Here is a 453,725-nt window from a genome sequence, read left to right as displayed (position 1 = left end):
CAAGGCCCGAATGGCCCGCTGGTACCGGAACTCAAGGAGATGTTCCCGGACGCGCCTTACATCGCTCGCCCTGGCCAGATCAACGCCTGGGATAACGAAGACTTCGTCAAAGCGATCAAGGCCACCGGCCGTAAGCAATTGATCATTGCCGGCGTGGTGACGGATGTCTGTGTAGCCTTCCCGACTTTGTCGGCGCTGGCTGAAGGCTTCGATGTGTTTGTGGTGACTGACTCGTCCGGCACCTTCAATACAGCTGTGCAGCAGGCCGCCTGGAACCGCATGACGCAAGCAGGCGCGCAGATGATGAACTGGTTCTCGGTGGCGTGTGAGTTGCAGCGCGACTGGCGCAACGATATCGAAGGCTTGGGCAATCTGCTGTCCCAGCGTATTCCGAACTACCGCAACCTGATGAACAGCTACGCAGCCTTGACTGCACGCTGACAGATCGTCGCAGGAGGGCATTTTGCCCTGCTGCATGCACCTCGATATCAAGCCAGACTAAAGCGATGCCACCGCGTGTTTAATGCGCCACGATCAGTCCAGCATTTCCTTCAGCCTGTCTACCTCGCCAATCTGATTCACCCTCTCCTCCCCATTCAGCATCCGCTCGCAATACTCACGACTCAGAAAAAGTATCACGTCATTCCCATCCGGCTCAGCGGCATATCCAGGATGAGCGGCTATCTCTGCAAGCAATGCTTTCGTTACTGGCACTACATGAAAATGCAAATTGAAGCCTGCCGAGAAACCCAGTTTGTAGACGATCACTTTCCAGGGTTCATACGCCCGCATCAGAAGCTGTTCGGTCCTGCGCAAAACACCTCCCAGCTCAGCCAGCGCCTCGTCGGCAACGTCTGTCAGGTCAGACGCCGACGCAACGGACGCAACCATCAGATAGCCGTTGTATCGCGCATCACGTCGATGGCTGACACGCCAGTGCCCTGTCTCAAAGATGTCCCACTCGGTCATATGTCCATCCTCTGGTTCTTCATCTGCACCTGACTCACAGCGGGAGAATATGACAGCGCACCTCAGGCGTGCGAGATTGCAGGCACTTTGTCATTCACCGCACCAGCAGGAACACTTTTCAATGGACCTAAAATTCAGCCACATCGACGTCCTCGTCACCGACCTCGAAGAAGCCTGCGCTTATTACGCGCGCGTCCTGCAAGCCAGAATCTCCAAAACCCTGATCTGGGAACGCGGCGGTCTGCATGTGCGTTATGCCATCGCGATGATCGGCACGGAGCGTTTCATGCTGGTCCAGCCGTTGGCGGGGAATCTGAAGGAGCTGCTGGATACGTCAGGCGAGGGCATGATTTATCGGCATTGTTATTCGACGCCAGATATCGAGAAGGTTTACGACGAACTGATCGCAGCCGGTGTGCAGCCGGAAGACGAGAACGGCAAGCCGCTGGCACGCTCGAACCTGCAAACGCCATCCGGGGGAAGAATCATCTGGCTGCCCAAGCGGTTCGGGCATTTCTCGATGGAGATTCTGGAGGAGAAGACGCTGGAGGCGTTTATCGAGGCGGCGTTTGCGGATTAGCATGTAACACACACATTGCCTGACTGTGAGCAAGCGTCAGGACCGCTCTGCCACTCTGCTAGGGTGCGAAAAATCTTGGAGACCCCCATGGAAACCGATCCGATTTGCCTTGTTTTCATACCTGCGTTGGTAGCCATTCTTACAGCCGTAGAAAACGAAAAAGGCTCGCCACTCACGGAGGAGGAAGTTATCGGCATCCGGGACAAGGCGACGTGCATGGCGGTTAGGTTCAGTGTCGCGCTCAGTATGGAACAGGAGCGGGGCTATCCGGATATCGTTGCGGAGAACTGCTGGGAGGAATGGCAGCGCCATCGCGAACAACGCGCCTGATTTTTTTACTGCGAGCGCGCGCTGTATCAAAGACATATAGGCGTCTTTTCTGCTCCACGCCGCTGCGTCGAGGAGGGCCTCCCACAACCCGACGTTAGCCGCGACGCTGTACAAAATCTCCCTCCCCTCGCAATTCTCAGAATCACAGCTAAACCTAATACTCAGGCACATCATGCACTTGGTCACCCAACTGTCATCAATCGGACGGGTGGCGTCTGTGCGCTCTAAAGTTGCCATGATCGAGGCAGATAACCCCTAAGTTGCTTCCATCCGCTGTAATGTTCAAGGATCGAACCCATGACGTCGAGTCAGTACGGTAGTACTCCAGGTCAAAGTCATCCCCGCTTCCTCTGGTTTCCGCTGGTCCCGGTCATTCCGGCCATTGCCTGGATTCTGACTCAGTCGGGCGCCTCCTCTGCCAATCTTGCTGCATGCGTCGTACTGGCCATTCTCGGCGTGGGTGCCGGGGTGTGGAGTGCGCGTTCGCAACGTGAACAGGCCGTGCGTCTGACGGCGGATACGCTCACACAGCATCAGGCCAATGACGCTGCAATCGGCGCGAAGGCTTCTCGGGCGCAGCTCAATGAAGTGTTGCTGGGTGCGATGCCGATCTGGGCCAAGCAGGTCGAAAGCTCGCGTCAGCAGACCGAGACCGCCATTGTTGAGCTGACCAGTCGGTTCACGGGCATTTCCGAGCGGCTGCAGGAGACCGTTCAGGCTTCGCAGCAGGCTGCGGGTGAGCTGGACGGGCAGAATGCGGACGGCGCGCTCAAGGTGCTGGCGCAGAGCGACAGCGAGCTGAGCCAGGTCATTGATTCCTTGAAAGCCACGCAGGCCAGCCGCGACGAGACGCTGACCCAGGTGCGCAGCCTCACGGCCTATACCGGTGAGCTGCGTACCATGGCGGCCGACGTTGCAGCCATCGCGGCGCAGACCAACCTGTTGGCCCTCAATGCGGCCATCGAAGCAGCGCGTGCCGGTGAAGCCGGGCGAGGCTTTGCGGTGGTGGCCGATGCGGTGCGCAGCCTGTCGAGCAAGTCCAGCGAGACCGGTCAGCAGATGTCGGCCAAGGTCGACATCATCAACAACGCCATTACCCAACTGGTTCAGGCTGCCTCCAGCGGCGCGGATCAGGACAGCCATTCGGTGGCCGAGTCCGAACAAAGCATCCAGCATGTGCTGCAGCGTTTCCAGAGCATTACCGGACGCCTGGCCGAATCCGCCGACCTGCTGAAACAGGAAAGCTACGGCATTCGCGACGAGATGACCGAGGTGCTGGTCAGCCTGCAGTTCCAGGACCGGGTCAGTCAGATCCTCACCCATGTGCGCGACAACATCGACTCGCTGCACACCCATTTGCAGCAGTCCAGCCAGTCTCCGGACGAGGCCGTCGCGATCAATGCCCGCGAGTGGCTGGCGCGCATGGAGTCCACTTACGCCACTGACGAACAGCGCCGCACGCACCGCGGCGAATCGGCAGCGCAACAGAATTCTCAGGAAATCACGTTCTTCTAGGAGCGAATCATGGCTAAGAGTGTATTGGTGGTCGACGACTCGAGCAGCGTTCGGCAGGTCGTCGGCATTGCGCTGAAAAGTGCTGGATACGATGTGATCGAGGCCTGCGACGGCAAGGATGCACTGGGCAAGCTCAGCGGGCAGAAGGTGCACCTGATCATCAGCGACGTGAACATGCCGAACATGGACGGCATCACCTTCGTCAAGGAAGTGAAGAAGCTGGCCAGTTACAAGTTCACGCCGATCATCATGCTGACCACCGAGTCGCAGGAATCCAAGAAGGCCGAAGGCCAGGCCGCTGGTGCCAAGGCCTGGGTGGTCAAGCCGTTCCAGCCTGCACAGATGCTGGCTGCGGTCTCCAAGCTCATTCTGCCCTGAGTGTCCGGGCCACGGAGGCCAGCATGTCGATGTTGAGCGAAGTCACTGCTGACACCCTGCGTGTCAGCATCGATGGCGAACTGACGATTTACACCGTGACCGAACTCGCTGCCGGACTACTGCCGCAGATGGGTAATGCGCCGCGCATGGAGATTGACCTGTCGCAGGTGACCGAAATGGACGGCGCAGGGTTTCAACTGCTGGCGGTCATCGAGCGCGAGGCTGGCAAAACCGGCACCGCACTCAGCCTGACCGGGCAGAGCAAGGCGGTCGTGGAAACATTCGAACTGTGTCATCCGGGCGCCTTCGCTTAGCGCCCGTTGCAGTGTGGTTCAGTGATCGAAAAGGAAGTTCACGTGAGCATTAATCTTGATCAGGCACAGCAGACGTTCATCGTCGAGGCGCGTGAGCTGTTGCTGGCCATGGAGGAATCCCTCCTGCAACTGGAAAGCGAGCCGGGCGATCAGGATGCCATCGGCGCGGTATTCCGTGCGGCCCACACCATCAAGGGCTCTGCCGGGTTGTTTGGCCTGACTCCGATTGTCAGCTTTACCCATATTGTCGAAGACGTGCTCGACCGGTTGCGTGAAGGCAGCGTGTCGGTGGATGCGGAGTTGATTGCATTGCTGCTCAAGTCCGGCGACCACATGCTTGAGCTGATCGACGTGGTGGCCAGCCGTGGCGAGCAGCTTCAGGCCGCGGCGCTGGAGCGTGAAGCGGCGCTGCGTCAGGCCTTGCAGGCGTATCAGGCACCTGCGCAAGCGGCTGCCCAGCCTGTGCAGTCGGAAACTGTCAGCGACATTCAGGCAGAAAGGCTGTGGCACATTTCCCTGCGTTTCGGCGTGGACGTGTTTCGCAACGGCATGGACCCGCTGTCGTTCCTGCGTTACCTCAATACGCTGGGCCAGATGGTCCAGGTCACCACCGTGACCGACAGCATTCCGACCGTCGAGGAATGGGACCCCGAATCCTGTCATTTGGGTTTCGAGATCGATTTCCGCTCGGCGGCCGGGCATGCAGCAATCAATGAAGTGTTCGATTTCGTGCGCGAAGACTGCGCCGTAGAGATCACTGCCCTGGATGAAACGGCGGAATCCACACGCACTGATCTGGTGTCGCAGGACGACACCAGCCCGGTCATCCACAGTGGTGAACTATTGGGCGATCAGCGCGCCGTGCCGCGAGGCCCCGCACAGGTTTCCACAGAACGCGCCTCGCCCGCGAACGAGCAAAAGAACAAGGATGGCCGCTATGTGCGGGTCAACGCCGACAAGCTCGATGAGCTGATCAATCTGGTCGGCGAACTGGTGATCGCCAGTGCCGGGGCGAGTCTGCTGGCCCGCTCCTGCAACAACGCGCCGCTTCAGGAAGCCAGCTCGACGGTATCGGGGCTGGTCGAAGAAATACTCGACGGCGCCCTGCACCTGCGCATGATCCCCATCGGCGATACCTTTAACCGCTTCCGTCGAGTGGTGCGCGATGTCAGCCAGGAACTGGGCAAAGACATCGATCTGATTATCAGTGGTGCAGAGACCGAGCTGGACAAGACCGTGGTCGAGAAAATCGGCGACCCGTTGATGCATCTGCTACGCAATTCCATGGACCACGGCATTGAAAGCGCTGAAGCGCGCCGTGCTTCAGGCAAGTCGGCGAAGGGTCATTTGAGCCTCAATGCCTACCACGACTCGGGCAGCATCGTGATCGAAATTGCCGATGACGGCGCAGGCCTGAACCGCGAGCGCATTCTGGAAAAGGCGCAGGAGCGCGGCCTGGTCGCGAGCGGCGCGGTGCTGACCGATCAGGAAATCTACAACCTGATTTTCGAGCCCGGTTTTTCCACGGCCGAGGCGGTCACCAATCTGTCGGGGCGCGGCGTCGGCATGGACGTGGTCAAGCGCAACATCACCCTGCTGCGCGGCACGGTGGACCTGGACAGCCAGCCCGGCGAGGGCACCATCGTGCGCATTCGTCTGCCGCTGACGCTGGCGATCATCAACGGCTTTCTGGTCGGCATCGATCAATCGACCTATGTCATTCCCCTGGACATGGTTCAGGAGTGCATCGAACTCGACGAACAGGACCGTCAGTCCAGCCGCGACAACGGCTATCTGGACCTGCGCGGCGAGGTGCTGCCGCTGGTGTACCTGCGTGATCACTTCAACCATGAAGGTCCGCCGGCGCGGCGCCAGAACGTGGTGGTGGTGCGTTACGCAGAGCACAAGGCCGGGCTGGTGGTGGACGACCTGCTCGGCGAGTTCCAGACCGTGATCAAGCCGCTCGGCAAACTGTTCGGCGGCCTGCGTGGCATCAGCGGCTCGACCATTCTGGGCAGCGGCGCGGTGGCACTGATTCTCGACATACCGGCGCTGCTCAACCAGATCGTCCAGCTGGAAGCCCGCTCGACCCAAACCCCTTATTCGCTGTCGGCTGCGGCCCGCTGACGCGCCTGCATTTCCATGGAGGTAACCCTGATGAAATGGTTTTACGATCTGAAGATATCCACCAAGTTGATCACCTCCTTCCTGGTCGTGCTGGCGCTGACGGCTGCCATGGGCGTGTTCGCCATCATTCAGCTCGGGCAGGTCAACCAGACCGCTCAAGACATGAAGGAAAACTGGATGCCGTCCATGCGTGCCGCCTCGGGCATGCGTTTTTTCGCGGCCAGCTACCGCCTGAAGGAGAACCGGCACATCGCTGCCGATACAGCGCAGGAAAAGACCCAGATGGAGCAGGAGGCGGTAGAAGCGCGCAAGCAATTCGAAACGCGCCTGGCCACCTATGAACAACTGTTGTCCAACGACACGGATCGCCAGTTGTTCAACAGCGTGACCACTGCATGGTCAGCGTATCTGGTGGTCAGCAAAGAGCTGTTCGACCTGTCACGCCAGGGTCTTGAGAACCAGGCTCGCACGTTGTTGAAGGGCGAATCCAAGCTGCACTTCGATGAAGCGACCAACCAGCTACAGAAAATGGTCGAGCTCAATGATGCAGGCGCAACCACGGCCAGCGAGAAAGGCGCGGCCCTGTATGAAAATGCGCGCATCTCGATCATTGCGGTGCTGGTCGCTGCGCTGTTGATCGGACTGGGTCTGGCGCTGTTCATCGCTCGGATCATTTCCCGCCCGCTCAAGGACGCTGCCATCGCCGCCGAGCAATTGGCTGAAGGCAACCTGAGCGCGCAGATAGCGGAAGGCTCGAAAGACGAAACCGGTATGGTACTCAACGCCATGCGCAACATGGTCGGCAAGCTGTCGCACATCATCGGTGAAGTGCGCAACGCGGCCGATAATCTGGCCAGCGCCTCTGAAGAGGTCAGCGCCACGGCTCAGTCCATGAGTCAGGCCACCAGCGAGCAGGCCGCCAGCGTTGAAGAGACCAGCGCGTCGGTTGAACAGATGAGCGCCAGCATCAACCAGAACACCGAGAACGCCAAGGTCACCGACGGCATGGCCAGCAAGGCCGCCAAGGAAGCCACAGAAGGTGGCGATTCGGTGCAGCAGACCGTGGTGGCGATGAAGAAAATTGCCCAACGCATCAGCATCATTGACGACATCGCCTACCAGACCAACCTGCTGGCTCTCAACGCCGCAATCGAAGCGGCCCGTGCGGGTGAGCACGGCAAGGGCTTCGCCGTGGTTGCCGCCGAAGTGCGCAAGCTGGCCGAGCGCAGCCAGGTGGCGGCTCAGGAAATCGGCGAGCTGTCTTCGAGCAGCGTGGACATGGCCGAGAAGGCCGGCAAGTTGCTGGACGAGATGGTGCCGTCGATCAACAAGACCTCGGACCTGGTGCAGGAGATCAGCGCAGCGTCCGAAGAGCAGGCCGCAGGCGTGGCGCAGATCAACACCGCCATGACTCAGCTCAATCAGGTAACGCAGCAGAACGCGTCGAGCAGCGAAGAGCTGGCGGCGACCGCTGAAGAGATGAGCAGCCAGGCAGAGCAGTTGCAGCAGGCCATGAGCTTCTTCGTCCTGAGTTCGGCATCCAGAACGGCCGTGAACGACTTGAGCGTTGACTCCTCCAGCAGCGCCCCGCCTCGCCAGCCGTCGCGACCGGTCAAGCCCGCCCCTAAAAAGGCGTTTGCCTACAACATGGCCAGCGCGCCGGATGAATCGGAATTCACCCGTTTCTGATCGCAGACCGGATACAGGTCACACAGGGAGAACGACATGGGCGCACTGGCCAAGACACACCAGACCGCAGCCGCAGTGGAAGAAGAGGCGCAGTACCTGACGTTCATGCTCGGTGGCGAGATGTTCGCCATCGGCATTCTGGGCATCAAGGAAATCATCGAGTACGGCAGTCTGACCGTGGTGCCGATGATGCCCTCGTTCGTGCGCGGCGTGATCAACCTGCGCGGTGCCGTCGTGCCGGTGGTCGATCTGTCGGCGCGGTTCGGCCGGCAAAACTCGCAGACCACGCGACGCAGCTGCGTGATCATCATTGAAGCCAGCACCGAAGACGGTCAGCCGCAGGACATCGGTCTGCTGGTCGATACGGTCTCGGCGGTGCTGGAAATTCCCGCCTCGCAGATCGAGCCGCCGCCGAATTTCGGCGCACGCATTCGCGCCGACTTCATCAGCGGCATGGCCAAGGTCGAGGGCAAGTTCGTCATCGTGCTGGAAGTCGAACGCGTGCTGTCCATCGACGAGATGTCGAGCCTGGCCGAAGCCGGTCAGACACCCGCTCTCGATTTCGACGCGCACTGAGATCCGCATATGCCAGACACAGCCGCACTCAACGACCGCGAATTCGGCCAGTTCCAATCCTGGCTGTATCGCGCAGCGGGTATCAATCTGTCGCCGGCCAAGAAGGCGCTGGTAGCCGGCCGCCTGTTCAAGCGCCTCAAGCACTATGAACTGAAAAGCTATGGCGACTACTTCAAGCTGATCATGACGGACCAGCGCCACGGTGAACTGCAGGTCGCGCTGGACCTGCTGACCACCAACGAGACGTACTTCTTCCGCGAGCCCAAGCACTTCGATTTTCTGCGCCAGCACGTGTTGCCCAAGGCAACGCCGGGTAAGACGTTCCGATTGTGGAGTGCTGCCAGTTCATCCGGAGAAGAGCCCTATAGCCTGGCGATGACCCTGGCCGAAGGTCTGGGGACTACGCCCTGGGAAGTGATCGGCTCGGACATCAGCACCCAGGTGCTGGCCAAGGCACGCACCGGCCATTACCCCATGGAACGCGCAGGCACCCTCCCGCAGCCGTTGCTGGTCAAGTATTGCCTGAAGGGCACTGGCCGTCAGGACGGCACCTTTCTGATCGAAAAGTCGCTGCGCAACCGGGTCAATTTCGTTCAGGTGAACCTCAATGAAACCTTGCCCGATCTAGGCGAATTCGACGTGATCTTCCTGCGCAACGTGATGATCTATTTCGATCAGGAAACCAAGAGCAAGGTGGTCGCACGCCTGCTGCCACGTCTCAAGCCGGGCGGTTTCTTCATCATCAGCCATTCGGAAAGCCTCAACGGTGTAAACGACACCCTGAAGCTGGTCGCCCCCTCGATTTACCGCAAACCATGAAAAAGCCTGTCGGCGCGGCCGAAGTGGTGCTGGCTCCCGGTGAAGTGAGCTTTGCGACCCGCCCTACCCGCCTTCGCACCCTGCTCGGGTCCTGCGTGGCCATTACCTTCTGGCATCCGTTACGGCATATCGGCGGCATGTGCCACTTCATGCTTCCGGGACGTATCCGCAGAGGCCAGCCACTGGACGGCAAGTACGCCGATGAAGCCCTTGAAATGCTCATCCGTCATGCGCGCATCAACGACACCCGGCCTGAGGACTATCAGGTCAAGCTGTTCGGCGGTGGAGAGATGTTTCCCTGTCACCGTCATGATCTGCATGCGCATGATGTCGCCAACCTCAACATCCGTGCCGCCCTGATGCTCGCCGAGCAGCACCATTTGCACCTGATGGCGCAGGACATGGGCAGCACCGGCTACCGTAATATCATCTTCGACCTTTGGAACGGCAACGTCTGGGTCCGGCACACACCAACAGGGACCATCGATAACGATGCCAACCAAAAAAATCAGCGTACTGCTGGTCGATGATTCGGCCGTGGTTCGTCAGGTACTGCTGGCGATCCTCAACGACACGCCCGACATGCATGTGATGGGCGCCGCTTCGGACCCGATTTTCGCAATGGACAAGCTTGCACGGGAATGGCCGGACGTTATCGTGCTGGACGTGGAGATGCCGCGCATGGACGGCATCACCTTTCTCAAGAAGATCATGAGCGAGCGCCCGACGCCGGTGGTGATCTGCTCGTCGCTGACGCAGAAAGGCGCAGAGACCTCGCTGCAGGCCTTGTCCGCCGGAGCCGTGGAAATCATCACCAAACCCACCACGGGCCTGAAGAACTTTCTCATCGAGTCGGCAGCAGAATTGGTGACAGCGATCCGTGCGGCAGCCAATTCCAATGTCAGGAATTTGGGAAAGCGCGCTGCGGTTCCGGTCCTGGCGCCCGCCAGCAAGCTCACTGCGGATGCCATTCTGCCCGCTGCCAACGGACACGCCATGGCCCAGACGACCGAACGGATTGTCGCCATCGGTACATCGACCGGGGGAACCCAGGCGCTGGAGGCTGTGCTGACGTCCTTGCCTCGGGTGTGTCCCGGCATGGTCATCGTGCAGCACATGCCGGAGAAATTCACCGCCTCGTTCGCAGCACGCCTCAACGACCTGTGCCAGATTGAAGTTCGCGAGGCAAAGAACAACGACCGTATTCTGCCCGGTCTCGCGCTGATCGCTCCCGGTGGCAAACACATGATGGTGACCCGCAGCGGCGCCTACTATCACGCTCAGGTGATCGACGGGCCGCTGGTCAACCGGCATCGGCCTTCGGTGGATGTGCTGTTTCGTTCAGTGGCCAAATTCGCGGGCAAGAACGCCACTGGAATCATCATGACCGGCATGGGCGACGACGGCGCACGCGGTCTCAAGGAGATGCTCGATGCTGGCAGCTCGACCGTCGCTCAGGACGAAGCGAGCTGCGTCGTGTTCGGCATGCCCAAGGAAGCCATCAAACTCAACGCCGCGCAACGCATCATGCCGTTGCAGGAAATCCATCAGGCCATACTGCATCGGTAGGGCCGGGCGTCAGAAAACCGAACCTGCTGAACGGCCCCGGCGTCTGTGGGAGGCGCCACCACGTCTTCGACATAGCGCTGTCGCGCGGCAAGCACCGGACCGTGGGAGGCGGTTTGCAGCAAGACACCATGCCGTCTCTGAAGATGACTTCAGAACACGAAGAACGCCCCGACCATCAATCGTAAAACGGTGCAACCAGCACCCGACTGCCCACGAAAAAGCTGTCCGCCACCAGCCGCAATGGCTGCAGGTCCAGGTCGCTCTTCCTGTCGCCAATCAACTGCTGAAAATGCCGGTACACCACGGTGTACTCACCCTCTTCCGCCACCGTCTGAGGCACGCCATCGATGCTCAACAGTGCGCCGCCATTGTCCAGCCGCAGGACGCCTTCGGTGCAGCGGATTTCGATGCTCCATAGTTCGTGCTGACCGTGGTCGAAGTCGAATTCGGCGCGAATGTCGAGGTGGCGGGCGTCGGACATTTTGATGTCAGCGGCGATGGGCGACTGGCAGTTGTCGGGGACGCGCAGTTCGGCGGATTCAACGAACAGTTGCAGTGGCAGCAGGTGGGTCACGATCGACAGGGCATTAATGCCCGGATCGAAGACGCCAAGACCACCGGGCTGCCAGATCCAGGTCTGGCCGGGGTGCCATTTGCGGACGTCTTCCTTCCACTCGATCTTCACGCTTTCCAGAGTGCGCGTCGCGAGCCAGTCGCGGGCGGCTTCGATGCCGGGTGCATAACGCGAATGCCAGGCGAACAGGCCGGTGACGCCCTGTTCGTGTACCTGATTCACCAGCTCCATCGCTTCACCCAGCGTGGCGCACGGCGGTTTTTCGACCAGCACGTGTTTGCCAGCGGCGATGGCTTGCTGCACCAAGGCGAATCGACCTTGAGGAGGTGTGCAGAACGCGATGGCATCGACCTGCGGCCCGTTTTCGAGCAGCTCGCTCAGGGACTTGAAGTTCTGCACGCCTGCACAAGGCTGACCCTGAGTGGCGACGGACACCAGCGTGAAAGCGGGATTGGCGAGAATCGCGGGAACATGCTGATCCTGGGCGATCTTGCCGTAGCCCACCAGACCGAGACGAATGGGTTGCATCGGTGACTCCTGATTCTTGTACTTATTAGAGGGTGCGATTAATAGTCATACTAAATAGGGAGCAAACTAGACGTAAATGGCGCGCCAGACAATGGGCAAGCGCGACATACGTGAGTTTTCCGCTCAGGCTGCGGTCACGACGTTGGCAATCCTGCCGAGAAACGGGTCGAGCCGCTCGCGTGGCGCGTCTTGCTCGACCACCAGCGCCGACACGTCTTCGCACTGGGCCACTTGGTAATGAGCGACGCTGGACAGCTTTTCGTTGGTCACGGCCACCACAATCTGGCCGCTCGCGGCGACGACGGCGCGCTTGAACTCGGCGTCTTCCAGCCCGAATGCCGTGACACCGTTGTCCGGATCCAGCGCGCAGGCGCCGAGAAAGCACAGGTCGAAGCTGAACTGGCGCAATTGCTGGACCGCCGTCAGACCGATCACACCTCCCGCCGTCGGGCTCAGACGGCCACCCAGCAGAATCACTTCGGCGTTGGGCAGTGTCATCAGCTGCACGGCAATCAACGGTGAGTTGGTGGTGAGCGTCAGGTGAAGCTGGGGGTCGATGGCGCTGGCGATGGCGAAGTTGGTGGAACCGGCGTCAATGAAGACGTGCTGTCCGTCGCTCAGCAGGGAAGCAGCGGCCTGCCCGAGGCTGTCCTTGCGTGTGGTGTCCTGCTGCACGCGCGCGGCCATGGGGCCTTCAGCGGTGCGCAACAGAATCGCGCCACCGTAGACGCGCTTGCATACACCCGAGGCAGCCAGCGCACTGAGGTCGCGGCGGATCGAGTGCTCAGAGACATTGAACTCGCTGGCCAGATCAGCCGCAATCACCCGGCCGTACCGGGCCAGGCGTTCACTGATCAACTGCTGGCGTTCGCCGGGGAAGGTTTCATGGGTAGGAGTCATGACAATCTGAACCTGCATAAACGAGCATTAACGATCACAAACGAGCGCTAATATGCCGGGCAGGGTATGAGGCGTCAATCAGTGCGTGGCGACCAAATGGGACGCGGAGCGATGGGCACGATCGGTGTCGAGTGATGATCGTTCCTACGCTCCGCGTGGGAATGCCGCTCAGGACGCTCTGCGTCCGCTCTCGAATGCGCTGCAGAGCGTCCTGTTCACGCCGGATCAGGCCTTCAGATCAAAGCTTCGGCAACTGCCCGATACGCCCCATCATTTCCGTCACGATCTGCAGGTCGAGCAAAAACTGCTCGGTGGTCTTGAACTCGCTGTCGGTGTGCCCGGTGTATTTGGCTTCGGGCATGGCCAAGCCGAACTGCACACCATTGGGCAAGTTATGGACCGAAGTAGCGCCCGCCGAAGTGCCGAACGTGTGAGGCATGCCCAGGTTTTCGGTAGAGACGGCCAGCAGTGCCTTGACCCATTCACCCTCAGGGTTGCGGTACATCGGCTCGGCGATGGAGTAATCGAACGCAGGCGCAATCTTGCTCTGCTTGCTCCATGCCGTCAGCTTTTCGGCGATCTCGGCCTTGAGCTTCTCGGGTGACTTGCCTTTCGGCACGCGCAGGTTCACCGCCAGTTTGAAGGTCTTCGCATCCATCCCCACGAAGGTCAGGGAAGCGGTCAGCGGGCCCATGAACTCGTCCGAGAAACCGACACCCAGTTTGCTGCCCAGATAATCCAGACCCCAGTTGTCAGCCGCGTATTGGGCCGCGTCGGTGATGTGGTTGTGCTTCAACTCAACCTTGCCGTCGAGGCTGTTGATGAAGTCGAGCATTCGGGCCACCGGGTTGACGCCCGACGCAGGATCGGACGAGTGGGCCGATACGCCGGTCACGGTCAGCTTCACGTCCTTGCCCTCGACCGCCGCGTCCACCTGGAAGTCGCCACCGTTGCGCTTCGCGTACTCGGCACCCGCCTTTTGCAGCTCAGCGGCCAGTTCTGCGGGTTTGTCCGTCACCAGCGTAGCGACCGATTTCGATGGAATCTGATTGGTCGCCGCGCCGCCGGTCAAGGAGGTGATCTCGGCACCCTTGCCCTCACCTTTACGCACGGGGAAGTTCGCCATCACCGTGCCGTAACCTTTCTCGGCGATCACCACCGGGTAGCCGCCGTCCAGCGCCAGGTTGTAGTTCGGCGTCGGGTTGCGCTCGAAGTAGTACGGAATCGCGTCACCGGAGGTCTCTTCGGTGGTGTCGATCAGCAGTTTGAAGTTTCGAGCCAGCGGCAGCTTTTCTTCCTTGATGACTTTCATGGCGTACATCGCGACCACGATGCCGTTCTTGTCATCCTCGGTGCCACGACCGTACATGCGGTCGCCAATCAACGTGACCTTGAACGGGTCGAGTTTGGTACCGTCCGGCAGCACCCAGTTCGCAGGCGTCACCGGCACCACGTCAGCGTGGGCATGAATACCGACGACTTCCTCGCTGGAGCCTTCGAGCGAGACTTCATAGACGCGGTTGTCGATGTTGCGGAATTTGAGATTGAACGACTCGGCGAGCGTCTTGAGCTTCTCGGCGATCTTGATGAACTCGGGGTTGTCGTGCTGGGCGACGCCTTCCACGGCGAAGGTCGGAATGGCGACCAGTTCACGCAGGGTTTCATTCGCAGCACTGCCGTACTTCACACGGGCGTAAATGCCCAGCAGCCGATGGATTTCGTTCTGCTGCTCGGCGGTCAGAGTCTTGTCGTCGAGAAAGGCACTGATCGCGGGTTCGAGATCGGCGGTTTTGGCCAGATCGCTCTTCGCGACACTCCCCAGAAACTGTCTGAAATCAGTCGCCGACTTTTCATTGAATGTTTTCAGAATGGCGGCGCTTTGTTGCGGCGTGATGTTCGCCAGAGCGGAGGGGGCGACGGCTGAAAGGCTGGCGAGCATCAGGGTAGTGGCGGCCAGATGCTTGAGTGAAAGGTTCATTGCTAAGGCATTCCTTTGCGAAAAGTGTGTGGGAAATAGCTGATCAGACGATCAGAAACATCCTCAAAATAACACCTCACAGGATGAATGCGGGAGCCTGCCAAACGCTTCCTGTCGCCTTGCCGGTCAAAAGCGACGCAGATATGCAAACCCGCTTGAGGGCACTTGAAGTGGTGCACAACAAAAAATACATGTCCTGAACAGACGCTTAAAACAAATCAGGTTTTAAACAACCTTCAAACTTCGAATGATCAAGCAGCCGTTCAGAAAACATACCCACACCTTCCCCAGCTTAAAATATTCCCAAGACAAATAAATGAATTCAAATGAATAATTCACCAACCCGTGAGAAAGCTGTCGCCTGACTTAACGGCGTCGAGTTTTCAGCACGGCGCCCGTCATTTGGATCAACAATGGTGCCCGACAAGGCCGGAGCATCCTCGACAACTGCTGCCCTGCCCCGCAAAACCGGCAGTCACATCGATGATGAAAGACGTTATGTCCAACACCGCCACGGGTTAAAAAACAGACGCTCCATTAACTTTTATTTATAAACCGATAACAGACGTTAATTACAACGCTTATTACATTCAACCCCGAGTCGCGCAGCGACTGCGGCGCAGTGCGAACGTAGCGAAGCACACACTTAACGTTATTGGCCCGCGTGGAAAACATAGTGATGAATCAGGCTTTTCTTCCTTTTTCACGTCCGTCTGTGGGCGACGAAGAGATTGCGGCAGTGACCCGCGTATTGAAGTCCGGCTGGATGACCACTGGGCCGGAATGCCAGAAGCTCGAAGAACAGTTCGCCGAGCGTGTCGGGGCGCAGCATGCGATTGCGCTGTCATCTGCCACGGGTGCCATGCATGTTTCGCTGCTAGCACTGGGCGTCGGTCCCGGCGACGAAGTGATCACGCCGTCCCAGACCTGGGTCTCTACCGCGAACATGATTTGCCTGCTGGGCGCGACGCCGGTTTTTATCGACGTGGATCGCCACACGCTGATGATCGATGCCGCACACGTCGAACAGGCAATCACGCCGCGGACCAAAGCCATCATTCCAGTGCATTACGCGGGCGCCGCACTTGATCTTGACCCCCTCCATGCGCTCGCCAACCGGTATGGCATCGCGCTCATCGAAGACGCTGCCCATGCGGCTGGCACTGAATACAAAGGGCGTCCGGTCGGCACACGCGGTACGGCCATCTTCTCTTTTCACGCGATCAAGAACATGACCTGTGCCGAGGGCGCGATGCTCGTCACCGATGACGACGCGCTGGCAACCCGGGTGCGTCAGCTGAAATTCCACGGACTGGGTGTCGATGCCTATGACCGCCTGACACTGGGGCGCAAGCCGCAGGCCGAAGTCATCGAGCCCGGTTTCAAATATAACCTGGCAGACCTCAACGCCAGTATTGCCCTGGTGCAGTTGCAGCGCCTGAATGCGATCAATGCCAAGCGCCAGATGCTCGCCAATCGCTACCTCGAAAGGCTGGCCAGCAGCGCCGTTTTGCCACTGGCGCAACCCGGCTACGCGCAGCGTCATGCCTGGCACCTGTTCATTCTGCGCATCGACGCCGAGCGCTGCGGCCTGGACCGCGATGCGTTCATGAAAGCGTTGCAGGCGCACAACATCGGCAGCGGCATTCACTTCATTGCCACTCACCTGCACCGCTATTACCGCCAGCGCTTCCCCGACGTTCATCTGCCGGACACCGAGTGGAATTCGTCGCGCCTCTGTTCTATCCCCCTGTTTCCCGACATGACCCTGGACGATGTCGAGCGGGTCGTGGACGCCATTGAATCAATCGTGGAAGCCCGCCCTTGAAACCCTACCCTGTCCACTGCGTGTCGATCGTCATCCCGGTCTACAACGAACAGCAAAGCCTGCCCGAATTGCTGCGACGTACCGAAGCAGCGTGCGCACGGCTGCGCCATGACTATGAAATCGTACTGGTCGACGATGGCAGTCGCGACCAGTCCGCCGAGATTCTGCAGCAGGCGGCCGAGCGTGACGGAAGCCGGGTGGTCGCGGTGATCCTGAACCGCAACTACGGCCAGCACGCGGCGATCATGGCCGGTTTCGAGCATTGCAAAGGCGACGTGATCGTCACCCTCGACGCCGACCTGCAGAACCCGCCGGAAGAGATACCGCGCCTCATCGCGCTGGCCGAACAGGGCTACGACGTGGTCGGCACCGTGCGCAACAACCGTCAGGACTCGGCCTGGCGACGCTGGCCGTCGAAACTCATCAACCTCGCCGTCCAGCGCTCGACCGGCGTCGCGATGAGCGACTATGGCTGCATGCTGCGCGCCTACCGACGCACCATCGTTGACGCGATGCTGGCCTGTCGCGAGCGCAGCACGTTCATTCCGATCCTCGCCAACAGCTTCGCCCGGCACACCACCGAAGTGCTGGTCGAGCACGCCGAACGCGAGCACGGCGATTCGAAATACAGCCCCATGCGGCTGATCAACCTGATGTTCGACCTGATCACCTGCATGACCACCACTCCCTTACGACTGCTCAGCATTGTCGGTTTCAGCATGGCGTTTCTGGGCCTTCTGTTCGCCGTGATGCTCATCGTGCTGCGGCTGATCTTCGGCGCGCCATGGGCCGAGAACGGCACCTTCGTGCTGTTCGCCGTGCTGTTCGTGTTCACCGGCGGACAGTTCATCGGCATGGGCCTGTTGGGTGAATACCTGGGCCGGATGTACAGCGATGTGCGGGCCCGGCCGCGCTTCTTCATTGAAAAGGTCGTGCGCAGCTCCACCGAGACGACGACCGACCGTGTGGATTCCTCCGCTTCTCCCTATCTGAACAAGGTTGCGCCATGAGCATTAAAGCTGTCGTTTTCGCTTACCACGATATTGGCTGTGTCGGGCTGCAGGCGCTGCTGGAGAGCGGCTATCAAATCGCTGCCGTGTTCACCCACGCCGATGACCCCGCTGAAAAAACCTTCTTCGGCTCGGTCGCTCAATTGTGCGCGCAGCATGACATCCCGGTGCACGCTCCCGAAGACCCGAACCATCCGCTGTGGATCGAGCGCGTCGGCAAGCTGGACCCGGACTTCATCTTTTCCTTCTACTACCGCCAATTGCTCAGCGAGCCTTTGCTGGCCTGCGCCAGGAAAGGTGCCTTCAACCTGCACGGGTCGCTGCTGCCGCGCTATCGTGGTCGGGCACCGGCCAACTGGGTGCTGGTCAACGGCGAACGCGAAACCGGCGTGACCCTGCACCAGATGGTCAAACGTGCGGACGCTGGCCCCATCATGGCGCAGCAACGCGTGCCTATCAGCGCACTTGACACGGCGCTGACCTTGCACGGAAAACTGCGTAAGGCCGCCGCCAATCTGCTCTCCGACGCGCTGCCGCTACTGGCGCGGGGCAGATTGCCCGGAACGCCACAGGACGAATCCCAGGCGACCTGCTTCGGCCGTCGCACGCCGGCCGACGGGCTGATCGACTGGGCACGCCCCGCTGCGCAACTGAACAACCTGATCCGCGCCGTGACCCAGCCCTACCCCGGCGCTTTCTGCCCGGTGGGCGAGCACAAACTGATCGTCTGGAGCGCACGCGTGGAAGAGGCCGACCATGGACTGGCACCCGGCACGGTGATCGACTGCGACCCGCTGCGCATTGCCTGTGGCGAGGGCGCGCTGGTGATCGGTGCAGGCCAGCGCGGCGCTGACGGCCTCTACCTGAGTGGCGTGCAACTGGCCCGCGAGTTCGGACTGGTCCAGGGCTCACGTCTGCAGGGCCAGAACCAGAGCCGTCCGACGCGCCGCACCCGTGTGCTGATTCTGGGCGTCAACGGCTTTATCGGTAATCACCTGTCAGAGCGCTTGCTGCAGGATGACCGCTACGAGATCTATGGCATGGACATCGGCTCGGACGCCATCGAACGTCTGCGCACCAAGCCCAACTTTCACTTCATCGAAGGCGACATCAGCATCCACACCGAGTGGATCGAGTACCACATCAAGAAGTGCGACGTGGTTCTGCCGCTGGTGGCGATTGCGACGCCCATCGAATACACGCGTAATCCGCTGCGGGTGTTCGAGCTTGATTTCGAAGAAAACCTGAAGATCGTTCGCTACTGCGTGAAGTACAACAAGCGAGTGATTTTCCCGTCCACCTCCGAGGTGTACGGCATGTGCCAAGACGCCAGCTTCAGCGAGGACACGTCGAATCTGGTGGTCGGCCCGATCAACAAGCAGCGCTGGATCTATTCGGTGTCCAAGCAGTTGCTGGACCGGGTGATCTGGGCCTACGGCCAGAAAGGTCTGCAGTTCACGCTGTTCCGCCCGTTCAACTGGATGGGCCCGCGTCTGGACCGCCTGGACTCGGCGCGCATCGGCAGTTCGCGCGCCATCACTCAGTTGATCCTGCATCTGGTGGAAGGCACACCGATCCGGCTGGTGGACGGCGGTGCACAGAAACGCTGCTTTACGGACGTGGTCGATGGCATCGAAGCCCTGGCGCGCATCATCGAAAACCGTGGCGAGCGTTGCAACGGGCAAATCATCAACATCGGCAACCCGGACAACGAAGCCAGCATCCGGCAATTGGGCGAAGAGCTGCTGCGCCAGTTCGAAGCGCACCCGTTGCGCTCCAACTTCCCGCCGTTCGCGGGGTTTCGTGAAGTGGAAAGCCAATCCTTCTATGGCAAGGGCTATCAGGACGTCAGCCACCGCAAGCCCTGCGTGGATAACGCCAAACGGCTGCTGGACTGGACGCCCACCATCGAGCTGAGCGAAACCATCGGCAAGACGCTGGATTTCTTTCTGCGCGAAGCCATGGCTGAAAAAGCGGATCAGCGCTGATGCAGGCAGGCCTGAGAATCGACGTCGACACCTACCGTGGCACCCGTGAAGGCGTGCCGCGTTTGCTGGACATGCTGGAAGAAGCGCAGGTCAAGGCGACGTTCTTTTTCAGCGTCGGCCCGGACAATATGGGCCGCCATGTGTGGCGGCTGATCCGGCCGCAATTCTTGTGGAAAATGCTTCGCTCCAGAGCCGCCAGTCTTTATGGCTGGGACATCCTGCTGGCGGGCACCGCCTGGCCGGGCAAACCCATCGGTCGAGACCTCGGCCCGTTGATGCGCCGCGCTCTGGACGCAGGCCATGAAGTCGGCCTGCACGCCTGGGACCATCATGGCTGGCAAGCCAATGCCGGGCACTGGAACCCGGCGCGGCTGCACGCGCAGATGCGCCGCGGTGTCGATTGCCTGAGCGACATTCTGGGCGAGCCGGTAACCTGTTCGGCAGCGGCTGGCTGGCGTGCCGATGAACGTGTGGTGCAGGCCAAGCAATCGTTCGGGTTTCGCTACAACAGTGATTGCCGGGGGCACTCGATATTTCGTCCGACCCTGGCTGATGGCACGCCAGGCGCCCCACAGATTCCGGTGGACATGCCGACCTTTGACGAGGTCGTAGGCCCTCAGCTTGATGCCCACGCCTTCAATCGTTTCATCCTCGGACGTTTCGCGGCAGATCGGTTGAACGTCTATACGCTGCACGCCGAAGTCGAAGGCATCGTCATGGCGGACGACTTCAGGCAATTGCTGGCACTGGCAAATGCTCAGGGCATCCGCTTCCAGCCACTGGGCAACCTGTTGCCGGACGACCTTGAGCACCTGCCAGCAGGTCAAGTGGTGCGCGGCACGCTTGCGGGACGCGAAGGCTGGCTCGGGGTGCAGCAATGACGGCAAGCCGCACTCGCGACATTGCACTGCTGTTGCTGGCGTTCGTGGTCGCCTATCTGCTGCCGCTCGGCTCACACGGGCTGTGGATTCCGGACGAGACGCGCTACGCGCAGATCAGTCAGGAAATGCTCCACAGCGGGCAATGGACCGCGCCGTATTTCATGGGTGTGCGGTACTTCGAAAAGCCTGCAGCCGGTTACTGGTTGATCGCCGCTGGCCAGGCGCTGTTCGGCGAGAATCTGTTTGGCGTGCGGATCGCCTCGGCGCTGAGCACCGGCCTGAGCGCCCTGCTGGCCTACCTGATCGCTACCCGGATATGGAACGAGCCGCGCAAAAGCTTTGCCAGCGCGTTGCTGTTCATGAGCTTCGGCTTCGTTGCAGGCCAGGCCGGCTACTGCAACCTCGATCCGCAATTCACCCTGTGGGTCAACCTGTCACTGGTCGCGTTCTGGTTCGCCGTCCATAGCAGCGGTCGTTCGCGGCTGGTCGCGTGGACGGTGCTGGGGCTCGCCTGCGGCATGGGCTTCATGACCAAGGGTTTTCTGGCCTGGGCGTTGCCAGTGCTGATCACTGTGCCCTACATGCTGTGGCAGAAGCGCTTGCCCGAGTTGATTCGTTACGGGTTGCTCGCGGTCATCGTCGCCGCCGGTGTGTGCCTGCCCTGGGTGCTGACGGTCCACGCACAGGAACCCGATTACTGGCGCTTTTTCTTCTGGCACGAGCATGTGCGCCGCTTCGCAGGTGAAGACGCGCAGCACGCCCAGCCCGTGTGGTTCTATCTGCCGACACTGATTGCCGCCAGCCTGCCGTGGGCGATGTTGTTGCCCATAACGTTCAAACAGGCGTGGCAGCAACGGCGCCAACCCGCTATCGGTTTCCTGCTGATGTGGACGCTGCTGCCGTTGGCGTTTCTGAGCCTGAGCCGGGGCAAGCTGCCGACCTACATTCTGCCCTGCCTGTTGCCACTGGCCTTGCTGATGGCAAGCGCGCTGGTCGAACGGCTCAATCACGGCCAGGTCACAGCGCTACGCCTCAATGGCGGGTTCAATGCCATCGTCGCGCTCGTCGGCCTTCTGGTGTTGTTGTACCTGCAGTGGAAGAACCCGGTCTACGACCACGAACCCATCCATCTGCTGCTGGCCATCGGTGTGCTGACGGTCTGGATGCTGACCAATGTGCTGCAAGCTCTGCGTCCTCTGTCGGCCTGGGCGATGCCAGCGGCAGGCAGTCTGCTGCTGGTGGCGCTGCTGCCCGCAGCGCTGCCGTACACCCTGGTCTATGACAAGACGCCTGACCAGTTCGTGGCCCGGCATTTCTCTGAGCTGGCGGCCAGCCGGTCGCTGTTGAGCAACGACCTGGGGGCGGCCTCAGCGCTGGCCTGGCGGTTGAAGCGCTCGGACATTGCCTTCTTCAACACCGTGGGCGAACTGAAATACGGCCTCGACTACCCGGATGTCCGTCAGCGCAAAGTCGGCCTGAAAGACATTGATGCCTGGATGACCGAAGCCCGACACAAGGGCCAGGTCGCGGTGATCATGCGCGGCGACGGCAAAGAGGAATTGCGTGAACTCGGCGCGCTGCCCAAAGGCGGCAAGCGTTACGAAGAAGGCGATCTGGTCATCGTGATCTACGGGCAGTCGGAATCATGACCTGGCTTTTGCTGCTCACCGCGTGTGTGCTGACCTGCCTGGGCCAGATCGCACAGAAGCTGGCCGTGGAGCGCTGGCGTGGTCATTTCCCGGGGCTGTTGGCCGCCGCGCGTTCGGCCTGGCTGTGGCTCGCGATGGCGTGTCTGGGCCTGGGGTTGCTGGTCTGGCTGATGGTGTTGCAGCGCCTGGACGTCGGCGTCGCATATCCCATGCTGGGCCTGAATTTCGTACTGATCACCCTGACCGGACGTTACCTGTTCAATGAGCCGGTCGACTGTCGGCACTGGCTGGGCGTGGCGCTGATTCTGGCGGGCGTCGTTCTGTTGGGACGTCAGGCATGAGCCGCCCCGGCGTGACGCTGGCGCTTGGCAGTGTGGCGCTGGTCAGCCTCGCGCAACTGGGCATGCGCTGGAGCATGAGCCGTCTGCCCTCGCCCACGCAGTTGCTCGAATACCCGGCTGTCGCCTCAATCGATTTCAAGGCCCTGGCCGTCATCGGCGTTGCAATCGGCGCCTACGCCCTGTCGATGCTGTTGTGGCTGCTGGCGCTGCGCAGCCTTTCCCTGAGCCGCGCCTACTCCTTGCTGAGCATCAGCTACGGGCTGGTGTACGTACTGGCCGCTGGCCTGCCGTTTTTCCACGAGACGTTCACAGTTTCGAAAACTGTGGGTGTCATCCTCATCGTGATGGGGGTTCTGAGCATCAACCTTCGGCGCGTCTCTCGCATCTCTCTTCAGGGTTCTTCCCATGAAAATCAGCGTTTTCGGTAGCGGATATGTAGGTCTGGTACAAGCAGCCGTGCTTGCCGAAGTCGGCCACGACGTCGTGTGCATGGACATCGATAAGGTCAAGGTCGAACAACTGAGCCAGGGACAGGTGCACATCTTCGAACCCGGCCTCGCCAATCTGGTACGGGAAAACCTGGACCATGACCGGCTGGTTTTCACCAGTGACGAGCAGATGGCCGTCGAACATGCCGAGGTGCTGTTCATCGCCGTCGGCACGCCGTCCTGCGAGGATGGGTCGGCGGACATGCGCAGCTTCTTCGCCGTGGGCGAGAGCATTGCCCGGCACCGCAGCAAGCCGCTGATCATCGTAGAAAAATCCACGGTGCCGGTGGGCAGTGGCGATGCGCTGCGAGCGCACATCGACAAGGCCTTGCGTCAGGCTGGACGCCTGCTGCAGTTCGATATCGTTTCCAACCCCGAATTTCTCAAGGAAGGATCTGCGGTGAAGGATTGCCGCCGTCCGGACCGTATCGTCATCGGCTGCGAAAGCGAAGCGGTCAGAAAAGTCATGCGCGAGCTGTATGCACCGTTCAACCGCAATCATGACCGCATCATGTTCATGGACCTGCGCAGCGCCGAACTCACCAAATACGCGGCCAACTGCATGCTGGCGACCAAAATCAGCTTCATCAACCAGATTGCCGAACTGGCCGAGCACCTGGGTGCGGACGTCGAAGCGGTCCGACTGGGCATCGGTGCCGACTCACGCATCGGTTACGACTTCATCTACCCCGGCTGTGGCTACGGCGGCTCATGCTTTGGCAAGGACATCCGCGCGCTGATCCACAGCGCCCGTGAGGCCCATTGCTCCAACGACCTGCTGTCGGTCGTCGAGGCCATCAACGAGCGGCAGAAGAACAAGCTGTTTGAGCGGGTCAACGCGTTCTACAAAGGTGATCTGCGCGGCAAGACCTTCGCCTTGTGGGGCCTGGCGTTCAAGCCCAATACCGACGACATGCGCGATGCGCCCAGCAGAGTGTTGATGGAAGCCTTGTGGGCAGCGGGGGCAACCGTGCGCGCGTTCGACCCCGAGGCCATGCAGGAAACCCAGCGGATCTACGGCTATCGCAAGGATCTGATGCTGATGGGTACGCCGGAATCCACGCTGGACGACGCCGACGCCCTGATCATCTGCACCGAGTGGCAGCAGTTCAAGGCACCGGATTTCGACCTGATCCAGCAACGGCTCGGCGCCCCGGTGATCTTCGACGGACGCAACCTGTACGACACCGAACGCCTGTCAAAAAGCGGCTTCCATTATTTCCCCATCGGCCGTGGCGAGTCGTGCGAGCTGCCGATTCCGCAGAAACAATGGACAGCGGTGCAACCGGTCGTCAATCGCCAGACAATCTGACCTCAGCTGCCAGGCGTGGAGCGGTCGTAGCTGACGAAATAGTAGCTGCGACTGCCGACCTTCACGTGCTGGATGGCCTTGAGCGGCGGCGCAGGTTCGCTCGTGCGCTCCATGATCGCCACGTTACGCGGATCGCTCATCAGGAAACGGTTGACGCTTGCGTCGCTGTCGTAGGCATCCAGCACAGTGTGCACGTAAAACGCGCTGGCGCCCGACAACCGCTCGCTGGGTTGAAACAGGGCCACTTGATGCCCCTGTGCCTGCAGTGCCTGAACGGTCGTGGCCAGCGGCACGAACGAGAAATGCCGGTCTTCCCGAGGCATCAGCCACACCGCTGCCCACAGGTAGGCCGCGACGGTCAGCGCGATGCCCGTGGTCATCAGCGCGCGTTGGTGGCGTACCGCAAACGCTGCAATCGCCGAGCTTCGGGAACGCGCCTTGAGCCGTTCGCCCAGCACCGCTGCGTACTCTGCTGCAATCACCGCAGCGGCAGGTGCTGACGACATCAGATAGACCATGCGTTTGCTGGACGCCAAGGTCAGCAGCACGAACTGCGCGACCAGCCAGAGGCTGAAGAACAGCAGATACCGGTTGGCGAGCAGTTGCCTGCGAAAGTGCCAAAGCCCCAGATACACCAGCAGGTTCCAGGGCATGAACGCTTCGGGCAGTTTGGCGATGTAGTAGTACAGCGGCTCGTAGTGCCCGGCCTCTTGGAACGAACCGTCGAAGCGACCGACGCTGTTGGTCCACAGCACATCCTTGAGCGACTGCACACCGCCCTGTCCGTACAGGAAATACAGCCAGACCATCAGCGGTATCAAGCCCAGCAGGGTAAACGCCGCCGGACGCAGCCAGTCCGCGATGACCAACCGTCGCTGCTGCACCATTTCGCAGAGCAGCCAGGCGAAAATCACCACGCCCGGCAGCGCCAACCCGAGCACACCCTTGCTCAGCGTCGAGATGGCGATACCCAGCGTGAACAACCACCAGGACCACGTTGTTCGAGGAGCCGACGGCGCTTGATTGACCGCATGGACATACATCAACAAGGCCAGGGTCACGCCCAGCGCCAGCAGCGCGTCTTCACCGACCTGACGCGAATTGCCCCAGAAGCTGGCCAGCGTTGCCAGCATGAACGCGGCCAGCCAGGCGACTGGCACCGGACGCCCCATGCGCTTGAGCATCGCGTACAGCAACAGCACGCTGAACAACCCGGCGAACGCCGAGGCCAGCCGCACCGCCCAGGGCGTGGCCCCGAACAGCCGTATCGCGCTGGCATCGAGCCAGACACTCAGCGGCGGCTTCTCCAGAAACGGCTGGCGGCTCAAGGTCGGCGTGACCCAGTTGTCTGTCAACTGCATCTCCATGGCGATGCCCGCCACGCGCGGCTCCGTCGAGCTCTGCAATTGATGATTACCCAGTGCAAAGAAGAACAGCAGGACGCTCAGCATCAACAACCACAGCGTGCGAGAAGCCAGCATTGCAGCGATCCGGTAAGCAAGGAGGGCTCGCAGTATAGGCACGCGGATATGCACGACTCATGAAACAAAGCGTCTTGTTCAGGAGTGTCGTAACCCCTTGGAACACACAGGAAAGCGGTCCGCCAAAAAGAAGCGCGATGAACAGGTAGATATGACGCTGAACTGGACGATGAGCCGAATAGCTCGCACAATCGGCTCACTTCATGAGCCGATTAGACGCTCTATTCGGCTCGGCTCAGAGCACACCTCTCATGTCTGAACATCTCTGGATCTGGCAACAGCCGCAATGGCCTGCATTCACCTGGAACGGTGACCGTCTTGCAGCCCTGCTGCGCGAATGCACCCAAGCGCAAGGCCGCTTGCTGGGCATGAGCCGTGTTGCCAACGACGATACGGCCCTTCAGGACACTCTGGACACGTTGCTGCAAAACATCATCACGTCCTCTGCGATTGAAGGTGAGCAGTTGAACGTCGGATCCGTCAGATCGTCACTGGCGCGTCGCCTGGGTCTGGACGATGATGGCAAGCGCAGTCCTCGCAGTGAAGGCCTGGCGGAACTGATGCTGGATGTCACGCAGGCCAACGCTCAGCCGCTCACGCTCCAACGTCTGTTTACATGGCATCGCTGGCTGTTTCCAACTCAGGAAACGCTTGCCTCTCATCAGGTTCAGGCAGGCCAACTGCGCGGTAATGAGCCCATGCAGGTCGTATCCGGTCGCCTTGATCGGCCCACTGTGCATTTCGAAGCCCCGCCACGTTCCCGGCTCGAACCGCAGCTAAATGACTTCCTGGACTGGTTTGCTGCCAGCCGGAACGATGCACGCCTTGACCCGCTGGTTCGGGCAGGCATCGCGCACTTCTGGTTTGTCACGCTGCATCCATTCGACGACGGCAACGGTCGTCTGACCCGTGCGCTCACGGACCTGGCTCTGGCTCAGGGCGAGCAGCAGACGGTGCGCCTGCACGCCATGTCAGCCAGCATTCTGGAAGACCGCTCGGGTTACTACCACATTCTGGAGCGCAGCCAGAAAAGCACGACCGACATCACCGACTGGCTGGAGTGGTTTTTGCGCACCTTTCTGCGAAGCGTTGAACATGCGCTGGCACGTATAGAGCGAGTCCTGGCAAAAACACGCTTCTGGCAACTGCATCAGGCTGATGCTTTATCCACTGAACAGGTGAAAGTACTCAATCGCCTGCTCGATGGCGGCGAGCGTGGTTTTGAACAGGGGATCAATGCAACGCAGTATCAAGCCGTAACCAAAGTCTCAAAAGCGACCGCCACTCGCCACCTTAGTGATTTACTGGCAAAGCACTGCATCGTCCGCCTGCCCGGCGGCGGTCGCAGTACGCGTTATCAAATCAACTGGCCTTGACGATCAAGAATTCCTGGATCCGTCCGAAAGCCTTTCAACTTCCCGCCTTGCCTCCCTGCCCATGGAAAGGATTCCAGATGAATTACACCGCCATATTCGGCCCAGCCTTGAACATGCTTATCTGGCTGGTTCCGGCCGTGCTGTTCGTCGCGTTCCTGAAGTCGCCCTGGGCGAAAGGGCAGATCGGTGAGTTCTGGATACGTCTGTTCACATACTGGAAGCTGGATAGAGCGGTCTATCGTCGTCTGCACAACGTCACGCTGGACACGGCCGATGGCACGACGCAGATCGACCATGTGTTCATCTCGCCTTTCGGCATTTTCGTGCTGGAAACCAAAAACATGAGCGGCTGGATCTTCGGCGGCGAGAAACAGCCGCAGTGGACGCAGAAAATCTATCGTCGTACTTATAAGTTCCAGAACCCGCTCAGGCAGAATTACAAACACCTGAAAGCGCTTGAGGCGACATTGGGCGTCAGCCTGGAGCACATTCACTCCGTGGTCAGCTTCGTCGGCGAAAGCACGTTCAAGACAGCGATGCCCGCCAACGTGACGCAAGGCATTGGCTACATTCCTTACATCCGCTCGTTTCAGCAGCCGGTATTCAGCGACGTGCAGGTCGACATCCTGATGCAGACCTTACTGAGAAGCAGGCGAGCGCCCACGCGAGCAACCCACCGTGAGCACGTGCAGAACCTCAAGCGCCGCCGATGATCGTTTCAGTGCCGTCAATCACCCACAAACCAGCCGCATGCATCATCAAATGTGGCTTACTGGCAGTCATCGCCATCCAATCAGGGATTTCTTCCCTACCCTCGCGGTCTTTTAACGCATGACGAATTCGCGCTCTGCTTACATACCTTCCTGGCTTCGCCCTGTTCTGCGTCCCTTGCTGGATCCGTATCGCCGTTATCGAAATGCGCGACTGATCCACGCGGCGCGGATTTCGGTGGGTTTGCTGGTGACCATTCTGCTGACCACCGGGCTCAATCTGCCCCATGGCGAGTGGGCGTCGGTAACGATGCTGATCGTGATTGGCGGTCTGCAGCACCACGGCAACATCGGCAAGAAATCGGTCGAGCGCGCCTACGGGACGCTGATCGGTGCGGGGCTGGGCCTGATGGTCGTGGTGCAGCAGGGCTATCTGGAGATACCGCTGCTGACCTACGCGATCATGTCGGTGCTGTGCGGTTTCTTTGCCTATCACGCCATCGGCAAGGGCGGTTATACCGCGCTGTTGTCGGCCATCACGCTGTTCATCGTCGCGGGTCATGGTTACAACCCGATCAGCGACGGGCTGTGGCGCACCGTGGATATCCTGATCGGTATTGCCCTGGCGCTGGCGTTCTCCTTTGCCCTGCCGCTGTACGCTGTGTTTTCGTGGCGCTACAACCTGGCCAGCGGACTGCGTGATTGCGCCAAGGTTTACGGACGGATCGTGCAGGGCCAGCCGGTGACAGCCGATGAGCATTTAAAGCTCACCGCCAAGCTCAATGGCACGATGCTGCAACTGCGCTCGCTGCTGCCGTCGGTGTCCAAGGAAGTGAAGATGTCCATGGTCGAGCTGGACGCCATTCAGGGACACTTCCGCATGTGCCTGAGCACCCTGGAAATCCTCGCCAACATTCGCCCGGCCAATCTGGACCAGATAGCGGGAGAATCGTTGAAGGCATCGCTGGATACCGAGTACAGGCAGGTCCGTCGTCAGTTGATCGGCATGGCCCGAGCGCTGCAGACCGGCGCGACCGACCGGCTGGCGCGCTCTTCCGAAACGAATCCTGCGAAGCCTGAAGTTCCCGCTGAGCTGGTGGGCTATCAACTGATGACTCAGCAACTGGCGCACAACCTTGACGGTCTGCAGGCGCGTCTGGCCAAAACAGCCAGACGTTGGAAGTTCTGATGCAGCGCTGACTCACTGCAAACTTACGGCTGTGGGAGGCCCCCCGCAAAAAGTGTTTCGTCAGTGACCTATGTTTTTGATGGAGATTCCCGTGTCCACTTCCCACCCGCCCGTGCTTGACGAAATCGACCGCAAGCTGATCGCCGCCTTGCAGATCAATGCCCGCGAAAGTGTCGCGACACTGGCCCGCCAGCTCGGCATTGCGCGGACCACGGTCACGTCGCGTCTGGCCCGGCTGGAGAGCACCAAAGTGATCACCGGCTACGGCGTGCGTCTCGGCCAGCGGGTGGTCGATGGCGGTTTGCAGGCGTATGTCGGCATCACCGTGCAACCGCGTTCGGGCAAGGAAGTGCTGCGTCGGCTGAGTGCGCTGGCGCAGGTGCAACAGCTGTGTGCGGTCAGTGGCGAGTTCGATTACGTGGCCTGGCTGCGCACCGACTCACCCGAGCAGCTGGACGAACTGCTGGACCTGATCGGCAGCGTGGACGGCGTGGAAAAGACCACCACGTCGATCATCCTCAGCAGCAAGATCGACCGGGGCCAACCGGTCTGATTCTGATCAAAATGACACAAGCCCACTCAAAATAACGTCTATATTCGTCACTTTGCACAAACAAACATCATATCGACGACACTTTGCGTCTTATTAACGTGCGCGCGCTTATCTAGACTGTTGTTTTTCGCCGTTGCCCACCAAGGTCAGTCATGAAAAACAACCGTCACCCCGCCAACGGCAAGAAGCCGATCACCATGTTTGGTCCCGATTTTCCGTTTGCTTTCGATGAGTGGATCGAGCATCCGAAAGGTCTGGGCAGCATCCCCAAGGAACAGCATGGCGCGGAAGTGGCGATCATCGGTGCCGGTATCGCCGGGCTGGTAGCGGCTTACGAACTGATGAAGATGGGCCTGAAGCCGGTGGTCTACGAAGCGTCCAAGATGGGCGGACGACTGCGCTCGCAGGAATTCGAAGGTGCCAAGGGCATCGTCGCCGAGCTGGGCGGCATGCGCTTTCCAGTGTCATCGACAGCCTTCTTTCATTACGTCGACAAACTGGGCCTTGAGTCCAGACCCTTCCCCAACCCGCTGACGGCGGCCTCGGGCAGTACGGTCATCGATCTGGAAGGCACCACCTATTACGCGCAGATGCTGTCGGACTTGCCCGCGCTGTTTCAGGAAGTCGCCGACGCTTGGGCCGACGCGCTGGAAAGCGGCTCTCAGTTTGCCGACATCCAGCAGGCGATTCGCGACCGCGATGTGCCGCGCCTCAAGGAGCTGTGGAACAAGCTCGTCCCGCTGTGGGACGACCGCACGTTCTATGACTTCGTCGCGACGTCCAAAGCATTCGCCAAACTCTCGTTCTACCACCGCGAAGTGTTCGGCCAGGTCGGTTTCGGCACCGGCGGCTGGGACTCGGACTTCCCCAACTCGATGCTGGAAATCTTTCGCGTGGTCATGACCAACTGCGATGAACACCAGCACCTGATTGTCGGCGGCGTGCAGCAGGTGCCGGTCGGACTGTGGAGTCACGTGCCCGACCACTGCGAGCACTGGCCCAAAGGCACCAGCCTGTCGTCCCTGCATCGCGGCGCACCCCGTCCCGGCGTGAAGCGCATCGCCCGTAGCGAAGACGGCAGCCTGACCGTCACCGACAACTGGGGCGATACCCGCCAGTACGCCGCCGTGCTGACCACCTGCCAGAGCTGGTTGCTGACCACCCAGATTGAATGCGAGGAAACGCTGTTCTCGCAAAAGATGTGGATGGCGTTGGACCGCACGCGCTACATGCAGTCGTCGAAAACTTTCGTGATGGTCGATCGCCCGTTCTGGAAAGACAAGGACCCGGAAACCGGCCGCGACCTGATGAGCATGACCCTCACCGATCGTCTGACCCGTGGCACCTACCTCTTCGACAACGGCGACGACAAGCCGGGGGTGATCTGCCTGTCGTATTCGTGGATGAGCGACGCGCTGAAAATGCTGCCGCAGCCCATCGACAAGCGCGTGAAGCTGGCACTGGACGCCCTGAAGAAGATCTACCCGAAGGTCGACATCGCGGCGCGCATCATTGGCGACCCGATCACCGTTTCCTGGGAAGCCGATCCGCACTTCCTCGGCGCTTTCAAGGGTGCGCTGCCCGGCCATTACCGCTATAACCAGCGCATGTACGCCCACTTCATGCAGCAGGACATGCCCGCCGAACAGCGCGGCATGTTCATCGCCGGTGACGATGTGTCCTGGACGCCTGCCTGGGTGGAAGGCGCGGTACAGACGTCGCTGAATGCGGTGTGGGGCATCATGAATCACTTTGGCGGCAAGACTCACGCCGAAAACCCCGGCCCCGGCGACGTGTTCAATGACATCGGCCCGATTGCGCTGGCCGACTGACAAAAGGAAATCCCCATGCGTGTCGCGTTGTATCAATGCGAGCCCTTGCCACGGGACGTCAGCGGCAACCTGATTCGGCTGGAACGTCAGGCGCAGGCCGCGGCCGCGCAAGGTGCGCAGGTGCTGGTCTGCCCGGAGATGTTTCTGACCGGCTACAACATCGGCGCCAAGGCCTGCGCCGAGCTGGCGCAAGCGCAGGACGGACCTGCTGCGACGCGCATCGCAGAGATTGCCCGGCAGTACGGGATTGCGATTCTGTACGGCTATCCGGAGCGTAGCGCCGAACTGCGGATCTACAACGCCGTGCAGTTGATCGACAGTCAGGGCGACCGGGTGGGCAACTACCGCAAGACGCACCTGTTCAGCGATCTCGACAAGTCGATGTTCAGCGCAGGAGCGGATCTTTGTCCGGTGATCGAGCTGAACGGCTGGCGACTGGGGATGTTGATCTGCTACGACGTGGAATTTCCCGAAAACACCCGTCGCCTGGCGCTCGCCGGTGCCGAGCTGATTCTGGTGCCGACCGCCAACATGGCCCCCTTCGATTTCGTCTGCGACGTGACTGTGCGGGCTCGCGCGTTCGAAAATCATTGCTATGTGGTGTACGCCAATTACTGCGGCAGCGAGGGCGAGATTCGCTACTGCGGCCTGAGCAGCGTCTGCGCACCGGACGGCAGCCGCCCTGCGTTGGCAGGGCAGGATGAGGCGTTGCTGATCGCCGAGCTGGACCGGGCGCAGTTAACGCAGGCCAGAGTGGTGAATGATTACTTCAAGGATCGCAGGCCGGATTTGTACTCACCCCGCTAAGGCCGCCTCGATCGTTCCTACGCTCTGCGTGGGAATGCCTGCCAGGACGCTCCGCGTCCGCTCTCGAATGTGTCGCAGAGCGTCACGGGATGCATGACCACGCGGAGCGATGGGCACGATCAGTGTCGAAGCAGACTTATGTATAACGATGAGCACGGAGCATGGAAACGATCAGGTTCGGATCTGTTAATCACACTCGGCACCTCGCGAAGCGGCCTGATTATCCGCTAGCATGACGCTCTGTTTCCCCAGCCCTTGCGACCCGCCATGCCCTCCCCGCACACGTCTGCCATCGAACGCTTCACCCTGGCCAACGGCCTGAGCGTGGTGCTGTGCCATGAGCTGCGGCTCAAGCGCTGCGCTGCTTCGTTGCGGGTCGCGGCGGGCAGTCATGATGTGCCGCAGGCATGGCCGGGGCTGGCGCATTTTCTGGAGCATCTGTTCTTTCTCGGCACCGAGCGTTTCGCCAAGGAGCAGAACCTGATGACCTTCGTGCAGCGCTACGGTGGTCAGATCAACGCCAGCACCCGCGAACGCACCACCGACTTCTTCTTCGAACTGCCGCCTGCTGTTTTTGCCGAGGGTGTGGAGCGTCTCTGCGACATGCTCGCTCATCCGCGCATGGCTGTTTCGGACCAATTGCGTGAACGCGAAGTACTGCACGCCGAGTTTATCGCCTGGCGAGGAGATGCCGAGTCCCGCCAGCAGAACCATCTGCTGGCGTCGGTAAATCCGCGGCATCCATTGCGCGGCTTTCATGCAGGCAATCGCTACAGCCTGTCGGTGCCCAATCCAGCGTTCCAGCAGGCGATGAAAGACTTCTACCAGCGCTTTTATCAGGCCGGGCAGATGACGCTGTGCCTGAGCGGGCCGCAGTCGCTGGCCGAACTCGAAAGGTTGGCAACGCGCTATGGAGCGTTGTTCGCCAGCGGCCAGCGCATTGAGCAGCACACTCCGCCGCCATTGGCTGAAAATGTTGCGCCCGTGTCGGACACCGATTTCCGACATCTGCACCTGTTATTCGCCTGCGAAGGTTTGCCGGAGAAGGCTGATGAGGCCGTTGCATTCCTGTGCCATTGGATGAACGCTGCGAAGCCGGGCGGACTGGTGGCGACGTTGATTGAGCGGGGCCTGATCGATTCGCTGAAAACCGCGCCGCTCTATCAGTTCGGTGGGCAGTTGCTGCTGGATGTGAAGTTTGAAAAAAGCGCCTCAAGCACGCTCGCGCCCTTGGACGCAGCGCGTCTTTTGCTCGATTGGCTTTCGTTTTTCCAGCAAAACTGGCCCTCGCTCACTGAAGAATACCGACGTGTTCAGCAACGTCAGTTGCAAGTCAGTGGCGCTTTGGCGCTGGCCCATCACTATTGCCGCGATCTTCCGGCAGAGCTGAGCGAACAAGGCGCCGAAGCGTTGCGCACATTACTGAACCAGCTCGGTCCCGACACGTTCATCAATCTTCCGGCTGTGGATAACTCGACGCCTGAACACATTGTCTGGCACCTGCCTGCACCCAATCCGTTTCTGCTGCCGGTTCCAGACGCCCAGCCTGTCGCCATCGAAGCGGCCGTGTACTTGCGCTGGACATTGCAGCACCCGCAGCCAGCGCTCTGGCAACTGCTAAATGACAGCCTGAAAGACCTGATTGAAGACGCCCGACAGGCCGGCGTGACCCTGACGTTCAGTGCTTACGGCACGTACTGGCAACTCGGACTGGTCGGACTCCCTGAGCCGTTTGCCGCCGTTATCGAACACTGTCTGCATCGGTTGGCGCATCCAGCCCCTGAAACGCTGGCCCGCTACGGACAAACGGCAAGTGAACCGACGCTGATCCCGATTCGCCAGTTGCTCAAAAAACTGCCTGATCACTTTTTACACACACCGGCAGGACCAGAGACCGGCGATCTGCAGTGTGTCTGGTCCGCGTCAAACTGGACGAGCCTTGCCATAAAGCTGCCGGGCAGCTGCAAAACTCGCGTGAATGCAGCGCTGGCCAGCGCGCCAGGCAGTCCGCAAGCACAGTTGCCAACGCCCAGGGCGAATCAGCCAGACAAGCGCTGGCAAACGCAAGCGTCGCCGTCTTCGGAAAGCGCAGTCGTGCTGTTCTGCCCGGCCCCCAGCGCATCGGCTGAGGATGAGGCTGCTTGGCGCATGCTCGCTCACCTGCTTCAAGCGCCCTTCTACCAACGGCTGCGGGTCGAGTTGCAACTGGGCTACGCGGTGTTCAGCGGCATCCGGCAGATCGACGGAACAACCGGACTGCTGTTCGGTGTCCAGTCACCGGTGTGCGATGTCGATCAGCTTGTCGCGCACATCGAGGGCTTTTTGAGTGCCCTGCCTAAACTGATAACCAACGCCGATCTGCCTGAACAGCGCCAGGCGTTGGGCGCGCAGCTGGACCCGTCGACGCTGCCCCACGAGCAGGCCGCCGAAGCGCGCTGGCAGGCACACCTCGCCGGGCATGCCGAAGGTCATACGGATTGCGTGCGTGTCGCTCTGTCAAATCTGGATACACACTCGTTAAACGCGGCCGCACGTCGGTTGTGCGACGCCAGCACAGGCTGGCTCATCCTCGCCAATCGCCCACCAGCCCCAGCCTGCAAGGATCGTTACCTGAACGGTAACGGTCTTTCGTAGAGATTTGGCCCCTCCGGGATTGTTAAATTGAGTAAGATAGCTCCCTAAGCATCTGAACGTATGGCGTTACCCGTGCACTAAGATGTAGTCACCAACCGCAGCATTATCTGAAGGAGCTTTCCCATGTCGTGGACTAAACCTGCTTACACTGATTTGCGCATCGGTTTCGAAGTCACCATGTACTTCGCAAGCCGCTGATTCCAGTGCGCTGTAAAGCCTCGGTTCGCCGGGGCTTTTTTTATTGTCGGGCTGCTTTTGTTTTTTGTTTCGGGTCATGTGGTAGGGAGCTGACATGTACATCCAGATTCTAGGTTCCGCTGCCGGTGGTGGTTTTCCCCAGTGGAATTGCAACTGCGTCAACTGCGCAGGCTTTCGCGACGGCAGCCTGCGGGCGCAGGCGCGTACTCAATCGTCCATCGCGCTATCCGACGATGGCGTGAACTGGGTGCTGTGCAACGCTTCGCCGGATATTCGCGCCCAATTGCAGGGCTTTGCACCGATGCAACCGGGCCGCGCGCTGCGTGACACCGGTATCAGCGCCATCGTGTTGATGGACAGCCAGATCGACCACACCACGGGCCTGTTGAGCCTGCGCGAAGGCTGCCCGCATCAGGTGTGGTGTACCGACATGGTTCACGAAGACCTCAGCACCGGCTTTCCACTGTTTGAAATGCTCAAGCACTGGAACGGTGGTTTGGAATGGAACCGCATCGAGCTACAGGGCAGTTTCGTGATTCCGGCCTGCCCGAACCTGCGCTTCACGCCGTTCCCGCTGCGCAGCGCCGCTCCGCCCTACTCGCCGCACCGTTTCGACCCGCACCCGGGCGACAACATCGGTTTGCTGGTGGAAGACACCCGCACCGGCGGCAAGCTGTTCTATGCACCGGGCCTGGGCAAGGTCGATGAAGCGCTGGCCGAGAAGATGCGCGACGCCGACTGCCTGCTGGTCGACGGCACGATGTGGAACGACGACGAGATGCAGCGCCGTGGCGTGGGCACTCGCACCGGTCGGGAAATGGGCCATCTGGCCCAGAACGGTCCCGGCGGCATGCTCGACGTGCTGGAAGGTTTCCCGACCCAGCGCAAGGTGCTTATCCACATCAACAACACCAACCCGATCCTCGACGAAGACTCTCCCGAGCGCGCCGAGCTGGTCCGCCGCAACGTCGAAGTCGCCTTCGATGGCATGAGTATCGAGCTTTAGGAGCCGACATGAGCGAAGCCACTGCGCTGCCCCCCGCCGAATTCGAGCAGGCCCTGCGGGCCAAGGGCGCGTACTACCACATCTACCATCCCTATCATGTGGCGATGTACGAAGGCCGCGCGACCCGCGAGCAGATTCAGGGCTGGGTCGCCAACCGTTTCTACTATCAGGTGAACATTCCGCTCAAGGACGCCGCGATTCTGGCCAACTGCCCGGACCGCGAGATTCGTCGCGAGTGGATTCAGCGCCTGCTCGATCATGATGGCGCCCCCGGTGAAGACGGCGGCATCGAAGCCTGGCTGCGACTCGGTCAGGCAGTGGGCCTGGACCCGGATCAGTTGCGCTCGCAAGAGCTGGTGCTGCCGGGCGTGCGTTTTGCCGTTGATGCCTACGTGAACTTCGCCCGCCGCGCCAACTGGCAGGAAGCAGCCAGCAGCTCGCTGACCGAGCTGTTCGCACCGCAGATTCACCAGTCGCGCCTGGACAGCTGGCCTCAGCATTACCCGTGGATCGATCCCGCCGGTTACGAGTATTTCCGCACCCGTCTGGGCCAGGCACGCCGCGATGTGGAACACGGTCTCGCAATCACGCTGCAGCACTACACTACGTATGAAGGCCAGCAGCGCATGCTGGAGATCCTGCAGTTCAAGCTCGATATTCTGTGGAGCATGCTTGATGCGATGTCCATGGCGTATGAATTGAACCGCCCGCCCTATCACAGCGTCACAGACCAGAGGGTCTGGCATAAGGGAATCGCGCTATGAACGTTCATACTCACAAAGACAATTCGAACCCGGAACGCCTGGCATTTCGCAACAAGGTCCCCAAATGGCGTCAAGGCTACCGCTTCCAGTTCGAGCCTGCCCAGAACGGCAATGTGCTGCTGTACCCCGAAGGCATGATCAAGCTCAATGACAGTGCCGGCTGGATTGGCGGGCTGATCGATGGGCAGCGAACGGTCGCTGCCATCATTCAAGAACTGGAACACAAATTCCCCAACGTTCCCGAGCTGGGCATGGACGTCGATGACTTCATGAAGGTCGCCCAGGAAAAACACTGGATCACTCTTGACTGACATGACACTCGCAACCTCCAGCCCACTGATACCGCCCAGGCCGGAAACCGGCCTGCCGCTGTGGTTGCTGGCCGAACTGACGTACCGCTGCCCGCTGCAATGCCCGTATTGCTCGAACCCGCTCGACTTCGCAAAACAGGGTCAGGAGCTGACCACCGAGCAGTGGTTCAAGGTGATGCAGGAAGCCCGGCAGATGGGTGCGGCACAAATCGGCTTTTCCGGCGGAGAACCGCTGGTGCGTCAGGACCTGGCCGAACTGATCGCCGAGGCGCGACGGCTGGGTTACTACACCAACCTGATCACCTCAGGGATTGGCCTGACCGAAGAGAAAATCATCGCGTTCAAGGAAGCCGGTCTGGACCATATCCAGATCAGCTTTCAGGCCAGCGACGAGCAGGTGAACAACATGCTCGCCGGCTCGAAGAAAGCCTTCGCGCAGAAGCTGGAAATGGCCCGCGCCGTGAAGAAGCATGGCTACCCGATGGTGCTGAACTTCGTGACCCATCGGCATAACATCGACAAAATCGACAAGATCATCGAACTCTGTCTGGCCCTAGAGGCGGATTTTGTCGAGCTGGCGACCTGTCAGTTCTACGGTTGGGCGCACCTGAACCGCATCGGCCTGCTGCCGACCAAGGATCAACTGGTGCGCGCCGAAGCTGTCACCAACCAGTACCGTGAACAGCTGGAAGCGGAAAATCATCCGTGCAAACTGATTTTCGTCACCCCCGATTACTACGAAGAACGCCCCAAGGCCTGCATGAACGGCTGGGGCAGCATCTTCCTGACCGTGACACCGGACGGCACCGCCCTGCCGTGCCACGGCGCGCGTCAGATGCCTATCCAGTTTCCCAACGTGCGCGAGCACAGCATGCAACACATCTGGTATGACTCGTTCGGCTTCAACCGCTTCCGCGGTTATGACTGGATGCCCGAGCCCTGCCGGTCCTGCGACGAAAAGGAAAAGGACTTCGGCGGCTGCCGCTGCCAGGCGTTCATGCTGACCGGCGACGCTGCCAATGCCGATCCGGTGTGCAGCAAGTCCCAGCACCACGGAATGATCACGCAGGCTCGCGACGAATCCGAGACTGCCACCCAAACCATTGAAGAGCTGGCCTTCCGCAATGAACGAAACTCACGACTCATCGCCAAATCGTCCTGAGCCGCTTTCCGCGGCACAAGCCGTCGCTGCAGGCGTGGACTTCGCCGAACTGGATGTCAGTTCGGCAGGCCTGTTCTGGAACGAATTTCGCCCTGAAGACGGCGCCTGCCGTATCTGGCAATGGTACGCGGGCGATAGCCGCTGCCTGACGCCCGATGGCTTCAGCGTGCGCAGCCGGGTATATGAGTACGGCGGAGGATCATTCTGCCTGGCCGATGACGCGGTGGTGTTCGTCAACGAGCGCGATCAGCAGCTGTATCGTCAGCCGCTGGACGGCAGTACGCCGGTGTCCTTGACCCAGGGCGATAAACGCTACGGCGGTGTATTCCATACCAATGGCCAGATCCTCGCCGTTGAAGAAGACCATAAAACCCACCGGCTGGTGAGCATCGATCTGGCTGACGGGCAACGTCGGCTGCTGGCGGAAGGCGCGGACTTCTACGCCTCGCCAGTCGTCAGCGCTGATGGCAGGCGGCTGGCCTGGGTCGAGTGGCAGCGCCCGCATCAGCCCTGGACGGTTACGCGACTGATGTGCGCAGCGAAGCAGGATGACGGCAGTTGGGGGCCGGCCCTGTGCATCGCGGGCGATGACGCAGAAGAATCCTTGCAGCAGCCACGCTTCGATGCGCAGGGCCGTTTGTACTGCCTGACTGACCGGGCCGGGTTCTGGCAGCCCTGGACTGAGTCCGCGTCTGGCTTCGTCCCCTTGAAAGCGGCGGCAGCGGACCATTCGCCAGCACCCTGGCAGTTGGGCGGGTGCACGTGGCTCCCGCTCAGCGATGGTTTTCTCGCCTGCTGGTCGCAGGACGGCTCGGGCATTCTTGGCTTGAGCGACACCGAGGGCTCGGTGACTGACTTCAGCGCCGGTTACAGCCGCTTTCGCAGTCTGGCGCTGGATGAGGAATACATCTATTGCATCGCCGCGTCGGCCATCAGCACGTCGGCGGTGCTCGCTATTTCTCGTGCTGACAAAAGCGTGCAGGTTGTGGCTGGAGGGACGTCGCCGCTGCCGCCCGAGCAGATCAGTCGTCCCGAGTCGTTGTGCTACCCGAGCGGTGATGCCGAGGCTTACGGATATTTCTATCCGGCCATGACCGGTGCAGAAAAGCCGCCGCTGGTGGTGTTCATTCACGGCGGCCCGACCTCGGCGTGCTATCCGGTGCTAGACCCACGTATTCAATACTGGACCCATCGCGGTTTCGCCGTCGCCGACCTCAACTACCGGGGCAGCTCGGGCTATGGCCGTGAGTATCGCCAGGCCCTGCACCTGACCTGGGGCGTGGCGGATGTCGAGGACGCCTGCGCAGTCGTTGCCCATCTGGCCGACAGAGGCTTGATCGACGCGAATCAGGCGTTCATCCGTGGCGGCAGCGCTGGTGGCTACACCACGCTGTGCGCACTGGCGTTTCATGATGTCTTTCGGGCGGGCGCGAGTCTGTATGGCGTCAGCGACCCGGTTGCACTGGCACGGGCGACTCACAAGTTCGAGGGTGATTACCTGGACTGGCTCATTGGCGACCCGGTTGAAGACATTGAGCGCTACGAGGCGAGAACACCACTGTTGCACGCTGACGGCATCAGCGTACCGGTGATCTTTTTTCAGGGCGAACTGGATGCCGTAGTGGTCCCGGCGCAGACCCGTGACATGCTCAAGGCCTTGCAGGACAAGGGCATCAAGGCCGAAGGACACTTTTACCCGGACGAATACCACGGCTTCCGCAAGGCGGCGAACCTGGCAGATGCGCTGGAAAAGGAATGGCGTTTTTACCGGGATGTTCTGGACGGCGCCGTATGATCGTTCCCGCGCCGGGAACGATCAACCGCAGCACCTTGAAGCGCTGACTGCTTACTTACGCGAAACGATGATGTAGATCGCGTGGATGATGCCCGGGATGTAACCGAACAGGGTCAGCAGGATATTCAGCCAGAAAGCGCCGCCCAGACCCACTTGCATGAACACGCCCACCGGGGGCAGCAGAATGGCGAAGATGATACGAATGATGTCCATGGAAAGCTCCTGAGTGATTGGCTCTGATTGGCCATACAGCTAATCGACCCTGGGCATCGATGAGGGTTCAACCCGCTCTGGCACGGCGCCAGTATTCTTGGCATCAATCGTTGGGTGAACGGCGAGAGAACCTGACGCCGATCGTGTCCATCGCTGCGCGCTCATCGTTATACACAAGTCCTCTTGGAGGAATACGATGATGATCGTTCCTACGCTCTGCGTGGGAATGCCTCTCAGGACGCTCCGCGTCCGCTCTCAATGTGGCGCAGATGTGTGCCCAAGCTACAGCGTTATCCACGTCATGCGCTCGGCTAACTGAATCCTCCGTCTGTGCCATTTGTGACGCGGAGCGTCACGGGATGCATGCCCACGCGGAGTGATGGGCACGATCAGTGTTGAGGCAGACTTTTGTGTAACGCCGAGCGCAGAGCGTGGTAACGATCAACCCTGGCACTGGGTGGGGGATATAAAACACGCGCACAAAGAAAACCCCGCCGAAGCGAGGTTTTCCAGACTGTTTCCCTGACATCCCTTTCGTCCCACCATCCTGGCAGGCTTCCCTACGTGTCCCTGTTATGTTTGATTGCGCATCCTGCGCTACGTCCATGGATTTAGAGTAACTTTGGATCCGAATTAAAGGAAGAGGCCAAATGGCAGCACGACGTGTAAGCAAATGCTTACACGCTGCTACTGTTTCAAAACTGTTCGGCGTCCAGCAGGAACAACGACTCGCTGCCAGCACGTACTGATGCGTTCAACGAATGAATACGCGGCAGCAGACGGGCGAAGTAGAAACGCGCCGTACCCAGCTTGCTGGCGTAGAAATCCTCCTGCGCTTCCTTGCCCACGGCGGCCTTGGCCATCATCGCCCACATGTAGGCATAAGCCGTGTAACCGAACAGATGCAGATATTCCACAGAAGCCGCACCGATCTCATTGGGGTTGCTGCGCGAACGGTCCAGCACCCAGTTGGTCAGCTCGTCCAGCATGTCCAGGGCTGATGCCAAAGGGCGTGTGAACTCGCCAAGCGAACTGTCCGAAGCGGCGATGAACTCACGCACCTCATCCGAAAACAACTGGTAGAACGCGCCACCGGAACCGACGATCTTGCGGCCGACCAGGTCCAGCGCCTGAATACCGTTGGTGCCTTCGTATATCTGGGTAATGCGTACGTCACGAACCAGTTGTTCCTGGCCCCACTCGCGAATGTAGCCGTGACCGCCGAATATCTGCTGGCCATGCACGGTGGTCTCTAGGCCGACATCGCTGAGAAATGCCTTGGCGACCGGGGTCAACAGGGCAACCAGATCATCGGCGCGTTTGCGATCCGTGTCGTCTTCGCTGAACTTGGCGATATCCAGTTGCAGGGCGACGTAGCTGGAAAACGCACGGCCGCCTTCGTTGAATGCCTTCATGGTCAGCAGCATGCGCCGCACGTCAGGATGGACGATGATCGGATCAGCGGCCTTTTCCTTGTTTTGCGCACCGGTCGGCGCGCGGCTTTGCAGGCGGTCGAGGGCGTATTCCACCGCGTTCTGGTACGAACGCACGCCCGACGCCAGCCCCTGAATGCCGACACCCAGACGTTCGTAGTTCATCATGGTGAACATCGCCGCCAGCCCCTTGTTGGGCTCGCCGATCAGGTAACCGATCGCATCATCGAAGTTCATCACGCACGTGGCCGAAGCCTGAATGCCCATCTTGTGCTCGATAGAGCCACAGCTCACGGTGTTGCGCGCGCCGACACTGCCGTCGTCGCCGACCATGAACTTGGGCACCAGAAACAGCGAAATGCCTTTCGGGCCTGCTGGTGCGTCCGGCAGCTTGGCGAGAACGAGATGAATGATGTTCTCGGTCAGGTCATGCTCACCGCCGGTGATGAAAATCTTGCTGCCGGTGATCTTGTAGGAACCGTCAGTCTGCGGCTCGGCCCTGGTACGGATGATGCCCAGGTCGGTACCGGCGTGGGCTTCGGTCAGGCACATCGAACCGCACCAGACGCCCGAATACATGTTCGGCAGGTACTTGGCTTTCAACTCTTCGGTGGCATGGGTGTTGATCGACACGCAGGCACCCGACGTCAGCATCGGATACAGACCGAATGCCAGACTGGCGGAGTTGAGCATCTCCTCGACCTGAGCCGAGACCACCTTGGGCATGCCCATGCCGCCGAAATCAGGATTGCCACCAACGCCGACCCAGCCGCCTTCGGCGTAGGTGCGATAAGCTTCAGGGAAACCCGCTGGCGTGGTCACGACGGTGTCCTTCCAGTGACAGCCTTCCTCGTCACCATTGCGGCTCAGTGGCGCGATGGTCTTGCTGGTGACCTTGCCTGCTTCTTCAAGAATGGCATCGACTGTCTCGGCATCGACCGTTTCAGCCAGCGCCGGCAATTGGGCCCAGAGTTTGGAAACCTCGAACACTTCATTGAGGACGAAGCGCATATCGCGCAGCGGCGCTTTGTAATCAGCCATGGCAAACCTCGTGAAAACGGAGCGAGAGACCTGTAAATGCTGATTCGTTCCGGTCGGAAACACGGATCAGCCGTCGATAGACACGAGTCTACCCGAACAACATTTCAGACACATAGGGTCGTGTCGTGACTATCTAGTCATAACAGGTCACTGGTCAGAAACGTTTTATCAGGTCGCCGCTTCGGTGGTTCGCACGGCTCCGCGCCGGCTCTGCTGCTGGTGGGAAATCACACAATTGCGCCCCGCGCCCTTCGCGGCGTAGAGCGCCTGGTCGGCAGCCTTGAGCACTTCTTCAGGCGTGCGATGTTCCGGCTGACGCTCGGCCACACCGATGCTGACAGTGACCGACACGGTGCCGGTGTGCGCGCCACCTCGGCGTTGACGACCTTGCTGGTCGTCCTGTGGCCGACTGTCCTTGTTGCGCAGCTGGATTTCGTAGCTGGCAATCGACTCGCGAATCGCCTCCAGATGCGGCAGGCATTCGTCGATGCTCTTGGCCGCGAACACGATGGCGAACTCTTCGCCCCCGTAGCGATACGCTTTGCCACCGCCGTTGGTGATTTTCGACAGTTTGCTGGCCACCAGGCGCAGCACCTGATCGCCCACGTCGTGGCCGTGGGTGTCGTTGAATTTCTTGAAGTGGTCGACATCGCTCATCGCCAGTACGTAATTGCGCCCCAGACGCTGCATGCGTTCGTTCAATGCGCGACGCCCAGGAAGGCCGGTCAGTTCGTCGCGGAAGGCCATCTGATAGGCCTCATGAGCAACGGCGGCGGCGATCATCAGCATCACCTGGCTGCACAGGATATTCAGCGTGAACGGCAGAATGAAGGTCTTGGGCAACGCCCAGAACAGACCCAGCAGACCGACGAGTTGCGCCGCGTGCAACGGCCTGGGTTTTTCCAGGTACTGCCAGAGCAATACGGCAAACGAGATCAGGAACATCGCATACGACAGCTGGATCAGGCTCATCCACGCGCCATGCAGTGCAGGCCAGCGAATGTCGGCAAGCCAGGTCTGCAACGCCATCGGGTAACTCTGCTCGAGCCCCAGCGCGACGCTGCCCACGGCCAGCAGCACCGCAAGCCGTGCGACCAGATCCTGAAACAGATGCGTGCGCTCTTCCCACGCGGCATAAAGCCCGTAAAGCACAGGCAGCAGCAGGCAGACCAGATGAAAGATCACCGCAGCGTCTTCGCGCACCTTGCCGAAGTCGCGGTAATAGTCGGTCTGGGTGTCCAGCAGGTAATAAGCGATGTACACCGTGATCATCAGAAACAGCTCGCGCTGACGCCGATAGACACCACAATAGGCACCGCCCAACAGCAGCACGAGAGTCGGCAGTACGTTGAAGAGCGAGGTGAAGAACACGTTCAGGTCTTTGACATACGCAGCCGCCAGCCCCGCCACCAACAATGCCAGTGACGGCAGAAAATGACTCAGTCGCGCAGCAGATGGACGTAACAAAAGAGGCTGTCTCCTCGCCTGAATCCGGGCAACACCCGAATCAGTAGCATTGTGCCTTCATCCTGAAAACAATGCATTCAGCAGGATTGAACAGTGACTGATTCTGTAACGGCAGGAGACGGAAAAGGTTTATCGATTGATAGTAAATAGCCATACATCGCCAAGTCATCGCAGACAGACGGCGTCTGATCGTTCCACGCTCAGCGTCCGGCGTACACACTGAAATCCCTGTGACCCGACCATTTGGGGCGCGGAGCGTCCCGGGCTGCATGCCCACGCGGAGCATGGGTATGATCGGTGTGCTTGAGACCCCTGATCGTTCCCACGCTCCAGCGTGGTAACGCCTCCCAGGACGCTCCGCGTCCGCTCTCGAATGTGGCGCAGAGCGTCAGGAGTGCAATCAAATCCGGGACCAAAAAAAGCCGCCTGATCAGTGATCAGGCGGCTTGGGTGACTCGGACCGGACTCAGTAAGCCAGGCCGAAATCTTCCTCTTTCATTTCCATCAGGTTGCCAGCACCGGACAGCATGGTGGCGACGTGAGTGCGGGTGCGCGGCAGGATGCGCTGGAAGTAGAACCGCGCGGTCTGGATCTTGGCGCGGTAGAACGCCTCGTCCGACGTACCGGCTGCCAGCTTCTCGGCCGCCAGACGCGCCATGTCTGCCCAGAAGTAGGCGAGGCAGGCGTAACCCGAGTACATCACGTAGTCGACCGAAGCAGCGCCGACTTCTTCACGGTCCTTCATGGCGGCCATGCCCACTTTCATGGTCAGTTCGCCCCACTCCTTGTTCAGCGCTGCCAGCGGAGCCACGAATTCCTGAACGGACTCGTTGCCTTCGTTAGCCTGGCAGAACTTGTGCACGATTTTGGTAAAGCCCTTGAGCGCTTCGCCCTGGGTCATCAGCACCTTGCGGCCCAGCAGGTCGAGTGCCTGGATGCCGGTGGTGCCTTCGTACAGCATCGAAATGCGGCTGTCGCGAACGTTCTGCTCCATGCCCCACTCGGCGATGAAGCCGTGGCCGCCGTAGATCTGCACGCCGTGGTTGGCGGCTTCGAAGCCCACTTCAGTCATGAACGCCTTGGCGATCGGGGTCATGAAGGCCAGCAGGGCATCGGCTGCTTTCTTCTGATCGGCATCTTCGCTGTACTTGACGATGTCGACCTGCTTGGCTGTGAAGTACACCATGGCGCGTGTGCCTTCGGCGAACGCCTTCATGGTCAGCAGCATGCGACGCACGTCAGGGTGAACGATGATCGGGTCAGCCGCCTTTTCAGGTGCCTTAGGGCCGGTCAACGAACGCATCTGCAGGCGCTCACGGGCGTATTTCAAGCCCCCCTGGAACGCCAGCTCAGCGTGAGCCAGACCCTGCAATGCAGTGCCCAGACGCGCCGTGTTCATGAAGGTGAACATGCAGTTCAGGCCTTTGTTCGCCGGGCCGATCAGGTAACCGGTAGCGCCGTCGAAGTTCATCACGCAGGTGGCGTTGCCGTGAATGCCCATCTTGTGTTCGATGGAACCGCAGTTCACTGCGTTGCGCTCACCGACGCCGCCATCGGCAGACGAGAGGAACTTGGGCACGATGAACAGCGAGATGCCTTTGGTGCCAGCCGGAGCATCCGGCAGGCGGGCCAGCACGATGTGGACGATGTTATCGGCCATGTCGTGTTCGCCAGCGGAAATGAAGATCTTGGTGCCGGAGACCTTGTAAGTGCCGTCAGCCTGAGGCTCGGCCTTGGTGCGCAGCATGCCAAGGTCGGTGCCGCAGTGAGGCTCGGTCAGGCACATGGTGCCGGTCCATTCGCCAGACACCAGTTTGGTCAGGTAGGCCTCTTGCTGCTCGGGCGTACCGTGTTCGGAAATGGTGTTCATCGCACCATGCGACAGGCCTGGGTACATGCCCCACGACCAGTTCGCTTCACCGACCATCTCGCTGACTGCCAGACCCAGCGATTCAGGGAGGCCCTGACCGCCGTGCTCGACGTCATGCGCCAGGCTCGGCCAGCCGCCTTCGACAAACTGTTTGTACGCTTCCTTGAAACCGGTCGGCGTCTTTACGCCGGTTTCGCTCCAGGTACAGCCTTCGATATCGCCTACCCGATTCAGCGGAGCCAGTACTTGCTCACAGAACTTGGCGCCCTCCTCGAGAATGGCGTCAACCATATCCGGGGTAGCGTCCTGGCAGGCTGGCAGACTCTGATAGTGCGCTTCGTAGCCGAGCAGTTCGTCACGAACGAAACGAATATCACGCAAGGGGGCCTTGTAATCAGGCATAGCGATTAACCTCTGCTGATGAATCCTGGAACGAATGACCGGGCGGTGACTGGAAGCATGCTTCCAGAACCAGACAATCTCGTATGCCTTACGGTCAAACAGGTGTTTGAAACATACGTTTACGCCTAAACCTTGTCAATAGCGGCGCACGCACCATTCGTCCACGATGCGCTGCAGACCACGCAGGCAAAGGGAAGCGGCGTTATGTAAACGATTGTGTGGAGTCTAGTTGAGCAGCAAGGGGTTGCAGCGGCGATACAGGATGGTGATACGGGGAGATTCAGCGCATGACGCCGTGCACGCACGGCACGGCGCGAAGGTTACAGACAGTGATCAGGCGTAGGTATCGATCAGCGTGCCCAAGGCTTCATTACTGGCTCTCTGCGCAGCAAGTCCAGCTTCGATCTGCGATTTGCCAGCCGCCAGTTCGACGATGTTGGCAGGCAGGTCGGAACGCTGGCTTCGATCGACCGAACGCAGGTTCTCGAGCTGGAAGTCCGAAGACTGGCTCCGACCCGACACTTCGATGTTGCTGCTGGCGATCTGCGTGGCTGCCTGATCGACACGGCTTTGCCCGACCTGCATGGCGCTCAGACCTGGGTAAAGGGTGTTGTTCATGGTGATTTGCATAAGCCGATCCTCGGTTCAAATAGCGAACAAAACCATTGAACCAGTAACGGCGGGTAAATGCTCGACAAATAGACTAATGGCACTAGGCCTGTTAATAGCCTGAGCCTTGAACAATCAAAACATTCAGGCGAGTCAATGAGATAGCTGCGCTATGCGTCGAGCAGCTCCAGATGCAGACATTGCGCCACATTTTCGGCGTCGGGATTCTTGAGCCGTGGCACACGCCCAAGGCACGGCGCCGGAAGACGCTCGGCCAGCGTGGCGAGGTTTTCTTCCAGCCGCGACGTCTTGCCATCAATGATGTTGGCGACCCAGCCTGCAAGGTGCAGCCCGTCTCTGGCAATCGCCTCGGCCGTCAGCAGCGCATGGTTGATGCAGCCGAGGCGCACGCCAACCACCAGAATCACCGGCAGCCCCAAGGCAATGGCGAGGTCAGACAGGTTGCTCTGATCGGCCAGCGGCACGCGCCAGCCTCCAGCACCTTCGATCAGGGTGAAGTCCGCCTGTTTGCTCAGGATGTGCTGCATCGGTTGCAGCAGGGAACGAACCGTCAATCCCACGCCCGCTTCACGCGCAGCCAGATGAGGGGCGATCGCGGGCTCGAAGGCCACCGGATTGACTTCGTCATAGCTCAACGTGATGGAGCACTCGGCCTGCAACGCCAGCGCGTCGGAGTTGCGCAGCCCCTGGGGCGTGACAACACAGCCTGATGCAACCGGCTTGCCCGCCGCCGTGCTCAGGCCGCTCAATCGTGCAGCATGCAACAGGCCGGCTGCGACCGTGGTCTTGCCGGCATCCGTGTCAGTTCCGGTGATGAAATACGCAACGCTCATCTTGGCGGTCTTCCCTTTATGAAGTGAACCCGGTCAGGGTTTTTCAAGTACCGCATAGACCACCTGATAGGTGGCGGGCAGCCCTGCGTTCTGGCGAAAGCGCTCGTACGCCCGCACCAAGCCCAGAATCCGTTCGCGCCCCGTCAAGCCGCTGGGCCGTCCGGGGTTGAGGTTGTGGGCGCCCAGCGCTTTCAGTTCATGGGTCAGGCTACGCACGTCCGGGTAATGCAGCACATGCGGACGCACTTCAAGGCTGCTGACGCTCAAACCGCTGGCTGCGCACAACTGACGATAGTCGTCCTCGCGCCGAAAGCGGTTCACATGCACCCGACCATCAACGGCCTGCCAGCTTTCGCGCAGCTCATACAATGTCCCTGTGCACAGGCTGGCGAAGGCAAACACCCCGCCCGGCTTCAGCACTCGAAACGCTTCACTCAGCACAGCCCTGAAGTCCGCGCACCACTGCACCGCCAGGCTGGAGAAAATCAGCTCGCAGGCTTCATCGGCCAATGGCATGCGTTCGGCATCGCCTGCCACGAAATGCCGGGCGCCGCCCAAAGGTTGAGCGTGACGCAGCATGCCTTCGGCGATGTCCAGCGCGACACCTTCGCTGGCGTCGAATCTCTGCGCCAGTACGCGGCTGAAATAGCCCGTTCCGCTGCCCACATCCAGCCAGCGTGAGGGAGCGCATTCGGTTGGCAAGCGGGACATCAGCTCATGCCCGACGGCGCGCTGCAATTCAGCGACGCTGTCGTAACTGCCCGCTGCGCGGGAAAATGAGGCCGCGACCTGACGCTTGTCAGGCAGACCTGCCGACAGCACGGCGTGTGAAAGGTCAGTCATGGTCCGACTCGTGTTCCGATTCATGTAGAAAAGCCTGGATCGCAGCGGCCACGCCATGGGGGTTTTCCAGAAGGAAGGCGTGGCTGGCCTGTTCGATCACGCCGACTTCAACGTCCGGCAAAAGATCCAGCAGATCGCCCGCAGCTTCGGCCGGTACGAACGCATCGAGCCCGGCAAAGAGATGTAACTGGGGTCCACGATAGGTCTGCAAGGCACTTCGCGTGTCGAGTTGCTGCAGGATCTTCAGCCCGTCAACCAGCGCAGTGGGCGAGGTATGCGGCGCGCCGGCCTTGAGCAGTCGGGCCAGACCGCGTGGGTCTTCCGCACCTTGGGTGCACAGCAGACTGAAGCGCTTGAGCGTTGCATCAGGATCGGCAGCGCAACCTGCCAGAAACGCTTCGAAGTCCTGCGCAGGCATCGCATGCGGCCAGGCACCCTGCGTGACGAAACAGGCATTGCTGGCCAGCGTGAACAGGCCGCAACAGCGTTCGCCGCGCCGGGCCGCCAACTCTCCCGCGAGCATGCCGCCCAATGACCAGCCGCCCAGCCAGGCGTCGTCGGGAAGGTTGGCGTCCAGCTCATCAAGCCAGTCGTTCAGCTCACAGCTGTCGATGTCCGGAAGCGGTTCGACCTCGACGCGCAAATGTTCGTCCAGCCCGCGCAACGCAGCCGCCAGCGGTTCAAGTGGCGAAACACCCAGGCCCCAGCCCGGCAGCAGGATCAGACGATCACGCATGATCGGGCTCCATGGATTCAACCGCGTCCAGCAGCGGGTAACACTGCTCCAGTGCACCTAACAATAGCTGCACTTGCGCCTCGGTGTGCGCCGCCGACAGTGTCACTCTCAGACGCGCGCTGCCGACCGGCACGGTGGGCGGGCGAATGGCAGTCACCATCACGCCACGCTCGCGCAGCAGTTGCGACAGGCGCAAGGCACGTCCGGCATCGCCGATCAGAATCGGCTGGATGGGTGTGAAGCTGTCCATCAGTTGCAGGCCCAATTGCTCTGCGCCGTGACGGAATTGGCGGATCAGGTTGGTCAGATGTTCGCGACGCCAATGCTCGGTGCGCAGCAGCTCCAGGCTTTTAAGCGTCGCGCAGGCCAGCGCAGGCGGCTGGCTGGTGGTGTAGATGTAGGGCCGGGCGAACTGGATGAGGGTTTCGATCAGCTCTTCACTGCCCGCCACGAAAGCCCCGGACGTGCCGAAAGATTTGCCGAGCGTACCAATCAGCACCGGCACATCCTCCATGCTCAGGCCGAAATGCTCGACAAGCCCGGCACCGTTGGCGCCCAGCGGACCGAAGCCATGCGCATCATCAACCATCAGCCACGCGCCTTTGGCCTTGGCGGCACGTGACAAAGCAGGCAGGTCGGCCACGTCGCCGTCCATGCTGAACACGCCGTCGGTCACCACCAGCGTATCGCCCACGGCGTTCTCCAGCCGGGAATCGAGGCTTGCCACGTCGTTGTGCAGATAACGGGAAAACCGCGCGCCACTGAGCAGACCGGCGTCCAGCAGCGAGGCGTGGTTCAGACGGTCTTCCAGCACGGTATCGCCCTGACCCACCAACGCTGTGACAGTGCCGAGATTGGCCATGTAGCCGTTGGAGAACAACAGGGCGCGCGGCCGACCGGTCAGTTCGGCCAAAGCTTCTTCCAACGCATGGTGCGGCGTGCTGTGGCCGATCACCAGATGCGAGGCTCCACCGCCGACACCCCAGCGCTCGGCCCCCGCCTGCCACGCGGCAATCACCTCGGGATGATTGGCCAGCCCCATGTAATCGTTGTTGCAGAAGGCCAGCAGCGGCTTGCCGTCGACCACCACCTGCGGCCCTTGCGGGGTCTCAAGCAGGGGTCGCTGGCGATAGAGATGTTCGTTGCGGCGCGCCTCGAGTCGGGTACGCAGATCGAAAGACATGCAGGCTCCGCTCCAGAGGGTCAGGCAGACGCTGCGTCGTAGAACAGCGCACTGCTTTGCTGCTCGACCAGTGCCTGCTCGATGGCGGCCTGATGCACTTCGTCAGGATGCTCTTCGCCCGCTTCCGGCTTGATGCCCAGACGGGAGAACAGCAGCATGTCCTTGTCGGCCTGCGGGTTGGCGGTGGTCAGCAGTTTGTCGCCGTAGAAAATCGAGTTGGCACCGGCAAGGAACGCCAGCGCCTGCATCTGCTCATTCATCGCCTCACGGCCAGCGGACAGGCGCACGTGGGATTTGGGCATCAGAATCCGCGCCACCGCCAGCATGCGGATGAAGTCGAACGGATCGACATCTTCGGCGTTTTCCAGCGGCGTACCGGCGACCTTCACCAGCATGTTGATCGGTACCGACTCGGGATGCTCCGGCAGATTGGCCAACTGAATCAGGAGACCGGCGCGGTCATCGAGCGACTCGCCCATGCCCAGAATGCCACCCGAGCAGATCTTCATTCCGGCATCGCGCACGTAAGCCAGGGTTTGCAGACGCTCGCCGTAGGTACGGGTGGTGATGATGCTGCCGTAGAACTCGGGCGAGGTGTCCAGGTTGTGGTTGTAGTAATCCAGGCCGGCGGACGCCAGCGCGGCAGTCTGGTCCTGATCCAGACGGCCGAGGGTCATGCAGGTTTCCAGGCCCATCGCCTTCACGCCTTTGACCATCTCCAGCACGTACGGCATGTCTTTGGCCGACGGATGCTTCCACGCCGCGCCCATGCAGAAACGGGTCGAGCCGATGGCCTTGGCGCGAGCGGCTTCTTCCAGCACTTTCTGGACTTCGAGCAGCTTTTCCTTTTCCAGGCCGGTGTTGTAGTGACCGGATTGCGGGCAGTACTTGCAGTCTTCGGGGCAGGCACCGGTCTTGATCGACAGCAGGGTCGAAACCTGAACGCGGTTGGCGTCGAAATGAGCGCGGTGCACGCTCTGCGCCTGAAACAGCAGGTCATTGAATGGCTGTACGAACAGCGCCTTGACCTCGGCTAAAGTCCAGTCGTGACGCAGAGTGGCGGTGATGCTGGCGCTCATCGGGCGGCTCCTTGGTGGTTCTGGGGGCTGAGCGCGGGGACGAAAAGACCACAAGCGCTACACGGATGTTCGGCATATTTAAGGAAGAGCGATGCGCTGTCAACCAAGCCACAAGCATGAGGCTTACATCTGGTTAAAAAACAAACAGAACTGTTTGTTATGCGATGAACGCAGCGATGTCCCGTTGCCCATCTGCATGCCGTGCGAAACCGAGCTGCCGTGGCTCGGCGACCAATGCGAGTGCTGCGCCCTGCCCTTGCCGATGTTCGGCATGAGCTGCGCGCAGTGCATCAGAAAGCCGCCCGCCTTTACCCACGTCATCGCGCCCTGGCTGTATGACTTCCCGGTCGACAGTCTGATCACTCGCTTCAAGCACAACGGCAAATGGCCCATGGGGCGGTTGATGGCTGAACTGCTTGGGCAGTTTCTGCAGCATCGCTTTGACGAAGGCCTGGCACGCCCTGATTATCTTGTCCCTGTACCGCTCGCCAGCAAACGCTTTCGCCAGCGAGGTTACAACCAGGCCGCCATGCTCGCCGCCTGGCTGAGTAAAGAGCTGCAATTGCCGATGGACGAACGCCATGTGCTGCGAATCCGTGACACGCCCAACCAGCAGGGTCTGGATGCCAAGGCACGCAAGCGCAACCTGCGCGGGGCGTTCACTCTGGTGGATGCCGAATGGCTGCGCGGCAAACATGTCGCGCTGGTGGACGACGTACTCACCACCGGCTCCACCGCCGACGTGATTGCCCGTTTATTAACCCGTGCAGGTGCCAGCCGGGTGGACGTCTACTGCCTGGCCAGAACGCCCAAGCCGGTGGAAGGGTCATAGGCCTTCAGCACACCGATCGTGCCCATGCTTCGCGTCACATGCAGCCGTGACGCTCTGCCTCACACCAACAGCGTCAACAGCGGACGCTGGAATGGGAACGATCAGCGTGAAGTTGACGAAACGAACGCAGGGCATGGGAACCATCAGATGTTTTACACTCGCGCCACCTGCCAGAGCGTTCAATCACCATGCCGTTACCACCCCTCCTCACCCAACACATGGCCCGCCGCCCGCAACGTATTGCGCTGTTGCAGCACATAGACGAGCAGGGTTCGATCACCCGTGCGGCCAAGAGCGCGGGGCTGAGTTACAAGGCGGCGTGGGACGCCATCGACGAGTTGAACAATCTGGCGCAGAAGCCGCTGGTCGAGCGCAGCGTTGGCGGACGCGGCGGCGGTGGTGCGAAGTTGTCGGCAGAGGGCGAGCGGGTGCTGCGGCTATATCAACGGGTTCAGGCACTTCAGGCGCAGGTGCTGGAAGCCGCCGAAGACAGCAGCGACCTCGACCTGCTCAATCGACTGACCCTGCGCACCAGCGCGCGCAACCAATTGCTGGGACGGATCGTGAGCATCACCCGGCAAGGCCATAACGACACGGTTCGCCTGCGCCTCGCGGACGAGGTGTTCATCGACGCGCAAATCACTCACGACAGCAGCCTGCGCATGGAGCTGACTGTCGGGACTGAAGTCGTCGCCCTGATCAAGGCCGGGTGGCTGGAATTGTTCGCAACCAGCCACTCTGAAACATCGGGAAACAATTGCCTTTTCGGACAGATCGAAGAAGTGATCGACGCCGAAGACGGTCCCAGCGAAGTGCGCATCTTCCTGCCCAGCGGCCATACGCTGTGCGCCCTGGCGAGCCGTGACGTGTTGCACACACAACAGCTGGAAACCGGCAATCCGGTGCAGGTCCGCTTCGCGCCTTCGCTGGTTCTGCTGGGCACGCCGCTCTAGCGATTCAGGGCCATTGTTACGACACAATTCCGTCATACACGCGCTTTAAGGTAGCCACCACATTTGTGGGAGCCGTGATGATGAAACTATTAGAAGAAAATCAGTCCACCGATCTGGAAAACATGGTCGGTCTCACCCGCCGGGGCTTCATCAGCGCGGGCGCCCTGTGCGGCGCTGCGATGTTTCTGGGCGGCAACCTGTTGACCCGTAGCGCACTGGCCGAAGGCGTCAGCTCGGCTTCCCGCAGACTGCTGGGTTTTGAAAGCATCCCCGCCGCCACCGCCGACAGCATCAGCCTGCCGACGGGCTACACCTCCTCCGTATTGATCAGCTGGGGCCAGCCGCTGGAGGCAGGCGGCCCGGCGTTCGATCCGAGCGGCAAGGGCTCCGCCCGAGCGCAGGAAGTGCAGTTCGGCGACAACAACGACGGCATGAGCCTGTTCCCGATGCGCGGCCGCAAGGATCGCGCGCTGATGGCGATCAACAACGAATACACCAACTATCGCTACCTCTTCGATCACGGCCAGACGCCGCAATCGGCCGAAGACGTACGAAAGGCCCTGGCCGCCGAAGGCGTTTCAGTGATCGAAGTCCTGCAGAAGAACGGCAAATGGCAGTTCGTGCAGGGCTCGCGCTACAACCGTCGCATTCACGGCAACACGCCGATCAAAGTGAGCGGCCCGGCCGCTGGCCATGAGTGGCTCAAGACCGAAGCCGACAGAACCGGCACCCGCGTGCTGGGCACCTTTCAGAACTGCGCCAACGGCAAGACGCCGTGGGGCACCTACCTGACGTGCGAAGAGAACTTCACCGACTGCTTCGGCAGCACCAATCCTGATCAGGTCTTCGATGCAGGCATGAAGCGCTATGGCGTGACAGTTGCCAGCAGGGACAACAACTGGCATCTGTACAACCCGCGCTTCGACGTCGCCAAGAACCCCAACGAGATCAACCGTCACGGCTGGGTGGTCGAGATCGATCCGTTCGAGCCCGACTCCATGCCGGTCAAACGCACCGCGCTGGGTCGCTTCAAGCACGAGAACGCCGCCTTCACCCTGACCAAGAGCGGTCGTGCCGTGGTGTACATGGGCGATGACGAACGTGGCGAGTTCATCTACAAGTTTGTCAGCCGCAACAGGATCGATCGCATCAATCCAAAGAACAACCGCAACATGCTGGACCACGGCACGCTGTACGTGGCGCAGTTCGATGGTGGCGACAACAACCCGGACCACCCGAAAGGCAAGGGTCAGTGGATCGAGCTGACCCATGGCAAGAACGGGCTCGACGCAACCAACGGTTTCAACAATCAGGCAGAAGTGCTGATCCACGCGCGTCTGGCCGCCAGCGTCGTGAAAGCCACGCGCATGGACCGCCCGGAGTGGATCGTGGTCAGCCCCAAGGATGGCCAGGTCTATTGCACCCTGACCAACAACGCCAAGCGCGGCGAGGATGGCCAGCCGGTCGGTGGTCCGAACCCGCGGGCCAAGAACCAGTACGGGCAGATCCTGCGCTGGCGTGAAACGAAAGATAACGCCTCGTCCCTGACGTTCGAGTGGGACCTGTTCGTGGTCGCGGGCAACCCGACCGTGCATCCGGGTACGCCGCAGGGTGGCTCCAGCAACATCACCCCGCAGAACATGTTCAACAGCCCGGACGGGCTGAGCTTCGACGCGGCCGGTCGCCTGTGGATCCAGACCGACGGCGACTCCAGCAACAAGGGCGACTTCGCAGGCATGGGCAACAACCAGATGCTCTGCGCCGACCCGGCCACCGGTGAAATCCGTCGTTTCCTGGTCGGACCGGTCGGCTGCGAAATCACCGGCATCAGCTTCGCGCCGGACTATCGCACGATGTTCATCGGCGTTCAGCACCCCGGCGAGAACGGCGGTTCGACCTTCCCCGAGCACCTGCCCAACGGCAAACCGCGCTCATCGGTAATGGTGATCACCCGACAGGACGGCGGCGTCATCGGCGCCTGACGCAGTCACTGATCGTTCCCACGCTCTGCGTGGGAATGCCTCCCAGGACGCTCCGCGTACGCTCTCGAATGTGGCGCAGATGTGTGCACAGGCTCCAGCGTTATCCACGTCATGCGCCCGGCTCACCGAATCCTCAGTCTGTGCCATTTGTGACGCGGAGCGTCACGGGAGGCATGCCAACGCGGAGCATTGGCACGATCAGTGGTGAGGCGGATTTGATGATCGTTCCCGCGCTCTGCGTGGGAATGCCTCCCAGGACGCTCCGCGTCCGCTCTCGAATGTGGCGCAGATGTATGCCCAGGCTCCAGCGTTATCCGCGTCATGCGCCCGGCTCACTGAATCCTCAGCCTGTGCCATTTGTGACGCGGAGCGTCACGGGATGCATGCCAACGCGGAGCATTGGCAGGATCAAGCCTGACCAACCTCAGTCAATCAATCCATTCGCATCGTAGAACGGATACGGCCCTTCATATTCCCCGAACACGGCGTTGTGGCTGACCAGCCCTTCCTGAGGATGCCAGCGGTGCAGTACGTAACCCGCAGGTTCCAGATTGAAATGCGCAGGCGCGGCTTCGTCCAGGTCGAGCACGATCTGGTGTGAAGTGCCGGGGCAGACGCAGGTCAGGCTGCCACCGAAACGACGCTGCATCGGCCGGTGCAAATGCCCGCACAACAGACGCTCCACCTGCGGGTGCCGGGCGATGACCCGCTCCAGCTCCATCGCGTGGCCGAACGGCTTGTGATCCATGTGACCAATGCCGGACATGAACGGCGGGTGATGAAGGATGATCACCGTCGGTACATCGGGGCGACGCGACAGTTGAGCGTTCAGCCAGTCAAGCTGGCAATAATCGAGTTGCCCGCCATGCTCGCCGGGGATGGTCGAATCCAGGCCGATCAGACGCACCGGATGCTGCTCGACCACCCAGTCCAGCGGACCGTCTGCGGACAGCGGCAGGTACACGTGATCGGCAAACGCAGCCAGCAAATGCTCGCGGTCGTCGTGATTGCCGGGTACCAGATAGAACGGCATCTGCAGACGCTCCAACTCCGGCCTGAGCACGGCGTATTCATCGGCCCTGCCGAAGTCCACCAGATCGCCGCTGATCACCACAATATCCGGGCGCTGCTTGCTGGCATTGATGTGTTCGACAGCGCGGCGCAACGCGCCCAGTGTGTCGACGACCCCGTAGGTCAGACGGCCATCGGCCTTGAGGTGCAGGTCACTGATCTGGGCAATAAGAAACGGACGATTCAAAATAATTTCTCGACAGAAAAACGGCTTACGAATGCAGGGTGAACAGCACTTGCGGATCGACATTCAAGCCAAGATGCGCGCCTGCTGCGTGGATCAGGTTGTCCGGGCTGTCGACCAGCAACGGCTGAGTGCCGCCGACGTCCACCAGCAGACGACTCTGCGCGCCCTGAAAGAACTGACCGACCAACCGGCCTTGCAACTGCCCGCCTACGGAAGTCAGGCGCAGGTGCTCGGGACGGCAATACACCGTGCCCGGCAAATCGACGCCCGACCATGGCAACTCACCACCCGTGACCTTCAGGCCTGACTCGGTACGCCCAAGCACGCTGAACGCATTGAGGTTGCCAACGAACCCGGCCACGAACGCGTTGGCGGGCTGCTGGTAGATTTCCCTCGGGGTCGCCAGTTGCGAAACACAGCCCTTGTCCATGACCAGAATCCGGTCACCCAAGGCCATCGCTTCGCCCTGATCGTGGGTCACGAATACCGAGGTAATGCCCAGCCCGCGCAACAGTTGATCCAGCTCGCTGCGCAGGCGCTCGCGCAATTGTGCGTCCAGCGCGGCCAGCGGTTCGTCGAGCAGCAACACCCGAGGACGCGGCGCCAGCGCACGTGCCAGCGCAACGCGCTGACGTTGACCGCCGGACAGTTCATGAATGCGGCGCTTGCCGTGATCGGTCAGGCCGACCAGTTCAAGCAACTCATCACAGCGCTTGTTGCGCTCGGCGTGGGACAGACCTCGAATCTTCAAGCCGTAGACGATATTGCCCGCCACATCGAGGTTAGGAAACAGCGCGTAGTTCTGAAACACCATGCCGACATCACGCCGTTCGATGGGCAGGCGCGTCATGTCCTGATCGTCGAACAGCACCTGTCCGACGTCGGGACGCTCAAGCCCGGCGATCAGGCGCAGCGTGGTGGTTTTACCGCAGCCGGACGGGCCGAGAATCGCCAGCGTCTCGCCGGGTTCAATGGTCAGGTGCAGGTCCTGTACAGCAACGGTGCCGTCGGCAAATGCCTTGCGGCAGCCCTTCAGGCGTATGGTCGTGCCGCTCATCGGCTGTCTCCTCGGGCAAGACGGGCGCTGATGGCCTGCAACGCAATCAGCAGCGGCACAATCAGCAACAGAAAAAGAAGGGTGTAGGCGCTGGCCACTTCCAGCCGCGCCGACGCGTAACTGTCGGCCAGACCGACCGGCAGGGTTTTGGTCATGGGGGTGTGCAGCATCCAGGTCAGGTTGAATTCGCCCAGCGACAACGTCACCACCATCAGCACGCCGGCCAGAATCCCGGCGCGGCAGTTGGGCACCACCACGCTGAAGAAGCGCTTGATCGGTCCGGCACCCAGGCTTGCCGCCGCCTCCTCAAGCACCGGCAGTTGCTGGCGCTGCATCACAGCCATTACCGGACGTACCAGAAACGGTAGGGTGAACAGCACATGGCCAACCAGAATGAACAGCCAACTGCCGCGAAAGCTGCCGAATTGCCCGTAGGTCAGCAGCAATGCCAGAGCACTGGCCAGACCCGGCATGGCGACGGGCAACACCATCAGCTCCTCGAAGGCGCGGCTGAAGCGGTTATTCATACGCACCAGCGCATATGCGGCGGGTACGCCGATCAGGCAGACGCACAGCGCACAGGCCACGGCCAGTTGCAGCGACAGCCAGACGGTCGGCGAATAGGCCTGCCAGACCTGCACCAGCCAGTCGAAGGTCAGTCCGCTGGACAGACCTTGAAAGTAATTGCGCGTCAGGCCCGCCAGCAGCGAAAGCACCACGGGCACCAGCATGAACGCGCAGACCAACAGGGTGAACAGCAACTGCGCAGCAAACAGAGGCGAACGTTTCACAGGGCAATCCCCGAGTTCTTGACCAGACGGCGCGCCAGCAACAGCACTGCCCAGGTCACCAGACCGAGGATCACCGACAACGCAGCGGCGACCGTGAAGTTGGCATAGTTGGTGAACACGTTATAGATCGCCACCGGCGTGACATTCAGGCGTGTGCCCAGCGTGAACGCCGTGCCGAATGCGCCCATCGACGTGGCAAAACAGATCGCGCCGCAGGACACCAGCGCAGGCATCAGGCCCGGCACAATCACGTCGCACACCACACGCCAGTGTCCTGCGCCCAGCGAATGCGCTGCTTCCTCAAGACTCCGGTCCAGACTTTCACAGGCCGCCATGACCGTGAGGATCACCCGAGGAATCGAGAAGTACAGGTAGCCGATGAACAGGCCGGTCAGCGAATAGGCGAAGATCCACCGCTCACCTGCCAGTTCCAGGCCGAGCGCGGCAAAGATGCCTTGCCGCCCCGCCAGCAGGATCACCAGAAACCCCACCACCACGCCAGGAAACGCCAGAGGAAAGGTCAGCAGCGCGACCAGCGCGGAGCGGCCGAAGAACTGATTGCGGGCAAGAAACACACCGCTGATTCCACCGACCAGCAAGGCGGCCAATGTCACCACGGCAGCCAGCACACAGGTCTGCGCAAGACTGCCCATGTATTGAGCGCTGCTCAGCACTTGCCAGTAACCGCTGCCATCCACTTCGTTGCCCTGCGCACCGAGCACAATCAGGTGCGTCAGCGGCAGCAGCCAGAACGCCACCAGCACTGCCATCGCCGGGGCAAGCGCCACGGCAGCGGTCGGGCGCAGGCGCAGCCTGGACAATCCGCTCGAACGCAAAACAATGGCGTCTCCCAGCGAGGCCGACATTACTTCACCTCACGCAAGTAACGGGCCGCGAAGGCTTCCTGCACCGCCGCCATGTGCTGGTAATCCACCACGCCTGCGCGGGCATAGTCGCTGTCCGGGAGGAACTGCGCGGCCACCTCGGCAGGCATGTTCGAGCGCACCGGACGCAGATAGGCCTTGGCCCACAGCGCCTGACCCTCGTCGGACAGTACGAAATCCAGCACCTTCTCGGCGTTGGCGCGATGCGGCGCCTTGGCCACCAGACTCATCACGTACGGCACACCGATGGTGCCTTCCTTGGGAATCACGAACGCAACGTTGGCCTTGTCCTTGTAGCGGGCGCGATACGCATTGAAGTCATAGTCGACCAGGATCGGCAACTCACCGGACAGCACGCGGGCATAGGCCGTTTGCTTGGGCACGATGGGCGAGTTTTTCGCCAGTTTCTGGAAGTAGTCGATGGCAGGCGCGAAATTATCCAGCGTGCCGCCCATCGCCTGGTTGATCGCCACAGCGGAGACATAACCCACGAATGCGCTGGACGGATCAAGGTAGCCGACCATGCCCTTGTACTCAGGCTTGAGCAGGTCTGCCCAGCTCTGCGGCACAGGCAGGCCGCCCAGTGCGTCGACGTTGACCATGATGCCCAACGTACCGGAGTGAATGGCGAACCAGTGTCCCGCCGGGTCTTTCAGGCCAGCCGGAATATCTTCCCAGTGCTTGGGCTTGTAGGTGTCGACCACCCCGGCCTTCTGCGCCTGCAGACCGAAGGTCACGCCGTAATACACCACGTCGGCAACTGGTGCAGCCTTTTCGGCAACGATCTGCGCCAGCGCCTGCCCGGAGTTCTTGTTGTCGAGCGGCACCTGCACGCCGGTGCTGTCGGCGATGGCCTTGAGCTGCGAGCCCCAGTCCGCCCACTCGGGCGGGCAGTTGTAGCAAATCGCGGTTTCGGCGGCCTGCGCGAGGCTGGCCGCGCCACACAACAACAGTGCCGCGAGGGTTTTACTGAAGCTGAGCATGAAGCGTCTCCTGATAGGACTGGGTACTTTCACCGGACCGGATATGGCACGGCAGGCAGTGGGAAACCGGCGCAGATCCAGCGATCTGCGCCAGCAATTGATCAATAAGGGTGTGCGCCAGCTCGGCAATGGGCTGAACGACGGTGCACAAGGTCGGGTGCATCTGGGTGCCCAGGGCAATGCCATCGAAGCCCATCACCGAAACGCGGCCGGGAACCTCCAGACCGTTGCGCCGCAGTTCGGCAATCAGGCTGATGGCCAGCAGGTCGTTGGAACAGACCAGCGCTGTCGGCGCGTCGGGACCGCGCAACAGAGGCTCGATTGCGGCGAAATCAGCCTGGGTGTGAGCCGGCATTTCAATGACCGGAAGTTGTTGAAGACCCTGCGCGAGCATCGCGTCGCCATAGCCCGCGTAACGCAGGCGCGCACGGTCGGACTGCATGGCCGGGCCCGCGACCATGGCGATGCGCGAGTGCCCGAGTTCGATCAAATAGCGTGTGGCCAGCGCCATGCCTGCCCGGTTATCCACCGACACCGCGCTGTAATCCGGGTTGCTGGTCTGGTGGTAGGCGAGTACGAAGGGCGTGTCTTCATTGATGAGGCTTTGCAGGACCTGGTTGTGCTCGGCGTCGGTCACCGTCAGCACCAGTCCGTCGACCCGCTGGCGCAACAGCTCTTCCACCACGTCGCTTTCACGCTCGCTGGCGTAATCGGTGGTGACAAGCAGCAGGTTGTACCCGCGACGACGGGCGGCGCTTTCCATTGCCTGAAACTGTTCGGCGAAGACCGGGTTATGAAGGTTGGGAACGACCACGCCGATCAGGTTGGTGGTCTGCAGGCGCAACTGACGGCCCAGCCGGTTCGGACGGAAGCCCAGCTCGCGTGCGGCGACGAATATTTTTTCACGCGTGTCGGAGCGCACCACATCGGGCGTCGCAAAGGCGCGGGCAGCCGTGGCCCGGGAAACCCCGGCCAATCGTGCAACCGCTTTCAGATCCGTCATTGCCGCCCCTTTTTGAGATCGATCTCATTGGCGGCGACTCTAGTGATCCCATATGGCTGAACAGAGAACGGACGATGAACGTTTGGTGACAATCGAATGCTTGCGCAGATAAACAGTCAGGGCTTTGGCGAACCGGGACCGGTCTGCGTTAACATCAGCGGTCCGACGCGGCAACCTGCTGCGCGCAGGAGTAGTCATGGCTCATCCGTTCGCAACACTTACTCCCGACCTCGTCCTCGATGCCGTCGAAAGCATCGGTTTTCTCAGTGATGCGCGCATCCTGGCGCTCAACAGTTATGAAAACCGGGTGTATCAGGTCGGTATCGAAGACGGCCAGCCGCTGATCGCCAAGTTCTACCGCCCGCAACGCTGGACCAATGAGGCGATTCTCGAAGAGCACAGCTTCACGCAGGAGCTGACCGCAGTCGAAGTACCCGTGGTCGCGCCCATGGTGCACAACGGTGAAACCCTGTTCGAACATGCGGGCTTTCGCTTCACCCTGTTCCCACGTCGTGGCGGGCGCGCGCCCGAGCCGGGGAATCTCGATCAGTTGTACCGCCTGGGCCAGTTGCTGGGCCGCATCCATGCCGTCGGTGCAACCAAGCCGTTCGCACATCGCGAAGCGCTGGGCGTGAAGAATTTCGGCAATGACTCGGTCAACTACCTGCTGGAAAACGACTGCATCCCGCGCAGCCTGTTGCCCGCCTACGAGTCCGTGGCGCGCGACCTGCTCAAGCGGGTCGAGGATGTCTACGCGGCAACTCCGCACACCAACATCCGCATGCACGGCGACTGCCACCCCGGCAACATGATGTGCCGCGACGAAGTGTTCCACATCGTCGACCTGGACGACTGTCGCATGGGGCCTGCGGTGCAGGACGTCTGGATGATGCTGGCCGGTGATCGCCAGGAACGTCTCGGACAACTGTCAGAGCTGATGGACGGCTACAACGAATTCCACGATTTCGACCCGCGCGAACTGGCTCTGATCGAGCCGCTACGCGCCCTGCGCCTGATGCACTACAGCGCCTGGCTGGCGCGCCGCTGGGATGACCCGGCCTTCCCGCACAGCTTCCCCTGGTTCGGCACCGAACGTTACTGGGGCGACCACATTCTGGCCCTGCGCGAACAGATGTCGGCGTTGAACGAGGAGCCACTGAAGCTGTTTTGAACACTCAATGATCGTTCTCACGCGCTCAGCGTTATACACAAATCCTCCTGGAGGAATACGATGATGATCGTTCCCACGCTCTGCGTGGGAATGCTTCCCAGGATGCTCCGCGTCCGCTCTCGAATGTGGCGCAGATACGCGCCCAGGCTCCAGCGTTATCTACGTCATGCGCTCGGCTCACTGGAGCCTCAGCCTGTGCCATTTGTGACGCGGAGCGTCACGGGAGGCATGCCCACGCGGAGCGATGGGCACGATCAGTGTCGAGGCGGACGTGTGTATAACCATGAGCACTGTGCGCGGGCACGATGAAACACTTATAAAAACCTGCTTTTAAGGGACGACCCATGCAAGCTGCCAATCCGCGTCGCGGATACATTCTCGGCCTGAGTGCTTACACCATCTGGGGCCTGTTCCCCATCTACTTCAAAGCCATCGCCGCCGTTCCGGCCATCGAGATCATCATTCACCGGGTGCTCTGGTCGGCGCTGTTCGGCTCGATCGTGCTGATGTTCTGGAAACACCCCGGCTGGTGGCGCGAACTGCGAGACAACCCGAAACGCCTCGCGGTGCTGGCACTCAGCGGTTCGTTAATCGCAGCCAACTGGATTGTGTACGTGTGGGCGGTGAACAACGGGCGCATGGTCGAAGCCAGTCTTGGGTATTACATCAATCCGCTGGTCAACGTGCTGCTCGGCATGGTGCTGCTGGGTGAACGGCTCAGGCGTCTGCAATGGCTGGCAGTGGGTTTTGCCGCAGCCGGGGTGGCGCAGCAGGTCTGGCAGGTCGGCAATCTGCCGTGGGTCTCGCTGGTGCTACCGCTGACATTCGGCTTCTACGGGCTGATCCGCAAGAAAGCCCCGGTCGCAGCCCTGCCCGGGCTGGTCGTGGAAACCTGGATGCTGGTGCCGCTGGCACTGATCTGGCTGGCGCTCAATCCTGGCGCGCTGAGTGCGCAGGCCGAGTTCTGGACCACCTCTCAGGCACTCTGGCTGGCAGCCGCAGGCCCGGTCACGCTGATCCCGCTGGTGTGCTTCAACGCTGCTGCCCGACATCTGCCTTACACCACGCTGGGCTTTCTCCAATATCTGGCACCGACACTGGTCCTGTTGCTGGCCGTGCTGCTTTACGACGAGCACATGAACGCCAGCACCATTGTCACCTTCGCCTGCATCTGGGCGGGTCTTGCGATTTACAGCATCGACGCCTGGCTGAGTCTGCGCCGCCGAAGCTGATCAAAAAACATACAGAACCTTGCAAGCCACGTTCTACGTGGCCTGCAAAGGGTTCTCCAACGGTTATCCACAGGCAGGCTCACGCTATTTGTGCACAAGCCGTTGAAACTGTTGAATTTTTGATCAGTTCTCGCAAAGCCGCGCTACACATGGCGTGCAACGCGATTCCCCCAGCTTATCCACAGGCAGGTGCAGGATAAGCGTGGATAAGCCTCAGCGTGGTTTGTCTTCTGAACGCAACACCAACTCCACCATCAGGTCATCCGCCAGTGTTTCCAACCGTGCCTGCAGGTCGTCCAGCGACAGGCTCAACGGCACGCCGAGCAACGCATCGGCATGAAACAGCAGTTCGCTGCTCATGGGCGCAGGCGATACATCGGTGATCAGCCGTTCGACGTTGACGCCCTGCTCCGCCAGCACACGGGTGATGTCACGCACGATACCCGCGCGGTCGTTGCCGACCAGTTCCATGCTGATCGGTCGGGTCTGGCCAGTGGTCTCGACCACGCTTTCGGCGAGCAGCATGCGGATGCCATGGGCCGAAAGCGCATTCAGCGCGGCGATCAGGTCATCGTACTTTTCAGGTTCCACGCCCACTTTCAGAATGCCCGCGAACTGCCCGGCCATGCGGGACATGCGGCTCTCCAGCCAGTTGCCACCCTGCTCGGCGATGCATTGGGCAATACGCTCGACCAGTCCGGGCTTGTCAGGTGCAACCAGCGTTACGACGAGATGATCCACGGTCAATTCCTCTTGTTGTTCACAATGCAAGGGTTGGATGAGTATAGGCACGGTTGCGCAGCGGACCGCGAATGGCAAATCGTGTACCGTTCAACACGACATGTGGAACAATCCAGACGGCTTTTGAGCACAGCACGAAGAAAGCGTGACCGGATAAGACAATCCAGTCGTTCTATCGACATATTCGCCAGCGTTTTCACAAGGCTGCCGCTCATGTAGTATTTCGCAGCGCGCACTACATAAAACCAAAACCAATAACAGAGCGCTCCTTGAGTGAGCTCGACCCTGCTGAGCAGAGTGAGGCAAGTGCAATGACTGAGTACGTTCAAGTCGGTGGCCTGCGGGTCGCCAAAGCCCTGTATGACTTCGTACAGAACGAAGCCATTCCCGGAACCGGCCTCAGTGTCGATGCGTTCTGGGCCGGTGCGGACCCACTGATCCACGACCTCGCTCCGAAAAACCGCGCTCTTCTCGAAAAACGTGACGACTTGCAGGCGAGAATCAATGCCTGGCATCAGTCCCATGCCGGACAGGCCCACGACGCCTCGTCTTACAAGGCATTCCTTCAGGAAATCGGTTATTTGCTGCCAGAAGCGGCGGACTTCCAGATCACGACGCAAAACGTCGATGAAGAAATCGCCACCATGGCTGGCCCGCAACTGGTCGTGCCGGTGATGAACGCACGCTTTGCGCTCAACGCATCCAACGCCCGTTGGGGCTCGCTGTACGACGCGCTCTATGGCACCGATGCCATCAGCGAAGCGGGTGGCGCCGAGAAGGGCAAAGGCTACAACAAGGTGCGTGGCGACAAGGTCATTGCCTTCGCCCGCGCCTTCCTTGATGACGCGGCACCGCTGTCAGCGGGCTCGCACGTTGAATCGACCGCCTACAGAATGATCGACGGCAAGCTGGTGGTCAGCCTCAAGGGCGGCAGCAACACCGGGCTCAGGAACGACTCACAACTGATCGGCTTCCAGGGCGATGCCTCGGCACCGATCGCCGTGCTGCTCGAACACAACGGCCTGCATTTCGAAATCCAGATCGACGCATCCAGCCCCGTCGGACAGACCGATCCTGCAGGCGTGAAAGACATCCTGATGGAAGCCGCGCTGACCACCATCATGGACTGCGAAGACTCCATCGCTGCGGTCGATGCCGACGACAAGGTCGTCGTGTATCGCAACTGGCTGGGCCTGATGAAAGGCGATCTGGCCGAGTCGGTGTCCAAGGGCGGCGAAACCTTCACCCGCACCATGAACCCGGACCGCGTCTACACCACGCCTGCTGGCGGCGAAGTGACGCTGCACGGACGCTCGCTGCTGTTCATCCGCAACGTCGGTCACCTGATGACCATTGATGCGATTCTGGACAAAAACGGTAACGAAGTGCCAGAAGGCATCCTCGACGGTCTGCTGACCAGCCTCGCGGCGATGCACAACCTCAACGGCAACACCACGCGCAGCAACAGCCGTCGCGGCTCGATGTACATCGTCAAACCGAAAATGCACGGCCCGGAAGAAGCCGCCTTTACCAACGAGTTGTTCGGCCGTGTCGAACAAGTACTGGGCCTGCCACGCAACACACTGAAAGTCGGGATCATGGACGAGGAACGCCGTACTACGGTGAACCTCAAGGCCTGCATCCAAGCTGCAAGCGAGCGCGTGGTGTTCATCAACACCGGTTTCCTGGACCGCACGGGCGATGAAATTCACACCTCGATGGAAGCAGGTCCCGTGGTGCGCAAGGCGCAGATGAAGGCTGAAAAATGGATTGCGGCCTACGAGAACTCCAACGTCGATATCGGCCTGAAATGCGGCCTGCAAGGCAAGGCGCAGATCGGCAAGGGCATGTGGGCGATGCCTGACCTGATGGCTGCAATGCTGGAGCAGAAAATCGCTCACCCGCTGGCCGGTGCCAACACCGCTTGGGTGCCTTCGCCGACGGCTGCTGCCTTGCATGCGCTGCACTATCACAAGGTCGATGTGTTCGCCCGTCAGGCCGAACTGGCTCAGCGCGAGCAGGCGTCTGTGGACGACATCCTGACCATCCCGCTCGCGCCTAATACCAACTGGACGCCTGAAGAAATCCAGAACGAACTGGACAACAACGCGCAGGGCATTCTGGGTTACGTGGTGCGCTGGATCGATCAGGGCGTAGGCTGCTCGAAGGTGCCGGATATCAACGACATCGGCCTGATGGAAGACCGCGCAACGCTGCGCATTTCCAGCCAGCACATGGCCAACTGGCTGCGCCATGGCGTGGTCACTGAAGCGCAGGTGCTGGAAAGCCTGAAACGCATGGCTCCGGTGGTGGATAGGCAGAACGCAGGCGATGCGCTGTATCGTCCACTGGCTCCGGACTTCGACAGCAACATTGCCTTCCAGGCAGCGGTTGAACTGGTGATCGAAGGCACTCGCCAGCCGAACGGCTACACCGAGCCGGTGCTGCATCGTCGTCGTCGCGAGTTCAAGGCTAAAAACGCTCAGTAACGCCGCAGGCAAAGCGCGCTCCAGGGCTCAGGCCCTGGCGGCGCACGCGCCAACCGTAATTTACTGAAATGTACGCACGTCTGTTTCTGCCCGAAGGGCGTAGGAGCTCTCGGAGGTTACGACGGCAGCGATGGGCTGCGCAGCGGCCCTAAGGTTGCATCTGACATACCGCGTGTGCAGGTTTTGCTGCCGGTTCCCGGCAGATCGCGGGCAAGCGCGCTCCTACGGTCGGTGTTTGCTGCGAGACAGCGCGGTATCAGAGCCATTGAGGCAGCCGTTACATCCCCAGTTCCCGCCTGATCAGCTTCACCAGTTGCTTGGTGTTGAGCGGCTTGAGCAGAAAATCAACGACGTTCAGGTGCATCGCATCGATGGCGTCGCGCACATTGGCGTCGCCTGAAACGATGATGATGGGCAATTCGGCGCGATCGGATTCTCGCACCTGACGTATCAGGTCCAGACCATCCGACGGCGCCATGCGCAGGTCAGTGATCAAGAGACCGATGGACTCACGCGTCCTGATCAGCTCAAGCGCCCCATCGACATCCGACGCTGTCATGCAGCTGATGTCGTTGAGGCTGAGAATTTCGGCCAGCAGCTCGCGCGCGTCGTTGTCGTCATCGACGATCAGCACGCGTTGTGGCGCATCGCGGTCAGGCTCCAGCATGACCTCAGTGAGGGCTCTGCGCTCTTCGTCGCTCAATATGTCGTGGTCAATCATCGCAATCTCATCATTCCCTGAACCTATCCGACAGCAGATAAAGTAGACCTGCACTGTATTTCGTCGGCTTCCCGGCCAATGATCGTTCGCGCTCCAGTGCGTTCGTTCACCACTCTCTGGCAACAGCGTGACCTATAACGTTCAGCAAAGGCGTAAGACTTACGTCCAATGGGCACTGTGCTGCAAGCGGCCGACCATGAGCGTCAATAACAAGAACGCGGAACAGCTCATGAGTAAAGCAGACGCTTTCACCCAGGCAGGCAAGACAGCGGTGCTGCAGAACATTCACGGCACCATGCAGTTCCTGCAACGATTCCCGCCTTTCAACCAGATGGAAAACGCCCATCTGGCCTACCTCGTAGAGCAATGTCAGCTCAGGTTTTACGCTGCCGATGAGAGCATCATCAAGCCTGGCGATGGGCCAGTAGAGCACTTTTATATCGTCAAACAGGGCCGAGTGGTAGGCGAACGTCCGCATTCTGCCAAAGGCGGTACTGAAACCACCTTTGAAATCACCACCGGCGAATGTTTTCCACTGGCGGCATTGCTGGGCGAACGGGCCACGCGCACCGAGCATCTGGCCGCCGAAGACACGTTTTGCCTGCAACTGAACAAGCAGGCGTTCATCAAGTTGTTCGCACTGTCCACGACCTTTCGCGACTTCGCCTTGCGCGGCGTCAGCAGTTTGCTGGATCAGGTCAATCAGCAGGTTCAGCAACGTGCCGCTGAAACCCTGGGGACGCAGTACTCCCTGAACACTCGCCTTGGCGAATTGGCCATGCGGCACCCGGTCATGTGTGGCCCCGACATGCCGATGCGTGAAGCCGTCAAGCTGATGCATGAACAGCAAGTAGGCAGCATCGTGATCGTCGATGAACGTCAGGCGCCGCTGGGCATTTTCACCCTGCGTGATCTGCGCGAAGCAGTCGCCGATGTCTCTACCGACTTCGGTGCAGAAATCCGCCACAGCATGAGCCAGTCACCCTTTCACCTGAGCCCCGACGCAAGTGCATTCGATGCAGCCATCGCGATGACCGGGCGGCACATTGCCCATGTGTGTCTGGTCAAGGATGGACGCCTGTGCGGCGTTGTTTCCGAGCGGGATCTGTTCTCCCTGCAACGGGTCGACCTGGTGCATCTGGCGCGCACCATTCGCAATGCGCCACGCATCGAAGCGCTGACCGGACTGCGCGGCGATATCGTTCAGCTGGTCGATCGCATGCTGGCCCACGGTGCTTCTTCGACTCAGATCACGCAGATCATCACACTGCTCAACGACCACACCGTCTGCCGGGTCATCGAACTGACGCTCGAAGAAAAGGGTGATCCCGGCGTGCCGTTCAGTTGGCTGTGCTTCGGCAGCGAAGGCCGACGCGAGCAGACGCTGCATACCGATCAGGACAACGGCATTCTGTTCGAGGCCGCCGACGCCGCAGAAGCTGCTCGCATTCGCGCCCTGCTGCTGCCGATTGCCGAGCGGATCAACCAGAGTCTGGCGCAGTGCGGCTTCACGCTGTGCAAAGGCAACATCATGGCCAGCAACCCTGAATTGTGTCTGTCGCGCGCCGAATGGGCCCGACGGTTCGCGTCGTTCATTCGGGAAGCCACACCCGAGAATCTGCTGGCCTCGAGCATCTACTTCGACCTGCGTGTGGTCTGGGGCGATGAAAGCGGCTGCGAGCAACTGCGTCGCGGCATTCTCGAGCAGGTCGCGGACAACAAACTGTTCCAGCGCATGATGGCTGAAAACGCACTGCGCCAACGTCCGCCCGTGGGCCGTTTCAAGGACTTCGTGCTGGCCCGCAAGGGCAGCGAAAAAGACACGCTGGACCTGAAAACCGAAGGCCTGACGCCGTTCGTGGATGGCGCGCGACTCTTGGCGCTGGCCAACGGCATCGGGGCCAACAATACCCTGGAGCGCCTGCGGCAACTGGTCGAGCGTGAGGCCATCGACCCGCTGGACGGTGCGGCCTATGAAGAGGCATATCACTTCATCCAGCAGACGCGCATGCAGCAGCACCAATTGCAGAGCCGCCAGAACCTGGCGTACTCCAACCGCATCGATCCGGACACCCTGAACCATCTGGACCGGCGCATCCTGCGTGAATCGTTTCGTCAGGCGCAGCGTCTGCAAACCAGCCTGACAATGCGCTATCAACTGTGAATATCGACGTCCTATGAATCTGTTCGACTGGCTGAAGCCTCGCCCCAGAACCGCACCGCTGGACAACCAACAGGTGCAGCGGCTCAACGCACTGCCAAGCTGCGCGAAGCTGAGCGACCAGCCATTGCGCCAGCAGCGCTGGGTGGTGCTGGATCTGGAAACCAGCGGCCTTAACATGAACCGCGACCAGGTGCTGTCCATCGGCGCGGTGGTGATCGAGGACGGCGCCATCGATCTGGGCCAACAATTCGAGCGCACGCTGTTGCGCATCGATCACAAAGTCAGCCCGGCGGTGTTGATTCACGGCCTGGCACCCAGTGCGATTGCAGCGGGCAGTGAGCCGGTCGAGGCGCTGCTGGATTTCATGGAGTTTCTGGGCGACAGCCCGGTGCTGGGGTTTCATGCGCCGTTCGACCAGCACATGCTGTCGCGTGCCTTGAAAGACAGCCTGAATTACCGCCTGCAGCATCCTTTTTTCGACGTCGCGGAAATCGCGCCGATGCTCTGCGAGCAGGCCAATCTGCGCCACGCCGGACTGGACGACTGGACCCGCTTCTTCGGCCTGCACGCCGAAGAGCGCCACAACGCCAGCGCCGATGCACTGGTCACCGCCGAGCTGGCCCTGATCCTCTTCAGCCACGCCCGCCGTCAACAGATCGACAGCCCGGTTCGTCTGGAGGAATGCCTGGGCCAGTGGCGCAGGCGCAAGCAGTCGCATTCGTTTTGATCATGTGGTCGGCACCATTGGGACGCAGAGCGTCCCGGGCTGCATTCCCAAGCAGAGCGTAGGAACGATCATCAGCGGATGCGGAACGTCCTGGACGGCGTTACCTGGCAGGAGCGTAGTAACGCTCAGGCAGCCGAATGTCTCTCCTCAGGCGACAGACGCCAATTGCCACTACCCACGCGCCCTGTCACAATCGCGAATGATTCTCTTTAGTTAGATTCTTCTCATCGAGGCCGTTCGTGTCGTCAGTCCCAAGCCCTCATAGCGAGATCGTTGGAGCGTTGTATCGCGATCACCGCAGCTGGCTGCTGGGTTGGCTTCGGCGCAACGTTGCCTGCCCGCAACGTGCGCAGGATCTGAGCCAGGACACCTTCGTACGCTTGCTGGGGCGTGATGAACTGGAGGCACCCAGAGAGCCGCGGGCGTTTCTGGCGACGGTTGCGAAAGGCCTGATGTTCGATCATTTCCGCCGTGCTGCGCTGGAACAGGCGTATCTCTGCGAACTGATGCAAGTCCCGGAAGCCGAACAACCCTCTCCCGAAGAGCAGTTGCTGATTCTGGAAGACCTGAAAACGATCGATCGCCTGCTGGCCACCTTGTCGAGCAAGGCGCGTGCGGCCTTTTTGTATAGCCGTCTGGATGGCATGAGTCATGGCGAAATTGCCGAAAGGCTGGGCGTCTCGGTGTCGCGGGTCAGGCAGTATCTGGCCCAGGCCATACGTCAGTGCTATGCAGCGCTGTATGGCACGCCGACATGAACGCCAGTCCGGTATCGGCGCGCGTGCTGGATGCAGCCATCGAGTGGCAACTGAATCTGGATTCGACCAGCGGCAACGATGCCGAGCGGGCCGAGTTCGCCCGCTGGCTGGCGGCCGATGAAGAACACGCCCGTGCCTGGAGCCAGTTGGGCATGCTCAACCAGCGTTTTTCCGTGCCGTCAGGTCCGGCGCGCAAGGCCTTGCAACAATCGCCCGGCACCCTGCGGCGCAGTCTGCGCAAGCTCGGTGGCGGTCTGGCCGGGGTGTTCCTGGCCTGCGGTCTGGCGCTGTTCACCGCTGACCGTTACCTCGCGCTGGACTACTGGCTCGCCGATCAGCGCACCGCGACCGGCGAACAGCGCGATGTGCGTCTGGCCGACAACACCGTCATTCGCCTCAACACCCACAGCGCAATCGATGTGCGCTTCGATGCGAATCAGCGTCGAGTGATCCTGCAGGACGGCGAGATACTGGTGCAGACCGGCGATCATGACGATCCCCGGCCCTTCATCGTGGAAACCCCGGACGGCAATATGCGGGCGCTCGGCACGCGTTTTCTGGTCAGGCGCGACGCCGACGGCACGCTGCTCAGCGTGCTGCAATCGGCGGTCGCCGCCAACGCGCGTGATCTTCCTCAGGAGCAGATCCTGCGTGAAGGCCAGCAGATCCGCTTGACCCGTGACGGCCTGGGTCCGCTGCTGGCCCTGCCAATGGGGGCGGACGCGTGGACCCGCGGCATGCTGGTGGTGGACAACGCTCGCCTGCAGGACATGCTGGCGGAGTTGGGTCGTTATCGAGCCGGGCATCTGGGCGTCGACCCGCAGGTGGCCGACCTGCGCATCACCGGAAGTTTTCCGCTGACCGATACCGACCTGGCGCTCAAGGCGTTGCTGCCTGCGTTGCCGGTTCGGATCGAAGAACATACGCCCTGGTGGGTCACGGTCCTGCCAAGGAATGACACCGCTGCGGCAAAACTCTGAAACACAGCGGCGGGCCTCGACCTTGCTCTGTGCTGACACTTTTCAGGTTTCATGCGGCTCAGCCTTAACGAGCCCTGCCCTTTCGCCTGTGGATACCCCATGAAAAGCCAAACCGTGCGTCGCTGGTCTGTCGTCCATACCTGGAGCAGCCTGATCTGCACACTGTTCCTGTTGATGCTGGCCATTACCGGTCTGCCGCTGATCTTTCACCACGAGATCGATCACTTGCTGGGCGATGCGCCGCAGTACAGGGAGATGCCTGCGGACACGCCTCACTTGAATCTGGAGCAGCTGGCGAAGGCTGCTGAAGCGCATCGTCCCGGTGAGGTGATGCAGTATTTCGGCTGGGATGACGAAGACCCCAATGGCGTGATGGCCATCACGGCGGCAACGGCCGGAACCGAGCCCAACTCGTCCCACACCTTCGCGCTGGATGCCCGTACTGGCGAAGCGCTGGAAATGCCGTCGGCCAACGGCGGCTTCATGATGGTCATGCTGCGCCTGCACGTGGACATGTACGCCGAACTGCCGGGCAAGCTGCTGCTGGCCTTCATGGGATTGCTGTTCGTGGTGGCGATTGTCTCCGGGACGGTGCTGTATTCACCGTTCATGCGCAAGCTGGAGTTCGGCACGGTCCGGGCGAGCAAGTCCACCCGGACCCGCTGGCTCGACCTGCATAACCTGATCGGCGTCGTGACCCTCACCTGGGCGCTGGTGGTGGGCGTCACGGGCGTGATCAGTGCCTGTGCCGACCTGTTGATTGCTTCGTGGCGCAATGACGCGCTGGCAACCATGATCGCGCCCTATCGCGACGCACCACCGCTGACGCAACGCGCCCCGGCCACACGCCTGCTGGAAATCGCCGAATCCGCCGCGCCCGGCATGCAGGCCGACTTCATCGCCTTCCCCGGCACGCGCTTCTCCAGCGAGCATCACTACGCGGTCTTTCTCAAGGGCAACACACACCTGACCGCGCACCTGGCGACGCCGGTATTGATCGATGCCCAGACCCTGCAAGTCACCGCCGTGGTCGAACGGCCGTGGTATATGGACGCACTGGGCATGTCGCAACCGCTGCACTTCGGTGACTACGGCGGCATGCCGATGAAGATTCTTTGGGCGGCACTGGATGTGCTGACCATCATTGTGCTCGGCAGCGGCGTTTACCTGTGGTGGGTCAGACGCCGCGCCGCCCGAACAGTGAGCGCGACCCAGGCGCAGGTGACGCAATGAGTGGCAAGCCGTCCCGGTTCTGGAAAACCTTCGCCAAACCCGCATGGATCGCAATGCTGACAGGCGCAGGTCTGTTTGCGGCGCTGCTGGGCGATGGCTGGTGGGACACGCTGGCGTGGGCAGGCATGGGGATAGCTGCGGGGTTGAGTATCCGAGGATTGCTGGTGCGACATTGAGAGAGCGGACGCGGACTTGAAATCGAGCTCGTTCAAAGCCAATCCACTCAACCCGATTGCAGTCCCACCACTCGCTGACTAGTCTATGGACCTGTCTCAGTCGAGGAACACCCATGTCTGCCCCCCAGATGACGTTGTATTTCAACGCGGCCTCTCCCTTCGCCCGCAAGGTGGTGGTGATGCTTCATGAAACCGGTCAGGTTGACCGCGTGCACTTGCATCCCACGGTGCTGACACCCGTCAATCCGTCTGACGAGCTCAACGGCGACAACCCGGCAGGCAAGCTTCCGGCGCTGCGCCTGGCCGATGGCAATGTGATCCACGACAGCCGGGTCATCCTCGATTATCTGGACCATCAACATGTCGGCAATCCGCTGATCCCGCGCGACGGCTCGGCACGCTGGAGACGACTGACCATCGCCTCGCTGGCCGATGCCATACTCGATGCCGCCGTCCTGATCCGCTATGAAACCGCCCTGCGCCCTGCCGAGAAGCACTGGGATCTGTGGCTGGAGAATCAGCAGGCAAAGATCGAACGCACGCTCACCTATCTTGAGCAGGACGCCATCACCGAACTCAGCCCGTCATTCGATGTGGCGTCCATCAGCGTCGCGGCCGCTCTGGGGTATCTGGACTTCCGCCAGCCTGACCTGCGCTGGCGCGGTGCCTATCCTCGTCTGGCCAACTGGTACCTGGAAGTCAGCCAGCGACCTTCGATGCTGGCGACTCAGCCACCGGTCTGAGGCTGCGTGATCGATTGCCGGGGCATGCACGGGATCGTGGCGGCTCCGGTAACTGACCGATGATCATGCAGATCAGACAACGCGCCCTGGCCTGATCCTCGCGCAAACCGAGCCACTTACTCATGACGGGCCTCCAGAGCCGCATCGAGCGGCTGGGTCGGACGACTGATCGCAATGCCGTACCAGTCCAGCTTGCGGGTCAGGACCATGAACACACTCAACAGGCCGAACAGCAGCAAGGCGCCCATCAGCAAGGCGTAATCTTCGGCGCTGAGCAGTCCGTACAGCAACCCGTACAACGCGCTCAGACCCGCCGCAAAACCCGCCCCGTGAAGCACGCTGCGCAGCACGTGACTGACATAGAAACCGATCAGACACACACAGGCGCTCGCCGACAGCACGTAGGCCATGGCAAAACCCAGATGCTCGGACAGCGACAGCAGCATCAGGTAGAACAACGCCAGCGCCGCGCCCACCAGTGCGTATTGAACCGGGTGCACGGCCATGCTTTTCAGCACTTCGAACAGAAAGAACCCGGCAAACGTCAGTGCGATGAACAACAGCGCGTATTTGATCGCCCGATCACTCTTGAGGTACTGATCCACCGGATCGACAAAGCTCACACCGAAACTTCGGCTCTTGAAGTCTTCGCAGGTCTGCGCTGTCAGGCAGCGGCTGAGTGCGTCTTCCAGATTGGTGGAAAAGAACGAGGCCTGCCATGCAGCACTGAAGCCCTTATCGGTGATCTCGCGCTGGGTCGGCAGGTAATTGCCGATGAAACTCGGATGCGGCCAGTCGGCACTCAACTGCACGCGACTGGACTTGCCCACTGGCGCTACCTCGAACTGACCGGTGCCCTGCAGGCGCAGATCGAATGCGAAATCCAGCGTGACCTGCTCGCGACCTTCCAGCATCGGCAGGTTGGCGCTCACCCCTTCGCCCAGCCACTCGACCCGCGATCCCGGCAGCAGGTCCAGCGTCTGTCCATTCATCTGCAGTTTCGGCGAGCTTTCGATACCGCGAATATCGCTGATGCCCAACGCCAGGTAAGGCTTCTCGAAGGTGTAGTCGGCAAATTCATCCGTCACACCCAACTGCTCGGGCAATACGAACTGGCCGCTGATGTGGTTATCGGCATGATAAAGACGCGCCTCGTAGATACCTCGCGAACGCAGTTCGGTCTGCACCTTGCCATCCAGCTCGAAACGCTCCGGCAGAAAGTACAGGTAGCCGCGCTGGGAAGCGGTTTCAAGGTAACGCTCTTCGGTTTGCGCGTTGGTCTTCCAGAGACGGATGTTCTTGCGATACGGCACGACCAGCAGCGGGCCGGTCAGGCGCTGACTGAAGCTTGAGCTGCGCGCGATATCGTCCAGCACCCCATCGCGCTGCAACTGCCGATCCGTGATCAGGCTGCCGATCATCAACAATGGAATCAGCAGCAGAATGATCAGAAACGCGATGGTGCCCAGTTTTACAGCCAGATTTCGGTTCATGGGGCTCTCCCTGTTTTTCGATGGAGAGAGTCTGGAATGGGCATGTGGAGGCAGGATGGGCGTTGTGTGGAGATTGTGTGGTGACGCTTCAACCTGTCTGAGCTGGTCTCGCAGCAAACACCGGACTGTGGGAGGCCCCACCACGTCTTCGACGTAGCGCTGTCGCGCAGCAAACTCAGTGGGAGCGGACTTGTCCGCGAAAAGGCCAGTACATCCGACGAATATTCATCGCCTGAAATACAGTATTCGCGGACAAGTCCGCTCCCACAAAATCGAGTTCCTTCAGTGGGTTACAGGTTGTTTGATAAGAGGCGGCTTGCCGGCGATCTGCCCGAAACCGGCAGCAGCACTGACACACGCGGTGTGTCAGATACAACCTGGGGCCGCTGCGCAGCCCATCGCTGCCGTCGTAACCTCCGAGAGCTCCCACGCCCTCCGGGCAGACTTACGTGCATTTCAATAAATTACAGAGTGTTTGATAAGAGGCGCAGGTTTATTAGTGGGTTTTACTAAATGCCACACGGCAGCAACAGCCTCACCTCGACCCCGCCCTCGACATTCCCGATGTGCATTTCCCCTGCATGCAACTGCACCACTTCTTCCACGAAATTCAGGCCGAGCCCGGTGCTTTTTCGGCCGCTGTCCGGGCGCGGCAGGGAGTAGAAGCGCTCACTCAGGCGTGGCAAGGCGTAGTCGGGAATCGGGGCGGCGTCGTTGTAGAGCGTGAAGCGGATCCGCTCACCCTCAGGCTTGGCCGTCAGACTCAGCCTGCCATCGACGGGAGTGAAGTCCAGTGCGTTATCGATCAGGTTCGCGAGCGCCTGACTCAGCAGAAATCGCTCGCCCAGCAGTTGCAGACCGGGATCAATATGGATGTCGATGCGTAATGCCTGCCGCTCGATGCGGGTACTTCTGGCGGCCAGCAGTTCATCGATCAGCTCCGCCAGCGCAACGGGAACCCGTTCTTCCAGGCCCTGGCGTTGCTCGACCATCGCCAGGTTAAGCAAACGCTCGATAAGCTGCTGCAATCGCGCACTTTCGCCTTCAATGTTGCTGACAAAACGTTGTCGCTGTTCGTGGGGCATCTCATCCTGCAACAGCTCGGCAGCGCCGCGAATCGCTGCCAGCGGGCTTTTCAGTTCGTGGGTCAGCGTATGCACGTAACGCTCAACGTAGGCTTTGCCTTCCAGTTGCGTGCGCATGTGCTCGACCGCCGCAGACAGTTGCTCAAGCTCGCCTCCACGGTAATGCGGAAGCTTGACGCGGCGTCCTTCGCTGACCGCCTGGGCGTAGCCGGTCAGACGTCGCAAGGCCGAACCCAGCCACCACGAGAACAACCCGCCCAGCAACAGGCCCAATACCATCAGGCCACCGCCATACCAGAGCAATCGGCGCTCGGCACGATCGACATAGGGTTGCAACGAGCTGTTGGGTTTGGCGACGGTGACCACGCCAATGATCCTGCCGTTGTCACGAATCGGCGCACCGACGTGCATGACCGACGAATTCGGATCGTCAGGGTCGCTGCGGGTCGAACGCGCGCCGTACTCGCCGCGCAGGGTCAGATAGACGTCGTTCCAGCGTGAATAGTCCTGACCCACCGCCTGCCCGCTGGAATCAAGCAGGACGATACCGTTGGCGTCGGTCACGTAGATGCGGTTGTTGACCTGATTCTTGGGCAAGCCCCAGATGGTCGCGCCGGGCTTTCGCAGACCGTATGCCTGTAGCGCGTCCGGCAGGCGGCTTTGATCAAGGGTGCCGTCCCTTACATCGTCATGGAGAATTTCGGCCAGCAGATTCGCCGTGTCGACCAGGGTTTCTTCGGTGGACTGACGCACGCCGGGGCGCACCTCCTTCATCACCGTGCTGAGCACGAAGTAACCCGTCAACGCGATGAACACCGCATAGACCAGAAAGATCCGGATGCTCAACGGCATCAGCTGTTGCCCGGGCTGAAACTGTAACCCAGTCCGCGATGGGTCTGGATAGGCTCGGCATCGGCCGCCACGACACGCAGCTTGGCACGCACGCTCTTGATGTGGCTGTCGATGCTGCGCTCATAACCGGCATCTGCCGCTACGCCCATCGCATCTAGCAATTGCTCGCGACTGAACACCCGCTCGGGCTGAGCCAGCAGGCATTGCAGCAGCCGGAATTCATGACGGGTCAGGCTCAAGGGTTGGGCACGGTAGCTGATCTGAAAACGCTCAAGATCGACCGTGAACGGCTGGTTTTCCGAGACAGGTACAGTACGCGGATGCATACGCTTGAGAATCGCCCGGACTCGCGCCGCCACTTCTCGCGGGCTGAACGGTTTGACGACGTAGTCATCAGCCCCGATTTCAAGCCCCACAACCCGGTCGATTTCGCCATCACGTGCACTCAGGAACATCACAGGCACTTCGCTGAAGCGCCGCAGTTGCTTGCACGTCTCGAAACCGGTGATGTCCGGCAAGCCGATGTCCAGAATGATCAGGTCGGCAGGCGATGCGCGCTGGTGGTTGACGGCATCCTGCCCCAGGCTGAGCCATGATGTAGTAAAGCCCTCGCTTTGCAGCGCATAGATCAGCGTATCGGCAATCGCGGCTTCGTCTTCGACAATCAGTATGTGAGGCATGGCATCCGAGCGCTGGGAGAGAGGGCGAAACGTTGCGCGATTTCAGCCCTCTGCGTCAATCAGCAATCGGGTTTGTCAGCGGTATAACGGCGTGCCGGATTGACGGCTGCGTCAAACTCGCGGAGTGCCTTGGCACCGATCAGCAGCGGATAGTTGAAGTGGCTGCGATCCACCAGATTGACCTCGACGGTACGCTTCTTGTTGCCCAGGCACAGTTCCATATCCACGACCGGACGCTTGGTCGGATCGATCACTTCATCGTCTTCGTCATCGCCTTCGGAGCGGCCCTTGATCTTGCTGATCCGCGAAACCTTGTGTTCGTAAACCTTGCTGTCGGCGTCCTTGGTGGCCAGACGGAAACGAACCCAGTCATCGCCATCGCGCTTGAACAGCTCAATGTCCCTGGCCGACAGCGAAGCGGTCAGCGCACCGGTGTCCATCTTGGCCTTGAAGGTCTGGCCGACATCCACCACCTTGATGTTCTCGTAACGACCATACAGCGTCGGTTCGGCTGCCATGACAGGCAGAGCGAGCAGGGACAACAGCGCCAGAATCGGTTTCACGTTCAGGATTCCTCTCAATGGACAACGCCTGATTGGCGCCCGGTTTTAGACAGCGAACCCGCCGTTGGTTCGGCAGTTCGGCGTTTGGTGAGCATAATCACTCGCACATGAAACATTTGTAAGTACCTGTGTAATTGGCGCGAAACGCGATGATCTTTATCATTGGCGCCCCAGAACGCTCAAGAGTCTCTTATGCGCCGTGTGCTTACCGGCTGTTCAGTCGCCACGCTCCTGCTGATCAATACGCTCGTCTTGATTGGCCCACTGTTGGTTTTTGCCCTGCTCAAACTACTGTTCAGAGGTCGAATGCGTGACCGCTGCTCCCATGCCGTGATGTGGATTGCCGAAACCTGGGCCGAGATCGACAAACTCATCTTCGCAGCATGCGTCCCGACACAGTGGGATATCCGTGGCGACGAAGGCCTGCGCGCTGACACTTCGTATCTGGTGATCAGCAACCATCAGTCCTGGGTCGATATCCCCGCGCTGATTCAGGCACTCAATAGACGTACGCCGTTCTTCAAGTTCTTCCTGAAAAAGGAACTGATCTGGGTGCCGTTGCTGGGTCTGGCCTGGTGGGGGCTGGATTACCCGTTCATGAAGCGCTACACCAAGGCGTTTCTGGCAAAGAACCCTGAACTCAAGGGCAAGGATCTGGAGATCACCAAGGCTGCCTGTGAACTGTTCAAGCGCCAGCCCGTGACCATCGTCAATTATCTGGAAGGCACACGTTTCACCCCTGCCAAGCATGCGGCACAGACCTCGCCCTACACCAGCCTGCTCAAGCCCAAGGCAGGCGGCGTTGCCTTCGTGCTCGCTGCGATGGGCGAACAGCTGGACGCGATTCTGGACGTGACGGTCGTGTATCCCGGCTACGGCATCCCAGGCTTCTGGGACATGCTTTGTGGGCGCGTGCCGAAAGTGATCGTCGATATCAGGACGCGCCCCATGGATCCGGCGTTATGGCAGGGCGACTATGAGAACGATCCTGTGTTTCGCGAGAAAATCCAGGGTTGGGTCAACCAATTGTGGATCGAGAAGGATGCACGGATTGCGGCGTTGAGGCTGGAGGCCGCACAGCACTGACTGGCAGTTTCGACAGGTAGACGGCTCGCCGCGGCTGAACGAAGCTGAGTCAACATGGAAAAAGGATTTTCTCATGCTGCCGACTCGCACCACGGCGTCAGGCCTTTACGCCTATGACGCAACGGATCGCCTTGCTGCTTGCATGCCCGTTGATCAGGAGAGCGTCAGGCAGTTTTATCAGGATGACGTTCTGGTCAGCGAGCTGAGGGGCCTGGTGGGACTTACCTTCCTTCGGTCCGAACATCGACTGCTGGCCGCGTCAGAGAAGGATATGCACGAGCATCGCGTTCATCTGCTGGGCACGGATCAGTCGAACTCGGTGCTTCACAGTGTCAGCCTTCGGCAGCGCGAGGCCTTCGCCTATTCTCCCTACGGAACCTCTACACCAAAGAACCCGCCTTACCTGCCGGGTTACACAGGCCAGGCACCCGACCCGATCACAGGTCATTATCAACTGGGTAATGGTGCACGTGCCTTCAATCCGATACTGATGCGCTTCAACAGCCCCGATACCCTAAGCCCTTTCGGTGATGGCGGTCTCAGCGCCTATGGTTACTGCTGGGGCGACCCCATCGGCCATACCGACCCTACAGGGCACTTTCCCATCGAGGGCGCATTGGGCATGCTCAGTGTGCGAGTGAAAAACCTCGGTCACGCAGTCACAACAACGGCCGGCATGACTTCCGAGGACGGCTTCATTCGGACCGTGAGCAAAGCCTTGCGCAGAAATACGATTGCACCCGAGCCCATGTCGCAAACCAGAAAATACATCGACGATGCTGTCCGAAACCTCGATGCGGAATCGCCCTTCATCAAGAAGCTCGCATCAGTCAACCTCAACCTTGCCAGTCACGGCGATACCAACCTGACGTTGAAACAGGCGTTCGACTACGTTGCATTGGCAAAAATGGTGGACACCGGGAAAAAGAGCAATGCAGGCGCACATCTCAGCGCAGCAGGCACGTGGGGGGAAAAGTTGCTCAAAGAGGGCTTTACGCCGACCTCGCTGGTGGGCGTGGCATTTAACCTGGCAGGGTCGCTGACGTCTGGCGTGACAGACCATGCCATGGTTAAAAAGGGAACAACCCTGCGCAGGGGATCATAGGGGCGAGAGACCCGGTCAGCTACCCGCACCCCACACGCTACTCAGACTTTGCAACGCGGAGCCGCCCGCACCTTGTTGACCCAGGTATTGCAGGATCACCGGGACAAACTGGCTGACCATGCTGCTGTCCATGCCCAGTGCCTTGAAGGCATTGTTCACGTCGCCCATGCTCTGCACGTTGCCCAAGGCACTGTTGAGCATCGAATTGTCGCCTGCCTTGCTTCCGCCCAGCAGCTTGCCAAGGCCGTTTGCGCCGCCCAGGCTGTCGAGCGCCGAAGTACCGGACAGTTGCTCCAGACCGGGAACCGATTTAGCCAGTTGCGAGTAATCATTGCCGGCCAGTTTGTTCTTGGCCAACCCCAGCAATGCACCTGTACCGCCAACCGCCTGTTCCGGGGTCACGTTGAGCTGAGAACCCAGCGCGTTGAGCAGACCAGCGGCTTCGGGCGCAGCGGTCGCTTTCTGATTACCGCCTGTTGCATTGGAAACCGCATTCGCTGCGTCATTCAGGTTGAAGGCAAACACCGGGCTTGCTGCCAGGCCCATCAACGTTGCCAGTGCCATCATGCGTGCAGTTTTCATTCGGTCAACCTCATCAAAAACCTGAACCGCCCGATAGTGGGCGGTAAAACAGACGATTTGACTGGAGGAGCGGTAGCTTGTTCCCGGTGGGGTGCAGAGGATAAGTGTTATTTCCTACCCTGACGTCGGAGCAGCAGAGGCGCCCGATGCTCCGCCTGGCAGTTCTGATAGCTAGGCAGCTCACTCAACCGGACACAGACTCAGCCATGAATGTCTGGCGTCGAGAAGGTGAATCCCATGACTCCCGTTGCGAGTGAGACACGCTGCCGTTATCACTACGACGCTCTTGATCGTCTGGCAGGCAGCGAAGTCGATAGCCAGGCCAGCGTACAGCGCTTCTATCAGAAAAATCGCCTTGCAACGCAGGTTCAGGCGCAGACCCGACACAGGCTGTTGCAAGCGGGTATGCATTGGTTGGCGTTTCAACGAAAGCATGAAGAAGGGTCAGAATTTGAGTTACTCGCGACGGACCAACAGGACTCGGTCATTGCAATACCGCAATCGGTCTTTTGCTATACGCCTTATGGTGGTCGTTACCCAAAGTGCAATCCCATGGACCTGCCAGGCTTCACGGGTCAACAGGCAGACCGGGTGACCGGACATTACCTGATGGGCAACGGGTACCGGGCATTCAATCCAGTGTTGATGAGATTCAACAGCCCGGACAGTTTGAGTCCGTTTGGTGAGGGTGGTCTGAATGCGTATGCATACTGCGTTGGAGATCCGATCAACCGGGTCGATCCCAGCGGCCATGGGTCCTTATTTTTTAGACTCCTGCGACGAATGGGGCTCAGATATAAACGTCCTCAGCTTCAGGAATTCCCATCAACAATGAAGGGTTTGAAACTGAGTAATCACGTCAATCTGGGAAAAAGCCTCAATGTCTACGATAACGTGACGAAAAAAGGACAGCGGGAACTGTTGGTTCACGCCCACGGCATTCCGCTGGAATCAGAAGGACATCCACAATTGAGCATGGGTAAAGGAAAAGTTTCCCCAGATCTTCTTAATCATAAAATCAAGGAAAACAAAAGAAGTCTGGATGGGTATGAGACCATTCACCTTGTCGTCTGTCACTCTGCCAACGGCGGTGCAAATTCATTTGCGGCACAACTATCCGAACTCACCAGACTGCCGGTGAAAGGCTACAAAGGGAAAGTCATCTACGACAGTGTCTATGATATTGACAACGCACTCTCTGACGGCAATACACTCAGAGACATCGTTAAAAGAAACACCTTCCGCCAAGGGAGTGGCCTTTATAGAGATTTCGCCTATGAACCCGTCTGGCATTCCTACCTGTAAGGAAACCTTCACAGCGCTGAATGGGCCATTATTACTGCGCAAGGAAAAGGTGTTGTCTATCCACAAGGCCTTGCCGATAGATTAGTAAAAAAGGCAAGACGTTGAGCAGCCCTGACAACATTCATCGGTTTTTTTGTTACATGGGCGCGTGCGCAAAACCCATACGCGATAACTCGAAGTGCACCCTCTGAGGTGGGCGGCATCAGCCGCCCACCCGTCACGATCACGCCGCACTGAACAACTTATGCGGATCGATCACAAACTTCTTCGGCACACCCGCATCGAACTCGCCATAGCCACGCGGCGCGTCATCGAGACTGATGACTTCGACGCCCACCACGTCAGCGATCTTGATGCGGTCCCACATGATGGCTTGCATGAGTTGACGGTTGTACTTCATGACAGGCGTCTGGCCCGTGTGGAAGCTGTGGGATTTGGCCCAGCCCAGGCCGAAGCGGATGCTCAGGCTGCCCATTTTCGCGGCCGCGTCCACGGCGCCTGGATCTTCTGTGACGTACAGACCTGGAATACCGATCTTGCCTGCAACGCGCACCACGCCCATCAGCGAGTTGAGCACGGTGGCCGGTGCTTCGGACTGCGCACCGGCATGGCCGTGGCCACGCGCTTCGAAGCCCACGGCATCGATGGCGCAATCCACTTCAGGCTCACCCAGCAGCGCGGCGATCTGTTCGTGCAGCGGCGTGTCCTGGGACAGGTCGGCGATTTCGAAGCCCTGAGCCTTGGCGTGAACCAGACGGGTCGGGTTGACGTCGCCGACGATCACCACCGCAGCGCCCAGCAGACGCGCTGAAGCAGCCGCTGCCAGACCGACCGGCCCGGCACCCGCTACGTACACAGTACTGCCGGGGCCGACGCCTGCAGTTACTGCGCCATGGTAGCCGGTGGGCAGAATGTCGGAGAGGCAAGTCAGGTCGCGGATCTTTTCCATCGCAGCATCGCGATCCGGCAGTTTGAGCAGGTTGAAGTCAGCGTAAGGCACCAGTACGTATTCCGCCTGACCGCCGACCCAGTCGCCCATGTCGACATAACCGTAGGCACCGCCAGCGCGGGCGGGGTTTACGGTCAGGCAGACACCTGTGTGCTGCTCCTTGCAGCTACGGCAGCGGCCGCACGCCACGTTGAACGGCACGGACACCAGATCGCCGACTTTCAGGTGTTCCACATCACGACCGGCTTCGAGCACTTCACCAGTGATTTCGTGACCGAGGACCAGCCCGGTCTGGGCAGTGGTACGGCCACGAACCATGTGTTGGTCCGAGCCGCAGATGTTGGTGGACACCACGCGCAGAATCACACCGTGTTCGATGCGCTTGCCGCGTGGGTCTTCCATTTTGGGGAAAGGAATGCTTTGCACTTCGACCTTGCCAGCGCCGAGATACACTACACCGCGATTACCAGACATGCTTTCACCTCGCTTTTATTGTGTTGTAGCGGAGAAATGCGCTGCTTTGATTGGGTGTTGCGGCAACGCACCGATTGCTCTGGGTTGCTTGTGTCGTACTGCCGAGAAACCATGAAGGTGATTGTGTTGTGAAGCCCTACAAAACCACCGTTCTGTTGGCGTTCAGAAACACTCGCCGTTCAATGTGATACCCCACCGCGCGAGCCAGTGTCAGCCCTTCGATGTCCCGGCCCTTGGCAATCAGGTCTTCGGGATAGTGACTGTGATCGACCACTTCCACTCCCTGCGCGATGATGGGGCCTTCGTCCAGGTCGTTGTTGATGTAATGCGCCGTTGCACCCACCAGTTTCACGCCCTTGTTGTAGGCCTGATGGTACGGCTTGGCGCCTTTGAAACCGGGCAGCAGCGAGTGGTGAATATTGATCGCCTTGCCATCGAGCTTGCGACACAGGTCCGGTGACAGCACTTGCATGTAGCGGGCAAGGATCACCAGTTCGGCACCGGACTCTTCAATGACCTTCCAGACCTTGGCCTCCTGTGCAGGCTTGTCGTTGGGGTCAAGGGGGAAATGGTAGTACGCAATGCCGTGCCATGCTGCCAATGGCTCGAGATCGGGGTGATTGGACACCACCGCGACCACGTCCATGGACAGCTGGTTGATGCGCTGGCGGTACAGCAGGTCATTCAGGCAATGGTCCGCCTTGGAGACCATGATCACGACCTTGGGCCGATAATTGGGCGCGGTCAGCTCGAAGATCATGCCGAACGCGCTGCCCCGCTCGGCCAGACCTGCACGGAAACCTTCTTCGTCGAAGCCATCGGGTTGACGGAATTCGACACGAATGAAAAAGCGTCCCGACAGGCGATCATCGAACGAATGGTGCTCGGTCACGTAGCAACCCTGCTCGAACAGAAAGCGGGTCACGGCATCGACCGTACCCAGGACGCTGGGGCAGTCGGCAGTCAAAATCCATGTATCGGGGGCACGACTCATTAAGCGAATACTCCTGAATCCTTATCGCCTGTCAGCTCTTCGCAAAGACGCTATCAGACACCACTCACGTCAAGCCTGAATACTCAAACCATACTCGGCTGACGCATCCTGCAACCACAGCCACCAGTAATCGGCAAAGCTGCGGCGGATCAGCAGCTCCCAGGTGTCTTCACCTGTACGACGGATCACCAGTTGCGACTTGGCAAACACCGTCCCGACGGCCTTGCCCACTGGAAAGTTGTCGGGGTGAACGTCGTAGCTGGTGGATTTCATCAGGACCTGAAGAACCTTGGGGCCGGTCAGTTCAAGAATCGACTGGCCGCCGCTGACGTTGACGATTGCGATGTGCAAGCCCGCCAATGCTTCGCGCAGTTGTTGCTCCGCAGCGAGTTCTTCGCCGCTCGGCACGATCAGCAGCCACTCGTCCGGGCCCATCCACTGCAACGAGCGTTCACCGCTGGTGACCAGCATCAGTGCGGCGGGCAATTCCATGCCGAGCGCCTTGTGTACGCCAGCGGCAAACGCTGGATCGTGGGCATCACCCCGCAGGGTCAGGTGGCCCAGCAGCTTCTTCTCGCGCAGGAACACGCCTGGACTGGCGCGGCCCTTGCCGACAAGTGTTTCCAGGCTGGCATGAAACAGCGGCGACTCGGCCTTCACGTCGGAGGTCGGGCGTTGTGGGTAAACATTGACTGTGGTCATGGATCACCTGCTCTGAATTCTGTTGTACCGAAACGCGGTTAGCTCACCGATCGTTCCCACGCTCGGCGTGGGAACGATCAGGTCACGCGTTTACTCCACGTTCTGCTGCTCGCCCTTCGGATCGAAGAACACCGACGAAACGATCTCGGCTTCGATCACGCTGCCGTCAGCCAACGGTGCGAACACCCGCTCGCCCATGCGGCTCAGGCCGCCCTTGACCACGCCCATCGCAAACGAATAGCCCAACGAGTTGTGCGCATAGCTGGAGGTCACGTGACCGACCATGCTCATCGGAATCGCCTGCTTTGTGTCGAACACCAGTTGCGCACCTTCCGGCAGCCATTGATTCGGGTCGACCGGCTTGAGGCCGACCAGTTGCTTGCGCTGCTCACGCACGCAATCTTCGCGGTTCATGCCGCGCCAGCCGATCCACGAAAACGGTTTGGTACGCCCGACACACCAGCCCATGTTCAGGTCATCCGGGGTCATCGAGCCGTCCGTGTCCTGACCGACAATGATGAAGCCCTTCTCGGCCCGCAGCACGTGCATGGTCTCGGTGCCGTAAGGCGTCAGGTTGTACTGCTTGCCCGCCTCGATGATCTTCTCCAGCACGCCCATCGCGTAGTCGGCCTGAACGTTGACCTCGTAGGACAGCTCGCCGGTGAAGGAAATACGGAACACCCGAGCCGGAACACCTGCGACCAGACCTTCTTTCCAGGTCATGAACGGGAAGGCTTCGCGGCCCAGATCGATGTCGGTGACTTCGCTGAGCAGCTTGCGGCTGTTGGGGCCGGACAGCGTCAGGGTCGCCCAGTGGTCGGTCACGGAGGTGAAGTACACCTTCAGGTCCGGCCATTCGGTCTGTTGATAGATTTCCAGCCATTGCAGAACGCGTGCAGCGCCGCCGGTGGTGGTGGTCATCAGGAAGTGGTTGTCGGCGATGCAGGCCGTTACGCCGTCATCGAAGACCATGCCGTCTTCCTTGCACATCAGGCCGTAGCGCGCCTTGCCCACGTCCAGCTTGGTCCAGGCATTGGTGTAGATGCGGTTCAGGAACTCACGGGCATCGGGCCCCTGAATGTCGATCTTGCCCAGTGTCGAGGCGTCCAGCAGACCCACGCTGGCGCGCACGGCCTTGCACTCGCGGGCGACCGCGGCGTGCATGTCTTCGCCGTTTTTCGGGAAGTACCACGGACGTTTCCACTGACCGACGTCTTCGAATTCGGCACCGTTTCGCACATGCCACGCATGCAACGCTGTGAAACGCACCGGCTCGAAAACGTGGCCGCAATGCCGACCGGCAATCGCGCCGAAGGTCACCGGCGTGTAGTTGGGGCGGAACATGGTGGTGCCCATTTCCGGGATCGATACGTTCAGCGAGCGCGCCGCAATGGCCAGACCGTTCACGTTGCCCAGTTTGCCCTGATCGGTGCCGAAGCCCAGTGCGGTGTAACGCTTGACGTGCTCGACCGACTCGAAGCCCTCACGGGTCGCCAGCTCGATGGCCGCAGCGGTGACGTCATTCTGCAGGTCGACGAATTGCTTCGGCGCACGGGCAGTGCCCTTTTCGTGTGGTACCTGAAACAGCGCCAGGGTCGGCTCTTCAGCACGGCTCAGGGCCTTGGGCATGACGCCTTCAACCAGTTTGAAACCCGCTTCGCTGGCAGCGCGTACGCCCCCTTCGAAACCATCGGCCAGGCTGTCCGCCAGACTGTAGACACCGTTTACGCCACCTACGCAGACGCGCTTCTGCGGTGCTTCGCCCGGCACGAAACCGAGAATGTCTTCGCGCCAGACCGGCTTGCCACCCAGATGCGAGGCCAAGTGGACAATCGGGCTGTAACCGCCGGAACTGGCCACCAGGTCGCACTCCAGCCATTCGCCGGGGCTGGTCACGCTGTGTGATTTGATGTCGATGGCGGCGACACGTGCAGCTGTCACGCGCTTGGTGCCACGGGCTTCGATCACGGCACTGCCGGTGAGGATGCGAATGCCTTTGGCACGCGCCTCTTCCACCAGCGGGCCGCGCGGGTTGTGGCGCGCATCGGCAATCGCCACAACTGGCAGGCTGGCGTCGAGCCAGTCCAGCGCAACGCGATAGGCATGATCGTTGTTGGTGGACAGTACGAGCTTCTTGCCCGGCGCCACGCCGTAACGGCGAACGTAGGTGGAAACGGCGCCGGCCAGCATGTTGCCAGGCACATCATTGTTGCCGTAGACCAATGGACGCTCGTGAGTACCGGTCGCCAGCACCACACGTTTGGCGCGCACACGGTGCATGCGCTGACGCACCATGCCGATGGGCGCACGGTCGCCGAGGTGATCGGTGAGGCGCTCATGAATCGTCAGGAAGTTGTGATCGTGATAGCCGTTGACCGTGGCACGAGGCAGCAGGGTCACGTTGCGCAGGCTTTTCAGCTCGGCAATGACAGTGGCCACCCATTCAATGGCCGGCTTGCCATCCAGGCTTTCGCGGCTGTCGAGCAGGCTGCCGCCAAACTCTTCCTGCTCATCGGCCAGAATCACGCGGGCACCGCTGCGCGCCGCTGCCAGTGCCGCCGCCAGACCTGCAGGGCCTGCGCCGACAATCAGCACGTCGCAGTGCTGGTTCATCGCATCGTAGCTGTCCGGATCGTTCTCGGTCGGCGAGCGCCCCAGACCTGCCGCCTTGCGGATGTACTTTTCGTACGTCATCCAGAAGGACTGCGGGTACATGAACGTCTTGTAATAGAAGCCCGGCGGCATCAGCTTGCCGCCGACCTTGCCGAGAATGCCCATCACATCGTTGTTCACGCTCGGCCAGCCGTTGGTGCTGGTCGCGACCAGGCCCGAATACAGGGCTTGCTGCGTAGCACGCACGTTGGGGATCTGCGTGGCTTCGGTCGCGCCGATCTGCAACACGGCGTTCGGTTCTTCGGAACCCGCTGCGAAGATGCCGCGTGGACGCGAATACTTGAAGCTTCGGCCGATGATATCAACGCCGTTTGCCAGCAGTGCCGACGCCAGGGAGTCGCCTTCAAAGCCTTGGTAGGTCTGACCGTTGAAGGTGAAATTCAGCACCTTGCTACGGTTGATACGGCCGCCGTTGGGCAGTCGATTGCTCTGGCTCATACCTTGTCTCCCTTGTCCGTGAACTGCGGCCTGGCGCCAATCGGATAGGTTTCGAGAATTTCGTAGGTCACGGTGTTGCGCGTGGCGTTGAAGTACTGGCGGCAACCGGCAGCGTGAATCCACAGCTCGTGGTGCAGGCCTCGCGGGTTATCGCGAAAGAACATGTAATCGCCCCACTGCTCGTCGGTGCAGGCGCCCGGATCGAGCGGACGCGGAATGTGCGCCTGGCCCGATGCGTGGAATTCCTCTTCGGAGCGCAGTTCGCCACAGTGAGGACAGAAGATATGCAGCATGAGTGTTTCTCCTGTTAGTGGGCGACCGCGGCTGCGCCGTGTTCGTCGATCAAGGCACCGTTATGGAACCGGTCGATGGAAAAAGGCTTGGCCAGCGGATGCATTTCGCCTTTGGCCAGGCTTGCGGCAAACACGTTGCCCGAGCCGGGCGTGGCCTTGAAGCCGCCCGTGCCCCAACCGCAGTTGAAGAACATGTTCGGGACCGGCGTCTTGGAGATGATCGGGCAGGCGTCCGGCGTGGTGTCGACGATGCCGCCCCACTGACGGTTCATGCGCACACGGGACAATACCGGGAACATCTCGACGATGGCCTGGATGGTGTGTTCGATCACCGGGTACGAGCCGCGCTGGCCGTAGCCGACCCAGCTGTCGATACCGGCACCGATCACCAGATCACCCTTGTCGGACTGGCTGATGTAGCCGTGCACGGCGTTGGACATGATCACGCTGTCGATGATGGGTTTGATCGGCTCGGACACCAGCGCTTGCAGCGGGTGGGATTCGATCGGCAGACGGAAGCCTGCCAGTTTGGCCATATGACCAGAGTTGCCTGCAGTCACGACGCCGACGCGCTTGGCACCGATGAAACCCTTGTTGGTTTCAACGCCGATGCACACACCGTTTTCCTTGCGGAAACCGATCACTTCGGTCTGCTGGATCAGGTCGACGCCCAACGCATCGGCTGCACGGGCAAAGCCCCAGGCCACGGCATCGTGACGGGCCACGCCACCCCGACGCTGAACGGTTGCGCCAATGATCGGATAGCGGGTGTTTTTCGAACAGTCCAGGTACGGGATTTCTTCGGCAACCTGTTTACCGTTGAGCAGTTCACCGTCCACGCCATTCAGACGGTTGGCGCTGACACGACGCTCGGAATCACGCATGTCCTGCAGGGTGTGGCACAGGTTATAGACGCCACGCTGGGAGAACATGACGTTGTAGTTCAGATCCTGCGACAGGCCTTCCCACAGTTTCATCGCGTGTTCATACAGGTGAGCCGATTCGTCCCACAGGTAGTTGGAGCGCACGATGGTGGTGTTGCGAGCCGTGTTACCACCGCCCAGCCAGCCCTTTTCGACCACGGCCACATTGGTGATGCCGTGCTCTTTGGCCAGATAGTAGGCCGTTGCCAGACCATGCCCGCCGCCACCGACGATGACCACGTCGTAGACTTTTTTAGGGGTTGGCGTGCGCCACATGCGCTGCCAGTTCTCGTGGTGGCTGAGGGAGTGCTTGAGAAGGCCGAAGCCTGAGTAATGCTGCATGTAGGGCTACTCCTGACTCAGCGATAAACCGGAAAATCGGCACACAGTGCGGCGACCTGACCTGCCACATTGGCCTCGACATCGGCATCGCCGAGATTGTCGAGGATGTCGCAGATCCAGCCTGCCAATTCGATGCACTGAGTGACCTTGAAACCGCGCGTGGTGACAGCCGGTGTGCCGATGCGCAGGCCAGACGTCACGAACGGCGACTGCGGATCGTTCGGTACCGAGTTCTTGTTGACGGTGATGTGCGCACGACCCAGCGCGGCGTCGGCGTCCTTACCGGTCAGGCCCTGACGGATCAGACTGACCAGAAACAGGTGGTTATCGGTGCCGCCGGAAACGACATCGAAGCCGCGATCGATGAACACCTGTGCCATGGCCTGGGCGTTGTCGATCACTTGCTGTTGATAGGCCTTGAAACCTGGCTCCATGGCTTCCTTGAAGCACACGGCCTTGGCGGCGATGACGTGCATCAGCGGGCCGCCCTGACCACCGGGGAACACGGCGGAGTTGAATTTCTTTTCCAGCTCTTCGTTGGCCCTGGCCAGAATCAGCCCGCCCCGCGGACCGCGCAGGGTCTTGTGGGTCGTGGTGGTGACCACGTCGGCGTACGGCAGCGGGTTCGGGTACAGACCTGCGGCGACCAGACCGGCAACGTGGGCCATGTCAACGAACAGGTAGGCACCGACCTTGTCGGCGATTTCACGGAAACGCGGGAAATCCAGCGTCTTGGAGTAGGCCGAGAAACCGGCAATGATCATCTTCGGTTTGCTTTCCAGCGCGATACGCTCGACTTCGTCGTAGTCGATCAGGCCGGTGTTGGTGTCGATGCCGTACTGCACGGCGTTGTACAGCTTGCCGGAAAAGCTGACTTTGGCACCGTGGGTCAGGTGACCGCCATGGGCCAGGCTCATGCCCAGCACAGTGTCGCCTGCCTGCAGCAATGCCAGATACACAGCGGCGTTGGCCTGACTGCCGGAGTGCGGCTGTACGTTGGCGTAACCGGCACCGAACAGCTGTTTGGCGCGCTCGATGGCCAGTTGCTCGACCTTGTCGACGTGCTCGCAACCGCCGTAGTAGCGCTTGCCGGGATAACCTTCAGCGTACTTGTTGGTCAGACCGCTGCCCTGGGCCTGCATCACGCGCTTGCTGGTGTAGTTCTCCGAGGCGATCAGCTCGATATGGTCTTCCTGACGCTGCTCCTCGGCATTCATCGCCGCCAACAGTGCGTCGTCATAACCCTGGATCTGGTCTTGCTTGCTGAACATCGCGGTTCTCCCAGCGGCGGCGCGGCGCCTGTCTTATCGGTCGGGCATGTGGATTGCCCCTTGCCAGCGATGGTATGGCCGACGCCAAGCGACCAGATGCCTACGGACGCCACACAAAGGTGCGTTTACGACATTACTCAAATAGGCTCCACCGGTCGTTCCTTATCCTCCACGTTCTGGAGCGAGCACAATTTCGGACTGCGGGCGCGATCAGGGTAGAGAACCTGCCAGTTCTGACAGTAGACGGGGTCAGACACAGGCACCTAATCTGGCCATGCAAAGAGGCCAATGGCACCGCAACAATGAGGCCTGTAACGACACGGCCAGATCACTTTCTATTTAATGGATGAAATATCAGCCACTCCAGGAAGGAGATAATCATGGGTACTACGGCGAGAACTTATCTCTTGACGCCCGCGCTGTGGAGGACTCTGACGGCACCTAAAATCAGTCAGGCGCCAAGCCCCGAGCCGCTGCTCTTTCTTTCCCAGGGCGTGCTTCATGATTCGCAACTGTTAGGCCAGGTCAAGCTGAGGACCATTCAGGAACTGCCCACTCTCGAAGCGCTGATAACGGTCTACATCGAGGGGATGGAGACAACGCTCACAACAACGGCGCCAATAATCGACGCCAGACTTTACGCAACCACGCAGGACATCATTCACCAGAACGATGCCTTCAACTCCGTCATCTTCAAAGTTGTTTCTTATTCAGAACAGGCGGTGACGTCCGATATCTATCTTTGGGAAATACCCTCCCCCATTGCACCGGACGCAATCGAATCGGACCTGCCTCTTTATCTTCCCAAAGGCTCGACTTTTCATGTGAGTCAGTCCGAACAGGACATCGTGATGGACAGGACCATCAGGATCTCAGAGGAACATCAGGCCTCGGTGAACATCCGTACCGTTGAAGGACGAAGCTACTCGACAACCATAACGGAGGCCCAAGCGGCTCGATGTGCAATACCGGGTGACTATTACGTGGAGAGCGGTTCTGGCCGTCTCGCCGTCGTATACGGCGTCACCACTGCGCCTGAACCTCCATTCACACCGATCATCAAGTACATCCCTTTGCCAGACGGACCGGCCCCCACTTAGACCCGTTCATACTGACATCACCCCGTCAATCGCCAAGGTGTCGTCACGACCCTGGCGACCATGACATCAGCTTTCAGCTTTTTGGCGCAACCAACGCATCCGCCCGGAACATGCCGCGAATACCCCGTACGGCCTGACGAATGCGGTCCTGGTTCTCGATCAGCGCGAAGCGCACATGATCGTCGCCGTACTCACCAAAACCGACGCCGGGCGAGACACACACCTTGGCCTCAAGCAGCAACTTCTTGGCGAATTCCAGCGAACCCAGGTGCGCGTAAGCTTCGGGAATCTTCGCCCACACGTACATCGATGCCTTGGGGTTCTCGACCATCCAGCCCAGTTCATGCAGGCCTTTGACTAGCACATTGCGACGCTGGCGATACTGCTCGGCGATGTCGAGCACGCATTGCTGATCGCCTTCCAGTGCCGCAATGGCTGCGACCTGCAGCGGCGTGAAGGTGCCGTAGTCGTGGTAGCTCTTGATCCGTGCCAGGGCGTTGACCAGTTCGGGATTGCCGACCATGAAACCGATCCGCCAGCCCGCCATGTTGTAGCTCTTGGACAGGGTGAAGAACTCCACCGCAATGTCCTTGGCACCGGGAACCTGCATGATCGAAGGCGCTTTCCAGCCGTCATAGACGATGTCGGCATAGGCCAGATCGTGAACCACCAGCACGTCATACTGCTTGGCCAGCGCAACCACGCGCTCGAAGAAGTCCAGTTCTACGCACTGCGCGGTAGGGTTGGACGGAAAACCCAGGATCATCATCTTCGGCTTGGGAATCGAGCCACGAATGGCCTTCTCAAGCTCGGCGAAGAAATCCACACCCGGCACGAGCGGTACCGAGCGCACCTGAGCGCCTGCAATCACCGCACCGTAGATGTGGATCGGATAACTGGGGTTGGGCACCAGCACGGTATCGCCCTGATCGAGGGTGGCGAGCATCAGGTGCGCCAGGCCCTCTTTGGAGCCGATGGTGACAATGGCTTCGCTCTCGGGATCGATGTCGACCTCGTAGCGCTTCTTGTACCAGTTGGAAATCGCCCGACGCAGACGCGGAATGCCACGCGAAGTCGAGTAGCCGTGAGTGTCTTCACGTTGGGCGACAGTGACCAGTTTTTCGACGATGTGCGGCGGCGTAGCCCCGTCGGGGTTGCCCATGCTCAGGTCGATAATGTCCTCACCACGACGACGGGCAGCCATCTTCAGCTCGGCAGTGATGTTGAACACGTAAGGGGGGAGTCGATCGATGCGCGCAAAGCGGCGCGGCGAACCTTGGTCAGCCATGAGAATCTCGCAGACGTAAGCGCCCGGAACCGTCCGAGCGACGTTGGCCACATGAGGCGGCCTGCTGCGGAAGATAAATGCAGTGCTGGCGTTTTGTCTATAGCGATGAGTGGGAACGATCATCGTCGTATTCCTGCACCCAGGTTCGGATCAGCATGCAGGCTCAGACCACCCGCAACACCTCACGCAACCCCAGCAACGCCAGAAAATGCAGCGGGTAGATCGCATACGCCCAGCGTCGCATCGGCATGACCCTGAATCGCGGCTTTGCCCTTAGCAAAGCCAGGCCCAGCACCGGGGCGAGCAGACAGGCAATCAGCGACCCGATGGAAATCGGATCACCCCATGCTGCACCGGCAAACATCTCCGGCCAGGCATTGCCCGCCACGCAGAACAGCGCCGGGAAAACCGCATAACCAAGCGATCTGTTCAGCACCAGAACAAACACCAACGGCAACAGCACGCCAGCCATTCCGAACATCAGGTATTTCTGAAACATCACCCCCAGCAACAATGCCACAAGCGCCATCACCCGCGTCACGGGTGTCTGCTGCTGCCAGCCCTGCGCAATCAGCAGACCGAGCAGCAGGGTCGGCATGACGTTAAGCACCGTGGCATCAGCCATGAACAGACGATAGGGAATCTCCGACAGCGCGGCGAAGGCCAGCAACCACATCAGATATCGCCATTGCACACGCGGCGCAATCACCGCTGCGCTGCGTCGTGAAAGATTGACGGCAATGGCCAGACAGAAAAACGGAAAGGCAAAACGCCCCGGCACGTACAGCTCGTTGATCGACCAGCCCACGTAGCGCAAATGGTCGAGCACCATGCTCAGCATCGCCAGCCACTTGAGCAGGTCCAGCGCCTTGTTGCGTCCCGGCAGAAAAGGCGGGTTGGAAAGATCCATATCACTCCTGACAGATAAAGAGTCGAGCAGGCAATGCATGACCGCGACACTGGTTTTTCGATACAGTGCGCAGGATAAGCCCATAAGGAATCGGCCATGACAGACCAAAGCCAACAGTTCGCCAGTGACAACTATTCCGGTATCTGCCCCGAAGCCTGGGCAGCGATGGAACAGGCGAACAAGGGTCATCAACGAGCCTACGGTGACGATCAATGGACTGCGCGGGCGTCGGATGATTTCCGCCGTCTGTTCGAAACCGACTGCGAAGTGTTTTTCGCGTTCAACGGAACAGCCGCCAACTCGCTGGCACTGTCATCGTTGTGCCAGAGTTACCACAGTGTCATCTGCTCGGAAACGGCTCACGTCGAAACCGATGAATGCGGCGCGCCGGAATTCTTCTCCAACGGCTCCAAGCTGCTGACCGCCCGTAGCGCTGGCGGCAAGCTGACCCCTGAATCGATCCGTGAAGTGGCGCTCAAGCGTCAGGACATTCACTACCCCAAACCTCGGGTGGTGACCCTCACTCAGGCCACTGAAGTGGGCGGCGTCTATCAACCCGAAGAACTCAAGGCCATCAGCGCGACCTGCAAGGAACTGGGTCTGCATTTGCATATGGACGGCGCGCGCTTCTCCAACGCCTGCGCCTTTCTGGACTGCTCGCCAGCTGAACTGACCTGGAAGTCGGGCGTTGACGTGCTGTGTTTCGGCGGCACCAAAAACGGCATGGCGGTGGGCGAGGCGATTCTGTTCTTCAACCATGACCTGGCCGAAGATTTCGATTACCGCTGCAAGCAGGCCGGGCAACTGGCGTCGAAGATGCGCTTTCTGTCAGCGCCGTGGGTCGGCTTGCTGGAAAACGACGCGTGGCTCAAACACGCCCGCCACGCCAACCGCTGCGCACAGCTGCTGGCGGATCTGGTCAAGGATATTCCCGGCGTGGAGCTGATGTTCCCGGTAGAGGCCAACGGCGTGTTCCTGCAACTGTCCGAAGCGGCCATCGCAGCACTGACGGCCAGAGGCTGGCGCTTCTACACCTTCATCGGCAACGGCGGCGCACGCTTCATGTGCTCGTGGGACACCGAGGAAGAGCGCGTCCGTGAACTGGCCGCCGACATCCGGCTGGTGATGCAGGGCTGACCTGCACACCCGCCGCAGACCTCAATACTCGATTTGCACGTCCCCTTTCGGCACGCTGCAGCAAGAGAGGATGTAGCCTTCTGCAACATCCTCGTCGGTGATGCCGCCGTTGTGCTCCATCTCCACTTCGCCGCTGATTTTCATCACCTTGCAGGTCCCGCAGATCCCCATGCCACAGGCTTTGGGAATCATCAGACCCAGCTTGGCGGCGGCGGCGTGGACGGTTTCACCCGGCCCCACCCGGATGCTCTTGCCAGTGTCGGTGAACTCGACCTGATGCAGATCGGCAATATCGACGTCCGGCGCATCAGCAGCGATCTCGGCCTGCTCGACCGCGTCGGCGCGGGCTTCTGGCGGCGTAGCACCAAAGGATTCCTCATGGTATTGCGCCATGTTGAAACCGTTTTCCTGCAACAGACGCTTGACCGCAGACATGTAGGGCGTAGGTCCGCAGCAGAACACCTCGCGATCCATGAAGTCCGGGGCCATCAGCTCGAGCATTTTCTGATTCAGGTAGCCGCGATAGCCGGCCCATGGTTCGCCGAGTCCGTGTTTTTCACAGACCAGGTGCAGGCTGAAGTTGTCGATCCGCGACGCCATGTGCTCCAGCTCGCGGTGATAGATGATGTCCTTGGGCGAACGGGCGCTGTGCACGAACACCATGTCGACATTGGCGTTGGTGTCGTAGAACCAGCGCGCCATGGACATCACCGGCGTGATGCCGACGCCGCCGCTGAGGTACAGAATCCTGGGGTTGGGAAAGTCGATGGCGTTGAACAGACCGACAGGCCCGTGCACGGCCAGCTCCTGGCCCTCGTGCAACGTGTCGTGCAGGTAGTTGGAAACCTTGCCGCCCGGCACGCGCTTGACGGTGATCGAGAAGCTGTAAGGCACCGATGGCGAGCTGGAGATGGTGTAGGAGCGCATGATCGGCATGCCGTCGATTTCCAGCTCCAGGGTCACGAACTGCCCGGGCTTGAAAAAGAACAGGATCGGCTGGTCAGCCATGAAGCAGAACGTACGTACATCCCAGGTTTCCTGGATGACTTTGACGACACGAACCAGGTGGCGCCCGTTGGCCCATGTCTGGGTCGTGACCGGGCTGAGGAAACTTTGGGACATACAGGATCTCCACGGCCGACTGTCGGCCTCTTATGGTGCGGATTCTGCTTAACAGAAGGCGCTGTCACTTATCCATCAACGACATTCACATACTTACGGCGACCAGCCCCCAAAGACAAGGTGTTTCGCGTCGGGAACGGATTCGGCCATGTCGCGCATGGATAAGGTTCGTCGAACGCCCGCCTCCACACTCGCCACCAAGGGCAATCAAGCAAGGACGACTGATCCGTCGCCCTGCGTGCAGCGCTACAACAACCGTATCAGCCACATTCGCAGGCCGCCTTCAGACGCGGTCATGAGGGATTTTAACGATGGACGTCACCGCAACCCTGAGCCTGGGCGACCTGCTGGAACCTGCACGCAAGGCCACTGCCGAGATGCTGCAGAATCGTGAACGCACGTATTCGTTGCCGCAGCCTTTCTACAGTGATGAACGGCTGTTTGAAATCGATATGCAGGAGATTTTCCAGAAGGAATGGCTGATTGCGGGAATGACCTGTGAAATCCCGGCCAAGGGCAACTACCTGACGCTGCAGATCGGCAAGAACCCTATTCTGGTCGTGCGCGGCCCGGATGGAGCGGTCAACGCGTTCCATAACGTTTGCCGTCACCGGGGCTCGCGTCTGTGCACCGCCGAGAAAGGCAAGGTGGCCAAGCTGGTCTGCCACTATCACCAGTGGACCTACGAACTGGATGGCCGCCTGTTGTATGCCGGCAGCGAGATGGGGGCCGACTTCGACATGTCTCAGTTCGGCCTCAAGCCGGTGAACGTGAAAACAGCGGGTGGTTACATTTTCATCAGCCTGGCGGAAAACCCGCCGGCCATCGACGAGTTCCTGTCGACCCTGCGTCACTACATGGAACCCTACGACATGGAGAACACCAAGGTGGCGGTGCAGACCACCTTGATGGAGAAGGCCAACTGGAAGCTGGTGCTCGAAAACAACCGCGAGTGCTACCACTGCAACGCCTCGCACCCGGAATTGCTCAAGACCCTGCTGGAATGGGACGACGTGACCGACCCGCGTGCCGACCAGGCCTTCAAGGACCATGTAGCTGCCTCCGCCGCTGCCTGGGATGCCGAAAAAATCCCTTACGCCCACGCCAGCTTCGGCTTGCGTAACCGCATCGTGCGTATGCCACTGCTCAAGGGCACCGTGTCGATGACCATGGACGGCAAGGTTGGCTGCAGGAAACTGATGGGCCGCATCCAGAACCCGGATCTGGGCTCGATGCGCATCCTGCATTTGCCGCACTCCTGGAACCACTGCATGGGCGATCACATCATCGTGTTCACCGTGTGGCCGATCAGCGCACAGGAAACCATGGTCACCACCAAGTGGATCGTCCACAAGGACGCTGTCGAAGGCGTGGATTACGACGTGGAACGCATGCGTCAGGTGTGGGACGCCACCAACGACCAGGACCGTCGTCTGGCCGAAGAAAACCAGCGCGGTATCAACTCGACGGCCTATCAGCCAGGTCCTTATTCGAAAACCTACGAGTTCGGCGTGGTCAACTTCGTCGACTGGTACAGCTCGCGCATGCTGGAGAATCTTGGCGCCGAGCCTGCGCCTTATTTGAAAGGCGTGGCGGTCAATCACGAATAAGCTCGGAAAGTTTATAGACACGAAGTTCAGATTCCTCTTGAACTTCGTGACGATTGCAACGATGAAACATTGACCACTGGTCTCGAATCGATCAAAAGCCCCTCTCTGTTTCATGACCCGCCGCTAAACAGCTTTTTCTCCGACTAAACTTGGTTGACGTTCCAACGGAATGGAAACGTACAGCGCACATCACGCGTACGTTATTTAGTGCACGGAGAAAAAATATGTTCACTCGCTACTTATTCAAAAAATACATAAAACGCTATCTCTCACGCTTTAAAAAACGCAGAGAAGATGCTGCCTCCATCATGCCGGATATTTCGAAAAAAAATATCCTCATGGGTTTCTGGCATAACTGGGGACCTGAACCGGGTCAGGGTTACCGGCAGGGCATGTTCAAGGAAATGTCGCTGAGCGAGATTCCAGAAGCCTACAACGTGGTGGCGGTGGCCTTCATGAAGGGCAACGGCATCCCGACCTTCAAGCCTTACAAAGGGACCGATGCAGCGTTTCGCGCCGAGGTCGCCACGCTGAATGCACAAGGCAGAGCGGTGCTGATCTCTCTGGGTGGCGCGGATGCCCACATTGAATTGCACGCAGGTCAGGAGGCAGCGCTGGCTGCTGAAATCTGCCGACTGGTCGAGGTCTATGGCTTTGACGGCCTGGACATCGATCTTGAACAGACCGCAATCACCTTTGCCGATAACGCCACTGTATTACCTGCCGCACTGAAACTGGTGCGCGAGCATTACAAAACCGAAGGCAAGCATTTCATTATCAGCATGGCGCCAGAGTTTCCTTACCTGAGGGATTCCGGGCCTTACCTTGCCTATATCTCAGCCCTTGAAGACTACTATGACTTCATTGCACCGCAATATTACAACCAGGGCGGTGATGGCATATGGGTCGACGAACTGAATGCGTGGATCACACAAAACAACGATGAACAGAAGCAGGAATTTCTTTATTACCTGACCGATAGCCTGATTAACGGTACACGGGGGTTTTCATCCATTCCTGCCGACCGTCTCGCCATTGGCTTGCCAAGCAATAATGACGGCGCAGCCACCGGCTACGTGATTGACCCTGAGGATGTAAAAGATGCACTGGCGGAACTGGAAAGCAACGGCAATCCGATTCGCGGCCTGATGACCTGGTCGATCAACTGGGATGCTGGCGTCGACAAAGACGGCAAGCCTTACGATTGGGAATTTCATGAGCGTTATAAATATCTGACTGAAGGTGAACAACCAGGACCGGACAAACCACCAGCACCCACCCATTTCAGGTCGACGGCACAAACCACCAGCTCCATCACGCTGAACTGGGATCTTGTGGTATGGAACAGGCCGGTCCTGCGATATGACGTTTATCGTGATGGTGTTCATCTGCCTGAAACGACACATCCTCCGTTCACAGACACAGGTCTTGAACCGGGCAAAGCCTACGATTACCAGATCACAGCGACTGACACGGACAATGTCACCTCGGATAAATCCGCCGTCATCAGTGTCAGTACCAAGGCAGAGGGTGGAGGCGAGCGGCCCACCGCTCCGACCGATCTGCACACCACAGAAATAACGTCGACCAGTATCTCGCTGATGTGGAACGCGTCGTCTCCCGGCTCGAGCCCTTTGATGGAATACGCACTGATTCGAGGTGACGAGCAGATTGCCTCGATCAAATCGCCCACCACCCGCTTCACTGATACCGGGCTGAAACCGGATACCCAATATCAATATGTCGTGTTTGCACGAGCGGTGGACAACCTGTTTTCCCAACCCAGCAACATGGTGAAGCCCAAAACCAGAGCCGACGATGGCGGTGATGAGATTGCTGAATGGGTGAAAGATCATTTCTACGACATAGAGGATAAGGTGACGTATAAGGAACTGAAGTACATCTGTATCCAGTCTCATGTTTCGATTGAAGATTGGAATCCGGGCCAAGCGCATACCTTGTGGTTGCCTTATGCGCTCAGGGCTTATCGTCGCAAGTCCAACTGACAGCAACCCTGAAAATCAGGCAGGCAACGGATTCTCAGGCACGCACTAAAAGAGAGACGACTTATCCACAGCGCTGTAGATGAAACATGGAGCAGGTCGTTTCTCGAAGGACAAACCTTTCCGAAAAAACGCAAGTTATGCATGACCGTCAGATTACCAAGCCACTGTATATTTTTTAACCACAACCCTTAAAGCCTTTAATTCATTGGGCCAGGACAGACCGCAAACACGTTATCCACAGAAAAGCCAACAGACTTTGGGTACAACTCGGTCTTTTATCGATGCGTGCTGTGGAAAACTGAAAAATGTGCGATGTCTGCGCTATGAAATGCAGTTTTGATACCTGCACAGACCGATTGGCTATTTTTTGAACGATAACGCGAAAGCCACGTAGAAAGGGGCTTACAGCGGATCACGAACAACTTGTCCACAGAGACGCCAACAGAGATTGTGGGCAATTATCGGATCAGGCGCGCAGCGTCGACTTATTTATCCACATGGAAAAGTCTTTAAAAACCGCGACTTAACCTGATCAATATTTGATCACCCCCATGTAAGCCACAGTCTACAAGGGGTTCAGCAAGGCGCGAACACGTTATCCACAGACGAACACACAGGGATTGTGTGTAAGTTGGCGTATTGCTCAGCGCACCACGCCTTCCTCAACCAACAGTTTAAGAATCGCGGCCGCACCTTCTTCAGCACTCAAGCCTTTCAACACCTGCCCACCGCCACCGCTGGCCTTGGCAGTTGCGGCCTTCATGCGATCAGCGCCGCTTTTGGCCTTGATAACTTTCAGGCGTTTGGGACGTGGTTTGGCGGGTTGCAGCGGCTGACCTATGAGTAACTCGTCGTTGACCACTTCGACGTCTTCCACACCGAGAACACCGCGTTGCGCAGGGCCGTAAGCGCTTTGACGCGGTTTTGGCGCGGCGTTATCCACAGTGGCGAGGAACGGGAGGCGCACCTTGAGACGACGACGCTGGCCACGCGGCAGCGCCTGCAGCACCAGCGCCATACCGTTATCCAGCGACTCGACCTCGGCAAGCCCGGTCACCAGCGGCCAGCCCAGTTTTTCAGCCAGCAGGAACGGCAACATGCCTGAGCCTTCGCCGGTTTCTGCCTGACTGCCGGTCAACACCAGCTGTGCGGAAGAGTCGCGGATATAGTCCGTCAGCACGCCAAGTGCATCGGCGCCTTGCGGCTGCTCCAGCACGTGCAGCTCGCTCAGCCCCATGCCCAGATAAGCACGCAAGGCGGGCTCCTGTGCATCGCCCGCGTGGAGAACGTGCAAGTTATCCCCAACCAGCTGCATCCCCAGTTCAACGGCTCGTGCGTCCTGCTCAGCGCGGCGCGCACGGCCTGAAGTCGGGTGAGCGCCGATGGACACCAGACTGATGATCTGCACGCCTGACTTATCCACTGCCACGTTGTTTTGATCAGGCCGCATCTCGTTTCTCCCCGTTGCGCCAGGCTTCGACTGCAGCGATCAGCGCGTCGAGAATGGCGGCGCTTTCGCCAATCACTGAAAGATCGGCCCGCTTGACCATGTCGCAGCCTGCATCAAGGTTGATGGCAACGACCTTGTCGCAAGCACCGATACCCTGCAAATGCTGGATGGCCCCCGAGATTCCCACTGCCACGTAGACACGCGCCGTGACCCAGGTGCCGCTGGCGCCGACCTGCCGCTCGCGGCCCATGAATCCATCGTCTACAGCCACACGTGAAGCACCTTCGGTAGCGCCCAGGGCCATCGCAGTGCGGTGGAACAAGGCCCAGTCTTTCACCCCATTACCGCCGGACAGAATGAATTCGGCCTCCGCCATGGGGATAACTGCAGGATCGACTGTCACCGCCCCCAAGTCCTCGATACGGGACAAGCTGCGGGCCACCGTTGTGGATAACTCTACGGGTGATGCCTCATGGCGCGTTTCGCTTACGGGTTCTGCACATTCGGCCGCCGCCAGAATCAGCCTTACGACAGGCCGAATCAGGTCTTCACGCCCGGCCCCGGCCCTGCCAATGCACAGCTCATCCTTGACCTGCCAGACACGAGTCGCCGGGCGCTCGCCAATACTGGCGGCAAACCGACGGCCGAGTTCGCCGCCACCGGTACGGCTGTCGGGCAGCAACCAGTGGCGAGGGTTGAACTGGTTATCCACAGCACGAAGACCCTGAACGCGCTGCTCAGGTGAATAACCGCTGAATTGTGTGCCATCCATAACCAGCAGGCGGTCCACGCCCGCTGCCTCGAATGAGGTTTCCTTGTGCTCGCCGAACACCACGGCCAGTACAGCACCGTCCGTGCCCGCCAACTGATGGGCCAGACCCAGCAGGTCGCGGTCATGGCTGCTCAGGCGGCCACCGACCATGTCGGGAACCACGCAAATGTAGAACGCCGGATCAACAACCTGATGCAACGGCAGCTGCACTTCAGTGGCGGCCGAGCGCTTGACTGCACCACCCTGCTGCGCACCGCTGCGGTCGATCCGCTTGATACCGTTTGGGCCGATGAAGCCCAGCCCATGCACAGTCTTGCGCATCAGGCCGTTGGGCCCCATCCAGCTGGTTTGTGCAGGTTGCATCGCCGCGTGCAGCGGATGCAGCCGGTTACGGGCGATCCACTCGGCGCGGGGGTCGCGGCGGATAATGTCGCTCATCAGTGCACCTCCGCAGGTTCACGTTTTGCCGGAACAGGCTTGCTGGGGATAACGTCGTCTTCCAGCAGCGCATCGGCCACCAGTTCGGCGATGTCCTTGATCAACGGTCGAGGCTCGACCACGCCTTCGAGCATCGCGGTACATTGTGGACAACCGACCGCCACCAGTTCGGCGCCTGTCTCCCGAATGTCGTCCATGCGCATATCCGGGATACGCTGCCTGCCAGGAATGTCGGTGATCGGCGCACCGCCACCGCCTCCGCAACAACGTGAGCGGAAGCCGGAACGCTGCATTTCCCTGATCTCGATACCCAGCGCACGCAGCACGTCGCGGGGCGCTTCGTATTCGCCGTTGTAGCGGCCCAGATAACAGGGATCGTGATACGTCACGCTGGTGCCTTTGTGCTGCCCCAGCCGCACGGATCCGTTTTGAATCAGCTCGGCCATATACGTGCTGTGATGCTGCACCTGATAGTCGCCGCCAAACGCGCCGTATTCGTTTTTGAGCACGTGAAAGCTGTGCGGGTCGCAGGTCACGATGCGCTTGAAGCTGTACCTGGCCAGCGTCTGAATGTTGCGTCGGGCCAGCATCTGGAAAGTCGCCTCATCACCCAGGCGACGTGCTACGTCGCCACTGTCGCGCTCTTCCAGCCCCAGCACGGCGAAGTCGACGCCGGCTGCTTTCAGGACTTTGACGAAGGCTCGCAAAGTACGCTGGTTGCGCATGTCGAACGCGCCATCGCCGACCCAGAACAGGACGTCCACGGTCTTCTTCTCGCTGAGCAGATTCAGGTTCAGATCCGCCGCCCAGTTCATGCGACCGCCCGGTGCGAAACCGCCCGGATTGTCGGTGGCGATCAGGTTCTCCAGCACTTCGGCGCCCTTGTTCGGCGTCGCGCCTTTTTCAAGGGTCAGGTGACGGCGCATGTCGACGATGGCATCGACGTGCTCGATCATCATCGGGCATTCCTCGACGCAGGCGCGGCAGGTGGTGCACGACCAGAGTGTCTCGGCATCCACCAGACCGTTGACGATCGGCTGATGCGGATGTCCGCCGTGCTCGCCAATCGGCCTGCCTTTACCATCGAGCGACGGATACGGACTGCCTGCAAAATGTGCATCGGTGCCGCCCGCCAGACCCACGACCATGTCTTGAATCAATTTCTTTGGGTTCAGCGGCTGGCCTGCGGCAAATGCCGGGCAAGCGGCTTCGCATTTGCCACACTGCACGCAGGCGTCGAAGCCCAGCAACTGGTTCCAGGTGAAATCCTCGGGTTTTTCCACACCGAGTGGCGCGGTCGGGTCATTCAGGTCCAGAGGTTTGAGCCCCGTGGAACGACCGCCGCCGAAGCGCTCGGCGCGGCGGTGCCAGGCCAGGTGCAGCGCACCGGCGAAAGCGTGTTTCATCGGGCCGCCCCAAGTCATGCCGAAGAACAGTTCGCTCACGCCCCACAGCACACCCAGTCCCAGAATCGCGACCAGCACCCAGCCGCCGAAATGCTCGGGAAGAATGCCGGCCACCGGCAGCGTGACGATGAAAAAGCTCGCGGCAAACGCCATGAGACTTTTTGGCAGACGCATCCACGGACCTTTGGACAGACGCGCGGGCGGATTCAGGCGTCGGCGGTAAACGAAGATGGCGCCGACAAACATCACGGCAGTCATCAGCAGTAACGCGTAGCCGAGCAGGCGGTTATGCAAGCCGAAACCGTGCACCAGAATCGCCAGGATAATCGACGCGACAGCACCGCCCGCCGTGGCGACGTGGGTATTGGCAATGTATTTGTCGCGGGCGACCACGTGGTGCAGATCGACCATGTAGCGCCTGGGCATGGCCAGCAGACCGCCCAGCCAGTCGACCTTCGCGGCCCGGCCGTTGCGCCACATTTTGACCCGCCGCAATGCACCGAGCGCCGCAAGGGCCAGCGCGGTGAACAGCAGGATGGGAAGAAGGGTGTTCAACATGTTGGCTCGGCTCCGGACCGTGTGGGCGGCAACACCACGTCTTCGACGTAGCGCTGTCGCGCGGCAAACTCAGTGGGAGCGGACCGGGCGGCGTTCCGTTTGTCCGCGAATGCAGTATTCCAGCCACTGCATATGCGTCGGATGTACCGGCCTTTTCGCGGACAAGTCCGCTCCCACAAAACCTCGTTTCTTCAGTGGTTTACAGGTTGTTTGATAAGAGCGGGCTTGTCCGCGAAGACGCCAGGGCAGACGATAAAGAGGCTACGTCTGAAACCGCATTTTCGCCGACACGCCCGCTCCCACTGGAAAGTGGTTTCTTAAAAATCCTTGCAAAGGCGCAAGCCGTCGTAGATCGCTGCGTGGGTATTGCGCTGTGCCACGCAGTCGCCGATCCGGAACAGCAGGTAACCGGCGCCCGGCTCACTCAGCGAAGGCTGCGGCTGAATGGCAAACAAGGCATCGATATCGATCTGGCCCTTGTTGCGCGACCCTTCCTTGAGCGCGTAGTAAATCGCCTCGTCCGGACGCACGCCGTTCTCCACCACCACCTGATCGACCACACGTTCTTCCTTGGCCCCGGTGTATTCGTTCTCCAACACAGCGACCAGCTTGTCGCCCTCGCGGTAGACCTTTTCCAGCATCATGTCGCCGGTCATGATCACTTCCTTGGGGTACATGCTGCGGTAGTAGGTCGGGAACGACGTACCGCCAATCGCTACGCCCGGTTTGATGTCGTCGGTGACGATCTCGACCTGACAGCCCTTGTCGGCCAGGAAGTCGGCCACGGACATGCCGGTGAATTCGCAAATGGTGTCGTAGACCAGCACGTTCTTGCCCGGCGCAACCTTGCCGTCGAGCACGTCCCAACTGCTGACCACCAGACCTTCGGCCGCGCCCCAGTGCTCGTTCTGCTCCAGAAACGGATGACCGCCCACCGCCAGCACCACGATGTCGGGGCGCAGGTCGAGGATGGTCGCCGCGTCGGCGGCCGTGCCCAGACGCAGATCGACTTTCAGGCGTGCCAGCTCCAGCTGGAACCAACGGGTGATACCGGCAATCTGGTCACGCTGCGGCGCTTTCGAAGCCGTGGTGATCTGTCCGCCAATGAAGTCCTTTTTCTCGAACAGCGTCACGTCGTGTCCACGTTCGGCAGATACCCGTGCTGCTTCCATTCCGGCAGGCCCGGCACCGACGATCACCACCTTGCGTTTCGGCCCGGTGGATTTTTCGATGATGTGCGGCACGCCCATGTATTCACGCGACGTGGCTGCGTTCTGGATACACAGCACATCCAGCCCCTGATACTGGCGGTCGATGCAGTAGTTGGCGCCAACGCACTGTTTGATCTGGTCGATCTGGCCCATCTTGATCTTGGCGATCAGGTGCGGATCGGCAATGTGCGCCCGGGTCATGCCGACCATGTCGACATAGCCGCCTTCCAGAATGCGCGTGGCCTGGTTCGGGTCCTTGATGTTCTGCGCATGCAGTACAGGCGCCTTGACCACTTCCTTGATACCGGCCGCCAGGTGCAGAAACGGCTCCGGTGGATAACTCATGTTGGGGATCACGTTGGCCAGGGTATTGTGGGTGTCACAACCCGAGCCCACCACACCGATGAAATCGATCATGCCGGTGTCGTCGTAGTACTTGGCGATCTGTTTCATGTCCTCATGGCTCAGGCCATCAGGGTGAAACTCGTCGCCGCAGATGCGCAGGCCCACGCAAAAATCTGGACCGACTTCCTTGCGCACCGCCTTGATCACTTCCAGACCGAAGCGCATGCGGTTTTCGAAGCAGCCGCCCCACTCATCTGTACGCTTGTTCACGCGCGGACTCCAGAACTGATCGATCATGTGCTGGTGCACAGCCGACAGCTCCACGCCGTCCAGCCCACCGGCCTTGGCACGGGCTGCGGCGCTGGCGTAGTTGCCGATCACGCGCCAGATTTCCTCGGGCTCGATGGTCTTGCAGGTGGCGCGGTGCACCGGCTCGCGGATGCCCGACGGCGAGAGCAGGGTCGGCCAGTGATCGCCATCCCAGCGAGAGCGGCGTCCCATGTGGGTAATCTGGATCATGATCTTGGCGCCGTGCTTGTGCATGGCGTCGGCCAGATTCTGGAAGTGTGGAATGATCCGGTCAGTGGCCAGGTTGACCGATTTCCACCAGCTCTGCGGGCTGTCGATCGCAACACTCGACGAACCGCCGCAGATGGCCAGACCGATACCGCCCTTGGCTTTCTCTTCGTAATACTTCACGTAACGGTCGGTGGTCATGCCGCCATCGGTGGCATAGACCTCGGCATGCGCCGTGCTGAGCACGCGGTTGCGGATGGTGAGCTTGCCGATCTGGATCGGCTGGAACATCGCTTCGAAAGCCATAACGCGATCCTCGATTTACAGCGGCTTGACGACAAAGAGTCCGTCGTCATGACCTTCTTCCGAACCACCGTAGACCTGCTCGGCCACCGTGCGGATCGAGCTGCCGCGGGCGGCCAGGATCTGATCCATGGCGCCTGCGAACCAGCCGGTGAACATGTAGTCGACCTTGCGGCCGACCTTGCCGTAGACGTACACGAAGCAGGAGTGCTCGAGTTTGACGCTGGCCGTGCCCTTTTCGAGGTCGATGTCCTGAATCTTGAACAGGCCCCAACCGCGCTGCGACAGGCGTTTCATGTAGTGCTCGAACACGGCGACGCCCTCGATGCCGTGGCATTCGGCTTCTTTCTCACACCAGTGCCAGGCGGATTTGTAGCCTGCCTTGTAGAGAATTTCGGCGTAGGCATCGGCGCCCAGCACTTCCTCGATGCCCATGTGGTTGTTGACGAAAAAGTGGCGAGGCACGTAGAGCATCGGCAGTGCATCGGAGGTCCAGACACCGGTTTCGCTGTCGACTTCGATAGGCAGTTGCGGGGCGATTTTGGCCATGGGGAACAAACTCCAGATGATTCGGGTTACACCCACCGCAACGAAGGCCGTGGGCGTGTATAGGTTCAGGTGTAACAGGCGGCTTACTCGCCCCAGACGTCGGCCAGAACGTTGACCCAGTTCTCGCCCATGATCTTGCGCACCACGCGCTCTGGATGGCCGCGCTTGAGCAGGGTTTCGGTCAGGTTGGGAAACTCGCCCACGGTACGGATGCCCAGCGGGTTGATGATCTTGCCGAAGTTGGTCAGGCGGCGGGCGTAGCCCTTGTCGTGGGTCAGGTACTCGAAGAAGTCCTGGCCGTGACCCTGGGTGAAATCGGTGCCGATGCCGATGGCGTCTTCGCCCACGATGTTCATCACGTACTCGATGGCTTCGGCATAGTCGTCGATGGTCGAGTCGATGCCCTTGGCCAGAAACGGCGCGAACATGGTCACACCCACGAAGCCGCCGTGGTCGGCAATGAACTTCAGTTCGGCGTCGGATTTGTTGCGCGGGTGTTCTTTGAGGCCGGACGGCAGACAGTGGGAGTAGCAGACCGGCTTTTTCGATTCGAGGATGACTTCTTCAGAGGTCTTGGAGCCCACGTGGGACAGGTCGCACATCACGCCGACGCGGTTCATCTCGGCGACGATCTCGCGGCCGAAGCCCGACAGGCCGCCATCACGCTCATAGCAGCCGGTACCGACCAGATTCTGGGTGTTGTAGCACATCTGCACGATGCCGACGCCGAGCTTCTTGAAGATCTCGACGTAGCCGATCCGGTCTTCATAGGCATGGGCGTTCTGGAAGCCGAAAAGGATGCCGGTCTTGCCCAGTTCCTTGGCCTTGCGGATGTCGGCAGTGGTGTGGACCGGCATCACCAGATCACTGTTTTCGCGCATCAGTTTCAGGCTGGTGCAGATGCTGTCGATGGTGGCCTGAAAACCTTCCCATACCGACACGGTGCAGTTGGCCATGGTCAGGCCGCCCTTGCGCATGTCTTCAAACAGTTCACGGTTCCACTTGGCGATGATCAGCCCGTCAATAACGATGCTGTCGGCGTGCAGTTCGGCTGGGCTCATCAGGCTGTCCCCATTCAGGTTCTTGCGCACCGAATCGGCTGTCGGCGCTAATGGGGTCAGCATATGCCGGAGGGTTGGCCGAGCCGGGTGCAAAAACGACAAGGGGCTTGCCGAAAGCGTCAAGAAACGACAAAGGGTGACAGCACTTCGTCACACCCTGTCGTAAACCTGTTCATTGTCACGCGGTTAGGACAGAATTCGTTACATCAATGGATCGGAGCGACTCAATGAGAACGATTTTCCTGACCCTGGCCTTGATGGCCACGGCCGTGACAGGCGCACACGCTGCTCAGAATCCGGACAGCACGCCGTGCGACGGCGTGGACAGCGATAATCAGACCCTGGAATGCTCGGCCTACAGCCGCCATACGGCTGAAGAGCTGCTCAAGGAAAACTTCCAGAACCTGCTCCAGCGGGTCCAATCGCAGTTCGTCGCCAACAAGACACAATTCAACGACTTCACCAGCAAGCTCAAGACGGCTCAGTCCGCCTGGGAAAAGCTGCGCGATGCCGATTGCGCTGTCGAAGTGTTCCCGTCTGCTGCAGGCAGCAAGGCTTTCACTATCAGTGAGAACGACTGCGTGGCTCGCATGAGTGACGAGCGGTCGGAGTATCTGGAGTCGATTGCACAGGAATAACGCCAGCGATGAGATAACCTGTTTCTTTTATGAATCACTTCATCAGGTTTTCTCATGATTATTTGCGGTGTAGAAATCAAAGGCAGTGAAGCCATCTTTGCTCTGGCCACGCGTCAGCAAGGCGGCATCGCACACCTGCCACTGGCGACCAAAAAGATTGCGCTGGAAGATGACGACGAGTCTGCCAACGTCAAAGCCTTCGCCACTCAGATCGCCAGCTTCGTGCGCGAGAATGGCATCAGCCATGTCGCGATCAAGAAGCGCAGCAAGAAAGGCGAATTCGCCGGCGGCCCGACCACCTTCAAGATCGAGACGGTATTCCAGTTGCTGGCCGACTGCGACGTAACGCTCGTTTCCCCGCAAACCATCAACGCCCAGAACAAGAAACACGCCTTCGCCCTGCCCGATACGCTGAACAAGTATCAGCACGAGGCTTACAAGACAGCGTGCGCGGGGCTGATGAAGTCGGCGTAGGTAACGCGTGGATCTCACGCACACTGATCGTGCCCATGCTCCCCGCTCAGCGTTATACACAAGTCTGGAAGACGCTCAAACGGGGCCAAAACAAAAGTGTCTGACTGAATACGTACCCGTGGTTGCAGCAAGACTTGGGTATAACACTGAGCGCAAGCATTGGCATGATCGGCGTGCTTGAGATCACGCTGATCGTTCCTACGCTTCGCGTGGGAATGCCTCCCAGGACGCTCCGCGTCCGCTCTCGAATGTGACGCAGATATGTGCCCAAGCTCCAGCGTTATCCACGTCATGCGCTCGGCTCACTGAATCCTCAGTCTGCGCCATTGTGACGCGGAGCGTCACGGGAGGCATACCCACGCGGAGCGATGGGCACGATCAGTGTCGAGGCGGACTTGTGTATAACGATGAGCGCTCTGCGTGGTAACGCCTCTCAGGACGCTCCGCGTCCAGCCGTGTGACGCAGCGCGGCAGATTTCGGACAGGCACAAAAAAACCCGCATCGCTGCGGGTTTTTTCAATGCTCAATCAACTCAGTTGATCTTGGCATCCAGTTCGCCACGGGCGTAGCGTTCGAACATGGCGTCCAGCGAGATCGGTTTGATCTTCGAGGCGTTGCCAGCGGTGCCGAAGGCTTCGTAGCGGGCGATGCAGACGTCACGCATGGCGACAACGGTCTTGGCCAGGTATTTGCGCGGGTCGAACTCGCTGCGGTTCTTGGCCATGAACTCGCGGATGGCACCGGTAGACGCCAGACGCAGGTCGGTGTCGATGTTGACCTTGCGCACGCCGTGCTTGATGCCTTCAACGATTTCTTCGACCGGCACACCGTACGTCTCTTTGATGTCGCCGCCGTATTCGTTGATGATCTTCAGCCATTCCTGAGGAACGGACGAAGAACCGTGCATCACCAGGTGAGTGTTCGGAATCCGCTTGTGGATTTCTTTGATGCGCTCGATCGCCAGGATGTCGCCGGTAGGCGGCTTGGTGAACTTGTAAGCGCCGTGGCTGGTGCCGATGGCGATGGCCAGGGCATCGACCTGAGTTTTCTTTACGAAGTCAGCAGCTTCTTCCGGGTCAGTCAGCATCTGACTGTGATCCAGAATACCTTCAGCGCCGACGCCGTCTTCTTCACCGGCCATACCGGTTTCCAGCGAGCCCAGAACGCCCAGCTCGCCTTCCACGGACACGCCACAGGCGTGAGCGAAGGCCACCACGCGACGGGTCACGTCAACGTTGTATTCGTAATCGGCTGGGGACTTGCCGTCTTCCTTCAGCGAGCCGTCCATCATCACCGAGCTGAAGCCCAGCTGGATCGAGCGCTGGCAGATGTCAGGGCTGGTGCCGTGGTCCTGGTGCATGACCACCGGGATGTGCGGGAACTCTTCGATTGCCGCGAGGATCAGGTGACGCAGGAACGGGGCACCGGCGTATTTGCGGGCACCGGCCGAAGCCTGAACGATCACCGGGGAGTCGGTCTTGTCGGCCGCTTCCATAATGGCGCGCATTTGTTCCAGGTTGTTTACGTTGAAAGCTGGAACGCCGTAGCCGAACTCGGCTGCGTGGTCCAACATCTGGCGCATGCTGATAAGTGCCATTGTCTGTGTCTCTCCCGGTAGGGTCGTTAATCGTGCAAGCCTGCCGTAGTGGCGGCTGCTATTCAAGTTATACGCACGGGCCGCAAGCCCTGCGAATGGTGCATCGGCTACGACTTATCTGGCTTTGCAGCCGCGACCGATCAAATCATTGGTGGCGTCCCAATACACAAGGCCTTCGCTGCCCTTGTTGTCGAACGCCAGCACATTATTACTGTAAAGCGTGCCACTGGAAGCACCGGGTTCAGCCTTTAGCCTGAAAACCTGATCGCTCTGATTCAGGCGCGCATCCACTTCTTTTTTTGCTGAATCGATATAGCGCCAATGAATCTCGGCACCGCTATCGCAGACCCAGTGATTCCACGGGTCATTCTGTTGGGGCTTGCTCATCATCGAGCAACCGCCCAGCACCGCCAATGTTCCGAGGGCAATCAAGCCTTTCATGACTTCTCCTGGCCTGCCCTGCGAAACCCGGCGTGTGCCTGCGGCTTCGTTGTATCAGGGGCAGTTCTGTTCCTGTTTACCGTCATCGGCCGGTTCACCCGTGGCGCGCGCCTCGACCCGCTGACTGTTCTCGGTTGTCGGCACATCCACCGAGGCCGGGCTGAATACTTTGCAGGCATGGGAGCCGGAACCGGCACAACCGGCCAGTACAACGCAACTCACAAGCGCCAGGGCAGCGATCTTCATGGCAAAACTCCTTCTTCATAAAAAGATGTCCACCCACTAATGACCGCTGAAGCTTGCCGTGGTTGCCGCAAAAGCCTCAACCCGGCTTACGGACAGCCTGGCAACCCTGTTGCCTTGGGCATGAATTCGTAACGATCCCATACCTCCTGGCCGCCGCGCTTGTAGATCACCGGTACTGTCTCGGCCTGCCAGCCCGCCTGATAACAACTCAAATGCAGCACATCGGTCCGGGAAGCGCTCTCGGCCTCTTCGGCTTCAGGCTTGCCTGCACAACCGCCCAGCAACCCTGCGATGAGGAACCACGGTAACGCCCTGACCATGTACGACTCCTTGTCCAAATGCCTGGATTCAGGCCTTGGCGCGTTGTTCAAGCACTTCAACCGCGGGCAGAACCTTGCCTTCCACGAACTCGAGGAACGCGCCGCCGCCTGTGGAAATATAGGAAATTTGTTCGGCTACACCGTACTTGTCGATGGCTGCCAATGTGTCGCCGCCGCCCGCGATGGAGAACGCAGAGCTTTCGGCAATCGCCTTGGCCAGCGTTTTGGTGCCCTCGCCGAACTGATCGAATTCAAACACACCGACCGGACCGTTCCACAGAATAGTCTTCGAAGATTTCAACAAGTCGGCGAAGTGCGCAGCAGTCTGCGGGCCGATGTCCAGAATCATGTCGTCATCGGCCACATCGGCAATCAGCTTGACGGTAGCGGTAGCGCTTTCGGCGAATTCCTTGGCGACCACAACGTCGGTCGGCAATGGAACGCTGACCTTGGCGGCGATTTCGCGTGCGGTGTCCAGCAGGTCCGGCTCGTAGAGGGACTTACCGACCTTGTGACCGGCTGCTGCCAGGAAGGTGTTGGCAATGCCGCCGCCGACGATCAGCTGGTTGCAGATAGCGCTCAGGCTGTTAAGCACGTCCAGCTTGCTGGAGACCTTGGAACCGGCGACAATGGCCGCCATCGGCTGGGCCGGAGCACCGAGCGCCTTGCCCAATGCATCCAGCTCGGCAGCCAGCAGCGGACCTGCCGCAGCGACCTTGGCGAATTTGGCCACGCCGTGGGTCGAGCCTTCAGCGCGGTGTGCGGTACCGAAGGCGTCCATCACGAACACGTCGCACAGCGCGGCGTACTTCTGCGCCAGCTCATCGGCGTTCTTCTTCTCGCCCTTGTTGAAGCGCACGTTCTCGAACAGCACGATGTCGCCTGGCTTGACGTCAACGCCGTCCAGATAATCGGCAACCAGCGGAACGTCACGACCCAGTGCCTTGCTCAGGTAGTCGGCAACCGGCTTGAGACTGTTCTCTGCAGAGAACTCGCCTTCTGTCGGACGGCCCAGGTGCGAGCAGACCATCACGGCCGCCCCCTTTTCCAGCGCCAGCTTGATGGTCGGCAGCGAAGCAAGGATACGTGCATCGCTGCTGACGACGCCGTCCTTCACAGGGACGTTGAGGTCTTCACGAATCAGTACACGTTTACCTTGCAGATCGAGGTCGGTCATCTTCAACACGGTCATGAGGCGTTCCTGTTTTTTACTGTTGTTGGTCAGCGACGCGCAGAAAGTGCTCTGCAACGTCGAGCATTCGATTGGCAAAGCCCCACTCGTTATCGAACCACGCCAGCAGATTCACCAGCCTGGGTCCGGAAACGCGGGTCTGACTCGCATCGACAATCGCCGAATGCGGGTCATGATTGAAATCGCAGCTGGCGTGCGGCAACTCAGTGTAGGCCAGCAAACCCTTCAACGGGCCGCGGGTAGCGGCCTCGCGCAGGATTCGGTTGATGTCCTGTGCGTCGGTGTCACGAGCCGTCTGCAACGTGATGTCCAGACAGGACACATTGACGGTCGGTACGCGAACAGCTTTGGCCTGAATTCGGCCGGCAAGTTCCGGAAGCAGCCTTTCGATTCCGCGGGCAAGGCCTGTGGAGACCGGGATGATCGACTGAAACGCCGAGCGCGTGCGGCGCAGATCTTCGTGGTGGTAGGCGTCGATCACCGGCTGGTCGTTCATGGCCGAGTGGATCGTGGTGATGGTGACGTACTCAAGCCCGACAGCCTGATCCAGCAGGCGAAGAAGAGGCACGCTGCAGTTGGTGGTGCAGGACGCCGCCGACACCAACAGTTCATGGCCGGTCAGCTTCTGCTGGTTGATGCCAAACACCACCGTGGCATCGACATCGGCCTCGCTGGCCATCGGTTGCGAGAACAGCACTCGCGGCGCGCCCGCATCCAGAAAACGCTGGCCGTCTTCACGGGTGTTGTAGATACCGGAGCATTCGAGCACCAGATCGACGTCCAGCGAAGCCCAGTCAATCTCTTCGGGCGTCGAGCTGCGCAGCACCTTGATCCTGTGATCGTTTATGTGCAGGTATTGCCCTTCGACCCGGACCTGACCGGGAAATCGGCCGTGGGTGGAATCGAAGCGCGTCAGGTATTCGAGACTGGCCATGTCGGCCAGATCGTTTATTGCAACCACTTCAAACCCCGCTTTCGTCCCTCGCTCACACAGCGCACGCACGACGCAACGACCAATGCGGCCGTAGCCGTTCAGAGCAACTTTATAAGGGCGGGGCTGGGGCATGGGGTTCTCATGGATTTAAGCTGAACCCGAAGGGGCGCGCTTGCTTATGGCCACGGCTGCCCGGACAGCAGGGAAGACTGTCCGGGCAATCCGTTTGCGGGCAAACGCGTCCCTGCGAGGGGACGCGTCGTGCTTAGCCTTCGAGCAGCTCTTCAGCAGTGCTCAGGACGTTTTCCAGCGTGAAGCCGAACTCTTCGAACAGCGCAGGCGCAGGCGCCGACTCACCGAAGGTGGTCATACCGATCACGCGGCCTTCCAGACCGACGTACTTGTACCAGTAGTCGGCATGCGCCGCTTCGATGGCGATGCGCGCGCTGACCTGCAGGGGCAGAACGTCCTGCTTGTACATCGCATCCTGAGCTTCGAACACGCTGGTGCATGGCATGGACACCACACGAACCTTGCGGCCCTGCTCGATCAGTTTGTCGTAAGCCTGAACGGCCAGACCGATTTCCGAGCCAGTGGCGATCAGGATCAGCTCAGGCTCGCCGACGCAGTCGCGCAGCACGTAGCCACCGCGAGCGATGTTAGCCAACTGGGCTTCGTCACGCGCCTGGTGAGGCAGGTTCTGACGCGAGAAGATCAACGCCGAAGGACCGTCGTTACGCTCGATGGCGTATTTCCAGGCCACGGCGGATTCCACCGCATCGGCTGGACGCCAGGTGTCCAGGTTCGGCGTGGTGCGCAGGCTGGTCAATTGTTCGATCGGCTGGTGAGTCGGGCCGTCTTCGCCCAGACCGATGGAGTCGTGGGTGAATACGTAGATCACGCGCTTCTTCATCAGCGAAGCCATGCGCACTGCGTTACGGGCGTATTCCATGAAGATCAGGAAGGTTGCGCCGTACGGCACGAAACCGCCGTGCAGCGCGATGCCGTTCATCATGGCGCCCATGCCGAACTCACGCACACCGTAGTGCAGGTAGTTGCCGTTGGGGTCTTCGCCGGTGATGCTCTTGCAGCCTTTCCAGATGGTCAGGTTGGAACCGGCCAGGTCAGCCGAACCGCCGAGGATCTCAGGCAGCAGCGGGCCCAGTGCGCTCAGGGCGTTCTGGCTGGCTTTACGGCTGGCGATGGTTTCGCCCTTGGCGTTGACTTCAGCCACGTAGGCTGCCGATTTCTCGGCGAAGTCGGCTGGCAGCTCGCCGCTCATGCGACGGATGAAATCGTTGGCCAGTTCAGGATGAGCAGCGGAGTAGGCCGCGAAACGCTGATCCCACTCGGCTTCGGCAGCCAGGCCTTTTTCTTTCGCGTTCCACTCGGCATAGATGTCAGCCGGGATGTCGAAAGGACCGTGGTTCCACTTCAGGGCAGCACGAGTCAGGGCGATTTCATCAGCGCCCAGCGGAGCACCGTGGGACTCTTCCTTGCCCTGCTTGTTCGGCGAACCGAAACCAATGGTGGTCTTGCAGCAGATCAGGGTCGGCTGATCGCTCTTGCGAGCGGTGTCGATGGCGGTCTTGATCTCGTCGGCGTCATGGCCGTCGACATTGCGGATGACCTGCCAGCCGTACGACTCGAAACGCTTCGGCGTGTCGTCGGTGAACCAGCCTTCGACTTCGCCGTCGATGGAGATACCGTTGTCGTCGTAGAACGCGATCAGTTTGCCCAGTTGCAGCGTGCCGGCCAGCGAGGCGACTTCGTGCGAGATGCCTTCCATCATGCAGCCGTCACCCATGAACACATAGGTGTGGTGATCGACGATGGAATGGCCCGGACGGTTGAACTGCGCAGCCAGCGTTTTCTCGGCAGCGGCGAAACCGACCGCGTTGGCAAAGCCCTGACCCAGCGGTCCGGTGGTGGTTTCAACGCCCGGCGTGTAACCGTACTCGGGGTGACCCGGCGTGCGGCTGTGCAACTGGCGGAAATTCTTCAGGTCGTCGATGGACAGGTCATAACCGGTCAGGTGCAGCAACGAATAGACCAGCATCGAGCCGTGACCGTTGGACATGATGAAACGGTCACGGTCAGCGAACGCAGGGTTGGCCGGGTTGTGCTTCAGATAATCGCGCCAAAGAACCTCGGCGATATCTGCCATGCCCATGGGGGCACCCGGATGGCCGCTGTTGGCTTTTTGCACGGCATCCATGCTGAGGGCACGAATAGCGTTGGCACGCTCACGACGGCTTGGCATCGCTGATCTCCTGACAGTAAAGGATTGGGATCTGAAAAAGGCGGCCATTTTCCCTCAGGGACCGGCCGGGGGCAATCACAGATAGTGGACCTTAGGCTTTTTTCCTGTGTTGTGGACATTAATTAGCCTGTTACTACTGGATAACGACAGCTTGCGACAAGTTCAGCAGGATCGACAGGCGCCACCCATCAAGCAATATCAAAACTTTTTGATATTGGCCTTGCGAGCTCATGAATCGATCACTAGACTGCGGACCCTATGAACCTGCGTGTGCCTGCAATCCGCCATGATGCATGCGACGACCTCTCTGCATTGTGCAAGGCCGGCGGCGATCCGTTGCGACTGAACGTTCTGCGTGCGCTGACCAACGACTCGTTTGGCGTGCTGGAACTGGCGCAGATTTTCGCTATAGGTCAGTCGGGCATGAGTCACCACTTGAAGGTGTTGGCGCAGGCTGACCTGGTGGCGACCCGGCGTGAGGGCAATGCGATTTTTTACCGTCGCGCCCTGCCCCACACCCACTTGCCCGGCGGCAGATTGCACGCCGCCCTGCTCGATGAAGTGGACACACTGGCATTGCCGGATGAGGTTCAAGGGCGTATTGGTCTGGTGCATCGGCAGCGGGCGCTCGCCAGTCAGGACTTCTTTGCCCGGACCGCGGAAAAGTTTCGCGCCCAGCAGGACCTGATAGCAGGCCTTGCCCAATACAGCGAAAGCCTGCTGACGCTGCTCGACAAACTCAGCTTCGGCAGCGAGGCAACGGCACTGGAAGTAGGCCCCGGCGACGGCGGCTTTCTCCCGGAGCTGGCAAGACGTTTCAGGCACGTGATCGCGATGGACAACAGCCCGGCAATGCTGGAACTGGCCCGCGACCTGTGTCAGCGCAAGGCGCTGTTTAATGTCGAGCTGAAGCTGGCCGATGCACTGACAGACAGTAAAGTACTCGCCGACTGCGTCGTACTGAATATGGTGCTCCATCATTTCGCCGCACCAGCCGAAGCGCTGGCGCAACTGGCCGAATGCGTACAACCCGGCGGTAGCTTGCTGGTAACAGAATTGTGTAGTCATGACCAGAGCTGGGCCAGGGAGGCCTGTGGCGATCTCTGGTTAGGTTTCGAGCAGGAAGACCTGGCCCGTTGGGCCATCGCTGCGGGGCTAGTTCCCGGGGAAAGCCTTTATGTAGGCTTACGTAATGGTTTCCAGATCCAGGTTCGCCATTTTCAGCGACCGGCTGGCGACACTCACCATCGGTAAAATGAAGGAAACCCGTAGAGATGAGCGAATACTCACTTTTCACCTCCGAGTCCGTGTCCGAAGGGCACCCGGACAAGATCGCCGACCAGATTTCCGACGCGGTTCTGGACGCCATCATCGCTGAAGACAAATACGCCCGTGTGGCTTGCGAAACGCTGGTCAAGACCGGTGTGGCGATCATCGCTGGCGAAGTGTCGACTTCGGCCTGGGTCGATCTGGAAGACATCGTGCGTAACGTCATCCTGGACATCGGCTACAATAGCTCCGACGTCGGCTTCGACGGCGCGACCTGCGGCGTGATGAACATCATCGGCAAGCAGTCGGTGGACATCGCCCAGGGCGTTGACCGCAGCAAGCCTGAAGATCAGGGCGCTGGCGACCAGGGCCTGATGTTCGGCTACGCCAGCAACGAAACCGACGTACTGATGCCTGCTCCGATCACCTTCTCGCACCAACTGGTCGAGCGTCAGGCTCAGGCCCGCAAGTCCGGCCTGCTGCCGTGGCTGCGCCCGGATGCGAAATCCCAAGTCACCTGCCGCTACGAAAACGGCAAGGTCGTGGGCGTCGACGCTATCGTTCTGTCGACCCAGCACAACCCGGACGTTTCCTACAAAGACCTGCGCGAAGGCGTGATGGAGCTGATCGTCAAGCACGTTATCCCTGCGCACCTGCTGCACAAGGACACTCAGTTCCACATCAACCCGACCGGCAATTTCATCATCGGTGGCCCGGTGGGCGACTGTGGCCTGACCGGCCGCAAGATCATCGTCGACACCTACGGCGGCATGGCCCGTCACGGCGGCGGCGCGTTCTCCGGCAAGGACCCATCGAAGGTTGACCGTTCGGCTGCCTACGCGGGCCGTTACGTGGCCAAGAACATCGTCGCTGCGGGCCTCGCCGAGCGTTGCGAGATTCAGGTGTCCTACGCTATCGGCGTTGCACAACCGACCTCGATCTCGCTGAACACCTTCGGCACCGGCAAGCTGTCCGACGACAAGATCATCAGCCTGGTTCGCGAGCACTTCGACCTGCGTCCGTACGCGATCACCACCATGCTGGATCTGCTGCACCCGATGTACAAGGCCACTGCGGCCTACGGCCACTTCGGTCGTACCCCGGTCGAAATGACCGTTGGCGATGACACCTTCACCGCCTTCACTTGGGAAAAAACCGACCGCGCCGACGCCCTGCGCGCTGCTGCCGGTCTGTAATTCTCCTGCGGTCATCAAAAGCCCCCGGCGACGTGAGTCTCCGGGGGCTTTTGTTTGGGACTCCCGCCCCACCCAAAGGAACAGCGAACCCCGAATAACGCGCAAAATCACCGCCCTGTATGATAGGCGCAACGATCGCAAGGCCGGTGACGTTATACGCTGCTGGTGTCAGCACCAACGCGGGACGAAAATCGCGCTGCTGTTCTCGGCCAGCGGTTGGATTGAGGCTGATGCGGACGATATCTGCGCGATTGAATCCGTGCTGCTTCACGCTTCACGCCCTATGGGTTGCATGGCGTTCCAACCAGCCAACTCCTCTGGCTCGGACGCATTCAAATCACATTGGGCCATAAGGTCGGCCAATTGGTAATGCAGTCTGGCCTTGGCAGGCTTGAGCGTCATCACTTCGCTGGAAACATCCAGCACCAGCACATCACCGATGACCAGGCTCATCTGCTTGAGCACATTGGCTGGCAATCTGATTGCTGCGCTATTGCCCCACTGCTGAATTTTGACTTCCATACAACACCCCGCCAAATAGTAGATACATTGCAGAAGCGTCACCCCCCTTACGCAAACAGTTATTTACACCAAACCCGCCGGTCATCATCGACGCTTTTGTAACAGCGAGCGAAGTTATCGGCTGGATACGAATGCCATCACCTTCAGTGCGCCAGGGTCGAAAAACCCGGTAACCATGCCGACAAGCCTCATATCCAGACGACAGCTAGCCTTCTCCAGCCAATCCCAAGCAAGGATGCTTCGATGCTGTCTGTTACCCGCCTGATGGGCTGCGCCCTTCTGATCGCCCTTTCCCCCTTCACGACTGCCAGCCAGTGTCCGAACTGGACTGCGCCCCAGGCACAAACCGAGATCCTCTCACTTCAACAACAGATCGCCGAATGGGACGACAGTTACCACCGTCTGGGCGTCTCGCGAATTCCCGACGAGCTTTACGATCAGTCGCGGCAGAAGCTGAAGACATGGCGTACGTGTTTTGCCGTTCCGGCGTCGGACGAAAATCCACTGAAGACCGCAGGCGGCTCGGTGGTGCATCCCATTGCACACACGGGCGTGAACAAGCTGGCCGACGACAAGGCGGTCAAGGCCTGGCTCAAGGGCCGGACCGGTCTGTGGATTCAACCCAAGGTCGATGGCGTGGCCGTTACGCTGATCTATTCCAGGGGCAGCCTGGCGAAGGCCATCAGTCGTGGCGACGGGGTCAATGGCCAGGATTGGACGGCTCAGGCGCAGTTGATCAAGGCCATTCCTCAGCAATTGCCGTGGCCGGATGACGTTGTGCTGCAAGGCGAGTTGTACAAGCGGCTGTCCGAACATGTGCAAGCGTCGGCAGGCAGCGTGAATGCACGCAGCAAGGTGGCCGGACTGCTGGCACGCAAAACGTTGAGCCTCGCGCAGGCAGAAACCATCGGGCTGTTCGTCTGGGACTGGCCTGATGGCCCGGCCACCATGAGCGAGCGTCTGGCAGGCTTGAACGCCATGGGTTTTGCCGACAGCACCCGCTACACGCTTGCGCTGGAGAGTTATGCGCAGGCCGCGCAGTGGCGCGAGCATTGGTATCGGACGCCGATGCCGTTCGCCACGGACGGCGTGATCATGCGTCAGGGCGAACGCCCTTCCTCCGAGCGCTGGCAAGCGAAAGCGCCTTACTGGATCGCCGCCTGGAAGCACCCTTATGCGCAAGCGCTGGCCGAGGTGCGCAAGGTCAGCTTCACGATTGGTCGCAGCGGCAGGATCACCCCGATCCTTGAGCTGACACCGATACGTCTGGACGACCGGACCGTCAGTCGAATCAGTACAGGCTCGCTGCAACGCTGGCAGACGCTGGATATCCGCCCCGGCGATCAGGTGGCGATCAGTCTGGCCGGGCTGACCATTCCACGGCTCGACGGTGTGATTACGCGCAGTGTCGAGCGGGCAGAGGTGAATGTTCCGCAGGCCAGTGACTTTCATGAACTCAGTTGCTGGCAACCGACGTCGGGCTGCGAAAGCCAGTTTCGGGCGCGGCTGACTTGGCTCAGCGGCAAGAAGGGGCTGGCCTTGAGTGGCGTGGGGCCGGGCACTTGGGACAGGCTCATCGAAAGCGGGAAAATCAATGGTCTGGTCGATTGGATGACCCTCGATCAGGCTGAGCTTGTTAACATTCCCGGTCTTGCCGAGCGCAGCAGCGCTAAACTGTTCGCCAGCCTGCAAACCGCCCGCCAAAAGCCTTTCCAGACATGGCTCAAGGCTATCGGCCTGCCGCCCGCAGGAAGCGCTCGACTGGATGCCGATTGGGATCAGCTGGCCTCACGCAGTATTGAACAATGGCAGGCAGAACCGGGCGTGGGTCCGGGACGGGCGGCAAAACTCGTTGCATTCTTCAATGATCCGCAAGTACAGGCATTGAGCCAGCAATTGCGTGTTTCAGGTATTTCAGGTTTCTAGAGTCCGGGTTTCACTTTTTATGCCCGGGCGTTGTTGCTTTCAAAAGGAGTTCATATGAAGTTTTTATCAACACTGGTTCTTTTCACCAGCTGCACGTTACTGGCTACACCTCTGTTCGCCGATGAACAGGCACCGCCATCCGAGTGCCTGCTCAAGAGTCAGGAAATCAGCAGCAAGATTCAGGAAGCCAAGAGCGAAGGCAACAAGGCTCAACAGGCAGGTCTGGAAACAGCACTTGCCGAGGTCAATGCAAACTGCACCGAGGCGTCGCAAGTCAAACAGCGCGAACAGAAGGTCCTGGACGCCAAACGTGAAGTCAGCCGTCGCCAGTCCGACCTGACCAAGGCGATGGAAAAGGGCGATCCGGAGAAGATCAACAAGCGCAAGGACAAACTCGCCGAGTCGCGCAAGGAATTGCAGGATGCGCAGGCAGAGCTTGAGAAAGTGCAGCCGGATGAGTGAGCAGCCATTGGCAACTGCTTACTCACGCGTAATCCACTGAGGCTTGCCGGCGATGAACGATGACGCGGTTTTCCTGGCAAACCGCGTCGACTGCATCGCCGGCAAGCCGCCTCTTATCAAACAACCTGCAACCCACTGAAGAAACCCGATTTTTTGTAGGAGCGCGCTTGGTCTGGGCGGCAATCCGACGATAGGATCTTACGGACAGAAACTCAGCGACTGAACTGACGCAATCGCGGGCAAGCGCGCTCCTACGGCCCGTGTTCGCTGCGCGACAGCGCTACGTCGAAAACGTGATGGCGCTTCCCACAGTTTTAAGCGACTGCCACAGCCAATCACGCCGCAGCAGGAAATGCCGACACGCCGAACAGGGCAACGATCAGGCCCATCCCGACCAGCCAGATGATGGAGCGCATCGCTGCCAGATCGGCCAGATAAAAGATGATGTAGAGCAGGCGGCTGGTGATGAACAGCACCGCAAGCACGTCGATGGTGACCAACTGCGCGTTGCCCGCGACATGCGCAATGATCACCGCCGCTGCGAACGCAGGGGTCACTTCATAGCTGTTCAGTTGCGCGGCATGTGCGCGCTTCGGAAATCCTTCCAGCTTGTCGAGAAAAGCGCGAGGGTCATGATTGTTGCCGGGCTTGAATTTGCCGCTGCCGACCTTGGCGATGCCTGCGCAGGCGATCGGCAAAAGGATCGCTACCAGCACACACCAGAAAGCTACTGTCATACATCCATCCTTATTATGTCGGCTTCATCTAGAAGCATGCCAGGCACGAACAGCCTTAAAGCTCAGAGCCGGACGCGGCCCAAAGGTTCTTCCGGCTTACACCAGTTTAGGAAAAATCAGGCTGAACGTGGTGAACCGCCCAGGCTCGCTCTCGGCTTTCACCTGGCCTTCATGCAGGCTCATGATCGACCGGACGATGGCCAGCCCCAGGCCTGTACCGCCCTGCTGTCGGGCGCGACTGACGTGAACCCGGTAAAACCGGTCGAACAGGCGTGGCAGGTGCTCGGCATCAATGCCTTCCCCGGCATTGCGCACCGCCAGCGTAATGTCTTCGACGTGTGTGACGATCCTTATCGTGATGGCGGTGCCACTCGCCCCATGACGAATCGCATTGGATAGCAGGTTGGAGATCGCCCGCTGAATCATCAGCCGGTCGCCCATGGCCTTACCGTTGCCTTCGATCTGCAAGGTGATGTCACGGTCTTCAGCCGATGCCGAAAACAGTTCGGCCACTTTTTCCGATTCCTCGCGCAGATCGATGGGCTCCAGCGCCAGCGGCGCCGAGGGCTGGCTGACGCTGGCGAGAAACAGCATCTGGGCGATCATGCGCGACATGCGCTCCAGCTCTTCGGTACAGGACTCGAGCGCCTGTCTGTACTCTTCCGGCGGACGGGGTCGCGACAACGTCACCTGCGCCTTGCCCATCAGGTTGTTCATGGGTGAACGCATCTCGTGCGCCAGATCGTCCGAGAACTGCGACAGCTGCTGAACGTCGCCGTCCAGCCGGTGCAGCATGAAGTTCACGGCGTGAGCCAGATCGCGCAGTTCGTCCGGCAAACCGGTCACTTTCATGCGGTGCGACAGGTCGCGGGCCGAAATCAGCGCGGTCACTTTCCGGAATGCTCCCAAAGGCCTGAGACCGCGGCGCACAACCCACCAGGCACCCAGCCCGACCAGTAACAGAATCACCGGCAGGATCATGAAGGTGGACATCATGTAGGCATGCAGCAGTGAGGTGTCGTTTTTGCGGTCCAGCGTCAGCATGACCAGAATGTTTTCATCCGTCTTGAGACGAATGTTCTTGTAGCCCACCAGCAGCTTGTGACCTTCGCTGGCCTCCAGCGCGTGAAAGCCCTGATCCTGCCCACCGGCTGCGGGCGGCGGCAAATTGCGGCCTTCTTCATTGCCGATATTCATCAGTGGCTGGCGCGGCATGCTCGAGTCGAAGATGCTCAGGGCAAAGCTGTCATGACCGACAATCTGATCGCGCAGCGTATGCGGATACTGGACGATGTCTCCAACCGACAGAAAGCCTTCGCTGAGCCCATGCTCGATCTGGGTGAATTTCTCCCTCAGGCTGTCTTCTGCACGCAGGTCGAGTTGATGGGAAATGGCCGCGTAGGCGAACAGCTCCATGATCACCACCAGAAACGCACTCAATGAGGTGACCGTCAGGCCCAACCGCGTTGAGAGGCGCGTGGGTTTCATTCGCGTACTTCCAGCACATAGCCCACACCACGCAAGGTGTGGATCAGCTTGGTTTCGAACGGGTCGTCGATCTTGGCTCGCAGGCGACGGATCGAAACCTCGACCACGTTGGTGTCGCAATCGAAGTTCATGTCCCAGACCAGCGAAATGATCTGGGTGCGCGACATGACCTCTCCGGTGTGGCGCATCAGCAGATGCAGCAAGGCGAATTCCTTGGTGGTCAGGTCGATACGCTGTTTGCCACGAAAGGCCCGGTGACGGCCCTGATCCAGCTCCAGATCTCCGACCTGCAGGACCTGCGGCGTACTGGGCTGTTCGCAGCGACGCATCAGGGTGCGGACTCTGGCCAGCAATTCGGGAAACTCGAACGGCTTGACCAGATAGTCGTCGGCGCCCATTTCGAGGCCCTTGACCTTTTCTTCCAGACGGCCCCGCGCAGTGACCATCATGATCCGGGTGTTGACGGTTTTCCTGAGCCGGGCCAGGACCTCCCAGCCATCCATTTCAGGCAGGTTTACATCCAGAATGACGATGTCATAAGCCTGATGCTGCGCGAGATAAAGCCCGTCGAGTCCGGTGGCGGCGATATCGACAACATAGCCACTTTCGGTCAGACCCTGATGCATGTATTCGGCAGTTTTCGGCTCGTCCTCTACTACAAGGATTCGCATGGCTATATGTCCTGTCTGATGTCGGTTGATCCGCAGTGTACGGGCAAACAGCCAGCCTCCACAGCACATAACGGAATTGTAATTTTGCAGCAATCCCTCTGATACCTCCGGTTACATAAAGTCCTCCCCATTCAGGTTCAACAGCCCTTTTGGCGCGGTTGTTCTTTCCACTGACGGGGGTGTTGTATGCAACTGGAGAGCCATGATCGTGCTCGGGTTTAGGCTGGCGTCCGGGTGGACGCACATCAGAACGGGCGCACTTTGCGTGCTGTTGTTTCCATTGATGACTCCGGTGGCGATCGCTCAGGGGTTGAGCCTGCCACAGGCCATCGAAGCGGCGTTTGCCGAGAACCCTGACCTTGCGGCCGCCCGCTGGGAAATCGGGGTGGCTGAAGGTGAACGCCAGCAGGCAGGGTTGATGCCCAACCCGGTAGCGTCCTGGGAGGCGGAGGACACACGCAGCGAGACCCGAACCACCACCGTGATGCTCAGCCAGGCGCTGGAACTGGGTGGCAAGCGCGGGGCGCGAATCGAGGCCGCCAGCCGTGGCCAGGACGCCGCCCGGATCGAGCTTGAGCGGCGCGGCAACGAGTTGCGTGCCGAGGTGGTTCAGGCGTTCTACGCCGCCGCCCGTGCGCAGGCGGGTCTTGACCTGGCGCGGCAATCCCGGTCACTGGCAGAGCGCGGTCTGCAAGTGGCCGAAGGCCGTGTGCAGGCGGGCAAGACTTCGCCTGTCGAGGCAACACGGGCTCAGGTGCAACTGGCCGAAACCGACCTGCTGGTACGGCGCGCCGAGACCCTGAAAATCAACAGTTACCGCGAGCTGGCACGAGCGACGGGATCATCGAACACCTCATTCGACCGGCTGGACTACACCGATCTGTCACCCGGCAAGGTGCCGCCTTCGGCCAGAATGCTGACCGCCCTCAACGAAACGGCCGAACTGCGTCTCGCCCAGGCCCAGATCGACCAGCGTGAAGCCGCGCTCGGCTCGGAACGGGCCAAGCGGGTTCCGGACCTGACCGTCAGTGTCGGCAGCCAGTACAGCCGTGAAGATCGCGAGCGCATCAACGTGGTCGGCCTGTCGATGCCGATTCCCTTGTTCGATCGCAATCAGGGCAACGTCCTTTCTGCTGCCAGACGCTCGGATCAGGCACGCGACCTGCGCAATGCCGTGGAGCTGAAACTGCGCACCCAGATCCAGTCGGCGCTTGATCAATGGGCCACCGCCTCGCGCGAAGTGGAGTCGTTCAACCGGGTCATCCTGCCTGCAGCGCAGCGCGCGGTCGATACGGCAACGCGTGGCTTCGAGATGGGCAAGTTCGGTTTCCTCGAAGTGCTGGATGCCCAGCGCACCCTGATTTCCGCCCGCAGCCAGTACCTGGAATCGCTGGCAACGGCCACCGACGCCAGCGTCAGCGTCGAACGCATCTATGGCGACCTCGACCGGTTCAGCCTCAAACCCTGACTTCTTTTTTGCGCACCTATCGAGCGCACCGCAGCGTGCGCAGCACCTACATGATTGCCGGGAGCATCCATGGACAACAAACGAAGCATTGGCATCGCCCTGGCGGTGGTGGTCATCATTGGCCTGGGCAGTCTGACCCTGAAGCCTGGCCTGCTGCCTTTCAGCGCCCAGGCTGAACCGGACACGCACGCCAACGAATCGGCGGACGCCCACGCAGGCGAAGAAGCCCACGCGGACGAGGAACATGGCGAGGACGGCCATGGCAGCGAACCAGAACAGCACGGCGCCACGAAAGCGGAGCCCGCGCACGAGGAAGAAGAAGGCCACCTTGAGCTCAGTGCCGAACAGATCAAGGCCGCCGGCATTGAACTGGTCGCCGCCGAGCCCCGACCAATGAGCACGTCAGTCACCTTCCCCGGCGAAATCCGCTTTGATGAAGACCGCACCGCCCACGTAGTGCCTCGCGTCGGCGGCGTCGTCGAATCGGTCAAGGTCGAGCTGGGCCAGAGCGTCAAAAAAGGTCAGGTGCTGGCCGTCATCGCCAGTCAGCAGATATCCGATCAACGCAGCGAGTTGAACGCGGCGCAGCGGCGCCAGGAACTGGCGCGGCTGACCCTGCAACGCGAGAAGAAACTCTGGGAAGACCGGATTTCGGCCGAACAGGATTACCAGCAGGCGCGTCAGGCGTTTCAGGAAGCGGACATCAGCCTGTCCAACGCCCGGCAGAAGCTCAGCGCCATCGGCGCCAGCGTCAGCCCCACCGCAGGCAACCGCTATGAGCTGATTGCCCCTTTCGACGCGATGGTCGTGGAGAAACACCTGGCCATCGGCGAAGTGGTGAGCGACGCGAGCAACGCCTTCACGCTGTCTGATCTGTCCCGCGTCTGGGCCACCTTCGGCGTCGCACCCAAGGACCTGGACAAAGTCATCGTCGGTCGCCCGGTCTCGGTCAGCGCACCCGACCTGAACGCTCGCGTCGAGGGCCGTATCGGTTATGTCGGCAGCCTGCTGGGTGAGCAGACCCGCGCGGCCACCGTTCGCGTCACCCTCGCCAACCCCAACGGCGCCTGGCGACCGGGGCTGTTCGTCTCGGTCGACGTGGCGGCAGAACAGAGCCAGGTCGCGGTCAGTCTGCCGGAGTCGGCGATTCAGACCGTCGAAGACAAGCCTTCGGTGTTCGTGCGCAACGACGAGGGCTTTCAGTTGACGCCCGTCACGCTCGGCCGCAGCGATGGCGGCTACGTGGAAATCGTCAAAGGCCTGGCCGCAGGCACCCAAGTGGCCGCCGCCGGCAGCTTCATTCTCAAGTCGGAGCTGGGCAAAGGCTCCGCCGAGCACGCCCATTGACCTGCGTCGTACGAGTATTCCCTCATGTTTGAACGGTTGATCAAATTCGCGATTGAACAGCGCATCGTGGTGATGCTCGCGGTCCTGCTGATGGCAGGACTGGGCATCGCCAGTTACCAGAAACTACCCATCGATGCCGTACCCGACATCACCAACGTACAGGTGCAGATCAACACCTCGGCGCCCGGTTTTTCGCCGCTGGAGACCGAGCAACGCATCACCTTCGCCATCGAAACCAACATGGCCGGCCTGCCCGGTCTGCAACAGACACGCTCGCTGTCGCGCTCGGGTCTGTCGCAGGTCACGGTGATTTTCGAAGACGGCACCGACCTGTTCTTCGCCCGCCAACAGGTGAACGAACGGCTGCAGATTGCCAAGGACCAGTTGCCCGAAGGCGTCGAAACCATGATGGGGCCGGTCTCCACCGGACTGGGCGAGATTTTCCTGTGGACCGTCGAAGCCCGAGAAGGCGCACGCAAGGAGGACGGCACGCCGTACACGCCGACCGACCTGCGGGTGATTCAGGACTGGATCATCAAGCCGCAGTTGCGCAACGTGCCGGGTGTGGCCGAAATCAACACCATCGGCGGCTTCGCTAAACAGTATGAAATCGCGCCCGATCCCAAGAAACTCGCCGCCTACAAGCTGACCCTGAATGATCTGGTTGCAGCGCTGGAGCGCAACAACGCCAACGTCGGCGCGGGCTACATTGAACGAGGCGGCGAACAACTGCTGATCCGCGCACCGGGCCAGCTCGAAAACATCGATGACATTGCCAACATCGTCATCGCCAACGTTCAGGGCACGCCGATTCGGGTGAGCAGCGTGGCTGAAGTCGGCATCGGCAAGGAGATGCGCTCCGGCGCCGCCACTGAAAACGGTCGCGAGGTCGTCCTCGGCACCGTGTTCATGCTGATTGGCGAAAACAGCCGCACGGTTTCCCAGGCCGTGGCCGCCAAACTGGCCGACATCAATCGCACACTGCCCGAAGGCATCGAAGCGGTTACTGTTTACGACCGCACCAACCTGGTCGAAAAAGCCATTGCGACGGTGAAGAAAAACCTCGTCGAAGGCGCCATTCTGGTCATCGCGATCCTGTTTCTGTTTCTGGGCAATATCCGCGCTGCGCTGATCACTGCGATGGTCATCCCGCTGGCGATGCTGTTCACCTTCACCGGCATGTTTGCCAACAAGGTCAGCGCCAACCTCATGAGCCTTGGCGCGCTGGACTTCGGCATCATCGTCGATGGCGCGGTGGTGATCGTCGAGAACTCGATTCGCAGGCTTGCTCATGCGCAGCAGAAACACGGCCGGATGCTGACCCGCGCCGAACGTTTTCATGAAGTCTTCGCTGCCGCGAAAGAAGCTCGACGCCCGCTGATCTTCGGCCAGTTGATCATCATGGTCGTGTACCTGCCGATCTTCGCCCTCACAGGCGTCGAAGGCAAAATGTTCCATCCGATGGCGTTTACCGTGGTGATCGCCCTGCTCGGTGCCATGATCCTGTCGGTCACTTTCGTGCCTGCGGCCATCGCCATGTTCGTGACCGGCAAGGTCAAGGAAGAAGAAGGCTTCGTGATGCGCACCGCTCGCCAGCGCTATGCGCCGGTGCTCGGCTGGGTACTGGGGCATCGCTGGATTGCCTTCACCCTGGCGTTCGTGGTGATGGTGTTGTCCGGTTTTACTGCCAGCCGCATGGGCAGTGAGTTCATCCCGAGCCTGAGCGAAGGCGACTTCGCACTGCAGGCCCTGCGCGTGCCTGGCACCAGCCTGACGCAATCGGTGGACATGCAGCAGCGCCTCGAAAAGGCCGTGATCGAAAAGATGCCGGAAGTGGAGCGCATGTTCGCGCGTACCGGCACGGCAGAAATTGCCGCCGACCCCATGCCGCCGAACATCTCCGACAGCTACGTAATGCTCAAGCCGCAGAGCGAATGGCCGGACCTTGACAAGTCGCGGGAAACCCTGATCGCCGAGTTGCAAAAGGCCGCTGCCAGCGTGCCGGGCAGCAATTACGAGTTGTCCCAGCCGATCCAGTTGCGCTTCAACGAACTGGTGTCGGGCGTGCGCAGCGATGTGGCGGTCAAAGTGTTCGGCGACGACATGACCGTGCTCAACCAGACTGCCGCCAAAATCGCCGCGGCCATGCAAAAGGTGCCAGGCGCGTCCGAAGTGAAGGTCGAGCAGACCACTGGCCTGCCGGTGCTGACCATCAATATCGACCGCGACAAGGCGGCACGCTATGGCCTCAACGTTGCCGATGTGCAGGACGCTATCGCCACGGCGCTGGGCGGCCGGCAGGCCGGCACGCTGTATGAGGGTGATCGTCGCTTCGACATGGTGGTGCGCCTGTCCGAACAGCTGCGCACCGACGTAGCCGGACTGTCCAGCCTGCTGATTCCGGTGCCGGCCAGCGCAGGCAGCATTAACCAGCAGATCAGCTTTATCTCGCTGTCGCAGGTTGCCAGCCTCGATCTGGTGCTGGGCCCGAATCAGATCAGCCGCGAGAACGGCAAGCGGCTGGTGATCGTCAGCGCCAACGTGCGCGGCCGTGACCTGGGCTCGTTCGTCGAGGAGGCGGGCCAGACCATCGACAGCAGCGTGCAGATTCCAGCGGGCTACTGGACCAACTGGGGCGGTCAGTTCGAACAGTTGCAGTCGGCCGCCAAACGCCTGCAGATCGTGGTTCCCGTTGCGCTGTTACTGGTGCTCGCGCTGCTGTTCCTGATGTTCAACAACCTCAAGGACGGCCTGCTGGTCTTCACCGGCATCCCGTTCGCCCTGACCGGCGGCGTCATGGCGCTGTGGCTGCGCGACATACCGCTGTCGATCTCCGCAGGCGTGGGGTTCATCGCCCTGTCGGGTGTGGCGGTACTCAACGGACTGGTGATGATCTCGTTCATCCGCAACCTGCGCGAAGAGGGCCGCTCCCTGCACGACGCCATCACCGAAGGCGCCCTCACCCGCCTGCGCCCGGTACTGATGACCGCGCTGGTCGCATCGCTGGGCTTCATCCCGATGGCGCTGGCAACAGGCACCGGTGCAGAAGTGCAAAGGCCCCTGGCGACTGTGGTGATCGGCGGGATTCTCTCGTCCACGGCACTGACGTTGCTGGTGTTGCCTGCGTTGTATCAGTGGGCGCATCGGCGGGAGGAGGAAGAGGTGGAAGCCAAGTGACTGGCTGAGCCATGACGCAGACCAAAAAAACGCCCCTCGGGGCGTTTTTTGTTCGACGAATAATCAGAGAACACTCAGCGGGTATTCGACGATCACCCGCACTTCATCCAGATCCGACTCAAACGCGGTCGCTCGGGTTGTGGCCTGACGCACGCGTACTGACAGGTCTTTCATGGTGCCGGTCTGAACGATGTATTTGGCTTCGATGTTGCGCTCCCAGCGTTTCTGGTCGGTCAGCGGGTTGCCCTGCGCGTCGCGGCGCATGTAGGTGCTGTTGGCGTTGGAGTAATCGGCATCGGTGCCTTTGCCGTAACGGGTCATGAACGTCAGGCCCGGCACGCCGTAGGTGGTCATGTCCAGGTTGTAAGTGACCATCCACGAGCGCTCCTTCGGTGAGTTGAAGTCGCTGTACTGGATGGAGTTGGCCAGATAGATCGAGTCGGACAGTCTCAGGTAATCGAAGTCGTCGTCGCCCTGGTTGCGTTGATGGGACACCGCCAGACTGTGCGCGCCGTATTTCAGGCCGACACTGGCACTCCAGATGTCGTTGTCGAACTCGCCGAGCAGGCGCTTGCCTTCGTCGGTCGCGTTGTAATAGTTCAGGCTGCTGGTCATGGACAGGTCGCTGGTGATCGGCAGCACGTAGGAGGCCGAGCCGTATTTCTGATCCCAGGCATCCTTCAACCGGCTGGTGTACAGCGAAAGATTCAGTCTGTCGGTGGCTTCATAGTCGCCGCCAAAGTACGCGAGCCAGGGCGAGTCGACCGGCCCGGCGTAAAACGTGGAAAAGCCTTCTTTCATGTCACTGGATGCAGGCTGGCTCATCCCGTTGAGGCGACCACCCTGCACAGTCAGGCCTTTGATGCTGGTGTTACTGGCAGTCACGCCGCGAAAGCTTTCCGGCAGCAGACGCGCATCACCGTAGGCAACCACTGGCGTCACTGGAAACACATCGCCGACATGAACCACAGTGTCAAAAGCTCTGGCTTTCAGTGCGCCGCCGACTTTGGTGTATTCGTCGCGGGCGTTGCCATCCGAATCGACAGGCATCACCGAGAACGGCGTCTGCAGGCCGTTTCGCCCGTCGCCCGTGTCCAGCTTAATGCCGACCATGGCGAACGCATCGAGGCCGACGCCGATGGTGCCCTGGGTGAAGCCCGATTCGAACCGCCCCATGATGCCGTGCGCCCAGCCTTCGGAGTAGCCGCTGCCCGTCGGGCTCGACTCGCCATTGCGGTGGTCACGGTTCATGTAGAAATTTCGGTTGAGAATATTGAGCGTGCTGCCTTCGACAAACCCTTCTTTCTGCTCTTCTGCGAAGGCGGCAAAGGGTGTCATCCCGGCGAGGGTCGAACACAAGGCGAGGGAAAGTCTTTTACGTTGAGTCATGTGCGCTCCGTTCATTTGGCAGATCGGGTAAACGTGTCGACCTGGCATGTTGTTATAAATAGACGGCTGCCAGTGAGGCACAATCTTGAAGAGGCGGAGATAACACGAAGATGACGAGAAGATTACAAATCCGAAAGAAACGCTACTTGCACTAAAATCAGAATAACACTTCAGAAATACGAAACTAATACAATATGCCAACTGGCATATTGTGCTTTTCAAAAAGGCAAAAAAAAGCGCCCCGAAGGACGCTTAAACATTCGCCTCAACCAAAGGAGCCGGAAAGCTGCCAAAGGCGAACAAGGGTGCTGCTCATTGCAAACCAAACGCGTTAGCCTTCAGTCTTGTCGGACTTGTCAGACTTGGATTTTTCATCCGAGTTGACGTACTGCTCACCCTGCTTGGCGGCCTGACGCTCCTGGAAACGCTGCTCCTGGGCCATCCGCATCTTGTCGGCAGCGGTGCTTGCGAATTCGTTGCCGTCGTCGGCAAAGGCGCTTGTAAAGGACAAGGCGGCAACTGCAAAGACCATCGATTTGATCAGTTTCATCTTCATTTCCTCTTCTCTCGTTAATGTCTGGACCCTGCGTTGCGCTCGGCGCTTTGCAGGAATGAGCCAAGCTTACGCGCCACTAACTAACAAGAAGGTGAGCGGAAAATTACAAATTTGTCATGAACGAAAAATCATTGAAAAACCGGGTAATCTCCAAACTTACAAAAACGTAATTATTCAGTAACGTTCGCGTTAACCCCCGACCGTTACATTGAGCTCACTTTCAAACAACGGAGAACACGAACATGCGTACTACTGCTAAATCCCTGCTGCTGGCCCTGGCGATTCTTTCCCCTCTGAGCGCTTTTGCTTACACCTCAGACGAAGTCAAGGCAGAAACCCTGATCAAGGATCACCAGGCCGCCGTGCAAAAATATGCAACCCGCGCTAACAAGCCGATGCCGGAAATCAAGGAATACCATTACGGGATGCACCTGGATGTCGCGAAAGTCATCCGCAAGTCGCCGGACGTCAAGACCTGCAGCGTGATGCCGAAACTGATGACTTACCAGGATTCCAAAGGCGATCTGAACACCGTTCAGTACCAGGTTCTGAGCGGCTGCCGTAACAGCCAATGATTCCAGACATGCCAGGAGGCCACCCCGATACATTGAACCCAACGCTCCACCCACCCTCAGCCCGGACCCCAGTCCGGGCTGATTTTTTTGCGTCTGTTTCCCCTGCGCAGGGCTCCGTCTCCTGCTGTCACCCCGTCTGATTGCCGCGTTTTTTTGCAACATGCAGGTCGTTGCGTGGTCAACGCAAACCCCAATTGTGTTTGGGGCAATGTGCCTGAACCGCTGCCCGGTCCATCACACTCTGCCTGGGTGTAGCTCTGCCACGCCGCAATTGAAACTGGATACACGGACTCTGGAATGACGGATGCTTGAACTTGTTGCTGCCTTTATCTGCCTCACTTCGCTGCTGACCTATGTGAACTTCCGCTTCATCGGTCTGCCGCCCACCATTGGCGTGATGGTCACTGCGCTGATGTTTTCGCTGATCCTGCAGGGCCTGAGCCTGATGGGCTTTCCGGGTCTGGAAAATCGCGTTCAGGAACTGATCGGCCAGATCGACTTCGGTGATCTGCTGATGAACTGGATGCTGTCCTTCCTGCTGTTCGCCGGCGCACTGCACGTCAACCTGGCGGACCTGCGCAGCTACCGCTGGCCTATCGGGCTATTGGCGACGTTCGGCGTGTTGATCGCAACCACCGTGATCGGCGCACTGGCGTACTGGATCTTTGCCCTGTTCGGCTGGCACGTCAGCCCGCTCTACTGCCTGTTGTTCGGCGCACTGATTTCGCCGACCGACCCCATCGCGGTACTGGGCGTGTTGCGGACCGCCAATGCCTCGAAGCCGCTAAAGACCACCATTGTCGGCGAGAGTCTGTTCAACGACGGCACGGCGGTTGTGGTGTTCACGGTGTTGCTGGGCATCGCGCAACTGGGTGAAACCCCGACCGTCGGTGAAACGGCCATGCTGTTTGTGCACGAAGCCGTGGGCGGCGTGCTGTTCGGCGGCCTGATCGGCTATGCCGTGTACCTGATGATCAAGAGCATCGAGCAGTATCAGATCGAGGTCATGCTGACCCTGGCATTGGTCATCGGTGGATCGGCGATGGCGTCGGAGCTGCACGTTTCCGGCCCTATCGCGATGGTCGTGGCTGGACTGATCATCGGCAACCTGGGACGCAATCTGGCGATGAACGACATGACCCGCCGTTACATGGACGGTTTCTGGGAATTGCTGGATGACATGCTCAACGCCATGCTGTTCGCGCTGATCGGCATGGAGCTGTTGCTGCTGCCGTTTTCGTGGCAGCACCTGACTGCCGCAAGCCTGCTGGCCGTGGCGATTCTGCTGTCGAGGTTTGTCACCGTGGCACCGGCGATTCTGCTGCTGCGTCGCTGGCGCTCTGTGCCGCAGGGCACCATACGTATTCTGACCTGGGGTGGTTTGCGTGGCGGTGTTTCCGTTGCGCTGGCACTGGCGCTGCCGACCGGGCCGGAACGCGACCTGCTGCTGAGCATTACCTACATCGTGGTGCTGCTGTCGATCCTGTTGCAGGGCCTGACCATCGGCAAACTGGTCAAGGCCGTCACGCGGGAGCCGCAGGTGAAGGACTCGGCGCACTGAGTGAGTCGCAATCGGTTGCGTAGCCTCAAGCGCTGCGCGCCGTATTGAACAGGGTCATCGCCATGGCGCGTCGGTAATCGCTGGGCGTCTGACCTGTCTCGACGCGAAAGTGCCGGTTGAAGTTGGAGAGGTTGGCATAGCCGACCTCGAAGCAGATGTCCGACACCGACATGTCGGACTGCAGCAGCAATCGGCAGGCGCGCTGAATTCTCAGTTTTCGCATTAGGTCGATGAAGCCGTGACCGGTGTTGCGTTTGAAGAAACGTGAAAATCCGGGATCGGTCATCTCCAGGCGCTGAGCGATCACCGACAGACGAATGTCATTGGTCAACTCGCTCAACAGATAGTCGAACGCCTTGTTGATCCGCTCGGCGCTGCGCGCGTCCAGCGTCGGTGCGTAGCAACTGCTGGCAAGCAGATGAGCTTCCTGAGACGGAGCCTTGACCAGCGCATTGATCAACTGCAGAAAAAGTATCAGCCGCTCCAGCCCCTGCGCCGTACCGATGTCTTCCATCAACCGCGCCGCCTGTTCCGCCGTGGCACCCGTGAATTCAAGACCGCGACGCGCCTGCTCGAACAGACGCTGCAACTCGCCCAGTTCCGGCAGCGTCTTGCGCAACGCCAGCAGCGCAGCACCGTCGAACTGCAAGACCACGTCGCGCCCCGGCAGATGCTCGCCCGGCGCCAGATCACCTATCCAGTCATGGGGCAGGTCGGGACCGATCAGCGCGACATGCCCTGCGTCGAACCCACCGATGTAATCGCCCGCCACCAGCTTGCCGCTGCCACGGCGGATCAGGTGAATCTCGAATTCAGGATGATGATTCCAGCGCGCCAGGGCGTAGGGATAGTCGTGCTCGTACCAGCGAAAACACTGGTCCGGTTCGGGAAGAATGACTTCCAGTTCGGCGGGACGCTGCTCGAAAAGAGCGGCTCGGCTGTCAGGCATTGAAGGCGCCTTTTATCGTTATGGGTGCTTCGTGCAGGCATCAACATACGCCTGCCTGATCCACTCTCGCTAGCGGTGATACCGACCGGCACTGATACTTTTTTGATTTCGGACGACCGGAGGACATTCGGTTAAAAAAGTATCGGAATGGCATCCGCAGTGCGTTTGTCCGGGTCCGGTTTGGCTGCTGTAATCGGGTCTCCGCCGTGGCAGTTGCCTCCCGTAAAAGCAGCCTCGTTTCACAAACACCACGGCCAACAACAAAAACAATGACTCCCGCCATCAGCGGCGCGGAGTGGAGAGCACGACGATGAAGATGCACAAAGCGCTTTTCCTGTCTGCCGGTCTGTCCTTCGCCCTCGTCAGCCACGCGGCTGAGACCATCACCATCGCTACCGTTAACAACGGCGACATGATCCGCATGCAGCGCCTGTCGAAAATCTTCGAGCAGCAGCATCCTGACGTGAAGCTCAACTGGGTGGTGCTGGAAGAAAACGTACTGCGCCAGCGCCTGACCACCGACATTGCGACTCAGGGCGGCCAGTTCGATGTGCTGACCATCGGCACTTACGAAACCCCGTTGTGGGGCGCCAAGCAATGGCTTGAGCCGATTACCGGTTTGCCACCTGAATACGACCTGCAGGACATTTTCCCCGCCGTGCGCCAAGGCCTGTCAGTAAAAGACACGCTATACGCCCTGCCGTTCTACGGCGAAAGCACCATCACCTATTACCGCACCGACCTGTTCAAGCAGGCCGGACTGACCATGCCGGAGCACCCGACCTGGACGCAGCTGGGCGAGTTTGCCGCCAAACTGCATCAGCCCGACAAAGGCCTGTACGGCATGTGCCTGCGCGGCAAGGCGGGCTGGGGCGAGAACATCGCACTGCTCAGCACCATGGCGAATGCCTTCGGCGCGCGCTGGTTCGACGAACAATGGAAGCCTGAACTGACCAGCCCGGAATGGACCAGAGCGGCAAACTTCTACGTCGACACCCTCAAGAAGTACGGCCCGCCCGGCGTGACCAGCAACGGCTTCAACGAAACGCTGGCCCTGTTCAACAGCGGCAAGTGTGCGCTGTGGGTGGACGCCAGCGTCGCGGGCTCGTTCACCACCGACAAGGAACAGAGCCGGGTCGTCGACAGCGTTGGCTTTGCGCCTGCACCTACCGAAGTCACCGATAAGGGCTCGTCGTGGCTCTACGCGTGGTCGCTGGCAATTCCCGTCACCTCCAAACATAAAGAGGCCGCCAAGGCGTTCATTACCTGGGCGACGTCCAAGGAATACATCCAGTTGGTGACCGAGAAAGACGGCATCAGCAACGTACCGCCAGGCACTCGTACTTCGACCTATAACGAGGCTTATCTAAAGGCCGCGCCGTTCGCCAAGGTGACCTTGCAGATGATGCAGCACGCCGATCCTGCGCATCCGTCTGCCAAACCGGTGCCTTACGTCGGCATTCAGTACGTGACCATCCCGGAATTCCAGGCCATCGGCACCTCGGTCGGCAAGCTGTTCACCGCAGCGTTGACCGGGCAGACCACGGTCGAGCAGACCCTTGCCGCGGCCCAGATGGTGACTGAACGCGAGATGAAACGCGCCGGGTATCCCAAGTAATCCGACACACTTTTGAAAGACGGATAACGAATCATGAAAAGACTGGAAGGTAAAAGCGCGCTCATCACCGGTTCTGCCCGTGGCATCGGCCGCACCTTTGCGCAGGCCTATATCCGCGAAGGTGCAACGGTCGCCATAGCCGACATCAATCTGCAACGTGCGCAAGCCACAGCAAACGAACTCGGGCCGAACGCCTATGCGGTCAGTATGGACGTGACCGATCAGGCGTCCATCGATCAGGCAATCGCTGCCGTGGTGGCGCAGACCGGCAAGCTGGACATCCTGATCAACAATGCTGCGCTGTTCGATCTGGCGCCGATTGTCGACATCACCCGCGAGAGTTTCGAGCGCCTGTTCTCGATCAACGTCGGCGGTGCGCTGTTCACGTTGCAGGCGGCTGCCCGGCAGATGATCGCCCAGGGTCATGGCGGCAAGATCATCAACATGGCCAGTCAGGCGGGACGTCGAGGTGAAGCACTGGTCGGTGTGTATTGCGCGACCAAGGCTGCCGTCATCAGCCTGACCCAGTCGGCCGGTCTGGACTTGATCAAACATCGCATCAATGTCAACGCCATCGCGCCCGGCGTGGTGGACGGCGAGCACTGGGACGGCGTCGATGCGTTGTTCGCCCGTTACGAAAACCGCCCGCTCGGTGAAAAGAAAAAGCTGGTCGGCGAACAGGTGCCTTTCGGACGCATGGGTACGGCGGACGACCTGACCGGCATGGCGATTTTCCTCGCCTCGGCGGACAGCGGGTACGTGGTGGCGCAAACTTATAACGTGGATGGCGGCAACTGGATGAGCTGATCCTGTGAACAAAAGCCGGTCGCCACTTCCATTGACGGGGCGATTGGCTAAGATGCCCGGACCGCACGTCGTGATCCGCGGCATCACCGAGGCACAGGAGCTGCAATGTCCACCGAAGAGGAGCTCGCCATTTCCGGCGGCACACCGATGATTCCCGATCAGCGTCGGGAGCTGATGCTGCGTCAGTTGCGCAAGCATCAGGTGCTCAGCGTGCATCAGTTGATGGAGATGTTCGATTGCTCGCACATGACCATCCGCCGCGACATCGCGTTGCTGGAACAGGAAGGGCGTGCCTATTCGGTCACAGGCGGGGTGCGCATCGCCAGTCAGGTGCACAGCGAACCCAGCCATCAATCCAAGGCCGTGGTCGAGCTGCCGCACAAACAGGGCATGGCGCGGCTGGCGGCCGGCCTGCTGCATCCGGACATGACGATCTATCTGGACGCAGGCACTAGTACGCTGGAAATCGTGCCGCACATTGTTGCGCTGTCGGGTATGACGGTGGTCACCAATGACTTTGGCGTGGTGAACGCACTGGCCGATGCCGGGCACGTGGATGTGATTCACACCGGCGGCCTGCTCGATCATCCGAACCGCTCAAGTGTCGGCGGGCTGGCGGCTGCGACCCTGCGACAACTGGCGACGGACGTGGCGTTCATGTCCACCAGTTCGTGGGATCTGCAGCGCGGGACCACGACGCCCTCGGCACTGAAAGTCGAGGTCAAGCAGGCTGCGATGCAATCCGCTTCGCAAACCGTACTGGTCGCGACCAGCTCCAAATACGGCACCTTTGGCATGTACAAGGTCGCCGCGCTGGACCAGTTCGACACCATCATCACCGACGCCGCCCTGGCCGAGGCTGCCGCCGACGGCATCCGCAAACAACGCATCGAACTGCTCCTCGCCCCGGTAGGCGGCAAGCGCTAGGTTCGTCCCGCCCTCACCTGCGCGTCGCCTGTGGAAGCGTCCAAAGATGCATTCCCACGCTGGAGCGTAGGAACGATCAGCGTGAGGGCTGAAGTCGTATGAATAATCGTGCCTGTGACGCCCAGCGTCACCGTCACACCCTGCCCGATGGAAAAACCCTATCGATGTTAACTTATGTGAAAAATAAAAATACTTCACATTATTTACTCATTGATCCACTATCCAATTCACAGATCAGAACAATAACGTCCACATGCCGGTCTCACAGGCGCGGACACTGACTTTGAGGATTACTGCATGAACACTAAGAATGTTGGCGTCATCGGCCTGGGTGCGATGGGTCTGGGCATTGCCCGTTCGTTGCTGCGCAGCGGCTTCAATGTGCATGCCTGCGATGTGCGCACCAGCGTGACCAAGGCGTTCGCTCAGGAAGGTGGTGTTGCCTGTGAGTCCCCGGCGGCCATGGCCGCTGCCTGTGATGTGATCGTCACGGTCGTGGTCAATGCGGAGCAGACTGAAACCGTGCTGTTCGGCGAGAACGGTGCCATCGCCGCGCTGCGTCCCGGCAGTCTGGTGATCGGCTGCGCCACCGTTGCGCCGACCTTCGCGGTCGAGCTGGGTGAGCGTCTGGCTGCACAGCATCTGCTTTACCTCGACGCCCCGATCTCCGGCGGCGCAGCCAAGGCCGCTTCCGGCCAGATGACCATGATGACCTCCGGCCCCGCCGAGTCGTACGCCAAGGCTGAAGCCATCCTCAATGGCATGGCAGGCAAGGTCTATCGCCTGGGCGACGTCCACGGTCTGGGCTCGAAAGTCAAAATCATTAATCAGTTGCTGGCCGGCGTGCACATCGCCGCGAGCGCCGAAGCCATGGCGCTGGGTCTGCGTGAAGGTGTCGATGCCGACGCGCTGTACGAAGTGATCACCAACAGCGCAGGCAACTCGTGGATGTTCGAAAACCGCGTGCCGCACATCCTGAATGCCGATTACACGCCGCTGTCTGCCGTCGACATTTTCGTCAAGGACCTGGGCCTGGTACTGGATACCGCCCGCAGCAGCAAATTCCCGCTGCCGCTTTCGGCCACCGCACACCAGATGTTCATGCAGGCCTCCAGCGCCGGTTTCGGTCGCGAGGATGACTCGGCCGTGATCAAGATTTTCCCGGGCATCGAACTGCCGAAAGCCAAGACCGATAAAGCCTGAGGAGCCTTCGATGAGCCTGACTCACTCTCGCCCGTTGCTGGGCTGCATTGCCGATGACTTCACCGGCGCGACCGACCTGGCCAACATGCTGGTACGCGGCGGCATGCGCACCGTGCAGAGCATTGGTATTCCGAGCGCCGAAATGGCGGCCGGTCTGGACGCCGACGCCATCGTCATCGCCTTGAAATCCCGCACCACGCCTTCGGCCGACGCGGTCGCCGAATCGCTGGCCGCGCTGGAATGGCTGCGTGAACGCGGCTGTGAACAGATTTTCTTCAAGTACTGCTCAACCTTCGACTCCACCGCCGCCGGCAACATCGGCCAGGTCAGCGAAGCGCTGCTGGAACAACTGGGCAGCGACTTCACCCTGGCGTGCCCGGCATTCCCGGAAAACGGCCGCACGATTTTCCGTGGTCACCTGTTCGTGCAGGACCAGTTGCTCAGCGAATCGGGCATGCAGAATCACCCGCTGACGCCAATGACCGATGCCAATCTGGTGCGCGTGCTGCAAGCGCAAACCACTCACAAGGTCGGCCTCCTGCGTTACGACAGCGTCGCCAAAGGCGTGGACAACGTGCGCAGCAAAATTGCAGAGCTGCGCGCCGAAGGCGTCAGCATGGCGATTGCCGATGCGCTGTCCGACGCCGACCTGTACACGCTGGGCAAAGCCTGTGCCGACCTGCCGTTGCTGACCGGCGGATCGGGGCTGGCGCTAGGCTTGCCGGGCAACTTTCGCAAGGCGGGCAAGCTGCGTGATCTCGACGCGGCCAAACACATCAACGTGGGCGGCGGCGAAGTGGTGCTGGCCGGTAGCGCATCGGTTGCCACCAACGGTCAGGTTGCGGCCTGGCTGGAAGGCAATCGCCCTGCCCTGCGCATCAACCCGCTGGACCTCGCCGCGGGCAAACCCGTGGTCGAGCAGGCGCTAACCTTCGCCAAAGATGCCGGGCAAACCGTACTGATCTATGCCACCAGCACGCCGGATGAAGTCAAAGCCGTGCAGAAAGAGCTGGGCGTGGAGCGCTCCGGCGCAATGGTCGAGGACGCGTTGGGTCAGATCGCCAAGGGTCTGCTGGACGCGGGCGTGCGACGTTTCGTGGTCGCAGGCGGTGAAACCTCCGGCGCAGTGGTTCAGGCGCTGGGCGTGCAACTGCTGCAGATCGGCGCGCAGATCGATCCGGGGGTCCCGGCCACCTTCAGCACTGGCGCCCAACCGCTGGCGCTGGCCCTCAAGTCCGGCAACTTCGGCGCACGCGATTTCTTCGCCAAGGCCCTCAAGCAACTGGCGGGGGAAGCCTGATGATCGACGAAAACGCGCTGCGTCAGGAAATCTGTGATGTCGGCAGGCTGCTCTACGGCCGAGGCTACACCGTCGGCAGCGCAGGCAACATCAGCGCTCGTCTCGACGATGGCTGGCTGATCACACCGACCGATGCCTGCCTGGGTCGCATGGACCCGGCCGACATCGCCAAGGTCAATCTGGCGGGAGAATGGGTCTCCGGCAACAAGCCGTCCAAGACCCTGGCGCTGCACCGCGAAGTCTACGATCGCAACCCGGAAGTCGGCGGCGTGGTGCACACCCACTCCACGCATCTGGTGGCGCTGACGCTGGCAGGCGTGTGGCGTGAAGACGACATTCTGCCGCCGCTGACGCCTTATCAGGTCATGAAAGTCGGGCACATTCCGCTGATCCCTTACGAACGTCCGGGCTCGCCGAAGGTCGCCGAACAGGTCGCGCAACTGGCCAACAGCGTGCGTGGCGTGATGCTCGAACGCCTCGGCCCGGTGGTCTGGGAAAGCTCGGTGGCCAAGGCCTGCTACGCCCTGGAAGAACTCGAAGAAACGGCCCGTCTGTGGCTGATGAGCAATCCCAAACCGGCCCCTCTGGAGCCTGCGGCTCTGGAAGAACTGCGGCAAGTGTTCGGCGCCAAGTGGTAACCGAAACCCATTGATACGGAGGCGCGTCGCGCCTCTTGGCCAACCCCGGCGTGGCCGGAAAACAATAACAACAGGAATCGAGAGCATGACTTACCTACATCCCGTTTTTGTTCGGATTTGCTCACTGTCACCCTTTGTCACTCCTGAAGGGAGCGCGCAGGCATGACGCCAATCATGTTGATGGTCGTGGCCGGTGCGGGCATCGCACTGCTGTTGTTTCTGGTCCTCAAGTACAAATTCCAGCCCTTTGTCGCCCTGATGCTGGTCAGCATCATCGTGGCGCTGGTCGCGGGTGTTAAGCCTGCCGATCTGGTCGCCACGATTGAAGGCGGCATGGGCAAGACCCTGGGTCATATCGCGATCATCATTGCCCTGGGCGCGATGATCGGGCGCATCATCGAACTCTCCGGTGGCGCAGAGGCGCTGGCCAGAACCCTGATCAACCGTTTCGGCAACAAGCGCACGCCGCTGGCGCTGACGGTGGCGGGTTTCATGGTCGGCATTCCGGTGTTCTTCGAAGTCGGCGTGATCATCCTCATGCCATTGGCTTATGGCGTGGCCCGTGCCGCTCGTAAGCCGCTGATGATCTTCGCCCTGCCGATGTGCGCCGCGTTGCTGGCGGTCCACGCCTTTCTGCCGCCGCATCCGGGCGCTGTTGCCGCAGCCAGCCAGTTGGGCGCAGACCTGGGTCGCGTGCTGATGCTGGGTATTCCGATTGTCGCCGTGCTGTGTGTGATCGGTTACTTCGTAGCCGGTCGCATGACCCGCAAGACCTACCCGATGACCGACGACATCCGCGCCGAAGTCTACGGCCCGCACGTCACCAACGAAGACCTGGAAGCCTGGGCACGCAACGATTATTCGAATGTGCGTGAAGCCACCGAAACCCGCTCGATGGGTGCCGAGGAAAACGCCAGCAGTCTGGCGAGCAAACTGCCGCCTGCGCCTGCACCGGGCTTCGGTCTGATCATCGCGCTGATTCTGCTGCCGATTGTGCTGATCCTGATGGGTACGCTGGCAACCACCATGTTGCCTGCCGATTCGACAGTGCGCGCCATCCTGACTGTGCTCGGCGCGCCACTCGTGGCACTGTTGATCGACACACTGCTGTGCGCCTGGCTGCTGGGTTCGCGTCGTGGCTGGAGCCGCACGCAAGTCTCCGACGTGATCGGTTCCGCGTTGCCGGGTGTGGCGATGGTGATCCTGATTGCCGGTGCCGGTGGTGTGTTCGGCAAGGTGCTGGTCGATACCGGTATCGGTGCGGTCGTCTCCGAAGCGCTGCGCAATACCGGTCTGCCGGTGCTGGCGCTGGGCTTCCTGCTGACCCTGCTGCTGCGCGCCGTACAAGGTTCGACCACCGTTGCGCTGGTCACCACCGCCGGCATCCTCAGCCCGCTGATCGCAACCCTGGACCTGAGCGCCAACCATCTGGCCCTGCTCTGTCTGGCCATGGGCGGTGGCGGTCTGGCGATGTCGCACATCAACGACGCCGGTTACTGGATGTTCACCAAACTGGCCGGCCTGAACGTCGCCGACGGCTTGCGCACCTGGACCGTACTGGTCACGCTGCTGGGCACACTAGGCTTCGTGATTACCCTGCTGCTTTGGCCATTCGTCTGACCCTTTGAAGACTGGAGTTAACATGCCTCGTTTTGCCGCCAACCTCAGCATGCTGTACCCGCAGCATGATTTTCTTGAGCGCTTTGCCGCAGCGGCCGCCGACGGTTTCGGCGCGGTCGAGTACTTGTTTCCTTACGCCTGGACGCCGCAGGAGCTCAAGCAGCGCTTGAGCGACAACGGCCTGGTGCAGGCGCTGTTCAATGCACCGCCGGGCGACTGGGACGCGTGCGAACGAGGCATCGCCACACTGCCCGGTCGTGAAGCGGAATTTCGCAGCGGCATCGAACGTGCGCTGGAGTACGCGCAGGTATTGGGCAATGACCGGATTCACGTCATGGCCGGCCTGCTGCCCAGTGAAAACCTGCGCGAACGTCATCAGGCCGTGTATCTGGAGAACCTCGCGTTTGCGGCCGAACAGGCCAAGGGCGCCGGGGTGACGATCCTGATCGAGCCGATCAACACCCGCGACATGCCGGGCTTTTTCCTCAATCGTCAGGATCAGGCGCAGGACATCTGCAAGCTGGTGGGTGCGGATAACCTCAAGGTGCAATTCGACTGCTACCACTGCCAGATCGTCGAAGGCGACCTGACCAGCAAACTGCGTCGCGACTTTGCCGGTATCGGCCACATCCAGATCGCAGGCGTGCCGGATCGCAACGAGCCGGACCTGGGCGAACTGAACTACGAGCACCTGTTCAACGTCATCGACGAGCTGGGCTACAAAGGCTGGATCGGCTGCGAATACCGCCCGAAAGGCGACACCAGCGAAGGGCTGGCGTGGTTGCGGCAGTTGCAGGGGAAGTAATCACACTGATCGACAGCGGACGCGGAGCGTTCTGAGCGGCATTCCCACGCGGAGCGTAGGAACGATCAGCGTGATCTCGGGCACGCCGACCATACCCATGCTCCGCGTGGGCATGCAGCCCATGACGCTCTGCGTCACATTCAGAGCGGACGCGGAGGAGCGATCAATACCGCTTACTCAGGCGCGTCAAACTGATCCTTGATGTAGCGAATCTCGGTCCGGCCATGCGGCGCGGGCTGTCCGTCTTCACCCAGATTGACGAACACCATCTTCTCGACCGTCAGGATGCTCTTGCGGGTGATCTTGTTGCGGACCTGACACATCAGCGTGATCGAGGTGCGACCAAACTCGGTGGCGGTGATGCCCAGTTCGATGATGTCGCCCTGACGCGACGCACTGACAAAATTGATCTCGGAAATGTACTTGGTCACCACACGCTGGTTGCCAAGTTGAACAATGGCGTAGATGGCCGCTTCTTCATCGATCCAGCGCAACAGGCTGCCGCCGAACAGGGTGCCGTTGGGATTCAGGTCTTCAGGCTTGACCCATTTGCGGGTATGGAAATTCATGTTCACTCCTGAGCGTCTTCGATAAGAGAACCGCATGATGGCAGAGCCAGCCACTCGCGCCCATGCCTTGACCCATTGTGACTGTGTATCGGGGCAATTGACGCCCCGCGACCCACATGAAAAAACAGCACACCTAAACCGTTGTGCGCCAAGAACATTCCGGCAGGCACCGATCCAGACGCCCGCCAGCCGACAGAAAACCTTGGGAAGAATCGCCAGCGCAGCTATACTGCCCTCCGTTTCAAGCGGCCATCCACGCTGATGCCGTTCCCGCCACCTGTCCGAGGGGCGCTGCAGCAGGTTCTCCCTGTCAGGCTCGGATGGGGCGTTGTTTGACCGACTGATGCTCAGTCGGCAAGCCTTAAACGCACAACGGCGCCCATTCGCATTTTTATGGAATGGAGACTCTCAATGAGTGCTGTAATCACGCCCGCAGAATTCAACGATTTCAAGGTTGCCGACATTTCCCTGGCTGCCTGGGGCCGTCGCGAAACCATCATCGCCGAATCCGAAATGCCAGCCCTGATGGGCCTGCGCCGCAAGTACGCCGGTGAGCAGCCTTTGAAAGGCGCGAAAATCCTCGGCTGCATCCACATGACCATTCAGACTGCCGTGCTGATCGAAACCCTGGTTGCCCTGGGTGCCGAAGTACGCTGGTCGTCCTGCAACATTTTCTCTACTCAGGATCAGGCCGCTGCTGCCATCGCTGCTGCCGGTATCCCTGTGTTCGCCTGGAAAGGCGAGACCGAAGAAGAGTACGAGTGGTGCATCGAGCAGACCATCCTGAAGGACGGTCAGCCTTGGGACGCCAACATGATCCTCGACGACGGCGGCGACCTGACCGAGATCATCCACAAGAAATACCCGGCGATGCTGAACAAGATCCACGGCGTCACCGAAGAAACCACCACCGGCGTTCACCGTCTGCTGGACATGCTGGCCAAGGGCGAACTGAAGATCCCGGCCATCAACGTCAACGACTCGGTGACCAAGAGCAAGAACGACAACAAATACGGCTGCCGTCACAGCCTGAACGACGCCATCAAGCGCGGCACCGACCACTTGCTGTCCGGCAAGCAGGCGCTGGTGATCGGCTACGGTGACGTGGGCAAGGGCTCGGCCCAGTCCCTGCGTCAGGAAGGCATGATCGTCAAAGTGACCGAAGTCGACCCGATCTGCGCGATGCAGGCGTGCATGGACGGTTTCGAACTGGTCTCCCCGTTCATCGACGGCGAGAACGACGGCACCGAAGCGAGCATCGACAAGGCGCTGCTGGGCAAGATCGACCTGATCGTCACCACCACCGGTAACGTCAACGTCTGCGATGCCAACATGCTCAAGGCATTGAAGAAGCGTGCCGTGGTCTGCAACATCGGTCACTTCGACAACGAAATCGATACCGCTTTCATGCGCAAGAACTGGGCATGGGAAGAAGTGAAGCCACAGGTTCACAAGATCCACCGCACCGGCCCTGGCGCGTTCGACGCACAGAACGATGACTACCTGATCCTGCTGGCCGAAGGCCGTCTGGTGAACCTGGGCAACGCCACTGGCCACCCGAGCCGCATCATGGATGGCTCGTTCGCCAACCAGGTTCTGGCTCAGATCTTCCTGTTCGAACAGAAGTACGCCAACCTGTCGCCAGCCCAGAAAGCCGAGCGCCTGACCGTTGAAGTACTGCCGAAGAAACTCGACGAAGAAGTGGCCCTGGAAATGGTCCGCGGTTTCGGCGGCGTCGTGACCAAACTGACCAAGACCCAGGCCGACTACATCGGCGTGACCGTCGAAGGTCCGTTCAAGCCACACGCTTACCGCTACTGATTCATCGCCTGCCTGGAACGTTCGGTGTCTCGACACCGCACGCTCCGGTAGCAGGCAGATGAGACCTGTGGGAGCGGACTTGTCCGCGAAGGCATCTGATCTATCACCCGTCTTTCGTTGATAAGCAGATTTCTTCGCGGACAAGTCCGCTCCCACTCTGCGACCTCCCCGTTCGCTTCAAGATGAGATCGGCCTCCATGAGCCAAGAACGTCGCTACAGCTTCGAGTTCTTCCCCACCAAGACCGACGCTGGACATGAAAAGCTGCTGAACGTTGCCCGTCAGCTGGCAAGCTACAACCCGGATTTTTTCTCCTGCACTTACGGTGCCGGTGGTTCGACCCGCGACCGCACGCTCAACACCGTGCTGCAGCTGGAAAACGAAGTCAAAGTACCGGCCGCCCCGCACCTGTCATGCGTGGGTGACAGCAAGGCTGACCTGCGCGGTCTGCTGAGCCAGTATCAGGAAGCCGGTATCAAGCGCATCGTTGCGCTGCGCGGCGACCTGCCTTCCGGCATGGGCATGGCCAGCGGTGAGCTGCGCCACGCCAATGATCTGGTCAGCTTCATTCGTGAAGAGACCGGCAGCCACTTCCACATCGAAGTCGCCGCCTACCCGGAAATGCACCCGCAGGCCCGCAACTTCGAAGACGACCTCAAGCACTTCGTCAACAAGGCCAACGCCGGTGCCGACAGTGCGATCACCCAGTATTTCTTCAACGCCGACAGCTATTTCTACTTCGTCGAGCGTGTGCAGAAGATGGGCGTGAACATCCCTATCGTGCCGGGCATCATGCCGATCACCAACTACAGCAAGCTGGCACGCTTCTCCGACGCCTGCGGTGCGGAGATCCCGCGCTGGATCCGCAAGCAGCTGGAAGCGTACGGCGATGACGTACAAAGCATTCAGTCGTTCGGTGAAGAAGTCATCACCGAAATGTGCGAGCGACTGCTGCAAGGCGGCGCCCCTGGCCTGCACTTTTACACCCTGAATCAGGCGGATCCGAGCCTGGCAGTCTGGAACAACCTCAAACTGCCACGCTGACAGCCGCTGCAATACCGCGATTTCCCTGACAATTTCCGGGAGATCGCGGCGCAATACACCGTTGGGCAGCAGGAAAGCGGCGTATTGCGTTCGCTCTGTTATACTCCAGCCTTCCCGCCAGGCTTACGCCCGGACGCTCGGTCTTGCAAACGCTACCTCGCTCACGCCAACAGCACACTTTTCATCCCGTGCAGGCGTCAGGAGAAGGCTGAAGACCCCGCAGGACCGGACGGGATCGCGTTGTCTTTACACGCCATTCACGCCAGGCAAGACATCCCTTGAGCTTAAGCTCCAACAGAACAGGATTACTCATGTCCTTTGCTTCCCTCGGTCTCTCCGAGGCTTTAGTCCGCGCCATCGAGGCAGCGGGCTACACCCAGCCTACTCCGGTGCAACAGCGGGCCATTCCCGCCGTGTTGCAAGGTCGCGACCTGATGGTTGCGGCACAGACAGGTACTGGTAAAACCGGCGGTTTCGCCCTCCCTATTCTGGAGCGGCTGTTTCCCAATGGTGTTCCGGACAAATCCCAGCGTCACGGCCCGCGCCAACCCCGCGTTCTGGTCCTGACCCCGACTCGCGAACTGGCTGCACAGGTGCATGAGAGCTTCAAGATCTATGCCCGCGAACTGAAGTTCGTCAGTGCCTGCATCTTCGGCGGCGTCGGCATGAACCCACAGGTTCAGGCCATGTCCCGCGGTGTGGACGTACTGGTGGCCTGCCCTGGCCGCCTGCTCGATCTGGCTGGCCAAGGCAGTGTCGACCTGTCCCACGTTGAAATCCTGGTGCTCGATGAAGCGGACCGGATGCTCGACATGGGCTTCGTCCACGACGTGAAAAAGGTCCTGGCCCGCTTGCCTGCCAAGCGTCAGAACCTGCTGTTTTCGGCCACGTTTTCCAGCGACATCACGGCGTTGGCCGGCAAGCTGCTGCACAACCCCGAGCGCATCGAAGTCACGCCGCCGAACACCACGGTCGAGCGTATTGAGCAACGTGTTTTCCGTCTGGCGGCCAACCACAAGCGTTCTCTGCTGGCGCACCTGATCACCGTCGGCGCCTGGGAACAGGTGCTGGTGTTCACCCGCACCAAGCACGGCGCGAACCGTCTGGCCGAGTACCTGGACAAGCATGGCCTCGCTGCCGTCGCCATCCACGGCAACAAGAGCCAGAACGCACGCACCAAGGCGCTGGCCGATTTCAAGGCGGGCGATGTCCGTATCATGGTCGCCACCGATATCGCCGCTCGCGGTCTGGATATCGATCAGTTGCCGCACGTGGTCAACTTCGAGCTGCCGAACGTCGATGAAGACTACGTTCACCGCATCGGTCGTACCGGCCGTGCCGGTCGTTCGGGCGAGGCGATCTCGCTGGTTGCTCCAGACGAAGAGAAGCTGCTCAAAAGCATCGAGCGCATGACCAAGCAGAAGATCCCGGACGGCGACCTGATGGGTTTCGACATCACTGCAGTCGAGGCTGAAAAGCCTGAAGTGCGTGAGCGTCCCGATGTTCGCAATCCACGTGGCGCACGTCCGGCCCGTGGTGATGGCGACAAGAACAACGGCGGTCGCCGCGACAAGGGAAAGGATAAGGGCAAGGAAAAGCCGGCTGCAGCTGCAGCCAGTGGCGAACGCCCTGCCCGTCAACCGCGCGAAAAAAAACCTCGTGAAGGGACGCCTCGCGGCGAACAGCGCGCCTCGCAGGCCGCTGCACCCCGCCCGCAGTCGGACCGTGCGCCTGACGAGTTCCTGGATGACGAAGTGGATAACTTCGGCAACCGCGCCGATTACGTCAGCCCGTATCAGGGCAAAGGCCAGAATCGTGGTCGTCGCCCGGCGGCAGCGCCTGGTGCAGCAGCACCGGCAGCCGGTGGCGCAGCGCGTCCTGCCAACCCGGGTCGTACCGGTGGCGGCGCACGTACAGGTTCCGGCACTGGCGCACCGAAGCGTAACGGCGCAGGTGCAGGCACCGGCTCTGCACCCCGCTCGCGTGATGGTCAGGCTCCACGCAACCGTCGTCCGTCAGCGCCTCGTGAAGACCGCGCACCTCGCGAGCCGCAGGAACCGGCAGTTCGCAGCCAGCGCGATGGTCAGCCACAGCCGAAGATCGTGCACAAAGAGTCCAAGATCGACCGCTTCCCGTCGGCCGAGCAACTGGATCAGTTGCCAGCCCGCCCACGCGGTGAAAAACCGGCCCTGCTGACCCGCAACCGCGACAGCTGACAGCCGAGCAACAAACAAAACGCCCCGACTCGCTCGGGGCGTTTTTGTTTGTGCGGACTGTTTGCTCGCTGTGATCGTACCCATCGCTGCGCATCACATCCGAAGCGGACGCGGAGCGTCCTGAGCGGCATTCCCACGCGGAGCGTAGGAACGATCAGCGTGATCTCAAGAGCGCCGATCATGCCCATGCTTGTGCCCAGCGTTATACCCGAGTCTTGCTGCGACCACGGACTGTGGGAGGCGGCTTGCCGGCGATGCTTTTTCTGAAGCGATCTATCAGTGACTGAACCGACGCCATCGCCGGCAAGCCGCCTCCCACGGGGTATGGTCAGTCACTTTCGTTTTACCCCCCGTTTTGCGCGTCTTGCGGACTTGTGTATAGCGATGAGTGCTTCGCGTGTGCATGCAACCCGTGACGCTCCGCGTCACTTCCTCTGACTGCACAAACACCACACACAAAAACGCCGACCCAAGGGTCGGCGTTTTTTTGCTTCAGGCGGACACTTACTTCTTCTGTACGCCTTCGAAGGTGATGTCCAGATCCAGCGTCTGCGACGTCGGGCCTGGGCCTTTGATGCCGAAGTCGTTCAGGTTCAGCGTCGAAGTACCGTTGAAGCCGGCACGGTAGCCGCCCCACGGATCCTTGCCTTCGCCGTTGAAGGTAGCCTTGATGACGATTGGCTTGGTCACGCCGTGCAGGGTCAGGTCGCCAGTCACGTCGGCAGTCTTCTCGCCGGTGGACTTGACGCTGGTGGACACGAACTTGGCTTCCGGGAATTTGCCGGCGTCCAGGAAATCCTTGCTCAGGATGTGCTTGTCACGTTCAGCGTGGTTGGTGAACAGGCTGGCGGTCTTCAGTTCGACAGCGATCTTGCTCGCTTCAGGCTTGGCAGCGTCAAAGCTGAACGTACCGTCCCAGTCCTTGAACGTACCGTGGATGAAGCTGTAACCCAGGTGGCTGATCTTGAAGTCAACGAAAGCGTGCTGACCTTCCTTGTCGATAACATAGTCGGCTGCCATTGCCTGGCCAGCGGACAACAGTGCGGTACCCAGAGCCAGAGCGGCGAGAGACTTCTTCAACATGCTTTTATTCCCGTTTTGGTTGAACAATCAATGACGACCCAACATGCGTTTGAGGGTCACATCGCGATCGATGAAGTGGTGTTTCAGTGCAGCCAGGCCATGGAGCCCCGCGAAGATCACGACGGTCCAGGCCAAATACAGGTGAATCCAGCCAGCGGTTTCTGCCTGTTCCGGGAGACCCGAAACCAGAGCAGGTATTTCGAACAGACCGAATACCGGAATCCCTACGCCATCAGCGGTCGAGATCAGGTAACCGGCGAACATCAGGGCAAACAGTGCGACATACAGAAACAGATGCCCGAACGTGGCACCGATGCGCGTCATGCGGCTGTAGCTGGACAGCGGCGGAGGCGGCGGGCTGAGCAAACGCCAGACCACGCGAACCAGCATGACTGCAAACAGCGTGATGCCAATGCTCTTGTGCAGATCAGGCCCGGCCTTGCGCCACGTATCGTAGTAATCCAGCCCGACCATCCAGAGCCCCAACGCGAACAAACCAACCACTACAGCCGCTACACCCCAGTGCAGCGCCATGCTGACCAGACCGTAGCGAGAGGATGAGTTACGTAGCTGCATTGCCTATACCTTGTCAGAAGTGTTACCAGACTAGCTTTTTATCTATCGAATGAAAGCGCAAAATTTCGCTTTGATGCATCGAAGAATATGATCGATCGTTTGCAGAAGTTTTTCTGTCTCAGACCGCCCACAGCATCCCGATAATTTCAGCGCTGTAACACTTTGCCGGGACCGTCGGCCGTTCGATGCCGATGAACGGCATGATTGCCCACGCGAACCGGCCCCACGGTCTGCCCCAGAGATAAAACGAATCCGCCGGGCATAAAAAAAGGGGCTCGGTTTGCACCGTGCCCCTTCTGTTCAGCGATTGCCGTCAGTTCTTGACGTCGGCAGGCGCTGTATCGGTTGCAGCCTTGGCTGCAGGTTTCTTCGCGTCATCGGTCTTGGCCGGAGCCTTTTTCACCGGCTCTTTTTTCACAGGTTCTTTCTTGGCCGGTTCTTTTTTCGCAGGATCCTTGTGCTGCGTCTTCTTCGCAGGCTCCGCCTTGGCAGCAGGCTTCTTGACCGGCTCAGTCTTGGCGGGCGGCGTCACGACAGGCGCAACAACCGGCGCGACAGGAACCGGCGCAGGTGCAGGTGCAGGCTCTGGCGCTTTCTCGACAGGCGCAGGCGCGGCTACCGGCGTGTCCGAACCACCGAACAGGCGCGAGAAGAAGCCAGGTTTCTCAGCTTGTGGTTTGGCAGGCTCGACCGGCTTATCGGAAGTGCAACCAAACAGACTGGTGAAGAAATTACATTCCGACTTCTGCGCAGCAGGCGCTGATGCTTTCGGCGGAGCGACCTTGACCGGCTCGAACGACTTGCCTGCCGCCAGATCCTGAACCTGACTGGCCGCACGCTGACCACTGCGCAGCGCGCCTTCCAGCGTGCCCGGATAAAGGGTATCGGTGTGCTCGCCAGCAAACGCTACGCGCTGGATCGGACGCTCCCACAGGCGCCAGTATTTGCTGATCTGGCCGGGGCCGAACGCCAGGTAAGAACCGCCTGTCGATGGATCGACGCTGTAACGACGGATTTCGTAGCCGGTGTAAGCACCACGGGCCTCAGGGTAGAACGCGTGCAGGCGGATCAGCACCTGATCGACCAGTTGCTTGTCGCCAAAGGCCTGCATGATGCGGGCGTTGTCGCCGGACAGGTTGATCACCACGTTGGCGCCGCCCTTGAGCGCAGGCTCGATCCACAGCATGCCAAGGCCAGTGTTACTGAACACTTCACCCGACATGCGCGCCTTGCTGTCCCAGACCGGGGTCTTGAACTTGAGCATGATCTGGTCGCGCCAGCCGTAGTTGGTGCTCTTGATCGCGCCCATGTGCTGTGCATCCAGCGACGGCGTCATCTGGATCTTGCCCAGCGAACGCAATGGCACGGCCATCACGAGGTAGTCGGCGGTGTAGCTTGCCGCACCGGCCTTGACCGTGACGTGGTCCTTGTCCTGAACAACGGACGAGACAGGCGAGTTGGTCTTGATGGTTTTCAGCTGTTTAACGAAGGCCTGAGCCAGCACCGTGCTGCCACCCGGCAGGCGCGAGGCGCGCAGGTCGCGCTCATCCACCGAGCGATAGACACTGGACTGCTGAGCGAAATACAGCAGCGACAGACGTGAAGGCTCGTCATAACGGGTACGAATCTGCTGATTGATCAACTGACGCGCCGTCGCAGGCAGGCTCAGGCGATCCAGCCAGTTGGCGACGTTGATCTGGTCCAGCGCGAACAGGGTGCTGTTGGACGCCGGGTTTTCCGGATCAGTAATGGAGCGCGCCAGATTATCCAGCGTGTCGTTGTAACGCTTGATGGCTTCAGCGGTGGCCGGCTGCTTGACCGCCAGATCCGCCTGGGTGAAGTACACGCCGTCGATCAGGTAGCTGGGCGTGCGCACGAACTCGGGAGCAGGCACGGTGGCCAGCTTGAAGGTGTCCAGATAGCGGTTCAGCACCGGCTGGGCCTTGGTGTTGCCGATCCACTCGCTGGTGGCCAGACCCGAACGTCCGCCCAGACTCGGCTTGGCTTCCAGCAGCGTGACCTGCCAGCCCTTGGCCTGCAGTTCGTAGGCCGCCGTCAGGCCTGCCATGCCGCCGCCAACGACAATCGCGGTTCGTTGTTTGTCATCGGCGAGCGTCGAAACGCTGACCAGCCCTGTCACTATCAGCGCACACGCGCGCAGCCACCCAGAAAGCATTCCGTGAACTCCGAAAAAACAAGGGAAGGTTGGGCAAGTCAGCCCGGGACATCGAATAGCGAGGCAGGATACGCGAGCCATCAGATAGCCGCCAGCAATGTCCGTCGCCCCTTAAAACTGCATCAAAGGTTGTGACACAGCCGGGCATTGCATAGGCTTGCGCGATTGTTCGTCCTCGCCTCGAGCGAGTCGCTACCCGGAGATTGCAAATGGGCCTGAATGACCAGTGGATGCAGCGTGACCTCAAGGTCCTGTGGCACCCCTGCACCCAGATGAAAGACCACGAGAACCTGCCGTTGATCCCCATCAAGCGGGGCGAAGGCGTGTGGCTTGAAGACTTCGAAGGCAAGCGTTACCTGGACGCCGTCAGCTCCTGGTGGGTCAACGTGTTCGGGCACGCCAACCCGCGCATCAATCAACGCATCAAGGATCAGGTCGATCAGTTGGAGCATGTAATCCTCGCGGGTTTCAGCCACCAGCCAGTGATCGAGCTGTCTGAGCGCCTGGTCAAGATGACGCCCGAGGGCCTGACACGCTGTTTCTACGCCGATAACGGTTCGTCCTGCATCGAAGTCGCGCTGAAAATGAGCTTTCACTATTGGCTCAATCGCGGTCAGCCCGATAAAAAGCGCTTCGTGACCCTGACCAACAGCTACCACGGCGAAACCATGGCCGCGATGTCGGTCGGCGACGTGCCGCTGTTCACCGAAACCTACAAGGCGTTGCTGCTGGACACCATCAAGGTGCCGAGCCCCGACTGCTACCACCGCCCCGAAGGCATGAGCTGGGAAGAGCACTCGCGCAACATGTTCGCGGCCATGGAACAGACCCTGGCGCAAAACCATGCCAGCGTCGCTGCTGTGATCGTCGAGCCGCTGATTCAGGGCGCGGGCGGCATGCGCATGTATCACCCGGTCTATCTGAAGCTGTTGCGCGAAGCCTGTGACCGCTACGGCGTGCACCTGATCCACGATGAAATCGCTGTTGGGTTCGGCCGCACCGGCACGATGTTCGCTTGTGAACAGGCGGGCATTCGCCCGGACTTCCTCTGTCTGTCCAAGGCGCTCACCGGAGGCTATCTGCCGCTGGCGGCCTGCCTGACGACCGATGATGTCTACGATGCGTTCTATGACGACTACCCGACCCTGCGCGCCTTCCTGCATTCACACAGTTACACCGGCAACCCGCTGGCCTGTGCTGCGGCGCTGGCGACGCTGGATATCTTCGAGCAGGACAACGTCATCGAGAACAACAAGGCCCTGGCGCAACGCATGGCGACCGCTACGGCGCATCTTGTGGATCATCCCCATGTGGCCGAAGTGCGCCAGACCGGCATGGCGATTGCCATCGAGATGGTTCAGGACAAGGCCACCAAGACCGCCTACCCATGGCAGGAACGCCGTGGCATGAAGGTGTTTCAGCATGCTTTGGAGCGCGGCGCGCTGTTGAGGCCGCTGGGCAGCGTGGTGTATTTCCTGCCGCCTTACGTGATCACCCCGGAGCAGATCGACTTTCTGGCCGAGGTCGCCAGCGAAGGCATCGACATCGCCACGCGCAGCAGCATCAACGTGGCTGTGCGCGAAAACTTCCACCCGGACTTCAGGGATCCGGGCTGATCCGGCAGACGCCTTCGCGGACAAGCGGAACGCCGCCCGGTCCGCTCCCACGTGTAACGCATATCTCCTTTTGGAATGCATACTTCGTAGGAGCGGACTTGTCCGCGAAAGCTTTTTCCCAAGACATACACATCAGTACGCCTACAGAGAAACACCATGAGACTGTCCCGCTTCTTCACCGACACGCCGCTGAGCCTGGGCGAACACGAATTGCCCGAAGCACAGGCGCATTACATCAGCCGCGTGCTGCGCATGACCGAAGGCGATGCGCTGCAACTGTTCGATGGCTCCGGCAGCGAGTTTCGCGGCACCTTGCTGGAAGTCGGCAAGAAGCGCGTGCGCGTGCAACTGGATGAATGCTTTGCCGGGCAGGTCGAGTCCGGTCTGCGTATCCATCTGGGTCAGGGTCTGTCGCGTGGCGAGCGAATGGACTGGGCGATTCAGAAGGCGACCGAACTGGGCGTCAGCGAAATCACTCCGATCGTCAGCGAGCGCTGCGAAGTACGCTTAAAGGATGAGCGCGCTGAAAAACGCCAGATGCATTGGCAACAGATTGCGATCAGCGCCTGCGAACAATGCGGCCGCTCGGTGGTGCCTGTGATTCATCCACCGATGCCGCTGGCCGAGTGGCTGAAACAGACCGAAGCAGACCTGAAACTGGTCCTGCACCCGGTTGCCGAGCCACTGACCAGCCATGAAAAACCGGCCAGCCTGGCCTTCCTGATCGGCCCGGAAGGCGGATTGAACGACGCCGAAGTCGATCAGGCCCAGACCGCCGGCTTCCACGCCGCCCGCCTCGGCCCACGCGTGCTGCGCACCGAAACCGCCCCCGTCGTCGCGCTCAGCGTGGCGCAGCAGCTGTGGGGTGATTTTTAGGTATCACATCCAGCCAACTGATCGTTCCCATGCGCTCGGCTCACTGAGTCCGCAATCTGTGCCATTTGTAACGCGGAGCGTCACGGGAGGCATGCCCACGCAGAGCGTGGGCACGATCAGATATCCCAAGATGATCGTTCCCATGCTCCGCGTGGGAACGCCTCTCAGGACGCTCCGCGTCCGCTCTGGGGTCACAATGCAGCACCCTCAAAGCACATAAAAACAGATCGCCACAAAGTGCATCAGGCTGCCGCCGATCACGAACAGGTGCCAGATGCCGTGCCAGTGGCGGATGTGGTCGTAGGCGAAGAACAGGATGCCGACGGTGTACAGCACGCCGCCGCCCGCCAGCCAGATGAACCCGGCCACGCCGAGCGAGGCCAGCAGGGGTTTGATGGCGACCAGTACGATCCAGCCCATCACGGCATAGATGACGATGGAAAGGATGCGCGCTTCCGAGCGCGGTTTGATTTCCTGCAGGATGCCGATCAGCGCCAGCCCCCAGACAATCCCGAACAGGGTCCAGCCCCACGCGCCACGCAGGGTCACGAGGCAGAACGGCGTGTAGCTGCCCGCGATCATCAGGTAGATCGAAAAGTGATCGACCTTCTGCATGATGGACTTCGAGCGCCCTTTGACACTGTGGTAAACGGTCGAAACGCTGTACAGCGTGACCAGGCACACGCCATAGATCGCCACGCTGACCACTCTCCAGACATCGCCATGCAGACTGGCCATCACCAGCAGCCAGATGGCTCCGACGGCTGCCAGCACTGCGCCGACGAGATGAGACCAGGCATTGAATTTTTCTCCGTAATACATCCGCGTAATACCCTGTTTTACCGAAGACACTGATTGCAGAGGCTCCCGTTTATTGAAACAAAGTGCAACATGTCTGTCTGCCGCACAGATTTCAGGCAGCGAACCTTGAGTGAGTTGTGCACAATCCACCCACCCCAACACTAAGCGCCCCGCCATGCAGATTGATGACGAACTCACCCTGAAGAAGCTGGAGATTTTCCTGGCCTTCATGCGCACCGGAAACCTGGCCCGCGCGGCGGCGGAATTGCAGACCAGCAACGTCAGCGTGCATCGCGCCATTCACTCGCTGGAAAGCGCTCTGCGCTGCCCGCTGTTCAAGCACGAGGGCCGCAACCTGACGCCGCTGGAAAGTGCCTATGTGCTAGAGGAACGCGCGCAAAAACTGGTGCACGACGTCATCACTACGGTGGAAATGACCCGTCAGGCTGCCGGGTTCTCGGCGGCGCGCTTTCGGCTTGGGGCCCTGTATTCGCTCACGGTCAAAACCGTGCCGCAGTTGATCATGGGCCTGAAGATCCGTCGCAGCGAGCTGAATATCGACCTGATTCTGGGTTCCAACATCGACCTGCTCTACAAGCTCAAGAACATGGAAGTGGACGCAATGCTGGTGTCGCTGGATGAAAGCACCAACGACCCGGACTGCGAGCATCTGGCACTGTTCTCGGACGATATCTTTCTGGCGGTGCCGACCGACTCGCCGTTCGCCGAACACAGCGAAGTGGACCTGAGCGACCTGCGTGAAGCGACGTTCATCACCCTGACCCAGGGCTTCGCCACACACCGCGACGGCATCAGGGTATTCCAGCAGGCTGGCTTCGAGCCCAAGGTGGCGATGCAGGTCAACGACATCTTCACGCTGTTGAGCATGGTCAGTTCAGGCGTGGGGTATGCGCTGCTGCCTGGGCGAATTGCGGCGGTGTACGAGAACCGTGTGCGGCTGATCCCGCTGCAACAGCGCTATCGCATGCAGCAGCACATCGGCATGGTCTTTCTCAAATCCAAGGAGCGTGATCCCAACCTGCTCGCATTGGTGGCGGAATGCAGGATGTATGCGAACCGGCTGCTGGAGCCGCATTCGACCTGACCGCAACGCACCTCAAGCGCACAACGGCGCCTGAGGTGTTTTCAGACTTTCCCAACCTATCCCAACAGTCCGCGCATGATCACGAACAGCAGCGACGGCCCCAGCAGGCAACCGAGCGCGGTGTAGAACGCAGCCGTCAGACAGCCATAAGGCACCAGCTTCGGATCGGTGGCCGCAAGCCCGCCCGCCACACCGCTCGACGTGCCCATCAACCCGCCGAAGATGACTGCGCTGCGCGGGTTGTTCAAGCCAATGAACGGTGCCACGAAGGGCGTCGCGATCATCACCAGAATCGCCTTGATCAATCCCGCTGCAATGGACAGCGCCATGACTTCGGAGCTGGCTCCAATCGCCGCGCCGGTGACGGGACCGACGATATAGGTCACGGCCCCTGCACCAATGGTCGTCAGGCTGACCGCATCGGTGTAACCGAACGCAGTGGCAACCGCGACACCGGCGATGAACGACGTGCCGATGCCGACAAACAGCGAAAGCACGCCCACGTACCCCGCACGCTTGAGCTCATTGACGTTGACGCCGAAGGCCGTGGCGACAATGGCAAAATCCCGCAGCATCGCGCCGCCCAGCAAACCGATGCCAGAGAGCAGCGGCAGATCGACGACGCCCTTCTGCCCGCCGGTCATTGCGCCGCCGATGTACGACAGCACCAGCCCCAGCAGGATGGCGATGGCCGAACCGTGCAGGCGACCTTTGGTGAAGGTGTCGGAAAGCCAATAGGAGAACCACATCGTGATGCCGATTACCGCAAAGCCGCTGATCAGCCCGTAACTGGTGATGACTTTTATCATGGACTCGTACATGGCCCTTACCCCGCCGTCTTGGTGGGAGCGGCAGGCACTTCAGTCTGGCCTTTGCCCATGCGTGTCAGCACCGGAACCATCGCGAAGGCAACCACCACGGCCAGCGTGCCCGCGAGGATCGCCATCGGGCCGCCCTTGAGCGCGCCATAGACATTCTGCTGCGCGGCCATCGCGACCACGATCGGGATGTAAATCGCGCTCCAGAACTCGACGCCCTGTTCGGTCTTGCCCTTGAACAGGCCGCGTTTGCTCAGATAGCTGCCGAGCCCGATCAATAGCAACATGGCGATACCGACACCGCCGACATTGGCAGGCACGCCGATCAATTTGCCGAGCACTTCACCGATAAAAATACCCACCAGGGTACAAAACGCCAAAAACGCCACACCGTAGATAATCATTGTTGTTATTCCTCTGTTTGCATTGCTGAAGTTGTTGTTTTTGTCCTTCGTAGCAGCTGCACGGCGTCTCTATCAGATGCGGGCGCCCTCCTCTCGCGATAGCGCGATCAGGCTGTCCAGACGTGCGGCCTGAAAGGCCACCGCCGTTCCCTGGTCGAACACCCGGCGCGCCAGTCCGGTCAGTACGGCACCGGGCGGCAATTCGATCTGCAGGCGCACGCCCCGCTCGTAGGCGGTTTCCACGGTGCTGCGCCAATCCACCACCCGGCACATGTTGAAAGCCAGATCGTCGCGCAACCTTTCAGCGTCCATCACGGGGCGCGCGGTGCTGCCGCTGAGGTAGCGCACGCTCGGTTTGCTGATTTCAACCCTGGCGAACGCATCGGCCAGCGTCTGCGCAGGCTTCTCAAGCAGCGAGCAATGCGACGGCACGCTGACCGCCAGACGCTTGATGGCGGCCGCACCTGCAGCCTTGGCGAGTTGGCCGACCTGACGCATCGCTTCGGCGCTGCCAGCGATGACGAGCTGATTGTCAGCATTAATATTGGCCAGAAACACCGGAGTCCCGGTCTGATGAACCTGAGCGATCATCGCCTCGACCTGCGCCTGATCCAGACCAATGACCGCCGTCATGCCGTAGCCTTCGGGATAGGCGCTTTGCATCAGTTCGCCGCGCAGCGCCACCAGACGCACGGCATCGTCGAACGCCAGCGCACCGGCAATCACGGCGGCCGGATAGGCACCGATGGACAATCCGGCCACGTAATCAGGTGTGCATTCCCGCGCCTGTAACAGCCGGGCACAGGCCACGCCCGCGATCAGCAGGCACACCTGAACGGCCCGGGTCGATTGCAGCGCCTGAGCGGTGTCCAGCGCCATGACGTCTTCACCCAGCGCTGTCGAAGCGTCCTGCAGACAGCCGCGAACCACGGGATCGTCCGGCAACTGATGCAGCATGTTCGCCTGCTGCGCACCCTGGCCTGGAAACACCCAGAAGCTGCTCATGCGCACACCTCGGCCAGTTGCCATGGATCGGCAACCAGGCGGGCACCGCTGGCACTCTTGAGCAGCACTCGACCCGACGGCCGCGCCCACTCGCGCAGCGCCACGGCACCCTGCTCGAGTTGCAACTGGACGTCGATCCGGCAGACGGCCGTTTCCAGCGCCTCGACCAGTTCGGCCGCCCAGCAGCGCTCTACAGGCTGGGGCGTGCGCAGGATCAAATCCAGATCGCTGTCCTGATGCAGCGCCGAAAAACCGCTCGCCAGTTCGAATCCGGCGCTGCCACCCACGCCCCAACTCAGTTCCAGCGAATCCATGACGGGACGAATCAGACGCAAAGCGCGAAGCGCAGGCCAGTCGTGCAGGCAACCGTCGACCACATCCACCAGTTGCTCCGGGCTGACCCGACGGGAAATGTCCGCGCACGCCATGATCGCCGCGTAACGCTGCTCACGAGCATGGCCACGCAGCCCCACCGCAACCTGCCCCGCCGCCACGACCTGACGGCGCACCACCACTGGCCGACCAGCCAGCGCTGCTTCGACGGCCCACTCAGGCGAGTCTTCAGGCAAGGCGGACAGCGGCATGCCCCACAACAAGTCGTGAGGCAGCACAGCTGATGGCAAATGCCTCACCACTGCGCTCGCAGCAGTTGGCGCACATGAACCGATGCCGCGCGGTTGCTCGCGCCCAGGCGACTGCTCAGATCAGTGCCGCTGGCTTTCACGTCCTTGATTGCACTGCCGAGCACATTGCGCACCTGGGCAAGATCCTCCGCACCCGGCTGTTCGATCTGGCTGACCGACAGGGTTTCCCACAGCAGACCCAGGCTGGCGTAGTTGTCGATGTCGTACGCCATCGGTGGAATGGTCGAGGCGAGTTTTTCCAGCTCTTCGACGCTGCGCAGGGTGACGCGAGCCGCCGACGCTTTGCCCATCGCATGCACCATGACGCCCGGATCACGCAGGGCGATCAGTCGATTGGCCTGATAACCGTGAGCCAGAAACGCACCCGACATCGCCTTGCCGACCAGCAGCCCGATCACCGGATGCCCGGCCAGCCGGGCCCGTGCATAGCTGTCCACAGCACCCGCCAGCGCCTGATGAATGCCCAGCGCTTCTTCGCGTCGGCCATAGGCCTGACTTGGCACATCGACGATGGCGATCAACGCACGCTTGTCAGGCCGCTCACGATCCAGCTCGATTGCCTCGTCCACCGCCTTGGCCAGGCCCCAGCCTTCCAGCAGACCGACCTCGCCCTGACGCGCCCGAGGAAAGCGGTTATCCGGATCGGCTACTACTGCCAGAAAACGCACCGGCTGATCGCCCAGTGTGCCGTCGGCCACCTTGAGCGACGCAGGCAAATCGCTGACCGGCGTTGCGCCTGCGCTCAATGCGTTGAACCAGTTCAAACCCCGCTGTTGAGTACTCATGATCGGGCTCCTTGAAAGAGAGTGCGGACGGTCTGCGGGTCGATCTGCGACGCAGTGTCCAGATTCGCCAGACGCTCCAGAAACACTGCGTGCTGACCACTGCGGTGCTGCCCAGGCACGCCCTGCCTGAGCCAGTCGCCGACCTGTTGTTTGATCGCTGCCACGTCATCGGCGGCAAAACCGTCCACCAGGTCGCTGGCAAAGCGCTGCTCGCCACCGGTCAGGCTCCAGATGAAGGGCCGGTCTCGGGAGTCATACTCTTCGATGCCCGCTTCCTGTTCGATCACCTGCGGACCGTTCAGGCCGAGACGAGCTTCCTGAGTCACCAGCAGATAGCTGCACAGCCCGGCCGCAATGGACATGCCGCCAAAACAGCCGACGCTGCCTGCCACCACACCGATCACCGGCTGGTACTGACGCAGATCGACCATCGCGGCATGGATCTCGGCAATCGCGGCCAGGCCCAGATTGGCTTCCTGCAAGCGCACGCCGCCGGTTTCCAGCAGCACAATGGCGGCGGTCGGGATGCCGTTGCGGTTGTCCTCGGCAGCGAGCTCAAGCGCGCCGGCCATTTTCGCGCCGCCCACTTCGCCCATGCTGCCGCCCTGAAACGAGCCTTCGATGGCAGCAATCACCACCGGCAGACCGTCGACCGTCCCTTTGGCGACCACCACACCGTCGTCGGCCTGGGGCACCACACCCTGGCGCGCCAGCCACGGCGACATGACCCGGTCGAACGGGTCGATCAATTCGCGGAAACTGCCCGCATCCAGCAAGGCGCGGGCGCGCTGGCGGGCGCCGAGTTCGATGAAGCTGTGCTGGTTGAGCAAGCGTGCGGTATCAGTCATGGCCGACCTCCTCGAAACCTTGTTCCATGCGCAGTCGCACCACGCCCGGCGTCGCGCCGAAGTCATGAATATCGATGCTCAGCGCAGGCGGCATCTGGCCGTCGAACATGCGTTCGAACAGATGTTTCCAGCGCAACGAGGCGCCGTTGACCGAGGTCACCACTTCAATCGTCAGCTTGCCCGGCTGTCCGGGTTCCAGCAGCACTTCCAGGTCGCCGGAGCCGACGCAACCCACCAGCGCACGGCCCTTGGGCGGCTGTCCGGCGGGGAATTCAAAAGACAGGGTTTCCATATCAGGCATTCCTCGGTGCAGGGCGCGATGCATAGCCGAGCGCAGGCTCAAGACCATCAATAAACAGGCAGGCCGCCAGCAGGTCGGCTGCGCCACCGGGCGAGGCGTTGAGGGCCAGCAATTGCTTGTCCAGCTCGTGCAGTTCACGACGCCCGGCCAGACTGGCGCTGCCGCCCGCGTCCAGCACGCGTTGCGCGCCCAGTTGCATGGCCTGCAGACCTTCAGGTCCGGCGCGGTACAGCACGCAGGTGTCGGCCAACGTGGTCATGATTGCCAGCAACGCATCCAGACGCGCGTTCTGCTCACCACTGCCCGCCGCACGGCTGCGCTGTAATTGCGGCAGCGCGACATTCGTCACGGCGGGAAAACCCTGTTGCGCCTGTTCGCGAGCGCCCATTGCGCCATAGCGTTGCGCGACGATGCTGCCGTGGCTGTTGCTGGCGACCACCTGGCGATCCTTGATCAGCGCCAGACGCGCAGCGCGCTGGCAAATCGCGGCAGATGTGCAATCGTCGACGTCCAGCGCTGCGGCGGTCACGAGAAGACCCAACGCCCAGATCGCGCCGCGATGGGTGTTCACGCCGCCCGTGGTGTGCAGCATCGCGGCTTCACCTTCGCGCCCCAGTCGTCCCAGCTCTTCACGCAACGGCTGCCCAACGATCTTGAACTGCGCAGCGGCCTCGGCCATCAGTTTGAAGGTCGGCCATAGCGACAGCGCCGACGCATGCATCAACCCCAGATGCAGATCGGTGTGCGCACCATTGCCACGGCGGTCCACCAAGGCAGGCTTGGGCGACAGATTGGCTTCGTCCATCAGCGCATCGACGGCCAGGTCAGCCAGATGCTCGGACAGTGAGACGGGTTGCGGTGTCTGTTTGAGTGCACTCATCACCAGCTCCTGAATTTGGCAGGCGGGTTGTAGAGGCCACCGGACCACTCGACCAGATCGGCGATGCTTTTCGCGGCCAGCAGTTCGCGACTGGCGTCGGTGCGGCGGATCCCAAGGTCTTCGGGCAACGCAATCAGCCCTTCGCGGCGCATGCGGGCGGTGTCTTTCGGGTTGTGGCGCAGACCAATGGCCGTCACGCCTGCCACAGCGGCAATCATCGCCTGACGCTCTTCCAGACTGCGCGCCTTGTAGAGATAGGCGATGCCCTCTTCAGTCAGCAGGTGGGTCACGTCATCGCCGTAAATCATGATCGGTGCCAGCGGCATGCCGCTCTTGCGGGCCACTTCGACGGCGTCGAGGGTTTCGACGAAAGTCGGTTTGCCGCCTTCCTGAAAGGTTTCGACCATCTGCACCACCAGCTTCTTGCCGCGTTCCAGATAGGCGGCCGGGCCGTCATCGGTCTGCTGGCGCATGTCCAGCCAGGCCGGAGTGGCGTGGCGACGGCCGCGCGGGTCGTGGCCCATGTTCGGCGCACCGCCGAAACCTGCCAGACGGCCTCGGGTCACGGTCGAGGAGTGCCCGTCGCCATCGACCTGCAGGGTCGCGCCGATGAACAGGTCCACCGCGTACTGGCCTGCCAGCTGACACAGCTGCCGATTGGAACGCAGCGAACCGTCGCGCCCGGTAAAAAACACGTCAGGGCGCGCAGCGATGTAGTTTTCCATGCCCAGCTCGGTGCCGAAGCAGTGCACGCTCTCGACCCAGCCGCTTTCAATGGCAGGGATCAGGGTCGGGTGCGGGTTGAGCGTCCAGTTGCGGCAGATCTTGCCTTTCAGCCCCAGCGATTCGCCGTAGGTCGGCAGGATCAGCTCGATGGCCGCAGTATTGAAACCAATGCCATGGTTCAGCGACTGGACGTTGTGCTTCTCGTAGATGCCACGGATGGCCATCATCGCCATCAGCACATGCACCGGCTTGATGTGGCGTGGGTCACGGGTGAACAGCGGTTCGATGTAGAAAGGCTTGTCGGACACAACCACGAAGTCGACCCAGGAAGCGGGAATGTCCACCCGCGGCAGGTCAGTCACATCATCGACCAGTTGATTGACCTGCACGATGACAATGCCGTCGCTGAAGGCGGCCGGTTCAATAAGCGCGGGGGTGTCTTCGGTACTCGGTCCGGTGTAAATGTTGCCCGCCTTGTCGGCCATGAAGCCTGCGGCCAGCACCACGTTGGGGATCAGGTCGACCACCAGTCGCGAATAAAGCTCGATATACGTGTGAATCGCGCCGATTTCCAGCAGGCCGTCTTCCAGCAACTGGCTGATGCGCAGGCTTTGCGTGCCAGCGAAGGAGAAATCCAGTTTGCGGGCGATGCCCTGTTCAAACAGGTCCAGATGCTCGGACCGCCCGACACTCGGCATGATCATGTGCAGGTCGTGCACCTTGGCAGGATCGACCTTTGCGAGTGCGCGGGACAGAAAGTCGGCCTGTTTCTGGTTATTGCCCTCGAGCACCACGCGATCACCGGACACCAGCAGGGCCTCCAGCGCCGCGACGATTCTGTCGGTCGGCAGCACCACGCCGTCGGCCAGGGCCCGCACCTGTTCGAGCCGCCGCTGCTTCTCGGTGCGGCGGCGCGTCCAACGCGCGTCGGGGGAAGTTGTTGTTGTCATGATCGCTCCACGATTTCGCTGTCGTGGTTCACCTTAGGAGCGGGAAGGTCCAGGCATCAATCAAGCAGACCACACAATCATTACGCCTGGAGTAACGATTGCCGATCAAAGGCTGCGCTTCGCAACATTTTCCAACCCCTGGATGACTTTCCTGTAGGAACGGTCCTTAACGGCTGATTCAGCCCTCCGGGCAGGTGTTTTGCGCCTAGCATTCGGCGTTCCACACTCCAAAGGAAGCAGCTCTATGCCATTCATAGTCAGGGAAGGTGATACGACCACCAGCGGCGGTCTTGTGTCGAACACCTCGTCACGCATGATTCTGGACGATCAACGGGTGGCACTCATGGGCGACCCGGTATGGTGCCCGGCGTGCGGCAGCGCAGGCTACATCGCCCAGGGCAATCCGACCTATGTCGATGGATTTGTGGCGGCTGCCACGCATGGCCACGAAGTGCGATGCGGTTGCCCGCCGGGCAGCAACCGCCTGATCGCTTCTCAGAACACATTCCAGGCCGACATGGATGCTGCCATCGACATTCCCGAGGACATGATCACCGAAGCGCGCCGGCGCGCCGACGCCCTGACACGGGAAATCAAGGATGTGCGTTGGTTTCCAGCAAGTGATGCAGGTCGACGAACTGCCTTGTCAGCTTGTGCCGCGGATCGAGATGGACCAGAGGCAGACAGGCCTCGTGAGACTCGCGCATCTTCACTGATGCATTGAGGTAGACCGGCAATACCGGGAGGCCTTCGGCAACCAGTTCATCGAGCATCTGCTGCGGCAGGCTCGCCCGAGGCTGGAACTGGTTGACGATGATGCCTTCCACTTGCAGGTTCTCGTTGTGGTCTTCCTTCAATTCCTCGATTTCCCGAAGCAGGCCATAAAGCGCCTGTCGGGAAAAACTGTCGCAATCAAAAGGAATGAGGACGCGATCTGCCGCAATCAACGCCGACACCGCATAGAAATTAAGCGCTGGAGGCGTATCCAGGTAGATGCGTTCGTAGTCTTCGCCCAACTCATCCAGCAGTTTGCGAAGCTTGTTGATCTTGTGCTTGGCCTCAAGCTTTGGCTGCAGATCGGCAAGTTCTGCCGTGGCGGTTACGACATGCAGGTTATCGAACGGCGTCTCGTAGATGTCGACATGGTTCTTCTTGCCGAACGGCGCGGAAGACAGCGTCTGCTTGAAGAACTCGGCAATCCCCATCGGGATATCGTGGCCTGTGAGGCCGGTGAGGTAATGGGTGGAGTTGGCCTGGGCATCGAGGTCGATCAACAGGGTCCGATAGCCTTCATTGGCGCTGACTGCAGCCAGATTGCAGGCAATGCTCGATTTGCCGACTCCCCCCTTCTGATTGAATACCACACGGCGCATGCTTTGAATTCCTCGAGAGATTAAGAAACGACGTGACTGACCGATAAAGGCTGTACGCGTGGTCGAGTCTAGGCAATGCATACGACAACGGCGACCTTATCGGCAACCCTGTCGCAAAATACGACACATTTATGTCAGTTCAATGACTATCTGGATTGAGCGTCAATCATGCGTACGCATGAGTTACATGAATGAGAATGAATGCTGTGTAAACCCTTTACTTGTAACAAATTTGCTAGTCGCGATTCCCACAAGGATAATGCGCGCATTCATTGAACTTACCGCCCAGACTGATGCCGTCCTGGTATCGAAGTAGCGAGAAACATGCCCGCAGGGGCGGGAAGAGAAGTTTTGATCACCTTCAACATTGCACGATGGCGCGCCTGGGCACCTGGCCTGGCGAGCGCAGACGAGTGGGAGCAATGGAGCCGCACCCCTACACGGTTGCAGGACAGCAACGAAGCACCGGATGTGTCTTTTCTGCCTGCGATGCAGCGCCGACGGCTGGGCCGCATGGCGCGCATGGCATTCGCGGTCGGCTGGCCACTCAGCGACGGCCACGAGCGCATGCCGCTGGTATTCGTGTCCCGTCACGGCGAAACGCCCCGCACGTTCGACATCCTTCGCGATCTGGCCGCTGACGAGCCCATGTCGCCGACCCAGTTCAGCCTGTCGGTGCATAACGCCGTGATCGGTCTGTGGTCGATCCTGCGCGGTGAAACCAGCGAAATGACCGCGCTGGCGGCCGCCGGCGACGGACTTGAATACGGCGCATTCGAAGCTGCGGCCCTGCTGGCCGAGGGCGCACCGGCCGTGCTGCTGGTGGTAACCGAAGAACAGCCTCCGCACGCCTATGCCCGGTGGATCGACGACGTGCCCTTCCCGTATGCCGTCGGCCTGCTGCTGACGCCGGGTAACGAGTGGCAATTGTCCCTGAATACCGACACGCAAGGCGCGCAACGCACGCAGTGGCCCCATGCCCTGAATCTGTTGCAAGCCCTGCACACCGACCAGTCCTCATGCCTGCATCCGTGGAACAACCGATTATGGAAGTGGCAACGCAACCATTGAAGAAAGGCCGGGACGCCTATTACTGGCGTCTGCTGGCAACCGGTTTCAGCTTTGCCCTCTTCGGGATAAGCGGGCTGTGTCTGCGCGTGTTCGTGTTTCCGGTCCTGAGTTGCTTTCCGGGGAGCGTCGCAGACCATCAGCGACGTGCCCGCCGGACCATCAGTCGGCTTTTCTGGCGGTTCATCAGGATCATGGCGCGTCTGGGCGTGCTGACCTATGAGGTCAAAGGCGCCGAAAAGCTGGGGCGTCCCGGCCAGATGATCATTGCCAACCACCCGTCGCTGATCGACGTGGTGTTCCTGATCGGGCTGGTGCGTGACGCCAACTGCGTGGTCAAGCGCAGCCTGTGGGAGAACCCGTTCACGCGCGGGCCGGTGCGCTCCACGGGCTACATCAGCAACGACGGCAGCCTGGACATGCTCGATGCCGCTGTGGAACGCCTGCAAGGCGGCCAGACCCTGATCATCTTTCCCGAAGGTACGCGCACCCAGCCCGGCCAGCCGCCTGCCTTTCACCGGGGCGCTGCGGCCATTGCCCTGCGCGGCGCCAGCATGATCACGCCGGTGACCATCAAGGTCAGCCCGACCACCCTGACCAAGGCCGAGCCCTGGTACCGAATTCCGCAACGCCGTGTGCATTTCACCCTGCATGTGGGCGCCGATATAGACCCGACAGCCTTCAGCGTACTGGGCCCGCCGCCTTTGGCGTCCCGCAGGCTCAACGACTACCTGCATGACTACTTCATCAAGGAACTCGCCACAGATGAGCGATCTACATCTGGACATTAAAGTGCTGATCATCGACGCCCTGGGCCTCGAAGACATCACCCCGCAAGACATCGGCAATGACCAGACGCTCTTCGGCGAGGGCCTTGGACTGGATTCGGTCGACGCACTGGAGCTGGGCCTGGCCATCCAGAAGCGCTACGGCATCAAAATCGATGCCGACGCCAAGGACACCCGCAACCATTTCGCCAACGTCGACAGCCTTGTGGCGTTCGTCAGCGCCAGACAGCCGGTCTGAGGATTGAACATGCAAACCCGTGAAGACATCTTCCAAACCCTGCGCACGGCCATGGTCGAACTGTTCGAACTGGAACCTGAAAGGGTCGTCCCCGAGGCGAACCTCTATCAGGACCTGGAAATCGACAGCATCGACGCTGTTGACCTGATCGACCACATCAAGCGCAAGACCGGCAAAAAAATCGCGGCGGAAGAGTTCAAGTCCGTCAGAACTGTCAACGATGTGGTCGAGGCCGTGTACCGACTGGTCAGCACCGCCGAATGAAACGGCTGGTCGGTCTGATCCTGGTGCTGGCCGGTGTGCTGTACCCGTTCGCCGTCTATTGGGGAACCGAGCACTTCGCGCCCTGGCAATTCGCCCTGCTGCTGGGAAGCCTGTGGCTGGCGCGCATCGTCACCGGTGAGCGCAGGCCGGGCAGCCTGGCGATGGCGCTGGTGGCGCTGGGGTTCTGCGTGGTGCTCGGGCTGCTCGACAGCCATGTGATGCTGCGCTGGTACCCGGTGCTGGTCAGCCTATTCATGCTGGGACTGTTCGGCTCGAGCCTGATCTACGGCCCGCCGATCGTCGAACGCATGGCGCGTATCAACCGGCCTGAACTCTCTGAATCCGGTATTCGCTACACCCGGCGGGTCACTCAGGTGTGGTGTGTGTTCTTTCTGGGCAACGGCCTTGCTGCGGCGGCGCTGACGCTGTGGGCACCGCTGTCATGGTGGACGCTCTACACCGGCCTTGTTTCCTATGGACTGATGGGCCTGCTGTTCGCAGGCGAACTGATCGTCCGCCTGCGCGTCATGGGCGGCCCATGAAATGGATTGCATGAACTGGCTGAATCTTGAAAACCTGCTGCTCGACACCGCCACGGATCGACTGCTGACCACCCCTCCAGCGCTGACGCTCGCCCAATGGCGCGCGCAGGCATTGAGCGTTGCGGGCGGGCTTCAAGCCCGTGGCGTCCGGCAAGTGGCCGTGCACCTTGAAGATGCCGCCGAACTGGGCATCGCATTGTTCGGTGCCTGGCGCGCCGGGGTGAGCGTGCTGCTGCCTGCCGATCTGCAGGGCCAGACCCGCGAACGCTGGGCCGGTCAGGTCGATCTCTGGATCACCGACCAGCCAAGCGATACAGCGCTGAGTGACTTGCTCGGATCACCTCCGCCACCCGCAGCGCTTGATCTGGACCAGTGCCGCCTGAGCCTGTGCACCTCAGGCTCCAGTGGCGAGCCGAAGCTGATCGAGAAACGTCTGCGCCAACTGGCCAATGAAGTCACCGCTCTGGAGCAGCTCTGGGGCGCGGACTTGGGCCAGTCCTGCATGGTGGGCAGCGTGGCGACCCAGCACATCTACGGCCTGCTGTTCCGGTTGTTGTGGCCGCTGTGCGCGGGGCGTTCATTCGTGCGTCGTCAGTTGCCCTTCTCCGAAGACGTGCAGCGCGCCAGCCTCGAAAACGCGCCGTTTGCCTGGGTCGCCAGCCCGGCCCTGCTCAAGCGCATGGGTGACAACCTCGACTGGCCCCGCCTGAGTGCCGTAAGCCGGGTGTTCTCCTCGGGTGGTGTATTGCCGGGCGAAGCAGCGCAAACCCTGCATGAGCGACTGGGGCAATGGCCGACGGAAATCTTCGGCAGCTCGGAAACCGGCGGCATTGCGTGGCGTCAGGGCGAACAGCGCTGGCAGCCCTTCGAAGGCGTTGAGCTGACTCGCGACGACGACGGCGCCTTGTGCGTCCGTTCGCCGTACCTGCCTGTTGGCCATGTCGAACACACGGCCGACGCTGTACACATCGACACCGACGGCCGTTTCGAACTGCTGGGCAGGCTGGACCGCATCGTCAAACTTGAGGAAAAACGTATCTCGCTGCCCCTGATCGAACAGGCGCTCGTCACCCATGAGTGGGTCCGCGAGGCGCGTCTGGGCGTGGTTCAGGAGAACCGTGCCTCACTCGGTGCGCTGGTCGTGCTGAGCGACAGTGGCCTGCTCGCACTCCGGACACAAGGCCGTCGTGCGCTGACCGAAGCGCTGCGCCAGCACCTGCGTCCGCATTGCGAAGCCCTGGCGCTGCCTCGTCGCTGGCGGCTGCTGCGGCAGATGCCGCTCAACGCACAAGGCAAGCTGCCGCAGGCGGACGTCGAAGCGTTATTGATGGCCGAGCGCCCGAAACTCCCTGAGCTGCTGGATCAGAAAACTGTCGATGACGAGTTGCAACTGAATCTGGTCGTTCCTCCCGATCTCGCGTACTTCAGCGGCCACTTTCCCAAGGCTCCCGTCCTGCCAGGCGTGGTGCAGGTGGAATGGGCCATGAAACTGAGCCAAAGCCTGCTGGACCTGCCTCCGCGCTTTGCGGGGCTGGAAGTGCTGAAGTTTCAGCAACTGGTGCGCCCAGGCGACTGGCTCACCCTGAACCTGCGCTTCGATGAGCAGCGCTCGAAACTGCATTTCGCCTTTCGCAACAGCGAAGGCGCGCCCTGCTCCAGTGGCCGGATCGTGCTGGAGGCTGCGCATGCATAAGCCCTGCGCCATCATTCCGGTGTTCGATCACGAGCTGGCCGTGCCCGACGTGGTCAGCGCCGTTCGTCAAGCCGGGCTGCCCTGCGTGCTGGTGGACGACGCCAGCAGCCCGGCCTGCGCGACGGTGTTACAGCAGCTTGCACAGGCCGAGCAGGTCTATCTGGTGCGCCTGCCGATCAATCAGGGCAAGGGCGGCGCCGTGATGGCCGGCTTTCGTGAAGCCGCACGGCTGGGTTTCAGCCATGCCTTGCAGGTCGATGCCGACGGTCAGCATGACCTGACGGATATTCCGCTGTTTCTGCAGCAGTCACGCGAGCACCCCGACGCGCTGATCTGCGGTTATCCACAGTACGACGAGAGTGTTCCCAAAGGACGCCTGTATGCGCGTTACCTGACCCACGTGTGGGTCTGGATCAACACCCTGTCGCTGCAGATTCGCGACTCGATGTGCGGCTTCAGGCTCTACCCGCTGGCGCCGGTCCTGAAGCTGATCGACAGCGCACAGATCGGCAGACGCATGGACTTCGATTCGGAAATCCTCGTGCGCCTGTCATGGCGCAGGCAACCCATGCGCTGGCTGCCGACCCGCGTTCATTACCCGCAGGACGGTCTGTCGCACTTCCGTCTGTTCCACGACAATGCGCTGATCTCGAAAATGCACGCCAAACTGTTCTTCGGCATGCTGGTCCGCCTGCCGGTCATCCTCTGGCAACGGTGGCGGGCATGAGCGTAAAACCCACATCGAAGCAGCATTGGGCCAACCATGAGGAGCGCGGCAGTTTTCTGCTGATGAAGCTCACCGCGTGGGGCGTCAAACTGCTCGGCCGTCGCCTGCTGACACCGGTGCTGTATGGCATCGTGCTGTATTTCTTCCTGTTCGGCCGCCGCGCCCGGCACAGCATCCACGAGTATCAAGAGCGCCTGTCGCAGTGGAGCAACCGGCCCGAACTGCGCCCGACGCAACGCCGGGTGTTCGGCCAGTTCATGGCCTTCGCCGACGCGCTGCTCGATAAACTCGACGTGTGGAACGGCAGGCTCGGCATCGACCAGATCGAGATCATTGACCCAGCGCATCTGCGGCAGAACCTGCGCGGCTCGCGTGGCCAACTACTGGTCGGCGCGCACCTGGGCAACCTCGAAGTGTGTCGCGCCCTCGCCGAACTGGGCGAGAAGGTCACCATGAACGTATTGGTGCACACCAAGCACGCCGAACGTTTCAACCGTCTGCTGGGCGAAGCCGGGGCGACCAATCTGCGGCTGATCCAGGTCAGCGAGCTGGATCCGGCCATCATGCTGCAACTGAACCAGCGCATCGAAGAAGGTGAATGGCTGGCCATCGCTGGTGATCGTGTGCCGTTGCATGGCGGACGCAACGTGCGTGTCGATTTTCTCGGCCAGCCCGCCGCCTTCCCGCAAGGCCCTTGGCTGCTGGGCGGGCTGCTCAAATGCCCGGTCAACCTGTTCTTCTGCCTCAAGGGTCCGACCGGCTATCGCGTGATTCTCGAACCTTTTGCCGACGCCATCGAATGGCGCCGCAGCGACCGCCCGCAGGTCATCGAACACTGGGCCACACGCTATGCCGAACGCCTCGGCCACTATTGCCTTGAAGCGCCACAGCAGTGGTTCAATTTCTACCCATTCTGGAAGTCCGATGACGAACCACGCTCCTGACACCATCACCTTCGGCGAACGGGCGCTGCGCATTGAAGACGTGCTGACGCTGGCCAACCGCCAGGCGCCCACCGTTTTGCAGAGCGATGAAGCGTTCCGCGAGCGCATTGCCAAAGGCGCACGGTTTCTGGATTCGCTGCTGGACAAGGAAGGCGTGATCTACGGCGTCACCACCGGCTATGGCGATTCTTGCGTGGTTGCCGTGCCGCTGGAACACGTCGAAGCGCTGCCACGTCACCTGTACACCTTTCATGGCTGCGGTCTGGGCAAGCTGCTCGACGCACAGGCGACCCGCGCCGTGCTCGCGGCGCGGCTGCAGTCGCTGTGTCAGGGCGTGTCCGGGGTGCGTGTCGAACTGCTGGAGCGCCTGCAGGCGTTCATCGATCAGGACGTGTTACCGCTGATCCCGGAAGAAGGCTCGGTCGGTGCCAGCGGTGATCTGACGCCGTTGTCCTATGTTGCCGCCACGCTCTCGGGCGAGCGCGAAGTCATGTTCCGTGGCGAACGCCGAGCGGCCAGCGACGTGCACCGCGAACTGGGCTGGACGCCGCTGGTGCTGCGGCCCAAGGAAGCGCTTGCCTTGATGAACGGTACGGCGGTGATGACCGGACTGGCCTGCCTCGCATTTGCGCGGGCCGATTATCTGCTGCAACTGGCGACCCGCATCACGGCAATGAACGTGGTGGCCCTGCAAGGCAACCCGGAGCACTTCGACGAGCGCCTGTTCGCCGCCAAGCCGCACCCGGGTCAGACCCAGGTCGCCGCATGGCTGCGCCAGGACCTGGCAATCGATGCACCGACCGCGCCGCTGCATCGCCTGCAGGATCGCTACTCATTGCGTTGCGCGCCCCATGTGCTGGGCGTGCTGGCCGACAGCCTGAACTGGTTGCGTTCGTTCATCGAGATCGAACTCAACAGCGCCAACGACAACCCGATCATCGACGCCGAAGCCGAACGCGTGCTGCACGGCGGGCACTTCTACGGCGGCCATATCGCCTTCGCCATGGACAGCCTGAAAACGCTGGTCGCCAACGTTGCCGACCTGCTGGACCGGCAACTGGCCCTGCTCGTAGACGAGCGCTACAGCCATGGCCTGCCGAGCAACCTGTCGGGCGCCAGCGCCGAGCGCGCAATGCTCAACCACGGGTTCAAGGCTGTGCAGATCGGCGCCAGCGCCTGGACCGCAGAAGCATTGAAAAACACGATGCCGGCCAGCGTGTTTTCGCGCTCCACCGAGTGCCACAATCAGGACAAGGTCAGCATGGGCACCATCGCCGCCCGCGACGCGATCCGGGTGCTGGAGCTGACCGAGCAGGTCGCCGCCGCCACGCTGATCGCCGCCAACCAGGGCGTCTGGCTGCGCGGCAAGTCCGCCGATGCACGCCCGCTGCCACCCGCGCTGGCCGCCATGCACGAACAACTGAGTCAGGACTTCGCCCCCGTCATCGAAGACCGGGCGCTGGAGGCGGAGCTGCGCCTGTGCCTGAAACACATCGCCAACCGACACTGGAGGCTGCATGCGCAGTAAGGGATTTCTGCAGGTCGACACCGAAATCGTCGTGCCGTTTTTTGACGTCGATATGATGAACATCGTCTGGCACGGGCATTACGTCAAATACCTGGAAGTGGCGCGTTGCGCGCTGCTCGACCACATCGGCCACAACTACATGCAGATGCTCGAATCCGGGTATGGTTGGCCGGTGATCGACGTCCAACTGCGTTACGTGCGCAGCGCCGTGTTCGGCCAGAAGCTGAACGTGCGTGCCGATCTGGTGGAATGGGAGAACCGGCTGAAGATCAACTACCTGATCACCGACGCGGTTACCGGCGAACGCCTGACCCGCGCCAGCACCGTTCAGGTCGCCGTCGACAGCCAGACTCACGAAATGCAACTGGCCTCGCCCAGGGTCTTCATCGATGCCGTAGAGAGAGCCTTGTCATGAGCCGTCCGCTTCGAGCGTTATGCGTATTGGGCCTGCTGTGCCTGTCGTCGCTGGCACACGCCTTCGACCTGCAACAGCTGAGCGATCAACTGGCAAGGCCTGCCGTGGTGCAAGGGCGTTTCATTCAGGAAAAACACCTGCGCGCCCTGCCGCAGCCGCTGATCAGCAAGGGCCGCTTCGTGCTGGCCAGGGACGCCGGGCTGCTGTGGCTGCTGGAAACCCCGCTGAAACAGGACTACCGCATCAACGCCAACGGCATTGCGCGCCGTGAAGCCGAAGGCAGCGCCAGCGTCTGGAAGCCGGTGCCCAACAAGAACGCCGGAGCCGAACAGAACCGCCTGTTCCTCGCCGTGCTGCAAGGTGACAGCAGTGGCCTGCAACGGGATTTCGAACTGCAACTCCAAGGCGACGCCAACGCCTGGCACCTCACGCTGACACCCCGCTCGCTGTTGCTGCAGCAGGTGTTCACGCAGATCAATATCGACGGCGGCGAACTGGTGCAACGCATCGAACTGCTGGAAACCCAGGGCGACAGCACGGTCCTGAAGATGATCGACAGCACCAGCGCCGCCGCGCTGACCGACGCGCAGCGTAATGACTTTGCGAACTGAGCGCCTGCTGCCGCGCCTGTTCCTGCTGATTCTGGCGGGCGTGCTGGCGCTGGCCGCCTGGCAATGGCGCGACCACTCGCCGCTGTCGGCCAACCTCATGGAGCTGGTGCCGGGCACTGAAAACGACGTGCTGGTCAGCACGGCCGAGAAGCGCATTCAGGAACCGCTCAACCGCGAAATGCTGGTGCTGGTCGGTCACGCCGACCGTCAGCAAGCCATCACCCTCGCCCGCACGCTGGCCGAGCAATGGCAGGCCAGCGGGTTGTTCGAAAAAGTACAGTGGACACTGCAGGCCGATCTGCCTGCCCTGCGCAGCCAACTGCTGCAAGGGCGAATCGCGATGCTGCCGGCGACGGATCGGGCGCAACTGATCGACGACCCTCAGGGCTTTATCGATCAGCGGGTGCAAACCCTGTTCGACCCTTTTGCGGGCTTCAGCCTCGTGCCCAGCCAGGACGACTGGCTGGGCCTGACCGGGCGCATCCAGAACGGCCTGCCCCGCCAGGGATCGGTCGAGCCGGATCTGGCCAGCGGCGCGTTGATCGCCTCGGCCGACGGTAAAAGCTGGGTATTGCTGCGTACACGCACCGGCAACGATGCCTTCGACATGCGCCTGCCCGGCCAGGTCGCGGACCTGCTCGCCACTGCCCGCCAGCAGGCGAGTCAGGCAGGAGGCCAACTGTTGGCCGCCAGCGGTTTGCTATACGCAGCGGACGGCCAGAAACAGGCCAGCCGGGAAATCACCTGGGTCGGCGGCGGCGCAACCATCGGTATCCTGTTGCTGCTGTTGCTGGCGTTCAGAAGGTGGAGCGTGCTGCTGGCGTTTGTACCCGTCATCGTCGGCATGCTGTTTGGTGCGGTCGCCTGCGTAGCGATATTTGGCAGCATGCACGTCATGACGCTGGTGCTGGGCTCGAGCCTGATCGGCGTGGCAGTCGATTACCCGCTGCACTATCTGTCCAAAAGCTGGAGCCTCAAGCCCTGGCGCAGCTGGCCTGCCTTGCGCCTGACGTTGCCGGGGCTGAGCCTGAGCCTGGTCACCAGTTGCATCGGTTATCTGGCGCTGGCCTGGACGCCGTTCCCGGCGCTGACCCAGATTGCCGTGTTCTCGGCTGCCGGTCTCGTCGGCGCATACCTCACCGCGGTATGCCTGTTGCCCGCGCTGCTTGGCAGGATCGAAATTCATCCCGCGCAGTGGCCGCTCAAACTGGCCCAGCAGATGCTCGATTGCCGCGCCGCCTTGCTGCAACGCGTCAGCACGCCGATTTTGCTGGTGTTGCTGCTGGCCTTCTGCGGCGGCGGCCTGTGGCACCTGACCACCAAGAACGACATTCGCCAGTGGGTCGCGGCACCGCAGTCGTTGACCGACGAAGCCCAGGCCATCGCACGCATCACCGGATATCAGCCCACCAGTCAGTTCTTTCTGGTGCGCGGCAAGGATCAGCAGGAGTTGCTGGACCGCCAGACCGCGCTCACCCAGCGTCTCGATCAACTGGTGAACATGGACAAGCTGCAAGGCTACATGGCGATCAACCAGTTGCTGGACTCGCCTGCCGAACAACAGGCAACCCGCGCCGCCCTGGCGAAATTGCCGCAATACTGGCAGCCACTGGTGCAACTCGGTGTGCCTGAGGCGGCCTTGAAAGCCGAGCTCGCTCAACTGCTGGCACTGCCGACGCAAGACATCGATCTGGCGCTGCAAGGTCCGCTCGCCGAACCCTGGCGCACGCTCTGGCTGGGGACGAAGGAAGAAGGCGTGGCGACCATCGTGAGCCTGCGCGGCCTGAACAGCACGGCGTTGCTGCGCATGCAGGCGGGCGGGCTGGACGGCGTGCAACTGGTGGACCGGCTGGGCGAACTCAATCAGGTCTTCGCCAGCACTCAGGTCAGCGCCGCCGAACTGAAACTGGCCTCCTGCGTGTTGATCGTGCTGTTGCTGATCGTACCGTTCGGCTTCAACGGCGCACTGCGCATCGTCGCCCTGCCCCTGCTCGCCGCGTTGTGCAGCCTCGCCAGCCTGGGCTGGCTCGGCCAGCCGTTGACCCTGTTCAGCCTGTTCGGCCTGCTGCTGGTCACGGCAATCAGCGTCGATTACGCCATTCTGATGCGCGAACAGGTCGGCGGCGCTGCGGTGAGCCTGCTGGGCACGCTGCTTGCCGCCGTCACCACCTGGCTGTCGTTCGGGCTGCTGGCGATTTCCGGCACCCCGGCGATCAGCAATTTCGGCCTGTCAGTGAGCCTGGGGCTGGCGTTCAGCTTCATGCTCGCTCCCTGGGCCAGCCCGCGCCAAAAGAAATCTGCTGGATCCCCGGAGCCACGCCCATGATGGTTCTGGTGTTCTGGATAACGCCGGCGCGACTGCCCTCACGCGCCACTCCTTCAATCGAACCACCGAAAAGGAATACCTGTGCCCATCACTGACAAGGAAATTCGCCAGGTCGTCGTCATCGGTGCCGGTCCGGCCGGTTCGATTGCTGCGGCGCTGCTCAAACGCCAGGGTCACGATGTGCTGATCGTCGAGCGTCAGGTATTCCCGCGCTTCTCCATCGGCGAAAGCCTGCTCTGCCATTGCCTGGATTTCGTTGAAGAGGCGGGCATGCTCGAAGCCGTGCAGGCCGCCGGGTTCCAAAAGAAGAACGGTGCAGCCTTTGCGCGGGGCGAGCAGTACAGCGATTTCGATTTCGGCGACACCTTCACCGACGGCAAGCCGACCACCTTTCAGGTGCAGCGCGCCGAGTTCGACAAGCTGCTGGCCGATCAGGCCGAGTTGCAAGGCGTGGAAATCCGCTATGAGCAGGAAATCATCAGCGCCGATTTCGACGGTCCGCAACCGATCCTGCGCGTAAGACGCGAAGACGGTATCGAATACAGCGTGCAGGCCGACTTCGTGCTCGACGCCAGCGGCTACGGCCGCGTGCTGCCGCGCTTGCTGGACCTCGAAGCGCCGTCCGGGTTTCCGGTGCGCAAGGCCGTGTTCACGCACATCGAAGACCATATCGAGAGCCCGCCTTTCGACCGCCAGAAAATCCTCGTCAGCATTCACCCCGAGCACAGCGACGTGTGGTTCTGGACCATTCCGTTCAGCCAGGGGCGCTGCTCGCTGGGCGTGGTGGCGTCGGCCGAGCGGTTCGAAGGCAAACCCGAAGACCTGGACGCCTGCCTGCGGGCCTTCGTCGCAGAGACCCCGCAGCTGGCCAACGTGCTGAAAAACGCAGTCTGGGACACTCCGGTACGCACCATCGGAGGCTACTCGGCCAACGTCAAAACCCTGCACGGCAAGGGCTTTGCGCTGCTGGGCAACGCGGCCGAGTTCCTCGACCCGGTGTTTTCCTCGGGCGTGACCATCGCGATGCGCTCGGCCAGCATGGCGGCAGGCGTATTGAATCGTCAGTTGCGCGGCGAAGCGGTGGATTGGGAAACCGAGTTCGCCGTCCCGCTCAAGAAAGGCGTTGATACCTTCCGCGCCTACGTCGAAGGCTGGTACGACGACACCTTTCAAAACGTCATTTTCTACAAGGGCGGAACGCCTGACATACGCCGCATGATCAGTTCCATTCTGGCCGGTTACGCCTGGGACGAGCGCAACCCGTTTGTCAGCGAACCCAAGCGGCGCCTGCGGGTGCTCTCGGAAATCTGCACGGGCGATGATTCATGACCGGACCGTTCCTGAGCAACAACTACGTTGAAGAAACCCGCTTCGGCCTGTGGTTTCTGCGCAGCAATATCTGGCAATACCGGGTGTTGCGTGTCGCCATCGATGACTTGCGCAGCCTGTTCACAGGTCCGTTGCCTGCCGCACCGGTGCTGCTGGACGCAGGCTGCGGACAGGGCAAGTCGTTCAGGCACCTGAGCAAAGTGTTCAGTCCGGCCAGACTGCTCGGTGTCGATGCCGACCCGGACAGCCTGTCGCGCAGCCGCGAAGAGGCCGCCGCGCTGGGGATCGACGTCGAACTGATCGGCAGCGACTGCGCCGCGCTGCAACTGCCCGATGCCAGCGTCGACCTGCTGTTCTGCCACCAGACCTTTCACCATCTGGTCGAGCAGGAACAGGCGCTGGCCGAGTTCTATCGCGTCCTCAAGCCGGGCGGCTATCTGCTGTTCGCCGAATCCACCGAGGCCTACATCGACACTTGGGTGATCCGCTGGCTATTCCGTCACCCCATGCACGTTCAGAAAAGCGCCGCGCAGTACCTGGAGATGATCCGCCAGCAGGGTTTCGAATTCGAGGCGCGCAATGTCTCCTACCCTTACCTGTGGTGGAGCCGTGCCACGGACTTCGGCCTGCTGGAAGCCTTGAGACTGCGCAAGCCCAAACCTTTCGGGGAGCGCGAGGAAACGCTGGTCAACGTGGTGGCCCGCAAGCCGTTGCGAGGTGATGCAACATGATCCGAGCACTGATTCTTTCGCTGTTGCTGCTCGCAGGTTGCGCCAGCCAGACGCCATTGCCGACCACCGCACCCACGCTGGCGTTACCCATGCAGTTGCACATCGAGCGCAGGCAGGCGGATCAGCGTCAGGACTGGATGTTGATCATCCAGCGTGAGAACAAGGGCCTGCGCTGGTCGATGATGGACCCGCTGGGCATTCCTCAGGCGCGTCAGTTGCTGATCGACGGCAAGTGGCAGGCAGACGGCCTGTTGCCGCCCAATCCTGAAGCACGCGAACTGTTCGCCGCGCTGATGTTTGCCATGACACCGGATCAGGAATTGAACAGCCGCTACCCGACGGCCTATCGCCAGGGCATGCAGCGCCGTCTTGATAATCGCTGGCTGGTCGAATATCAGTCGGCCAATGCCTTTACTGTCCGCCTCAAGGACGGCCTGAGCTACAAAGTGACCCCGTTGAACAGCGAGACCACGCCATGACCGCTCACCTCAACGCACTGGGGCTGATCTGCGCGCTGGGTAATGGCCAGGAAGAAGTCTCTCGCCGACTGTTCGCCGGCGACTGCTCAGGCATGGTCTTCGAAGACGGCTGGGTGGCGGGTCGCACGTTGCCCGTGGGCGCGGTCAAGAACGCACTGCCTGTGATCCCCGCATCATTGCAATCGCAACACAGCCGCAACAATCAGTTGCTGCTGGCTGCCGCCTTGCAGATCGAGGGCGACATTCGTCAGGCCATCGACCGTTACGGCGCGTCTCGCATCGGCGTGATCATCGGCACCAGCACTTCCGGCATCGATGAAGCCAGCAGCAGCATGGTGCAGTGGCTGCGTGAACAGACCTTCCCCGAGCACTACGATTATGCGCAGCAGGAACTCGGTGCGCCGGCCAACTTTCTGGCGAGCTGGCTGCAACTGACCGGCCCGGCTTACGTGATCTCAACGGCCTGCACCTCCAGTGCACGGGCCTTGCTCAGCGCCCGGCGGGCGCTGGACATGGGGCTCTGCGACGCCGTGCTGTGCGGCGGCGTGGACAGCCTGTGCAAGCTGACCCTGAACGGGTTTTCCTCGCTGGAAGCCATGTCGCCGCAGCTGTGCAATCCGTTTTCCAGCAATCGCAACGGGATCAATATCGGCGAAGCCGCGGTGTTGTTTCTCATGACCCGCGAAGCGGGCGGCAAACACTCGATCGCCTTGCTGGGCGCGGGGGCCAGTTGCGATGCGCACCATATCTCGGCCCCGGAACCGACCGGGCGTGGCGCACGCGATGCCATGCAGCAGGCACTGAGCAACGCCCGGCTTGCGCCTGAACAGATCGGTTATCTGAACCTGCACGGCACCGCAACCTTTCATAACGACGCCATGGAAAGCCTGGCAGTGCAGGCGGTGTTTCCGAACGGCGTGCCGTGCTCGTCGACCAAGCCACTGAGTGGCCACACCCTCGGTGCAGCCGGGGCGCTGGAAGTCGCGTTCTGCTGGCTGAGCCTGTCGCCCGACAACCTTGAACACGCCCTGCCGCCTCATGTTTGGGACGGCGCGGCCGATCCATCCGAACCGGCACTGCAACTGACTGCACCGGGCGCACGTCTGGCCGCTGGCGACAGCCGCTACCTGATGAGCAATTCCTTTGCCTTCGGTGGCAACAACATCAGCCTGATTATCGGAGATGCACCATGATCGATTGGCCGCTCGCCGAACTGATTCCGCACGCTGGCGACATGATCCTCATCGATCAGGTGCTGGCCTTTGATGAAGAACAGATCCAGACCTGCCTGACCGTGCGTGCCGATGGTCTGTTCAACGAAGCGGACGGCAGCCTGCCCGCCTGGGTCGGCGTGGAGCTGATGGCCCAGAGCGTGGCGGCGTTTGCCGGCTGTCAGGCACGCAGCAAGGGCGAAGCGGTCAAGCTGGGCTTTCTGCTCGGCAGCCGCAAGTTCGAATGCAACGTTGCTCACTTTCCGGCTGGCAGCGAGCTGCACATCCACGCCGTCCGGTCGCTGCAGGACGACAGCGGCATGGGCGTCTTCGAATGCACCCTGACAGGCCCGGACATCAACGCCTTTGCGCGCCTCAATGTATATTGCCCACCCAACACTGCTGACTACCTGGCTGAAGGAGCCCCGGCATGACTGAATCCATACTGGTCACCGGCTCAAGCCGTGGCATCGGCCGCGCCATCGCCTTGCGTCTGGCTCAGGCCGGATACGACCTGATCCTGCACTGCCGCACCGGCCGCAGCGAAGCCGAAGCGGTGCAGGCCGAGATCATCGCGTTGGGTCGCCAGGCCCGTGTCCTGCAATTCGACGTGTCGGACCGTGCCGCCTGTAAGGAAATTCTTGAGCAGGACGTGGAAACCCACGGTGCTTATTACGGCGTGGTGCTCAATGCAGGCCTGACCCGCGACGGCGCCTTTCCGGCGCTCACTGATGACGACTGGGATCAGGTGCTGCGCACCAACCTCGACGGTTTCTACAACGTGCTGCATCCGCTGACCATGCCGATGATTCGTCGTCGTTCGGCTGGCCGCATCGTGTGCATCACCTCGGTGTCCGGCCTGATCGGCAATCGCGGGCAGGTCAACTACAGCGCCTCCAAGGCAGGCCTGATCGGTGCGGCCAAGGCGTTGGCCATCGAACTGGGCAAACGCAAGATCACGGTCAACTGCGTCGCACCGGGCCTGATCGACACCGCCATGCTCGACGAGAACGTGCCGGTGGATGAACTGATGAAGATGATTCCGGCCCAGCGCATGGGCACGCCCGAGGAAGTGGCGGGTGCGGTGAATTTTCTGATGTCGGCCGAAGCCGCTTACATCACGCGCCAGGTGCTGGCCGTCAACGGAGGCCTGTGTTGATGAAACGCGTGGTGGTCACCGGCATGTCCGGCATTACGTCGATCGGCAGCGACTGGGCCAGCGTCGAGGCGAATTTTACCGCCAATCGCAGCGGCATCCGGCACATGGACGAGTGGAACCGGTTTACGGAACTGAACACGCGACTGGCCGGGCCTATCGATGACTTCGCAGTGCCCGCACACTGGACGCGCAAGCAATTGCGCAGCATGGGGCGTGTGTCGCGCTTTGCGGTGGGCGCATCGGAGCAGGCGCTGATTGACGCCGGGCTGCTGAACGACCCGATCATTCGCGATGGCCGCATGGGCACGGCCTGCGGTTCGTCCACTGGCAGCACCGATGAGATCAAGGCGTTCGGTGCGATGCTGATCAACTCGGTGGCGGTCGGTCTGAACGCCAACTCCTATGTGCGAATGATGCCGCACACCACGGCCGCCAATATCAGCATCTTCTTCGGCCTGACCGGGCGGCTCATCCCGACGTCCAGTGCCTGCACCAGTGGCAGCCAGGGCATCGGCTATGCCTACGAAGCGATCAAGTTCGGACGTCTGCCGCTCATGCTGGCAGGCGGCGCGGAAGAACTGTGCCCGACCGAAGCGATGGTGTTTGACGCGCTGTACGCCACGAGCCTCAAGAACGACGCCCCTCACACCACGCCACGCCCTTACGACACGGGCCGCGACGGGCTGGTGATCGGTGAAGGCGGCGGCATGCTGGTGCTTGAGGAAATGGAGCATGCCCAGGCACGTGGCGCGCACATCTACGCCGAGATCGTCGGTTTCGGCAGCAACGCCGACGGCGCACACAGCACCCGGCCGGAGCAGATCACCATGCGCCGCGCCATGGAGCTGGCCCTGGAAGACGCCAACCTGCCGCCCGAGGCCATTGGCTACGTGAACGGTCACGGCACTGCGACGGAACAGGGCGACATCGCCGAGACCCTCGCCACCAGCAGCCTGTTCGGCTCGCGCATGCCGCTCAGCTCGCAGAAAAGCTTCCTCGGCCACACCCTGGGTGCCTGCGGCGCGCTGGAGTCGTGGTTCAGCATCGAAATGCTCAACAGCGATCGGTACATCCATACGCTTAATCTTGATGCAATTGATCCGGAGTGTGGCGATCTGGACTATATCGTTGGCGAACCCCGCCGAATGAGCAATGAATACGTCATGAACAACAACTTCGCGTTTGGCGGGGTCAATACATCGCTGATCTTCAAACGCTGGGCGTGATCGGCGAGACCGGACACTATGCGGTCTCTAATGAGCGCCAGGACTGTGGGAGGCGCCACCACGTCTTTCGACTTAGCGCTATCGCGCAGCAAACACCGGACTGTGGGAGGCGGCTTGCCGGCGATGCTTTCCGGAAGCGACCTATCAGTGACTTAACTGACGCCATCGCCGGCAAGCCGCCTCCCACGGGGTATGCATTCAGTCAGACATTACTGCAGCAGCACCCTAGCCCTTTGTCGCCAACTCGAAAAACGCTCTGGCCATCGCGGACTGTTCGTCCTTGCGCTTCACCAGCCACACCGGGCTGGTGGCGCCGGGGTCGAGCAGGTTGCGGTAGACCACGCCGTCGATGCGCATCCGGCGATACGGTGCGGGCAGTACGGTGACGCCCAGCCCCGCTGCCACCAGACCGATCATGGTCATGGGCTCGCCCGCCTCCTGGGTGATCAACGGGTTGAAGCCTGCCGCACGGGCCAGGCTCAGGATCTGACCGTAGATCCCGCTGCCGTAGGTTCTCGGAAAGAACACGAACGGCTCCGCCGCCAGCGCTGCCATGTAGATACCGTCTTCACTGCCCGCCGCCAACGGATGATCGGCCCGCATGATCGCGATCAGGGGTTCGTTCAGCAGCTCGAACACGTCCAGAGAATCAGGCAACTCCAGCGGCCGCATGATGCCCACTTGAATGCTCTTGTCCTCCAGCCCCGCCGCGACCTGCTGGCTGGTCATTTCCGTCAGGTCCAGATGCACCTGCGGGTACGCCTGACGAAAGGCAAAGATTGCCTCGGGAATATTCGACGTCAGCGGCGCGGAAGACGTAAACCCGACCTTCAGCTCGCCCAACTGCCCCAGTTGCGCACGCCGGGCCACGTCGGCGGCCTTGTCGACCTGCGCCAGCACCAGACGCGCTTCGTCGAGAAACAGCCGGCCCGACTCACTCAACTCGACGCGCCGATTGGTGCGGTCGAACAGACGCGTACCCAGCTCCTGCTCCAGCGCCTGAATCTGCTGGCTCAGCGGCGGCTGGGAAATGCCCAGCACCTGGGCGGCACGGCCGAAATGCAGCTCCTCGGCCACGGCGATGAAGTAACGCAGATGGCGCAGTTCCATACAACCTCAATCAAGTCGTTTTACGTATCAAACAGGTCGAACAATATATTGGATTGAATCATTAGCCAGCTATATGATTTTTTCATTGCCTGCCCGAACCGTGCTCCGAGGTTGACCGTGAACCCTGCCGCCGCTCCATCCGCCATCAAGTCAAACACTGCCTCTGCCGAGTCTTCGGTCCCGCTGGGTGACACCTATATCGAGAAAAACACGCCATTGTTCAAGCGCACCGCATTGGCCTTGTTCGCAGGCGGCTTCTCGACTTTCACACTGCTGTACTGCGTGCAACCGATGATGCCTATGCTGTCGCAGGAGTTTTCCATCACCGCCGCCCAGAGCAGCCTGATCCTTTCGGTCGCCACCGCCATGCTCGCCATCGGCCTGCTGATCACCGGTCCGGTTTCCGACCGACTGGGACGCAAGTCGGTGATGGTCATGGCCTTGTTCTGCGCCTCGCTGTTCACCATCGCCAGTGCGTTGATGCCGAGCTGGGAGGGCGTACTCGTCACCCGGGCGCTGGTCGGGCTGTCGCTCAGTGGCCTGGCGGCGGTGGCCATGACCTACCTCAGCGAAGAGATACACCCTACTCACCTGGGGCTGGCGATGGGGCTGTATATCGGTGGCAGCGCCGTCGGCGGCATGAGCGGACGATTGATCGTCGGCGTGATGATCGATTATGTGAGCTGGCACGCCGCGATGCTGGTGGTCGGCGGTCTGGCGTTGATCGCAGCGGCGGTGTTCTGGCGAATCCTGCCCGAGTCGCGCAACTTCCGCGCCCGCTCGCTGCATCCGCGCAGCCTGCTGGATGGCTTTGTTGTGCAGTTCCGCGACAAGGGTCTGCCATTGCTGTTTCTGACCGCTTTCCTGCTGATGGGCGCGTTCGTCACGCTCTTCAACTACATCGCCTATCGCTTGCTGAGCGAACCGTATCACCTGAGTCAGGCTGTGGTGGGCGTGTTCTCGGTGGTGTACCTGTCCGGCATCTACAGTTCGGCGAAGGTTGGCTCACTGGCTGATCGGCTGGGCCGTCGCCGCGTGCTGTGGGCGGTGATCGTGATGATGCTGTTCGGCCTGAGCCTGACGCTCTTTACGCCATTGCCAGTCGTGATCACAGGCGTGCTGATTTTCACCTTCGGCTTCTTCGGCGCGCATTCGGTGGCCAGCAGTTGGGTCGGCCGCAGGGCCACCGTCGCCAGAGGCCAGGCGACCTCGCTGTATTTGTTCTGCTACTACGCAGGTTCGAGCGTGGCCGGTACCGGCGGCGGCGTGTTCTGGCATTACGCGGGCTGGAACGGCATCGGACTGTTTATTGGCGTGTTGCTGCTGATGGCGCTGGGCGTGGCATGGCGGCTGGCGAAATTGCAGCCGCTGGCGGGACGGGGTTAAGCGTTGGTTGAGCGTTGCACACACCAGAATGTGGGAGGTGCTTGCCAGCGATCCGATATTTCAAGCGCCACATCAGTGACTGAACTGAAGCCATCGCCGGCAAGCCGCCTCTTATCAAACAACCTGCAACCCACTGAAGAAACTGGATTTTGTGGGAGCGGACCGGGCGGCGTTCCGTTTGTCCGCGAATGCTGTAGTTCAGCCGATGAATATTCGTCGGATGTACAGGCCTTTTCGCGGACAAGTCCGCTCCCACCAAGTTTGCTGCGCGACAGCGCTACGTCGAAGACGTGGTGGTGCCTCCCACGAGACTTGCGTCGATTAAAGGCTTCATTGGTTAGCCCAGCAACGTATGCAATACCTGCGCAAACTCCCGCGCGCTCTGCTCTTCATCAGCATGCCGGCCTTCACGGATCACCCAGCGTCCGGCGACGGCCACGTCGCGAATCTGACGATCACCGCCCGCGAACAGCCAGCGATTGAGAATGGCGTCGCCTGTCGCGGTGGCGATGTAAGGGCTATTACCGTCCAGCACCAGCCAGTCGGCACGTTTGCCAACTTCAAGTGCACCGATCTCCTGACCCAGCGCCTGCGCACCGCCCGCAAGAGCGGCGTCCATCAGGGTTCGTCCGACCATCGGCTGATCGCTGCGATACAACCGGTTTCGGCGCTGGTCGCGTAGCCGCTGACCGTACTCCAGCCAGCGCAGTTCTTCGACCACGCTGAGCGACACATGGCTGTCCGAACCGATACCCCAGCGCCCGCCCTGAGCGATGTAATCCACAGCGGGGAAAATGCCGTCGCCCAGATTCGCCTCCGTGGTCAGGCACAGACCGGCCACCGCACCGCTGTTCGCCATGAGCGCCACTTCATCAGGCTCGGCATGGGTCGCATGCACCAGACACCAGCGGTTATCCACAGGCGTGTTTTCATATAACCACTGCAAGGGTCGTCGCCCGCTCCAGCTCAGGCAGTCGGCGACTTCCTTCTGCTGCTCGGCAATGTGGATATGCACCGAGCAATGCGGGTCACTGGCGGCCAGCACTGCGCTGATCTGCTCGGGCGTGACGGCACGTAAGGAGTGAAAGCACAGGCCCAGTCGCTGCGACGGCTGATTTGCCAGAATCGGCTGCAGACGCGCCTGCAGGTCCAGATAACTCTCGGTGCTGTGGATAAATCGGCGCTGGCCGTCGTTCGGTGCCTGTCCGCCAAAACCTGAATGGCTGTAGAGCACCGGCAACAGCGTCAGACCGATACCGACCGAACTCGCCGCCTGGCTGATCTGTACCGCCAACTCGGCGGGATCGGCGTAAGGCTTGCCGGTCAGGTCCTGATGCACGTAATGAAACTCAGCGACCGAGGTATAGCCGCCCTTGAGCATCTCGATGTACAGCTGGCGGGCGATGACACCCAGTTGCTGAGGCGTGATACGCCCGACCAGACGGTACATGAGGTCGCGCCAGGTCCAGAAGCTGTCATTCGGGTTGCCCGCCACTTCCGCGAGCCCGGCCATAGCGCGCTGGAAAGCGTGCGAGTGCAGGTTCGGCATGCCGGGCAGCAACGGGCCGCTGACCACTTCCGCGCCCTGCCGATCAGCATTGACCTGAATCTGCGTCAACGTTCCCTCGGGGCTGACCTCCAGACGCACATCGCTGGCCCAGCCGTCAGGGAGTAACGCGCGCTCGGCAAAGAAGGCTGACATTGACTTCATACCTCATCACTGTAATTTGTATATACATATACAGACGTTTGGCGATCCGGTAAACCGTCGGCAAACTTGCCGTGCCACCGCTTAATGGTTAGCTTGAGCGCCTGAATCATCTCGATAACAAGGACACACACGTGCCGACGCCGCCCGCCTCTTCCTCACTGGCAGCCCAGATGGGCGAAAGTCCCGCACCCTTGTACGCCCGCGTCAAACACATGATCGCCCTGCAGATCCAGAACGGCACCTGGCCGCCACATCACCGCGTGCCATCGGAAAGCGAGCTGGTGACCCAACTGGGCTTCAGCCGCATGACCATCAACCGCGCCCTGCGCGAACTGACTGCCGAAGGCCTGCTGGTGCGCATGCAGGGTGTCGGCACGTTCGTGGCCGAACCCAAGAGCCAGTCGGCGCTGTTCGAAGTCCACAATATCGCTGACGAGATCGCGGCACGAGGCCATCGTCATTCCTGCAAGGTCATCGTCCTCAAGGAAGAAGCGGCAGGCTCCGAGCGTGCGTTGGCGCTGGACATGCGCGAGGGTCAGCGAGTGTTCCACTCGTTGATCGTGCACTACGAAAACGACATTGCCGTGCAGATCGAAGACCGCTTCGTGAACGCCCTGGTCGCACCGGATTACCTCAAGCAGGATTTCACTCAACAAACGCCTTATGCCTACCTGTCGCAGGTGGCACCGCTGACCGAAGGTGAACACGTGGTCGAGGCGATTCTGGCCGAAGCTGACGAGTGCAGGTTGTTGCAGATCGACGCGGGTGAGCCGTGCCTGCTGATTCGTCGTCGCACCTGGTCAGGCCGCCAACCGGTGACCGCCGCACGCCTGATTCATCCCGGCTCCCGTCATCGCCTTGAAGGACGTTTCACCAAATGACCCAGACCCGAATTCTGCGCGCCGTCGATTACCCGCGCATGCCGTGGAAGAACGGCGGGGGCAGCACTGAAGAAATCGCCCGCGATGCAGGTCACGATCTGGACGGTTTCGGCTGGCGCCTGTCGATTGCCGACATCGAGAATTCGGGCGGTTTTTCAGTGTTTGCCGGTTATCAGCGGATTATCACCGTGCTGCAGGGCGCGGGCATGACGCTGTCCGTTGACGGCATCGACAGCCGCCCGCTGCTGCCGTCCGATCCGTTCGCGTTCAGCGGCGACAGTCAGGTCGAGTGCACGTTGCTCGACGGACCGATCCGGGACTTCAACCTGATCTACGCTGCACATCGGTACAACGCTCGCCTGCAGTGGATCGACGTGCGCCAGCCGCAAAGGCTGTTCAGTTCGGCCAGCACTTTCGTGCTGTTCAGCATGGCCGAGCAGATTGCGCTGAGCGTCATTGGCCAGCCGTGGGAAATCCTCGGCAAACACGACTGCGCTCAAGTGGACACTACGGGCGGACTCACGGAAATCGAGCTGCAATCCTCAGGGGCCAGTCGTTGCTGCCTGATTGAGCTGAACGCCATTGGCAATGACGGTATGCTGGACGCCCCCTAAAAATCAGCTTCTCGTTCAAGGACGACCATGACTCAATTCCCTGTCAAGGAAACACCCCGAGCCGTCGCCATCCTCGCGAGCTTCCTCGCCTCCGAATCGGCAGGCGGCATCGTGTTGATGCTCGCAGCACTGGCCGCTCTAATCGTTGCCAACTCGCCACTTTCCGCCGGTTACTTTTCGATTCTGCACAGCGTATGGCTGGGTCTGTCGGTCGAGTTGTGGATCAACGATGGTCTGATGGCAATCTTCTTCCTGATGGTCGGCCTGGAAATCAAACGCGAAGTGCTGGCGGGCGGGCTCTCGACCTGGGGTCAGCGCGCCCTGCCCGGCTTTGCAGCAGCAGGCGGAATGTTGATCCCGGCGCTGATCTACATCGCCATCAACTGGGGCAACCCGCAGACGATGAGCGGCTGGGCGATTCCTGCGGCCACCGACATCGCCTTTGCTCTGGGTGTGCTGTCGCTGCTGGGCAACCGGGTGCCGACCTCGCTGAAAGTGTTTCTCGCCGCACTGGCGATTCTCGATGACCTGGGCGCGGTCACCATCATTGCGTTCTTCTACAGCTCCGGCCTGAACCTGCCGATGCTGGGCGCCGCCTTCGCCACGCTGGCGGTGTTAATCGTGATGAACAGACTCAACGTTCGTCGCCTGCTGCCTTATCTGCTGCTGGGCGCACTGTTGTGGTTCTTCGTGCTGCAGTCTGGCGTTCACGCCACGCTGGCAGGCGTCGCGCTGGCGTTGTGCATCCCGATGGGCAAGCCCGAGGAAGAGGCGCGCTCGCCGCTGCTGTTCCTTGAAGAGAAGATGCATTACTGGGTCGCGTTCGCCGTGGTGCCTATCTTCGGCTTTGCCAACGCGGGTGTTTCGCTGGCCGGTATCACGGTGGAAAACCTCGTTGATCCGGTGCCGCTCGGTGTCGCGCTGGGGCTGTTCGTGGGCAAGCAGATCGGCGTGTTCCTCGCCGCTGTGCTGGCGATTCGTTCAGGGCTCGCGGTGTTGCCGGAGGGCAGTAACTGGGTGCAGCTGTATGGCGTGGCGATCCTGTGCGGCATCGGTTTCACCATGAGTCTGTTCATCGGCAACCTGGCGTTCCCGGGTCAGCAGCACCTGATCGACGAGGTGAAAGTCGGCGTGCTGATCGGTTCGGGCATTGCGGCAATTGCCGGCATTATCGTGTTGCGCAGCCGCTTCAGCCGGCCCTGAAAAAATATTTTCAAATCACTGCATCCAGATTGTTTCTTCGCGGGTAGTACATACAGCAGCCACTTCGAGTTGCTGAGCGCGGTTAAATAATCTGGAGATTTCTGCATGAACGCAAAACGCTTGCTCTGCCTTGCAGGTAGTACCCTGGCTTTCACTTGCCTGTCGTCCGTCGCCCTGGCCCAGACCGATCTGCCCGAAAGCGTTCGGGTTCCGGCCGGCCACAAGATCAGCATGCAAACCACCGGGGTCGGCGAAATCACCTACGAGTGCCGCGCAAAAGCCAACATGCCCAACGAGATGGAATGGGCGTTCGTCGGTCCCAAGGCCGTGCTCAATGACAAGAGCGGCAAGCAGGTCGGCACCTACTACGGCCCGCCTGCCACCTGGGAAGCCAAAGACGGCTCGAAAGTGACCGGCACTCAGGTCGCTGTTGCACCTTCGAGCGCAGGCAACCTGCCGTACCAGTTGGTCAAGGCCAACCCGGCAGAAGGCAAAGGCGCCATGACCGGCGTTGCCTACATCCAGCGCACCGCGCTCAAAGGCGGCGTGGCACCGACCACCGCGTGCGCAGCCAGCAACAAGGGCGCCAAGGAAGTGGTCAAGTACCAGGCTGACTACCTGTTCTGGGCTGCCAACTGATACAGCCAGGCAATCGGGCACCGCGCAGTCAGTAAGCTATGCTGCTGCGCGGGTCCTCGTGATATCAACGAGGCATTAGTCCATCGATGGCGGATTACCTTGTCCTCACACGAATCTCTCTTTGATTACGAAGGCACGTTGCAAGCCTGCGCCCGCGGTGAGCGGCAGGCCCTGCAGCGTCTTTATGAACAGGAAAGCGCGCGGCTGCTCGGTGTGGTCGTGCGACTGGTTCGCGACCGGGAACTGGCCGAGGACATCGTGCATGACGCGTTTCTGAAAATCTGGACCCGTGCGGCCAGTTTCGACGCATCACGCGGTTCGGCACGCGGCTGGATATTCAGCGTGACCCGGCATCTGGCGCTCAACAACCTGCGCAATACGGCGCGGGAAGTCCGGGCTGAGGATGACGACAGCGAAGATCATCATGAACAGGCGACACTGGAAGGCTGGCAGGAAACCGGCGATGCCTTCGATTGGCGAGTCAATCCAGGACGCATTACGTCGTGCCTGGAGCAGCTTGAGCCGGTACGGCGCAACTGCGTGTTTCACGCGTATGTAGACGGTTATTCGCATCAGGAAATCGCGCAGAAAATCGGCGCGCCACTGGGTACGGTCAAAGCCTGGATCAAGCGCAGCCTGACGGCTTTGCGGGAGTGCATGGGATGACCCAACCTTCGGACAAGAATATTCACGAGCTGGCAGGCGAGTATGTGCTCGGCACACTGTCGGCCGAACAGAGGCTCGACGTACAACGTCGCCTGCCTCACGAACCGGATCTGCAGGCAGCAATAGACGCCTGGGATCAGCGCCTGCTGCCGTTGACCGAGCTGGCGGAACCGGTCAAGCCATCACCCGGCCTGTGGGAGCGGATCGAACGCAACCTGATGGATCGGACAGCGCCTCATGCGCAGCCTGAACAGCGCGTGCGCTGGTGGGACAATCTGGCGATCTGGCGCGGGCTGGCTGGTGCAGGCATCGCAGCCTCGCTGGTGCTGGGCCTGACACTGCTGACCCGCGATCCGGCGCCACCTTCCTATCTGGTGGTACTCGTCGGACCTCAGGACAAATCACCCGGCTGGGTCGTGCAGGCCAGCAATCGGCAGGAAATCCAGCTCATCCCGCTGGGCGCGTTCGAAGTACCGGCCGACAAGGCGCTGGAGTTCTGGACCAAAGGTGACGACTGGCAGGGGCCGGTGTCGTTGGGGCTGGTCAAGCCTGGGCAAAGCCTGAACGTCGCGCTCGATAAACTGCCGCCCCTGCAACCCAACCAGTTGTTTGAACTGACGCTGGAACAGTCCACCGGCTCGTCAATCGGCAAACCAACCGGGCCGATTCAATTCATAGGGCGGGCAGTGAAAGTCATCTGAGGCTAATTTTGTCAGACAATCTATTGATAGTTACCGATAATGAAATAGACCCTATTCCCTGATGCAACAATACAGCGCCGTTACTCGTCACGTGAATATAAACGGCGCTGTGTGACACCCAAAAGACAACACGCCCCTCGTCCAGAATCAGACCTGACCGAACATCATCTAAACCGTGTATTCCATACACGCCTTGACCACCTGTTCCCTGATCCACGAGTTGGAAGGGTCCTGATCGGCGCTCTCACTCCAGACCATATCCAGCGTAAAGGTCGGCAAGCCTGTCGGCGCATCTGTTGAAAAATGAATATCATCATTAACGATTAATTGCGCCACACGCCTGGGCAGGGTCACCACCACGTCGGAACCGGCGATCATGTGCAGGGCTGCCCCATAGCTGTTGGCCTTGGCCACGATCTGCCGGCTGCTGCCCTGCTTGCTCAGCCAGCCGTCTACCATGTTGGTTTCAGACGTCCAGGGCGTCGGGTAGACGTGCCTGCGCGCCACGAAGGTTTCAAGTTCGAAACCCGTTTCGGGTGGCATGAAGTTGCGATCCACCACACACACTAAATCATCATCCAACAGTATCTGGGATTTCAGTCCGCCGCCGCCGCGGTGATAATTGGGACCAAAACAAATAACCAGATCCAGCGTGCCACCGTTCAACTCTTTAACCGGAATGTCGCGATTGATTTTTTGAACATTCAACGTGACGGGAACTTCGTTGGAAGAAAACAACTTCAACAAACCGGGCAAGATAAGAAGTTCGAAATACTCAGGCGCACAAACGTTGTAAATGACATCTTTCTGAGGCGGCGACGACAGCGCAGCGCCGGAATAACAAACATTGATACTTTCCACGATCTTTAGAACATGGCTGTACATGGTCGTGGCTTTATACGTGGGTCGCATACCGCTGCGGGTATTGATGAACAACTCGTCTTCAAAGCTGTTGCGCAGCTTCTTCAGGCAGTAGCTGACGGTGGATTGGCTAACAAAAAGGGACTCGGAGACCTCGGTGACGCTGGAGCTTTCGTAAACCGAAATGAAAATCAACAAGTCCTGCATATCCAACTTTCTGAGCATATTGCTTTTAAGCATATCCATATATTCCAGAAGTCCAATGTGCTCGTAGAGTACCCAGCTATTTAGATATTAACAGACCGTTTTTGTTTTTTAAATGGTGTGTAGGAATTTTCCCAAATACATTCGCAGCACGTTTCAGGATCATCACAAACAATGGAGATGCCATCATGCTTATACGCGTGACCGACTGTGAATCACCGCTGTGGAAGCAGGCTGTCGAAATAGTTAAGAGTAAATTTCAGTCATCATATAAAGCCACCATAGAACCCAACCCACAGTATTTCGCCCTCACTCAGGACGAAGATGAAAGAATTATGTCATGTGCCGGAATTACCTTCGGCGATCACCGCACACTGTTTTCCGAACAGTACCTGTCCCGCCCCATTCATGAAATTCTGTCCGAACGTCACGGGCAGCAGATCGACCGTTCCTCGATTGTTGAAATCGGCAGCCTGGTCTCGCACCACGTCACGGCCGGCGTGATCATGGTCAACATGATTCCGTTGCTGGCCTGGTGCATGGGCGCGCAGTACCTGCTGTGCACCGTGACCCCGCGCGTGCGGGAAATGATGGAAAGCTGCCAGATTGTCTTCGAGCCGCTGCTGACCGCCGACCCCACGCTTCTTTCAGAAGACGGCGGCAAGAACTGGGGCTCCTACTACGCCAAACGCCCGATCACCGGGTTCATCAAGGTCGATCCTCAGCGCTCGCGCTTCGCTGCCATGACACTGGGCACGCTGTTCAACCACCTTCCAGTACAAGCGAGGGTGACGCAATGAGCGCCAATCTGATTGCCCAGTTGCGCTCCGCCCTGCAGGTTCACGGCGAGAAAGTCTGCGCGGTGGACCATGGCGACACCACCAGATCCCTCACCTACCGCGAACTGCGCCAACAGGCATTTGCCCTGGCTGCAGAGTTGCAGCACCGATTCCAGCCGAAGATGCCGAACGATCCGGTGGTGATCGGCATCGTCACGCGCAACTCCAGTCAGTGGCTGATCGCCGATCTGGCGTGTCTGTTCGCAGGCATAACTTCTTTGCCGCTGCCCCTGGCCTTCAGTCAGGTCCAGGCAGAAAACCTGGCAGCGCATTGCGACGGTTTTCTCGTGGACTCGGCCGGTCAGAAAACGCTCACCGAGCGCTGGCTTCTGGACCTGCCCGCCAGCAAGGTCCGGCATCTGGACTCACCGGCCATACCCCAGCCACTGGCACAGACAGCTGTCGAGCACGACTGGATCTGCAAGATCATTCATACCTCAGGTACCACCAGCAGTCCCAAAGGCGTTCGACTGTCCTGCGCCGCGATTGGCCAGGTGCTGAACTCGCTGCGTTTCAGAATGCCGGCCAACGCCCACCTCCGTTACCTGTCGCTGGTGCCCTTGAGCCTGCTGCTGGAACAGGTCACTGCCTCCTATCTGCCGCTTCTGGCAGGCGGCACGATTCATTTTCTGCCGCCCAATGAGCCGTTGCTGGGCGAACCGGGCGCATCGCCTGCGCGCCTGACCGACTGGATTCAACGGGTGAAACCCACCGCGCTGACGGTGCCGCCGGTCATGCTCAACGAGTTTCTGCGCAGGCTCCAGGAAGACCGGGAGATCGCTCGGAGTCTGGCCACTTACCTCACCGAACAGGTGCACATCACCTGCGGCGGTGCAGCGGTCGATGTCGAGATCCTGCGCGCCCTTGAAGCACAGGGTGTGTCGGTCTTCCAGGGCTACGGGCTGTCCGAAAATGCTTCGGTGGTGAGCGTGAACACTGCCGAACAGCAACGCCTGGGCAGCGTGGGCAAGCCGTTGCCGCACGTTCAGGTTCGCATCGGCCTCGACAAGACCATCGAAGTCAAAAGCACGTCGCTGTTCAGCGGTTATTCCGGCACGGACCCGAGCGCCTGTGCCATGAGTGCCGATGGCTGGATGGACACCGGCGACCTGGGTGCACTGGACAGTGACGGTTATCTGTATGTCCACGGTCGCAAGAAGAATGTGATCTGCCTGGCCAACGGCCGCAACGTGAGCCCGGAGCAGGTTGAACTGGAATACCGCAAATACGACGGCGTTCGCGACGCAGCGGTTTTTCTGGACGAAGACCACGGCCTGATCGCCCTGCTGTGCGTAGAGTCGCAGCCGGATCGCAGCGACCTGGCGCAGTGGTCGACCAAACGTTTCTCCGACGTGGAACGCCCCAGCAAGCTCTGGCTGCTGGACCTCGCCAATCCCCTGCTTGAACAGCTGTACACCGTGACCGGTCGCCCCAGACGCGCCGAGATTGCCGAAGCGTTCGCGCACCGTTTTTCTCCATCCATGCAAAGGACTTCTGCCGATGAACATGCCTGCCTCTCGCTCTGACAACCCCGAATTCGCGGTGATCGAACCCGCGCAATTCGCCACGCTGACGACCCAGGCGCTTTACGAGTTGCTGGGGACCTATGGCGTGGTGCTCATGCGTGACTGTATTCATGAAGCCGAAACCTTCAGCAGGTTCGTGAAGAACAACAGTTCGCGCCTGAGCCTGGACCCGGCCCGCACGATGGTCGGCGGTGCCGCGCAGCTGGTCGATGCCGGGACCCAGGAAATCGGTTTGCACTGCGAGAACGGCAACTCTCCGTTCTGGCCGGACATCACCTGGTTCTACTGTCAGGAAGCGCCGCGTCAGGGTTCGCAGACCACGCTCTGCGACGGTGAAGCCGTGCTGCGCGCCTTGTCGGCCGAATGCCGGGCCTTTTTCGAGAACAACCCGATTCGTTACAGCCGTACGGTCAGTGCAGACAAATGGCGTCGTCTGGTCTGCCACTATTCGGCCGACAAGAACGATCCGAGCCTCGTCACGCCGGATGACCTGATGCAGATCGTCGGCAACGACCCGCAGACGCGCATCACCTTCAACACCAGCGACGACTCGATTCATTACGCCTTTTCCACACCGGCCATTCCGGTTTCGCCGATCAGCCAGCGACCGGCGTTCGCCAACAGCATCCTCGGTCCGTCGTTCAACTACGAGAAGCCGATCATCGACACCGTCTCGGGCGACGCCATTCCCGAGCAGTTCCTGACCGAGATCGAAGAGGTTTCGACCGCCCTGACCTACCCGGTCGGCTGGCGCGACAACGACATGGTGATGATCGACAACCGCCGGGTCATGCACGGACGCCAGGCCATCGTCGACGACCGCCGTCGCATCTTCAACGCCTTGAGCTATCGCTGAGAGCCCCTATGAAAAACACTAAAAAAACAATTGTGGCCGGACTCTACGAGACCTACACAGATGCCGAAGGCGAGGAAATCATCGACCTGTCGGGCGGTTTCGGCTTTCAGGTGCCGGAAGTCATCGATGCCGTCAAAGCCCAGGCCGAAATCATGGGGCTGTCCAACCGGGTCCTGATGTCCGAACCCCTGATCGCCCTGTGCCGCCGCCTCGCCGGACTGTTGCCGGATCCGCTGGTCAGCTCCTATGTCTGCAGTTCGGGTGACGAAGCCTTCGAAGGTGCATTGAAGCTGTGCAAGGGGCTGAATCCTCGTCGCAATACGCTGGTGTTCATCAAGGGCGGCGACTACGGCTCGCTGACCTATGGCCGCAGCCTCACTCAGCCCGATCGCTACAGCGAAATCCAGCGACTGCTGGGCTTCAAGCGCGTTGCCGTCAGTCATGCCGATGATCTGGCAAGAATCGACTGGAACGACTGCTTTGCGGTCTGCCACACCAGTGTCATCACCGACGAAAAGGGCGTTCTGCGCCTGATCGAGCAGCCCTTGCTCGACCGCCTGTATGCCGCCGCCGGTAACGCGAAAGCGCCGGTCATCGCCATGGACGTCGCCACCTGCCTGGGCAGCCTGGGCACCCTGTTCGGCTTCCAGCAGTACACCAACACCCCGGACATCGCCGTATTGGGCGGTCCGCTGGGCGGCAGCGCAGTGCCGATCGGCACCTACACCTGCAGCGAAGAAATGGCCTACAAGGTCTATGGCCGCAGCACGCCCGCCAAACATGGCAGCACCACGGCCGGTAACCCGATGGCCTGCGTCGCAGCCCTGACCACGCTCGATTACTTGCACACCCATAACTCGCCTCAGCGCTGTACGCACAACGGCCAGTTGCTGGCCGGCGTGCTGACAGACCTTGGCGCAACCGCGCTGGGTGGCTGGGTCAGCGTGCCGCTGCACGGTCGCGACGAAGCGCAACTGCGCGAAGCCCTTTACCAGAATGGTGTGTACGCAAGCCCGGCACGCGGCAACGCGCTGGTGCTGCGCTGCCCTGTTACCGCCAGATCCCTGCCTGTCGAACGCGCCGGCCAACGTATCAAGGAGACTTTCAGACATGTCCTCAACCATGCCGCGTGAACAACTGCTGGACGACTGCGAACAGTTCTGGAGCGCCTCGGCCGCCAAGCTCTATCGCATCGGCAAGACCTCGGTGGAAAAGAGCACTGACGGCATTTACGTCACGGACCACACCGGCAAGAAATTCATCGACTGCGCGTGCAGCTACGGCGTGTTCATCGTCGGCCATCGCAACCCGACCGTGCGCGAGCGTGTGCAGGCGCAACTGAGCGAGCTGGCTTGGGTGCCGGAGGGTCGTGAACACCCGACGCAGGCTGTCTTGTCGGAACGCCTGCGCCACTTGATTCCCGGTGACTGGGGCGAGGTGCGCTACATGGTGTCGGGCGCCGAAGCCATCGAGCAGACCATGCGCTATGTGCTGCAGGTCCAGAAGCATCGGCGCGGCATTGTCGTGATGACCGATTCCTATCACGGCAAAACCCTGGCCGCCATGAGCATTCTGGGTCAGCAACAACACCACAGCAGCTACGGCACCTATTCCGAAGAAGTTACCTACGTGCCATATGGCGATTTCGCCGCGCTGCAAAAGGCTGTTGGCGAGGGTGTCTGCGCCATTTACGTCGAGCCGATTCTGGGCGGCGCGCACCTGCAGGTTCCGCCCGTCGGCTACATGGCCAACATTCGCGCACTGTGCGATGCGACCCAGACCCTGCTCATCGCCGACGAAATCCAGACCGGATTCGGACGCTGCGGCAAGTGGTTCGCGGTTCAGTACGACGATGTGGTGCCGGACATCATGATCCTGTCCAAAGGTCTGACCGGCGGCTACACCTCCTTCGCCTGTGCCGTTTACAGCCAGGCTCTGACCAACCGTTTTCCGCTCGATGAAATCGAACCGGACAACCGCACCACCGGCGGCCATCCACTGGCCTGCTCTGCGGCACTGGCCGCCATTGATTACATCCAGCAGCACAATCTGGTCGAGCTGTCGCGGATCAACGGCGGCCTGTTGCGTAACGGTCTGCAACGGCTGGCTTCGCGCTTCCCGCAGATCATCGAAGACGTGCCAGGCGTCGGCCTGATGACCGGCCTGCGCCTGCGGGGCTCGGTGTACGAAGCCTTGATGAGCATGGAACTGGGCAAACGTGGCGTACACGCCGGGCACTCGATGAACGAAAAGGCCGAGCATCCGGTGCTCAGGTTCTACCCGCCACTGAACATCACGCCCGAGGCGCTGGAGCACGTGCTCAAGATGATCGAGGAATCGCTGGAGGTGATTGCCGCCAAGCCGAAGCTGTTCGTGAAAGCGTTTTCGCTGGTGGTGCGCAACATGTACCAGATCCCGAACAAGTGGCTCGGCAGCAAGAAAGGACTCAAGCATGCTTAAACCGGACGAGTTGACGCTCGAAGAAATGGCCAGCCTGATCCGGCGCAGAGTGTTGACCAGCGTTTCGCTGGTCGACTTCTACCTGCAGCGCATCGAGGAACGCAATCCACAGATCAACGCAATCATTCTGCAGGAGCAGCGCGAGAGCCTTTATCAGCAGGCCGAAGCGGCGGATGGCCAGGCACGCAAAGGGCAGTTCAGCGGGCCGTTGCATGGCATTCCGATCACCATCAAGGACGTGTGCCACGTGAAGGGCTTTCGCATGTCCCGGGGCGTGGAGCAGTGGCGCAACGAACCCAGCACCGTTGACGCCACCGCCGTGGCCCGCTTGAGACAAGCCGGAGCGATCATTCTCGGCATCACCAACGTGCCTGAACTGTGCATGGCCTTCGAGACCGAGAATCTGCTGTACGGGCGCACGCTCAACCCGCACGACTCAAGCCGTACCGCAGGCGGCAGCAGTGGCGGCGAAGCGGCGGCCATCGCTGCGGGTCTGTCACCGGCAGGGCTGGCCTCCGACGCCTGCGGCAGCGTGCGTATTCCGGCGCATTTCAACGGCATCTGCGGCCTGAAACTGACGCAGGGTCGCGTCCCGCTGAGCGGGCAATACCCCAACGAACGTTCAGGCCTGTTCCACATGACTTCGGCCTTCGGCGTCATGGGCAGGTATGTCGATGACCTGCGGGTGCTGGGCAAACTCATCAGCGGTGCCGATCAGAAGGACCCGGACACCGTGGACGTGCCCTTTGCACCCGGCAAACCTTTGCAGGACCTGCGAATTGCCGTATCGGGCAGGTCGTCAGTCGCTCAGGTGACCCCGGCCATCCAGAGCGTGCTGGACGCGGTTGCCAGACGCCTGAACAACGTGGTCAGCGCAGTGGAAGACGTAAGGCCGCCCCTGCTCGAAGAGGCTTGCGACGTGTTGTGGCGGGTCTTCATTACCGGTGGCGACGGCGGCAAAGGGTGGGAAGCGCTGTTCGCTGCCATCGGCAAGGACCAGTTCACCAAGGCAACCGCGCAATTGCTGGAAATGAGCCGTGGCGTCGAGCTGAGCACCGAAGAGCTGAAGCGTGACTGGGTCATGATTGACACCTTCCGTCACCAGCTTGCGCGGTTCTTCAACGACTACGACTTGTTCATTTCCCCGGTGTACGGCGATGTCGCCTTTGCCCACGGAGAGTCCCTCGAGGATCGGGGCCGCTACGCCTTCGTCTTTCCCTTCAGCCTGTCGGGGTCACCCGCAGCGGTCATCAAGTGCGGCCACGATCCGCAAAACGGCATGCCGATCGGCATTCAGATCGTCGCGCCCCATTGGCAGGAAGAACAACTGCTCAGAGTGGCCGCCTATCTGGAGAGCGAGTTCGAAGGCTGGCAGCCAGCCTTCGTCAAAGCGGGCTGACATCAGACCGTGGCAAGCTTGCGCTGGCGGCTCTTGAGCACCAGCGCAACCATGCCGAGCAGGACCAGCACCGCGCCGGTAATACCCATTGATACCGGCTGCTCCCCCAGATACCAGCGAGACAGGGTGACGAACAGCGTGCTCAGGTACACGTAGGAAATCACGGTCGAAGACCCGATGACCCCGATGGCCCGGTGCAACAGCCAGAACGTTCCGAGGGTGCCGAACAACGCCAGGTAAAACAGCCAGAAGACATCGATCGCCATGAGCTCCGTCCCGGTGCGCCAGCCTCCGGTTGCAGCGGCAATCAGCAGCAGAAAGAGCGCGCCAAACAGCATGTTCCAGAACGTCATCGCGACCGGGCTGGTGTCGCTCAGCGCCTTGAGCTTGTAGCGCTGACTCAGCGGTGAATAAAGCGCCATCGCCAGACAGCCCACACCGTAGACCACCAGCGCGTACAGCGACGGCGTCGCATCCGCATGCGAACCTGCCACGATCAGCAACACGGCACCCACGGCTGCGGTCAACATCGGGAACACCCGGCCCTTGAGGATCATCCCGTGCATCAGCGCCACCTCGAAGCACAGCGTCATCAGCGGCACCAGTGTGTACAGCGTTGCGGTGTGCACGGCCGACGTATAGCGCAGCGCCTCGAACAGCGAGCCGAAATAGACCGCCAGCAACAACCCCAGCACACAGTGGCAACGCAGCCGTGTCATGTTCATCGACAGGTTGCCCTTCACCAGCAGAATCGGCAGAAAAAGCAGCGCCGAAAACAACAGGCGCAGCCCGGTCAGCAACACCGGATCAACCGCCTGACTCACATAGCCGGCGGCAAAAAACGACGAGGCAATCAAGGCTGCCCAAATAACCATTCCGCCATGGGCGGTTGAAAAACCAGCGTCTTTCATCATGCGCTCCGAAAACAGGATCAACACGCATGATGGGTAAACAGCACGGCGTACGGGTGCTAGTTTTTAAATAAGTACGCCCAGTTATTCACTTGCAGTTATTCGCTATGCGGCCGGGCGAGCGGCGCTGCGGGCAATCTCGAACAGACGCCCGGCTTCGACCGCTGTGGGCCTGACGTCGAACTGACCTTGCAGGCAGCTATCGAACGCCGAGCGCGAATCCAGTAACACCGTCTGCTGCATTTCATTCACGTAACGCAGATTCAACAGGCGTCTTCGCCCACCGCGGGTGTAACGGGTCAATACCAGGTTGCGACAGAAAATGGAGTCAGGCGAAGTAGCCGAATAGTGATTGGCCGTGTCGATGTGCGCCTGCCGCGAAGGCTCATCGCCCAGCCGGTACAACTCGTCCCACTGGCCCTGCTCACTGATCCACAACCCTCTGCCACTCTGCGATGGACGCACCTGAAACGCCAGGGTGTTCTGCGGCCGAGCGCTCTCGGTGTCCAGTTCAATGGGCCAGAGCAGGCCGTTGCCAAAGCCGGTATCGCACAGCAGCACCCGGCCTGCGACCTGCGTCAGAAGGTAAAGATGCGTAGGCGGCAGAACCCGGTCACCGGTGCGGTAGACCACTCGCGCCAGATACGGCGTCGCCTCGATGCCCTGACGTTCCAGATGCGCCTTGAATGCCGAGTTCAGTTCATGGCAATAGCCGCCCCGATACCGCGCAAGCGAGCGCAGCAGTGTGTCAGGCGAGAGATTCGGCGGCCCGTTCAACAGCGCGTTGAGGTTGTTGAAAACGTAGCGTTGCGTCCAGGTGCGATGAAGACCGAACACATGATGTAGCTGTGGCGAGTGAGCCTGTGCGGTCATGAACACGTCCTTTGCCAGCGTCTGGCGTTCTTGTTGCGCCGTCTCTGTCACGCAGCCTGATGCCTTCATCAAACCAGGCAGATTAAGCCGCTTCGCCAACCCCTCCACAAACGAAAATCTGCAGAACAGTTATCGAGAAATCAGGTTCCACAGGCGCCCCACCTGCTGTGCATCATTCTGTTACCCACCGCCCCAAAACAGCGCAGGAAACGTTTCAGGTAACAGGTTCGGTATGGGGCAGGAAAAAATCCCGTCATCCATGCCCTCTCCAAAGCCCTTTTAAACCGGGCATCGACGCGACGGTGCAGGTCGTCAATTCAAGTTGGCCTTCAGATTGCATATGCTTGTATATACGAGTAGAGACAAGTTGGCAGACTGGTTCTGCCAGACAGATGTGAACGCCCTTTGCGGGCTGGTTTGGAATGATCGCCGAGGATTTTTTTGTGACAGAGAAACTTGTGACCGAGAAGCAAGACCTGAAGCAGGACTGGACCCGCCACCGCGAAGGCGAGGTACGTGCGGCACGAGGTACGAAACTGACGGCCAAAAGCTGGCTGACCGAAGCGCCGTTGCGCATGCTGATGAACAACCTGGACCCGGAAGTTGCCGAGAACCCCAACGAACTGGTGGTGTACGGCGGCATCGGGCGGGCGGCACGCAACTGGGAGTGCTACGACCAGATCGTCGAAAGCCTCACCCACCTGAATGACGACGAGACGCTGCTGGTGCAATCCGGCAAGCCGGTCGGCGTGTTCAAGACCCACAGCAATGCCCCGCGCGTGCTGATCGCCAACTCCAACCTGGTGCCGCACTGGGCGAGCTGGGAGCACTTCAACGAACTGGATGCCAAGGGCCTGGCGATGTACGGCCAAATGACCGCCGGCAGCTGGATCTACATCGGCAGCCAAGGCATCGTGCAAGGCACCTACGAAACCTTCGTCGAGGCCGGTCGCCAGCATTACGACGGCAACCTCAAAGGCCGCTGGGTATTGACCGCAGGCCTGGGCGGCATGGGCGGCGCGCAACCACTGGCCGCGACACTGGCCGGAGCCTGCTCGCTGAACATCGAATGCCAGCAGAGCCGTATCGATTTCCGTATCAAGACCCGCTACGTCGACGAACAGGCCGACGATCTGGATGACGCGCTGGCTCGCATCGCCAAATACACCGCCGAAGGCAAGGCCATCTCCATCGCCCTGTGCGGCAACGCGGCCGAGATCCTGCCGGAAATGGTCCGTCGTGGCGTGCGCCCGGACATGGTCACCGACCAGACCAGCGCCCATGACCCACTCAACGGCTACCTGCCAAAAGGCTGGAGCTGGGACGAGTACCGCGCCCGCTCGGTAAGCGAGCCGGCCAATGTGGTCAAGGCCGCCAAGCAGTCGATGGCCGAACACGTCGAAGCCATGCTGGCCTTCCAGAAAGCCGGTATTCCAACCTTCGACTACGGCAACAACATTCGTCAGATGGCCAAGGAAGTCGGCGTCAAGGACGCCTTCGATTTCCCAGGCTTCGTGCCTGCCTACATCCGTCCGCTGTTCTGCCGAGGCATCGGCCCGTTCCGCTGGGCCGCGCTGTCGGGTGACCCGCAGGACATCTACAAGACCGACGCCAAGGTCAAGGAACTGATCCCGGACGACGAACACCTGCACAACTGGCTGGACATGGCCCGCGAGCGCATCAGCTTTCAGGGTCTGCCCGCCCGTATCTGCTGGGTCGGTCTGGGCCAGCGCGCCAAGCTCGGTCTGGCGTTCAACGAGATGGTGCGCAGCGGCGAGCTGTCGGCACCGGTGGTGATTGGCCGCGACCACCTGGACTCCGGTTCGGTCGCCAGCCCCAACCGCGAAACCGAAGCCATGCGCGACGGCTCCGACGCAGTCTCCGACTGGCCGTTGCTCAACGCCCTGCTCAACACCGCCAGCGGCGCAACCTGGGTGTCTCTGCACCACGGCGGCGGCGTCGGCATGGGCTTCTCGCAGCACTCGGGCATGGTGATCGTCTGCGACGGCACCGACGAAGCCGCTGCACGGATCGCCCGCGTGCTGCACAACGACCCGGCCACTGGCGTCATGCGCCATGCCGACGCGGGATATGACATTGCTATCGAATGTGCCAAAGAGCAGGGCTTGAACCTGCCGATGATCGGACGTTAAGGGACCTGTCGGTCATCACCGACAGCCCTCGGGAACGGGCGTGAAAAACGCCCGAAGGCCGGATGCCTGTTTTGAAGCTGCCACCATCCCTTTCAGGCGTAGGAGCATCGACAATGAATATGAAAAAGGCCCTGTTGACCACTCTGGTATCCGCTGGCTTGCTTGCCAGCGCCGGAGCGAGTCAGGCCGCCAGCTGGTGTGAATCGGGCAAGCCGGTGAAATTTGCGGGCCTGAACTGGGAAAGCGCCATGCTGCTGACCGATATCCTGCAGATTGTGATGGACAAGGGTTACGGCTGCACCGTGGACGCCCTGCCCGGCAACTCCATCGCCATGGAAAACGCCCTGAGCACCAACGACATTCAGATTTTCGCTGAAGAATGGGTGGGTCGCAGCGAGGTGTGGAACAAGGCTGCGGCGGCCGGAAAAGTGGTCGGTGTCGGCGCGCCTATCGTCGGTGCGGTCGAAGGCTGGTACGTGCCGCGCTACGTGATCGAAGGCGATGCCAAGCGCAAGCTGGAAGCCAAGGCGCCGAACCTCAAGTCCATCAGTGACTTGGCGCAATACTCGGCGGTGTTCAAGGATCAGGAAGAACCCGGCAAGGGCCGTTTCTACAACTGCCCGGCCGGCTGGACCTGCGAGCTGGAAAACAGCGAGATGCTCAAGAGCTACGGTCTGGAGAACAAGTACACCAACTTCCGGCCGGGCACCGGCCCTGCGCTGGACGCGGCTATCCTGTCCAGCTACAAGCGTGGCGAGCCGATCCTGACGTATTACTGGTCGCCGACGCCGCTGATGGGCCAGGTGGATCTGGTGCGTCTGGAAGAGAAGGCCGGGGTAAACAAGACGATCGATATCAAGGTCGGCGTGTCCAAGGTGTTCCATGATCAGGCGCCTGAGCTGGTTGCGATGCTGGAGAAGGTCAATCTGCCGATTGACCTGCTCAACCAGAACCTGGGACGCATGGCCAAGGACCGCATCGAATCGCCGAAGCTTGCCCGGATCTTCCTGAAAGAACACCCGGAAGTCTGGCACCAGTGGGTCAGTGAAGACGCCGCGAAAAAGGTGGACGCCTCGCTGTAAACGACTGGGCAGCCGGGCTGACAATGCCGGTCCGGTTGCCCGTTCGTGGGTCCGATACACCTTACTTGAGAGCCGCTTATGTTCCCTGAAAGCTTCACTTTCTCGATCGCCAACTGGGTCAATGACGGCGTCGACTCGCTGGTGACCCAATACGGCGATGTGTTCCGGCACATCTCCGACACCCTGCTGTGGGCCATCGTCAATCTGGAAGGCCTGCTGCGCATGGCGCCCTGGTGGCTGATGCTGCTGATCGTCGGCGGCATCGCCTGGCACGCCACGCGCAAGGTCGTCACCACCGTCGTGATCGTCGGCCTGCTGTTTCTGGTTGGCGCGGTCGGGTTGTGGGACAAACTGATGCAGACCCTGGCGCTGATGCTGGTCGCCACGATCATCGCCGTGCTGATCGGCATCCCGCTGGGGATTCTTTCGGCGCGCAGCAACCGCCTGCGTTCGGTGCTGATGCCCCTGCTGGACATCATGCAGACCATGCCCAGCTTCGTTTACCTGATTCCGGTGCTGATGCTGTTCGGTCTGGGCAAGGTCCCGGCGATCTTCGCCACCGTGATCTACGCCGCGCCGCCGCTGATCCGACTGACCGACCTGGGCATTCGTCAGGTCGATGGCGAAGTCATGGAAGCCATCAACGCGTTCGGTGCCAACCGCTGGCAGCAACTGTTCGGCGTGCAACTGCCACTGGCGATGCCCAGCATCATGGCCGGGATAAACCAGACCACCATGATGGCACTGTCGATGGTGGTCATCGCCTCGATGATCGGCGCTCGCGGTCTGGGCGAAGACGTACTCGTCGGCATTCAGACGCTGAACGTTGGACGCGGACTGGAAGCGGGACTGGCCATCGTCATTCTGGCGGTCGTGATCGACCGCATCACGCAGGCCTACGGCCGCCCACGGCATGAGGCGCAGAAATGATGAGTGCGGAACAGAACAAGATCGTCGTACGAAATGTGTTCAAGATTTTCGGCAGCCGCGAAAAGGAAGCGCTGGCGATGGTCCAGCAAAATCAGAGCAAGGATCAGGTGCTGGCCAAAACCGGCTGCGTCGTCGGCGTGAACGACCTGTCGCTGTCGATTGCCAGTGGCGAGATCTTCGTGATCATGGGCCTGTCCGGCTCGGGCAAATCGACGCTGGTACGCCACTTCAACCGGCTGATCGACCCTACCAGCGGTGAGATTCTGGTCGATGGCGAGGACATCCTGCGCTACGACATGGAAGCGCTGCGCCAGTTTCGCCGACACAAGATCAGCATGGTGTTCCAGAGCTTCGGCCTGCTGCCGCACAAGACCGTGCTCGCCAACGTAGCCTACGGCCTGAAAGTGCGCGGCGAGACCAAGGCGCTGTGTGATGAGCGCGCCCGGCACTGGATCACCACGGTCGGCCTGAGCGGCTACGAAAACAAGTACCCGCACCAGCTTTCCGGCGGCATGCGCCAGCGGGTCGGTCTGGCCCGCGCGTTGGCGGCCGACACCGACATCATCCTGATGGACGAAGCGTTCAGCGCCCTCGACCCGCTGATCCGCGCCGAAATGCAGGACCAGTTGCTGGAACTGCAGGCCAAGCTGCACAAGACCATCGTGTTCATTACCCACGACCTGGACGAAGCGGTGCGCATCGGTAACCGGATCGCGATTCTCAAGGACGGGCGGCTGATTCAGGTCGGCACGCCGAAAGAAATCCTTCACTCGCCCGCTGACGATTACGTGGACCGTTTCGTTCAGCGCCGCGTGGCCACTCTTTAAGGACCGTTGCAGATGTCGCGAGCAGAACAGATCGTCATCGGCGACGCCCCGGCGCGCTGGCAGGATGTGGTGGCCGTCGCCCGGCATGGCGCGCAACTGGTGCTGTCCGACGCCGCGTGGGCGAGGATCGACAACGCCCAGGCCATCGTCCGGCAGATCGTCGCCAGCGGCGAGCGCGCCTATGGCGTGAACACCGGCCTGGGCGCGCTGTGCAATGTCTCGCTGGAAGGCGAACAGCTCAGTCGTCTGTCGCGCAACACCCTGCTCAGCCATGCCTGTGGCGTCGGCGCACCGCTGGCCGACGAGCAGACCCGCGCGATCATCTGCGCCGCTCTGCTCAATTACAGTCAGGGCAAATCCGGCATTCATCGGCAAGTGGTCGAAGCGCTGCTGGCCCTGCTCAATCGCGGCATCACGCCGCAGGTTCCGGCGCAGGGCTCGGTCGGTTACCTGACCCACATGGCGCACGTCGGCGTCGCCTTGCTGGGCGTCGGTCAGGTCAGCTATCGCGGGCAGATCGTCTCGGCACAGCAGGCGCTGGATGAGGAAGGTCTCAAACCCGTCCTGCTCGGCGCGAAAGACGGTTTGTGTCTGGTCAACGGCACGCCCTGCATGACCGGCCTGAGCTGTCTGGCCATCGCCGACGCCGAACGCCTGACCCAGTGGGCCGACGTGATCGGCGCCATGACCTTCGAAGCGCTGCGCGGTCAGTTGGACGCCTTCGATGAAACCATCCTCGCCCTCAAGCCACATCCCGGCATGCAGATAGTCGGCAGCAACCTGCGCAGCCTGCTGGCAGGCAGCGAAGTGCTCGCCAGCAGTCAGGGCATTCGGACTCAGGATGCGCTGAGCATCCGTTCGATTCCGCAAGTGCACGGCGCCACCCGCGATCAACTGACACATGCCATTCGCCAGATCGAAACCGAACTGAACTCGGTCACCGACAACCCGCTGCTGCTCGGCACGCCCGACGCCTATCGCGTGGTGTCCCAGGCCAATCCGCACGGTCAGTCCGTGGCGATGGCGGCGGACCTTTTGTGCATGGCTGTCGCCGAACTGGGCTCGATTGCCGAGCGTCGTCTGGACCGCCTGATCAACCCGATGGTCAGCGGCCTGCCCGCCTTTCTGGTCAGCCAGCCGGGCGTCAACTCGGGAATGATGATCGTCCAGTACGTCGCCGCCTCGCTGTGCGCGGAAAACCGTCAGATGGCGCAACCGGCGGTTGTGGATAACTACGTCACGTCCGGCCTGCAGGAAGATCACCTGAGCATGGGCACCAGCGCCGCACTGAAGCTGCACAAGGTGCTGGCCAATGCGACACAGATTCTGGCCATCGAGTACCTGCTGGCGGCGCAGGCCTTCGAATTCCTCAAGACCCAGCGCTTCGGCGTCGGGACGAACATCGCCTGGCAACTGTTACGCGAGCGGGTTCCCGCCTATGACGAAGACCGCTGGCTGGCGCCGGACATCGCCAGCAGCGCAGCACTGATCAACGAACAACAGACGCTGGAAAGGATTTTCCAGCGCTGCCGCGAACACACGGCAACCCAATAAAAAGCGGTCAAGGCCCGGCGTTATCCACGCAGGGCCGACGGCGGCGCGTTCAAGAAGCGCGCACGCCCGACATCAATCAAGGAGTAGCTGCATCGTGACCACCCCATCTGCCCACGCTTTCAACCTGATTCCCGGCCAACTGACCCTGGCGCAATTGCGCGCCATTTATCAGCAGCCTGTGACCCTGACGCTCGATGCCAGCGCTGATCAGCAGATCGACGACAGCGTGGCGTGCGTCGAACGCATCCTGGCCGAGAACCGCACCGCTTATGGCATCAACACCGGTTTCGGCCTGCTGGCCTCGACGCGCATCGCCAGTGAAGACCTGGAGAACCTGCAGCGTTCGCTGGTGCTGTCCCACGCCGCCGGTGTCGGCCAGCCGATCAGTGATGAACTGGTGCGAGTGATCATGGTGCTCAAGGTCAACAGCCTGAGCCGGGGCTTTTCGGGGATTCGTCGGGTGGTCATCGACGCGCTGATTGCGCTGATCAATGCCGAGGTCTACCCGCACATCCCGCTCAAGGGCTCGGTGGGCGCATCCGGTGACCTCGCGCCGCTGGCGCACATGTCGCTGGTGCTGCTGGGTGAAGGCAAGGCGCGCTACAAGGGCGAATGGCTCAATGCAGTCGATGCCCTGAAAGTCGCCGGCCTGACGCCGCTGACCCTGGCCGCCAAGGAAGGTCTGGCGCTGCTCAACGGCACGCAGGTTTCGACCGCCTACGCGCTGCGCGGCCTGTTCGAAGGCGAAGACCTGTTCGCCGCCGCCCTGACCTGCGGTTCGCTCACGGTTGAGGCGGTACTGGGTTCTCGTTCGCCGTTCGACGCACGCATCCATGCCGCACGTGGCCAGCGCGGACAGATCGATTCCGCTGCCTGCTACCGCGACCTGCTGGGTGAAAGCAGCGAAGTGTCCGAGTCGCACCGCAACTGCGACAAGGTTCAGGACCCCTACTCGCTGCGCTGCCAGCCCCAGGTCATGGGCGCCTGCCTGACTCAACTGCGTCAGGCTGCCGAAGTGCTGGAAATCGAAGCCAACGCCGTGTCCGACAACCCGCTGGTGTTCGCTGCCGAGAACGACGTGATCTCCGGCGGCAACTTCCACGCCGAGCCGGTCGCCATGGCGGCAGACAACCTGGCGCTGGCCATCGCCGAAATCGGCTCGCTCAGCGAGCGCCGCATTTCGTTGATGATGGACAAGCACATGTCGCAGCTGCCGCCGTTCCTGGTGGCCAACGGCGGGGTCAATTCCGGCTTCATGATCGCCCAGGTCACGGCCGCAGCGCTGGCCAGTGAAAACAAGGCGCTGGCCCACCCGCACAGCGTCGACAGCCTGCCGACGTCGGCCAATCAGGAAGACCATGTGTCGATGGCACCAGCCGCCGGCAAGCGGTTATGGGAAATGGCAGAAAACGTTCGCGGGATTCTTGCCGTAGAATGGCTGGCTGCGTGTCAGGGTCTGGACCTGCGCAATGGCTTGAAAACCTCTCCGAAACTGGAGCAGGCCCGTGCCCTGCTGCGCAGCAAGGTCCCGTCCTACGACAAAGACCGCTTTTTCGCACCGGACATCGAAGCTGCCAGCCAGCTGTTGTCCTCCACTTGCCTGAACCCTTTGGTTCCTGCACGTCTGCTACCGAGTCTGTGATGCACCGCGAGCCTGGCAGGGCTCGCCATGGTCAATCGCTGCGGGAAGCCGGATGCAGGCGTTCTCGCAGCTATAGCCATACCAGTAATGAAATGGACCTGAAATGACGTCACGAGATGGTTTAAAACGCGGGTTATCCGCCCGCCACATTCGCTTCATGGCCCTGGGCTCTGCCATCGGCACAGGGTTGTTCTACGGCTCCGCCTCGGCGATTCAACAGGCAGGCCCTGCAGTATTGCTGGCCTACCTGATCGGCGGCGCGGCGGTGTTCATGGTCATGCGTGCGCTGGGCGAAATGGCCGTGCACCATCCGGTGGCCGGTTCGTTCAGCCATTACGCCACGCGCTATCTGGGCCCGCTGGCAGGCTTCGTACTGGGCTGGACCTACGCGTTCGAGATGATCATCGTCTGCCTCGCCGACGTCACCGCGTTCGGGATCTACATGGGCTTCTGGTTCCCGGAAGTGCCGCGCTGGATCTGGGTGCTGGGCATCGTGTTCCTGATCGCCGCGCTGAACCTGTGCAACGTGAAAGTCTTTGGCGAAACCGAATTCTGGCTGTCGCTGCTCAAGGTCGGCGCGATCATCGCAATGATTCTGGCAGGCTTCGGCATCATGCTGTTCGGCATTGGCAGCTCGACCACAGGCACGGAGATCGGCATCGCCAACCTGTGGGCGCATGGCGGTTTCATGCCCAATGGCGTCGCGGGTCTGATCGCATCGTTTGCCGTGGTGATGTTTGCCTTCGGCGGCATCGAGGTCATCGGGATTACCGCCGGTGAAGCCAAGGATCCGCAACGCTCGCTGCCGAGTGCGATCAATGCCGTACCGCTGCGCATCCTGCTGTTCTACGTACTGACACTGTTCGTGCTGATGTCCATTTATCCATGGCCACAGATCGGCACGCAGGGCAGCCCGTTCGTGCAGATTTTCGACAATCTGGGCATCGCGTCGGCCGCCACCATTCTCAACATCGTGGTGATTTCCGCTGCCGTGTCGGCGATCAACAGCGACATCTTCGGCGCAGGCCGCATGATGTACGGGCTGGCGCGCGACGGTCAGGCACCGGCCAGCTTTGCCCACCTGTCGCGGCAAGGCGTGCCGTGGATGACTGTGGTGGTGATGGGCGTGACGCTGCTGGGCGGCGTGGTGCTCAACTACCTGATCCCCAAGGACGTGTTCCTGCTGATCGCCTCGCTGGCCACCTTCGCCACCGTCTGGGTCTGGCTGATGATCCTGCTGACCCAGGTCGCAATGCGCCGCGCCATGAGCGCCGAAGAAGTCGCCGAGCTGAAATTCCCGGTGCCGTTCTGGCCGTATGCGCCAGCCGCCGCCATTGTCTTCATGCTGTTTATCTTCGGCGTGCTGGGGTACTTCCCGGACAACCGCGCCGCGCTGATCGTCGGCGCGATCTGGATCGTGCTGCTGGTCATCGCCTACCGTCTATGGGTGAAACCCAAATCGCTGAAATCTGTCCCCTAGCCTCAGGAGGCCCTGGATGAAAACGCTCTGGAAGAACTGTCACATCGCAACCATGGCACACGGCACGTACTCGATCATCGAGGATGCCGCCATCGTGACTTCCGGAGCGTACATCGAATGGATCGGGCCTCAGGATCAGGTGGCAGAACAGGACGCTGAGAGTTGCGTCGATCTGGACGGAGCGTGGGTCACGCCCGGTCTGATCGACTGTCACACCCACACCGTGTTCGGCGGCAACCGCAGCGGCGAATTCGAGCAACGGCTGCAAGGCGTGAGCTACGCCGACATCGCAGCCGCAGGCGGTGGCATCGCCAGCACCGTGCGCGCCACCCGCGCTGCGACCGAAGACGAGCTGTACATCAGCGCCGAACGTCGCTTGCGGCATCTGCTCAAGGATGGCGTGACCACTGTCGAGATGAAGTCCGGCTACGGGCTGGATCTGGAGAACGAACGCAAGTTGCTGCGCGTGATCCGTCGCCTCGGCAACACCCAGCCGGTCACCGTGCGCAGCACCTGCCTGGCCGCCCACGCGCTGCCGCCTGAATACGCCGACCGCGCCGACGACTACATCCACCACATCTGCAACGAAATGCTCCCGGCGCTGGCCGCCGAAGGGCTGGTGGATGCCGTGGACGCGTTCTGTGAGTACCTGGCGTTTTCCCCGGCGCAGGTCGAGCAGGTGTTCATCACCGCCGGCCAGCTCGGGCTGCCAGTGAAGCTGCACGCCGAACAGCTCTCGTCGCTGGGCGGTTCAAGTCTGGCGGCGCGCTACAAGGCCCTGTCGGCGGACCATCTGGAGTTCATGACCGAAGACGACGTCATCGCCATGGCCGCGTCGGGCACCGTCGCCGTGCTGCTGCCGGGCGCCTACTACTTCCTGCGCGAGACGCAACTGCCGCCGATGGATGCGCTGCGCAAACATGGCGTGCCTATCGCGATTTCCACCGACATGAACCCCGGCACCTCCCCCGGCCTGTCGCTGCGCTTGATGCTCAACATGGCCTGCACGCTGTTTCGCATGACGCCTGAAGAGGCACTGGCAGGCGTCACGCTCAACGCCGCCAAGGCGCTGGGCCTGGGCGATACACACGGTTCGCTGGAAGTTGGCAAGACGGCGGATTTCGTCGCCTGGGACATCGAGCGACCGGCTGATCTGGCGTACTGGCTGGGCGGCGATCTGGACAAACGCGTCGTGCGTCATGGCGTCGAATCACTGGTTTAAAGGAGAAGATTGTGGACAACGTTCTGACATTCACTCGCGGCCGACTTCCGCTGCTGATCAGCATGCCCCACGCGGGCCTCAAGCTCACGCCCGCAGTGGAAGCCGGGCTGGTGGACGAGGCGCTGAGCCTGCCCGACACCGACTGGCACATTCCGCGTCTGTACGACTTCGCTGCCGAACTGGGTGCCAGCACCCTGGCGGCCGAGTATTCGCGATTCGTCATCGACCTGAATCGTCCGTCCGATGACAAGCCGATGTACGCCGGCGCGACCACGGGGCTGTTTCCATCGATCCTGTTCGACGGCGTGCCGCTGTTCAAGGAAGGACAAACGCCGGCGCCTGAAGAACGGGCGAAGTACCTGGAGCAGATCTGGACGCCATATCACCAGACGCTGGAGCAGGAACTGCAACGGTTGCGCGACGAGTTCGGCTACGCGCTGCTGTTCGATGCGCACTCGATTCGCGGCCACGTCCCGCACCTGTTCGATGGCCGTCTGCCGGACTTCAACCTCGGAACCTTCAACGGCGCCAGCTGCGACGCGGAACTGGCCAGCAGGCTGGAACAGGTCTGTGCATCTGCCAAGGATTACAGCCACGTGCTGAACGGCCGATTCAAGGGCGGCCACATCACCCGCCATTACGGCGACCCGGCGAACAACATCCACGCCGTGCAGCTGGAACTGGCGCAAAGCACCTACATGGAAGAATTCGCCCCCTTCCACTACCGCCCGGACCTGGCCGAACCGACCCGCAACGTCCTCAGGCCACTGCTCGAAACACTCATCGCCTGGGGGCAGGAGCGGTTTGGTCGTTAGAGCACTCGCTCCGCGGCGTGACGCAGAGCATGGGCATGATCAGGTTCGGAAGTTGCTCACTTCTTGAGCAACCGCAACCCGTTGAACACCACCAGCAAACTCACGCCCATGTCGGCGAACACCGCCATCCACATGGTCGCCAGTCCGGCGAAGGTGATGCCGATGAACAGCACCTTGGTGACAATCGCCAGCACGATGTTCTGCTTGAGCACCGCCGAGGTCCTGCGTGACAGGCGGATAAAAGCGGGAATCTTGCGAAGGTCGTCGTCCATCAGCGCAACATCCGCCGTCTCGATCGCCGTATCAGTCCCCGCCGCCGCCATCGCGAAACCGATCTCGGAACGTGCCAGCGCAGGCGCATCGTTGATGCCGTCGCCGACCATCCCGACGCGGTGGTTCTGCGCATACAGCCCTTCAATCGCAGCAAGTTTGTCCGCAGGAAGCAGGTTGCCCTGCGCCTGATCGATACCCACCTGATCAGCAATCGCCTTGGCGGTGTGCGGGTTGTCGCCGGTCAGCATCAGCGTCTTGATGCCCAACTCATGCAACTCGGCGATGGCCTGACGACTGGTTTCCTTGACCGTGTCGGCAACCGCAAACAGCGCCAGCGGACCGGTTGAGTCGAGCAGCAGCACCACGCTCTTGCCCTGCATTTCCAGTGCGTCCAGACGTGCTTCCAGTTCAGGCGAGCACAGCCCCAGTTCTTCCACCAGACGATGATTGCCCAAGTGGTACAGGCGACCATTGATCTCGCCCTTCACACCGCGCCCGCCCAGCGCTTCGAAGTTCACCACCTCATGCACAGCAGCGCCCGCTTCGGCCGCCTTGGCAATGGCCTGGGAAACCGGGTGATCCGAGCGGCCCGCAAGGCTGACGGCGATGGCAGGCGCGGTGTCGGCTGCATCAGCCTGCAACGCCACGTAGTCGGTCTGCACCGGCTTGCCATGCGTCAGGGTGCCGGTCTTGTCGAGCGCTAGGTAATCCAGCTTCTCGCCCATTTCCAGGTACACGCCGCCCTTGATCAGGATGCCTTTACGCGCCGCAGCCGCCAGGCCACTGACGATGGTTACAGGCGTAGAGATCACCAGCGCACACGGACACGCGACAACCAGCAGCACCAGCGCGCGGTAGATCCAGTCGAACCATGCGCCGCCAAAAAACAGCGGCGCCACCAGCGCAACCGCCAGAGCCACCACAAACACCACGGGCGTGTAGATGCGCGAAAAGCTGTCGACGAAGCGCTGGGTCGGCGCACGCGAACCCTGAGCGGCTTCGACTGCATGGATGATCCGCGCCAGCGTCGAGTTGTTCGCCGCGGCCGTCACGCGGTACTCTAGCGAGCCCGCCTGATTGATGGTGCCCGCAAACACCTTGTCGCCTACTGCCTTCTCGACCGGCAGGCTCTCTCCGGTAATCGAAGCCTGATCAATGGTCGATTGCCCGGACACGACTTCACCGTCCAGCGCGATACGCTCGCCCGGTTTTACCCGCACGATGGCGTCCAGTTCGACTTTTTTGGCATCCACTTCAAGCCAGCTTCCGTCCGCCTGACGAACTGTTGCCAGCTCCGGCGTCAACTGCATCAGGCCGCTGATCGCGTTACGCGCACGGTCCAGCGACTTGGCTTCAATGAGCTCGGCCACGGTGAACAGGAACATCACCATCGCCGCCTCAGGCCATTGGCCGATCAGGACGGCGCCTGTCACGGCGATGCTCATCAACGCATTGATGTTCAGGTTGAAGTTCTTGAGCGCGATCCAGCCTTTCTTGTAAGTCGTGAGGCCGCAACTGAAGATCGACACCAGCGCCAGCAGCGCGACGACCCAGGTCGGGCCCAGCGAAGCAAAGTGCACCACTTCCGCAGCCAACGCAGCGACGCCGGACAGCGCCAGCGGCCACCAGTGTTTCTTCGGCGCAGGTGCAGCGGCGACGTCAGAATCAGCGCCCTCTTCGATCAGGTCGGCCTGCATGCCCAGCGAGCCGATGGCGTCGCGGATCGGATCGGTCGACGGCAGGTCATGCCAGACGCCGAGGATGCGATTGATCAGGTTGAATTCCAGTTTCTGCACACCGGACAGCTTGCCCAGCTTGTTCTGGATCAGGGTCTGCTCGGTCGGGCAGTCCATCGCCTCGATACGGAAACTGCTCAAACGCGCATCGGCTGACGAGGCGCTATCGAGCGTCACGACGGCAGGCGCTGCCTTGCTGGAGCAGCACGAATGCGCATGCTCTGCGTGCACCTCTTCGTGCTCGTCATGACCGTGTGTCGGGGTAACTTTGCTGATCGGGCCCATTTGGCGCGCTCCTGGATTCTGCTTGTTGCCAAGTGAACACCCTGTAGCCACTATAGGGTCAAGCGCTAAAAACGAGAGGCAGCCCATGAAGATCGGTGAACTGGCAAAGTTGACGGATACGCAGGTCGAAACGGTCCGTTATTACGAACGCGAAGGCTTGCTGCCCGCCCCCGCCCGCAGCGATGGCAACTACCGGCTTTACACCCAGGCCCATGTCGAGCGGCTGTCGTTCATCCGCAACTGCCGCAGCCTGGACATGACGCTGGAAGAGATTCGCAGTCTGCTGAGTCTGCGCGACAGCCCGCAGGACCAGTGCGAAAGCGTCAATGCGCTGATCGACGAGCACATCGAACACGTCAACGCCCGCGTCGCCAGCCTTCAGGCACTGCAGCAACAACTGCTCGACCTGCGCCAACGTTGCGGCAGCGGCGAGGCTGATCACTGCGCAATTCTGGAAAGACTGGAAGTGACCGGCGCCGTCGCCTCACCCGAAGGCGAGCCCTCGCATGTGGGGCGCAGTCACAGTCATTGAGGCGGCATGCGTGACCTGATCGTGCCGATGCTCCGCGCTCATCGTTATACACAAGTCGCGATGAGCATCTGGTGCGAGCACGATTTCGGCAGTGGGAGCGGACTTGTCCGCGAAAACTGGTACATCCGACGAAGATGCAGCGCCTGAAACGCAGTATTCGCGGACAAGTCCGCTCCCACTTTCAGATACCGCATTCCTCCAGGTCGATTTGTGTATAACGATGAGCGCAGAGCGATGGGCACGATCAGTGTTGAGGCTGCGTGCGTGATCTGATCGTGCCGATGTTCCGCGTCGGCATGCAGCCCGATCTTGGCTGTCACACAGCCTCAAAGCCATCCACATACAAGGCCTGATAACGCACCATGGTGTCGCTGAGCCGCTGCCTGAGGTAGCCGTTCGCATGACCCAGCGCCTTCAGGATCTGCTCGGACTCGACCAGATAGGAAGCCCGCTTGGCGTGTGTCCACTTGGCAGGCGCTGACTGCAGATTGGTGATGCGGTCGCACAGTTTGACCGCCGCCGCTTCACGGGAGTGTTCGGCGATACCCTGAAAATAACGCTCCTCGGAAAACGGCACGATCAGGTTCTTGCTCAAGCACGCGACAGTCGATGCGACCTCTGCGCCAAACGCTTCCGCCAACTGCGCCGTCGTCACATCGGTGTCTTCCACCACGTCATGCAACAGCGCGGCAGGCAGGGCAATCTCAAATGCACCAACGGGCTCTTCGCGATGGGCGAAGATCAGCTCGTTGGCGACCATCGCCACGTGGGTGGTGTAAGGCAGAGCCGAGCTGGTCATCGTCTGCCCGACATGAGCGTGGGAGGCGAACAGCCAGGCTTTGTTGTAGAGATGCTGCAGGTCGAGGGTAGGCATCAAACGGTTCCTTTGTTGACGGGGTCTGGCTGACAACAGCTTGAATCTTCGCGGTGATAGGGACTGGGGGGAAGCACCACAACGTCTTCGACGTAGCGCTGTCGCGCAGCAAACCTGGTGGGAGCGGACTTGTCCGCGAAAAGGCCAGTACATCCGATGAAGATGCAGTGGACGAAGTGCAGCATTCGCGGACAAACGGAACGCCGCCCGGTCCGCTCCCACGAAAAGTGTCTATCCAGCAGATTACGTGTTGTGTTGATAAGAGTGAGCTTGCTCTGGATCTTGCGTTCATCCAGCAGTACGCCACGTGCATTAGGCCTTCGGCACATCCTCGATCGTCGGCTCGGACTCAGCCTCCGGCTCTTCAGCCGCTGGCGGTTCAGGTGTCAAGTCCAGAAGACCAGGCCCGTCGTCCTCAACACCCTCTTCCTCACCCTCCTCAGGCTCCACCACCAAAGGTGCCAGCAGACTCGGATCGGTCACGCCCGTCAGTTTCTTGCGCAGACGCTGCAGATCCCCGACGCTCAGCTTCAACAGCTTGGCCGACTTGGTCTTGAGCAACTGGGTGACGCTTTCTTCCTCGCCCAACTGCGCCATCTGCCCTGCCAGGTTCATCGCCAGCACCTCCCGCTTGTAGATGCCGGTGTTGTACTGATACACCGCCGCGATCAGCTCGCGCAGCTCCAGCGGCAGGCGCCAACGGGTGCGCAACGCAGAACCAAAGGAGGCCGAATACTGCTCCAGCGCCTGATCGATGGCCTGTTCATTCAGCTCACCGCCCGCCAGCAGCCATTCCTGCAGACAGCCCAGCACCGCCAGATCGCCCAGCGATTGCAGCATCCCGGCGCAGAAGCAGCGCTCGACATCCAGCTCCAGCATGCCGCCCAGAATCCGAGCGTAATCCGCTGTGCGTTGCGACAGGGTCCAGAACTGACTGGCCTTGGCCAACAGCGCATCGCTGGTCAGCACCGCCATACGTTTTTTGGCCAGACCCGAGGCGATAGCCGCCGTTTGCGGCGCGCCGAGTACCGCCATCGCGCCGCCCAGGGTCTGCACAGGCTTTCCCAAATGCTGAGCCGCCGTATTCGCGGCCGCGATGAGCACCGCCGTAATGTGCGGATCGTTGCGCAACTCCTGCTCCAGCAGCGTCGCATCAAGACCGCTCGCCCCCTGGCTCAGTTGAATCGCGTTGGGCACGTCAACAAACAGCGGCGCGCCATCAGCCACGTCGCGACGCTTTTCCAGAAACTTCATCAACGTCAGGCCCGGCGTCAACGCGGGCATATCGCCCGGTGCAGCCGCACGACGTCCCAGCAACAGCCCTTCCAGACGCTGCTTCAGGCCCACGGTATCGATGGGTTTGGTCAGATACGCCGTCGGCGCGAGCGGCAGGACTTCACGCACGCTGGCCGCATCACTGCGGTTGCTGATCAGGATAAACGGGATCGGCGGCTGACGACGCAGGTTGCGAATGCCGCGCAACAGGCTCAGTCCATCGATGGCGGGCAGTTCACGCGCAGCGATGACGAGATCCGGCAGGTGTTTCTTCATCCATTCAATGGCTTGCCTGCCGTCGGTGCACATCTCCAGTTCGATATCGCCACGCACACTCAGCACCAGCTCGCTGAGTGTTTCGCGAACCCACGGATCAGACTCAGCAATCAATACGCGAGGTACCGCGGGTAAAACTACAGCAGTCATCAGGACTCTCCGACATCGATGCGTTCACCTTAGCCAAAGCCTTCGCCCGGATATAGCCAAAACAGTGAAATACCTTCGTTCAGACCAAAAGAAACCCGTCGAAACGGGCTTTTTTTGTCTGTTTGGTCACAAATCAACCAATCCGTGACCGCACAGTGGATCAGGCAATTTCAGCGAAACACTCTTCGAGAATGGCCAGACCTTTGGTCAGCAGTTCGTCTTCGGCAGTCAGCGGGACCAGCACGCGCAGGACGTTGCCGTAAGTGCCGCACGACAGCAGGATCAGGCCCTTGTCACGTGCCTTGGCCACAACCTGAGCCACGGCCGCCGCGTTCGGCTTGTGCGAGTCGCCGTCTTCGAACAGCTCCAGCGCAATCATCGCGCCCAGTGCACGGACTTCGCCGATGACCGGGTGCTTGGCCTGGATGGCTTTCAGGCCAGTGACCAGACGCTCGCCGACCGACTTGCAACGCTCCAGCAGGTTCTCTTCTTCGAAGATATCCAGCACCGCCAGCGCCGCCGCACAGGCGACAGGGCTACCGGCATAGGTGCCGCCCAGACCGCCCGGCGCGATGGAATCCATGTACTCGGCCTTGCCGCACACGCCCGCCAGCGGGAAGCCGCCTGCGATGGACTTGGCGAAAGTGGTCAGATCAGCAGCAACGCCCATCTGTTCCATGGCGAAGAAAGTGCCGGTACGGCCAGCGCCCGTCTGCACTTCGTCAGCGATCAGCAGAATGCCGTGCTTGTCGCACAGCTCGCGCAGACGCAGCATGAAGGCCTTCGGCGCCACATAGAAACCACCTTCGCCCTGCACAGGCTCGATGATAATGGCGGCGATGTCTTTCGGCTCGGCGTCGTTCTTGAAGATGCGCTCGATGCTGGCGATGGAATCGTCAACGCTCACGCCATGCAGCTCGCACGGGTACAGCGCACGGAAGATACCGCCGGGCATCAGACCCATGCCGGCCGAGTACGGCACGACCTTGCCAGTCAGACCCAGGGTCATCATGGTGCGGCCGTGGTAAGCGCCGGTGAACGCGATCACGCCAGCACGGCCAGTGGCAGCGCGGGCAATTTTCACAGCGTTTTCGACCGCTTCGGAACCGGTGGTGACCAGCAGGGTTTTCTTCTCGAAATCACCCGGCACCTTGGCGTTGATCTTCTCGCACAGCTCGACATACGGCTCGTAAGCCAGCACCTGGAAGCAGGTGTGCGTCAGCTTGGTCAGCTGTTCCTGCACAGCCGCAACGATTTTCGGGTGCAGGTGACCGGTGTTCAGTACCGCGATGCCGCCCGCAAAGTCGATGAACTCACGACCTTCAACGTCGGTAACGGTGGCGTTCTTCGCCGAAGCAGCGAAGATCGGGTGAATCTGGCCCACGCCGCGCGGGACGGCAGCATGGCGGCGTTGCATCAGGGAGTCGTTTGTCTTGCTCATGTATTCCTCATTCGCCGCTCATCGGTCGGCGTAGCTCAAGGATCAAGCGGGCTGGATCAGTTGCAACAGCATACGATGATCGACTGTCGCAGCCTTCAGGCCACCAATAAGTTTCGGGTGCAGCAAAAGCCGATGACACGTCGCTCTCGCGCGCCATCGGCTGCAATAACTCTGGTTGGGCAGTCTGGATCAGACCGACAGGCAGAGGTATTTGATTTCCAGATAATCTTCGATGCCGTACTTGGAGCCTTCACGGCCCAGGCCCGAGGACTTGATGCCGCCGAACGGCGCCAGCTCGTTGGAGATCAGGCCGGTGTTGATACCCACCATGCCGTACTCCAGCGCCTCGGCCACACGGAACACGCGGCTCATGTTCTGAGCATAGAAGTACGACGCCAGACCGAACTCGGTGTCGTTGGCCATTTCGATCACTTCGGCTTCATCCTTGAAGCGGAACAGCGGTGCCAGCGGGCCGAAGGTTTCTTCCTTCGCGACGGCGGCATCTTTCGACACGTTGACCAGAATAGTCGGTTCGAAGAACGAGCCTTCCATGCTGTTGCCACCGGACAGGACCTTGGCGCCCTTGCTCACGGCATCGGCAATGTGTTCCTTGACCTTGGCCACAGCCTTGTCATCGATCAGCGGACCGGTGGTGATGCCCTCTTCCAGACCGTTACCGATCTTGAGCTTGCCCACGGCAACCTTGAGCTTCTCGGCGAACGCGTCGTACACCGCGTCCTGCACATAGATGCGGTTGGCGCAGACGCAGGTCTGACCGTTGTTGCGGTATTTGGAGATCATCGCTCCTTCAACCGCCTTATCCAGGTCGGCATCGTCGAACACGATGAACGGCGCATTGCCGCCCAGTTCCAGCGAGACTTTCTTGATGTCCTTGGCGCATTCGGCCATCAGCTGACGACCAATGTCGGTCGAGCCCGTGAAGGACAGCTTGCGCACGATCGGGTTGCCGGTCAGCTCGCTGCCGATATCGCCCGCGCTGCCCGTCACGACGCTGAACACGCCCGCCGGGATACCCGCACGCTCGGCCAGTTCAGCCAGCGCCAGTGCAGAGTAAGGGGTCTGCGAAGCAGGCTTGAGCACCATGGTGCAACCCGACGCCAGCGCAGGACCGGCTTTACGGGTGATCATCGCGGCCGGGAAGTTCCACGGCGTAATCGCAGCCGTCACACCAATCGGCTGCTTGAGCACGATCAGGCGCTTGTCCGGCTGGTGGCCGGGAATCACATCGCCGTAGACGCGCTTGGCTTCTTCCGCGAACCACTCAATAAAGGAAGCGGCATACGCAATCTCGCCCTTGGCCTCGGCCAGCGGCTTGCCCTGCTCCAGCGTCATCAACAGACCCAGATCGTCCTGGTTCTCGATCATCAGCTCGAACCAGCGACGCAACTTGTTGCCCCGCTCCTTGGCGGTCAACGCACGCCAGGCCGGCAGCGCCTTGTCAGCCGCCTCAATCGCACGACGCGTCTCGGCCGCGCCCATCTTCGGCACAGTCCCGAGAATCTCGTTGGTTGCAGGGTTATTGACCTTGATCGACTGACCACCGTCCGCATCCAGCCACTGGCCGTTGATGTAGGCTTGCTGGCGGAACAGTTTGGAATCTTTGAGCTGCATGTCGGCCTCCTAAACAGCACCGCACAAGGGCGGAGCGAACAAATGAATATCGATGCACCCCAATTGGAAGTCATCGCCGGGAAAACATTCCATCGGCCTGAGCGATGCGCGGCGTATAGAAAGCGCGAAGACCGGACAAGAGCGTTTGAAATCTCAAACGAATCCTAGGGACTGCGGGGTTAAAGGACAATAGCCTGTTCGAAAAAAAGAACGGGGTATTGAGGTGGGAATGGAGGTTTTGTCTGGTTTGCTGGCGCGGGATGGGCAAAGCGTGCGAAATCGACAACAGCCGCTCGCCAGCATGGACGCCCGCCCATCAGATGAGTATCATGGCGCCCGCGTTGCACCAGTAGCTCAGCTGGATAGAGTACTGCCCTCCGAAGGCAGGGGTCGTGGGTTCGAATCCCGCCTGGTGCACCATATAGCAATCTAGACCTGTCTCAAACAGTCTACGAATCCCCCCAAGAAGCCCGCCCTGAGCGGGCTTTGTTGTCTCTGGCTATCCATAGCGATCCCCCCCTATACCTTCACGCCGTGTATGCCCACGTGTATGCTTCGCAATTCCTTGAACAGGAGGCATACAAGCCGTGAAACGCACTGACATCAAACGTCGCCCGCTAGCCGACACGACCCTCTCCGGGCTGGAACCAGAGGATGCAACCTATCGGGAGCAAGATGGCAACGGCTTGTACTTTCGAGTCAAAGCAAATGGCCAGAAGTCTTGGGAATTGCGTTACAAGAAACCAGACGGAAAATGGTCTTGGCTGGGGCTCGGCGGCTATCCCGATGTCAGCGGCTCTCTAGCTAGACAGAAGGCTGCACAACTGCGCGAAGATTCATCCAATGGAAAAAATCCGCTAGTCAGCAAACAGGCAAGGAGAGCTGCTGACCTGGAGGCAGCCAATAACACTTTTGAAGCGCTAGCGCGGGAGTGGTTCGATTCCAGACGGTCGAGCTGGGAAGCAGGCACCGCCCGGAGAATCATTGGCGCTTTGGAGCTGCATGCGTTTCCAATATTTGGGAAGCGGGTCTATACCGAGATACTGCCTCTTGAATGGATGGAGTTCCTGCGCAGCATGGAACAGAAAGGAATCATTGACCAGATGGGCAGAGTCCGGGCCACTTGCAAAGAGATCTATGACCTGGCTCGTGTAACCGGGCGAGCCATCCACAATCCTCTCGAAGGTCTCAACAAATTCCTTCAGACCCGTAGCGCCGAAAACTACGCGCACGTGTCAGTAGAAGAGCTACCCGCACTGCTCCGTGCGATCAATTCTTACCCTCATGCAAAGGATGTTCGTTTGGGGCTCCGCTTGCTTGCGTTGTTGGCCGCACGCCCGAGTGAAATTCGAGAAGCACGTTGGTCAGAGATTGACCTCAATAAAAAGCTGTGGACGATCCCTGCAGAACGCATGAAGCGTCGGCGTGAACACGTGGTGCCCCTGTCCCGCCAAGCTGTCGAAGCAATCACTGAATTGCGCTCGCTTACAGGAGCATACCCACTGCTGTTTCCGGGCAGGAAAGATAGGACTATACCCCGCAGCAATACCGTTTTTCTGATGGCGTTACGGAGACTCGGTTATGGCGGACGCCAAACAGGTCATGGCTTCCGTCATATCGCAAGCACGATCCTTAACGAGCAGGGTTTTGATGAAAACCATATTGAAGCGCAGCTTTCCCATGTGAAGGAAGGAATCGCCGGGGTGTACAACAAAGCGGTTTATTTACCTCAACGTAAAGTCATGATGCAGTGGTATGCCGATCATCTTGACGAGCTTGCATCTGGCAATGTTGTCCAAGGCCAATTTGGAAAGGCCCTATGAGACTTCAAATCCATACCCCCTCCAAAAGCGGTGTAACTAGTGTTACAGGTGTAGCGAAAACAATTAAGTGTCTGATTTTAAAAGAATTATTTAAAGTTACACGACGAAGTGCCAGACACATTGCGACGTGTTACGAGGCCGAATCGTGTAACAACAATGCCCCAGCCACCCCGCTGCTGGCCCGAACTGTGGTACTGCCGAGCCGCTGTACATGTGACACAGGCCGGGGCCAAGGGGCCGTCGATGGACAATGAGAATATGCCGGTTGGTTGCCTTGAAATTGCTGGATGCGATGTCAGCAATTTGCTTGAGGAACTCGACGACATCGAACAGGCCGTGCATGAGTTAGCGCTGTATCCGCAATTTCGTGAGCATTTCAAAGAGGCTCTAGACGTGGCCAATTACGCCACGTCATTCTGGCTTGAGGATGGCAGCTACCCTGACCGAGCAGGATCGGTAGTGGCCACGATGTTCCGACTTCGCGATGAGATTGAGGACCAGGCCAGTTATAGAGATTCCGGTTCGCTGCCGAGTGTCATGAGAGGATTTCTTGGCGTTGACCGCAACGATGCTGACTCGCAACTCGTAGCAACTTACGCTCTGGTGCAGAGCGTTCAAGCTGTCCAGGTACTCGCTAATTGGCTCTTTGAAACGGAACTCTACGTCTTCGAGCTGGATGTCGATCTCATCGCCCAAATGCAAACCACAGATCATGATAGGTATTGCGAACTGGTAGGTAAGGAGCGGCTAAAACATCCGGGTGCGGAGATTGACGCTCGTGAATCCTTTCGCACCTTCATGGGCGAGGCCGACAAGGCGCTCATGCTGGCGAGCATCTTCAAGCAGGTTGAAGAGGTCGACGTAGCGAAGGGCAATTTCAATGTGGCCAACTTTTTGAGGAAAGCGCTGAATAAGGCGCTGACTAATGCGTTTTCCGCTCAAGCTTCGCAAAGAGGCGCGGCGGCTGGTAGGGCCAACAGCCACCCGGACTCGGTAAAGCAGCAGAACGCAGCGGACCTGCGCAAGCGCATTTGCAAAGCTGCCGACCGTCTCATTCTTGGCAACCCGGCTATTTCAGAGCGAACACTAAAACGAGCATTGGTGGAACAGGGTATAGCGTCTGAGCCAACCATCAAAAAATACCTGGTCACCTGTGGCTATTTACCTCGGTAAATTTCTTAAAAGCAAACCGTGTTTGCTTTTTTCCGCCTCCCTAGTCTGTGCCTGTCTCTCACCATATAGGCACGGCTATGTCATCCCCTCTGCAAGCAATCAGCACCACGCCCCCAGCTCGTGATCCAGCTACCACACTCATTCGCATCAGCGAAGTCATTGCGATAGTCGGCCTCGCCCGCCCCACGATTTACAAGCTGATGCAGCAACAAGACAGCGGCTTTCCGCTCCCAGTAAAACTGAGCAACAGCAACGCCCGAGGTGCGCCCGTAGCATGGGTCTTGGGGGAAGTTCAGGCATGGACACGAGCGCGCATCGCTGCTCGCGATCAGGTGGCCGCATGAGCAATCGTTTCCCAAAGACCAACGGCCCTTTCATCGACTCCTACAGCATCGGCTTTCAGCTCTACAAACCGGGTGAGCTCAACTGGAAAAGTCGCACCATCGCGGGCGTCAGCTGGAACGGCCTGGAGCAGGAAGCAATTTTTTTCAATTCGGATGGCATGGCACTGCCTCTCAAACCGGACCCGTGGAATGTGCCCGAGTGGATTCGTGCGCACGCCATCCGACGCGAGTTTGCCTACGTGCACGGCACAGGCCATTTCGCGATGAAAGAAGGACGTCGTAGGGCGTTGCGCACCGTCGGCCTCAATGACTGGGTGACTTACTGGTTGGTCGACCAGTCCGGCGGCTTTGCCAATGAATCGATGTTTTGGCAAGCCTATCTGGCTGCTGATCTCGCCACCGAGCAAGCCGACAGCAAAAAGCTACACACCGAAATGCGCCTGAAAGACGACCTGGCTGCGTACGTCGAGCAAAGCATTGCCGAGCGCCGCGAGCACTTGACGGCCATGCACCGAGATCGATGCAACGAGGACCAGAAAATTCTCGCGTGGCTGAAAGGCGAGGTCCCCGCACCGCTATTCGACACCGAAGCGCGGGCGGCGTGACGCCTCCCCTGACCGATCTGCTCGCCTTTGATTCGGCACCAGAGCCCAAGGCCATCGCGTCACCGACTCGACGCACGCACCAACAAAAACGCCTCCGGGGGCAACCGGAGGCGTTGAGGTAAATCTACATGCACGTCAAATGTATTTCGCATCGAGCACGAGTGCAAGTCGCTCAAACAGTTGCACATCCCAATACCGGACGTTATTCTCTGACCGTCGCTGCAAATTCAGCGATCAGGTTTGGCGACCTGAGAAACTTGGCGCACAAGCGCCCCATAAGACAGCAGGCGCTTTTTTTGTGCCCGCTGCATTATTTTATGGCGGCTGTGCGTGGGATACCTTCGGGTATGCCGGGTTCCAAGTTCCCGGTTCGCCAACCTGCGTACAGCTGCCACCCTCATTCGTTTGGCGACGTTTTGGTTGCAGCTCCAAATCAAACTTGGAGTTCCACATATGCACGCCCTCATTCCATCCAGAAATCGCGCCGCTGCCCATCGTGCAATGGCTCTCGCCGCTTTACACGCCAATTCCAGCCTCGCTACACGCCTTGCCCGCTACAACGCTCACATGACCAAAGCACGCGCCCTCGAAACCGCAGGGGGTGCCCAATGAACAACGCCCTGAGTTTTTCCCTGCCCGAAGACCTGCTCTGTGTTAATCCGACAGCCGATGCCGGTATTCCCATCGACGCCATCACCTGCGCCGTCGACCGCGCCAGCTCGGTGCTGTTGTTGCTTGAAGACCAGTTCGAAAATGACGGACCCAGCCTGGCAAATCACATCATCGCCGCCGCCCTTTGGGACGTACGCGGTACGTTAGGTTTGATACGTACCCTGGCGCTTCACGCCGACGAGCTGGTCCGCGGTCCTGCGCAAGGGGGTGGCCTGTGAGCGCATCCTTCCAAGGCAACACCACCGGGCACACTGCCTTTGCCAAATACAACGCCCGCAATCAACCACTGTTCAGCGTCAACGCGGGCGTTTCCTGCGAAGAGGCCTTAGAACACGCCTCCGTGCTGACGGACTGCATCAACAAACTGACGCTTCAAGCGGGCATGAACGATGACAGCAGCGCGGCATGGGCTGCCCACTACCTGGGCGATATGGTCAAGGCCATCATCGATGACGTGACCACCAGCCTGCAGTTCCCAACGGAGGATCGCCCATGAGCGCCTCCAGCACGAAAAAGCGTCCTTCGTTCGCACAAGTGAAATCTGCTGCCCTGCGCAACATCGACAAGGTCCTGGCGCACTGGCTCCCGAACGGAAAGCGAGTGGACGGCGGCAAAGAGTACACCGCACCCAACCCCACCCGGACGGACAAGCGTGCGGGCTCTCTGAAAATCAGTGTCAGCAAAGGCACCTGGTCTGACTTCGCGACCGGCGACAAGGGCGGCGATTTGATCGACCTGGTGCGCTACATCGACGGCGGCACTGACGTCGAGGCCTGCAACAAACTGGCGGATCTGCTTGGCGTAACTGCTGACTCCGAGCCCGCCAAACCCGCACCTCCCAAAAGCAAAGCCCCTGAGTGGATCGCCATTGCGCCGATCCCGGCCGAGGCGATGAACAAGTGCCCGGTTAAACACCGGCAGCACGGGGCACCGTCCAAGATCTGGATTTATCGCGATGACAAGGGCCAGCCGCTCATGGCGTTGTACCGGTTCGACCTCGGCCCCGATGAGGACGGCAAACCGAAGAAGGTCTTTGCGCCGCTGACCTGGTGCAAACGCAGCGACGGCGAAACGACCCAATGGCGCTGGCAAGGACTGCCCGAGCCCCGACCGCTTTTGCGCCTGGATGAACTGGCGCTTCGTGCCGATGCGCCGGTGGTCTTGTGCGAGGGCGAAAAGGCCGCAGACGCAGCGGCTGATTTGATGCCGAACCACGTGGCCACCTGCTGGCCGAACGGCTCCAACTCTTGGCATAAAGCGGACCTGACACCTCTCAAAGGCCGCGACGTGCTGTTGTGGCCAGACAACGACGACAGCGGCGCAGCGTGCATGGACGCAGTAGCCCACAAGCTGCGCGAGATCGGCGCAGGCTCGGTGAGGTTCATCGCGCTTGAGGTGTTCAAGCGCAAACCCACGATGAAAAACGAACGCGCCGCTTTCGCCAAAGGTGGCCAATGGGACAACGGCGATGATGCCGCCGACGCTCCTGCCAAAGGCTGGACAGCTGACCATTTCGCCGAGCTGGAGCGCAGTGGCGAGCTATTCGGTTCGGTAGAAGAACCTTCCAAATCTGAAGAGCCTGAACCCGCTCCGAAAGCGAAGACGAAGCCAACGGCCAAGCGCCCTGCGAAACCGAAAAACGACCTGATGCCTGGTGGCTTTCGTCTGACACCCGAAGGTGTGTTTTACGCGGGCGACGACGGCGAAGCGCGCCCGGTGTGTTCGCCTCTGGAGATCCTCGCCCGGACTCGCGATGACAAAGGGCACAACTGGGGCCTGCTCGTAGAATTCGACGATCCCGACGGAGCCAAGAAGCGCTGGAACATTCCGGCGCGCACCATGACCGGCGATTTCGGCAAGGACGTACTTGGCCCGCTGGTAGACATGGGCCTGCGCCTAGCTGGCAGCCGATCAGGCCGCAACGCACGCAACGACCTGCAGAGCTACCTCGGCGGTTTCGACAGCGCGCAGCGGGCACGACTGGTCACTCGCCTGGGCTGGCACGACAACGCCTTTCTCCTACCGGAACAACAGGTCGGCATCCACAGCGAACACCTGCACTTCTACGAAGCCGGATCTCAACTGCCGCCGATCAGCGAAGCGGGAACGCTTGAGCAATGGCAGGAGCAGATCGGCGCGTTATGCGTGGGCAACCATCGCCTGGCGTTTGTGGTCGGCGTGGCCTTCGCGGGTCCGTTGCTGCACATGCTGGGTCATGAGTCGGGAGGCTTTCACCTGTACGGCGATAGCTCGGGCGGCAAGACAACACACCTGCAGGTCGCCGCATCGATTTACGGCGGACCGCGCCTGGTGCGTTCGTGGCGCTCGACCGACAACGCACTGGAATCCATCGCCGCCGCGCATTCCGACGGCCTGCTGGTGCTGGACGAGATTGGCATGTGCGATCCGCGCATCATCGGCGAGACGGTGTACATGCTGGGCAACGGCACCGGCAAGGCACGGGCCAATGATCGAGGCCAGGCAGGTCGACAGGTGCAGGAGTGGCGTTTGCTGTTCCTCTCCACCGGCGAGAAGACGTTGGCCCAGCACATGGCCGAAGCGAACAAGGAACTGAAAGCGGGCATGGAAGTACGCATGCTCGCCGTTCCAGCCGATGCCAGCAAAGGCTTGGGCATGTTCGACGCGTTGAACGGTTTTGATGATGCAGCCGCGCTGTCGGACGCACTCAAAGCGCGGGTCGCCAAATACTACGGCACACCGCTTACCGCGTTTCTCACAGCCTTGTGCGAGCCTGATAAACGTCACGCCTGGTCAGCCATCCTGCGCCGCACGCTGGAAGGCTTTATCGCCAAATCCTTACCTGCGTCGGCGAGCGGACAAGCTCACCGTGCCGCCGCTCGCTTTGGCCTCGCCGCCGCAGCGGGAGAATTGGCCACGGCAATGGGGATAACCGGCTGGCCCGACGGCACTGCGACAACCGCTGCGCGCGTGTGCCTCAACGCGTGGATGAACGAGCGCGGGGGTGCCGGTAACTTCGAAGGTGATGCGATCTTGGCGCGACTGCGCCAGGTCATCGAGCGCTTCGGCGAGAGCCGTTTTACACGCTGGGAATCAGCGGCGGCGAAGGTCGATGAACACGGTCCGCGCACCATCGACAGGCTTGGCTTTCGCAAGACGATGGAACACGGCCTGGGCGATGCGCTGCACACAACCAACACCTACTACGTGCTGCCCGAGTCATGGCGCTCGGAGATATTCCGGGGCATGAACATCAATGCGGTGAACAAGGAGCTGATACGCCGTGGTGTTCTCGAGCCCGGGCCGAATGGAAAAGCCTCCTGCGCCGTGCGCTTGCCCGGCCTGGGCACTCAGCGCTGTTATGTGCTGAAGACGGTACCAGGTACAGACGATAGCGAGGCGCAGGCCGCCTGACGGTGAACCTGCTGACTGAGGTAGAACCGGCTTAATCGGCCTCGCCAGCCACTGAGAATCTCACTTAAATCATCAGGACAAAACTCATGAATCGAATTGAACAACTGAAAGGCGAACGCGCCAATAAAGTTACCGAAATGGAAACGCTCAAAAAGGAAATACCACCTTTTGAGTTAGCGCTTCAGAGCAAGGACGTCATTAACAACGGCCGAGAGAGCACCATCAAGCATGAAATCAGCAGTCGCCAAATCAAAATAGATTTGATCGATCAACAGATCTTCCAACTCGACCAAACACTGGACCGCCTAGAGAAGCTGGCCAGCCGTGAAAGCCTAATGGAGGGCTACATTACCGACATGGCGAACTGGATGGCGGATGAGCTGGAGCTCAACGGTAAACGGCAGAGCCTGAGCAAGCGTCTGGAGGAAATTCGCCAACAAGCGCAAGAAGAAATTACCAACGCACGGCTGGCTGAGACTCATGCGGCTACCGCATACGCGCAGGCCGTGGCATGGGCCGACGTCGAGGGCGAAAAAGCAGCTAGCACCGACGCTCAGAATGCCGCGAAAAACCTAGCTAACGCCACAGAACAGCATCGCCGTCAGCACCTGATCATCACCGCATTGGAGCAAGAACTGGCCATTGTGGATCGGCACATCAGCGAGGCTAAGGTAGAACATCAAAAAATTGAGAATATAGCCTTGCGGCTTGCCCACAACGCGCTGGAGGAAGCGTGGAATGAAGCCGCTCAAGCGCTGTTAGATGTGGGAGGTAAGCTGTACGCTGCAGCTCAGTTGATAGGCCGCGACCCGGTATCCTTAATGAAACTCGACATCCCTGAACAGGGCGAAAACTTCGGCAGCTGGAGATGGAAAGAACTGGCTGACCGTGGAAGTCAGCATTCCATACGCAATCTGCTCGCGATGTAACTGCCGACACCCTGAAACAGCCTGCTTTCGCGGGCTGTTTAACTTACCCCAAGGAACGACGCCATGAACGCAACAACACAAAACAGATAACCCATGCCCGAAACGCCTAAAGCCAAAATCTTTTCTGACTACCCCGGTCAAGCTCATGGACAACCCAACCGAGTAAGTACAGCAACGTAACAGCTCACCAACCCTGAGATCAGAGCAGAAATAGGATTTATCTTAAAGCTATTGACAGAGATGAGTGTAAGCTCGGAACAGCTTCCATTGTATTCGAATCCAGCAGGCAGCTTCGGGGCAATAGCAGACGGTCAAACCATGATCCGCTTTCGGTTAAGCCGACTGCCCTACGCCCCGAGCCATTAGCACAAATAAGTATCGCAACTATTAGCGCTGCTGCCCCGCTAGATAACTCCTTCGCTGCAAACGAAACTCGGCATATAGAGACTTAGCGTCAGCGGTTGAACCCGTTGAACTTACGCTATCAGCAAAAATTTTATAGTAAATTAAGAATTGCTTTTTGTCCTTTGCATATGTCCATTGCCAAGCATGATCTGATAGACGAGATATGACTTCATTGAATAAAAAATTATTAATAGTTTTTACTAAATTTGTTGATATAGATATAGCAGTCTGAAGTGAAAGATAATCGAGCAGTAGAGGCTTTTCCAACAACTCCCTATGGTCTTGGATTCCTAGAGCTAATGCGTTTGAGGCGCCCAACCGCCCGAACCTATGTACAGCGCAGTGTCGAAGGTGACAAATTTTAACATAGTCATCAATTGACGCCTCTACGTAAGAAGGTGAATGCCCTTTAATCCCTAGACACTCTCTTATCGCACCCGTAATACTTTCCTTGCTAATGAAAGAAATCCTTTCTAAAATAGCTTCCGGCATCATATCTCTATGTAAATGCACAGCAGCCCCAAACGATATATCTCTCTTGTAAGAAGCATCTTGCGACAGTTCATCAACAGAAATTATCTTCCTGAGCAAGGTTCTCAAGTAACTTTCTACTGCGGCAATTACACCTAATAGAACGAGCTGCCCTTGCAAGGGGTCGAAGTTTGATGGATCTGGAGACAGTCTATTTATCGAATGCAAACGTTCTAAAAACTGATCAATTGGTGAATTTGTAGGTTCCAAATGATTATTGTCAAATAGTAAATGAGTGCTCAGCATAGGTGCAGTCGGCACCAAACAGGTTGTTAAATTTGTTTTGAAAGGAGTGGCCATTATGAAAGAAACTCCTCAACTGTGAGCTCAACGCTTTTAATAATTTTTTCAGCTCGCCTTGGTCCAACGTAATTTGCCTTCTGAAGCTCGCTAGAGGCATTCTGAGAAATAACCACATCAGAAACACTGCGAATATTCGTATCCTGAAGAATCCGTCCAATAAGAGCTTCGCTGATACCCGGCACCTCGCTAAGTGGTAGTTTCATGCACTCCTCAAAAAGTGATGAACCTACTAGAGGTTCCCCGCAACTGTGACAGAACTGCTGAGAATCGTTAAAGCGCTGTGTGCCACATTTTTGGCACGGTGGTAAGTCTAGCTTCAGATCTGCCATTTCACGAGAGGACAACAAAGACTTAAACTCGCGCCTCAAAGGATGTTTCGCCGCAACAGCTAGCATTAACTCAGGCAGACCTCGAAAGGTATTGCGTTTCCCCTGTTTAAATGCCCCACCTTGATAAAGGAACGCTAGGTGAGGAATATACCGGTCATACTTCCTATTTTGCCCGTGCGATACGGATTGCAACGGGAAAAGCATGCCCACCTCAATCAAGAACTTAATCATGCGATCAGCCAATGGGGAACGGTCAGCACTCTGAAGTAGCCCAAGAACAATGTTACGTCTCGAGAGGTCTTTATTTTGAAGTTCAGACACTTCCGTAACAGTGGTAGAAAAAAATGAACGCCCGATCTGAATGACTGAAGAGAACTGCTTAAGCTTTAATGCAATAGAATCGTACTCAGCTCCTATGAGCTCGACCTGCTGATCAATAATCTTATTAACTTTTGACTGTGAAGTACCGGCGCTCTCTGAGAAGAATTCACGAAGTAGCCTTAAAAAAACGCGTGGTATTCCGAATGCAGTGTACTTGAATAGCTCAAGAATATCGGGAGATATGCTCTTTTTCTGCTCGGATGACAACCTTCTGTTTGCGATGTCGCCCATTATGATGGAGTATCCTGGATCCTCCACAGATAGCCAAAGAGGTACTTCTTCAATTTCATGTGACGCATGAAATGTGGGACCATATTGGGTTGTGCCAGGGTAGACCGAAGCCTTTGGTGCGATACCTTCGACCTTCAACACTCTGAAGATTTCAAAAAAGGCGACTAGATATTGATCAGAAAGACTTAGTGCAGCGTCATCTAATAACAACACAGCTCGGCCTCTGTTGAATCTAGCACTCAGTGACCGGACGGCTCTGATCACATGGTCGACCGTTATGTATTGCCCATAAGACTCATAAAGTTCAACGCCTGAACCTCTTTCCAAAAGCGATATAAGTTCGCGTAGCTTTTGCTCATCATAAATCGGATCTAGATCTTTAAGAAACTCACCATTACTGCTGAGGTCATTAATGTAGTCAAAGGCACTGAGTAAAATCCTTGCGAGCACCCATGAGTGGAATCTTTTAAGTGCATCCGGCGTCTTCTTTAGCAAAGGTTCGAGATGAAGATATCTGTTGAAGCTGGAATAGAGCACTAGCGGCGTAGATTTATTTAGAATAGATTGCGAATAAGTATAACGCATCAGATGCGTCTTTCCAGTACCTCTTGGACCTATTAAGAGCTTTGCCCCAGTGGCCAACAGTTTTTTTCTAGCTTTTTTTAAAATCTCACCATCGGCCAGTGAAGTTGAAATTTCTTCAGTTGATAGCTGATCAGCTCGTTCTTCGAATTCCATTTAAACATCCTTGTGTTCATCAAGAAAAACTGGAAAAGTTATTAATTCTTTTTTTGCTAACTGTTTAGCAGCTACCCCATAAGCATGAGCGGAGATCCAAGCCCGCCCTTCACAACTAGCCATTTGAACCAGCACTGCATCACGTACTTTCGGTAAACACCTAATTACATACACGCAATCGCTTACAGGAAAAACTCCTGACTTTACACCGACAATCTTATTTTCGAGATTCCTTCCCACTCTTGAAACGAGTATGTCCCCAGGTTGTGCTTTGACTATAGCCGAGCAATTACCCGCTGACTCTGTATCAAAAGAACGAAAGTCTACCCATTGCCCAATATCACCTTCTTTTATATCTGTTATGTGTAAAACCGGGAAGCCAGATTTTTTTATTTGAGAACTAGAGAGGCTGCCGCGCTTTATCTCAACAGCAAGCTCATTTAACGCACTTTTTTGACGAAAAACCAAATCAACTAAATGCAGGCGATGGAAGTGAAAAGAATAATCAAGCCGCTCTATGGCAGCATGCACGTCGATAAAAAGCGGCTCACTTAGTTTTTTGTTTTTACTCAAGCAGTGAATGCGAATAGTCTCTTGATGACTCTTTGTTTTTTGCAGAATCACGATACTAGCCAACGCATCTGTATGATGAAATGATCCACGCGGGAGCTGTATTACCTTCGCAATTGCATAAGTACTCAGCAATGTCGCTCTAAATTTCCGATATTTGCTTGCAGTAATCAAGCTATCAGGGAGTATGATACCAAGTGTTGCATTTTCACTCATTAACCTGAGATTTTGTGCTAAAAAAAGCAAGCCCGCATCCACATCTGAAGGAAATGGGAGACAATCAAGAAAACCTGCATCTTTCAGAATTGCGCTAAATTCGTCACGCCACTTTGGCGTAATGAATGGGGGGTTGCAGACAGCTACGTCAATGGGAGCATTAGTGCAATTAAGTACTGTAGACAGATTCTCACATAAGGCGTCGATCACGAAATGTTCATGAGATAATCTATCCAAGGCCTGCCTTGTTGAATTGTCCAGAAGGCCAACTTCAGGATCGATATCAACAGTTAGAACTTTTATGTCAGGCCAGCGGTTTCTTGCAGCGCCACTCAAAGATCCCGACCCAGCCCCCAAATCCAGCAGGCGAACTGGGCAGGTAATATCGAATTGCTCTACCAAAAAAGAGCTTATCTCGTTTCTTGTATAGTATCGACCTAAAATATCTGAGCCAGAATTGATAGTGTTCATCGGCAATTTTAAGTCTCATTACGTTGCAAAAAAACTGATCCGCCATTCTACAGCCATACCGTAGAGTATGGAAGAACGTGGGTGCCGTAGGGGCCGGTCAGTTTTTTCTATGCCACGCATAGGCGTACTGGCGTGTGTGCACGGCTACTGCTTTCGCCCAGCGGCCCCCCCTATTCGCGAGCCGCATAAGTCAGGCCAGCACAGGGAGGCGCATTTAAGGCATCAGCGAACATTCGAGGGTAACTCAAAACCTCCCTGCGATGGGACTCGAAGTAGTGATTCAGCGCTTTTTGGCGGGTCAAGATGCTTTCGATCAGATTGTACACATTGACGAATGTTTCACACTCCCGCTTTTTCTCTTTGCGATTTCCGTGCGTTACCAACCAAACAAAAAATTTTCACAGAATCAATTTCAGCGGTACCTTGAAGACCACACTCAGAGGCTCATGGAATCCAACTTTCATCTGTGCGGTCTTCGCCAGGTTCAATTGCTCCCAAATTTATGATTGTTTTCTTATCAATCATCGTCTCAACCCTGATGTCTTCGTTTGCTATTTTCACAATTGAAACACTGGGCACCACTAGCGCGGCTTCATATCGACTACTACCTAGATAAGTTTCGTCAGGCTCGGTGAAAGTTACGTAAACTTCGATAAAACACTTCAAATCCAGCTCGAGCACCCAAGCGGTGAGGCTGGAGTCATCTCTGATCACCCCGAAGTTTTCACTGTCACCAACCTCAAACGAAACAATTTCGACCTCCGTACAGAGCGGCGTGTACAAAAAACTCGTCCTACCGGAAAAAATCAAATTATCTTTCAGATCGTTGCTAACGTTTTTCTTGATGACGGAGAGAAGATGCCCGCTATCACTAAAGTTTCGGAACATCTGAAATCGCTGATCTGCAATCTCTTCAATATCCTTTTCGACGGAGTTGATTAAAGTCAGCGCAATGCTAAGGTCGGGTACACAATGTAGATTACTGGCTTTCGATTCACGACAGAAGGTTATCCAATCAATGTCCTCGGAAACAACTAAGACACCGTGATTCGCAGCGTATTCCTCTATGCATAAAAGCGCTATTGCGTCCGGAAATTCACTTTTCTTAGAGTTCAGTTTATGGAAAGGTGGTGCGTTACTAAAGTAGCGCTCGAAGAGCTTCCTCGTGGAAGACTCTTCGTAGCTAATCAATTCAGCATCAGTGGCAAGGAAAAAATCGTTAACTTCATGGAATACTATATTTTCGGGGGTCATCCGTGTACTCAGTTCATCTCGAACCTCTTCAAATAGACTCTCACTCAAATGATGCTGTAAGTATGACAGAGCGTCTTCGACCTTTGCAGCTTTTGCTTTATGCATAGCAAGCATGTGCTTTTCTGCCTCATCACGCACTAGCTCGGTAATGAGTAGTTTTATATGTGAGCTTTTGAGCTGTGCGAGTTGACCTATGAGACCGCCTTTGAAGGTCCTTCCGTTACGATCAAATACCTGAGTATCGAATGTAATCGCAGTGATTTCTCCCGAAACAAGTTTTTTGCGTAAGGCGGCAGAACTTTCAGGGTAAATGTTTGGGGCGTCTTTCATTATGAGCCTTTGCATTAGTAGATTTCCTGAATCGCTCTCCTAAGCAAAAATCTGCCAGTTGACAGATTGAGAGAGACCGAGACTGATTTACTTCCCTAGACTGGGGGCAATATTGAATATTGAAGCATGATTCGATCATCAACATTTCCGTATCTATGCCAATTTTTATTTGACGTCATTTCTACGCTAACCATAAAACCGCTTGCGGAAACATGCTGATTTTCAAGCGTGACCGTAAATATCCGTCCCGTACCGCGTTGAGGGGTGCTTACATTATTTACAACCCACAGAATGTCATATGAGTCTTCAGGGAAGCTTTCATCTGGCTGCACCTCCAACTGCAAGACATCACCTGGACGAAGCTGAGTTCGCTTAAAATCGAAGTAGCGCACAGCACCGTTGGTTGGTAGCTGGGTAGCATCGCCTGCATTTGCTTGGTCATCCCAGATGCGAATGATAGAAGGTGCGTTGTAAGCCTCAGCCATATTGATTCTCTTGTAATACGCTTTCAATGAGTCGATGACGTCGGTTGAGTAGCATGCAACTCGTAGCGCTTGATGGCTGGTAATCTCGTTGGCATGCGAAAGCGGATTTCGCGCGTCTACAATGCGGTTGAGATAGGTACGCGCTTCGTTCTCGCCGTTCTCAAATGCCCCGCTCAAAGCATCGCGAAAATGGGGGTATTGCTGGGGATGACAAATGATAGCGATAAGATCATCAAACAGAAGCGCGTCAACGTCCCGAGGATACCGCAGCGGCTCCAGTGCGCGGCGTGCAGTGGCCTTTGTCAGGGAGTCCTTCTTCATAGGCAAGCGTGAAAGCATACCGTCGTAGTGTTCTTTTATCGCGTCATCAATCAAGCGGCGCATCCAACGCTCCAGGGTTTCGATTTGGTGTCGCACAATGCTGCGCATTCTATCTGTTGACATCGCTCTGAACGGCATCGACATTCCCCCCCTGTATATGAATTAACGATTAAGCTTGGCTACAGCTGGGCCTGCAAAGCAGAAAACGTCGTCATGTTCTGCGGGTCGCTACGGAATGCTTATTGGTGCGATCACGTCTCGAAAGCGTACCGGACCTCCCATTCTCTAACCGCATTCAGCTGCCAACATATCAGGTGTTTGGCCAGCTGGGATCTTGGGCTAGCCAAATTTAGAACACTGTTGTAACACCTATTAGCCTGTAACACCCGACTCACGTAAATAATTAGCCGCGTGTGACATAGACAAAAATCATTAAATTCAATGAGTTAGAATTAACTGAAACACCTGCAACACCTGTAACACGTATTTTCAAGCCCCGGCACCCCATTGGTGATGACACCGCCAGCGAAACCAATTCTCGCTCTGTGTTGAACAAAACAGAATCAGACCTCTCGGTCGCTCAGCCTCCGGCGCTTTGGGCGATGCCGTCCACGAAATGAAGGCGCATCAAACTGAGCACCGGAAGAGCTGGGGCCCCTAGGGATACTGGGTGATTACGGGGTAGGAAACCCGCGCATCTTGAGTAGCCGACGTTTTCACAGCTTAGTGAACTGGTGAACCCGGTGAACACACCCAATCAGGTGGTGAACCCGGATGTTCATTCCTTCAGCTACTGATCTGCTGCCGTCAACCTGTCAACTGTCAACCAACGTCAATCGATCAGCGGCTACCAAATCCACGCGGGTTTCATGCCCCGTGTGGGTGAGGCGCTCTCTGGGGCCCCCGGCAATATTTGACCGCTTTAGCGTACAGTGCAGCAATTATCTCAAGCTGACCTATCGTCCCACCGTTCTCTGCAGGAAACACCAGGAAGTATCTTGCGCTTCCATCACAGCTGCCTTTTACCCGGTATTCACCTATGGAAAGTATTCCTCAAAAACGCGCCTTTCGAACGACGGGAAGCATTGCAGCAGAGAAAGTCACCCGTGGAATGCTCAAACCTTTTTTGGAAGGTCTCGGCTTCACTGGTGTAAGCGATGTGCGCAAAGGCCATTCTCAACTTCTTTCCGCCACCTCACCTGAGGGAAAGTCATTCATTGCCCGTGTGCGCCTGTGTTGGCGGTGGGACGACCAACCTGAGAAATACTCGGCTGCACAATTACGAGCACGGCTGAGTGGTGGCGATTGGCACAAAACAATCGCCGAAATCGTCGACCGCGAAGGGCCTCTGGGTGTGACTCACTCACTTTTGATCCAACGTCATGAGTCGTCTATCAGGTTCGCTGCGCTGATCCCTGTAGAAGCTATAACTGGAATTATCAATGGACAGAGGGATGTAAGCGCCAAACTAATCGCTGAAGGAAAGCTTGGACGCCTCAAAAAGAACCATGCGGTAAATGGGGATAGTCCAACCATGTGGCTGATGGACGATCGTTACGACGAGGCGTACCAGGTTGCGGACGTATTATGGAAGTGGCCTGGCGTGGAGGACCTAGCTCGGCGGCAGGGCTCCGATAGCTTCGACATCGCGATAAATGACACCTTTAACGATCTGCCGGGTATCGATCTGTCGCTCTTGGGCCGTGATGAAAGCTTACGTCTTCAAGTGACCATTTCCAGAGTGGCGCGGGATCCTAAGGTCCGAAAAGCAGTCATAGATCGCTGTGGCGCTCGCTGTGAACGGCCAGGTTGCGGAGCAAGTAGGCAGTACACTGGCTTTCTTGACGTCCATCACATACTGGGCGTTGAAGTCAGTGATCGGGTATCTAACTGCGTTGCGCTGTGTCCAAACTGCCATAGAGATGCACATTTTTCAGAGAGCAGAGACAGCTTGAACGAGTCACTACTTCTGGTCGCACAGCTTCGTCGCTAATGTCCGCATCGTACCTAAGTGGTACCCAGCGCTGATCAGCGTGTATGCCCATGTGTATGCCTAACTGAGAGGCTGTGAGCGGAACCCTTATAAAACGGGACTCTGACAGCCCAGTTCAAACGACGCCTGGGCACCATCTTCTATCCCTTGTATAACAAGGGGTTAGCTTCACTGCCAGAAACCTGTCCTAGTCCTGAAAGTCGTTTCTGCCACAACTTTGCCACACTCAAGTGTGGCGGGAATGGTCGAAATGGCAGCAATCAGGAATCGCGGCCTGGCCGTTGATAAAGACAGTGGGAAGCTCAAATTCGCCGTAAGGGCTATCCAGCCCAGCGAAAAACCTTCGAAACCAAATCCGATGCCCAAGCCTGGGCACGCATGATCGAAAGCGAAATCGACCGAGGCATTTTTGTCTCTCGCGTCGAGGCTGAACGCACCGCCTTTCATCAACTCATTGATCGCTACATCTCCGAGATCGCTCCGAAGCACAAAGGCGCATACTCGGAAATCAAACGCATGGAAGCTCTTAAGCGTCATACATTGGCGACACATATCGTTGCCACCCTCACCTCTTTCGACTTTGCCCGTTACCGCGACGAACGCCTGAAGATCCGCAAAGGCAATACGGTGAAGCGTGAGCTGGCTTTGTTTCAGTGCGTAATCGAGGTCGCTCGGCGGGAGTGGGGAATTCATCTTGCTGAAAACCCGGTCAGGATGGTCAGCCGCCCTAGCTATAACGATGAGCGCTCGCGACGGCTCGACCCAGTAGAAGAGCAATACATCCTCAGCGCTTTGGAGCTTCGGCAGCGCCGCGCTGATGGAAACTATGCAGACGCCTCGCACAACCCATGGATACGGCCCATCGTCCAACTCGCTATCGAGACAGCCATACGCCGTGGCGAGATTTTCGAGCTGCGCTGGATGCATGTGAATTTGGACCGTAGGACCGCGCACCTTCCTGCAACCAAGAACGGACTGCCCAGAACCGCCCCGCTTTAACCGAAGGCTATTCAGCTGCTCAAAGATTTACCGCGCTCGCTGTGCGGGCGAGTCTTCCCCACCACGGCTGATGCTCTCAAGAAGGCGTTTGTGAGAGGTCTGGAGCGTGCCAGGCTGAAATACTTAGGAGATTGCGGGTGGCGCAGGTAACGCCACAGGAAGACTTCCTGATCAATCTGCGCTTTCACGATCTGCGGCATGAGGCGACCTGTCGGCTTGCGACCAAGCTGCCGAATTTGATTGAGCTGGCTAGTGTAACGGGGCACAGGGAGGTGAACATGCTGAAGCAGTATTACAACATTACCGCGGAGGAGCTGGCGGCGAAGCTAGCTTGATCGAACCACACCCGGCGGCGTGGTAATTGCACAGACGGAGCATCATTTGCGCATGGCTGGATCAGTCGTGTGCGTCGGATGAGGCCAGCACACTGAGTGTCTTTGACCGGCAGAAGTCGGCCAGAAGCAACCGGTCGATCCAGTCACCTTTCAAGGGTAGCGGGATTATGCAATCTATTGTTTGAGAGTGAGCCACTCGATAGGCTATCGACCTATTTGCGTCGGGAATCTCGGACATGGATGCACATTCTGTCATCGCCAGAAATTTCGTTGGGGGCGAAGCGTTCGAAGACGCGTCGTTCATTGGACGATTGCACGAAGCAGAAATCTGGGATCACGATGAATACTGGTTACTGGAGTGGGCGTTGTACCAACTTGCAACAGAAGCGAGCTTCAGCCTAACGCTCTTTCAGTGGGTGTTTGAAATATTCAGCTATAGTTTTCTGCTGTTTGGATGCCACTTCGATCGCAAGGATGGCTTCAAGATCCGCAACCTTAAAAGAAACCAAATTTACGATTTTCGTGAAAGACTCAAGATGGTTTTCGAAGGGTTCTTCGCTGGAAAAATGCCGGCGCCGACTCGCTTTGACGAAGCCAATCCGTGGCTCTTGGAGCGTTAATGTGCTGCCTGTCCGGGGATTGATGGCGGCTAACGTCTGAGGGGCAAAATGCGGCCAAAGCGGACGTTTGCAATAGGTGAAAAGATATTTTTTTGTGATGAACCCTCGCTTCCAAGCCCATCATTCGCCCTTTGCCCGCAATATGTATAAACCGGACTTTAACGGAATCAGGTCGATAGCCACCGCTGCTCACCACGCCGTCTCCCAAGTGTACGAAACGATCCCTTCCGGCACCTGAAGATCAGCAGTGGTTAGGAGGGGCCGTCCGAAGGCCTTTTCTATGAGCTTTGGAGAGGGATAGCAGGGGGCAGGGGTGTGCCGTCCTCATAGCAAGCTAATTCTTTTCGGGCGATCTGCACCAACTTTTCAACCTGAACAAATGGCAGATCCTCAGCGAATAGCGAAATTTTCAATGTGTTATCAGCATCACATCTGAAGACCTCGGCGCATATTTGATTGGTAGCGTTGATGAGCTCCAGTCCCAATCCATCACGGATCACGTCCGAAGCAATCTGAATCCGATATTCCATGTCTTATTCCTCGTTTCTCAACGTGTCCGATCAGCTAAAGGCCGATACCGGGTTTTAATGCGTCGTCTTACATCATCGCAATGATGGTTTCTGACCGATACCTGCTCCTGTTCAATCCACGCCGTGTGTGGAATGTCCGAAAACGACCCCTTCAACACAGGACTGACTGCAACGCGTTGAGGGATCGCCGGAGAGGGGCCGCTATCGACCAATTGCAGCCATTCTCTCAGGCAGTTCTCAGGCTTCGCTTTCATCCAATACCACTGGAGTGGCTGCCGCCCCCGCCAACAGACCTCCATCAATGTTGAACTCACTGCCGGTAATGTACGTAGCCTCATCGCTGGCCAATAACAGGGCCACCGCTGCTACTTCTTCGGGCAGTCCAAATCTTCTGAGTGGAGTGTCTCGAACGAGTGCAGCCATTCGCTCTTCACGACCGGCATCAGCGCCTAACATTGGCTCCCACATAGGGGTAAGGATGGCGGCCGGGTGGATCGAGTTGCATCGAACCTTCAGCCCCTGCTCGGCGCAGTAAAGCGCCACCGTCTTGGTGTGATTGCGAACGGCGGCCTTGGACGACGCGTATGCAGCTGCGCCTGGGATACCCACCAGTCCGGAGCGAGAAGAAATATTGATAATGGAACCAGCCCCGGTATGGCGTATGGCACGTATGGCGTACTTGCACCCAAGAAACACTCCATCGAGATTGGTGCGATGCACGGCCTGCCAGTCCTCCAGACTCGCATGCTCTGGGTCGTGCTGCACGGCACCCTCCTCAAACCCGGTAATGCCAGCGTTGTTGACCACAACATCGAGACGGCCGTGCGCCTCCAGCACATGCGTTGTCACTCGCTGCCAATCTTTTTCGGATCGGACATCAAGATCCAGATAACAGGCACGGTCTCCCAACGCCTTTACGGTCGCTCTTCCGAGCACATCGTTTACATCAGTGACGTAAACAAAGCAGCCTTCCTGTACGAACCGTTGTGCAATCGCAGCACCAATCCCTTGAGCCGCCCCTGTAATGATCGCGATTGTGGATGTCAGTTTATTGTCCATAAATGAAGCTCCTCCGTCGTAACGCGTGTGCAACAGCTCACAGCAACAGTCTATGCCCTACGCATGGCTATGGCTTGTGAGCCGTGCCTTATTTGGTAGCCGGGATTCGAGCGATCCGATGGGGCCGGTTGGCGCCAGGAGCCGACTGACGCCACGGAAGCAGGCTGAACTTGTAAACGACTCAATCGATCGTAATAACCACACACGATCATTCATAGGGAAAAATAATGTCCAAGCTTGCAGAGTACCGCCAGTTGGAAAAGCACCTCGCCGAGCAGCTTCAGGCACTGGAAACGATGAAGGGCAATGAGGGACTAAAAAAGGAGATCGAGTTCGAAACCAAGCTGCGCAAGCTGCTTGAGCAGTACGGCTTCAGCCTAAAGCACATCATTAATCTGCTGGGTCCACAGACACCGGCTCGTGGCCAAAGCGCAGACAAACCTGCAGGCACACGCAAACCACGTGAGCTAAAGGTCTACAAAAATCCGAATACAGGTGAAGTGATCGAAACCAAAGGTGGAAACCACAAGGCCTTGAAGGAATGGAAGGCAGAGCACGGTGCGGATGTCGTAGAGGGATGGCTGAAGAAGTAAAGCAGCCTCACCCGAAAGAGGGCCCAGACGGGCCCTTTTGGGCGAGTATGCTTCAAGCTCGACCCTCTCAAACAGTCGGGCGCATCTCTTCTCACTGAAAACCTGAAGTCATACGCAATGGACGACTCTCGTTTCACACCCGAGCAGGTGGCAAAGCGATCTGGTATCGCTCAGGTGGATAAGGATGTGAGGCAATGGCTAGTAAGTCTTCCTGTCCCTGAGAGACTCGAATTTCTAAAGCGACTGTGGCTGCTGAATTACCGATACTCACTCATACTGCTCCAGCCCGCACAGCTACCGAGGCAGGCAAACGAGCACATGCTCAAGTACTGGCTGCGTAACGGTAGTCACAATGCGGCGCAGGAGCTTATCAGGCGGTTACAGCCGGCTCTGGGAGAGACGAAGTTCTGGCAGATTGCTTCACAAGAGGAGCTTTCACCGGCCATGCGCGACTTCATGAACTACTACAGTCGTGGACGCCTGGACTCCAAATCCAACGAAAATAGACCTTGGCCTTTTCTGACAGGCAAAAGTCGGGAAAGCTGTAGCATGCCGTCAGATTCACCAATGCGCATCATCGTAGCAACGTTGAAGGCGTTGATCGGGGATTCCTCTGACATGGGTAGCGGGTCAGCTTGCTACCCGTCATCCACATCGCCGTACAATCAGACTTTGTTTATAGCCGCTCTCCGCCAAGGTGAACGGGTAATTACTCACATCGAGCAGCTTTTGAAGCTCAGGAAGAACACTGGCTTCTTTGTAAATGACTTGGCATGAAGCGGCATCAAACAGCCCCCTAAGCTGAGCCCTGACCAAGACTGCAGTCTTTGGGGCGGACCTGACGAAGATGGAAACTATATCCAGTTGATCCGTCAGACCTCGGTACATGTCGATTGCCAAAACATTCTCAGGCTGATGTTCATTAACAAAAGCATACACATCACCTTGCCCCACCTTCAGCTGGAAAAAATATTTCTCGTGCATGTGCCTGATGTCAACGTCCAGACCCATGAGATCAATAACTGCCTGAATTTCCTTGCGAACTTCAAGATCGTCATCGCCATCACCCTGCCAAGACACCAAATCCGCCATGGATATTGCCAAGTAAAACTGGTGCGATTCGATTACTTTCATAGTGTAGCTCACGATTAAACCAAGGATTTCACGTTATCCAGTACCCGCTAGCAGCTTCAAAAACTCATGGGGAAACCTGCATAACTAAGAGAGTTCTTCTTCATACTTCTGGATGTCAGACCAGCTCAACAATTCAAGTATCTGACCCGCAAGTTCTTGTGCGCTCGACCAGCCAGGCAAGCTGAACACTGACCTTGAGAAACAACGCGTTTCCTCTGGCGCCAGATTTTGAAGGGTATGCGATAAATCCTTGAGCTTTTGAATTAAATTCACATCCACTTTATCTGCACATAACGCCAAGATACATGTGTCTGTCCCTGAATACTGGCCTATCAGCTCACAGCATGGGCAGTCAGGTATCGTTTCAACCTTCTGTTCGGGCGTTAACGCAAGAAGCCTGAGTACATTCCCAAGCTCAAAGACAGATTTGATCCGTGACGTATCGCCAGCACCGTACCACTCCCAGATCAGATCACTTATCGGCTTAATCACTTTAGCCTCTGACGATGAAAAGACACCCATCGGGCCATGCTCTCCGGCGTTGACATAGCGTATGCATACTCTACTACTCTCGCCATCCGCATGAGAAATTCATCCAACAGAGTATGAATGCCCGAAACAGCCGCTGAGACATCGAGAACCTGGCGGGTAACCATCCTGTTTTCGCAAGCGAAATAAATCACCACACAATAGGCTTGTTGTCCCAATCCCAAAAGCTCCCACTGTCAGCCGCTCCATGTGCGCCTACCACCTCAATAATGCGCTCCGCCGAGAACGCCGCTTCGAAGAGTTGTCCTTCAGGCACGTTCGCCTGAAATGGCTGAGACAGCTCCGTGTCGGTCGTGCCCGGGTGTATGGCCAGAACAGTAGAGGCTTGGTTCAGGCGCTTCAGTTCGATACTGGCTGTATGAAGCAACTGGTTGAGCGCTGCCTTGCTGGCTCTGTAGCTGTACCAGCCGCCCAGTCGGTTATCGCCAATAGAACCAACCCTCGCGGAAAGCGCCGCGAAGGTGGCCGGTTGTTTGCGCAATAAAGGGAGCAGGTGTTTAAGCAGCAGGATTGGCGCAAAGGTGTTGGTCGCGAAGCTCGCTTGCATGCTCGCGAGCGTCAGTTGTGCCAGGCCCTTTTCAGGCTTTGCGCCGTCCTGATGGAGAATGCCAAGCGCACTGATGACGAGGTGCAGATGCTCGCATCCTTCAAGCGTCTCGCTCGCAAGCGCTTCGAGGGCCTGTTCATTGCGCGCGTCGCAGTCGACCCGCTGGAGGCGTTGGCCATATTGCTCTGCAAGCTTTGCGAGCCCTGTGGAGCTGCTGGCTTCTCGCGCGACTGCCCATACCTGAGCCACGTCGTCGCGAGCGAGCAAAGCCGCGCACAGTGCCAGGCCGATACCCCGGCTGGCTCCGCATATCAGCACGTTGGCATCGCTGTTCAGTTCGGGTATCAAACTCATGAGGCACCTTGGGGAGCATGGCTGAAGTAGGTTTATGACTCCGGAGCGAGGCATGACGTTCAGGTGGACGATAGCGGCCAGCAGTAGAGGGTCAAGGGTTCTGATAGATTGTTTGAAATACTTGTCCGAGAACGGCGATCAATGAGAGTTATTCGTAGCAAAGACTTCACCGCCACTCGGCCCTGGGGGGCGGACGACATAGCTAACATGGGTGGAACCACCGTCCGCCTGCACTGGACCGACCAGCCCTATAAGTGGCATATCAACGATGGTGAGGAAGTTTTCGCCGTCCTCGACGGAACGGTGGATATGCACTATCGCGAGTCAGGCATCGAGCGCGTCGTGACATTGGTGGTTGGCGACGTGTTTTTCGCAGGGGTTGGATGTGAACATGTTGCGCATCCTCGTGGAGAAGCACGGATTCTGGTTATCGAACGTGAGGGCAGCGTTTGAGTTGACCAGGCTATCGCTCGTCATTGCCTATCCAGGCTTATGGATTTGCCTTCCCTAGACTGACGGCGCTTGTGGTGAAGCGCGCCAGCTATAGGCTTTGAGCTGCCTTCTTGGATGACTCCATGGCGAGTCAGATGTACAGATCATATCCATCTGCCGTTCAAACCGTGGAATTTATGGATTTCATAAAATCATGTTTCAAAAACGCTAAAGAGTATTAGCTTAAGTTTCCAGCCAACTCACCAAGTCATCACAACTAAAAAACATCCCACCTCATCGTGCCAGCGCTTCAAGTTATTTCCAAACCGACACAGTTGTTAACGAACGCAGTTCAAGCTTGGCAGTTCTGTTTTTTTGCTTCAGGATCTTCGCCCTTTCATCGACACACCCAAGCAACCTGAGTTTTATATAAATAAACCCATTCAAATTAATAAGGAATGACATGGCGTTTTGTCACAACTGCGCAAAGGAACTGACTGAAAAAGGGGATACCTGCCCGCACTGCAATGCATCGAGAGATATCATATGGACACCAGGCGCGGTGTCATCAAATGCTCCAGAATCGACATTCTGGTATTTTGAAGTCTTGAGAAAATATGCCGTCTTTGAAGGCAGAGCGCGCAGACAAGAATTCTGGATGTTTTTTTTGATAAACCTCCTGATATCCATAGTCCTCGGTTTTCTCGATGGTTTCTTGGGCACTGACCAGTTGATCTCCACCCTCTATTCCATCGCGGTCTTCCTTCCCGGACTTGCCGTAGGCGTTCGCAGGCTTCATGACACTGATCGCAGTGGCTGGTGGATGCTGGTACCGATAGCCCCTCTCATATTCAGTTGCCAGGAAGGACAACGCGACGGCAATCGATTCGGCCCCAGTCCCAAGTAAAAAGCGCCTGCTGAAGGTGTGATCGCTGACCACACCTTCTGCCTCGGTACTACGCCGCGACAATCCTGATCGTCCAGAAATCCGATGCCAGATTCGGGTCCATCAGGTAGCTGTACGGCATGGTGAAGTAGCCATGCATGCCCCATTTGGCGCCCCAGGAGTTGCGCATGATGAAGACCTGTTTAGCATCGTCGTAGCCCACCGCGAGCACACAATGGCCGCCGAGCAATTTCTCGTTGGGGGCTGGCATCGGGACAATGCCTGTCTTGGCGACTTCATCGCTTTCGAGGCTTTCATAGACGCCAAAGCCTATGACGAAAGGATAGCCAGCGGCCAGACATCCTTTCATCTGGTTCAGGTTCTGGACGACTTTCTGATAAGAGACTGCCTTATACCGCTTGGCGTGGGCGTAGCAGGATTTGGTGGGTTTGACGGTGAATTTGGTAATGTCGTACGGCCATTCGGCTTCATCGCAGTCGCCTTGTTCGGCAACGCTTTTGATACCGTGACGAATCATTGCACCGCTGTCCGACTCCACGGTGTGCTCGATGACACGCTCGTTGTAATAGATGAACAACCGGGAAGGCGTGAACGCGGGGACAAGCTTCTGTTTCATGCGATCAAACTGAATGGCAGCTGCAATACCATTCGCTGTGCAACTGCCTAACTGGCCCTGATCGTAGATATTGGGGCAATGAGGACGCAGATCCACATGACGTGGAAGCGAGGCCAGCTGCTCGACGGGCGCGGCGTACAGATGATCGCGATGATCCGGTACGTCACGAATCCAGCCGTACTGTTTTACGGTATACGTCATCGTTTACTTCTCCACTTGAAAACAGGCTGTTTAATTAGCCATCAGGCACAGCAAAACACTCTTATTGGAAATGGCCATCATTCAGGCAGCCATTGGCTTGCTATTCAGCTTATTAATCAGACATCAGTTTTTTGTGGGGAGGGATGAAGATTTATTTAGACGAGTTTATTCATGGGCATCAAGGTGCAATATCAAAACGACACATTACAACTGCAATAAGATGGGTAACTATTTGATGTGTAAGTGCCGACTGCAAAAATCAAGAAACTTTAAATTCTCCAGCACATTTCCCAACCTCGTGATATCTGAGCCTGATTCAGCACAAGGGTTAAAACGATCAAGGGCTGCTGCGCAGCCCATCGCTGCCGTCGTAACCTCCGAGAGCTCCCACGCCCTTCGGGCAGAAGCAGACTCAGGGCTTATCAGGCAGAAGCGAGCTCACGCTGCCATCGAGATCGTGCCTCAAAACAATCACTGATATGTATCCACATCCTCAGCCGGATAAAACTCGCCCTCTCTCCCTTCCAGCCGCTCACGCACGATCACCTCGACGCTGGCCACTGCTGCCTGATCGTCAGGATTGACCAGTTGCAGGCACAGGCGTCGGGCGTTCTGATCGTGGGTGCCTTCGCTAAGCATGTCGTGGGTGACGATCTGTTCGCCACGCCACAGGCACAGTTGGGTGTGCGTCCCACCGAGCCAGATCTCGTTGATTGACGAGAGGTCGGTGGTCGCCAGTTGGTCCACGGTGATGGTCTTGTCCATTGAGCTGTACCTTTTCAAGTGAGTCGATACAGGTCTGACGTACAAGCGCAGCGGGTCGTTCCCCGTGTCAACGGTTCGACTACACCAACGGCGGTAAACCCCGCCTCTGATGAATGCTCCTGCCCGGATCGATCCCGGCTGCCCGGATTTCAGCCACGAACCGTCAAGGTCGCGAGGCAATCTCGTCCAGATGATCGAGCAGATCCAGAGCATCTTCATACACCCTCAACGCTCCTGCCCGTTCCAGCTCGCCAATGTCGTAGCCGCCGGAGAGTACCCCGATGCCTGTGGCCTTGCAGCGTCGGGCGGCGAGCATGTCCCAGATGGCGTCGCCGATCACCAGACATTCGTCGATGGGCACGTTCATGTGTTTTGCGGCAGCCAGAAACAGGTCGGGATCGGGCTTGCCGTAGTGGACGTCGTCACGTGTGATGATGTCGATCTTGTCCGCCTCGAGCCCCAATGCCTTGAGGTTGATGGTGGCGGTATCGACGCCGCCGCTGGTGGCGATGCACCATTTCAGGTTCTCTTGGCTGAGGGTCTCAAGCAGTTCGATTGCGCCGGGCAGCGCGATGATCTGCCCCTGCAACCGCTCGTAGGCGCGGGCATGTTTTTCGCTGAGGCGTTCGGCCTGTTCTTCGCTGATGTCCAGACCGGTTTCGCGAGACAGGGATTTCAACATGAGGCCACCGCTCATGCCGATTTTCCGGTGAATGCGCCACATGGCGAGGGGGATGTCTTCCGAGTCGAGGGCTTCTTTCCAGGCCGCAACGTTTTGATAAACGCTGTCTGTCAGCGTCCCGTCCAGGTCGAAGATGAATGAGGTCTGCGGGCGCATTGGAATTCCCTTTGGGTAAAAATGCTCATGAGTAGAGCATCAGGGGCATGCGGTGCGAGACCGACCCTTGATGCCTTGACGACGAAAACGCTGACCCGTCGAGTCAGGTTCGAGAGGGGTGTGAGGTGCGAACGACAGGTGCGTCACGCACGGCCATCAGGGCCGCGACGCTGCAGCTGCCCGGCACCGACTCTTGATGTGACGGAACACGATGGAGTTGGTTCGGTTGATATCAGTGGCCATGCCCCGAACGGACATTGTCTGCGCGCTTACCCACCAAACGACGCATACCGAAGGGGAAGGCCTGTGGTGAATTTGATCTGCTCCATGGCGAAGCTGGAACTGACGTCGGTAATGCCGGGGATGCTGATCAGCTGTTTGTACACCGCGTCGTAGCCCGCGATGTCGGCAACGACGATGCGCAGCAGGTAGTCGGTGTCGCCGGCCATGCGGTAGCACTCGACCACTTCTGGCAAATCGCCGACGGCGCTGTGAAACTGTTCGAGCCAAGCGGCGTTGTGCTGGTTGGTGCGGATCGCGGCGAAGACGCTGACGGAGACGTTCAGGCGCTGCGGGTTCAGCAGGGCGACGCGGCGGTCGATGATGCCGGTTTCTTCCAGCTTCTGAATGCGTCGCCAGCAGGCAGTGCTGCCCAGGCCGATGCGCTCGGCGATGTCTGCAACCGAGCGTGTGCAGTCGGTTTGCAGGCTGTCCAGGATGGCTCGGTCGAACTTGTCCATGTGGGTTCCTGTGTTTGTGGTTCGGGCTCTGTCTCGGACGCGGAGCGTCCTGGGCGGCGTTACCACGCAGAGCGCTCATCGTTATACACAAGTCCGTCTCGACACTGATCGTGCCCATCGCTCCGCGTGGGCATGCCTCCCAAATGGCACAGACTGAGGATTCAGTTAGCCGAGCGCATGACGTGGATAACGCTGGAGCTTGGGCACGCATCTGCGCCACATTCCAGAGCGGACGCGGAGCGTCCTGGGAGGCATTCCCACGCAGAGCGTAGGAACGATCATCATCGTATTCCTCCAGGAGGACTTGTGTATAACGCCAAGCGCAGAGCGTGGGAACGATCATTTCCCAACTCTGATCGTGCCCATGCTCCGCGTGGGTATGCATCCCGTGACGCTCCGCGTCACATGCGCGCCGCCGTACGACCTGTATTTGAGCAACTATTGGCATAAAACTAACCCCCACCAATCAAGCTGTAAAATTTTTATCACCCAAAAGCACTTTGAGCAGAATTATTTTTCACCCACAGCCAGTCAATCCGCACAAATATCAAAAATTTTTCGCGTCGGCGTCGGTAATCTTTTAACCATCAACCTTGACCCGATAAACAAGCGAATTGCCCATGACCAACAACGCCCTCTACCTGGATTACGCCGCTACCACGCCTGTCGACGAGCAGGTCATTGAAGCCATGGTTGCCTGTATGGGGCGCGAAGGGCATTTCGGTAATCCGGCGTCCAGCGGGCATGGTTACGGGCAGGTGGCGCGGCAGGCGGTGGAGCAGGCGCGACGTCAGGTGGCCGACGCAGTGGGTGCGCCTGCCGATACGGTGATCTGGACCTCTGGCGCGACCGAGTCCAATAACCTGGCAATCAAGGGCATCGCCCATGACAGCACTGCACAACGTCGCCACATCATCACCAGCGCGCTGGAACACAAGGCCGTCATCGACACGGTGAAAACGCTGGAACGCCAGGGCTTTCCCGTAACCTGGCTGCAGCCGGACGCCAATGGGCTGATCCAGCCGCAGGCCGTGCAGGCGGCATTGCGTGAAGACACGTTGCTGGTGTCGTTGATGCTGGTGAATAACGAGCTGGGCACGCTCACCGATATCGCCAGCATCGGCACGCTGGTGCGCGAACATGGCGCGCTGTTTCACGTCGATGCGGCGCAGGCGGTCGGCAAAGTGAAGGTGGATCTGGCGAGTCTGGCGGTCGATCTGATGTCGTTCTCGGCTCATAAGGCGTATGGCCCGAAAGGTATTGGTGCGCTGTATGTAGGCCCGCGTGCTCATGCGTTGCTGCAGGCGCAGATTCATGGCGGTGGTCATGAAGGCGGTTTCCGTTCCGGCACGCTGGCGACGCATCAGATCGTCGGCATGGGCGAAGCCTTTGCGCTGGCGGTCAACAAGGCTGATGCGGAAAATCGTCGTATCGCGGAGCTGAGCAGTCATTTGCGCGAAGGACTGTTGGCACTGCCGGACGTGCAACTTAACGGCTGTCCTGAGCAACGCATTCCGCACACCCTGAACCTGTGCATCACGCGCAGCAGCTTCACCAGTGCGCAGCTGTCTCACGCGCTGGCACTCTCTTCGACCTCGGCCTGCAACTCGGCGAGCAATGCACCGTCGCACGTGCTGCTGGCGATGGGGCTCGATACCAATAAGGCACTGGCCAGCGTACGCGTCAGCCTCGGTCGCTACACCACGCAAACCGATGTCGAACGCGCTATCGAGGTATTCAGCAAGGCGCTCACCGCGCCGGCTGCGTTCTGGTAACGCCCGCTTTCACAGCGCACGGCTCAAGGTCTCGACAGGGGATGCTTGAGCAGTGCCGCCTTCATCAGCCCGGTGACACACCACCGCCCTCATCCGCCACGATATCCGGGTCATCCGAATACACCTCAGGCTCGTCGTCCTCATAAGCCTCATCGTGCTGGGTGCGCTCCAAAACCTCGTCACCCTTCTCGGAGCCTGCGCCCGGCTTGTTGGCGTTCATATTAAGCACCGGATCGGCCTCACGGTCGTACTGGCCCAGCTGCGGGCTGGCAGGATCTTCTCTGGGTACTTCGTTTGTCAGGATGAAATCGGTTGTCATGTCGGCCACCTCTTTTGTCTTGCCAAAGAAAGTGGACGTGCCTGAACGCCGAGGGTTCGATTCAGGCGACGAGCGCGTCTATGCGGCGCGTTTGCTGCCGTCTGTAATCTTCATGATACAAAAAGACACAATTGGCACAGATCTTCCAAGTGGAACGGCCGTGCCATGAACCATTGGCACGCGCTGCACACAGGAGGTGCCCACACGCACCAAAGTGCAGTTTTCGGACGCAGAGTCGTCCATTAACAGTGCAATGCCAGACCACAAGTCGTGCGCCTTGCCAGGAAAGGAGTCTACCCATGCCACATCCAGCTCATGCCAGACCACCGCAATGCCCTTCACGGGCTCAGATGGCTGCGCCCGCAACGGGCCTGCCCGCTGTAACGGCTTCATGTTCGACCTTACCGACATACCCTTCCGACTGATTCAAAACACAAGGCGCAAGCCTTGAATCAATAACCGAACACCCTTGTTTTGCCTTATCGGCAAGCGCTTGCGTACTGCTGTGTGCCCGTTACTAACTAACAACGGAAAACTTCGCACCAACACATTTATCGTTCGACAATTTATTTTGATTAGCATCACCTAGCCTTCACTCAATCCATGGCTGAGCTTTATATTTAACTCGACCTGCAATCTTTTACAGCCGGAGCCGTTTGCCGTGAATAGATGACCAACTAACGCACCAACTTGACTCGAACCTTACAGTATTGGTGCACGTGATTTTATGACCGAGCGGTCATGTATTTTTCAATTCGTCTGACTCCTCAGAGGGGTGAACTTCGGCCTCTGAATGGGTATTGGCACTATTCATTTGAAGGTGATCCCTGCCGAAACAGCGCTTAATCGCAAGAAAGGTACAGGAATGCGACATCCGCTCTGGAACGCTGCATACAGGCACACCACCAACCATTTCTGGCACAGCGGTTGCAAAGCAGGATTGTTATCAAGCAACACGTTTGCTCGTAGTGGACATAACTAATAAGCAAGGATTCGCAATGCTATCGCCCTGATTGAATATCGCGCTTTGCCCTCTTGAGTCTGTGCCTCTTCAGGCTCGACGGCGTCGTGCGCTTCAACGAATGTGCAGGTCTCCATCATTCGAACATTCGCCAATGTTTGAACGGACTTTTATTGCCCTTCAACTACCCGAGGGAGCGTTAATGAATGATGCGGTAATAATGAAAGCGGTCCCTGTACCGCCGCCGGAAGAAAGTCCGACGGTGTGGCAGAGCATTCCCTTCAAGGCCAATACTTCGCGACCTGGCGGCCTGAAAAAATCGCACGTCTTCGTGTTGATCGCAGCCTCGGTACTTATTCACGGTGCCGTGTGGTGGTACATGCAAACTGCCAAACCGGAAGTGCCGGAAGTTCCGCCACAAGTTCCGGAAATGACCATTGAGCTGACCAGCCCGACGCCTCCAACCCCGGAGCCACCGCCGCCGCCTGAACCACCACCTCCGCCGCCTCCCCCGCCACCGCCGCCCGAGCCGGAACAACCGGTCGAGGACCCGGATGCGGTCGAGCCGCCGCCCAAGCCCATCGAAAAGCCGAAGGTCGAGAAGCCCAAGCCGGTCAAGAAACCTGAGCCTGTGAAAAAGCCGACGCCGCCTGCACCGCCAAAACCGGTCGCAGCCCCCGCGCCAGCAGCACCGCCGACGCCAACGCCTGCGCCACCCGCTCCGGCAGCGCCAGCAGCACCTGTGAAGGAAAGCGCAGCGGTCTCCGGGCTCGCCAGCCTGGGCAACCCGCCGCCCGAATATCCGGGCCTGGCCTTGCGACGCAGTTGGGAAGGCCGCGTGGTGCTGCGCATCAAGGTGCTGCCCAACGGCCGGGCCGGCACGGTCGAGGTGACCAAATCCAGCGGCAAACCGGTTCTAGACGAAGCGGCGGTAGAAGCGGTGCGCAACTGGAAGTTCATTCCGGCCAAGCGTGGCGACACACCGATTGAAGGCTTCGCGACACAGACCATCGATTTCAAGCTGCCGGAATGATCCGGCGTATGACCACTGACAATTCTATTAAAGCTGGTGAGGTGTAAACCATGAACGCATCGCTCTCTTCCATGATCGTACCCGCCGTGCTCTGGGCGCTGATTCTGTTTTCCGTGCTGAGCTGGGCCTTGTTGCTGATCAAGTCCGCGCAATACGTGAAGCTGAAATCCCAGAACAAACACTTCACCAAAGCCTTCTGGGGCGCGCCGGACCTGCTCACCGCCGCCGAACATGCGTCGCAATACCCAGGCTCCCTGGCGCGCATCGCCAACAGTGGTTTCGAAGCCATGGCGGTGGACGAATCACCGCGTACCACGCAGCAACTGGCACACACCATCAACCGCTCGGACCGCCTGGAGCGCAACCTGCGCCAGCAGATCCAGAAGGAACGTCGCTCGCTGGAAAGCGGCCAGGCGATTCTCGCCAGTATCGGCAGCACCGCGCCCTTCATCGGTCTGTTCGGAACGGTCTGGGGCATCATGGAAGCGCTGCAAAGCATCGGCCTGACCGGCTCGGCCAGCCTTGAAGCGGTTGCCGGTCCCATCGGTCATGCACTGGTCGCCACCGGCGTCGGCATCGCGGTCGCTGTGCCTGCGGTCCTGATCTACAACTTCTTCCTGCGCCGCCTCAAGCTGGCTGTCGCCGACATGGACGACTTCGCCCATGACTTCGACGCCCTCGCCCAGCGCAGTGCCTTCGCCGTATCCCGTCAACCCATCGCCAGCAAGCAAGGCCACGCCGTGCGGGAGGCAAGCTAATGTCTTTTTCCACTCAAGACAGCGATGAAGTGCTCAGCGAAATGAACGTCACGCCGCTGGTGGATGTGATGCTCGTGCTGCTGGTGGTGTTCATCGTCACCACGCCGCTGATGACCAACGCGATCAAGGTCAACCTGCCCAAGACCGATTCGGTCGCCCCGGCCGAGAAGAAGGATCCGGTAGTGGTCAGCGTCGACCAGAGCGGCAAGTTCTTCCTCGCCAAATCGGAAATCGCTCCCGAGCTGCTGGAGAAAAGCCTGCAGGACGAGAAGGCCAAGGATCCGGACATCCGTGTCCAGCTGCAGGCCGATACCGACGTGAACTATGGCCAGGTGGCCAAGGCCATGGCGTCCATCGAGCGCTCGGGCATCACGAAGATTTCCGTCATGACGGCCAAATGAACTGAGGGTTTCGCCCCGCGAAACCCGCTGAACCGACTCCCGCCAACACCATCGTCCGTGGGCTGAAAAGCCCCTGGAGGGGAGCGGCTTGCTGGAAACCAACGCAGTGGAACTCCCGCACGGCACAACCGCGCAGGAATAGAGGGCTCACAAGGCCATTTCAATAATGTCTGGACCAAGTCGGAAATAACCATGCTGATGAATCTTCCCGGATACACCCTCAAGCCACTGGCCCTCGCGGTCCGCCGTCACCCTCGCGCCCTGCTGTGCGCCCTGGCCATGGGCATGAGCGGTGCCCATGCGGCCGAGGCCGTTGAAGCGGACACCGCCAGCGAATCCGTCTCCGCTGCCGCCGTCGTGCCCGCCACGACCCAGCTGCAACGCGTTGAAGTGACCGGTTCGGCGATACGCCGGGTCGACGCCGAAACCGCCGTGCCGATCACCATCCTGCGCGCCGACGACCTGAAGAAGCAGGGCGTGACCACCACTCAGGAAATGGTCCAGCGCATTACCGGCAGTCAGTCGATCAACAACAGCGCGGGCTCTGTCGGTACAGGTTCAGGGGGAGCTTCCTTCGCCGACATGCGCGGCATTGGCCCCAACAAGACACTGGTGCTGCTCAACGGACGCCGCCTGGCCAACAACGCCATCTCGGGTGTCGGTTCGCCGAACGGCAGCGCCATCGACCTGAACATGATCCCGTTCGCCGCCATCGACCGGGTTGAAGTCCTGCGTGACGGTGCATCGGCCTTGTACGGCACCGACGCCATTGGCGGTGTGATCAACTTCATCACCAAGAAGACCCTGACCGACGGTTCTCTGACCCTGGGCGGCGAGACACCGACCCACAGTGGCGGCGGCGCAACCAAGGACATGAGCGCCAGCTGGGGCTTTGGTGATCTGGAAGAAGACCGCTTCAATGTGATGGGCGTCTTCAACTACAACAAGCAGCAGAATCTGGACGCCAACGACCGTTCATTCACTCAGGATTACCAGCCAGGGCGCGGCCTCAACCAGACCTCCGGCACCGCGTACCCTGGCAACTATTTTCAGGGCGACAACTCTTCCAACCCGCTGGGCGCCAATTGCTCCGGGCCTAGCCTGATCGCCCGCAACGGCATCTGCCGGTTCAGCACCCGCGAGTACATCGACCTGATCCCGCAGACCGAAAAGACCTCGTTCTTCGGCAAGGCCACCGGCAAGCTGGCCGACGACCACAACGTCAGCCTTGAATACTTCTGGGCACGCAACAACAACCACACCGACATTGGGCCGGCCCCACTCACCGGCCTGTCGCTGGATTCGTCGTCGCCGTTCTATCCCGGCAATGGCATCACCCCGGCACCGACCAACTTTACGCTCGACCCCACACAACCGGTCGACACCGCATGGCGCGAAACCGCCGCCGGACCTCGCGGTTCAAGTGACCAGAACACCAGCCAGCGCTTTCTGCTGAATTTCGACGGTCTGGTCGGTGGCTGGGATTACAACGTCGGCGCTTCGTACAACCAGAACAAGGTGCTGTCCAGTCTCACCGACGGCTACGTCAGTGACGCGCAGATGATCAATGGCCTGGCCAACGGCGTGATCAACCCGTTCGGGCCGCAGACCGCAGCGGGTCAGGCGCTGATCGATGCCAACCAATATCACGGGCAATACTCCAGCGCTGTGGGCCGCGTGGCTGGCATTGACGGGCGCATCAGCCGGGAAATCGGTGACTGGTTCGGCGCAGGCCCGGCCGGTCTGGCACTGGGCGGCGAGTACCGCAAAGAGAAGATGCATCAACAGTACGAAGCGTTCGTCAACGACGTCAGCAGCCTGGGTGCGGATGCCGCGGGCAGCGTATCGGGTGAGCGCAGCGTGAAAGCCGAATACGCCGAGTTGAACGTGCCGGTGCTGGACAGCCTGGAACTGACCGCCGCTGTGCGTCATGACAAATACAGTGACTTCGGCAGCACCACCAACCCCAAGTACTCGTTCCGCTATCAGCCGATCAAGCAACTGGTGGTCCGTGGTGCCTACAGCGAGGGCTTCCGCGCGCCATCGCTCTATGAGCTGTACGCACCGCGCAGCACGACGTTCACTCAGGGTTTTTACAACGACCCTGTGTTGTGTGCCGGCGGCACCGTGCAGCCCGGCGGCAATGCCGGTCGTGACTGTGCGCAGCAGTTCCTCAACAACAGCGGCGGCAACACCGAACTGGCGCCGGAAAAAGCCCGTAACATGACGCTGGGCTTCGTGTATCAGCCGGTCAACAATCTGTCGATGGGTCTGGACTTCTGGTGGATTCACATCTCCAACCAGATTCAGTCCTTCCCTGAATCGACCGTGTTCGACGACCCCAACACGTACGCCGATCGCTTCGTTCGCGCCGCTGACGGTTCCATCGCCAACATCGTGACCGGTAACGCCAACCTGGGCATCGTCAAGACCAGCGGTGTGGACGTCAGCCTCGACTATCGCTTCCCGAATACGCCGTATGGTCAGTTCGGCCTGGGCATGACCGGCACTTACGTGACCCGTTATGACTTCCAGAACATCATCGACGGTCCGTACACCGACAAAGTCGGCGACTTTCAGGGCGACGGCGTAATTGCGCGCTGGAAACACGTTCTGAGCGGTACCTGGTCGCTGGGCAATACCCGCGCGTCCATCACCAACCGCTTCACCTCGGGCTACAACGACTCCGACCGCACCACCAACGCACGGGTCGCCTCGTATGCGCTGTGGGACCTGTCGGTCGGTCATACCTTCGACAAGGTGCTGGATGTCGATGCGGGCCTGCGCAACATGTTTGACCGCAATCCGCCGTTCTCCAATCAGTCCTACAACTTCCAGTCCGGCTATGACCCACGCTACGCCGACCCGTTGGGCCGCACGCTGTTCGCACGCATGACGTATCACTTCTGAGGGTGAAGGCGCGACCCATACCCGCTCCGTGGGTCGCGTCCTGTTTGCGAGCTCGCCCCCTCCGGCCACAGGTTTCATCCACCTTCCCCGGCCGGAGGCCTTTTTCGCCGCATGGCGTCATTCGTGCGTACGAGGATAGCCCCATCATGTCGCGTCAAATCCGTCTTCTGCGACGCCTGCTGCTGGGTGTTGCGGTGTTGTGCACCTGTTGGCAGGTCGCGCTGGCTACGCCGACACATGCCTTGACTGTCTACGGCGAGGCACCGAAATACCCGGCCGGCTTCAAGCACTTCGATTACGTCAACCCGGACGCCCCCAAGGGTGGAACGCTGACCCGGTCAGCCGAAGAAATCGGTCAGTTCAACTACCTCAACCCGTATGTCGATCAAGGCATCGGTGTCGTACAGCTCGACACGTGGGTCTACTCGCCGCTGGCCTATCGCTCGCTCGACGAGCCTTACACCGTCTACGGGCTGATCGCTGAAAAGATGGAAGTGGACCCGAACGGTCTGTGGGTGCGGTTTTACCTCAACCCCAAGGCGCGCTTCGACGACGGCCAGCCGGTCACAGCCGAGGACGTGCGCTACACCTACGAGCTGATGACCACCAAGGCCAGCTTCAGCTATCGCCCGATGTTCGCCGACGTGAAGGACGTGACCATCGAAGGGCCGCTGCAGATACGTTTCGACTTCAAGAACAACCTCAACCGCATGCTGGCCCTCGACATCGCCAGCCTGCACATTTTGCCGAAGCACTGGTGGAAAGACCGGGACTTCGCCAACGGCGGCGGTTTTGAGCCACCGCTGGGCAACGGGCCTTACCGGGTCGCCAAGGTCGATGCCGGGCGCAGCGTAGTCTTCGAGCGGGTCAAGGACTGGTGGGGCAAGGACTTGCCGGTCAGCCGTGGCCTGTACAACTTCGACACCCTGACTGTGAATTTCTACGGCGACACGGAAATCGCCCGCCAGCTGCTGCAGGCCGGGGCATTCGATTACAACCGGGAGTACTCCTCGGCGGGCTTTACCGTCGGCTACAGCGGCCCGGCCATCGACGACGGGCGCTTGCAGAAAAACATCCTGGCCACTCAGCGCCCCGTCGCCGCGCAGGGTTTTGTGTTCAATCTGGACAACCCGATCTTCCAGGATCGTCGCGTGCGGCAGGCGCTGTCGATGCTGTGGGACTTCGACTGGATCAACCGCCGGGTGATGCGCAATTTCTATGTGCGCCAGCAGAGCTACTTTCCGAAAAGCGAAATGTCCGCGACCCAGTTGCCGGACGAAGCCGAGCTTAAGATTCTCGAACCCTTGCGCGGCCAGGTGCCGGACGAGGTGTTCACTCAGGTCTACCAGCCTCCGAAGACCGACGGCAACGGCTACATCCGCGACAAACAGGTACAGGCCCTCAAGCTGCTGGCTGAAGCCGGCTGGCATCCGAAAGACAACAAGCTGGTCAACGCCGCAGGCGAGCCGATGGTGTTCAGCTTTCTCGACGGCCAGGGCGGATTCGATCGCCTGATCCTGCCGTTCAAACGCACGCTGGCGCAGATCGGTATCACGCTGGATTTCCTGCGCATCGACTCCGCTCAGTACATCAACCGACTCAACGCCCGGGACTACGACATGATCGTGGTCACCTTCCCCAAGAGCGGCAATCCGCTGATCTCGCCGGGCCGCGACCTGTACAACCTGTACGGCTCGCAGAGCGCCACCGAAGTCGGCAGCTCCAACGCCATGGTGCTGCGCAACCCGGCCGTGGACACCCTGATCGACGGGCTGGTGGCCGCCAACAGCCGCAACGACATGGTGCACTACGCCCGTGCGCTGGATCGGGTGTTGCAGTGGGGCTACTACATGATCCCCAACTATTTCTCCAAAGGCACGCCGCTGGTGTACGCCAACCGTTTCGGCAGGCCCGACACCGCGCCCATCTACGACGTCGGCCTGGAAACCTGGTGGCAGATCAGCCCGACCGCGCTGACCAACGCCCAGGCTGCTGCGCTCGGCAGCAAGACCACCGCTGCGAAGGAGCATTGAGATGCTGGCTTACGTAATCCGACGCCTGCTGCTGATCATTCCTACGCTGCTGGCCATTCTGATTGTGAATTTTCTGATCGTGCAGGCTGCCCCCGGCGGGCCGGTGGAACAGGCCATCGCACGGATTCAGGGTTTCAGCCCCAACGGCGTCGGTGGAGGCGGCGGCGAAGTGGCCTCCAGCGGTACTGCCAGCCGCAGCACGCGCGGTCTGGACCCGGCGCTGATCGAGTCGATCAAGGAGCATTACGGTTTCGACAAACCGATGCATGAACGCCTGTGGCTGATGCTCAAGAACTACGCGCAACTGGACTTCGGCAACAGCTTCTTTCGCGGCGCGCCGGTGACTGAGTTGATCGCGCAGAAACTGCCGGTGTCGCTGTCGCTCGGGTTATGGGCGACGTTGATCACCTACCTGATCTCCATTCCGCTGGGCATTCGCAAGGCAGTACGGCACGGCAGCGCATTCGATGTGTGGAGCAGCACGCTGGTGATCATCGGCTACGCCACGCCTGCATTCCTGTTCGCGATTCTGCTGATCGTGGTGTTTGCCGGTGGCAGCTACCTGAGCTGGTTTCCGGCGCAGGGGCTGTTCTCGGAAAACTTCGACAGTCTCGGCACCTGGGGCAAGGTGAAGGACTACCTGTGGCACCTGGTGCTGCCCGTCACATCGCTGGTGATCGGCGGCTTCGCGACACTGACCATCCTGACCAAGAACAGCTTTCTCAACGAGATCAGCCGCCAGTACGTGGTCACGGCGCGGGCCAAGGGTCTGACGGAACACCGCGTGCTGTACGGCCACGTGTTCCGCAACGCCATGCTGCTGGTGATTGCCGGTATTCCGCAGGCGCTGATCGAGGTGTTCTTCGCCGGTTCGCTGCTGATCGAAACCATCTTCGGCCTCGACGGGCTGGGGCGCATGAGCTACGAGGCGGCGGTGTCGCGGGATTACCCCGTGGTGTTCGGCACGCTGTTTCTGTTCACCCTGTTCGGCCTGCTGATCAAACTGGTGGGCGACCTGTGCTACATGCTGGTCGATCCGCGCATCGATTTTTCCGCGAGGAGCGCCTGATGTTCGAGTTCTCTCCCCAGAGCCAGCGGCGCATGGCGCTGTTCAAGGCCAACCGGCGCGGCTGGTGGTCGTTGTGGATCTTCGTCGGTCTGATGCTGGTGTGCCTGTGCGGCGAGCTGATCGCCAATGACAAGCCGTTGCTGCTCAGCTATGACGGCGAGCTGTATTACCCGGCGTTTCACACCTATATGGAAACCGATTTCGGCGGCGAGCTGCCCTTCGAACCGGATTATTCCAGCGACTATGTGCGCCAGCTGATCGCGGCTAAGAACGGCTGGATGATGTTCGCGCCGATCCCGTTCAGCTACGACACCATCAACTACGACCTGGAAGCGCCCTCGCCCAGCCCGCCCGATGGCCATAACTGGCTGGGCACCGACGAACAGGCGCGCGATGTGCTGGCGCGGGTGCTGTTCGGGGCGCGGATTTCGATTCTGTTCGCCTTGCTGCTGACAGCGATCAGCACGGTGATCGGGGTCTGTGCCGGTGCGATTCAGGGGTATTACGGCGGCATGACCGACCTGATCGGCCAGCGCATTCAGGAAATCTGGTCGGGCCTGCCGGTGCTGTACCTGCTGATCATTCTGTCGGGCTTCGTGTCACCGAATTTCTGGTGGCTGCTGGGGATCATGGCGCTGTTTTCATGGCTGTCGCTGGTGGACGTGGTGCGCGCCGAGTTTCTGCGCGGTCGCAATCTGGAATACGTCAAAGCGGCCCGCGCATTGGGTCTGACCGATGCCGCGCTGATGTGGCGGCACATCCTGCCCAACGCCATGACCAGCACGCTCACCTACCTGCCGTTCATCGTGACGGGTTCAATCGCCACCCTCACCGCGCTGGATTTTCTCGGCTTCGGCATGCCCGCAGGCAGCGCTTCGCTGGGCGAGCTGATCGGCGAGGCCAAGCGCAATCTGCAGGCGCCGTGGCTGGGCCTGACTGCCTTCGTCGCGCTGGCGCTGATTCTGTCCCTGTTGGTGTTCATCGGCGAAGCCTGCCGTGACGCGTTCGATCCCCGGAGCTGACATGCACGAAAACCTGATTGAAATACGCGATCTGCGCGTTGCCTTCAACGGCCACGAAGTGGTGCATGGCGTCAGCCTCGATATCCGGCGTGGCGAATGCCTGGCGCTGGTGGGCGAATCCGGCTCGGGCAAGTCGGTGACCGCGCATTCGATCCTGCGTCTGTTGCCGGGCAAGACGGTCAGCACTCAGGGCTCGATTCGCTATGACGGGCTGGATCTGGTCAGCGCCAGCGACAAACAGCTGCGCAGCCTGCGCGGCAACCGGGTGGCGATGATCTTCCAGGAGCCCATGAGCTCGTTGAACCCGCTGCACACGGTCGAGAAACAGATCGGCGAAATCCTCGTCACCCACAAGGGCCTGAAGGGCAAAGCCGCCCTGAGTCGTACCCTTGAGCTGCTGGAGCTGGTGGGTATCCGGGATCCGCTGTCGCGCCTCAACGCCTATCCGCATCAACTGTCCGGCGGGCAACGCCAGCGCATCATGATCGCCATGGCGCTGGCCAACGAGCCTGACCTGTTGATCGCCGACGAGCCGACCACGGCGCTGGACGTGACGGTGCAGGTGAAAATCCTCGAACTGCTCAAGTCCCTGCAACAGCGGTTGAACATGTCGCTGTTGCTGATCAGCCATGACCTCAATCTGGTGCGTCGCATCGCACAGCGGGTCTGCGTGATGCGCGAGGGCGAGATCGTCGAACAGGCTGACTGCGAGACGCTGTTCAATAGCCCGCAGCATCCGTACAGCCAGTTGCTGATCAACGCCGAGCCCGATGGCGAGCCGGTGCCCTCGACGCACACCAACACGCTGCTGTCGGTGCTGGACCTGAAGGTCTGGTTTCCGTTGGCGAAGTCCTGGTTCAAGCGCGAGCAGCAGTTTGTGAAGGCGGTGGATGGCGTGAGTTTCGAACTGCTCAAGGGCAAGACGCTGGGCATCGTTGGCGAATCGGGTTCGGGCAAGTCCACGCTGGGTCAGGCCATCCTGCGGCTGGTCGACTCCGAAGGCAGTATCCGTTTTGGCACCAAGGAACTGAGCCTGCACAGCCAGCACCTGATGCGTCCGCTGCGTCGCCAGTTGCAGGTGGTGTTTCAGGACCCGTTCGGCAGCCTTAGCCCGCGCATGACGGTGGCGCAGATTATCGCTGAGGGATTGGTCACGCATGGTATTGGCACAGCCAAAGAACGTGAGGAAACCGTGATCCGAGTGCTGGGCGAAGTCGGGCTGGACCCGGCCAGTCGGCATCGTTACCCACATGAATTTTCCGGAGGGCAACGCCAGCGCATTTCCATCGCCCGGGCGCTGGTACTGGAACCTGATCTGATCCTGCTGGACGAACCGACCTCGGCGCTGGACCGCACCGTGCAGAAACAGATCGTCGCACTGCTGCGAGACCTGCAGATTCGTCACGGGCTGACCTATCTGTTCATCAGCCACGACCTGGCAGTGGTACACGCGCTGGCGCACGACCTGATCGTGATCAAGGACGGCAAAGTGGTCGAGCAAGGCCCGTCGCGGGAGATTTTCGCCGCGCCACAGCAGCCCTACACACAGGAACTGCTGCGCTCGTCGGGGCTGGTGTTTGGTTGAACTGCACCGCAACCGTGGGAGGCGGCTTGCCGGCGATGGCGTCAGGTCAGAAGAAACGCTGAAGTCTGCATCTGCCCGCCTCGACCCGTGACGCTCTGCGTCACATTCAAGAGCGGACGCGGAGCGTCCTGAGAGGCATTCCCACGCGGAGCGTAGGAACGATCATCATGGGCTGCCGGTCCCCTGCAGATCGCCAGCACGCCGCCCATCACTTCACATTGATGGTGATCTTCTTCGACTCGACGCTCGGGTTCAGCGGGATGTGGCTCTTGTCACCCACCAGCAGTTGCAGGGTGTGCTGGCCCGGCGGCAGGTTCACTTCGGTTTCGGTCTGGCCCTTGCCGAAATGGCGGATGTTGTCAGTCATCGGCAATGGCGTATCCATCGCAGGCTGGTCTTTCACGTCGATCAGGAGGTGATGGTGCCCGGTCTCGGGGACGTCCACACCGGCAGGCGCAACGCCCATACCTTTCAAGCCAAACTGCACTTTGAAGGGCGAGGTGACGGTCTCGCCATCCTTCGGCGAGATGATGTAGACCTCGGCACCCGGCGCCGATGCGGTGCGCGGGATGTCAGCGGCGCTGACCAGCATCGAAGCGCCCAGCAGAACGCTTGCAACGACAGCTCCAGAAAATAGCGACTTCATGATGCCTCCAGACGTGATCGACGTAATGTCGGGCTGTGCAACGATAGCCCGAGCCGCGTAAAAACAGCTGAACGACTTGATGAAAGTGTTTTCATGAATTCGGGCAAGACTTAAGGAAAGACTTCGTCGCCACGACGCCGGAACCAGCCGGTCAGTGACAGCCTGTCCCGGGTTGCAGGCAGCACTTCATGGGGAATCTCGCCGGAGAGAAACACAACCAGACAACCGCCCGTAGGCTGCACGTCATACGCCACCTCGTCCTTGAGGTACATGCGCAACTGGCCGCCATGTTCCGGGAGCCAGGCGTTGTTGAGGTACAGCACCGCCGACACCATGCGTTTGTCGTCATCGCGAAAGCGGTCCACGTGGCGCAGATAGAAAGCGCCGGGCGGATACTGGGCGAAATGGCTTTCGTAATCCTCTAGGCCCAGGAACAGACCGCGGTTGAGTGCCTGACGCAGGCTGTCCATCAGTTCCAGATAACTGTCGCAGCAGTCTGCCTGACCTGCCTCCAGCCACTGGATCCGGTCACCGCGAATCCCCTCGCGCACTTCATGCGCAAGCCCCCGGCCTATACCGGCGGGCTCCAGTTCACCTTCGGCAGCGCGCTTGCGGCACTCTTGTTCGAGTTCGAGGGTCAGACTGTCGGGCAGGAAAATATTCTGCTGCGACCAGCCGTTTGCGGCCAGGTCGTCGACGATTCGTAGCAGCAGCGGGTGATCGGAGGGTATGCGCATGCGGCGCATCATATCCATAAGCCCTGAAATCCGACAGAGGCGCGTATGTGGCGCGTCATATGCGGTAGATTTCGCTGCGCAAGGGCAGTGATAACTCGACAAGTCCCCGGTAACACCCGGAGAATAGCGACCTGCCGACAGGAGTCCCTAATGCGCCGTTTGTTTGTTTTGTTGTTGATGTTGTGCACTGCGCCTGCCTGGGCAGACAGCTATGACCAGTTGTACAAAGCTGCAGGCTGGCCGGACCAGCGCGCGCACTTCAACGACGCCTTGAAAGCTGCGCAACAGCGCTACCGGGACAACCTGCCACCTGCGGTTTTTCAGGCGCTGGTCAATAACAGCAATCAGCGTTTTGCACCGCAGGCGATGGATCAGCGTGCTGCACGACGCCTGCGTGAAACGCTGAAGGACCCCAACCCCTCGCTGCAATTCTTCCAGTCGCCACTGGGCCGCAAGATCGTCAACGCCGAACTGACCGCGACCCGCGCCGATCAGTTGGCCAAGCATGCCGACGGGCTACCGCACATTGAAGCCGACGCGACCCGCCAGCTGTTGATCGGCCATCTGGCGCAAGCACTGCCCGCCAAACAGGCCGGTGCCGAAGTCAGCCTCGCCATCGCCGGTGTGGCTGCCGACAGCCTGAGCCAGATGATTCCCGGCCTGTTGGGCGGCGGTCAGGCGCAAGGCATGCTCGAAGGCCAGCGCGAGCGTCTGATGGCGCAGATCAGTGCCGACCTGAACAACACGTTGCTGTACGTCTACCGCGAGTTGTCGGACCCGGAGCTGGAAGAGTTTTCGACCTTCGCCGAATCGCCGGAAGGTCAGGCGTACTATCAGGCGGCGCTCGCCGCGATCCGCGCAGGGCTTGCGGTCGGGCAAAGTACATCGAGTCTGAATCCCGCGCAGTGACGGGACCGGACGCGAAGCCCTAACGCAGTCGCTCCGCCAGAAAATCGAAGTACCGTGCGCGCAACTCTGGCAGTTCGTTGGCCAGGTGATGGCGAGCGGGGCCGAGCATCAGGATCTGCGGTTCGCTGAATTTGTCCTTCAGAACGCTCAGGTTGTGCAGCCAGTCCACCGTCATGTCCGCCTCACCCTGAATGATCAACGGACTGCGTGTGCTGCGTGGCGCGCTTTCGATACGTACGATCCATTGCGCCAGCGCACCGACCCAGGCGGTCGGCAGTCGATTGGGCTGCAACGGGTCGGCCAGCAGGAACGGCAGGAAGGCCGGCGCGTTGGAGTTCTCGGTGAAGCGTCGGGCAATACCGGTCACGAAGGGCTTGAGCAGGTAGTAACTGAGCCGCGACCAGCCCCAGGCGCGTGGGCGTACCAGTGGCGACAGCAGAATGACCTGTCCTTGCGCAGGGCTGTCGGCACCCTGATTGAGCAAATGATCGATCACAATGGCACCGCCGGTGCTCTGGCCGCACAGGTGCCAGGGCTGCGGCAGTCTGAGGGCTTGTGCTTCCAGCAGCAGTTGCTGCAGCACGGCCTGATATTCCGCGAAGTCGTTGATGCTTGCGCGGCTGCCGCTGGAAAGCCCGTGCCCCGGCAGGTCGCAGGAAATCACCGCAAAGCCCTGCCCCAGCGCCCATTCGATCACGTGCCGGTAAAGCCCCATGTGGTCATAGAAACCATGGAACAGAAACAGCGTCGCGACGGCATTCTCGGGAATCCACACCTGCCCAACGATCTCGTACCCCGCCACATCCAGCCGCCCGAGCCAGCTGCGAATCACGTTCTCCCCGCCCAGACCGCCCAGTCCATAGAAGCGCTGGTACGCCTGTCCATCCGGCGAAAGCGGATCGATGATGCCAAGCGGCAACAGGCTGGCACGCAGATTATCGGGGTCGAACTTTACGGACATGGGCCTTCCAGGTTCGGGCAAGCGCCGCGAGAATATGATGCAGGGATAGTCTTCTGTCTGCCTGGACATGACAAGCCAGACCGACGCAGTTAAAACGTCTTTCACAAAACTCACGCATTGTATCTGCCTGGTATCTTCACTACCCAGCCCTGAGCCAAAACGGTAGCCTTCATCCCCGCAATACGCCACCCATTGAGGACCCGGATGAAACGCAGCCTGATCGCCCTTGCCATCATCATCGCCATCGTTGCCAGTGGCGCAGGCTGGTACATCCACAGCAAACAGCCGGTGCGCGAGGGCGAGATTGCCATGAGCCGTCTGCAGGGGCCGGTCAGCGTGCGCTACGACGAACGCGGTGTGCCGCATATACGCGCCGAAAACGAAGCGGACCTGTACCGCACCCTGGGCTATGTCCAGGCTCAGGACCGGCTGTTCCAGATGGAAATGATAAGGCGTCTGGCGCGTGGCGAACTGGCCGAAATCCTGGGTCCGAATCTGATCGAGACCGACAAGCTGTTCCGCAGCCTGCGCATCCGTGAGCACGCGGCGGCCTATGTGGCGCGTCAGGACAAGAACACGCCGATGTGGAAGGCCCTTGAAGCCTATCTCGATGGCATCAACCAGTATCAGGACACCCACGCAAGGCCGATGGAGTCCGACGCACTGGGCATCCCCAAGCGGCCTTTCAGCGCTGAAGACACGCTCAGCATCGGCGGCTATCTGGCCTACAGTTTTGCCTCGGCATTGCGTACCGAACCCTTGATGACCTATGTGCGCGACCAGCTGGGCCCGCAGTACCTTAAGGTTTTTGATCTGGATTGGCACCCGAACGGCATGCTGGACCAGAAACCCGCGCTGACCGGCGCGGACTGGAAAGGCCTGGGCGCGCTGGCGAAACTGAGTAATGAAGCGTTCGAACAGGCCGGTCTGCCGCAATTCGAAGGCAGCAATGCCTGGGCGATTTCCGGCAGCCGCACGCAAAGCGGCAAACCCATTCTGGCGGGCGACCCGCACATCCGCTTCTCGGTGCCTGCCGCCTGGTACGAGGCGCAGCTGTCAGCACCGGGCTTTGAGCTGTATGGGCATTTTCAGCCGCTGAACCCGTTCGCGTTTCTGGGCCACAACATGGACTTCGGCTGGAGCCTGACCATGTTCCAGAACGACGACATGGACCTGATCGCCGAGAAGACCAATCCTGAAAATCCCAATCAGGTCTGGTATCACGGTCAGTGGGTCGAGATGACCCGCACCGAACAGCAGATTGCGGTCAAGGGCCAAGCGCCTGTCACGCTGAGCCTTCTGGAGTCGCCGCATGGCCCTGTCGTCAACGATGCGATGGGCAAGAATGCAGGACAGGTGCCCATCGCCATGTGGTGGTCATTCCTGGTGTCGGACAACCCGGTGCTGGACGGTTTCTATGAGGCCAACCGCGCCGACACGCGAGAGAAGATGCGCAGCGCGGCCGAGAAGATCCAGGCGCCCGGCCTGAACATCGTCTGGGCCAACGCCAAGGGTGACATCGGCTGGTGGGCAACGGCGCAATTGCCGATCCGGCCGGAAGGCGTCAACCCGACCTACATCCTCGATGGCAGCACGGCGCAGGCCGACAAGCTGGGTTTCTACCCTTTCAGCGCCAACCCGCAGGAAGAGAATCCGGCACGAGGCTACATCGTGTCGGCCAACTTCCAGCCGCTCTCGCCCACCGGCATGCAGATTCCGGGTTACTACAACCCGCCTGAGCGTGGCCAACAGCTTGACCGTCAGTTGAGCGACGCCTCGGTCAAGTGGGACGTGGAGGCCAACAAGAGACTGCAACTGGGCACGCGGACCGACTATGCGCCGAGCATCCTCAGGCCGCTGATTCCAGTGCTACGCAAAGTCGTCAGCGACCCCGAAGAACTTGCTCTGGTGGAGCGGATGGCCAGTTGGAACGGCGAGTATTCGCTGGACTCGGTGGGTGCGACGCTGTTCAACCAGTTCCTGTTCGACATCACTGAAGAAACCTTCCACGATGAACTGGGCGATGACCTGTTCCAGACGCTCCTGACGACACGCTCGCTGGACATGGCCCTGCCGCGTCTGGCCGCCGATGCCGACTCGCCCTGGTGGAACAACCGCAACTCACCTCACGAAGAAAGCCGCGCCAACACCGTCAAGGTTGCGTGGCGCGCCAGCGTTTCGCACCTCAAATCCCTGTACGGCAATAATCCGGACGAATGGGTCTGGGGCAGAGCGCACACCTTGACCCATGGACATCCGCTGGGCTCACAGAAGCCATTGGATAAAGTGCTGAACGTCGGCCCCTACCCGGCGCCGGGTACGCATGAAGTGCCGAACAACCTGTCAGCCAGCATTCGCCCTGCGCCGTGGCCCGTGAACTACGGCCCCTCGACCCGCCGCATCATCGACTTCGCCGACCCCGCCAACAGCCTGGGCATCAACCCCGTCGGCCAGAGCGGCGTACCGTTCGACAAGCACTACTCGGATCAGGCCAAGGCCTACATCAATGGCGAGTACATGAAGCAGCACTTCAGCGAACAGGACGTGGTCGAGCACACCGAAGGGGTGTTGAGGTTCGTGCCGGGGCAGTGAGCGAGGACACTGATCGTGCTCGTCGTTATACACAAGTCTGCCTCAACACTGATCGTGCCCATCGCTCCGCGTGGGCATGCATCCCGTGACGCTCTGCGTCACAAATGGCACAGACTGAGGATTCAGTGAGCCGAGCGCATGACGTGGATAACGCTGGAGCTTGGACATGCATCTGCGCCACCTTCGAGAGCGGACGCGGAGCGTCCTGGGAGGCATTCCCACGCAGAGCGTGAGGAACGATCATTGCGCGATATTGATCGTGCCAATGCTCCGCGTTGGCATGCATCCCGTGACGCTCTGCGTCACAAATGGCACAGACTGAGGATTCAGTGAGCCGAGTGCATGACGTGGATAACGCTGGAGCTTGGGCATACATCTGCGCCACATTCGAGAGCGGACGCGGAGCGTCCTGGGAGGCATTCCCACGCAGAGCGTGGGAACGATCAAACGATGAGCGCAGCGTAGGAACGATCAGTGTTACGCAGCCGGAGCGCGGCGTGGGTCGGGTTGTTTCCAGGAGTCGGCGGCGCTTTCCTCGATGGCTTGCTGGATCGCGCGTTTGCGGTTGTTTTCCGCGCGGCGGGTGAAGAACCAGACAAGGAAAGTCGCCAGAGACACGGCCAGCAGAATCAGGCTCGCCACCGCGTTGATCTCAGGCTTCACACCCAGGCGCACGGCCGAGAACACTTCCATCGGCAAGGTCGTCGAACCCGGCCCGGAGACAAAGCTGGCCAGCACCAGGTCGTCCAGCGACAGCGCAAAGGACATCATGCCGCCCGCCGCCAGCGATGGCGCGATCATCGGGATGGTGATCAGGAAGAACACCTTCCACGGACGCGCCCCCAGATCCATCGCGGCCTCTTCAATCGACAGGTCCAGCTCACGCAGACGCGCCGACACCACGACCGCCACGTAAGCCGCGCAGAACGTCGTGTGCGCAATCCAGATGGTCACGATGCCGCGTTCCTGTGGCCAGCCGATCAGCTGCGCCATCGCCACGAACAGCAGCAATAGCGACAGACCGGTGATCACTTCCGGCATCACCAGCGGCGCCGTGACCAGCCCACCGAAGAAGGTCCGGCCCTTGAAGCGCGTGATGCGGGTCAGCACGAACGCCGCCATCGTCCCCAGCGCCACGGCCGCGATGGCGGTGTAGCAGGCGATTTCCAGCGAGCGCATCACCGAGCCCATCAGTTGCGAGTTATCCAGCAGGCCCACGTACCACTTCACCGACCAGCCGCCCCAGACCGTCACCAGTTGCGAGGCATTGAACGAGTATATGACCAGAATGACCATCGGCGCATAGATGAACAGCAGACCGAGGACCAGCATCAGGTTCGAGAATCGAAAGGTCTTCATGCCTTGCCCTCCAGTTCTTTGGCCTGACTGCGGTTGAACAGGATGATCGGCACAATGAGCACCAGCAGCATGATGACCGCCAGCGCCGAAGCCACGGGCCAGTCACGGTTGTTGAAAAATTCCTGCCACAGCACGCGGCCGATCATCAGGGTTTCCGGCCCGCCCAGCAGCTCGGGGATCACGAACTCGCCGACGACCGGGATGAACACCAGCATGCAGCCGGCGATCACGCCGTTCTTGGACAGCGGCACGGTGATCTTCCAGAAACTGTTGAAGGTGCTCGACCCCAGATCGGACGCGGCTTCCAGCAGGCTGGTGTCGTGCTTCACGAGGTTGGCGTACAGCGGCAGGATCATGAACGGCAGGTAGGAATAGACCACGCCGATGTACACCGCCAGATTGGTGTTGAGGATCTGCAACGGCTCGTCGATCAGGCCCAGCCACATCAGGAACGCATTGAGCAGGCCGTTGTTGCTGAGAATGCCCATCCAGGCATAGACGCGGATCAGGATCGCGGTCCAGGTCGGCATCATGATCAACAGCAACAGAACCGTCTGGATGTCCTTGCGCGCATTGGCGATGGCGTAGGCCATCGGGTAGCCGATCAGCAGGCACAGCAGCGTGCTGATGAAGGCCATTTTCAGCGAACCTAGGTACGCCGAAACGTACAGGTCATCGCCGGTCAGCAAGGTGTAGTTGGCGAGGTTCAGCACCAACTGCAGCTTCTCTTCGGCGTAGCTGAAGATTTCCGTGTACGGCGGGATCGCGACGTCAGCCTCGGCGAAGCTGATCTTGATGACGATCAGGAACGGCAGCGCAAAGAACAGAAACAGCCAGAGGAACGGCACGCCGATGACCATCTGCCGACCGTTGGGCATGATGCGCTCGAAGGCGCGCTTGATCTTGCGGATTTTCATGAGCGCAGTACCACGCCGCTGTCGTCTTCCCACCACACGTAGACTTCATCGCCCCAGGTCGGACGCGCGCCCTGACGCTCGGCGTTGGCCACGAAGGACTGCACCAGCTTGCCGCCGGGCAACTCGACGTAGAACACCGAATGACCGCCCAGGTAGGCGATGTCGTGGACCTTGCCGCGCGACCAGTTGTACTCGAAGCCCGGCTGCTCGGTGGTGATCAGCAGCTTTTCCGGACGCAGTGCGTAGGTAATGCTCTTGTCTTCAACGGACGTACTCACGCCGTGGCCGACGTAGATATTGCGCTCAAGCTCGGGGCTGCGGATCAGCGCGTGGCCTTCCATGTCCTCGATCACTTCGCCTTCGAACAGGTTGACGCTGCCGATGAATTCACACACCAGACGGCTGGTCGGGGTTTCGTAGATGTCGATCGGGCTGCCGATCTGGGCGATCCAGCCCAAGTGCATGATCGCGATGCGCTCGGCCATGGTCATGGCCTCTTCCTGATCGTGAGTCACCATCACGCAGGTCACACCCACGCGCTCGATGATTTCCACCAGCTCCAGCTGCATCTGCGAACGCAGTTTCTTGTCCAGCGCGCCCATGGGCTCGTCGAGCAGCAGCAGTTTGGGCTTCTTGGCCAGCGAGCGGGCCAGGGCGACACGCTGACGCTGCCCGCCCGAAAGCTGATGCGGCTTGCGCTTGGCGTACTGGGTCATCTGCACCAGCTTGAGCATTTCGGCCACGCGGGCATCGATTTCCGACTTGGCCAGCCGGTCCTGCTTGAGCCCGAAGGCAATGTTGTCAGCCACGGTCATGTGCGGAAACAGCGCATAAGACTGGAACATCATGTTGATCGGACGTTCGTACGGCGGCATGTCGGTGATGTCGACGCCGTCGAGGTAAATGCGACCCTCGGTCGGACGTTCGAAGCCTGCCAGCATGCGCAGCAGTGTGGACTTGCCGGAGCCCGATCCGCCGAGCAGGGCGAAGATCTCACCCTTGTTGATTTGCAGGGACACGTCGTCCACAGCAATCGTCTCGTCGAATTTTTTCGTGACGCGATCGATCTTGACCAGCACCTGTTTGGGTTGCTGACCGCCTTCGAGGGCTTTCTTGTAGGCGCCGGAGGCAACTGCCATGGGTGAAACTCCCAACATGATAGGCAGCCCGGCCAAAACGGCCGGGCGCTGGATTGTTATTTGCCCGACTTGACCTTGGTCCAGCTGCGGGTCATCAGACGTTGCACCTTGGGTGGCAACTCGCTGTTCACGAACAACCGGTCCAGCACTTCCTGCGGCGGATAGACCGCTTCGTCGGTGCGGATCGCCTGATCCATGAACTCACCCGAGGCCGGGTTGGGGTTGGCGTAACCGACTTCATCGCTGACCTGAGCGATCACCTTGGGATCGAGCAGGTAGTTGATGAACGCGCTGGCGGCCTTGACGTTTTTCGAGTCAGCCGGAATCGCCAGCATGTCGAACCACAGGTTGCCGCCCTCTTTCGGGATGCTGTACGCAAGCTTCACGCCTTTGCCTGCTTCTTCGGCGCGGGCCTTGGCCTGGAACACATCGCCCGAGAAGCCGGCCGCGACGCAGATGTCGCCGTTGGCCAGGTCCGTGATGTATTTGGAGGAGTGGAAGTAGGTCACATAAGGACGAATCGCCATGAGTTTGGCTTCGGCCTTCTTGTAATCGGCTTCCTTGGTGCTGTTGGGATCAAGCCCGAGGTAGTTGAGCATGGCAGGCAGCATCTCGTCCGCAGAGTCGAGGAATGCTACGCCACAGCTGGACAGCTTCTTGATGTTCTCCGGTTCGAACAGCACCGACCAGGAGTCGATCTTGTCGACGCCCAGCGCCGCCTTGACCTTCTCGACGTTGTAACCGATGCCGTTGGTGCCCCACAGGTAAGGCACGGCGTACTGGTTACCGGGATCGTTCTTCTCCAGACGCTTGAGCAGCGCCGGGTCGAGGTTCTTGTAGTTAGGCAGCAGCGACTTGTCGAGCTTCTGGAACGCGCCCGCCTTGATCTGCTTGCCGAGGAAATGGTTGGACGGCACGACTACGTCATAGCCGGTGCGACCGGCCAGCAGCTTGGCTTCCAGGGTTTCGTTGGAATCGAACACGTCGTACATCGGCTTGATGCCCGTCGCGGCTTCGAAGTCGGCCAGCGTGGTCTTGCCGATGTAATCGGACCAGTTATAAATATGCACGGTGGATTCGGCCTGAGCACTGGCTGCCAGTGTCAGCCCGGCAGTCACCAGCAAGGCTTTGGAAAGATTAGAAATAGACACAACATGAATCCTTTTAACAGAGAGGCCTGAAAGCCGGATGGCATCCGGACGACAAAACCGGCGCGCAACTTACCGTCTATGAGTCCAACCAGCAAAGTTTTCGGCAATTTTCCTGTCTGTTGGAAGCTGCGCACCGAGGGCTACGCAGCTTCCACAGGTTTCATGACAGGCTTATTTACCTGATTTGATCTTGGTCCAGCTGCGGGTCATGATCCGCTGAGTCGCGGCAGGCAGATCCGCGATGGCATACAGTTTGGCCTGTACGTCAGCAGGCGGGTAGACGCCCGGATCGCTGGTGATTGCCTTGTCGACCAGAGGCGTGGCGGCTGCGTTGCCGTTCGGGAAGCGCACCGCGTTGGTGATCTCTGCCATGATTTCCGGCTTCATCAGGAAGGTCATGAACTTGTAGGCACCTTCGACGTTTTCGGCATCCTTGGGAATGGCGACCATGTCGTAGAAGCTGCCAGCACCTTCCTTCGGAATGTTGTAGGCAACCTTGACCTTGCCACCTGCTTCTTCAGCACGGGATTTGGCCTGGTAGATGTCACCCGAGTAGCCCACTGCGACGCAGATGTTGCCGTTGGCCAGGTCCGAGATGTACTTGGACGAGTGGAAGTAGCCGATCGAAGGACGGATCTTCATGAACAGCGCTTCGGCTTCAGCCAGTTGCTTCTTGTCCTGCGAATCGGTCGGATAACCCAGGTAATGCAGGGCAATCGGCAGCATTTCGGTCGGCGAATCGAGGAAGCTGATGCCGCACGACTTCAGCTTGGCCGCGTTCTCGGGCTTGAACAGCAGGTCCCAGGAATTCACCGGCGCATCGGCACCCAGCGCAGCCTTGACCTTCTCCGGGTTGATACCGATACCGATCGAGCCCCACATGTACGGGAAGGCGTGCTTGTTGCCCGGGTCGCTGACCGACACCGCTTTGAGCAGCGATTCGTTCAGGTTCTTCCAGTCAGGCAGCTTGGACTTGTCCAGTTCCTGATAGACGCCAGCTTTGATCTGCTTGGCGAGGAAGTTGTTGGACGGAACCACGATGTCATAACCGGACTTGCCGGCCAGCAATTTGGCTTCGAGCGTCTCGTTGCTGTCGAACACGTCGTAGACGACCTTGATGCCCGATTCTTTCTCGAACTTGGCAACGGTGTCCGGCGCGATGTAATCGGACCAGTTATAGACGTGCAGCACTTTGTCATCGGCCTGCGCAGCGGTGGCCACGACGCCCATCATGGACAGGGCGAGAAGGGTCTTGCCAAATTTTTTCATGCGTAGCTCCAATGTTTTTTATCACTGACCGATTAGATTAGCGGCTTGTAGCCATTAGTCTGGCAAGTTCATGGGCAGGCTTTCAAGCCGACACCTGTCGAACAGCCCTTGTCCCGCTGAAGAAACGCTTTTTCCTGTGGATAACTGCCTTCCATCAAACAAAACGCTAGCCACTGAGACGCAGCAAACCTGGTGGGAGCGGACTTGTCCGCGAATGCTGCGTTTCAGTCGCTGAACATTCATCGGCTGTACGACCCCTTCGCGGACAAGTCCGCTCCCACAATCAGGTGCGCGTTACACCTACCCTTCCAATGCCGCCAGGGTCAGGTCCAGACACTTGCGAGCCTTCTCGACCAGTTCATCAATCTGCTCGAACGTGATCACCAGTGGCGGCGCGATGATCATGGTATCGCCCACGGCCCGCATGATCAGGCCATTATCGAAGCAGAAGGTTCGGCAGATCATGCCCGCGCCCCTGTCGGTGTAACGCTCGCGGGTTGCCTTGTTCCTGACCAGCTCAATGGCGCCCAGCAGCCCCACGCCACGGACCTCGCCCACCAGCGGATGATCACTCAACTCACGCAGACGCTTTTGCAAATATGGTGCCGTTTCAGACTTGACCCGTTCGACGATCTTTTCTTCACGCAGGATACGAATGTTCTCCAGCGCCACGGCGGCGGCTACCGGATGACCCGAATAGGTGAAACCGTGGCTGAAATCGCCGCCTTCATTGAGCACAGCCACGATTTCGTTGCGCACCACCAGACCTCCCATGGGCACGTAGCCTGAGGTCAGGCCTTTGGCGATGGTCATCATGTCCGGCTTGAGGCCGTAGAAATCGCTACCGAACCACTCACTGGTGCGTCCGAAACCACAGATCACTTCATCGGCGACGAACAGGATGTCGTAGCGCGAAAGGATCTCCTTGATCTTCGGCCAGTAGGTGTCAGGCGGCACGATGACGCCACCCGCGCCCTGAATCGGCTCGGCGATGAACGCACCGACATTGTCGACGCCCAGTTCGAGAATCTTCTGTTCCAGTTGCTCGGCTGCCCACACGCCAAACTCATCCGGCGTCATGTCGCCGCCCTCGCCAAACCAGTAAGGCTGCGGGATGTGCGCAATGCCCGGAATCGGCAGATCGCCCTGCTCGTGCATGTAGGTCATGCCGCCCAGGCTCGCGCCCGCGACGGTGGAGCCGTGATAGCCGTTGATGCGACTGATGATGGTCTTCTTGTTCGGCTGGCCCTTGAGCGCCCAGTAATGGCGGACCATACGCAGCATGGTGTCGTTGCCTTCGGAACCGGAGCCGGTGAAGAACACGTGGTTCATGCCTTCAGGCGCGATGTCGGAAATCGCCTTGGCCAGTTCCAGGACCGGTGGGTGGGCGGTCTGGAAGAACAGGTTGTAATAAGGCAGCTCGCGCATCTGCTTGCTGGCGGCATCGGCCAGTTCTTCGCGGCCGTAGCCGATGGCCACACACCACAGGCCGGACATGCCGTCCAGAATGCGATTGCCTTCGCTGTCCCACAGATAAACGCCGTCGGCGCGAGTAATGATGCGCGGGCCTTTCTCTTTCAGTTGTTTGTAGTCGCTGAACGGTGCCAGGTGATGCTCGCTGCTCAAGGCTTGCCATTCGAGGGTTTGCGGGTTGTGGTTGGCACTCATGCAGCACTTCCTTTTGATCAGGTCAGTAAGCGGGACGTCACCGCTTCAGGCAGCGACGCCCTGCCGGGTCAGACGGCGAACAGCAGGAACTCGCGTTCCCAGGAGCTGATCACGCGCTTGAAATTCTCATGCTCGGCGCGTTTGACCGCGACGTAGCCCATGATGAATTTCTTGCCCAGGTACTTTTCGATGGTTTTGCTGTTTTCCATCCGCTCCAGCGCATCCTCGATGGTCAGCGGCAGGCGCAGGTTGCGGCGCTCGTAACCACGGCCCACCACCGGCGCGCTCGGGTTGATGCCTTCGACCATGCCGATGAATCCGCACAGCAGGCTGGCGGCAATGGCCAGGTACGGGTTGGCATCAGCGCCCGGCAGGCGGTTTTCCACCCGACGGTTCTGCGGCCCGGCATCCGGCACGCGCAGGCCGACGGTGCGGTTTTCTTCGCCCCACTCCACGTTTACGGGCGCAGAGGTGTCCGGCAGAAAGCGCCGGAACGAGTTCACGTTGGGCGCGAACAGCGGCAGCAGCTCGGGAATGAATTTCTGCAGACCGCCGACGTGGTTGAGGAACAGCTCGCTCATCGTCCCGTCTTCGTTGGAGAAGATGTTCTGGCCGGTTTCGATGTCGATGATGCTCTGGTGCAGGTGCATGGCGCTGCCGGGCTCGCCGGTCATGGGCTTGGCCATGAAGGTTGCAGCGACGTCATGCTTGAGCGCCGCCTCGCGCATGGTGCGCTTGAACACCAGAATCTGGTCGGCCAGCGACAGGGCATCACCATGACGGAAGTTGATCTCCATCTGCGCCGTGCCGTCTTCGTGGATCAGCGTGTCCAGATCAAGGTTCTGCAGCTCGCACCAGTCGTAGACGTCCTCGAACAGCGGATCGAATTCGTTGGCCGCCTCGATAGAGAACGACTGGCGGCCGGTTTCCGGGCGTCCCGAGCGGCCGACCGGAGGCTGCAGCGGATAGTCCGGGTCGTCGCTACGCTTGGTCAGATAGAACTCCATCTCCGGCGCCACGATCGGCTGCCAGCCTTGGTCGGCGTAGAGTTTGAGGACTTTCTTGAGGACGTTGCGCGGGGACAGCTCGATGGGGTTGCCCTGCTTGTCGTAGGTGTCGTGAATCACCTGCGCAGTCGGCTCGATGGCCCAGGGCACCAGATACACCGCGTTCTGGTCGGGGCGGCAGATCATGTCGATGTCGGCCGGGTCCAGCAGCTCGTAGTAGATATCGTCTTCTACGTAGTCGCCGGTCACCGTCTGCAACAACACGCTTTCAGGCAGACGCATGCCTTTTTCAGCGATGAATTTGTTGGTCGGGGAGATCTTGCCGCGGGTGATCCCGGTGAGGTCGGACATCATGCATTCGACTTCGGTAATCTTGTGTTCTTTCAACCAATCGGTGAGCTGGTCGAGGTTGGTACTCATAAATACCTCAGGGTTTTGGTGTCCTGATCGCGATCAGGCGTTTTTTCGACGCATCGGCGTCACGGTGTACAACTCGTTTAAGGAGCCAAGAAGGCGTAAGGTGACACCTGCGAGGGCACAATTCCACACAGCCGCCGTCACACTGACGAGGCCGCTATAGTGATAGTGTCCAGCATTGAGAATGAAACGGGTAACGCGCAATGGCAGTCCGGGTGCCCTCATCATCAGCGATGGCGCACCATGAGCACTGATATCACAGGCATGATGACCGTTCTGCGGATTGGACATGGTCATGCCGGTCAAGGGAAGGCGCAGCATTGAACCCCCGGTATTATTGCTTTATGGGTTGCGATCGAGCTTAGCCTTGTTCATTTTTTTATACAACAATCCGTTAAAAATAGAAGACAGGCCGCTCTGGCGCATATTCCAGGACAGCCGAAGGCCCGAAAAAACGCCCCAAATAGCAGCAAAAAAGGCTTTCTGGAGCAGTTTTAGGGCACATACAGGCTCTATTGACTTCATCATGGCTTTCGGATTGACTGAGACCCGTAATCATTGATGATTGATATTTTTAACAACAAAGGTGTTGCATCATGTCGGTACCCCCGCGTGCCGTTCAGCTTAATGAAGCGAACGCGTTCCTTAAGGAACATCCTGAGGTTCTGTACGTTGACCTTCTGATTGCAGATATGAATGGTGTGGTGCGTGGCAAACGCATCGAACGCACCAGCCTCCATAAGGTTTACGAGAAAGGCATCAACCTGCCAGCCTCTTTATTTGCTCTGGATATCAATGGCTCCACGGTGGAAAGCACCGGCCTGGGCCTGGACATCGGCGATGCTGACCGAATCTGCTATCCAATCCCCGATACCCTGTGCAACGAGCCATGGCAAAAGCGCCCTACCGCGCAATTGCTGATGACCATGCACGAACTCGAAGGCGACCCGTTCTTCGCCGACCCGCGTGAAGTGCTGCGCCAGGTCGTCGCCAAGTTCGACGAAATGGGCCTGACCATCTGCGCCGCGTTCGAGCTGGAGTTCTACCTGATCGATCAGGAGAACGTGAACGGCCGTCCACAGCCTCCGCGCTCGCCTATCTCCGGCAAACGTCCGCATTCGACCCAGGTTTACCTGATCGACGACCTCGACGAATACGTCGACTGCCTCCAGGACATTCTGGAGGGTGCGAAAGAGCAAGGCATTCCGGCTGACGCAATCGTCAAGGAAAGCGCCCCGGCCCAGTTCGAAGTCAACCTGCACCACGTGGCCGACGCCATCAAGGCGTGCGACTACGCCGTACTGCTCAAGCGTCTGATCAAGAACATCGCCTACGACCACGAAATGGACACGACCTTCATGGCCAAGCCCTATCCGGGTCAGGCAGGTAATGGTCTGCACGTCCACATCTCGATCCTGGATCGCGATGGCAAGAATATCTTCACCAGCGAGGATCCCGAGCAGAACGCCGCATTACGTCATGCGATCGGCGGTGTGCTCGAGACCCTGCCGGCGCAGATGGCGTTCCTGTGCCCGAACGTCAACTCGTATCGCCGGTTCGGTGCCCAGTTCTACGTACCCAACTCGCCGACCTGGGGCCTGGACAACCGTACGGTTGCCATCCGGGTTCCGACCGGCACAGCCGATGCCGTGCGTATCGAACACCGCGTGGCCGGTGCCGATGCCAACCCGTATCTGCTCATGGCTTCCGTGCTGGCAGGCGTGCACCACGGCCTCGTCAACAAGATCGAGCCAGGCGCGCCGGTGGAAGGCAACTCCTACGAGCAACATGAGCAAAGCCTGCCTAACAACCTGCGCGATGCCCTGCGCGAGCTGGACGACAGTGCGGTCATGGCCAAGTACATCGACCCGAAATACATCGATATCTTTGTGGCCTGTAAAGAGAGCGAGCTTGCGGAATTCGAACACTCCATCTCCGACCTCGAGTACAACTGGTACCTGCACACAGTCTGATTGAGGCTGAGTGTCCAGTCCTGAAATAGGTTTACACCTGTTTCAGTCTCAAAACGCTCGATGCACCGCATCGGGCGTTTTGCATTTCAAGGCCAGATGAGACGCACCTAATGAAAAATTACTTCCCGCCCTGTGGAAAATAGAAGTTCACTACCTCACCGCACTTTATGGCAACTCCATTTTCATATTTCAGAATGCTTGATATTAAACTCTACGTAATCCAGCACATCTTTATAACGTGGACGTCACGCCAAACAAGAAGTTATCAAACAGCTCAGCGCCACTAAAAACAGCGAGCAGTCATTTAACTGCACAGGCACCACACATAACACTCCAAACATCAACACCCGTAACAGATTGACAAATAGAGGCATTTTGCAATAATCCTGCGCTTCAATGGAGCTGTTTTCTCAGGGTTGCCAGCGCCAGCAAGCAAAAGGGGTTGAGATGAACGCCAAAGAGTCTGTTCATTCGCCCCCGACCCCATCATAAGGAATTGAAGAAATGAGCTCGAGAATTAGCCACTTGACAGTTCTGGCGGTGACCATTGCTGCCCTCGGTGGCTGCCAGAGTCTGAATACTGGCATGGACAGCATGTCGCAAACGATACGCGAGGTTGGAGCCAAGCACGGAACGCTGATTCTTTGCGGAGTGGGTGCAGTCGGTGGAGCCGTCATCGGCGCCAAGCTGGGTGGCAAGGAAGGTGCTCTTATAGGTGGCGGACTTGGAACAGCCGCAGGCTGTTACGCCGGCTCTATCTGGGAAGCCAAGATGAAGGCCCTCGAACAGATCGCTCACGACGAAAACATGTCCATCCAGGTTCAATCTCTGAACCTTGAAGCGCCTGTTGGCAACACCGCTGGCACTGAGGGTGGCCTCGTCGCCCTGGTGCAAGATGAAAGTATGTTTACGTCCGGGTCTGCTCAATTGACCGCGACGGGTAAGCGCCAGGCACAAAAGCTGGCACAGACATTCGCTCAACAAAGCGGTGACGGAAAGGGAGTTGATCAGCGCCGATTCCTGGTTGTTGGTCATACCGATGCTACCGGCAGCGCGAGTTTCAATCAGAAGCTATCCGAACAACGCGCACGTACCGTTGGCAAAATTTTCCAGGACGCCGGTGTCAAGTCTGATCGTATTTATTACCAGGGCGCTGGCTCCTCGCGACCTGTCGCAAATAACGAGACGGTGGAAGGGCGAAACAGCAACCGCCGCGTCGAAATCAGCGAAATGAAGTCCGAAGATATATTGGTCAAACGTGTTCAGGCCGAATCGTCCAACGCCAAGTACGCTGTTTACAGCGCCGGGGCGCAAAAAAAGCCCGAGACGGCAGTTAAAACGCCTGCCAAGGCGAAAGCAAAGGATACCGTCGTAGCGTCCAAACCCGCCCAAGCCCCTGCGAAATCTTCAAGCACGGAGCCTGCTTCTACTCCCGAAGCACCCGCCAGTTCTACATTGGTTAACTTTGGCGGCGTACTCGCGAATAACGAGCAAAGCGTCACAGCTTCCATCAAGCCTAAATCAGGCGGGTTCGCGCTCATATCCTCGGCACAGGCAAGTGACCTTCCAATCCAAAGCTGCGAAGCGGATGCCCCGCGAGAAACCGGCCAGGTCTTGAGCCTTGCCAATGACAAGCCTTTGATTGACCACAAGACCTACGAGTACATGGCCGGATACAACAACCGTGTATGGGCCGAGCGCGTCAATGGCAACCTGCTGACGATTACGCCCGTCTCTATCCTCAAGGAAAACGCAGCCGTAGACCGACAGCCAATCCTTGAAATAGTCAAAGACTACGATGCGGGCAACCGTAAAAGCCTCAAGGCTATCCAGGGCATTGCCAACACCTACGAGGGCGAAACCCAGGTGCTCTATCGAGTTTTCGCAAAAGACCCAAAGGCAGCAGTTTCCTGCATCGACGTCGTCTTTGAGAAAAACGCTCCGCAGGCCACCAAAGGGCAAGTTTTCTACCCACGCGGGCAGTCGGCCTATGTGGCCAAATTCATTCCGATCAAAGCTTCCTGATCCCTGAGAGAACAGATCATGCAAGATTTCTCACCTACCTCAATGCTCGCATTGATGCTGGCAAACCGGTTGGCGGCGGCGTCGTTGATCTCATTGGTAGTAGCGATAATCGTCGCTGCACTGAACTGGGATAAGGTTTGCTATTTTGTCCGTCGTGCCTGGCACTGTACCCCTTTGATCGGCACCGTGGCTCGGTTGGCCAGGCAAGCGAAACGGGAGCGTGGCTCGTCTGACAGCTCCGGTTGGAGCGACGGTGAACTCCGTTTGTGCCAGGAATATTACACAAGCTATAAAAAGGTTGATAAAGACCCGGCTTACTACGCCAAGTGCCGGGATTACCTGTCGAAGGTGTGTGAAACAGGTCGGCGTACCAGCCCTTTTTGGGTGATCCCTTTGATGGCAGGACTGCTGATCCTGGAAGCGGTCGGTTTCGCTTACGTTATCGGGCCCTTCGTAAATCGCGAAATATCTGCGAACAACCTCCAATACCTCACCTGGTCTGTAGCCACGTTCCTTGCTCTTATCTCCGGATTCTTTGCCCACATCGCAGGTCATGAAATCCATCACAACTCGCTTATCAAAAAAGCACGCCACTGGTGGAGAGGAACACCGACGCAGCAACGTGACAACCAGATCGGGAAAGACATTGCTCAGATCTCCATTGATGACACTCACAATGATGATACGGCCCACGGCTACAACAAGATTCTGGCCCGTATCAAGACCAACGAGACCGTTACCGTCAAGCATTTCTGGGTAGCGATGTTCGGCGTCACCATTATCATTATCGCAATTGCTGCATTTTGGGTTCGTGCTGAACAGCTCAATGCAATGGAAACAGAGCTGGTCGCTGGCTATCAGATCAACGAATCAGCGAAGTCATCGAACAGTCCGTTTGACTTGCCTGCCGCTTCTGCCGACGTTGAGAGGCAGAGCCAGGAAAAAACGTTCGACGACAAGATTGGCGCAGAGCATCGCGCCTCGATGGTGACCTTTGGCGTGTTGTCAGTAGTGTTCGTGGCCATCCAGTTCATCGCGCTGTGGCTCTCCATGGTTTACGGCTTTGCGGGCCTGGCATCCCGTGATGCCTACGAGACGATCAGCAAGTTCAGGACTGCAGACGAAATGGTTCGCTGGATGGATCGTCAACGAGCCGCTATTCGTGATCATGCGAACCATAAGCTCTCGCTTCTTCGAGACAAGGTTTCAAATTACGACATGACCAGCAATGATGGGGTAAACAGCACCTCAACGTCGCAAGAGCGGAACTTTGAAGCCTTTTTGAAGCTTGAAAAAGCCAAGGAAGACGACAGGACTATTGCTGAGCATCGGGCAGCGCTGGAGTTGAAAAAACGTAAAGATGGAGTTTCTGCCGAGTACCAATCTGACGCACAGGTTAAGCAGGAAGCCCCCAAGATTCAGCATCCGACACCCAAGCAACCTGAACTGACTATCGAGGCTCCAGCGACTCAACCTGCTGCCGCCGCAAATACAGTGAAGCCCACCGAGTTTGACGACCTTCGCAGTTTGTCCGATGAGGAGCTTGAACTGGTGGTCGACGTTTACCAGCTTGCGCTCGAACAACTGAAGCGCATCCGTGCAACCCAGGTTGTACTTGCCAAAACGGGCAAATTCCCGGCACACCAAGGGGCAACGGTCTGATGAAAAGCATGCTGCGAAAAATTTTGATCGCAGCCATGCTTCTTCCTGCCGCCACTATGGCGGCAGAGCGGAACGACATGGCGAGCTGCTATGAAGCGTCCAGACTGACCGAGTTCAAGCCGGCACCAAGCGGTCGTCAGTTGGTGATCATTGTCGATCAGACAATCAAGATGCCTGAAGACATTCAGCGATCAGCCTGGGAAAAAATTGACCGGTTTGTTCAGCCAGGCGACCAAGTGAAGCTTTACACCTTCTCAGCTTTCGTGCCGGGAGAGTACATGCGCCTGCAGGCGGATGTGACGCTTGAAGTCCCCCCGGCAGATACCGTCCGTAATGACATGGGTATGAGCAAGCTACGCCAGCTCGATGCCTGCATGAAAACCCAAAAGGCGAGCTTCGTTCGTGGCGTCGGGGGGTTGTTTGTGAAGGCCATGCGTGACGCCAACAACGACAATCCTAAAAGCGAGATACTCCACGCGCTTCGTGAAGTGGGCTCGGACATGAGTCAGCAGAGTGCCAGGGATCGGGTGGTCTTTTTGATCAGCGACATGCTGGAGAACAGTGATTACGCATCGTTCTACGCCAACAGCGCCATTCAGAACCTCAACGTTGCGCAAGAAATCAAGAAAGCCTCTGACAAGAGCCTCTTCTCCGACCTCTCGGGCGCTCGGGTTTATGTCGCAGGCGCTGGACTGGTGACTGACAGCATCAAGCAGAAATACCGCTCAGGCAAGACAATGGATCTCTTGAACGAGTTCTGGTCTTCATACTTTGAAAAGTCCAACTCCAGACTGGAAGCCTTCGGAACTCCAATGCTCAACGTAGACCTGAAGTAGGCACCCATTACTTAAAGAAGCTTGCCTCTCCTGAGGTTGATAAAAAACGCCGCAGGCTCTTTGAGCGCTGCGGCGTTTTTCGTTGTGCCGGGCGACGTTTAGACGCGCCTCAAAGCCCGCCGACGTGAAACGCCTTCACTTCCAGATACTCGTCCAATCCGTAGCTGGAGCCTTCACGGCCCAGGCCCGACTGCTTGACCCCGCCAAACGGCGCGACTTCCATCGAGATGATGCCGGTGTTGAGGCCGACCATGCCGAACTCCAGCGCCTCGCCGAAGCGCCATGAACGACGCAGGTCCTGAGTGAAGTAATACGCGCCCAGGCCGTAAGGTGTGGCGTTGGCCAGTGCCAGTGCCTGGGCTTCGTCGGTGAAGCGCATCAGCGGGGCGACGGGGCCGAAGGTTTCTTCGTTGGCCAGCAGCATGCCTGCGTGGGTATCGCCCAGCACCGTCGGCTGGACGAACTGGCTGTCGCCGTCCGGCATACCGCCGTACAGCAGTTTCGCGCCCTGGCTCAGGGCATCGTCGATGTGCCGGGCGACTTTGCTGACCGCTGCCGGGTTGATCAGCGGGCCGATGGTGACGCCGTCTTCCAGACCGTTGCCGACCTTGAGTTTGGCGACTTCTTCGACCAAGCGTGCGGCGAAACGGTCGTAGATGCCGTCCTGCACCAGAATGCGGTTGGCGCACACGCAGGTCTGCCCGGCGTTGCGAAACTTGCTGAGCATGATGCCGGTGACGGCCTGCTCCAGATCGGCATCGTCGAACACAATGAACGGCGCGTTGCCGCCCAGTTCCAGACTCAGACGCTTGATGTGCTCGGCGCTCTGGCGCATCAGCAGACGACCCACAGCGGTAGAGCCGGTGAAGGAAATCTTGCGCACCACCGGGTTGCCGGTCAGTTCTTCACCGATGCCGGATGGCATCCCGGTGATGACGTTGAACACGCCAGCCGGAATGCCCACACGCTCGGCCAGTACCGCCAATGCCAAGGCCGACAGCGGCGTGAGGTCCGAGGGTTTGACGATGATCGGGCAGCCTGCCGCGAGGGCTGGGGCGCACTTGCGGGTGATCATCGCGTTGGGGAAATTCCACGGAGTGATGGCAGCGCAAACGCCGACCGGCTGCTTGAGCGTCATCAGACGACGATCCGCACTCGGTGCAGGGATGGTTTCGCCATAGGAGCGACGTGCTTCTTCGGCGAACCATTTGACGAAGCTGGCGCCGTAGCGGATTTCACCACGGGACTCGTTCAGCGGCTTGCCCTGCTCAAGGGTCATGATCAGCGCCAGGTCTTCGACGTTCTCCAGCATCGCCTGATGCCAGCGCTCCAGCAACGCTGCACGCTCGGCGGCCGGACGGGCACGCCAGGCCGGCCATGCGCGGTCAGCAGCTTCGATGGCGCGGCGGGTTTCAGCGCCTTGCAGCGCCGGAACCTGTGCGATGACGTCGCCGGTGGCCGGGTCGGTAATGTCCAGGGTCGCGCCATCGTCGGCCACGATCCACTGCCCATCGACGTAGGCGCGTTCTACCAGCAGGCTGGGGTCTTTCAAATGGTGCTTGAGCATGGTCGGTCGAGTCCTGTTCCGGGATGACTGCCAGTCTAAGCAGCCATCACAGTCCAGGATGCTGAAAGCAGGGAATGCGGGCGGCAAACGCTGCTGAATTTCGCGCCCGCACGGCAGCCTCTACTGCTTCAGCGAGCCCAGCAGACTTTGCAGAAAACGCTCGCCTGCGTTCATCTGGCTTTCTTCGATGAACTCGTCAGGCTTGTGCGCCTGCTCGATGGAGCCCGGCCCGCAGACCACCACCGGCACGTTGAGGCGACCGGCGAACAGACCGCCTTCGGTGCCGTACGAGACCTTGATGTGCTGCGTGCCGGGCTCGGCGAAGGCGTGCAGCATGCGCACGGCTTCAACGCTGGGATGGGTCTCCAGCGCCGGGTATTCGTTCATGATTTCGATGTCGATGGCTGCCACGCCGGACAGCTGCCTGGCTTCACGCACCAGCACTTCGGCACGCTCACGCAACTGCTCCAGCAATTGGTCGGGATCATCGCCCGGCAGGTTGCGGTATTCGAACTCAAGGGTGCAGAGGTTCGGCACGATGTTCAGCGCCTTGCCGCCCTCGATACGGCCGATGTGGACGGTGCTGTACGGAATGTCGTAGCCCTCGTCACGCACGCCCTGCTGCTCGACCTGTTTCTGGCTCTTGCGCAGCTCGGCAATGAAGTCGCTGGCCAGGTGAATGGCGTTGACCGCACGCGGCGCCAGCGACGAATGCGCTTCCTGACCCCGGCAGTAAGTGCGGTACGAACTCTTGCCCTTGTGACCGACCGCGAACTGCATCAGCGTCGGCTCGCCCACCACACACAGAAACGGGCGCACAGGTGCCAGATGAAGCACGTCCAGCAGGCGCCGCACGCCGACACAGCCGATTTCTTCGTCGTGGGACAGGGCCAGTTGCAGCGGTCGCGTCAGGGTCATGTCGGCGGCATCGAGCATGGCGTCGATGGCCAGCGCGATGAAGCCTTTCATGTCGCAGGTGCCGCGCCCATAGATGCGCCCGTCACGCAGCGTGGCCTGAAACGGCGGCATCGTCCACGCCTGCCCTGCGGCGGGCACGACGTCTGTGTGCCCGGAGAGCAACACACCGGGCTGCTCGCGAGGGCCGGTACTGGCGAACAGATTGGCTTTCTTGCCGGTCTCGTCCTTGACGATCAGCGACTCGATGCCTTTGGTCGCCAGCAGGTCGCGAACGTACTCGATCAGCGCCATGTTCGGCTCCGACGACACGGTTTCGAAGGCAATCAGTCGTTTGAAGATGTCCAGCGCACGCGGTGTCATGAGGCTTTACTCGCAAGTTCTGAGAAGGCGGCAAACCGGCGGATATCGAACGGACTGATCAGCGTGCTGGTGGTGCCGGTGCTGATCAGTTCGGCCATGACATCGCCCACGCCCGGGCCGAGCTGGAAGCCATGGCCGCAGAAACCGAACGCGTAATACAGGCCGTCGACCTTGCCGCTGGGGCCCATGATCGGCAATGAGTCCGGCGTATAGCTTTCGATGCCGCTCCACACGCGGATGATGTTCAGGTTGCCGACGCCAGGCAGCAGGCGACGCATCTGCTGCATGTGATTGATGAGGCTGTTGGGGTCGAAATACGCGCGACGGTTGACCATGTCAGGCTTGGTGCGTACGCCACCGCCAATGACAATGTTGCCGCGCGCGATCTGGCGGAAATACACCACTTCGTGGGGGATCTTGGTGAACACGCCAATCACCGTCGGCAGCGCGTAAGGCACAGGCTCGGTGACCGACATCTGCGGGCCGAAGGTTTCCAGCGGCACCGGCTCGCCGAACTGCGACGAGAGCTTTTCGCCCCAGGCACCGGCGGTGATCAATAATTGATCAGCGGTGAAGATTCGGCCATCGGTGGTCGTGACCTGAAATTCCTTGCCAACCTTTTCGACGTGCAGCACTTCAGTGCGCTCTTCGATCCGAGCGCCGGCACGTATCGCCGCACGGGCCCAGGCAGGTGCGGCGAGACGCGGGTTGGCGTGGCCGTCGTGTGGCGCGTAGGAGCCGCCTTTTACGTCCGGCCCCAGAAACGGAAAACGCTCGTGCAGCGCTTTGCCCTGAAGTACTTGCAGGTCCAGCTCACGCGCTTCAGGGGCCGCAGCGTAGGCTTCGAGCTCAGGAATTTCGTCTTCGCGGTAGCAGACGCGCATGTGGCCACTGGGCAGAAACTCCAGGTCTTCGCCTATCAGCTGCGGCAGGCGCTTCCACAGCGCAAAGGAACGGTTGGCCAGCTCCAGTTGATCCAGATGACGACCCTGACGGCGCACGTTGCCGAAGTTGACGCCGCTGGCGTACTGGCCGACCACGTCGCGCTCCAGCAGCGTCACCGACTTGCCGCGCTGACGCAGAAAGAACGAAGACGCCGCGCCCATCACGCCGCCGCCGACAATCAGTACATCGACCCTGGGCTGCTTCATGACACCACCTCGTCTGTCATCATCGACAACGGTTTGACCGGCGCCTGACCGCGCTGGCGGCCGACCTGCTCGACCGGTACGCCGGATTCGGCAGCGATCACTTCGGCTCCGGCCTGCGAGCAATAACGCCCCTGGCAGCGACCCATGCCGACCCGGCTGAAAGCCTTGGCGCGGTTGACTTCACAGGCGCCTTTTTCACGCACCACACCGCGCAGTTCGCCCGCGCTGATCATTTCGCAGCGACAGATAATGGCTTCATCAGGCAGCGCCTTCGCCTGCGCAGACGGCCAGGGAAAGGCTTCCATCAGCCCGACACGGAAGCGATCCATGACCTCAAGACTCTGCCGCAGGTTATCCACACGCTGGTTATCCACAGGCTTGCCGAGGTCACTCAGCAAGGTCAGCGCAGCCAGACGCCCTGCCTGTTCGGCCGCATCGGCACCGCGAATTTTCGCACCATCGCCTGCGGCGTAGACGCCCGCGACAGAGGTGCGGCCGTCGTCGTCCACGGCCAGCACCCATTGCCCGGACGCTTCGTCGAAACGCAGGCCGCAGCCGGCCAGATCAGCGAGCTGGGTTTCAGGTCGCAGGTGGTAACCCAGCGCCAGCGCATCGCAATCGACTGTCAGGGCGTTGCCGTTGGCGAGCCTCACGCGTACGCCGGTCACGCCATCCTTCTCGTCACCCAGAATTTCTTCAGGCTTGATGCCCAGATGCACCGGAACCCTTGCGCTGTACAACTGAGCCAGCAGCTTCATGCCGTTGAACAACAAACCCGGACGCGCCAGCAATTTGGGCATCGCGCCGATGCGTTTGCTGAACGGTGAGGTGTCGAGCACCGCCGCCACGTCGGCACCGGCTTTGACGTACTGGCTGGCGACCAGGTACAGCAACGGACCGCTGCCCATGAACACCACACGGCTGCCGATGGAAACCGACTGAGACTTGAGCGCGATCTGCGAACCGCCCAGGCTGTAGGTGCCTGCGAGTTGCCAGCCTTTGATCGGCATCAGTCGGTCGGTGGCGCCCGCGCAAAGAATCAACGCGTCGTACTCCACGACCGTGTGCACACCCTTGCTGACGCAGCAGAGCTGGCCTGCGGTGAGGTTCCAGGCCAGGGTGTCGGGGCGGTAATCGATCTGGCTGCGCAGACGGTCGAAGCTTTCGTGCAGGTCGCGCGCCTTGGCCGCTTCGGTGCCGTACAGCGCCGGGTAATCACGTTTGAAGCCTTCGGGCTGGCGGCGGTAGATCTGTCCGCCATCACGCCGGTTTTCATCGATCAGAATCGGTTTGATGCCAGCGGCCAACAACGTTTCGGCGCAACGGGTGCCCGCAGGACCGGCGCCAACGATGACCACACGCGGGCTGGCGGTGTGACTGACATTCAGCCGTGGAGAAGTGGCCATTTCGCCTCCGGTTGGGTGGTGACGATATCGAGCCCGTCACGGACTTCGTTGGAACAGGCGCGCAGGCGCTCGCCACTGCGGGTCCAGACCCAGCAATCCTGACAGGCGCCCATCAGACAGAAACCGGCCCGACGCCCCGAATCGAACTCGGACTGACGCAAGGCATTGCCTCCGGTCAGCAGCGCCACCATCAGCGTGTCGCCCTGCAAGGCTTCGACAGGTGCCCCGTCGACGATCAGGTTGACGACCGGCCGATCACGCTCGCCCAGTCTTACAAAACGGCCACTCATGCGTAGGCTCCTACGGTGACGGGGTCCAGATCGTTCTGACGTTCCTGCAACTCACCGCCGTCGCGATGACAAAGGATTTCGCTGCCACCTGCGATAACGCGACGCCCCGGCGCCGTTCTGTTGCACAGGCCTTCGATGCGCACGGGGCAGCGATTGAGAAAGGTACACAGCTCAGGTGTATTCGACGGCGCGCTGATCGGTGGCAGCTTGCCGCTGGTCACGCCGCAGCCTTCCAGCCAGCCCTGGCGCAGCTCGGGCACCGAATGCACGAGCAGGTCGGTGTAGGGATGAAAAGGCGTCTGGCTGAAGGCGTCACGGCTGCCCTCTTCGACCTTGTGGCCGCTGTACATCACCACGATGTCATCGCACAGCGCGCGCACGGTGGAGATGTCATGGCTGATGAACAGATAGGAAACCCCAAGCTTGCGCCGCAGATCGCCAAGCAGTTCGAGGATGCAGGCGCCGACCACGGTATCCAGCGCCGAGGTCACTTCGTCGCACAGGATCAGGTCCGGCTTGGCTGCAAGCGCACGGGCCAGGTTGACGCGCTGCTTCTGACCGCCAGACAGTTCGTTGGGACGCCGGTCCGCCAGCTCGCGCGGCAGACGTACCAGGTCCATCAACTCGTGGATGCGATCACCCAGTGCCTTGCCCTTGAGGTTGAAATACATTTTCAGCGGGCGGGCCAGAATCGCGCTGACGTTGTGCATCGGGTTGAGCGCGGTGTCGGCGTTCTGAAACACCATCTGGATACGGCGGAACTGGTCTTCGGTGCGCCCCGCGAGATCGCCGGACAGCTCGGCACCGTCGAATGTCAGGCTGCCTTTGGCCGGGTCCAGCAGACCGGCGACCACACGGGCCAGGGTCGATTTGCCCGAACCGGACTCACCGATCACACCGATGGCCTGACCGCGTCGGATGGTCAGGTCGATGTCTTCCAGCACGCGGATCATCGGCATGCCTTGCAGGTTCTTCTTGCCGTAGCCTGCGGTCAGGCCCTTGATGGTCAGCAGCGTGCTGTCCTTGACCATGTCGCTGGCCGGCGACAGTTTCGCGTCGGGACGGGCGGCGGCGAGCAGGCTGCGCGTGTATTCGTCTTCCGGCCCCTTGAGCAATGCAGCCGTGCTGCCCTGCTCGATGATTTTTCCGCCATTGAGCACGACAATCTGATCGGCCATCTGCGCCACCACTGCAAGGTCGTGGGAGACATACACGGCAGTCGCGCCACGATCCCGCACCACGCGCTTGAAAGCCCGCAGCACGTCGATCTGTGTGGTCACGTCCAGCGCAGTGGTCGGCTCGTCGAGGATCACCAGCAGGGGATCGCTGATCAGCGCCATGGCTGCCATGACACGTTGCAACTGACCGCCCGAGACTTGATGCGGATATCGCTGGCCGATGGTTTCGGGGTTGGGTAACGCGAGATCGCGAAACAGGTCGACGGCTTTTCGCTGCAGGTCCGAACGACTGCCCAGACCATGAATCAGCGCGCCTTCGATCACCTGATCAATCAGTTTTTTTGCCGGATTGAAGGCCGCCGCTGCGCTTTGTGCGACGTAGGAAACCCGATTGCCGCGCAAGCCTTGCAGCTGGCTTTCCGGCAGGCTGAGCATGTCGTGCTCACCCACCTGAACCACGCCACCGGCCAGCTTGCAGCCACGTCGGGCATAGCCCAGCAGCGCCAGGGCGATCGTGGTCTTGCCGGAACCGGACTCGCCGATCAGCGCCAGCACTTCGCCTTTCTCCAGCGCGAAGCTCACGCCCTTGACGATTTCCAGCTCACCCTTGTCGGTGTCGGCCACCACACGCAGGTCTTGCACCCGAATCAATTGACTCATCTCAGTGCCCTCCCGAGCGTCGGCTGCGCCGTGATGACAAGCGGTCGATAAACAGATTCACGCCAATGGTCAGCGAGCCGATGGCCAGCGCAGGGATCACGATGGCCGGCGCGCCCTGATTGAGCCCGCCGATGTTTTCGCGCACCAGAGAGCCGAGGTCGGCGTCGGGCGGTTGCACGCCAAGACCGAGAAAGCTCATGCCGCTGAGCAACAGCACAATGAAGCCGAAACGCAGGCCCAGATCCGTCAGTACCGGGTTGAGCATGTTCGGCAGAATTTCGCGACAGGCGATGTACAGACGACCTTCACCACGGGTACGCGCCACCTGCACGTACTCCAGCGCTTCGATGTTCACCGCCATACTACGGGCGATGCGAAACGCGCCCGGCGTGTAGCTCAGCACGGCCGTACAGACCAGCAGTACTTCGGACGAGCCAAACGCAGAGACCATGATCAGCGCAAGCATCTTGCTCGGAATCGAAATGAACGCGTCCATCAGGCGGCTGATGATTTCGTCCAGCCATTTGGGCGCAACCACCGACAGCAGCGCGCACATGGTGCCGATACCGCTGGCCAATACGGCGGAGATCAGCGCCAGCCCGACCGTGAAGCGCGCGCCGATCAGCACGCGGCTGAGCATGTCGCGGCCCAGGTAATCGGTGCCGAACGGGAACGCCGCGCTGATGTTTTCGAAGACGTTGTCGGACACCACCTCGCCCACCGGATGCGGCGCGAGCCACGGGCCGAACAGCGCGATCATGAGCCAGAAGAAGCAGACCGAAGCGCCCACCAGCCCCAGCCAGGCTATCTTGCGAGGCGCACGCACTTGAACGGCGGGCGTAGATGTCTCAATGATCGGGTTCATTGGTTTCTCAGCCTCGGGTTGGAAAGAATTGCACACAGGTCGGCCAGCAGCACCAACCCAAGGTAAGCCGCGCAGAACAGCATGGTGCAGGCCTGAACCAGCGCCATGTCACGGTTGGTCACCGCATCGACCATCAGGCTGGCAATGCCCGGATAGTTGAAGATCGTCTCGACGATGACTACACCGCCCAGCAGATAGGAAAGACTCAACGCCACGGCGTTGACGATAGGCCCGATGGCGTTGGGCAAGGCATGTCGCAGCACGATACGCACCGGGCTTACGCCTTTGAGCCGGGCCATTTCGACGTAAGGGCTGTCGAGCTGATCGATGACAGCGGCGCGAGTCATGCGCGCCATCTGGGCGACGATCACGCAGCACAGCGTCATGACCGGCAATGCATAGGTGCGGATGAATTGCAGCGGCGTACTGGCGTCACCGCCGTAGGACAGCGCCGACAGCCAGCCCAGTTTCACGGCGAAGATCAGCACTGCCAGCGTGGCGACCAGAAATTCAGGCACCGCCACCAGCGACAGGGTGACGAAATTCAGGGCGCTGTCGATTCGTCCGCCTCGGCCCATGGCTGCGCCGATGCCCAGCATCAGGGCGACCGGTACCGACACCAGCGCGGTGGTTGCGGCCAGCATCAGGGTGTTAGGGAAACGTCCGGCGATCAGGTCGGAAACCGGCATCGCGTTGGACACCGACTCGCCGAAGTTGCCGCCCAGCAGATTCATCAACCACTGCAGATAACGCACCACACCCGGTTGATCGAGCCCCAGTTTTGTACGCAATGCCGCGACCTGTTCAGGTGTCGCGAACTGCCCCAGAGCCTGTTGCGCCGCATCCCCCGGCAGCACCGCCGTAATGGCGAAGACCACCATGGACACGATCAGCAGCGTGACGATCGCAGCGCCGAAGCGCTGCACGATCAACCCGAGTGTGTTGCTATTCATCTGCATCCTCCCGCTCGATTCACCGCCGCTTTCACGCGTCCAGCCAGACCTGCTCACTGAACATGTAGCCCATGAAACCGCCCAGCGGATTGCTGGAATAGCCCTGGATACGCTTGTCCACGCCGTCGATGTTACTGATGAACACCGGGATGCCGATGCCGCAGTTCTGGCTGACCAGGGTCTGCATGTCGCCATACATTTTGGCGCGCTTGTCGTCGTCGGTTTCACCACGGGCCAGCATCAGCAACTGGTCGAACTGATCGTTCTTCCAGCCCGATTCGTTCCAGGGTGCCGAGGACTGGAAGAACTGCGAGAAGATCACGTCGGCGTTAGGGCGCGGGTTGATGTTGCCGAAGCTCAGCGGGTGCTTCATCCAGTGATTGGACCAGTAGCCATCGCTTGGCAGGCGGTTGACGTTGAGCGTCAGCCCGGCCTGTTTCGCCGATTGCTGCAACAGCACGGCGATGTCGACGGAACCGGTGGCCGCAGGTGAGGCGGCAACGGCCATGGTGATCTTTTCCATGCCGGCTTTCTTGAGCAGGAACTTCGCCTTTTCGGGATCGTAGGCGCGTTGCGGCAGGTCGGCGTTGAAGTAGCGCGAACCGGGCGCAATCGGGTGGTCGTTGCCGACCCGGGCATAGCCACGGAACACCGCTGACTTGACCTGTTCACGGTCCAGCAGATACTTCATGGCTTCGGTGAATTCGGGGCTCTTGCCGGGCATCTGGTCCTGACGAATGATCAGGTCGGTGTAGTTGCCGGACGGCGCATCGACCACGCGGTGTTTGGCGCTGGCGGCGATGCGGCTGGTGGAGCGCGGGTTGACCTCGTTGATCATGTGCACATCGCCCGACAGCAGCGCGTTGACTCGCGATGGTTCGTCGCCGATGGCAATGAATTCGATCTCGTCCAGGTACGGCAGGCCCGGTTTCCAGTAGTTGGGGTTACGCACGCTGACCGAACGCACGCCAGGGTTGAACTCCTTGACCTTGAACGGACCGGTGCCGATGCCCTTGCTGAAATCGGTAGTGCCCTCGGGCACGATCAGCAGGTGGGAAACAGCGAGAATCGATGGCAGTTCGGCGTTCGGCGAACTGAGGGTGATCTGCACTTCCAGCGGGCCGGTGGCCTTGATCTCGGAAAACTGCGCCATCAGCGGCAGTACTTTCGAGCCGGTGGCCGGGTCTTTATGGCGCGACAGCGAGAACACCACGTCGCCTGCGGTCAGCGACTTGCCATCGTGGAACGTCACGTCTTTGCGCAGGGTGATGGTCCAGACGGTCGCGTCCTTGTTGTCGATCTTCTCGGCCAGCTCCATATGCGGAACCAGGTGGCTGTCGAAACGGGTCAGGCCGTTGTAGAACATGTAGTGACGCACGTAGTCGGTGGACAGTGCGCCCTTCGCAGGATCGAGCGTGTCAGCCGTGGAGCTGGACATGCCCGCCACACGAATACGACCGCCCGGTTTGCCTTTGACAGGTGCCGCGTCGTCATCGGCGAAGACCTTGCCGGCGGCGCCGAACAGGCTGGTGGAGCCTGCAGCGACCACACCGGCAACGCCCAACATACGCAACGCATCACGACGCGAAAGGCCGCGATTGAGACCCTCGAAAACGCGCAGGCTGTCTTCGCCTGTGATCAGCGGGGAATCGTTTTTCTTGTCAGCCATATCAGTTCTACCTGTCGAAAAAGGGAAATTCCGAGTTGCTCACGGTTGACCGGAGCGTCCTTCAAATACACACGACGACGGTGAAACAAAACACTCAGTGACGACTGTCCTGATAGCGGTAGTACGCGCCGACCAGAGGCAGAAACCACGGTTTGCCAAAGTGCCCGGGAATGGCCGGCCAGTTCAGGTCTTTCCAGGGATTGGCCTGCGCCTTTCCTTCCATGACATCGGCCATGACCTGGCCCATGTGCACTGACATCTGCACGCCGTGCCCGCTGTAGCCCATCGAGTAGAAGACGCCGTCGTGCTCGCCTGCACGCGGCAAACGATCGGACGTCATGTCCACCAGACCGCCCCAGCAGTAATCGACCTTCACCTGCGCCAGCTGCGGAAACATCTGGATCATGGCCGCCTGCAGCACCTTGCCGCTCTTGGCGTCGGAGCTGCTGTTGGACATGGCGAAGCGGGCGCGTCCGCCGAACAGCAAACGGTTATCCGGGGTGAGGCGGAAATAGTTGCCGATCAAACGACTGGTCACGTACGCACGCTGGTGGGGAAACAACTGATCGATCAAGGCTTGCGGGAGCACTTCGGTGGCGATCACAAAACTGCCGACCGGCACGATGCGGCGGCGATACCAGCCCAGCCCGCCGTGCTGACAGGCGCCTGTTGCCAGAAACACCTGCTTCGCCTGAATCGAGCCTTTCGAGGTGTTGACCACAAAGCCGTTGCGGTTGGCTTTCCAGTCCTTGACCGTTGTGTCCTGATAAATCCGCGCACCGTGACGCACTGCCGCATCGGCCAGACCCAGGCCAAAGCGTCCCACGTGAATCTGCACGCCATTACGCTGCAGAAGCCCGCCGTGAAACTCGTCCGAACCGATTTCGGAGCGGATGTCCTGCGCCGACAACAGCTCGACGTCGGCATCGACCTCACGACGGATCAGCTCGCAGGTGCGCGCCAGTCCTTCGTAATGGCCCGGCTTGGCGGCCAGCTTCAATTTGCCGTTGCGCTTGATGTCGCAGGCAATGTTTTCCTGCTCGATCACGCCGACAACACTTTGCACTGCGCTTTCATACGCCTTGTAGAACTCACGGGCTTGAGCCGCACCCAGCGTCGCGCTCAAAGAGGCGTAATCCTGCGCCACGCCGGTGTTGCACTGCCCGCCGTTGCGCCCGGACGCTTCGCCGATCACCCGGCCTGCATCCACCACCACGACGCTGGCACCTTTCAAGGCCAATGCACGCGCTGCCGAGAGCCCGGTGAACCCGCCACCGACCACTACCACGTCAGCCTGCCCCTCCACCGCGCCAGCCTGCGCGCCGGTGAAATCTGGAGCCGTATCGAGCCAGTAGGACTCACTGCGCATCTTGTTCCCCTTGTCACTCATGGAAGAGCACCTTGAAAAATGCCGTGTCGCGGGTAGTCCTGCTTACAGGCCGACCAGTCCCGCCAGACCGCCGATGTCCGGAATCTGGTGATACTCGAAGGAGCTGTGAGCAGGCTGTTCGTGACCGCGAGCCACAAACGCCTTGTTCTTGATCTTCATGTCGTTGGCCGAGAACAGGTCGTAGCGGAAGCTGGATGAAACGTGCAGCACGTCTTCCGGGCCGCAGCCGAGGTTGTCGAGCATGTATTCGAATGCCGCCAGACGCGGTTTGTAGACCTTGGCCTGATCGGCCGTGAAAACCTTGTAGAACGGCGCGCCGAGTTTTTCGACGTTGGACATGATCTGGCTGTCGCTGGCGTTGGAGAAGATCACCAGCGGAATCTTGTCGGCGATCTTCGCCAGACCGGCCGGCACATCGGCGTGCGGACCCCAGGTAGGAACAGCGTCGTAATACAGCTGACCTTCGCCACGGTACTCGACATTCCAGCGCTTGCAGACACGCGACAGGGAGACTTTCAGGATCTCGTCGTAAGGCATCCAGTCACCCATGACCTGATCCAGGCGATACGCCGAGAAATCCTTCACGAACTGATCCATCTGCTCGGCCGGAACACGGTCGGCGAAGAGTTCGCGCGTCATGGTGCCCATGTGAAAGTTGGTCAACGTGCCGTAGCAGTCGAACGTAATGAATTTTGGTCGAAGAAAGCTCATTGTGTGCGGTCCTGAAAGTTCGTTGGGGTCATGGCATGACGAGCAGTTCCGGCCCTGATGCAAGGACCGCGTTGCACGTTGCAGCACACCCTCATTACAACACCGTGAAATCAGCAGATGGCGTTAAAAGTGCTGGCTGCTTGATATAAAGCACCGTTTTGAGGTGCGCGCTCAGCAGACTTTGCGGGGCGCTCCAGCCTTGGGCAAACCCCGGTTTTTGGCGCTTTTTTGACCCTTTTCAGGGCGCCCGGGCTCAAACACGCGGCTTTGCACCGCAGATACTGCGCCTTTGTATCCCTTGTTGCTCAGCACAATGTACTGCGCACGGAACGAGCCGATTCGCGCAGCTATATAAGGCAGGAATGCGCTGGAAAACCTCAAGCATTTGCTGCCGGAGTCTCGACCGATTTAAGCAGTAACTGTGGTCAGGCGAGCTGCCAATCGTGAAATCTACCGAATGTTCGCCACCCTCTTGTCACCCCGTCGCGCAGGTGGGATACAGCAAGCCTGCCGCATTCTTTTATCGCCTGTGCATCCTTCTGGATGGGAGACACATCATGCTCGCCCAGCAACGCCTCGACCTTGAATACCGCTCGATGACTGCCGCCGATGTGGTCAACGCCCATGAACTGTCCATCGCCCTGAAATGGCCTCATCGCCTGGAAGACTGGGCCATGCTGCAACGCGTGGCAGAGGGCTTTGTCGCGCTGCACAACGGCCGACTGATCGGCAGCGCCTTCGCCTGCCATCAGGGCGAGTTCTCTACCATTGGCCTGGTGATTGTCAGCGACGATTATCAAGGCAAGGGCATCGGTCGCAAGCTGATGGAAATGGCCGTCGGCAGCGTCGCGCCCCGCACAGCGGTGCTCAACGCCACACTTGAAGGCGCGCCGCTGTACGCGAAGATGGGCTTCGTCAGTTTTGGTGAAGTCCAGCAGCGTCAGGGCCAGGCACAGTTGCCAGCGCCGACCGCCCTGAAGGCTGGCGAACATTGCCGCGCCCTGACCGAGACCGACCATGCGCGCGTCATTGAGCTGGCCAATGCGGGCACGGGCATGGACCGCTCGACGGTTATGAACGACGTACTCGATAACCTCGAACACGCAGTGGGCATCGAGCGCGACAGCCAGCTGAAGGCCTTCGCCCTGATGCGTCCGTTCGGTCGTGGCCTGTGCATCGGCCCGGTGGTTGCCGAGGACGTGGATCAGGCCAAACACATGATCGAACAGTTGCTGGCCAAGGTGCCGTACGCCTTCGTGCGCATCGACATCCCCTCCAATGGCGGGCTGGCAGACTGGCTTGAAGAAGCAGGCCTCAAACGCGTCGATGCCGTGACCTGCATGAGCATGGGCGCCGTACCGCAGCCCAGCCAGGGCGTGCGCCAGTTTACGTTGATTACCCAGGCGATTGGTTGAGCGCAGTGGCGTTGACGCCAGCTGCTATCAAGCAAGCCATACCCACTGAAGGAAAGCGATTTTTTTGTGGGAGGGGGCTTGCCCGCGATGAACGATGACGCGGTATATCAGGAAAATCGCGTCAGACTTCATCGCCGGCAAGCCGCCTCCCACAGTCCGGTGTTTGCTGCGCGACAGCGCTATATCGAAGACGTGGTGATGCACCCCACCTCCCAGCGAACAGTCCACACAACATTCTCGAGACCAGAACCATGCCTGAACCCACCGTACTGCTGCTGGCCCGTGCCGATCACAGCCCTGTCGATACCGAATTCACACCGGGACCTCTCGACGTCAGCGATCCCTTCGCCAATGAACGCCGCACGGCCTTCGTCGATGAGGCAGGCATCGCCGCCGGTGTCGTTCACTCCAGCACTTCAGTGTCGGTGGAGGCCTATCCCTACACCGAAATGCTGATGATGCATCGCGGCACCGTCACCTTGAACTCAGGCACCGACAGCATCACGATCAGTACCGGCGAGAGCGCCGTCATCGGTCGCGGCACCCAAGTGCGCATCGAAGCACAACCCGACAGCCTCTGGGCATTCTGCGCGGCCACACAGGCCACCGGGCCGGACAAGCCCGGCGTCACGCACCTGGATCGTCTCGCGATGCTCACGCCATCGTCTCCGCCAGACCCCGCCATCATGATCAGCGCGCTGCCGCAGTGCCGCAGCAACAACCTGTTCGAAGACACCGCCAGCACCCTGCGCATCGGCGTCTGGGATTCCACCCCTTACGAGCGCATCTCGCGTCCGCACAGAATCCACGAACTGATGAACCTCATCGAAGGCAGCGTGACGCTGGGCATCGAGGGCGGTGAAGCGGTTGTGGTGAAAACCGGCGATACCGTCTTCGTCGCCCAAGGCGCGCCGTGCAAGTGGACCAGCACAGGGTATGTACGCAAGTTCTATGCGGTGACGTGATTGCCGGGCCGTGCCCTTCGACCATGAAGGGCGCGGCTATAACGTTTAAGCCGTCGATAAAGTCTACTAGAGCAACTTTCGCCAGCGCAGTTAATAGCCAAACTATACGCAGCACAAGAATAAAAATGTGACTTCGCTATTTATTTTAGAACCCCATCACAACCTGTTGCTTTCCCTCTCCAGAACTGATTAAAAGTTCTTGCAGTGAACAACAGCGACGCTCTACATCGCTGACCACCAACGCTCAACATCCACTATCAACCGGACGATCCCTCTCGGCCTCGGGCAACTGTTGCCGCCGATTGTCTGCCGTTGAAAAACCGAAAATAACATGACGTTAATCGTTTAACTTAAGGACATATCCATGAAACGCAACTACATCGCACTCAGCTTTCTTGCTCTGACTACACTGGGCGCAACCGTTACAGCACAGGCCGGGCCGCCGGTTACGGTGACGTTCAAGAATCTGGGGACGGAGCAAGCCGAGTACACCGTTGTGACACGCAATGAAAACTCTACCAAGATCAATGCAAAAAGCCCTATCAAGGTTGTGGTCAAGCCAGGGGAATCCGATGCCTATAACGTGCAGAGCACCCTTTCGCCAGACACAAACTATGCCAGCGTCAGGTACGTTATGGGCTCTAAGTCCTGCGTGTTCTCGACCACATTCATAAAAGCTCCGGGAGCAGGTGGCGCCAGAGTGCCCAAGTGGAACCGGACTGCAACGCCTGCAGGCGGTGCGGTTTGCACTGCCACATCTCGTGTCACCAGCCTCGCCAGTCATGCTTGGACAGCAGAGTTTACGATGAAGTAAAACCGAGGTGCGCGCGCCGATTTCGGCGCGCACACCTTTACGAAAACTAAAGACCGCTCAGCGCAGGCCGATACAGGTGACGCACACGACGCCACGGATTGGCTATTAACGCGAGGACGCGAGCATGATAGAAACCCTGTCCATCCCAGCTATCGCTGCACACAATACGATCAAATCGCCTTCCAACATCGCAAACACGACGTCTGGGAAAACAGGCCTGAAAGAGCCAGACAAACTGACAATCGGCTCAGACCAAAGCACGCTCTCCGCGCTATCCAGACAACTAAGTGAAAGCGCAGTACGCGCACAGTCACGCGATCAGACTCTCAGTTTTAAGGACTTAGGCACGCTGGCTAAAAACATTATCGACAAGATCGCAGGCAGTGGTTTTTACGCCAACCGTGAACTGCACGACGCTGAAGTACCTGATACAGACGACCCTGCGCTGCTCGAAAGAGCCCGACAAGCCACGCTCTTCGAGCGTGGTTCAGGAAAAAATCCGTTCGCGGGCCTGCCCCCGGATCAACTGAGGTTGATCATGTACGACGAAAGCGGCAGCTTCACGATCAACGAAAGAAGCGCCGCGTTCGATGAAGAGTATTCGCAAGATCAAATCTGGAAGCGAGCCATCAACCAACGCTACGTCGACGAATACAACGAAACCGGCAAGAGCACCCAGACGCTGTTCATGCTGCTTGAGCATTACAACGCCCTGCCGCCCATAGAAAAGGCGCAATACCCGGCCAACTATGTGGACAACCTGATCTCGGGCGACAGTTCGGCACTGGACATGCTCAACAGCCTGAAGAACGAGCCTTCAGACGATCAGCTTCCCAACGCCAGGACATAAAATTTGCTGTCCACTGCCATGAGCGGAAAGCTTTCAGGCAGGTCCGCCTTCGCGACCTCGCTGAACCCGTGCTTCTCATAGAAGCGGTGTGCAGCGAGGAATTTGTCGGTGGTGCCGAGGAATATTTCGCTGACGCCTTTAAGCCTGGCGTCTTCGATCAGTCGGTCCAACAGTTTGGCAGCCACCGAGAATTCACGTCCGCGAAACGGCGCGGCGACGAACATCTTGCGCAGCGCCGCCTGCCTTGCACCGATGTCCTTGAGCCCGATGGTGCCGATGACCTGCTCACCGTGCGTGGCGACCCAGAAGTCTCCGGTGCCGCTCTGATAGAAATCGGGAATGGCCTTGAGGTCTGGCTGCTCTTCGGCGGTGATGGCGATGCCGAACTCTTCACGCTGGATGGGCAGGATCACATCGACCACGCCCTGCTGGTGATGCGGCTCGAAACGTTGAATCAGGATATCGGTCGGGGTCAAAACGCAGCTCCTTGTCATGATGTGCAACACCAGAGCAGTATCCCGGACAAGCAAACGCCCCGACAAGTCGAGGCGTTTGCTTGAGCATTTCCGAACGCCGCGCTGAAGCGCGGCGTCGAGAATGTTTAATTACAACTTCGGACCGGCAGCCTTGATGGCGTCGCTCACGTCGAACTTCTTGAAGTTCTCCACGAACAGGCCAGCAAGTGCCTTGGCGGCTTCGTCGTAGGCAGCCTTGTCAGCCCAGGTGTTGCGTGGGTTGAGCAGGTTGGTGTCCACGCCCGGAACCGACTTCGGTACGTCGAGGTTGATGGTGTCCAGGTGCTCGGTTTCGGCACCGATCAGCGCGCCGCTCTGGATCGCTGCAATCACGCCACGGGTGGTCGGGATGTTGAAGCGTTTGCCAACGCCGTAGCCACCGCCGGTCCAGCCGGTGTTGACCAGATAGACCTTGGAACCGAAGCCGCGGATGCGCTTGATCAGCAGCTCTGCGTATTCGCCGGCCGGACGCGGGAAGAACGGTGCGCCGAAGCAGGTGGAGAAGGTGGACTTGATGCCCGAACCCGAACCCATTTCAGTCGAACCGACCAGTGCGGTGTAACCCGACAGGAAGTGGTAGGCAGCCTGCTCTTCGCTGAGGATCGACACAGGCGGCAGTACGCCGGTCAGGTCGCAGGTCAGGAAGATCACGGCGTTTGGCTCGCCACCGAGGTTCTTCGGTGCGCGTTTTTCGATCAGTTCGCGCGGGTAGGCCGCACGGCTGTTCTGGGTCAGGCTGCTGTCGGCATAGTCGGCTTTCTTGTTGGCGTCGAGGATGACGTTTTCAAGAACAGCGCCGTGCTGAATGGCTTTCCAGATGACAGGCTCGTTCTTCTCGGACAGGTCGATGCACTTGGCATAGCAACCGCCTTCGATGTTGAACACCACGCCTTCGCCCCAGCCGTGCTCGTCGTCACCGATCAGGTAACGGCTTTCGTCAGCAGACAGCGTGGTCTTGCCGGTGCCGGACAGACCGAAGAACAGGGTCACGTCGCCGTCTTCACCCATGTTCGCTGCGCAGTGCATCGGCAGTACATCGGAAGCCGGCAGCAGGAAGTTCTGCACGGAGAACATGGCTTTCTTCATTTCGCCGGCATAACGCATGCCTGCGATCAGCACCTTGCGGGCTGCGAAGTTGATGATGACAGTGCCGTCGGAGTTGGTGCCGTCGCGCTCAGGGTCGCAGACGAACCATGGCGCGTTCTGGATTTCCCATTCGTCCTTGCCGGCCGGGTTGTACTGTTCAGGATTGATGAACAGGCAACGGCCGAACAGGTTGTGCCAGGCTGTCTCGGTGGTCATCTTGACGGGCAGGTAGTGCGCAGGATCGGAACCTACATGAACGTGGGAAACGAAGCGCTCGCGTTCAGCCAGATAAGCACCTACACGATTCCACAGGGCGTCGAATTTCTCGGCCGGGAACTTGCGGTTGATCGGGCCCCAGGCGATTGCGTCCTGAGTGCTCGGCTCTTCGACGATAAAACGATCGACCGGCGAGCGGCCGGTGCGATGGCCTGTCTGCACAACCAGTGCGCCAGTGTCGGAAAGTTCGCCTTCGTTGCGGGCAAGGGCTTCCTTGACCAGTTCGTCGGTGCTCAGATCGGTGTACACAGCGGTGTTGGTTTGCGTCATGAGGTTCCCCGTCGGCCAGTGGCCGAGTGCTCCAAACGGTTTTGTAGTAAAAAAACTACCACTACTACAGCGTAAAAGTGGGCCGGATTATGCCAGAAAAGCTCAGGAATGGTAGAACCCTCCTGTCAGAACTGGATTACAGGGCCCACGTCGTATTCTGGGGGCTGTTTGCGGTCTGGTTAATGACGCGTGTCAGATGGCGAATCGACACCGCCGCCAGCGAACAGCTGGGCGACGTCAGTGGCATCGAACAGATAGCGCTCGTTGCAGAACTGGCAGTCGATCTCGATGGTGCCGTTGTGCTCCTGAACCAGCTGCTGTGCGTCCTCTAGCCCCAGGCTGACCAGCGCGTTGGCAGAACGCTCGCGTGAGCAGCTGCAGCGGAAGCAGATAGGCTGGATGTCGAACAGGCGCAGCGGGTCTTCGTGGTAGAGGCGATGCAGGATGGTCGCGTTGTCCAGGCTCAGCATTTCCTCGGCGGTCAGGGTGCTGGCCAGCGTGATGACGTGTTCCCAGCTGGCGTCCCGCTCTTCAGGATCGGGGATCTGCGCCACCGGCAACTGTTGCAACAACAGGCCGCGAGCGCGATGGCCGTCGGCCTTGAGCCAGAAACGCGTGCCCAATTGCTCGGACATCACGAAATAGCTGGAGAGGCTCTCGGAGAGGTCCACGCCGTCCAGCGCAACGATGCCCTGATAACGCTTGCCCTTGCGAGGGTCGATGGTCAGCGTCAGCGAACCATCAGGCATCAGGTCCTGCAGCCCCGCGCCCGGCGTGATCAATGCTTCGTCGTAGCGGGCGATGCCACGCAGTTCGCGCTCGCTCGAGCACTCGACCATCAACAGAGGTACAGCGCCACTGGAGCGCGCCTGCAGAATCAGCAGACCGTCGAACTTGAGCGTGCCTACCAGCAAGGCAGCAGCGGCCATCAGTTCGCCAAGCAATTCTGCGACCGGTTCGGGGTACGGGTGTTTGGCGAGCACTTCGGCGTAGCTGCGTTCGAGAGCGACCAGTTCTCCACGAACGTCGCTTTCGTCGAAGATGAAGCGCTGGGTGAAATCGATGTCCGGGGTATCGTTCATAAAAGAAGGTATCTGACGTGAATATCGGTGGTGGCAGTCGACGTGAAAGCGCCGCAGTGTGTCCAAAGACACACCGCATCGTGCCGTATGACAGGCATTTTAGGAGCTATAGGGCAGTCTTCCAAGCCGAACGGCATTTCAGGGCGACCGATTGGCCGTTCAGTAGCAGGACTCAAACGTCGCGCTGGACGCCACGAAAATCAAAAATCTGACGGCGCTGCTTCTTGGTCGGTCGCCCCTCGGTCGTGACGCCCAGGTTACCGGCCTTGCGTTGCGCGGCCGCATGCTCGCGCCGGGTGATACTTTCCGGTGTTTCGCGATAGAGTGTCTGGGCTTCGGGAGCGCCACGACGCACGACAGACAGCGCTTCGACCACGACTGTGCGCTCATCGAAACCCATGCGGATCTGAAACTCGTCGCCCACGCGGGGCTCCTTGCCGGGCTTGCAGCGTTCGCCGCGACAGTGCACCTTGCCACTTTCGATGGCGGCCTTGGCCAGGGCGCGGGTCTTGAAGAAACGCGCTGCCCACAGCCATTTGTCCAAACGAACCTTGTCATCCTCTTCTGGCTTTTGTGCCATATGAATTCCTCATCTTTATAACAGTCAGAACGTTTACAGGCGTTTTGCAATCAGTGACGGCCTCAGGACGTTCGCTTGTGCAAGACCTTATATCGACACGAACATGAAGTAACCGATCCTTGCATGTCAAAGACAGCCTGCTTCAATTTCACAGCCTTTACCCCGTAGGGAGTGCGACGTGACCGACTTTCCAGCTTCATTGACTGCCCCCAGGAAGGGGTGCGAAGGCTGTACACACAGTCCGGAACTGAATTTTTCGTTCGACTATGCCTATCAGCCCATTGTAGATCTGCGCGATCATTCCATCTTCGCCCATGAGGCGCTGGTGCGTGGCCCCAACGGCGAAGGTGCGCATTCGGTGCTCAGCCAGGTCACGGATCAGAACCGCTATCGCTTTGACCAGGCGTGCCGCACCACGGCCATTGCCGGTGCCGCGCAACTGGGAATGAACGAACGACTTTCGATCAACTTTCTGCCCAATGCCGTGTATCGTCCCGAGCTGTGCATCCGCAGCACGCTGGAAGCGGCAAAGGCACACAATTTCCCTATCGACCGCCTGATTTTCGAGACAATCGAAACCGAGCACGTGGACGATCAGGGTCACTTGAGCAATATTCTGCGCGAGTACCGTGAGTTCGGTTTCATGACCGCCATCGACGATTTCGGCGCGGGCCATTCCGGCCTGTCGCTGCTGGCTGATTTTCAACCCGACCTGATAAAACTCGACATGAATCTGATCCGCGATATCCACCGCGATCGCGCGCGTCAGGCTATTGTTCGTGGGGTTGTCACAATGTGTTCGGAGTTAGGGATTAAAGTCATCGCCGAGGGAATAGAAAGTGTGGAGGAGCGGGATTTCCTCGCAGATTGCGGCATTTTCCTGATGCAGGGTTACTGGTTCGCCAAACCTGCGTTCAAAGCCCTGGCGCGGATCAGTCCCGACGCCTGGCAGAAGTCTTGATACATACGGAATCGCATTGAAAACATTCGACCATCTGACAGTCATCGGCCTGCGCGAGTGGGTGGCGCTTCCCGATTTGGGGGTGGCGGGCCTTCGGGCAAAAATCGATACCGGCGCCAGCACGTCGAGCCTGCATGCGACCGAAATAGAACCTTTCGAACGCGATGGCCAGAAGTGGGTTCGTTTCAACGCGCATCTGGGCACCGTGGTTCAGTTGCGACATCGCCGCTGCGAGGCCCTGCTGGTTGCCATGAAAACCATCAAAAGCTCCAACGGTCAGGCACAGGTGCGTTACGTCATTCGCACCACGCTGGCCCTCGGTGATCGCATCTGGCCAGTGGAATTCACGCTGGCATGCCGCAAGTCGATGCGTTATCGGCTGCTGCTGGGCTCCAACGCCTTGATCGACGGCCAACTGGTCGTCAATCCGGGCATTACTTATGTACAAGACAAGCCGGTGTTCCCGGCCTCTACTTCCTCAGGTGCTGCATGAAGATCGCTGTGCTTTCGCGTAACCCGCGTCTGTATTCCACCCGTCGTCTGGTCGAAGCTGGTATTGAGCGTGGCCACGAGATGGTGGTGATCGATACCCTGCGCGCCTATATGAACATCGCCAGTCATAAGCCGCAGATCCATTACCGCGGCAAACCACTGGAAGGCTTCGATGCGGTGATCCCGCGCATCGGTGCGTCCGTGACGTTTTATGGCTGCGCGGTGTTGCGCCAGTTTGAAATGATGGGTGTGTTTCCGCTCAATGAATCCGTGGCCATTGCCCGTTCACGGGACAAGCTGCGCTCGCTGCAACTGCTCTCGCGTCGCGGGATCGGCCTGCCGGTCACCGGTTTCGCTCACTCCCCTGACGATATTCCCGACCTGATCCAGATGGTCAATGGCGCTCCGCTGGTGATCAAGGTGCTGGAAGGCACTCAGGGCATCGGCGTGGTGCTGTGTGAGACGGCGACCGCTGCCGAGTCGGTGATCGAGGCATTCATGGGCCTCAAGCAGGACATCATGGTTCAGGAGTACATCAAGGAAGCGGGTGGCGCGGACATTCGTTGCTTCGTGGTTGGTGACAAGGTCATTGCCTCGATGAAGCGCCAGGCCAAGCCGGGTGAGTTTCGCTCCAACCTGCACCGTGGCGGCAGCGCCAGCCTGATCAAGATCACGCCGGAAGAGCGCATGACGGCCTTGCGTGCGGCCAAGGTCATGGGCCTGAGCGTGGCGGGTGTGGATATCCTGCGTTCCAATCACGGCCCGCTGGTGATGGAAGTGAACTCGTCACCGGGTCTTGAAGGGATCGAGGTGACCACCAGCAAGGACGTCGCCGGGATGATCATCGAGTATCTGGAAAAGAACAGCGGCCCGCACATGACGCGGACCAAAGGGAAAGGCTAAGTCTTCAACAGGATAGGATCGTGCCAATGCTTCGCGTTGGCACGATCATCATGACGCTTTAAACCGCATCCCTCGGCAACATCAGCCCCAACGGCAAACGCACCCGCGCTTCCAGACCGCCTCCCGAACGATTCCTCAACTCGACATTGCCGCCATGCATGGCCGCGATGCGCTTGACGATGGCCAGCCCAAGCCCCGTGCCTTTGCCGCTGCGCGCCCGGTCGCCACGGATGAAGGGGTTAAAGATGGTGTCCAGTTCAGACGGATCGATACCGGCGCCACGGTCAAGCACGCTCAGCACCACGTATGGCGCATTCCGGTCGCCCGAGACATAGGCGGCCACTTCGATGCCGTTGCCCGCATGGTGCCTGGCATTGCCGATCAAATTGGTGAGCAGACGCTTCATGGAGACGCGACGCAGCGGGAATGGCGGAATCGGTTCCAGACACAGGCGGATGGTGTCTTCGGCGCTATTGAACGGCTCAACTACCTCACGCACCAGATCACCCAGGTCGACTTCCTCGATTTGCTCGTCACGACCGTCGCGAATGAAGGCCAGGAACTGGTCGAGAATCGCGTCCATATCCTCAATGTCGCGCACCATGCCATCGGTGAATTCGTTGTCGCTCATCAATTCCAGCGACAGCCGCAGCCGGGTCAGCGGTGTACGCAGGTCGTGGGACACACCGGCCAGCATCAGTTCACGCTCCTGACCCGCCTGCTCGACATCCTCGGCCATCTGGTTGAAGGCTCGATACACCTCGGCCATTTCACTCGGCGTGTCACTGATCGGTAGCCGCACGCTGCGCCCCTGACCCAGCTGGCGAGCCGCAAAGACCAGTCGTTTGAGGGGCTGATTGAGCTGGCGCACGAAAATCCAGGCGGATGCTGTGGACAACAGGCCAATGGCGAGAAACCAGCCCAGCACGCTCCAGATCTTCTGGCCACGCAGCGGATGTGGATACAGCGGCACCTTCAGCCAGCCGTCACCCAGGCTCGGCGCTCGCACCCACAGCGCGGGCGGCGCATGCACACGCAAGCGCACTTCGGTATCGGCACCCAGTTCAGCCTGCATCTGCCGCTGGTAAATCTCACTGTAAGGCCAGTGCTGCTCGCCTTCCGGCACTCCGCCGCCCACCACACGAATCAGACCGGCCGCTTCGGCAATCGCTTCCCGGTCGTTTTCATCGGCCGCCCAGTAGGCACGCAGGGTCAGGGCGACACCGTGGCTGTACTGCCTGTCGACCAGCACGTCCTCGTTCATCAGCAGATAGACCAGCGTCAGCGCCTTGGAAAACAGCACGACGATGAGCACCAGCCACAGGGTGCGGGAGAAAAAGCTTTGCGGGAACCAGAGCGGAGTCTTCATAACTGCAGCTACACACTTTGCAGGGCGAGCCTGGGCTCGCAAGTTTGCCGGACGCGGGACAGACCCGAGGTACGAACGCAAAAAACCAGCTGGCCGATAATCCGTGCAGGATTATCGACGTGGCTGGCAGGATCTTCGGTGTTCTGTTCTGACAAACAAGCTGTCAGCGATTTCCGGCACCATCTGGAACGAACACATAGCCTACGCCCCAGACCGTCTGGATATAACGGGGTTTGGAAGGATCCGGTTCGATCAGGCGACGCAGACGGGAAATCTGCACGTCGATGGAGCGTTCCAGTGCATCCCATTCCCGGCCACGGGCCAGGTTCATCAGCTTGTCACGGGTCAACGGCTCGCGAGCGTGCATGACCAGCGCCTTGAGGACTGCGAACTCGCCGGTCGTCAGCATGTGCACTTCATCACCGCGCTTGAGTTCGCGGGTCGCCAGGGACAGTACATAGTCACCGAAGCTGACCGACTCGTCTTCACTGCCGGGCGCGCCTGGCACCGGTGCAGCCTGACGACGCAGGACGGCCTTGACGCGGGCCATCAACTCGTCCGGGTTGAACGGCTTGGCCAGATAATCGTCGGCGCCCAGCTCTAGGCCCTTGATACGGCTCAACTCATCGCCCTTGGCGGTAAGCATGATGATCGGCACCTGGTTGTTCGCTGCACGCAAACGACGGCAAGCGGAAAGGCCATCTTCCCCAGGCAGCATCAAGTCCAGAACCACAAGGTTGAAGACCTCGCGGGACAACAGTCGGTCCATTTGCTCCACGTTCGCCACGGCGCGGGCACGATAGCCCTTGCTGGTGAAGAAACGTTCCAGGAGGCTGCTCAGCCCGGGATCGTCATCGACGATCAGGATTTTTTCGCCTTCAGCATTTTGTGCGGTGCTGCTCATCGGATGCTCCTTTGATCTCGGGGCGCATTATGGCGTAGCTGCGGTGATGCGCACCGTGTGCATTGTTAGCAGATTTTACTGGGGGCCACACTCAGGCGTGCTCAGCAGCAGGCAAAAAGGTCGCGCTCGTCGGCCAATCCCCTAATCCGGCGTCGCCGGGTATAATGCGCGGCCCTCAAAGTCAGGCAACACCAGACTTATGGCAGTTCGCCAGTCGTGCAAATAAACCTCGACGCGCCAGGCGCTGGCAAGGCAAACCGTAAAAGCCCAGTTTTTTGCTCACAACTCCAGGTGGTCTTATGGACAGCATCAACAGCCGCATCGCCGAAGAACTCGGCGTACGCCCACAACAGGTCGCAGCGGCCGTAGCACTACTGGATGAAGGCTCGACAGTGCCCTTCATTTCCCGCTACCGCAAGGAAGTGACCGGCAGCCTCGATGACACGCAGCTGCGTCATCTGGAAGAGCGCCTGCGCTACCTGCGCGAGCTGGACGACCGGCGCGTCAGCATCCTTGCCAGCATTGAAGAGCAGGGCAAACTGACCCCGGAACTGGCCCGCGACATCAAGCTGGCCGACACCAAGACCCGTCTTGAAGACTTGTACCTGCCGTACAAACAGAAGCGCCGCACCAAGGGTCAGATCGCGCTTGAAGCCGGTCTGGGCGAGCTGGCCGACGGCCTGTTCAACGACCCGAGCCTGACACCCGAGACCGAAGCCGCCCGCTTCGTCGACGCCGAAAAAGGCGTAGCCGATATAAAAGCCGCGCTGGAAGGTGCCAAATACATCCTGATGGAGCGCTTCGCTGAAGACGCGTCCCTGCTCGATAAACTGCGCGGTTTCCTGAAACAGGAAGCCGTGATCAGCGCGCGTGTTGTACCGGGCAAGGAAGAGGAAGGCGCCAAGTTCCGCGACTACTTCGAACACGACGAGCCACTCAAAAGCATGCCGTCGCACCGCGCCCTGGCGATTTTCCGTGGCCGCAACGAAGGCTTTCTCAGTTCCGCACTGAAAGTCGGCGAAGAGCTGCCGGGCACCATGCATCCGTGCGAACTGATGATTGGCGAACGTTTCGGCATCCAGAACCAGAGCCGCCCTGCGGACAAGTGGCTGGCCGAGGTGGTGCGCTGGACCTGGAAGGTCAAGCTCTACAGCCACCTGGAAACCGACCTGTTGGGCGAGTTGCGCGACGGCGCCGAGACCGAAGCGATCAACGTGTTCGCGCATAACCTGCACGACCTGCTGCTGGCCGCACCGGCCGGTCAGCGCGCCACGCTGGGCCTCGATCCCGGCCTGCGGACCGGTTGCAAGGTTGCGGTGGTAGACGCCACCGGCAAGCTGCTCGACTACGCCACTGTTTATCCGCATGTGCCCAAGAACCAGTGGGACCAGACCATCGCCGTGCTGGCAGCCCTGTGTGCCAAGCATTCGGTCGATCTGATCGCCATCGGCAACGGCACTGCCAGCCGCGAAACCGACAAGCTGGCAGCCGACCTGATCAAAAAATACCCAGGCCTGAAAATGACCAAGGTCATGGTCTCCGAAGCCGGCGCATCCGTGTATTCGGCATCGGAGCTGGCGGCCAAGGAATTCCCGGACCTGGACGTGTCGATTCGTGGTGCAGTGTCCATTGCCCGTCGCCTGCAGGATCCGCTGGCTGAGCTGGTGAAAATCGATCCGAAATCCATCGGCGTCGGCCAGTACCAGCATGACGTTTCTCAGCTGAAACTGGCACGCGGCCTGGATGCTGTGGTGGAAGACTGCGTGAACGCCGTGGGCGTGGACGTGAATACCGCCTCCGTCGCCCTGCTGGCGCGCATTTCCGGCCTGAATACGACGCTGGCGCAGAACATCGTTGCTCACCGCGACGAAAACGGCGCATTCAAAACCCGCGCGGCGCTCAAGAAAGTGGCCCGTCTCGGCGAGAAGACGTTCGAACAGGCCGCAGGCTTCCTGCGCGTCATGAGCGGCGACAACCCGCTGGACTCCTCGGCCGTTCACCCGGAAGCTTACCCGTTGGTGCAGCGCATCGCGGCAGAAACCGACCGTGATATCCGTTCGCTGATCGGCGATGCCAGCTTCCTGAAGCGTCTGGACCCGAAGAAATTCACCGACGAAACCTTCGGTCTGCCGACCGTGACCGACATTCTGCAGGAGCTCGAAAAGCCGGGTCGCGACCCACGCCCCGAGTTCAAGACTGCCGAGTTCCAGGACGGTGTCGAAGACCTCAAGGACCTGCAACTTGGCATGATCCTCGAAGGCGTGGTCACCAACGTCACCAACTTCGGTGCATTCGTCGACATCGGCGTGCATCAGGACGGTCTGGTGCATATCTCTGCGCTGTCGGAGAAGTTCATCAAGGACCCGCGTGAAGCGGTCAAGGCCGGTGACGTGGTGAAAGTGAAGGTCATGGAAGTCGACATCCCGCGCAAACGCGTCGGCCTGTCGATGCGTATGAGCGATACGCCGGGCGAGAAAATAGACGGTGCCCGTGGCGCACGTCCAGGCTCGTCGCCGCGCCAGCAGAACAGCACGCCACGCAAGGAAACCACCACCGCTGCGCCCGTCAACAACGCCATGGCTTCGCTGTTTGCCAACGCCAAGCAGTTGAAGAAGCGCTGATGGATATTCCTGAAGACCTGACCCACAGCGCCTTTTTCAAGATGCTGGGCTGTGAGCTGCGGCGTCTGGACGAAGGCGTCGCCGAAGTTGCACTGCCGCTGGAAGCGCACCTGCGCAACCGCGGCAATGTGATGCACGGTGGGGCAATCTTCAGCCTGGTCGACATCAGCATGGGGCTGGCCTGTTCCAGCTCCCACGGCTTCGATCAGCGCAGCGTGACCATCGAATGCAAGATCAACTACGTGCGCGGTGTGTCCGAAGGCGAGGTGCTGTGCATCGCCAAGGTTCTGCACGCCGGACGTCGCACGCTGGTTGTGGAAGCCGAAGTCGTTCAGGGCGACAAGCTCGTGGCCAAGGCTCAAGGCACGTTCGCCGTCATATAGACTTCAATGAACACGGGACGAACGTGATCGCTGAGAACGGAATCTAGCTGTAGACGACCGATTTGGGTTAATTTCGGCACCATTAGCGTGGTGCCGAGTCCATTTGGTGGTACGACGAAGAGCCGTGATTGCGAACAGGTGTCAAAAGACCCCAACCAGGCGAAAACGCCAGTTCCTTTCTTCACCCTTGTAGACCGTCATGTCCACCCCCATATCGGGGCGACCGATGCGTGAAGGATTCCACCTTGAGCGAACTTTTAAACCGTCGTCTGGCTTTGCTCGGCGAGCGCAACAACCTCTCTCTGCTGGAGCAGTGCCTGCACGGTATCGAGCGTGAATGCCTGCGTGTGACCGAACAGGCACACCTGGCGCAGACGCCTCATCCGACCGCTCTGGGCGCGGCTTTGACCAATGGACTGATCACCACCGACTATTCAGAGTCGCTGCTGGAGTTCATCACCCCGGCGCTCAAAGACCCGGTGCAGACACTCGACAGCCTCGACAGGATCCATCGCTTCGCCTACAGCAAGCTGGACCGCGAGCTGCTGTGGAGCCCGTCCATGCCCTGCCCGCTGCCGGACGAAGAACATATACCGATTGCCTATTACGGCACCTCGAACATCGGCAAGCTCAAATATGTGTACCGCAAGGGCCTGGCCCTGCGTTATGGCAAGACCATGCAGTGCATCGCAGGCATTCATTACAACTTCTCGCTGCCTGAAGACGCCTGGGCGTTGTTGAAGCAGACCGAAGATTTTGCCGGTGACGCGCGTGACTACCAGTCGCACTCCTACATCGCGCTGATTCGTAACTTCCGACGCTACAGCTGGCTGCTGATGTACCTGTTCGGTGCCTCGCCGGCGCTGGATGCAGGCTTCCTGCGCGGCCAACCGCACATGCTCGAACAGTTCGACGGCGACACGCTGTACCTGCCGTACGCGACCAGCCTGCGCATGAGCGATCTGGGCTACCAGAGCAACGCTCAGGCCGATCTGACGCCGTGCTACAACGATCTGGTCAGCTACACCGACAGCCTGCGCAAGGCCGTTGCCACGCCCTATGCGCCTTATGTCGAAACCGGCACACATGACGCCAACGGCGAATGGGTGCAGCTCAACACCAACGTGCTGCAGATCGAGAACGAGTACTACTCCAACATCCGTCCCAAGCGTGTGACCTACACGGGCGAGCGTCCGATTCAGGCGCTGATGTCGCGTGGCGTGCAGTACGTCGAAGTCCGCTGCCTGGACATCAACCCGTTCCTGCCGACCGGCATCAGCCTGGAGCAGTCGCGCTTCATCGATGCCTTCGTGCTGTATTGCGCACTTGAAGAAAGCCCGCAACTGGCCAACCACGAGTGCTCGAACGCAGGCTCCAACTTCCTGACCGTGGTCAAGGAAGGACGTCGTCCTGATCTGGAACTGCTGCGCAACAACGACCCGATCAAGCTGAAAGACTGGGCCAACGAACTGCTGCAGAAAATCACGCCGATCGCGCAATTGCTCGACGAGGCTCAGGGCACTGACGAGCATCTGAAGTCGATGGCCGTGCAGCATGCGAAGGTGGCCGATTCATCACTGACGCCGTCGGCGCAGGTGCTGGAAAGCATGAGGGCGCACAACGAAGGCTTCACCGGGTTCTCGTTGCGCCAGAGCCAGCTTCATGCCGAATACTTCCGCAGTCACCCGCTGACAGCCGAAGAGCAGGCGCACTTCGAAGAACTGGCGAAAACCTCGATTGCCGAACAGACCGAACTGGAAGCGACCGAAGAAGTGGTGGATTTCGACACCTTCGTAGGATCGTATCAGGCGAGTATTCTGGCGATCAGTAACTGAGGGCTGGATACAGCCTCGGTGGGGGCGCTACCCAGTCTTCAACCTGGCGCTATCACGCAGCAAACTTGGCGGGAGCGGACTTGTGATGATCGTTCCCACGCTCCAGCGTGGTAACGCCGCCCAGGACGCTCCGCGTCCGCTCTCGAATGCGGCGCAGATGCGTGGCCAAACTCCAGCGCTATTCACGTCATGCGCTGGGCTCACTGGATCCGCAATCTGCGCCATTTGTGACGCGGAGCGTCACGGGAGGCATGCCCACGCGGAGCGATGGGCACGATCAGTGTTTATAACAATGAGTGCTCCGCGTCCGGTCAGCACTTCGCCGATCATTACACTTGCCAGCGACTCAAATCGCCTTCTCGAATATCTTCGAATTACGCTGGTAGTTATATAACGACGCACGCGCACTCGGCAGGCGGTCGACGCTGCTTGGCTCGAAACCACGCTCGCGGAACCAGTGCGCGGTACGGGTCGTAAGGACGAACAGTGTCGTGAGCCCCAGTGCGCGGGCGCGGTTTTCGATGCGTTCGAGCAGCTCGTCACCACGGCCGCCATGCCGGTACTCGGGATTGACCGCCAGACACGCCAGCTCGCCCGCCTGAGAGTCGGCAATCGGATACAACGCCGCACAGGCAATGATCAGCCCTTCTCGCTCGACCACGCTGAACTGGGTGATTTCGCGCTCCAGCACTTCGCGCGAACGACGCACCAGAATGCCCTGCTCTTCCAGCGGCGTGATCAGGTCCATCAAGCCGCCCACGTCTTCAATCGCTGCCTCGCGAACCAGTTCGAACTGTTCCTGAGCCACCAACGTACCACCACCGTCGCGGGTGAACAGTTCGGTCAGCAGCGAGCCGTTTTCGGCATAGCTGACAATATGACTGCGACCCACGCCACCACGACAGGCCTCGGCCGCTGCATCGAGCAGTTCCGCCTGATAATTGCTGCCCAAGCGCAGCAAGTGCGCGGGCACCTGCTGCGGACGCAATTCGCGCACCAGACGCCCGTGCTCGTCCAGCAAGCCGGTTTCAGCGCCGAACAGCAGCAGCTTGTCGGCCGCCAGATCGATGGCCGCGCGAGTCGCCACGTCTTCACAGGCCAGATTGAAAATCTCGCCGGTTGGCGAATAGCCCAGCGGCGACAACAACACGATATGGCGTTCATCCAGCAAGCGGTTGATGCCCTTGCGGTCAACCCTGCGCACTTCGCCGGTGTGCTGGTAATCGACACCTTCCAGCACGCCGATCGGACGCGCTGTCACCACGTTGCCGCTGGTGACCCGCAGACGCGAGCCCTGCATCGGCGAGGCGGCCATGTCCATCGACAGGCGCGCCTCGATGGCGATGCGCAGCTGGCCGACAGCGTCGATCACGCATTCAAGGGTTTCGGTATCGGTAATACGCATATCGCGATGAAAGCGCGGGGTGATGCCGCGCTGCGCCAGACGGCTTTCGATCTGCGGGCGCGAGCCGTGGACCAGCACCAGCCGCACACCCAGGCTGTGCAGCAACACGAGGTCGTGGACGATGTTGCCGAAGTTCGGATGCGCGACGCCGTCACCGGGCAGCATGACGACGAAGGTGCAGTCGCGGTGGGCATTGATATAGGGAGACGCATGGCGAAGCCAGTTAACGTATTCGGGCATGACAGCAAGAGCCTGTAGAAAAAATGGACGAAGGGCAGAAACACGCACAACGCTGGGCGGTTATCGTCGGAACAGGCTTGGCAACACGCGCACTCTCCTTTTCAAGGTTATCCGACCCGCCTCACTGCGGGGTCAGGCAATAATGTTCGATCAACTGGCGTAACAGATGCACTGTAGGCTCCAGGCGTGACATTTCGAGGTATTCCCCCGGCTGATGCGCACAGGCAATGTCGCCCGGACCCAGCACCAGTGTCTCGCAGCCAAGGCGCTGAAGATAAGGCGCTTCGGTGCCAAATGCTACCGCAGCCGCCGTATGACCGGTCAGTCGTTCAGCTACACGCACCAGTTCTGCGTCCGCGACCTGTTCAAAAGGGGCGCACTCCGGGAACAGCGGTGCGTAATCGATCTTCACCTGATGCATTTCGGCGAGCGGTTGCAGCTTCTGCCGGATTGCTGCGCGCAGCATATCCGGGTCCATGCCGGGCAACGGCCGCAGGTCGAATTCCAGCGAGCACTGGCCGCAGATCCGGTTGGGGTTGTCACCGCCGTGGATGCAGCCCAGGTTCAGCGTCGGCTGCGGCACGGTGAACTGAGGATTGCGGTATTCGAGCTGCCATTGCTTGCGCAGCCCCTTGAGCTCGCTGATGGCGTCATGCATGGCCTCCAGCGCGCTGTGGCCCAGACTCGGGTCGGACGAGTGGCCGCTGCGCCCGAGAATATCGATGCGCTCCATCATCACGCCTTTGTGCATGCGAATCGGCTTGAGCCCGGTCGGCTCGCCGATCACTGCGGCACGACCCAGCGGGCGACCTGCGTCGGCCAGCGCCCGCGCGCCGGCCATGGAGCTTTCTTCGTCGCAGGTGGCGAGGATCAGCAGCGGTTGCTTGAACGGCTGATCCAGCAGGCCGCGCACGGCTTCGATCACCAGCGCGAAAAACCCTTTCATGTCGCAACTGCCCAGACCGACCCAGCGCCCGTCCACTTCGGTGAGCTTCAAGGGATCGGTTTTCCACAAGGCCTCGTCGAACGGCACGGTGTCGCTGTGGCCAGCCAGTACCAGACCGCCGGGACCTGTGCCGAAGGTCGCCAGCAGATTGAACTTGCCGGGCGACACTTGTTGAATGTCGCAGGCGAACCCCAGATCGCCGAGCCATCCGGCCAGCAGGTCGATGACAGGACGATTGGACTGGTCCAGGGAAGGCTGGGTGCAGCTTACCGACGGCGCAGCGATCAAGGCTGCAAACTGGTCTTTCATGGACGGCAAGGGCATGGGCGCTTCCTGTAATCGGGTCGAAACACGCCCCATCATAGGGTCATAACGACCCAGGAATAAACCGTTACGGGCCATGTCCTGTACACTGCCGCACTCAGCAGCCATTCAGTCACGGGCTGCGCTCCCGATATCAGCTCAAGCGTTTGGATTCCCCCGGCCATGCAAAAAGAAACAGAAATCAAACTCCGCGTCAGCCGCGAGACCCTCGCTGCACTGCGTGAACACCCGTTGCTCAAGAAGCGCAACAAAAGTGGCTGGGAGCGCCTCGAGCTGTCGAACCAGTATTTCGATACGCCCGAGCGTGAGCTGGCCCACGCCAAGGTTGCCCTGCGCATCCGCCGCGACGGTGATCAGATCATCCAGACCATGAAGACCCGTGGTCAGAGCGTGGCCGGTCTGTCCGAGCGCAATGAGTACAACTGGGACCTGCCCAAGGCCAAGCTGGACCTCAAGAAGCTGGAAGGCGATTGCTGGCCCGAGCAACTGGCCGGGCTGGACAAGAAAACCATCAAGCCGCTGTTCACCACCGATTTCGTGCGCGAGAAAGCTGAAATCGCCTGGGGCCGTGGCAAGGCCAAGGTCGTGATCGAAGCCGCGCTGGATCTGGGCCAGGTGGTGGCGGGCAAGCAGAAGGAAGAAATCTGCGAGCTGGAGCTTGAGCTGCGTGAAGGCGAGCCTGCTGCGTTGCTGGAACTGGCTGCCGAACTGGCGGCAACCCTGCCGTTGATGCCCTGCGACATCAGCAAGGCCGAGCGCGGCTATCGCCTGCTCGACGCCAGCAGCTACTCGCTGAGCCTCGCGGCGCCTGAACTGACGGCAGAAACGCCGCTGGACGACGCTTACTCGGCACTGGCCTGGCATCTGCTCGGCAGCAGCCAGCGTCTGGCCGAGCAGTACCGTTTCAACGGCCACTGGCGTCTGCTGCAGGACTGGGTCGAGCTGCTCGCCGAACTGCGTGCACTGACCAGCAGCCTTGGCCAAGCCGCACCACGCGCATCGACCGCTCAACTGCGTTCGGCGCTGGACGCCTTGCTGGAAGACTGGCGTCCGCTGGTGCTGGCCGGTCAGGAAGACGGCGACGTGCGCGCTGCCGCTCACGAGCAGTTTCTTGAAGAGTTGCAGGACACCCGTTGGGGCGAGTTCTCGCTGAACACCTCGCGCTGGTTGCTGGAACGCAGCTGGACCACGGAGCGCAACAACCGTGGCAACCGTCAGGGCGCCGCGCTGCTGGCCAGCTGGCTGCCACGCTTGCTGGCCGACGAAGCCACCTCGCTGCAATTGGGTCGTTACCAGCAGCAGCCGGAAGACCTGGCCGAACAGCTGCCACGCATCGAGCGCATCCAGTCCTGGCTGCACTGGGCACGTGGTGCGCTGGACCTGCCGGACCTTGATCGTCTGTATGGCGAGCTGAGAAAACTGGAAGAACTGGCTCATCAGGACATCAGCGACGAAGTGCTGGACGCTCGCGTGCATCAGGCACTGACCGTGTTCCAGGGCCGCGCCTGGAAGACCTTGTTGCGTTTGTAACAGCGCGCACGCTGCGGACTGTGACGCAGAGCGTCACGGGCTGCATGCCCGCGCAGAGCGTGGGCACGATCAATCTCCACCACACTGATCGTTCCGCACGCTCTGCGTGGGAATGCCTCTCAGGACGCTCCGCGTCCGATCCGAGGCGTTTCACGGATGTCGTTCCTCACCGCAACGGCAAGCTCGTCGTAGACTTGATTTCCGACAACGCCACGGTCGAATTCACCTCCTGAATCCCCGGCACCAGCGACAGTTTCTCGAAGAAAAACCGCTCGTACGCCTCAATGTCGGGCGTCACGATGCGCAGCAGAAAATCCACCGACCCCATCAGCACATAGCACTCCAGCACCTCAGGAAAACCGCGAATCGAGTCGGTAAATTCGGTGAAGTTCGAGCGCCCGTGCGCATTGAGTTTCACCTCGGCGAATATCTGCGTATTCAGACCGATCTTCTTGCGATCCAGCAAAGCGACCTGCCGCCGGATCACACCTTCGTCCTTGAGCCGCTGAATGCGACGCCAGCAGGGCGACTGCGACAATCCGACCTGCTCGGCGATCTGCGCGCTGGACAGCGATGCATCCTCCTGGAGCAGGGCAAGAATCCTGCGATCATAGGCATCCAGCTCGACAGACATAAACAATTCTCCAGAAGCATCAGTCACGCATTAACAAGTCAAAACAAGCGTAATTCATTCCATCATTGACCAGATATTTCTTTTTGCGCGTGCAAGAATTTCTCTTAATCGCACAGGAGAAACCGGCATGCCCATGCTCGAAACCGTTCTCACCCCTGCACACCGCCCCGACAGTTGGTCGTCCGCCAGCCACACCTGCTGTGTGCGCTATCAGATCCTCGCCGAGGCAGAACCTGCGCTGTTGTGCCAAGTGCTGAACCTGTTCGCGATGCAGTACCTGACGCCCTGCCACATCGAGGTAACGCGAGAGAACGGACTGCTGGCCATCGACGTGCAGGTCGACGGATTGAGCTGGCACCGGGCGGGCGTCATTGGTGAAAAAATGCGCAATCTGATCGATGTGTGCTCGGTCGAGCTGACGCACAGCGAATCGCTGCAGCCCGCAGAAACCTTCGTCGCGCTGGCTGCCGGCTGAATCCAGAAAGGCCTTTTGGAAATTCCCGGTCGCATAGAAGGCCCAACACTGGCACGCTTGGCAGCTAGTCTTGTTCATCTTCCGATGATGAACTGCCTTAAGGAGCGTGCATGGCATCCCTGGCCCCGTCTTCACAGGATCGCTGGCTCGATCTGAACGATGTACTCCGTGATCTGGTCGCCCAAGGCTTGCTCAGTCAGGACGACGCAGAAACAGCGGTCACCCAGCGGCGCAGCGCCGCGAACATTCAACTGCATCCGCTCGCCTTTCTGGCCAGCCAGCAGTTCGATGACCTGAAACGTCCCGGCAAGAAGCTCGACCTCGAAACGCTGACCGCCTGGCTGGCCAACGCCTGTGGTCAGCCCTACATGCGCATCGACCCGCTGAAGATCAACGTCGCGGCCGTTACGCCGCTGATGTCTTACGCCTTCGCCCAGCGCCACAAGATCCTGGCCGTGGCCGTTGATCGCGAATCGGTCACCATCGCCAGTTCGCAGCCTTATGTGCGCGCCTGGGAAGCCGATCTGGAGCACGTGCTGAAGCTGCAGATCAAACGCGTGGTCGCCAACCCGATAGACATCCAGCGCGTCGGGGTGGAGTTCTTCAGGCTGGCGAAATCGGTCAGCGGCGCCAGCGCCACCGAACAGAAAGTCAGCAACATGGGCAACTTCGAACAGTTGCTCAAGCTCGGCGCCAGCGATCAGGAACCCGATGCCAACGACGCGCACATCGTCAACATCGTCGACTGGCTGTTCCAGTACGCATTCCAGCAGCGCGCCAGCGATATCCACATCGAACCCCGGCGCGAACAGGGCACGGTACGCTTTCGCATCGACGGGGTGCTGCACAACGTCTACCAGTTTCCGCCGCAGGTGGTCATGGCGATTGTCAGCCGCCTGAAGAGCCTGGGACGGATGAACGTTGCCGAAAAACGCAAGCCGCAGGATGGCCGGGTGAAGACTACGACCCCGGAGGGTGGCGAGGTGGAATTGCGCCTGTCGACGCTGCCCACGGCGTTCGGCGAAAAGATGGTGATGCGGATCTTCGACCCCGAGGTGCTGCTCAAGGACTTCGACCAGTTGGGCTTCTCGAGCGATGACCTGCGGCGCTGGCAGGAAATGACCCGCCAGCCGAACGGCATCATTCTGGTGACCGGCCCGACCGGTTCCGGCAAGACCACGACGCTGTACACCACGCTCAAGAAGCTGGCGACCTCGGAGGTCAACCTCTGCACCATCGAAGACCCGATCGAGATGGTGGAGCCGGCGTTCAATCAGATGCAGGTCCAGCACAACATTGACTTGAATTTCGCCAGCGGGGTGCGCGCGCTGATGCGACAGGACCCGGATATCATCATGATCGGCGAGATTCGCGACCTGGAAACTGCCGAAATGGCGATTCAGGCAGCGCTGACCGGTCACCTGGTGCTGTCGACCCTGCACACCAACGACGCGCCCAGCGCCATCAGCCGGATGCTGGAGCTCGGCGTGCCACACTATTTGCTCAAGGCGACGATTTTGGGTGTCATGGCCCAGCGTCTGGTGCGCACCCTGTGCCCGCACTGCAAGGCGCCGATCAACCTGAACGAGACCGACTGGCAGACCCTGACACGCCCTTGGCAGGCGCCTGTGCCATCCGGCGCGCATCAGGCCGTGGGTTGCGTGGAATGCCGCGAAACCGGCTACAGGGGGCGTGCCGGGGTGTACGAGATCATGGTGATGTCAGACGCAGTCAAGTCGCTGATCAGCGCGGACCTGGACCTCACGGCCATGCGCAGGCAGGCCTTCAAGGAAGGCACACGCAGTCTGCGTCTGTCCGGTGCTCAGAAAGTGTCTGCCGGATTGACTACTATTGAAGAGGTGCTGCGCGTGACACCGCAAAGCGAACAGCGCTGAAAGCGTGAAGCCGCAACACCTGAGGCGGAGCTGGCAGGGCACGCGGCGGCTAAAGTGAACAAGCTGGTACACATTGATTGAACTAGTACGTGGCTTTGGCTATCCAACCCGTTAGAACAACCACAGTTGGAGTACCTCACCATGCGTCTCAAGTTTGCTGTCGCCACCGTTGCCTTGCTTTCCATCCCGATGGGTTCAGCGATGGCTGACACCTTTTGGCGTAACGTGATTTCCTCGGGTGCCACCACTGGCTCGACTTACCTGACCTTCAAGGATCACAAGCTGATCGTTGCCGCTCAGGACGACGCAGGCAGCTTTGTTGCCAGCGACGGCGGTATCCGAGGCCCGTTCCTGGAAGCTGCCATCCAGCAGGTTCGTCAGGACAACCCGGGCCTTAAGGCTACCGACATGGAACTGGCCAACGCGATCCTGGACAAGAATCTGGTTGCCGAAAACCAGTAATTGCCCTCAAAAAAAAGCCGCTCGATCGAGCGGCATTTTTTTGTCCGGCGTTTACTCGCCGATGGCGCTTTTGTAACCCGCAGCATCCAGCAGTTTTGCCAGATCACCTGTCGCGTCGACCGGCTTGAGTTTGAAGATCCAGGAAGCATGAGGATCGTTGTTGAGCCCTTCTGGCGTGCCTTGCAGATCGTCATTCACAGCAATCACTTCGCCGGCAACTGGCGAGTAGATATCCGAAGCGGCCTTGACCGACTCGACAACGCCTGCAGCATCACCAGCCGCGAAGGTTTTGCCGATTTCCGGCAGCTCGACGAAAACGACATCGCCCAACGCTTCCTGTGCGTGATCCGAGATACCGACTGTTACGGTGCCATCAGCTTCCAGACGCGCCCATTCATGGCTTTCGGCGAAACGCAGTTCGGCGGGAATATTGCTCATTTAGTCATCCTCAACATCGGGGTCAGCGGAAAACCCGCCAGATTAGGTTAGATCAGGGCTTTGCCATGACGCACAAACGCTGGCTGCACGACCCTCACCGGGTACCATTTGCCGCGGATTTCGACCTCGGCGCGGTCAGCGGTGGCCATCGGAACGCGTGCCAGAGCAATCGACTTGCTCAGCGTAGGAGAGAAACTACCACTGGTTATCTCTCCTTCGCCAATTTCTGCGATGCGGACCACCTGTCGGGCGCGCAACACACCGCGCTCCTCAAGCACCAGTCCCACCAGCTTGGAGGCGATGCCCTTGGCTCGCTCGGCCTCAAGCGCCTGACGTCCAATGAAATCACGTTCGGCCGGCTCCCACGCAATGCTCCAGGCCATGTTCGACACCAGCGGCGAAGCGTTTTCGTCGATATCCTGACCGTACAGGTTCATGCCAGCCTCGAGGCGAAGGGTATCGCGCGCGCCCAGGCCAATCGGGGAAATACCGGCACCGACCAGCTCATTGAAGAAACCCGGAGCCTGCTCGGCAGGCAACATGATTTCCAGCCCGTCTTCGCCGGTGTAGCCGGTGCGGGCGATGAACCAGTCAGCGTTGTCATGGCCTTCGAAAGGTTTGAGCTGGCGAATCAGATCGGCACGGGCACTGGTGACCAACTCGGCGATTCTGATTCGGGCCTGTGGCCCCTGAATCGCCAGCATGGCCATCTCACTGCGCTCGACCAGTTGCACGTCGAACCCTTCCAGCCTGGACTGCATCCAGGCGAAGTCCTTGGCGCCGGTCGCCGCATTGACGACCAGCCGATAACCGCTGGTCGTGAGGTAGACGATCATGTCATCGATGATGCCGCCATGATTGTCGAGCATGGCGCTGTACAGGGCCCGACCCGGCGTCTTGAGCCTGTCGACGTCATTGGCCAGCAGGTAACGCAGCCAGGCCTTGGCCTGACTGCCGCGCACATCGATCACGTTCATATGCGAGACATCGAAGACCCCACAGTCGCGACGCACCTGATGGTGTTCCTCGACCTGCGATCCGTAATGCAACGGCATGTCCCAACCACCAAAATCGACCATCTTCGCGCCGAGCGCGAGGTGCAGGTCAAAGAGTGGGGTACGCTGTCCCATGGGTTTCTCCTTCCGGGCGTGGCGAAGGTGCGGGCAGACACATCACGGCAAGCCCCCCGCTGAGTCGGGGTTTGCAACCAATAAAGCGTGTCGAATTGTCTGACAGACCGCACCAATTGCGGCGCATTGTAGCCGCAAGGTGATGGCCCCGCACCTAGCTAATCTGACGGGCAGAGCGGCGAATCAGCCCGATGACGGGCAACAGGCCGACCAGCACCAGCGTCAGGGCGGGCAATGCAGCGCGCGCCCACTCGCCTTCACTGGTCATCTCGAAAATGCGCACGGCCAGCGTATCCCAGCCAAAGGGGCGCATCAGAAGGGTCGCCGGCATTTCCTTGAGCACGTCAACGAACACCAGCAGCGCGGCACTCAAGGCACCTGGAACCAGCAATGGCAGATACACGTTGAGAAACAACTTCGGTCCGCTGACACCCAGACTGCGCGCTGCTTCAGGCAGCGAAGGACGGATACGCGAAAGACTGTTTTCCAGTGGACCGAAGGCCACAGCGATGAAACGCACCAGATAGGCCAGCAGCAAGGCAGACAGACTGCCCAGCAGCAGTGGCTTGCCCGCTCCGCCGAGCCAGCCCGACAAGGGGATGACCAGTTCGCGGTCCAGGTAACTGAACGCCAGCATGATCGACACCGCCAGCACCGACCCCGGCAACGCATAGCCCAGATTGGCCAGGCTCACGCCCGAACGGATCGCAGGTGTGGGCGCCATGCGCCGTGCGAAAGCCAGCACCAGCGCGGCGCTGACGGTAATCAACGCCGCCATGCCGCCCAGATACAGGGTATGCAGGATCAGACCGGTGTAACGCTCGTCCAGATCGAAGCGGCCCCGCTGCCAGACCCAGACCACCAGTTGCAGCACGGGCACGACAAACGCGCAGAGAAACACCAGCCCACACCAGAACGTCGCAGCCAGTGCCTTGAGCCCGCGCAGGTGATAAAGCGCCTTGCCTCGCGGGCGCTCGTTGGTCGCACGGCTCGCGCCTCTCGCACGACGTTCGCCATACAGCAGGATCAGCACCGCCAACAACAGCAGGCTGGCCAGTTGCGCCGCGCTGGACAGGCTGAAGAACCCGTACCAGGTCTTGTAGATGGCGGTGGTGAAGGTGTCGAAATTGAACACTGATACGGCTCCGAAATCCGCCAGTGTTTCCATCAACGCGAGCGCCACACCCGCACCAATGGCCGGGCGTGCCATCGGTAAGGCCACGCGCCAGAAGGCCTGCAACGGCGATTGCCCAAGCACACGTGCCGCTTCCATCAGGCCTTTGCCCTGCGCCAGAAACGCCGTGCGTGCCAGCAGGTAGACGTAGGGATAGAACACCAGCACCAGAACGATGATCACCCCGCCCGTGGAGCGCACCCGGGGCAGCCGCAGGCCGCTGCCAAACCATTCGCGCATCAGCGTCTGCACCGGGCCGGAAAAGTCCAGCAGACCGACGAAGACGAAGGCGAGCACATAGGCCGGAATCGCAAAAGGCAGCATCAACGCCCAGTCGAGCCAGCGCCGTCCCGGAAACTCGCACAGACTGGTCAGCCACGCCATGCTCACACCCAGCAGTGTCACACCCACGCCGACGCCAACGACCAGAATCAAGGTGTTGCCCAGCAGACGCGTCATCTGGGTGTCGAGCAGGTGCGACCAGATCTGCTGATTGATGCTTTGCCAGGAAAGCAGCAACACGCTCAGCGGCAACAGCACCAGCGCGGCGATGGCAAAGACCAGTGGATACCAGCGGCGTTGGGCAGGATGGGCCAAGGGGTTCTCGAAGTCGGTAAAGGAATGATCGTGCCTACGCTCCGCGTGGGCATGCAGCCCGTGACGCTCCGCGTCACATTCGAGAGCGGATGCAGAGCGTCCTGAGCGGCATTACCACGCAGAGTGAACGATCAGAGGTCGCGTATTAAATCAATTCCAGCCCGCGCGATCCATCATGCGAATGGCTTCTGCCTGACGCTTGCCCGCCACCTCGACAGGAATGGTATCGGCCTTGAACTCGCCCCAGCTCGCCACTTCATCGGAAGGCGCCACCTTAGGGTTGGCCGGGAATTCCTGGTTCACGCTGGAGAAGATCTTCTGCGCCTCAGGGCCGGTCATCCATTCAACCAGCGCCTTGGCGGCGTCCGGGTGTGGCGCGTATTTGGTCAGACCAATACCCGACAGGTTGACGTGCACGCCACGGTCGGCCTGGTTCGGCCAGAACAGCTTCACTGCCAGATCCGGGTTCTGCTTGTGCAGACGGCCGTAGTAGTAGGTGTTGACGATACCCACGTCGCACTGCCCGGCATTGATTGCTTCAAGCACGGCGATGTCGTCGGAGAACACGTCGGTGGAAAGGTTGTTGACCCAGCCCTTGAGAATCTTCTCGGACGCTTCGGCACCGTGGGTCTCGATCAGCGTGGCGGTCAGTGACTGGTTGTAGACCTTCTTGGCCGTGCGCAGGCACAGACGGCCTTCCCAGTTCTTGTCGGCAAGCGCTTCGTAGGTCGTCAGTTCAGCGGGCTTCACACGGTCCGTCGAGTAGGCAATGGTCCGCGCCCGCAGACTCAAGCCGGTCCATCCACGGGTGGACGAGCGATATTGCGGCGGAATGTTGGCTTCGATGACCGGCGAGGTGAACGGCTGGAGGATGCCCATCTGCTCGGCCTGCCAGAGGTTGCCTGCGTCGACGGTCAACAACAGGTCGGCGGTCGCGTTCTCGCCCTCGGCCTTGATGCGCTGCATCAGTGGCGCTTCCTTGTCGGTGATGAACTTGATCTTCACGCCGGTCTTGGCGGTGTAGGCATCGAACACCGGCTTGATCAGCTCGTCGATGCGGGAGGAATACACCACCACTTCGTCGGCCGCCTGAGCAGTGCCGCCCAGCAGAGTCAGTGTCAGAGCAGCCAGAAGACGCTTGCTTGCCTGCATGAAGGTATCTCGCGTTCGCAAATGAGGCGAAATGGTAGTGAATCCCATTTGCTATCTCAATCGAAGAGGCGCTGGAGGCGTTACTGGATGTTGCAGACAGAACGCGTTTGGAAGACTGATCGTGCCCATGCTCTGCGCTCTGCGTTATACACAAGTCGCGATAAGCGTTTGGAGCGGGCACGGTTACGACCGTGGGAGCGGACTTGTCCGCGAAAAGTTAGTACATCCGACGAAGATGCAGCGTCTGAAACTCAGTATTCGCGGACAAGTCCGCTCCCACTTTCAGTACCGCATTCCTTCATGTCGATTTGTGTATAACGATGAGCGCCCTGCGTGGTAACGATCCGCCAATACCTTACAACCTCGCCAGCTCCGGCAAATCGCCCGACAACCCCAGCGCCTCGCGGACGAACAGTGCCTTGGCTTCCGGCAGCTTGTTGACCACCTTGAGCCCGGTGTTGCGTAGCCAGCGCAGTGGCAGTGGATCAGCCTGAAACAGACGCTCAAAGCCTTCCATCGCGGCCATCAGCGCCAGGTTGTGCGGCATGCGGCGGCGCTCGTAGCGACCCAGCACGCGCACGTCCGACAGCAACTCGCCGCGTGCCGCTGCATGAGTCAATACTTCCGCCAGCACGGCGGCGTCGAGAAACCCGAGGTTCACGCCCTGCCCGGCCAGCGGGTGAATGGTGTGCGCCGCGTCGCCGATCAGGGCAAGGCCCTTGGCGACGTAGCGTTTGGCGTGGCGCTGACGCAGCGGGACACACAAACGTGCATCGACTGCCAGCACCTGGCCCAGACGCCCTTCAAACGCCTGTTCAAGCTCCTTGCAGAACACTTCATCGGTCACTGCCATCAGCCGCTCGGATTCGGCCGGCGTCACCGACCAGACAATCGAGCTCCAATGCTCGCCTTCGCGATCAAGCGGCAGAAACGCCAGCGGCCCTTCGTCGGTGAAACGTTGCCAGGCGGTCTTTCTGTTCGGTTCGGCCGTGCGCACGCTGGTCACGATTGCGTTGTGCAGGTAATCCCATTCGCGTGTCGGCGTGCCGGTCAGACGGCGCACGGCGGAGTTCGCGCCATCGGCAGCCACGACCAGCGGAGCGCGTAGTTTGTGGCCGTCAGACAGGGTCAGCAGCCAGTCATCGCCGGAATAGCGCATCTGCTCCAGCCGCGCGTTGGCCAACAGGCCGATATCGCTGTCATGCAGGCGGTCGAGCAATGCGTCCTGAACCACACGGTTTTCGACGATGTGACCGAGCACATCGGCGTGCACGCTGGAGGCGGAGAAGTGGATCTGCCCGGTGCCGCTGCCGTCCCACACATGCATGTGGCTGTAGGGGCTGACGCGCCGCCCGGCGATGCCTTCCCACACGTCGAGGCGCTGCAGAATCCGCTGACTGGCCGCCGACAGGGCACTGACCCGCGGTTCGAACGTGGAGTCCGCGTCAAACGGCTTGACGCTCAACGCCCCGCCATCGACCACGATGACGTCCAGGCCGCTGCCTTGCAGGGCGAGCGCAAGGGCGCTGCCGACCATGCCGGCACCGACGATCAGCACATCTGCACGCGTTTCCATGTTTACACCGTTTCCGCTTGCGGCCGCAGCCGTGTTGAAAGTGCCTGGCTCAGACATCGGTTCGTGTCCCTAGGCCCATCGCTTGACGGGCAAACCAGCGCTTGGCGGTGGGCAGCAGGTCCAGCCCCAGCAGACCGAGGTTGCGACCTGTGGTCACCGCCGACTGCGTGCTGCCGAACAGGCGCGTCACTTTGTCACTGAAACCCACGGTCAATTGCTGATCGGCACGTTGACGCTCACGATAGATCTGCAGCGTAGCCAGATCACCCAGCGCCGCGTCGCTGTCGAGCAGCGTCTCAGCGAGCGCATCGGCATCGCGCAGCGACAGGTTGAAACCCTGCCCGGCAATCGGGTGCAGGCTGTGCGCGGCGTTGCCGAGAATCACCAGATGCGAGCGCACCTGCTCTTCGGCTTCCACCAGCGCCAGCGGATACACATGCCGCGTGCCGACCTGACGCAAGGTGCCGAGGCGGTAGCCGAACACGCCCTGCAGCTCTTCCAGAAAACTGCGGTCGTCCAGCTCGGCGAGACGCTGGGTGTCATTGCCACGACGCGTCCAGACCAAGGCGCAACGATTGTCCGGCAATGGCAGCAGGGCCATCGGGCCGTCATCTGTAAAGCGTTCGAACGCCTGACCGCAGTGAGCTTCGCTCGGTGTGATGTTGGCGATCAACGCGCTCTGATCATAGGGCGTCTGCCGTACACCGATGCCCAATTGCTCGCGCAGACTGGAGCGGCCGCCGTCAGCCAGCACAGCAAGATCGCATTCCAGTTCCGTTTCGTCGGCCAGCGTCAGGCGATACCCATCCGCCAACGGCTGCATGCTGCGCACCTCGGCGGGCACGCGCCAGCTGACGACGTCACGGTCCAGCCCGGCCCACAGGCACTGCCCCAGCCAGGCGTTTTCAACCACGTAACCGAGTGCAGGCACGCCTTCCTCGATGGCCGACAGACGCGTCGCGCCGAAGCGGCCACGGTCGGACACCTGAATCTGCAGGATCGGCTCGGCCCGGCGCGAGATCTGCTGCCAGACGCCAAGACGCTCATAAATACGACGCGCCCCAAACGACAGCGCCGAAGATCGGGCGTCATAGCTGGGCTGATACGTTTCGCCCGGCGCGAACGGTTCGATCAGAACGATTTTCCAGCCACGTGCCTTGGCGCCTGCCTGCAATGCAAGCGCAAGGCTCGCGCCGACCAGTCCGCCACCGACGATGGCTATGTTGAAACGGCTCATGCTGCCTGAACCCGTGAGGCGGCCATCAGTGCTTCGATCTCGGCCACTGTCTTGGGTACGTCGCCGGAAAGCAATTCACAGCCTTTCTTGGTTACCACCACGTCGTCCTCGATACGCACGCCGATACCTCGCCATTTCTTTGCGACATTCAGATTGTCAGGAGACACGTAAATGCCGGGTTCCACGGTCAGCGCCATGCCGACTTCCAGTACGCGCCATTCTCCGCCGACCTTGTATTCGCCCACATCGTGCACGTCCATGCCCAGCCAGTGCCCGGCCCGGTGCATGTAGAACGCCTTGTAGGCTTCGTCTTCAATCAACTGGTTCACGTCGCCCTGCAACAGACCCAGCTCGACAAGCCCGGCGGTAATTACCTGGACCGTCGCTTCATGCGCCTGGTTCCAGTGCTTGCCCGGACCGATGGCCTCGAAGGCCGCGTACTGGGATTTGAGCACGAGTTCGTAGATGGCCTTCTGTTCCGGCGAGAACGTGCCACTGACCGGAAAAGTGCGCGTGATATCGCTGGCGTAACAGTCGATTTCGCAACCGGCGTCGATCAGCACCAGATCGCCGTCCTTGAGGGCCGCGTCGTTCTGCTGGTAATGCAGGATGCAGGCGTTGCGGCCCGAGGCGACAATGGAGCCGTAGGCTGGCATCTTCGCGCCGCCTTTGCGGAATTCGTAATCCAGCTCGGCTTCAAGGCTGAACTCATGCAGCCCGGCCCGGCAGGCCTGCATCGCCCGCACGTGAGCACGCGCAGAAATCTGTGCGGCGCCGCGCATCACCTTGATCTCGGCGGCCGACTTGTACAGGCGCATGTCATGCAGCAGATGATCCAGCGCGACAAATTCGTTGGGCGGCTGTGCGCCCAGGTGCGCCTTGGACCGGATCACGTTGATCCACTCCATCAGGTGGCGATCGAACTCAGGGTTGCTGCCCATCGCCGAGTACACCCGGTCTCGGCCTTCGATCAGCCCTGGCAGGATGTCGTCGATATCGCTGATCGGAAACGCATCGTCCGCGCCGAAATCACGAATCGCGCCTTCCTGCCCGGCACGCAGACCTTCCCACAGCTCGCGCTCGGCATTGCGTTCGCGGCAGAACAGCACGTACTCGCCATATTCACGGCCCGGAATCAGCACGACCACGGCTTCCGGTTCCGGAAAACCACTCAGGTACTGAAAATCACTGTCCTGACGATAGACGTGCTCGACATCACGATTGCGAATCGCCACAGCCGCAGCCGGCAGAATCGCAATGCTGTTGGGCTCCATCTGGGCCATCAGGGCTTTGCGTCGGCGGGCGTATTCGGCCTTGGGTATATGGATCATCGGCAACGTATGTCCTGATGGCGCGCATCGGTCCAAGCCTTGGGCATCAACCGATACGCAATGATGGGCAATCAGTGCAGGGAAGGCTTGGGTTCCGGCGTGGCGGGCTTGTTGCACTCGGTGAACAGCAGCAGCGGCGCAACGCGCAGGTATTCCATGACTTCCATGTAATCGGTTTCGCCGTCCTCGGACTCTTCCAGCGCGTCCTGAACCTGGGCAATGGCGGCCAGATCCTGCAGAACTTCGGTTGCCTCGATGCTCAGCACCTTGTCACCCGCTGCCAGACCGAAGCCCGACAGGAAACCCTGACACCACTGACCCAGCGCAGCAGCGCGGTCGGCCAGCGGCTCGTCGTCGCCCGGCAGCAACAGGACCACGGTCATGTCGTCGCTGGTGAGTTCGCCCTTGACCATTTCCTGCAGGCCGATCAGCGCTTGGCGGACGTTGTCTTCCGGCTCGGTTTCGAGCAGCACAGAGGCGTCGGCAAACCAGCCTTCGTTGTCGAAGCCTGCGCCCGCGCAGCTGCGGCCCAGCAGCAGGCCATGAAGTTCAGCGGGAGAAACCGGATGGCCACTGCCGTTGAGCAGAGTGGCGAATGCTTTGTACGGAGAATTCTGAATGGGCATGGGTAGCTAGTCGCCAAACGGCGCAATGTCTAGAATGAAGGCCTTGTATCCTAGACTATCCGCGCGCCAAGATCATCAACGCGACGGTTTGGGCTTGAGCGTGAACACGACACCCCTGCCATTCATCAGAAAGTACTCAGTGGAAAACAATGGAAGACACCGACCTGCAAGCGCTGATGAAACGAGTGGAGCTGCTGCTCAGGCACGCCGAGCAACTTAAATCCCAAAACGCACTCCTATTAGCTCAGGAAAAGTCCTGGCGCGAGGAACGCGCCCACCTCATTGAAAAGAACGAAATCGCCCGGCAGAAGGTCGAGTCAATGATTTCGCGCCTCAAAGCTTTGGAGCAAGACTCATGAGTAATGGCAACAGCGTGACCGTTCAGATCCTCGACAAGGAATATTCCATCATCTGCCCTCAGGAAGAGCGCACCAATCTGGTCAGCGCTGCCCGCTACCTGGATGGAAAGATGCGAGAAATCCGTAGCAGCGGCAAAGTCATCGGTGCCGATCGCATTGCGGTAATGGCCGCTCTGAATATCACTCACGACCTGCTGCACAAGCAGGATCTGCCTGACGTACAGGCCAGCGGGTCGACCCGTGAACAGGTTCGCGATCTGCTCGACAAGGTCGATCTGGTGCTCGCCACCGACACGCCCGGCACACCGGATTCAACACGGGGCTGATTATTTCGGGGCATTTCTGTATACTTGCGCCGCTCCCTGGAGTGCTTGCCAGTCGGTCATGTCCCTGAGCCGATACGCACAACCACGGGGGTTGCACGTTGGGGTTGGTGTGCATGTCCGCTCGACGGAAAGCCTTAAAACCTCCTGCAATCTCCACCTTGAACTTTCGGGTTCAAGGGCTACACCGACAGCGGTTCGTCGGGGAGTCCTCATTCAATCCATTGCCAGCCCAACTGCCTGGCAATGACGATCCCGCCTTGATACGCACCTCAAGGATCAATCTTCCGGATCAGCCTGCATGACCTCTCGCTCATGACCAGCGCACCTTCACTCTCACGCCCGCAATTGCGTCGCCAACTGCGCAAGGCCCGTCGATCCCTGACCCGCAGCCAGCAACGTGAAGCCGCCCGTGGCCTCTATCGGCAACTGGCGCAGCATCCCTTGTTCCGACGCGCCCGACATGTCTCGATGTACCTGCCCATGGACGGCGAGATCGACCCCCGCCTGTTGCTGCGTGCGGCGCAGCGGCGCGGCAAGGCGACGTACCTGCCGGTTCTCAATGCCTGGCCAAGAACCCGCATGGTCTTTCAGCGCGTGCGCCCCGGCGAGAAATTCAAGCCCAACCGCTTCCGCATTCCCGAGCCGCGTATCAATCGCGCAAAACAGCGCAGGATCTGGGCGCTCGATCTGGTGCTAATGCCGCTGGTGGGATTCGATGACGAAGGCGGGCGTCTGGGCATGGGTGGCGGCTTCTATGACCGCAGCCTTGCGTACCGGGCGCGCAGAAGCACATGGCGCAAGCCGGTGCTGCTCGGTCTGGCGCATGAATGTCAGAAGGTGGAGCGATTGGCGCAGGCCAGCTGGGATGTCCCGTTGCAGGGTACGGTATCGGACAAGCGCTGGTATCTGGCTCAGGCACTCTGACCGGTCAGGCTTCGTGGCGAAGGCGTATAGCGGTCAGAGCGAGAGGGGGCGTATCGAGGGGAGAATCAGTGCCGACCGGGCACTTTCTGTTGTTGCTGGGTAATCTCGACGGGCATGTCTTCCTTGCTTGTCCACAGGCTCTGCGCATAACCGGTTGTCACGACACCCAAGCCAAACAATACGACCAGAATCCAGAGTAAATCAGGCTTGCGTTTCATTGACTGCCCTCCTTAGGCAAATCAATACGGTGTCAGCAGCGGTTTTCTAAGAGCCGTGCAGCAGCGTGGTGCTTAAAGGGCGGCATTCTGCGATAACGTGATCCAGTACGCAAATGCTGGCGCCAACCGACTGTCGGTTTGTCATCAAACTCACATGAACTTATCACTCGAGGAGCAACCCGTAATGGCCTATTGGCTGATGAAGTCCGAGCCCGACGAGCTTTCGATCAGCGACTTGCAACGTCTGGGCAAGACCCGCTGGGACGGTGTGCGCAACTATCAGGCACGCAACTTCATCAGGTCCATGGCGGTTGGTGATGAATTCTTTTTTTACCATTCCAGCTGCCCCGAGCCAGGCATAGCGGGGATCGCGAAGATCACTGAAGCCGCTTACCCCGACCCTACCGCGCTGGACCCTGACAGTCATTACCACGACGCCAAAGCCACACCCGAAAAGAATCCATGGAGCGCCATCGACGTGGAGTTCGTGGAACACTTCGGCAAAGTGCTCGGCCTCGGCTACCTGAAACAGCAAAGTCAGCTGGAACAACTGCCTCTGGTGCAGAAGGGTAGCCGACTTTCGGTCATGCCGGTCACCGCCGAACAATGGGCGGCGATTCTGGCGTTGCGCTGATCGGGCTTACTGGACGATGAAGTTGTTGAACAGCAGGTCCTCAACGACCGGCTTGCCCTCTTCATCGTTCATGACGCGCTGGACCTGCTTGAGCGCTTCCTGACGAATGTTTTCCTTCGCTTCGGCGCTGCTCATGCTGTCCACGGTCTGCTGGGTGAACAGCGACACCAACTGATTGCGGATCAGCGCATCGTTGCGCTTCACAGCCGCTTCAGCGTCGGCACCGGTGACACGCAGGGCGATGTCAGCCTTGTAGACGCGCAGCTTGGGGCCGCCATCCAGCGCGTAATTGCCCACGAACGGTGGTGTCAGGGAAACATAGGCCGCCTTGGGCGGACCTTCTTCCTTGGCTTCTTCCTGCGCCATGACGGGCAACGACAAGGCCAGTAACATCAGAATCCACGCTTTCACAGTCCACTCCTTAATTCGGTTTGCCGCATAGCTTATACAGCCGATATAGCTTATGTGTACTTATCAGGCCGAGTCATGCTCATTGACCCGCACACCCGCTTAACTGACTTTATCGGCCATCTCTGGAAAAGGAATAGCCCCGATGAAAGCCCTCTTGTGCAAAGCCTTCGGCCCCGCCAGCACGCTGGTGCTCGAAGATATCCCTGCGCCTGACATCAAGAAGAACGAAATCCTGCTCGACGTCCACGCCGCCGGGGTCAACTTTCCAGACACCCTCATCATAGAAGGTAAATACCAGTTCAAGCCGCCCTTCCCCTTTTCACCAGGCGGCGAAGCAGCCGGCGTGATCTCGACGGTCGGGGAAAAAGTCACCCACCTCAAACCCGGCGACCGCGTCATGGCCCTCACTGGCTGGGGCAGCTTCGCCGAGCAGGTCGCCGTGCCGAACTACAACGTGTTGCCCATTCCCGAAAGCATGGACTTCACCATAGCCGCCGCCTTCAGCATGACCTATGGCACCTCGATGCACGCCCTCAAGCAACGCGCCAACCTGCAGCCCGGCGAAACCCTGCTGGTGCTCGGCGCATCCGGCGGCGTCGGCCTGGCTGCGGTAGAAATCGGCAAGGCGCTGGGTGCACGCGTCATCGCCGCTGCAAGCTCGGCAGAGAAACTCGAAGTCGCCAAAAACGCAGGCGCCGACGAACTCATCAACTACACCGACACCAGCCTCAAGGATGAAATCAAACGCCTCACCAACGGCAACGGCGCCGACGTGATCTACGACCCGGTCGGCGGCGACCTCTTCGACCAGGCCATCCGCGCCATCGCCTGGAACGGACGCCTGCTGGTCGTCGGCTTCGCCAGCGGCCGCATTCCCGAACTGCCAGTCAACCTGGCCCTGCTCAAAGGCGCTTCGGTGGTGGGGGTGTTCTGGGGCTCCTTTGCACAGCGCCAGCCGCAGGATAACGCCGCGAACTTCAAGCAGCTGTTTGCGTGGTTTGAGGAAGGGAAGCTGAAGCCGCTGGTGTCGCAGGTCTATCCGCTGGAGCGGGCTGGGGAGGCGATTGATGCGTTGGGGCAAAGGCGGGCTGTGGGGAAGGTGGTGGTGTCGCTCAGTTAAAAGCTTAATTACGTGAGCTAGCCCACCGCACGTTAAATAATAACTATATTTGTCAGGTACTAAATCTCAGTGTTTTACCCAAGGAAGCCCTAAGGCTGGCATCAGAATCAGTACGTACAGCGGAAGCGATGCTGGGGCCTGAGGCAACAAAGGGAATAGGTGTTGCCCTGAACGCACTCAAAAATGCCATTGAGCTTGCGGTTATAGAATGGCTCAAGGCGTGTCCAATGCTGAGCATTTTGAAGCCGTAGGAAAAATGAACGTATTGGATTAACCGACAGCCTTGGACGCCAGTTCGAGATTCCGTCGCCCGAACTGGCGTCACGTTCCAGCAGCTTCCTTTAAAATGACTGTCGAACACGCTCCGGCAAATAGTCCACATATCGCCGCCCAGGATTATCCCGACAACTCGCGATTACCGTCGGCAACGCCTGAAGCAAATCACGCACCAACGCATCGCGTTCGTCCAGAGACAGAAACAGTTGTACGACGGGGCCGCTGGACAGGTAACGCTCAGTCCTGAGAAACACGTCCAGTTCGTAAGGCGCATGCGTTCCAAGCGAGTCTTTCTGCCTTGACTCACGATTGATCTGACTGCACATCACCTTCCTGAGATCAGCGTTCTCATCCAGCGGAGGACGAGAAGGCGCCGCTTCAGCGAACTGATAGGTCACGGTCACGTTTTCGCCTTCGGGATGGGAAGCGGGAGGCTCCCACGCCTCGAAGCGCCACTGCTCAACGACGTGTTTGGCGGCAGCAACGATGGCTGGGTCGGTGGTGTTCAGAACCTCAAGGAACCGAACTTCTCCGCTGGCCTTGATGAATACCCTTACGCTGACATCGACGCCGGACACTGCTGTAAGGCGCAGGCTGCGCGGGTATTCAATATCAGGCATATGACGCGGGACAGGATAGGAAGGCAGCCCGTGTGCGACGCTGGCCAGACTAAGCAGCAACCACGCCGCGTGGAGTTTGGGCCTCATTCAGCGAGCCTCCTGCGTCAGCCCAACGGTGAAACCCGACTCAGCCGTCCCGACCAACACCGCCTTGATCGATGCAGGCAGGTAGTCGCCGTAGCGGTGATCAGGATTGTGTTCACAGTGGCTGACAATCATCGGGATCGAATCACTCAGTTGCTCAAGCAACGCCTTGCGCTCGTGCTCTGTATGGCGATGCGCAACATGGCTACTGAACAGCACTTGGCCGGTGTACCAGAACACATCAACTTTGCTCAATGATTCGTCGGGGGAGTCCTGCCGGACGGACTGCACTTCGTGATTGAGGTAGCCGCAGCGAATGTCGCCCAACCCTACACTGACCTCGGTATTGAAACGTCGGTACCCGTGGGAACCAAAAATCACCGGTACGGTGATGCTGGTGAACGGCGGCGCGCCGACGGTGCCGATCCAGGGTTTATAGCGCCATTGCCTGAGCGTTTGCTCGACAGACGACGTCATGAGCGGATGCCCACTTTCAATCGCCTTTGCTTCATGCACTGAGCCGTCAGACTTTATAACCAGTTGAGCACGCACCTTTCCGGCGTAGCGGGCTTTCACCAGTTCGACGGGAAACGCTGGCTGGGGCGTGTACATCGGCACCAGAAACGCTTCTGCTGCGTAAATTGGCAGCGCCATCAACGCCATTGAAACCACCAGAATAACCACAATCCACTTCATCAAAACCCCTGCTCATCGCGACTTAACTGCCTGCATGGCATCCATGTCGCGATACTAGAAGGGGCCTCTATAAACATATAAGGACACGATTTCTTATACGGTCGTAGGACCTGTCCTATTCGGTTACTGAATCGTTAAACCTCTCTGACGTTCACAAAACAACATGTGTAACCTCCCGTTTCTCGCCGTTTTTCAGTCAAAAGGCACTGCTTTTTTCTGTAACGAAAATGTAATATTCGCTTTCGCAAAAAAATAAGAACCCGGAGAGTCTCTATGTTTGCGTTTTTCCGCCCTGCCAGGCACAAGGCACCCCTTCCCGAAGAAAAAGTCGACAGCACCTACCGCCGCCTGCGCTGGCAGATCTTCGCGGGTATTTTCATTGGTTATGCGGGTTACTACCTGCTGCGCAAGAACTTCTCGCTGGCGATGCCTTATTTGATCGATGAGGGTTACACGCGCGGTCAGTTGGGCGTGGCGATGTCGGCGATTGCGATTGCCTACGGTCTGTCGAAGTTCTTGATGGGGATCATCTCCGACCGATCCAACCCACGTTATTTCCTGCCTTTCGGCCTGTTGGTATCGGCCGGGATCATGTTCATCTTCGGTTTCGCGCCGTGGGCGACGTCCAGTGTCACGATCATGTTCGTGCTGCTGTTCATCAACGGCTGGGCGCAAGGCATGGGCTGGCCGCCGAGCGGGCGGACGATGGTGCACTGGTGGTCGCAGAAAGAACGCGGCGGTGTGGTGTCGGTGTGGAACGTGGCGCACAACGTCGGTGGCGGCCTGATCGGCCCACTGTTCCTGCTGGGCATGGGCTGGACCAATGACTGGCACGCGGCATTCTACGTCCCGGCGGCCGTTGCCTTGCTGGTTGCCGTGTTTGCGTTTGCAACCATGCGCGACACGCCACAATCGGTGGGCCTGCCGCCTATCGAGCACTACAAGAACGATTACCCGGAAGGCTACGATGCCAGCCATGAAGAAGAATTCAGCGCCAAGGAAATCTTCGTCAAATACGTGCTGCGCAACAAATTCCTCTGGTACATCGCCATGGCCAACGTGTTCGTCTATCTGCTGCGCTACGGCGTGCTGGACTGGGCACCGACCTACCTCAAGGAAGCCAAGCACTTCACCGTCGACAAGACCTCGTGGGCCTATTTCCTGTACGAGTGGGCCGGTATTCCGGGCACGCTGCTGTGCGGCTGGATGTCGGACAAGATCTTCAAGGGCAATCGCGGCCTGACCGGCATGGTGTTCATGTTCCTGGTGACCATCGCCACGCTGGTGTACTGGCTGAATCCGGAAGGCAACCCGACGGTCGACATGATTGCCCTGGTGTCTATCGGCTTCCTGATCTACGGCCCGGTGATGCTGATCGGCCTGCAGGCGCTGGAACTGGCACCCAAGAAGGCGGCAGGGACGGCGGCAGGCTTTACCGGCCTGTTCGGTTATCTGGGCGGCTCGGTCGCGGCGAGCGCGGCGATGGGCTACACCGTGGACCATTTCGGCTGGGACGGCGGCTTCGTGCTGTTGATCGGCGCGTGCATTCTGGCCATGGTGTTCCTGGCGCCGACGCTGCGTCACAAACAGGTTGCCAGCACCTCGCGTGAAGCCAAGGCCTGATTCAGGCCGTCGCTGACTGGCACCGCTTGAGCCGCGCCTCCAGATGCAAATCCGGCATGGCGTGGCTGCGCAGGGCGATGGCGGTCTGCTCAACGTAATCGCGGGTGGTTCCATACCGCCCGCTTGCGCTGGCCAGCACCTGGCTCAGCACGCTGTCCGGCAGATTGCCGGCATAGCTCGGTAAATGCCGCTCCAGCACGAACCCCAACGCCTGAACCTGCCTGCCATCTTCAAGACGGCAGCTGAGCCAGTGTGGGCGATAGGAGGGATAAGGCATCTCGCGCTGCCAGAGCGCCAGCAATGAATCTTCCAGACACTCATCCGGCAGCCGATAGGCAAAGCCGGTGCAGGAGCCGCCACGGTCCAGACCAAACACCAGTCCCGGAACCTCCGGCGTGCCGCGGTGCTCGTGGGACCACAGGTACAAACCGCGATGATATCCATGCACGCGTCCGCGCTGGCGCTCGACGGCGGTGCATTCAGGTCGCCAGATCAGTGAGCCGTAGGCGAACAGCCAGACCGGACCACCCTTGTGACGCTTCATGGTGGCGTCCATGGATGCGAGCAACTGCTCGCGTGTCAGTTGCGGGCCAAGATCGATGACAGGTGGATACGTCAGGCCCAGACCGTCGTGCACAGCTACGGCCAGTTCGTTGATTGGGTTCTCCATTTGCCTCCCTGACAGTCTGACTGCCAGTCTTTGCCGAGCCCCGCTGAATCGCTCACGGGCGAGCGGCCTCAGGGTGTCGTGGTACGTTCTTCGCTGCAGGCCAATGGCCTTTTTGCCAAAAAGAATCTGGCGACGATTTGACATCGCCAGACGCTATAAGCGGATCCAAGCAATTTACAATCCAGCCGGACCACCGTCAGTCAGGTATCAGGGACGCGGCGCGTAGGCAAACACGTCCGCACGCATCTGATGGGCGTCCATGCCAGCGCTGACCAGCGCGTCGAGGGTGCCGTAGATCATCGCAGGCGAGCCGCTGCCGTAAACGTGCACCGCCGAAAGATCCTTGATGTCGTCGCAGACCGCCTCGTGCAGCATGCCGCAGCGCCCTTCCCAGCCGCACAGATCACTGACAACCTTGTGCAGGAACAGGTTGGGCAGTTTCGCCCATTCGTCCCAATGGCTGATGTCGTAGAAGTCTTCGGGACGTCGCACGCCCCAGTACAGATGCACCGGGTGACTGAAGCCTGTGACGCGGCAATGCTCGATGAGGCTGCTCATCTGCGCCATGCCAGTGCCTGCGGCGATCAGAACCAGCGGCCCGTCAGGCAGCTCGGCCAGGTGGGTGTCGCCAAATGGCAGTTCGACCCGAGCCATCGCGTTGCGCTGCAATTGCTCGATGAGGCTGCGCGCGCTGTCTTCGCGCACCAGAACGTGCAGCTCCAGATCACGTCCTCGATGAGGAGCCGAGGCAATGGAGAACGCTGATTTCTCGCCATTCTCACGTTCGATCATCAGGTATTGTCCGGCATGGTAGCGCGGCGCCTTGCCTGCCGGAGCGCGCAGCCCCACACGCCAGACATCGCCGCCGACCTCGACGCATTCGCTCAACTGGCAGGCAAAACTGCGCACCGGCAGCTCGCCCTTTGCCAGCACGCCGTCCCACAGCACCACGCAGTCTTCCAGCGGCTCGGCCAGACAGGTGTAGATCTCGCCGTGATCGTGCTCCTGACCCGACTGCATGACCCGGCCTTCGACCAGCAGCGCCGAGCAGACGTGGCAGTTGCCATTGCGACAGCTCTGCGGGCATTCATAGCCCAGACGCTGTGCGGCATCGAGAATCCGTTCACCCGGCAAAACTTCCAGCACGGCCCCGGAGGGCTGCAAGGTTACGCGCATCACTTGATTCCCAACTGATCCCAGATCTCGTCGACCCGGCGTGTGGTGGCTTCATCCTTGACGATGGCCCTGCCCCATTCGCGACTGGTTTCGCCCGGCCACTTGTTGGTCGCATCCAGGCCCATCTTGGAGCCCAGACCGGACACCGGCGAGGCGAAGTCCAGATAATCGATAGGCGTGTTGTCGATCATCACGGTGTCGCGCTTGGGGTCCATGCGCGTGGTGATCGCCCAGATCACGTCATTCCAGTCGCGGGCATTGATGTCATCGTCGGTGACGATCACGAACTTGGTGTACATGAACTGCCGCAGGAACGACCAGACGCCCAGCATCACGCGCTTGGCATGGCCGGGATACTGTTTCTTGATGGTCACAACGGCCATGCGGTACGAGCAGCCTTCGGGCGGCAAGTAAAAATCGACGATTTCCGGAAACTGCTTCTGCAGGATCGGCACGAACACTTCGTTCAGGGCAACGCCCAGAATCGCGGGCTCATCCGGCGGACGGCCGGTATAGGTGCTGTGGTAGATCGGCTTGATGCGATGCGTGATGCGCTCGACGGTCAGCACCGGGAAGCTGTCCACTTCGTTGTAATAGCCGGTGTGGTCGCCGTAAGGACCTTCATCGGCCATCTCGCCGGGATGGATCACGCCTTCAAGCACGATCTCGGCGCTGGCGGGCACTTGCAGGTTGCTGCCCCGGCACTTGATCAATTCAGTGCGAGAGCCTCGCAACAGGCCGGCGAAAGCGTATTCGGAAAGGCTGTCCGGCACGGGGGTGACTGCGCCCAGAATGGTCGCCGGGTCAGCACCCAGCGCCACGGCGACCGGATAGGGTTCGCCCGGATACTTGGCGCACCAGTCACGGAAATCCAGCGCGCCGCCGCGATGGCTGAGCCAGCGCATGATGATCTTGTTGCGGCCGATGACCTGCTGGCGATAGATGCCCAGGTTCTGGCGTTCCTTGTTCGGGCCTTTGGTAACGGTCAGGCCCCAGGTGATCAACGGGGCAACGTCGCCCGGCCAGCAGGTCTGGACCGGCAGCATGCCGAGGTCGACGTCATCACCTTCGATGACCACTTCCTGGCAGGGCGCATCTTTCACGACCTTGGGCGCCATCGCGATGACCTTGCGGAAGATCGGCAGCTTGGACCAGGCGTCTTTCAAACCCTTGGGCGGCTCGGGCTCCTTGAGGAAGGCCAGCAGTTTGCCGATCTCACGCAATTCGCTGACGGCCTCGGCGCCCATGCCCATGGCAACCCGCTCAGGCGTGCCGAACAGGTTGCCCAGCACCGGAATATCGAAGCCGACCGGCTTTTCGAACAACAGGGCCGGGCCCTTGGCGCGCAGGGTGCGATCACAGATCTCGGTCATTTCCAGCACGGGCGAAATCGGCATCTGAATGCGTTTCAGCTCTCCGCGCTGCTCAAGCTGCTGTACGAAATCCCTTAGATCTTTGAATTTCATTAACCCGGCCACTTATCCAAATAGACGCACATCGTACCTGCTCTGAGCCTTCAAGGCAGCTAATGAGCCAAACGGCGGCCAAAAAAAATGGCACCCCGAAGGATGCCATTTCTTGAACCGACCCGTCTGTTACTTGCGTTTCATCGACAGGAAGAATTCATCGTTGGTCTTGGTCTGTTTGAGCTTGTCGATCAGGAACTCGATCGCAGCGACCTCGTCCATCGGGTGCAGCAGCTTGCGCAGGATCCACATGCGCTGCAGCTCGTCATCAGCGGTCAACAGCTCTTCGCGGCGTGTGCCGGAGCGGTTGATGTTGATGGCCGGGAACACGCGCTTCTCTGCGATCTTGCGATCCAGAGGCAGCTCCATGTTGCCTGTACCCTTGAACTCTTCGTAGATGACTTCATCCATCTTCGAACCGGTTTCAACCAGTGCGGTGGCGATGATGGTCAGCGAGCCGCCTTCTTCGATGTTACGTGCAGCACCGAAGAAACGCTTTGGCTTCTCCAGAGCGTGCGCATCGACACCACCGGTCAGTACCTTGCCGGAGCTCGGGATGACGGTGTTGTAGGCACGGGCCAGACGGGTGATGGAGTCCAGCAGGATGACGACGTCTTTCTTGTGCTCGACCAGGCGCTTGGCCTTTTCGATCACCATTTCGGCAACCTGTACGTGACGGGTTGGCGGTTCGTCGAAGGTCGAGGCAACCACTTCGCCGCGCACGGTGCGCTGCATTTCGGTCACTTCTTCCGGACGCTCGTCGATCAGCAGAACGATCAGGTGCACTTCCGGATTGTTGCGTGTGATGTTCGACGCGATGTTCTGCAGCATGATGGTCTTGCCCGCCTTTGGCGGAGCAACGATCAAACCACGCTGACCTTTACCGATCGGTGCACACAGGTCGATGACACGACCGGTGAGGTCTTCAGTGGAACCGTTACCGGCTTCCATCTTCATGCGCACATTCGGGAACAGCGGCGTCAGGTTTTCGAACAGAATCTTGTTCTTGGCGTTTTCCGGACGGTCGTAGTTGATCGTGTCGACCTTGAGCAGAGCGAAATAACGCTCACCTTCTTTCGGAGGACGGATCTTGCCAACGATGGTGTCGCCGGTGCGCAGGTTGAAGCGGCGAATCTGGCTCGGGGAAACATAGATGTCGTCCGGGCCGGCCAGATAGGAAGCGTCTGCAGAGCGCAGGAAGCCGAAGCCGTCCTGGAGGATCTCCAGCACGCCATCACCTGAAATTTCCTCGCCACTTTTAGCGTGCCTTTTGAGCAGGGAGAAAATCACATCCTGCTTGCGCGAACGGGCCATATTTTCTATGCCAGCCTGTTCGGCCATTTCGAGCAGATCGGTAATCGGCTTTTGCTTGAGTTCAGTCAGATTCATATGGGAATGACGTAATCGTGTATGGAGGGGGAAATTAAGCTTTTGGCTTAATGAGGCCGCGCCGCAGAGAAGGCGACAGGATCGCGTACTAAATCGAAAGGAGAGCGTCGGCGACGGCTAGCAGGGGGCAACGGAGAAGCCGTTGCGGGGCCGAATGTACCACTCGATTTTGAAGGAGTCTAGTACGGCAGATGAAAAAAGCCCCGCTATTCGCAGGGCCTTGGGGCACTTCAGATGTTGGCGTCAAGGAAGGCAGCGAGCTGCGACTTCGACAGAGCGCCTACTTTGGTAGCCTCGACGTTGCCATTCTTGAACAGCATCAGAGTCGGGATACCGCGAACGCCGTGCTTGGCCGGGGTTTCCTGATTTTCGTCGATGTTCAGTTTGGCGACGGTCAGTTTGCCTTCGTAAGTGTTGGCAATTTCGTCCAGAACCGGGGCAATCATTTTGCAAGGGCCACACCACTCAGCCCAGTAGTCGACCAGTACAGGGCCTTGAGCCTTCAGTACATCGGCTTCGAAGCTGGCGTCGGTGACGTGTTTGATCTTGTCGCTACTCATGGATGTCTCCGAGTTCGTAGGCTAAAAAACGACGCTCATCATAGCGGGCCTTATGACATTCAGGAAGCGAAGGATCATTGAGTCTGGCTATGACGGTCTATGAGTCAGGTTATAGCTCATCGCTAGCTCGAAGGGGAAACGAAAACAATACCGGTGCGTAGCGCAGCGCCCCTGATGTGCTCCTGCATGGCCTTTTGCGCAGGACCGGAGGCATGTCGGGCCAGCGCTCGAAGGATCTTGCGGTGCTCCTGCCAGGTTTCCATCACCCTTGCAGCCCTTATGAATGGCATCTTCTGGCTTTCCAGGAAGATATCGGCACCTGCGGTCACGATCCCCAGCATGGCCTGATTGCCACTGGCCACTAGGATATGTCGGTGAAACTCGAAATCCAGACGTGCGGCCGCTTCGAAATCGCCAGCGCGCAGCTCCAGACGCATGGCCTCGACGTTATCTTCCAGCACGTCCCGTTCGTCGGCGGTCAGTGTCACAGCGGCCAGACCGGCGGCAAAGCCTTCCAGCGCATAGCGCAACTGAAACGTATCTGCCGGAGAAACCTGAGCATCGAAAGGCCAGGAAAATCCGCCCGTGCGCCGTTCTGGTTCAGAAAACGACTGCACGAACACACCTTTGCCGGGCTGCACACTCACCACGCCCAGCGCACTGAGCGATGACAGCGCCTCGCGCAGCGAAGCACGGCTGACACCCAGCAATGCCGCCAGATCGCGCTGCGACGGCAGGCTGTCACCGTGCTTGTAGCCCTGTTCATCAATCAGCTTGCGGATGGCCCTGAGGGCTGATTCCGGTACGGCGAGCGAATTATGCGGCATCACTGTTCAGGCCAGTCAGTCCAGTAAAAAGCCCTTTTAGCGCCATCCCGATCATTCGGCAAGCGACGCCCAGCGCTGGGGCGCCGTGGCTTTCAGGCGCTCCAAAGCAGGGCGAACCCGCTACCAACTGTTCAGACCAGTAAGACCAAAAACAGGCTGGACACCTTGAGTTACGGTTCAAAACGAGTGGGTGGCATGGGCTGTGCACTGGGTGAACGGCCTACATCTATCGTTCCGCCCGGAGAGTTCTCATGACCAAGCGTTACAGCGCCCTGCTTACTGCCTTGTTTGCCAGCCTGATGCTGAGCCAGGCGCCAGCCCACGCCAATGGCCTGGACGACGTCGTAGCGCGCGGCACCCTGAAAGTTGCCGTCCCCCAGGACTTTCCGCCTTTCGGTTCGGTCGGTCCGGACATGAAGCCACGCGGCCTGGACATCGACACCGCGCAACTGCTGGCCGACAAGTTGAAGGTCAAGCTTGAGCTGACGCCCGTCAACAGCACCAACCGCATCCCGTTCCTGACCACCGGCAAGGTCGACCTGGTGATTTCGAGCCTTGGCAAAAACCCGGACCGCGAGAAAGTCATCGACTTCTCCCGTGCCTACGCGCCGTTCTACCTGGCCGTGTTCGGTCCGCCTGATTCGCCGGTCAAGGAAATCGCCGACCTGAACGGCAAGACCATCAGCGTCACTCGCGGTGCGATCGAAGACATCGAATTGTCGGCCGTCGCTCCACAGGGCGCGACCATCAAGCGTTTTGAAGACAACAACTCCACCATCGCCGCCTACCTGGCCGGCCAGACCGACCTGATCGCCAGCGGCAACGTGGTGATGGTCGCCATCAGCGAGCGCAACCCCAAGCGCATACCGGCGCTGAAAGTGAAACTCAAGGACTCGCCTGTCTATGTCGGCGTGAACAAGGGTCAACCGGAATTGCTGGGCAAGGTCAACGAGATCCTGAATGCCGCCAAAGCTGACGGCACGCTGGAAAAGGCTTCTACCACCTGGCTCAAGCAGCCACTGCCAGCCGATCTCTGATCACCGTTTTCTGATTCACAGGGTTTGCCAATGGCTTATCACTTCGACTTTGCACCGGTTCTGCAGAACATTGATCTGCTGTTGCGCGGGGCATTATTCACGCTGGAATTGACGGCCATTGGCACCGTGCTCGGCGTCAGCCTGGGGATCGTCGGTGCTGTCGTGAGGGCCTGGAAGATCCAGCCCTTTGCGACGATCTTTGCGGTGTATGTGGAGCTGATCCGCAATACGCCGTTTCTGGTCCAGCTGTTCTTCATCTTTTTCGGCCTGCCCTCGCTGGGTATGCAGATATCGGAATGGCAGGCCGCCGTACTGGCGATGGTGATCAATCTGGGCGCCTATTCGACGGAGATCATCCGGGCGGGCATCCAGGCGATCCCGAAAGGACAGCTTGAAGCCTCGGCAGCCCTGGCGATGAGCCGCTACGAAACCTTTCGCTATGTGGTGCTGGTTCCGGCCCTGCGCAAGGTGTGGCCTGCACTGAGCAGCCAGATCATCATCGTGATGCTGGGCTCGGCGGTCTGCTCGCAGATCGCGACGGAGGAGCTGAGCTTTTTCGCCAACTTCATCCAGTCCCGTAATTTCCGCTCGTTCGAGACCTACATCGTCACCACGCTGATCTACCTGTGCATGGCGCTGTTGATTCGTCAGTTGCTGGCCTGGATCGGGCGTCGCTACATCTCGAGGAGCAGCTGATGGACTTTACCCTCTGGGACATCCTGCGCAATCTGCTGACTGGCCTGCAATGGACGGTGGCCCTGTCGCTGGTGGCCTTCATCGGCGGCGGGCTGATCGGCCTGCTGGTGATGGGCATGCGCACCTCGGAGAAATCCGGGCCGCGTGTGGCAGCCAGCTTATATATAGAGCTGTTTCAAGGCACACCGCTTTTGATGCAGCTGTTTCTGGTGTTCTTCGGCGTTGCGCTGATGGGAATGGACATTTCTCCCTGGGCTGCAGCCGCGCTGGCGCTGACGTTGTTCACCAGCGCCTATCTGGCCGAAATCTGGCGCGGCTGCGTCGAATCGATTTCCAAGGGTCAATGGGAAGCTTCGGCGAGTCTCGCCCTGACTCCGTTCGAGCAGATGCGTTACGTGATCCTGCCGCAGGCGCTACGTATTGCCATCGCCCCGACGGTCGGCTTCTCGGTACAGGTGGTCAAAGGCACGGCCGTGACCTCGATCATCGGTTTCACCGAACTGACCAAGACCGGCAGCATGCTGGCCAACGCCACCTTCGAACCTTTCATGGTCTACGGCTTCGTCGCCCTGGGCTATTTCATCCTTTGCTATCCGTTGTCGCTCTGCGCGCGTCATCTGGAAAGGAGACTGCATGCCTCTGCTTAGAATTTCCGCCCTGCACAAGTACTACGGCGACCATCACGTTCTCAAAGGCATCGACCTCTCCGTGGAAGAAGGCCAGGTGGTGGCAATCATCGGTCGCAGCGGCTCGGGCAAGAGCACACTGCTGCGCACACTCAACGGGCTGGAGTCGATCAACGACGGCGTGATCGAAGTCGATGGCGAGTACCTGGACGCTGCCCGCGCCGATCTGCGCACGTTGCGGCAGAAGGTCGGCATGGTGTTTCAGCAGTTCAACCTGTTCCCGCACCTGAGCGTGGGCGAAAACGTGATGCTTGCGCCGCAGGTCGTACAGAAAGTACCCAAGGCCGAGGCTGCGAAGCTGGCCAGGCAGATGCTGGAGCGGGTCGGGTTGAGCGAGAAGTTCGATGCGTTCCCGGACCGCCTTTCGGGTGGGCAGCAGCAACGCGTGGCCATTGCCCGGGCGCTGGCCATGTCCCCCAAGGTGCTGCTCTGCGACGAGATCACCTCGGCGCTGGACCCAGAACTGGTCAACGAAGTGCTCAGCGTCGTGCGCCAACTGGCCGCCGACGGCATGACCCTGATCATGGTCACCCACGAAATGCGCTTCGCCCGGGAAGTGGGCGACAAACTGGTGTTCATGCACGAGGGCAAGGTGCATGAAGTGGGCGACCCGAAAGAACTGTTCGCCAACCCGAAGACGCCAGAACTGGCCAACTTCATAGGATCGGTCGAGCAGGCTTGAGTATTGGCCAAAGGGAATAACAGGAGGAAGCGAACCGTCGCTTCCTCCTGCTAATAACACCGTTTGAAAGACACGTAACTTACCTGACGAAGACGAACCCGGTAATGAGTGATCACGTGACTGACTGAAGTTCCAAGACTTCAAGGTCCGCGACAAGCTGCTCCATTTCATGCTCAGGCTTGTCTCTGTTGTAGACACCCCATTTGGGCTCATTGGCCCCATCCATTGTCCGCCCTGCATATCGGCTCTTACCATCGAGCAATTGATCGACACCATTGTAATTAAGCGAGAACCAGCCTTCTGAATCAATGTCCGACAGGTGAAGGGTCAGGCTATAACTGTTCCATACATTATCCTGAGTCTTTGTTGTCCATACTGTTTTCCAGACCTCGCCCCTGTCTACGAACCTCAAAATGACCTCATCTCTTACCGCCGTCATGAGCAAGGGGTAGTTCTGGAGCCCACCCGGGTAAGACTTCCACTGAAAAATCACAAAATCTCCGTAGGCACTGTCGATTTTAGGAAGTTTACTTTTCCAGTTGAGCGTGTAGGTCCTGCCTTTTTGCCACTTATAAGCCTGAGCGCCGACCCGGATATTCCGACTTTCGCAGCGATAGCTTACCGAGTCGGACGGCTTAAAATAACGCCAGACATTCCTGTTTAAATCGCGATCATAGACATAGGTTATTGACCCGTTAGGTTCGACTTCCAGGCTACCAAATACGCTGGGTTGTCCAACCCATAAACGCGTTGCTGAGGTGGGGAGTTCATTAGACATGATAGAATCCTTTCTACTTAAAGCATGCATGACTTACACAGTACTGATCTTTTCGAACATTTCCGGAAGGGCGTCCAGCCACCACCAACACCTGCATGCTGTTCCATGATTATCTGCGCGGCCCTCTTATTATAGGCCCGGACGAACGTTGCTGGATCGTGACGATAGAAGGTCCACCGCCGCCTGCGTCCCCCGATCATGTACACGGAGAATGATCTAGCTGCCGCCTCCCGCCCGGAGACAGCGAGGGATCGTGTCACGACGTCGGGATAACCTGATCGCCTTCCAGCGCAAACAGTCGCACGCATAGCGTCCTGAGAGGCGTCACCATGCTCCGCGCTCAGCGTTATATGCAAATCTTGCCGTAGCCCACGAACTGTGGGAGTCATTCAGTCAGACACGTCACATCGAGGCGCGCATGCGAAGTGGGTGAGTGACCACTGAGCGAAGTAATACCGGGTATTTCCGCCGCCCGGACAGCTTCGCGTTGGCGGCAGAGGTGGATCGTGGCACGATGGCGCGGTTATCGAACGGGATTGCCAGACCATGCCGCACTCTAAACCCAAGAATCTTTCACTGATCGCCGCTATCGACCTGGGCTCCAACAGCTTCCATATGGTTGTGGCAAAAGCCAATCAGGGCGAAATTCGCATTCTTGAGCGCCTGGGCGAGAAGGTGCAGTTGGCAGCCGGAATTACCGAAGAGCGCCAGCTCACTGAAGAATCGATGCAGCGGGGCCTCGACTGCCTCAAGCGCTTCGCCCAACTGATCAACGGCCTGCCGCTCGGCGCCGTTCGCATCGTGGGCACCAACGCCCTGCGCGAAGCCCGCAACCGCAACGACTTCATCCATCGCGCCGAAGAAATCCTCGGCCACCCGGTGGAAGTCATCTCCGGCCGCGAAGAAGCACGCCTCATTTATCTGGGCGTCTCCCACACGCTGGCGGACACCCCCGGCAAGCGCCTCGTCGCCGACATCGGCGGCGGCAGTACCGAGTTCATCATCGGTCAACGTTTCGAGCCGCTGCTGCGCGAAAGCCTGCAGATGGGCTGCGTGAGTTTCACTCAGCGCTACTTCCGCGACGGCAAGGTGACACCGGCCCGCTACGCGCAGGCCTACACCGCCGCCCGCCTGGAAATCATGAGCATCGAGCACGCGCTGCATCGCCTGAAATGGGATGAAGCCATCGGTTCGTCCGGCACCATTCGCGCGATTGGCGTGGCACTCAAGGCCAATGGCTATGGCGCAGGCGAGGTCAACGCCGAAGGGCTGGCCTGGCTCAAGCGCAAACTGTTCAAACTGGGCGACGTCGAGAAGATCGACTTCGACGGCATCAAGCCTGACCGCCGCGCGATTTTCCCGGCGGGTCTGGCGATTCTGGAAGCGATTTTCGACGCCCTCGAACTCAAGCGCATGGACCACTGCGAAGGTGCGCTGCGTGAAGGTGTGCTGTATGACCTGATGGGTCGCCATCATCACGAAGACGTGCGCGAACGTACGCTGACGTCGCTGATGGAGCGCTACCACGTCGATATGGAACAGGCCGCTCGCGTCGAAGCCAAGGCATTGCATGCCCTGGAACAGGTCGCCGACAGCTGGGACCTGCAACACGAGAGTTATGCCGAGCTGTTGAGCTGGGCCGCCAAGGTGCATGAAGTGGGGCTGGACATCGCCCACTATCATTACCACAAGCATGGCGCCTACCTGATCGAGCACTCCGACCTGGCCGGTTTCTCACGCGAAGACCAGCAAATGCTCGCGCTGCTGGTGCGCGGTCATCGCCGTAACATTCCCAAGGACAAGTTCGCCGAGTTCGGCGATGAAGGCATCAAGCTGATTCGCCTGTGCGTGCTGTTGCGCTTCGCGATTCTGTTCCACCACATCCGTGGCACCCAGGAGATGCCACGTGTGGTGCTACGCGCCGACGGTCCGAACCTGGATGCAGAGTTCCCGGACGGCTGGCTGGAAAACAACCAGCTGACTCAGGCCGACTTCGCGCTGGAAGCGGAGTGGCTGACCCGAGTCGGCATCGTCTTCAGCGTACGCTGAGGACCGGGTTGCTCAGGCGCTCCAGCAGGGTCGCCTGGGCGCTTCGAGCGTTCTGGTTACCGGTCGGCGTGCTGCGCACGTAACGACCGTCAGACTGCAACAGCCAGCTGTGGGTGTTGTCGGTCAGGTAGCTTTCCAGCTCCTTCTTCACCCGCAGGATCAACTTCTTGCCTTCCACCGGGAAGCAGGTCTCGACACGCTTGTCGAGGTTGCGCTCCATCCAGTCGGCACTCGACAGGAACATCTGCTCGTCGCCGCCGTTGAGGAAGTAGAAGACCCGCGTGTGCTCCAGGAAGCGACCGATGATCGAGCGCACATGGATGTTGTGCGAGACCCCGGCGATGCCCGGACGCAGGCAGCACATGCCGCGCACTACCAGATCGATGCGCACGCCTGACTGACTGGCCTTGTACAGCGCGCGGATGATCTTCGGATCGGTCAGCGAGTTGAACTTGGCGATGATGTGCGCAGGTTTGCCGTCGACCGCGAACTGAGTCTCGCGGGCGATCATGTCGAGCATGCCTTTCTTCAGCGTGAACGGCGCGTGCAGCAGTTTTTTCATGCGCAGCGTCTTGCCCATGCCGATCAGTTGGCTGAACAGCTTGCCGACGTCTTCGCACAGCGCGTCGTCGGAAGTCAGCAGGCTGTAGTCGGTGTACAGGCGGGCGTTGCCAGCGTGATAGTTACCGGTACCCAAGTGCGCGTAACGCACGATCTCGCCCGCCTCGCGACGCAGGATCAGCATCATCTTGGCGTGGGTCTTGAAGCCGACCACACCGTAGATCACCACCGCACCGGCGGCCTGCAGACGGCTGGCCAGTTGCAGGTTGGATTCTTCGTCGAAACGGGCACGCAATTCGATCACGGCTGTGACTTCCTTGCCGTTACGCGCCGCATCGACCAGCGCATCGACGATTTCCGAGTTCGCGCCGCTGCGATACAGCGTCTGACGCACGGCGAGCACATGCGGGTCTTTCGCGGCCTGCCGTAGCAAATCGACCACCGGCGTGAAGGACTCGAAAGGGTGCAGCAAGAGGATGTCCTGCTTGCTGATCACGCTGAAAATGTTTTCGCTGTTCTGCAACAGCTTGGGAATCGCTGGCGTGAACGGCAGGTATTGCAGCTCCGGATGGCTGTCCAGACCGGTGATGCTGAACAGCCGCGTCAGGTTGACCGGGCCATTGACCTGATACAGCTCGGACTCGTTCAGGTTGAACTGCTTGAGCAGGTAGTCCGACAGATGCTTGGGACAGGTGTCCGCCACTTCCAGACGCACTGCGTCGCCATAGCGGCGCGAGAACAGTTCGCCGCGCAGAGCACGCGCAAGGTCTTCCACGTCTTCCGAATCCAGCGCCAGGTCGGCGTTACGGGTCAGGCGGAACTGATAGCAGCCCTTGACCTTCATGCCCTGGAACAGATCATCAGCGTGAGCGTGGATCATTGACGACAGGAACACGAAATTGTCGCCCGGCCCGCATACGTCTTCGGGCACCTTGATGATGCGCGGCAGCAGACGCGGCGCCGGGATGATCGCAAGGCCCGAGTCGCGGCCGAAGGCATCGATACCTTCGAGCTCGACGATGAAGTTCAGGCTCTTGTTGACCAGCAACGGAAACGGGTGCGTCGGGTCGAGACCGATCGGGGTGATGATCGGTGCGATTTCGTCGCGGAAATAACGACGGACCCAGGCTTTGAGCTTGGCGGTCCAGTGACGGCGACGAATGAAGCGGACCTGGTGTTTCTCCAGCTCCGGCAGAAGAATATCGTTGAGGATCGCGTACTGGCGGTCGACATGACCGTGAACCAGTTCGCTGATGCGGGCCAGCGCCTGGTGCGGCTGCAAGCCGTCGGCACCGGCCTGTTCACGAGCAAAGGTAATCTGCTTCTTGAGGCCTGCGACACGAATCTCGAAGAACTCATCGAGGTTGCTGGAGAAGATCAGCAGAAACTTCAGCCGCTCCAACAATGGGTAGGACTCGTCGAGCGCCTGTTCCAGAACCCGTATGTTGAACTGCAACTGGGACAGTTCGCGATGGATGTACAGGCTGCTGTCGTCCAGGTTCGGCGCGACAACGGCAGGCACAGTGGCAGCGGGTGGCTCGATGGCCGGTACTACCTCGATGTCAGGGTCAACCATGGGTGCAGTCTCCTGAATATCGACTTCAACAGCGGCTTCGATGAGTCCTTCGGTATTCATGAATGTTCCTGTGAGGCTATTGCCCTTTCAGCAGTTGAGCAGCGCGTACGGCAAAATACGTGAGAATGCCGTCAGCTCCTGCGCGTTTGAAGGCGGTGAGGGATTCCAGAATCACCCCTTCACTCAGCCAGCCGTTCTGGATTGCAGCCATGTGCATGGCGTATTCGCCACTGACCTGATACACAAAGGTCGGCACCTTGAACTCATCCTTGACCCGATGAAGGATGTCCAGGTACGGCATACCCGGCTTGACCATCACCATGTCCGCGCCTTCAGACAGATCGGCAGCCACTTCATGCAGCGCTTCATTGCTGTTGGCCGGGTCCATCTGATAGGACGCCTTGTTGGCCTTGCCCAGGTTCAGTGAAGAACCTACCGCATCGCGGAACGGACCGTAATAGGCGCTGGCGTATTTCGCCGAGTAGGCCATGATCCGCACGTTGACGTGTCCGGCCAGTTCCAGCGCTTCACGAATCGCCTGAATACGACCGTCCATCATGTCGGACGGGGCAACCACCTGCGCGCCGGCATCGGCATGGGACAGGGCCTGTTTGACCAGCGCATCGACCGTAATGTCGTTCTGCACGTAGCCTTCTTCGTCGAGAATGCCGTCCTGCCCGTGCGTGGTGAACGGGTCCAGTGCCACGTCAGTGATGACGCCCAGCTCGGGGAAGCGGTCACGCAGGGCACGTGTTGCACGCTGCGCGATGCCTTCCGGATTCCAGGCTTCGGCGCCATCGAGGGATTTCTTTTCAGGTGGAGTAACCGGAAACAGTGCCAGCGCAGGAATGCCCAGCGCGACCCAGCTTTCGGCTTCCTTGAGCAGCAGATCGACACTCAGGCGCTCGACGCCCGGCATCGAGGCCACTGTTTCACGACGGTTTTCACCATCGAGTACGAATACAGGAAGAATCAGGTCGTCGACGGTGACAACGTTTTCGCGGACCAGCCGACAGGAAAAGTCGTCGCGGCGATTACGGCGCAGACGAGTGAGAGGAAACAGGCGGTTAGCGGGGGTAAAGCTCACGGCGAGACTCCTGAGCCCGCATACGCGGGCAAGCGCGACAGTTATAAGCCGCCATTATGACCAATGTGTGACAGTCATGGTTCGACCTGCGACTGCAGGCCGCAGCGGCGCAACTGGAGAGAAAGGACCATTGTCACTGCAAGAATCTTTAACGTCGAGACACATATGGACACTTTCATCCTTGCGTTGGGCGCGTTAGGCTGCGCGTTCATTTCGCCAGCATCCAGACAATGCTCCAGAATTTCTTGAATGAGTTTGGCTACTTCGCCCTCTTCCTCGGCACCTTCTTTGAAGGCGAGACCATTCTGGTTCTTGCCGGATTTCTGGCTTTCCGTGGATACATGGACCTCAACATCGTCATCCTCGTGGCCTTCTGCGGAAGCTACGCGGGCGATCAGCTGTGGTATTTCATGGGGCGCAAGCATGGCCGCAAACTGCTTGCCCGAAAACCTCGCTGGCAGCTCATGGGCGACAAGGCGTTGAGGCTTGTGCGCAAACACCCTGACATCTGGGTGCTGAGCTTCCGCTTCGTCTACGGATTGCGAACGGTCATGCCGGTGGCCATCGGTCTATCCGGGTATCCGCCAGCGCGCTACCTGCTGCTCAATGGCATCGGCGCGGCAGTCTGGGCAGCAGCGCTGGGTTCGGCGGCGTATCATTTCGGCGCCGTGCTGGAAGGCTTGCTGGGTAACGTCAAGAAATACGAACTCTGGGTGCTCGGCGCCCTGATTCTTCTGGGCCTGGGTCTGTGGCTGCGTCGCCGCATCAAGAATGCCCGCATCGCCCGCGAAGCTCGCGCAGAGAGACAATTCTGCGCATCTTCAGCAGCCTCGGATCTGGACATGCCGGTCGAAGCCCCTCTCGATCTGAAGAAAAAGTCCGACGACTGAATTCCCTTCTGAGTTCTCCGGGCACAGGTCAAAACACCTCGCCCGGATGCTGCGCCCTTCCCCGCCTGATCCCGCCCCGACAAGACCCGACACTGAACAGATGACGCTCAATGTGTTCCATTGGTAGATGCGTCATGACCAAGGAGTCGAATCATGCAAAAGAAAGTGGCTGTGATCCTGTCCGGCTGCGGCGTCTATGACGGTGCCGAAATCCACGAAAGCGTCCTGACCCTGCTGCGCCTCGATCAGCGTGGTGCGCAGGTGCAGTGTTTCGCGCCGAACATCGCGCAACATCATGTCGTCAATCACCTGACCGGCGAAGAAATGCCTGAGACCCGCAACGTGCTGGTCGAGTCGGCACGTATCGCACGCGGCGAAGTGAAGGACCTGCGTGAGGCCGACGTCAACGATTTCGACGCGCTGATCGTTCCGGGCGGCTTTGGCTCGGCGAAGAATCTGTCTGACTTTGCACAACAGGGCCAGGCGTGTCAGGTGAATCCTGAGCTGCTGGCGCTGGCCGAAGCCTTTGCCCTGGCAAGCAAGCCGGTCGGACTGATCTGTATCACCCCGGCCCTCGCTGCCAAGATCTATGGCCCAGGCGTGACTTGCACCATCGGCAATGATCCCGAAACCGCCGCCGCCATCACCAAAATGGGCGGTGCGCATCAGGACTGTGACGTGTCGGAGATTGTGGAAGACGAAGCGCGAAAACTGGTCAGCACCCCGGCCTACATGGTCGCCAAAAGCATCAGCGAAGCGGCGTCAGGCATCAACAAACTGGTTGATCGCGTGCTGGAACTGACTCAGGAACAGGACGCGTGAGAATGCGCGGCTGAGGGCCGTGCTCTCCGCGCCCCAAGCAAGTCTGCCTCAACACTGATCGTTCCTCACGCTCCGCGTGGGAATGCCGCTCAGGACGCTCGGCGTCCGCTCTCGAATGTGGCGCAGATGCGTGTCCAAGCTCCAGCGTTATCCACGTCATGCGCTCGGCTCACTGAAGCCTCAGTCTGTGCCATTTGTGACGCAGAGCGTCACGGGATGCATGCCCACGCGGAGCGATGGGCACGATCAGTGTTGAGGCGGACTTATGTATAACGAAGAGCATGGGAACGATCAGCGTGATCTCAGGCACGCCGATCGGGCCCATGCTTGCGCTCAGCGTTATATCCAAGTCTTGCTGCAACCGCCTCCCACGGGTACGTGTTTTACCCTGCGGTCTCAAGCCTGCGTTTCTCCGCCAGACGACTGCGGCCATACAGCACTGCAATCGCTGTCAGCGCGATGGCCTGTGCACCGAGCGAATACGCATCGGCATGAATGCCCAGCCAGTCGAATTCGAAGAATGGCACCGGCCGGGTGCCGAACACGCCGGCTTCCTGCAAGGCCTTGACGCCATGTCCGGCAAACACCACCGAGAGCGCACACAGCAGGGCTGCATTGATACCAAAGAACAGCGCCAACGGCAGTTTTGCCGAGCCGCGCAGGATGATCCACGCCAGACCAACCAGCAGCACCAGCGCTGTCGCGCCGCCCGCCAGCACTGCGTTATGCCCGGCTGGCCCTGCCTGGAGCCACAGGGTCTCGTAGAACAGGATGACCTCGAACAGTTCGCGGTACACCGAGAAGAACGCCAGTACGGCAAAGCCGAAACGCCCACCGCCGCCGACCAGACTGCTCTTCACGTAATCCTGCCAGGCTGCGGCATGACGTCGGTCGTGCATCCACACCCCCAGCCACAGCACCATCACGCTGGCGAACAATGCGGTCGCACCTTCCAGCAGCTCACGCTGCGCGCCACTCACGTCGATGACATAGGCGGCCAGCGCCCAGGTCGCCAGGCCTGCCAGTAGCGCCAGGCCCCAGCCGACGTTGACGCTGCGCACCGCCGATTGCTGTCCGGTGTTTCGCAGAAACGCCAGAATTGCCGCCAGCACCAGAATCGCTTCCAGCCCTTCGCGCAACAGAATCAGCAGGCCCGAGATGTAGCTCAAAGACAGGCTCAAACCGTCGCTGCCCAGCAAGTCAGCAGACTGCTTCAGCTTGGCCTTGGCTGCTTCCAGCTTCTGCGCCGCCTGTGGAACCGGCAGACCGTCCTGCAGGGACTGACGATAAGCCATCAGACTTTTTTCAGTGTCCTTGCGAACGTCGGCGTCTACGTTGTCCAGCGAGCTTTCGACCAGTTCGAAGCCTTCCAGATAGGCCGCAACCGACAGGTCATACGCCTGCTCACGATCACCTGATCGGTAGGCGGCCAGGCTCTTGTCCAGGGTCGCGCTGGTGTAATCGAGCAACTGCGCAGGCCCGCGTTGGACCTGCGGTGGCTGTGAGCGCTGAGCGCGGAATGTGGCGGCCGCTTCAGGGCCTTCGGCTGCCTGAATCTCCGCAGGCGTCTGGCGCGCCAGGTCCGCAAGGTTGAATGTCTTGGTCGGAGTCGCGACAGGTTGCGCACTGAAACTGGCAATGTAGGTGGCGATGTCCCAGCGCTGTCGATCATCCAGCTGGTCGGCAAACGCCGGCATGTCAGTGCCCGCAATACCCAGACCTGTAGCGCTGTAAAGGCTGTAGAGACTCAGGCGATCCAGCCGTGCGGCGTCGCGCAGGTCGCCCGGCGCAGGCTCGAGGCCAATACCGGCAGGACCATCACCGGCTCCGGTGTCGCCATGGCAGACCGAACAGTGCTGCGCGTACAGCGGCGCACCGCGAGCAGGATCCGGGGTGATGGCCGGTGCCTGACTGACTTCATAGGCCAGCGCCAGCCTTGCACCCAGCTGCCTGGCCTGACGCGCCACGAGCGTACCGTCCTGTCGTTTGTCCACGACGCCCTTGAGGTCTGCTGCGCCCTTCTCCAGCTCGGCACGTTCAGTCCGCTGCGGCAGCGCAACGATCAGGCTTTGAAGCGCGTTCAACGCGTCGATCTGCTTCTGGTAACCGGCACTGTCGATGACCTTGCCATCCGCAACCGTCGCCGGATAGTCCGCACTGAGGTAATCCAGCACATGCAGCGCCTGAGCTGCGCCCTCGACGGGATCGGCCAGCGCACCGAAGCTGCATAGCAGCATCATGGAGGCCAGAAGCCGGACGAGTGAACGAGAGTGCAGGTGCATTGGTGAATCTCAATAAGAATGCGATGCGTTGCATTGTTCACGTCAATCAGACGCTACTCAATACTCCGGACGCTTTTTTGTTACAGAGTTTTACGACAGCGCGCAGTTACTTCTTTAAAACGGCAGTCCCCCCCTGAAGTCTGCGCTGCTCAGACCCCGCTCAAGCGGTAGGAAATGTCTGTAATCCCTGTGAGATGTCAAAAAGCCATTGCTCTATGCATTCTGATGCTTATAATCCCGCGCCCGCACCGCTGGATCCAATCAGGCGAAGCGGTCTTACGCTTCGAACAGCTCCTGTTCGGTCATCTGGATTTCGATAGCCCCACGGCTGTCACCTAAGGGAATAGAACGTCATGCCTTCTCGTGCCTTGACTGCGCTCGCGCTGATTTCCGCTGTTCAACTGGCAGGCTGCTCTGCCTTTCGCAACTATGACACCGAGCTGCAACAAACCAATCAGCAGCTGGCCAGCGGCAATGTGGACGCAGCGATCGGCACGCTGGAAAAGAACAACACCGGTGAAGACAAGGACCTTCTCTACTACTTCGAGAAGGGCGAGCTGTTGCGCGCCAAGGGTGACTTCGCTGGCAGCCAGACGGCTTGGCGTGCTGCCGATCTGGTGGTGTTCAAATGGGAAGAGTCGGTCAAGCTCGACACCGACAAATACCTCGCGCAGTTCGGCAGCTTCCTGATCAACGATAAGGTGCGCCGCTACGAGGGCTATGACTATGAAAAGGTCATGCTCACCACCCAGATGGCGCTCAACCAGCTGGCGCGCAACGATTTTGACGGCGCCCGCACTGAGATCAAGAAGATGCACGAGCGCGAAGCGGTCATCGCCGAGCTGCGCGACAAGGAATACCTCAAGAGCGAGCAGGAAGCCGAGAACCGGGGCGTGAAGACCGAGTTCAAAGACCTGCGCGGCTACCCTGTCGCCTCGCTGGACGCCCCTGAAGTCGTCAGCCTGAAGAACAGCTACCAGAGCGCGTTCAGCCATTATCTGTCCGGCTTCGTCTACGAAGCACTCGGCGAGAAAGGCCTGGCAGCACCGGGTTATCGCAAGGCCGCCGAACTGCGCCCCAATACGCCGTTGCTGGAACAGGCCCTCAAGGACCTTGATGCAGCAGCCAGCAAGGACGGCAACAGTGAAGTGCTGATTGTCGTGCAGAGCGGCTTTGCCCCGGCACGCGACTCGGTCAGTATTCCGTTGCCACTGCCCATCAGCGGCAATCTGGTCATCACACCGCTGTCGTTCCCGGTCATCAAACCGGACACCACGACTCCCGCGTTCAACCAGATCACGCTGGATGGCCAGCCGCTGAACCTGACGCTGCTCAACAGCACCGCCGACATGTCTCGCCGGGCACTGCGTGACGACATGCCGGGCATTATCCTGCGCACCACCGTACGCGCCATTACCCGCGGCGTGGCTCAAAAACAGATCAACGAGACCAACCCGCTGGCCGGTCTGGCCGTCGGTATCGCCTCGGCCATCACCGAAGGCGCCGACACCCGCACCTGGCGCACGTTGCCGGACAACACACTGGTGGCGCGCCTGCGCCTGACCCAGGGTGAGCACCAGATCATCCTGCCCAACGCGCTGGGCGGCTCACATGTTCGCGTCAAGGTCGACCAGCGCTATCAGGTGATCCCGCTGCGTGCACTGGGCAGTCAGGTCTATGCGGGCAGTCTGGCCGCTCAGGTCATGCCGTCGAACGTTCCGCAAGCCATCGCCACCGCCAAACAACCCTGATCGGAGATTTTCCATGCGCATGAAGATTCTTGTCGCGCTGACTGTTGCACTGCTCGCGGGCTGCGCGACGCCACCGCCGCCCGCGCCGGGCAGCGCTGCAAGCAAAGTGGTGTCCATGGGCGACACCCAATACATCGAAGTCGGCGCCATGCGCGTCGCGCGCGAAAACGGCTTTCTGACCGTCAAGGCGCAACTGACCAACACCAGCAGCCGCAACAGGATGATGTATTACCGCTTTGCCTGGCTGGGCAATGACGGCTTCCCGGTTGCCGATGAAGAAAGCTGGAAAAGCATGACGCTGTATGGCTCGCAAAGCACCGTGCTGCCTGCCATCGCCCCGGTTCCGCGCGCGACCGATTTCCGCATCGAAATCAACACGCCTTGATCCGCACACCTATTCGCCCAGTTCTGGAGAACGTCTCAATGTTCACACGCTTCTGCTCCATCGCCGCCGTCGCCCTGCTGGTTACCGGCTGTGCCAACAACTCGCCCGGTCTGGGCAGCAAGAACATCAGCTACGGCGACACCAAGGCCGTCGAAACCGTGACCAACGAGTTCGGCTCTACCGATCTGCAGATGATCGCCGAAAGCATGACCCGCTCCCTGGCTCAGTCCGGCACCCTGCAGGGTCGCCCGGTGGTTCAGGTTTACGACGTGAAGAACAAGACCAGCGAGTACATCGATACCCGTGAGATCACCACGTCGATCAAGACCCAGTTGATGAAAAGCGGCACCGCCCGTTTTGCCAGCGACGACAACCAGATGCAGAACCAGGTCGATCAGCTCAAGCTGCAGAACCAGAGCGGCCTGTACAAGAAGACCACTGTCGCCAAGACCGGCAACATGATCGCTGCCAAATACCGTCTGGAAGGCTCGATCAGCTCCATCGTCAAGCGCAGCAGCGACTACAAGGATGTCTTCTACAAATTCAGCCTGCAGTTGATCGACGTTGAAAGCGGTCTGGCCGAATGGATGGACGAGAAAGAAATTCGTAAAACCACGGAGCGTTAATCGATGCGCGCATGGATCGGCATTATCGGCATGGCTTGCGCTTTCGCAGCACAGGCCGCGCCAAAGATCGCGGTTACGGACCTGGCCTATCAGGAACGCGTGGAGCAGTACATCCACACCGTGTCGGCACGCAGTAACATGCAGGCCAACTATTACAGCGCCAGCGGCTCGTCCAGTTACGACGAATACGAGTCGCGCACCAGCTACATCGAGCAGACCGAACTGCGCAAATTCAGCGGCGACATCAAGGGCGAGATCATCAAGTCCGGGATGTTCCAGCTGGTGCAGGCCACGCCGTACACCGCCGGGTCCAAGGAAGACGTTTACGACGTCATCAAGCGCATCAAGAACGGCAGCTTCAAGGGCGCGGACTACGTGCTGTTCGGCACCGTCTCGGACATCGATTTCCAGCAGGATATCGGTGAGATCGCCAATACCAACTCGCATTCGGCCATTCTGGGCCTGACGCTGGTGGCGGATTTCAGCCTGATCAACACGCGCACCTATGAAGTCACCTCAGCCTTCACCGCAATGGGCGAAGGCCAGGACACCAAACTGGTGAATGGCCGGGACATCAAGGTCTCGCTCAACCGCCCTCGGGTGGTTCGCGATGTCTCGAAATCGATAGGTGAAGACGTGGCCCGCCAGCTGCGAGAGCAACTGCGCGGCGAGGTGGAATACACCGGGCAACAGCCGCAGCACAACAACCTGCCGAGAGACGAGGCGCCTAAAATTCTGCGCTGAGGCGAGGATTAAAGGTCCTTTAAAACCGTCGCGAGCCGCTCGAGCCAAACGAGCGCGCTCGCGATGCTTCTATCACGCCGTACCGCGATGCAATGTCGCGAGGAAAGCCGCGGCCCCCACGAACAGACTGGCAAAGCTACGATTCAGACGACGCTGCTGACGCGGGGTTTTCAGTGCGCGCAGGACTTTCGAGGCAAGCCCGGTGTAGCCCGCCATCACGATCAGATCCACGACCACCATGGTGGCCGCGATGATCACGTACTGGATCAGCATCGGTGCGGCCGGATCAACGAACTGCGGCAGGATCGCCAGCATGAACACCAGTGCCTTGGGGTTACTGATGTTGACCAGAAAGCCACGCAGCACCAGCCTCCAGATACTGCCGACGGGACGAGCCGTTGGCCCGTCGGAGAGGTCCATGGGCAGCGCTCGCCATTGCTTGATGCCCAGGTAGACCAGATACGCCACGCCGAACCACTTGATCAACGTGAACGCCAGCTCCGACGCAGCAAGCACAGCGCCAAGGCCCGCCGCGACAATGGCAATCTGCGCCACCAGCGCGATTTGCAGACCGAGCGCATTCCAGTAGCCGCGCAGAAAGCCGTATTGCAGGCCGCACGACATCGAGGCGATAGCGCCTGCACCGGGAGAAAGACTGATAATCCAGCAGGCTGCAAAGAAGCCCAGCCACGTTTCAAGCGCCATCACGCACCTCAAGCAGAATCGAATACCCGCTAAATTAGTGCGTAATGGTCTGCGTGACCAATGATTTCTAGTCCTGCTCGTCCTGCGGGGTCGGAGTGGCTGACTGAGGATACAGTTCACTCCCGCGCCAGCGGCGAACCGACTTCTGGAAGAACTGGCTGTTGGGCACCTGAACCAGCGCACCGCCGGCTTCGGGTGTTTCGATCAGGGTCGTGAACATCAGGTTGATTGCAACCACACGGCCCTTCACGCCCGGCTTGTCCAGCGTGTCGACCAGCTCGACCAGATCACCGATGCGGAACGGTCCGATGGTGAAGATGAGGATCGCGCACAGCAGGTTGGAGAGCACGCTCCACATGGCGAAGAACGCCACCGCAGCAACCGCCACAAACCCGGACAAGGCCGTCCACAACACAGTGGCTGAAACGCCGAGACGCCCCAGCACAAAGACGAAGGCACTGCCCATGATCAGCCAGCGCAGGCCGCCACGTACCGGCACCAGAAGCTCGGGCGGCAACGGGTAGCGCTCGCCCAGGCCGGTCAGAAAACGGCCAACGACCCGCTGCAGTACATAACCTGCCAACAGAATCAGCAGGATCTGCACCCCCAGCAGAATCGGTTCTACCCAGTAAGCGGAGACCGGCAAACCCAACACTTCCATCACGACAAGGCTTCCAGCTCGGCCTGCATCGACTCCAGCAACTCCAGCGCCTGCATCCAGGCATCCTCCAGCTCGGACTCACGCACTTTCAGTTTTGCCTGTTCGGCCAGCAGGTCGCGCAGCTTGTCCTTGTTGGCGGCATCGTAGTTGGCGCTGTCAGCCAGTGCCTCTTCAACCTTGGCGAGCTTTTCGTGCAGCGTGCCCAGATCGCGCTCCAGCTTGTCGGCCTCGCGTTTGTGCGGGGCCAGTTGCTGACGCAGGGCAGCAGCCTGCTGACGCTGAGCCTTCTTGTCGGTCTTGTCGGCGTTGACCGGTGTATTGCTGACCGGCGCATTGCGCAATCGATAGTCAGCCAGCCAGCGTGTGTAGTCGTCCAGATCGCCATCGAACTCCTGAACGCGACCGTCAGCCACCAGCAGGAAGTCGTCGGTGGTGCTTTTGAGCAAGTGCCGATCGTGAGAGACCACCAGTACCGCGCCGCCAAACTCCTGCAGCGCCATGGTCAGCGCGAGGCGCATTTCCAGATCCAGGTGGTTGGTGGGTTCGTCGAGCAGCAACAGGTTGGGCTTTTCCCAAGCGATCAGAGCCAGCGCCAGACGCGCCTTTTCGCCACCGGAGAAGTTCAGCACCGGCTCATCCAGACGCGCGCCGCGGAAGTCGAAACCGCCAAGGAAGTCGCGCAGGGTCTGCTCGCGCTCGGTCGGGGCCAGGCGCTGCAAGTGCAACAGCGGCGTGGCCTTGGCGTCCAGCGAATCGAGTTGATGCTGGGCAAAGTAGCCCACGGTCAGGTTCTCGCCGCGCACCAGTCGGCCGCTCTGAGGGGAGAGTTCGCCTGCCAGGTTTTTGATCAGCGTCGACTTGCCCGCGCCGTTAGGCCCGAGCAGACCGATACGCGCGCCCGGCGTCAGTTGCAGCTTGACCTTCTCCAGGACGGTCTTGTCGCCGTAGCCCAGACGCGCTTCGGACAGGTCCAGCAGCGGGCTGGAGATCTTGTCGGACTCACGGAAAACAAAGTTGAAGGGCGAATCCACGTGCGCAGCGGACAGCTCTTCCATGCGTTCCAGTGCCTTTATCCGGCTCTGGGCCTGACGGGCCTTGGTGGCCTGGGCCTTGAAGCGCGCGATGTATTTTTCCATGTGCGCACGCTGCACCTGCTGCTTCTCGTAGGCCTGTTGCTGCTGGGCCAGACGTTCCGCACGGGCGCGCTCGAACGCGCTGTAGCCACCACGGTAGAGCGTGATCCTGCGTTGCTCGACATGTGCGATGTGATCGACCACGGCATCGAGAAAATCCCGGTCGTGGGAAATCAGCAGCAAAGTGCCCGGATAGCTTTTCAGCCAGTCTTCGAGCCACAAAATCGCGTCGAGGTCCAAGTGGTTGGTCGGTTCGTCGAGTAGCAGCAGGTCCGATGGGCACATCAGGGCCTGCGCCAGGTTCAGACGCATGCGCCACCCACCCGAAAAGCTGCCGACCTGGCGCTCCATCTGCTCGTTGGTGAACCCGAGGCCCGCCAGCAGCTTGCGAGCGCGGGCGTCAGCGGTATAACCGTCGGCGCTGTCGAGCTCGGCGTGCAGACGCGCCTGAGCGGCACCGTCCTGCGCCGCTTCGGCTTCAGCCAGCAAGCGCTGAACCTCGCGCAGACGCACGTCGCCGTCGAGCACGTAATCGACGCCCAGGCGTTCGAGCGTGTCGACCTCCTGACGCATATGAGCGATGCGCCAGTCAGCGGGCAACAGACAGTCACCGGCATCGGGCGTAAGCTCGCCGCGCAGCAAGGCGAACAGGCTGGATTTACCGGCGCCGTTGGCACCGATCAGACCGGCTTTATGGCCGGCGTGCAGGGTCAGCTCGGCGTCTTCTAGCAGACGTTGCGGACCACGCTGTAAGGTAAGGCTTTGAAGTCGAATCATAATGGCGGCGGAGTCTACCAGCTTCGTCCCGGACAGGGAGATCACTATGCCTACAGACCTCTGGAGTTTCACCCTGGATTTTTACGCCCGACCGGGTGTGGAACAGGCCTGTCTGACACTGCAAACCAGCGGGGCCAACGTGTGTGCGGTGTTATGTGGCGTGTGGCTGGGGCTGCGCGGAGTGGAATGCAACACGCAACGATTGTCCGAAATCGGACAGTTGGCGACGCCATGGCACGATGACGTCGTGCGGCCGCTGCGGGAAATGCGCACCCAGTGGCGGGCGGCAGCTCAGGATGACGCCGTTCTGGGCGAGCTGCGAAACAGGGTCAAGGCATTGGAATTGGAGGCCGAACACACGCTGCTCACCCGACTTGAGGCCTTGAGCCGTGACTGGCCAGATGCGAACAAAACGGATGTCGCCGGGTGGCTTGCGGGCATTGTCGAAAGCCCGGCACAAAAAAACCGCGATGCGCTGCAAGTGCTGCGCATCGCGGCTGATGTCACCGACGCTTAGGAAGCGCTGGTAGGCGTTGCGCCATTGGCCGCTGCCGGAGCAGGCGCGGCGGCTGGAGCTGGCGCTGGCGCTGCCGCCGGCTTGACCGCAGGCGTGGTGGACGCTGCAGGCTTGGCGGCTGCTGGTTTTGCAGCAGGCTTGGCAGCGGCTGGCTTGGCGGCGGCTTTCCCCGGGGCCTTGGCAGGTGCTTTTGCCGGCGCCTTGACGGCGGCTGGCTTGGCAGCAGCGGGAGCCTTGGAAGCTGCTGGTTTGGCAGCGGCAGGCTTCGCAGTTGCAGGCTTGGCCGGTGCCTTGGCGGCAGCGGGTTTGGCCGCTGCTTTCGCAGGAGCCGGTTTGGCCGCTGCTGTTTTTGCAGCAACAGGCTTGGCGGCAGCGGCGGGTTTCGCAGCAGGCTTCACGGCAGCCTTGACCGGAGCTTTGGCAGCGACGGTTTTGGCGGCGGTTTTGGCCGCAGGCCTGGCAGTAGCTTTGGCAGGTGCCTTGGCAACGGGTGCTTTCGCGGCAGCAGCCTTGGCCGCAGGCGCTTTGGCTACCGGTGCCTTGGCAACGGTCTTGGCGGAAGGCTTGGCAGCCGCCGCTTTGGCGGGTGCAGCAGGCTTGGCTTCGCGGGTGGTGAGGATCTTGCCGACGGCTTCCTTGACGCGACCAATGCCCTGGGCAAGCTTCAGGCTTTCCTGAGCATCACGCTTGAGGTGCAGAATGTAGGTGCGGGTTTCAGTCTGACGGTCCTTGAGTGCATCCAGCAATTCTTCCAGTTCAGACACGGCGCCTTTGGCCTTGGTCTGCGCCTTGGCCTTACCGACCGTGGCGGCATCCTGCAACTTGGTGCGCGACTTGTGCAGTTTTTCCTGCGCTTTGCCACGTTGTTTTTCGAGCTTGGCGAGCAATTTCTCGGCATCAGCCAAAGCTTGTGAGCAGGCGTCTTCCAGATGCTCGAGCAAGCTGCCCGATAGTTGTTGGAGCAAATGCAACGGAGTATTTACTGGCTTCTTTTTGGCCGACATGACTTACCTCCTGGCTGACGAAATTGCGGCTCATACTAGACTTCTGCTCGCACCGCCGCTAGGGCATCTTGACACCATGAACGGCGCCCTGTTGCATGGTGAAAAAAATGATTGTCGGGCCTGTTTCCAGGTCTTTGCGAAATTCACCTTGCAAGACACGTCACCACAGGCGCTTGCACTGGCATAATCGCTGACTTCCCAGGCCGGAGAGCATCCATGTCGCGCTACCTGTTAACGTCGTTGTTTCTCTTGCTACCGCTGGCTCAGGCCACTGAAACGCCTCCAAACACGGATTCCCACGACCTTGCCTACAGCCTGGGCGCAAGCCTGGGTGAACGCTTGCATCAGGAGGTCCCGGACCTTGATCTGAAAGCGCTGGTCGATGGCTTGAAGCAGGCCTATCAGGGCAAGCCACTGGCACTCAAGCAGGAGCGTATCGACCAGATTCTGCGTGAGCACGATGCTGCCATGGCCCAGGCCGAGACCACGGGAACAGACGCGCCGACCGAAGCCGCGCTGGGTGCCGAAAAGCGTTTCATGGAAAGCGAGAAGGCCAAGCCGGGCGTCAAGGTGCTGGCTGACGGTATCCTGATGACGGAACTCACACCCGGCACAGGGCCAAAGCCGGACGTGAATGGCAGGGTAGAAGTGCGTTACGTGGGTCGCCTGCCGGACGGCACGATCTTCGATCAGAGCACACAGCCTCAGTGGTTCAGGCTCGACAGTGTAATCAGCGGCTGGACCAGCGCACTGCAAGGCATGCCGACCGGGGCGAAATGGCGGCTGGTGATTCCATCGGATCAGGCGTACGGCGCAGAGGGCGCAGGCGACCTGATCGACCCGTTCACGCCACTGGTGTTCGAGATCGAGCTGATCGCCGTTTCGCAGTAATCCGCTCTTATCAAAACAAACTGCCACCCACTGAAGAAACACTGTTCTTTTGTAGGAGCGCGCTTGCCCGCGATGAACGATGACGCGATGGTCCTGACAAACCGCGTCGACTGCATCGCGGGCAAGCGCGCTCCTACGGTCTGTGTTTGCTGCGCGACAGCACTACGTCGAAGACGTGGTGGGGCCTCCCACAGAAACGCGAAAGGGTGCAAAAGCACCCTTGGCAACCCCATGGACATCAGGAAACGATCAGGCCTGAACGGCGGCCTCTTCCTTGTGTGAGGTGTGCAACACTTCGATCAGGCAGTCTTCAAGCTCGAAGCGCTCATGCAACAGACCGCCCAGCTTGTTGAACTCCTTTGCCACGACCGAGCAGTCCGAGCAGTCACCCTTGTCACAGCGGTCATTGAACGCCAGCGCCAGCTCGGTAATGACATTCAGACGTGGGTAGAGGGTATCCGCCAGCTCAAGCCCGCGCTCGTCATTGAAAGCCTTGGCTTCATTGCCCAGCTGTTCGTAGACCTCGAAATGACCGGCCGAAACGTAGTCGACCAGAATTCCGCAAAAGTTCTGCAATGCCGCGCGATCAGCTGCGAGCGCTTCGGGCGTATCGCCCAACGCATCGTAGGCATTGATCAGTTCACGGCGGCACTCCAACCAGCGGTCAATCAACAGATTGACACCACCCCAGCGTTCCTGAGCATTCTGACAACTTTCCAGCATGATGTTCTCTCTTCCCTTCAGGGGCATGCGGTCCTGTGCCGGCCTTATTCATTTAAGGACCTGGCCTGATGAAAGCGTCAGGACAGCATACTTCCAATGACGCGTGCGGCCCAGATTATGCCCGCTCGACGAGGCCATCAAGGTACGCAGGAGATAAAGTTCATACAAGCGTTTAATAGTCGGTCCGACTTCCGGCAGATATCCAGCGGCTCAATTCGCTGAAAAGCGGATACAACGGCAGCAGCGCCAGACCGACAAATGCCAGCAGACTCCATTCGGGAAGACTCAGGCCGAACAGCGACCAGGTGATTTGCGCGCAAACCGCAGCATTGACGTGGAAGCTGTCGTTCCACCGGCCCGGGGAGAGGCTGTCGAGCGCGGCGAACACCGGTATCAGCTCATCTGCCGATGCCGTTTGCAGCCAGACCTGAAAACCCGCCATGGCCGCACCGACCAGTGCGACCACCAGCAACGTCACACAGTAGCGGTGCCAGCCGGTCGCGCCGGGTGAATGACAGGCTGCTACCAGCGTCAGCACACCGCAACTGACCATCGCCGCCCGTTGCGAGAGGCAGAGCAGACAAGGTTCAAGGCCGACGGCGTGTTGCAGGTAAAGCACAGCGGCAATGATCAGCGCACAGGTCAGAAATGCCAGAAAAAACAACGAACGCGTGCGAGCCAGGTGCATGGCGAATCCGTAACAAAAGACGAGGCGTTAACGGTAGAGGAAAGGGCCCGGCGCTTTCAAGGCGACGTCGTACAGATACGTCGCCGCAAAATGTGGAAACAACACACGTGAAGATAGGGCTTCTTAACGAGTTGGCGTAGGAATGTTCGTACTTTGCACGGACGGGTTTTGAACGTTGGCATTGGCATGCATGAGCCCTGCTTTCTGCCAGGGCTCATGCATGTGAAACATCAGACGCCGCTGAGCGCGGGTAACGGCCTTGTCAGAAGTCGCTCGTCGAGCAGGCCCAGCCCTTCCTGAAAGAGCTGGTTGCTGCGATCCGTTTCACCCAGTTGAGCAAGCAACCGCGCCAGCTCGGCGCAGGTTTCCGGGTTACGCTCCAGACGCAGGCTGTTTTCCAGATAGTCGCGAGCCTTGCCCCAAAGCCGGCTTTGCAGGCAGATACGACCCAGGCTCAACAGCAGGCTCGGATCGCTCGGATGGTGCTTGAGCCAACCTTCTGCGGTCTGCAGCTGCTTAGCCGGATCACCGCCACGTACCAGCCCGTACAACCGGGCCAGATGGCTGCTGTAGTCGCGCTTGAGGGCAGAGCGCAGCACTTCTTCAGCCTGCGCCTCGGCACCGAGACGACGCAACTGATCGGCATACGCCAGTATCAGTTGCGGCTCCTGACGTTGTGCAGAGGACAGACCTTGCCAGGCTTTTTCAAGCGAAGGCAGACCGGTCAACGAGCCCTCGCCTTCTTCACGGTAGGCCGCCAGCGTAAGGTTTTCCCCCCAGGCACGACGTTCCAGCTCAGCGAGTTCACGAGGCGGTAATACCTTATCCTTGCGAAGCTCCGGCATCAGACGAATCAACGCCGACCAGTCACCGCGTTGCTGATACAACCGTTGCAACTGACGCAACACCTGAGGGTTATGCGGGTGACGTTCGTGCATGGCCTGAAGCGTGGTCAATGCACCATCGGTGTCGCCACGATCCTGCTGCAACTGCGCGTGGTTCAGGGCAATCGCCAGTTCCGCCTGCGGCTGGCGAATCAGTGCGCGCTCAAGCAGGTTGTCACAATCTTCGTAACGACCCTGCTCGTTGGCCGCTCGTGCAGCGCCAATGTAGTACAGCAACGGATGGGCGTCGGCCTCGGCAGCACGATGAAGATGACGCTGCGCGCTGGACCAGCGACCCTCGGCAAGGTCCATCTGGCCCTGTTCGATTGCGATCTGGACACGGCGGCGGCGATTGCGACGCGACCAAGGATTGACCAGCCCTCCCGATGTGGTCAGCAGGTTGATGACCAGACGGATGAGCAGGATCACCAGCAGGAAGGCGACCAGCAGCGCCAGCGTTGCCCACAGGCTCGATTCATAACGGAAGTTCTGATATGCGATCAGGACGTACCCGGAATGCTCGGCGATGGCGACACCGATCAACGCCGCCGCAGCGATGGCGATGAACAGCAGTACATAGAATCGCTTCATGGGCTGGTCCCTCGCATCGCCTCGGCAGGCTGACCTGACGCGTGACGACGTTCGAGGTACGCCTGAACGGCGCTCAGGCTCTGCGCCAGATCAGGCGTCTTCACCGCTACAGGCTGCGCAGCGACAGCATCAAGGCGCGCGCCCAGCAATTTACTTTGCGGATCGTCCTGATTGAAGTTGGACTGCAGAACGCTTTTGGCCTCGGCCAGCGCACGGGAATACACCTCAGGCTCGCCATTGAGCGCGGCCCACTGCGCCTGTTCGAGTGCCAGACTCAGGGCCAGACGGACCTGGGCAAGGCTCTGTCCGGCCAGAACCGGACGAATGTCCTTGTCAGCGTTGAAATCGATACGGAAGTAATGGGAAAGCTGCGCCCACCAGCGCGACCATGTGCTGTCTTCACTGGCATCGGTCAGGCCCGGCAGGGTATCGCCCTTGTCTTCATATTCCGGCGCCAGCTTGTTGAGCTGTACCGCCTGATCACGCAGTGCGGCCAGTTGCAGGAACAGCCCGGTACGGTCCGGCTGCTCAAGACTGCGCAGGGCGCCGAGGCTTTTGGCAAGCTGTTCGCGTGCGGCAAACGAGCCCGGATCGTCCTGTTCGCGCAGAATTTCATCGGCACCCTGCACCAGTGCCTCGGCACTGTTGATGTCCTGCAGCGCGGAAAGACGCAGGCTGGCCAGACGCAGCAAGTGCTCGGCCTCGGCCAGACGCCAGTCCTTGCGGCTGGCGCCAAGGACGGTTTCCAGACGCTGACTCAGACGCTGCTGGTCGCCCTGCAACTGCGCCACCAGACGGCGGCTGTCTTCAAGCTGATCGGCCGGCGGAAACTGCGCAAGACGAGCTGTCAGCTGCTGGTCACTCTGGGCCAGCGCCAGCGTCTGCTCGGCAATGTCCTGAACCTCGCCGCGCTGCTGCTGATGCCCGGCCTGCAACATGCGCAGTTGCCAAACGCCCCAGCCTGCAACGGCCACGCCTGCAATACCCAGCAAGAGGGCCAGGATCACCAGGCCGCTGCTGCGATTGCCCGAACGCTCGGGGCGCACAGGTTCAGGGGTGGAGGCCGGTGTTTTGACTACCGATTCATCGTCTCTAGGCAAGGCAGTTTCGCTCACGTATCCCATCCTTTGCATGTTGGCGTAATAGCGTAAACGACAGAGAGTCGATCAATACGCCTCGACGGCAGGCTGAGGTCGATCCCGCAACGCTGCCAGCAGTGCCCCGGCGTTCGCGCCGTGGCAATCAATCACATTCAGAGCCCCGGCAGCACGAGCCATCTCGGCCACCCGGGGACTGGGTACAAACAACGGCAGACCTGCCAGATCCGGCCAGCGCTCACCTGCCAGCGCGAGCAGATGTTCAAAACCCTGCCCACTGCTGACCACCAGCCCGTTCAAGCGTTCCAACTCGACACGTTGCGGCAGTGCCGAGGCAGGGTACTGTGGCAGATAACGACGGTACAGCGGCAGGTAATCGACTGTCACACCCTGTTCGCGCAAACGCTCGGCCAACAGCTCGCGTCCCTCGTCACCCCGCATGATCAGCACACGACCGCCCGGAACGGCAATCGCCGCCTGCAATCGCGGCAGATCCAGCAGGGCTTCGCTGTCATCGCCCTGCTCGGGCCAACTGACATCCAGACCATAGTCGATCAGTATCTGCCCGGTCGCGGCGCCGACACTGAACCAGGGCTGAATAGGCGGCTGGGGCCAGACCTCATCGATCAGTTCGATGGCCAGACGGGCAGCCGGCTTGCTGACCACAATGACGGCGCAGTAATTGAGCAGCTCGAAAATGATCGAGTGCTGGGCAGGCGTCAACGGCAGCGGTTCGGTTTCAAGCAGGGGCAGGCTGCTGCTGAAGATACCGGCGTCGGCCAACGTACTGGCCAGCGCCGCCGATTCCTCGGCAGGACGGGTCAGCAGCAGACGCCAGTTGCTCATTCGTCTGCAGCCTCGCCGTAGACGGCCTTGAGGATTTTTGCCGCCCCCTGGGCCAGAAGCGCTTCGGCAACCTCGACACCCAACGCCTGCGCCGCAGTCTGTGGGGCACGGGCTTCTGCGCGCAGCAGCAAGCTACCGGAAGGATCTCCGACCATCCCACGCAACCAGACCTGATCGTCTTCAAGCACGGCGTAGCAGGCAATCGGCACCTGGCAGCCGCCATTGAGATGCTTATTCAGCGCGCGCTCGGCAATCACGCGCACGGCAGTGTCTTCGTGGTGCAAGGGCGCAAGCAACGCATGAATCTGTGCATCGACACTGCGGCATTCGATGCCCACCGCGCCCTGGCCACCGGCAGGAAGACTGTCTTCAACGCTGATCGCCGAGGTGATGCGGTCCTCGAACCCGAGGCGGATCAGACCGGCCGCGGCCAGAATGATCGCGTCGTATTCGCCCGAGTCCAGTTTGGCCAGACGCGTATTGACGTTGCCGCGCAGGAAGTGAATCGTCAGGTCGGGACGACGCGCCAGCAACTGGGACTGGCGACGCAGACTGGACGTCCCGACGATGCTGCCGGCAGGCAGATCTTCCAGACTGGCAAAGGTGTTGGACACGAACGCATCGCGGGCGTCTTCGCGCTCGCAGATGCAGAACAGCCCGAGGCCGTCCGGGAAGTCCATTGGCACGTCTTTCATCGAGTGCACGGCGATGTCCGCCTCATTTTCGAGAAGCGCTGTTTCGAGTTCCTTGACGAACAGCCCCTTGCCACCGATTTTCGACAATGGCGAATCCAGCAGCTTGTCGCCACGACTGACCATCGGCACCAGCGTCACGATCAGGCCGGGATGGGCTTTCTCCAGACGTGCTTTGACATATTCGGCCTGCCAGAGGGCCAACGCGCTCTTGCGGGTAGCGATGCGGATTTCGCGAGAAGACATTGAACGATCCGTACTGGGTAGATGCGACGGATAATAACAGCTCAGCCGGACAGCTTCAGCGTTGACCGAAAACGAGTGTCAGCCCGCCTGCAGGTATCAGAACCACAGACTGGGCTCAATGAAAATGGGAGGTGGATTGTTCGCGGAGAACCGGAAAACCCAAGGTCTGGAATCTGTATTCAGCGCCAGGACCATGGCTCGGTTTTCGCGAGCAAACCCGTGCAACGGAGTTTCTACAGCGTTTGCATCATTTTACGTACACCCGCCACATGACGACGGCTGACGATCAGGGCATCACCACCCAGCCCTCTGAGGAACAGCTGAAAGTGCCCCAGCGGCGTGCGTTGCAGGCGTTCGATCCGCTCCCGCGCCACCAGTGCATTGCGATGGATACGCACGAATCGATCACCGAATTCGTCTTCCAGCGCCTTGAGTGGCTCGTCCAGAAGCACTTCGCCGCCCTCGTGACGCAGGGTCACGTATTTATGGTCAGCGATGAAATAGATCACCTGGTCCAACGGAATCAGTTCGATACCTTTGCGGGTACGCGCGCTGATGTGGGTCCGCGGGCCATTTCCGCTTTCGGCTGCGGGTCGGGTCATGGCGGCCAGTTGCACGCGATTGGGCCGCTCGGCCTTCCTCAGCGCCTCGATAAGATGCTCTGGACGCACAGGTTTTACCAGGTAACCGACAGCGCTGACCTGGAACGCATCCAGCGCGAACTCGTCGTGTGCGGTGCAGAAAACCACGGCGGGAGGCGCTTCGCGCTCGCACAGCCTGGCGGCGACCTGCAAGCCGTCCATACCCGGCATACGGATGTCCAGCAGCACGACATCCGGCTTGAGATTATCGATCAGCGCCAATGCTTCATCACCATTTGTGGCGCTGGGTTCCAGTACCCTGTAACCCTCGAGTTCGCCGACCAATCGGCTCAGTCGCTCGCGGGCCAGGGGTTCGTCATCAACGATCAGGACATTCATATAGCTCTGGCTTCCTGCGTGAGTCTCGCACAAGGATAGCGTAGACAGGTGTAGTGACGACCGTCACGGCGCTCCACGCTCAGACTGGCGTACGGGCCAAAAAGTGCCGTAATGCGCGCACCGATATTCGTCAGGGCCTGTTGAGTACCGTTGGAAGTCTGCCGAGTGGCAACTTCTTCATAGGGATTGCTGACACGCAATATGAACTCTCCCTCTCTATAGTCTGCTTCGACTGTTACTACACCCCCTTCGACTCGCGGGGCAATGCCATAGATCAAAGCGTTTTCAAGTAATGGCTGCAAGGTTAGCTGGGGAATCGGCAAGTCATCAGGAATTGCGCTCACCCTCCAGTCCAACTGTAGACGCTCGCCGAGACGATATTGCTCAATCGATAAATATCGTTTTGCCAAAGCCAGCTCCTCGCTCCACGTCACAAGGCTGCCGGGCTTGGCCAGACTGGCGCGAAAAAGGTCGGAAAGATCCAGCACCGCCTGTTCGGCCTTGACCGGATTGCTGGCCACCAGGCTCGCGATGCTGTTGAGCGTATTGAACAGAAAGTGCGGCCGGATACGTGCCTGCAACGATTCGATCCTGGCCTGAAGCTCGCCCTGCTGCTGCTTGCGCCACTGACTCTGCAGATAAAAGTAGCGCAACATCAGGGCTGACATGATCAGCGCAATCATCGAATAGCGAATGTACCGATCCACCATCCCGCCCACCGTGATCCTGCCGGTGAGCTGACACACGTCGGTGACCGCCGTGCACAGCAGCGTCAGACCGACCACCAACAGACAACCGAGCAGACCCGCAAGTCCTGGCGAGAGACGTGCCAGCCAGGGTCGCAGGCCGCACAGCAAGGCGGCGGACAGCAGCACGATCCATTGCACGAACAGCGACATCAGCGCCAGCCGCACCCAATCGAACCCCGTGCGCATCGGCTCGACCAGCACCAGAACCAGTACCAACAGTTCGGCCAGCACCACGAGCACGAGCAGGGCCTGCGGCAGGCACAGTTCGGGCAGGAAGAATTCTTTGCCGGGGGCACGCCCGGTGTCACGCTTTACAGGATGATCTCGCATCGGCTCAGTCTCGGCTCTGGCAGGGCCAGCGGCAAGCCATCCGAAAATAAAAAAGTGTCAACCCTGTTATCATCGCAACCGCCTTTGTGCCACGTATCGGGCACGCCACTTTCCGTAGAGCAACGAGCGAATCCATGAGCACCGACAAGACCAATCAGTCCTGGGGCGGCCGCTTCAGTGAACCCGTCGACGCGTTCGTCGCGCGCTTCACTGCCTCCGTCACCTTCGACCAGCGCCTGTATCGCCACGACATCATGGGCTCGATCGCCCACGCCACGATGCTGGCCAAGGTAGGCGTTCTGACTGACGCCGAGCGCGACACGATCATCGATGGGCTGAAGACCATTCAGACCGAGATCGAGGCAGGGACTTTCGACTGGCGCGTCGACCTGGAAGACGTGCACATGAACATCGAAGCGCGCCTGACCGACCGCATCGGCATCACCGGCAAGAAACTGCACACCGGTCGCAGCCGCAACGATCAGGTGGCTACGGACATTCGCCTGTGGCTGCGTGACGAAATCGACCTGATCCTGAGCGAGATCACTCGCCTGCAGCAGGGCCTGCTGGGTCAGGCCGAGCGTGAAGCCGACACCATCATGCCGGGCTTTACCCATTTGCAGACCGCACAGCCGGTCACGTTCGGTCACCATATGCTGGCCTGGTTCGAAATGCTCAGCCGTGACTACGAACGTCTGGTTGATTGCCGCAAGCGTCTGAACCGCATGCCGCTGGGCAGCGCTGCGCTGGCAGGCACCACCTACCCGATCGACCGTGAGCTGACCTGCAAGCTGCTGGGTTTCGATGCTGTGGGCGGCAACTCGCTGGACGGCGTGTCGGATCGCGACTTCGCCATCGAATTCTGTGCTGCAGCTTCCGTGGCGATGATGCACCTGTCGCGTTTCTCCGAAGAGCTGGTGCTGTGGACCAGCGCGCAATTCCAGTTCATCGACTTGCCGGATCGTTTCTGCACTGGCAGCTCGATCATGCCGCAGAAGAAGAATCCGGATGTTCCAGAGCTGGTACGCGGCAAGAGCGGCCGCGTATTTGGCGCCCTGATGGGCCTGCTGACCCTGATGAAAGGCCAGCCTCTGGCTTACAACAAGGACAATCAGGAAGACAAGGAGCCGCTGTTCGACGCAGCCGACACCTTGCGCGACTCGCTGCGTGCATTTGCCGACATGATCCCGGCGATCAAGCCGAAACACGCCATCATGCGCGAAGCGGCCCTGCGCGGCTTCTCGACCGCAACCGACCTGGCCGACTACCTGGTGCGCCGTGGCCTGCCGTTCCGTGATTGCCACGAAATCGTTGGCCACGCCGTGAAGTATGGCGTCGAGACCGGCAAGGACCTGGCTGAGATGAGCCTGGACGAGCTGCGTCAGTTCAGCGATCAGATCGAACAGGACGTGTTCGCCGTACTGACCCTGGAAGGCTCGGTGAATGCACGCGACCACATCGGCGGGACTGCCCCCGGACAGGTCCGCGCTGCCGTGGTGCGCGGACAGGAGCTGTTGGCGGGTCGTTGATAGCTGATCAAGGCCATGCTCTTCGCTCATCGTTATACACAAGTCCGCAAGACGCGCAAAACGGGGGGCAAAAACGAAAGTGACTGACTGAATGCATACCCCGTGGGAGGCGGCTTGCCGGCGATGGCGTCAGTTCAGTCACTGACAGGTCGCTTCAGAAAAAGCATCGCCGGCAAGCCGCCTCTTATCAAACAACCCATAAGTCACTGAAGAAACTGGATTTTGTGGGAGCGGACCGGGCGGCGTTCCGTTTGTCCGCGAAAAGGCCAGTACATTCGACGCATGTGCGGTGGCTGAAATACTGCATTCGCGGACAAGTCCGCTCCCACTTAGTTTGCTGCGCGACAGCGCTACGTCGAAGACGTGGTGGGGCCTCCCACAGTAGTCCGTGGTTACAGCAAGACTTGGGTATAACGCTGAGCGCAGGAGCCTGGGAACGATAAGGTTCTTACCCTGCCTACAGCCCCACCGGCCTCACCCGCGCCATGAACGTCGGCCAGTCGGCTTCTTTGTCTGCCGCCACTCTCTGCACATTCGGATTCAATGCCAGCCGCTCCAGCAAGGCTTGCGCTTTCGGCATGTCGCCCAGAAAGTCCAGATCGAACAGTCGCTCGCCTACCTGCTGGGCCAGGTCGATGCTGTACAGAAAATACACATCCGCCACGCTGAATTGCTCGCCCGCTACGTAAGGCGCAAAGCGCGCACGCTGGGCCAGTGCGGCAATGCCCTTGATCAGGTCACGACGCGCTTTGGCCTTCAGGTCCGGCGGTGTGGGCCTGCCACCGAAGATCACTTCGGCGTAGCAGACCCGCGCAGGCAGCTCGATGTAGAGTTCGATTTCCTTGGCGATGGTCCAGACCTGAGCCCGCGCGAAGGGGTCGGCAGGCAGTAACGGTCTGTCCGGACAGGTCTCTTCGATGTAACGCAGGATGACGTCCGTCTCGCTGATGAAGCCATCCGGCGCTCCCAGCACCGGGACCTTGCCGCGCGCACTGACGGCGAGCACTTCGGGGTTCTGGCAGCCAAACAGCGGCACTTCCTGAAACGGCAACTGCTTCTCCAGCAGCGCCAGCTTGACCATATTGAAATAATTGCTTGAGGCAAATCCGTAAAGTTTCAGCATCTCCGGCCTCCTTGACCTGACTGTCGACTGCCCAGGGCAGATGCGCCAAACCCTATAGATTTACCTTTATTAATCAATGATTTATATCAAAAATGGAATGTTACAAGACGCTTCCTACGCCTATCTTCACCTGGTCTTACGAATGCCCCCTCGGAAGAATCCGGTTAGACTGCGCGCCTTACCCGAGGAATGACCATGACCGACGCCATCGACAATGATGAAGAAGAATTCGCTGCTTCGACCTTGATCGAAGCCATCGAAAACCAGATCGAGGCCGATAATCCGCCTGCGGCCAAAGCCACGCTCAACAAGCTGACGCTGGTCGGTTATGAGCGCGACGACATTCTCGAAATGATGGCCCATGTACTGGCCATCGAGATCGACGCATTACTGGAGCAGGACCGCCCGTTCGACACAGAATGGTACGAAGCCGCCCTGCGCGCGCTGCCGGAATTGCCGCCAGAAAAATAACCGGCAGACCAGATAAAAACCCTTCAGATATATGCTGCAAAGTTTCCAGACGCTGGACTACACTGCAAAAGCCCCGCTGCCGCTAAATCCTCCGGGGCTCTCACGCCAAGCCGGCTTTAGCGGTCATCCAGAACCGACAGCGCAGCACGGACATGTCGATTCCAGAGCACACCCGCAGCCTGCGAGGTCGTACTACTACAAAAAGTCTGGAGCACCTATGTCGTATACCCCTGAGTTGGTTGCCGAACTGGAAATCCTTGCACTGTTCAACCTGGGCAATACCCAGGAAGGCCTCAAAGTCCACCACGTGGCGGCCCCGACAGCCATTGCAGCTGCTAAAAGACTCTTTGAAAAAGGACTGACGACCCAGGTCGATGGCGGTTATCTCACCAGCCTGGGCCTTGAAGCTGCCGAGCACGCCCAATCGTTGCTGACCATTCTGAACGTATCCCGAGAAGCGGCCTGAGTGCCCTGAGGGCTTGCGCGCAAAAACTGCGCGACAAGCCCTTTATTTATTGCGGTCACGGTCGATATAGAAAATTGGCGCCAGAATAACAACCCGACCGAACCTGCATTCTTTCGGCTGCAAACCTTCTTCGCCATCTTGCTCAGTTAATCCACGCCTGCCACAGGCCAGATGCCTTGAGTTGCGATGACGCGTAATCTTGAAATCCGCCCCGACCTGGATGAGGGGATCGACCGCAAGGTCCTCAGCCAGCTGCGTAACCGCTTCCTGACTCTCAATGACGGGCGGTATGCCCGTGCCATGGAAGGAATGTCGACCCGCCAGCAGACCGTGCTGACCCTGCTGCCGCTGTTCTTTCATGTGAACCATCCGCTGTTGCCGGGATACGTCTCCAGCAGCACGCCTGCCGGTGTGTCTCATTACGAGCCCGATGCACTGGCGCTGGCCGAAGCGCAGCGGCTCACACGTTCGTTCTCCTACAAGGTCCGTCACGGCAATCCGCCGCAGCCGATTCATGGCCTGTTTCTGATGGGCAGTCTCGGCACCCTGGCTCAGGCCGAACAGAGCGATATGGATGTGTGGGTCTGTCATGACAGCGCGCTTGAAGAAGAAGCCATCGCCGAGCTGCGCAAGAAATGTCAGGCACTCGAAGCCTGGGCAGCGACCATGGGCGCGGAAGCTCATTTCTTTCTGATTGATCCGCAGCGTTTCAAGGTTGGGGATCGCGACACGCAACTCAGCTCCGACGATTGCGGCACGACCCAGCACTACCTGTTGCTGGACGAGTTCTATCGCACCGCCATCTGGCTCGCCGGGCGCACACCGATGTGGTGGCTGGTGCCTGTCTATGAAGAGCAGGGTTACGAGGACTACACCCACACCTTGCTGTCCAAGCGATTCATCCGCGCAGACGAGGTCATCGACCTTGGCCCGATGGCGCAGATCCCGCCTGCGGAGTTCGTCGGTGCGGGCCTGTGGCAGTTGTTCAAAGGCATCGAATCTCCTTACAAGTCAGTGCTCAAGCTGCTGCTGATCGAGGTGTACTCCAGCGAGCATCCCGCCGTTCAGTGCCTGAGCCTGCGCTTCAAGCAAGCCGTGTTTGCCAATCAACTGGACCTGGACGAGCTCGACCCTTACATGGTCGTGTATCGCCGCATTGAAGAGCACCTGCTCGCGCGCAAGGAAACCGAGCGCCTGGAGCTGGTCCGGCGCAGTCTGTACCTGAAGGTCAACAAAAAACTCACAGGTCCCGCCCGACAGCGCAGCAACAGCTGGCAGCGGCAATTGATGGAGCGCCTGACCCGCGAATGGGGCTGGGATGACCGTCAACTGGCGCTGCTCGACAGCCGCAGCCAGTGGAAGGTACGTCAGGTGGCGCATGAACGCCGCGCACTGGTCAACGAGTTGAATTACAGCTACCGTTTCCAGACTCAGTTCGCCCGGCTGCAAAGCACCGCAGAAGCCCTCGATGCACGTGACCTGACGATTCTGGGCCGCCGTCTGTACGCCGCTTTCGAGCGCAAGGCCGGCAAGGTCGAGTTCATCAATCCGGGGATTGCGCCGGACCTGGCCGAGGACACGCTGACGCTGGTGCACTCGCCCGACAAACGCGAACCCGGCAAACATCAATGGGCGCTGTACAACGGCAATCTCGGCATCCACGAACTGGCCAACTTCTCGCCGATCAAGCGCAGCCGCGAACTGCTTGAGCTGCTGGCGTGGTGTCACCGCAACAACGTGATCGACACCTCCACCCGCCTGGCGCTGCACCCCGGCACCAGTGATCTGAGCGAATTCGAGCTGTTCAACCTGCTCGGTGCCCTGCAGCAGACCATCGAGCTGCCGCTGCCCGATGTCAGCGATGAAGCACTCCTGCAGCCAAGCGAACCCAGGGAAATACTGCTGCTGGTCAATGTCGGTGTCGATCCGCTCAGGCATCACCGCGACCTGAACATTCTCATGACGACCGAGCGCACTGACTCACTCAGTTACGCAGGCGTACGCGAAAACCTGGTACTGACCCTGGATCAGATCACGCTCAATACCTGGAATGAAACGCTGGTCAGCCGTTACGACGGTCCGCACGCGTTGCTCGACTGTCTGAGCGAGTTGCTTGGCAGCCTGCCGCAAGGCGCGAGTCAGCCGAAGATTCATGTGCGCTGCTTCTGCCACAACCGCGCCCCGGCCATTGCGCAGCGCGTCGAGGAACTGGTCAGCACTGCGCGCCTGCTGCTCGCCCGGCAGCTGAATCACCGCTACCTCATTCAGGTGCAGCAGCAGTATCACGTACTGGAAATGGTGCCGGGCCGGGTTGGCCATGTGGTGGTCAACAGTCTGCCAGGACTGTTCAAGTACCTGGGCGAAGAACTGCCGCGTTACAGCCCGCTGCATCTGGACCCGCATGCGCTGGACGAGCATGACCTGGCGCTGATCCTGCCGTTCGGGCAGCCGGAGTGCATTCAGGTGTTTTACCGGATCAACGAGGCAGAAGCGGACCTGTATGTGCTGGACGAGCATAATTCACTCTGGCACCAGCGCCTGCCTTATCACGATGAACAAAGCCTGCTGATGCCGCTGCAGCGTTTCTTCCACTCGCTGGTTTACCGCCGGGGCGCATCGTTGCCACTGGACGATCCCAGCGAGCCGGTCATGCTCGAAACGCTCTATTACCAGGTCATGCCGTCCGGCAACTCCCGTGCCCGCCGCATTGAACCGCGTCCAGCCCCGACTGCGGCGGACAAGCCGTTTTACGACGTGCAGGCGATCATTGAAGAAACCTCGCCGGGGCAGATCAACGTCACGCTGTACTGCGACAACCGCGAGTTTTCCGAGCTGGAATATGGCGATCAGCTGTACGAGGCGGTGGCCATGCAGATTCTGGGCAAGCGCATGGAACCCAAGCGCTACCGCTGCTACATCACCGACCTGGACCTGTCGGGCCTGCTGGATGACGGGCACGGCCAGAGCATTCTGTTCCTGCGCCATAAGGCGGAACTGGAAAAGCTGCTCAATGAAGCGATGGATGAGGCGTGAGGCAAAGGCTATCGAGTCCGGTCGCTCATCACGTTTTGCGTAAGCCGACCCAATGGGACGCAGAGCGTCCCGGGCTGCATGCCAACGCAGAGCATTGGCACGATCAGATAACAGACGGTGGGAGGCGGCTTACTGATATTCGCCCGCTGCTTCCGGCTGGTACTCGACCGCGAGCAGGGTGAGCTTCAGGGTCTTGCCGCCCGGCGCGGGCCAGTCGATGTGCTGGCCGACCTGCAGGCCGAGCAATGCAGAACCCATCGGGGCCAGCACTGAAACCGTGCCTTCGACGCCTGCATCCTTCGGATAGACCAGCGTGAGGTGATAGTCCTTGCCGCTGCTCTCTTCGCGGCAGTGCACGCGGGAATTCATGGTCACCACGCCTTCCGGCACTTCATCGTGACCGACCACCTGCTCGGCTCGGTCCAGCTCGGCCTGTAGCGCCTGAATGCCCGGCATGGAATCGTCCTGACTGTCGATCAGGTTTTCAAGACGCTGTACGTCGAGCCGGGTGAGGATGAGTGAAGGGGCAGTGTTCATGATCTGGGCAGACTCCTTTTTCCACGCGTTATAAAAGCAAAACCCCGCCGGGCTGGGCGGGGTTTTGGTGGGCCTCTCTTCAAGAGAAGCAGGTTCTGACACTAACACAGCCTAATAAATACACAAGCCGACGAGTCGTCAGCCCGCAGCATGGCCCGACTCGGCGTGCGCGCGGCGCTGATCGGCCTGATGACGGATCTGACGGCGGCGGTCATCATCGGCCGAGCGCCATTCGCGGATGTCTTCGACATGGCGAAAGCATCCCAGGCAGACCTTTTGCTCATCCAGCCGACAGGTACTGATGCAGGGCGATGGCACAGCCGGGCTGACATTGCTGAACAATGGCTTGGGCGGCCTGACGGCGGCAGGCTGAGGATTCTGGCTCACGATCAGATCTCGTCGAAGTCCAGCTCGACGCCGGCCTGATCAAGCGTCATACGGGCAAGCATCTCGCTCAGCAGTTCATCGCTGGTGTCGCAGACCCAGCGACTTTCGACTTCGTCGTAATCGAAGTGGAAACCGCCGGAGCGCGCTGCCAGCCAGAGCTGACGCAGCGGTTCCTGGCGACTGAAGATCAGCTGGGAGCCGTTTTCGAACTTGACGGTCAACACACCGGCCGAGTTTTCAATGTCCACGTCCAGACCACTCTCATCGAACACATCTTCCAGATTTTGCTGGGTGGCATCGACCAGATCATGGAAGCGGGCTTCGGTCAAACTCATTGCGGGAACCTCGAAAGTGTCTACTGAAAGCGCAGTGGGGCAAGATACGGACGCCACCCGCCAAATGCAAAGCATACCCGTCATTGACAGCAGCCTGACGCAATAATCCGGCGTAACCGGTCATTGCCCGCACAATCGCGTCCAAACCCCGCCGGACGGGAGGAGCATCACATAGGCAAGCCGCCGGGTGGTGGGTATACTCGGGCGCAATTAATGCTTTTACAAAGGATTTCGCCATGAAGCGCCTGATCTCTTCGCTTGCTGCGCTCGTCGCGGTGGCTTGTCTTGTTACGGCCTGCGGTCAAAAAGGCCCGTTGTACCTGCCGGATGACACCAAGTCTCCCGATGAACAAGCCAAATCGCACTCGTCGCACAAGCATCTTTAAGGGAATCCCATGGACGCCTTCAACTACCGCGACGGTGAGCTGTTCGCGGAAGGTGTAGCTTTGTCTGCCATTGCCGAACGCTTCGGCACGCCGACGTATGTCTACTCCCGCGCTCACATCGAAGCGCAGTATCGCGCCTATACCGACGCTCTGGACGGCATGCCGCATCTGGTCTGCTTCGCGGTCAAGGCCAACTCCAACCTGGGCGTGCTCAATGTTCTGGCCCGCCTCGGCGCAGGCTTCGACATCGTCTCGCGTGGCGAACTGGAGCGTGTTCTGGCGGCAGGCGGCAAGGCCGAGAAGATCGTGTTTTCCGGCGTGGGCAAGTCCCGTGAAGATATGCGTCGCGCGCTGGAAGTCGGCGTCCACTGTTTCAACGTCGAGTCCACCGACGAGCTCGAGCGTCTGCAGAGCGTTGCGGCCGAGCTCAATGTCCGTGCGCCGATTTCCCTGCGCGTGAACCCGGATGTCGATGCGGGCACTCATCCGTACATTTCCACCGGCCTCAAGGAAAACAAGTTCGGCATCGCCATTGCAGACGCTGAAGACGTTTACGTGCGCGCCTCGCAGTTGCCGAACCTTGAAGTGATCGGCGTCGATTGCCACATCGGCTCACAGCTGACCACGCTCGAGCCTTTCATCGACGCACTGGATCGCCTGCTGGATCTGGTCGATCGTCTGGGCGATTGCGGCATTCATCTGCACCACATCGATCTGGGTGGCGGCGTGGGCGTTCGCTATCGCGATGAAGAGCCACCGCTGGTGGCGGATTACATCAAGGCCGTGCGCGAACGTCTGGCCGGTCGTGATCTGGGCCTGATGTTCGAGCCGGGGCGCTTCATTGTTGCCAACGCAGGCGTGCTGCTGACCCGCGTCGAATACCTCAAGCACACCGAGCACAAGGACTTCGCCATCGTCGATGCAGCCATGAACGACCTGATTCGTCCGGCGCTGTATCAGGCCTGGATGGACGTCACGGCTGTGCGCCCGCGCGACGGCGTTGCACGCCCGTATGACATCGTCGGACCGATCTGCGAAACCGGTGATTTTCTGGCCAAGGGCCGCGAGCTGGTGCTGGCCGAAGCTGATCTGCTGGCCGTACATTCGGCAGGCGCGTATGGTTTCGTCATGAGTTCGAACTACAACACGCGCGGTCGTGCTGCCGAAGTACTGGTGGACGATACGCAGGCCTTTGAAGTGCGTCGTCGCGAAACCGTGGCTGAGCTGTTCGCTGGCGAAAGCCTGCTGCCGGAGTAACCCCATGCTGCTGCGTTTTACCAAAATGCACGGGCTGGGTAACGACTTCATGGTCCTGGACCTGGTGAGTCAGCACGCGCATATTCTGCCCAAGCACGCCAAACAGTGGGGCGACAGGCACACCGGTGTCGGTTTCGATCAGTTGTTGCTGGTCGAGGCGCCGAACAACCCGGACGTGGACTTTCGCTACCGCATCTTCAATTCCGACGGTTCGGAAGTCGAACAGTGCGGCAACGGTGCGCGCTGCTTCGCCCGTTTCGTGCTCGACAAGCGTCTGACGGCCAAGAAGCAGATTCGCGTCGAGACGAAAAGCGGCATCATCGAACTGGATATCCGCAGCGACGGCCAGATCAGCGTCAACATGGGTCCACCACGCCTGATCCCGGACGAGATTCCGTTTCAGGCGCCAGCCCAGGCCACGAGCTACACCCTCGATGTGGACGGACAGAGCGTTGAACTGGCCGCCGTTTCGATGGGCAATCCGCATGCGGTACTGCGGGTGGATGACATCAACAACGCCCCGGTTCACGAGCTGGGCCCGAAGATCGAGCATCACCCGCGCTTTCCGGCACGGGTCAATGTCGGGTTCCTGCACATTGTGGATCGTCAGCGCGCGCAGTTGCGTGTCTGGGAGCGCGGTGCCGGGGAAACACAGGCGTGCGGTACCGGCGCTTGCGCAGCGGCAGTGGCCGCCATCACCCAGGGCTGGATGATGTCGCCATTGCTGATCGACTTGCCCGGCGGGCGGCTGTCCATTGAATGGGCAGGCCCGGGGCATCCTGTGATGATGACTGGCCCGGCCGTCAGGGTTTACGAAGGCCAGGTTCGTCTTTGAGTGAGCATATGTGATGACCGATCAGCCTCCGGCTTCAACCGGCACCCCCAGCGAATCGCCTGCCGATAGCGCAGCGCCAAACCTTGAAGCAGAGGCGGTCATCGCCTTTCTGCTGCAGCATCCGGACTTCTTCGCCGAGCACGACGAGCTGTTGGTGTCGATGCGCATTCCGCACCAGCGTGGCGACACGGTTTCGCTGGTCGAGCGCCAACTCAAGCTGCTGCGCGAGCGCAACATCGAGATGCGCCATCGCCTTTCGCAACTGATGGATGTGGCCCGGGACAACGACCGGCTGTTCGAGAAAACCCGTCGCCTGAATCTGGCGTTGATGGATGCCACCAGCCTGGATGAGATCGTCATCGCCGTGGAAGACAGCCTGCGTCAGGACTTTCAGGTGCCCTACGTCAGCCTGATCCTGTTCAGCGACACCCCCATGCAGGTCGGACGCTGGGTCAGCAGCGCAGAAGCGCAGAAGACCATCGGCGGGCTGATCGGCGACAAGGTCGTGTGTGGCGCTCTGCGTGAGCACGAGCTGGCGTTTCTGTTCGGTGCAGAGCAAGGCAAGGAAGTCGGTTCGACCGCCATTGCAAGCCTGAATCACCTCGGCCTGCATGGCGTGCTGGCCATTGGTAGCCGCGACCCGCAGCATTACAAAAGCTCGGTCGGCACCCTTTTCCTCAGCTACATCGCCGACGTGCTGAGCCGCCTGCTGCCACGCTTTGCACACTCGCTGCGTTCGGTCCGCTAGCCATGGAACAGCATCTGGACGCCTACTGCATGCACCTGCGCAGTGAGCGTCAGGTGTCGCCCCACACGCTGGAAGCCTACCGGCGCGATCTGGACAAGGTGCTGGCGTTCTGCAAGAAAAACCAGCTGCCCAGTTGGACCGCGCTGGACATTCAGCACCTGCGCAGCTTCACGGCCCGCCAGCATCAGCAGGGCCAGTCCTCACGCAGCCTCGCACGCATGCTTTCCGCCGTGCGTGGTTTCTACAAGTACCTGAACCGCGAAGGCGTGTGCCAGCACGATCCGGCAAACGGCCTGTCGCCACCCAAGGGCGAGCGCCGCCTGCCCAAGACGCTGGACACCGACCGAACCTCGCAGCTGCTGGACGGCGCGGTCGAAGATGACTTTCTGGCCCGTCGCGATCAGGCCATTCTGGAACTGCTGTATTCCTCGGGCCTGCGCCTGTCCGAACTGACCGGCCTGAATCTGGATCAGCTGGACCTTCGCGACGGTCTGGTGCAGGTACTGGGCAAGGGCAGCAAGACTCGCGTACTGCCTGTTGGCAGCAAGGCCCGTCAGGCGCTGGAAGCCTGGCTGCCGCTGCGTGCGCTGGCCAATCCGCAGGACGACGCCGTGTTCATCAGCCACAGGGGCACACGTCTGGGGCCTCGTGCAGTGCAAAGCCGGGTCAAGGCCTTCGGCGAGCGTGAGCTGGGGCAGAACCTGCATCCGCACATGCTGCGCCACTCTTTCGCCAGCCATCTGCTTGAATCCTCACAGGACCTGCGTGCCGTGCAGGAGCTGCTGGGCCATGCCGACATCAAGACCACGCAGATATATACCCACCTGGACTTCCAGCACTTGGCTACTGTTTATGACAGCGCTCACCCCCGCGCCAAACGCAAAGGATCTGTAGATGATTAAGCTGGTGACGTTCGACCTCGACGACACACTGTGGGACTGCGCGCCTGCCATTGCTGGCGCCGAAGTGTTATTGCGCGACTGGCTGGCTGAACACGCACCCAGGCTTGGCTCTGTGCCGGTGGAGCACCTGTGGGAAATCCGCTCGCGACTCGTTGAGGCCGATCCGTCGTTCAAGCACAGGATCAGCGCCCTGCGTCGCCGGGTGCTTTTCCATGCACTGGAAGACGCCGGTTATGAAGAGGACGAGGCACAGGATCTGGCCGACCAGAGCTTCGAGGTTTTCCTGAAAGGGCGTCATCAGGTACAGATATTCCCGGACGTGCAGCCGACCCTGGAAATTCTCGCCAAAACCTTCACGCTCGGCGTGATCACCAACGGCAATGCCGATGTGCGCCGACTGGGCCTGGCCGATTACTTTTCCTTTGCGCTGTGCGCAGAAGACCTGGGCATCGGCAAACCGGATCCGGCGCCATTCCTGGAGGCTCTGAGACGCGGCAATGTGGACGCCAGTGTCGCCGTGCATGTCGGCGATCATCCGAGTGACGACATCGCCGGCGCTCAGCGCGCAGGCATGCGGGCGATCTGGTACAACTCGCAAGGCAAGGTCTGGGATGCCGATCGGCTGCCGGACGCGGAAATTCACAACCTGTCTCAATTGCCCGAAGTGCTGGCCCGCTGGGCCTGAAGTCAGGCACCTCTCAAAACGCAGCCAAGAAAAAGCCCGCAGCGACGGCGGGCTTGTTCTCATACGACATCTGCTGCCTTAGATAGGGCGGCTGCCGTATTTATTGTCAGGCTTCTTGGGCGGATCGGCGACCACGTTGGCCTCCACTTCCTGCACCTTGCCACCACGCGCCAGGAATTCTTCCATGGCACGGGCAAGAGCATCACGCTCCTTGTTCTTGGCTTCTACGCTGGGCAGCTCGTCGACCGAAACTGCAGCCTTGGCCTTGCCTTTGGCAGCCGGTGCCGAAGGCTCGGCATCATCCACCTCGGCAACGTCGTCTTCGGGAGCAGCGGCAAGCTCCTCGCCGTCGTCCTCGCCTTCCAGGTCGTCTACCAGATCGTCGTTGTCGTTGTCGTCGTCGCTCATGTTGTACCTCATGACTTGCGAAAGCAGATTAGTTATAGCCCAGCAGCCCCAAGAGTCTAAGGCTGTCGGAAAAAATTCAATAACCACTGACCCCAGCGGTTATATCCATTCACCCTGAAGAGTGGCCAGGACGTTACGAGAACCACCAGCATCTCGATGTTCGCCCAGGTAAACGCCTTGCCAGGTGCCCAGCGCCAGTCGCCCCGCAGTAACCGGCAACAGCAACTGGCAGCCCAGCAGACTGGACTTGAAGTGCGCGGGCAAGTCATCAGGCCCTTCATCGTTATGTTCATGTCCGGCCACGCCCTGGGGCACCAGCCGGTTGAAAAAACGTTCGAAGTCACGACGTACTGCCGGATCGGCATTCTCGTTGACGGTCAACGAGGCCGAGGTATGTTGCAGCCACAAGTGCAGCAGACCGACTCGACAATCCCGCAGCTGAGGCAAGCCTGCCAGTATCTCGTCAGTGACCAGATGGAACCCGCGAGGCCTGGCCCGCAAGGTAATTCCGGATTGATGCCACATACCGTTCTCCGCACCTTCGGCGCGCATTCTAACTCGCCTGAGAAAAAAGCAAAGCGCGCAATAAACCGGCTTCCCTGCACGTTAACGAAGACTGTCGTGACAACGTTACAAGCGCTGCGTCATGTTGCCGAAATCATTGACGCGGGCACATCAATGACAGCAGAAATCCGCGGTTTATCCGCAAACGTCAGACAAAAAAATGCCCGGCAAAACCGGGCATTCTTTTTTCAGCGCAGCGGCTTTTACAAGTTGTAGCCACGCTCGTTGTGTTGCGCAAGGTCCAGACCGACAGACTCTTCTTCTTCGGTGACACGCAGGCCCATGACCGCGTCCAGCACCTTGAGGATGATGAAGGTCACGATGGCCGTGTACACGACCGTGAACGCGACGCCTTTGAACTGAATCCAGACCTGAGAGCCGATGTCGGTCACAGTGCCGAAGCCGCCCAGCGCAGGTGCTGCGAAGACGCCGGTCAGAATTGCGCCGACGATACCGCCGATACCGTGCACGCCGAATGCGTCCAGGGAGTCGTCGTAGCCCAGCTTGCGTTTCAGGCTGGTGGCGCAGAAGAAGCAGATCACGCCTGCTGCCAGACCGATGATCAGAGCACCCATCGGGCCGACGGTACCGGCTGCTGGCGTAATAGCCACCAGACCTGCAACCACACCCGAGGCGATGCCCAGAGCGCTTGGCTTGCCGTGGGTCAGCCACTCGGCGAACATCCAGCCCAGTGCAGCAGCGGCGGTCGCGATCTGAGTGACCAGCATGGCCATGCCAGCAGTGCCGTTGGCGGCTGCAGCAGAACCTGCGTTGAAGCCGAACCAGCCTACCCACAGCATCGCGGCACCGATCAGGGTGTAACCCAGATTGTGCGGAGCCATCGGGGTGGTCGGGAAGCCTTTACGCTTGCCCAGTACCAGACAGGCGACCAGACCGGCTACACCGGCGTTGATATGCACAACGGTGCCGCCAGCGAAGTCCAGAACGCCCCAGTCCCACATCAGGCCACCGACGCCGCCCCAGACCATGTGGGCGATTGGCGCGTAGACCAGCGTGAACCAGATACCCATGAAGATCAGCATCGCGGAGAACTTCATGCGTTCTGCGAAGGCGCCGACGATCAGGGCAGGCGTGATGATTGCAAAGGTCATCTGGAAGGTGACGAACACCGCCTCAGGGAACAATGCCGCAGCGCCGGTAATGCTCGATGGCGTGATACCCGCCAGGAACGCTTTACCCATGCCGCCGAAGAAGGAATTGAAGTTGACGACGCCAGCTTCCATACCGGTGGTGTCAAACGCGATGCTGTAGCCGTAAACGACCCACAGGATGCTGATCAGGCCGGTGATGGCAAAACACTGCATCATCACGGACAGGATGTTTTTCGAGCGAACCATGCCGCCGTAGAACAGCGCGAGGCCGGGAATGGTCATGAACAGGACCAGCGCGGTGGCCGTCAACATCCAGGCTGTGTCGCCGGAATTGAGCACGGGCTCGGCCACTGGATCAGCCGCCAGGGCCAGGCCAGGTACTGCAAGGGACAACAGGGCTCCTAGCCCTGCGAATTGACGCAGAGTCATATTGTTTTCTCCTGGGGCGTTGGGGTTTGGCGGCTTAAATTGCGTCGGTATCGGTTTCGCCGGTACGGATGCGAATGGCCTGTTCCAGATTGACCACGAAAATCTTGCCGTCACCGATCTTGCCGGTGTTGGCGGCCTTGGTTATGGCTTCAATGACGCGATCCAGATCCTTGTCATCGATGGCAACATCGATCTTCACTTTTGGAAGGAAGTCGACAACGTATTCAGCACCGCGGTACAACTCAGTGTGACCCTTCTGACGCCCGAAGCCTTTGACTTCAGTGACGGTGATGCCCTGCACGCCGATTTCCGACAACGACTCGCGGACGTCATCCAGTTTGAACGGCTTGATGATGGCAGTGACTAGCTTCATGAAAACTTTCTCCCGAATTGGTGGACTTGCCCCAGGAAAACAAACCCGACTCAAGTCTAAGCGCAGTGTCTGGCTTTGTAACGCGTCGGTCGCCTGATCAGGCCAGACCAACGCCAGAAAACCGCTTCTGACGAAACACTTCCCCGCTCCGCCTGCCGCACTGCATTCGTCACAGCGACTGCATCAGTGCATGGGTCACAAGCCACTAAGCAGAAAGCTTGCCATCTCGTGAATATTCATCAAATACAGGTCGTTGGGCCGCATTAAGGCCGCCAAGGCCCGGCACAGCCAATGAGAACGCACAAACCTGGTGCATACGTGCACGCACGCCTGCTCCATAAGCGCGCACTGCCGCCCCTGTGAAATGACTATAGGCACTGCGTGCTACACTGCCGTGCATCTGATTCAGGAAAACCATCATGCTCGCGCCCAAAGCTTTCCTCGACGCCCTCAGCGGCCACGCCTCGCGCCTTTTCAACGGCGAAACCCCCGTGCCCCGCAGCGAATTCGAAACCCAGTTCAAGGCCCTGCTGCAAAGCGGCTTCAGCAAACTGGATCTGGTCAGCCGCGAAGAGTTCGACAGCCAGATGGCCGTCCTCGCCCGCACCCGCGCCCGCCTGGAAGCGCTGGAGGCCAAGATGGCCGAGCTTGAAGAGAAAATGGGGCCGGGTGAGAAGGCTGAGTGACTCATCAGCCTCAGACAGGTGCTGGCTGATCGCCAAACTGCCGCGCCTGCCTTATATCGCGTGAGGGCGGCGCCCCGAAACGCCGGGCGTACTCGCGACTGAACTGCGACACACTTTCATAGCCGACCCGCAATCCTGCCGTATTCGCGTCCAGCCGCTCGGTTAGCATCAGACTGCGGGCGGCATGCAGGCGCAGCGTCTTCTGATACTGCAACGGGCTGGTACCGGTGAGCTGCCGAAAATTGTGGTGCAGGGTCGAACTGGCCATACCTGCCATCCCGGCAAGCTCGGCAATTCGCAAGGGCTCGGCGTAGTTTCGCTTGAGCCAGTCGATGGCTCGCACAATACCTCGCGAACGATACCCTTCTCTGACGATCCAGCGCAGCCAGTAGCCTGCATCGCTGAGCAGCAGCCGAAGACAGACTTCTCGCTTGACCAGATCCGCCATGAGTGCAATTTCCTGCGGCCTATCCAGCAAGGCGACAAGGCGACCGAACACATCGATCAGCTCGTCCGTTGCTTCTCCCGCAGCGTAACAACGGGTCGGAATAGTGCTGTCGACTTCCGGCACGCTTTGAACGATGTCGTGGAGCAACGCCATATCGAGCTTCAAGACGATCGAGAGATAGGGACGCTCGGCGCTGGCGCGTATCACCTTGGCCGTGGTGGGAATATCAATGGATGTCACGAAAAAGCTGCCCGGCTCGGACACCACTTCCTCGGTCCCGAAAACCGTGTGCTTGGTGCCCTGAACGATCAACGCCACACAGGGTTCGTAGACGCAATAATCCGGCAGCCCCGGCGCGTCCATTCGGTAGAAAGTCAGCCCCTTGATCACGCTGGGACAGACTTCTTTACCCGTGGTTATCACAGTCAGCCGCTCAGTGAGTCGCCTCAGCCCCTCGCCTTTCCGATCAAGACCGGATGCAGAAAACGTCAAGGATGGATTCATGAAGACGACTCTGCGAAGAGGAAAGTCGCAGTGTGCGCAGAACACGCCATCCGCTCAAGTGCCCCGGCAGGATTGTGCAAAAAGACAGTCGGATTGTGATCACGTTGCCCAAAAGCTCTCGTCTATCTTGAGGTTCCTGGTTGTTCCCAAAGACCCTCAAGCAAGGAGCCTGCAATGGATCGACGCGACTTTCTCAGGCTTTCGGCGAGCAGTGCGCTGGCAGCGACAATCCTGCCGATGACTGCCAGTGCCCAGACATTGAGCAGTGCACCACCATCCGGCGAACGCGGCAGCGTAATGCCGACCAAGGGGAAAGTGACGCGTTCGACCCTTCCAATAAACCCGTCTCAGCATAACCTTCGCTACATGACACCTTACCGCCTCGGCATGGGCGGCACGCAGATCGGCAATATCTTCGCCCCCATCAGCGATGAACAGGCCGCAGCCGTTTTGCAGTCCGCCTGGGATTCGGGGGTGCGCCTGTTTGATACATCACCTTTTTACGGCTTCGGTCTTAGCGAATATCGCCTTGGACGTTTCCTGCACAACCGAAACCCCGACGATTACGTGATCTCCACCAAAGTCGGGCGGGTGCTCAAGGCTGCAGGGAAGCCGGTGGGCGATAGTTCGATCTGGACCTCTCCGGCGCCTTTTGAGTACCGCTATGACTACACCGCCGAAGGCGCAAGACGCTCGGTAGAGGACAGCCTGCAACGGCTCGGACTCGCACGGCTGGACGTGGTTTACATTCATGACCTGTCGCCGGACAACACCGAACTGCAAGGCGGCTGGGAAGCGGCCTACGAGATTGCTCGCACCGGCGCCATGCGCGAGCTGGAGAAGATGCGCGACGAGGGCCTGATCAAAGCGTGGGGCTTTGGCATCAACCGCCCCGATGCCGTCGTCCGCGCTGTGGAAAGCGACGATCCGACGCCGGACATCGTCCTGCTGGCGTGCCAGTACTCAATCATCGATCACGATCAGGCGCTCGAACGAACGCTGCCCGCCCTGGCAAAAAAAGGCACCAGCGTAGTGGTTGGCACACCGCTCAATGACGGTTTCCTCGGCGGCGGCAAGCGCTTCAACTTCTCACCTGATTTGCCACGCTTTGCCGTGGAACGCCGCGCCAAACTCGCAGCCATCGCTGCACGTCATGGTATCGACATGCGCACCGCCGCCCTGCAGTTTGCTGCCGCCCACCCACTGGTTTCAGCCATCGTGCCAGGCTCACGCGTACCGGGACAAATCGCCAGCAATGCCCAGTCCATGAAAGTGGCTATCCCGGGCGACTTCTGGGCAGAGGCCAAGCGTGAACGGCTGATCGCTGAACACGCCCCGGTTCCGGCCTGACGGGCTGGAACTTCGGGACACATCAGAAAAGAGCACCCGGGCATCAACTGCCGAGGTGCGCTTTTTCATCAATCTCACGAGAAAACCGTTTCGGTGCTCAGAAAATTCGCATCGTGACTTGGGATGAGCTGTTTCATCTGCCATACGAGGGATTACACTCGCCTGTCTTTCAAGGGCTGGTCTCGGGCTTTGGATTGTTTAACAAGTCTCGACACCCAGGACGCCTTTGAAGTCGAGATTCGATGAGCCTCCAAATCCATCGAAGGAACGGAATCCCCCTCACTGGCACCGGAAGTAAATATGACACCTCGACTTTTCACCTGCCGATGGCTGATCGCGGGAGCGCTCTCGCTATGCATTGGCACACCCGCTCTCGCCGAAGGCCTGACACTGCGCTCCGGCAAGTACGAGCAACTGTTGCTCGCTGTCACGCCCGAAGGACAGATCGAGGGGTTCTACGCCGAAGAACGCGGAACAGGCACTACGTTCAGTTGCGCGTTCTACCTGCAAGGCAAGGTCGAGTCAGGGAAAGCCAGCCCGGTATCTTCCTGGCTCGATGAGGTTTATCCGGGAACCGTGGAGCCGTCCATCGATGGCGTGGTTCTGACCATCGAACAAGGCCAGCAACATCCTGGCTGCAGGAACGTGCTGATGCCGGACATTTCGACAGGACTGGACCTGAGCCGGACCGCGAGCAAAAAGTGGATCGGACTGGTGACCGTTGCGGTCGACAAGGCCTGGCTGCAAAAAACCCGGGACGCCAGGTCCACTCGTGGCGCTTACATCGTGAAGGGTGATGTGGTTGGGGTGCTGGCGTTCAAGGATGGCGCGGCGAAGGTTGAGTTTGTCGATGGCGACAACCGTTCGTTTATGGGGTGGATTGGTCAGGATCAGTATGCTCGGGTGAAGATACCTGGAGGTTGAAGTCTTTAGGCGAAACCAGGGGAGCAGGGATCAGCTCTGAAGGCTTTTACGTATTTCGCGACCCAGCTCTTCAAGGTAAAGGGCCGAGCCGGAAAGACCATCGAATGCGTAAGGGTGAAGCATCTGGGTCGATCTTAGAACCGTCTTATCAATGGTAGAAATTTGCGCCTCATCGCAGACGCCAGCCCACTCTTTTCCGATCGTGCGAATCTGATGCTCAATAATCGCCAACGCTTCATCTTCCCCAAGCAAGAACTTCGTTCTAGCCTCCAGACAAACAGCCAGACGACTTTGATTATTGGCGCCCAGAATACGCATTGCCTGACTGGCCTCTGTGCCGGTTCGAACTTGAGGACAGATATCGTACGCCGGGGTGAGCCTGTATGACTTCCCATCGAAGAAAGCAGCGTGGTTTCGTCCATGATCATCGGTGTTACTGCACAGAATATTGAATACCAGTCGGGAAAATAGCTCTCTCAAATCATGTTTTGGGTCGAAGAAATCAGCCCGGACGATGTCAGTAAGCAACTCGTAGCTGCAATACCTCGCCAGCATTTCGTCCAGACCGAACAAGGTGAGCGCAGATGCCATGATTTTGCGCGACCAACCGCCGTTCAGTGGCTGTCGATCAAACCGTTCGATCAAAAGTACAGCCTTGCCCAATGCATGCTCAAGCGCCACGCGAGCTACGTCAATGCCGCATTTCTCAGCCAGGCGCATTGCAATGAATTCGTTTTTAACGACATTGACTCTGTCGTTGGATGCGGAAAATTTCGCTACGTATTTAGCTCCGGCAGACTCGATCAAAGCCTTTGGTCTCGCTCCGCCAATAGACGTTCCATGATTCAAGGCCTGGTCAAGCTCAGGAGTGAGCGCAATACCCTTTTCGACCAGAGATGCGGCCTCCAGGAGCTCTTCCAGCGTTGCCGCTCGCGACACTCTAGGTACATATTCGGTCGCAGATGCCTGGAAGTCGAAAGCACCAATCCTGTCCGACCCGGACTCGAGCAGATAGGTCATTTCGTCCAGATCAGCGTACTGGCCGTCCGCATTCTGCTTTCCAAAAACGCGATTCATGATGACCCGTCGCCCCCATGCATCGGGAGAGCCATCTCGGATGCTGCTCGGCAACGTCATATTATCCATCGGTTCCAGAACACCAGTCCCCAAGGGCAGCTCTTTCAAACTGAGCGCAATGGCATCTTTGCGCTCCAGATAACTACGCCCATAGCGGAACACGAATCGCTTTTCGTCACGAGCCAGGACCCCTGCCACAACAGGATCGAGTTTTTCAGGGAGCCACACCCAAACGAAGCACTGATCAGGATTAGAAATCATTACTTACCACCGGCGCGTTTGTTCTGACCGCTTTAGGCAAGACCGCAATCTTTGACTCCAACGTCTCACCCAGTACAGAAAGAGGAATGTCGACCGAAAACAAACGCACGCCCAGTAACGAAGCCAGCTCAAAAACCACCCCTATTTCGCACTTGGGATCGGCCCGTTCAATGCGATGAATCAGGCCACGCGATACTCCCGCCTTGTCTGCGAGAGCCTGGGCGGTCAGCCCCTTTTTCTTGCGAGCAAGGTGGATAAGTTGAGCCATGACTTTAAGCGCATCGAGCGTGTTGGATGAGTAGGAACGGGCCATGAGGGTCACCATGTACAGACATGATGACAGCCTAGTGAAACGCAATGAATTAGTCAAAAAATGATCCACATATAGAACACAGAAACAATTTAAGTACTTTATATAGATCATTTTTACATTCGGATCATTGTCTTGATCAGAGCCGGACCGCACCGCTCGTTTTTATCGCGCCTCGGGCTATCCAGCTCACTGAAGCAGAATCGAGTACAAGGCCTGGGGCAAGCCCTTATGAATGACCACTGCAACCCCACCTTCCAAACCCGGCGATGGGAGGCATGGAGCGCAACAGGGTGAGTCTTGATCACTGATACACATTCGCAGTCTTCGGTCCGCCCCCGTGCTCGAATTGCTTCAGGGGCGTCGATTTCAACTCGGCGCCAAGGAGATCAATGGCGTTCAACCGTGCTGCTTCACCAGGCATCATCAGGTTAATCATGACTTCATCGGTGCCATAGTCGTTGGCAAGCCGTTGTAGTTGTAGGGCGACCTGAGGAGCGGTCCCCGAGATGAGCCTCCCCCGATTTCGCTCGCGTATTGCCAGCTCTTCAGGGCTCCAATGGTGCGCACGAGTCGTTGCCAGCGAAGGTACTCGGTCGAACGGGCTGGCACTTTCGGCATAGGTAAGCCAGAGATGGAAAGCGTCGGCGAACTCCTCGGCCTGTGGCTCTGTGTCGCCCACAGCCACAAACACTGCGGCGATAACCGTTGGCGAGTCCGAAAAATCAGTCGACTGAAAGGCCGCACGGTAGGCTTTAGCTGCTATCGGGCCGTCACCTCGCGGGTTGATGAAGTGAGCGAATGTGAAGCCCAGGCCCGCTTGTGCTGCGATCTCTGCCGTCGCGCCTGACGCACCCAGGACGAAAGGCTGCGGGCGGCTCTGAGTATGGGGATGAGCCTGCATGCCCTCATAGCTTGAGCCCGGCGCATGATTACCCGTCACGAAGCCCAGCAGGTCAGCGACCTTGCGTGGATAGGGCAGCGACTTGCCCTTCTCGTCATTGAGAGCGATGCCGGTACGGCGATCTGCGCCGGGTGCGCGGCCAAACCCCAGGTCGATCCGCTCAGGGAAAAGCGCTTCCAGCAGTTGGTAGTTCTCGGCAATCTTCAAGCTGCTGTAGTTGGGTAACAGCACACCGCCGGAGCCAACGCGAATTGTCCGGGTTGCAGAGGCGATACGGGACATGAGTATTTCCGGAGAGTTACCGGCTGTCGCAGGTGCCGCGTGGTGCTCGGATACCCAGAAGCGTTTGAAGCCCTTCGCTTCAACATGCTGAGCCAGTCGCACTGAGGCGGCCAGAGCGTCAGCTGGCATGAGACCTTCATCTACAGGCGAGTAATCCAGGATGCTCAGTTCAACAGGCTTGGACATGGATCATTCTCCCTGTGATGTAGTGGTCTGATGACGGGCATGTGCCTCGCGCTGCGGCCACACAACTTCAAGCCGCGTACAGCTGATGCGCCATTGCCCATCAACGCGCTTGTACTCGTCGGCATAGAGGCCCAACAGCAGCAATGGATTGGGATCGGGCTTGGATGCCGTCTCGAAATCGATCAGGTAGCAGCGACCTTCGGCGGTGTCCGGACCCGTCAGCTGGACCCGATGGTTGGCGATCACGTGCATGAAGGGGTAGGTCCCCTGATGGTCACGGTCGTAGAGTCGAAAAGCCTCTTCAAGGCCAGTGCGTATGGCGTCGATTCCCTCCATTTTTCCGACCGTAACCTCCACTACTGCGTCGGCGCAGAAAACCTGGTCGAGTAAGTGAATGTTGTTGCTGTCCAGATGATGTGCATAAAGCGTTCTCAGGTTACGAATCTCTTCGCGGTCGAGCATCCCCTTGACGAGTGCGTCCATGGTGGTGATCTCTCTAATCTGTAGTGGTTAAAGTGCGTACCGGCCGTGCGCAATGGTGTGTCGCTCGGTGAAGCTTTGCAGGCCGCGCTTTCAATCAGTGAGTGAAAATCGACATGGCCACACTTTAATCTCGTTCCAGCGAAAGATAATCCTGCTTTGATTCCAAGGACTCGAGAGTTCAAGGATGAAATCCCGGCGCGATATGCGCACTGGCGCAGAACCCTGTCCTGCTATTGGCGTGACTGGGGTTCAACCCATTTCATCCCTGCAGGACAAGTTGATTAGCTTTTGCGCTCATTAATCGCTTTGAGCCGATGAATTATCCTCGGTATCCACTTCAAGACCCTTCCGAGTGATTTCGCTCTCAAACGACTATGCGAGAACTGTAATGAGCAAACTTTTCCAGCCTTTTGATTTGGCCGGCACGCCGTTGGCCAACCGTATCGTCATGGCTCCCATGACCCGCGCTCGCGCGCTGCAGGACATACCTGATGAGCACACCATTCTCTATTACGCACAGCGCGCATCGGCCGGGCTGATAATTACCGAGGGCGTCCCCATATCGCGACAGGGGTGTGGATATCTGTTCAACCCTGGTCTGTATAACGACGAGCAAACCCAAGCGTGGCGCAAAGTGACCGATGCGGTTCACGACGCAGGTGGGCAGATATTCGCGCAACTCTGGCATGTCGGACGCATGTCTCACGTGTCGATTCAGCCCAACCAGGACGCCCCGGTGTCCTCAGTGGCGGTTACCGCAGAGAACGCCAAGGCCTATGTCTGGATTGAGCCTGGTCATCCGGGCCCTGTACAGGCCAGCAAGCCTCGTGCGCTGACGGTGGATGAGATACACGTCATCACTGCCGAGTTCGTCGAAGCGGCTCGCCGTGCCATCGAAGCAGGCTTTGATGGTGTTGAGTTGCATGGTGCCAACGGCTATTTGTTCGAGCAATTTATCAACGGTGCTTTGAACACACGCACGGATGAATACGGTGGCTCGCCCGAAAATCGCCAGCGCTTCATACTCGAAACTCTCGATGCACTCTGCGCTGAGGTCGGCAGCCACAAGGTGAGCGTTCGCCTTTCGCCATTCGGCAGACTTTTCGACATGCACCCCTACGCCGAAGAAACCGAGACATGGCTGACGTTGGCTGAGGCGCTTTCCAAACGGGACCTGGCGTACGTACACCTTAGCGACCAGTTGACCCTCGGTGCTCAGGGTATTCCAGAAGGCTTCGCTTCTCAGTTCCGTCAAGCCTATCGCGGGGCTTTAATCGCAGCCGGCGGGTTCACCCGTGAGACTGCCGAACTGGCGCTCGAGAGCGGCGATCTTGACCTCATCGCCTTTGGCCGACCTTTCATTGCCAACCCGGATTTGGTCGAACGTCTGAGAAACAACTGGCCGATCGCAGAGGCCGACCGTGCAACCTGGTATGGCGTCCCGGACTCGATTACTCGCGGGTACACGGACTATCCAACCTACGACGAGGCTAAGGCCTGACACGTTGAAGACGGAGGGGGCTGCGGTGCAAGCCGGAGCTCTTCACCGCGGCTCAGCGTCACGCGGAGCGAACAGCTCGCCTTGCTTTTCCGCCATCGCAATCAGTTCGTCGATAATTACTCGCACCTTGGGCTGAATGTAACGCGTACGCGGCCAGATCACATGGATTGGCATGCGTGCGCTGGCGTATTGATCCAGAACCGTCACCAAGGCGCCCGTTCGCAAATGTTCGTCTACCAGCCATGTGGGCAATTGGCATAGACCGCCGCCTTCCAGTGTGGCCTCAAGCATTATCTCGCCATCACCGAACTCATGGCGCACCTGTATTTCCTGATGTTCCAACCCACCCTTTTCATCCTTGAGCAGCCATGTCGCCCGCAAGCCTTTGCGCCACGCGATAATGCAATCGTGCTTGAGCAAATCAGACTTTTCCCTGACAGGCGACCTGCCGCGCAGATATCCGGGAGCCGCACATATCACCAGCCGCTGCTCCCCTAGTCGTCGGGCAACCAGCTCTGGATCATCCATCAGGTCGCCAATACGTACGGCGAGATCAATACCTTCGGCAACCATGTCGACCTTGCGCTCGCCAAACGTCATGGTCAGGTCCAACTGTTTGAACCGCGCGGTCAACCGAATCAACATAGGTGCGATATGGCGTCGACCAAACGCTGCTGGCAGGTCTATGCGCAAGCGCCCTCTGGGCTCTGCATGCCCGGTCGAGAGCCAGCTTTCGGTTTGTTGCAGGTTTTCCATCATCTGCAGGCATGTCGCCAGATAGACCTCACCTTCATTGGTCAGGCTCAACCGTCGGGTGGTGCGATGCAGCAGCTTGATACCCAGACGCTTTTCCAGACGAGAAACGCTCTTGCCCACGGCAGAACTGGTGACCCCGAGCCTTAGAGACGCGGCGGTGAAGCTTTCGAGCTGGGCAGCTAGGATGAATTCAGGAATACCATCAATTTGCAGCGCTTCCATCACCATACCTACCGCGAGAAGATTTATTGAGCAATGCAACTGCACCAGTAATTGGCAGGGATATCGCCCTGATTACTGAGCGTAATAATCTGTCCGACCCGCTGCTGAATTGCACCGATTTGCATGAAGCTACCGGCTTATCGTTGAAAGCGGGCAACGGCTGCCGCAAACGATGGATGCTGCGCCTGCATGGCGAACGTTCAGTTGGCTGGACTTTCCCTACAGCCCCATCGGACCTGTACCCAAACACTGAACATTATGCACCGACATCTTCATTCTCCTGAGATCTATAGCATTTCCACCAGCTGAATACCCAGCTACCAGATTTGGCGATCTGGCTAGGAGGCATACCGTTGACCATAGAAAACAGGCATATTTGCGCGCCTGCACTTCGTTATGGCCGCTGTATGCGGGAGGCCTTCGGGTCTGCCGGTGTCTCCTACCGGTTCGCCAACCTGCATGCAGCTGCCACCTTATTCGTTTGGCGACGGAAAGTGGCAGCTCCGAATTAGGAGAAGCTTTCTTTGAATACCAGCACCGATGCTGCTCATATCCCCACCCTCTTCACCCGCCACAAAGCCCACCTGCACGCCATCCGCCTGCAAGACCAGACCTGGTTCTGCGCTCGCGATCTGGGCATTCTCATGGGGATGTTTCTCGACGAATTCCGGGCACGCAAGCTCGCCCCTGATCAGCGCAAGACCTTATGGCTGGAACGCTACGGAGAAGCGCAGGAGACGTTGATGGTGAGCGAGTCGGGCGCTTATGCACTGCTGGTCTACCATCACGCGCCGCACAACGGCCCGTTGCGCGAGTGGCTGGAGCATCACGTTGTGTCGACCTTGCGCGACATGCAGCAGCCGCCTGAATCGCAGCGTCCTACGCTGGGCTTGCTGCAGTGGCCGGGCGTGTCGTTGAGCTTGTTGAACTGGCAGGACGAGTCATGGATTCGCGTGCGGGATATGCCGGAGATTCTGTTGGAGCAATCGCGCCAAGGCGGTGGAAAGACGGCTTCGTGGTGGCGACGGTTACGCGCCCTCTGAGTTGAAAAGCATGAAGTGATCGCGGTGCTGGGCTCGACGAAAACCACGCATGTTGAGCTCAGCGGACAGATTGCAGTTGAAGCCTTTCAGCAGTTGCCGTTCACACCCTGTATCCATTCCCCACCTGCCCTCCCTCCTCGAATGACGCACGATAACGCCCCGTCGCTCATATCAAGGAATGATCCATGTCGCTGGCCATTGTTCATAGTCGTGCCCAGGTCGGGGTTGAAGCCCCGGCGGTTACTGTCGAAGCGCATCTGGCCAACGGCCTGCCGAGCCTGACACTGGTCGGGTTGCCCGAAGGGGCGGTCAAGGAGAGCAAGGATCGGGTGCGCAGTGCCATTCTCAATTCCGGGCTGGATTTTCCAGCGCGGCGTATCACGCTCAATCTTGCGCCTGCTGATCTGCCCAAGGATGGCGGCCGGTTTGATCTGGCCATTGCGTTGGGTCTGCTGGCGGCCAGCGGGCAGGTGCCGTTGACGGCGTTGCAGGATGTCGAGTGTCTGGGGGAGCTGGCGCTGTCAGGTGGCATTCGGCCGATTCAGGGTGTGTTGCCCGCAGCGTTGGCAGCGCGTGCGGCGGAGCGGACGTTGATCGTGCCTGCGGTGAATGCCGAAGAGGCGTGTCTGGCGTCGGGTTTGCGGGTCATTGCAGCCAATCATCTGCTGGAGCTGGTGGCGCACTTCAACGGGCGCACACCGATTGCGCCGTATCAGTCCAGCGGGTTGCTGCATCAATCCAAACCCTATCCGGACCTCAGCGAAGTGCAGGGGCAGACGGCTGCCAAACGTGCATTGGTGGTGGCTGCGGCTGGGGCGCATAACCTGCTGTTCAGCGGTCCGCCCGGCACAGGGAAGACGCTACTGGCCAGCCGATTGCCCGGTTTGTTGCCGCCGCTGGATGAGTACGAAGCGCTGGAAGTGGCGGCGATTCAATCGGTCGCCAGCCAGGTTCCGCTGACCAGTTGGCCGCAACGTCCTTTTCGACAACCGCATCACTCCGCGTCGGGGCCGGCGCTGGTGGGCGGTGGCAGTCGTCCACAGCCGGGCGAGATCACATTGGCTCACCACGGCGTTTTGTTTCTGGATGAGTTGCCGGAGTTCGACCGGCGCGTGCTGGAGGTTTTGCGCGAGCCACTGGAGTCCGGCCATATCGTGATTTCCCGGGCGCGGGATCGGGTGCGGTTTCCAGCGCGCTTTCAGTTGGTCGCGGCAATGAATCCATGCCCATGTGGCTATCTGGGTGAGCCGACAGGCCGCTGCCGCTGCTCTACAGAACAGGTGCAGCGCTACCGCAACAAACTGTCCGGCCCGCTGCTGGATCGCATTGATTTGCACCTGACGGTTGCGCGCGAAACCACCTCGCTCAATCCCGGCCCGCAGACTGGAGATACTACTGCCAGTGCAGCCGCCATCGTTGCACAGGCCCGTGATCGACAGAATCAGCGTCAGGGCTGCGCCAATGCATTCCTCGACCTTCCGGCCCTGCGCAAGCATTGCGCGCTGTCGAGTGTCGATGAGACATGGCTGGAAACCGCCTGCGAGCGTTTGACGCTGTCACTGCGCTCGGCGCATCGGCTGCTGAAAGTGGCTCGGACCCTGGCGGATCTGGAGCAGGTGGAGGCGATCAATCGCGGTCATCTGGCGGAGGCGTTGCAATATCGGCCTGCGAGCGGGTGATAGGGCATGAATCATACGCTCTCCGGATGAAAGCAATCGCAACACCTGCTGGGAGGACAGGTTTACGGCTAGACTACGCGCAAGAAGCCTGTTGCTTCGCAACGAAAGCTGGGGATCATCATGACTAAAGTCAAAACAAGCGAGCTCTCGGAAAAAGCTATCCAGAACCTTGAAGCCCATATCCCTGAAATGGCTGCTGGGGCGACCTATGCTGCCTATATTCGTGCACTGGCCGCCGGGCACAGCGTCCTAAGGGTCCAGGGCTCGAACGTGGTTGAGACGAAAGCGGACGGTGCGAGTCGAGTCGTTGCCAAGGCCAAGCCTCGGCGCAAGGTGACAGTCGGCCAGATAATCACGGTCAAGCGATTGGCTGCCGATGCCTAGATTGCGCATATTTGCTGGTCCGAATGGCTCAGGGAAAAGCACAATCAAGGATCAGATAGCTCCCAACCTCATTGCCACGTACGTCAATGCAGATGACATCGAGAAAAGCGTCAAGGCAACCGGGTTTCTCGACTTGACGACGTTTAACCTCTGCACCACGGCAGCCAAACTGCATGAATTCCTTGATACACATCCGCTGATCGAAAAAGCCGGGTTGCAGGAGCAGGTTAAAACTATCTCACTTGAAGGCCAGCGAATAGATTTCCGTGCGGTCAACATGAATTCCTATTACTCCTCTGTGATTTCGGATTTCATTCGCCACAAACTGCTGGATCGCATGGAAAGCTTTACGTTTGAAACCGTCATGTCATCCCCGGACAAGGTCAGCTTCATGAAGCTTGCACAGCAGAGAGGTTATCGAACCTATTTGTATTTCGTGGCCACAGAGTCGGTAGAAATAAATATCAACCGAGTAGCGAACCGGGTCGATGATGGCGGGCATCCGGTACCGGAAGATAAGATCCGTCAGCGCTACAAGCGTTCTCTGGAGCTTCTTCCCTCTGCGGTTTCAACGTCCAACCGGGCTTACATTTTCGATAATTCAGGCGAAAAATCTGTCTGCCTTGCTGAGATAACGGAAGGCACTGATTTGCAATACCGCGTCGAGGACATGCCCGACTGGTTCATGGAGCAGTATGTGGACAAGGTCATCGGCGCAAACGGCTGAAATCGCTCGTTCCCACAGATTTTCGAGCACTGTTTTTCAAACTTGAAAAGAACATGCCAGTGCAAAGCACTGGCATGTTTACATCAGAGTTGACGCAAGCTACCCCTCACCGAAACCGATCAACCTCTTTACGCAACTCACCCGCCAGCGAGTTCAGCTCTTCAGCCGTAATGGCCAGATTGGAGACCACTTCGCGTTGTTCACTGTTGGCCATGGCGATGCTTTGCAGGTTGCTGCTGAGCATGGTGGCGGTGCTGCTTTGCTCTTGAGTGGCTGTGGTGATCGCGGCGAACTGATGACCGGCGGAGCGGCTCTGTTCGTCGATCTGCGCCAGCGCCGAGGCGACTTTGGCGTTGAGCGACAGGCCTTCCTGCATCAGCACGTTGCCTTGTTGCATGGTGCTGATGGCGTTGCCGGTTTCCTGCTGGATGCTGGCGATCATGCCGGAGATTTCGTCAGTGGCCTTGCGGGTGCGCGAGGCCAGGCTGCGAACTTCGTCGGCAACCACGGCGAAACCGCGACCCTGTTCACCGGCGCGTGCAGCCTCGATGGCGGCGTTGAGGGCCAGCAGGTTGGTCTGGTCGGCAATCGAGGTGATCACGCCGACGATGCTGCCGATTTCCTGCGAACGCTGGCCCAGGGTGTCGATCACGGTCGCGGTGCTGCTCAGCGAAGTGGCGATCTGTTGCAGCGATGAGGACGCTTCATCCATCGAGGTACGACCGATACGGGTCTGTTGCGCGTTTTCCTGCGCCAGTCGCTCGGTGTTGCCCATGTTGTCGGCAATGTTCATCGATGTTGCGCTGAACTCTTCAACCGCGCCCGCCATGCTGGTGATCTCGCCGGACTGCTGCTCCATGCCTTCGTAAGCGCCGCCGGACATACCGGACAGTGCGTGGGCACGGGTGCTGACTTCCTGCGCGGCGATGCGGATATGCGACACCATCGAGGAAAGCGCTTCGCTCATCTTGTTGAAGCTGCCCGACAACTGACCGATTTCGTCGTTGCTGGTGATGTTCATGCGCACGCTCAAATTACCGGCGCCCAGCTCATCGGCCTGACGGACCAGTTCGGAAAGCGGACGCAGTTTGCTGCGCAGCAGCCAGATGGCGCTGATGACGGCAATGAGCATGGCCAGCAAGCTACCGATAGCCAGTTGCGTGCCGACGTTCCAGGTCACGGTGCTGATTTCATCGCCCGGCATGCTGGCTATGACAGTCCATGGCCCGCCCGCGAACGGCTGGCCAACACTGTAGATGTCCTCTTTGCCGTCATTCCAGAACTCCGCCTTGCCCGGCTTGCTGGCCAGATCGGCAACGGCTTTGGCGGCGTTTTCGGGCGACTGGATGCCAGCAGGTGGAACGAGCCAGGCGCCTTTTTCATCCAGAAGGGCCAGCGAACCGGTGCTGCCGATACGGAAATTTTTCAGGTCGTCGAACTGGGTTTTCTGAGCGTCGGTGTAATCGAAGCCAACAAACAGCGCGGCGATGATCTTGCCGCTGCTGTCACGAACCGGGCTGTACTGGGTCATGTAGTAACGGTCAAACAGCACGGCTTTACCCACATAGCCCTGGCCAGCCATCAGACGCTCGTAGGCAGGAGCCTTGCGATCCAGCAGCGTGCCGATGGCGCGCGTGCCGTCCTGCTTGCTCAGCGAGGTGCTGATACGAATGAAGTCATCGCCGCTGCGCACGAAGATTGTTGCCACACCGGCCGTCAGCCGACGGAACTCGTCCACTTCGGTGAAGTCATTATTCAGCGCCGTGTCGCGCAGGAACAGGCCGGGCGTTTGAGTGCCTGCCACGGTGACCGGTTTGTCGGCCTGCAGGGTCAGGCCAACAGCAAAGCGCTTTTCAAACAAGCCGCTTAGACGCTGGGTGCTGTCACGCAGGGTGCTGTGGAAGGTGTTGAGCTGATCGGCGAGCAGTCTTGCTTCACTGGACATGTGCTCTTCACGGATGACCAGATTGGAGGCATCCAGGGATCTCAACGCAAAAAGCGTGCTACCACTGATGACGACTGCCAGGATCACTGCCAGGGCGATACCGAGTTGCGTGGCAATCCGGGTGCGGGGCTTGGACATAAAGGCTCCAGACCGAATGATTATCGCCGAATCCTTGGCTCATCGTTCAGCAAACGTTAGTTAGGTGTTGTACCGTTTTGAACAAACGGTTCTTAGGCAATGCTTCGGCCAACAAGATCGATACTTGAGTATCTTGCGCGGGCATTAGTAAAGATGGCATTTTCGCACTATGCGAGGCGCATTAGTGCAAAATTTCAACTAAGGGCAATTCCATCGCCTGAACTTCGGCCTGCAGAAAGTCGCTCAACCGCCGCAACCGCTCTACGCCGGGCCTCGTACGAGGCCAGACCAGATAGTAATTTTCGCCACTCGCCACCGCCGTGCGCCACGGCAGACTCAATCGGGCCTGCGCGACGTCTTCCGCGACCATCAACAGATCGCCCATCGACACCCCGTAGCCGCGTGCTGCTGCAATCATCCCCAACTCAAGCGTGTCGAATACCTGACCGCCCTTGAGCGACACCTTGTCTGCCAATCCCATTCGGTTAAGCCAGGTGCGCCAGTCACGCCGATCCGGCGTCGGGTGCAGTAACTCTGCATTGGCCAGCCGCTCGACGTTCCACGGCGGGTCCTGCAACAGGGTCGGCGCGCCGACCGGGATCAGCCATTCCGGAAACAGCAGCGTGGCTTCCCAGTCGGCCGGGAAGTGCCCGTGACTGAGCAGGATCGCGCAGTCGAACGGCTCCTGCGCAAAGTCCACGGCATCGATGTCCATCCAGGCGCTGGTCAACTGCACCTCATTGCCAGCCTGCAGATGACGAAAGCGACTGAGCCGCGCCAGCAGCCAACGCATGGTCAGGGTCGACGGCGCCTTCATGCGCAGAATGCCCTCTTCCGTCTGCAGGGTACTGCATGCCCGTTCCAGCGCCAGAAAGCCGTCCCGCACGCCCGGCAACAGCGCCCGCGCCGACTCGGTCAGCTGCAGGTTGCGCCCGTTGCGCTGAAACAATCGGCAGGCAAAGTGCTCTTCCAGCGTGCGGATGTGCCGGCTTACGGCACTCTGGGTAATGGACAATTCTTCCGCAGCACGGGTGAACGAGGTGTGCCGGGCCGCAGCTTCGAATGCACGCAGCGCATAAAGAGGAGGGAGACGACGAGACATGCAGGCTTTCCTTATCGACCAGGCAGCCACTGTACTGTAAATACGCTCACATGAGTTTTAGTCATGCTGAGCATCGGTTTTATCGCTTTGTGCTTTTGACCCTGAATGCCGACAATAAGCGGCTCATCAGTCCTTCCGCCGTAGAGCATCGTTACCATGCAACAGCCCGCCCTCAAAGAACTCTGGATCATCCTGCGTCTGGCCGGGCCGCTGATCGCCTCGCAGATGGCGCACATGCTGATGGTGTTCACCGACACGGTGATGATGGGCAAGATCGGCCCTGAAGCCTTGGCTGGCGGTGGTCTCGGCGCGGCCACTTATAACTTCATCTCGTTTTTCTGCGTGGGCGTGATGGCGGCTGTCGGCACGCTGGTTTCCATTCGCCACGGCGCAGGCGATACCGAAGGCGCGGCCCGATTGACGCAGGCCGGGCTCTGGCTGGCCTCGGGCATGGCGTTGGTAGCGGCGCTGATTCTGTGGAATCTGGAACCCATCCTGCTGCAATTCGGCCAGGCTGAAGCCAACGTGCACATGGCCGCTCAATTCTTGATCACCCTGCCGCTGGCCCTGCCCGGACTGCTCAGCTTCATGGCCCTGCGCGGCTTCACCAGCGCGCTCGGCCGCGCCCGGCCGGTGATGACCATCAGCCTGATCGGGGCCGTCGCCAATTACCTGCTCAACTACGTGCTGATCCATCAATGGTTCGGCCTGCCCAATCTGGGCCTGATGGGCATCGGACTGGTCACGGCCATCGTGACCAACTGCATGGCGCTTGCGCTGGCATTGCACATCGGTCGGCACCCGGCCTACGCGGCGTATCCGATTCGCAAAGGGCTGTCGAAGCTCTCACGCAGCCATCTGGCCGAGTTGTGGCGCCTGGGCCTGCCGATTGGCGGCACCTACGCCGTTGAAGTCGGGCTGTTTACCTTTGCTGCGTTCTGCATGGGCGCGATGGGCAGCACCCAGATGGCGGCTCACCAGATCGCGCTGCAGACGGTGTCCATGGCTTTCATGGTGCCGGTCGGCATTTCCTACGCCGTGACCATGCGCATCGGTCAGCACTATGGCGCTGGCAACATGCTCATGGCCCGCAACGCCGGGCGTCTGGGGATTGGTTTCGGCGGCACGGTGATGCTCTTGTTCGGCCTGCTGTTCTGGCTGGCACCGCATCAGATCATCGGGCTGTTTCTGGACATCAACGACCCGGCGTTCGCCGACATTGTGGTCATGGCCGTGCAGTTGCTGGCCATTGCGGCCTGGTTCGAATTCTTCGACGGCACACAGACCATTGCGATGGGTGCGATTCGCGGACTCAAGGATGCGCGCACGACCTTCCTGGTCGGCCTGCTCTCCTATTGGCTGATCGCGGCGCCTGCCGCATGGCTCTTGGGCTTTTCCGCCAACGGCGGGGCTCCGGGCGTGTGGTGGGGTCTGGCGCTGGGTCTGCTTTGCTCGGCCGTGGCGCTCACCGGGGTGTTCGAATGGAAGACCGCAAGGTTGCTGCGCAAACACCCGGTCGGCGAGACAGTGATGGGCTGACGCGTCAGGAAGACGCGGGACTGCGGGACGCTTCACAGCGACTCGCGTCCGATCTCAGCCATTCGACCAGTTGTGGCATCGGCAGCGGCCTGCTGATCAGGTAACCCTGCAACTGATCGCAGGCAAAACCGCGCAACAGCGCCAGTTGCCCCGGCGTTTCCACACCTTCGGCCACCACTTCCAGACTCAGGTTGTGCGCCAGATTGATCATGGCATGCACCAGCTTGCGGTTTTCCTCGCGGGTTTCCATTTCACCGACAAAGCTTTTGTCGATCTTGAGCAGCGTGATCGGCAGGCTGTTGAGGTGCATGAAGGACGAGTAACCCGTACCGAAGTCATCCAGCGAGAAACGCACACCCAGACGTCCGAGGGCGTCCATGGTTTGCCGAACCTGATCGCTGCGGCGCATGACGGCGGTTTCGGTCAGTTCGAACTCCAGCCAGTGCGCGTCAATGTCGTGCTGAGCGATAAGACGGTTCAGGGTCGCCAGCAGCTGACTGTCCTGAAACTGCCGGAACGAGAGGTTGATCGCCATGTGCAAAGGCGCGAACCCCTGCTCGCGGAGTACTTGCATGTCGCTCAGGGCGCGGAAGATAACCCAGTAACCCAGCGGCACGATCAGACCGCTTTGCTCGGCCAGCGGCACGAATTCGTCGGGTGACAACAGCCCACGCTCGGGATGACGCCAGCGCACCAGCGCTTCCAGCCCGACCACCCGACCGGTGCTCAGACACAGCCGAGGCTGGTAATGCAGTTCCAGTTCGTCGCGGCGCAGCCCACGGCGCAACTCGCCTTCCAGGTCCGCCAGGCTGCGGGCGTTGCGATTGATGCTCTCGTCGAACAGATGAAACGTGCAGCCATTGAGACTCTTGGCCTGACGCATGGCGATGTGCGCGTGCCACATCAGCGAATCGGCGCCCGCCTCGGCCTGTGAATGAGCAATGCCCAGACTGCAGCCCAGCAACAGGCTTTCACCGCCGATCCAGTAGGGCTCGGCCAGAGCGTCGGTAATGCGCTCGGCCACTTGGGTCGCCCGCTCGGCGTCTTGATTGGTATCGATCAGCAGAGCGAATTCGTCGCCCCCTAACCGGGCGATCTGGTCACCGGCCTGGAGCTGGTTCTTCACCCGTCCCACGACCTGCAGAATCAGTCGGTCACCGGCCTGATAACCCAAGGCGTCATTGGCGCGGCGAAAGTCGTCCAGGTCCAGATGCCCGAGCGCCAGATGGTTGCCACCGGCAAGACGTGCGGCCAGCATGGCCTGAAACCCCTGCCGGTTGGCGATCCCGGTCAGCGTGTCCTGCCCGGCCAGACGCTGGAGGTTTTCTTCAAGACGGCTGCGCTCACGAACATGCCGCAGGCAGCGACGAAGGGTGTCATCCGTCAGCGCATCGCGCACCAGCCAGTCATTGACGCCGGTCGGCCCCACCAGCGGCTCTTCGTCGAGCAGCACCACCATCGGCAAAGTGCAACTGCCGGTAGGCGGCTGCAGGCCAGGGGTGGTGAACAGCACCGTGTTGCGCTCGTTGCCGTAACGGGTACAGAACGTCTGCCAGTCGGCAGCATGCAGCAGCGTGACCGCATGGCCCGGATCGGTCAGACAACCGCTCAACAGCGTCTGCCAGGATGGCTCTTGTGTCAGCAAAAGCAACCGCAGGGGTTCGACAGGCGTAGGCAATCTAACTTCCTAAGTTCAAAGGAAAAAACGATGGTCGCGCCCTCTCGGGAACGCGACGAATACACTTCTCTTCGCGCCGCGGCGCAAATGTAACAAAAAAGCAGAAATTAGATAGCCGTTACCACCTTTCTGCGATGACCGCCGCATGAAACCTGCGGGCCTGCTAAAATGCCCGACCTTTTCGCAAGCGACCTTTCAGACCGTCATGTCCCGACTCAATCCCCGGCAACAGGAAGCGGTGAACTACGTCGGCGGCCCTCTTTTGGTGCTCGCCGGTGCAGGCTCCGGCAAAACCAGCGTGATCACGCGCAAGATTGCGCACCTGATCCAGAACTGCGGCATCAAGGCCCAGTACATCGTCGCCATGACCTTTACCAACAAGGCTGCGCGCGAGATGAAGGAGCGGGTCGGCACGCTGCTCAGGGCGGGTGAAGGACGCGGCCTGACGGTGTCGACGTTCCACAACCTGGGCCTCAACGTTATCCGCAAGGAGCACACGCGACTGGGTTACAAGCCGGGCTTCTCGATCTTTGACGAGACCGACGTCAAGGCATTGATGACCGACATCATGCAGAAAGAGTATTCGGGCGACGACGGCGTCGACGAAATCAAGAACATGATCGGCGCGTGGAAAAACGACCTGATCCTGCCTGCCGAAGCGCTGGAAAACTCGCGCAACCCCAAGGAACAGACCGCCGCCATCGTCTACACCCACTATCAACGCACGCTCAAGGCGTACAACGCGGTGGACTTCGACGACCTGATCCTGCTGCCGGTGAAGCTGTTCCAGGAACATGCCGACATTCTGGAAAAATGGCAGAACAAGGTCCGCTACCTGCTGGTGGACGAATATCAGGACACCAACGCCAGCCAATACCTGCTGGTCAAACTGCTGATCGGCACCCGGCACCAGTTCACCGTGGTGGGCGACGACGACCAGTCGATCTATGCCTGGCGCGGCGCACGGCCGGAAAACCTGATGCTGCTCAAGGACGACTACCCGTCGTTGAAAGTCGTTATGCTGGAGCAGAACTACCGCTCCACCAGCCGCATCCTGCGCTGCGCCAACGTGCTGATCTCCAACAACCCGCACGAATTCGAGAAACAGCTGTGGTCCGAAATGGGCCACGGCGACGAGATCCGGGTCATCCGCTGCCGCAACGAAGACGCCGAAGCCGAGCGCGTCGCCGTGGAAATTCTCACCCTGCACCTGCGCACCGACCGGCCTTACAGCGACTTTGCGATCCTGTACCGCGGTAACTATCAGGCCAAGCTGATCGAGCTGAAACTTCAGCATCATCAGATTCCGTATCGGCTTTCGGGCGGCAACAGTTTCTTCGGCCGTCAGGAAGTGAAAGACCTGATGGCTTATTTCCGCCTGCTCGTGAACCCGGACGACGACAACGCCTTTCTGCGGGTCATCAACGTACCGCGTCGGGAGATCGGCTCGACCACGCTGGAGAAACTCGGCAACTACGCCACCGAGCGCAAGATTTCGATGTACGCCGCCACCGACGAAATCGGTCTGGGCGAGCATCTGGACAGCCGTTTCACCGACCGCCTGCAACGCTTCAAGCGCTGGATGGATGGCGTGCGTCAGCAATGCGCGCAGAACGACCCCATCGCCGCGCTGCGCAGCATGGTCATGGATATCGACTACGAGAACTGGCTGCGCCAGAACAGCTCCAGCGAGAAAGCCGCCGACTACCGCATGAGCAACGTCTGGTTCCTGATCGAAGCGTTGAAGAACACGCTGGAGAAGGACGAAGAAGGCGGCATGACCATCGAGGAAGCCATCGGCAAACTGGTCCTGCGCGACATGCTCGAACGTCAGCAGGAAGAGGAAGACGGCGCCGAAGGCGTGCAGATGATGACCCTGCATGCGTCCAAGGGCCTGGAATTTCCCTACGTGTTCATCATGGGCATGGAAGAGGAAATCCTTCCTCACCGTTCCAGCATCGAAGCCGACACCATCGAAGAAGAGCGTCGTCTGGCCTACGTGGGCATCACCCGTGCGCGCCAGACCCTGGCCTTTACCTTCGCCGCCAAGCGCAAGCAGTACGGCGAGATCATCGACTGCGCGCCCAGCCGTTTTCTGGACGAGCTGCCGCCCGACGATCTGGCCTGGGAAGGCAACGACGACACCCCGACTGAGGTCAAGGCGGTACGCGGCAACACGGCCCTGGCGGATATCCGCGCCATGCTGAAACGCTGACCGGCACAAGAATCGATCATTTATTGCGCAATGGCGCACCCAAGGAACCGAAGTGGAAGCACTGCACAAGAAGATTCGCGAAGAAGGCATCGTACTGTCCGACCAGGTCCTGAAGGTCGACGCGTTCCTCAATCATCAGATCGACCCGGCGCTGATGAAAGCCATTGGCGACGAGTTCGCCCGGCTGTTCGCCGACTCGGGCGTCACCAAGATCGTCACTATCGAAGCCTCGGGCATCGCGCCAGCAGTCATGGCGGGCCTCAACATGGGCGTGCCGGTGATCTTCGCGCGCAAGCATCAGTCGCTGACCCTGACCGAAAACCTGCTGTCGGCCACGGTGTACTCGTTCACCAAACAGGTCGAAAGCACTGTTGCGATCTCGCCGCGCCACCTGAGCAGCGACGACCATGTGTTGATCATCGATGACTTCCTGGCCAACGGCAAAGCCTCGCAGGCGCTGATTTCGATCATCAAGCAGGCGGGCGCCACCGTTGCCGGACTGGGTATCGTGATCGAGAAATCGTTCCAGGGCGGCCGCGCCGAGCTGGACGCGCAGGGCTATCGCGTCGAGTCACTGGCCCGGGTCGAATCGCTGGCTGACGGCGTCGTCACCTTCAAATAACAGCGTTCAGTTGAGCACACCGAGCGCGCGCAACCGTCGATACAGGGTGCGCTCGCTCAACCCCAGCTCTTTCGCCAGCTCGCTGCGTGAGCCCTGAAATACGCTGAGCGCGTGGGCGAGCTTCTCCAGTTCGTCGCCCTGACGGCGATGCAGCACACGTCCCGCCTCGTTATGCCCGCGTACTTCGTCAGGCAGATCCTGCACGCGAATCAGCCCGTCGTCGGTGAACAATCGGGCACGGTCGAGAATATTGCGCAGCTCACGGATATTGCCGGGGTAGCTGTACAACCGCAGCAGCTTCATGGCTTCGGTATCGATACGCGGTATCGGCCCCTGCGAGCTGCGCTGTAACAGGCTGTCGATCAACAGCGCCAGGTCATCAGTGCGCTCGCGCAACGCGGGCAGGCGGATCGGGAAGGCACTGATGCGATAGAACAGGTCCTGCCGGAAACTTCCCTCGGCCACCATGTCCTTGAGTGGCTTGTGAGTTGCGGTGACCAGCCGGAAGTCAGAATGCACCGTTCTCAGACTGCCCACCGGCCGGAAGCTGCCCGACTCGATCAGCCGCAGCAGTTTGACCTGCATCGCCAATGGCACCTCACCAATCTCGTCGAGAAACAGCGTGCCGCCATGCGCCGCTTCGGCCAGGCCGGTCTTGCGTTGCAGCGCTCCAGTGAATGCGCCCTTTTCGTAGCCGAATAGCTCGCTCTCCAGCAGCGTTTCGGTCAGCCCGGTGCAGTCCACGACCACCAGTGGTCCGGCGGAGCGCGAGCTGCTGGCGTGCAGAGCGCGAGCGAACAGCTCCTTGCCAGTGCCGGACTCGCCCTGCAGCAATACCGGAATCTGCGCGGGCGCGGCGCGTTGCAGCGCAGCCAGGACCTCCTTGAACGCGGCTGACCGACCCACCAGCCCATGCCGCTGAGGCTGAACCGAGGCCACGGCCACCGAACTTAGCCGCTCGACGTAGGCAATCACTTCGCCCCGATCGCCCAGGATCGGACGCAGCTCGACATCCACATGTTCAGGACCACGCGGGGTGTGGTGAATATGCAGCAGGCGCTCCGGCAGCTTCGTTTCGTGCGCCTTGCGCATGGGGCAGTGCTCGCCGGCCTGATCGCAGGGCACCGCGTATTGATGCGACACCCGATAACACTTCTCGCCCACATGCGGCACGCCCTCGACCCCGAACTGACGCTGGTAGGCAGTGTTCGCAGCAATGATGTTGTAGTCGGTGTCGAGCACGATGGTAGGACGCGCATCGTGTTCAAGGTAGGACACCAGTGACTGCATGCGGCTGCCAGACGAGTCGGTGGCGATGAGAGACATAAAAGTTCCTGTTCCGGTCGCAGGGTAAGCGTGGCGAAGCTTATCCCATCGGGCTGCCAGATACTGCCAATGACTGCCACTTTACTGCCAGAAAGTGGCAGTAACGTCGAAAACCAGACACGTGCAGCGCTCTGCATCAACCTGACGAAAGCACTTCAAACAAGGGATCCAAGCCTGCTCTCGCTCCGGTTGGCATGCTACTTGTAATACTTGGTGAAACTGCCAACCGCCTTGCCTGCCACTGCGGGTATGAGCGATTTACAGTCAGGGAGATTCAAAGATGATCATCGGTGAAACGCTATACGTCGAAGCGCTGTTCGACAGCCACACCTGGACCGTCAGTTATCTGGTGATGGACCTGCCAAGCAAACAGTGCGCAATCATCGACAGCGTGCTCGATTACGATCCCAAATCCGGACGTACCCACACCGAGTCGGCCGACCGGATGATCGGCCGTGTGCGGGCCTTGCAGGCCTCGGTGCAGTGGATTCTGGAAACCCACGTGCACGCCGATCACCTGTCCGCTGCGGCCTATCTGAAAGAACACCTTACCGGGCAGATCGCAATCGGCCGGCACATTACCCAGGTTCAGGAAACCTTCGGCGCGCTGTTCAACGCCCCGGCCGACTTTGCCCGCGATGGCAGCCAGTTCGATGTGCTGCTGGACGATGGCGCGACATTCGCCATCGGCTCTTTGCAAGCCCGCGCGCTGCACACACCGGGGCATACGCCTGCGTGCATGAGCTATCTGGTCGAGATCGGCGGTCAGACCGTGGCGTTCGTCGGCGATACGCTGTTCATGCCCGACTACGGCACTGCGCGCTGCGACTTCCCCGGCGCCAGCGCACGCACGCTGTACCGATCGATCCGCAGGCTTCTGGACCTGCCGCCGCAGACCCTGCTGTTCATGTGCCACGACTACCTGCCCAACGGTCGGGCGCTCAAGTACATGACCACCGTGGCCGAACAGCGCGCCAGCAATATTCATGTGCGGGACGGCATCGACGAAAACGCCTTCGTCAGCATGCGCGAAGCCCGCGATGCGACGCTGGAAATGCCGGTGCTCATGCTGCCCTCGGTGCAGGTCAACATGCGTTGCGGGCACCTTCCCGAGCCTGAAGACAACGGCGTGCGCTACCTGAAAATCCCGCTCAACTCCCTCTGAATCCAGCCAGCTTCCGGACTTTCGTAATGACTGCCTCAAACACTTCCTGCCAGATTCTGATCGTCGGGGCCGGCGCTGCCGGCATCTCGACCGCCGCAAGCCTGCTCGCCCGCGACAAGAACCTGAACATCACGCTCATCGATCCGGCCGACACGCACTATTACCAGCCTGGCTGGACCATGGTCGGCGCAGGCATCTTCTCGCCCGAAGCCACCGCCCGCAGCATGGCGTCGCTAATTCCCGAGGGCGTGCAATGGATCAAAGCCGCCGTGGCGAGTTTCGAACCGCAGCTCAACAGCCTGACGCTGCAGGACGGCCGCACGCTCGGTTATCAGCAACTGGTGGTCTGCCCTGGGATCAAGCTGGACTGGGCCGCCATCGACGGGCTGGTCGAGACGCTGGGCAGCAACGGCGTGACCTCCAACTACCGATACGATCTGGCGCCCTACACCTGGAAGCTGGTTCAAAACCTGAAGCAAGGCCGTGCGCTGTTCACGCAACCACCGATGCCGATCAAGTGCGCGGGTGCGCCGCAAAAAGCCATGTACCTGTCCTGCGATCACTGGCGCAAGGCGGGTCGACAGGACCAGATCAAGACGCAATTCTTCAACGCCGGAGCCGTGCTGTTCGGCGTGGCGGATTATGTTCCGGCCCTCATGGAGTATGTCGATCGCTATACCATCGACCTGCAGTTCAGCCACAAACTGGTGGCGGTCGATGGGCCAGGCAAACGCGCCACTTTTGTCCGCACCGGTCCTGATGGCGTCAGTGAAACCGTCGAGCAGGGCTTCGAGATGCTGCACGTGGTGCCGCCTCAGACCGCACCGGACTTCATTCGTAACAGCCCGCTGGCTGACGCCGCAGGTTGGGTGGACGTGGATCCGGCCACGCTCCGTCACAAGCAGTTTGCCAATGTGCATGGCCTGGGTGACGCCACCAATACCAGCAACGCCAAGACTGCGGCCGCCGCCCGTAAGCAGGCGCCCGTGGTTGCGCACAACGTGCTGGTGGCGATGGGGCGTCTGTCTGATCCGGTTGCCTACGATGGCTATGGCTCGTGCCCGCTGACGGTCGAGAAAGGCAGGATTGTGCTCGCCGAATTTCTGTATGGCGGGAAAGTCGCGCCGAGCTTTCCACAATGGCTGCTCAACGGACGCCAGCCAACGCGTCTGGCCTGGTGGCTGAAAGAACGCGTGCTGCCGCCGCTCTACTGGCACGGCATGCTCAAGGGCCGCGAATGGCTGGCCAAACCGAAAAAGGCCGCTGCCAGACATGGATGAACATCAACTGCTGGGAGCGGGTCTGGGCGCGATCATTGGCGCGGTGCTGGCACTGACTGGCGCGGGCGGCGGCATTCTTGCGGTGCCGTTGCTGGTGTTCGGGCTCGGGTTGTCGATTGTCGAGGCAGCACCCGTTGGTTTGCTGGCTGTGGGTATGGCTGCTGGCGTGGGCGCGGTGCTGGGTTTGCGGCAAGGCATTGTGCGTTATCGCGCTGCGGCTTATATCGCCGGGATCGGCATCGTGATGGCGCCGATAGGGCTATGGCTGGCCCACCGTCTACCCAATGAACCGCTGGCGCTGATTTTCTCCGCCGTGTTGCTGTATGCCTGCGCACGCATGCTGCTCAGGGCGCAGCGTGAATTGCGCGACGGCAAACCCGCGCCGCGTGCCGACGTGCTGCCCTGTGTACTCAACCCGCTGCAAGGCCGACTGCGCTGGACCATGCCATGCCTGCGCGCGCTGACGATGACCGGCATCGGCTCGGGCCTGCTGTCCGGCCTGCTCGGCGTGGGCGGCGGCTTCGTGATCGTACCTGCGCTGACGCGCTACACCGATCTGGACATGAAAAGCGTCATGGCGACATCGTTGGCGGTGATTGCGCTCGTGTCGACCGGTAGTGTTGTCAGCGCTTCCTTGAGCGGCGTCATGCACTGGGACGTCGGACTGCCGTTTGCACTGGGCGCAATGGTCGGCCTGCTGGCGGGCAGGCAGATCTCGCGCTATCTGGCCGGGCCTCGGTTGCAGCAGTTGTTTGCCGGATGCGGGATTGTTGCGGCAGGCATGCTGGCCGTCTCAGCGCTGTCGACCTGATGATCCTGCCCATGCTTCGCGCACATCGTTGTACACAAGTCCGCAAGACGCGCAAAACGGGGGCAAAAACGAACGTGACTGACTCAATGCATACCCCGTGGTCGCAGCAAGACTCGGGTATAACGCTGAGCACAAGCATGGGCATGATCGGCTTGCTTGAGATCACGCTGATCGTTCCTACGCTCCGCGTGGGAATGCCGCTCAGGACGCTCCGCGTCCGCTCTTGAATGTGGCGCAGAGGCGTGGACAAGCTCCAGCGTTATCCACGTCATGCGCTCGGCTCACTGAATCCGCAATCTGTGCCATTTGTGACGCGGAGCGTCACGGGAGGCATGCCCACGCGGAGCGATGGGCACGATCAGTGTCGAGGCGGACTTGTGTATAACGATGAGCGCGGAGCGGGAACGATCATTGGGCAGTGTTCTGCAATCCGGCCAACAGCAGCCTTTGATACAGCTCTTCGCGCAATCCCTGAGGCTGATCAAGCTGCATGCGCTGCAGATGCTCCCTGTACGCATCAGGCTCCGGCGCGTCGAGCGTGGCCTTGCCCAGCTCCAGAATCTCGGTGATCTTGAATTTGCCCTTGAGCCAATTCAAGGCTCTCAGCAGGTCGCGCTCCTGGGGGGTGAAGTCGCAGCCCAGCGGGTATTCAGTGAACAGCGCGGGATAGCGTGACGCAATGTCCTGCAGACGCTCTGGCGTGTTTTGAGTGAAGCGCGGATCCAGGCTGAAATTCTTTGGCAGTTTGCCAGCCTTTTGTGCCTGTTCGATCAGGCCACCTTGAAAGCGCGAGTCAGTAATGTTCAACAACCGCTCGATGACGGTCGCATCCGTCTGACCCCGCAAGTCGGCGATGCCATATTCGGTCACAACGATGTCGCGCAGGTGTCGGGGGATGGTCGTGTGGCCGTATTCCCAGACGATATTAGAGCTAGTCTCGCCGCCCGACTCACGCCAGCTGCGCAGCATCAGAATCGAGCGAGCGCCTTCCAGTGCATGGGCCTGAGCGACGAAGTTGTACTGCCCGCCTACACCACTGAGCACACGTCCATCTTCAAGCTGATCGGCCACTGCCGCGCCCATCAGCGTAACGGTAAAGGCACTGTTGATGAACCGCGCATCGCGGCGCTGCAAGCGCTTGAGTTCTTCATGGCCATACAGTTCGTTGATGTAGCTGATGGCGGTCATGTTGAATTGCGCCAGCCGCTCGGCAGGCAGCTCGCGCAGTCGCTCGTAGAAGCTGGTCGGGCCGAGGAAGAAGCCGCCGTGCACCACGACGCCATCGGGATGAGCGTTTTCATCCAGCGTGCCCATGTTGGCCAGCCGCTGCAGCTCGGCATCGGGGTACACCTTGCGCCGGATGATCCCGGCATCGGCCAGCACCAGCAGACCGTTGACGAACATTTCGCTGCAGCCGTACAGACCGCTGGCAAAGGGCTGCATCCCGCCTTCACGGTCAATCAGGGTCTGCCAGTTGCTCATGTTCAACTCGGCCAGCAAGGCGCGCCAGGTTTCGTTGTCCGCCTGACGGGCCAGCAACGCGCCGGTCAGCGCATCGCCCATAGAGCCGATGCCGATTTGCAGCGTGCCACCATCACGCACCAGGGTGCTGGTGTGCAAGCCGATCAAATGGTCCTGATAACCCACCGGCATGTTCGGGGTGGAGAACAGCGTGCTGCGCTCTTCTTCGTCCAGCAGCAGGTCGAACGCCACGCTATCCAGTTCCGAGTCGCCGGGCATGTAGGGCAAATCCGAGTGCACCTGCCCAAGTATCAGAATGGTCTCGCCCGCCGTCCGGCGCTTGGCGATCATCGGCAGCAGGTCCAGGGTCACGTCCGGGTTGCAACTGAGGCTCAGTTTGCCGGGCCGTTGATCGTCACGCGCCACCAACTGAGCGACAAGGTTCAGGCCACAGGCATTGATGTCGCGGGCGGCGTGACTGTAATTGCTGCTGACGTAGTCCTGCTGGGCGGACTCGCTGTTGAGCAGGCTGCCTGGCTGCATGAAAAACTGCTGAACACGGATATTGTCCGGCAGGCTGTCGCGGCGCAGTGCAGCCAGAAAATCGAGTTCGGGATAATCACCGAAAGTGCGTTCCAGAAATGGCTCAAGGAAGCGCGCCTGCAAGCCTTCGCCCGGTGTCGGGCGGCCCAGGCTCAACGCGGTGTAGATGGTCAGCCGCCGCTCGGGCAATTCACTGATCCGTTGATACAGCGCGTTGACGAAACGGTTGGGCTTGCCTAACCCCAGCGGCATGCCGAGACGAATGTGCTCGGGCAACTGCGAAAGAACATGATCAACGGCGTGCTCAATGGAACAGGACTGCGGCATCCCAGCTCTCCTGATTTGTTGTTGGATGCAGCTTGGACAGGTGCGGGCGGGAAAGTGCTGCGTGGGGTGTGATTAACCGTGCGGCTCGTTCCCAACATGGGCACGATCAGCACGATTAACAAGCATGATTACTTCAACCCGGACATCTTCTCAATTGCAGCCTTGAGTTCTTCATCAGAGCAATCGCCACAGGTGCCTTTGGGCGGCATGGCGTTGATGCCGGTGATGGCCTTGGCCAGCAGGCCGTCAAGGCCGCCTTCTTTCTGGGACCGCTCGGTCCAGGCTGCCGTGTCGCCGATTTTTGGCGCATTGGGCATGACGCCGCTGTGGCAAACGGTGCAGTGCTTGGCGATCACATCGTCTGCCGACCGTGCACCACCGCCTACAGCCGAGCCGACAACCTGCACTCCCGGACATTCCTTGCCTTGGATACAGACTTGCCCGACCGGCTCGAGGCGCCTGGCGATCTCTTCATTGCTCGCCGCCTGAGCATTGAGCGCCCAGAATGCCAGCGCCGCGGCGACGGCCAGAAGCTTGTTTGTCAGGTTCACGCTAACGCCCTCAAGGTGACTGGATCACACCTGCGGAACGGGCTGGCAGGCTGAAAAAGTATAGCGGTCAGCTGGCGGAGCCGAAATGCGCCCGCAGTCGGAAAGATGCATTCGGCGACGAACACGATCCGCTGCCACGACGCCGCAAAGCGCCTGAAAGCGGGCCTGCGGATCAACGGCGGTCAGAAGTTGGCAGGGGTGGCTGCGCTGATTAGTCGCGCCGGGGCGTCGAACGGATTGCGAAAACGGTGCGGACGGGTGCTTTCGAAGTAATAGCTGTCGCCGACCTCGAGGATGTAGGTGTCCAGACCGACCACCAGTTCCAGGCGCCCTTCGACGATGATTCCGGTTTCCTCACCCTCATGAACCAGCATTTCCTCACCCGTGTCGGCACCCGGCGGGTAGGTCTCGGTCAGAAACGCAATGGCACGTCCCTGATGCGATTTGCCGACCAGCTTCATGGTCACCGCACCGTCCGAGATATCGATCAGTTCGCTGGCCTTGTAAACCACCTGAGTCGGGTTCTCGGCTTCGACTTCTTCGGAAAAGAATTCGACCATCGACATGGGAATACCGCCCAGCACCTTGCGCAGGGAGCTGATCGACGGGCTGACGCTGTTTTTCTCGATCATGGAAATGGTGCTATTGGTCACGCCTGCACGCTTGGCGAGTTCACGCTGGGACAGGCCCTTGAGCTTGCGGATCGATTGCAGTCGTTCACCCACGTCCAATGCGGTATTCCCCCGGATTCAGTCAGGTCAGGTTGTTATGAACGCCATGATGGCACAGCGTTCGATATTTACAACACTCGACCGGCGACCGGGCCATGAGGGGCGGTGGCTGTTGAAAGGCGTTACGGCTCAGCCTTCGGAATAGACTCGCGGCACTCGGCGCAGATTGCAGAAGATCTGATAGGGAATGGTGCCCGCGTGTGCAGCTACGTCGCTGGCCAGCACGTTCTTGCCCCAGAGTTCGACGCGACTGCCCAGGCCAGCCTGAGGCACACCGGTCAGATCGACGCTGAGCATGTCCATGGACACACGGCCTACGAGCCTGGAGGGCTGGCCGTCGATGAATACCGGTGTTCCGGTCGGTGCCTGACGCGGGTAACCGTCGGCGTAACCCATGGCCACTACGCCAATGCGCGAAGGACGATCTGTCACGAAGGTAGCGCCGTAACCCACAGGCTCACCTGCAGCCAGCTCGCGGACGCTGATGATCTTCGACTCCAGCGTCATGACCGGTTGCAGGCGATCCGCCAGCGGCTGCGACTCGCCGAACGGCGTGGCGCCATAGAGCATGATGCCGGGCCGTACCCAGTCACTGTGGATGGTCGGCCAGCCCAGTACGGCGGGCGAGTTTTTCAGGCTGGTCTCTGCCGCGAGTCCCTCACGAGCCGCTTCAAACACCGCGACCTGATCATCGCTGGTCGAACAGTTCAATTCGTCGGCACGCGAAAAATGGCTCATCAGCACAATCCTGGCCACCTTGCCGGTTGCCAGCAGACGCTGATACGCGCTGCGGTACTCCGACGGATGCAGGCCGACACGGTGCATGCCGGTGTCCAGCTTGAGCCACACCATGATGGGCCTGGCAAGACGTGCCTGCTCGACCGCCTCCAGCTGCCACATCGAGTGCACGACCGTCCACAGGTCATGTTGAGCAATCAGCGCCAGCTCATCGGCCTCGAAAAAACCTTCCAGCAGCAAAATCGGCGCGGTGATACCGGCGGCACGCAACTCCAGCGCTTCTTCGATGCACGCGACTGCAAACCCGTCCGCCATCGCTTCCAGCGCCTGCGCGACACGCACGGCACCATGGCCGTAGGCATCGGCCTTGATCACGGCGAGCGCTTTCGCACCGGCGCTTTCGCGGGCCAACTGGTAGTTGTGACGCAGGGCTTGAAGATCGACAAGGGCGCGGGCTGGACGCATGAGAAAGGTATTGCCTGAAGAGGTTGTAAAAAAGCCCGACGCCGAGGGTGCGTCGCCGGGCCAGGAAAAACGTTACGGCAGTGCAGCGACCACCGACAGCTCGACCAGAATTTCCGGTTCGCACAACTTGGCTTCGACGGTAGCGCGGGCCGGAGCGACGCCTTTTGGCAGCCACTTGTCCCACACGCTGTTCATGCCTGCGAAGTCGGCATCGATGTCTTTCAAGTAAATGGTCACGGACAGGATACGGGTCTTGTCGGTGCCTGCCAGATCGAGCAGACGCTCGATGCTGTCCAGCGTTTCCTGGGTCTGCTTCTCGACACCGGCGGTCATGTCATCACCCACCTGGCCCGACAAATAGACGGTGCCGTTGTGGACGACGATCTGACTCATGCGCTCATTGGTGAGCTGGCGCTGGATTGACATGCTTTGCGTTCTCCTGGGTACTGCCATAGCGAGAGATATCAAGGCCTTCGGCACTGATCTGGGGTGTCTTGCGGGCCATGAGATCGGCGAGCAAACGGCCGGAACCGCACGCCATCGTCCAGCCCAACGTGCCGTGGCCGGTGTTGAGGAACAGGTTGCGGAACGGCGTGGCACCCACGATCGGCGTGCCATCCGGCGTGGTGGGACGCAGCCCGGTCCAGAAACTGGCCTGGGTCAGGTCGCCGCCCTGAGGATAGAGGTCACCGACGATCATCTCCAGTGTTTCGCGCCGACGCGGGTTGAGCGACAGGTCAAAACCGGCGATTTCAGCCATGCCGCCGACCCGGATGCGGTTGTCGAAACGGGTGATCGCGACCTTGTAGGTCTCGTCGAGAATGGTCGAGGTCGGGGCCATGGCCGCATTGGTGATCGGGATGGTCAGCGAGTAGCCCTTGAGCGGGTAGACCGGAGCCTTGATGCCCAGCGGCTTGAGCAGCTTCGGCGAGTAGCTGCCCAGCGCAAGCACATAGCGGTCAGCGGTTTCCAGCTTGCCGTCGATCCACACACCGTTGATGCGGTCACCGGCAAAATCCAGACGCTCGATGCTCTGCCCGTAACGGAATTCGACGCCCAGTTTCTCGGCCATTTCGGCCAGACGCGTGGTGAACAGTTGGCAATCGCCGGTCTGGTCGTTGGGCAGGCGCAGCGCACCGCTGAGTATTCCGGTCACGCCCGCCAGCGCGGGTTCGACGCGGGCGATGCCTTCGCGGTCGAGCAACTCGTAAGGCACGCCGGACTGCTCGAGCACGGCAATATCCTTGGCGGCGTTATCGAGTTGCGCCTGAGTGCGGAACAACTGGGTGGTGCCCAGGCTGCGGCCTTCGTAAGCGATGCCGGTTTCCAGACGCAACTCGTCGAGACAGTCGCGGCTGTACTCGGACAGACGCACCATACGCTCCTTGTTCACGGCATACCGGCTGGCCGTGCAGTTGCGCAGCATCTGCGCCATCCACAGGTATTGATCGATATCGGCCGTGGCCTTGATCGCCAGCGGGGCGTGGCGTTGCAACAGCCACTTGATCGCCTTGAGCGGCACACCCGGCGCAGCCCACGGCGACGCGTAGCCCGGCGAGACCTGACCGGCGTTGGCAAAACTGGTTTCCATGGCGGCAGCAGGCTGACGGTCGACCACCGTGACCTGAAAGCCTGACCGCGCCAGATAATAGGCACTGGTTATACCGATCACACCACTACCAAGGACCAGAACGCGCATGTCGATGACCTCATCGCGGATATCCGCTGACGTTTTGAAGTTTTAAGCAAGGATGTGGCCAGTATATTGAGCATCGAGCAGTGCTTTTAACTGTATAAATGCCTATATTCGGAGGTAATCCACGGCAAAGATCGCTTTCGTAGAGGGGATATCAACCTTGCGCACCCAACACCAGTCAAAACGTGAGCTGGACAAGATTGATCGCAATATCCTGCGAATCCTGCAGGCGGATGGACGCATCTCGTTCACCGAACTGGGCGAGCGGGTCGGCCTGTCGACCACGCCCTGTACCGAGCGGGTCCGCAGGCTCGAACGCGAGGGGATCATCATGGGCTACAACGCCCGGCTGAACCCGCAAAGCCTCAAGGCCAGCCTGCTGGTATTCGTGGAGATCAGCCTGGATTACAAGTCCGGCGACACATTCGAGGAGTTCCGCCGCGCGGTGCTGAAATTGCCCCACGTGCTGGAGTGTCATCTGGTGTCGGGCGACTTCGACTATCTGGTGAAAGCGCGCATTTCCGAGATGGCGTCCTACCGGAAACTGCTGGGCGACATCCTGCTCAAGCTGCCGCACGTGCGCGAGTCCAAGAGCTACATCGTGATGGAAGAAGTGAAAGAGAGCCTGAACCTGCCGATTGCCGACTGAGCCGACCCGCTACACCAGCACCTGTCGGGTCGAAGCAATGTAGGTGTGGACCTGTTTTTCGACCCGGGGATGGATCAGTTCGACAGGGCGGCGGCCGTTGGGGCATGGCAGGGTTTCAGTGGTGCCGAACAGGCGGCAGATCAGCGGACGCTCGTCGTACACCGTGCAGCCCTGAGGCCCGAGGTGCACACAGTTCAGCTCGTTCAATGCCGCTTCCTGCTCGGCGGCAGTCTTGCGCGGCAGGCGGGCCATTTCTTCGGACGAGGTGGTGACCGGACCGCAGCAGTCGTGGCAGCCAGGCACGCACTCGAACGAGGGAATCTGGCGGCGCAGCTCGCGGACTTTCTGAAGGTTGCAGCTCATTGAAACAATCACCCGGACACAATGCAGGGATTTTGCCTGAGTTGGCAGGTCCGTGACAGCAGCTTATCCTGCCGAGACTTCACAGCGCCGCCAACAGGACATGTCCATGAACGCCCGCGTTCAGCACCCTACCCATCAAGACTCGCACACCGCTTCGTACTACGCCGCCAGCAGCCATCCGCAACCGGATCATCCGGCATTGCAAGGCGAGGTGAAGGTCGATGTGTGCGTGGTCGGCGGCGGGTTCTCCGGGCTCAACACGGCCATAGAACTGGCCGAGCGCGGTTTGAGCGTGGCGTTGCTGGAAGCGCGCAGGATCGGCTGGGGCGCCAGCGGGCGCAATGGCGGTCAGTTGATTCGCGGCGTTGGGCATGGCGTCGAGCAGTTCGCCAATGTCATCGGTAACGACGGGGTGCGTCAGCTCAAGCTGATGGGCATCGAAGCGGTCGAAATCGTGCGCCAGCGGGTTAAAAGGCATGGCATCGATTGCGCGTTGAAGTGGGGTTACTGCGACCTGGCCAACAAACCGCGTGACATGACTCATCTGGCCGAAGACGCCGAAGAGCTGCGCAGCTTGGGATATCGGCATGAGCTGAAACTGGTGCCGCCTGACCAGATGCGCAGCGTGGTCGGCTCGGATCGTTATGTCGGCGGCCTGATCGACATGGGCTCGGGGCATTTGCATCCCTTGAATCTGGCGTTGGGCGAAGCTGCGGTGGCGAAGTCGCTGGGTGTGCAGTTGTTCGAACATTCCGAGGTGACGCGCATCGACTACGGCCCGCAGGTCAAGGTGCACACCGCGCAGGGCTCGGTGCTGGCCAAGACTCTGGTGCTGGGCTGCAACGCTTACCTGAAGGACCTTAACCCGGAGATCAGCGGCAAGGTACTGCCCGCAGGCAGCTACATCATTGCGACCGAACCCTTGAGCCCGGCGCAAGCCAGTGAGTTGCTGCCGCAGGACATGGCGGTCTGCGACCAGCGCGTGACGGTGGATTACTACCGGCTTTCAGCTGACCGGCGCCTGCTGTTCGGCGGCGCCTGTCATTATTCGGGCCGTGACCCGCAGGACATTGCCGCTTACATGCGACCGAAAATGCTGGAGGTGTTCCCGCAACTGGCTGGCGTGAAGATCGATTATCAGTGGGGCGGCATGATCGGCATCGGGGCCAACCGCCTGCCGCAGATCGGTCGGCTAAGGGATCAGCCAAACGTGTACTACGCCCAGGCCTATTCCGGCCACGGCGTGAACGCCACGCACCTGGCGGGCCGCCTGTTGGCCGAAGCCATCGCCGGACAGCACAGCGATGGCTTCGAACTGTTCGCGAAGGTCCCGCACATGACCTTTCCCGGCGGCAAACACCTGCGCTCGCCGCTGCTGGCGCTGGGCATGCTCTGGCACCGTTTGAAAGAGCTGCGTTGACCCGCGCTATTCCCTCCAGAAAGATTTCATTGCCTCGACTCTGGCCTGCCGAAAGTCGATGCCGATATCGCGAAGCTGGTCATCCGTCAGTTCCAGCAATGCGCGGCGCGATGTCCAACGATGACGATACAGCGCCCAGCGGCTCATGCCCGTCGGCACGCAGACGCGGTTGTTCTGAACGGCCTTGAACATCACTGGCTGGCTCTCGTTCAGTTCCTGGCTGTGAAACGCTAATCGTACGTCGCTGAACCCGTTCATTTCCGGTTCCTCCATCAGGGTGGGTTTCCATCGCTCAACACACGCCAGCCCTGACAACGATCGTTCCCAACGCTTGAGTGGTGAGCGTGAATCCATGATGACGGGGATTGCCAAACCAATACAGATTCAAAATCCTCTTATATTTTCCATACAGAAGATTCAAAACGATCTCTGAATGCTGTATTTTCGCACCATCTGTATGGTTCTCAAAAAAGCACTCAACCGAGAGTACGCCATGACCCTGTACGTCAACCTTGCCGAAATGCTGGGCTCGCGGATCGAAAAGGGTTTCTATCGCCCCGGTGACCGTCTGCCTTCCGTGCGCGCGCTCAGCGTTGAACATGGCGTCAGCCTGAGTACAGTGCAGCAGGCATACAGGGTGCTGGAGGACAGTGGACTGGCGACACCGAAACCCAAATCAGGCTATTTCGTTTCGGCTTCCCGCCAGGCTCCGGCGCTTCCCGTAGTGGGGCGTCCGGTGCAGCGGCCTGTGGATATCTCGCAGTGGGATCAGGTGCTGGACCTGATCCGGGTATCGCCCCGTGAGGCGGTCACCCAACTGGGGCGCGGGATGCCGGACGTGTCCAGCCCGACCCTGAAACCGCTGATGCGCGCGCTGGGCCAGTTGAGTCGCCATCAGGACATGCCCGGTCTGTATTACGACAACATCCATGGCGTGCATACACTTCGCGAACAGATCGCCCGCCTGTTGCTCGACTCCGGCTGCAACCTGACCGCCAATGACCTGATCATTACCTCGGGCTGTCACGAAGCGCTGTCGGCAAGCATCCGCGCCGTCTGCTCGCCCGGTGACATCGTGGCGGTGGATTCGCCGAGCTTTTTCGGCGCCATGCAGACCCTCAAGGGCCTGGGCATGAAGGCGCTGGAAATCCCCACTGACCCGCTGACCGGCATCAGCCTTGAAGCACTGGAACTGGCACTGGAGCAATGGCCGATCAAGGCGATTCAGTTGACGCCCAGCTGCAACAATCCATTGGGCTACGTGATGCCGGAAGAGCGCAAGCGAGCCCTGTTGATGCTGGCGCAGCGTTTCGACGTGGCAATCATCGAAGACGATGTGTACGGCGATCTGTCCTTCACCTACCCGCGTCCACGCACCATCAAGTCTTTCGACGAAGACGGTCGCGTGTTGCTGTGCAGTTCGTTTTCCAAGACCCTCGCGCCGGGTTTGCGCATCGGCTGGGTCGCGCCGGGCCGTTACCTGGAGCGGGTGCTGCACATGAAATACATCGGCACCGGCTCGACTGCGCCGCAGCCGCAACTGGCGATTGCCGACTTCATCGAAGGCGGGCATTACGAACCGCACCTGCGCCGCATGCGCACGCAGTACCAGCGCAGCCGCGACGTAATGATCGATTGGGTCATGCGCTATTTTCCGCAGGGCACGCGGGTCAGCCGTCCGCAGGGCAGCTTCATGCTGTGGGTGGAACTGGCCGAGGACTTCGACACCGTGCGCCTCAATCGCGCACTGCTGAGCAAGAACGTACAGATCGCCGTGGGCAGTATCTTTTCCGCCTCGGGCAAGTACCGCAATTGCCTGCGCATGAACTACGCTGCCAAGCCGACACCGAAAATCGAGAGCGCAGTACGCATCGTTGGCGAGACGATCTCGCAGCTGATTGCGCAAAATGACTGACGTTGGCAAATTTTTCCCGCTTTTGCCGGTCTTATCGCCAAGTCGAGCCAAGCCTGGTTGTGGATATCAATTTGAAGAACTCATGGGCCTTGCCCTTTTCACTGCTGGTCGCGCTGTGCGTCAGCGGTTGCGCACATCAAGCACCGCTCGGTGAGCCAAGCCAGGCCATTGCGTCTTCGGATTCAGCCTTCGGCCGGTCGATCCAGGCGATGGCGCAGCCTCACGAAGGGCGCTCGGGCTTTCGCCTGCTGCCCGACAGCAGTGACGCGTTCAAGGCGCGTGCCGAGCTGATCCGCAATGCCAAAAGCAGCCTCGATCTGCAGTACTACATCGTCCATGACGGCCTGAGCACCCGGGCGCTGATCGACGAACTGCTCAACGCCGCCGACCGTGGCGTGCGCGTGCGCATCCTGCTGGACGACACCACCAGCGACGGCCTGGATCAGGCTATCGCCACCCTCGCCGCGCATCCGAACATTCAGATTCGCCTGTTCAATCCGCAGAATCTGGGGCGCGAGACGGGCATCACCCGCAGCCTCGGCAGACTGATGAATCTCTCGCGCCAGCATCGACGCATGCACAACAAGCTGTGGCTGGCGGACAACAGCGTGGCTATCGTCGGCGGGCGCAACCTGGGTGACGAATATTTCGACGCCGAGCCCAACCTGAATTTCACCGACATCGACATGCTCAGCGTCGGACCGGTCGCCGAACAGCTGGGACACAGCTTCGATCAGTACTGGAACAGCACGCTGAGCAAGCCGATCGATGACTTCATGTATTTCCTGCCGGACACCAAGGACTTGGCCAAGGCCAGAAAACGGTTGGCGGCCTCGCTGGAGGAGGCGCATCAGCAGCACAAGGCGCTGTATGAGCGCCTGATGGCGTACAAGACCGAACCGCGCATGAAGACCTGGCTCAACGAGCTGGTCTGGGCCTGGAACCAGGCGCTGTGGGACGCGCCGACCAAGGTGCTCGCGCAGGGTGAGCCTGACCCGCATCTGCTGCTGACCACCCAACTGGCCCCGGAACTGCTCAATACCCGCAAGGAACTGATGCTGATCTCGGCCTACTTCGTGCCGGGTCAGGAAGGTCTACTGTACCTCACCGGCCGCGCCGATGCGGGTGTGGACGTCAGTCTGCTGACCAACTCGCTGGAAGCCACCGATGTACCCGCCGTGCACGGAGGTTATGCACCCTATCGCAAGGCGCTGTTGGAACATGGCGTCAAGCTGTTCGAACTGCGCCGCCAGCCGGGCGATGTCGAAACCATGCGCGGCAGCGGTCCGCACCTGTTCAGGAAAAGCCAGTCGCTGGTCAGCTCCGAATCCAGCCTGCACAGCAAGGCGATGATTTTCGATCGCCGCAAGGTGTTCGTCGGCTCGTTCAATTTCGACCCGCGTTCGGTGCTGTGGAACACAGAGGTCGGTGTGCTGGTCGACAGCCCGGAGCTGGCCGAAGAGCTGCGTGAACTGACGCTGCAGGGTATGGCGCCTTCACTCACTTACCAGGCGAAGCTGGAAGACGGCAAGGTGGTCTGGGTGACCGAGGACAATGGCGTCATCCACACGCTGTACACCGAGCCCGGCGACTGGTGGCGCCGCTTCAACGCCTGGATGAGCAAGGCAATCGGCCTGGAGCGGATGCTCTAGGCCTGCGCAGCGCTCGCACCGAACGCCCCGCGCCTCATGGTCAGGACCAGCAGGCCAAACGCCCCTGCCGCCATCAACAGCGGCAAGGCATCGATGCTGATCCACTGACTGCCCGCGCCTGCGGCCAGAGGCCCGAGCAGACACCCTATACCCCAGAGCTGAGCCACGTGCGCGTTGGCCCGCACCAGCGCATCGTCGCGATAGCGTTCGCCGATCAGAATCAACGACAGCGTGAACAGGCCGCCGGCGCTGGCACCGAACAGCACCCACAGCGGCCATATCACCACGGTGTTTACCAGCAACGGAATGGCCAGACTGGACAGCATCAACGCGCTCGCGCAGCCGGTGAACAGCGTGCGGCGAGCGATCTTGTCTGCCAGCAGACCAATCGGCAGTTGCAGCACCGCGTCGCCGACCACGACAGCGCTGACCATCATCAAGGCGATTTCAGGCGTGAAGCCATGCCGAATGCAGTAGATCGGCAGCAGCGTCAGGATCAGCGCCTCGAACGCTGCAAACAGCGCAACCGCCCCCGCGATGGCCGGCATGCTGCGACAGAACCCGAGCAGGTCGGGAAAGGTAACGCTGGCTGACTCTGTGGAAGGGGCACCGGTTCGGCCCAGCAGGAGCAACGGGGAACACGTCATGAGCAGCACGCCAATCCAGAAGCCGTAGTCGGCCTCGGTGCCGATGACGCCCAGCAACAGCGGGCCTGCCAACTGACTGAGTGCGTAAGTGCTGCCATACAGCGCGACCAGTCTTCCGCGCAGGCGCTCGATCACCAACTGATTGATCCAGCTTTCACCCAGCACGAAAACGATGGTCAGGATCATCCCCAGCATCAGGCGCAGGACCAGCCAGACCGGGTAGTACGGCAGCAACGCCAAAGCCCCGACTGACACCGCCCCGCTCCACAGACACAGCCGCATCAGGTTGGCCGTCCCGAACCGCGAGGCCAGCGCACTGGCAACGCCTGCGCCAACCAACACACCGACCGCAGGCATCGCCGCCATGACGCCGATGGCAAACGTACCGTATCCCCAGTCCGCGAGCCTCAGCGAAACCAGCGGCATACTGACGCCAATAGCCAGACCGACACTAAGGATCGAGGCCAGAACGGCAAAATAAGTACCCCAACGCATTTCCGTGTTCCTGCGGGTGAAGATTCAAAGCCGAAAGCTGATCGTGCTCATGGCTCTGCGTCACATTCGAGAGCGGACGCGGAGCGTCCTGGGCAGCGTTACCACGCAGAGCATGGGAACGATCAAGCGCCCCCGTGCTGAGCGGGGACGCTTAAGGAGAACAACTGACTTACAGCTTGATCCAGGTCGCTTTTAGCTCGGTGTATTTGTCGAACGCGTGCAGTGACTTGTCACGGCCGTTGCCCGACTGCTTGAAGCCACCGAACGGCGCAGTCATGTCGCCACCGTCGTACTGGTTGATCCAGACACTACCGGCGCGCAGGGCCTTGGCGGTCAGGTGCGCCTTGGAGATGTTGGAAGTCCACACAGCAGCGGCCAGGCCGTATTGCGTGTCGTTGGCAATTTCGATGGCCTCTTCGGCGGTGTCGAAAGTCAATACCGACAACACAGGCCCGAAGATTTCTTCCTGAGCGATTCTCATGGCGTTGTTCACGCCGTCGAAGATCGTCGGCTCGACATAGGTGCCGCCGGTTTCTTCCATGATGCGCTTGCCGCCCGCGACCAGTTTGGCGCCATCGGCATGACCGGCTTCGATGTAGGACAGCACGGTGTCCATCTGCTGGGTATCGACCAGCGCACCGACATTGGTGGCCGGGTCCAATGGGTTGCCCGGTTTCCAGCCCTTGAGGGCTTCGATGACCAGCGGCAGAAAACGGTCCTTGATGGAACGCTCGACCAACAGACGCGACCCGGCTGTGCACACCTCGCCCTGGTTGAAGGCAATCGCACTGGCCGCGGCGTGGGCGGCGGCCTCCAGATCAGGCGCATCGGCAAACACGATGTTCGGGCTCTTGCCGCCCGCTTCCAGCCAGACACGCTTCATGTTCGATTCGCCGGAGTAGATCATCAATTGCTTGGCGATCTTCGTCGAACCGGTAAACACCACGGTATCCACGTCCATGTGCAGCGCCAGCGCCTTGCCGACGGTGTGACCGTAGCCCGGCAGCACGTTGAGCACGCCCGCGGGAATGCCCGCCTCGATGGCCAGTTGCGCAATACGAATGGCCGTCAGCGGCGATTTTTCCGAAGGCTTGAGCACTACGGAGTTACCCGTCGACAGCGCAGGACCGAGCTTCCAGCAGGCCATCATCAGCGGGAAATTCCACGGTACGATAGCAGCGACCACACCGACCGGCTCGCGCGTCACGAGACCCAACTGATCATGGGGGGTCGCAGCGACTTCGTCATACAGCTTGTCGATGGCCTCGCCACTCCAGCTCAGCGCGTTGGCGGCACCTGGAATGTCGACACCCAGCGAGTCGCTGATCGGCTTGCCCATGTCCAGCGTTTCAAGCAGCGCCAGCTCGTCGGCATTCTGCTTGAGCAGCCCTGCGAAACGGATCATGGCCGCCTTGCGTTTGGACGGAGCCAGACGCGACCAGACGCCCGAGTTGAAGGTGCTGCGAGCACTGGCGATGGCCCGCTCGGCGTCGGTAGCATCGCAACTGGCAATACTGGCCAGGACGCGGCCATCCACCGGACTGATGCATTCAAAGGTTTCGCCGGACGCAGCGTGTGTGTACTCACCCTGAATGAAGGCGCGACCTTCGATCTTCAGGTTCTGGGCACGCTTTTCCCAGTCGGCGCGGGTCAGAGCGATCATGCAGATGTCCTCCTTGTTGAACAGGCGTGTGTCATGATTGATTAAAGACACATTTCGCAATTTCGGGGTGATCGCCACCCTAAACCAGCCGCGTAGCAAAACCAATATATTTGACACCCGTAACGCTAAATGTGCCTGTTTGTTGATTTTATTAAACGGGCAGACCGCTCGAAACGCGGCACTATTGCCCGCCGCGCCGCTCAAAACTCCATCATTCCAGCCCGAAGGACCCGCCATCATGAGCATCGAAAGCATTGTCGACTTCAGCGAAGCCAGCACCGCCGCCGAGCACTACCGGCCAGCACCGGAAAAGGTGTTCAAAGGCGATCCGCAACAAACCCTTTATAACCACTACAACAGCCCCTGCGGACAGATGAACGCCGGCGTCTGGCAGGGTGAGATCGGGCAATGGCAGGTCAACTACACCGAGCATGAGTACTGCGAGATCGTGCAGGGCGTTTCGGTACTGCGCGACGATCAGGGTCGCGCCAAGACGCTGCGGGCCGGAGACCGGTTCGTCATCCCGGCAGGTTTCAAGGGCACGTGGGAAGTGCTGGAGGCCTGTCGCAAGATTTATGTGGTGTTCGAGGCCTCAGATATAAATAAGTAACGCCAGGCGACGGGGCGAATGGATGACTCTGGGACTGTCCATTCCGGACATCATTCATAAGGATCATGTACATGACCAACAAGGAAATCCTCCTGGCCCTTCAGCACCTGATCGGCACCCGCTACGTACCGACCGTGAAAGCCTATATCACCGAATTGACAGGCAGAACCCGTGTCGTAGGCCCTCTGGACGCGAGCGACAGGATGCTTGACCCCAATCGCATCCGGATCGCTGCCGACGATGCAGACCTGATCACGGCATTCAGCTTCGCCTGATCGTCACGATGCCGAGCGATCGCTCAAACGTCAGACACAAAAAAGCCCGCCATAAGCGGGCTTTTTTGTGGGAGACAGAATCAATTACTTGATTTTGCCTTCCTTGTACATCACGTGCTTGCGTACAACCGGATCGAATTTTTTGATTTCGATTTTATCCGGAGTAGTACGTTTGTTCTTGTCGGTGGTGTAGAAATGGCCTGTACCAGCGCTCGACACCAAACGGATCAATTCACGCATGATTCTCTCCTTAAATTTTGCCGTCGCGACGCAGTTCAGCGAGCACAACTTCAATGCCACGCTTGTCGATGATACGCATGCCTTTAGCAGATACGCGCAGACGAACAAAACGCTTCTCGCCTTCAACCCAGAAGCGGTGATGCTGCAGGTTTGGCAGGAAACGACGACGGGTTTTGTTGTTTGCGTGGGAAATGTTATTCCCGGTTACCGGACCCTTACCGGTAACTTGACAGACTCTCGACATGCCTCAGCCCTCTAAAACCACATGCCCAACCCGGCATGGGTTGGCCGCTTAATCTCTCAGTCATTTGGCGCCAGGCGCCGCGTTTCTTTAAGGGTCTTACCGGCTACACCTACAGTGAAGGAACCGGGCCCCTAGAAAAGAGCGCTGCTTTATACCAGAAAGCCTGGCGCGCAACAACAGGCAATGCACTCTACAGCAATCGGGCAAGCCTTGCGCGACGGCTGAATCAAGCGATGCGGGGCGCGCTGGCAAAAAGACCGCTCGTCGCTCTGCGGCGATTGTTCTGCGCCAGCACATGGTCTAGGGTTAGTCCCTCACCAGACTGCGCCGGCAGATGGGGCCCTTTCTGAACAGGAATTTCGCCATGCGCCTTGCTGCACTCCCCTTTTTGCTTGTCCCGCTGTTGCTTCCGATTGCCGCTCAGGCAGCGAACCTTGCGGTCTGCACTGAAGCCAGCCCCGAAGGCTTCGACGTGGTGCAATACAACTCGCTGACCACCACCAATGCCTCGGCCGATGTGCTGATGAACCGCCTCGTGGACTTCGATGCCCAAAGCGGCAAGCTGGTCCCGAGTCTGGCGCAAAGCTGGACCGTCTCCGAGGACGGCCTGACCTACACGTTCAAGCTGCGCCCGGGCGTGAAGTTCCACACCACGGATTACTTCACGCCCACCCGTGAACTGACGGCCGACGATGTGCTGTTCAGCTTCCAGCGCATGCTCGACCCGCAAAACCCATGGCACAAGGTCGCCCAGAGCGGCTTCCCGCATGCGCAGTCCATGCAGTTGCCTGCGCTGATCAAGACCATCGATGCGCCTGACGCTCACACGGTGAGGTTCACCCTCAACCGTGCCGACTCGACGTTCCTCGCCACACTGAGCATGGGTTTTGCCTCGATCTATTCGGCTGAATACACCGCGCAATTGCTGAAGGCGGGCACACCCGAGAAACTGAACAGCCAGCCCATCGGCACAGGACCGTTCGTGTTCAAACGCTTCCAGAAAGACGCCGTGGTGCGGTATGAAGCCTTCGACGATTACTTCGCAGGCAAGTCCGGTATCGACACGCTGGTGTACGCCATCACGCCGGACGCCAACGTGCGCCTGCAGAAGATCCGCCAGAATGAATGCCAGATCGCCCTTTCGCCCAAGCCACTCGATATACAGGCCGCCAGCAAGGACGCTTCGTTGAAGGTCGAGAAGACCGAAGCATTCATGACCGCGTTCGTAGCGATCAACAGCCAGCATCCGCCGTTCGACAAGCCGGAAGTCCGTCAGGCCGTGAATCTTGCTTTCGATAAGGCCAACTACCTCAAGGCTGTCTTTGAAGGCACGGCCGAAACTGCCAAGGGGCCTTATCCACCCAACACCTGGAGTTTCGCGAAGGACATGCCCGGCTACCCTCACGACGTCGCCAAGGCCAAGGCGCTGTTGGCCAAGGCCGGTTTGAAGGATGGCTTCAAGACCACCCTCTGGACACGTCCGTCCGGGAGCCTGCTGAACCCGAACCCGAGCCTCGGCGCGCAACTGCTGCAGGCTGACCTGAAGCAGATCGGCATTGATGCAGAAATCAGGGTCATCGAGTGGGGCGAGCTGATTCGTCGCGCCAAGGCGGGCGAGCATGATCTGCTGTTCATGGGCTGGGCGGGCGACAATGGCGACCCGGATAACTTCCTGACGCCGCAGTTTTCCTGCGCAGCCGTGCAGTCGGGCACCAACTTCGCCCGCTATTGCGACAAGACGCTGGACACGCTGATCAGCGACGGCAAATCCACCAGCGATCAGGCCGCACGCAGCAAGCTCTACCACCAGGCACAGACGCAGATCCAGCAACAGGCCCTGTGGATCCCCCTCGCCCACCCGACCGCCGCCGCACTGGTGCGCAAGGACGTGACGGGCTATCAGGTCAGCCCGTTCGGCCGGCAGGACTTCTACAAGGTGCAGGTGAAGTAGCTCTTTCGCAGTTGATCGCGCCCATGCTCCGCGCTCATCGTTATACACAAATCATCTGGCTATGATGATCGTTCCCACGCTCTGCGTGGGAATGCCTCCCAGGACGCTCCGCGTCCGCTCTCGAATGTGGCGCAGATGTGTGCCCAAGCTCCAGCGTTTTCCACGTCATGCGCTCGGCTCACTGAATCCGCAATCTGTGCCATTTGTGACGCGGAGCGTCACGGGCGGCATGCCCACGCGGAGCGATGGGCACGATCAGTGTCGAGGCGGACTTGTGTATAACGATGAGTGCTCCGCGTGGGCGCGCAACACGCGCTACATCAACCCCCGCTCCACCATCGATAACGGCTCGCCGTCGCCCACGATCACGTGGTCCAGCACTTGAACATCCACCAGCAGCAAGGCCTCCTTCAGGCGCCTTGTCAGGTCGATGTCGGAACGACTGGGGTCTGTAATGCCCGAAGGATGGTTGTGGCACAGGATCAGGCTGGCGGCGTTGTGGACCATGGCGCGCTTTACCACCTGCCGGGGATGCACGTACGCCGAGTTGATTGTGCCGCGAAACAGTATCTCGAAGGTCATGACCCGATGCTTGTTGTCCAGAAACAGGCAGCCAAATACTTCGTGCGGCTCGTGGCGCAGCAATGCCTTGAGGTAGTTGCGGACCTGAAGAGGGTTTTCCAATGCCGAATCACGACGCAACGATTCGGCCATGTGCCGACGCGCCATCTCCATGACCGCCTGTAACTGAGCGAACTTTGCAGGCCCCAGACCCAGTTGTCCGGTGAATTCGTCCAGATTCGCATCCAGTAACGGTCTCAGCCCGCCAAACTGATTCAACAAGTGACGAGCCAGGTCTACAGCGCTTTTTCCGGCCACTCCCGTACGCAAAAAGATCGCCAGCAACTCGGCGTCCGACAGGCTGTCTGCCCCCAGTTCCAACAAACGTTCCCGTGGGCGTTCGGCCGCGGGCCAACTGCGAATACTCATAGCACTTCCCTGTGGTTGAGCACCTGTTCCGGTGCGGTCGCTGTGCTATCTTAGCCCATCTTTTTTACGCGACGATCTGGCCTGGGGAGGCGTCCTGGCCGTCGCGTCAACACTTGACCAAAAAGGCAGGCCTATGCAGCGGCTGTATCGAAAACGCATCGTTCTGGGCGTCGGCGGCGGCATTGCCGCTTACAAGAGCGCCGAGCTGGTTCGCCGGTTGCGCGACCAGGGTGCGGAGGTCCGTGTCGTCATGACGCGGGGCGGGGCCGAGTTCATAACCCCCCTGACCATGCAGGCGCTTTCCGGCCACCCTGTGCACCTGGACCTTCTGGACCCTGCCGCCGAAGCGGCGATGGGGCATATCGAGCTGGCCAAATGGGCAGACCTGATCCTCATCGCGCCCGCGACCGCCGACCTGATCGCACGCTTGGCACAGGGCATCGCCAATGACCTGCTGACCACCATCGTGCTGGCAACGGATGCGACCGTCGCCATCGCCCCGGCGATGAACCAGGCCATGTGGCGCGATGCGTCGGTACAGGCCAACACACGCCTGCTGGAAGAGCGTGATTTCCGCGTATTCGGCCCTGCCTCCGGCAGCCAGGCCTGCGGCGATGTGGGCTTCGGACGTATGCTTGAACCCAATGATCTGGCGCAATGTGCGGCCGATTGTTTCCAGCGCCTGAGCCTGACCGGCAAACATGTACTGATTACCGCAGGACCGACCCAGGAAAACATCGACCCGGTGCGCTACATCACCAACCACAGCTCCGGCAAAATGGGTTTCGCCCTCGCTGAAGCGGCTGTGGAAGCCGGTGCGCGCGTCACGCTGATCACAGGCCCCGTGAACCTGCCGACACCGGATCGCGTCTCGCGCATCGACGTGGTCAGCGCCCGCGACATGCTCGCAGCCTGCGAAGCGGCGATTCCCTGCGACCTGTTCATCGCCTCGGCTGCGGTTGCGGACTACCGCCCGGAAGTCATCGCGCCCCACAAACTCAAGAAAGATCCTACGAACGGTGACGGCCTGTTGCTGCAGATGGTCCGCAACCCGGACATTCTGGCCACCATCGCCACCCGCCCGGATCGCCCGTTCAGTGTCGGTTTTGCCGCCGAGACCGAGCATCTTCTCGACTATGCTGCACGCAAGCTCAAGGACAAGAACCTCGACCTGATCGTCGCCAATGACGTGGCCAACCCCAGCATTGGCTTCAACAGTGAAGAGAACGCCTGCAGCGTGATCGACCGAGCGTTGCACGCAACGCTTTTCGCCCAGACCAGCAAGGCCAAGATTGCCCGCCAGCTGATCACTTTTATCGCCGACCGCATGAATCAGGTTTAACTACGAATGCACGCTCTACAAGCCAAGATCCTCGACCCTCGCATTGGCAACGAATTTCCGCTTCCGGCCTACGCCACTGTCGGCTCCGCCGGCCTGGACCTGCGCGCCATGCTCAAGGAAGACACTGTCCTGGAGCCGGGCCAGACCTTGCTGATCCCGACTGGCCTGTCGATCTATATCGGCGACCCGGGCCTTGCCGCGATGATCCTGCCGCGCTCGGGCCTTGGCCACAAACACGGCATCGTGCTGGGCAATCTGGTGGGCCTGATCGACTCCGATTATCAGGGCGAGCTGATGGTGTCCTGCTGGAACCGTGGCCAGACTGCATTCACTATTTCGATTGGCGAACGTATCGCGCAACTGGTGCTGGTGCCTGTGGTACAGGCGCACTTCGAACTGGTTGAAGAGTTCGATGAAAGCCAGCGTGGCGCAGGCGGTTTCGGGCACTCCGGCAGTCACTGATCGCCGACCGAAGCGTCGCACCGGTTCAAGGGATGAAGCGTGGGGAGAGGTCGTTGAAAGGCAGTCAGAACAGTCCGTCAAAACAACCCGTATCGGCCGCCTACCCGCTGCCCGCCGCGAACATGCAATCGCTTTCCCCAGGGCTGATTCCTGCAGCTGCGGGGCTGGTTATCGCGCTGGTCGTCGCATGGCTGGGCGTTTCCAACAGCCCGCAGGAGCAGGACCGCCTGACTCAGGCCTGGGGCAACAGTCAGGCGCAGGCGGTCAATCTGGCGCTCAGACAGATCAGCGCCGACACCCAGGCGGCTGCTTCCGCTCCGCAACTGGTCCAGGCCCTGCAAGGCAACGACGCTGCTGCGTTGATCGCGGCGCAGGATCGCCTGACGCGCTGGGACGGTCTGGCTGGCGCGCGCCTCAGCCCCAAAGGCCTTGCCGACGTGGACCCGACCGGGCCACTGCCTGTGACCTATGCCACCCTCGACATGCTGAACAAGGCTGCGCGAGGTGAAACGGTTGCTCCCGAGGCACGCAAGACCGGCGAGCGCTGGCTGATCTACAGCGCAGCGCCTGTGCGCTCCGATCCTGGACAGCCGGTCAGTGGCACCCTGCTGCTGGCCTTCGATCCGCAACGCCTGATCAACGCCTTGCCGGTGATTGAAGAGGATGCCGGGCGGGTCGTGCTGAGTCAGCAGTTCGGCAACGGGCCGGCACAGATTTTTCTTGAGCGAGGCCAGTCAGACGGTGGCAGGCCGTTGACTTTCGACACGGGGTATCCAGGCTGGAAGCTTGAGTTCACGCCTGGCCCGGCTTCAAAAAGTTCGTCCCCTATCCTGTTTCTGTTACTGGCTGCGATCATCGCCGCAGCGGGCGTAATCCTTGGGATGTACCGCAATGAGAGGGCTTTGCAGCGGCTCATTTGCGCTGACGCTCGTCAGCTGGATCAGTTGCTTCAAGAACTCTCGAGCGGAAAAGCCGTCAAACCGTTCGGTTTGAGCCTCCCAGCCCTTGGCGGCCTGGCTCAGGCTCTGGCTCGTGTTTCACTCCGTGGACAATCCCAGGCATCACCTGCTCTGGCCACGAACAGGGAAACCGGCGCACATATGACGACAGGCAGCGAGTCGCCCCCCATCGCTGCTCATGGCACCGATTGGACGGACCCGCTGTTTCAAGATACCGATATTCTCGATATCGACCTTCTCGACGAAAACCAGGACTTCCTGAGATCGGAGCATCCCATCGCTATGAACAGCCCAGCATCCGTGGCACCTAAACTCCCTGATACCATTTTTCGCGCCTATGACATCCGTGGCGTGGTCGGGGACACCCTCAGCGCTGAGACCGCCTACTGGATCGGCCGCGCCATTGGCTCCGAGAGCCTGGCGCAGAACGAACCCAATGTCAGCGTTGGCCGCGATGGCCGCCTTTCCGGCCCCGAGCTGGTTGAACAACTGATTCAAGGCCTGCACGACAGCGGCTGCCACGTCAGCGACGTCGGCCTGGTGCCGACACCTGCGCTCTACTACGCAGCCAACGTGCTGGCAGGCAAGACCGGCGTGATGCTGACCGGCAGCCACAACCCGAAGGACTACAACGGCTTCAAGATCGTGATCGCGGGCGACACCCTGGCCAACGAGCAGATCCAGGCGCTGCACCAGCGCATCAAGACCAACAACCTGACCTCGCAGAAAGGCAGCGTCACCCAGGTCAACATCCTCGATCGCTATTTCAAGCAGATCAAGGACGACATCGTCATGGCCCGCAAGCTCAAGGTCGTGGTCGACTGCGGAAACGGCGCAGCGGGCGTGATCGCTCCGCAACTGATCGAAGCGCTGGGTTGCGAAGTGATTTCCCTGTTCGCGGAAGTCGACGGCAACTTCCCGAACCACCACCCGGATCCGGGCAAACTGGAAAACCTTCAGGACCTGATCGCCAAGGTCAACGAGACTGGAGCCGACCTGGGCCTGGCTTTCGACGGTGACGGCGACCGTGTCGGCGTCGTGACCAACAAGGGTAACGTGGTCTATCCGGACCGCCTGCTGATGCTGTTCGCACTGGATGTGCTCAAGCGCAATCCGGGTGCAGACATCATTTTCGACGTCAAATGCACACGCCGACTGACGCCGCTGATCAGCGAACACGGTGGCCGTCCGGTCATGTGGAAAACCGGTCACTCGCTGATCAAGAAAGAAATGAAGAAAAGCGGTGCCCTGCTCGCTGGCGAAATGAGCGGCCACATCTTCTTCAAGGAGCGCTGGTTCGGTTTCGACGACGGCATCTACAGTGCGGCACGCCTGCTGGAGATTCTCAGCCAGGAGTCGACCTCTGCCGAAGACCTGTTCGAGACCTTCCCGAACGACATTTCGACGCCTGAGATCAACATCAAGGTGACGGACGTCACGAAGTTCAGCATCATCGAAGCCCTTGAAAAAGACGCCCAGTGGGGCGACGCCAAACTGACCAGCATCGACGGAGTCCGCGTAGACTATCCGAAAGGCTGGGGCCTGGTTCGCGCGTCAAACACCACTCCGGTTCTGGTGCTGCGCTTCGAAGCCGAAACCGAGGCCGAACTGCAGCGCATCAAGGATGTGTTCCACGCCGAGCTCAAGAAAGTTGCGCCGGACCTCGATCTTCCTTTTTGATTGCTTTCCCATTTGACTGGAGCCCTGAATGACCCTCGAACGTGATGCCGCCTCTAATGTAGCCAAGGTCCTTTCCGAAGCGCTGCCTTACATTCGCCGCTTTGTCGGCAAGACGCTGGTTATCAAGTACGGCGGCAACGCCATGGAAAGCGACGAGCTGAAAACCGGCTTCGCTCGCGACATCGTGTTGATGAAAGCAGTGGGCATCAACCCTGTGGTCGTCCATGGCGGAGGGCCTCAGATCGGTGATCTGCTCAAGCGCCTGTCGATCGAAAGCCACTTCATCGATGGCATGCGCGTCACTGATGCCCAGACCATGGACGTTGTGGAAATGGTCCTGGGCGGTCAGGTCAACAAGGACATCGTCAATCTGATCAACCGTCATGGCGGCAGTGCCATCGGCCTGACCGGCAAGGACGCGGAGCTGATTCGTGCGAAGAAGCTGACCGTCACCCGTCAGACGCCGGAAATGACCAAGCCTGAAATCATCGACATCGGCCATGTGGGCGAAGTGGTCGGCATCAATACCGATCTGCTCAACATGCTGGTCAAAGGCGATTTCATTCCGGTCATCGCGCCTATCGGCGTGGGTGCGGATGGTGAGTCCTACAACATCAACGCCGACCTGGTCGCGGGCAAGGTTGCCGAGGCCCTCAAGGCCGAGAAACTGATGCTGCTGACCAACATTGCCGGCCTGATGGACAAGCAGGGCCAGGTCCTGACGGGGCTGACCACCGAGCAAGTGAACACGTTGATTGCCGACGGCACGATCTACGGCGGCATGCTGCCAAAGATCAAATGTGCGCTGGAAGCCGTGCAGGGTGGCGTGACCACTTCGCACATCATCGACGGGCGCGTTCCGAACGCCGTGTTGCTGGAAATCTTCACCGACACCGGTGTGGGCACCCTGATCAGTAACCGCAAGCGCTACTGATCACATCGCTTCAGCTACAAAAAAGGCCCCGCCAGCAAGCGCTGACGGGGCCTTTGTTTTTTCTGCGACTCAGCGTGTCAGTTGCTGCACGCGCACTCTGTCTGCTGCAAAGTCTGCCTCGGCCCTGGTGCGTGCGGCCTGATAGCCTGCGATGTCGGCCTGCAACTTTTGCTGCTGGCTGCGCAGGTCATCCAGTTGCTCGATGATCGCTTGCGGAACCGGACGCCCTGCCCGCTCCTGATCAGCGGCCTGGCCTTGAAGGGAACGCTGTTGATTGGCAAGACCCTGAATATTGCCCTGGGCAACATCGATCAGGGTATCCAGCTCGGCCAGCTTGCGGGTTTTTACCCGGTCCACTTCTTCGACGCTGCCGTACAGGCTGAGAAGTTTCGCGTTGGCCTCGGCCTGAACCCTGGCGGCTTCGGCCTCACGAATCTGTTCGGCAGTGGGTGCTGGCGGGATCACCTGCACCACGCGGCCCCGGGCGTTGAGCACTTCGTAGCCTTTGGCGACGTACTCGGCCGGCACACCCAGGCGGTCGATGACCGTGACGCCGCGACTGTCGATGTACCGGTAGAGCCGCACCTCGGGAACGTCGGCAGCCTGCACGGCAGTGCTCGCGACCGACAGCCACAGCGTCAACGCGCCCGATCCGCGTACAAGCCTCTGCAATGCGCCTGACGGGCATTGCTTCTGCGCCCGCCAGAACGGCATGTCAGATACCGTACTGTGCGCGGTAGGCCTCGACAGCGGGCAAGTGCTGCTTGAGCTGAGGATCGTCAGCGAGGAATTCCAGTACCTGATTCAACGACACGATGCTAACCACCGGAATGCCGAAGTCGCGCTCGACTTCCTGAATGGCCGACAATTCGCCGTTGCCACGTTCCTGACGGTTCAAGGCGATCAGTACGCCCGCCGCCTTGGCGTCCTGCGCACTGATGATCTGCATGACTTCACGGATGGCGGTACCGGCCGTGATCACGTCGTCGATGATCAGTACATCACCAGCCAGCGGTGCGCCGACCAGACTGCCACCTTCGCCGTGCGCCTTGGCTTCCTTGCGGTTGAAGCACCAGGGCAGATCACGATCATGATGTTCGGCCAACGCCACAGCCGTCGCGGCCGCCAGCGGAATACCCTTGTAGGCAGGCCCGAACAGAACATCGAAGGAAATGCCGCTTTCGACCACTGCTGCAGCGTAGAAACGCCCGAGCTGCGCCAGGGCCGAGCCGCTGTTGAACAGGCCGGCATTGAAGAAGTAAGGGCTGGTGCGTCCAGACTTGAGCGTGAACTCACCGAAGCGCAGCACGCCGCGATCTATGGCAAAACGAATGAAATCGCGTTGATACGCCTGCATAAAAAAAGCCTCGAAAGCACGGATTTAGCTAATTGGGTAGAGCTCGGGTATCATACACGCACGTGATTTTTGGGGCCATTTATGCGGATCATCAGTGTGAACGTAAATGGCATTCAGGCTGCGGTCGAGCGCGGGTTGCTCAGCTGGCTGCAAGCTCAGAATGCCGACGTCATCTGCTTACAGGACACCCGCGCCTCCGCCTTTGAACTGGATGATCCAGCTTTTCAGCTGGATGGCTACTTCCTCTATGCCTGCGAAGCCGAAGTCCCCGCTCAGGGTGGCGTGGCGCTTTATTCGCGGTTGCAACCGAAGGCGGTGATCAGCGGCCTCGGCTTCGAGACAGCCGACCGCTACGGGCGTTACCTGCAAGCCGATTTCGACAAAGTCAGTATTGCAACCCTGCTCTTCCCTTCCGGGATGAACGGCGATGAAGACCTGAATCAGAAATTCAAGCTCATGGACGACTTCGGCAAGTACATGGACAAGCAGCGCCGCAAGCGCCGCGAATACATCTACTGCGGCTCGCTCTATGTGGCGCAGCAGAAGCTCGACATCAAAAACTGGCGCGACAGCCAGCAGTCTCCTGGCTTCCTGGCACCCGAGCGCGCCTGGATGGACGAGATCGTTGGCACCATGGGCTATGTCGATGCCCTGCGTGAAGTCAGTCGCGAAGGCGACCAGTACAGCTGGTGGCCGGATAACGAACAGGCCGAGATGCTGAATCTGGGCTGGCGTTTCGACTACCAGATCCTGACTCCAGGTCTGCGCCGCTTCGTGCGTAGCGCCCGTCTGCCCCGCCAGCCGCGCTTTTCGCAGCACGCGCCGCTGATTGTGGATTACGACTGGACCCTGACGATCTGATCGTCACGCGACACCCGAACACGAAAAAGCCGACTTGATGTCGGCTTTTTGTGCTGCCTGCGATTTTGCCTACTTCAGCAGACGCCAAGTGAACGGGTAGCGATAATCCACCCCTTCGTTGGCCTTCACGCCAGCAATGATCGTCAGCACCAGAGCACCAAGCCCCACCAGCATCAACAATGCAAAGCCGATCACTACGACCATCAGCAGGATGCTGATCGTGGCCGCAATCGCGACCGTGATCTGAAAGTTGAGCGCTTCCTTGCCCTGCGCATCGATAAACGGGTCACCCTCCTTCTTCATCTGCCAAAGGATCAACGGCCCCAGCAGATTGCCGAACGGAAAGAGCATCCCGAAGAACGCAGACAAGTGACAGAACATCGCCCATTGACGGGCGCTTTGAGCCGGTTTCTGCACAGGATGCTGGCTGTCACTCATGGTCACGCTCCAGGATTATCAGTCGGCCAGTGCGGCGCGCTGCAATTCGAACAGTTCGGTCATGCCCTTCTGCGCCAGTGCCAGCATCGCGTTCAGCTCTTCAGGCTGGAACGGCGCGCCTTCTGCGGTGCCCTGCACCTCGATGAAACCGCCTGCGCTGGTCATGACCACGTTCAGGTCGGTCTCGGCAGCGGAGTCTTCGAGGTAATCCAGATCGAGCACTGGCTCGCCCTGATACATGCCGACCGACACCGCAGCAATCATCTGCTTGAGTGGATCGCCGCCTTTCAGACCGCCACGCTTCTTGATCACTTTCAAGGCGTCGGCCAGCGCAACCATAGCGCCAGTGATGGACGCGGTACGTGTACCACCGTCGGCCTGGATGACATCGCAGTCGACGTACAGGGTGACATCGCCCAGCTTGGACATGTCCAGCGCAGCGCGCAGCGAACGACCGATCAGGCGCTGGATTTCCAGCGTACGGCCGCCCTGCTTGCCGCGGCTCGCTTCACGCTGGTTACGCTCGCCGGTGGCGCGCGGCAGCATGCCGTATTCGGCCGTCAACCAGCCCTGGCCTTGGCCTTTCAGGAAGCGCGGCACGCCATTCTCGACGCTGACGGTGCAGATCACCTTGGTGTCACCGAACTCGACCAGCACAGAACCCTCGGCGTGTTTGGTGTAGTTGCGGGTGATGCGGATCGAGCGGAGCTGATCGGCGGCGCGACCACTTGGACGTTTCATCTGGGATACCTGTACTGAGACGGAAAACTGCCGAGCATTATAGAGGCCATCGTCCGGACAGGGCATCTCTTAAAGTCGGCGCCGCCCGACCGCCAAGGCTGAAAGGCTCTGAAACGGGGCTTTGAGCCACTATCCGTGCAGGCAAAAAAAGTCTTGCACGGTTTGTCACACTGCCGGATTGGGAGCCTGCGCCGCACTGCGCTACAATCCTGCGCCTTTGCAGCCTGTCGGCTTTCACGACACCCACGGCAGCCGTCCGCCCATGCGCGGACTCGACCGCCAGGACTGAATCAAGAGGTATTCCCATGGTGCACAGCATGACTGCCTTCGCCCGAGTAGAACGGGCCGGTGCCCAGGGCACACTGAGCTGGGAACTACGCTCGGTCAATCATCGCTACCTTGAGCCCCATCTGCGCCTGCCCGAGTCATTCCGGGATCTGGAAGGCGGGATTCGCGAGGCGCTGCGTCAGGGCCTGTCGCGCGGCAAGGTCGAATGCACCTTGCGCTTTGTCGAAGAAACCGCAGGCAAGCCCCTGCAGGTGGATCGCGAGCGGGCCAGCCAGTTGATCGCCGCTGCGGAATCGGTTGCCAGCCTGATCAAGCAGCCCGCGCCGCTCAACCCGCTTGAAGTGCTGGCCTGGCCCGGTGTTCTGGTGGCCGATGCCAACGATCCGCAGGCCCTGAACAACGAAGCCCTGACGCTGTTCAACGAGGCACTCACCGAATTGAAGAACGGCCGCGGCCGCGAAGGCGCGGACCTGGCGAAACTTCTCGACGAACGGCTGACCTCCATCACTGAAGAAGTCGTCACCCTGCGCACCCTCGTGCCGCAGATGCTCGCCACCCAGCGCCAGAAAGTGCTGGATCGCTTTGCCGACATGAAGGCCGAGCTGGATCCGCAGCGTCTGGAGCAGGAAATGGTCCTGCTGGCGCAGAAAAGTGATGTCGCCGAAGAGCTGGATCGCCTGAGCACTCACGTCACCGAAGTACGCCGGGTGCTCAAGACCGGCGGCCAGGCGGGTCGCCGCCTGGACTTCCTGATGCAGGAACTGAATCGCGAAGCCAACACACTGGGCTCCAAAGCCTTCGACCCACGCAGCACGCAAGCGGCCGTCAACCTGAAAGTGTTGATCGAGCAGATGCGTGAACAAGTGCAGAATATTGAGTAAGGCTGAACCTGACATGACCCACAAATCCGGCACCCTGTACATCATTTCCGCGCCCTCCGGCGCAGGCAAGACCAGTCTGGTCAATGCCCTGATCCAGGCTCAGCCGCAGATCCGCGTCTCGGTGTCGCACACCACCCGCGCCATGCGTCCGGGCGAGCAGGACGGGGTGAATTACCACTTCGTCGACCGTGCGGAATTCGCACGCATGATCGAACATGGCGACTTCCTGGAACAGGCCGAAGTCTTCGGCAACCAGTACGGCACGTCGCAAAGCCATCTGCAACAGACGCTGGATGAAGGCCACGACCTGATTCTGGAAATCGACTGGCAGGGCGCCCAGCAGGTTCGCGCACAGATGCCTCACGCCCGCTCGATCTTCATTCTGCCGCCAAGCCAGCAGGCCCTGCGTCAGCGCCTGACCAACCGCGGC

At 59.9% G+C, this 453,725-nt stretch carries 420 protein-coding genes, 1 tRNA gene, 1 other RNA gene, 2 pseudogenes and 1 riboswitch (2 of these 425 running past the window's edge); of the genes and pseudogenes, 225 read left to right on the top strand and 199 right to left on the bottom strand.

The window, feature by feature from the left end; genetic code table 11:
• On the top strand, positions 1-441 hold the 3' portion of the coding sequence (ycaC, locus tag CFBP1590_RS02685; protein WP_069142817.1) for an isochorismate family cysteine hydrolase YcaC. Its footprint begins 186 nt before the window's first position; only the last 441 of its 627 coding nucleotides appear in the window; the start codon falls outside the window, past its left edge; its stop codon occupies positions 439-441.
• A 93-nt stretch (positions 442-534) separates the two neighbouring features.
• Here ycaC and CFBP1590_RS02680 read toward each other — a convergent pair whose 3' ends face one another.
• Entirely contained in the window at positions 535-969 is a 435-nt protein-coding gene (locus CFBP1590_RS02680; RefSeq protein ID WP_058431054.1) for an HIT family protein, read from the bottom strand.
• Positions 970-1,090: 121 nt separating this feature from the next.
• On the opposite strand from CFBP1590_RS02680, the gene CFBP1590_RS02675 reads away from it, so the two are divergent.
• From CFBP1590_RS02675 to CFBP1590_RS02625, 11 genes are all read left to right on the top strand, one after another.
• A complete protein-coding gene (locus CFBP1590_RS02675) occupies positions 1,091-1,549 on the top strand; it encodes a VOC family protein (RefSeq protein ID WP_088234443.1) in 459 nt (152 codons plus the stop codon).
• 87 nt (positions 1,550-1,636) lie between these two features.
• A complete protein-coding gene (locus CFBP1590_RS02670) occupies positions 1,637-1,879 on the top strand; it encodes a hypothetical protein (RefSeq protein WP_004880035.1) in 243 nt (80 codons plus the stop codon).
• A gap of 297 nt (positions 1,880-2,176) precedes the next feature.
• On the top strand, positions 2,177-3,394 hold the full coding sequence (locus tag CFBP1590_RS02665; protein ID WP_088234442.1) for a methyl-accepting chemotaxis protein: 1,218 nt from the start codon (positions 2,177-2,179) through the stop codon (positions 3,392-3,394).
• A gap of 9 nt (positions 3,395-3,403) precedes the next feature.
• A complete protein-coding gene (locus tag CFBP1590_RS02660) occupies positions 3,404-3,772 on the top strand; it encodes a response regulator (RefSeq protein ID WP_004880039.1) in 369 nt (122 codons plus the stop codon).
• Between the two features lie 23 nt (positions 3,773-3,795).
• The gene (locus CFBP1590_RS02655; RefSeq protein ID WP_025993468.1) at positions 3,796-4,086 is read left to right on the top strand and encodes an STAS domain-containing protein; all 291 of its coding nucleotides are present in this window, start codon (positions 3,796-3,798) and stop codon (positions 4,084-4,086) included.
• A gap of 42 nt (positions 4,087-4,128) precedes the next feature.
• Positions 4,129-6,213: a chemotaxis protein CheA gene (locus CFBP1590_RS02650; RefSeq protein WP_088234441.1), complete on the top strand. Its 2,085-nt coding sequence runs from the start codon at positions 4,129-4,131 to the stop codon at positions 6,211-6,213.
• 30 nt (positions 6,214-6,243) lie between these two features.
• Positions 6,244-7,902 carry a methyl-accepting chemotaxis protein gene (locus tag CFBP1590_RS02645; RefSeq protein ID WP_029242339.1) on the top strand — a complete coding sequence of 553 codons (1,659 nt, stop codon included), beginning with the start codon at positions 6,244-6,246 and terminating at the stop codon, positions 7,900-7,902.
• A 36-nt stretch (positions 7,903-7,938) separates the two neighbouring features.
• Positions 7,939-8,478: a chemotaxis protein CheW gene (locus CFBP1590_RS02640; RefSeq protein ID WP_088234440.1), complete on the top strand. Its 540-nt coding sequence runs from the start codon at positions 7,939-7,941 to the stop codon at positions 8,476-8,478.
• A 9-nt stretch (positions 8,479-8,487) separates the two neighbouring features.
• The gene (locus CFBP1590_RS02635; protein WP_025993471.1) at positions 8,488-9,297 is read left to right on the top strand and encodes a CheR family methyltransferase; all 810 of its coding nucleotides are present in this window, start codon (positions 8,488-8,490) and stop codon (positions 9,295-9,297) included.
• Positions 9,294-9,827, top strand: a complete 534-nt coding sequence (gene cheD / locus CFBP1590_RS02630; RefSeq protein ID WP_088234439.1) for a chemoreceptor glutamine deamidase CheD — start codon at positions 9,294-9,296, stop codon at positions 9,825-9,827. The genes CFBP1590_RS02635 and cheD overlap by 4 nt, the downstream gene beginning before the upstream one ends.
• Positions 9,790-10,866, top strand: a complete 1,077-nt coding sequence (locus CFBP1590_RS02625; RefSeq protein ID WP_025993473.1) for a protein-glutamate methylesterase/protein-glutamine glutaminase — start codon at positions 9,790-9,792, stop codon at positions 10,864-10,866. The genes cheD and CFBP1590_RS02625 overlap by 38 nt, the downstream gene beginning before the upstream one ends.
• Before the next feature lie 175 nt (positions 10,867-11,041).
• Here the strand turns inward: CFBP1590_RS02625 and CFBP1590_RS02620 are convergent, their stop codons facing one another.
• The 3 genes from CFBP1590_RS02620 to CFBP1590_RS02610 form a co-directional block, all read right to left on the bottom strand.
• Positions 11,042-11,968 carry a Gfo/Idh/MocA family protein gene (locus CFBP1590_RS02620; RefSeq protein WP_088234438.1) on the bottom strand — a complete coding sequence of 309 codons (927 nt, stop codon included), beginning with the start codon at positions 11,966-11,968 and terminating at the stop codon, positions 11,042-11,044.
• A 123-nt stretch (positions 11,969-12,091) separates the two neighbouring features.
• The gene (locus CFBP1590_RS02615) at positions 12,092-12,868 is read right to left on the bottom strand and encodes a DeoR/GlpR family DNA-binding transcription regulator (protein ID WP_088236349.1); all 777 of its coding nucleotides are present in this window, start codon (positions 12,866-12,868) and stop codon (positions 12,092-12,094) included.
• A 238-nt stretch (positions 12,869-13,106) separates the two neighbouring features.
• Entirely contained in the window at positions 13,107-14,846 is a 1,740-nt protein-coding gene (locus CFBP1590_RS02610; protein ID WP_088234437.1) for a dipeptidase, read from the bottom strand.
• Between the two features lie 679 nt (positions 14,847-15,525).
• On the opposite strand from CFBP1590_RS02610, the gene arnB reads away from it, so the two are divergent.
• From arnB to CFBP1590_RS02570, 8 genes are read left to right on the top strand one after another with little or no spacing between them, the layout of a single operon-like run.
• Positions 15,526-16,674 (top strand): UDP-4-amino-4-deoxy-L-arabinose aminotransferase, encoded by a 1,149-nt coding sequence (arnB, locus tag CFBP1590_RS02605; RefSeq protein WP_088234436.1) that lies wholly within the window; start codon positions 15,526-15,528, stop codon positions 16,672-16,674.
• Positions 16,671-17,684: an undecaprenyl-phosphate 4-deoxy-4-formamido-L-arabinose transferase gene (gene arnC, locus CFBP1590_RS02600; RefSeq protein WP_088234435.1), complete on the top strand. Its 1,014-nt coding sequence runs from the start codon at positions 16,671-16,673 to the stop codon at positions 17,682-17,684. The genes arnB and arnC overlap by 4 nt, the downstream gene beginning before the upstream one ends.
• Positions 17,681-19,672, top strand: a complete 1,992-nt coding sequence (gene arnA, locus CFBP1590_RS02595) for a bifunctional UDP-4-amino-4-deoxy-L-arabinose formyltransferase/UDP-glucuronic acid oxidase ArnA (RefSeq protein ID WP_088234434.1) — start codon at positions 17,681-17,683, stop codon at positions 19,670-19,672. The genes arnC and arnA overlap by 4 nt, the downstream gene beginning before the upstream one ends.
• Positions 19,672-20,553 carry a 4-deoxy-4-formamido-L-arabinose-phosphoundecaprenol deformylase gene (gene arnD, locus CFBP1590_RS02590; RefSeq protein WP_088234433.1) on the top strand — a complete coding sequence of 294 codons (882 nt, stop codon included), beginning with the start codon at positions 19,672-19,674 and terminating at the stop codon, positions 20,551-20,553. The genes arnA and arnD overlap by 1 nt, the downstream gene beginning before the upstream one ends.
• Positions 20,550-22,202 (top strand): lipid IV(A) 4-amino-4-deoxy-L-arabinosyltransferase, encoded by a 1,653-nt coding sequence (arnT, locus tag CFBP1590_RS02585; RefSeq protein ID WP_088234432.1) that lies wholly within the window; start codon positions 20,550-20,552, stop codon positions 22,200-22,202. The genes arnD and arnT overlap by 4 nt, the downstream gene beginning before the upstream one ends.
• Positions 22,199-22,543, top strand: a complete 345-nt coding sequence (gene arnE, locus CFBP1590_RS02580) for a 4-amino-4-deoxy-L-arabinose-phosphoundecaprenol flippase subunit ArnE (protein ID WP_058431068.1) — start codon at positions 22,199-22,201, stop codon at positions 22,541-22,543. Before arnT ends, arnE begins: the two co-directional genes overlap by 4 nt.
• Positions 22,540-22,971 carry a 4-amino-4-deoxy-L-arabinose-phosphoundecaprenol flippase subunit ArnF gene (arnF, locus tag CFBP1590_RS02575; RefSeq protein WP_004880071.1) on the top strand — a complete coding sequence of 144 codons (432 nt, stop codon included), beginning with the start codon at positions 22,540-22,542 and terminating at the stop codon, positions 22,969-22,971. The genes arnE and arnF overlap by 4 nt, the downstream gene beginning before the upstream one ends.
• On the top strand, positions 22,949-24,343 hold the full coding sequence (locus CFBP1590_RS02570; RefSeq protein ID WP_088234431.1) for a UDP-glucose dehydrogenase family protein: 1,395 nt from the start codon (positions 22,949-22,951) through the stop codon (positions 24,341-24,343). Before arnF ends, CFBP1590_RS02570 begins: the two co-directional genes overlap by 23 nt.
• Before the next feature lie 2 nt (positions 24,344-24,345).
• On the opposite strand, the gene CFBP1590_RS02565 is transcribed toward CFBP1590_RS02570, so the two are convergent.
• Positions 24,346-25,824: an ArnT family glycosyltransferase gene (locus CFBP1590_RS02565; RefSeq protein WP_088234430.1), complete on the bottom strand. Its 1,479-nt coding sequence runs from the start codon at positions 25,822-25,824 to the stop codon at positions 24,346-24,348.
• A gap of 251 nt (positions 25,825-26,075) precedes the next feature.
• Here CFBP1590_RS02565 and CFBP1590_RS02560 point away from each other — a divergent pair, with 251 nt between their 5' ends.
• The 13 genes and pseudogenes from CFBP1590_RS02560 (at position 26,076) to CFBP1590_RS02500 (ending at position 40,161) form a co-directional block, all read left to right on the top strand.
• Complete coding sequence (locus CFBP1590_RS02560; protein WP_088234429.1) at positions 26,076-27,200, top strand: Fic family protein; 1,125 nt, start codon at positions 26,076-26,078, stop codon at positions 27,198-27,200.
• Positions 27,201-27,277: 77 nt separating this feature from the next.
• Positions 27,278-27,913, top strand: coding sequence for a nuclease-related domain-containing protein (locus CFBP1590_RS02555; protein WP_088234428.1), 636 nt, complete (start codon positions 27,278-27,280; stop codon positions 27,911-27,913).
• 118 nt (positions 27,914-28,031) lie between these two features.
• Complete coding sequence (locus CFBP1590_RS02550; RefSeq protein ID WP_029244085.1) at positions 28,032-29,099, top strand: FUSC family protein; 1,068 nt, start codon at positions 28,032-28,034, stop codon at positions 29,097-29,099.
• A 91-nt stretch (positions 29,100-29,190) separates the two neighbouring features.
• On the top strand, positions 29,191-29,652 hold the full coding sequence (locus CFBP1590_RS02545) for an Lrp/AsnC family transcriptional regulator (protein WP_025993491.1): 462 nt from the start codon (positions 29,191-29,193) through the stop codon (positions 29,650-29,652).
• Between the two features lie 152 nt (positions 29,653-29,804).
• Positions 29,805-31,484, top strand: coding sequence for a flavin monoamine oxidase family protein (locus CFBP1590_RS02540; protein WP_088234427.1), 1,680 nt, complete (start codon positions 29,805-29,807; stop codon positions 31,482-31,484).
• A 15-nt stretch (positions 31,485-31,499) separates the two neighbouring features.
• Entirely contained in the window at positions 31,500-32,291 is a 792-nt protein-coding gene (locus tag CFBP1590_RS02535; protein WP_088234426.1) for a carbon-nitrogen hydrolase family protein, read from the top strand.
• 267 nt (positions 32,292-32,558) lie between these two features.
• Positions 32,559-34,912 (top strand): annotated as a pseudogene (gene pqqF / locus CFBP1590_RS02530) (pyrroloquinoline quinone biosynthesis protein PqqF).
• 136 nt (positions 34,913-35,048) lie between these two features.
• Positions 35,049-35,123, top strand: a complete 75-nt coding sequence (gene pqqA, locus CFBP1590_RS02525; protein WP_003422658.1) for a pyrroloquinoline quinone precursor peptide PqqA — start codon at positions 35,049-35,051, stop codon at positions 35,121-35,123.
• Positions 35,124-35,217: 94 nt separating this feature from the next.
• Positions 35,218-36,129 (top strand): pyrroloquinoline quinone biosynthesis protein PqqB, encoded by a 912-nt coding sequence (pqqB, locus tag CFBP1590_RS02520; protein WP_029244088.1) that lies wholly within the window; start codon positions 35,218-35,220, stop codon positions 36,127-36,129.
• An 8-nt stretch (positions 36,130-36,137) separates the two neighbouring features.
• Entirely contained in the window at positions 36,138-36,893 is a 756-nt protein-coding gene (gene pqqC / locus CFBP1590_RS02515; RefSeq protein WP_058432355.1) for a pyrroloquinoline-quinone synthase PqqC, read from the top strand.
• The gene (pqqD, locus tag CFBP1590_RS02510; RefSeq protein ID WP_004880098.1) at positions 36,890-37,204 is read left to right on the top strand and encodes a pyrroloquinoline quinone biosynthesis peptide chaperone PqqD; all 315 of its coding nucleotides are present in this window, start codon (positions 36,890-36,892) and stop codon (positions 37,202-37,204) included. Before pqqC ends, pqqD begins: the two co-directional genes overlap by 4 nt.
• Before the next feature lies 1 nt (position 37,205).
• The gene (pqqE, locus tag CFBP1590_RS02505; protein ID WP_370454403.1) at positions 37,206-38,366 is read left to right on the top strand and encodes a pyrroloquinoline quinone biosynthesis protein PqqE; all 1,161 of its coding nucleotides are present in this window, start codon (positions 37,206-37,208) and stop codon (positions 38,364-38,366) included.
• The gene (locus CFBP1590_RS02500) at positions 38,329-40,161 is read left to right on the top strand and encodes a S9 family peptidase (RefSeq protein WP_088234424.1); all 1,833 of its coding nucleotides are present in this window, start codon (positions 38,329-38,331) and stop codon (positions 40,159-40,161) included. The genes pqqE and CFBP1590_RS02500 overlap by 38 nt, the downstream gene beginning before the upstream one ends.
• Before the next feature lie 51 nt (positions 40,162-40,212).
• Here the strand turns inward: CFBP1590_RS02500 and CFBP1590_RS02495 are convergent, their stop codons facing one another.
• The 10 genes from CFBP1590_RS02495 to bioB form a co-directional block, all read right to left on the bottom strand.
• Positions 40,213-40,374: a YqaE/Pmp3 family membrane protein gene (locus CFBP1590_RS02495; protein WP_004880105.1), complete on the bottom strand. Its 162-nt coding sequence runs from the start codon at positions 40,372-40,374 to the stop codon at positions 40,213-40,215.
• A 695-nt stretch (positions 40,375-41,069) separates the two neighbouring features.
• On the bottom strand, positions 41,070-42,848 hold the full coding sequence (locus CFBP1590_RS02490) for an acyl-CoA dehydrogenase C-terminal domain-containing protein (protein ID WP_088234423.1): 1,779 nt from the start codon (positions 42,846-42,848) through the stop codon (positions 41,070-41,072).
• A 168-nt stretch (positions 42,849-43,016) separates the two neighbouring features.
• Positions 43,017-44,315: a GGDEF domain-containing protein gene (locus CFBP1590_RS02485; protein ID WP_088234422.1), complete on the bottom strand. Its 1,299-nt coding sequence runs from the start codon at positions 44,313-44,315 to the stop codon at positions 43,017-43,019.
• Between the two features lie 466 nt (positions 44,316-44,781).
• The gene (locus CFBP1590_RS02480; protein WP_025994839.1) at positions 44,782-46,587 is read right to left on the bottom strand and encodes a phenylacyl-CoA dehydrogenase; all 1,806 of its coding nucleotides are present in this window, start codon (positions 46,585-46,587) and stop codon (positions 44,782-44,784) included.
• A gap of 333 nt (positions 46,588-46,920) precedes the next feature.
• Positions 46,921-47,217, bottom strand: coding sequence for a hypothetical protein (locus CFBP1590_RS02475; protein WP_004880111.1), 297 nt, complete (start codon positions 47,215-47,217; stop codon positions 46,921-46,923).
• A gap of 149 nt (positions 47,218-47,366) precedes the next feature.
• A complete protein-coding gene (bioD, locus tag CFBP1590_RS02470) occupies positions 47,367-48,050 on the bottom strand; it encodes a dethiobiotin synthase (RefSeq protein ID WP_058432350.1) in 684 nt (227 codons plus the stop codon).
• A 33-nt stretch (positions 48,051-48,083) separates the two neighbouring features.
• The gene (gene bioC, locus CFBP1590_RS02465) at positions 48,084-48,893 is read right to left on the bottom strand and encodes a malonyl-ACP O-methyltransferase BioC (protein WP_088234421.1); all 810 of its coding nucleotides are present in this window, start codon (positions 48,891-48,893) and stop codon (positions 48,084-48,086) included.
• Positions 48,886-49,629: an alpha/beta fold hydrolase gene (locus CFBP1590_RS02460; RefSeq protein ID WP_029244096.1), complete on the bottom strand. Its 744-nt coding sequence runs from the start codon at positions 49,627-49,629 to the stop codon at positions 48,886-48,888. Before CFBP1590_RS02460 ends, bioC begins: the two co-directional genes overlap by 8 nt.
• Positions 49,622-50,812 (bottom strand): 8-amino-7-oxononanoate synthase, encoded by a 1,191-nt coding sequence (bioF, locus tag CFBP1590_RS02455; RefSeq protein ID WP_088234420.1) that lies wholly within the window; start codon positions 50,810-50,812, stop codon positions 49,622-49,624. The genes CFBP1590_RS02460 and bioF overlap by 8 nt, the downstream gene beginning before the upstream one ends.
• Before the next feature lie 20 nt (positions 50,813-50,832).
• Entirely contained in the window at positions 50,833-51,891 is a 1,059-nt protein-coding gene (gene bioB / locus CFBP1590_RS02450) for a biotin synthase BioB (protein WP_004880120.1), read from the bottom strand.
• A 91-nt stretch (positions 51,892-51,982) separates the two neighbouring features.
• Here bioB and CFBP1590_RS02445 point away from each other — a divergent pair, with 91 nt between their 5' ends.
• From CFBP1590_RS02445 to CFBP1590_RS02435, 3 genes are all read left to right on the top strand, one after another.
• Complete coding sequence (locus CFBP1590_RS02445) at positions 51,983-52,723, top strand: ComF family protein (protein WP_088234419.1); 741 nt, start codon at positions 51,983-51,985, stop codon at positions 52,721-52,723.
• A 188-nt stretch (positions 52,724-52,911) separates the two neighbouring features.
• Complete coding sequence (locus CFBP1590_RS02440) at positions 52,912-53,676, top strand: TOBE domain-containing protein (RefSeq protein WP_029244099.1); 765 nt, start codon at positions 52,912-52,914, stop codon at positions 53,674-53,676.
• 80 nt (positions 53,677-53,756) lie between these two features.
• On the top strand, positions 53,757-55,658 hold the full coding sequence (locus tag CFBP1590_RS02435; RefSeq protein ID WP_088236348.1) for a PhoX family protein: 1,902 nt from the start codon (positions 53,757-53,759) through the stop codon (positions 55,656-55,658).
• 424 nt (positions 55,659-56,082) lie between these two features.
• Here CFBP1590_RS02435 and CFBP1590_RS02430 read toward each other — a convergent pair whose 3' ends face one another.
• From CFBP1590_RS02430 to CFBP1590_RS02405, 6 genes are read right to left on the bottom strand one after another with little or no spacing between them, the layout of a single operon-like run.
• The gene (locus tag CFBP1590_RS02430; RefSeq protein ID WP_029244101.1) at positions 56,083-56,916 is read right to left on the bottom strand and encodes a phosphodiesterase; all 834 of its coding nucleotides are present in this window, start codon (positions 56,914-56,916) and stop codon (positions 56,083-56,085) included.
• A 25-nt stretch (positions 56,917-56,941) separates the two neighbouring features.
• Positions 56,942-57,973, bottom strand: coding sequence for an ABC transporter ATP-binding protein (locus CFBP1590_RS02425; protein WP_029244102.1), 1,032 nt, complete (start codon positions 57,971-57,973; stop codon positions 56,942-56,944).
• Entirely contained in the window at positions 57,970-58,764 is a 795-nt protein-coding gene (locus CFBP1590_RS02420) for an ABC transporter permease (protein WP_024688179.1), read from the bottom strand. The genes CFBP1590_RS02425 and CFBP1590_RS02420 overlap by 4 nt, the downstream gene beginning before the upstream one ends.
• A complete protein-coding gene (locus CFBP1590_RS02415; protein ID WP_043305517.1) occupies positions 58,761-59,630 on the bottom strand; it encodes an ABC transporter permease in 870 nt (289 codons plus the stop codon). Before CFBP1590_RS02415 ends, CFBP1590_RS02420 begins: the two co-directional genes overlap by 4 nt.
• Positions 59,630-60,631 carry an ABC transporter substrate-binding protein gene (locus CFBP1590_RS02410; protein WP_088234418.1) on the bottom strand — a complete coding sequence of 334 codons (1,002 nt, stop codon included), beginning with the start codon at positions 60,629-60,631 and terminating at the stop codon, positions 59,630-59,632. Before CFBP1590_RS02410 ends, CFBP1590_RS02415 begins: the two co-directional genes overlap by 1 nt.
• Positions 60,615-61,634, bottom strand: a complete 1,020-nt coding sequence (locus CFBP1590_RS02405; protein WP_088234417.1) for a substrate-binding domain-containing protein — start codon at positions 61,632-61,634, stop codon at positions 60,615-60,617. The genes CFBP1590_RS02410 and CFBP1590_RS02405 overlap by 17 nt, the downstream gene beginning before the upstream one ends.
• A 196-nt stretch (positions 61,635-61,830) precedes the next feature.
• On the opposite strand from CFBP1590_RS02405, the gene CFBP1590_RS02400 reads away from it, so the two are divergent.
• Positions 61,831-62,805, top strand: coding sequence for an SrkA family protein kinase (locus CFBP1590_RS02400; RefSeq protein ID WP_004880140.1), 975 nt, complete (start codon positions 61,831-61,833; stop codon positions 62,803-62,805).
• A gap of 344 nt (positions 62,806-63,149) precedes the next feature.
• The gene (gene rarD, locus CFBP1590_RS02395; RefSeq protein WP_029244106.1) at positions 63,150-64,037 is read left to right on the top strand and encodes an EamA family transporter RarD; all 888 of its coding nucleotides are present in this window, start codon (positions 63,150-63,152) and stop codon (positions 64,035-64,037) included.
• A gap of 213 nt (positions 64,038-64,250) precedes the next feature.
• Here rarD and CFBP1590_RS02390 read toward each other — a convergent pair whose 3' ends face one another.
• Positions 64,251-64,778: a glycine cleavage system transcriptional repressor gene (locus CFBP1590_RS02390; RefSeq protein ID WP_029244107.1), complete on the bottom strand. Its 528-nt coding sequence runs from the start codon at positions 64,776-64,778 to the stop codon at positions 64,251-64,253.
• Positions 64,779-65,089: 311 nt separating this feature from the next.
• Between CFBP1590_RS02390 and CFBP1590_RS02385 the strand changes: the two genes are divergently transcribed.
• Entirely contained in the window at positions 65,090-67,267 is a 2,178-nt protein-coding gene (locus CFBP1590_RS02385) for a malate synthase G (RefSeq protein ID WP_088234416.1), read from the top strand.
• A 277-nt stretch (positions 67,268-67,544) separates the two neighbouring features.
• Here the strand turns inward: CFBP1590_RS02385 and CFBP1590_RS02380 are convergent, their stop codons facing one another.
• A complete protein-coding gene (locus tag CFBP1590_RS02380; RefSeq protein WP_004880150.1) occupies positions 67,545-67,988 on the bottom strand; it encodes a response regulator in 444 nt (147 codons plus the stop codon).
• Positions 67,989-68,217: 229 nt separating this feature from the next.
• On the opposite strand from CFBP1590_RS02380, the gene CFBP1590_RS02375 reads away from it, so the two are divergent.
• The 7 genes from CFBP1590_RS02375 to CFBP1590_RS02345 all read left to right on the top strand — a co-directional run bounded on the left by CFBP1590_RS02375 (position 68,218) and on the right by CFBP1590_RS02345 (position 74,769).
• Positions 68,218-70,152: a DUF294 nucleotidyltransferase-like domain-containing protein gene (locus CFBP1590_RS02375; protein WP_058432358.1), complete on the top strand. Its 1,935-nt coding sequence runs from the start codon at positions 68,218-68,220 to the stop codon at positions 70,150-70,152.
• A gap of 13 nt (positions 70,153-70,165) precedes the next feature.
• The gene (locus CFBP1590_RS02370) at positions 70,166-70,879 is read left to right on the top strand and encodes a 3'-5' exonuclease (RefSeq protein ID WP_029244110.1); all 714 of its coding nucleotides are present in this window, start codon (positions 70,166-70,168) and stop codon (positions 70,877-70,879) included.
• A gap of 239 nt (positions 70,880-71,118) precedes the next feature.
• Positions 71,119-71,637 carry an RNA polymerase sigma factor gene (locus CFBP1590_RS02365; RefSeq protein WP_029244111.1) on the top strand — a complete coding sequence of 173 codons (519 nt, stop codon included), beginning with the start codon at positions 71,119-71,121 and terminating at the stop codon, positions 71,635-71,637.
• Positions 71,634-72,617: a FecR domain-containing protein gene (locus CFBP1590_RS02360; protein ID WP_029244112.1), complete on the top strand. Its 984-nt coding sequence runs from the start codon at positions 71,634-71,636 to the stop codon at positions 72,615-72,617. Before CFBP1590_RS02365 ends, CFBP1590_RS02360 begins: the two co-directional genes overlap by 4 nt.
• 99 nt (positions 72,618-72,716) lie before the next feature.
• Positions 72,717-73,850 (top strand): PepSY-associated TM helix domain-containing protein, encoded by a 1,134-nt coding sequence (locus CFBP1590_RS02355; RefSeq protein ID WP_029244113.1) that lies wholly within the window; start codon positions 72,717-72,719, stop codon positions 73,848-73,850.
• Entirely contained in the window at positions 73,847-74,026 is a 180-nt protein-coding gene (locus tag CFBP1590_RS02350) for a hypothetical protein (protein WP_029244114.1), read from the top strand. The genes CFBP1590_RS02355 and CFBP1590_RS02350 overlap by 4 nt, the downstream gene beginning before the upstream one ends.
• Before the next feature lie 113 nt (positions 74,027-74,139).
• Positions 74,140-74,769, top strand: a complete 630-nt coding sequence (locus CFBP1590_RS02345) for a glutathione S-transferase family protein (protein ID WP_029244115.1) — start codon at positions 74,140-74,142, stop codon at positions 74,767-74,769.
• 116 nt (positions 74,770-74,885) lie between these two features.
• Here CFBP1590_RS02345 and creD read toward each other — a convergent pair whose 3' ends face one another.
• The 4 genes from creD to rloA2 form a co-directional block, all read right to left on the bottom strand.
• Positions 74,886-76,262: a cell envelope integrity protein CreD gene (gene creD, locus CFBP1590_RS02340; RefSeq protein WP_058430635.1), complete on the bottom strand. Its 1,377-nt coding sequence runs from the start codon at positions 76,260-76,262 to the stop codon at positions 74,886-74,888.
• Positions 76,263-76,771: 509 nt separating this feature from the next.
• On the bottom strand, positions 76,772-78,199 hold the full coding sequence (gene creC / locus CFBP1590_RS02335; protein WP_088234415.1) for a two-component system sensor histidine kinase CreC: 1,428 nt from the start codon (positions 78,197-78,199) through the stop codon (positions 76,772-76,774).
• Positions 78,199-78,879 carry a two-component system response regulator CreB gene (creB, locus tag CFBP1590_RS02330; RefSeq protein ID WP_088234414.1) on the bottom strand — a complete coding sequence of 227 codons (681 nt, stop codon included), beginning with the start codon at positions 78,877-78,879 and terminating at the stop codon, positions 78,199-78,201. The genes creC and creB overlap by 1 nt, the downstream gene beginning before the upstream one ends.
• A gap of 59 nt (positions 78,880-78,938) precedes the next feature.
• Positions 78,939-79,442, bottom strand: a complete 504-nt coding sequence (gene rloA2, locus CFBP1590_RS02325) for a retropepsin-like aspartic peptidase RloA2 (protein WP_004880177.1) — start codon at positions 79,440-79,442, stop codon at positions 78,939-78,941.
• 192 nt (positions 79,443-79,634) lie between these two features.
• Here rloA2 and yihG point away from each other — a divergent pair, with 192 nt between their 5' ends.
• Positions 79,635-80,528 (top strand): 1-acylglycerol-3-phosphate O-acyltransferase, YihG family, encoded by an 894-nt coding sequence (yihG, locus tag CFBP1590_RS02320; RefSeq protein WP_088234413.1) that lies wholly within the window; start codon positions 79,635-79,637, stop codon positions 80,526-80,528.
• A 73-nt stretch (positions 80,529-80,601) separates the two neighbouring features.
• A complete protein-coding gene (locus tag CFBP1590_RS02315) occupies positions 80,602-81,633 on the top strand; it encodes an RHS repeat-associated core domain-containing protein (RefSeq protein ID WP_050575473.1) in 1,032 nt (343 codons plus the stop codon).
• 15 nt (positions 81,634-81,648) lie between these two features.
• Here the strand turns inward: CFBP1590_RS02315 and CFBP1590_RS02310 are convergent, their stop codons facing one another.
• Positions 81,649-82,215 carry a DUF2780 domain-containing protein gene (locus tag CFBP1590_RS02310; RefSeq protein ID WP_025993286.1) on the bottom strand — a complete coding sequence of 189 codons (567 nt, stop codon included), beginning with the start codon at positions 82,213-82,215 and terminating at the stop codon, positions 81,649-81,651.
• A 237-nt stretch (positions 82,216-82,452) separates the two neighbouring features.
• On the opposite strand from CFBP1590_RS02310, the gene CFBP1590_RS27820 reads away from it, so the two are divergent.
• The gene (locus CFBP1590_RS27820) at positions 82,453-83,520 is read left to right on the top strand and encodes an RHS repeat-associated core domain-containing protein (protein WP_122428093.1); all 1,068 of its coding nucleotides are present in this window, start codon (positions 82,453-82,455) and stop codon (positions 83,518-83,520) included.
• A 223-nt stretch (positions 83,521-83,743) separates the two neighbouring features.
• On the opposite strand, the gene fdhA is transcribed toward CFBP1590_RS27820, so the two are convergent.
• From fdhA to glyA, 7 genes are all read right to left on the bottom strand, one after another.
• The gene (fdhA, locus tag CFBP1590_RS02300; RefSeq protein WP_004880185.1) at positions 83,744-84,943 is read right to left on the bottom strand and encodes a formaldehyde dehydrogenase, glutathione-independent; all 1,200 of its coding nucleotides are present in this window, start codon (positions 84,941-84,943) and stop codon (positions 83,744-83,746) included.
• 136 nt (positions 84,944-85,079) lie between these two features.
• Entirely contained in the window at positions 85,080-85,937 is an 858-nt protein-coding gene (gene purU / locus CFBP1590_RS02295; RefSeq protein WP_043305535.1) for a formyltetrahydrofolate deformylase, read from the bottom strand.
• 69 nt (positions 85,938-86,006) lie between these two features.
• Positions 86,007-86,639, bottom strand: coding sequence for a sarcosine oxidase subunit gamma (locus CFBP1590_RS02290; RefSeq protein WP_029244122.1), 633 nt, complete (start codon positions 86,637-86,639; stop codon positions 86,007-86,009).
• 90 nt (positions 86,640-86,729) lie between these two features.
• Complete coding sequence (locus CFBP1590_RS02285; RefSeq protein ID WP_029244123.1) at positions 86,730-89,750, bottom strand: sarcosine oxidase subunit alpha; 3,021 nt, start codon at positions 89,748-89,750, stop codon at positions 86,730-86,732.
• The gene (locus CFBP1590_RS02280; RefSeq protein ID WP_004880192.1) at positions 89,747-90,043 is read right to left on the bottom strand and encodes a sarcosine oxidase subunit delta; all 297 of its coding nucleotides are present in this window, start codon (positions 90,041-90,043) and stop codon (positions 89,747-89,749) included. Before CFBP1590_RS02280 ends, CFBP1590_RS02285 begins: the two co-directional genes overlap by 4 nt.
• Before the next feature lie 14 nt (positions 90,044-90,057).
• Entirely contained in the window at positions 90,058-91,308 is a 1,251-nt protein-coding gene (locus CFBP1590_RS02275) for a sarcosine oxidase subunit beta family protein (protein WP_002555602.1), read from the bottom strand.
• 17 nt (positions 91,309-91,325) lie between these two features.
• The gene (gene glyA / locus CFBP1590_RS02270; protein ID WP_029244125.1) at positions 91,326-92,579 is read right to left on the bottom strand and encodes a serine hydroxymethyltransferase; all 1,254 of its coding nucleotides are present in this window, start codon (positions 92,577-92,579) and stop codon (positions 91,326-91,328) included.
• Between the two features lie 380 nt (positions 92,580-92,959).
• Here glyA and CFBP1590_RS02265 point away from each other — a divergent pair, with 380 nt between their 5' ends.
• Positions 92,960-93,679, top strand: coding sequence for a hypothetical protein (locus CFBP1590_RS02265; RefSeq protein ID WP_029244126.1), 720 nt, complete (start codon positions 92,960-92,962; stop codon positions 93,677-93,679).
• 73 nt (positions 93,680-93,752) lie between these two features.
• Here the strand turns inward: CFBP1590_RS02265 and alaC are convergent, their stop codons facing one another.
• Entirely contained in the window at positions 93,753-94,967 is a 1,215-nt protein-coding gene (alaC, locus tag CFBP1590_RS02260; RefSeq protein ID WP_029244127.1) for an alanine transaminase, read from the bottom strand.
• A 163-nt stretch (positions 94,968-95,130) separates the two neighbouring features.
• Positions 95,131-95,877 (bottom strand): TraX family protein, encoded by a 747-nt coding sequence (locus CFBP1590_RS02255; RefSeq protein WP_029244128.1) that lies wholly within the window; start codon positions 95,875-95,877, stop codon positions 95,131-95,133.
• Between the two features lie 96 nt (positions 95,878-95,973).
• On the opposite strand from CFBP1590_RS02255, the gene CFBP1590_RS02250 reads away from it, so the two are divergent.
• Positions 95,974-97,014 carry a threonine aldolase family protein gene (locus tag CFBP1590_RS02250; protein ID WP_029244129.1) on the top strand — a complete coding sequence of 347 codons (1,041 nt, stop codon included), beginning with the start codon at positions 95,974-95,976 and terminating at the stop codon, positions 97,012-97,014.
• A 21-nt stretch (positions 97,015-97,035) separates the two neighbouring features.
• Here CFBP1590_RS02250 and gbcB read toward each other — a convergent pair whose 3' ends face one another.
• Complete coding sequence (gene gbcB / locus CFBP1590_RS02245) at positions 97,036-98,136, bottom strand: glycine betaine monooxygenase reductase subunit (protein ID WP_088234412.1); 1,101 nt, start codon at positions 98,134-98,136, stop codon at positions 97,036-97,038.
• Positions 98,137-98,447: 311 nt separating this feature from the next.
• Here gbcB and gbca point away from each other — a divergent pair, with 311 nt between their 5' ends.
• Together gbca and CFBP1590_RS02230 are read left to right on the top strand one after the other, a co-directional pair.
• Positions 98,448-99,746, top strand: coding sequence for a glycine betaine monooxygenase oxygenase subunit (gbca, locus tag CFBP1590_RS02235; RefSeq protein ID WP_029244131.1), 1,299 nt, complete (start codon positions 98,448-98,450; stop codon positions 99,744-99,746).
• Positions 99,747-99,970: 224 nt separating this feature from the next.
• Positions 99,971-101,752 carry a fibronectin type III domain-containing protein gene (locus CFBP1590_RS02230; protein WP_088234411.1) on the top strand — a complete coding sequence of 594 codons (1,782 nt, stop codon included), beginning with the start codon at positions 99,971-99,973 and terminating at the stop codon, positions 101,750-101,752.
• A gap of 643 nt (positions 101,753-102,395) precedes the next feature.
• Here the strand turns inward: CFBP1590_RS02230 and etfB are convergent.
• From etfB to CFBP1590_RS02200, 6 genes are all read right to left on the bottom strand, one after another.
• Positions 102,396-103,202 carry an electron transfer flavoprotein subunit beta gene (etfB, locus tag CFBP1590_RS02225; protein WP_088234410.1) on the bottom strand — a complete coding sequence of 269 codons (807 nt, stop codon included), beginning with the start codon at positions 103,200-103,202 and terminating at the stop codon, positions 102,396-102,398.
• A complete protein-coding gene (gene etfA, locus CFBP1590_RS02220) occupies positions 103,192-104,412 on the bottom strand; it encodes an electron transfer flavoprotein subunit alpha (protein WP_088234409.1) in 1,221 nt (406 codons plus the stop codon). The genes etfB and etfA overlap by 11 nt, the downstream gene beginning before the upstream one ends.
• Positions 104,412-106,376, bottom strand: a complete 1,965-nt coding sequence (dgcB, locus tag CFBP1590_RS02215; RefSeq protein WP_088234408.1) for a dimethylglycine demethylation protein DgcB — start codon at positions 106,374-106,376, stop codon at positions 104,412-104,414. Before dgcB ends, etfA begins: the two co-directional genes overlap by 1 nt.
• 317 nt (positions 106,377-106,693) lie before the next feature.
• On the bottom strand, positions 106,694-108,754 hold the full coding sequence (dgcA, locus tag CFBP1590_RS02210; protein WP_088234407.1) for a dimethylglycine demethylation protein DgcA: 2,061 nt from the start codon (positions 108,752-108,754) through the stop codon (positions 106,694-106,696).
• Positions 108,755-108,769: 15 nt separating this feature from the next.
• Positions 108,770-109,300: a DUF5943 domain-containing protein gene (locus CFBP1590_RS02205; RefSeq protein ID WP_029244137.1), complete on the bottom strand. Its 531-nt coding sequence runs from the start codon at positions 109,298-109,300 to the stop codon at positions 108,770-108,772.
• Between the two features lie 83 nt (positions 109,301-109,383).
• Complete coding sequence (locus tag CFBP1590_RS02200; protein WP_088236347.1) at positions 109,384-110,361, bottom strand: dipeptidase; 978 nt, start codon at positions 110,359-110,361, stop codon at positions 109,384-109,386.
• 227 nt (positions 110,362-110,588) lie between these two features.
• Between CFBP1590_RS02200 and CFBP1590_RS02195 the strand changes: the two genes are divergently transcribed.
• Positions 110,589-110,999, top strand: a complete 411-nt coding sequence (locus CFBP1590_RS02195) for a lysozyme inhibitor LprI family protein (RefSeq protein WP_043305544.1) — start codon at positions 110,589-110,591, stop codon at positions 110,997-110,999.
• A gap of 54 nt (positions 111,000-111,053) precedes the next feature.
• Positions 111,054-111,473: a DUF3010 family protein gene (locus CFBP1590_RS02190; RefSeq protein ID WP_004880226.1), complete on the top strand. Its 420-nt coding sequence runs from the start codon at positions 111,054-111,056 to the stop codon at positions 111,471-111,473.
• 533 nt (positions 111,474-112,006) lie between these two features.
• On the opposite strand, the gene fba is transcribed toward CFBP1590_RS02190, so the two are convergent.
• The 7 genes from fba to tkt form a co-directional block, all read right to left on the bottom strand.
• Positions 112,007-113,071 (bottom strand): class II fructose-bisphosphate aldolase, encoded by a 1,065-nt coding sequence (gene fba / locus CFBP1590_RS02185; protein WP_004880227.1) that lies wholly within the window; start codon positions 113,069-113,071, stop codon positions 112,007-112,009.
• A 114-nt stretch (positions 113,072-113,185) separates the two neighbouring features.
• Positions 113,186-113,512 (bottom strand): MliC family protein, encoded by a 327-nt coding sequence (locus CFBP1590_RS02180; RefSeq protein WP_004880229.1) that lies wholly within the window; start codon positions 113,510-113,512, stop codon positions 113,186-113,188.
• Positions 113,513-113,566: 54 nt separating this feature from the next.
• Entirely contained in the window at positions 113,567-113,758 is a 192-nt protein-coding gene (locus tag CFBP1590_RS02175) for a hypothetical protein (RefSeq protein ID WP_004880231.1), read from the bottom strand.
• Positions 113,759-113,844: 86 nt separating this feature from the next.
• A complete protein-coding gene (locus tag CFBP1590_RS02170) occupies positions 113,845-114,078 on the bottom strand; it encodes a hypothetical protein (protein ID WP_004880233.1) in 234 nt (77 codons plus the stop codon).
• A gap of 28 nt (positions 114,079-114,106) precedes the next feature.
• The gene (locus CFBP1590_RS02165; protein WP_088234406.1) at positions 114,107-115,270 is read right to left on the bottom strand and encodes a phosphoglycerate kinase; all 1,164 of its coding nucleotides are present in this window, start codon (positions 115,268-115,270) and stop codon (positions 114,107-114,109) included.
• 16 nt (positions 115,271-115,286) lie between these two features.
• Complete coding sequence (gene epd, locus CFBP1590_RS02160) at positions 115,287-116,336, bottom strand: erythrose-4-phosphate dehydrogenase (RefSeq protein WP_088234405.1); 1,050 nt, start codon at positions 116,334-116,336, stop codon at positions 115,287-115,289.
• Between the two features lie 133 nt (positions 116,337-116,469).
• On the bottom strand, positions 116,470-118,467 hold the full coding sequence (tkt, locus tag CFBP1590_RS02155; RefSeq protein WP_029244141.1) for a transketolase: 1,998 nt from the start codon (positions 118,465-118,467) through the stop codon (positions 116,470-116,472).
• 258 nt (positions 118,468-118,725) lie between these two features.
• Between tkt and CFBP1590_RS02150 the strand changes: the two genes are divergently transcribed.
• Positions 118,726-119,721: an ArsR/SmtB family transcription factor gene (locus tag CFBP1590_RS02150; protein ID WP_088234404.1), complete on the top strand. Its 996-nt coding sequence runs from the start codon at positions 118,726-118,728 to the stop codon at positions 119,719-119,721.
• A 20-nt stretch (positions 119,722-119,741) separates the two neighbouring features.
• A complete protein-coding gene (gene metK / locus CFBP1590_RS02145; RefSeq protein ID WP_004880242.1) occupies positions 119,742-120,932 on the top strand; it encodes a methionine adenosyltransferase in 1,191 nt (396 codons plus the stop codon).
• Here the strand turns inward: metK and CFBP1590_RS02140 are convergent.
• Together CFBP1590_RS02140 and CFBP1590_RS02135 are read right to left on the bottom strand one after the other, a co-directional pair.
• Positions 120,877-121,203 carry a type II toxin-antitoxin system PemK/MazF family toxin gene (locus CFBP1590_RS02140; RefSeq protein WP_080665327.1) on the bottom strand — a complete coding sequence of 109 codons (327 nt, stop codon included), beginning with the start codon at positions 121,201-121,203 and terminating at the stop codon, positions 120,877-120,879. The two genes, metK and CFBP1590_RS02140, sit on opposite strands and share 56 nt — an antisense overlap.
• Positions 121,200-121,454 carry an AbrB/MazE/SpoVT family DNA-binding domain-containing protein gene (locus CFBP1590_RS02135; RefSeq protein WP_004880245.1) on the bottom strand — a complete coding sequence of 85 codons (255 nt, stop codon included), beginning with the start codon at positions 121,452-121,454 and terminating at the stop codon, positions 121,200-121,202. Before CFBP1590_RS02135 ends, CFBP1590_RS02140 begins: the two co-directional genes overlap by 4 nt.
• Positions 121,455-121,697: 243 nt before the next feature.
• On the opposite strand from CFBP1590_RS02135, the gene ligB reads away from it, so the two are divergent.
• Complete coding sequence (gene ligB / locus CFBP1590_RS02130; RefSeq protein ID WP_088234403.1) at positions 121,698-123,380, top strand: NAD-dependent DNA ligase LigB; 1,683 nt, start codon at positions 121,698-121,700, stop codon at positions 123,378-123,380.
• Between the two features lie 54 nt (positions 123,381-123,434).
• Positions 123,435-123,842: a DUF1090 domain-containing protein gene (locus tag CFBP1590_RS02125; protein ID WP_043305551.1), complete on the top strand. Its 408-nt coding sequence runs from the start codon at positions 123,435-123,437 to the stop codon at positions 123,840-123,842.
• Positions 123,843-124,177: 335 nt separating this feature from the next.
• Here CFBP1590_RS02125 and CFBP1590_RS02120 read toward each other — a convergent pair whose 3' ends face one another.
• From CFBP1590_RS02120 to CFBP1590_RS02110, 3 genes are all read right to left on the bottom strand, one after another.
• On the bottom strand, positions 124,178-124,579 hold the full coding sequence (locus CFBP1590_RS02120; protein WP_004880251.1) for an MAPEG family protein: 402 nt from the start codon (positions 124,577-124,579) through the stop codon (positions 124,178-124,180).
• Between the two features lie 96 nt (positions 124,580-124,675).
• Entirely contained in the window at positions 124,676-126,067 is a 1,392-nt protein-coding gene (locus CFBP1590_RS02115) for a heavy metal sensor histidine kinase (protein ID WP_088234402.1), read from the bottom strand.
• Positions 126,064-126,738: a heavy metal response regulator transcription factor gene (locus CFBP1590_RS02110; RefSeq protein WP_004880256.1), complete on the bottom strand. Its 675-nt coding sequence runs from the start codon at positions 126,736-126,738 to the stop codon at positions 126,064-126,066. Before CFBP1590_RS02110 ends, CFBP1590_RS02115 begins: the two co-directional genes overlap by 4 nt.
• Before the next feature lie 244 nt (positions 126,739-126,982).
• Here CFBP1590_RS02110 and CFBP1590_RS02105 point away from each other — a divergent pair, with 244 nt between their 5' ends.
• The 3 genes from CFBP1590_RS02105 (at position 126,983) to CFBP1590_RS02095 (ending at position 132,730) form a co-directional block, all read left to right on the top strand.
• Positions 126,983-128,206, top strand: a complete 1,224-nt coding sequence (locus CFBP1590_RS02105) for a TolC family protein (RefSeq protein WP_043305618.1) — start codon at positions 126,983-126,985, stop codon at positions 128,204-128,206.
• Between the two features lie 69 nt (positions 128,207-128,275).
• Positions 128,276-129,553: an efflux RND transporter periplasmic adaptor subunit gene (locus CFBP1590_RS02100; protein ID WP_058430654.1), complete on the top strand. Its 1,278-nt coding sequence runs from the start codon at positions 128,276-128,278 to the stop codon at positions 129,551-129,553.
• Positions 129,554-129,577: 24 nt separating this feature from the next.
• The gene (locus CFBP1590_RS02095; RefSeq protein ID WP_088234401.1) at positions 129,578-132,730 is read left to right on the top strand and encodes a CusA/CzcA family heavy metal efflux RND transporter; all 3,153 of its coding nucleotides are present in this window, start codon (positions 129,578-129,580) and stop codon (positions 132,728-132,730) included.
• Positions 132,731-132,793: 63 nt separating this feature from the next.
• Here CFBP1590_RS02095 and CFBP1590_RS02090 read toward each other — a convergent pair whose 3' ends face one another.
• Both CFBP1590_RS02090 and CFBP1590_RS02085 read right to left on the bottom strand, forming a co-directional pair.
• On the bottom strand, positions 132,794-134,119 hold the full coding sequence (locus CFBP1590_RS02090) for an OprD family porin (protein ID WP_029244147.1): 1,326 nt from the start codon (positions 134,117-134,119) through the stop codon (positions 132,794-132,796).
• Positions 134,120-134,450: 331 nt separating this feature from the next.
• A complete protein-coding gene (locus CFBP1590_RS02085) occupies positions 134,451-134,675 on the bottom strand; it encodes a hypothetical protein (RefSeq protein ID WP_029244148.1) in 225 nt (74 codons plus the stop codon).
• Between the two features lie 242 nt (positions 134,676-134,917).
• On the opposite strand from CFBP1590_RS02085, the gene CFBP1590_RS02080 reads away from it, so the two are divergent.
• Both CFBP1590_RS02080 and CFBP1590_RS02075 read left to right on the top strand, forming a co-directional pair.
• Positions 134,918-135,250, top strand: coding sequence for a DUF2790 domain-containing protein (locus CFBP1590_RS02080; RefSeq protein WP_004880266.1), 333 nt, complete (start codon positions 134,918-134,920; stop codon positions 135,248-135,250).
• A gap of 304 nt (positions 135,251-135,554) precedes the next feature.
• On the top strand, positions 135,555-136,811 hold the full coding sequence (locus tag CFBP1590_RS02075; protein ID WP_025995662.1) for a cation:proton antiporter: 1,257 nt from the start codon (positions 135,555-135,557) through the stop codon (positions 136,809-136,811).
• A 25-nt stretch (positions 136,812-136,836) separates the two neighbouring features.
• Here CFBP1590_RS02075 and CFBP1590_RS02070 read toward each other — a convergent pair whose 3' ends face one another.
• Entirely contained in the window at positions 136,837-137,760 is a 924-nt protein-coding gene (locus CFBP1590_RS02070; protein WP_088234400.1) for an AraC family transcriptional regulator, read from the bottom strand.
• Positions 137,761-138,070: 310 nt separating this feature from the next.
• Between CFBP1590_RS02070 and CFBP1590_RS02065 the strand changes: the two genes are divergently transcribed.
• The 8 genes from CFBP1590_RS02065 (at position 138,071) to otnI (ending at position 146,678) form a co-directional block, all read left to right on the top strand.
• On the top strand, positions 138,071-139,378 hold the full coding sequence (locus tag CFBP1590_RS02065; RefSeq protein ID WP_088234399.1) for an ABC transporter substrate-binding protein: 1,308 nt from the start codon (positions 138,071-138,073) through the stop codon (positions 139,376-139,378).
• A gap of 33 nt (positions 139,379-139,411) precedes the next feature.
• Positions 139,412-140,185: an L-iditol 2-dehydrogenase gene (locus CFBP1590_RS02060; RefSeq protein WP_029244151.1), complete on the top strand. Its 774-nt coding sequence runs from the start codon at positions 139,412-139,414 to the stop codon at positions 140,183-140,185.
• Positions 140,186-140,290: 105 nt separating this feature from the next.
• Positions 140,291-141,112 carry a DeoR/GlpR family DNA-binding transcription regulator gene (locus CFBP1590_RS02055; RefSeq protein ID WP_004880275.1) on the top strand — a complete coding sequence of 274 codons (822 nt, stop codon included), beginning with the start codon at positions 140,291-140,293 and terminating at the stop codon, positions 141,110-141,112.
• Between the two features lie 297 nt (positions 141,113-141,409).
• Complete coding sequence (ltnD, locus tag CFBP1590_RS02050) at positions 141,410-142,315, top strand: L-threonate dehydrogenase (protein ID WP_088234398.1); 906 nt, start codon at positions 141,410-141,412, stop codon at positions 142,313-142,315.
• A gap of 10 nt (positions 142,316-142,325) precedes the next feature.
• A complete protein-coding gene (gene otnK / locus CFBP1590_RS02045; RefSeq protein ID WP_088234397.1) occupies positions 142,326-143,615 on the top strand; it encodes a 3-oxo-tetronate kinase in 1,290 nt (429 codons plus the stop codon).
• Positions 143,615-144,253 carry a 3-oxo-tetronate 4-phosphate decarboxylase gene (otnC, locus tag CFBP1590_RS02040; RefSeq protein ID WP_029244153.1) on the top strand — a complete coding sequence of 213 codons (639 nt, stop codon included), beginning with the start codon at positions 143,615-143,617 and terminating at the stop codon, positions 144,251-144,253. Before otnK ends, otnC begins: the two co-directional genes overlap by 1 nt.
• A gap of 162 nt (positions 144,254-144,415) precedes the next feature.
• Positions 144,416-145,873: a GntT/GntP/DsdX family permease gene (locus tag CFBP1590_RS02035; protein WP_088234396.1), complete on the top strand. Its 1,458-nt coding sequence runs from the start codon at positions 144,416-144,418 to the stop codon at positions 145,871-145,873.
• A 22-nt stretch (positions 145,874-145,895) separates the two neighbouring features.
• The gene (gene otnI, locus CFBP1590_RS02030; RefSeq protein ID WP_029244154.1) at positions 145,896-146,678 is read left to right on the top strand and encodes a 2-oxo-tetronate isomerase; all 783 of its coding nucleotides are present in this window, start codon (positions 145,896-145,898) and stop codon (positions 146,676-146,678) included.
• A 173-nt stretch (positions 146,679-146,851) separates the two neighbouring features.
• On the opposite strand, the gene CFBP1590_RS02025 is transcribed toward otnI, so the two are convergent.
• Positions 146,852-147,247, bottom strand: coding sequence for an acyl-CoA thioesterase (locus CFBP1590_RS02025; protein WP_004880288.1), 396 nt, complete (start codon positions 147,245-147,247; stop codon positions 146,852-146,854).
• 277 nt (positions 147,248-147,524) lie between these two features.
• A riboswitch (S-adenosyl-L-homocysteine riboswitch) is annotated at positions 147,525-147,635 on the top strand.
• Positions 147,636-147,658: 23 nt separating this feature from the next.
• Here CFBP1590_RS02025 and ahcY point away from each other — a divergent pair.
• The 3 genes from ahcY to rhlE2 all read left to right on the top strand — a co-directional run bounded on the left by ahcY (position 147,659) and on the right by rhlE2 (position 152,327).
• Complete coding sequence (gene ahcY / locus CFBP1590_RS02020; protein ID WP_058430662.1) at positions 147,659-149,068, top strand: adenosylhomocysteinase; 1,410 nt, start codon at positions 147,659-147,661, stop codon at positions 149,066-149,068.
• Between the two features lie 182 nt (positions 149,069-149,250).
• The gene (metF, locus tag CFBP1590_RS02015; protein ID WP_257013800.1) at positions 149,251-150,111 is read left to right on the top strand and encodes a methylenetetrahydrofolate reductase [NAD(P)H]; all 861 of its coding nucleotides are present in this window, start codon (positions 149,251-149,253) and stop codon (positions 150,109-150,111) included.
• Positions 150,112-150,422: 311 nt separating this feature from the next.
• Entirely contained in the window at positions 150,423-152,327 is a 1,905-nt protein-coding gene (rhlE2, locus tag CFBP1590_RS02010; RefSeq protein ID WP_058430663.1) for an RNA helicase RhlE2, read from the top strand.
• 504 nt (positions 152,328-152,831) lie between these two features.
• On the opposite strand, the gene CFBP1590_RS02005 is transcribed toward rhlE2, so the two are convergent.
• The 3 genes from CFBP1590_RS02005 to CFBP1590_RS01995 all read right to left on the bottom strand — a co-directional run bounded on the left by CFBP1590_RS02005 (position 152,832) and on the right by CFBP1590_RS01995 (position 156,162).
• Entirely contained in the window at positions 152,832-153,410 is a 579-nt protein-coding gene (locus CFBP1590_RS02005) for a YceI family protein (protein WP_004880308.1), read from the bottom strand.
• A 27-nt stretch (positions 153,411-153,437) separates the two neighbouring features.
• Positions 153,438-153,986: a cytochrome b gene (locus CFBP1590_RS02000; protein ID WP_029244360.1), complete on the bottom strand. Its 549-nt coding sequence runs from the start codon at positions 153,984-153,986 to the stop codon at positions 153,438-153,440.
• Between the two features lie 313 nt (positions 153,987-154,299).
• On the bottom strand, positions 154,300-156,162 hold the full coding sequence (locus CFBP1590_RS01995; protein WP_088234395.1) for an FAD-dependent oxidoreductase: 1,863 nt from the start codon (positions 156,160-156,162) through the stop codon (positions 154,300-154,302).
• A 209-nt stretch (positions 156,163-156,371) separates the two neighbouring features.
• On the opposite strand from CFBP1590_RS01995, the gene CFBP1590_RS01990 reads away from it, so the two are divergent.
• Both CFBP1590_RS01990 and CFBP1590_RS01985 read left to right on the top strand, forming a co-directional pair.
• Positions 156,372-157,778, top strand: coding sequence for an adenosylmethionine--8-amino-7-oxononanoate transaminase (locus CFBP1590_RS01990; RefSeq protein ID WP_043305568.1), 1,407 nt, complete (start codon positions 156,372-156,374; stop codon positions 157,776-157,778).
• A gap of 156 nt (positions 157,779-157,934) precedes the next feature.
• The gene (locus tag CFBP1590_RS01985) at positions 157,935-158,654 is read left to right on the top strand and encodes a 16S rRNA (uracil(1498)-N(3))-methyltransferase (protein ID WP_088234394.1); all 720 of its coding nucleotides are present in this window, start codon (positions 157,935-157,937) and stop codon (positions 158,652-158,654) included.
• 207 nt (positions 158,655-158,861) lie between these two features.
• Here the strand turns inward: CFBP1590_RS01985 and trhA are convergent, their stop codons facing one another.
• A complete protein-coding gene (gene trhA, locus CFBP1590_RS01980) occupies positions 158,862-159,476 on the bottom strand; it encodes a PAQR family membrane homeostasis protein TrhA (protein ID WP_004880322.1) in 615 nt (204 codons plus the stop codon).
• Between the two features lie 154 nt (positions 159,477-159,630).
• Between trhA and CFBP1590_RS01975 the strand changes: the two genes are divergently transcribed.
• A complete protein-coding gene (locus CFBP1590_RS01975) occupies positions 159,631-160,560 on the top strand; it encodes a LysR family transcriptional regulator (protein ID WP_025995321.1) in 930 nt (309 codons plus the stop codon).
• A 56-nt stretch (positions 160,561-160,616) separates the two neighbouring features.
• Here the strand turns inward: CFBP1590_RS01975 and madM are convergent, their stop codons facing one another.
• The 9 genes from madM to mdcA form a co-directional block, all read right to left on the bottom strand.
• Positions 160,617-161,381: a malonate transporter subunit MadM gene (gene madM, locus CFBP1590_RS01970; RefSeq protein WP_004880326.1), complete on the bottom strand. Its 765-nt coding sequence runs from the start codon at positions 161,379-161,381 to the stop codon at positions 160,617-160,619.
• Between the two features lie 5 nt (positions 161,382-161,386).
• Positions 161,387-161,782 carry a malonate transporter subunit MadL gene (madL, locus tag CFBP1590_RS01965; RefSeq protein WP_004880328.1) on the bottom strand — a complete coding sequence of 132 codons (396 nt, stop codon included), beginning with the start codon at positions 161,780-161,782 and terminating at the stop codon, positions 161,387-161,389.
• Between the two features lie 72 nt (positions 161,783-161,854).
• Entirely contained in the window at positions 161,855-162,787 is a 933-nt protein-coding gene (mdcH, locus tag CFBP1590_RS01960) for a malonate decarboxylase subunit epsilon (protein WP_088234393.1), read from the bottom strand.
• Positions 162,784-163,410, bottom strand: a complete 627-nt coding sequence (locus tag CFBP1590_RS01955) for a malonate decarboxylase holo-ACP synthase (RefSeq protein ID WP_088234392.1) — start codon at positions 163,408-163,410, stop codon at positions 162,784-162,786. Before CFBP1590_RS01955 ends, mdcH begins: the two co-directional genes overlap by 4 nt.
• 5 nt (positions 163,411-163,415) lie before the next feature.
• Positions 163,416-164,216 (bottom strand): biotin-independent malonate decarboxylase subunit gamma, encoded by an 801-nt coding sequence (mdcE, locus tag CFBP1590_RS01950; protein WP_088234391.1) that lies wholly within the window; start codon positions 164,214-164,216, stop codon positions 163,416-163,418.
• Complete coding sequence (locus CFBP1590_RS01945) at positions 164,213-165,064, bottom strand: biotin-independent malonate decarboxylase subunit beta (RefSeq protein ID WP_088234390.1); 852 nt, start codon at positions 165,062-165,064, stop codon at positions 164,213-164,215. The genes mdcE and CFBP1590_RS01945 overlap by 4 nt, the downstream gene beginning before the upstream one ends.
• Positions 165,057-165,356, bottom strand: coding sequence for a malonate decarboxylase subunit delta (locus CFBP1590_RS01940; protein ID WP_004880339.1), 300 nt, complete (start codon positions 165,354-165,356; stop codon positions 165,057-165,059). Before CFBP1590_RS01940 ends, CFBP1590_RS01945 begins: the two co-directional genes overlap by 8 nt.
• A gap of 1 nt (position 165,357) precedes the next feature.
• On the bottom strand, positions 165,358-166,245 hold the full coding sequence (locus CFBP1590_RS01935) for a triphosphoribosyl-dephospho-CoA synthase (RefSeq protein ID WP_088234389.1): 888 nt from the start codon (positions 166,243-166,245) through the stop codon (positions 165,358-165,360).
• Positions 166,245-167,921 carry a malonate decarboxylase subunit alpha gene (mdcA, locus tag CFBP1590_RS01930; protein WP_088234388.1) on the bottom strand — a complete coding sequence of 559 codons (1,677 nt, stop codon included), beginning with the start codon at positions 167,919-167,921 and terminating at the stop codon, positions 166,245-166,247. Before mdcA ends, CFBP1590_RS01935 begins: the two co-directional genes overlap by 1 nt.
• Before the next feature lie 244 nt (positions 167,922-168,165).
• Here mdcA and CFBP1590_RS28330 point away from each other — a divergent pair.
• Positions 168,166-168,537, top strand: a pseudogene (locus CFBP1590_RS28330) (PAAR domain-containing protein); the annotation flags it as partial.
• Here the strand turns inward: CFBP1590_RS28330 and CFBP1590_RS01920 are convergent.
• Positions 168,515-169,294, bottom strand: a complete 780-nt coding sequence (locus CFBP1590_RS01920) for a ParA family protein (RefSeq protein WP_029244349.1) — start codon at positions 169,292-169,294, stop codon at positions 168,515-168,517. The pseudogene CFBP1590_RS28330 and the gene CFBP1590_RS01920 sit on opposite strands and share 23 nt — an antisense overlap.
• Positions 169,295-169,645: 351 nt before the next feature.
• On the opposite strand from CFBP1590_RS01920, the gene CFBP1590_RS01915 reads away from it, so the two are divergent.
• The 19 genes from CFBP1590_RS01915 (at position 169,646) to CFBP1590_RS01825 (ending at position 186,573) form a co-directional block, all read left to right on the top strand.
• Positions 169,646-170,365 (top strand): beta-ketoacyl synthase chain length factor, encoded by a 720-nt coding sequence (locus tag CFBP1590_RS01915; protein WP_088234387.1) that lies wholly within the window; start codon positions 169,646-169,648, stop codon positions 170,363-170,365.
• Positions 170,341-171,153 (top strand): lysophospholipid acyltransferase family protein, encoded by an 813-nt coding sequence (locus CFBP1590_RS01910; RefSeq protein WP_088234386.1) that lies wholly within the window; start codon positions 170,341-170,343, stop codon positions 171,151-171,153. Before CFBP1590_RS01915 ends, CFBP1590_RS01910 begins: the two co-directional genes overlap by 25 nt.
• Positions 171,128-171,388, top strand: coding sequence for a phosphopantetheine-binding protein (locus tag CFBP1590_RS01905; protein WP_004880350.1), 261 nt, complete (start codon positions 171,128-171,130; stop codon positions 171,386-171,388). Before CFBP1590_RS01910 ends, CFBP1590_RS01905 begins: the two co-directional genes overlap by 26 nt.
• Before the next feature lie 9 nt (positions 171,389-171,397).
• Positions 171,398-171,652: an acyl carrier protein gene (locus tag CFBP1590_RS01900; RefSeq protein WP_025995330.1), complete on the top strand. Its 255-nt coding sequence runs from the start codon at positions 171,398-171,400 to the stop codon at positions 171,650-171,652.
• Positions 171,649-172,194: a COG4648 family protein gene (locus CFBP1590_RS01895; RefSeq protein WP_029244346.1), complete on the top strand. Its 546-nt coding sequence runs from the start codon at positions 171,649-171,651 to the stop codon at positions 172,192-172,194. The genes CFBP1590_RS01900 and CFBP1590_RS01895 overlap by 4 nt, the downstream gene beginning before the upstream one ends.
• 10 nt (positions 172,195-172,204) lie before the next feature.
• Positions 172,205-173,887 (top strand): acyl-CoA synthetase family protein, encoded by a 1,683-nt coding sequence (locus CFBP1590_RS01890; RefSeq protein WP_167383071.1) that lies wholly within the window; start codon positions 172,205-172,207, stop codon positions 173,885-173,887.
• Positions 173,880-174,614: a glycosyltransferase family 2 protein gene (locus tag CFBP1590_RS01885; RefSeq protein ID WP_088234384.1), complete on the top strand. Its 735-nt coding sequence runs from the start codon at positions 173,880-173,882 to the stop codon at positions 174,612-174,614. Before CFBP1590_RS01890 ends, CFBP1590_RS01885 begins: the two co-directional genes overlap by 8 nt.
• Positions 174,611-175,558, top strand: coding sequence for a lysophospholipid acyltransferase family protein (locus CFBP1590_RS01880; RefSeq protein ID WP_004880358.1), 948 nt, complete (start codon positions 174,611-174,613; stop codon positions 175,556-175,558). Before CFBP1590_RS01885 ends, CFBP1590_RS01880 begins: the two co-directional genes overlap by 4 nt.
• Positions 175,539-177,086 carry an HAL/PAL/TAL family ammonia-lyase gene (locus tag CFBP1590_RS01875; protein ID WP_088234383.1) on the top strand — a complete coding sequence of 516 codons (1,548 nt, stop codon included), beginning with the start codon at positions 175,539-175,541 and terminating at the stop codon, positions 177,084-177,086. The genes CFBP1590_RS01880 and CFBP1590_RS01875 overlap by 20 nt, the downstream gene beginning before the upstream one ends.
• A complete protein-coding gene (locus CFBP1590_RS01870) occupies positions 177,076-177,501 on the top strand; it encodes an acyl-CoA thioesterase (RefSeq protein ID WP_004880361.1) in 426 nt (141 codons plus the stop codon). The genes CFBP1590_RS01875 and CFBP1590_RS01870 overlap by 11 nt, the downstream gene beginning before the upstream one ends.
• Positions 177,498-178,112: an outer membrane lipoprotein carrier protein LolA gene (locus CFBP1590_RS01865; protein ID WP_058431843.1), complete on the top strand. Its 615-nt coding sequence runs from the start codon at positions 177,498-177,500 to the stop codon at positions 178,110-178,112. Before CFBP1590_RS01870 ends, CFBP1590_RS01865 begins: the two co-directional genes overlap by 4 nt.
• Positions 178,096-180,438: an MMPL family transporter gene (locus CFBP1590_RS01860; RefSeq protein WP_058431842.1), complete on the top strand. Its 2,343-nt coding sequence runs from the start codon at positions 178,096-178,098 to the stop codon at positions 180,436-180,438. The genes CFBP1590_RS01865 and CFBP1590_RS01860 overlap by 17 nt, the downstream gene beginning before the upstream one ends.
• A gap of 81 nt (positions 180,439-180,519) precedes the next feature.
• Positions 180,520-181,767 (top strand): NAD(P)/FAD-dependent oxidoreductase, encoded by a 1,248-nt coding sequence (locus CFBP1590_RS01855; protein WP_029244340.1) that lies wholly within the window; start codon positions 180,520-180,522, stop codon positions 181,765-181,767.
• Positions 181,764-182,498, top strand: coding sequence for a class I SAM-dependent methyltransferase (locus CFBP1590_RS01850; RefSeq protein ID WP_088234382.1), 735 nt, complete (start codon positions 181,764-181,766; stop codon positions 182,496-182,498). Before CFBP1590_RS01855 ends, CFBP1590_RS01850 begins: the two co-directional genes overlap by 4 nt.
• Positions 182,495-182,977: a hypothetical protein gene (locus CFBP1590_RS01845; RefSeq protein ID WP_088234381.1), complete on the top strand. Its 483-nt coding sequence runs from the start codon at positions 182,495-182,497 to the stop codon at positions 182,975-182,977. Before CFBP1590_RS01850 ends, CFBP1590_RS01845 begins: the two co-directional genes overlap by 4 nt.
• A complete protein-coding gene (locus CFBP1590_RS01840; protein WP_029244337.1) occupies positions 182,974-184,170 on the top strand; it encodes a beta-ketoacyl-[acyl-carrier-protein] synthase family protein in 1,197 nt (398 codons plus the stop codon). The genes CFBP1590_RS01845 and CFBP1590_RS01840 overlap by 4 nt, the downstream gene beginning before the upstream one ends.
• On the top strand, positions 184,167-184,622 hold the full coding sequence (locus tag CFBP1590_RS01835) for a hotdog family protein (protein WP_029244336.1): 456 nt from the start codon (positions 184,167-184,169) through the stop codon (positions 184,620-184,622). The genes CFBP1590_RS01840 and CFBP1590_RS01835 overlap by 4 nt, the downstream gene beginning before the upstream one ends.
• Positions 184,619-185,347, top strand: coding sequence for a 3-oxoacyl-ACP reductase FabG (gene fabG, locus CFBP1590_RS01830; RefSeq protein WP_029244335.1), 729 nt, complete (start codon positions 184,619-184,621; stop codon positions 185,345-185,347). The genes CFBP1590_RS01835 and fabG overlap by 4 nt, the downstream gene beginning before the upstream one ends.
• A complete protein-coding gene (locus CFBP1590_RS01825; RefSeq protein ID WP_088234380.1) occupies positions 185,347-186,573 on the top strand; it encodes a beta-ketoacyl-ACP synthase in 1,227 nt (408 codons plus the stop codon). Before fabG ends, CFBP1590_RS01825 begins: the two co-directional genes overlap by 1 nt.
• Before the next feature lie 225 nt (positions 186,574-186,798).
• Here the strand turns inward: CFBP1590_RS01825 and CFBP1590_RS01820 are convergent, their stop codons facing one another.
• Positions 186,799-187,683, bottom strand: a complete 885-nt coding sequence (locus CFBP1590_RS01820; protein WP_029244333.1) for a LysR family transcriptional regulator — start codon at positions 187,681-187,683, stop codon at positions 186,799-186,801.
• Positions 187,684-187,800: 117 nt separating this feature from the next.
• Here CFBP1590_RS01820 and CFBP1590_RS01815 point away from each other — a divergent pair, with 117 nt between their 5' ends.
• Positions 187,801-189,069 (top strand): MFS transporter, encoded by a 1,269-nt coding sequence (locus CFBP1590_RS01815; protein WP_029244332.1) that lies wholly within the window; start codon positions 187,801-187,803, stop codon positions 189,067-189,069.
• 337 nt (positions 189,070-189,406) lie between these two features.
• Here the strand turns inward: CFBP1590_RS01815 and CFBP1590_RS01810 are convergent, their stop codons facing one another.
• Positions 189,407-190,771 carry a formimidoylglutamate deiminase gene (locus CFBP1590_RS01810; protein ID WP_088234379.1) on the bottom strand — a complete coding sequence of 455 codons (1,365 nt, stop codon included), beginning with the start codon at positions 190,769-190,771 and terminating at the stop codon, positions 189,407-189,409.
• Between the two features lie 179 nt (positions 190,772-190,950).
• On the opposite strand from CFBP1590_RS01810, the gene hutC reads away from it, so the two are divergent.
• From hutC to CFBP1590_RS01780, 6 genes are all read left to right on the top strand, one after another.
• Entirely contained in the window at positions 190,951-191,661 is a 711-nt protein-coding gene (gene hutC / locus CFBP1590_RS01805; protein WP_191625377.1) for a histidine utilization transcriptional repressor HutC, read from the top strand.
• Positions 191,658-192,275, top strand: coding sequence for a HutD/Ves family protein (locus CFBP1590_RS01800; protein ID WP_088234378.1), 618 nt, complete (start codon positions 191,658-191,660; stop codon positions 192,273-192,275). Before hutC ends, CFBP1590_RS01800 begins: the two co-directional genes overlap by 4 nt.
• Before the next feature lie 27 nt (positions 192,276-192,302).
• Positions 192,303-193,478, top strand: coding sequence for a Na+/H+ antiporter NhaA (nhaA, locus tag CFBP1590_RS01795; RefSeq protein ID WP_058431835.1), 1,176 nt, complete (start codon positions 192,303-192,305; stop codon positions 193,476-193,478).
• A gap of 105 nt (positions 193,479-193,583) precedes the next feature.
• Positions 193,584-194,117: a DUF3455 domain-containing protein gene (locus tag CFBP1590_RS01790; RefSeq protein WP_004880392.1), complete on the top strand. Its 534-nt coding sequence runs from the start codon at positions 193,584-193,586 to the stop codon at positions 194,115-194,117.
• Positions 194,118-194,216: 99 nt separating this feature from the next.
• Positions 194,217-194,783 carry a sigma-70 family RNA polymerase sigma factor gene (locus CFBP1590_RS01785; protein ID WP_058431834.1) on the top strand — a complete coding sequence of 189 codons (567 nt, stop codon included), beginning with the start codon at positions 194,217-194,219 and terminating at the stop codon, positions 194,781-194,783.
• Positions 194,780-195,484, top strand: coding sequence for an anti-sigma factor (locus CFBP1590_RS01780; RefSeq protein ID WP_058431833.1), 705 nt, complete (start codon positions 194,780-194,782; stop codon positions 195,482-195,484). Before CFBP1590_RS01785 ends, CFBP1590_RS01780 begins: the two co-directional genes overlap by 4 nt.
• 168 nt (positions 195,485-195,652) lie before the next feature.
• Here CFBP1590_RS01780 and CFBP1590_RS01775 read toward each other — a convergent pair whose 3' ends face one another.
• Positions 195,653-196,585 carry a LysR family transcriptional regulator gene (locus CFBP1590_RS01775; protein WP_088234377.1) on the bottom strand — a complete coding sequence of 311 codons (933 nt, stop codon included), beginning with the start codon at positions 196,583-196,585 and terminating at the stop codon, positions 195,653-195,655.
• 152 nt (positions 196,586-196,737) lie between these two features.
• Here CFBP1590_RS01775 and CFBP1590_RS01770 point away from each other — a divergent pair, with 152 nt between their 5' ends.
• Genes CFBP1590_RS01770 through CFBP1590_RS01745 form a run of 6 tightly spaced genes read left to right on the top strand, consistent with a single transcriptional unit; the run spans position 196,738 to position 203,629 of the window.
• Positions 196,738-197,349, top strand: coding sequence for a thermostable hemolysin (locus tag CFBP1590_RS01770; RefSeq protein ID WP_058431831.1), 612 nt, complete (start codon positions 196,738-196,740; stop codon positions 197,347-197,349).
• On the top strand, positions 197,346-198,914 hold the full coding sequence (locus CFBP1590_RS01765; protein WP_088234376.1) for an AMP-binding protein: 1,569 nt from the start codon (positions 197,346-197,348) through the stop codon (positions 198,912-198,914). Before CFBP1590_RS01770 ends, CFBP1590_RS01765 begins: the two co-directional genes overlap by 4 nt.
• The gene (locus CFBP1590_RS01760; protein WP_043305585.1) at positions 198,889-199,770 is read left to right on the top strand and encodes a TauD/TfdA family dioxygenase; all 882 of its coding nucleotides are present in this window, start codon (positions 198,889-198,891) and stop codon (positions 199,768-199,770) included. Before CFBP1590_RS01765 ends, CFBP1590_RS01760 begins: the two co-directional genes overlap by 26 nt.
• Before the next feature lie 8 nt (positions 199,771-199,778).
• A complete protein-coding gene (locus CFBP1590_RS01755; RefSeq protein WP_088234375.1) occupies positions 199,779-200,903 on the top strand; it encodes an aminotransferase class III-fold pyridoxal phosphate-dependent enzyme in 1,125 nt (374 codons plus the stop codon).
• A complete protein-coding gene (locus CFBP1590_RS01750) occupies positions 200,881-202,230 on the top strand; it encodes an aspartate aminotransferase family protein (protein WP_025995357.1) in 1,350 nt (449 codons plus the stop codon). The genes CFBP1590_RS01755 and CFBP1590_RS01750 overlap by 23 nt, the downstream gene beginning before the upstream one ends.
• Positions 202,223-203,629, top strand: a complete 1,407-nt coding sequence (locus CFBP1590_RS01745; RefSeq protein WP_088234374.1) for an amidase — start codon at positions 202,223-202,225, stop codon at positions 203,627-203,629. Before CFBP1590_RS01750 ends, CFBP1590_RS01745 begins: the two co-directional genes overlap by 8 nt.
• A gap of 2 nt (positions 203,630-203,631) precedes the next feature.
• On the opposite strand, the gene CFBP1590_RS01740 is transcribed toward CFBP1590_RS01745, so the two are convergent.
• Complete coding sequence (locus tag CFBP1590_RS01740; RefSeq protein ID WP_088236346.1) at positions 203,632-204,540, bottom strand: DMT family transporter; 909 nt, start codon at positions 204,538-204,540, stop codon at positions 203,632-203,634.
• A gap of 105 nt (positions 204,541-204,645) precedes the next feature.
• Positions 204,646-205,413 carry an arylamine N-acetyltransferase family protein gene (locus CFBP1590_RS01735; RefSeq protein WP_160169232.1) on the bottom strand — a complete coding sequence of 256 codons (768 nt, stop codon included), beginning with the start codon at positions 205,411-205,413 and terminating at the stop codon, positions 204,646-204,648.
• Between the two features lie 422 nt (positions 205,414-205,835).
• Here CFBP1590_RS01735 and hutU point away from each other — a divergent pair, with 422 nt between their 5' ends.
• The 9 genes from hutU (at position 205,836) to hutG (ending at position 217,118) form a co-directional block, all read left to right on the top strand.
• Positions 205,836-207,566, top strand: coding sequence for a urocanate hydratase (gene hutU / locus CFBP1590_RS01730; protein WP_080665337.1), 1,731 nt, complete (start codon positions 205,836-205,838; stop codon positions 207,564-207,566).
• A 113-nt stretch (positions 207,567-207,679) separates the two neighbouring features.
• The gene (locus tag CFBP1590_RS01725) at positions 207,680-208,648 is read left to right on the top strand and encodes an ABC transporter substrate-binding protein (protein ID WP_004880399.1); all 969 of its coding nucleotides are present in this window, start codon (positions 207,680-207,682) and stop codon (positions 208,646-208,648) included.
• Between the two features lie 78 nt (positions 208,649-208,726).
• Positions 208,727-209,578 (top strand): ABC transporter permease, encoded by an 852-nt coding sequence (locus CFBP1590_RS01720; RefSeq protein WP_004880400.1) that lies wholly within the window; start codon positions 208,727-208,729, stop codon positions 209,576-209,578.
• Positions 209,575-210,405 carry a quaternary amine ABC transporter ATP-binding protein gene (locus tag CFBP1590_RS01715; RefSeq protein ID WP_004880403.1) on the top strand — a complete coding sequence of 277 codons (831 nt, stop codon included), beginning with the start codon at positions 209,575-209,577 and terminating at the stop codon, positions 210,403-210,405. Before CFBP1590_RS01720 ends, CFBP1590_RS01715 begins: the two co-directional genes overlap by 4 nt.
• Before the next feature lie 12 nt (positions 210,406-210,417).
• The gene (locus tag CFBP1590_RS01710; RefSeq protein WP_058431827.1) at positions 210,418-211,959 is read left to right on the top strand and encodes an HAL/PAL/TAL family ammonia-lyase; all 1,542 of its coding nucleotides are present in this window, start codon (positions 210,418-210,420) and stop codon (positions 211,957-211,959) included.
• A gap of 94 nt (positions 211,960-212,053) precedes the next feature.
• Entirely contained in the window at positions 212,054-213,601 is a 1,548-nt protein-coding gene (gene hutH / locus CFBP1590_RS01705) for a histidine ammonia-lyase (protein ID WP_088234373.1), read from the top strand.
• Positions 213,602-213,704: 103 nt separating this feature from the next.
• Positions 213,705-215,081: an L-histidine transporter HutT gene (gene hutT, locus CFBP1590_RS01700; protein WP_069142751.1), complete on the top strand. Its 1,377-nt coding sequence runs from the start codon at positions 213,705-213,707 to the stop codon at positions 215,079-215,081.
• A gap of 16 nt (positions 215,082-215,097) precedes the next feature.
• The gene (gene hutI / locus CFBP1590_RS01695; RefSeq protein ID WP_088234372.1) at positions 215,098-216,303 is read left to right on the top strand and encodes an imidazolonepropionase; all 1,206 of its coding nucleotides are present in this window, start codon (positions 215,098-215,100) and stop codon (positions 216,301-216,303) included.
• 11 nt (positions 216,304-216,314) lie between these two features.
• Positions 216,315-217,118 (top strand): N-formylglutamate deformylase, encoded by an 804-nt coding sequence (gene hutG, locus CFBP1590_RS01690; protein ID WP_088234371.1) that lies wholly within the window; start codon positions 216,315-216,317, stop codon positions 217,116-217,118.
• Between the two features lie 56 nt (positions 217,119-217,174).
• Here the strand turns inward: hutG and CFBP1590_RS01685 are convergent, their stop codons facing one another.
• Positions 217,175-219,412, bottom strand: coding sequence for a heavy metal translocating P-type ATPase (locus CFBP1590_RS01685; protein WP_088234370.1), 2,238 nt, complete (start codon positions 219,410-219,412; stop codon positions 217,175-217,177).
• A gap of 85 nt (positions 219,413-219,497) precedes the next feature.
• Here CFBP1590_RS01685 and cadR point away from each other — a divergent pair, with 85 nt between their 5' ends.
• Positions 219,498-219,944 carry a Cd(II)/Pb(II)-responsive transcriptional regulator gene (cadR, locus tag CFBP1590_RS01680; protein WP_004880416.1) on the top strand — a complete coding sequence of 149 codons (447 nt, stop codon included), beginning with the start codon at positions 219,498-219,500 and terminating at the stop codon, positions 219,942-219,944.
• A 316-nt stretch (positions 219,945-220,260) separates the two neighbouring features.
• Here the strand turns inward: cadR and CFBP1590_RS01675 are convergent, their stop codons facing one another.
• The 4 genes from CFBP1590_RS01675 to gabD all read right to left on the bottom strand — a co-directional run bounded on the left by CFBP1590_RS01675 (position 220,261) and on the right by gabD (position 225,592).
• Entirely contained in the window at positions 220,261-220,818 is a 558-nt protein-coding gene (locus CFBP1590_RS01675; RefSeq protein WP_088234369.1) for an HD domain-containing protein, read from the bottom strand.
• Between the two features lie 312 nt (positions 220,819-221,130).
• Complete coding sequence (locus tag CFBP1590_RS01670) at positions 221,131-222,519, bottom strand: HDOD domain-containing protein (RefSeq protein ID WP_088234368.1); 1,389 nt, start codon at positions 222,517-222,519, stop codon at positions 221,131-221,133.
• 160 nt (positions 222,520-222,679) lie between these two features.
• The gene (gene gabT / locus CFBP1590_RS01665) at positions 222,680-223,960 is read right to left on the bottom strand and encodes a 4-aminobutyrate--2-oxoglutarate transaminase (RefSeq protein ID WP_088234367.1); all 1,281 of its coding nucleotides are present in this window, start codon (positions 223,958-223,960) and stop codon (positions 222,680-222,682) included.
• 189 nt (positions 223,961-224,149) lie between these two features.
• Positions 224,150-225,592, bottom strand: coding sequence for an NADP-dependent succinate-semialdehyde dehydrogenase (gene gabD / locus CFBP1590_RS01660; protein ID WP_088234366.1), 1,443 nt, complete (start codon positions 225,590-225,592; stop codon positions 224,150-224,152).
• A gap of 343 nt (positions 225,593-225,935) precedes the next feature.
• On the opposite strand from gabD, the gene CFBP1590_RS01655 reads away from it, so the two are divergent.
• The 9 genes from CFBP1590_RS01655 (at position 225,936) to CFBP1590_RS01615 (ending at position 234,531) form a co-directional block, all read left to right on the top strand.
• Positions 225,936-226,012, top strand: a tRNA-Arg gene (locus CFBP1590_RS01655).
• A 167-nt stretch (positions 226,013-226,179) separates the two neighbouring features.
• Positions 226,180-227,415 (top strand): tyrosine-type recombinase/integrase, encoded by a 1,236-nt coding sequence (locus CFBP1590_RS01650; protein WP_088234365.1) that lies wholly within the window; start codon positions 226,180-226,182, stop codon positions 227,413-227,415.
• Positions 227,416-227,658: 243 nt separating this feature from the next.
• Positions 227,659-228,588, top strand: coding sequence for a hypothetical protein (locus CFBP1590_RS01645; protein ID WP_088234364.1), 930 nt, complete (start codon positions 227,659-227,661; stop codon positions 228,586-228,588).
• A gap of 77 nt (positions 228,589-228,665) precedes the next feature.
• Positions 228,666-228,932 (top strand): helix-turn-helix transcriptional regulator, encoded by a 267-nt coding sequence (locus CFBP1590_RS01640; RefSeq protein WP_046463814.1) that lies wholly within the window; start codon positions 228,666-228,668, stop codon positions 228,930-228,932.
• Complete coding sequence (locus CFBP1590_RS01635) at positions 228,929-229,537, top strand: hypothetical protein (protein ID WP_088234363.1); 609 nt, start codon at positions 228,929-228,931, stop codon at positions 229,535-229,537. Before CFBP1590_RS01640 ends, CFBP1590_RS01635 begins: the two co-directional genes overlap by 4 nt.
• A 608-nt stretch (positions 229,538-230,145) precedes the next feature.
• Entirely contained in the window at positions 230,146-230,427 is a 282-nt protein-coding gene (locus CFBP1590_RS01630; protein ID WP_046235701.1) for a hypothetical protein, read from the top strand.
• Positions 230,424-230,705 carry a DUF3077 domain-containing protein gene (locus CFBP1590_RS01625; protein ID WP_005771372.1) on the top strand — a complete coding sequence of 94 codons (282 nt, stop codon included), beginning with the start codon at positions 230,424-230,426 and terminating at the stop codon, positions 230,703-230,705. The genes CFBP1590_RS01630 and CFBP1590_RS01625 overlap by 4 nt, the downstream gene beginning before the upstream one ends.
• The gene (locus tag CFBP1590_RS01620; protein WP_088234362.1) at positions 230,702-233,602 is read left to right on the top strand and encodes a DUF927 domain-containing protein; all 2,901 of its coding nucleotides are present in this window, start codon (positions 230,702-230,704) and stop codon (positions 233,600-233,602) included. The genes CFBP1590_RS01625 and CFBP1590_RS01620 overlap by 4 nt, the downstream gene beginning before the upstream one ends.
• A gap of 86 nt (positions 233,603-233,688) precedes the next feature.
• Positions 233,689-234,531: a chromosome segregation protein SMC gene (locus CFBP1590_RS01615; protein ID WP_088234361.1), complete on the top strand. Its 843-nt coding sequence runs from the start codon at positions 233,689-233,691 to the stop codon at positions 234,529-234,531.
• A 387-nt stretch (positions 234,532-234,918) separates the two neighbouring features.
• Here CFBP1590_RS01615 and CFBP1590_RS27435 read toward each other — a convergent pair whose 3' ends face one another.
• The 5 genes from CFBP1590_RS27435 to CFBP1590_RS01595 form a co-directional block, all read right to left on the bottom strand.
• Positions 234,919-235,767, bottom strand: a complete 849-nt coding sequence (locus CFBP1590_RS27435; RefSeq protein ID WP_145958164.1) for a hypothetical protein — start codon at positions 235,765-235,767, stop codon at positions 234,919-234,921.
• The gene (locus tag CFBP1590_RS01610; RefSeq protein ID WP_088234360.1) at positions 235,767-237,449 is read right to left on the bottom strand and encodes a helix-hairpin-helix domain-containing protein; all 1,683 of its coding nucleotides are present in this window, start codon (positions 237,447-237,449) and stop codon (positions 235,767-235,769) included. Before CFBP1590_RS01610 ends, CFBP1590_RS27435 begins: the two co-directional genes overlap by 1 nt.
• Positions 237,450-238,706: an N-6 DNA methylase gene (locus CFBP1590_RS01605; RefSeq protein WP_088234359.1), complete on the bottom strand. Its 1,257-nt coding sequence runs from the start codon at positions 238,704-238,706 to the stop codon at positions 237,450-237,452.
• Between the two features lie 444 nt (positions 238,707-239,150).
• A complete protein-coding gene (locus tag CFBP1590_RS01600) occupies positions 239,151-240,290 on the bottom strand; it encodes a PIN domain-containing protein (RefSeq protein WP_145958163.1) in 1,140 nt (379 codons plus the stop codon).
• Positions 240,291-240,385: 95 nt separating this feature from the next.
• A complete protein-coding gene (locus CFBP1590_RS01595; RefSeq protein WP_088234357.1) occupies positions 240,386-241,159 on the bottom strand; it encodes a hypothetical protein in 774 nt (257 codons plus the stop codon).
• Positions 241,160-242,135: 976 nt separating this feature from the next.
• Between CFBP1590_RS01595 and CFBP1590_RS01590 the strand changes: the two genes are divergently transcribed.
• The 4 genes from CFBP1590_RS01590 (at position 242,136) to CFBP1590_RS01575 (ending at position 245,043) form a co-directional block, all read left to right on the top strand.
• Entirely contained in the window at positions 242,136-243,089 is a 954-nt protein-coding gene (locus CFBP1590_RS01590; RefSeq protein WP_167383070.1) for an HNH endonuclease, read from the top strand.
• Between the two features lie 378 nt (positions 243,090-243,467).
• Complete coding sequence (locus CFBP1590_RS28010) at positions 243,468-244,088, top strand: tyrosine-type recombinase/integrase (protein WP_231991810.1); 621 nt, start codon at positions 243,468-243,470, stop codon at positions 244,086-244,088.
• 137 nt (positions 244,089-244,225) lie between these two features.
• A complete protein-coding gene (locus CFBP1590_RS28005) occupies positions 244,226-244,423 on the top strand; it encodes a tyrosine-type recombinase/integrase (RefSeq protein WP_231991808.1) in 198 nt (65 codons plus the stop codon).
• A 236-nt stretch (positions 244,424-244,659) separates the two neighbouring features.
• The gene (locus CFBP1590_RS01575) at positions 244,660-245,043 is read left to right on the top strand and encodes an Imm41 family immunity protein (protein WP_088234355.1); all 384 of its coding nucleotides are present in this window, start codon (positions 244,660-244,662) and stop codon (positions 245,041-245,043) included.
• Between the two features lie 278 nt (positions 245,044-245,321).
• Here CFBP1590_RS01575 and CFBP1590_RS01570 read toward each other — a convergent pair whose 3' ends face one another.
• Together CFBP1590_RS01570 and CFBP1590_RS01565 are read right to left on the bottom strand one after the other, a co-directional pair.
• Positions 245,322-245,573, bottom strand: a complete 252-nt coding sequence (locus tag CFBP1590_RS01570) for a hypothetical protein (protein ID WP_069142739.1) — start codon at positions 245,571-245,573, stop codon at positions 245,322-245,324.
• 237 nt (positions 245,574-245,810) lie between these two features.
• Positions 245,811-246,632: an SDR family oxidoreductase gene (locus CFBP1590_RS01565; RefSeq protein ID WP_088234354.1), complete on the bottom strand. Its 822-nt coding sequence runs from the start codon at positions 246,630-246,632 to the stop codon at positions 245,811-245,813.
• A 227-nt stretch (positions 246,633-246,859) separates the two neighbouring features.
• Between CFBP1590_RS01565 and CFBP1590_RS01560 the strand changes: the two genes are divergently transcribed.
• Complete coding sequence (locus CFBP1590_RS01560) at positions 246,860-247,225, top strand: histone-like nucleoid-structuring protein, MvaT/MvaU family (RefSeq protein WP_029244415.1); 366 nt, start codon at positions 246,860-246,862, stop codon at positions 247,223-247,225.
• A gap of 645 nt (positions 247,226-247,870) precedes the next feature.
• On the opposite strand, the gene CFBP1590_RS01555 is transcribed toward CFBP1590_RS01560, so the two are convergent.
• From CFBP1590_RS01555 to CFBP1590_RS01545, 3 genes are all read right to left on the bottom strand, one after another.
• Positions 247,871-248,359: a hypothetical protein gene (locus tag CFBP1590_RS01555; RefSeq protein WP_074454424.1), complete on the bottom strand. Its 489-nt coding sequence runs from the start codon at positions 248,357-248,359 to the stop codon at positions 247,871-247,873.
• Between the two features lie 84 nt (positions 248,360-248,443).
• A complete protein-coding gene (locus CFBP1590_RS01550; protein ID WP_088234353.1) occupies positions 248,444-248,881 on the bottom strand; it encodes a hypothetical protein in 438 nt (145 codons plus the stop codon).
• 157 nt (positions 248,882-249,038) lie between these two features.
• A complete protein-coding gene (locus CFBP1590_RS01545; protein WP_088234352.1) occupies positions 249,039-249,809 on the bottom strand; it encodes an SDR family NAD(P)-dependent oxidoreductase in 771 nt (256 codons plus the stop codon).
• 141 nt (positions 249,810-249,950) lie between these two features.
• On the opposite strand from CFBP1590_RS01545, the gene CFBP1590_RS01540 reads away from it, so the two are divergent.
• Together CFBP1590_RS01540 and CFBP1590_RS28325 are read left to right on the top strand one after the other, a co-directional pair.
• Complete coding sequence (locus CFBP1590_RS01540; RefSeq protein ID WP_088234351.1) at positions 249,951-250,262, top strand: cupin domain-containing protein; 312 nt, start codon at positions 249,951-249,953, stop codon at positions 250,260-250,262.
• Between the two features lie 442 nt (positions 250,263-250,704).
• Positions 250,705-251,148, top strand: coding sequence for a DUF805 domain-containing protein (locus tag CFBP1590_RS28325; RefSeq protein WP_088234350.1), 444 nt, complete (start codon positions 250,705-250,707; stop codon positions 251,146-251,148).
• 49 nt (positions 251,149-251,197) lie between these two features.
• On the opposite strand, the gene CFBP1590_RS01530 is transcribed toward CFBP1590_RS28325, so the two are convergent.
• The 4 genes from CFBP1590_RS01530 to CFBP1590_RS01515 form a co-directional block, all read right to left on the bottom strand.
• On the bottom strand, positions 251,198-251,965 hold the full coding sequence (locus tag CFBP1590_RS01530) for a C1 family peptidase (RefSeq protein ID WP_088234349.1): 768 nt from the start codon (positions 251,963-251,965) through the stop codon (positions 251,198-251,200).
• Between the two features lie 471 nt (positions 251,966-252,436).
• Positions 252,437-252,730, bottom strand: coding sequence for a hypothetical protein (locus CFBP1590_RS01525; protein WP_004880456.1), 294 nt, complete (start codon positions 252,728-252,730; stop codon positions 252,437-252,439).
• Between the two features lie 163 nt (positions 252,731-252,893).
• The gene (locus tag CFBP1590_RS01520; RefSeq protein ID WP_088234348.1) at positions 252,894-253,568 is read right to left on the bottom strand and encodes an HAD family hydrolase; all 675 of its coding nucleotides are present in this window, start codon (positions 253,566-253,568) and stop codon (positions 252,894-252,896) included.
• 269 nt (positions 253,569-253,837) lie between these two features.
• Positions 253,838-254,308, bottom strand: coding sequence for an Lrp/AsnC family transcriptional regulator (locus CFBP1590_RS01515; RefSeq protein WP_004880460.1), 471 nt, complete (start codon positions 254,306-254,308; stop codon positions 253,838-253,840).
• Positions 254,309-254,928: 620 nt separating this feature from the next.
• Here CFBP1590_RS01515 and CFBP1590_RS01510 point away from each other — a divergent pair.
• Complete coding sequence (locus CFBP1590_RS01510; RefSeq protein ID WP_088234347.1) at positions 254,929-256,083, top strand: cysteine desulfurase family protein; 1,155 nt, start codon at positions 254,929-254,931, stop codon at positions 256,081-256,083.
• A gap of 64 nt (positions 256,084-256,147) precedes the next feature.
• On the opposite strand, the gene CFBP1590_RS01505 is transcribed toward CFBP1590_RS01510, so the two are convergent.
• Positions 256,148-256,402 (bottom strand): hypothetical protein, encoded by a 255-nt coding sequence (locus tag CFBP1590_RS01505; RefSeq protein ID WP_025996658.1) that lies wholly within the window; start codon positions 256,400-256,402, stop codon positions 256,148-256,150.
• Between the two features lie 1,163 nt (positions 256,403-257,565).
• On the opposite strand from CFBP1590_RS01505, the gene CFBP1590_RS01500 reads away from it, so the two are divergent.
• The 8 genes from CFBP1590_RS01500 to CFBP1590_RS01465 all read left to right on the top strand — a co-directional run bounded on the left by CFBP1590_RS01500 (position 257,566) and on the right by CFBP1590_RS01465 (position 268,174).
• Positions 257,566-258,396 (top strand): energy transducer TonB, encoded by an 831-nt coding sequence (locus tag CFBP1590_RS01500; protein WP_074454423.1) that lies wholly within the window; start codon positions 257,566-257,568, stop codon positions 258,394-258,396.
• 50 nt (positions 258,397-258,446) lie between these two features.
• Positions 258,447-259,154, top strand: a complete 708-nt coding sequence (locus tag CFBP1590_RS01495; RefSeq protein WP_004880467.1) for a MotA/TolQ/ExbB proton channel family protein — start codon at positions 258,447-258,449, stop codon at positions 259,152-259,154.
• Positions 259,154-259,555 carry an ExbD/TolR family protein gene (locus CFBP1590_RS01490; RefSeq protein WP_004880470.1) on the top strand — a complete coding sequence of 134 codons (402 nt, stop codon included), beginning with the start codon at positions 259,154-259,156 and terminating at the stop codon, positions 259,553-259,555. Before CFBP1590_RS01495 ends, CFBP1590_RS01490 begins: the two co-directional genes overlap by 1 nt.
• 192 nt (positions 259,556-259,747) lie before the next feature.
• Positions 259,748-262,465 carry a TonB-dependent receptor gene (locus CFBP1590_RS01485; protein WP_029244424.1) on the top strand — a complete coding sequence of 906 codons (2,718 nt, stop codon included), beginning with the start codon at positions 259,748-259,750 and terminating at the stop codon, positions 262,463-262,465.
• 146 nt (positions 262,466-262,611) lie between these two features.
• Positions 262,612-264,498 carry an extracellular solute-binding protein gene (locus tag CFBP1590_RS01480; RefSeq protein ID WP_088234346.1) on the top strand — a complete coding sequence of 629 codons (1,887 nt, stop codon included), beginning with the start codon at positions 262,612-262,614 and terminating at the stop codon, positions 264,496-264,498.
• A gap of 1 nt (position 264,499) precedes the next feature.
• Entirely contained in the window at positions 264,500-265,567 is a 1,068-nt protein-coding gene (locus CFBP1590_RS01475) for a microcin C ABC transporter permease YejB (RefSeq protein ID WP_004880477.1), read from the top strand.
• On the top strand, positions 265,567-266,589 hold the full coding sequence (locus CFBP1590_RS01470; protein WP_004880478.1) for an ABC transporter permease: 1,023 nt from the start codon (positions 265,567-265,569) through the stop codon (positions 266,587-266,589). Before CFBP1590_RS01475 ends, CFBP1590_RS01470 begins: the two co-directional genes overlap by 1 nt.
• A gap of 1 nt (position 266,590) precedes the next feature.
• A complete protein-coding gene (locus CFBP1590_RS01465) occupies positions 266,591-268,174 on the top strand; it encodes an ABC transporter ATP-binding protein (protein WP_058430717.1) in 1,584 nt (527 codons plus the stop codon).
• A gap of 208 nt (positions 268,175-268,382) precedes the next feature.
• Here CFBP1590_RS01465 and CFBP1590_RS01460 read toward each other — a convergent pair whose 3' ends face one another.
• Together CFBP1590_RS01460 and CFBP1590_RS01455 are read right to left on the bottom strand one after the other, a co-directional pair.
• On the bottom strand, positions 268,383-268,820 hold the full coding sequence (locus CFBP1590_RS01460) for a DUF4399 domain-containing protein (RefSeq protein WP_029244427.1): 438 nt from the start codon (positions 268,818-268,820) through the stop codon (positions 268,383-268,385).
• A gap of 110 nt (positions 268,821-268,930) precedes the next feature.
• Entirely contained in the window at positions 268,931-269,566 is a 636-nt protein-coding gene (locus CFBP1590_RS01455; protein WP_025996666.1) for a 2OG-Fe(II) oxygenase, read from the bottom strand.
• A gap of 141 nt (positions 269,567-269,707) precedes the next feature.
• On the opposite strand from CFBP1590_RS01455, the gene CFBP1590_RS01450 reads away from it, so the two are divergent.
• Positions 269,708-270,466, top strand: a complete 759-nt coding sequence (locus tag CFBP1590_RS01450; RefSeq protein ID WP_004880485.1) for a DUF2059 domain-containing protein — start codon at positions 269,708-269,710, stop codon at positions 270,464-270,466.
• Positions 270,467-270,485: 19 nt separating this feature from the next.
• Here the strand turns inward: CFBP1590_RS01450 and bipL are convergent, their stop codons facing one another.
• Positions 270,486-271,427, bottom strand: a complete 942-nt coding sequence (gene bipL / locus CFBP1590_RS01445; protein WP_058430719.1) for a phospholipase BipL — start codon at positions 271,425-271,427, stop codon at positions 270,486-270,488.
• Positions 271,428-271,631: 204 nt separating this feature from the next.
• On the opposite strand from bipL, the gene CFBP1590_RS01440 reads away from it, so the two are divergent.
• Positions 271,632-274,019: a penicillin acylase family protein gene (locus tag CFBP1590_RS01440; protein ID WP_088234345.1), complete on the top strand. Its 2,388-nt coding sequence runs from the start codon at positions 271,632-271,634 to the stop codon at positions 274,017-274,019.
• A gap of 477 nt (positions 274,020-274,496) precedes the next feature.
• On the opposite strand, the gene CFBP1590_RS01435 is transcribed toward CFBP1590_RS01440, so the two are convergent.
• The 8 genes from CFBP1590_RS01435 to CFBP1590_RS27430 form a co-directional block, all read right to left on the bottom strand.
• Positions 274,497-275,378: an ABC transporter permease subunit gene (locus CFBP1590_RS01435; protein ID WP_004880501.1), complete on the bottom strand. Its 882-nt coding sequence runs from the start codon at positions 275,376-275,378 to the stop codon at positions 274,497-274,499.
• Complete coding sequence (locus tag CFBP1590_RS01430) at positions 275,375-276,256, bottom strand: ABC transporter permease subunit (RefSeq protein ID WP_161627649.1); 882 nt, start codon at positions 276,254-276,256, stop codon at positions 275,375-275,377. The genes CFBP1590_RS01435 and CFBP1590_RS01430 overlap by 4 nt, the downstream gene beginning before the upstream one ends.
• A gap of 35 nt (positions 276,257-276,291) precedes the next feature.
• Positions 276,292-277,434: a polyamine ABC transporter ATP-binding protein gene (potA, locus tag CFBP1590_RS01425; RefSeq protein WP_004880506.1), complete on the bottom strand. Its 1,143-nt coding sequence runs from the start codon at positions 277,432-277,434 to the stop codon at positions 276,292-276,294.
• A gap of 56 nt (positions 277,435-277,490) precedes the next feature.
• Positions 277,491-278,585 (bottom strand): polyamine ABC transporter substrate-binding protein, encoded by a 1,095-nt coding sequence (locus tag CFBP1590_RS01420; RefSeq protein ID WP_004880507.1) that lies wholly within the window; start codon positions 278,583-278,585, stop codon positions 277,491-277,493.
• A gap of 171 nt (positions 278,586-278,756) precedes the next feature.
• On the bottom strand, positions 278,757-279,854 hold the full coding sequence (locus CFBP1590_RS01415; protein ID WP_004880509.1) for a polyamine ABC transporter substrate-binding protein: 1,098 nt from the start codon (positions 279,852-279,854) through the stop codon (positions 278,757-278,759).
• Between the two features lie 300 nt (positions 279,855-280,154).
• Positions 280,155-281,522: an aspartate aminotransferase family protein gene (locus CFBP1590_RS01410; RefSeq protein WP_088234344.1), complete on the bottom strand. Its 1,368-nt coding sequence runs from the start codon at positions 281,520-281,522 to the stop codon at positions 280,155-280,157.
• A gap of 68 nt (positions 281,523-281,590) precedes the next feature.
• The gene (locus CFBP1590_RS01405) at positions 281,591-282,949 is read right to left on the bottom strand and encodes a glutamine synthetase family protein (RefSeq protein ID WP_004880514.1); all 1,359 of its coding nucleotides are present in this window, start codon (positions 282,947-282,949) and stop codon (positions 281,591-281,593) included.
• A gap of 33 nt (positions 282,950-282,982) precedes the next feature.
• Positions 282,983-283,267: a hypothetical protein gene (locus CFBP1590_RS27430; RefSeq protein WP_134674697.1), complete on the bottom strand. Its 285-nt coding sequence runs from the start codon at positions 283,265-283,267 to the stop codon at positions 282,983-282,985.
• A gap of 275 nt (positions 283,268-283,542) precedes the next feature.
• Here CFBP1590_RS27430 and CFBP1590_RS01395 point away from each other — a divergent pair, with 275 nt between their 5' ends.
• From CFBP1590_RS01395 to CFBP1590_RS01380, 4 genes are all read left to right on the top strand, one after another.
• Positions 283,543-284,919 (top strand): glutamine synthetase family protein, encoded by a 1,377-nt coding sequence (locus CFBP1590_RS01395; RefSeq protein ID WP_025996673.1) that lies wholly within the window; start codon positions 283,543-283,545, stop codon positions 284,917-284,919.
• Positions 284,920-285,423: 504 nt separating this feature from the next.
• Positions 285,424-286,944 (top strand): OmpA family protein, encoded by a 1,521-nt coding sequence (locus CFBP1590_RS01390; protein ID WP_088234343.1) that lies wholly within the window; start codon positions 285,424-285,426, stop codon positions 286,942-286,944.
• 18 nt (positions 286,945-286,962) lie between these two features.
• Positions 286,963-288,606 (top strand): hypothetical protein, encoded by a 1,644-nt coding sequence (locus CFBP1590_RS01385; RefSeq protein WP_088234342.1) that lies wholly within the window; start codon positions 286,963-286,965, stop codon positions 288,604-288,606.
• A complete protein-coding gene (locus CFBP1590_RS01380; protein ID WP_088234341.1) occupies positions 288,606-289,442 on the top strand; it encodes a hypothetical protein in 837 nt (278 codons plus the stop codon). The genes CFBP1590_RS01385 and CFBP1590_RS01380 overlap by 1 nt, the downstream gene beginning before the upstream one ends.
• Before the next feature lie 109 nt (positions 289,443-289,551).
• Here CFBP1590_RS01380 and CFBP1590_RS01375 read toward each other — a convergent pair whose 3' ends face one another.
• The 11 genes from CFBP1590_RS01375 to CFBP1590_RS01325 all read right to left on the bottom strand — a co-directional run bounded on the left by CFBP1590_RS01375 (position 289,552) and on the right by CFBP1590_RS01325 (position 302,560).
• Positions 289,552-291,009, bottom strand: coding sequence for an NAD-dependent succinate-semialdehyde dehydrogenase (locus CFBP1590_RS01375; protein WP_088234340.1), 1,458 nt, complete (start codon positions 291,007-291,009; stop codon positions 289,552-289,554).
• Between the two features lie 120 nt (positions 291,010-291,129).
• Positions 291,130-292,287 carry an acetylornithine deacetylase gene (argE, locus tag CFBP1590_RS01370; protein WP_088234339.1) on the bottom strand — a complete coding sequence of 386 codons (1,158 nt, stop codon included), beginning with the start codon at positions 292,285-292,287 and terminating at the stop codon, positions 291,130-291,132.
• Positions 292,284-293,438 (bottom strand): NAD(P)/FAD-dependent oxidoreductase, encoded by a 1,155-nt coding sequence (locus CFBP1590_RS01365; RefSeq protein WP_088234338.1) that lies wholly within the window; start codon positions 293,436-293,438, stop codon positions 292,284-292,286. Before CFBP1590_RS01365 ends, argE (CFBP1590_RS01370) begins: the two co-directional genes overlap by 4 nt.
• Positions 293,435-294,844 (bottom strand): FAD/NAD(P)-dependent oxidoreductase, encoded by a 1,410-nt coding sequence (locus CFBP1590_RS01360; RefSeq protein ID WP_088234337.1) that lies wholly within the window; start codon positions 294,842-294,844, stop codon positions 293,435-293,437. Before CFBP1590_RS01360 ends, CFBP1590_RS01365 begins: the two co-directional genes overlap by 4 nt.
• Complete coding sequence (locus tag CFBP1590_RS01355) at positions 294,823-295,134, bottom strand: (2Fe-2S)-binding protein (protein ID WP_029243592.1); 312 nt, start codon at positions 295,132-295,134, stop codon at positions 294,823-294,825. The genes CFBP1590_RS01360 and CFBP1590_RS01355 overlap by 22 nt, the downstream gene beginning before the upstream one ends.
• Positions 295,131-296,972, bottom strand: a complete 1,842-nt coding sequence (locus tag CFBP1590_RS01350) for an ABC transporter ATP-binding protein (RefSeq protein WP_088234336.1) — start codon at positions 296,970-296,972, stop codon at positions 295,131-295,133. The genes CFBP1590_RS01355 and CFBP1590_RS01350 overlap by 4 nt, the downstream gene beginning before the upstream one ends.
• A 1-nt stretch (position 296,973) precedes the next feature.
• The gene (locus CFBP1590_RS01345; RefSeq protein WP_004880539.1) at positions 296,974-297,837 is read right to left on the bottom strand and encodes an ABC transporter permease; all 864 of its coding nucleotides are present in this window, start codon (positions 297,835-297,837) and stop codon (positions 296,974-296,976) included.
• Positions 297,834-298,790, bottom strand: coding sequence for an ABC transporter permease (locus CFBP1590_RS01340; protein ID WP_088234335.1), 957 nt, complete (start codon positions 298,788-298,790; stop codon positions 297,834-297,836). Before CFBP1590_RS01340 ends, CFBP1590_RS01345 begins: the two co-directional genes overlap by 4 nt.
• A 31-nt stretch (positions 298,791-298,821) precedes the next feature.
• The gene (locus CFBP1590_RS01335) at positions 298,822-300,459 is read right to left on the bottom strand and encodes an ABC transporter substrate-binding protein (RefSeq protein ID WP_025996685.1); all 1,638 of its coding nucleotides are present in this window, start codon (positions 300,457-300,459) and stop codon (positions 298,822-298,824) included.
• Positions 300,460-300,553: 94 nt separating this feature from the next.
• Positions 300,554-301,828, bottom strand: a complete 1,275-nt coding sequence (locus CFBP1590_RS01330; RefSeq protein ID WP_029243595.1) for an NAD(P)/FAD-dependent oxidoreductase — start codon at positions 301,826-301,828, stop codon at positions 300,554-300,556.
• Positions 301,829-301,891: 63 nt separating this feature from the next.
• Positions 301,892-302,560 (bottom strand): haloacid dehalogenase type II, encoded by a 669-nt coding sequence (locus tag CFBP1590_RS01325; RefSeq protein ID WP_004880547.1) that lies wholly within the window; start codon positions 302,558-302,560, stop codon positions 301,892-301,894.
• Between the two features lie 557 nt (positions 302,561-303,117).
• Between CFBP1590_RS01325 and CFBP1590_RS01315 the strand changes: the two genes are divergently transcribed.
• From CFBP1590_RS01315 to CFBP1590_RS01300, 4 genes are all read left to right on the top strand, one after another.
• Entirely contained in the window at positions 303,118-303,975 is an 858-nt protein-coding gene (locus tag CFBP1590_RS01315; RefSeq protein WP_058430723.1) for a GNAT family N-acetyltransferase, read from the top strand.
• A gap of 251 nt (positions 303,976-304,226) precedes the next feature.
• The gene (locus CFBP1590_RS01310; RefSeq protein WP_088234334.1) at positions 304,227-304,940 is read left to right on the top strand and encodes a cupin domain-containing protein; all 714 of its coding nucleotides are present in this window, start codon (positions 304,227-304,229) and stop codon (positions 304,938-304,940) included.
• Between the two features lie 364 nt (positions 304,941-305,304).
• Positions 305,305-305,754 carry a cupredoxin domain-containing protein gene (locus tag CFBP1590_RS01305; protein WP_088234333.1) on the top strand — a complete coding sequence of 150 codons (450 nt, stop codon included), beginning with the start codon at positions 305,305-305,307 and terminating at the stop codon, positions 305,752-305,754.
• Between the two features lie 124 nt (positions 305,755-305,878).
• On the top strand, positions 305,879-306,604 hold the full coding sequence (locus CFBP1590_RS01300; protein ID WP_043306733.1) for a hypothetical protein: 726 nt from the start codon (positions 305,879-305,881) through the stop codon (positions 306,602-306,604).
• Here CFBP1590_RS01300 and CFBP1590_RS01295 read toward each other — a convergent pair.
• From CFBP1590_RS01295 to CFBP1590_RS01280, 4 genes are all read right to left on the bottom strand, one after another.
• Positions 306,580-307,080 carry a GNAT family N-acetyltransferase gene (locus CFBP1590_RS01295; RefSeq protein WP_029243601.1) on the bottom strand — a complete coding sequence of 167 codons (501 nt, stop codon included), beginning with the start codon at positions 307,078-307,080 and terminating at the stop codon, positions 306,580-306,582. The two genes, CFBP1590_RS01300 and CFBP1590_RS01295, sit on opposite strands and share 25 nt — an antisense overlap.
• Before the next feature lie 129 nt (positions 307,081-307,209).
• Positions 307,210-308,751, bottom strand: a complete 1,542-nt coding sequence (locus CFBP1590_RS01290) for a phosphoenolpyruvate carboxykinase (RefSeq protein WP_004880560.1) — start codon at positions 308,749-308,751, stop codon at positions 307,210-307,212.
• 179 nt (positions 308,752-308,930) lie between these two features.
• Positions 308,931-309,833, bottom strand: a complete 903-nt coding sequence (hslO, locus tag CFBP1590_RS01285) for an Hsp33 family molecular chaperone HslO (protein WP_025996693.1) — start codon at positions 309,831-309,833, stop codon at positions 308,931-308,933.
• Positions 309,834-310,005: 172 nt separating this feature from the next.
• Entirely contained in the window at positions 310,006-310,413 is a 408-nt protein-coding gene (locus tag CFBP1590_RS01280; RefSeq protein ID WP_004880564.1) for an Hsp15 family ribosome-associated heat shock protein, read from the bottom strand.
• Positions 310,414-310,591: 178 nt separating this feature from the next.
• Here CFBP1590_RS01280 and rimA point away from each other — a divergent pair, with 178 nt between their 5' ends.
• Genes rimA through rimK form a run of 3 tightly spaced genes read left to right on the top strand, consistent with a single transcriptional unit; the run spans position 310,592 to position 312,769 of the window.
• Positions 310,592-311,374 (top strand): S6 modification regulatory phosphodiesterase RimA, encoded by a 783-nt coding sequence (gene rimA / locus CFBP1590_RS01275; protein ID WP_088234332.1) that lies wholly within the window; start codon positions 310,592-310,594, stop codon positions 311,372-311,374.
• Positions 311,375-311,390: 16 nt separating this feature from the next.
• The gene (rimB, locus tag CFBP1590_RS01270; RefSeq protein ID WP_004880568.1) at positions 311,391-311,867 is read left to right on the top strand and encodes a retropepsin-like aspartic endopeptidase RimB; all 477 of its coding nucleotides are present in this window, start codon (positions 311,391-311,393) and stop codon (positions 311,865-311,867) included.
• Positions 311,864-312,769 (top strand): 30S ribosomal protein S6--L-glutamate ligase, encoded by a 906-nt coding sequence (rimK, locus tag CFBP1590_RS01265; RefSeq protein ID WP_003318100.1) that lies wholly within the window; start codon positions 311,864-311,866, stop codon positions 312,767-312,769. Before rimB ends, rimK begins: the two co-directional genes overlap by 4 nt.
• 58 nt (positions 312,770-312,827) lie before the next feature.
• Here rimK and CFBP1590_RS01260 read toward each other — a convergent pair whose 3' ends face one another.
• Positions 312,828-314,138: an ATP-binding protein gene (locus CFBP1590_RS01260; protein ID WP_025996695.1), complete on the bottom strand. Its 1,311-nt coding sequence runs from the start codon at positions 314,136-314,138 to the stop codon at positions 312,828-312,830.
• Positions 314,139-314,301: 163 nt separating this feature from the next.
• The gene (ompR, locus tag CFBP1590_RS01255; protein WP_004880573.1) at positions 314,302-315,042 is read right to left on the bottom strand and encodes an osmolarity response regulator transcription factor OmpR; all 741 of its coding nucleotides are present in this window, start codon (positions 315,040-315,042) and stop codon (positions 314,302-314,304) included.
• 299 nt (positions 315,043-315,341) lie between these two features.
• Between ompR and CFBP1590_RS01250 the strand changes: the two genes are divergently transcribed.
• The 3 genes from CFBP1590_RS01250 to gshA all read left to right on the top strand — a co-directional run bounded on the left by CFBP1590_RS01250 (position 315,342) and on the right by gshA (position 319,881).
• Positions 315,342-317,663 carry a Tex family protein gene (locus CFBP1590_RS01250; protein WP_088234331.1) on the top strand — a complete coding sequence of 774 codons (2,322 nt, stop codon included), beginning with the start codon at positions 315,342-315,344 and terminating at the stop codon, positions 317,661-317,663.
• Positions 317,663-318,046 carry a PaaI family thioesterase gene (locus CFBP1590_RS01245; protein WP_004880578.1) on the top strand — a complete coding sequence of 128 codons (384 nt, stop codon included), beginning with the start codon at positions 317,663-317,665 and terminating at the stop codon, positions 318,044-318,046. Before CFBP1590_RS01250 ends, CFBP1590_RS01245 begins: the two co-directional genes overlap by 1 nt.
• 245 nt (positions 318,047-318,291) lie before the next feature.
• Positions 318,292-319,881, top strand: coding sequence for a glutamate--cysteine ligase (gene gshA, locus CFBP1590_RS01240; RefSeq protein WP_088234330.1), 1,590 nt, complete (start codon positions 318,292-318,294; stop codon positions 319,879-319,881).
• Between the two features lie 346 nt (positions 319,882-320,227).
• On the opposite strand, the gene argA is transcribed toward gshA, so the two are convergent.
• Both argA and argE (CFBP1590_RS01230) read right to left on the bottom strand, forming a co-directional pair.
• A complete protein-coding gene (gene argA / locus CFBP1590_RS01235) occupies positions 320,228-321,526 on the bottom strand; it encodes an amino-acid N-acetyltransferase (protein ID WP_029242935.1) in 1,299 nt (432 codons plus the stop codon).
• Between the two features lie 121 nt (positions 321,527-321,647).
• A complete protein-coding gene (gene argE, locus CFBP1590_RS01230) occupies positions 321,648-322,796 on the bottom strand; it encodes an acetylornithine deacetylase (protein WP_025996700.1) in 1,149 nt (382 codons plus the stop codon).
• 162 nt (positions 322,797-322,958) lie between these two features.
• Here argE (CFBP1590_RS01230) and CFBP1590_RS01225 point away from each other — a divergent pair, with 162 nt between their 5' ends.
• Positions 322,959-324,326 carry a CYTH domain-containing protein gene (locus CFBP1590_RS01225; protein WP_088234329.1) on the top strand — a complete coding sequence of 456 codons (1,368 nt, stop codon included), beginning with the start codon at positions 322,959-322,961 and terminating at the stop codon, positions 324,324-324,326.
• Between the two features lie 166 nt (positions 324,327-324,492).
• Here CFBP1590_RS01225 and CFBP1590_RS01220 read toward each other — a convergent pair whose 3' ends face one another.
• On the bottom strand, positions 324,493-324,960 hold the full coding sequence (locus CFBP1590_RS01220) for an Lrp/AsnC family transcriptional regulator (protein ID WP_069142707.1): 468 nt from the start codon (positions 324,958-324,960) through the stop codon (positions 324,493-324,495).
• A gap of 127 nt (positions 324,961-325,087) precedes the next feature.
• On the opposite strand from CFBP1590_RS01220, the gene CFBP1590_RS01215 reads away from it, so the two are divergent.
• From CFBP1590_RS01215 to CFBP1590_RS01205, 3 genes are all read left to right on the top strand, one after another.
• Positions 325,088-325,435, top strand: a complete 348-nt coding sequence (locus CFBP1590_RS01215) for an ACT-like domain-containing protein (RefSeq protein ID WP_088234328.1) — start codon at positions 325,088-325,090, stop codon at positions 325,433-325,435.
• 110 nt (positions 325,436-325,545) lie between these two features.
• Positions 325,546-327,330, top strand: coding sequence for a type IV pilus assembly ATPase TfpB (gene tfpB, locus CFBP1590_RS01210; protein ID WP_004880596.1), 1,785 nt, complete (start codon positions 325,546-325,548; stop codon positions 327,328-327,330).
• A gap of 141 nt (positions 327,331-327,471) precedes the next feature.
• Positions 327,472-327,792, top strand: a complete 321-nt coding sequence (locus CFBP1590_RS01205; protein WP_004880598.1) for a DUF2388 domain-containing protein — start codon at positions 327,472-327,474, stop codon at positions 327,790-327,792.
• 51 nt (positions 327,793-327,843) lie between these two features.
• On the opposite strand, the gene gcvH is transcribed toward CFBP1590_RS01205, so the two are convergent.
• From gcvH to CFBP1590_RS01165, 8 genes are all read right to left on the bottom strand, one after another.
• A complete protein-coding gene (gene gcvH / locus CFBP1590_RS01200; RefSeq protein ID WP_088234327.1) occupies positions 327,844-328,230 on the bottom strand; it encodes a glycine cleavage system protein GcvH in 387 nt (128 codons plus the stop codon).
• 47 nt (positions 328,231-328,277) lie between these two features.
• Positions 328,278-329,360, bottom strand: a complete 1,083-nt coding sequence (gene gcvT / locus CFBP1590_RS01195; protein WP_088234326.1) for a glycine cleavage system aminomethyltransferase GcvT — start codon at positions 329,358-329,360, stop codon at positions 328,278-328,280.
• Positions 329,361-329,514: 154 nt separating this feature from the next.
• The gene (locus CFBP1590_RS01190) at positions 329,515-331,131 is read right to left on the bottom strand and encodes an ABC transporter permease (RefSeq protein WP_088234325.1); all 1,617 of its coding nucleotides are present in this window, start codon (positions 331,129-331,131) and stop codon (positions 329,515-329,517) included.
• Between the two features lie 150 nt (positions 331,132-331,281).
• The gene (locus CFBP1590_RS01185) at positions 331,282-332,283 is read right to left on the bottom strand and encodes an extracellular solute-binding protein (protein ID WP_029242926.1); all 1,002 of its coding nucleotides are present in this window, start codon (positions 332,281-332,283) and stop codon (positions 331,282-331,284) included.
• Between the two features lie 355 nt (positions 332,284-332,638).
• Positions 332,639-333,859: a 2-octaprenyl-3-methyl-6-methoxy-1,4-benzoquinol hydroxylase gene (locus CFBP1590_RS01180; protein ID WP_004886775.1), complete on the bottom strand. Its 1,221-nt coding sequence runs from the start codon at positions 333,857-333,859 to the stop codon at positions 332,639-332,641.
• Between the two features lie 49 nt (positions 333,860-333,908).
• Positions 333,909-335,096: a 2-octaprenyl-6-methoxyphenyl hydroxylase gene (gene ubiH, locus CFBP1590_RS01175; RefSeq protein WP_088234324.1), complete on the bottom strand. Its 1,188-nt coding sequence runs from the start codon at positions 335,094-335,096 to the stop codon at positions 333,909-333,911.
• Positions 335,093-336,427 carry a Xaa-Pro aminopeptidase gene (gene pepP / locus CFBP1590_RS01170; protein WP_088234323.1) on the bottom strand — a complete coding sequence of 445 codons (1,335 nt, stop codon included), beginning with the start codon at positions 336,425-336,427 and terminating at the stop codon, positions 335,093-335,095. The genes ubiH and pepP overlap by 4 nt, the downstream gene beginning before the upstream one ends.
• A gap of 71 nt (positions 336,428-336,498) precedes the next feature.
• Positions 336,499-337,053 (bottom strand): YecA/YgfB family protein, encoded by a 555-nt coding sequence (locus CFBP1590_RS01165; RefSeq protein WP_004886783.1) that lies wholly within the window; start codon positions 337,051-337,053, stop codon positions 336,499-336,501.
• Between the two features lie 149 nt (positions 337,054-337,202).
• Between CFBP1590_RS01165 and CFBP1590_RS01160 the strand changes: the two genes are divergently transcribed.
• The 4 genes from CFBP1590_RS01160 (at position 337,203) to CFBP1590_RS01145 (ending at position 338,662) form a co-directional block, all read left to right on the top strand.
• The gene (locus CFBP1590_RS01160) at positions 337,203-337,412 is read left to right on the top strand and encodes a TIGR02449 family protein (RefSeq protein WP_004886787.1); all 210 of its coding nucleotides are present in this window, start codon (positions 337,203-337,205) and stop codon (positions 337,410-337,412) included.
• A complete protein-coding gene (locus CFBP1590_RS01155; RefSeq protein ID WP_004886792.1) occupies positions 337,409-337,738 on the top strand; it encodes a cell division protein ZapA in 330 nt (109 codons plus the stop codon). The genes CFBP1590_RS01160 and CFBP1590_RS01155 overlap by 4 nt, the downstream gene beginning before the upstream one ends.
• A 30-nt stretch (positions 337,739-337,768) precedes the next feature.
• Positions 337,769-337,947: non-coding RNA, 6S RNA (ssrS, locus tag CFBP1590_RS01150), on the top strand.
• Positions 337,948-338,050: 103 nt separating this feature from the next.
• Entirely contained in the window at positions 338,051-338,662 is a 612-nt protein-coding gene (locus tag CFBP1590_RS01145; protein WP_088234322.1) for a 5-formyltetrahydrofolate cyclo-ligase, read from the top strand.
• 65 nt (positions 338,663-338,727) lie between these two features.
• On the opposite strand, the gene CFBP1590_RS01140 is transcribed toward CFBP1590_RS01145, so the two are convergent.
• A complete protein-coding gene (locus tag CFBP1590_RS01140; RefSeq protein ID WP_032633160.1) occupies positions 338,728-338,880 on the bottom strand; it encodes a hypothetical protein in 153 nt (50 codons plus the stop codon).
• 184 nt (positions 338,881-339,064) lie between these two features.
• Here CFBP1590_RS01140 and CFBP1590_RS01135 point away from each other — a divergent pair, with 184 nt between their 5' ends.
• The gene (locus CFBP1590_RS01135) at positions 339,065-339,514 is read left to right on the top strand and encodes an EVE domain-containing protein (RefSeq protein ID WP_029242922.1); all 450 of its coding nucleotides are present in this window, start codon (positions 339,065-339,067) and stop codon (positions 339,512-339,514) included.
• A 6-nt stretch (positions 339,515-339,520) separates the two neighbouring features.
• On the opposite strand, the gene CFBP1590_RS01130 is transcribed toward CFBP1590_RS01135, so the two are convergent.
• Complete coding sequence (locus CFBP1590_RS01130) at positions 339,521-339,925, bottom strand: flagellar basal body-associated protein FliL (protein WP_025996713.1); 405 nt, start codon at positions 339,923-339,925, stop codon at positions 339,521-339,523.
• A 142-nt stretch (positions 339,926-340,067) separates the two neighbouring features.
• Here CFBP1590_RS01130 and CFBP1590_RS01125 point away from each other — a divergent pair, with 142 nt between their 5' ends.
• Entirely contained in the window at positions 340,068-341,045 is a 978-nt protein-coding gene (locus CFBP1590_RS01125) for an NADPH:quinone oxidoreductase family protein (protein WP_088234321.1), read from the top strand.
• 341 nt (positions 341,046-341,386) lie between these two features.
• Here CFBP1590_RS01125 and CFBP1590_RS01120 read toward each other — a convergent pair whose 3' ends face one another.
• A complete protein-coding gene (locus CFBP1590_RS01120; RefSeq protein WP_088234320.1) occupies positions 341,387-342,028 on the bottom strand; it encodes an energy transducer TonB in 642 nt (213 codons plus the stop codon).
• On the bottom strand, positions 342,029-342,721 hold the full coding sequence (locus CFBP1590_RS01115; protein ID WP_058430739.1) for an energy transducer TonB: 693 nt from the start codon (positions 342,719-342,721) through the stop codon (positions 342,029-342,031).
• Positions 342,722-342,994: 273 nt separating this feature from the next.
• On the opposite strand from CFBP1590_RS01115, the gene glpT reads away from it, so the two are divergent.
• Entirely contained in the window at positions 342,995-344,344 is a 1,350-nt protein-coding gene (gene glpT / locus CFBP1590_RS01110; RefSeq protein ID WP_029242919.1) for a glycerol-3-phosphate transporter, read from the top strand.
• A 1-nt stretch (position 344,345) separates the two neighbouring features.
• Here the strand turns inward: glpT and CFBP1590_RS01105 are convergent, their stop codons facing one another.
• The 6 genes from CFBP1590_RS01105 to CFBP1590_RS01080 form a co-directional block, all read right to left on the bottom strand.
• Positions 344,346-345,014, bottom strand: a complete 669-nt coding sequence (locus CFBP1590_RS01105; protein WP_004886814.1) for a gamma-glutamylcyclotransferase — start codon at positions 345,012-345,014, stop codon at positions 344,346-344,348.
• Positions 345,015-345,221: 207 nt separating this feature from the next.
• Positions 345,222-346,190: a CDP-6-deoxy-delta-3,4-glucoseen reductase gene (locus CFBP1590_RS01100; RefSeq protein ID WP_088234319.1), complete on the bottom strand. Its 969-nt coding sequence runs from the start codon at positions 346,188-346,190 to the stop codon at positions 345,222-345,224.
• Positions 346,190-347,656, bottom strand: a complete 1,467-nt coding sequence (gene ubiD, locus CFBP1590_RS01095; RefSeq protein WP_088234318.1) for a 4-hydroxy-3-polyprenylbenzoate decarboxylase — start codon at positions 347,654-347,656, stop codon at positions 346,190-346,192. Before ubiD ends, CFBP1590_RS01100 begins: the two co-directional genes overlap by 1 nt.
• Before the next feature lie 129 nt (positions 347,657-347,785).
• Positions 347,786-349,045, bottom strand: a complete 1,260-nt coding sequence (gene rho / locus CFBP1590_RS01090; protein ID WP_004886821.1) for a transcription termination factor Rho — start codon at positions 349,043-349,045, stop codon at positions 347,786-347,788.
• A gap of 230 nt (positions 349,046-349,275) precedes the next feature.
• Entirely contained in the window at positions 349,276-349,605 is a 330-nt protein-coding gene (gene trxA, locus CFBP1590_RS01085) for a thioredoxin TrxA (RefSeq protein ID WP_029242917.1), read from the bottom strand.
• A 122-nt stretch (positions 349,606-349,727) separates the two neighbouring features.
• Entirely contained in the window at positions 349,728-350,432 is a 705-nt protein-coding gene (locus CFBP1590_RS01080) for a FadR/GntR family transcriptional regulator (RefSeq protein WP_058430742.1), read from the bottom strand.
• Positions 350,433-350,683: 251 nt separating this feature from the next.
• Between CFBP1590_RS01080 and CFBP1590_RS01075 the strand changes: the two genes are divergently transcribed.
• Genes CFBP1590_RS01075 through CFBP1590_RS01060 form a run of 4 tightly spaced genes read left to right on the top strand, consistent with a single transcriptional unit; the run spans position 350,684 to position 353,533 of the window.
• On the top strand, positions 350,684-351,469 hold the full coding sequence (locus tag CFBP1590_RS01075; protein WP_004886829.1) for a transporter substrate-binding domain-containing protein: 786 nt from the start codon (positions 350,684-350,686) through the stop codon (positions 351,467-351,469).
• 30 nt (positions 351,470-351,499) lie between these two features.
• Positions 351,500-352,165 (top strand): amino acid ABC transporter permease, encoded by a 666-nt coding sequence (locus tag CFBP1590_RS01070; protein WP_088234317.1) that lies wholly within the window; start codon positions 351,500-351,502, stop codon positions 352,163-352,165.
• A complete protein-coding gene (locus tag CFBP1590_RS01065) occupies positions 352,162-352,812 on the top strand; it encodes an amino acid ABC transporter permease (protein WP_032633167.1) in 651 nt (216 codons plus the stop codon). The genes CFBP1590_RS01070 and CFBP1590_RS01065 overlap by 4 nt, the downstream gene beginning before the upstream one ends.
• Positions 352,799-353,533, top strand: a complete 735-nt coding sequence (locus CFBP1590_RS01060) for an amino acid ABC transporter ATP-binding protein (protein WP_088234316.1) — start codon at positions 352,799-352,801, stop codon at positions 353,531-353,533. Before CFBP1590_RS01065 ends, CFBP1590_RS01060 begins: the two co-directional genes overlap by 14 nt.
• A 112-nt stretch (positions 353,534-353,645) precedes the next feature.
• Here the strand turns inward: CFBP1590_RS01060 and CFBP1590_RS01055 are convergent, their stop codons facing one another.
• Positions 353,646-354,311 carry a hypothetical protein gene (locus tag CFBP1590_RS01055; protein ID WP_004886840.1) on the bottom strand — a complete coding sequence of 222 codons (666 nt, stop codon included), beginning with the start codon at positions 354,309-354,311 and terminating at the stop codon, positions 353,646-353,648.
• Between the two features lie 546 nt (positions 354,312-354,857).
• Between CFBP1590_RS01055 and ppx the strand changes: the two genes are divergently transcribed.
• Positions 354,858-356,360, top strand: coding sequence for an exopolyphosphatase (ppx, locus tag CFBP1590_RS01050; RefSeq protein WP_025996723.1), 1,503 nt, complete (start codon positions 354,858-354,860; stop codon positions 356,358-356,360).
• Here the strand turns inward: ppx and ppk1 are convergent.
• Both ppk1 and hemB read right to left on the bottom strand, forming a co-directional pair.
• Complete coding sequence (gene ppk1 / locus CFBP1590_RS01045; protein WP_231508923.1) at positions 356,347-358,497, bottom strand: polyphosphate kinase 1; 2,151 nt, start codon at positions 358,495-358,497, stop codon at positions 356,347-356,349. The genes ppx and ppk1 overlap by 14 nt on opposite strands.
• A gap of 76 nt (positions 358,498-358,573) precedes the next feature.
• Positions 358,574-359,584, bottom strand: coding sequence for a porphobilinogen synthase (hemB, locus tag CFBP1590_RS01040; protein ID WP_088234315.1), 1,011 nt, complete (start codon positions 359,582-359,584; stop codon positions 358,574-358,576).
• A 230-nt stretch (positions 359,585-359,814) separates the two neighbouring features.
• On the opposite strand from hemB, the gene CFBP1590_RS01035 reads away from it, so the two are divergent.
• A complete protein-coding gene (locus tag CFBP1590_RS01035) occupies positions 359,815-360,474 on the top strand; it encodes a DedA family protein (protein ID WP_004886851.1) in 660 nt (219 codons plus the stop codon).
• A gap of 153 nt (positions 360,475-360,627) precedes the next feature.
• Entirely contained in the window at positions 360,628-361,296 is a 669-nt protein-coding gene (gene elbB, locus CFBP1590_RS01030) for an isoprenoid biosynthesis glyoxalase ElbB (RefSeq protein WP_029242911.1), read from the top strand.
• A 383-nt stretch (positions 361,297-361,679) separates the two neighbouring features.
• On the opposite strand, the gene CFBP1590_RS01025 is transcribed toward elbB, so the two are convergent.
• A complete protein-coding gene (locus tag CFBP1590_RS01025; RefSeq protein ID WP_088234314.1) occupies positions 361,680-363,578 on the bottom strand; it encodes a cytochrome c/FTR1 family iron permease in 1,899 nt (632 codons plus the stop codon).
• Positions 363,579-363,931: 353 nt separating this feature from the next.
• On the opposite strand from CFBP1590_RS01025, the gene CFBP1590_RS01020 reads away from it, so the two are divergent.
• Genes CFBP1590_RS01020 through CFBP1590_RS01005 form a run of 4 tightly spaced genes read left to right on the top strand, consistent with a single transcriptional unit; the run spans position 363,932 to position 367,084 of the window.
• On the top strand, positions 363,932-365,329 hold the full coding sequence (locus CFBP1590_RS01020) for a COG3014 family protein (protein WP_088234313.1): 1,398 nt from the start codon (positions 363,932-363,934) through the stop codon (positions 365,327-365,329).
• A gap of 13 nt (positions 365,330-365,342) precedes the next feature.
• Positions 365,343-365,714, top strand: coding sequence for a YcfL family putative periplasmic lipoprotein (locus tag CFBP1590_RS01015; protein ID WP_029242908.1), 372 nt, complete (start codon positions 365,343-365,345; stop codon positions 365,712-365,714).
• Positions 365,715-365,752: 38 nt separating this feature from the next.
• On the top strand, positions 365,753-366,340 hold the full coding sequence (gene lpoB, locus CFBP1590_RS01010; protein WP_029242907.1) for a penicillin-binding protein activator LpoB: 588 nt from the start codon (positions 365,753-365,755) through the stop codon (positions 366,338-366,340).
• Between the two features lie 3 nt (positions 366,341-366,343).
• Entirely contained in the window at positions 366,344-367,084 is a 741-nt protein-coding gene (locus CFBP1590_RS01005) for a hypothetical protein (protein ID WP_004886867.1), read from the top strand.
• 72 nt (positions 367,085-367,156) lie between these two features.
• On the opposite strand, the gene CFBP1590_RS01000 is transcribed toward CFBP1590_RS01005, so the two are convergent.
• From CFBP1590_RS01000 to CFBP1590_RS00990, 3 genes are all read right to left on the bottom strand, one after another.
• Positions 367,157-367,789 (bottom strand): LysE family transporter, encoded by a 633-nt coding sequence (locus CFBP1590_RS01000; protein ID WP_004886868.1) that lies wholly within the window; start codon positions 367,787-367,789, stop codon positions 367,157-367,159.
• A gap of 67 nt (positions 367,790-367,856) precedes the next feature.
• Positions 367,857-368,450 (bottom strand): mechanosensitive ion channel family protein, encoded by a 594-nt coding sequence (locus tag CFBP1590_RS00995; RefSeq protein WP_088234312.1) that lies wholly within the window; start codon positions 368,448-368,450, stop codon positions 367,857-367,859.
• Positions 368,450-370,360 (bottom strand): ATP-binding cassette domain-containing protein, encoded by a 1,911-nt coding sequence (locus CFBP1590_RS00990; RefSeq protein ID WP_029242905.1) that lies wholly within the window; start codon positions 370,358-370,360, stop codon positions 368,450-368,452. Before CFBP1590_RS00990 ends, CFBP1590_RS00995 begins: the two co-directional genes overlap by 1 nt.
• Before the next feature lie 46 nt (positions 370,361-370,406).
• On the opposite strand from CFBP1590_RS00990, the gene CFBP1590_RS00985 reads away from it, so the two are divergent.
• Positions 370,407-370,877 (top strand): TIGR02444 family protein, encoded by a 471-nt coding sequence (locus CFBP1590_RS00985; protein WP_088234311.1) that lies wholly within the window; start codon positions 370,407-370,409, stop codon positions 370,875-370,877.
• On the opposite strand, the gene CFBP1590_RS27975 is transcribed toward CFBP1590_RS00985, so the two are convergent.
• A complete protein-coding gene (locus tag CFBP1590_RS27975) occupies positions 370,874-371,881 on the bottom strand; it encodes an AlgP family protein (protein ID WP_088234310.1) in 1,008 nt (335 codons plus the stop codon). The genes CFBP1590_RS00985 and CFBP1590_RS27975 overlap by 4 nt on opposite strands.
• A gap of 216 nt (positions 371,882-372,097) precedes the next feature.
• Between CFBP1590_RS27975 and CFBP1590_RS00970 the strand changes: the two genes are divergently transcribed.
• The gene (locus tag CFBP1590_RS00970; RefSeq protein WP_088234309.1) at positions 372,098-372,772 is read left to right on the top strand and encodes an FKBP-type peptidyl-prolyl cis-trans isomerase; all 675 of its coding nucleotides are present in this window, start codon (positions 372,098-372,100) and stop codon (positions 372,770-372,772) included.
• Positions 372,773-373,021: 249 nt separating this feature from the next.
• Here CFBP1590_RS00970 and CFBP1590_RS00965 read toward each other — a convergent pair whose 3' ends face one another.
• The 8 genes from CFBP1590_RS00965 to CFBP1590_RS00925 all read right to left on the bottom strand — a co-directional run bounded on the left by CFBP1590_RS00965 (position 373,022) and on the right by CFBP1590_RS00925 (position 380,598).
• Positions 373,022-373,495, bottom strand: a complete 474-nt coding sequence (locus CFBP1590_RS00965; protein ID WP_004886882.1) for an Rsd/AlgQ family anti-sigma factor — start codon at positions 373,493-373,495, stop codon at positions 373,022-373,024.
• A 172-nt stretch (positions 373,496-373,667) separates the two neighbouring features.
• The gene (locus tag CFBP1590_RS00955) at positions 373,668-374,183 is read right to left on the bottom strand and encodes a disulfide bond formation protein B (protein WP_029242901.1); all 516 of its coding nucleotides are present in this window, start codon (positions 374,181-374,183) and stop codon (positions 373,668-373,670) included.
• Between the two features lie 230 nt (positions 374,184-374,413).
• The gene (locus tag CFBP1590_RS00950) at positions 374,414-375,658 is read right to left on the bottom strand and encodes a heme biosynthesis protein HemY (protein ID WP_088234308.1); all 1,245 of its coding nucleotides are present in this window, start codon (positions 375,656-375,658) and stop codon (positions 374,414-374,416) included.
• Entirely contained in the window at positions 375,655-376,773 is a 1,119-nt protein-coding gene (locus CFBP1590_RS00945; RefSeq protein WP_163008044.1) for a uroporphyrinogen-III C-methyltransferase, read from the bottom strand. Before CFBP1590_RS00945 ends, CFBP1590_RS00950 begins: the two co-directional genes overlap by 4 nt.
• A gap of 51 nt (positions 376,774-376,824) precedes the next feature.
• Positions 376,825-377,601 (bottom strand): uroporphyrinogen-III synthase, encoded by a 777-nt coding sequence (locus CFBP1590_RS00940; RefSeq protein ID WP_088234306.1) that lies wholly within the window; start codon positions 377,599-377,601, stop codon positions 376,825-376,827.
• Entirely contained in the window at positions 377,598-378,539 is a 942-nt protein-coding gene (hemC, locus tag CFBP1590_RS00935; RefSeq protein WP_029242898.1) for a hydroxymethylbilane synthase, read from the bottom strand. Before hemC ends, CFBP1590_RS00940 begins: the two co-directional genes overlap by 4 nt.
• 233 nt (positions 378,540-378,772) lie before the next feature.
• Positions 378,773-379,519: a LytR/AlgR family response regulator transcription factor gene (locus CFBP1590_RS00930; RefSeq protein ID WP_004886893.1), complete on the bottom strand. Its 747-nt coding sequence runs from the start codon at positions 379,517-379,519 to the stop codon at positions 378,773-378,775.
• Positions 379,516-380,598 carry a sensor histidine kinase gene (locus CFBP1590_RS00925; protein WP_025996738.1) on the bottom strand — a complete coding sequence of 361 codons (1,083 nt, stop codon included), beginning with the start codon at positions 380,596-380,598 and terminating at the stop codon, positions 379,516-379,518. Before CFBP1590_RS00925 ends, CFBP1590_RS00930 begins: the two co-directional genes overlap by 4 nt.
• Before the next feature lie 134 nt (positions 380,599-380,732).
• Here CFBP1590_RS00925 and argH point away from each other — a divergent pair, with 134 nt between their 5' ends.
• Positions 380,733-382,127, top strand: coding sequence for an argininosuccinate lyase (argH, locus tag CFBP1590_RS00920; protein ID WP_025996739.1), 1,395 nt, complete (start codon positions 380,733-380,735; stop codon positions 382,125-382,127).
• Between the two features lie 457 nt (positions 382,128-382,584).
• Here the strand turns inward: argH and CFBP1590_RS00915 are convergent, their stop codons facing one another.
• On the bottom strand, positions 382,585-383,250 hold the full coding sequence (locus CFBP1590_RS00915; RefSeq protein ID WP_088234305.1) for a glutathione S-transferase family protein: 666 nt from the start codon (positions 383,248-383,250) through the stop codon (positions 382,585-382,587).
• 195 nt (positions 383,251-383,445) lie between these two features.
• Here CFBP1590_RS00915 and CFBP1590_RS00910 point away from each other — a divergent pair, with 195 nt between their 5' ends.
• The 3 genes from CFBP1590_RS00910 (at position 383,446) to CFBP1590_RS00900 (ending at position 387,220) form a co-directional block, all read left to right on the top strand.
• Positions 383,446-383,721, top strand: a complete 276-nt coding sequence (locus CFBP1590_RS00910) for a hypothetical protein (protein ID WP_004887379.1) — start codon at positions 383,446-383,448, stop codon at positions 383,719-383,721.
• Positions 383,722-383,938: 217 nt separating this feature from the next.
• The gene (locus CFBP1590_RS00905) at positions 383,939-384,187 is read left to right on the top strand and encodes a TIGR02647 family protein (RefSeq protein WP_004887382.1); all 249 of its coding nucleotides are present in this window, start codon (positions 383,939-383,941) and stop codon (positions 384,185-384,187) included.
• A gap of 186 nt (positions 384,188-384,373) precedes the next feature.
• Entirely contained in the window at positions 384,374-387,220 is a 2,847-nt protein-coding gene (locus CFBP1590_RS00900) for a class I adenylate cyclase (RefSeq protein WP_088234304.1), read from the top strand.
• 129 nt (positions 387,221-387,349) lie between these two features.
• Here the strand turns inward: CFBP1590_RS00900 and rnk are convergent, their stop codons facing one another.
• The 3 genes from rnk to cyaY all read right to left on the bottom strand — a co-directional run bounded on the left by rnk (position 387,350) and on the right by cyaY (position 388,479).
• Complete coding sequence (gene rnk, locus CFBP1590_RS00895; RefSeq protein WP_029241393.1) at positions 387,350-387,757, bottom strand: nucleoside diphosphate kinase regulator; 408 nt, start codon at positions 387,755-387,757, stop codon at positions 387,350-387,352.
• A gap of 138 nt (positions 387,758-387,895) precedes the next feature.
• Entirely contained in the window at positions 387,896-388,147 is a 252-nt protein-coding gene (locus CFBP1590_RS00890) for a DUF1289 domain-containing protein (RefSeq protein WP_371306703.1), read from the bottom strand.
• A complete protein-coding gene (gene cyaY, locus CFBP1590_RS00885; RefSeq protein ID WP_088234303.1) occupies positions 388,147-388,479 on the bottom strand; it encodes an iron donor protein CyaY in 333 nt (110 codons plus the stop codon). Before cyaY ends, CFBP1590_RS00890 begins: the two co-directional genes overlap by 1 nt.
• Before the next feature lie 236 nt (positions 388,480-388,715).
• Here cyaY and lptM point away from each other — a divergent pair, with 236 nt between their 5' ends.
• The 6 genes from lptM to CFBP1590_RS00855 are packed head-to-tail and all read left to right on the top strand — an operon-like array spanning position 388,716 to position 393,292.
• Positions 388,716-388,865, top strand: a complete 150-nt coding sequence (gene lptM, locus CFBP1590_RS00880) for an LPS translocon maturation chaperone LptM (protein ID WP_004887391.1) — start codon at positions 388,716-388,718, stop codon at positions 388,863-388,865.
• 9 nt (positions 388,866-388,874) lie between these two features.
• Positions 388,875-390,122, top strand: coding sequence for a diaminopimelate decarboxylase (lysA, locus tag CFBP1590_RS00875; RefSeq protein WP_088234302.1), 1,248 nt, complete (start codon positions 388,875-388,877; stop codon positions 390,120-390,122).
• Between the two features lie 4 nt (positions 390,123-390,126).
• Positions 390,127-390,957, top strand: coding sequence for a diaminopimelate epimerase (gene dapF / locus CFBP1590_RS00870; protein WP_004887393.1), 831 nt, complete (start codon positions 390,127-390,129; stop codon positions 390,955-390,957).
• Positions 390,958-390,970: 13 nt separating this feature from the next.
• Positions 390,971-391,705: a DUF484 family protein gene (locus CFBP1590_RS00865; RefSeq protein ID WP_029241396.1), complete on the top strand. Its 735-nt coding sequence runs from the start codon at positions 390,971-390,973 to the stop codon at positions 391,703-391,705.
• A 2-nt stretch (positions 391,706-391,707) separates the two neighbouring features.
• Entirely contained in the window at positions 391,708-392,607 is a 900-nt protein-coding gene (gene xerC, locus CFBP1590_RS00860) for a tyrosine recombinase XerC (RefSeq protein ID WP_032652342.1), read from the top strand.
• Positions 392,600-393,292, top strand: a complete 693-nt coding sequence (locus CFBP1590_RS00855) for an HAD family hydrolase (RefSeq protein ID WP_088234301.1) — start codon at positions 392,600-392,602, stop codon at positions 393,290-393,292. Before xerC ends, CFBP1590_RS00855 begins: the two co-directional genes overlap by 8 nt.
• A gap of 78 nt (positions 393,293-393,370) precedes the next feature.
• Here CFBP1590_RS00855 and sutA read toward each other — a convergent pair whose 3' ends face one another.
• From sutA to glnK, 4 genes are all read right to left on the bottom strand, one after another.
• Positions 393,371-393,700 (bottom strand): dormancy-specific transcriptional regulator SutA, encoded by a 330-nt coding sequence (gene sutA, locus CFBP1590_RS00850; RefSeq protein WP_004887402.1) that lies wholly within the window; start codon positions 393,698-393,700, stop codon positions 393,371-393,373.
• 99 nt (positions 393,701-393,799) lie between these two features.
• Positions 393,800-394,225, bottom strand: a complete 426-nt coding sequence (locus tag CFBP1590_RS00845) for a secondary thiamine-phosphate synthase enzyme YjbQ (protein ID WP_025993253.1) — start codon at positions 394,223-394,225, stop codon at positions 393,800-393,802.
• Positions 394,226-394,467: 242 nt separating this feature from the next.
• Positions 394,468-395,805, bottom strand: a complete 1,338-nt coding sequence (locus tag CFBP1590_RS00835) for an ammonium transporter (protein WP_088234300.1) — start codon at positions 395,803-395,805, stop codon at positions 394,468-394,470.
• A gap of 34 nt (positions 395,806-395,839) precedes the next feature.
• Positions 395,840-396,178, bottom strand: a complete 339-nt coding sequence (gene glnK / locus CFBP1590_RS00830) for a P-II family nitrogen regulator (protein ID WP_002555808.1) — start codon at positions 396,176-396,178, stop codon at positions 395,840-395,842.
• A gap of 419 nt (positions 396,179-396,597) precedes the next feature.
• Here glnK and CFBP1590_RS00820 point away from each other — a divergent pair, with 419 nt between their 5' ends.
• A complete protein-coding gene (locus tag CFBP1590_RS00820; RefSeq protein ID WP_088234298.1) occupies positions 396,598-396,864 on the top strand; it encodes an accessory factor UbiK family protein in 267 nt (88 codons plus the stop codon).
• A gap of 10 nt (positions 396,865-396,874) precedes the next feature.
• On the opposite strand, the gene CFBP1590_RS00815 is transcribed toward CFBP1590_RS00820, so the two are convergent.
• Positions 396,875-397,816, bottom strand: a complete 942-nt coding sequence (locus tag CFBP1590_RS00815; RefSeq protein WP_029241400.1) for an AraC family transcriptional regulator — start codon at positions 397,814-397,816, stop codon at positions 396,875-396,877.
• A gap of 366 nt (positions 397,817-398,182) precedes the next feature.
• Here CFBP1590_RS00815 and CFBP1590_RS00810 point away from each other — a divergent pair, with 366 nt between their 5' ends.
• Entirely contained in the window at positions 398,183-399,166 is a 984-nt protein-coding gene (locus CFBP1590_RS00810) for an aldo/keto reductase (RefSeq protein ID WP_029241401.1), read from the top strand.
• A gap of 300 nt (positions 399,167-399,466) precedes the next feature.
• Entirely contained in the window at positions 399,467-400,090 is a 624-nt protein-coding gene (locus tag CFBP1590_RS00805; protein WP_088234297.1) for a hypothetical protein, read from the top strand.
• A 30-nt stretch (positions 400,091-400,120) separates the two neighbouring features.
• Here CFBP1590_RS00805 and CFBP1590_RS00800 read toward each other — a convergent pair whose 3' ends face one another.
• From CFBP1590_RS00800 to CFBP1590_RS00785, 4 genes are all read right to left on the bottom strand, one after another.
• Complete coding sequence (locus CFBP1590_RS00800) at positions 400,121-401,428, bottom strand: type II toxin-antitoxin system HipA family toxin (RefSeq protein WP_088234296.1); 1,308 nt, start codon at positions 401,426-401,428, stop codon at positions 400,121-400,123.
• The gene (locus tag CFBP1590_RS00795) at positions 401,418-401,741 is read right to left on the bottom strand and encodes a helix-turn-helix transcriptional regulator (RefSeq protein WP_058430394.1); all 324 of its coding nucleotides are present in this window, start codon (positions 401,739-401,741) and stop codon (positions 401,418-401,420) included. The genes CFBP1590_RS00800 and CFBP1590_RS00795 overlap by 11 nt, the downstream gene beginning before the upstream one ends.
• A 301-nt stretch (positions 401,742-402,042) precedes the next feature.
• On the bottom strand, positions 402,043-403,110 hold the full coding sequence (locus tag CFBP1590_RS00790) for an LLM class flavin-dependent oxidoreductase (protein ID WP_088234295.1): 1,068 nt from the start codon (positions 403,108-403,110) through the stop codon (positions 402,043-402,045).
• A 3-nt stretch (positions 403,111-403,113) separates the two neighbouring features.
• Positions 403,114-403,593, bottom strand: coding sequence for a nuclear transport factor 2 family protein (locus tag CFBP1590_RS00785; protein ID WP_088234294.1), 480 nt, complete (start codon positions 403,591-403,593; stop codon positions 403,114-403,116).
• A gap of 388 nt (positions 403,594-403,981) precedes the next feature.
• On the opposite strand from CFBP1590_RS00785, the gene CFBP1590_RS00780 reads away from it, so the two are divergent.
• A complete protein-coding gene (locus tag CFBP1590_RS00780) occupies positions 403,982-405,094 on the top strand; it encodes an alkene reductase (RefSeq protein WP_088234293.1) in 1,113 nt (370 codons plus the stop codon).
• A 42-nt stretch (positions 405,095-405,136) separates the two neighbouring features.
• On the opposite strand, the gene CFBP1590_RS00775 is transcribed toward CFBP1590_RS00780, so the two are convergent.
• The gene (locus tag CFBP1590_RS00775) at positions 405,137-406,072 is read right to left on the bottom strand and encodes a LysR family transcriptional regulator (protein ID WP_088236344.1); all 936 of its coding nucleotides are present in this window, start codon (positions 406,070-406,072) and stop codon (positions 405,137-405,139) included.
• A gap of 26 nt (positions 406,073-406,098) precedes the next feature.
• Between CFBP1590_RS00775 and CFBP1590_RS27420 the strand changes: the two genes are divergently transcribed.
• The 5 genes from CFBP1590_RS27420 (at position 406,099) to CFBP1590_RS00755 (ending at position 409,905) form a co-directional block, all read left to right on the top strand.
• Positions 406,099-406,356, top strand: coding sequence for a hypothetical protein (locus CFBP1590_RS27420; protein ID WP_145958162.1), 258 nt, complete (start codon positions 406,099-406,101; stop codon positions 406,354-406,356).
• A 240-nt stretch (positions 406,357-406,596) separates the two neighbouring features.
• On the top strand, positions 406,597-407,115 hold the full coding sequence (locus CFBP1590_RS00770; RefSeq protein WP_088234292.1) for a BRO-N domain-containing protein: 519 nt from the start codon (positions 406,597-406,599) through the stop codon (positions 407,113-407,115).
• Positions 407,116-407,300: 185 nt separating this feature from the next.
• Positions 407,301-408,794: a YifB family Mg chelatase-like AAA ATPase gene (locus CFBP1590_RS00765; RefSeq protein WP_088234291.1), complete on the top strand. Its 1,494-nt coding sequence runs from the start codon at positions 407,301-407,303 to the stop codon at positions 408,792-408,794.
• Between the two features lie 120 nt (positions 408,795-408,914).
• The gene (locus tag CFBP1590_RS00760) at positions 408,915-409,178 is read left to right on the top strand and encodes a hypothetical protein (RefSeq protein WP_029241726.1); all 264 of its coding nucleotides are present in this window, start codon (positions 408,915-408,917) and stop codon (positions 409,176-409,178) included.
• A complete protein-coding gene (locus tag CFBP1590_RS00755; RefSeq protein WP_029241727.1) occupies positions 409,165-409,905 on the top strand; it encodes an ATPase in 741 nt (246 codons plus the stop codon). The genes CFBP1590_RS00760 and CFBP1590_RS00755 overlap by 14 nt, the downstream gene beginning before the upstream one ends.
• A gap of 106 nt (positions 409,906-410,011) precedes the next feature.
• Here the strand turns inward: CFBP1590_RS00755 and CFBP1590_RS28685 are convergent, their stop codons facing one another.
• Both CFBP1590_RS28685 and CFBP1590_RS00745 read right to left on the bottom strand, forming a co-directional pair.
• A complete protein-coding gene (locus CFBP1590_RS28685; RefSeq protein WP_029241728.1) occupies positions 410,012-411,988 on the bottom strand; it encodes a methyl-accepting chemotaxis protein in 1,977 nt (658 codons plus the stop codon).
• A gap of 181 nt (positions 411,989-412,169) precedes the next feature.
• Positions 412,170-413,090, bottom strand: coding sequence for a LysR substrate-binding domain-containing protein (locus CFBP1590_RS00745; RefSeq protein WP_029241729.1), 921 nt, complete (start codon positions 413,088-413,090; stop codon positions 412,170-412,172).
• A gap of 156 nt (positions 413,091-413,246) precedes the next feature.
• Between CFBP1590_RS00745 and CFBP1590_RS00740 the strand changes: the two genes are divergently transcribed.
• The gene (locus CFBP1590_RS00740; protein WP_088234290.1) at positions 413,247-414,629 is read left to right on the top strand and encodes a NorM family multidrug efflux MATE transporter; all 1,383 of its coding nucleotides are present in this window, start codon (positions 413,247-413,249) and stop codon (positions 414,627-414,629) included.
• A gap of 4 nt (positions 414,630-414,633) precedes the next feature.
• On the opposite strand, the gene CFBP1590_RS00735 is transcribed toward CFBP1590_RS00740, so the two are convergent.
• Complete coding sequence (locus tag CFBP1590_RS00735) at positions 414,634-416,307, bottom strand: putative bifunctional diguanylate cyclase/phosphodiesterase (protein ID WP_043303377.1); 1,674 nt, start codon at positions 416,305-416,307, stop codon at positions 414,634-414,636.
• Positions 416,308-416,512: 205 nt separating this feature from the next.
• Here CFBP1590_RS00735 and rep point away from each other — a divergent pair, with 205 nt between their 5' ends.
• Together rep and CFBP1590_RS00725 are read left to right on the top strand one after the other, a co-directional pair.
• On the top strand, positions 416,513-418,522 hold the full coding sequence (gene rep, locus CFBP1590_RS00730) for a DNA helicase Rep (protein ID WP_004887427.1): 2,010 nt from the start codon (positions 416,513-416,515) through the stop codon (positions 418,520-418,522).
• A 52-nt stretch (positions 418,523-418,574) separates the two neighbouring features.
• Positions 418,575-419,144: a xanthine phosphoribosyltransferase gene (locus CFBP1590_RS00725; RefSeq protein ID WP_004887429.1), complete on the top strand. Its 570-nt coding sequence runs from the start codon at positions 418,575-418,577 to the stop codon at positions 419,142-419,144.
• Positions 419,145-419,150: 6 nt separating this feature from the next.
• Here the strand turns inward: CFBP1590_RS00725 and CFBP1590_RS00720 are convergent, their stop codons facing one another.
• A complete protein-coding gene (locus tag CFBP1590_RS00720; protein ID WP_088234289.1) occupies positions 419,151-420,470 on the bottom strand; it encodes a sigma-54 interaction domain-containing protein in 1,320 nt (439 codons plus the stop codon).
• Between the two features lie 280 nt (positions 420,471-420,750).
• On the opposite strand from CFBP1590_RS00720, the gene CFBP1590_RS00715 reads away from it, so the two are divergent.
• Genes CFBP1590_RS00715 through CFBP1590_RS00705 form a run of 3 tightly spaced genes read left to right on the top strand, consistent with a single transcriptional unit; the run spans position 420,751 to position 423,726 of the window.
• Positions 420,751-421,635, top strand: coding sequence for an MBL fold metallo-hydrolase (locus CFBP1590_RS00715; RefSeq protein ID WP_088234288.1), 885 nt, complete (start codon positions 420,751-420,753; stop codon positions 421,633-421,635).
• A 26-nt stretch (positions 421,636-421,661) separates the two neighbouring features.
• Positions 421,662-422,915, top strand: a complete 1,254-nt coding sequence (locus tag CFBP1590_RS00710) for an NAD(P)/FAD-dependent oxidoreductase (RefSeq protein WP_088234287.1) — start codon at positions 421,662-421,664, stop codon at positions 422,913-422,915.
• A complete protein-coding gene (locus CFBP1590_RS00705; protein WP_088234286.1) occupies positions 422,908-423,726 on the top strand; it encodes a sulfite exporter TauE/SafE family protein in 819 nt (272 codons plus the stop codon). Before CFBP1590_RS00710 ends, CFBP1590_RS00705 begins: the two co-directional genes overlap by 8 nt.
• A 408-nt stretch (positions 423,727-424,134) precedes the next feature.
• On the opposite strand, the gene CFBP1590_RS00695 is transcribed toward CFBP1590_RS00705, so the two are convergent.
• The 6 genes from CFBP1590_RS00695 to dadA all read right to left on the bottom strand — a co-directional run bounded on the left by CFBP1590_RS00695 (position 424,135) and on the right by dadA (position 430,241).
• Entirely contained in the window at positions 424,135-426,057 is a 1,923-nt protein-coding gene (locus CFBP1590_RS00695) for an acetyl-CoA hydrolase/transferase C-terminal domain-containing protein (RefSeq protein WP_088234284.1), read from the bottom strand.
• Positions 426,058-426,185: 128 nt separating this feature from the next.
• Complete coding sequence (locus tag CFBP1590_RS00690) at positions 426,186-426,608, bottom strand: c-type cytochrome (protein WP_088234283.1); 423 nt, start codon at positions 426,606-426,608, stop codon at positions 426,186-426,188.
• A gap of 182 nt (positions 426,609-426,790) precedes the next feature.
• Positions 426,791-427,339 (bottom strand): cupin domain-containing protein, encoded by a 549-nt coding sequence (locus CFBP1590_RS00685; protein WP_043302906.1) that lies wholly within the window; start codon positions 427,337-427,339, stop codon positions 426,791-426,793.
• A gap of 129 nt (positions 427,340-427,468) precedes the next feature.
• Positions 427,469-428,542 (bottom strand): alanine racemase, encoded by a 1,074-nt coding sequence (gene alr / locus CFBP1590_RS00680; protein ID WP_029241358.1) that lies wholly within the window; start codon positions 428,540-428,542, stop codon positions 427,469-427,471.
• Between the two features lie 72 nt (positions 428,543-428,614).
• Positions 428,615-428,968: a RidA family protein gene (locus tag CFBP1590_RS00675; RefSeq protein WP_004887130.1), complete on the bottom strand. Its 354-nt coding sequence runs from the start codon at positions 428,966-428,968 to the stop codon at positions 428,615-428,617.
• Positions 428,940-430,241: a D-amino acid dehydrogenase gene (dadA, locus tag CFBP1590_RS00670; protein WP_004887131.1), complete on the bottom strand. Its 1,302-nt coding sequence runs from the start codon at positions 430,239-430,241 to the stop codon at positions 428,940-428,942. Before dadA ends, CFBP1590_RS00675 begins: the two co-directional genes overlap by 29 nt.
• A 157-nt stretch (positions 430,242-430,398) precedes the next feature.
• Here dadA and dadR point away from each other — a divergent pair, with 157 nt between their 5' ends.
• A complete protein-coding gene (gene dadR, locus CFBP1590_RS00665; protein WP_004887134.1) occupies positions 430,399-430,887 on the top strand; it encodes a transcriptional regulator DadR in 489 nt (162 codons plus the stop codon).
• A gap of 9 nt (positions 430,888-430,896) precedes the next feature.
• On the opposite strand, the gene CFBP1590_RS00660 is transcribed toward dadR, so the two are convergent.
• Positions 430,897-431,250, bottom strand: coding sequence for a YkgJ family cysteine cluster protein (locus tag CFBP1590_RS00660; RefSeq protein WP_088234282.1), 354 nt, complete (start codon positions 431,248-431,250; stop codon positions 430,897-430,899).
• Between the two features lie 106 nt (positions 431,251-431,356).
• Between CFBP1590_RS00660 and CFBP1590_RS00655 the strand changes: the two genes are divergently transcribed.
• The gene (locus CFBP1590_RS00655; protein ID WP_088234281.1) at positions 431,357-432,670 is read left to right on the top strand and encodes an NAD(P)/FAD-dependent oxidoreductase; all 1,314 of its coding nucleotides are present in this window, start codon (positions 431,357-431,359) and stop codon (positions 432,668-432,670) included.
• A 6-nt stretch (positions 432,671-432,676) separates the two neighbouring features.
• Here the strand turns inward: CFBP1590_RS00655 and CFBP1590_RS00650 are convergent, their stop codons facing one another.
• A complete protein-coding gene (locus CFBP1590_RS00650; RefSeq protein WP_069142989.1) occupies positions 432,677-432,928 on the bottom strand; it encodes a DUF1127 domain-containing protein in 252 nt (83 codons plus the stop codon).
• A 235-nt stretch (positions 432,929-433,163) separates the two neighbouring features.
• On the opposite strand from CFBP1590_RS00650, the gene CFBP1590_RS00645 reads away from it, so the two are divergent.
• Both CFBP1590_RS00645 and CFBP1590_RS00640 read left to right on the top strand, forming a co-directional pair.
• Positions 433,164-434,585 carry an aminotransferase-like domain-containing protein gene (locus CFBP1590_RS00645; protein WP_088236343.1) on the top strand — a complete coding sequence of 474 codons (1,422 nt, stop codon included), beginning with the start codon at positions 433,164-433,166 and terminating at the stop codon, positions 434,583-434,585.
• A gap of 71 nt (positions 434,586-434,656) precedes the next feature.
• The gene (locus tag CFBP1590_RS00640) at positions 434,657-436,237 is read left to right on the top strand and encodes a phospholipase D family protein (protein WP_025993193.1); all 1,581 of its coding nucleotides are present in this window, start codon (positions 434,657-434,659) and stop codon (positions 436,235-436,237) included.
• Here the strand turns inward: CFBP1590_RS00640 and CFBP1590_RS00635 are convergent.
• Both CFBP1590_RS00635 and CFBP1590_RS00630 read right to left on the bottom strand, forming a co-directional pair.
• Complete coding sequence (locus tag CFBP1590_RS00635; protein ID WP_088234280.1) at positions 436,234-437,379, bottom strand: MFS transporter; 1,146 nt, start codon at positions 437,377-437,379, stop codon at positions 436,234-436,236. The genes CFBP1590_RS00640 and CFBP1590_RS00635 overlap by 4 nt on opposite strands.
• 169 nt (positions 437,380-437,548) lie before the next feature.
• Entirely contained in the window at positions 437,549-439,042 is a 1,494-nt protein-coding gene (locus CFBP1590_RS00630) for an aldehyde dehydrogenase (RefSeq protein WP_029241365.1), read from the bottom strand.
• Between the two features lie 238 nt (positions 439,043-439,280).
• On the opposite strand from CFBP1590_RS00630, the gene CFBP1590_RS00625 reads away from it, so the two are divergent.
• A complete protein-coding gene (locus CFBP1590_RS00625; RefSeq protein ID WP_004887149.1) occupies positions 439,281-439,652 on the top strand; it encodes a cupin domain-containing protein in 372 nt (123 codons plus the stop codon).
• Between the two features lie 71 nt (positions 439,653-439,723).
• Positions 439,724-439,927: a hypothetical protein gene (locus CFBP1590_RS00620; RefSeq protein WP_004887152.1), complete on the top strand. Its 204-nt coding sequence runs from the start codon at positions 439,724-439,726 to the stop codon at positions 439,925-439,927.
• A gap of 84 nt (positions 439,928-440,011) precedes the next feature.
• Here CFBP1590_RS00620 and rpmG read toward each other — a convergent pair whose 3' ends face one another.
• Both rpmG and rpmB read right to left on the bottom strand, forming a co-directional pair.
• Positions 440,012-440,167 (bottom strand): 50S ribosomal protein L33, encoded by a 156-nt coding sequence (gene rpmG / locus CFBP1590_RS00615; protein ID WP_004887154.1) that lies wholly within the window; start codon positions 440,165-440,167, stop codon positions 440,012-440,014.
• Between the two features lie 10 nt (positions 440,168-440,177).
• Positions 440,178-440,411 (bottom strand): 50S ribosomal protein L28, encoded by a 234-nt coding sequence (gene rpmB, locus CFBP1590_RS00610; RefSeq protein WP_002551514.1) that lies wholly within the window; start codon positions 440,409-440,411, stop codon positions 440,178-440,180.
• A gap of 364 nt (positions 440,412-440,775) precedes the next feature.
• Between rpmB and CFBP1590_RS00605 the strand changes: the two genes are divergently transcribed.
• Complete coding sequence (locus CFBP1590_RS00605; RefSeq protein WP_088234279.1) at positions 440,776-442,362, top strand: ABC transporter substrate-binding protein; 1,587 nt, start codon at positions 440,776-440,778, stop codon at positions 442,360-442,362.
• Between the two features lie 315 nt (positions 442,363-442,677).
• Here the strand turns inward: CFBP1590_RS00605 and radC are convergent, their stop codons facing one another.
• On the bottom strand, positions 442,678-443,352 hold the full coding sequence (radC, locus tag CFBP1590_RS00600; RefSeq protein ID WP_088234278.1) for a RadC family protein: 675 nt from the start codon (positions 443,350-443,352) through the stop codon (positions 442,678-442,680).
• Between the two features lie 133 nt (positions 443,353-443,485).
• Between radC and coaBC the strand changes: the two genes are divergently transcribed.
• The 4 genes from coaBC to argB are packed head-to-tail and all read left to right on the top strand — an operon-like array spanning position 443,486 to position 448,729.
• On the top strand, positions 443,486-444,694 hold the full coding sequence (gene coaBC / locus CFBP1590_RS00595; protein WP_088234277.1) for a bifunctional phosphopantothenoylcysteine decarboxylase/phosphopantothenate--cysteine ligase CoaBC: 1,209 nt from the start codon (positions 443,486-443,488) through the stop codon (positions 444,692-444,694).
• A 6-nt stretch (positions 444,695-444,700) separates the two neighbouring features.
• A complete protein-coding gene (dut, locus tag CFBP1590_RS00590) occupies positions 444,701-445,156 on the top strand; it encodes a dUTP diphosphatase (protein WP_029241369.1) in 456 nt (151 codons plus the stop codon).
• Between the two features lie 53 nt (positions 445,157-445,209).
• Entirely contained in the window at positions 445,210-447,795 is a 2,586-nt protein-coding gene (locus tag CFBP1590_RS28320) for a phosphomannomutase/phosphoglucomutase (RefSeq protein WP_122491555.1), read from the top strand.
• 28 nt (positions 447,796-447,823) lie between these two features.
• A complete protein-coding gene (gene argB / locus CFBP1590_RS00580; RefSeq protein ID WP_004887166.1) occupies positions 447,824-448,729 on the top strand; it encodes an acetylglutamate kinase in 906 nt (301 codons plus the stop codon).
• A gap of 69 nt (positions 448,730-448,798) precedes the next feature.
• On the opposite strand, the gene CFBP1590_RS00575 is transcribed toward argB, so the two are convergent.
• Both CFBP1590_RS00575 and pyrE read right to left on the bottom strand, forming a co-directional pair.
• On the bottom strand, positions 448,799-449,443 hold the full coding sequence (locus CFBP1590_RS00575; protein ID WP_231991805.1) for a DUF4124 domain-containing protein: 645 nt from the start codon (positions 449,441-449,443) through the stop codon (positions 448,799-448,801).
• A 1-nt stretch (position 449,444) separates the two neighbouring features.
• Positions 449,445-450,086, bottom strand: a complete 642-nt coding sequence (gene pyrE, locus CFBP1590_RS00570; RefSeq protein WP_004887170.1) for an orotate phosphoribosyltransferase — start codon at positions 450,084-450,086, stop codon at positions 449,445-449,447.
• Positions 450,087-450,167: 81 nt separating this feature from the next.
• Here pyrE and crc point away from each other — a divergent pair, with 81 nt between their 5' ends.
• The gene (gene crc / locus CFBP1590_RS00565; protein WP_004887172.1) at positions 450,168-450,947 is read left to right on the top strand and encodes a catabolite repression control protein Crc; all 780 of its coding nucleotides are present in this window, start codon (positions 450,168-450,170) and stop codon (positions 450,945-450,947) included.
• A 69-nt stretch (positions 450,948-451,016) separates the two neighbouring features.
• On the opposite strand, the gene CFBP1590_RS00560 is transcribed toward crc, so the two are convergent.
• Together CFBP1590_RS00560 and rph are read right to left on the bottom strand one after the other, a co-directional pair.
• Positions 451,017-451,385, bottom strand: coding sequence for a DUF4870 domain-containing protein (locus CFBP1590_RS00560; protein WP_088234276.1), 369 nt, complete (start codon positions 451,383-451,385; stop codon positions 451,017-451,019).
• 18 nt (positions 451,386-451,403) lie between these two features.
• A complete protein-coding gene (gene rph / locus CFBP1590_RS00555; RefSeq protein ID WP_003313989.1) occupies positions 451,404-452,126 on the bottom strand; it encodes a ribonuclease PH in 723 nt (240 codons plus the stop codon).
• Between the two features lie 305 nt (positions 452,127-452,431).
• On the opposite strand from rph, the gene CFBP1590_RS00550 reads away from it, so the two are divergent.
• On the top strand, positions 452,432-453,295 hold the full coding sequence (locus CFBP1590_RS00550) for a YicC/YloC family endoribonuclease (protein ID WP_029241372.1): 864 nt from the start codon (positions 452,432-452,434) through the stop codon (positions 453,293-453,295).
• Positions 453,296-453,308: 13 nt separating this feature from the next.
• A protein-coding gene (gene gmk / locus CFBP1590_RS00545; RefSeq protein WP_004887178.1) for a guanylate kinase crosses the window boundary here: on the top strand, positions 453,309-453,725 show its 5' portion. 204 nt of this gene lie beyond the right edge of the window; 417 of the gene's 621 nt are visible here — the first part of the coding sequence; the start codon lies at positions 453,309-453,311; its stop codon lies off the right edge, out of view.

This window comes from Pseudomonas viridiflava, from assembly GCF_900184295.1.
GTDB lineage: Bacteria > Pseudomonadota > Gammaproteobacteria > Pseudomonadales > Pseudomonadaceae > Aquipseudomonas > Aquipseudomonas viridiflava.
This window is presented reverse-complemented; position numbering and strand designations above follow the sequence as displayed.

Excerpts from the sequence above, each read along its gene's own strand:
- CFBP1590_RS02680 (WP_058431054.1), bottom strand. The coding sequence starts at position 969 with ATGACCGAGTGGGACATCTTTGAGACAGGGCACTGGCGTGTCAGCCAT.
- CFBP1590_RS02675 (WP_088234443.1), top strand. The coding sequence starts at position 1,091 with ATGGACCTAAAATTCAGCCACATCGACGTCCTCGTCACCGACCTCGAA.
- CFBP1590_RS02670 (WP_004880035.1), top strand. The coding sequence starts at position 1,637 with ATGGAAACCGATCCGATTTGCCTTGTTTTCATACCTGCGTTGGTAGCC.
- CFBP1590_RS02665 (WP_088234442.1), top strand. The coding sequence starts at position 2,177 with ATGACGTCGAGTCAGTACGGTAGTACTCCAGGTCAAAGTCATCCCCGC.
- CFBP1590_RS02660 (WP_004880039.1), top strand. The coding sequence starts at position 3,404 with ATGGCTAAGAGTGTATTGGTGGTCGACGACTCGAGCAGCGTTCGGCAG.
- CFBP1590_RS02655 (WP_025993468.1), top strand. The coding sequence starts at position 3,796 with ATGTCGATGTTGAGCGAAGTCACTGCTGACACCCTGCGTGTCAGCATC.
- CFBP1590_RS02645 (WP_029242339.1), top strand. The coding sequence starts at position 6,244 with ATGAAATGGTTTTACGATCTGAAGATATCCACCAAGTTGATCACCTCC.
- CFBP1590_RS02640 (WP_088234440.1), top strand. The coding sequence starts at position 7,939 with ATGGGCGCACTGGCCAAGACACACCAGACCGCAGCCGCAGTGGAAGAA.
- CFBP1590_RS02635 (WP_025993471.1), top strand. The coding sequence starts at position 8,488 with ATGCCAGACACAGCCGCACTCAACGACCGCGAATTCGGCCAGTTCCAA.
- cheD (WP_088234439.1), top strand. The coding sequence starts at position 9,294 with ATGAAAAAGCCTGTCGGCGCGGCCGAAGTGGTGCTGGCTCCCGGTGAA.
- CFBP1590_RS02625 (WP_025993473.1), top strand. The coding sequence starts at position 9,790 with ATGCCAACCAAAAAAATCAGCGTACTGCTGGTCGATGATTCGGCCGTG.
- CFBP1590_RS02620 (WP_088234438.1), bottom strand. The coding sequence starts at position 11,968 with ATGCAACCCATTCGTCTCGGTCTGGTGGGCTACGGCAAGATCGCCCAG.
- CFBP1590_RS02615 (WP_088236349.1), bottom strand. The coding sequence starts at position 12,868 with ATGACTCCTACCCATGAAACCTTCCCCGGCGAACGCCAGCAGTTGATC.
- CFBP1590_RS02610 (WP_088234437.1), bottom strand. The coding sequence starts at position 14,846 with ATGAACCTTTCACTCAAGCATCTGGCCGCCACTACCCTGATGCTCGCC.
- arnB (WP_088234436.1), top strand. The coding sequence starts at position 15,526 with ATGAATCAGGCTTTTCTTCCTTTTTCACGTCCGTCTGTGGGCGACGAA.
- arnA (WP_088234434.1), top strand. The coding sequence starts at position 17,681 with ATGAGCATTAAAGCTGTCGTTTTCGCTTACCACGATATTGGCTGTGTC.
- arnD (WP_088234433.1), top strand. The coding sequence starts at position 19,672 with ATGCAGGCAGGCCTGAGAATCGACGTCGACACCTACCGTGGCACCCGT.
- arnT (WP_088234432.1), top strand. The coding sequence starts at position 20,550 with ATGACGGCAAGCCGCACTCGCGACATTGCACTGCTGTTGCTGGCGTTC.
- arnE (WP_058431068.1), top strand. The coding sequence starts at position 22,199 with ATGACCTGGCTTTTGCTGCTCACCGCGTGTGTGCTGACCTGCCTGGGC.
- arnF (WP_004880071.1), top strand. The coding sequence starts at position 22,540 with ATGAGCCGCCCCGGCGTGACGCTGGCGCTTGGCAGTGTGGCGCTGGTC.
- CFBP1590_RS02570 (WP_088234431.1), top strand. The coding sequence starts at position 22,949 with ATGAAAATCAGCGTTTTCGGTAGCGGATATGTAGGTCTGGTACAAGCA.
- CFBP1590_RS02565 (WP_088234430.1), bottom strand. The coding sequence starts at position 25,824 with ATGCTGGCTTCTCGCACGCTGTGGTTGTTGATGCTGAGCGTCCTGCTG.
- CFBP1590_RS02560 (WP_088234429.1), top strand. The coding sequence starts at position 26,076 with ATGTCTGAACATCTCTGGATCTGGCAACAGCCGCAATGGCCTGCATTC.
- CFBP1590_RS02555 (WP_088234428.1), top strand. The coding sequence starts at position 27,278 with ATGAATTACACCGCCATATTCGGCCCAGCCTTGAACATGCTTATCTGG.
- CFBP1590_RS02550 (WP_029244085.1), top strand. The coding sequence starts at position 28,032 with ATGACGAATTCGCGCTCTGCTTACATACCTTCCTGGCTTCGCCCTGTT.
- CFBP1590_RS02540 (WP_088234427.1), top strand. The coding sequence starts at position 29,805 with ATGAAAAACAACCGTCACCCCGCCAACGGCAAGAAGCCGATCACCATG.
- CFBP1590_RS02535 (WP_088234426.1), top strand. The coding sequence starts at position 31,500 with ATGCGTGTCGCGTTGTATCAATGCGAGCCCTTGCCACGGGACGTCAGC.
- pqqB (WP_029244088.1), top strand. The coding sequence starts at position 35,218 with ATGTACATCCAGATTCTAGGTTCCGCTGCCGGTGGTGGTTTTCCCCAG.
- pqqC (WP_058432355.1), top strand. The coding sequence starts at position 36,138 with ATGAGCGAAGCCACTGCGCTGCCCCCCGCCGAATTCGAGCAGGCCCTG.
- pqqD (WP_004880098.1), top strand. The coding sequence starts at position 36,890 with ATGAACGTTCATACTCACAAAGACAATTCGAACCCGGAACGCCTGGCA.
- pqqE (WP_370454403.1), top strand. The coding sequence starts at position 37,206 with ATGACACTCGCAACCTCCAGCCCACTGATACCGCCCAGGCCGGAAACC.
- CFBP1590_RS02500 (WP_088234424.1), top strand. The coding sequence starts at position 38,329 with ATGAACGAAACTCACGACTCATCGCCAAATCGTCCTGAGCCGCTTTCC.
- CFBP1590_RS02495 (WP_004880105.1), bottom strand. The coding sequence starts at position 40,374 with ATGGACATCATTCGTATCATCTTCGCCATTCTGCTGCCCCCGGTGGGC.
- CFBP1590_RS02490 (WP_088234423.1), bottom strand. The coding sequence starts at position 42,848 with ATGGCTGATTACAAAGCGCCGCTGCGCGATATGCGCTTCGTCCTCAAT.
- CFBP1590_RS02480 (WP_025994839.1), bottom strand. The coding sequence starts at position 46,587 with ATGCCTGATTACAAGGCCCCCTTGCGTGATATTCGTTTCGTTCGTGAC.
- CFBP1590_RS02475 (WP_004880111.1), bottom strand. The coding sequence starts at position 47,217 with ATGCAAATCACCATGAACAACACCCTTTACCCAGGTCTGAGCGCCATG.
- bioD (WP_058432350.1), bottom strand. The coding sequence starts at position 48,050 with ATGAGCGTTGCGTATTTCATCACCGGAACTGACACGGATGCCGGCAAG.
- bioC (WP_088234421.1), bottom strand. The coding sequence starts at position 48,893 with ATGACTGACCTTTCACACGCCGTGCTGTCGGCAGGTCTGCCTGACAAG.
- CFBP1590_RS02460 (WP_029244096.1), bottom strand. The coding sequence starts at position 49,629 with ATGCGTGATCGTCTGATCCTGCTGCCGGGCTGGGGCCTGGGTGTTTCG.
- bioF (WP_088234420.1), bottom strand. The coding sequence starts at position 50,812 with ATGTCTTTCGATCTGCGTACCCGACTCGAGGCGCGCCGCAACGAACAT.
- bioB (WP_004880120.1), bottom strand. The coding sequence starts at position 51,891 with ATGAGCGCCAGCATCACCGCCACTCTGCGTCACGACTGGACTTTAGCC.
- CFBP1590_RS02445 (WP_088234419.1), top strand. The coding sequence starts at position 51,983 with ATGCGCTGTCAACCAAGCCACAAGCATGAGGCTTACATCTGGTTAAAA.
- CFBP1590_RS02440 (WP_029244099.1), top strand. The coding sequence starts at position 52,912 with ATGCCGTTACCACCCCTCCTCACCCAACACATGGCCCGCCGCCCGCAA.
- CFBP1590_RS02435 (WP_088236348.1), top strand. The coding sequence starts at position 53,757 with ATGAAACTATTAGAAGAAAATCAGTCCACCGATCTGGAAAACATGGTC.
- CFBP1590_RS02425 (WP_029244102.1), bottom strand. The coding sequence starts at position 57,973 with ATGAGCGGCACGACCATACGCCTGAAGGGCTGCCGCAAGGCATTTGCC.
- CFBP1590_RS02415 (WP_043305517.1), bottom strand. The coding sequence starts at position 59,630 with ATGTCGGCCTCGCTGGGAGACGCCATTGTTTTGCGTTCGAGCGGATTG.
- CFBP1590_RS02410 (WP_088234418.1), bottom strand. The coding sequence starts at position 60,631 with ATGCTCAGCTTCAGTAAAACCCTCGCGGCACTGTTGTTGTGTGGCGCG.
- CFBP1590_RS02405 (WP_088234417.1), bottom strand. The coding sequence starts at position 61,634 with ATGACGGATCTGAAAGCGGTTGCACGATTGGCCGGGGTTTCCCGGGCC.
- CFBP1590_RS02400 (WP_004880140.1), top strand. The coding sequence starts at position 61,831 with ATGGCTCATCCGTTCGCAACACTTACTCCCGACCTCGTCCTCGATGCC.
- rarD (WP_029244106.1), top strand. The coding sequence starts at position 63,150 with ATGCAAGCTGCCAATCCGCGTCGCGGATACATTCTCGGCCTGAGTGCT.
- CFBP1590_RS02385 (WP_088234416.1), top strand. The coding sequence starts at position 65,090 with ATGACTGAGTACGTTCAAGTCGGTGGCCTGCGGGTCGCCAAAGCCCTG.
- CFBP1590_RS02380 (WP_004880150.1), bottom strand. The coding sequence starts at position 67,988 with ATGATTGACCACGACATATTGAGCGACGAAGAGCGCAGAGCCCTCACT.
- CFBP1590_RS02375 (WP_058432358.1), top strand. The coding sequence starts at position 68,218 with ATGAGTAAAGCAGACGCTTTCACCCAGGCAGGCAAGACAGCGGTGCTG.
- CFBP1590_RS02370 (WP_029244110.1), top strand. The coding sequence starts at position 70,166 with ATGAATCTGTTCGACTGGCTGAAGCCTCGCCCCAGAACCGCACCGCTG.
- CFBP1590_RS02360 (WP_029244112.1), top strand. The coding sequence starts at position 71,634 with ATGAACGCCAGTCCGGTATCGGCGCGCGTGCTGGATGCAGCCATCGAG.
- CFBP1590_RS02355 (WP_029244113.1), top strand. The coding sequence starts at position 72,717 with ATGAAAAGCCAAACCGTGCGTCGCTGGTCTGTCGTCCATACCTGGAGC.
- CFBP1590_RS02350 (WP_029244114.1), top strand. The coding sequence starts at position 73,847 with ATGAGTGGCAAGCCGTCCCGGTTCTGGAAAACCTTCGCCAAACCCGCA.
- CFBP1590_RS02345 (WP_029244115.1), top strand. The coding sequence starts at position 74,140 with ATGTCTGCCCCCCAGATGACGTTGTATTTCAACGCGGCCTCTCCCTTC.
- creD (WP_058430635.1), bottom strand. The coding sequence starts at position 76,262 with ATGAACCGAAATCTGGCTGTAAAACTGGGCACCATCGCGTTTCTGATC.
- creC (WP_088234415.1), bottom strand. The coding sequence starts at position 78,199 with ATGCCGTTGAGCATCCGGATCTTTCTGGTCTATGCGGTGTTCATCGCG.
- creB (WP_088234414.1), bottom strand. The coding sequence starts at position 78,879 with ATGCCTCACATACTGATTGTCGAAGACGAAGCCGCGATTGCCGATACG.
- yihG (WP_088234413.1), top strand. The coding sequence starts at position 79,635 with ATGCGCCGTGTGCTTACCGGCTGTTCAGTCGCCACGCTCCTGCTGATC.
- CFBP1590_RS02315 (WP_050575473.1), top strand. The coding sequence starts at position 80,602 with ATGCTGCCGACTCGCACCACGGCGTCAGGCCTTTACGCCTATGACGCA.
- CFBP1590_RS02310 (WP_025993286.1), bottom strand. The coding sequence starts at position 82,215 with ATGAAAACTGCACGCATGATGGCACTGGCAACGTTGATGGGCCTGGCA.
- CFBP1590_RS27820 (WP_122428093.1), top strand. The coding sequence starts at position 82,453 with ATGACTCCCGTTGCGAGTGAGACACGCTGCCGTTATCACTACGACGCT.
- fdhA (WP_004880185.1), bottom strand. The coding sequence starts at position 84,943 with ATGTCTGGTAATCGCGGTGTAGTGTATCTCGGCGCTGGCAAGGTCGAA.
- purU (WP_043305535.1), bottom strand. The coding sequence starts at position 85,937 with ATGAGTCGTGCCCCCGATACATGGATTTTGACTGCCGACTGCCCCAGC.
- CFBP1590_RS02290 (WP_029244122.1), bottom strand. The coding sequence starts at position 86,639 with ATGACCACAGTCAATGTTTACCCACAACGCCCGACCTCCGACGTGAAG.
- CFBP1590_RS02285 (WP_029244123.1), bottom strand. The coding sequence starts at position 89,750 with ATGAGCCAGAGCAATCGACTGCCCAACGGCGGCCGTATCAACCGTAGC.
- CFBP1590_RS02280 (WP_004880192.1), bottom strand. The coding sequence starts at position 90,043 with ATGCTGCATATCTTCTGTCCTCACTGTGGCGAACTGCGCTCCGAAGAG.
- CFBP1590_RS02275 (WP_002555602.1), bottom strand. The coding sequence starts at position 91,308 with ATGCAGCATTACTCAGGCTTCGGCCTTCTCAAGCACTCCCTCAGCCAC.
- glyA (WP_029244125.1), bottom strand. The coding sequence starts at position 92,579 with ATGTTCAGCAAGCAAGACCAGATCCAGGGTTATGACGACGCACTGTTG.
- CFBP1590_RS02265 (WP_029244126.1), top strand. The coding sequence starts at position 92,960 with ATGGGTACTACGGCGAGAACTTATCTCTTGACGCCCGCGCTGTGGAGG.
- alaC (WP_029244127.1), bottom strand. The coding sequence starts at position 94,967 with ATGGCTGACCAAGGTTCGCCGCGCCGCTTTGCGCGCATCGATCGACTC.
- CFBP1590_RS02255 (WP_029244128.1), bottom strand. The coding sequence starts at position 95,877 with ATGGATCTTTCCAACCCGCCTTTTCTGCCGGGACGCAACAAGGCGCTG.
- CFBP1590_RS02250 (WP_029244129.1), top strand. The coding sequence starts at position 95,974 with ATGACAGACCAAAGCCAACAGTTCGCCAGTGACAACTATTCCGGTATC.
- gbcB (WP_088234412.1), bottom strand. The coding sequence starts at position 98,136 with ATGTCCCAAAGTTTCCTCAGCCCGGTCACGACCCAGACATGGGCCAAC.
- gbca (WP_029244131.1), top strand. The coding sequence starts at position 98,448 with ATGGACGTCACCGCAACCCTGAGCCTGGGCGACCTGCTGGAACCTGCA.
- CFBP1590_RS02230 (WP_088234411.1), top strand. The coding sequence starts at position 99,971 with ATGTTCACTCGCTACTTATTCAAAAAATACATAAAACGCTATCTCTCA.
- etfB (WP_088234410.1), bottom strand. The coding sequence starts at position 103,202 with ATGCGGCCTGATCAAAACAACGTGGCAGTGGATAAGTCAGGCGTGCAG.
- etfA (WP_088234409.1), bottom strand. The coding sequence starts at position 104,412 with ATGAGCGACATTATCCGCCGCGACCCCCGCGCCGAGTGGATCGCCCGT.
- dgcB (WP_088234408.1), bottom strand. The coding sequence starts at position 106,376 with ATGTTGAACACCCTTCTTCCCATCCTGCTGTTCACCGCGCTGGCCCTT.
- dgcA (WP_088234407.1), bottom strand. The coding sequence starts at position 108,754 with ATGGCTTTCGAAGCGATGTTCCAGCCGATCCAGATCGGCAAGCTCACC.
- CFBP1590_RS02205 (WP_029244137.1), bottom strand. The coding sequence starts at position 109,300 with ATGGCCAAAATCGCCCCGCAACTGCCTATCGAAGTCGACAGCGAAACC.
- CFBP1590_RS02200 (WP_088236347.1), bottom strand. The coding sequence starts at position 110,361 with ATGAGCCCAGCCGAACTGCACGCCGACAGCATCGTTATTGACGGGCTG.
- CFBP1590_RS02195 (WP_043305544.1), top strand. The coding sequence starts at position 110,589 with ATGAGAACGATTTTCCTGACCCTGGCCTTGATGGCCACGGCCGTGACA.
- CFBP1590_RS02190 (WP_004880226.1), top strand. The coding sequence starts at position 111,054 with ATGATTATTTGCGGTGTAGAAATCAAAGGCAGTGAAGCCATCTTTGCT.
- fba (WP_004880227.1), bottom strand. The coding sequence starts at position 113,071 with ATGGCACTTATCAGCATGCGCCAGATGTTGGACCACGCAGCCGAGTTC.
- CFBP1590_RS02180 (WP_004880229.1), bottom strand. The coding sequence starts at position 113,512 with ATGAAAGGCTTGATTGCCCTCGGAACATTGGCGGTGCTGGGCGGTTGC.
- CFBP1590_RS02175 (WP_004880231.1), bottom strand. The coding sequence starts at position 113,758 with ATGAAGATCGCTGCCCTGGCGCTTGTGAGTTGCGTTGTACTGGCCGGT.
- CFBP1590_RS02170 (WP_004880233.1), bottom strand. The coding sequence starts at position 114,078 with ATGGTCAGGGCGTTACCGTGGTTCCTCATCGCAGGGTTGCTGGGCGGT.
- CFBP1590_RS02165 (WP_088234406.1), bottom strand. The coding sequence starts at position 115,270 with ATGACCGTGTTGAAGATGACCGACCTCGATCTGCAAGGTAAACGTGTA.
- epd (WP_088234405.1), bottom strand. The coding sequence starts at position 116,336 with ATGCCCCAGCCCCGCCCTTATAAAGTTGCTCTGAACGGCTACGGCCGC.
- tkt (WP_029244141.1), bottom strand. The coding sequence starts at position 118,467 with ATGCCAAGCCGTCGTGAGCGTGCCAACGCTATTCGTGCCCTCAGCATG.
- CFBP1590_RS02150 (WP_088234404.1), top strand. The coding sequence starts at position 118,726 with ATGAACCTGCGTGTGCCTGCAATCCGCCATGATGCATGCGACGACCTC.
- metK (WP_004880242.1), top strand. The coding sequence starts at position 119,742 with ATGAGCGAATACTCACTTTTCACCTCCGAGTCCGTGTCCGAAGGGCAC.
- CFBP1590_RS02135 (WP_004880245.1), bottom strand. The coding sequence starts at position 121,454 with ATGGAAGTCAAAATTCAGCAGTGGGGCAATAGCGCAGCAATCAGATTG.
- ligB (WP_088234403.1), top strand. The coding sequence starts at position 121,698 with ATGCTGTCTGTTACCCGCCTGATGGGCTGCGCCCTTCTGATCGCCCTT.
- CFBP1590_RS02125 (WP_043305551.1), top strand. The coding sequence starts at position 123,435 with ATGAAGTTTTTATCAACACTGGTTCTTTTCACCAGCTGCACGTTACTG.
- CFBP1590_RS02120 (WP_004880251.1), bottom strand. The coding sequence starts at position 124,579 with ATGACAGTAGCTTTCTGGTGTGTGCTGGTAGCGATCCTTTTGCCGATC.
- CFBP1590_RS02115 (WP_088234402.1), bottom strand. The coding sequence starts at position 126,067 with ATGAAACCCACGCGCCTCTCAACGCGGTTGGGCCTGACGGTCACCTCA.
- CFBP1590_RS02110 (WP_004880256.1), bottom strand. The coding sequence starts at position 126,738 with ATGCGAATCCTTGTAGTAGAGGACGAGCCGAAAACTGCCGAATACATG.
- CFBP1590_RS02100 (WP_058430654.1), top strand. The coding sequence starts at position 128,276 with ATGGACAACAAACGAAGCATTGGCATCGCCCTGGCGGTGGTGGTCATC.
- CFBP1590_RS02095 (WP_088234401.1), top strand. The coding sequence starts at position 129,578 with ATGTTTGAACGGTTGATCAAATTCGCGATTGAACAGCGCATCGTGGTG.
- CFBP1590_RS02090 (WP_029244147.1), bottom strand. The coding sequence starts at position 134,119 with ATGACTCAACGTAAAAGACTTTCCCTCGCCTTGTGTTCGACCCTCGCC.
- CFBP1590_RS02085 (WP_029244148.1), bottom strand. The coding sequence starts at position 134,675 with ATGAAGATGAAACTGATCAAATCGATGGTCTTTGCAGTTGCCGCCTTG.
- CFBP1590_RS02080 (WP_004880266.1), top strand. The coding sequence starts at position 134,918 with ATGCGTACTACTGCTAAATCCCTGCTGCTGGCCCTGGCGATTCTTTCC.
- CFBP1590_RS02075 (WP_025995662.1), top strand. The coding sequence starts at position 135,555 with ATGCTTGAACTTGTTGCTGCCTTTATCTGCCTCACTTCGCTGCTGACC.
- CFBP1590_RS02070 (WP_088234400.1), bottom strand. The coding sequence starts at position 137,760 with ATGCCTGACAGCCGAGCCGCTCTTTTCGAGCAGCGTCCCGCCGAACTG.
- CFBP1590_RS02065 (WP_088234399.1), top strand. The coding sequence starts at position 138,071 with ATGAAGATGCACAAAGCGCTTTTCCTGTCTGCCGGTCTGTCCTTCGCC.
- CFBP1590_RS02060 (WP_029244151.1), top strand. The coding sequence starts at position 139,412 with ATGAAAAGACTGGAAGGTAAAAGCGCGCTCATCACCGGTTCTGCCCGT.
- CFBP1590_RS02055 (WP_004880275.1), top strand. The coding sequence starts at position 140,291 with ATGTCCACCGAAGAGGAGCTCGCCATTTCCGGCGGCACACCGATGATT.
- ltnD (WP_088234398.1), top strand. The coding sequence starts at position 141,410 with ATGAACACTAAGAATGTTGGCGTCATCGGCCTGGGTGCGATGGGTCTG.
- otnK (WP_088234397.1), top strand. The coding sequence starts at position 142,326 with ATGAGCCTGACTCACTCTCGCCCGTTGCTGGGCTGCATTGCCGATGAC.
- otnC (WP_029244153.1), top strand. The coding sequence starts at position 143,615 with ATGATCGACGAAAACGCGCTGCGTCAGGAAATCTGTGATGTCGGCAGG.
- CFBP1590_RS02035 (WP_088234396.1), top strand. The coding sequence starts at position 144,416 with ATGACGCCAATCATGTTGATGGTCGTGGCCGGTGCGGGCATCGCACTG.
- otnI (WP_029244154.1), top strand. The coding sequence starts at position 145,896 with ATGCCTCGTTTTGCCGCCAACCTCAGCATGCTGTACCCGCAGCATGAT.
- CFBP1590_RS02025 (WP_004880288.1), bottom strand. The coding sequence starts at position 147,247 with ATGAATTTCCATACCCGCAAATGGGTCAAGCCTGAAGACCTGAATCCC.
- ahcY (WP_058430662.1), top strand. The coding sequence starts at position 147,659 with ATGAGTGCTGTAATCACGCCCGCAGAATTCAACGATTTCAAGGTTGCC.
- metF (WP_257013800.1), top strand. The coding sequence starts at position 149,251 with ATGAGATCGGCCTCCATGAGCCAAGAACGTCGCTACAGCTTCGAGTTC.
- rhlE2 (WP_058430663.1), top strand. The coding sequence starts at position 150,423 with ATGTCCTTTGCTTCCCTCGGTCTCTCCGAGGCTTTAGTCCGCGCCATC.
- CFBP1590_RS02005 (WP_004880308.1), bottom strand. The coding sequence starts at position 153,410 with ATGTTGAAGAAGTCTCTCGCCGCTCTGGCTCTGGGTACCGCACTGTTG.
- CFBP1590_RS02000 (WP_029244360.1), bottom strand. The coding sequence starts at position 153,986 with ATGCAGCTACGTAACTCATCCTCTCGCTACGGTCTGGTCAGCATGGCG.
- CFBP1590_RS01995 (WP_088234395.1), bottom strand. The coding sequence starts at position 156,162 with ATGCTTTCTGGGTGGCTGCGCGCGTGTGCGCTGATAGTGACAGGGCTG.
- CFBP1590_RS01990 (WP_043305568.1), top strand. The coding sequence starts at position 156,372 with ATGGGCCTGAATGACCAGTGGATGCAGCGTGACCTCAAGGTCCTGTGG.
- CFBP1590_RS01985 (WP_088234394.1), top strand. The coding sequence starts at position 157,935 with ATGAGACTGTCCCGCTTCTTCACCGACACGCCGCTGAGCCTGGGCGAA.
- trhA (WP_004880322.1), bottom strand. The coding sequence starts at position 159,476 with ATGTATTACGGAGAAAAATTCAATGCCTGGTCTCATCTCGTCGGCGCA.
- CFBP1590_RS01975 (WP_025995321.1), top strand. The coding sequence starts at position 159,631 with ATGCAGATTGATGACGAACTCACCCTGAAGAAGCTGGAGATTTTCCTG.
- madM (WP_004880326.1), bottom strand. The coding sequence starts at position 161,381 with ATGTACGAGTCCATGATAAAAGTCATCACCAGTTACGGGCTGATCAGC.
- madL (WP_004880328.1), bottom strand. The coding sequence starts at position 161,782 with ATGATTATCTACGGTGTGGCGTTTTTGGCGTTTTGTACCCTGGTGGGT.
- mdcH (WP_088234393.1), bottom strand. The coding sequence starts at position 162,787 with ATGAGCAGCTTCTGGGTGTTTCCAGGCCAGGGTGCGCAGCAGGCGAAC.
- mdcE (WP_088234391.1), bottom strand. The coding sequence starts at position 164,216 with ATGAGTACTCAACAGCGGGGTTTGAACTGGTTCAACGCATTGAGCGCA.
- CFBP1590_RS01945 (WP_088234390.1), bottom strand. The coding sequence starts at position 165,064 with ATGACTGATACCGCACGCTTGCTCAACCAGCACAGCTTCATCGAACTC.
- CFBP1590_RS01940 (WP_004880339.1), bottom strand. The coding sequence starts at position 165,356 with ATGGAAACCCTGTCTTTTGAATTCCCCGCCGGACAGCCGCCCAAGGGC.
- CFBP1590_RS01935 (WP_088234389.1), bottom strand. The coding sequence starts at position 166,245 with ATGAGTGCACTCAAACAGACACCGCAACCCGTCTCACTGTCCGAGCAT.
- mdcA (WP_088234388.1), bottom strand. The coding sequence starts at position 167,921 with ATGACAACAACAACTTCCCCCGACGCGCGTTGGACGCGCCGCCGCACC.
- CFBP1590_RS01920 (WP_029244349.1), bottom strand. The coding sequence starts at position 169,294 with ATGCGCCGTGTGGTATTCAATCAGAAGGGGGGAGTCGGCAAATCGAGC.
- CFBP1590_RS01910 (WP_088234386.1), top strand. The coding sequence starts at position 170,341 with ATGGAAGTGGCAACGCAACCATTGAAGAAAGGCCGGGACGCCTATTAC.
- CFBP1590_RS01905 (WP_004880350.1), top strand. The coding sequence starts at position 171,128 with ATGAGCGATCTACATCTGGACATTAAAGTGCTGATCATCGACGCCCTG.
- CFBP1590_RS01900 (WP_025995330.1), top strand. The coding sequence starts at position 171,398 with ATGCAAACCCGTGAAGACATCTTCCAAACCCTGCGCACGGCCATGGTC.
- CFBP1590_RS01895 (WP_029244346.1), top strand. The coding sequence starts at position 171,649 with ATGAAACGGCTGGTCGGTCTGATCCTGGTGCTGGCCGGTGTGCTGTAC.
- CFBP1590_RS01890 (WP_167383071.1), top strand. The coding sequence starts at position 172,205 with ATGAACTGGCTGAATCTTGAAAACCTGCTGCTCGACACCGCCACGGAT.
- CFBP1590_RS01885 (WP_088234384.1), top strand. The coding sequence starts at position 173,880 with ATGCATAAGCCCTGCGCCATCATTCCGGTGTTCGATCACGAGCTGGCC.
- CFBP1590_RS01880 (WP_004880358.1), top strand. The coding sequence starts at position 174,611 with ATGAGCGTAAAACCCACATCGAAGCAGCATTGGGCCAACCATGAGGAG.
- CFBP1590_RS01875 (WP_088234383.1), top strand. The coding sequence starts at position 175,539 with ATGACGAACCACGCTCCTGACACCATCACCTTCGGCGAACGGGCGCTG.
- CFBP1590_RS01870 (WP_004880361.1), top strand. The coding sequence starts at position 177,076 with ATGCGCAGTAAGGGATTTCTGCAGGTCGACACCGAAATCGTCGTGCCG.
- CFBP1590_RS01865 (WP_058431843.1), top strand. The coding sequence starts at position 177,498 with ATGAGCCGTCCGCTTCGAGCGTTATGCGTATTGGGCCTGCTGTGCCTG.
- CFBP1590_RS01860 (WP_058431842.1), top strand. The coding sequence starts at position 178,096 with ATGACTTTGCGAACTGAGCGCCTGCTGCCGCGCCTGTTCCTGCTGATT.
- CFBP1590_RS01850 (WP_088234382.1), top strand. The coding sequence starts at position 181,764 with ATGACCGGACCGTTCCTGAGCAACAACTACGTTGAAGAAACCCGCTTC.
- CFBP1590_RS01845 (WP_088234381.1), top strand. The coding sequence starts at position 182,495 with ATGATCCGAGCACTGATTCTTTCGCTGTTGCTGCTCGCAGGTTGCGCC.
- CFBP1590_RS01840 (WP_029244337.1), top strand. The coding sequence starts at position 182,974 with ATGACCGCTCACCTCAACGCACTGGGGCTGATCTGCGCGCTGGGTAAT.
- CFBP1590_RS01835 (WP_029244336.1), top strand. The coding sequence starts at position 184,167 with ATGATCGATTGGCCGCTCGCCGAACTGATTCCGCACGCTGGCGACATG.
- fabG (WP_029244335.1), top strand. The coding sequence starts at position 184,619 with ATGACTGAATCCATACTGGTCACCGGCTCAAGCCGTGGCATCGGCCGC.
- CFBP1590_RS01825 (WP_088234380.1), top strand. The coding sequence starts at position 185,347 with ATGAAACGCGTGGTGGTCACCGGCATGTCCGGCATTACGTCGATCGGC.
- CFBP1590_RS01820 (WP_029244333.1), bottom strand. The coding sequence starts at position 187,683 with ATGGAACTGCGCCATCTGCGTTACTTCATCGCCGTGGCCGAGGAGCTG.
- CFBP1590_RS01810 (WP_088234379.1), bottom strand. The coding sequence starts at position 190,771 with ATGTCAGCCTTCTTTGCCGAGCGCGCGTTACTCCCTGACGGCTGGGCC.
- hutC (WP_191625377.1), top strand. The coding sequence starts at position 190,951 with ATGGGCGAAAGTCCCGCACCCTTGTACGCCCGCGTCAAACACATGATC.
- CFBP1590_RS01800 (WP_088234378.1), top strand. The coding sequence starts at position 191,658 with ATGACCCAGACCCGAATTCTGCGCGCCGTCGATTACCCGCGCATGCCG.
- nhaA (WP_058431835.1), top strand. The coding sequence starts at position 192,303 with ATGACTCAATTCCCTGTCAAGGAAACACCCCGAGCCGTCGCCATCCTC.
- CFBP1590_RS01790 (WP_004880392.1), top strand. The coding sequence starts at position 193,584 with ATGAACGCAAAACGCTTGCTCTGCCTTGCAGGTAGTACCCTGGCTTTC.
- CFBP1590_RS01780 (WP_058431833.1), top strand. The coding sequence starts at position 194,780 with ATGACCCAACCTTCGGACAAGAATATTCACGAGCTGGCAGGCGAGTAT.
- CFBP1590_RS01775 (WP_088234377.1), bottom strand. The coding sequence starts at position 196,585 with ATGCTTAAAAGCAATATGCTCAGAAAGTTGGATATGCAGGACTTGTTG.
- CFBP1590_RS01770 (WP_058431831.1), top strand. The coding sequence starts at position 196,738 with ATGCTTATACGCGTGACCGACTGTGAATCACCGCTGTGGAAGCAGGCT.
- CFBP1590_RS01765 (WP_088234376.1), top strand. The coding sequence starts at position 197,346 with ATGAGCGCCAATCTGATTGCCCAGTTGCGCTCCGCCCTGCAGGTTCAC.
- CFBP1590_RS01760 (WP_043305585.1), top strand. The coding sequence starts at position 198,889 with ATGAACATGCCTGCCTCTCGCTCTGACAACCCCGAATTCGCGGTGATC.
- CFBP1590_RS01755 (WP_088234375.1), top strand. The coding sequence starts at position 199,779 with ATGAAAAACACTAAAAAAACAATTGTGGCCGGACTCTACGAGACCTAC.
- CFBP1590_RS01750 (WP_025995357.1), top strand. The coding sequence starts at position 200,881 with ATGTCCTCAACCATGCCGCGTGAACAACTGCTGGACGACTGCGAACAG.
- CFBP1590_RS01745 (WP_088234374.1), top strand. The coding sequence starts at position 202,223 with ATGCTTAAACCGGACGAGTTGACGCTCGAAGAAATGGCCAGCCTGATC.
- CFBP1590_RS01740 (WP_088236346.1), bottom strand. The coding sequence starts at position 204,540 with ATGAAAGACGCTGGTTTTTCAACCGCCCATGGCGGAATGGTTATTTGG.
- CFBP1590_RS01735 (WP_160169232.1), bottom strand. The coding sequence starts at position 205,413 with ATGACCGCACAGGCTCACTCGCCACAGCTACATCATGTGTTCGGTCTT.
- hutU (WP_080665337.1), top strand. The coding sequence starts at position 205,836 with ATGATCGCCGAGGATTTTTTTGTGACAGAGAAACTTGTGACCGAGAAG.
- CFBP1590_RS01725 (WP_004880399.1), top strand. The coding sequence starts at position 207,680 with ATGAATATGAAAAAGGCCCTGTTGACCACTCTGGTATCCGCTGGCTTG.
- CFBP1590_RS01720 (WP_004880400.1), top strand. The coding sequence starts at position 208,727 with ATGTTCCCTGAAAGCTTCACTTTCTCGATCGCCAACTGGGTCAATGAC.
- CFBP1590_RS01715 (WP_004880403.1), top strand. The coding sequence starts at position 209,575 with ATGATGAGTGCGGAACAGAACAAGATCGTCGTACGAAATGTGTTCAAG.
- CFBP1590_RS01710 (WP_058431827.1), top strand. The coding sequence starts at position 210,418 with ATGTCGCGAGCAGAACAGATCGTCATCGGCGACGCCCCGGCGCGCTGG.
- hutT (WP_069142751.1), top strand. The coding sequence starts at position 213,705 with ATGACGTCACGAGATGGTTTAAAACGCGGGTTATCCGCCCGCCACATT.
- hutI (WP_088234372.1), top strand. The coding sequence starts at position 215,098 with ATGAAAACGCTCTGGAAGAACTGTCACATCGCAACCATGGCACACGGC.
- CFBP1590_RS01685 (WP_088234370.1), bottom strand. The coding sequence starts at position 219,412 with ATGGGCCCGATCAGCAAAGTTACCCCGACACACGGTCATGACGAGCAC.
- cadR (WP_004880416.1), top strand. The coding sequence starts at position 219,498 with ATGAAGATCGGTGAACTGGCAAAGTTGACGGATACGCAGGTCGAAACG.
- CFBP1590_RS01675 (WP_088234369.1), bottom strand. The coding sequence starts at position 220,818 with ATGCCTACCCTCGACCTGCAGCATCTCTACAACAAAGCCTGGCTGTTC.
- CFBP1590_RS01670 (WP_088234368.1), bottom strand. The coding sequence starts at position 222,519 with ATGACTGCTGTAGTTTTACCCGCGGTACCTCGCGTATTGATTGCTGAG.
- gabT (WP_088234367.1), bottom strand. The coding sequence starts at position 223,960 with ATGAGCAAGACAAACGACTCCCTGATGCAACGCCGCCATGCTGCCGTC.
- gabD (WP_088234366.1), bottom strand. The coding sequence starts at position 225,592 with ATGCAGCTCAAAGATTCCAAACTGTTCCGCCAGCAAGCCTACATCAAC.
- CFBP1590_RS01645 (WP_088234364.1), top strand. The coding sequence starts at position 227,659 with ATGGACAATGAGAATATGCCGGTTGGTTGCCTTGAAATTGCTGGATGC.
- CFBP1590_RS01640 (WP_046463814.1), top strand. The coding sequence starts at position 228,666 with ATGTCATCCCCTCTGCAAGCAATCAGCACCACGCCCCCAGCTCGTGAT.
- CFBP1590_RS01635 (WP_088234363.1), top strand. The coding sequence starts at position 228,929 with ATGAGCAATCGTTTCCCAAAGACCAACGGCCCTTTCATCGACTCCTAC.
- CFBP1590_RS01630 (WP_046235701.1), top strand. The coding sequence starts at position 230,146 with ATGAACAACGCCCTGAGTTTTTCCCTGCCCGAAGACCTGCTCTGTGTT.
- CFBP1590_RS01620 (WP_088234362.1), top strand. The coding sequence starts at position 230,702 with ATGAGCGCCTCCAGCACGAAAAAGCGTCCTTCGTTCGCACAAGTGAAA.
- CFBP1590_RS01615 (WP_088234361.1), top strand. The coding sequence starts at position 233,689 with ATGAATCGAATTGAACAACTGAAAGGCGAACGCGCCAATAAAGTTACC.
- CFBP1590_RS27435 (WP_145958164.1), bottom strand. The coding sequence starts at position 235,767 with ATGGCCACTCCTTTCAAAACAAATTTAACAACCTGTTTGGTGCCGACT.
- CFBP1590_RS01610 (WP_088234360.1), bottom strand. The coding sequence starts at position 237,449 with ATGGAATTCGAAGAACGAGCTGATCAGCTATCAACTGAAGAAATTTCA.
- CFBP1590_RS01605 (WP_088234359.1), bottom strand. The coding sequence starts at position 238,706 with ATGAACACTATCAATTCTGGCTCAGATATTTTAGGTCGATACTATACA.
- CFBP1590_RS01600 (WP_145958163.1), bottom strand. The coding sequence starts at position 240,290 with ATGAAAGACGCCCCAAACATTTACCCTGAAAGTTCTGCCGCCTTACGC.
- CFBP1590_RS01595 (WP_088234357.1), bottom strand. The coding sequence starts at position 241,159 with ATGCGCCGCTTGATTGATGACGCGATAAAAGAACACTACGACGGTATG.
- CFBP1590_RS01590 (WP_167383070.1), top strand. The coding sequence starts at position 242,136 with ATGGAAAGTATTCCTCAAAAACGCGCCTTTCGAACGACGGGAAGCATT.
- CFBP1590_RS28010 (WP_231991810.1), top strand. The coding sequence starts at position 243,468 with ATGATCGAAAGCGAAATCGACCGAGGCATTTTTGTCTCTCGCGTCGAG.
- CFBP1590_RS01575 (WP_088234355.1), top strand. The coding sequence starts at position 244,660 with ATGGATGCACATTCTGTCATCGCCAGAAATTTCGTTGGGGGCGAAGCG.
- CFBP1590_RS01570 (WP_069142739.1), bottom strand. The coding sequence starts at position 245,573 with ATGGAATATCGGATTCAGATTGCTTCGGACGTGATCCGTGATGGATTG.
- CFBP1590_RS01565 (WP_088234354.1), bottom strand. The coding sequence starts at position 246,632 with ATGGACAATAAACTGACATCCACAATCGCGATCATTACAGGGGCGGCT.
- CFBP1590_RS01560 (WP_029244415.1), top strand. The coding sequence starts at position 246,860 with ATGTCCAAGCTTGCAGAGTACCGCCAGTTGGAAAAGCACCTCGCCGAG.
- CFBP1590_RS01555 (WP_074454424.1), bottom strand. The coding sequence starts at position 248,359 with ATGAAAGTAATCGAATCGCACCAGTTTTACTTGGCAATATCCATGGCG.
- CFBP1590_RS01550 (WP_088234353.1), bottom strand. The coding sequence starts at position 248,881 with ATGGGTGTCTTTTCATCGTCAGAGGCTAAAGTGATTAAGCCGATAAGT.
- CFBP1590_RS01545 (WP_088234352.1), bottom strand. The coding sequence starts at position 249,809 with ATGAGTTTGATACCCGAACTGAACAGCGATGCCAACGTGCTGATATGC.
- CFBP1590_RS01540 (WP_088234351.1), top strand. The coding sequence starts at position 249,951 with ATGAGAGTTATTCGTAGCAAAGACTTCACCGCCACTCGGCCCTGGGGG.
- CFBP1590_RS28325 (WP_088234350.1), top strand. The coding sequence starts at position 250,705 with ATGGCGTTTTGTCACAACTGCGCAAAGGAACTGACTGAAAAAGGGGAT.
- CFBP1590_RS01530 (WP_088234349.1), bottom strand. The coding sequence starts at position 251,965 with ATGACGTATACCGTAAAACAGTACGGCTGGATTCGTGACGTACCGGAT.
- CFBP1590_RS01525 (WP_004880456.1), bottom strand. The coding sequence starts at position 252,730 with ATGGACAAGACCATCACCGTGGACCAACTGGCGACCACCGACCTCTCG.
- CFBP1590_RS01520 (WP_088234348.1), bottom strand. The coding sequence starts at position 253,568 with ATGCGCCCGCAGACCTCATTCATCTTCGACCTGGACGGGACGCTGACA.
- CFBP1590_RS01515 (WP_004880460.1), bottom strand. The coding sequence starts at position 254,308 with ATGGACAAGTTCGACCGAGCCATCCTGGACAGCCTGCAAACCGACTGC.
- CFBP1590_RS01510 (WP_088234347.1), top strand. The coding sequence starts at position 254,929 with ATGACCAACAACGCCCTCTACCTGGATTACGCCGCTACCACGCCTGTC.
- CFBP1590_RS01505 (WP_025996658.1), bottom strand. The coding sequence starts at position 256,402 with ATGACAACCGATTTCATCCTGACAAACGAAGTACCCAGAGAAGATCCT.
- CFBP1590_RS01500 (WP_074454423.1), top strand. The coding sequence starts at position 257,566 with ATGAATGATGCGGTAATAATGAAAGCGGTCCCTGTACCGCCGCCGGAA.
- CFBP1590_RS01495 (WP_004880467.1), top strand. The coding sequence starts at position 258,447 with ATGAACGCATCGCTCTCTTCCATGATCGTACCCGCCGTGCTCTGGGCG.
- CFBP1590_RS01490 (WP_004880470.1), top strand. The coding sequence starts at position 259,154 with ATGTCTTTTTCCACTCAAGACAGCGATGAAGTGCTCAGCGAAATGAAC.
- CFBP1590_RS01485 (WP_029244424.1), top strand. The coding sequence starts at position 259,748 with ATGCTGATGAATCTTCCCGGATACACCCTCAAGCCACTGGCCCTCGCG.
- CFBP1590_RS01480 (WP_088234346.1), top strand. The coding sequence starts at position 262,612 with ATGTCGCGTCAAATCCGTCTTCTGCGACGCCTGCTGCTGGGTGTTGCG.
- CFBP1590_RS01475 (WP_004880477.1), top strand. The coding sequence starts at position 264,500 with ATGCTGGCTTACGTAATCCGACGCCTGCTGCTGATCATTCCTACGCTG.
- CFBP1590_RS01470 (WP_004880478.1), top strand. The coding sequence starts at position 265,567 with ATGTTCGAGTTCTCTCCCCAGAGCCAGCGGCGCATGGCGCTGTTCAAG.
- CFBP1590_RS01465 (WP_058430717.1), top strand. The coding sequence starts at position 266,591 with ATGCACGAAAACCTGATTGAAATACGCGATCTGCGCGTTGCCTTCAAC.
- CFBP1590_RS01460 (WP_029244427.1), bottom strand. The coding sequence starts at position 268,820 with ATGAAGTCGCTATTTTCTGGAGCTGTCGTTGCAAGCGTTCTGCTGGGC.
- CFBP1590_RS01455 (WP_025996666.1), bottom strand. The coding sequence starts at position 269,566 with ATGCGCCGCATGCGCATACCCTCCGATCACCCGCTGCTGCTACGAATC.
- CFBP1590_RS01450 (WP_004880485.1), top strand. The coding sequence starts at position 269,708 with ATGCGCCGTTTGTTTGTTTTGTTGTTGATGTTGTGCACTGCGCCTGCC.
- bipL (WP_058430719.1), bottom strand. The coding sequence starts at position 271,427 with ATGTCCGTAAAGTTCGACCCCGATAATCTGCGTGCCAGCCTGTTGCCG.
- CFBP1590_RS01440 (WP_088234345.1), top strand. The coding sequence starts at position 271,632 with ATGAAACGCAGCCTGATCGCCCTTGCCATCATCATCGCCATCGTTGCC.
- CFBP1590_RS01435 (WP_004880501.1), bottom strand. The coding sequence starts at position 275,378 with ATGAAGACCTTTCGATTCTCGAACCTGATGCTGGTCCTCGGTCTGCTG.
- CFBP1590_RS01430 (WP_161627649.1), bottom strand. The coding sequence starts at position 276,256 with ATGCCCAACGGTCGGCAGATGGTCATCGGCGTGCCGTTCCTCTGGCTG.
- potA (WP_004880506.1), bottom strand. The coding sequence starts at position 277,434 with ATGGCAGTTGCCTCCGGCGCCTACAAGAAAGCCCTCGAAGGCGGTCAG.
- CFBP1590_RS01415 (WP_004880509.1), bottom strand. The coding sequence starts at position 279,854 with ATGAAAAAATTTGGCAAGACCCTTCTCGCCCTGTCCATGATGGGCGTC.
- CFBP1590_RS01410 (WP_088234344.1), bottom strand. The coding sequence starts at position 281,522 with ATGAGTGCCAACCACAACCCGCAAACCCTCGAATGGCAAGCCTTGAGC.
- CFBP1590_RS01405 (WP_004880514.1), bottom strand. The coding sequence starts at position 282,949 with ATGAGTACCAACCTCGACCAGCTCACCGATTGGTTGAAAGAACACAAG.
- CFBP1590_RS27430 (WP_134674697.1), bottom strand. The coding sequence starts at position 283,267 with ATGCTGCGCCTTCCCTTGACCGGCATGACCATGTCCAATCCGCAGAAC.
- CFBP1590_RS01395 (WP_025996673.1), top strand. The coding sequence starts at position 283,543 with ATGTCGGTACCCCCGCGTGCCGTTCAGCTTAATGAAGCGAACGCGTTC.
- CFBP1590_RS01390 (WP_088234343.1), top strand. The coding sequence starts at position 285,424 with ATGAGCTCGAGAATTAGCCACTTGACAGTTCTGGCGGTGACCATTGCT.
- CFBP1590_RS01385 (WP_088234342.1), top strand. The coding sequence starts at position 286,963 with ATGCAAGATTTCTCACCTACCTCAATGCTCGCATTGATGCTGGCAAAC.
- CFBP1590_RS01380 (WP_088234341.1), top strand. The coding sequence starts at position 288,606 with ATGAAAAGCATGCTGCGAAAAATTTTGATCGCAGCCATGCTTCTTCCT.
- CFBP1590_RS01375 (WP_088234340.1), bottom strand. The coding sequence starts at position 291,009 with ATGCTCAAGCACCATTTGAAAGACCCCAGCCTGCTGGTAGAACGCGCC.
- argE (WP_088234339.1), bottom strand. The coding sequence starts at position 292,287 with ATGACACCGCGTGCGCTGGACATCTTCAAACGACTGATTGCCTTCGAA.
- CFBP1590_RS01365 (WP_088234338.1), bottom strand. The coding sequence starts at position 293,438 with ATGAAGCAGCCCAGGGTCGATGTACTGATTGTCGGCGGCGGCGTGATG.
- CFBP1590_RS01360 (WP_088234337.1), bottom strand. The coding sequence starts at position 294,844 with ATGGCCACTTCTCCACGGCTGAATGTCAGTCACACCGCCAGCCCGCGT.
- CFBP1590_RS01355 (WP_029243592.1), bottom strand. The coding sequence starts at position 295,134 with ATGAGTGGCCGTTTTGTAAGACTGGGCGAGCGTGATCGGCCGGTCGTC.
- CFBP1590_RS01350 (WP_088234336.1), bottom strand. The coding sequence starts at position 296,972 with ATGAGTCAATTGATTCGGGTGCAAGACCTGCGTGTGGTGGCCGACACC.
- CFBP1590_RS01345 (WP_004880539.1), bottom strand. The coding sequence starts at position 297,837 with ATGAACCCGATCATTGAGACATCTACGCCCGCCGTTCAAGTGCGTGCG.
- CFBP1590_RS01340 (WP_088234335.1), bottom strand. The coding sequence starts at position 298,790 with ATGAATAGCAACACACTCGGGTTGATCGTGCAGCGCTTCGGCGCTGCG.
- CFBP1590_RS01335 (WP_025996685.1), bottom strand. The coding sequence starts at position 300,459 with ATGGCTGACAAGAAAAACGATTCCCCGCTGATCACAGGCGAAGACAGC.
- CFBP1590_RS01330 (WP_029243595.1), bottom strand. The coding sequence starts at position 301,828 with ATGCGCAGTGAGTCCTACTGGCTCGATACGGCTCCAGATTTCACCGGC.
- CFBP1590_RS01325 (WP_004880547.1), bottom strand. The coding sequence starts at position 302,560 with ATGAGCTTTCTTCGACCAAAATTCATTACGTTCGACTGCTACGGCACG.
- CFBP1590_RS01315 (WP_058430723.1), top strand. The coding sequence starts at position 303,118 with ATGCTCGCCCAGCAACGCCTCGACCTTGAATACCGCTCGATGACTGCC.
- CFBP1590_RS01310 (WP_088234334.1), top strand. The coding sequence starts at position 304,227 with ATGCCTGAACCCACCGTACTGCTGCTGGCCCGTGCCGATCACAGCCCT.
- CFBP1590_RS01305 (WP_088234333.1), top strand. The coding sequence starts at position 305,305 with ATGAAACGCAACTACATCGCACTCAGCTTTCTTGCTCTGACTACACTG.
- CFBP1590_RS01300 (WP_043306733.1), top strand. The coding sequence starts at position 305,879 with ATGATAGAAACCCTGTCCATCCCAGCTATCGCTGCACACAATACGATC.
- CFBP1590_RS01290 (WP_004880560.1), bottom strand. The coding sequence starts at position 308,751 with ATGACGCAAACCAACACCGCTGTGTACACCGATCTGAGCACCGACGAA.
- hslO (WP_025996693.1), bottom strand. The coding sequence starts at position 309,833 with ATGAACGATACCCCGGACATCGATTTCACCCAGCGCTTCATCTTCGAC.
- CFBP1590_RS01280 (WP_004880564.1), bottom strand. The coding sequence starts at position 310,413 with ATGGCACAAAAGCCAGAAGAGGATGACAAGGTTCGTTTGGACAAATGG.
- rimK (WP_003318100.1), top strand. The coding sequence starts at position 311,864 with ATGAAGATCGCTGTGCTTTCGCGTAACCCGCGTCTGTATTCCACCCGT.
- CFBP1590_RS01260 (WP_025996695.1), bottom strand. The coding sequence starts at position 314,138 with ATGAAGACTCCGCTCTGGTTCCCGCAAAGCTTTTTCTCCCGCACCCTG.
- ompR (WP_004880573.1), bottom strand. The coding sequence starts at position 315,042 with ATGAGCAGCACCGCACAAAATGCTGAAGGCGAAAAAATCCTGATCGTC.
- CFBP1590_RS01250 (WP_088234331.1), top strand. The coding sequence starts at position 315,342 with ATGGACAGCATCAACAGCCGCATCGCCGAAGAACTCGGCGTACGCCCA.
- CFBP1590_RS01245 (WP_004880578.1), top strand. The coding sequence starts at position 317,663 with ATGGATATTCCTGAAGACCTGACCCACAGCGCCTTTTTCAAGATGCTG.
- argA (WP_029242935.1), bottom strand. The coding sequence starts at position 321,526 with ATGCCCGAATACGTTAACTGGCTTCGCCATGCGTCTCCCTATATCAAT.
- argE (WP_025996700.1), bottom strand. The coding sequence starts at position 322,796 with ATGCCCTTGCCGTCCATGAAAGACCAGTTTGCAGCCTTGATCGCTGCG.
- CFBP1590_RS01225 (WP_088234329.1), top strand. The coding sequence starts at position 322,959 with ATGCAAAAAGAAACAGAAATCAAACTCCGCGTCAGCCGCGAGACCCTC.
- CFBP1590_RS01220 (WP_069142707.1), bottom strand. The coding sequence starts at position 324,960 with ATGTCTGTCGAGCTGGATGCCTATGATCGCAGGATTCTTGCCCTGCTC.
- CFBP1590_RS01215 (WP_088234328.1), top strand. The coding sequence starts at position 325,088 with ATGCCCATGCTCGAAACCGTTCTCACCCCTGCACACCGCCCCGACAGT.
- tfpB (WP_004880596.1), top strand. The coding sequence starts at position 325,546 with ATGGCATCCCTGGCCCCGTCTTCACAGGATCGCTGGCTCGATCTGAAC.
- CFBP1590_RS01205 (WP_004880598.1), top strand. The coding sequence starts at position 327,472 with ATGCGTCTCAAGTTTGCTGTCGCCACCGTTGCCTTGCTTTCCATCCCG.
- gcvH (WP_088234327.1), bottom strand. The coding sequence starts at position 328,230 with ATGAGCAATATTCCCGCCGAACTGCGTTTCGCCGAAAGCCATGAATGG.
- gcvT (WP_088234326.1), bottom strand. The coding sequence starts at position 329,360 with ATGGGACAGCGTACCCCACTCTTTGACCTGCACCTCGCGCTCGGCGCG.
- CFBP1590_RS01185 (WP_029242926.1), bottom strand. The coding sequence starts at position 332,283 with ATGCAGGCAAGCAAGCGTCTTCTGGCTGCTCTGACACTGACTCTGCTG.
- CFBP1590_RS01180 (WP_004886775.1), bottom strand. The coding sequence starts at position 333,859 with ATGGAAACGCGTGCAGATGTGCTGATCGTCGGTGCCGGCATGGTCGGC.
- ubiH (WP_088234324.1), bottom strand. The coding sequence starts at position 335,096 with ATGAGCCGTTTCAACATAGCCATCGTCGGTGGCGGACTGGTCGGCGCG.
- pepP (WP_088234323.1), bottom strand. The coding sequence starts at position 336,427 with ATGATCCATATACCCAAGGCCGAATACGCCCGCCGACGCAAAGCCCTG.
- CFBP1590_RS01165 (WP_004886783.1), bottom strand. The coding sequence starts at position 337,053 with ATGCCCATTCAGAATTCTCCGTACAAAGCATTCGCCACTCTGCTCAAC.
- CFBP1590_RS01160 (WP_004886787.1), top strand. The coding sequence starts at position 337,203 with ATGGAAGACACCGACCTGCAAGCGCTGATGAAACGAGTGGAGCTGCTG.
- CFBP1590_RS01155 (WP_004886792.1), top strand. The coding sequence starts at position 337,409 with ATGAGTAATGGCAACAGCGTGACCGTTCAGATCCTCGACAAGGAATAT.
- CFBP1590_RS01145 (WP_088234322.1), top strand. The coding sequence starts at position 338,051 with ATGACCAGCGCACCTTCACTCTCACGCCCGCAATTGCGTCGCCAACTG.
- CFBP1590_RS01140 (WP_032633160.1), bottom strand. The coding sequence starts at position 338,880 with ATGAAACGCAAGCCTGATTTACTCTGGATTCTGGTCGTATTGTTTGGC.
- CFBP1590_RS01135 (WP_029242922.1), top strand. The coding sequence starts at position 339,065 with ATGGCCTATTGGCTGATGAAGTCCGAGCCCGACGAGCTTTCGATCAGC.
- CFBP1590_RS01125 (WP_088234321.1), top strand. The coding sequence starts at position 340,068 with ATGAAAGCCCTCTTGTGCAAAGCCTTCGGCCCCGCCAGCACGCTGGTG.
- CFBP1590_RS01120 (WP_088234320.1), bottom strand. The coding sequence starts at position 342,028 with ATGAGGCCCAAACTCCACGCGGCGTGGTTGCTGCTTAGTCTGGCCAGC.
- CFBP1590_RS01115 (WP_058430739.1), bottom strand. The coding sequence starts at position 342,721 with ATGAAGTGGATTGTGGTTATTCTGGTGGTTTCAATGGCGTTGATGGCG.
- glpT (WP_029242919.1), top strand. The coding sequence starts at position 342,995 with ATGTTTGCGTTTTTCCGCCCTGCCAGGCACAAGGCACCCCTTCCCGAA.
- CFBP1590_RS01105 (WP_004886814.1), bottom strand. The coding sequence starts at position 345,014 with ATGGAGAACCCAATCAACGAACTGGCCGTAGCTGTGCACGACGGTCTG.
- CFBP1590_RS01100 (WP_088234319.1), bottom strand. The coding sequence starts at position 346,190 with ATGCGCGTAACCTTGCAGCCCTCCGGGGCCGTGCTGGAAGTTTTGCCG.
- ubiD (WP_088234318.1), bottom strand. The coding sequence starts at position 347,656 with ATGAAATTCAAAGATCTAAGGGATTTCGTACAGCAGCTTGAGCAGCGC.
- rho (WP_004886821.1), bottom strand. The coding sequence starts at position 349,045 with ATGAATCTGACTGAACTCAAGCAAAAGCCGATTACCGATCTGCTCGAA.
- trxA (WP_029242917.1), bottom strand. The coding sequence starts at position 349,605 with ATGAGTAGCGACAAGATCAAACACGTCACCGACGCCAGCTTCGAAGCC.
- CFBP1590_RS01080 (WP_058430742.1), bottom strand. The coding sequence starts at position 350,432 with ATGCCGCATAATTCGCTCGCCGTACCGGAATCAGCCCTCAGGGCCATC.
- CFBP1590_RS01075 (WP_004886829.1), top strand. The coding sequence starts at position 350,684 with ATGACCAAGCGTTACAGCGCCCTGCTTACTGCCTTGTTTGCCAGCCTG.
- CFBP1590_RS01070 (WP_088234317.1), top strand. The coding sequence starts at position 351,500 with ATGGCTTATCACTTCGACTTTGCACCGGTTCTGCAGAACATTGATCTG.
- CFBP1590_RS01060 (WP_088234316.1), top strand. The coding sequence starts at position 352,799 with ATGCCTCTGCTTAGAATTTCCGCCCTGCACAAGTACTACGGCGACCAT.
- CFBP1590_RS01055 (WP_004886840.1), bottom strand. The coding sequence starts at position 354,311 with ATGTCTAATGAACTCCCCACCTCAGCAACGCGTTTATGGGTTGGACAA.
- ppx (WP_025996723.1), top strand. The coding sequence starts at position 354,858 with ATGCCGCACTCTAAACCCAAGAATCTTTCACTGATCGCCGCTATCGAC.
- ppk1 (WP_231508923.1), bottom strand. The coding sequence starts at position 358,497 with ATGGTTGACCCTGACATCGAGGTAGTACCGGCCATCGAGCCACCCGCT.
- CFBP1590_RS01035 (WP_004886851.1), top strand. The coding sequence starts at position 359,815 with ATGCTCCAGAATTTCTTGAATGAGTTTGGCTACTTCGCCCTCTTCCTC.
- elbB (WP_029242911.1), top strand. The coding sequence starts at position 360,628 with ATGCAAAAGAAAGTGGCTGTGATCCTGTCCGGCTGCGGCGTCTATGAC.
- CFBP1590_RS01025 (WP_088234314.1), bottom strand. The coding sequence starts at position 363,578 with ATGCACCTGCACTCTCGTTCACTCGTCCGGCTTCTGGCCTCCATGATG.
- CFBP1590_RS01020 (WP_088234313.1), top strand. The coding sequence starts at position 363,932 with ATGCCTTCTCGTGCCTTGACTGCGCTCGCGCTGATTTCCGCTGTTCAA.
- CFBP1590_RS01015 (WP_029242908.1), top strand. The coding sequence starts at position 365,343 with ATGCGCATGAAGATTCTTGTCGCGCTGACTGTTGCACTGCTCGCGGGC.
- lpoB (WP_029242907.1), top strand. The coding sequence starts at position 365,753 with ATGTTCACACGCTTCTGCTCCATCGCCGCCGTCGCCCTGCTGGTTACC.
- CFBP1590_RS01005 (WP_004886867.1), top strand. The coding sequence starts at position 366,344 with ATGCGCGCATGGATCGGCATTATCGGCATGGCTTGCGCTTTCGCAGCA.
- CFBP1590_RS01000 (WP_004886868.1), bottom strand. The coding sequence starts at position 367,789 with ATGGCGCTTGAAACGTGGCTGGGCTTCTTTGCAGCCTGCTGGATTATC.
- CFBP1590_RS00995 (WP_088234312.1), bottom strand. The coding sequence starts at position 368,450 with ATGGAAGTGTTGGGTTTGCCGGTCTCCGCTTACTGGGTAGAACCGATT.
- CFBP1590_RS00990 (WP_029242905.1), bottom strand. The coding sequence starts at position 370,360 with ATGATTCGACTTCAAAGCCTTACCTTACAGCGTGGTCCGCAACGTCTG.
- CFBP1590_RS00985 (WP_088234311.1), top strand. The coding sequence starts at position 370,407 with ATGCCTACAGACCTCTGGAGTTTCACCCTGGATTTTTACGCCCGACCG.
- CFBP1590_RS27975 (WP_088234310.1), bottom strand. The coding sequence starts at position 371,881 with ATGTCGGCCAAAAAGAAGCCAGTAAATACTCCGTTGCATTTGCTCCAA.
- CFBP1590_RS00970 (WP_088234309.1), top strand. The coding sequence starts at position 372,098 with ATGTCGCGCTACCTGTTAACGTCGTTGTTTCTCTTGCTACCGCTGGCT.
- CFBP1590_RS00965 (WP_004886882.1), bottom strand. The coding sequence starts at position 373,495 with ATGCTGGAAAGTTGTCAGAATGCTCAGGAACGCTGGGGTGGTGTCAAT.
- CFBP1590_RS00955 (WP_029242901.1), bottom strand. The coding sequence starts at position 374,183 with ATGCACCTGGCTCGCACGCGTTCGTTGTTTTTTCTGGCATTTCTGACC.
- CFBP1590_RS00950 (WP_088234308.1), bottom strand. The coding sequence starts at position 375,658 with ATGAAGCGATTCTATGTACTGCTGTTCATCGCCATCGCTGCGGCGGCG.
- CFBP1590_RS00940 (WP_088234306.1), bottom strand. The coding sequence starts at position 377,601 with ATGAGCAACTGGCGTCTGCTGCTGACCCGTCCTGCCGAGGAATCGGCG.
- hemC (WP_029242898.1), bottom strand. The coding sequence starts at position 378,539 with ATGTCTTCTCGCGAAATCCGCATCGCTACCCGCAAGAGCGCGTTGGCC.
- CFBP1590_RS00930 (WP_004886893.1), bottom strand. The coding sequence starts at position 379,519 with ATGAATGTCCTGATCGTTGATGACGAACCCCTGGCCCGCGAGCGACTG.
- CFBP1590_RS00925 (WP_025996738.1), bottom strand. The coding sequence starts at position 380,598 with ATGCGAGATCATCCTGTAAAGCGTGACACCGGGCGTGCCCCCGGCAAA.
- argH (WP_025996739.1), top strand. The coding sequence starts at position 380,733 with ATGAGCACCGACAAGACCAATCAGTCCTGGGGCGGCCGCTTCAGTGAA.
- CFBP1590_RS00915 (WP_088234305.1), bottom strand. The coding sequence starts at position 383,250 with ATGCTGAAACTTTACGGATTTGCCTCAAGCAATTATTTCAATATGGTC.
- CFBP1590_RS00910 (WP_004887379.1), top strand. The coding sequence starts at position 383,446 with ATGACCGACGCCATCGACAATGATGAAGAAGAATTCGCTGCTTCGACC.
- CFBP1590_RS00905 (WP_004887382.1), top strand. The coding sequence starts at position 383,939 with ATGTCGTATACCCCTGAGTTGGTTGCCGAACTGGAAATCCTTGCACTG.
- CFBP1590_RS00900 (WP_088234304.1), top strand. The coding sequence starts at position 384,374 with ATGACGCGTAATCTTGAAATCCGCCCCGACCTGGATGAGGGGATCGAC.
- rnk (WP_029241393.1), bottom strand. The coding sequence starts at position 387,757 with ATGAACACTGCCCCTTCACTCATCCTCACCCGGCTCGACGTACAGCGT.
- cyaY (WP_088234303.1), bottom strand. The coding sequence starts at position 388,479 with ATGAGTTTGACCGAAGCCCGCTTCCATGATCTGGTCGATGCCACCCAG.
- lptM (WP_004887391.1), top strand. The coding sequence starts at position 388,716 with ATGAAGCGCCTGATCTCTTCGCTTGCTGCGCTCGTCGCGGTGGCTTGT.
- lysA (WP_088234302.1), top strand. The coding sequence starts at position 388,875 with ATGGACGCCTTCAACTACCGCGACGGTGAGCTGTTCGCGGAAGGTGTA.
- dapF (WP_004887393.1), top strand. The coding sequence starts at position 390,127 with ATGCTGCTGCGTTTTACCAAAATGCACGGGCTGGGTAACGACTTCATG.
- CFBP1590_RS00865 (WP_029241396.1), top strand. The coding sequence starts at position 390,971 with ATGACCGATCAGCCTCCGGCTTCAACCGGCACCCCCAGCGAATCGCCT.
- xerC (WP_032652342.1), top strand. The coding sequence starts at position 391,708 with ATGGAACAGCATCTGGACGCCTACTGCATGCACCTGCGCAGTGAGCGT.
- CFBP1590_RS00855 (WP_088234301.1), top strand. The coding sequence starts at position 392,600 with ATGATTAAGCTGGTGACGTTCGACCTCGACGACACACTGTGGGACTGC.
- sutA (WP_004887402.1), bottom strand. The coding sequence starts at position 393,700 with ATGAGCGACGACGACAACGACAACGACGATCTGGTAGACGACCTGGAA.
- CFBP1590_RS00845 (WP_025993253.1), bottom strand. The coding sequence starts at position 394,225 with ATGTGGCATCAATCCGGAATTACCTTGCGGGCCAGGCCTCGCGGGTTC.
- CFBP1590_RS00835 (WP_088234300.1), bottom strand. The coding sequence starts at position 395,805 with ATGACTCTGCGTCAATTCGCAGGGCTAGGAGCCCTGTTGTCCCTTGCA.
- glnK (WP_002555808.1), bottom strand. The coding sequence starts at position 396,178 with ATGAAGCTAGTCACTGCCATCATCAAGCCGTTCAAACTGGATGACGTC.
- CFBP1590_RS00820 (WP_088234298.1), top strand. The coding sequence starts at position 396,598 with ATGCTCGCGCCCAAAGCTTTCCTCGACGCCCTCAGCGGCCACGCCTCG.
- CFBP1590_RS00815 (WP_029241400.1), bottom strand. The coding sequence starts at position 397,816 with ATGAATCCATCCTTGACGTTTTCTGCATCCGGTCTTGATCGGAAAGGC.
- CFBP1590_RS00810 (WP_029241401.1), top strand. The coding sequence starts at position 398,183 with ATGACACCTTACCGCCTCGGCATGGGCGGCACGCAGATCGGCAATATC.
- CFBP1590_RS00805 (WP_088234297.1), top strand. The coding sequence starts at position 399,467 with ATGACACCTCGACTTTTCACCTGCCGATGGCTGATCGCGGGAGCGCTC.
- CFBP1590_RS00800 (WP_088234296.1), bottom strand. The coding sequence starts at position 401,428 with ATGATTTCTAATCCTGATCAGTGCTTCGTTTGGGTGTGGCTCCCTGAA.
- CFBP1590_RS00795 (WP_058430394.1), bottom strand. The coding sequence starts at position 401,741 with ATGGCCCGTTCCTACTCATCCAACACGCTCGATGCGCTTAAAGTCATG.
- CFBP1590_RS00790 (WP_088234295.1), bottom strand. The coding sequence starts at position 403,110 with ATGTCCAAGCCTGTTGAACTGAGCATCCTGGATTACTCGCCTGTAGAT.
- CFBP1590_RS00785 (WP_088234294.1), bottom strand. The coding sequence starts at position 403,593 with ATGGACGCACTCGTCAAGGGGATGCTCGACCGCGAAGAGATTCGTAAC.
- CFBP1590_RS00780 (WP_088234293.1), top strand. The coding sequence starts at position 403,982 with ATGAGCAAACTTTTCCAGCCTTTTGATTTGGCCGGCACGCCGTTGGCC.
- CFBP1590_RS00775 (WP_088236344.1), bottom strand. The coding sequence starts at position 406,072 with ATGGAAGCGCTGCAAATTGATGGTATTCCTGAATTCATCCTAGCTGCC.
- CFBP1590_RS00765 (WP_088234291.1), top strand. The coding sequence starts at position 407,301 with ATGTCGCTGGCCATTGTTCATAGTCGTGCCCAGGTCGGGGTTGAAGCC.
- CFBP1590_RS00760 (WP_029241726.1), top strand. The coding sequence starts at position 408,915 with ATGACTAAAGTCAAAACAAGCGAGCTCTCGGAAAAAGCTATCCAGAAC.
- CFBP1590_RS28685 (WP_029241728.1), bottom strand. The coding sequence starts at position 411,988 with ATGTCCAAGCCCCGCACCCGGATTGCCACGCAACTCGGTATCGCCCTG.
- CFBP1590_RS00745 (WP_029241729.1), bottom strand. The coding sequence starts at position 413,090 with ATGTCTCGTCGTCTCCCTCCTCTTTATGCGCTGCGTGCATTCGAAGCT.
- CFBP1590_RS00740 (WP_088234290.1), top strand. The coding sequence starts at position 413,247 with ATGCAACAGCCCGCCCTCAAAGAACTCTGGATCATCCTGCGTCTGGCC.
- rep (WP_004887427.1), top strand. The coding sequence starts at position 416,513 with ATGTCCCGACTCAATCCCCGGCAACAGGAAGCGGTGAACTACGTCGGC.
- CFBP1590_RS00720 (WP_088234289.1), bottom strand. The coding sequence starts at position 420,470 with ATGTCTCTCATCGCCACCGACTCGTCTGGCAGCCGCATGCAGTCACTG.
- CFBP1590_RS00715 (WP_088234288.1), top strand. The coding sequence starts at position 420,751 with ATGATCATCGGTGAAACGCTATACGTCGAAGCGCTGTTCGACAGCCAC.
- CFBP1590_RS00710 (WP_088234287.1), top strand. The coding sequence starts at position 421,662 with ATGACTGCCTCAAACACTTCCTGCCAGATTCTGATCGTCGGGGCCGGC.
- CFBP1590_RS00705 (WP_088234286.1), top strand. The coding sequence starts at position 422,908 with ATGGATGAACATCAACTGCTGGGAGCGGGTCTGGGCGCGATCATTGGC.
- CFBP1590_RS00695 (WP_088234284.1), bottom strand. The coding sequence starts at position 426,057 with ATGCCGCAGTCCTGTTCCATTGAGCACGCCGTTGATCATGTTCTTTCG.
- alr (WP_029241358.1), bottom strand. The coding sequence starts at position 428,542 with ATGCGTCCAGCCCGCGCCCTTGTCGATCTTCAAGCCCTGCGTCACAAC.
- CFBP1590_RS00675 (WP_004887130.1), bottom strand. The coding sequence starts at position 428,968 with ATGTCAATCCAGCGCCAGCTCACCAATGAGCGCATGAGTCAGATCGTC.
- dadA (WP_004887131.1), bottom strand. The coding sequence starts at position 430,241 with ATGCGCGTTCTGGTCCTTGGTAGTGGTGTGATCGGTATAACCAGTGCC.
- CFBP1590_RS00660 (WP_088234282.1), bottom strand. The coding sequence starts at position 431,250 with ATGAGCTGCAACCTTCAGAAAGTCCGCGAGCTGCGCCGCCAGATTCCC.
- CFBP1590_RS00655 (WP_088234281.1), top strand. The coding sequence starts at position 431,357 with ATGAACGCCCGCGTTCAGCACCCTACCCATCAAGACTCGCACACCGCT.
- CFBP1590_RS00650 (WP_069142989.1), bottom strand. The coding sequence starts at position 432,928 with ATGAACGGGTTCAGCGACGTACGATTAGCGTTTCACAGCCAGGAACTG.
- CFBP1590_RS00645 (WP_088236343.1), top strand. The coding sequence starts at position 433,164 with ATGACCCTGTACGTCAACCTTGCCGAAATGCTGGGCTCGCGGATCGAA.
- CFBP1590_RS00635 (WP_088234280.1), bottom strand. The coding sequence starts at position 437,379 with ATGCGTTGGGGTACTTATTTTGCCGTTCTGGCCTCGATCCTTAGTGTC.
- CFBP1590_RS00630 (WP_029241365.1), bottom strand. The coding sequence starts at position 439,042 with ATGATCGCTCTGACCCGCGCCGACTGGGAAAAGCGTGCCCAGAACCTG.
- CFBP1590_RS00625 (WP_004887149.1), top strand. The coding sequence starts at position 439,281 with ATGAGCATCGAAAGCATTGTCGACTTCAGCGAAGCCAGCACCGCCGCC.
- CFBP1590_RS00620 (WP_004887152.1), top strand. The coding sequence starts at position 439,724 with ATGACCAACAAGGAAATCCTCCTGGCCCTTCAGCACCTGATCGGCACC.
- rpmG (WP_004887154.1), bottom strand. The coding sequence starts at position 440,167 with ATGCGTGAATTGATCCGTTTGGTGTCGAGCGCTGGTACAGGCCATTTC.
- rpmB (WP_002551514.1), bottom strand. The coding sequence starts at position 440,411 with ATGTCGAGAGTCTGTCAAGTTACCGGTAAGGGTCCGGTAACCGGGAAT.
- CFBP1590_RS00605 (WP_088234279.1), top strand. The coding sequence starts at position 440,776 with ATGCGCCTTGCTGCACTCCCCTTTTTGCTTGTCCCGCTGTTGCTTCCG.
- radC (WP_088234278.1), bottom strand. The coding sequence starts at position 443,352 with ATGAGTATTCGCAGTTGGCCCGCGGCCGAACGCCCACGGGAACGTTTG.
- coaBC (WP_088234277.1), top strand. The coding sequence starts at position 443,486 with ATGCAGCGGCTGTATCGAAAACGCATCGTTCTGGGCGTCGGCGGCGGC.
- dut (WP_029241369.1), top strand. The coding sequence starts at position 444,701 with ATGCACGCTCTACAAGCCAAGATCCTCGACCCTCGCATTGGCAACGAA.
- argB (WP_004887166.1), top strand. The coding sequence starts at position 447,824 with ATGACCCTCGAACGTGATGCCGCCTCTAATGTAGCCAAGGTCCTTTCC.
- CFBP1590_RS00575 (WP_231991805.1), bottom strand. The coding sequence starts at position 449,443 with ATGCCGTTCTGGCGGGCGCAGAAGCAATGCCCGTCAGGCGCATTGCAG.
- pyrE (WP_004887170.1), bottom strand. The coding sequence starts at position 450,086 with ATGCAGGCGTATCAACGCGATTTCATTCGTTTTGCCATAGATCGCGGC.
- crc (WP_004887172.1), top strand. The coding sequence starts at position 450,168 with ATGCGGATCATCAGTGTGAACGTAAATGGCATTCAGGCTGCGGTCGAG.
- CFBP1590_RS00560 (WP_088234276.1), bottom strand. The coding sequence starts at position 451,385 with ATGAGTGACAGCCAGCATCCTGTGCAGAAACCGGCTCAAAGCGCCCGT.
- rph (WP_003313989.1), bottom strand. The coding sequence starts at position 452,126 with ATGAAACGTCCAAGTGGTCGCGCCGCCGATCAGCTCCGCTCGATCCGC.
- CFBP1590_RS00550 (WP_029241372.1), top strand. The coding sequence starts at position 452,432 with ATGGTGCACAGCATGACTGCCTTCGCCCGAGTAGAACGGGCCGGTGCC.